This window comes from Bacillus sp. JZ39 (assembly GCF_053903145.1).
In genome coordinates this window covers 1,650,633-2,112,005 of record NZ_CP096389.1, presented here as the reverse complement: position 1 = coordinate 2,112,005, position 461,373 = coordinate 1,650,633, and the positions used below count along the sequence as shown (strand labels likewise).

Genomic DNA, 461,373 nt, shown 5'->3' with positions numbered 1-461,373 from the left:
TCGCGAGCTGAATGATCACGCTGAGCTGATTTATGTCAGCATGTACAATCCGTTTACGTTTACATTATCAGAACTAAATGAAATAAATGGTGTCGTCACGGATTGGAACCATATTGCTGAAAAAGAGCTGAAAAAAGATAAACATGCAAAAATCGTTCATATCGAAGATTTGTTCAATCAAAAAAGTGACAGCAGCCGAATTTCTGAGGAAGATGATTTTCATCCTAATGGTACGGGTTATTCTCTTATCGCAAAGCGCGTCTATCAAGCCATTAAAAAAGAAGGATTACCGAAAGAGTAGGGTGACAGCATGAATAAGTGGAAGCGACTGTTTATTATATTGCTTGCAATCAATTTTATCCTCGCCGCCGGGTTTGTGGCACTTGTTTTGCTCCCGGGGGAACAGGCTCAGGTGAAGGATTCATCTGAGAGCGAGTATGGATTTCAAGTGACAAGCACAAAAGAATCATTAGCTGCGTTTGTTAACTCATATTTAAACGACAAAGCATCAAACAAGCTTGATTATAAAGTAGAGATTGATGATGATGTTCATGTCGCAGGGAAAATCAAGGCATTTTCCACGTCTATTGATGCGTTTATCGCTTTTGAGCCGACTGTGAAAAAAAACGGTGATGTAGAGCTGAATGTCACGAAATTTTCGTTAGGGAAATTGAGTATACCAATTAGCTTTGTGTTAAATTATATGGACAGCTTTTATGAATTGCCGTCATTTGTCCATGTTCACCCCGGAGATAAAAGCATTGAAGTGCGTTTGTCAGAAATGCCTTTAACGAATGGAATGTATGTCAAAGCGGATAAGATAAATTTAGAAAAAGATGAAATTGAGTTTTCCTATTACCATCCTAAACAATAGAGGTGACTGAAAATGAAAAGGATTTACCAGTATTTCAGTTTATTATCCTTTACATTTTCCCTGTACTTCGGCTGGCTTGCTTATCATCATCTGGCTGCTGAAGACATGGATCAAATGTATTTGAATGTTTCCTATTGTGCCTTGTTCCTAAGTGTGATGGTGTTTACATTCGGTATGCGAGACCGAAAAAAAACCGATAAGTCATGAAAAAAGAGACATGAAACAACGTCTCTTTTTTCGTGCGGTCCGAAGAAAATTTGAGAACACAAGGAGAAAAGATGAAAGCATACGATTTTACACAGGGGAACGTGCTGAAACAGCTTGTACTGTTTTCAATGCCTATTATGCTCGGAAACGCATTGCAGGTTTCCTTTCAATTTATAGACAGCTTGTGGATCGGCAATTTACTGGGGGCAAAGGCCCTTGGGGCAGCCGCGGTATCAAGCACGATTGTTTTGACCGTGCTGTCTTTTATTTTGGGCCTTAACAATGCGACGTTAACAATTTTATCTCAGCAAAAAGGAAAAGATGATGTAAAAGGAATGGCGTCGTATATTAACGCTTTTGTTGTTTTATTAACAGGCCTAAGCATCGGATTCGGCGCGGCCGGTTTTTTTCTCTCAGAGCTTTTGCTGCGTCTTCTAAAAACGCCGGAGTCAATGATACCGCTTGCTGAGACGTATTTACAGATTCAATTTATCGGCATTTTATTTTTGTTTGGTTATAACTTTATCAGTACTGTGCTTCGTGCGCTGGGTGACAGCAAGACACCTCTCCGGTTTATTGCGTTTGCTGTTGTACTGAATACAGTGCTTGCGCCGCTCTTTATTTCTGTGTTCCGCATGGGAATAGCGGGAGCGGCTTATTCAACGATTTTGTCACAGGGCATTGCGTTTTTGTATGGGTTGTTTTATGTCGTCAAACACAAGCTTGTGCCATTCTCAATTCCGAGAATGCCCAAGTGGGAAGAGTCCGCGCTGATTTTGAAACTCGGGATTCCGGCAGGTCTGCAGATGATGGTGATTACAGGCGGTATGATGGCGATTATGAGTGTTGTTAACTCATACGGGGATCACGTGGTATCAGGCTTTGGCGCGGTGCAGCGGCTTGATAGTATCATCACGCTTCCAGCAATGGCTGCCGGTACGGCCGTCAATAGTATGGCAGGGCAAAATATTGGAATCGGAAACGAAAAAAGAGTGGGAACAATTGCAAGGCTAGGTGTGATAGCTGTTATTTCCTGCATGCTGGTGATTGCGGTTATGATTTGGGTATTTGGTAAATATCTCATAAGGTTATTTATCAGTGAGCCCGATGCGGTCGCATTTGGTGAACAATATTTGAAGTGGATCGCGTTTTTCTACCCTTTTATTGGGATTAATTTTGTGCTGAACGGAATCGTCAGGGCCGCGGGAGCGATGCTGCAGGTTCTGGTATTAAATTTGATCTCGTTTTGGGTGTTGAGATATCCTTTCACAGCTCTATTTTCAGCTTGGCTTGGACAAAAAGGAATCGGGCTTGGAATCGGAATGAGTTTTTTATTTAGCAGCTGCGCGGCATTTTTGTATTATAGATATGGCCGCTGGAAAGCAATGAAGCTGTTTACTGAAAAATAAGTGAAGCACTGCGAAAAGCACATACCTATATATCGGTATGTGCTTTTTTTCACCGTTTTTTATCAAGTTTGCTGAAGAGCTCGATTAACGTGGCAAGTTCAGCATCAGTGTAGCAGTCAAAGCGTTTAAAGAAATATTCCGTTTTTTTCTCGTTAAAGTGCTGAAGGACTTTTTCGCCCGCTTCAGTGATATGAATGCGGATGATGCGTCTGTCTTCCTTCGATCTGATTCTCGTAATCCATTCCTTTTCTACCAGCGCATCGGTCACAGCCGTAATGTGGCTTGCCGATACCTCTAAAATAGGCGCAAATTCAGTGACTTTTTTAGGCCCTTGTTCACTGAGGATCCGAAGAATGGTGAATTCATTCCGCGACAGCTCTTTATCTAAAATTTCATTGATTTCATTGCGTATTTGTTTAAAGACTTTACGGAGTAAAGTTTCCATATCGTACATCATCTGTGTTCTTACTTTCAAATTTGTGAACCTCCATTACATAAGCATATTGCTTAAAACCTATAGATTTTATTGAAAAGCAGAATCATTTTCATTCTATTTTTACATGCTATAATATAATAATACCACGTATTAACAAAGGAGGCACCAGTATGTCTGAAAAAAAAGAAATCGCCACATTTGCAGGAGGCTGTTTTTGGTGTATGGTTAAACCTTTTGACGAACAGCCGGGAATTGAAAAAGTGGTGTCCGGGTATACAGGCGGCCATACTGAAAACCCTACGTATGAAGAGGTGTGCAGTGAAACGACGGGACATCGTGAAGCTGTTCAAATCACGTTTAATCCTGATGTATTCCCTTATGAAAAACTGCTTGAATTATTTTGGCAGCAAATCGATCCGACAGATGCCGGGGGGCAGTTTGCTGATCGCGGCAGTTCCTATCGCGCAGCCATTTTTTATCATAATGAAAAACAAAAGGAGCTTGCGGAAGCTTCCAAGCAACGTCTGGCGGAAAGCGGCATCTTTAAAGATCCGATTGTAACGGACATTTTAAAAGCTGAACCTTTCTATGAAGCGGAAGGCTACCATCAGCATTTTTATAAAAAGAATCCAGCACATTATCAGCGCTACCGGACAGGTTCCGGACGAGCGGGATTTATCAGCGAGCATTGGGGGGCTAAATAAATGGCGTACAATAAAGAAGAAAAATTGAAGTCATTAAATCGCATGCAATATGAAGTAACGCAAAATAACGGCACGGAGCCGCCATTTCAAAATGAATATTGGGATCATAAGGAAGAAGGGTTGTATGTAGACATTGTGTCAGGCAAGCCATTGTTTACATCCAAGGATAAATTTGATTCCCACTGCGGCTGGCCAAGCTTTACAAAGCCGATTGAAGAAGAAGAAGTGGAAGAAAAACTGGACACGAGCCACGGCATGATTCGCACAGAAGTAAGAAGCCGAACTGCTGATTCTCATCTTGGCCACGTATTTAATGACGGACCGGGGCCAAACGGACTTCGTTACTGCATAAATTCAGCAGCGCTGCGGTTTGTTCCGAAGCATAAGCTGAAAGAAGAAGGATACGAAAGCTATCTGCATCTCTTTAATAAATAAAGTGTTAAAAACAGGCCTGCCTAATGGATAGACAGGCTTGTTTTTATGCCTTTTTCTCTTGATGCAATTCTTCAATAATCTGAGCAATTCTTTCTTTCGTAATGAGCGGGGCTTGATCTGATTGATACCCAGGCAAATTGACTTTGCGAAAGTCAGGATGTTTTTCCGGCTCTGGAAGGATTGCATAAAGGTTGCCCCATTCATACAGTGATTCAATTTCATGTGGAGATGTTAATTCTTCGTGAAGCTTTTCACCTGGACGCTTGCCCACTTCTACTGCAACCGGCCGCGGGAGCCCGTGCTGCGATGCATATTCTTCAAACCCATGAATCAGTTCTTCAAGTTTCAGTGATTCCATTTTGAAAATAAAGGTTTCTCCGCCTTTTGTAATAGCAGCCGATTGTAATGTCAATGTAGCTGCATCGTCTATTGACATGAAAAATCTGGTCATGTTTTTGTCTGTGATGGTCAGAGGTTCACCCTCCATCATCTGTTCAAATAATATGGGGATGACCGAACCTCTGGAACCGAGAACATTTCCAAAGCGGACCGAACAAAACAAGGTTCCTTTGTTTTGGACGTGGCGGTTTGCTTGATGAAACAGCTTTTCAGATAACAGCTTGGTGGCACCCATTGTGTTCACAGGAGATACAGCTTTATCTGTACTGATATTAATGACATGCTGCACTCGGTGTGAAAGAGCAGCTTCCACCACATTTTGTCCGCCGATGAGATTGGTCTGGATCGCTTCAAATGGATGGTCCTCACATGTCGGAACCTGTTTCAGCGCAGCCGCGTGAAAGACGATATCGACGCCTTTCATCACCTGATTCACCCTTCTGTGATCGCGTACATCTCCGAGTACAAATAATAGCCGCTTATCCTCCGCATACTTTTGGCTCATGACATACTGTTTACTGTCGTCTTTGCTGAATACAATCACCTGTTTAGGTGTAAGCAGCAAAAGGCGTTTGACAATTTGACTCCCGATTGAACCCGTTCCGCCAGTGACTAAAACTGTTTTGTTATGGAAAAATGGTTTTAGTTCTGCTGTTTGCTGTTTAGGCATGGCTTATCCTCCAACTCTCGTTTCTCTACCATGCATCATATGTTCAACTTTGTAATCGAATTAATGAAAGCAACCAATAAAACAAAATTTAGGGGAATGATCATGTCACAAAGTGTTCTTTTTTAATGGAAAATGGAAAAACGGACGTAACTAGGGAACAACAAAACTAAATAAACAATGTACTAAATATTCAACATATTTTTATTTCGCTCCGCAAAAGGAAATCTGGCAAAGCCCATCTCACGTACCTCTTTGGGGAAAAGTTGTTTATGAGTCAGAAACCCTATAAAAAAAGGTTCATTTTCCTCACGGTAATCACTTGTATATATTTTACAATAATAGTGATAGTGATAAAAGAGGAGGGTACTAAATGAAGGTTTCAAAAACAATGCTGCTAAGCACTGCCGCGGGTTTATTGCTTAGCCTGACAGCAAACTCGGTGTCGGCTCATTATGTGAATGAGGAACATCATTTCAAAGTGACTGCACACACGGAGACAGATCCGGTCGCATCTGGCGATGACGCAGCAGATGATCCGGCCATTTGGGTTCATGAAAAACACCCGGAAAAAAGCAAGTTGATTACAACAAATAAGAAGTCAGGGCTCGTTGTGTATGATTTAGACGGAAAACAGCTTCATTCTTATGAGTTTGGCAAGCTCAATAATGTCGATCTGCGCTATGATTTTCCATTGAACGGCGAAAAAATTGATATTGCTGCTGCATCCAACCGGTCCGAAGGAAAAAATACAATTGAAGTATATGCAATAGACGGGGATAAAGGAAAATTGAAAAGCATTACAGATCCGAAACATCCAATTTCCACCAATATTTCTGAGGTTTATGGATTCGGCCTGTATCACAGCCAGAAAACAGGAGCATTTTACGCATTAGTGACAGGCAAACAAGGGGAATTTGAGCAGTATGAAATTGTTGATGGTGGAAAGGGTTATGTAACAGGGAAAAAGGTGCGTGAATTTAAGTTGAATTCTCAGACCGAAGGCCTTGTTGCGGATGATGAGTATGGGAACCTGTACATAGCAGAGGAAGATGAGGCCATCTGGAAATTTAACGCTGAGCCCGGCGGAGGGTCAAAGGGGCAGGTTGTTGACCGTGCGACAGGAGATCATTTGACAGCTGATATTGAAGGACTGACAATCTATTATGCACCAAATGGCAAAGGATATCTCATGGCTTCAAGTCAAGGAAATAACAGCTATGCAATGTATGAACGGCAGGGGAAAAATCGCTATGTAGCCAACTTTGAGATTACAGATGGCGAGAAAATAGACGGTACTAGTGACACGGATGGTATTGATGTTCTCGGTTTCGGACTTGGCCCAAAATATCCGTACGGGATTTTTGTGGCGCAGGATGGCGAAAATATCGATAACGGACAAACCGTCAATCAAAATTTCAAAATTGTATCGTGGGAACAAATTGCACAGCATCTCGGCGGAATGCCTGATCTTCATAAACAGGTAAATCCGAGGAAGCTGAAAGACCGTTCTGACGGCTAGAATAGAAAGCAGCTTGTGCAGCTGCTTTTTTCTATGAATAAAAAAATCGTTCATAGCAATGAACGATTTTTCAAGAAAGCGCCAGATGAATCGCTTTTAGTTTTGCAGGAAGCTCATCAAACGTAAATGCGGGTACGGTCTCTTTATAATTGGCTGCTGCAGCTTTTTGCCGTTCTTCAGGATGGTTGATATAGAAAGCGGCTTTTTCCTTAAAGTCGTTCATGCCGTGATAAGAAATAAAGGATGAAAAAGGATGCGCCGCGGGTAAATCTGTTAATTGAAATGCTTCGCATGCAGCAATATCAAACGTTCGGTTATTAAAACTGGCATTTTTGATGCGCATAGTATTTTGGTTGAAAGCAAAATGATAGGGACGATGCGCATTAATTACGATGTCTGCCCCATTATAATAATGAACGGCCTGTTCGGGTGGAACCCATGTGCTGACGACATCAATATGCGGCTGTTTGAGCACTTTTTTAGGCAGATATTTTCTCCATTCCTTGCCGATTACCCGAACCGTGAATGGCAGATGGACCGCTTCTTTCATAAGCTGAACCCGATTAGGGTAAGGGTAGCCGATGATTAACAGATTTGAATGATAGGAATGTTCGGTGCCCATTTTTTTAAACAGCCGATGATTAACTGGTATCGGAACATAATAGACGTGCTGGTAGCCGAGCCCTTGATAATAGAGAACGGCATTTTGTTCAATCGTTAATATGGCGTCAGCGAGCTTGATTACCTGTAGGCTGATATCCATATAAAATGGGTCTTCGGTCAGCCAAACATATACGGGGATACCCTTACCCTTTAACCAGGTCAGCCAGTCGTGAGGAACGCGGTCTCCAACCATCAAGAGTGCGAAGTCCGGCTGAAACGTTTCGATCTTCACCAAAGATTCTGCTTCAAGTGTATCTGCAGACATATACTCTGTATGAGTGTTCCGAAAACATTCTTCAGCCCAGCGATCAAAATAACAATATATTCCTCCGTATCCCGACTGGATATACAACACTTTCATCGGATGTTATGAAAAGAACGTAACGCTTTCTACTTTGTCTACATCAATTAATGTTGTAGCTTGGCCTGCTGGAGTGACGGAGCTTTCCTGTGTTACAAATACGATCCCGTGAACCTGATCGAAAGCAACGAAGACAACCGGCCCGATCATGTCTCCTGAATCGGTTACAATGCTGATTGTCGTGCCTGGTGTAACTCTGGCAAAAATCCATCTTGCCGGAAGGGAAGGGTCTAAAAGAGATTCTGCCGTAACCATCTCACTTTCATCTACTCTTTGATCGATGGCAGCTTCAAGCAAGTCTTTAAGGTTACTATCCATGTTTTCTCCTCCTTCTGTTGCAGTTGGAAATAAAGGGCTTAAAACGGCTTTAATTAAATCCTTTTTTAACTGTGCATTTTCAGAGCTCATTACACACACCTCCTATTCGATAGTGAACTCACGTTAATCATATTCTTCCGGCTGTTATTTGGTATGAGTCGAACGCCGTACCTGATCTAATTTTCATCTATTTAAGGAAAATGCTGATTTTTTAATGGAGTGGACATAGCCTATAGCATAAATCGGAGTCGCACATATTGTGAAACAGAGATAAGGATAAGGGAGAGGGATGATTTGGATTTAGAAAAACAAGTGGATCGAGAAGAAAACCCAAGATGAACTGAATTTTATTTTGCTTTTGCTGATTCTGCTGATACGTCAATCGTCTTCTGAAGGAAATCCATCTGACCTCAGACGCCAGCTTGTTTTTGCAAAAGAGCTGGGCGTACCGGTTTCAAAAGTCAATTTGATCAACGGAGATACACTTCAAAATGTCATCGTAAAAGAAGTTCTGACTGATTTGGTTATTTTCCAAAACCCGTTAAATAACATGAGATCTCATGTTTCACTCTCAAGTGTTGTAAGCTGGGGTGCTTTTTAAAAGATGACAGAGGCTCTGCTTGCTGCGGAGCCGTTTTTATGTTTGACGGCGGGAGGCGGTATAGATGGGAGAGAAAGTGTCTATTATTTTAACAAGTTACAACAAACCCCATTATTTGCAAAAAGCGATCGAAAGCGTGATACAGCAAACGCATGATCTTTGGGAGCTTTTTATCATGGATGATCATTCGAATGCAGAAACAACTGCGGTGATTCACAAGTATCTCCACGACCGGCGCATTCAATATCATAACAGTTTCGTGCATCCTGCAGATCGATTAAAAACAGCTCGTTATGCCACATTAATTAACAGTGCGCTCCCATTTGCAGGCGGCGATTACATTTCCTATCTTACTGACGACACTGTTTATCATCCTGAGCGGCTGAGCCGTATGATGCAAGAGTTTTCACATAAGCCTGAAGCGCAGGCGGTCTATTCAAAACAAAAAGTTGTACATGTAAACGAAAGGGGAGAGGAAATCTCACATTTCTACAGAAATGCCAATGCAGTGCTTGATCAGGCCGCTTTTCAAGTTGATCATTGCTCCGTTATGCATCGCCGTTCGTTACTTAATCTCATCCATCATAAATTTGGAGGCTACTGGGATGATGATATGAAGCATTGGAATCATGGCGACGCAATTTTTTGGGCGAGACTCAACAACTTTACCCGATTTCTGCCGATAAATGAAGTATTAGACACAACCTATAAAACCCCAGATTCATTTCAAAATGCATATCGGTTTCTGCCCGCCGATTTGATTGACGGCTCTTTTGTAAAAGGTTCAGATCAAAATGTGTGTTTTTTTGATCAGGGTGTAAGGCATCCTGTTGGAGAAAAGTGGGGTTTTTTGTATCTAAATCGGACTGTCGCTGTTCCAGACCCATATTTATTCCAATATAGGATTGGAAAAATTTTAAACATTCCGAATTATATTTTAGTAAAGGAAGCTGACCATCCTGCAATATTTTATATCGAAGCCGGAAAAAAAAGGCGAATTGTGGACCAGTATGCGTTTCAATTTTATCAATTTCAAAGAAAAGACATAGTGACAATTGGAAAAGAAGAGATGGAGACGCTTCCGGAAGGGCCGCCGATTACGTGGAAACGATCTGAATTGATCAAAAATCCGCCTGGCCGACGTCTGTTTTTCATCGAACGCGAGCCGTTTTTGTTTCTAAACGGCGTCTTTCACCCGATTAGTGAACAAGTAACAAGGAAGTTTTTTTTACATCAGAAGCCAATCTCCGCTTCTTTCCGAAATATTCAGCAATTTCCAATTGGAAAGCCGTTTTATCCGGTGTACGATGAGATTATAAAGAAATTGAATATTGCAACAGAGTAAAGGTATAGGTCATAAAAAGGAGACGTTCATGACAGGACATTATTCAAAAACGGAACATCAATATATATTGTTAACGTCTGAATCGGCATCGTTTGATCATTACAGCGTATACAGAGATCCGCAACTTCCGCAAATTTTTTCTCATAACTTTGTTCAGCTCCATGATACGTTTCCATTGGAGCGGTTACTTAACTTTTTACCCTCCGTACCAAAGCTGCTTGATGCGAATTATCTCCATTTAAAAGCATCGCCGCAGCATGTTTTTCCGCTCGGTTTGAAGCAGTCGCTTGTAAAAAGCGGTTTTGTCGTCGAGGATGAGCTACTATATGACATGAAGCTTAGTGACTGGAAGGGGCAGATGGGACATCCTTTAACCGCATGGGGGACGACAAAAAGTCTTTGCGACGGATCTTCTATTATGAAAATTTACGATTCCATTTATATTGGAGAAGCAATCGCTGAACAAAAATTAAAAAGAAAATATCCTTTCTATGAAGCAGGTATAATCATTCTTGTTGTTTGTTACAGCGACCAGGCACAGAAAGTTCCCATTGGGTGCGGCGAGCTGTTTATCGATCATCAAGAGAAAACGGCTAAAATCGAAGAAGTGGCAATTTTAGATCAGTTTCAAAGGAAGGGCTACGGCAGTATCTTAGTGAAAGAAATGCTGTCCATCGCCAAATCACTAGGAATGGAAGCAGCCTACTTAGTGGCTGCAAGCACTGACGGTGCAACTCAGTTTTACGAAAAGCTGACGTTTAAAAAATATGAGCGGGTGCATACTGTATTTCATTATTTCCTTACATGAAATAGGCGTTTGCACAAACCATTTGGGACTTGGCCCGCATAAAATGCCGTATATCGTGATAAGAAAGGATGAAAACAGCATGTATGGATACTCTGGGTACGGTTACGGATTTGGCTGCGGGACAAATACATTTGTGTTAATTGTTGTCTTGTTCATTTTATTAATTATTGTTGGAGCCGCTTTTATTTGCTAGATGCTGAAATTCCAAAAGAGCCTTCCCTATTAGGAAGGCTCTTTTTATGTGAAAAAGTTTTTGCGGGGAACGTCATGCCGCCATTTGGACACTCATACAATATGGTAAAAGGGGTTTTGAGGTGGGAGCATGAGCAGTTATTTGATTAAGCCAGAGCTTAGCTCGGCCTATCCGGTTGTCAGTTATGCGAAGGGTTCATATGTTTATGATCAGACCGGAAAAAAATATCTCGACGGCTCGTCAGGTGCGGTGACATGTAATATCGGCCACGGAGTTCGTGATGTGACTGAGAAGCTGAAAGAACAGCTTGATCAGGTGTCTTTTGCTTACCGCTCACAGTTTACGAGTGAGCCCGCCGAGCAATTAGCCGCTCTCTTGGCACAGGAGCTGCCCGGAGATGTGAATTGGTCTTTTTTTGTCAACAGCGGATCAGAAGCGATAGAAACAGCTATGAAAATTGCCATTCAGTTTTGGCAGGAAAAAAAGCAAACACAAAAATCCATCTTTTTGTCTCGATGGAGCAGTTACCACGGAATAACTTTGGGAGCGCTTTCATTGTCTGGTTTTTATGAAAGGAGATACCGGTTCACCCATCTCATTGAGCGGTATCCAGCTATCTCAGCTCCACATATTTATCGGCTGAATTATGAGACGGAAGAAGACTTTGTTCAGACTGCAGCTGATGAACTGGACACTATGATCAAAAGAATCGGAAGCCAATTCATCGCCGGCTTTGTGGCTGAGCCTATTATTGGTGCTGCAGGCGCAGCGATTACTCCGCCTCCGGGATATTATGAGAGATTAAGTGAGGTATGCCGCACACACGATGTGCTTTTTATTGCAGATGAAGTGATGACGGGGCTTGGGAGAACAGGAAGGATGCTCGCGACAGAGCATTGGGACACCGTACCTGATATTGCTGTACTGGGGAAGGGACTCGGTGCGGGGTATGCACCTATTGCCGCTGCCGTCGTATCTGATTCTATTATTGAAACGATAAAACAAGGGTCAGGTGTGATTATGAGCGGTCACACATATAGTGCACATCCCTATTCAGCCAAAGCTGCTCTTGAAGTTTTGCGATATGTGTTAAAGCACGGCTTGATCAAACAATCAGAAAAAAAGGGCGCTGTGCTGAAGAAAAAGCTTGATGAGGCGGCATCTCAAAGCGGCATTATAGGTGATGTGCGCGGAAAAGGACTGCTATTAGGCATTGAATTTGTGACAGACCAAAAAACGAAGAAAGTGTTTCCGCCAGAGCAGGCGGTAACCCAGCTTATTGTCAGCGAGGCGAAAAAACGCGGGCTGATTGTTTATCCTTCCAAAGCTGGAATAGACAGCGGAGAAGGAGATGCTGTCATTATTGCTCCTCCTTTTACCATTTCAGACGGTGAAATGGAAGAGCTTATCTCTATTTTTTCAGAAACAGTTGCAGCGGTCGAAAAAAACTTAAAAAAGGATTGACATTAAATGGCGCCATTTCAAAAAGCAATCAGCATTGACACAGCAATTGCAGATGTTCGGGATGGATCGGTTCTGATGTTTGGCGGTTTTGGGGGAGTCGGGTCGCCTCCTTCACTGATTGAAGCGATATTGGACAGCGGTGTAACGGATTTAACTGTGATTTGCAATGACGCCGGTTTCCCGGATATCGGGATCGGCCCGCTTATTGTTAATCAACGGGTCAAAACCCTGATCGCCTCGCATATCGGTTCCAATCCTGTAGCCGGAAAACAGATGACAGAGGGGACGTTAGAGGTTCAATTTTCACCTCAGGGAACGCTTGCGGAACGGATTCGCGCTGGCGGAGCGGGACTTGGCGGTATTTTAACCGATGTGGGCATTGATAATCCAATGGTTTGCGAAAAAAAGGACATCGTAACAGTGGCGGGAAAACGATACTTGATTGAAGAGGCGCTGACGGCTGATTTTGCTTTTATCAATGCTTACATTGCAGATGAATTCGGCAATCTAACGTATGACAAAACCGCGCGCAATATGAATCCGCTTATGGCAATGGCCGCCAGGAGAACCTTTGCCGAAGCTGAGCGTATCGTTCCGATGGGGGAGATTTCTGAAGAAATGATTGTCACACCGGGGGTTTTTGTTGAGGGGGTTGTACGAAGCGAGGGAGTGAAGTGGAAATGGGCTTGGGAGTAGCAGAAAGAGAACAGATTGCAAAACGCGCTGCTACTGAAATTAAGCAGGGCATGATTGTGAATCTCGGTATCGGTATCCCATCCTTGGTACCGAACTTTTTGAAGCCTGACATGCAGGTCATGTTTCAAGCGGAAAACGGTGTCCTTGGCATTGGAGAAAGTCCCGAAAAGGGAGAAGAGGATGCGCATTTATGCAACGCCGCGGGATATCCTGTCCGCGCTGTAAAAGGGGCGTCTTATTTTGATACAACCATGTCTTTTGCAATGATCAGAAAAGGCAAAATTGACATTACGATTTTAGGCGCCCTGCAGGTGAGCCAATCAGGAGATTTGGCAAATTGGCTTGTTCCGGGAAAAAAGGTGCCTGGTATGGGCGGGGCGATGGAGCTTGCCCAAAAAGCGAAAAAAGTGGTTGTCGTCATGAGTCATACAGATCAAAAGGGAAGGCCTAAATTAACAGAAAGATGTACGCTGCCATTAACTGCTGCAGGCTGTGTAGATTTGATTATTACCGAAAAAGCGGTTCTTGAGGTCGATAGCCATCACTTCATTTTAAAAGAGCTGATGAATGGCTCGACAATAGATGAGGTGACGAGGCTGACAGAAGCTGAAATCAAAATAGATATGCCTTTTTCTTAAGAGGGGGAATGAGGATGCAAGACATTGAAAGAAAAGTAATCGAGTGGCTTGATCAGCATTCGGCCAAAGCCATTCGTCTTCTCAAAAGGCTGATTGGGGAAAAAAGCACATTGGGGTCAGAGTTTAACGCCCAAGCTGTTGTGCTTGAAAAGCTGCGGCAATTTCATATGGACATTGATGTATGGGAGCCAAGCATAAAGCAATTAAAACAGCATCCCTACTTTAAATCTAACCGATCCGATTTTCATGAGAGCCCGAATATCGTGGCTAAAAAAACGGGAGCCGGCGGAGGCAGGTCCCTGATTTTGAACGGCCATATCGATGTTGTGCCTGAAGGAAGCGTAAAGGATTGGAAGTATGAACCGTATCAAGCTGTCGAAGAAAACGGTAAAATATACGGCCGCGGCTCAACGGATATGAAGGGAGGCAATACAGCCCTTCTTTTTGCTTTAGAAGCCCTGCACGCCTGCGATGTCAAACTGAAGGGAGATGTATTGTTTCAGAGTGTTGTAGATGAAGAGTGCGGCGGCGCCGGTACACTGTCCGCCATCATGAGAGGCTATCGTGCTGACGGGGCGCTGATTCCTGAACCGACGAATATGAAACTATTTATTAAGCAGCAGGGTTCAATGTGGTTTCGGATCACTGTGAAGGGATTATCCGCACATGGGGGCACACGCTACGAAGGGGTAAGCGCGATTGAAAAAAGCATGCACGTTATCACAGCGATACAAGAGCTGGAGAAAGTCCGCAATGCGAGAATTTCAGATCCGCTGTATGACAATATCCCAATACCGGTACCGGTGAATATCGGCACCATCTCGGGCGGTGCCTGGCCATCTTCAGTTGCAGACCGTGTCGTCATAGAAGGGAGATGCGGAATTGCTCCCCATGAGAAACCAGAAGCTGTAAAACTTGAATTGGAAAACTGGCTGAAGGATTTAGAATACCATGACGAATGGTTTAAACGCCATCCCGTACAAGTCGAATGGTTTGGCGCTCAATGGCTGCCGAATGATTTACCTGATGATCACCCTTTAATTTCTGTGCTGCAATCAGCCTATCAAAAAATGAAACAGACAGAGCCGATTATTGAGGCTTCCCCGTGGGGAACGGATGGAGGGCTTTTGTACCATGCAGGAGATACACCAGTGATCGTTTTCGGGCCGGGGGAAACAAAAACGGCTCATCAGGCCAATGAATACATTGAGGTTGAAGCCATGATAGAATCTGCTAAAATTATTGCACTTTTTGTCATGGATTGGTGCGGGCTTCATACAGATGGGGAGGATGCGGATGCTCAAGTCAATAAAGAGTAGCGGTGTCACAGCAGTTTTGGACCATGACGGTTTTAATAAACGAATCAGAGTGGTCCGTTATGACGGAGCCATTGAGAAGGCCCTACCGGATATCGTGGCAGCGGCAAAAGAAGAGAATGCAGAAAAAATCATCGTCTATGCGAAGCAGCATGATGAGCCAATGCTTGTCAAACAATTATTTGCGCCTGAGGGCTATCTAAAGGGCTATTATCTCGGCCATTCGGCTTGTGTCATGGTACGTTATCTGTCAGAAAGCCGAAGACAAACAGATTCTTATACAGAGGAACAGGAGATCATCGAAGCCATATATCGCACAGCGCCCCGTCTTCGCAACGACAGTACACCCGTTTTTACGATGAGAAAAGCAGAAACAAACGACATGTACCAGCTATCGATGCTGTATAAAAAAGTATTCCGCACGTACCCAACCCCAGTATTTGACCCCGCTTATATTGAAAAGACGATGAATGCAAATACGGTGTATTATATCATGCTTGATCATGACCGCCTGATCAGCGCAGCAAGCGCAGAAATCAATCCAGAGCTTGGGCATGCAGAAATAACCGATTGCGCTGTGCTGCCGGAATATCGCGGCCATTCGTTAACAAGCTTTTTAATCGAGGCGTTAGAAAAAGAAATGGCTGGAAAGGATATCTTTCATGTGTTTTCTCTCGCCCGTGCTTCGTCTTTTGGGATGAATGCTGTGTTGTACCATTCAGGTTATCAGTATGGCGGAAGGCTGATTAATAATTGCTTTATAGCCGAAGGCCTTGAAAACATGAATATTTGGTGCAAGCAACTGTAAGTCAAAATATGCGCGAGGAGGAGTTCGTTTGAAAAACAAATGGTATAAACCGAAACGGCATTGGAAGGAGATCGAGTTATGGAAGGACGTTCCGGAAGAGAAATGGAACGATTGGCTTTGGCAGCTGACACACACTGTAAGAACGTTAGATGATTTAAAGAAAGTCATCAATCTGACCGAGGATGAAGAGGAAGGCGTCAGAATTTCTACCAAAACGATCCCCTTAAATATTACACCTTACTATGCTTCTTTAATGGACCCCGACAATCCGAGATGCCCGGTACGCATGCAGTCTGTGCCGCTTTCTGAAGAAATGCATAAAACAAAATACGATCTGGAAGACCCGCTTCATGAGGATGAAGATTCACCGGTACCCGGTCTGACACACCGCTATCCCGACCGTGTGCTGTTTCTTGTCACGAATCAATGTTCCATGTACTGCCGCTACTGCACAAGAAGGCGCTTTTCCGGTCAAATCGGAATGGGAGTCCCCAAAAAACAGCTTGATGCTGCAATTGCTTATATCCGGGAAACACCTGAAATCCGCGATTGTTTAATTTCAGGCGGTGATGGGCTGCTCATCAACGACCAAATTTTAGAATATATTTTAAAAGAGCTGCGCAGCATTCCGCATCTGGAAGTCATCAGAATCGGAACAAGAGCGCCCGTCGTCTTTCCGCAGCGCATTACCGATCATCTGTGCGAGATATTGAAAAAATATCATCCGGTCTGGCTGAACACCCATTTTAACACAAGCATCGAAATGACAGAAGAATCCGTTGAGGCATGTGAAAAGCTGGTGAACGCGGGAGTGCCGGTCGGAAATCAGGCTGTCGTATTAGCAGGTATTAATGATTCGGTTCCAATTATGAAAAAGCTCATGCATGACTTGGTAAAAATCAGAGTCCGTCCTTATTATATTTACCAATGTGATCTGTCAGAAGGAATTGGGCATTTCAGAGCTCCTGTTTCCAAAGGTTTGGAGATCATTGAAGGGCTGAGAGGTCATACCTCAGGCTATGCGGTTCCTACCTTTGTCGTTGACGCACCAGGCGGCGGCGGTAAAATCGCCCTGCAGCCAAACTATGTACTGTCACAAAGTCCTGACAAAGTGATCTTAAGAAATTTTGAAGGTGTGATTACGTCATATCCGGAACCAGAAAATTATATCCCCAATCAGGCAGACGCCTATTTTGAGTCCGTTTTCCCTGAAACCGCTGACAAAAAGGAGCCGATCGGGCTGAGTGCCATTTTTGCTGACAAAGAAGTTTCGTTTACACCTGAAAATGTAGACAGAATCAAAAGGAGAGAGGCATACATCGCAAATCCGGAGCATGAAACATTAAAAGATCGGCGTGAGAAAAGAGATCAGCTCAAAGAAAAGAAATTTTTGGCGCAGCAGAAAAAACAGAAAGAGACTGAATGCGGAGGGGATTCTTCATGAAAACATGCGAATGGTGCGGCGAGCTTGAAGCGGTGCCCGGCAGGAACACGGTGTACTGGGAGCTCCCTGATGGAACGAGGGCTATAGAACTGACAGACACCCCTGCCATGGTATGTTCTTCCTGCGGTATGACCTATCAAGAGGAAAACACGGTTAAGGAGATTGAGGATCAGCTGCTTTTAATTCAAACAAAAAAACTGCCTGAAAGCCTGACATATCAGCAGCTCATGGAGACAGAAAGAATTTTGAAACGCAACTATTTTGACTTCTCCTGAGTCATGTTTCAGTATTCTTTTGTTGTAATTTTACACTTGAACTGTATAATAGAACAACAAAAGACAGACACCAGGAGGGGAAACCCATGAAATCCTTTTATCACTATTTATTGAAATACAGACACCCTAAGCCGAAGGACAGCATCAGTGAATTTGCCAATCAGGCGTATGAGGATCACAGCTTTCCAAAAACATCAACCGATTATCATGAAATCAGTTCATATTTGGAGCTGAATGCTGATTACCTTCACACGATGGCGACGTTTGATGAAGCTTGGGATCAATACGAGTCTGAAGTGCACGGCAGATAATAGCTGTTTCATCCGCAGATCACTGCGGATTTTTTTATGTCCCCCATACCATAATTGGATATTTCCTTTGGTTTTCATGCCCATGCGAATTGGCTTCACCCGGCATACGATAGCGTATGAGAAATGTTGCGGCGAGGGGGAGACACCATGAAGCAAAATAAACCGAAATTCCAAGTAGGGGATATCGTAGTCGTCATTATGTATGGAACAGTCGGCACCATCACAAAAGTACACCAAATTGATAAACACTATCTTTATGAAGTCAATCATAACGAAGTTTTATACTTTGAATCATCTATTCAGCTTTATAAAGATTATGAGGGTGTCATTGTCGACATGGAGAAGCTTGATATTGAGTATGAATTCCTTATTGGGGACGTTGTTTATGTAAAAGATTATGGAAAAGAACTCTTTCGCATTATCGGCCATAGAACAGAAATTTGGAGATATTTAGAAGATGGCTGGGAAGATATCATTTATGAGCTGACCCGTTTAAAGGATGGAGAGTGGCTTGAAACGGAGGAAGAGGATCTCACGCTGGTGCTTAGAAAATATGAAATGGACCAGTTTGTGCATCAGCTGTTGTTTGTCCATTATGTCGGAGAAACTGGCCATGAGATCGGCGAAGATATCGCATCGTCTGCTCTTCTTCAGTTTGAAGGCGATGATGAAGATCAAGATACCCTTCACATCCTTGCTGTGTCAATTGTTGATGAGCTTCTGGATATTTATAATGACTACAAAATTCTGTACGAAATGTTTCATGATGAAGAATATAAAGACATGATGATGTTTGTTTTGGAAAGTTTAAAAGAGCATTTCAGTTAGTTTGTGAACATACGGATCAAGACATATAAAAAATATGGCAGACAGCCCCAAATCATCACACGCGTCATTCCTTTGAGCGTTTTTTCCATTATGATATCAAATCTTTCTCCGTCCAGTGCTTCCATCATTTTAGCAATCATAGCGTCAGCCTCCCATGGCTCGTTTTTTATTCAATATATGACTGAAAGAATTGTTTAGAACACCGGGTATAATTCAGCCTGTTTTTTCATAAAACATAAAAAAGGAGGCGGTACGGAGATGAAAGAAATAGATCTTGTGATTGATACGGAAGAAATCGCTGAATTTTTTTACAGAGAGCTTGCAAGACGGGGCTACATACCGAGTGAGGATGAGCTGTTTGAAATCGCTGATATCACCTTTGATTATTTGATAGAAAAATGTATGATAGATGAAGAGCTGGATGAAGATGAGTGAGGCTTAAAACCGGAGTTGTCAGCTCCGGTTTTATTATTCATGTTCTATGACTTCTGTGAAAATTGAGGTGGTTAAATTGTACAAGCCCGTTAGTTTGTTTCTTTTCTTTCTCATTCTAGCTGCGGCCATTCATACAAATGCTGTTCAATCTGCAGATGAAGCAATAAGCAAGGCAGCTGTTTTGATCCGTCAGCCATGGCTTAATGAAGTCATGACGGGGATCACGCATCTTGGTGCTTCTTCTTTTCTGCTCCCTCTAATTGTCATCATTGGAGCAGGCATGTTTTTCTACAGAAAAACATGGGACGGCCTGTTGATGCTCTTAGTATTCGGCACAGATCGGCTGTTAAACAAAGTCTTAAAAGAATGGATCGAAAGAGTGAGGCCTGATTTTGCACCGCTGGTTCATGAATCATCCTTCAGTTTTCCGAGCGGCCACTCCATGAATGCTGCTTGTGTCTATCCTGTTATTGCTTACTTTTTAGTGAAACACCTCCCGTTTTTGTCCAAGCATAAAAAAATGGTATATATCATAGCCGGTGTAATTGCTGTTTTAGTCGGCATAAGCAGAGTGTATCTGGGGGTTCATTTTGTGACAGATGTGTTAGGCGGCTTTAGCCTTGGCTTGCTTCTGTTTTTCCTAGTAAAAGGTTTTGACGAAAAGATTAAGCGGTTTCGACAAAAATAGAGAGAGGAAAACACAGCAAAAACGCCAATATGTTAAAGAAATAAAAGGGAGGGGATCTTGATGATGTTATCCGTGTTTAAAAAGAAGTCTTGTTCCTATGACGTGACAATATTTCAGACACCCCGGTTTGGCGAAAAAAAGGGCTACAGAGCCGTCTATCGAACTGAACTGAACGGGAGCGATCATCAAGACGTGCTGAAAAGAGCATTCTCTTTGTTTAATGTATTCGACACTGTTCCGAGTGATTATGATGCAAGATTCATGGCCACAGGGGACGTGATCCTGATTGATGAAGGCAGAAAAGGGAAAACATATTATCAACTGCTTCCCGCCGGCTGGAGGAAAATCAATCGTCTGATTGTACAAACGACTTAATGAAAAGAAAACTGCGGAAACCCGCAGTTTTCTGCAGTTTTAAGGCTTGCGTTTGGCAGCGGAATATTCTTTCCCGTGTGCTTCTTCAGCTGCAATGATATCTTTTTCAGGTATATGATTGTTCTTTTTTTGGCCGGTGATCCGGTTGCGATGTTTTTTACCCATGTCCCACCCCTCCTTCCTGCGGTTAGGTTTTCAAATAAACACCCCGATTATCCGTTTTTCTGAGGAAGTGCCTAACAGATCCTCGAACATTTCTTTTTTCGACATATTCCTTTATAATCAATGCTGAAGTTTGTTTCATCATGACATTCGTTGTAAAATGGACGGGCTGGATGATAATTTAGATTTACAGGAGGATATGAGATGAGTGTACATATAGGTGCTGAAAAAGGACAAATTGCGGATACAGTGCTTTTGCCGGGAGATCCTCTCAGAGCAAAATTTATTGCAGAAACGTATCTTGAAAATGTAGAATGCTACAATGAAGTCAGAGGCATGTATGGATTTACGGGTACATATAAAGGTAAAAAAATCTCAGTACAAGGCACGGGAATGGGTGTTCCGTCTATTTCAATTTATGTGAATGAATTAATTCAAAGCTACGATGTGCAAAATCTAATAAGAGTCGGTTCCTGCGGCGCTATTCGTAAAGATGTCAAAGTGCGAGACGTCATTTTGGCGATGACCTCCTCAACTGATTCACAAATGAACAGAGTCGCTTTTGGAAGCATTGATTTTGCGCCTTGCGCAGATTTTGAGCTTTTAAAAAATGCCTATGATGCCGCAAAGGATAAAGGTGTGCCGGTGACTGTAGGAAGCGTATTTACAGCTGACCAGTTCTACAACGACGATTCGCAAATTGAAAAACTTGCAAAATACGGTGTGCTTGGCGTTGAAATGGAAACAACTGCATTGTATACATTAGCAGCGAAGCACGGAAGAAAAGCCCTGTCAATTCTCACCGTGAGTGATCACGTATTAACAGGAGAAGAAACGACAGCGGAAGAGCGTCAAACGACATTTCATGATATGATAGAAGTGGCTTTACATTCCGTATCACAATAAAATATATCAAGAGGCGTGCTGGGTGCCGGCAGCCTCTTCTTTATGAATGCGGAAACGATTGATAAAAGGAAGGTAATGTAATATGAAAAAGTCCGGTAAATGGTTCTCACTGGCTGCCGCTCTGAGTGTAACGGCAATAGTCGGAGCCGGCTGCAGCATGTCGAACGGTGATGCTCAAAAGGATACGAAAACCACAGCAGAAACAAAGCAAACAGAACAAAAAACAGCTGACAGCAAAAAATCAAACACTCAAAACAGTGAGTTTTCATTGGAAAGCCAGTATTTCAATGATATTAAAAAAGTCGATGGTCTGGAAACCATTCAAAATCCAGAAAATATACTCGCGCTTGTCAATAAACAATATGCACTGCCCGGAAACTATGAACCTAGCGATCTTGTCATACCTGATGTAGAGTTTTCTTTTGAAGAAAAGATTCAAAAACGTTACATCAGAAAAGAAGCGGCCGACGCATTAAAAACAATGTTCGATGCTGCCAAAAAGGAAGGCTATGAACTGGCAGCTGTCTCAGGGTACCGTTCGTATGACAGACAGAAAGTCATTTTTGACAATGAAGTAAGCCTAAAAGGGGAAAAGAAGGCAAAGGAAGCGGTCGCTTACCCGGGTGAAAGCGAGCATCAAACAGGCCTTGCGATGGACATTTCGAGCCGGAGCAATGGCTTTGAGCTAAATGAAGCGTTCGGAAGCACGGCAGACGGGAAATGGGTGCAGGACAATGCTTATAAATATGGCTTTATCATTCGCTATCCGAAAAATAAAGAAGATATCACGAAATATGAATATGAGCCATGGCATCTGCGCTATGTAGGCAAAAAAGCCGCAAAGGTCATCCAAGATAATGATTTAACGCTTGAAGAGTACTTTGAAAAAGTGAAGAAAATTTAAAATGAAAAGCCCGCTTACACTAGATAAGCGGGCTTCATTGTGTCTGGTGAATCTAGCATTTGTTCTATGCTTACCAGAAGAATAAACCAGCAAGAGCGACCCCTGTAATTAAACCGAGGGAAATCCCGTAAGCTGCTCCGTATCCCCAATAACCGCCCCAATATCCGTAACCGAAACCTCTTGGCCCTCCGCCGGTCGGAGCTATAAAAACTCTGTCTCTTGTTACACGGGTAATTCTGCCGACGTGAACTCTCCCGCCTCTCTCTGTAATTCTGACGACTTTACCTTGATGGTTTTTGCAAAGATGATAATATCTCTCCAATATTGTTCCCCTCCTATCCTGACTTTCTATCAGCATATGATAGATAGGAAAAAAAGGTTGGACGAAAACAGGGGGCGATACGCCGTTTTACTTGTACGCGATAAAAATACAATGACCCATGTACTCACTATATAACTGCATGAGCTGATAATGTGTTTGAAGCGTATCGTAATAGATGGGATCAATCGTTTGCGATAAATCCATTTCTGTGGTTGGTTCAAATTCCATGTCTTCCGGAAGAAGTGTCATCGCTTCTGTTTTTTGAAAGCCATAGGATCTTAGGAGTTTATGCCATTCGCTTTCTTCATGTAAGCAAGTAAATCCGTAAAAATCCATCATTTGCTTCTTTTCTGCAGGTGGCATCGGTTTTTTTAAAGCAGCTTCGATACCAATCAGCATCCCGCCGGGTTTTAAAACTCTTGAAATTTCTTGAAGAGAGGATGTCAGGCGTGAAAAACTGAGGACCGATTCTGACAGGACACAGGAAAAGGACTCAGAAGAAAACGGGAGATGTTCCAGCTCCGCCTGATATGCAGGGATGGCAAGCCCTTCATTCGCAAATCTTTTTTTCGCTTTCTCAAGCATAATAGGATCTTTATCAACGACTGTTACAGGATACAGCAAATGTCCTAAATAAGCCGCCGTTTGTCCTGTTCCGCATCCGGCATCAAGAATCGGCTGATTCGGAGAGGGTGCAGCCTTTTGCAAGACCGCTTTTGAAAAAGCCAGCCCGCCTGGGTGCGCCCCTGCGACACCGAATAAGGACAGCATTTCTAAATATCGGCTCAATATCGAATCCTCCTTTTTCCTTATCATATGTCGTATAAAGACATAGGTTTATGAAAAGCAAAAGAAGGGCGTTTCTCTTTCATTTCTGCTCCGAGTTGACGAATAAGAATTCGTCCATGATAATAATGTAAGAAGAAAAAGGTGGTGTTTAATTGAAACGGCAATTAAAACTGTTTTTTATTGTGCTGATCACTGCAGTTGTCGCTTCGGCGCTTACTTTATTTATTACGGGCAATTCCAGTATCCTGGGCCAAAAATCAGCAAGCACAGGAGACAGTAAGTTCGACAAATTAAATAAAGCGTATGAGCAAATCAAAAGTGATTATTACCAAAAAACAGATGATGACAAATTAGTAGACGGAGCAATTAAAGGAATGATTCAATCACTGGATGATCCGTACTCTACATATATGGATCAAGAGCAAGCGAAATCATTCGACGAGACGATTTCAGCATCTTTTGAAGGAATCGGAGCCCAAGTAGAGGAGAAAGACGGAGAAATCCTTATTGTATCCCCAATTAAAGGTTCACCTGCTGAAAAAGCCGGTATCAAACCGAGAGACCAAATCATTAAGGTGAATGGAAAAAGCGTAAAAGGCATGAATGTAAATGAAGCCGTCGCTTTAATCCGAGGCAAAAAGGGCACAAAGGTGAAGCTTGAACTGAACAGAGCGGGAGTGGGGAATATCGATCTTTCCATTAAGCGCGATACTATTCCTGTAGAGACTGTCTATTCAGAGATGAAAGACAACAACATCGGAGAAATTCAAATCACTTCTTTCTCTGAAACAACAGCTAAAGAGCTGACAGATGCGATTGACGGTTTAGAGAAAAAAGGCGCCAAAGGCTATATTTTAGACTTGAGAGGCAACCCGGGCGGCTTAATGGAACAGGCGATTACGATGAGCAACCTGTTCATTGATAAAGGGAAAAACATCATGCAGGTTGAATACAAAAACGGTTCAAAAGAAGTCATGAAGGCCGAAAAAGAACGGAAAGTGACCAAGCCGACCGTCGTTTTAGTAAATGACGGTACAGCAAGCGCAGCCGAAATTATGGCCGCTGCCCTTCATGAATCGTCAAACGTACCGTTAATCGGCGAGACGACATTCGGAAAAGGTACAGTGCAAACGGCAAAAGAATATGATGATGGCTCTACTGTCAAACTGACAGTTGCCAAATGGCTGACTGCTGACGGCGAATGGATTCACAAAAAAGGCATCAAGCCTCAAGTGAAAGCTGAGCTGCCTGATTACGCGAAGCTGCCGTATTTGGACGCAGATAAAACGTACAAATCAGGTGATACAGGCACAAACGTCAAAGTGGCTCAGAAAATGCTCAAAGCACTTGGTTACAAGGTAAACGTTAACAGTACGTATGACCAGGACTTTGTATCTGTCGTCAAACAGTTCCAGAAAAAAGAGAAGCTGAAAGAGACAGGCATACTGACTGGCGATACAACAACGAAATTAATGATAGAACTTCAGAAGAAGCTGTCTGATAATGATACGCAAATGGAAAAGGCAATTGAAACACTGAAAAAAGAAATGTAAAAAAACCATACGCGGCTGCCGCGTATGGTTTTTTTATGCACCCTTTTGATTTGGATTAGCGTCTTGTTTTTTGCCAAATAAACCTTCAATGACAGGATTGGATCCCGCGTTTTTAACGAACAGCGGATTCAGGATCACCACAGCGATCATGTTGGCGGCCAATCCCCAGAATCCTTCATAAATGCCATGTGCGGATTGAGTGGTATACACAATAAACGTAACCGCAAGGCCGACTAATAATCCGATAACTGTCGCTTCTTTCGTTTGACGCTTCCAGAATAGACTGACAGCAATCGCCGGGAAGATTTGCACCATGCCGGATACACCTAATAGCTGGAGTGTCACTAAGGCAGTCGGGAACAGCATTCCAAACAGCAGCGCGAGACCGATGACAACAAACACCATTGAACGTGTGACGAGGGTCAGCTTGCTTTGCGACACATTCGGATGAATCAAATCCCGGTATAGGTTGTTGGCGAATAAATTCGATGCGCCGATTGCCATAATGGAACAAGGTATTAATGAAGCAAGAGCGATAGTGGCATATGCAAAGCCTTGTGCCACGCCGCCGTAAGATGTTTGAATCAAATGCAGCAGCGCGAGTCTTGGATTTGTATCTTCCGGCAGGATAAGAAAGGCGATAAAGCCAAGAAAAATGACCAAAATTAACACGATATTATAAAGCGGCAAAAACATGCTGTTTTTTCTTACTGCATCAGCGCTTTTCGCCGTGAAAACTCCTGTAGCGGCATGTGCCCACATAAAAAGTGCCAGAGCGGAAACAATAGATGCTGTGATAAACCAAGGAATGCCTTTTGGTCCTTCTGACGGTATCGTCAGCATTTGCGGCGCTTCCTTCACTAACGTGTCAATCATTGGCGTCCAGCCGTTAAAATGAATGAGAGGGAGGGACACCACCATAAACAGCATAATGACCCATACTAAAATGTCCTTAATGATGGCTGTATATGTGGGCCCTTTAATCCCGCTGAAGAATGTGTAAAGAGCAACCAGAATAAATGAAATGATCACAACGAATTTTACGTTAATATAGCCAGTGCCGGCAACCTGAAGCGTGTCTTGAATGCCGCTAAGCTGAAGGCATATGTACGGAATAAGCATGAGTACCCCAACGATGGCAACGAGGCTTGCCAAAAGCTTACTGTTAAAACGTTCCCGGGCATAATCCGCGAGTGTTGTTAATTTATGAATTTTGGCAACTTTCCAAAGTTTTGGCAAGAAGAAGTAGGCGATAAAGTAGGCCAACACAGAATAAGGAATGGCGAAAAATGCAACACTTCCGCCTGTAAAAGCAGTACTGGTCAACCCTAAGAAAGTATAGGCCGTATAAAGGTCAGCGCCTACTAAAAACCAGACGAGAAGACCGCCGAAGCGTCTGCCGCCGACAGACCATTCTTCCACAGAAGTGCGCGAGGATTTGTCTCTTCCGGCGAGAAAGCCGATACAGACAACGGTTAAAACAATAATAGAAGTAATGAGAAGTGCAGTCAGATTCCCTTGCATTATTCAAGTCCTCCATCTTTTTTTTGCATCTGATAAATGCCAAACGAGCATAACGGCGTAACAATAATCCACAGCAGCAGCCAAAAGTGGAAAAACGGCAGGCCGAACATAATCGGTTCTATTCGATTCACAAGCGGCAAAAGCGCGAGCTGAACGAATGGCAAAAGAATGAGAATAACAATAAGTGCTTTTTTAACCATTTACTTTCCTCCTGAAACATGATAATGCTCACTATAATAGCAGTTGTTAGAAAAGATCACAAGATAATTATTAGAAAAAAATGATTTTTACAATTATTTAAACAAAACACATGGTTTGCATCCTTTTCAATAAAGGTTTAAAATAATAAATATCTTGAAATCAAGATAAATAGGAGTGAGAAAATGAAAACAGAAGGATTGCACCATGTCACAGCATTCGCCAGAGATCCGCAAGAAAACTTGCGATTTTATACAGAAGTGCTTGGGCTCAGACTTGTTAAAAAAACAGTAAACTTTGATGATCCCGGGACTTATCATTTTTACTTTGGGAATCAAAACGGAGATCCCGGTACAATAATGACCTTTTTTCCCTTCCAAGGAAGCGGACAGGGAACGGTAGGAAAAGGCCAAGCGGGCCGGGTGTACTTTTCAGTTCCCTCAGGCTCCCTGTCTTTTTGGAAGGAGCGTCTTGAGAAAAGCGGGCTGAGCCTAGAGGAAAAAACGTTGTTTGGTGAAAAAGGTCTTATTTTTGATGATACAGAAGACCTTCCGCTGGCGATCATGGAGGATGCGAAAAGCGGCAAAAGCGAGTGGACGCCTGACGGGATCACAACAAATGAAGCAATTACGGGAATGAAAGGTGTGCTGCTATATTCCTACGACCCGCAGGCGACCATACAATTGTTAACGGAAAGCTTTGGATACACCAAAGTGGCTGAAGAAGACCAGATTGTCAGACTGGCAACCTCAGCGGCCGCCGGCGGTGTCATTGATGTCCATTTACACCCTGAAAAAAGAGGAGTCGGAGGATATGGTACGGTACACCATGTAGCGTTTCGGACTAAGAAAAAGGAACAGGCGAAATGGCTGCCGATTATTGCTGAAAACCATCTGCCTTCGTCAGAAATTCTCGACAGGGAATACTTTACATCAGTTTATTTCAGGGAGAAAGGCGGTATCTTATTTGAAATTGCCACAGATGAACCAGGCTTTATGACAGATGAAACGTTTGCTGAGCTAGGGACTTCCTTAAAACTGCCTGAATGGCTGGAGAAACATAGACAACAAATTACAGACATTTTACCTGAACTTTAAAAGGGGGAATTTATAATGAAGCATATTTATGAAAAAGGAACATCTGACAACGTACTTTTGCTGTTGCATGGCACGGGCGGTAATGAACACGATCTGCTTTCATTGGGGCGGTTTATAGACCCTGATGCCCATTTGCTTGGTGTCAGAGGATCGGTGCTTGAAAATGGAATGCCGCGATTTTTCAAACGTCTGAGTGAAGGAGTTTTTGATGAAAAGGATCTTGTGGTGCGGACAAGAGAATTGAAAGATTTTATCGACGAGGCTGCAGAAACGCATCAGTTTAATCGCGGCCGAGTGATTGCAGTCGGTTATTCAAACGGCGCAAACATTGCGGCAAGCCTGCTTTTTCATTATAAAGATGTGTTAAAAGGGGCTATTCTGCATCATCCAATGGTTCCGATTCGGGGTATCGAGCTGCCTGATATGGCGGGGCTCCCTGTTTTTATCGGTGCCGGGAAATACGATCCTCTTTGCACGAAGGAAGAATCAGAAGAGCTTTACCGCTATTTACGTGACAGCGGGGCATCAGCCTCCGTTTACTGGCAGGACGGGGGCCATCAGCTGACTCAGCATGAAGCTGAACAGGCTCGTGAATGGTACAAAGAGGCGATTGTATAAAAAAACCTTAGTCCGGATTTCGGACTAAGGTTTTTCATATCCTTACAGCCAAGTTGATACTTTTGAAAGTGGCAGGCGGTTGCTTTGATGGGCAGGCTTCACTGCTTTGCCGATTGAAATAAGCATAACCGGAACATAGCGCTCACTGATATCAAATTGCTTTTGGAACTGCTCTTTGTTAAATCCGCCAATTGCGCAAGTGTCATAACCTTTTGCTTTTGCGGCAATCATAAGCTGCATAGCAGCTAAAGAAGCATTTAAGAAAGCGGAATCACGTGCGAATTGCTCGCTTTGGTAAGCACCGTTGATTTGGCCGAGCAATGTTTGTTTGATTTCATCCGTAATATAGCCTTGGCTTGCTAATTCAGCATAAACTTCTTCACCGTTTTCATTTGCCTTTAAATCGCCTAAAATGGCAACAACAGCAGAAGACTCAACGATTTGTTTTTGATTATACGCTACAGGAAGAAGCTCCGCTTTTGATTCATCGCTGTGGAATACTGTAAAATGCCAATGCTGAAGGTTCCAAGCGGAAGGCGCTTTAGCGGCAAGGTCTAATAGCTCAGTCAGCTCCTCCTTAGAGATCGGGGCATTTGTATCATATTCCTTTACAGATGCACGTGCTTTTAAAACATCCAGAGTATTCGTCATAGTGTTTCCTCCTTCGGATAAACGTGGTATGATAATAGAAAAGTTAGAAGCTTACTAAATGTAACTTGAAAGATTATTGTAATGGATCATTGAATACATGTCAATCAATAGATGAAGGGATGAAGACTTGTGGGAAATACGATGTGCCCTAAAATGGAATCCGCATTCTCATTGCTGGGAAAACGATGGAACGGTCTGATCATCCATGTGCTAATGGATGGGCCGAAACGGTTTAAAGAGATAACGGAAACAATACCGATGATCAGCCAAAAAATGTTGGCAGAGCGCTTGAAGGAGCTTGAACAAAACGAGATTGTCGAACGGCAGGTTCTCCCTGAAACGCCGGTCAAAGTCATCTACACGCTGACTGAAAAAGGAACAGCGCTTCAAGCTGTATTTCAAGAGATGCAGGCATGGGCCGATCAATTTTGCGAGCCTGGTGACACAGTGTGTGAAGAAGAGAAATAAGGAAAGCGGCGTCTGAAAAAGCGCACTTGTTTCCATGGTGAGTCATGTAAGTACGGTTCACACCCGTTTACATGACTTTTTATATTTGTCAGACTGATATTTCCGGATTGACAAAAGTGTCATGTGCATATGAAGGGGATATATAAAATAGGAAATGATCAATAAGCTATAACATCCAACCTATTGTAAATGGGGATTATGATGTATCTTATTATGCAAATCAGCAAAATTTTATATTTTCGGCCAAAACCCAGTCAGCTTCCAATTGGCATTTAAACCGGATATAAAAGGAGATCCAGGTTTTTCGTATTGCTGGATGCTTCTATACTGATGACTTCCGCATTTATGAAAAAAGAGAGAGCTTCTTTGGAGCTCTCTCTTCTTTTTTTTGTGGGGAGACGAAATCTTATAGTTTTCCATTCAAAAATTGCGCCTCACCGAGACCAAAACTCCAGTCTGCGTCACCATTCTCAGTAATAGATACCATTAGGTCTTCAGGGGAAATTCCGCATTTTTCTTCTAGCCTTTCAGCAAGCAGAGCATACAATTTTTCCTTTTGGCTTTCGGTTCTTGCTTTGCTTGTCATGCTAATGATGACCATATCCTTGGTTCTCTGAAACCCTAATCCCGTATCTTGGATTATAAGCTCGTTTGCGGGATGCTGATGGACAATTTGATAACGGTCTCTTTCCGGAACACCAAACGCTTCAACCATCGCTTGGTGAGCAGTATCTAATAACAATTGCAGCGATTTTTCGTCACGGCCTTCAATTACATCAAAACGCAATAATGGCATGTGTACTCCTCCTCTTGTGAAGTTGTTATCCGTCTGTTCTCATATTGTCTCGTTTGCTTTCAGACAATGGAGAGATATAATGATTGGCAGTCAACTTTAAAAAACATAACATATAACCAAAAGTTAATCAACATATAACTAATGAATCATTAGGTTAGGCGGTAGATAATCGAGACAAGCTCATAAAAACGATTGACAGTGATTGATTAGGAGATTAGTATGAACATATTAGTTGATCAAAAGATAACAATCATATAACCAAGACGTTGTTATTTATAAATGAAAGCGTTTTCTATTCATCTAGGCATGAAAAGCGCCGAAACAATGTCGCGAGAATCATATAAAACACTTTTGGAGGGGTTTCCATGCCGATTTTAATTGTAGCTGTCGGAGTGCTGATCATGTTATTTCTCATTATTAAAGTAAAATTAAATACCTTTGTCTCACTGATTGTCGTTTCATTTTTAGTAGCCATCGGACTTGGAATGGATATCAATAAAATTGTTCTTTCAATTGAGACTGGAATTGGCGGGCAGCTGGGGCATTTAGCTTTAGTGTTTGGACTTGGCGCGATGCTTGGGAGGCTTGTCTCTGATGCTGGGGGCGGCTACCGGATTGCCATTACGCTGATTGACAAATTCGGGAGGAAACGAATACAGGCGGCGGTTGTAGTTGCCTCTTTTATCATCGGTATTGCGCTGTTTTTTGAAGTGGGTCTTGTTCTGTTGATACCGATTGTTTACGCGATTGCTAAAGAATTAAAAATGCCTTTTCTGTATCTGGGAATCCCGATGGCCGCCGCCTTAAATGTTACTCACGGATTTTTGCCCCCGCATCCTGCTCCAACTGCTATCTCAGTTGCATACGGTGCCCATATTGGCCAGGTGCTGCTTTTTGGAATCATCATCGCTGTTCCGACAACTGTGATTGCCGGGCCTTTATTTAATAAATTTGCGATGAAACGGTTTCCTGGTGCGTATCAAAAGCATGGAAACTTATCGGGGTTAGGACCGAGGAAAGAATTTCAGCTGGATGAAACACCGGGCTTTGCGATCAGTGCTGTCACGTCTTTATTCCCGGTTATCTTTATGGCAATGGCAACAGTTTTTTCTTTATTATTGAATGAACATTCAAAAGGAAAAGACATTATAGAATTTATCGGCACTCCGGGAACGGCAATGCTCATTTCGCTGTTGCTTGCACTCTATACGATGGGATATGCCCGTAAAATATCTATGCAGGAAATCAGCAGATCTATTTCAGAATCAATTTCGCAAATTGCGATGATGCTGCTCATCATAGGAGGGGGAGGAGCGTTTAAACAGGTGCTGATTGACGGCGGGGTCGGCGATTATGTCGCTGATTTTTTCCGCCAAACAAACATGTCGCCGCTATTCGTTACATGGACCATCGCCGCGGTTCTGCGTCTGTGTCTAGGCTCTGCTACCGTGGCTGCGCTTACCACAGCGGGAATGGCAGCTCCGCTTATGGAGGCTGGCAGTGTAACCCCCGCGTTAATGGTGCTTGCAACAGGAGCCGGCAGTGTCATTGCGTGTCATGTAAATGATGCAGGATTTTGGATGGTAAAGGAATTTTTCGGCTTGAGCATGAAAGAAACATTTCAAACCTGGACGCTGCTTACAACAGTTCTTTCGGTTACAGGACTCGGCTGTGTGTTTTTGGCAGAGCTTGTGATGTAACAATCATAGACAGTCCGTAGCCCAATCGTTTTTCTTCCTTGCTGAATACTTTACGTATAGGCAGAAATAAAGGAGGAAAAAATCATGTACCCTCATCATTCGTATTTACGCGGAATCCCAGGTCCAGCCGGATATCCGGCGCGTAGTCCTTTTTTGTTTGGCGCTCCTCTAGTCGGCGGTTTATTAGGCGGTTTTCTCGGGAGTGCGCTGTTTAACTATTCTCGTCCCTATGCCTATCCTCCTGGCCCTTATGGATACGGAGGCGGACCGTACGGTTTTGGTGCCGGCGTGCCATACGGGGGATATCCCGGCTTCTATTAATAAAAACGGCCTGCATCGATTGCAGGCCGTTTTTTATCGGATGATTTCTACCTCGGACATATTGTAGTCTTGCTGCTTTTGAAACATGACTTCCAGAAGGCCATCCTTATAGACGGCTTTTGTTCCTTTGCGTTTGACTAAACAAGGAAGGTTTACTTTTTTCGGATGATCTGCTCTTGGGAGGTTTTCCAACCATAATTCGTGAGATGTGTGTTTGATTCTCACTTGTTCCAGCCATTCTTCGCTGATTGGCACCTTTACAAACACATGGTCTGCTGTTTCGAATATATCAATATCAGGTTTGACATCAGGTTTTGCATCAGGTTTGGCGGGATGTTCTTTTTGGGGGAGAGGATCGCGGAAAGGAAATTGAGCCGCATAATCACTGCCGAACACACTTTCCATCACACGATTGACATACGTTTCAACTTCTTTCGGATCAGCTTTTTTTAATGCTTCTTTAGAAAATTGATTGTGGAAAGGAAAGTACTTGTTCCACTCAAACATTGTCTTCACATCCTTTCTTCACGGACAAAATAGTATATGCCCGCCAGATCTTTCACGTGATATAATATAAGATGCTCTAAAGAAAGGCAGGGATATAAATGCAATATTCAGAAACAAAAAAAGGCGTTATTTACACAGCCGTTTCCTTTATCATGTGGGGCCTGTTTCCGCTCTATTGGAAGCTTCTCGAACAGCTGCCGGCTCTTGATATTTTGGCTCATCGTATTATATGGTCTTTTGTTTTTATGTGTATCGTACTTTTTTTCTTGCGGCAATGGAAAATAGGATGGCAGGAACTGTGCTCTTTGAAAAAGAACGGAGGGATCCTCTCTTTATTTCTTGCTTCTATCCTGATTTCGATCAACTGGTTTGTATACATATGGGCTGTCAACCATGGCTTTTTGCTTGAGGCTAGTCTTGGCTATTACATTAATCCGCTTGTATCAGTGCTCCTTGGGATTTTATTTTTAAAGGAAAAACTGAATCGCCTGCAATTAGTGGCCGTTTCGATTGCGGCAGCCGGTGTCATCATCTCGGCGTTCCAATACGGCTCCATTCCTTATGTTGCGCTTCTGCTCGCATTCAGCTTTGGGCTGTACGGGTTAAGCAAAAAAAGAACAAGCCTGCCGAGCGCCATCGGTTTAACGCTGGAAACATTCATGATTATGCCCATTGCATTGGGGTATTTGCTGTTCAGCGGACATGTTCAGCCAGCGGGTGCAGAAAGCGGAGGGACGTGGCTGCTTCTCTTTTTGGCCGGTGTGTTTACGGCTTTGCCGCTCTTATTGTTTGCGGAAGGAGCGAAACGGCTGCCGCTGTATCAAGTCGGTATCTTACAATATATTGCGCCGACCATTACCCTGCTGATCGGGCTGTTTGTTTACCATGAGCCATTTTCAAGCTCGAAGGCTTTTACATTCAGCTGTATATGGGCTGCGCTGCTCTTGTTTACGTTTTCACAAGTGAAGTGGAAACGGGCGTCAAAAAGCCATTGAGGCCTTTGGCTTTTCAGCTGATGCATATATTATGTATAATCATTTCATGTATGTAAGACATAAAGGAGCAAGACGATGGACAATGATAAAGAGATAGTGAAAGCCTATGCTTCACTTTGGAATAACCGATCTCTCGCACATGATGACGCAGAAGCGGTAGCAGAGGCGATTGATCTTGAGCTCTTGGATAAACGAACACATCCAAGACTCCGAAAACCGATGCTGGAAAAATATTTTGCCGCGATTCAGCGCATTGTGAATTCACAGCTCGAACCGGCTGTGAAATATCAGCTGGTCAAATTACATACAGAACGTGCAGAGTATTTAAAAGAAGAAAGAGGGGAGCAATCATGAAAGCGATCATAAAAGAAGATGTGCAAGCATCTTTAGAACGATATGCGGACCGCCCTGTATATATCCATTTAGAAACCACCACAGGTTCTTATTCAGCGCACTTAAATGAAAAGAACATGACGGTTGTTGCGTATATTCGCAATGCAAAAGTTACTTATCATCAGGCAAAAATCAAAGGCAACGGGCCTTACCGCGTTGGCTTGAAAACAGAAGAAGGCTGGATTTATGCTGAAGGCTTGACTGAATACACGGTAGATGAAGAAAACCGTTTATTAATGGCGGGACACCTGCCGGGCGGTAAACTGGCTATTTCTCTGCAAATCAGCGAAAAACCGTTCACAGTTTAAAGAAAAGGGTGAATAATAATGAAAGAACATGTACTAGTAATCCTGCCTCACCCTGATGATGAATCATATGGAGTGGCAGGCCTCATTGCCTTAAACAGAAAAAAAGACATTCCCGTTACGTATGCCTGCGCCACTTTAGGTGAAATGGGCAGAAATATGGGCGATCCATTTTTCGCGAATCGGGAAACGTTGCCGCTGCTAAGAAAACAAGAGCTCATCAATGCTTGCAAAGAAATGGATATCAATGACCTTCGTATGCTTGGACTCCGTGACAAAACGCTCGAATTTGAAGACGATGAGTATTTAGCTGATATCATGGAAGAGATCATAGATGATGTAAAACCAAGTTTAATTGTCACATTTTATCCCGGACACGGTGTGCACCCTGACCATGATGCATGCGGGGAAGCGGTTATCCGTGCATTATATCGCAAAAAGAAAGAAGACCGTCCGCGTACAATCTGCATGGCCATTACCCGCAACAGAGAAGAGGTTCTCGGCGAAGCTGATGTCGTGCTTGATATCAAAGAAGTAGCTGATATTAAAATGAATGCGTTAAGAGCTCACCGCACACAAACAGAAGGCATGCTCAGAGAGCTTGAAGAGAAATTGAAAAATAATGAACCTGTTATGGCAACATGGTTTGAAGAAGAAATATATTGGACGTATCAATGGAATGATTAATCAAAAAGGTATAAGGCCTTAAGCCTTATACCTTTTTTAATTTTAAGTCCGATGCAATTGCTGAAGCGAGAGTGGATCTCAAGGAAATACCTTCGAAAGACAAACCTAGCTGAACCGCTGTTTGCGCGATTTCCGGACGGATTCCAGACAAAGTTGAAGAAACACCGATTAAACGAAGCGCCTCAATCAGACTGAACAGCTGATGGGCAACCATCGTATCAATCACAGCTACTCCTGACAAATCAATATACAGTTGTGTCACCTTTTTTTTCGCACATTGATGCAGTGTGTTTTCCATAATCAGCTTGGCGCGGACTGTATCAATATCTCCGATTAAAGGCAGCAGTCCGACGCTGTGAAACAGCACGATGACCGGAGCGCTCAATTCAGTAATCATATCTTTTTGGGCCTGAAGCTGAAGGCTTGTGTTTTTGTACATTTCTTCTATAAAAATATGAATCACAAGATCAAACGCTTTTATAAGGGCGTGATACAGGTCTTCGGCTTCTTCGCTTTTCACAGTATTCTGATTGAAATGGACAAATTCTTTCACATAAGAAACATATAAATCTCTCACTCTGACAAACTCCCGAATAATATAGTGGATAGGAGTTTTTAAATGCTCTTGATCCTGTGTGACTTCAAAGGCCCATTCTTTCAGTATAGGCAAGTATATGTCCTCATCATCTATAAAAATACGGTTTATTTTATAGTTAAAGGCAAGATTCTGGCTCTTTAAATTGTGAATGACAACAGGGTCTGTTGAGGCATAAATGGAATTGGGATCAGTCTCCTCGATTGTTTCATACCATGTTGAACTGATGGTTTCCGCATGCTGGGAAAGATACTCGAATAATTTTTTGTTTTTTGCCATGATTGATCACCTCTTTTAAATGTGTTGTTTTTGCGAATAACGTTTTTGCAGTTTTGCCAGCCTGAAAAACAGCCCAACTGCTCCGGCGGCGAGTCCCGCTATTAATCCAATCCAATAGCCGAATGCACCGAGGCTTGTAAACGTACCGACCATATAACCGACCGGAAGGCCAATGACCCAGTAAGAGACAAAAGCGGCCGCAAGCGTATAGTTCACATCTTTGTACCCTCTGAGTGCTCCCTGGATCGGTGCGGCAACAGCATCGGAAAGCTGAAAAAATAGCGCATAAATTAAAAAGTGCTGTGTCAGCCGGAGCACATCGGGGTCAGAAGTGTACATGCCCGCAATTTGCTCTCTGAATAAAAGGATACAGGCGGCAGTGAACAAAGAAAAGCCGATCGCCATCATGATGCCGATTAAGCTATATGAGCGTGCATCCTTAAAACGGGCTGCACCCGCTTCAAATCCGACAACAATTGTTAGAGCCATGGACACGCTAAGCGGCAGCATATATAAAAGAGACGCAAAATTCATGGCTGCCTGGTGGGACGCGATGGTCACTGTATGAAAATGGCTCATTAGAAGCGTGACAGCTGCGAAAATGCTCGTTTCAAAAAACACGGCGAACCCAATAGGCAGCCCGATTTTGAGCAAATTTTTGCATGCTTTCCAAGAGAACTTATACATGGTAAGAAAAATCCCGTATTCAGAAAACGGTGCGTTTTTATGAATAATGAAAAAACTGATGATGCAGATACACCAGTAAGTTAACGCGGATGCCAGTCCCGCGCCTACACCTCCAAGTGCCGGCATTCCGAACTTCCCAAAGATAAATACATAATTCAATACAAAATTGATTGGAAGAGAACTGAGTGTAATCATCATGGTGACTCTCGTTTTTCCTAATGAGTCGATGAATGATCTCAACACGGTGTAAACAAATAAAGGGAAAATTCCCAGTGATAAAAAGCCTAAAAAGTGTTTAGCAATCTGATGCACGTGAATATCAAGGTTCAATCGGCCAAGAATAAGGTCAACTGCAGCATATCCAATCACTAAAACGGCGATGCTAAGAAGCGCGGCTACGTATACAGCTTGTAAAACAGTAAAGGGAATCTTCTGTTTTTTCTCTGCACCTAATAACTGAGCGACAATCGGGGTGACCGCCATTAATATACCTGCAAGCCCTGTGTAAACAGGGGTCCAAAGGCTTGAGCCAATGGCGACACCAGCTAAATCAGCGGGGCTGACTTTCCCTGACATCACAGTATCTAGAAAAGTGATCAGAGAAAGCCCCGCTTGGGTAATGAATATCGGTATTAAAATGTGCAAGAGCTGTTTGATTTTTTCCCGGGCGTTTTGAGTTTCTTTCATACATTGATCTCCGTTTCTTTTTCATAACGAGAGAAATTATAACATTTTATGTATAAAAAGCAATGAACGCCGGGCCTATTCTTTTTTTGTCGGTTTCGTTTTTCTAAACATTTGGGCATAAATAAAAGAAAGCGAAATCACGCCTAAAAAGGTGCAAATATACTGAATGATTCTTTCGATTTCCATTCTTTACATCCCTCCTTTACCAATAGAATGTGCATCAATAAGATAAGCATTCGTGAAAAGTTGGAAATTTGAACAGGAGATGAAGGCTATGCGCTATGAGCAGATATCAGAAAATGCGTTCAAGGGGAAAATACAGGTGTACTTAGAGCAAATATTAGGTGATGCATCTCTAATCTTGAAAACGCTTCACGAAAAAGACCAGTGTCTCCTTTGTGAATTAGATGATTTGGGGCACGTTTTTCAGGACATGCAGGGGATTGCATCCTCCTTTTATTTGCAATCATACATTGAGGAATTTACGCCGGCATTTATTGAGCTGGCCAAGGCGATTAAAGCCTTATCGGAACATAAGCATGGAGCTTTAATTGTGATTGAAAGAGCAGACCCGGTTGAACGTTTTATTCAAAAAGGCACCTCCCTACACGCCGAGATCAGCTCTTCATTAATTGAAAGCATCTTTTTTCCCGGAAACCCTCTTCATGACGGCGCTTTATTAGTGAGGGAAAACAAACTCGTGTCAGCAGCCAATGTGCTCCCGCTGACGACGAAGGAAGTGGATATCCATTTGGGAACCCGGCACAGGGCGGCTCTCGGTATGTCGGGCTATACGGATGCACTGGTGCTCGTGGTTTCAGAGGAAACAGGGAAGATGTCGTTTGCCAAAGACGGTGTATTATATCCGTTAATTTCACCAAGAACGTAAAAATAATAAAAAGGGCCTGATTAAGAATCCTATCATGAGACAAAATGACTGAATTCGCATCTTTATTAAAGCATTCGCTTCAAGCTGAATGCTTTTTGTCTTGAAGACAGGGAATATAAACTGGTAGAAAAGTTATATATGATGAATATTAATTAAGTGAAATACTTTACCTGTTTATGTATTTATAGTACCGTATAAAATATTACATAAATTTTCAAAGGAAGGGTGCTGCCGCATGGCTAATGTATTAATGATCGGTTTTCCCGGTGAAGGGCATATTAATCCCTCTATCGGTGTGATGAAGGAGCTGAAATCTCGGGGAGAAAACATTACGTACTACGCAGTGAAGGAATATAAAGAAAAAATCACAGCTCTTGATATAGAGTTTCGTGAGTATCATGATTTCAGGGGAGATTACTTCGGGAAAAACGCAACCGGCGATGAAGAAAGAGATTTCACAGAAATGCTCTGCGCTTTTTTGAAAGCCTGTAAGGATATCGCGACTCATATTTATGAGGAAGTCAAACATGAATCGTATGATTATGTCATATATGATCACCATCTTCTCGCGGGTAAAGTCATTGCCAACATGCTGAAGCTGCCAAGATTTTCATTGTGTACAACCTTTGCGATGAATGAGGAATTTGCTAAGGAAATGATGGGAGCGTACATGAAAGGATCACTTGAAGATTCGCCTCATTATGAATCATACCAGCAGCTTGCAGAAACTTTAAATGCTGATTTTCAAGCAGAGATCAAGAAGCCATTTGATGTTTTTTTAGCTGATGGTGACTTGACAATCGTCTTTACATCAAGGGGATTTCAGCCACTGGCTGAGCAATTTGGCGAGCGATATGTATTTGTCGGTCCTTCCATTACAGAAAGAGCCGGAAACAATGATTTCCCATTTGATCAGATTGACAATGAAAACGTGCTGTTTATTTCAATGGGAACCATTTTTAACAATCAAAAGCAGTTTTTTAATCAATGCCTTGAAGTGTGTAAGGACTTTGACGGTAAAGTTGTGCTTTCCATCGGCAAGCATATTAAAACAAGTGAGTTAAACGACATTCCAGAGAATTTCATTGTACGCCCGTATGTCCCTCAGCTTGAGATCTTGAAAAGAGCCAGCTTATTTGTGACCCACGGCGGAATGAACAGCACAAGTGAAGGTTTGTATTTTGAAACCCCGCTCGTTGTCATTCCGATGGGAGGCGACCAATTTGTTGTCGCAGATCAGGTAGAAAAAGTCGGCGCAGGAAAAGTAATTAAAAAGGAAGAATTGTCTGAAAGCCTACTGAAAGAGACGATACAAGAAGTAATGAATAATCGTTCGTATGCTGAAAAGGCAAAAGAAATTGGACAATCACTGAAAGCGGCAGGCGGCTCTAAAAAAGCGGCCGACAGCATTCTTGAAGCTGTAAAACAAAAAACTCAATCAGCAAATGCATAGTGTAAAAGCCTGTTCTTATCGAAAGAACAGGCTTTTTGCCATTTCATAAGAATGCAGAGGAAGGGATTTGACACGCCGATAGAGAATTGATTAGAAAAATAGACAAGAAAGGAGGAGAAACTGCTTCGTTCATCAATAGAAAACCATCATTTTTACCCTCGCTTAAATAGTTCCTTAGACTTTCGAAAAACATATCGTGCTTATGTAAAATGTTAGATGTTTATTTGAAGGTTTAAAGGTCGAACGATGCTGAAAATGCTGCGCCAAATGATTGAAAAGGGTTTAACTTGCTGAAAAATTGACGATAAAACAGTTGTGTGCCATTTTTGGAAACAAAATACTAGCTGTTTTTACAAAAAAACAGTTTAGGAGGTTGAATGAATGAAAAAGAAGATTGTAGCCGGCTTGGCTGTTTCTGCAGTTGTTGGGTCGTCGATGGCCGCAGCACCCGCGGAAGCAAAAACGATAAAAGTAAAAAGCGGTGACTCTCTTTGGAAACTTTCCCGCCAGTATGATACGACAATATCAGCTCTGAAATCCGAAAACAAATTGAAATCAACGGTGCTTTATGTCGGACAAAGTCTTAAGGTTCCTGAAAGCAGCAAAAAAAGCACGACATCCCCATCTAATTCAAGCAAAACGTCAACATACACAGTTGCATATGGTGATTCCCTATGGATGATTGCTAAAAATCATAAAATGAGTGTTTCTGAGCTTAAAAGCTTAAACAGCCTGAGCAGTGACCTGATTCGTCCGGGGCAAAAGCTTAAGATCAAAGGGACAAGCAGTTCAAGCGGATCAAATGGATCAAAGAAAAACAGCGGTTCCAATTCTTCAGGTTCTTCAAAAAGTACATATACGGTCAAGCTTGGTGACTCACTGTGGAAAATCGCAAACAGCTTAAATATGACTGTAGCCGAATTAAAAACCTTAAATGGCTTAACATCAGATACACTTTATCCTAAACAGGTGCTCAAAATAAAAGGAAGCAGTTCACCTAAGAACGGAAACAGCGGTTCCAAAAAGCCGTCAAACTCCAATCCCTCAAAAACAACGACGTACAAGGTAAAAGCAGGCGATTCGCTGTGGAAAATTGCAAATCGGCTCGGAGTCACTGTCCAAAGCATCCGTGATAAAAACAATTTATCATCGGATGTGCTGCAAATCGGGCAGGTTCTGACTATTTCGGGAGCATCAAAATCTAATCCTTCAAATCCGACAAAGCCAACAAAGCCAAAAGATAACTCAGGGTCAAACATTCAAATAGGCTCGAAGATTGACAGAATGATCACGGAAGCGAAAAAATATGTCGGAGTGCCTTACCGATGGGGCGGAAACACGCCTGCCGGTTTTGATTGCAGCGGCTTCATTTATTACCTCATTAATAATGTATCATCTATATCAAGATTGAGTACGGCAGGATATTGGAATGTCATGCAGAAAGTCAGCCAGCCGTCAGTAGGAGACTTTGTCTTCTTTACCACATATAAATCCGGCCCGTCTCATATGGGGATTTATCTAGGCGGCGGTGATTTTATTCATGCAAGCTCATCGGGCGTCGACATTTCCAATCTCAGCAATTCGTATTGGAAACAGCGGTACTTGGGCGCAAGAAGTTATTTTTAAAAATGAGTATGACAAAAAGCCTTTTATAGGCTTTTTTGTTTATACCAGACAATGATTGACCACACTGTTAGAAAAAACAAGGGGGAGACAGTATGCACCGTCTCTTGCTGTTGATGATGCTGACGGCACTGGGAGTTGCCGGATGCGGACAAAAAAAACCTCCAGACCCTCCTAACCGGGTGCCGGAAAAAAAAGTGGTTGAAACGTCAGCGTTTGGTCATCATGTCCAGCTGGTCAATCGTGAAGGGAAAGCAGTCGGTTTTATAGAGATCAAAGAATCAGATGATGAAGGCCTCGATATTCATATTTCCGCAAACAGCCTGCGTCCAGGTGCTTCTCTCGGTTTTCATATTTATGAGAAAGGTTCTTGTGTCAGGCCGGATTTTGAATCAGCGGGCGGTCCCTTTAATCCACTGAACAAAGAACACGGCTTCAATAATCCGATGGGGCATCATGCCGGAGATCTGCCGAACCTTGAAGTCGGTGCTGATGGAAAGGTAGATGTCATAATGAATGCGCCTGACACTTCACTGAAAAAAGGAAGTAAACTAAATATTCTCGACGAGGACGGAAGTGCATTTATTATTCATGAACAAGCGGACGATTATCTGACAAACCCAAGCGGCAATTCCGGTGCGCGTATTGTCTGCGGAGCCCTTTTGGGAAATAACGAGAAGCAGTAATATCATCCAAGCCCTTTTGTATTGAGCATACAGGGGCTTTTTTAGTATACTCGTTAATGGAATATGAATAGGAAAGGGAATCTGTCTATGACAACTCAACTAGAGCACTTAACATTGCCGGAAGATATACAACAAAAGCTTTTATCATATAAAGAGCAGCCTATTTCCCCGGAGTTTCAATCGCTTATAGGAACATCAGGCTATGAGGCGGAGGATGAAGCCATTTTATTTGACGCCATTATTGCATTAGCCATGGGGAAAAATGTCCTGCTGAAAGGGCCTACAGGTTCAGGAAAAACAAAGTTGGCAGAAACATTGTCCAGCTATTTTCATAAACCGATGCACAGCGTCAACTGTTCAGTCGACTTGGACGCTGAGGCATTGGTCGGTTATAAAACGATTGAAAATCAATCTGGCCAGGCGACAATCGAGTTTGTTTCAGGACCTGTTACAAAGGCAATGAAGGAAGGCCATTTTCTTTATATAGATGAAATCAATATGGCGAAGCCGGAAACACTGCCTATTTTAAACGGTGTATTAGATTACAGAAAAATGATGACAAATCCGTTTACAGGCGAGGTCATACGGGCTAAAAGCGGTTTCGGAGTCATTGCAGCCATCAATGAAGGCTATGTCGGAACTGTTCCTCTGAATGAAGCGTTGAAAAACCGTTTTGTCATCATTGATGTGCCTTATATTAAAGGCGAGCTGCTGAAACAAGTGCTCATGTCTCAGTCAGCCCTGAAAGACGAGAAATTGATTGACAGATTTATCACGCTTTCCTCTGACTTGATCGTTCAGGCCAATAACGGACAGGTGTCTGAAGAAGCGGCGTCCATCAGAGCTTTAATCGATACATGTGATTTAGCTGCTTATATTCCGCCGCGTCGTGCCATTGAGCGGGGAATTGTAGAAAAGCTTGATGATGATCGGGAAAAAGCGGCCGTCCGAAATATTGCAGAAACTCTGTTTGAATGAGGGGGCTGCGATGAAATTTATCAAATTTAATGACAGCACGATTGATTCATTTTTATTTATGATGCTGACTGATTTGGCCAAAACACTCACCAAGAGTGAAGCGGTAGAAGTGGAGTATGGCGTTCAGTCCTATTACAATCCATTTGAAAAGAAAATCTATATGAGCCACTTTTGGAAAGACAGGGCAGCTGAGGACATGGAAGCAGGTCTGAAAAGCGACGTCTACCTGCGTTCAGTCGGAACAAGATATAGCTCGCTGCATGAGTTTGCGAACTTTTTGAATGATACCCATCGTCATCTCACCTTTAAAAGTTTTGCCAAGCAGCTCTTTATGCTGCTTGAAGACATTAGGATCGAAGAATGCATCAAACGTGAGCGTCCGGGTACGAAACATGTATTTGCGAAGCGAAAAGACATGTACAGAAAACATTTCTCAACCCAGCTGACCTTAAATTTGGAACGAAGCATTTTTACCGATGCGCTCTTTTGCGCGATCTATGTCAAGCTCACAGCGGAATCGCCGCTCGAGACCCTTCCATCCATGCGTGAAGATATCGATCTGATGCGCCCGTTTATTGAGCAGCAGCTCTTGCGTGTGTATGAAGCAGATTCGACACGGCAGGTTCTGAAAATTGTTGAGGACCTCATGGACGGACTTGAAGAGGTACTCGATAAAGACATGTTGAACACCTACTTCTTTTTGCCTGAGCTTGATTACGCAAAAGCTGCAGAACAGCCGTTATTTGAAGAAGAGAAAAAAGCGCCGAAGCTGAGTGATGACATCACGCTTCCAAAACAATCAGACGGTGATGAGGATATCCATGAAGAAGAAATGCCGACATGGCACCGGGAAACAGAAGCACCGTCTAAAAGCTTCCTTCAATTTGATATTGAACACGGCGCAAAATCAGATTTAGGAAAAGATGCTTCAAGGGAAGGCGACGATGGAGATCAGGCCCTTGGCTCTGTTCAAGGATCAGCCAGACAAACGAAACGGAAAGACTATTCCAAGCTGGAAGCGCTGGAGTCCCAAAAAGACCAGCCGAACGGAGCGGGTATGGCTGACGGCAAAGAAAATAAATATGCATTTCCAATTTATAAAGAACCGCAGCCGGCAACCAGTGAAGAAGAGCTTTCTTATAAACAGCAGGCAAAAACGATTGAATCGTATCAAAAGCGTTTGAAACAAATGATTCAAAAAACGCTGGAGCATAAAAAAACATTGCCGAGAACAGACCTTCATGCCGGGAGACTGAACAATAAGCTTCTTCGTTACTTCACTGAGCGAAATCCGCGCCTGTTCTACAAAAAGCAAGAACCATCTTCAGAAATCGACGCAGTTTTTACATTGCTGGTCGATTGTTCCGCCAGCATGTTCGACAAAATGGAAGAAACAAAACGAGGAATCGTGCTGTTTCACGAAGCGTTGAAATCGGTAGCGGTTCCGCATCAGATTGTCGGTTTTTGGGAGGACACAAATGATGCAACCGAAACAAGCCAGCCAAACTATTTCAATACGGTTATTCCCTTCCAATCATCATTAAGACAAGATTCTGGACCGGCCATTATGCAGCTTGAGCCAGAAGAAGATAACCGTGACGGGTACGCAATTAGGCAGATGACGAAAAAAATGCTGCATCGCAGCGAGGCGCAAAAGTTCTTAATTGTTTTCTCAGATGGAGAGCCGGCCGCATTTGGCTACGAACAAAATGGGATCGTTGATACAAGTGAGGCGGTTATCGAAGCCCGAAAAAGAGGAATAGAAGTGATAAATGTTTTTCTCTCCAACTCAGAAATAGAAGAATCGCAAATGAAGACGATCCAGGATATGTACGGAAAATTCAGTATATTTGTCCCGGATGTTGATCAGCTACCGGATGTTTTGTATCCGCTGCTGAAAAAACTGCTTCATAAAAGCATAGGATAGCCCTTAATCCTATGCTTTTTGGCGTTTGTTTTTTCGAATGATTAAATTTTTTGTTTTTTATAAAGGTTTTTTACTATTTTGTGAACAATCAAGGTAGAATCAAATTGCAAACAGTGGTAAAATATCGTTGGAAGCGTTTTTATTACATAATTTTGGACACAGCGTTCGAAAGTTATTTCAAGATAGTGAATCAATCACTTGATTATTTAAGTTGGGGGTAATATTCAAATGTTTCAAAATAGTATGAAACAACGAATGAATTGGGAAGATTTTTACGGTCCGAACCTCGGCTATGCGCTGGAGCTTTACGATCAGTATACCCAGGATCCGAACAGCATTGACCCGGATTTGAAGGAAATGTTCGACGAGCTCGGTGCTCCGCCAAGCGATATAAAAGAGGCCTCGGGAACAAAAGAAAAGGGACGTGTTACAGCCGATCTGATTCAAAAGATCGCATCCGCAGTCAGACTTGCAGAAGATATCCGAACCTATGGCCATTTGAACGCTTCCGTCAATCCGCTCAGAAAGGATGAGAAAAAGAGCGAACTTTTTCCATTATCCGATTACGGGCTAACAGAAGAGGAAATAAAAGCAATACCTGCGTCTGTCATCTGCAAAGACGCTCCTAAAAACATTACGAACGGTTTAGAAGCCATTCAGTATTTACGAAATACGTATAAAAGAACCATCTCTTTTGAATTTGACCATGTGCATGACTTCAAAGAGCGCGAGTGGCTGACAAGAAAGATTGAATCTGGCGAGCTGTTCCAGAAGAACTCAGCTGAAAAGCTGTCAGCTGTGCTGGAAAGATTGACAGAAGTAGAGGGCTTTGAGCAGTTTTTGCACCGCACATTCGTCGGGCAGAAGCGCTTTTCCATTGAGGGTCTGGACGCTCTTGTTCCAGTGCTTGATGACATTATTGCACAATCTGTCAAATCAGGCACGACAAGTGTCAACATCGGGATGGCGCACAGGGGACGCCTGAATGTCTTGGCACATGTGCTCGGCAAACCGTATGAAATCATCTTCTCTGAATTCCAGCATGCGCCGAACAAAGATCTTGTACCGTCTGAGGGATCCATTGGAATCAGCTACGGATGGACAGGGGATGTCAAATACCATTTGGGGGCGAATCGGGAGCTTCAAGACGCTGAAACAAAATCAGCGCGCATTACGTTAGCGAACAACCCGAGCCACTTGGAATTTATCAATCCGATTGTTGAAGGCAGCACAAGAGCGGCACAGGAAACGCGAACACAAAGCGGATACCCGGTACAAGATGAAACAAAATCGCTGGCCATTTTAATCCATGGAGATGCTGCATTCCCCGGGGAAGGAATTGTAGCTGAAACATTGAATTTAAGCTCTTTAAAAGGGTATCAAGTAGGCGGTGCGATTCATATTATCGCCAATAACATGATCGGATTCACAACAGAAAGCGCTGAATCCAGATCGACAAAATATGCCAGCGACCTGGCCAAGGGTTATGAAATTCCGATTGTTCACGTGAATGCGGACGATCCTGAAGCTTGTCTCTCAGCTGTTAAGTTTGCGGTCGAATACCGAAAAACATTCAACAAGGATTTTCTGATTGATTTGATCGGGTACAGACGCTATGGACACAACGAAATGGATGAACCGTCAACCACTCAGCCAATGCTGTATGATGCTGTCAGAAAGCATCCGACCGTCAAACAAATTTTCGCTGAAAAGCTGGTAAAAGAAGGCGTGCTTACCGAGGAAGTCGTTCAAAACATCGAAAAATCGGTAACGAAGCGCATTGAGGATGCATATCAGAAAGTTCCGTCTAAAAAGGAACACACTGCCTGTGAAATTGAACTTCCAGAGCCTGTATCAAACGGTTTCCCAGATGTGGACACTTCGATTGATTTTGATGTGCTCCGCAAGCTGAATGGCGAATTGATCAACTGGCCGGAGTCATTTAATGTTTTCGGCAAGCTAAAGCGCATTTTAGAAAGACGCGCTAAGGCGTTCGATGATGACAGAAAAGTGGAATGGTCTTTGGCAGAATCACTCGCGTTTGCTTCAATTTTGAAAGACGGAACACCGATTCGTTTAACAGGACAGGATTCCGAGCGCGGAACGTTCGCCCAAAGAAACCTTGTGCTTCATGACAGTGAGACGGGCGAAGAATTTGTGCCGCTTCATCACTTATCTGACTGCAGCACATCATTTGCTGTTCATAACAGCCCGCTGTCTGAAGGATCGGTTCTCGGTTTTGAATACGGCTATAACGTGCATTCACCGGAAACGCTTGTTTTGTGGGAAGCGCAGTACGGAGATTTTGCCAACGCTGCTCAAGTGTATTTTGACCAATTTATTTCTGCCGGACGCGCGAAATGGGGCCAAAAATCCGGATTAGTCATGCTGCTTCCGCACGGTTACGAGGGACAGGGGCCTGAGCACTCAAGCGGAAGAATCGAGCGATTCCTGCAGCTTGCAGCAGAAAACAACTGGACGGTTGCCAACCTGACAAGCGCGGCACAGTATTTCCATATTTTAAGAAGACAGGCTAAAATGCTGCTTCGTGAAGAAATCAGACCGCTCGTCATTATGACGCCGAAGAGCCTTCTTCGCAACCCAAATACGGTGTCGGAAGTGCAGGAGCTCAGCGAAAGCCGCTTCCAGCCTGTTTATGAACAGTCGGGACTTTCTCATGACTATGAAAAAGTAACCAGACTTGTATTATCCAGCGGTAAAGTGTCTATAGACATCAGTGATCATTTTAATAAGTTAGAAGACGGTAAAGAGTGGCTTCACATTGCGAGAATTGAACAGTTGTATCCATTCCCGGCAAAAGGAGTCAAAGAGTTATTTGCAAAACTTCCGAACCTGAAAGAAATCGTTTGGGTGCAGGAAGAGCCGCAGAACATGGGGGCTTGGGGTTATATCAGCCCGTATTTGACAGAGATTGCACCAGAGGGAGTAAGCGTTCAATATATTGGACGAAGAAGACGATCCAGCCCTGCAGAGGGAGATCCGACAGTTCATAAAAAAGAACAGGAACGTATTGTATCTGATAGCTTGACTCGCAAAAACTAAGGGGGAAATGAAAAAATGGCGGAAATTAAGGTACCTGAATTAGCAGAATCAATCTCAGAAGGAACAATAGCCCAATGGTTAAAGCAGCCTGGTGACTATGTAGAACAGGGTGAATATCTGCTTGAACTAGAAACGGATAAAGTGAATGTTGAATTGACAGCAGAAGAATCGGGTGTACTTCAAGAGGTATTGAAAGATTCGGGTGATACCGTCCAGGTCGGAGAAATTATCGGTACGATTTCAGAAGGCGCGGGTGAAAGTTCTGCCCCTGCTCCTACAGAGAAAACAGAAAGCAAGGAAAGCGTAAAAGAAGAGAAACAGGCTGAACCAGCTGCACAAGAGGTGAGCGAGGAAGCACAATCTGAAGCAAAATCAAGAACGATCGCTTCTCCGTCGGCCCGTAAGCTTGCGAGAGAAAAAGGAATTGACCTGTCTCAAGTTCCAACTGGAGATCCGCTTGGAAGAGTGCGCAAGCAGGATGTCGAAGCGTACGAAAAACCGGCATCAAAACCGGCTCCTCAGCAAAAGCAGCAGCCTCAGGCTCAAAAAGCACAGCAAAGCTTTGACAAACCTGTTGAAGTGCAAAAAATGTCACGCCGCAGACAAACGATTGCAAAACGCCTTGTAGAGGTACAGCAAACATCAGCGATGCTGACTACATTTAATGAAGTGGACATGACGGCTGTCATGAATCTCAGAAAACGCCGCAAAGATCAATTTTTTGAGCAAAATGAAGTGAAGCTCGGCTTTATGTCTTTCTTCACGAAAGCGGTCGTGGCTGCATTGAAAAAATATCCGCTGTTGAATGCAGAAATTCAAGGCGATGAGTTGATCGTTAAAAAATTCTACGATATCGGAATCGCTGTTGCTGCTGATGAAGGTCTTGTCGTTCCGGTTGTGCGGGATGCGGATCGCCTGACATTTGCAGGAATCGAAAAAGAGATCGGCGAGCTTGCGAAAAAAGCAAGAAACAATAAATTAACCCTTAGCGAGCTTCAGGGAGGCTCCTTCACGATTACAAACGGAGGGACTTTCGGTTCATTGATGTCAACTCCAATTTTAAACAGCCCGCAAGTCGGTATACTGGGCATGCATAAGATTCAGCTGCGCCCTGTAGCCATTGATGAAGAGCGTTTCGAAAACCGTCCGATGATGTATATCGCTTTATCTTATGATCACCGAATTGTAGACGGTAAAGAAGCGGTTGGTTTCCTCGTGACAATCAAAAATTTACTGGAAGATCCTGAACAGCTTTTATTAGAAGGATAATAAAAAAGGGTACATCACGATAAAGTGATGTACCCTTTTTGATGCATATTTAAAGTGATAGATTGCTGCTTTTGGATCCAGCTTGCTTCTTTTTCACTTTTTTTGACCAATATGTTGCAAGCATAGAACCTGAAAGGTTATGCCACACACTGAATATTGCGCTGGGTACGGCAGATAACGGTGAGAAATGAGCCGTGGCAAGTGCGGCCCCGAGTCCGGAGTTTTGCATGCCGACTTCGATTGCGATCGCTTTTTGAGACGGGTAATCCATTTTTAAAAGCTTTGCACAAAGAAACCCCAGTAAATAACCGATACCGTTATGCAGGATAACAACTGAAAAAATGAGCAACCCCGATTGAAGCAGATTTTCCCGATTGCCGCTGACGACAGCTGAGACAATCGCAACGATGCCAATGACAGAAACAAGCGGAAGGGCATGTACGGCTTTTGCCACTTGTTTTCTGAAAAACATTTTGACAATCAGACCTGCAATGATCGGAAATAAAACCGCCTGTAAGATTGAGATAAACAAAGACCCCGGCGAGACAGGAAGCCATTCTTTGGCAAACAGCATAATCAACAACGGTGTTACAACAGGTGCCAATAAGGTAGAAATTGTCGTAACCGCAACAGAAAGGGCAGTATTTCCTTTTGCTAAGAATGTCATAACATTAGATGCAGTTCCCCCGGGACAGCAGCCGACAAGAATAACACCAACTGCGATTTCAGCTGGAAGATGAAGCCCAAATGCGAGGCCGAAAGCAACGAGCGGCATGATCGTATACTGAGCTATTACTCCAATAATAACTTGCCAAGACTTTCTGACCAGCTCTTTGAAATCATCGGCTTGCAGTGTAAGGCCCATCCCAAACATGATAATGCCAAGAAAAATCGTAATATAAGAACTGATCCACGTAAATAAAGATGGGAAAGAAAATCCCAGCACTGCAAAAACAATGACCCATATGCCAAAGGTTTGTCCTGCAAAATGACTTATTTTTCTAATGATGTCCATAAAAACACTCCTAACACACTTATCAAGAACTTCAGCAGAAATTCTTACAAATTTCATAACATTCTCTTATTATAAATAATTTTCTGAATAATTCAATATTAGTTTTTGGCAGATGTCTATATATATATGATGTAAACTAATTAAAATGTTCTTGACTATATAGGAAGATATTCTTACAATGAACCTTTATAATGGTTAGATCAAATAGGAGTGATACGGTGAAGGAAGCAAATCAATGGTCTTCGAAGCTCGGCTTTATTTTAGCCGCGGCAGGATCAGCTATCGGGCTTGGTGCGATATGGAAATTCCCATATGTTGCCGGAACCAGCGGAGGAGGCGCATTTTTACTTATTTTTATTTTATTTACGGTTTTAATCGGACTGCCTTTATTGTTAGGTGAATTCATCATAGGCAGAAGAACACAGAAAGATGCCGTTCAGTCCTATAAAACACTTGCTCCAGGAACGAAGTGGCATTGGATCGGTTATTTAGGCATGGTGACGTGCTTTATTCTTCTATCTTTCTACAGTGTCGTAGGCGGATGGATTTTAATTTATATTATAAAAGGCTTCACTGGCGGTTTATCGCAAACATCTGGTTTTGATACGATATTTGCAAGTACCATTTCAAATCCTTATTTGGCTGTAGGAGGCCAGCTGCTCTTTATGGTGGTAACAATTTTAGTTGTTGCAAAAGGGGTAAGCAGCGGAATTGAAAAAGCAAGCCAAGTATTAATGCCGGCGCTTTTTCTATTATTCATCATTTTAATGGTGCGTTCGGTTACACTTGATGGCGCGATGGAAGGAATCAAATTTTTCCTCATGCCTGATTTAACTGCAATTGATGCCAATACCATTTTATATGCAATGGGACAATCCTTTTTCTTATTAAGTGTCGGTGTATCTGTCATGGTAACGTATAGCGCTTATTTAGAGAAACAGGAAAATCTGGTACAGTCCGCTGTATCTGTAACTGTTATGAACATGCTTGTTGCTGTAATGGCCGGAATTGCGATTTTTCCAGCTGTATTTTCATTCGGCCTCAAGCCAGACCAAGGCCCGGTTCTGTTATTTAACGTTCTGCCGACTGTGTTTAATCAAATGCCGTTCGGAATTATCTTTTTATTAGCATTTTTACTTCTATTTTTATTTGCTGCATTGACATCTGCTTTTTCAATGCTGGAAATTTTGGTCGCAGTACTGTCGAAAGGCGATATCAATAAGAGAAAACGATTCGCTTGGTTAGGCGGTATTGCTATTTTTATTGTCGGTGTGCCGTCTGCATTATCATACGGTGTCTTAAGTGACGTCACTATATTTCATCTGTCTATTTTTGATGCGGCTGACTATCTTGTGAGCAATATTTTAATGCCGTTAGGTGCGTTACTGATTTCGATTTTTGTTCCGCTAAAAATACCGAAACAGGATTTGTTTGACGAGCTGAAAAGCGGTTCCAATCTCAAACGAAAGTGGTTTGCGGTTTGGCTGCTGCTCATTCGATATTTATCTCCTGTTGCCATCATCATCGTGTTTTTGCATGTGATAGGCATTTTTTAATACACGAAGCCCCCGAGGAAAGGGGGCTTTTTTTAATAGAGCTTCCAAACGACTTCTTTTGCCTGCTCAAAACGTTTTTCAGCCTCGCGCCAATCCACGACATTCCACCAGTGATCGACATAGCTGGCCCGGTCATTTTTGTATTGCAAATAGTAGGCATGCTCCCATACGTCAAGCGGTAAAAGGGGGATCACATCCCATTGGCTAAAGAGCTGGTGTTTTTCTGCACTTAAAATCTCCAGCCGTCCTGATCGAGGTGCCCAGACCAGAATGGCCCAGCCGACGCCTTCCACTTTTTTAGCGGCCTGGGTAAAATGTTCTTTAAAAGCGGAATAGCTTCCAAATGAAAGGTCTATCATTTGGAACAATGCCCCTGTAGGACGCCGTTTTCCGTTTGGATGCATAGAAAACCAAAAAATACTGTGCAAATAATGGCCTGCTCCATGGAACGCAAGCTCTCTTTCCCAATGAGTGATTAAGTCATAATTCTTTGTTGCTCTCGCTTTTTTAAGCTCTGATTCTGCTTTGTTCAGGCCATCGACATAGCTTTGATGATGTTTTGTATGATGAAGGACCATAATATCGCGTGAAATATAAGGTTCTAAGGCGGAGTATTTGTAAGGGAGCTTTGGCAGCACGTGTTTCCCTATAGGGACATATGCGCGTCTTTCACTTGTATCATCTGATTCTGTAATATCCCGGTAAAGGGCAGCGGCCTGTTTATACCAATCTTCTTCTGTTGTTTGGTCATCTTCCAGAGCCTCAATCATCTTGTCGATTTGATCTTCAAACTGGTCAAGCTGTCCTCGCTTTTGAATCTGATCTTTCAGGGCTTCACACCAATTGAACATCTCCGTTTGATAAGATTCACGTTTCATTTGCTGTCTCCTTTTCAATAGAATCTAAATATTTCCCGACAGCCAGCAAAGAGAATACATATGGATAACTGTGATAGCGAATATAAAATTGCTTCGGCAATCCGATCCCTGCTGGATACGCGAGGCTATCGGCGCTATGCGAACTGCTGTCGGTAAGGTATTGCATGCCTTTCACAACAGACGGATGTTCGGAATTTTCATATGTGAGCAAAGCGTCTAAAGCCCAGGCCGTTTGTACAATGGTTCCTCTATGAAGCGGTACATATGTTTTGATTTCGGCGCTTTTGCAGGATTCTCCCCAGCTTCCGTCATCATTTTGTGTAGATTTGAGCCAACGCAGAGCCTTTTGTATACCGGGATGCTTTCGGTCAACCCCGCATGCATGCATACCAGTAAGAGCAGCCCAAGTGCCGTAAATGTAGCAAACACCCCATCTGCCGTACCATGACCCATTTTGTTCCTGATGTTCGAAAAGCCAGTTCACAGCGCGTTGAATATGTTGATATTTTTTTGTGAAGCCAACTTTCTCGCCTAAAAAGTGCAGTACACGTCCGGTGAGGTCGGCGGTTGAAGGGTCAACTGCAGCGTCCTTTGCGGATTCAAGCGGCAGAAGGCGGATCAGTGGGTGGTTCACGTTTTTTTCGAAAGCAGAAAATCCGCCGTCATTGTTTTGCATCGATAAAAGCCAAGATACCCCTCGCTCCCATGCTGCAGGAGAATGATTGCGGGGAATCGCTTTTAAAACGGCTGCAGTGTCGTCACAGTCAGGGTTATTTGTATTAATGTTTGAAAACCCCCAGCCGCCAGGAACTGAATTTGGATTTTTGACAGACCAATCTGCTATTTTGGTATGCTGGCGTTCTAGCAAAAAGTCGGCTGCTTTTGTAACAGAGCCATCCGTTTCGGTCACACCATTTTTTTGAAGGGCATAGCTGATTAGAGCTGTATCCCAAACAGTTGATGTAGAGTTTTCCAGATAAGGAATCCCGTTGCATTTAGTCACCAGTGATTTAATGCCGGTAATCGCCCTCCTGATAACAGGGGAATAGCGTGACACACCAAGTGACAGAAGGCTGTAAACCATAAATATGGTTGCGCTCGCATAGCTGTATAATGTTCCATCTTTTTCAATCCGGTCCAGCATATACGTTTTAGCTGTCTGTAGGCCCAGCTGCTGAAAAGCAAATGGTGCATGAAAAACGCGTTTCCAATGTGACAAAATAGACGTGAGATCTCTTTCTTCGAAAGCATCAGACCGAAGCCAAGTGAAAGGATTTTTTGTCATGTGCGGATCGAGATGGTGAAGAGATGAAATATTGCGGTTAATAAGGACAAATCGCTGATTGAGTGTTACAGCCATAGGAGCAAAATGAATACGGGCATATGAGCTGAACTGATAGAAATGAATCGGCAATGTTGGGGGGAGCGCCATGAGTGATAATGGTAAATACAAAGCAGGCCAAGGATAAAGCCCGTTCGCGGCAAGCATCCATTTTGTCATAAAATGAACATGTCTCAAACCACCATGTGAGATGATAAATTGTTCAGCTTTCTTCATGTGCGGCTCAGATCTGTGAAAACATCCTGAAGCCAGCATCCCGACATATCCTTGGACGGTAGCCGTTAGATTTCCGCGCGTTTCATCGGGATACTTGATAAATGTGCCGTCTGGCTGCTGTTTTGCATGAATGCCGGCTGCAAGGGATGATATCAGTTCTTTTTCATTTTCGCCTTCATCTAGTGAGGTAAGGAGCAAAATAAAAAAGGAATTTGTCAAGATTGGTCCTTCAAAGCAAAATGTCCATGAACCATCAGCATTTTGCCTGTCTCTTAACTCGGTAATGGTTCTCTTTTGAAAACGCCTCACTTTCTCCTGAAGTGTGCCCATCACGCTCAACTCCTTCAGAAGCATATATATTCAGCGTCTTTTACTGCCATTACAGAAAGAAAAAAACTGCTGGCAGGCAGCAGTTTTTTAAACATACATGTTAGTCTTCAAGGTTTATCCATACACTTTTGACTTCTGTGTAATTATCCAAGGCATATGATCCCATTTCTCGTCCGAGTCCTGACTGTTTATAACCGCCAAATGGAGACGCCGCGTCAAACACATTATAGCAGTTCACCCAAACGGTTCCGGCTTGAAGTCGGTCCGCGATATAGTGAGCCTGCTTGACGTTCTCTGTCCATAGTCCGGCCGCAAGCCCATATTCTGAATGGTTTGCCCGTTCAATAACTTCATCGACAGTTTCGTACGGAATTGCAGTCAGCACGGGTCCGAAAATTTCTTCTTTTGCGATGGTCATTTCGTCTTCAACATTCGCAAACACAGTCGGTGCGACAAAATATCCTGCTTCAAAAGGACAGCTTCCGCCGGTCACTGCTTTTGCTCCTTCATCTTTTCCTTTTTGAATATAGGAAAGAACGCGCTCATGCTGTTCCTTGCTTACGAGAGGCCCGATTTGAGTATCTTTATGAAGTCCCGCTCCTTGGCGTAGTGACTCAGCATAGGACGCCATTTCATCAACCACTTCATCATATTGGTCTTTATGAATGAAGACACGTGAGCCCGCACAGCAGACTTGGCCCTGGTTAAACATCACACCGTTTAAAGCGCCCGGGATAGCTTTTTTCAAATTCGCATCCGGCAGAAGAATATTAGGTGATTTTCCGCCCAGCTCCAATGTAACACGCTTAATGCTTTTCGCTGCGGTGGACATGATTTTCTTTCCGATTTCAGTGGAACCGGTAAAGGCAATTTTATCAACCGCTTCGTGGTTCGTCAGCGCTTCTCCCGCATCTTCACCGAATCCCGGGATGATGTTGATTACACCGGCAGGGAAACCGGCTTGGTCAATTAATTCTGCCAAATAAAGAGCTGAAAGCGGTGTTTGTTCAGCCGGTTTGAGGACGATTGTACAGCCTGTTGCAAGTGCCGCGCCCATTTTCCACATCGCCATCAGGAGCGGGAAATTCCATGGAATGATCTGGCCGACGACACCGACAGGCTCATGACGCGTATAATTAAAATAAGCGCCGGAAACCGGAATCGTCTGTCCTGTTATTTTTGTACACCAGCCGGCGTAATAGCGCATATGCTCAATAGCCAGCGGAATATCTCCATTAGTCGTTTCATTGATCGGTTTCCCATTATCAAGTGTTTCAAGCTGAGCAAGCTCAGTTTTATGCTCTTCCATTAAGTCCGCCAGCTTATACATCAGTCTGCTTCTCGAAGCTGGAGACATTGTTCTCCATTCACCTTGGTCAAAGGCTTTCCGGGCAGCTTTAACCGCTTTGTCCACATCCGCAGCCTGGGCTTCATACAGCGTCATCAAGGTTTCGCCGGTCGCCGGGTTTGGAGTGTCAAAGGTTGCCCCTGAGGCACTCGGAACAAACTTACCGTCAATATAAAGCTTCTTTGTTCCCTGTAAAAATGTCTCCAGCCTTTTCGTCACTTGCATCGTTAAAGAACTCATCCGTAACAAACCTCCAGTCATTTTTTATGGTCTGTTCTGAGATTCTTGGTGATAGCACATTGATTCCTGGATTGAATAGCAGAAATAAGCTGTGATAGTTGCTTCAAACGTAAGCGTATACAAACATTCTATAATAGAAATCAAGGCAAAATCAATGAATAACCGATATTGCAATTTACAAAAGAAAAAAGCTACAATAAGCTTATAGATAAGAAAAGGAGATTTCATCATGATTCATAAAAATTGGCTTGAAAAAGAAACAATTAAAAAAGTAAAGTGTGTGCAGACAAACGCAAAAAAATATATCGTAAACCGCGTTTTAACGCCGGGAAAAGAATATGAAGTAAAAAATGAAACAGAGGAGTTTCTCTTTGTGGTCGACAATACGAATAAAGTCGGCGGCTATTATAAAGAATACTTCGAAGAGATGTAATGCTTCCTTGAATTATCAGGAAGATTTTGTTAAAAGTGGTCGATCCACAAAACCGCAGCTCAGCTGCGGTTTTTTTGTGGTTAAAACAGGAAATATAAAACAAGAATAAAAAATCATTAAAAACCACTTTTTTATAAAAACATTGCTGAATATTGAAACTTTTTTCTCTATATGTGCGTATTACTTGATGACAACAGCTTAAAAGCCAAAAAACAAATCAAAAATTTGAAAAATGTAATCTGTTCGTAATGGTTTAAATGTCTTCTATGTCGTATTCTTATATAGGGATAAAGGACTTATTTTTATGTAGTGAAAGATAAAACAAATAGATAAATGCAGAAAGAGGGGTTCTTCATTGGGTATTTTTTCTGTTAGCAGATCAACGGACGCAAAGAAGCTTGAGGCTTTGCTCGTTGAAGGGGAAAGAATAGAATCGATTTATAAGCTCCGAGTGGACCAAATTTGCTTTACAAATAAGCGGATCATTTTCTTTGACAATAAAATGTTTTCTAAAAAGAAGGTTCGTGTATTTCTTCCATATAAAACAATTGAAAGCTTTGCCATCCAAGAAGCGGGAATGTTTGATCCGGACACTGGGCTTTTATTGATGACAAGAAGCAAAACGTTCGAATTAGAATTTGCGAAAGACACCGATTTAAGCGAGGTTCAGGCGGTGCTGACAAAGCATTTGTGCAGCTGAATATTTGATGAGCCAGCCGTTCAAAAAATGGTTAGGCTTTTTTTATATATAAAAACAAGAACAGGGCATGTGCGCCCTGTTCTTATTACACCACACTGTTTTTCGCTGAGTTCGAATCAACAAGATCTGCATCTAATACATTTGAAATCGGTACGACAAGAGGAGTAAAGTCGCCATTTTCTTCTCCAAACCCTTGATTTATTTTAGCTGATAAAAAGTAATCGACCTGCTGATACGGACCGAGTGTTAAAGAGGAACCACGGTCCATCGTATTGATTTTAAATCCGCCGACATTCACGACGGAGGGAGAAAAGAACATCTCATCACTTCCTTTTGATTGAGGAGTTAACCGCTTCACTTTCAAAAGAGGCCGGAGAATCAATTTGGTCTCTGTCATCCACATGGCTTCTCGTGCCCATAAATCCGCTCGCATCTCCAAAATTCTGTCCGTAGCCTTGATTTTTTTTATCTGAATTTTGCCATTCTGCCAATAAATTTTGTCCTACGTTAACCGCTGAAGCATTTTCAAAGGAATTAATTTTCAGCATGAAAATATTAATATTGATATACGGAGTTGGTTGAACCACAGGCAAACCTCCTTTCTATAGTTGTATGCTGGCGGTTATAAAGTATGTTAAGACAGGGGGCTTCAAATGGATTTCGAAAAGATGAAGCAGTGGATGGAATTCGCACAGCAGATGTACGGCGGTGACTTTTGGAAACAGGTATTTGATGAAGACCAAAAAACCCCTTTTATGACAAATGGCCAATCTCCGTTTCCGTTTGCGCAGCAAGATCAGCGAGGGAAAGGAGATGCTTCATTTCCGAGCATGGATATTGTAGATACCGTTACGGAAGTACAATTGTTAATTTATCTTCCAGGCTACCGTAAACAAGACGTTCACATATTATCGTACGGAGATTATTTAGTGGTGAAGGGGCAGCGCTTTTCCTATTTTAATGAACAGGACTTTCGCCAAAAAGAAGGGAGATACGGAAGTTTTGAAAAGAAAATTCCGCTTTCCGATCATCTTCATGGAAAGATGAATGCCATTTTTAAAGACGGAATCCTATACATCACTATTCAAAAAGACGAAGGTCAAGTGAAAACCATTGTTATTGATGATTGATTTTCATACCGAGTGCATCTGCCCCATCACAGTCATCAATTGATTCAATCGGAATGACCATGACAATAACATCTGCATTTTGTTCCCCAAAACCGTTATTTCTTTTGATAGCAGAGCGCCTGTTCCTTAACTCCGCAGAACCAAAGGTAAGGGATGAGCCGGTGCCTATCGAGTTAGTCTTGAAATGAGAAATATTGATGTTAGTCGGAAGCATGAAAACCTCTCCTTTCTATGGGATATACCTCATTATATATGTAGACGAAAGAGGAGTATGCAAAGGGTCGTGATGTCATGAAAAAAATGTTCCGGTCGCTGATCAGGCATTGCTTGAAACCAGAACTTGACAAACTGCGTGAATGTGAAGAAAGACTCTCAGTGATTGAGAAACAAAAACAAAGCAGCAAACAGGAGTCTGAAGAAACCTATATACATATTGAAACGCTGAATGTCGAAAAAATTGACTATCATCTTGAATTCGGCGAGCTGACCATTGATGAACTGAGCGGCAGATTAAATATAGGCGCAACCTATTATATACCGCCAGAAGAGAAGGACAAAAAGTGCCAACGAAAACCCGAAGCACCATCGACGCCAGCGGTCACGATCCGTTCAAAAAGGCAGTAGCTCATCTTTCCATCGATGTTCCCATGTTTGACAGAAGGCAAAACGGGAAACAGGATAGAAAGGAGAGGATATACATGGCACTGACAAAAGAACAAACACAGCATCTCTATCATAAATTGCTCGATATGCAAAAAGAATTGTCTGGCGAGAAAAAGGAAACAGAATCAATGACGGAAGAAGTGGGGGAGCTTTCCAATGGGGTTGACAACCATATGGCAGACCACGGGACGCTCGTCACAGATCGGATGACAGACCAAACAGTGAGAGAGATTGACCGGGAGCTGTTAGAGGAGGTCAACCGTGCATTACAAAAGATGAAAGACGGAACTTACGGCGTGTGTGAAAAAACCGGCCAAGAGATTCCTTACGAAAGACTTGAAGCTGTTCCTTATGCAAGAATGACAGTTGAGGCCCAAGCTGATGTGGAGGATGATCTGGAGACAGATGCTCCTTCTTATGAAAGAGAGTTTCATGAACAGGTAAAAGACTTATCCAACAAAGAAACAATTGATCAAAAAAGCTCGCAGACGTATGAAATCTTGGATCGTGAACAAGATTCGAAGTAAAAATGCCAAGCAAGTACACCGATATTAGATGTACTTGCTTTTTTTTGAAAAAAAATCTCATATTCAAAATAAAGTGATTGACTTTGCGTAAAAAAGAAAGTAACATACTATTTGTAAGTAAATATAAAAAGTTTACCAGGAGGAATACAAATGTCTACAGTTTTATTTGTAAAATCAAGCGACCGTACAGCTGAAGAAGGCGTTTCAACTAAACTTTACGAAGCTTTCTTAGCTGCTTATAAAGAAAACAACCCTAATGATGAAGTGGTTGAATTAGATCTTCATAAGGAAAACCTTCCTTACCTTGGCAGAGATATGATTAACGGAACATTTAAAGCAGGTCAAGGAATGGAAATGACAGAAGATGAGAAAAAACAAGCAGCAATTGCTGACAAATATCTGAACCAGTTTGTAAAAGCTGACAAAGTTGTTTTCGCATTCCCGCTTTGGAACTTCACAGTGCCAGCAGTGCTTCATACTTATGTTGATTATCTGTCTCGCGCAGGCGTTACATTCAAATACACACAAGAAGGACCAGTCGGTTTAATGGGCGGCAAAAAAGTTGCGCTTCTTAACGCTCGCGGCGGTGTCTACTCAGAAGGACCAATGGCTGCACTTGAAATGTCATTAAACTTCATGAAAACAGTTCTTGGTTTCTGGGGTGTTCAAGACTTGCACACAGTTGTCATCGAAGGACATAACGCAGCACCTGATCAAGCGCAAGAAATCGTTGAAAAAGGTTTACAAGAAGCAAAAGATCTTGCTGCAAAATTCTAATAAAGCCAAGACTCCTATCGTTACAAATAGGAGTCTTTTTGTATATACACATTAATATAGAAGAAAATAATCATTCGCTTTTAGCGAAAAAGGCTGTTTTTTTTATTGTAATATATTTTTTGTTTGTCGAATTGTCAGGTATTTTGGAGAAAAAGCAGTTTTATTCACTGGAAAAAGTTTTTCTAAACAATTGTTCAGACCTCTTGATTAAAACCGTCTGATGGTGTACTATATTAAAGAAGCTACTTTGTGCGTATTGTTAATTAAGTTTTAACCTTTAAGCTGTAATAGGGAGTTTTATATCGAAGCCGGAATGTCATGCCTCCATTGCAGAGGACGACAGGAACGTTTCTGCAAACACCCACTTTGAGGAGTGGTGGTTTAAAACTTTCTTACTTGCATACGGCAAGACGTAGCGAAAGCCATTTCCTTTTCGGAAATGGCTTTTTATTTTATCTAAAAAGGTTTGGTATAGTGAATATTCCATTTTTGTGTGAATGAAATGAAGGCCGCTTTTTTATGATATGATGGGAGAAATTCAAGGAAAAGCGAGGTTTACACGTTATGTTACATAGAGCCCAATCCCTTCTGGCTCATTATTTTGGTTATGAGAAGTTTCGGAGCGGCCAAGATGAAGCGATCCGCTTGGTGACGGAAGCGAGGCAAAATACGGCCTGCATTATGCCGACGGGAGGCGGCAAATCGATTTGCTATCAAATTCCAGCATTAATGTTTGAAGGGACGACGATCGTCATATCACCGTTGATTTCCTTGATGAAGGATCAAGTTGATGCGTTAGAAGAAGCGGGGATTAACGCCGCCTACATTAACAGCACACAATCCAATCAGGAAATATATGAGAGGCTGAACGGACTCAAAGAAGGGGCTTATAAGCTTTTTTACATTACACCAGAGCGACTAACGTCCACAGAGTTTATCCGGATTTTGCAGGGCATAGATGTTCCTTTGGTCGCAATAGACGAGGCGCACTGTATTTCTCAATGGGGCCATGATTTCAGGCCAAGCTACAGGAATATTGAAATCTTGTTCCGTGAATTACACGACAAGCCTGTCATCATGGCGTTAACAGCAACAGCCACACCCGAGGTTCATGATGATATTTGCAAACAGCTGCATATTCAAAAAGAAAACACGGTATATACCGGATTTTCCCGAGAGAATTTAACCTTTAAAGTAGTAAAAGGAGAAAATAAAGATCGGTTTATAGACGAATATGTGCAAAACAACAGGCATGAAGCAGGAATTGTCTATACAGCGACCAGAAAAGAAGCTGATCGGATATATGAGAGATTGAAACGAAATCAGGTCAGGGCAGGCCGGTATCATGGAGGTTTGGCTGATGATGAGAGAAAAGAGCAGCAGGAAAGGTTTCTTAATGATGAGCTTCAAGTGATGGTGGCAACCTCTGCTTTTGGAATGGGTATTGATAAATCAAATATTAGATTTGTTCTGCATGCACAAATTCCGAAAGATATGGAAAGCTATTATCAAGAGGCAGGACGAGCTGGACGGGACGGCCTTGCCAGTGAATGTGTTCTCCTGTTTTCACCGCAGGATATTATGGTGCAGCGCTTCTTAATTGAGCAATCAGAACATGAAGAGAAACAAAAGCAGGATTTAAAAAAGCTGAGACAAATGGTCGACTACTGTCATACGGAAGATTGTCTGCAGCGTTTTATCCTTATGTATTTCGGAGAAAAGGAGCCTGATGCGTGCGGACAGTGCGGAAACTGTACCGATACAAGAGCGGCCCATGACGTGACGCGGGAGGCGCAAATGGTCTTATCTTGTATCATTCGCATGAAAGAACGGTTTGGCAAGACGATGGTTGCCCAGGTGCTTGCCGGCTCCAAAAATAAAAAAGTTCTTGAAAACGGCTTTTCAGACCTCTCAACATACGGGATATTAAAACACCAATCCGTTGGCGAAATCAGCGATTTTATCGAATTTCTTATTTCTGACGACTTCATCAGGATGTCAGACGGAACGTTTCCGACTCTTTTTGTCAGCAGTAAAGGAAGGAATGTGCTGAAAGGAGAATTATCAGTAGCGAGAAAAGAAGCGTTAAAAGCGGCAGCGATTACTGAAAATGACGAGCTATTTGAACGATTGCGCATGGTTCGGAAAGAAATTGCGGCTGAGCAGGGTGTTCCGCCATTTGTTGTTTTCTCTGACCAAACGTTAAAAGAAATGTCAGGAAAACAGCCCGTAAATGATGATGAACTTTTGTCTATAAAAGGAGTCGGAGAACAAAAAAGAGCAAAATACGGCCGGCTTTTTTTACAAGAAATACAAGCTTATGCAAGGATGACAGACTAAAAAAACAGAAAAACAATCTTTTTTTCTATAAAAAACACATTTTATTTTCTCTGTTTCGCCTCAAAATAAAAAGACCTGCGAAGCCTATTATATCAAGGGTTCAGCAAGTCTTTCCATCAGAGAGAAATCCTTCATGTAAAGGAACTGTAATCTAAATCATATCTTTTTGTTATTGATTTGACATTTACGTGTGTTACGATATCACCTGTTAGCCGCCAATAAAAAGCTAACAAGGGAGGATTTACTTATGAAGAAGACGATTATGTCCTTTGTGGCAGTTGCTGCACTTTCAACAACTGCATTCGGAGCTCACGCTTCTGCAAAAGAAATTACGGTGCAAAAGGGTGATACGCTCTGGGGAATCTCTCAGAAAAATGGAGTGAACCTAAAGGACTTAAAAGAATGGAACAAGTTAACTTCTGATAAAATCATTGCAGGAGAAAAACTGACCATTTCTTCAGAAGAAACAACCACTACTGGGCAATATACAATTAAAGCGGGAGATACGCTTTCTAAGATTGCTCAAAAATTCGGAACGTCAGTCAACAACCTGAAAGTTTGGAATAACTTAAGCTCTGACATGATCTATGCTGGATCAACTCTTTCAGTAAAAGGTCAGGCAACAGCAGCAAACACAGCTACTGAGAATGCGCAAACAAACGCACCTCAAGCTGCGCCAAAACAAGAGGCTGTGCAAAAGGAGCAACCTAAACAAGAAGCTGTACAACAGCAACCTAAACAAGAAACAAAAGCTGAGGCAGAAACTTCTGTTAACACAGAAGAGAAGGCTGTTCAATCAAATACAAATAATCAAGAAGCTTCAAAAGAACTAACAGTTACTGCTACTGCTTACACTGCTAACGACGGCGGCATTTCCGGCGTTACAGCTACAGGCATTGACTTAAATAAGAACCCGAACGCGAAAGTTATTGCGGTTGATCCTAATGTGATTCCGCTAGGTTCTAAAGTCTATGTTGAAGGCTACGGGGAAGCAACAGCAGGAGACACTGGCGGCGCTATTAAAGGAAATAAAATCGACGTATTTGTACCAAGTAAAAGTGATGCATCTAATTGGGGCGTCAAAACTGTAAATGTTAAAATCTTAAACTAATAATATAGATTGTGGTAAAAGACATGAGCTTTTGGCTTGTGTCTTTTTTTCGTTCTGCTTAGAGCTGTTTATATCATATGCTGATAAAAGAAAGTGGTCCCGTTTTTCTCTTTATGTGCGATTCAGGGGCTCTCGGGTTAAAAGATTGATTCCACATTACAGAGACATTCGGCATCATGACATTTATAGCTGGTTGTTACTATCTTTGATCAGCGAAACGAGCTGGTATTGTATCTTTTTTGGCAGATAATAAGCAGTTGGATGTAGCAGATGCCATTTACGGAATCGGATTGATTTCAGACGGTTTTTTATTGTGTTATTAGGCTCTTGCAGTTGGGCATGGCAGCTTCGGGAGCGAAGTGGCACAACTTTGTCATACTGAAAATACAATATAATCAATATCAGAAATTCTGCTGATGCAATGGCCGACCATTTTAACAGGGATATCATTCAATCCAGTCTTTTATTGGGCTGTTAACCAAGCAATCGTTCAGCGGGCATAGGAGCGAGGATATGGATCAGTTTAATTCTTCTGGTTGCGGCGAGGTTCTCAAACGGGAATTTCAGGTTAAAAAAAGGATCCTGGCAGATGCCAAGATCCTTTTTTATTTAAACCAGCCTTTTTCCTTTGACCGGGTAATGGCTTCAATTCGATTTTTCACTTCAAGCTTTTCTAGAATCATTGAGATATAATTCCGCACCGTCCCGCTTTTGATACTGAGTTCCTGAGCGATTTCTTTTGTGTTTTTACCGTCAGCCACAAGTTCAAGCACTTCTTTTTCTCTATCTGTAAGAGGGTTAGCTTCGCTGTATAAGTCCTCCATCAGCTCAGGTGCATAGATTCGTTTTCCGTTCATGACGCTACGGATGGCGTTGGCCAGCTCTTCACTCGGACTGTCTTTTAACAAATAGCCTTTAACACCAGCTTTAATAGCTCTCTGAAAGTAACCGGGTCTGGCGAAGGTGGTTAAGATGATAATTTTGCAGCCTGTATCTTTTAGCTCCTCAGCAGCTTCAAGCCCTGTTTTTCCGGGCATTTCAATGTCCATAATACATACATCAGGCTGGCGTTTTTTGACAAAATCAACAGCATCTTGGCCGGTTGTACCTTTGCCTACGACTTCCATATCGTCTTCTAGGTTTAGAAGTGATCCTAAAGCGCCCAGCAGCATTTGCTGATCTTCTGCAATAAATATACTAATCATATAAGCCATCCTTTATGTTTATTTTGAATTATTAGGAATTGCCATGGTAAGCTTGGTTCCGTTTTCGGTATCGATGTGAAGGCTTCCGTTTGCAAATTCAAGCCGTTCTCTCATCCCGAGTAAGCCATGTCCTTTTGAAAAGGAATTTTCTTCTCCTTTGAATGTTCCATCGTCAGACACTGTAATCACAACTTCCTTCCAGAGCTGCTGAATGTCAACTCGGCAAGTTTTAGCCTGGCTGTGTTTGACGACATTTGTGACAGCTTCCTTTAAGCACATGCTCAAAATGTTTTCATTCAGCAATGAGATATTTTCGGGCCATTTCTCTTCTTCATAGATAAACATAATGTCAGCTGCTTCGAGAATTTGTTTGATGTTGATCAATTCATCCTTGAGCCGTATGCCCTTCATAGAGGAAACGATTTTTCTTACTTCATTTAAAGAAGTTCGCGCTGTTTGCTGAACACTTTTCAGTTCACGAGCTGCTTGTTCGGGATCTTTGTATATCAATTTTCTTGCTAAGTCGCTTTTTAAACCGATAAGAGAAAGCTTTTGCCCAAGCGTATCATGGAGATCGCGGGCAATTCGCTGACGTTCTTCTAATTTTACCAGTTCTGCAATCCGTTCATTTGCATCCTCGAGCTTTTCTTCAAGCCGTTCGCGCTCCTTGCGGCTTCTTATACTAAAGGGCAATAAAATTGCGCTGATGAGGGTTATGACGACAAAAGGAATTTGTGTCAGAAAGAATTCCTTCTTTAATACGAGACTGAAATTGGCTGCGACGGCTGCGCTTATTAAATGGACATAATATAAAATATGAAAAGGGACGCGTTCCTTAATGTTTCCAATAAAATACGCGATAAAAAAAGCAAAATAAATATAACTGAACAGGGTAATGGAGGCGGTTGAAATGCCAATTAATAAAAATCCCCACAAATAAATGGTCCAGCCTTTTGAGACAAAAGCAAATCGATATACCGAAAAAAATAAAAGCGTCAAAATGATGCCGACAATAATAACAAATGTAGATGATGATTTCCATATAAAGTAGAAGGGGAGGATGAAAAATATCGTCCATATATAGGGCGTAATCCCGTTTAGTTTTTGAAATGTAAAATGATTTTTAATCATGACCTTACCTCATTTTCAGCTTTTCATCTTACTTGTAACTTTATCATTGTGAAAGCCAGAATGCACCCTCCAACAATAAAAAGGAAGCCTTCTAGTATATTAGAAGACCTCCTTTATCATCAGGCATTCTTCCGCAGCTTCTGTTTTTCTGGTGAATCAGGCGGAAGGCTTACAGGTATATGTTTTATAGCCCGAAATGACACAAACTGTTTGTTATCTTCATCCCATAGACGGAACGCAAGTGATTGCAGGCTTGTTTTTAAGGTGATTGTCGGTACGTTTTTTAATGGTTCGTGATGTTCATGAGCAACTTCAAGCTTATAGTTAGGCACCTTTGGACTCAAATGATGAACGTGGTGGTAACCAATATTGCCTGTTAGCCATTGAAGCAGTTTCGGGAGTTTATAAAATGAACTGCCTTCAACAGCAGCCTGAACGTAGCTCCAGTTTTCATCCGCTTCAAAATAAGAATCTTCAAAGGTATGCTGCACATAAAACAGCCAAACACCGATTGAACCTGAAATCAGAAATATCGGGCCTTGCACCAGTAAAAACGATTGCCAGCCAAAGATCAGACAGCAAGCAGCAGCCAACGTGACAATTGCCAGATTCGTAAGGTATGTGTTTACACGTTCCTTGCGTCTTGCGCCTTTTTTGTTAAAACGGTTCGTGATCAGAAAAACATAAATCGGTCCGAGAATAAACATGATAAACGGGTTTCTATAAAGTCTGTATGCAAGCTTTGTTCGTCTGGATGCAGCTTTATATTCGTTTACTGTTAACATCCAGATGTCTCCTGTTCCGCGTTTATCCAGATTGCTGCTAGTCGCATGATGAATCGAATGGCTGTGCTGCCATTGAAGATACGGGAATAAAGTCAGGACACCTGTCAGAAAACCGAGAATGTGGTTATAGCGTTTTTGTTTGAAAAAAGATTGATGGCAGCAGTCATGGAAGATGATAAAAATTCTTGTCAGAAAACCTGCGGCAATCACCGTTAATGCTAACGTAAGAAGATAGGAGACATCGAGGCTGAGATAAGCAAGAAACCATAGGCCGAAGAATGGGATAAACGTGTTTAAAAGCTGAATCAGGCTGTTTTTTGTTTCAGGCTGAGCAAATGCAGCGACTTGCTTTGTCAGCTGTTTTTGTTTATGTGCAATGGTTTGTTCAGTCATAGTAAGTATCCTCTCATTGTGTGTCTCGGTTCAGTATACGCTAATGAGAGAAGTCTTTTGTAGTAGCACACATCATGCCTCCTATATGACATTTGTCATGTCTCGTGCGGCATGCATAATCGATTGCGCTAAAAAAGCTTGTAAAAAAATTTACAAGCTGATTAATGTTTATCAATCCATATTCGTAATGTACCCGAAATAGCTTCAATCCTGCATGTTCCTCCTATAGGGAACGTGGCAATTGGCGAGGTATGTCCGGCATTTATATTTGCGATGATCGGGATGCCGGATAATTCTTTTTTTGTTTCGATCATGGCTTTTACAAGATCCATTGATACGTTTGATGCTTTCTGAAATCTGCCGATCAAAATCGCCTTTACATGTGAAAAAGCGGGGAGGTGGATGAGTGATTGCAGATCGCGGTCAAACATGTGGATGTCTGACATATAATCATCTTCAATCAATAAAATAGTATGTTCTGTTTCAGGAAAATACTCCGTACCCTGCAGCAAATTAAGCGTGCATAAGTTTCCTCCAATTAAAGTGCCTTCCGCATAACCTTCTTGGATTACAACAGGGCCGTTATTAGGATAAAAACGCCTGTTTTCTTGATCCAAAAACCAGCGATCATCGCTCCACTCACTTGAAGGAAGAATTTCAAACGGATCGTCTGAAGCGCAGCAAGAAAGAAAATACTCTTGTGTATAATCAAGCCCTTTTTTCATTGCAAATGTTGAGAAGTGGGGACCTGAATACGTAACAAGACCCGTTTTTTGATAAATAGCGTTGCAAAGAGCGGTTATATCGGAATAGCCGCACAGAATTTTTGGATGTCGTTTGATTTTCTCGTAATCAAGATAACGCAGCAGCTGATTTGAATTAAACCCTCCGAGTGTCGTTAAAATCGCTTTGACGCCTGGATCAAAAAAGGCAGCGTGCAGATCATGGACTCTTGACTCGATAGAGGATGAATCAAATTCGTTACATTCATTTGCGTGTTCAGCGATGGTTACCCGATAACCTAAGCGCTCTAACGCCGTTTTTGCTTGGATTTTTGCTTCATTTGATAATATAGACATGCTGGTCGCGGGAGACACGATCCGGATTTCGTCTCCCTTTTTCAGTTTTGAGGCGTACATAGAACCCTCCATCAATGGTTTTATACCATTACAGCATATCTTGGCTCTTTCTTCCAGACTTTTTTACAAATCAACCCACTTAATGCTGCCGGATTGGGTATCATGATCGATACATACTTTGAATTGATGTTTTTCATAAAAGTGAATCAGCCGGTCTACATGATTCCAATCCCGTTTGGCGATGTCTCCGGTGACTTTCGGTATATTGTGGTCTCTTGCAATATCTTTTAAATATTTCATGCAAATGGAGCCAAACCCGTGATTCGGAGGGCCTTTTATATCCCCTATATGAATGGCATCGTCCTTGTAAGACGCTACAAGTGAAAAACAGCCTTTTCCTCGGTATGCCGTTTTACAATCAGTTAGCATAATTTTGCATGTTTGGCCATCATCAATCGAGGAAACAATCATCCACTCATCATGTTTCGATTGATCAATACCAAGCACTTTGGCATCTTTAGATAAATTCTTCATATTCTCCTGCATGCGATAAATTTGAAATTCTAAATCATTTAGTTCTTCTTCAAGCTCTTGACGATTTTTTTCTTTAATAGTAAACAAGATCAAACTCCTTTCAAAAATCAGCTTAGAAACACAGTTACCAATTGTATTAGAAGAGAGGCGTATTGTAAACAACAATTCCATTATTACTAGAAATTAGCGGAAAGTCAGGTTTGATCGTTTTTAAGAGAGGAAAAAGAAAACTAACCTGTGAAAAAGGAGGAATCGGAATGGCGATTGATTCATTGATTAACAAATTACAGTATGTCCAATTGGAACCGCCGGATAAAATTCTCTCTCTGTATCTCAATACAGACATGAGAGATCCAGAGCAGCAGGGGGGAGAATGGAAAATTGCCCTAAAGTCAGGATTCAGCCGATTAAAAGAGTATTTGGCAGCTAGTGATCCAGAGGAGGAAAAGTGTCTGGATGGAATCAGGGCTAAAATGAATCAATACTTGAATGCAATGGGAAAAGACATGCCCCGCAGTCTCGTGTTTTTTGTTTCCGACAGCGGCATATGGGAACCTATTAAGCTTCAAGTCCCTGTAGATACAAGATTTTACTGGGAAGAAACAGCTGTCCTGGATCAGCTGAAGGGTTTGCGCCAGGCATACCCAAGTACGGCGTTTATTTTAACTCAGCAAAATGAAGTGAAAATTATTGAAACTGTTTTAGGAAAAATTGAGGCGGTGGAGCGTTATGAGTATGATATGATCAATGAGTCTTGGAAGAATAGCCATTCCGCTGTAGACAAAGCGCCACCATTTGAAGAGAACCGGATGAGGGAACATGTAACAGAGAACCAATCGAGACTGTATAAACGGCTGGCTGCCAGCCTTGATCAAAAAGCTGCCGCGAGAAGATGGGAACGAATGGTTATTGCCGGGGATAAAGAAACGGCAGATATCTTGGATCAGCATATGAATAAACCCATTCATTCGAAAATTCAAAAGAACCTGCTGAATGAAAATGAACATAAGGTCATTGAACATTTGATAAAAGAGGCGTAAACCTAACAGGCCGGGGCTAATAGCCTCCGGCCTTTGAAGTGTGTCTAATTTCTGACGAAGCAATCGAAACCGTTGACATCTTCTTTGAATTTGCATACGATTTGGATAGCCAGTACAAATTAGGAGAGGTCACCAAATGAACCAAACAGAAAATAAACCGAAAAATTACACGGGGATTGTCCTTACGCTGACAGTTCTGATTAACGGTTTAATCGCAGTGCTGTTTTTTATGCCTAAATTAGATCAGTTCAGCCATGCGAATATTCACATTTTGCCAATGCTGAATGCGATATTCAACAGCTTTACGTTTATCTTCTTATTGGCCGCGCTGATTATGATTAAACAGAAAAATATCAAAGCTCACAAACGCTTTATTTTGGCCGCATTCACAACAACATTACTATTTTTGATTTGCTATGTGACGTACCACTCGATTGCGGAAAACACGCTCTATGGCGGAGAAGGTATTATGCGCCCGATTTATTTCTTTATTTTAATTACACATATCTGCCTTTCTGCAATTATTGTGCCGCTTGCGCTGTTTACGCTGATCAGAGGCTTCAGCATGCAGGTAGAGCGCCACAAAAAAATTGCGAGATGGACAATGCCTCTATGGCTGTATGTAAGCCTTACAGGCGTTATTGTATATTTGATGATTTCACCGTATTATTAAAAGCCATACTCAGTATGGCTTTTTTTACGTGTAAACATGGCAAAAGCCCAAATTCATTTTTGGGCTTTTGTCAGTAAATTGATAGACTCTTATTCATGAGCCTTGGATTCCATGGTTTCAAGTGTTGCAACCTGCAAAGATTCTTCAACAGTTTTTGTTTTTTCTTTTACTTTTTCTGCATACGTATAATCACCGTAGCAATACGGATAGCGGAAATTTTTCGCATTTCCCCCGCAAGTATACAGATCAGGATTTTTTTTGACTTGCTGCTCGGAGTATTGTTTTGCCAATTCCTCAGTATGCGTTCCTCCATGTTCAGCTACAAAATCAATGTAACCTGCCCCCATGTTGTAGCTTTGAATAATGGTATCCAAATCCACGCCTTTTTCCTTACCGGTCTTGTACATGAGGGTAAATTGCTTGATGCCTTGTTTAACACTGAGTTGAGGGTCTGTTATCTCATTGCGTTTTAACCCCAGAGATTCAGAGGACTGCATGGGATCATTGCCTTTTCCTTTTGACTCCTGATACATCATGCCTAATATGAGTGATGTATAATTAGAGAGTCCTTGGCTTTCAAGCTCTTCTTCCACCAAGGGTTTGTAATCGGTTAAACGTTCCAAAACAATCGTTTTCGTATCGATCGGAAGTTTTTTGACTAAATCCCGGTTGAAAAAAAGCAGTACCAATAAAAAAGAGGCGATGACAAAGACAAAAATCATCATAAAACCCGCAGCAGCGAAACAGCCTTTTCTCTTTTTCTTCACTGTGTTTCACCCTCAATGTTTGGAGCAGTATGACCTTTTTTATTATGACATAAGACGGTATATCAGACCAAGTAAAAACCTGATTTGAAACATAAATTTAAACTATGAGATTGAAATGGAATACAAGCAGGCTGGTTTGCACTCAAGCGCATTTGTTATAAGATAAAACTATGAATAAAGAAAGGTGATACCATATGACTGAATTTAGAGAAACGGAACAATCGGCTGCTGATCTGGACGAGGAGACGCTGTTTCTAGTCGCGCAAACATTCAAAGCGCTTTCTGATCCTACCCGAATCAGAATTCTCCATTTATTGTCCCAGGGTGAGCATGCAGTAAACGGAATTGCAGAAAAGCTGAATTTACTGCAATCCACCGTGTCCCACCAGCTTAGATTTTTAAAAAATCTCCGGCTTGTCAAATCGCGCAGAGAAGGAACATCGATTTATTACTCTCCCGAGGATGAACATGTTTTAGATGTTCTTCAGCAAATGATCCATCATACACAGCATGATTGAAAAAGACATCCTTGCTTAACTCGCTGCTAGCGGGCAAGGATGTCTTTTTCTTTATTGTGTCCGTGCTGTTCGAGTTCGTTTCTGCTGAGCTTGATGACAAAAGAAGAAAAACCGATATAATAAACGGCTATCAGAAAACAGACGCCAATTGTCAGAGGGTCCGTTCCGATTGACTGACTGTATGATCCAAGGCGGTTTAGATCAGGTGAGGTAAGATAAAGCTCCGTCACTCGATACAGAAATCTTGATAGAAATAAAGTTAAGAGAATCACCTCTACCCAAATATGAGTCCGAAAATAGATCTTTCCTCTGCGTTTTTCAAAGGAGATGTTTTTCTTAGCGAAAAAGACAAGGAGCCATCCGCCAAGAATGCCCAAAATGAGATATCCATATAAAAAAGGGTGAATGGCGCTGAAGATTGAAAGGCCAAAAGCAAACAGCGAGAAAAGAATGATACGGGTGAACAGCCAGCGGGGCTTCAGCGGCTGGTATCCGATGGACCTTTTAATTTTTTTATACAGAAAAAAGATGATGATCATGGCAGGATAAACGCTCTGAAGTGTAAGATGCATGATGTGAAATCCCCTCCGTTGAGAAGTGTATGCTTATCCGGTCAGAAATAGTAGCTGAAATAAATACTGAACACAAAAAAGAAGGGGAAACCCCTGTTTTCATAGCATATGCAAGGTGTATTCCGCCGCATGATAGATATGCCCAAGCTTTATCAAAATGTTATGATTGTTTTTGTTGGAAAATACAAGAAGAAAAGGTGCGCAGAATGAAACTGGAACGTTTGTTAGCGATGGTTGTGTTATTGATCAGCAAAAAACAAGTGCAGGCTGCAGAGCTTGCTGAGCTGTTTGAAGTATCTGTCAGAACAATTTACCGTGATATTGAGACGATCAATAGGGCTGGTATTCCGATTGTGACCTCACAGGGTTCCGGGGGCGGAATTGGCATCATGGAAACGTATCGGCTTGAAAGAGAGTGGCTGAAGGAGGAGGAATTGTTTGCAATTGCTTCCGCTTTGCAGAGCGTTTCATCTATGTATGAACCCGTTTCTCACAGCACAGCCTATCAAAAAATCAAACACCTTATACCTGAGCAATCTGCTCAAGCATTTAAGCACCAAACAGAAAAATGGTTTATTGACATGACGGCATGGGGCCATACCGAGGATCAAAAGGCGCTTCGTGAGAAAATCAGCGCCGCCATCGATCGGTTGTCAACGATATCTTTTACATATACAAGCGCAAGCGGGGAAACACTTCTTCGTGAAACTGAACCTTATACATTGGTTTGCAAGGCGGGGCACTGGTATTTATATGCCTACTGCCTGGTAAGAAATGATTTTCGTTTTTTTAAACTAAACCGGATGAAAGATCTGGCTATCTTACATCAGACCTTTATCAGAAAAGACATTCAGCTGGACACTTTGCCATGGGATAAGAATTGGTACCAGAAGGGCCGTTTAACTGAATTGGTTATTCTTGTTCAGCCGGCAGCACGTCAGCGTATAGGTGAATGGTTCGGATATGATGTCCTTCACTGTGAGGAAGATGAAATCTGCCGGGCAGTGATTTCACTTCCAGAAGATCAATGGCTGATCGGTTTTTTGCTCCAGTTCGGAAAGGATATTGAGGTTCTGCAGCCTCTTCATATACGGGATAAAGTAAAAGAAACCATTCATCACATGCAAAAAATATATGAAACCTGACACACTGCTGTCAGGTTTCTTTGTCTATAATCTTAAAAAAAGGAGGAGATCGTATGGGCTTTTCACATATAACACACTTAGACCGGAAACGATTTGCCGGACTGTCACAACGGACAAGCAACGCACTGGAAATGACGGAAGAAAGGAGGATTCCGGCACTGTGGGATCAATTCTGGAAGCAGGATATGAGCGCTCTTTTATCACAGGCTGAAAAAGACAAGAGCATTATTGCCTTATATTCGAATTATGAACAAGAGACGAATGGGTTTTATACGTTTTCAGTCGGAACGTTTCAGGAATACGACGACATTCTTCCGGGACCATATGAAAACATTGATTTGCCGGCTTCCGCTTACGCCGTTTTCACTTCCAGAATCGGTCCTATTGAAGAGATTGTGCTTGAAACGTGGAAGGAAATTTGGACTTGGGATAAGCGGCATCTGCGCACGTTTACAGGTGATTTTGAGATGTATGATCAAAGTGCCGCAGTGCCACAGCGAGCACAAGTTAACATTTATGTAGCGATAAAAAAATAATAAACTCTTGAAAAACTAATGGTGTTAGTTAATAATAAAACTAACGCCATTAGTTTTTGTTAGGAGGGTAAAAAGATGAGAATTACTCAGTACCAAACGGTTTGGCAGCTGACTTTTTTTCCAGCATTGTTTCCGGTTAATTGCTATTTAGTAGAGGAAGAAAACGAAGTCACCCTTATTGATGCCGCACTGCCAGGCAGCTATAAAGGGATTATTCAAGCTGTGAATCAGCTTGGAAAACCGCTTCAGCATATTTTACTGACTCATGCACATGGGGACCATGTCGGATCACTGGATACATTGGCACAAACATTTCCGCATGCAAAGGTCATGATCTCGGAACGGGATTCATTCTTGCTCCAAGGTGACACATCCTTGCGGCAAGATGAGCCGCAGACGCCTATAAAAGGAGGTATTCCGAAACACATACAAACAAAGCCTCACCAACTGCTGACGGGCGGTGAAACAATTGGTTCCCTGCTTGCCATTCCAACACCGGGCCATACACCGGGCAGCATGTCATTTCTTGATACAAGAAACGGCACTTTAATAGCAGGAGATGCGCTCCAGTTACGCGGAGGAATCGCTGTATCAGGTCAGATAAAATGGGCGTTTCCTTTTCCCGCCTTCGCTACATGGAATAAGGAGGAGGCCATCAAAAGCGCACAATTGCTCGCCGATAAGGCGCCTACCTGTCTCGCTGTCGGACATGGAAAATTCCTGCGATCACCTTCAGAGCGGATGAGACAGGCGATCCAAAAAGCAAAGAAAGGATGATGAGCATGTCACCGAGAATAGGTTTGACCCAAAAAATGATTGTAGACGCTGCAGCGGAGATTGCCGATCAGGAAGGGGTAAATGGTGTCTCACTTGCCGCACTTTCTAAAAAAATGAATGTGCGCCCCCCGTCATTGTATAATCATATCAACGGGCTGCAAGCGATCAGAGCAGAACTTGCTGTCAGAGGACTGACAAAGCTTTTTGATCAAATGGCGGACTCCGTAACCGAACGAAAGGGAGATTCCGCTATGCTTTCTTTAGCTCATGCATATGTTGATTTTGCAATTGAAAATCCCGGATATTATGAAGCGGCTCTGCTTAAGGTTCAGGACAAACGGACGGAAATCGTCTCTGACCAAATTGTCTGTCTTGTGACGAAGCTGCTCATTGAAAACGGCTATGCAAGTGAAAAGACTGCCATTCATGCGACAAGGGGGCTTAGAAGCCTGCTGCATGGCTTTACTGCTTTAATCGCAAAAGAAGCATTTGAACGTGAAGAGGACATTTTAGAAAGCCTGTCATTTTCAATTCGGACATTTTTGTCGGGATTATTAATAAACAATAAAAATATTATGTAAACAAATAAATGGATGTCTTATATTTCTGAATATTGTATAATATCAAGGGAGTATACATAGGGGAGAGGCATTATGCAATGGATGACATTCACAAGATTGAACGGTTAGCGGCAGCTTCATGGCCGGCTTATTTTCAAAAAAGCATAGGGCAATGGCTTCTCAGAGCGAATTTTGGCGTAACCAAAAGGGCAAATAGCGTATGGACTTCTGCGGATATGCCTGAAGGGAATTTTCAGCTAGAGGCCGAACTTTTTTATCAAAGTTTAGGCTTACCTGTTTGTTTTCATATTAGCAACGCATCACCGAAAGGGCTTGATGACGCTTTGGCAGACAGCCGTTATGAAAAGGTAGACGAGTGCTTCCAGATGACAGCGTTGTGCCGGTCAATTATGAGCCGAACAAATGACAACAGCCGATTTACATACAAGTGGGAACAAGAGCCATCATCTGTTTGGATAGATGAATTTATTCAATTAGAAGGGTTTTCACCCGAGCGTCACAAAGGTTACAAACACATTTTCGAACGCATGCCGCCGTGTAAAACTTTTTTCAAGATGTATGACAAAGAAAGCCTGACAGCGCTTGGCACGGTTTCTGTCATTGATGGTTATGGCGGACTTAGTAATATCGTTGTAGCTGAGGAGCACAGAGGAAAAGGGGCAGGAACCCAAGTGATCAGGGTGTTGACTGAATGGGCAAAAAACAACGGAGCGGAACGCATGTTTTTACAAGTGATGAAAGACAATCTGGCGGCAGTTTCTTTATATGAAAAGATCGTATTTTCGCCTATATCGGAACACCATTACCGGATTAAAAGATGACCAAAGGAAGGGGTTTGCTGATGGACTCGCTTCAAGAGATGATTTGCGAAAAACGGACATACACACGCCTTTATCATTCACATAAGCACGCATACAGCCAATTTCTTTTTCCGCTTGAAGGGAGTATTGATCTTGAGACTGAAGAGCGCCAGGTGAAATTAAAGCCAGATCATTTTTTATATATTCCGCCGGAGTGTGAGCATCGTTTCCGTTCTATCGGAAGAAATGAATGTCTTGTACTGGATGTTCCGCTTCATGCAATGAAAATTGATGAGTATCGTGCAGGATCGGGAATTGAAGCTGCACTCGATCCTTTCTGGTCTTCGATCAGGTACTTGCTGACAGAGGAAGCAAAGGCCGGAACAGCCAACTCGCTTCATATGCTAGTACAATACATAAAAGAAAAGCTTCAATCCCATAGCTATGCCTCAATTGCATACATTCACAGCCACTTATTTGAACGGCTGACGATTAAGAAGCTGGCAGAAATCGAGCATTATCACCCAGCTTACTATTCAAGCTGGTTCAAAAAACAGACAGGGAAGTCCCCGCAGAACTATATTGCCGACCTTCGCCTTGAGGAAGCAAAACGAATGCTGATGGAGAGAAATGTAACCCTTACCGTCGTGAGCGAGGCGCTGGGCTTTCAAAACCTTTCTTCTTTTACAAGATGGTTCACGAAAAGCACAGGAATGCCGCCCCGCCTGTATCGAAACACCTTATATTCAGATAAAAAATAATGGCTATTTGGTTAAACAAATCTTGAATATCTCCTTTACAATAGGAGAAAAAGGAGTTATTGATATGGCAGTCATTGAAGACTTTGAGAAATTGGATATCAGAACGGGAACAATTGTAAAAGCGGAAGAATTTCCTGAAGCAAGAGTACCGGCAATCAAGCTTGTGATAGATTTTGGGACTGAAATCGGCATAAAACAATCGAGCGCACAAATCACGAAGCGTTACAAGCCAGAAGATCTCATCAACAAGCAAGTCATAGCAGTCGTGAACTTTCCGCCCCGCCGGATCGCCGGATTTAAATCGGAAGTCTTGGTCCTCGGTGGCATACCCGGCCAGGGCGACGTCGTCCTTTTGCAGCCGGATCAGCCTGTCCCAAACGGCACAAAAATCGGATAACGCAAAAAAAGACGTTTGCCTAAGGCAAACGTCTTTTGCGTATTGAGGCGATGCACCACACGCCACATTCGTGTGTGCCGTAAAGGCATGTACATCGGCTTACACAATTCAGCTCATCGCTATATGAATATAGCATGGAGGGCGAAGGAATGCAAGGATTACTTTTAGTAACGGTGAAATGAATTTATAATGGAAAGGGTTTTCATTTTATTTGTAAGAAAAAACTCAGTGAGATTTAGGTGTGATCTTAATGCAGTTTGTATCGACTTACAGATGATAAAAGAACAATACTTTTAATAAGCCTCATGAAACATTTTCAATTTGTAAATACTTAAAGGATATATATGGTGTATTTGCTATAGAAGTCTAATATGATATCCATTTACTCATTTCAATAGCAACTTTCATGAATAACGAGAAGGAACAGCTGTCAAAATTTTTTTGATTATAATATAAGTTAATTACGATAGTATATTAAGGGTATTTTGGTAGATATTGAAAATTGATAATAACATACAAGGAATAACGAACCTAGAAAAGAGATTTAATTATTTGGATAAACATATATTGAACTGGTCGGCGTATCCACTATTTGATGACGGTTAGAGCGATACCATACCCTTTTTCTGATGTGTAAGCAGAGGTTATTTTCATTACTTTCCAGCTTCCTTCAGCGGCTTTTGTTCCTATTCCATTATGTGCCGTAAGATAATCTCCTTGATTGACAGTTTCGTCAATACGAACATAATGTTGGCCTACCAACCCTACTACGTGCCATTCGTCTCTTGCTGCCCGTGAATGATAATTTGCCTCCAGCGCTGTATCGTAGTCTGGATTTTGTTTGGGAACACGTATGAGTTCACCGCTTTCCTCATCAGTCACCGTTTCATAAATAAATCCGCCGAACTCATTTGTCAAATAACGCCCCTGCCAGACGAAACTGGAGGCTCCTGAAATGAAAGCTGAAGTTTCTGAAATAACGCCAAGCATATAATCTCCAACATTCGCGGGCACAATTTTTTCACCTCTTAAAGTCACGATTGTACCAGTATGGATTAACTGTCCAGTTGTACTCTCAAAATACTCTCCATATCCACCTAAAGAAGAACTGATTGCACCGGCAAACGTCCCGTTTCCCCGAACAGAGTCAAGAAGCCACTTTATTGATTGGTGACCTCCTGCCACGGTGTATGGTTCCTCAAGTATAATATTTTCAGAAGACAGTATTGTTCTTGACGCATGGTTTCCTCTAATATGTGCGTTATTTGAAGAAGCGATTAATGCGCGAGAGCCTTCAGTACTGGAGCCTCCAGAAGAGCTAATGACCGCATTTCTTTCTCCACGGGCCGTAATGTCGCCGGTACCTGCTATAACTGCGCTTGTTTGGTTAACGGCAAAGCCAGAGGTCGTTGCAAGCTGTATGCCTCCTTTCAAATTGATTGGAACTTGTTGGTATGTTTGACCTTTGATTGAGGCTGCCACACTATAACCTTCTGATTGTACACCGAGAATTGTGGCCTGATTATTGGGGGACTGAATTCCAACTGTCCCATTGTCAGTAATCATCGTTCCATTTAGAATATTGACATTGTAGAGGCCTCCACCGATTGAAATTCCTTTTGGAGCAGATTTATAAATATCAAAATTTGAAATTTTTATATAATCAGTTTTATTTGATCCGCCTGATAAATTAATATCAACACCGGCTTTTTTAAACCCGCGAATTTTAATACCATTAATGGTTATATTTTGGCTGCGATATTGCAAGGCTACGACAGGGTTTTCTTTATAATCATAGTCTGGATCACCAATCGCTGTGAATCCGCTTACATTAACGTTTTTATATGCCGAAATAACCAGCGCTCTTGGGGTCACAGCATCGTAAAGCGAGTTGAAAACTGGTTCAACTGCTGAACAATCAATGAGTGTGACATCGTATGCTGTTGTGCTTTCAGGATCTGTAAATTGATGGTGACCAATATGACGAAGATCAAATGCACGAACATCGCGATAAGAAATATGGCCTATGATATGGACGTTTTGAGAGGCCGGCCACAGTTCATGGGCTTTTACTTCAACTCCCCGGATGTTGCCGCTTGTAAAGTTATTCAAAAGCCACACATGCCTAGAGCCGTCGTCAATTTCTATTCCGTTGGAGTTTGAAACACCTTCAGCAAATTCTGTTCCCCGCGGATTTCCTGAGTGGCAGTTTGAAATAAAGATGTATTCGCTATAATGGGTGGTAATGCCGTCGTCTCCTGAACCATATGTCACACAGTTATCGATCCAAATATATCTTGATCCGTCTTTTGTCCAATCGGTATCAGGTAAATGGTCATACGTTGGCGATGTAATATCAATACCATGAAGACCTGCGTTAATCGCTTCCACATCTTTGATCCACCCATATTCAACCTTAGCAAAAGTTAAACAACTGGAGAACTGTCCCCCTGGATTCCTCACACCGCATTGTCTACTTGGATTCCAGTCTAATGACATTCCTTGGACAAAAATATTGCGATTTCCATTTTGATAATCATCATTTGTAATCACCCATTCATGCGCTGGAGTGTCTTCATGCAATTTAATCACTGTGATTCCTTTACCTTGTCCAACAATTGTTGTCCAAGATGGAAGTTTAATCCCTTGAACGAGGTATTCTCCCGCTGGAACATGTACTTTGACTCGGCCATTCCCGATTGCTTTTCGAAAAGCTTCAGTATTGTCTCTTCCATCTGGAACAGCGCCGAAGTCAGCCACATTTACTTCCCGGGTGATTTTAGATAAAAGCCTATAGTATTCCTTGTCGAGACGTTCTTTTAAAAGAGAGGTGACCTCTCCTTCGGCCGTCACCCTTGCGTCAGTAACTTCGATATTTTGGTCTGTAACCGAGTGCTTAATAAAGTTTTGCATTCTTGTCTTAATATGTTCTAATTCGGATGAAAATTCGGGGTGAGACTGAGAATTGGCGTTTAGAGAAGGATCAGGGCAGTTTTTAAAATGAACCATTCTAAAGACACCTCTTTCTTTTAATATAAGCGCTGTTTTGTCTTTGAGATAAGGAGTTAGTATTTCTTTTGGCGCTTATCTTTCCAATTCTGTATTTGTTACAAAATTCCTTTAGGATTATTCTGGTTTTCAAGAAATGTAAGTCAATGAAAAAAAGAGAGGACAAGTAAAGGATAAAAAGCAACATTAAGAATCGTTATACAGTGAAAGAAAGTTCCCCCGATGGTTAATTAAAACGTTTTCTATGGTTGGGTATTTATTAATGATTATGGAAGAAAAGGGAGGTCCGCATTCAAAACGTGTATAAAAATAATAAAGAACCGAATGTTGAGACATCCCATATTTGAATTAATCTTTTAAACAAAGGAGTATAAATTCTTCACTTCTTTTTATATCAACCAGTTTTAACAAGATGTGAGCATGATCTAAGGTAAGCGATTGACCTCATAAGCAACACGTATTCCAGATTCAATCGCGCCTTGCATCCACGCATGAGTGAGTGAGGCGTGTTCTCCGGCGAAATGAACTCTGCCCTCAGGGACAGGAATATAGGGATACAGCTCTAATTCTTGTCCTGGTTCGAAAGCTGTAAAACCTCCCGCAGAATACGGGTACTGGCTCCAGCTAAAAGAAGTGCCAGACACAAATTCAGACCACACAATATCACCATAGATTTCAGATAAATTCAGTAAAGTATACTGGATTCGCTCTCCTTCTGAAAGACTGTCCCATATCAGTGCCTCATCAGCCCAAGTATAACTTGCCAGAATGACGGCATGTCCATTTGCTCCAATATTTCTGCTTGGATAATACGAAAAACGAATCGGTAGATCAGTAATAGATTTGCCGCCGCGCTGCCCGGCTTTTTCCCAAAATCGGCTTTTAAACTCTATGCCGATTTTTGTTGCACTGATATAGTTTAGCTCACGGATGGCCCTCCGTTTATAGTAAGAGAATGAATGGTATGGTTCGACTTTTACAAATCGCAATGTTGAAAAAGGAATGGTTACAATAGCGAGATCTGCTGTGAACGATGCAAATTCTGCCGTTTGTTGATGCTGACAATGGATCGTAACACTATTTTCCCCCTGAGAAATTTTCATCATTTTTTGATGGTATAGAATGTTTGTTTTTAATTGAGGAAGAAACGCGTGAGGCAGCAGATCCATGCCGCCAGTTATCTCATAGAAGTGAGCGGGCGATGAAAAAAAGATAGATTCCCGCAATACTTCAACAAGGGACATCCCCATATACGCTTCCATATCCAAAAGTACACCAATCATATCGATCGCGCCATATGAAAAATACGTGTTTAAAAAAGAGCTTAACGAATGATTTTTGTATTGTTCTTCGACAATCCGCCAATTTCTCGCTGGATTTTGATTGATAAAATTTAGAATAGGCTGCAGTAAAGAAAGCATCAGCTCTTCAGACGTTTTCCCTTGTTCATTTGGTGCAACTGGGTATCTCAATATTCCAGGAGCTCGTTCAAAAACTTGGAGACGTGTTTTGATTCCATTTGCATAAATGATGTCCATCGGGGTTCTGTTGAGAAATACATTTGTTGGCAATTTGAATTTTTTTATATATTCTAAGGTTAACGAATGGTTATTCGGTATGCGCATCGGGCCAGCGTTAAAATACAAATCATCACTAAAGGGAGCTCTCAAAGTGCAGACACGGCCGCCCGCTCTGCCGCTCGCTTCGAGAATCGTTACTCTGTGACCGGCATTTTTCAGCAATGATGCTGATACAAGCCCGGACAATCCAGCTCCTACAACAAGAATATGCTTTGGATGCTGGGATGCGCTAAGGCCATTTCTAATGATCTTTACCATGTCATCATTCATTAGAGAATTCAATTTTTAGAGGCACCTCTTTTTAGAATTTATTGCATTATATTCACTGAAAAGAGCACCTATCACGATCTGTTCACATCTTTTGGAATTTGAAAGGTTATTGTTAAAAGGAAATAAAGGGGTGATGTATGTGACTAACTTTGTTCATAAGACGGTAAATGGTTTGAAAAGTCTTTTAGATGAAAAAGGAGCCATTCAATTGTTTTGTTCTGAAGGGGATATCATGGAGTTCCTTGTTACATTTTCACAGGACAAAGCAACCCTTAACGACATTCAAAGCTTTGAAGCTAAACATCAGATTACCCTTCCAGAGGATTATCAGAAGTTCATGACACTGCATAACGGTGCGAAAATTTTTGAGATTCTTTCTGATGGGGAGAATATAGGTGGAGGACTTCAGCTATTTAGCCTTGAAGAGATTGAAGAGGAGTTAAAATATGAGGATTTGTTTGAAGATATCAATGGTATTCCAATTGGCTACTTATTGGAAGAATGCCATTTAATGATTGATAAAGATAAAGTGAACCAAGGTGATCCCAACTATCTCTATATATTTGAAAGTGGTTTAGAATATAATCCATTAAATGTAAACTTTGAAATATTTTTAGACCGGTATATATTGGCCAATGGAGAACCTTTTTGGGATTGGCGCTACTATACCGCAGAAAATTATTATAGAACAAGATAGTGTGTGATGTATAAGACAGTCATTTGGGCTGTCTTTTTCTGTTATTCAAATAGATTACTGTGGTAAAATTTACATAGAGTAGTCTAGGAAGGAGAATGATATGAAGGTATTTGAGGCTGATTCATTACTCTTTGAGGCCGATAAAAGAACCAAAGAGTATAAGGAACTAAGGTCGCAAATGGTGAAGCTAAGAAAAGCTTTTCAAAACGTAGCTAACCTAGATGACAGTGAGTTTTCAGGCAAGGGTGCTGACAACATTAAAGCATTTTATCATGATCATGTCGGTGTTACCGATCAATGGATTGATTTAATTGACATGAAGATTGCTTTCTTAAGCAGCATGTCTGCAAAACTTGAAGATGCTAAGATGTCTGATGCTTACATAGAAGAATCCTTTTTAGAACACGAGTTGGCTAACTCCTATACAAAATCAAAATCCATTATGTCTGAACAGAAAAAAGCAATGAAAGACATATTAAACGACATCAATGATATTCTTCCCCTTGAAATATTCTCAACAGAAGACTTCAAAGACAAACTTTCTTCTGCAGATGACAAACGTGAAAAAACAATCGATAAGCTAAACAAGCTTGATGAGGATTTAAAAACAGAATACGCTGAAACAGAGCCTAACGAACAGTTCATCCAGCAAGATTTTAAAAAGCTGCAGGAATCAACAGGCAAAGGGAAGAACGCCACTCCGATTCACTATAACGCCAAAGCGTATAGAGAAAGTGACATACATAAGAAAAAAGGCGACATAGAGAAGCATTCTGAAGCTTACTTAAGCGTGAAGAAAGAAGAAGCAAAGGAACGTGAAATCAAGGAATTAAAGAAAAAACTTAATGACGGTGTCTCTGACCCTGATGAATATTTAGAGATTGCTAAGAAAGTAGGGTACGAGAATCTGGAGCCAGCTCAAGTACAGCTTGCAATGCAAATTGAACAAGCGAAGCAACTAGAAGGAGCAGGAGAAATCACTTGGGATATCGTAAAAGGTGTAGGAGTAGGCTTATATGATGTAGGAAAAGACACTGTAACCGGCATATGGGACTTCATCACCGATCCAGGAGAAACACTCTTAGCGCTGGGCAATGCAGTTATTCATCCAGTGAAAACATATGATGCCATTTCAGTAGCCATAGAAGAGTCATATCAAAAGGATATGGTGAATGGAGATGCCTATTCTAGATCAAGATGGGTTACCTATGCTATTGGTTCAGTGGCTGTAGCTGTTGTTGGTACAAAAGGTGCAGGAGCCATTAACAAAGCAGATGCAACGGGGAAGGTCATAAACAAAGCAAGTCAGGCAGGGAAGAAAATAAAAGACGTCAAGATTCCAGATTTGCTGCCTTATAATCCTAAGTACGACTTTGCTATGGCAGGGGGCGTGCCATACAATGTGGTTGATAGCCAAAGCCTTAAGAATGAACTTTTGACTAATGCGAAGAAAATACCGGATGGAACAAGAAAACCGTTTACTGGCCAAAAGATAAGCCCCCCTTGGCTAAATAAAGAAAAGTATGAAGCATATGAAATAGAGGGGAAGGTAAAGGCGAAGGGGAAAGTTAAAGATGTAAGCCGTAGAGTGTATACTATGAAAGATATTGATATTAATCAAAAAACAGAATTCGGTGTTACAAATCTTCAGCTTATGAAAAACGGGAATGCCCCTTATGCAAAAGACGGTACACAGATTAATTTACATCACTTGATTCAAGAAGAACCTGGCCCAATGCTTGAAATCCCGAATAGCTTACATACAAAATATAGTGATGTCATTCATCAGCTAAAGTCTGATGGTGAAAGTTTTAGAAATGATAAGGTTTTAAAAGCACAATACGAGAGTTTTAGAAAGAGATATTGGAAGTGGAGAGCGAAACAATTTGAAAATGAGAATTGAGGTGTTTATATGATTTATTCGAAGGTTGAGAACTTTATTAATGAAAATAAACAAAATGCTATATTTACAGAAGGCGCAAGTCATGAAAACATTGGTCGCATTGAAGAAAACCTCCAATGCGATCTCCCCAACAGTTATAAATGGTTTTTAGAAAAATACGGTGCTGGTGGTTTATTCGGTGTTTTAGTTTTAGGCTACAACTTTGATCATGCATCAGTTGTAAATAGGACTAATGAATATAAAGAACACTATGGCCTTACTGATGGACTTGTGGTTATTGAAGATGTTGATTACTTTGCTTACTGTCTAGATACAAATAAAATGAAAGACGGAGAATGCCCTGTAGTTGAATGGGATAGGGTAGTTGGTTATCAAGATACTGTTGCAGAAAGCTTTATTGAATTTTTTTATAATAAGATTCAGGAAGCGAAAGATGATTGGGAAGAGGATGAAGACTGGGACGATTAAGTAAAAATATTGCAATTGCTCAATAAATACACTTGAGTTGCACATCCTCAATCTAAATAAAATAATGGTTTTATCCATAAAGCAATTGTATTCAAATAACATTTCTATATGGTTATAATTAGGATAAGGATTATGCTTTTTAAGGTATAAAAAATGCATAAAATAAAAAGACTAGGGTGCTATCAACACCCCGTCTCTGTACTAAAGCTACCCACTAAAGGGCTTGCTCGATGTGATTTCTTGGTAGACCTATCCCTTCAGGTTCTTAGGCTCAAGGGAGGTCTATTTTTTATTTATATATGTCAACAGGGCAATTACAAATGACCCGAATGCAAGCATTAGCATTAATGCCTGGATGTTGACATAGCCTCACCCTCTTTCATAGGGGATGAGCAAGACTCCCTTGAGTGAGCAAACTTAATGTACAGGAAATATTATACTATACTAAATCCCCTTGACGTTGTAAATTCAAACAATATATTGACAACAGCATTTAATAGAATTTCTATTAACATCAATTACATTTGAAATGACAGACACATATGGTAGTTTGCGACTCGCAAAATTCAAGGCGTAATCCTAATTCAGCTATTGAGTAGGATTGTTAAAAAGTGTTGATTTGTTGTTTTCAAAATGAAAAGTGAGGATTGTATATGAAGATTGTTAGCCAAGAAATTCAAGATTTGTCCATTAAATCCTTGGAATCAACTTTTAGTAAACTTTCAAATGCTTATAAAAGTACGACAGAAAAAGGTTCAAACACAACTCTTGTCAAAAAGAGACTAAACGCAGTAAAAATTGGCTTAGAAAGCCTAAAAGGTATCTGGAATGGTGAAAATTTTTGCTATGAGCAAGAAATCATATTGACTTCTAAAGAAGTTCTACAAGATATCATTCCATTTATTGAAAAACAAATAGCAAAAGCAAAAGAAGGCAGTTCTCAAAAAACATTAAATGAGCGTCGCTTAACTGCACTAAAACTGGCAATCGAATCTTTAGAGAACCGTCTTATTTGAGAAAATTAATTGTTCCAGAATCGGGTGCGTTACATAAACAAGATTGAAGGAAACCCTATCTACTATGGTTTCTTTTTATTTTTGCGTATTTATCAATATTAAAATTTGACAGAACCTTATTAAATCATTTAAGGGATTGTCGATATTTAACATGTGTAAAAATGGAAAAGGCAATACAATTATAAAAAGCTCTGAGAGGATCGTGATTATCGGTGGTAAATGTAAACTCAAGCGATCTTATTTATAATCAAAAATTCTTAGCATTTTGCAGCTTGGCTACAGAAGGATACGGGGGAAATAACTCAGCTCCCAGTAGATCCATTGGTTTTAGTGAATTCTGTGAAAAACTTGAGAAAAATGAAGTAGTTAAACCCGAGAACAAAAAAAGCTCACCTGACCTAAATAAGTCTTTAGATTATTGGAAATCAAGATTTAATCCAGGAGGCAATCTTTCTGCGCTAGATTCGCAGGTATTAGATATTATCAAAAAAGCTTATAACTTTAATAAAGATAATATGCTGTTGCGAAATGAAGCAGTTAATGCGTATAAAAATTCAAATTAATTATGAGACAGAGCCCAGCTTAATAAAATGCTGGGCGTTTTACATATTGGGGTTATTTGCTTGCGAATACTCTCGATGTTCTTTCTCCAATTTTAGTATTATCAATAAAGGAGTGAGTCGATATGTTTAGGGATCGGGGAACAATCAATGGATATCAATGATGCTTCCAGAGCATTTAATACAGCTTAAACAAGATTTGATTGATGGATCAAAAATTGAGATGATCAACAAATTGAAGAGATGGGCGTTTTCGTTTCTGAAGCACCTGAATTTTGAAATTCAAACTTTTCAACTATGGATTTGTTTGAAAATGCCGTTGGCAGAGTTCATTCCATTAATTTTGAACAACATAAGCTTTACGTTAAAGATCAACATAACAACACAGTATATATCAACATGAATAACATCATAGGAGTTACATATAATGATTGATTGCTCACAATTTCTACGTAAGAATATACTTTGTGTTTTTATACTTCTGGATCGGTTGTTGCAATGGGGCTTAATCCTTGAACATAGTATCTTGCTGTTGTAGGAAATATGGAGAGACAGGGAAGTGTAGTGTCAGCTGCGTCTCCTGCGTTTAAAAAAGAAAAACAGGATCGAGACTTTTTGAGATGCCTGAAGATCAAGAGTGCACATTTACAGTTCCCGAAAAACCATTGTCCACTGCAATATCATAAGCTGATTTCTTTTCTTTGGCCAGATTAAAGTAAGCTAATTCGTTTCCTTGCAGGCCTTCAATAACAAATACATTATCATGGTCAAGGTTGAGATCTAAAAGCATATTTTTGCGTTCACTGAGTGGCTTATTAGCGATTGAATACCCATCAAATTACATCAAAGACACAGTAAACTATCTTATGGACTGATTTTTTGGACATGAAACGTTGCACTGCAGCTTCAAAGTCAAGAGCACCACCTGGGTCAGCTACAATGATTTCACGATCTCTACTGTATATCACCTTTATACGCAATAGTTCAATGGGAATTCATTACAGATATTACTCCATCTGAATTAGAAACAAGAATTGTGATCCTGCGAAAAAAGGTTCAGGATATGGTGGAACAAGGCCACTTATAATGCATTTCTAGGTATTTGTAATTAAATTACAAATACTTTTAATATTTGCTCATGAATTCGTGGTATTATACTGAAGGGGACGATCAAAAGCTTTGGCGTTAGTAATTAAAAATGTTTTAAATGTATACGAGTGCTACCTCAAAGTTGGAAAAAATATTATAGGAGGTAACATATGTTTAAGTTTAAAAAGAATTTCTTAGTTGGATTATCGGCAGCTTTAATGAGTATTAGCTTGTTTTCGGCAACCGCCTCTGCAGCTAGCACAGACTACTGGCAAAATTGGACTGATGGGGGCGGTATAGTAAACGCTGTCAATGGGTCTGGCGGGAACTACAGTGTTAATTGGTCTAATACCGGAAATTTTGTTGTTGGTAAAGGTTGGACTACAGGTTCGCCATTTAGGACGATAAACTATAATGCCGGAGTTTGGGCACCGAATGGCAATGGATATTTAACTTTATATGGTTGGACGAGATCACCTCTCATAGAATATTATGTAGTGGATTCATGGGGTACTTATAGACCTACTGGAACGTATAAAGGTACTGTAAAAAGTGATGGGGGTACATATGACATATATACAACTACACGTTATAACGCACCTTCCATTGATGGCGATCGCACTACTTTTACGCAGTACTGGAGTGTTCGTCAGACGAAGAGACCAACTGGAAGCAACGCTACAATCACTTTCAGTAATCATGTGAACGCATGGAAGAGCCATGGAATGAATCTGGGCAGTAATTGGGCTTACCAAGTCATGGCGACAGAAGGATATCAAAGTAGTGGAAGTTCTAACGTAACAGTGTGGTAACAGATCATCTTTAATTAGGGGTAGCTAACGGGCTGCTGATCGTTCCTTGAGAAGTTTTATAATCAATGATTATTAAAATCGTTAGTAATGGTTAAAGGTTGTTTTCTACTAGGTGAACGGCCTTGCAATTGCTGGAGGTAGGGTATTCTCCATCTGGTTTTATAACTTTTCCTATAGGTTAATAGAATGGTATTTAAATGAGAATGCTACAATTTTTTGTAGTCAGCGCTTGCTCACAACAGACACCTTTACATAACTCTTCTTTATCAAACATAAGCCTTATTCAAAATAAAAATATCTAGTAGTTAACCAAATCTTCATAACTTTACACTAGTTAAAGGTGGGACTGTTAAGAACAAAAAGTCTAATTTATGAATGGGGACTCTACGAACAAAGCAAGCAAGTAAGTTCAAAAAGAACCCAACTTTAGGATTTCCTTAGAGGATTGAATCAGCTCAAACCAAGTTTTTTAATGCGACTAGCTATGGAAATTAAGAAAAGAACCTGGGCAATTTCACCAGGTTCTTTTTATATTGCACAAAAACAGACACGGTGATATAATCACACTACGTGCGCTTTCTAGTTAAAAGGTTATAGATATCCATCTTATAATCTTATTATATCCTGCTAGGAAGCTCTTGTCAATATTTTTTTTGAAGGGGAGATGTAGAATGAGTTCTTTGGTTCTCGGTTTACATGAAATTGAAAAAACACAGCTTTCGCTCGTTGGAGGAAAAGGGTTACATTTAGGGGAATTATCAAAAATTCAAGGTATACAAGTACCAGAAGGATTTTGTGTCACAACAGTAGGATATCAAAAAGTCATCGAACAAAACGAAACGTTACAAGTGTTGTTGGATCAATTGGCGATGCTAAAAGTTGAGGACCGAGATCAAGTTGGTAACATCAGCAGAAAGATTCGGCAAATCATTATGGAAGTAGACATCCCTTCTGATGTTGTGAAAGCTGTGGCTCAATATCTCTCCCAGTTTGGCGAGGAACATGCCTATGCCGTGCGTTCTAGTGCGACTGCTGAAGATTTACCTCATGCTTCTTTTGCCGGTCAACAAGACACCTATTTAAATATTATCGGCGTCGATGCAATCTTGCAGCATATCAGTAAATGCTGGGCGTCCCTATTTACGGATCGCGCGGTTATTTACCGTATGCAAAATGGATTTGACCACAGCCAAGTCTATTTATCCGTTATCGTTCAAAGGATGGTTTTCCCTCAGGCTTCGGGGATTTTATTTACCGCTGATCCGATTACCTCAAGCCGAAAGGTGTTATCCATCGATGCCGGTTTTGGACTTGGTGAAGCACTGGTTTCCGGCTTGGTATCTGCCGATTGTTATAAAGTACAGGATGGGCAAATCATCGATAAGAGAATAGCAACTAAAAAATTGGCTATCTACGGACGAAAAGAAGGCGGAACAGAAACACAGCAGATCGATTCTGATCAGCAAAAGGCTCAAACACTGACTGATGAACAAATTTTACAGCTGGCACGCATTGGAAGAGAGATCGAAGCTCATTTCGGCCAGCCGCAAGATATCGAATGGTGTTTGGCCCGCGATACTTTTTATATTGTACAGAGTCGTCCAATCACTACTTTATTCCCCATCCCTGAAGCGAGTGACCAAGAAAATCACGTCTATATTTCTGTTGGTCATCAACAAATGATGACGGATCCCATAAAACCACTGGGATTGTCTTTTTTTCTGTTGACGACTGCTGCACCCATGCGTAAAGCCGGTGGAAGGCTATTTGTTGATGTCACACATCATCTGGCATCCCCTGACAGCAGAGAAGTTTTCTTAAAAGGCATGGGGCAGCACGATCAGCTCTTAAAAGACGCACTTATGACCATAATAAAGCGACGAGATTTCATAAAGTCGATACCAAATGATAAAACAGCACCAAATCCCAGCAGAGGCAAAGCAGATATGCCGGCTCAAGTTGAAAACGATCCGACAATCGTGTCTGATTTGATTGAGAGCAGTCAAACATCGATAGAAGAGTTAAAACAAAACATCCAAACGAAATCAGGATCAGATTTATTTCGTTTTATTCTGGAAGATATCCAGGAATTAAAGAAGATTTTATTTAACCCAGAAAGTTCGGTTGTGATTCGAACTGCTATGAATGCTTCATTATGGATTAACGAAAAAATGAACGAGTGGTTAGGTGAAAAAAACGCAGCAGATACGCTTTCTCAATCTGTACCCCATAATATTACTTCCGAAATGGGTCTTGCGCTATTAGACGTCGCAGATGTGATTCGTCCTTATCCAGAGGTAATTGATTACTTACAACATGTAAAAGATGATAACTTTTTGGATGAACTGGCTAAGTTTGATGGCGGAAGCAAAACCCGAGACGCGATCTATGATTATCTCAGCAAATACGGAATGCGATGTACCGGAGAAATTGATATTACAAGAACTCGATGGAGTGAAAAACCAACTACACTTATCCCAATGATTCTTAATAATATCAATAACAGTGAGCCAAATGCCAGCCATCGGAAATTTGAGCAAGGGCGACAGGAAGCTTTGAAGAAAGAGCAAGAGTTATTAGATCGATTAAAGCAATTACCGGATGGTGAACAAAAAGCCAAAGAAACAAAACGAATGATAGATATCATCCGAAATTTCAGCGGGTTTAGGGAATATCCAAAATACGGCATGATTAATCGATACTTCGTTTATAAGCAGGCTTTACTGGAAGAAGCCGAACGACTCGTAGAAGCGGGCGTTATTCAAGAAAAAGAAGATATATACTATCTCACTTTTGAAGAACTTCACGAAGTCGTACACACACATAAACTGGATTATCAAATCATCAGTACACGACAAGACGAGTACAAATTATATGAAAAACTATCTCCACCACGTGTTATCACGTCTGATGGTGAAATCGTTACAGGTGAGTATAAACGAGAAAATCTCCCAGCCGGAGCTATTGTAGGTCTACCTGTTTCCTCCGGAGTGATAGAGGGGCGAGCGCGTGTCATTTTAAACATGGAAGATGCTGATTTAGAAGATGGAGATATATTAGTTACCTCCTTTACCGATCCAAGCTGGACACCGTTGTTTGTATCCATAAAAGGCCTAGTCACCGAAGTTGGGGGGCTGATGACCCATGGAGCTGTTATAGCCCGTGAATATGGCTTACCTGCAGTTGTTGGCGTTGAAAATGCTGCCAAGCTGATAAAAGATGGGCAACGAATTCGCGTTCATGGTACAGAAGGCTACATTGAAATCTTATAATGTCTGATGTGTGTAGAGAGCCATCAGATATTCCCCACCAGCCCTAACTAGAAGTTGGGAGGCTGCAATTGTACCGAATGATAAAGTTCCCGTTGAACTAACGAAGATCGATAGCACATTAAGAAAAGCTGGAACCTCTTGGAGGAGGTCTGGCTTTTCTATATAAAATTGGCGTAGTGTGCAAAAGCCGCATTTTGCGGGCGGCGCTTCTTTAAAGTGAATTGTTTATTACCAGCATTTAAACTTGTATTTGTGCTTAAAACAAGAGAAAAAGGAGCTAAAAAGCTCCTTTATAAATTTAAACAACTTTTGTATAAATAGCCGTGTAAAACCCGATTGAGTAATCAAAATAATGACGTGTAAGCGTATAAGTATAACCGTTGTATTCTATTGTTGGCTGGAAGTCCATTGGCAGAGGACTAATGCGGTATATAGTGTCATAATCATATTCATCACTTTTTACTGCAACCTCAGACGAAGTGCCAGCAGCCAATGAGGGAACCGCGGATATGAGCATGCCAAAGGATAAAGCAGAACTCAATAAGATTTTCCTAATCTTCAATTACATCAACTCCATTTACAATTTATACATATATTATGTTGTAATTGGAAGTTATTTTGAAAGTGAATAATAGATCATAAAAAGTAAAAATCTCGATTTTAGCGGAATAAGAGTAAGGGTATGGTTCGAAGGCAACCACATACGAACATTTGAGAAAGAACAAAAAGAAGTAGATCCGTTTGGTGAATGTCCCTGTTGTTTATCTTAAAGATCAAAAAGAGTTTAAAATGGCAGGTATTATATTAATGACAGCCACAATATTGCTATTTACGAAAACTAAGAGATGAAGAAAAAATTGGTTCAGGTAGTTTTATCATTATAGATAGAGGTGGCCCAAAAGCAGCCTAGAAATAAGCTTAAACAAAAAATCCTCCCAAAAAGGGAGGATTACTATTACATATTAACTAAAGTGTAAGTCAATGAAACAATGAATAAAAAATACGAAATATAAGATATTGCTTTTGAAGAACTTGTTTTATGTTTTTGGAATGTATAGATAAGTGCAAAACCCAAGAAGAAAACTGTTACAAACCAAGAAGTGTATTGTGGAAAGAGGGCGACCACCAATACCATGATTGTTGAAAAAATAAATGAAGAGTAATGAGTTACTTTATGATCATCATTCAATGAAATCACCTCTACGAATTTTTACCCGATTTAGTCTGTGTATTAACAGCTTGTAAAAGATTCAATATGAGAAAATGAAGAAGTTTCTGGATAGATTTACACTACAGTTTTTTGATATGTAGTTATGGAGTGAGATTGTTAAACATGACGGGAGGGAGAAAGGTTGCCGAAAATTGGAGTAAGCTTGATAGTGCTCATTATTTTTCTTGCAGGCTGCAATAAAAATGAACAAAACGGTGACGAAACAAAGATGCAGAGCCTAGTAGGCTATGTCGTGCTTAAAGACAATGAAAGGGCAATTCTCATTACCGATACAATAGCTCCAGTAAAAGAAGATTACGATCTTTCTGAAGGGCAACTTATGAACAAGTTTAAAAATAACATAGTAATTGTAGGATTAAGTGAGATTGATAACACAGATGATCTCAAAAGAGGTGAAAAAATAAAAGTGTGGTTCCATACACTAAAAGAATCAAATCCACCAAGTGCAACGATACAAATATATGAATTATTATAAAAAAAATTGTTGAATTCTCATATAGATAACCTCTGAGACAACAAATGTTGTTCTATTGCATTGAAACTGCCAGTGACCAATATCAAGTTCAGTTATGTTAATTCAAGTGGTTTGATATGTTAGTGTCTTCGAGACGAAATATTGGAAGTGAGTCCGGATATCCATGAGTGTTACAAATTGGTCACAGAATAAGAGACTCAAGGGAGTTGTCTGCATTGTATGTTCACTTCTATATAACGGCTTGCACTAAGGAGTATATTCTTGGAAGGAAAGAAAACGGATTTTAGGGTGCTTAATCTTAATTCTTGTCAGGTCAAACTTTACTTGTTCCATAAAATGAAAACTTGCCGTTAATTATAATAACGTTTAATTTTGTGGTGTTTAAATATATGATTCTAGAGGTCTTATGAAAGAACCGTTCATCAAAAAATGAACGGTAGGAGTTAAAAAAGTAATGTCTTTTCCTTTGTGGCAAAAGGCTAAACATTTATTTGAGATCGTTAAGGACGACTTTTGCAGCCTCAGCGATAAGAGCATTATCATAATTAGCATCTTTCGTAAAGCGGTTTGACAGAATTGCCACAACAATAGGAGCTCTGTTTGGCGGCCAAACGATAGCAATGTCGTTTCGTGTCCCGTAACTTCCGGCTCCGGATTTATCGCCGACTTCCCATCCTATTGGAGCGCCTGCCCGAATCAGTTCGTCACCAGTAGCATTGCCTCGCATCCAATCGGTTAAGATCGTGCGTTTGTCAGTCGTGAGAGTGTTATCTAAAGTGAAGGCTTTAAGATCGGTTGCCAGTGCTTTTGCGGTGCTGGTGTCACGAATATCACCAGGAATCGCAGAGTTTAGATCCGTCTCGAATCGTTTAGCTTTCGTTACATGATCCCCAATCTGTTTCAGTGACTTTTCAAAACCTTTAGGGCCGCCAAGCTGTTGCAACAAGATGTTCCCAGCGGTATTATCGCTGTAACGGATAGCCGCTTCCGAGATTTCTTTTAGGCTCATGCCTGTATCTAGGTGTTTCTCTGTGATTGGAGAATATGTAACAAGATCGTCCTTGCTGTAGTGGATGACTTCATTAAGTTTTTCAATTGAGTTTTTCTTCAGGACAGCAGCTGCGGCTAGAACTTTATAGGTTGATGCGTAAGCAAATCGTTCATTCGGCCGATAGGCGATTGTCTTGTTTGAACCTGTATCAATTGCATAAACACCAAGCCTGGCATCAAATTTTTTCTCAAGTTGAACAAATTTTTTATTCGTTATACAGCTTGCCATGTTTGTGTCTTCTATGGATTTTGCTTCGGCATGTGTTGAGCTGTAAAAAGGTGTGAAACCAGTAATGCTTAAACATAAAAGCCCAACACATATTCCGAATTTTATTGACGCTTTATTTTTCAACTTCATCAGGCCTCCTCATTCAAATGATTTTGTATTACCTTTGAAATGTTTCCCATGACAGTTAGTGTAACAAACCCCTTTGCGCTAGTAAACATAGAATCAATTTATCTTATATTTTTATAAGTTGGGAGAACAAGGGCATAAGAATAGAATCACAAAAAAGCTGACAATGGCTGTCAGCAAAGTCTTCTATTAGAAAGCTTTATCAATTGTGATTGGAGTGTTATTGGATGCAAACGAGAAAAGTTTATCTCTACGTATTTCACACAATGTCAGACTGGGAATATGGATATTTAATTGCGGAACTAAACTCAGGGAGATACTTTAAACAAGATGCAGCATCTTTAAAAGTAGTTACAGTAGGGGTTAATAAAGAAATGATAACTACGTTGGGAGGATTAAGCATAAAACCAGATATTTCTCTTGACGAATGTACTCTTGGGAGTCAAGATCTTATCATTTTACCCGGAGGAAACACTTGGGGAGAAGATATTCATCAGCCGATCTTGAAAAAAGTTGGCGACGCTTTAAAGCTCGGCACGACTATTGCTGCAATTTGTGGGGCAACCTTGGGCCTCGCGAATGAAGGATACTTAGATTCGAGAAAGCACACAAGCAATGACCTAGAGTATATGAAAATGGTCTGCCCTAATTACAAAGGAGAAACACTATATGAAAAGGAACCAGCAGTATCTGATAAAAATTTGGTTACTGCATCAGGAATTGCTCCTCTGGAATTTGCGGTAGAAGTATTGAAAAAATTAGATGTATTTGCACCAGATACATTGCGTTCATGGTATAAGCTAAATAAGACTCAAAAGCCTGAATATTTCTTTGAGCTAATGAATACAATAAATCGATAGAAAACACTTTAGCAGTTTTTTGTAGTGCTCCTGAACTTATAGGAGCATTTTTTATATGTGTCTAGGAGCTAAATAAAGAAATGCAGAAACTTTTAAAAAGAATATAGATTGGTAAGCCTTATTTCGAATAGAGTTTGATTTGGGTTAAAACTGTTCTTATTAAGGCTCATTTCATGGTGCTAAAGATTCATTTGGAGAAGACTGTCTTGATCAGAAAAGACCCTTCCAATATATTGAAGTAAAAGATATCGGGAGGAACTCTTTTGAAAAAGATGTTGATGTTAGCTTTTACATTTCTTTTGGTTTTGACTATCCATGTAGGGGAAGCTTCGGCCGTTATCGTGAAAGATGAGGAGAAAGTGAGTTTTACAATGACAGAGAATGAAAAATGGTTTATGAAGTCTGATAACCTAAATTCAAACCATTGGACATCTCACTTTGGGTACAGATTCACCATTTTCGATACTGAAGGATGTACAATTAACGCAAGAATCATGCGAATGACTTTGTCAGGATATGAAATAACCGTTAGTGAAAAAAACTTCTCGGGGGATCATTTTGATTTGAGTGCAACTGATCGAGTTGAGACGATGCCTTATAAGACTCATTATTTGATTTTGACAAAAGATCCAGATTGCGGAGATGTTAAAGTAAAAGGTCTATACGGTTTTCAGTTTGATCAGCCAGAATGGTAATAAAAAAGAATCTGGATTCTCACCAGCCTAAACGCCAGCCAAGCTAATGTCTCACATGCAGACATTAGCTTTTTCCATTGTTTTATAGGCTGTCGTCAGGATTCTAGAAGACTTTCTCGTAATAGTCGTCACCTGTCACATGAAGCCCAAATGACAGGGGAAATGTATATCATTCACACTTTCCGTCGTGAAAATGTAAATGTATTCATAAAAATCCCGCAGCATATCAGCAGTGCGCCGAGGATAATGTTGATAGTGATCTGTTCGTGCAATTGCAGCCATCCAAAGAATAGGGCCAATACGGGAACAAACATTAATGCCATGGATGCTTTTGACGCTTGGATTTGATTGAGCACCCAAAACCATACGACAAAGGTAAAGCCGGTGGAAAGCAAGCCATTAAACAGCAATGACCACACCGCCTGATATGTCCACTCGGCTGAAGGGACCGGCTCAAATATAAAGGAAAACACCAATAACATGACGGCTCCCATCATAAGGTGCCAGGCATTCATGTGAATAATATCGATATGCTTGAATTGTAGCTTGCTGAACACATTCGCGATTCCCCAGCTAAGCGCTGCCGCAAGTACGCACAGCTCCCCAAATAAAGCGCTTTGATCGATATTGAGCATTTCCTTTCCAAATATAAATAACAGTCCGAAGAGGCCGCAGACCAGTCCCATCGTTTTATACACATTCATTTTCTCGTTTAATGAAAAATGGCTGATCACCGTAACAAATATAGGCATTGTATATACCAAAACAGAGGTTTTCCCTGAATCGACAAACTGCATTCCATACGTCAAAATCCCCATATAGCCCAGCCCCATCAACAGGCTCATGATGATATAGCTTTTGAGATGTTCTTTTTGAATTGAAAGCTTTTTTCTTTGGATGAAGAGAATGAGAAATAAAGGAACCGCTCCGATGAACAGGCGCAAACCCGAAAATAAAAGCGGGGGGATGTCATGAATTCCTACTTTCATCGCAACCCAAGTATAACCCCAAATAAGTGTGACAGATATGATTCCCAGCATAACTTTTACCATAATGAAGCCGCCTTTCTTGTTTAAATACCGTGCTGGTTTCTATCATATGTTACATTTATGTATAACTGAAATACATTTTTATTATTGGGGGTATAACCAAATGGTTATGAACATGAACCATCTTCACATATTTGTAAAAGTCGGGGAGAAATTAAATATTACAGAAGCGGCAAAAGAATTGTTCATCTCTCAGCCGGCGGTAAGTAAAGCGATAAAAAACCTGGAGAGCTCACTGCAGCTCAAATTATTGATCAGGGATAAACATCATGGTTTAATGCTGACTGACATCGGAAAAGAAATATTGCTGCTGGCGAGGCAAATGAAGGGAATTGAAAGCAAAATATATCAAGTAGCCAACCGGGAAAACAAGCTGTTAAACGGGAAGGTGAAAATTGGTTCATTTCCTGCAGTTTCAACAAATATCATGCCACAGGCGATTGCGGCATTCAGATCAAACTACCCGCTGATCCGCATAGAATTGATCGAAGGAACCTCTGACCAAATAAAAGGATGGGTTGAAGATCGGACGGTTGATATCGGGATCGCAGCATCTCCATTTGAACCGTTTGAAAATCAGCTATTGTGTAACGACTATATGGTGGCCGTCATCCCGCCGCAGCGTGACGAATTAAAACTTGAAAAGCATGTCGACCTTGAAACATATCAAGATGACCTCATTTTTTGTAAAGGCGGTCATGAAATCGCGATGTCAAACGCATTTTCGCAATACAACATCGAATTAAAGGAAAACTTAACTGTGCAAAATGCCGAAACCTTGATTAATATGGTCAAAAATAACTTGGGTATCGGCATCATTTCAAACTTTACACTTTCATCCGTCCCGCATCAATTGATTAAAAAGGACATCTTTCCTAGGGTTACACGCGATATTGGCGTCATCGTACATTCATTTGAAGAGATAACGCCGGCGGCGCATGAGTTTGTCAAAGTGTTGAAAGCAGTTGTAATCTGAATCAGTTATCGTGTTGCGATGAAATTTGAAGAAGATGAATACTCACCGGCAGAGTTACATAAAAGAAAAAAGCAACCATTTGAACGTTGCTTTTCACTCTATTTGGGACCTTGTATGCGTATGCTAAGAAAAAGATTCATCCATCTCTGCCTTTGTGGGACTCTGCTCCTTAACTTGTTTTAATGATGCTACTATAAGAAAGCTAACAATCACTAGCAAGAGCCATGAACTTACCTTTCCAAGGTGTACGAGACTCCATGTATCGATTTGGTTTGGATATTTCCAAGCTCCAAAAAACGTAGCGATATTTTCCGCTATCCATATAAAAAATCCGATGAGTACAAAAGAAAGTGCGAGCGGCATACGGTAACGAGCTCCATTCACCTCGTATGTAACCCATGTTTGCCAAAAGACAATGATGACAAGCCCTGATAACCACCATCGAATGTCTATAGAAAAATGGTGGGTGAAAAAATTCAAATAAATCGCTGCGGCAAGCGGAACAACTGCAAAAAAAGACGGCCACTTAACCAGTTCAACCTTAAGCCTTCTCCATGCCTGGCACAAATAACTGGCTACACTTGCGTACATAAAGCCGCTATACAAAGGTACTCCAAATATTTTGGAGTATCCTTCTTCTGGATAAGACCAGGAGCCCATATGGACTTTAAAAAGTTCCAGAGCAAGCCCAATAAGGTGGAATAATGTGATCACTTTTAATTCATCCCGTGTTTCAAGACCGGAACGCACCATCCACAATTGCATGAGAACGCAGATAATGACCAGCCAGTCATATCGCGGCAAGAAGGGCAGTGGGATGATTTGCGTAATAGCCAAAGAGGCAAAAATAACGGCAGGAAACAAACATGAAAGGGCTTGTTCCCAGCCAAAATGAACGATTTGTTTTATTGCTCTCATGATATATGCCTCCTCCATAGTTGTGTTCTTCGTGTATGGAAGGGACGCTTAGTATAGCAGCTAGATGGATATAAGTTTATGTCCATAAGCTCACCGCCAATCACTTTATTTTTCTGTTGATCTTACATATTTTTTTGCGAATCCTGTGTGGCTTCATCACTTCGGTATTCCAATATATCCCCGGGCTGACATTCTAAAGCCTTGCAAATCGCTTCTAAAGTTGATAATCGAATAGCCTTTGCTTTTCCGTTTTTCAATATCGAAAGATTAGCCATGGTGATGCCAACTCTCTCTGAAAGCTCTGTTACGCTCATTTTCCTCTTAGCAAGCATCACATCAATGTTGATAATAATCGCCATGTCATCACCTCAGACCGTTAAGTCATTTTCTGATTTTATATCTATCGCTTCTTTTAACAGTTTTTGAAGAACAGCAGCAAAGACCGCAATCACCATTGAAGCAAAAATAATAACCAATCCGATCACAATGATACCGGGGGCGTCGTCTATCTCGGCCATCAGATAAAAGACAGGCATGCCTGCTGCGTAAAAGATACTGATAGTGACTGCGCAATATTTTATATTCTTCAAAGCTCTTACAGACAAACCCGAGAAAGCTTTGTTTTTGTCAATATAGCTTAAAAGTTTGAACGCTTGATAAAGAGCAAAGTAAAAAGGTATCGCCGTTACATACAAATAGATGAAAACGAGATATTTTATATAAGCGATATTTGGAAATAATTCTGCTGAATAGTTGGCTATCTTAGGCACTAAAAAAATGCATAAAGCAAGAATTGGAATTCCAATAAGAACCAAAGCTATCTTTAAAAAAATTGTCGACATTCGATTCATAACAAGCACCTCATTTATTTGTTGTCTAATTGAATGTAACAAAAAATTTATCGTTTCTCAATAAAAAAATATTGAAATGGATTGATTTGTTGTTGTTGTTATAGGAGACCCTTTTCATTTTTGCCAAGACAAAAAAGCATCCCTCATCACTGGAGATGCTGAACTACTTCAAACTTGCCGACTGAATGAACCGTGTGCCTCAGTGAACTTAGGGATCGGTGTGAACATAAAGCTAAGCTCTTTTATGAAGGCTTTTATCAACGTCTAAAGATTCAAACAAACGATGGGAAGAAATACATCAAAGGATAAGCGGCTGTTCATACTAATGATCGGGAGGTAAACCGACTTATGATACAAATTTTGATCACTGGTCTTTTTTTATTGGCTCAGCCGAGTGAGCCGCAGGACAGTTTAACGGTCACACAGCAAGGACGGACGATTGCCACTGTTAACCGTGAAGACTTTACAATGCCTCTTCCCGGCACTCCAATGGTTGACTATGAAAAATACAGTAAATTCATCAAACAGCTTGATCAGAAAGTGTACCGTGAGCCGATAAATGCTGTCCTTAACGATCATGGAAGCATCGTCCCGGGCAGGGTTGGCTACAAACTGTATCAACAGGCGTTTATGGAAAAGTTTTATGCGTATTTTTATGGGCAAGGTCCCTCCAAGATAGAAGTGCCGGAAATGAACATTTATCCGAAAGTTGACAGCGAGCTGCTAGCTCACATCAGTACGCAGCAGCTTGGTCAGTACGTGACGTATTTTAACTCAAGCAATAAAAGCCGTTCACACAATATTTCTCTTTCTGCAAAAGCAATCGACAATCACGTTGTTTTCCCTAATGAGACGTTTTCGTTTAACCAAGTTGTGGGAATGAGAACTCGGAACAAAGGATATAAAAGTGCACCCATTATTGTAAAAGGGGAGTTGTCTGAAGGTGTAGGAGGAGGAATTTGTCAGGTGTCCTCAACTCTATTTAATGCAGTTGATCGTGCAGGACTGCAGATCGTTCAGCGCTATTCTCATACTAGAAGTGTACCATATGTACCGCCCGGACGGGATGCGACGGTAAGCTGGGGAGGTCCTGACTTTCGCTTTCAAAACCAATATAACCAACCAATCTTAATTCGGGCAAAAAGGTATGGGGGAAGTATGATTATTACGCTATACTCTTCTGATGTGATAAACAGCAAATTGAGAAAAATCCCCAAAGCTCCCTCTCGGATACCGAAAGAAATAAATGCAGAGCAGTAAAGACAAAACCTCAGGTAAGGTTTTGGTTAAGAGAGCTTGTAGATTGCTCAAAATCAATTCTTTAAGGAGCGGCCAGTGAAAGGAAGGAGGGATAAATGAAGTGAAAAGGGTATTATTTTCTGTAATTGTTTTTACAGCAGTTGGATTTACGTTTTGCCAATCAAAAGCGCATGCCCTGACTTTTACGGTGTTGCCTATTACACAAAAAACAGACCAGTGGTCAGTAAAAGTAAGTGAAGCAAAAAATGTAAAGGAATTTGCGAGACCTCAAAAAGGAGAATATCAAGTATATTCCTTGGAAGTCAAAAATATAGGGGAAAAAGCAGCTACAGTGGATGTGCAATTGTATAGAAATGATCCTGATTCAATCACAAGATTTTCACTTTTTGGATGCCTCGATGAAAATTGTGACAAACCAAAAGAAGATTCTAAAATGTTAGCTGAAAGTTTAAATGATGGCTCACCGCTGAAGTTCAATCATTTTATGCTGGCAGATAAGGCCTCTGAATTAGAGGTTGTGATTATTTGGACACAGAAGGGGCAAGAAGGACGCAATTTAAAACAGACCTTTAAATTCACTGAAGATGGCGTTAATTAGACAGTAAAGATAGAATGGCTTTGATGATTCGATCTCTTACTTTGCCTGAGGAAAAAACGAAAATAATTGTTGGAAAACCAATCGTAGCTGAGTCAAATGTCAAAGTGACTGTGATTTATGACTATAGAGAAGAACCAGAGGAGGCTTTTTGGATACACTTATCCGATGGGAGTGAAATGTTTGTCGATGATCACAAAGTCTTTATGGAATACGAATAGAGACTTTGTGACTGACTGCGCATTTCAGCGTAACATTTTACTGATAATGACAGTGACACCTAAACAAGTGCAGCCCGTTTCGTTATTAAAAATCTTTAATTTCGAAATTTTCAGAGTTCAATTTCAGTCAATTCAGTTATCATCGAAAGAAGAGGAACAAAAGTCACCAGCTATTTGGACAACTTCTAGCGTTTTTTTGATGGGAGATTTGTGACTCACGAGATCATGAGTATAAATAAATTTGAAAAATCACTTAATACACTAGCTTGATTTTTAATAATAAAAAGCCATTTTAAGGTTCTTGACTCAATGAAACAAAAAATGCATTTAAGAGCTGTTATACGTTTTAATCTTGTCTTTAGAGAGCGCTTTAATTTAAGTCAAAAGTTTAGACAGTCATCTGTTTGATCATTAGCCCTTTTTTATTTTCTTTTCGGTAACATTTTGATCATATTTTCCTACTAAAGAGTTAGGGAAGTGGGGAAAAGGATGAGAAAAAAGAACAATATTAAGAAATGGCTATTGATCATTGCTGGATTCTTGATCATCTGCATTATCACATTATTTGTAATGGTGTCAGGAAACAAAGTGAAATATGAGGGCAGCGGGAAAAGCGGACTGTGGATGTCTAACCTTGAAAAATCAGACAAAACTTCAATTGGACCCAATTATTTTCTAAATCTGTATTGGCAGGGGAGTAAGAAGGACGAAAAGAGGACTGTTGTTGAAAGAATTACTCTGTATGTTGATGGCGAAAAGTATCAAGATGATAACGTAGATGAGTACGACTTATTAGAGTACACAGGTGATGAAATGCCGGGTGGGGGACGCATGGAGGACCATATTGCCACCTTTGATTATATGCCTGAAGATGAAGTGATAGGACATGATGTATTAGTGAAAGTGGAGTGGAAGACAGGCCAGAAAAAACAGACAGAAGAAATCAAATTACATAAGAAGCCATGGTATAAAAAATAGCTTATTTGATGTATTTGTGATCACATTGGTGGTCACTTTTTTATTTGCGGATTCCTAGGCACAGCAATCTAAGATTCTGCATAGGCTGAAATAAAATCTTGTTCATTTCTAAAACGAGGTGCATGCTGTTGGAACAACAACCAATCAATCATGATGACAGAAACGTGCCGCAGCCTATTCGAAGTGATGGAGCTGGAGCTATTGATGCAGGCCCGCGAAATATAATGCGGGATATTCAAAATCCGAATATACTTGTTCCGCCTGTTACAGATGAGGGTATGATTCCTAACTTGAGATTTTCATTCTCAGACGCTCCCATGAAATTAGATCACGGCGGCTGGTCAAGAGAAATCACCGTAAGACAGCTTCCGATTTCGACTGCGATTGCAGGTGTAAACATGAGCTTAACTGCGGGAGGCGTCCGTGAGCTTCATTGGCATAAGCAAGCGGAGTGGGCTTATATGCTTTTGGGACGGGCACGTATCACCGCTGTTGACCAAGACGGACGAAATTTCATTGCTGATGTTGGTCCCGGCGACCTTTGGTACTTCCCAGCAGGAATTCCGCATTCCATACAAGGATTGGAACACTGCGAGTTTCTGCTCGTATTCGATGATGGAAACTTTTCTGAGTTTTCAACGTTAACCATTTCAGATTGGCTTGCACACACACCAAAAGACGTTCTGTCTGCAAATTTCGGTGTCCCGGAGAATGCTTTCAACTCTCTTCCGTCTGAGCAAGTCTATATTTACCAAGGGAATGTGCCGGGATCAGTCGCGAGTGAAGACATTCAGTCACCATATGGAAAAGTCCCCATGACCTTTAAACACGAACTGTTAAATCAATCCCCAATTCAAATGCCAGGGGGGAGTGTACGAATTGTGGATTCTTCTAACTTCCCAATTTCAAAAACGATAGCCGCTGCACTTGTTCAGATTGAGCCTGGCGCGATGAGAGAGCTTCATTGGCATCCCAATAGCGATGAGTGGCAATATTATCTAACAGGACAGGGACGAATGACGGTATTTATCGGAAATGGGACTGCCCGCACATTTGATTATAGAGCAGGCGACGTTGGATACGTGCCTTCTAATGCTGGACACTATATACAAAACACTGGTACAGAAACATTATGGTTTTTAGAAATGTTCAAAAGTGACCGCTATGCAGATGTGTCACTCAATCAGTGGATGGCATTGACGCCTAAAGAATTAGTGCAAAGCAACTTGAATGCTGGATCAGTCATGCTTGATTCTCTGCGTAAGAAGAAAGTGCCTGTTGTGAAATATCCCGGTACGTAAAGACGTAACAGATCACACAGCTGCCCCTCATATCTTTTTAAAGTAGATAGAGCTGAATTTTGGCCTGTGTTTTATCAAATCCCTATATATACGTTATGTAGGGTTTTTCTGCTTGAATCGTATTGTAATGAGCTTTAAAATGTTAATGTGGAAATGATAACCACCCGCTAATGGAAATTCAATGGCCGATTTCTACCAGTTTGATTGGCTTTAAAGGAGGACAAGAATGAAAGCACTCATATTTTTATCCAGTTTGACTGCCATTGGGAGCTCTATAATGGGGCGATGGTTAGGGATGCTGGATGATTCTTATGCTGTTGGCGATGCTTGGTTTATAGGTGTTTTAGCTGGATTGATTTCACTTCTAATATTGATTGATAGTCAAACGATGACAAAGAATTACATAGTAAGTTTAAGTACGATACTAGGCATTCTTGGAGTGGGATTTATATATTTTCCAGCTACATTCATCAACATATTATTAAGTATTACACTGGATAAACAAAAGAAAGAAGACCTTCATGTAAGATGAAAGAAATTTCATTTAATTCTTAGGAGGGAAAGTGTATGGATTTACCTCTATGGGCTTATATCATATTTGCAATCACAGGTGCGGCAGGATTCATAAGTTTAATGTGGTTCAGTTTTTTTGCTGACAAAATAGAAAAGTGAAGCGATTTTATAAAAATGTAAACTATTTTATATGAAAGGGATAACATTGCTTATTTAAGTTTACATAATAAAATTATTTCAAACTGATGCTAAAAATAACTAATTGATCTATGTACTAAATATTCATAATTACTAGAGGGATTGGCACCTAAGGAACAAAGCTATTTGACAAGTTCTTGCTAGAGAATTTCAATCACTACATATGATTTTCTGCATCAAGAAGCTCAGCTGAATTATTTTTGGGTGAATTTACTAATGATGAAACCTGGTATGCTTCCATGTCATCAGCATCATAAGGCAGCAGCAAACTTTGCAGATAATCAGGGCTTGTATTTTTGGGGTTAAGCCACTCCTTTTCATGATCATGGGCCAATATAACCGGCATTCGGTCGTGTATATCTTTCATGAACTCATTAGGCTCAGTTGTTATGATGGTGCAGGTATAAAGAGGATCTCCTTGATGTGTGCTCCACTTTTCATATAAGCCAGCAAACGCAAAAAGAGCAGATGATTTCAATTTGATCCGCATTGGGATTTTGGTTTTGGAATCAAGCCGTTTCCATTCATAAAAACTGTCTGCTGGTATGATGCAGCGTTTGCTGACAAGCGGTCTTCGAAAGGCCGGTTTCTCGGTAATTGTTTCGGCTCGAGCATTGATCATTTTATAACCGATCTTTTCATTTTTTGCCCAAGGTGGAATAAGTCCCCATCTAAGCTTGCCTAAGCGATTATTTGATCCATCATTGATGATTGCAAGGATGTTTTGTGATGGTGCGACATTATAGCTTGGCTGGTATTCACCTTTAGGAAAAAATTGATCGATGTCAAACTGGTCAATAATATCATCAAATGCAGAGTACAAAGTAAACCTGCCGCACATATCCATCATCCTTTTTAGGGGTTTTTGAATAGTTTGTGGGACGAACGTTCATTTAATACAGGTCCAGAACAATGATTTCTTTTCACTTGCGATAAACTGGTATAATAAGAAAGCCAGTTAAGAAGTTATTGTGGAAAAGAACATATGCTTTTTAGTTTGACCGACGCTGGATCTTGATGGAATTACAAGGATCGCTTAAAAATAGCCTATAGTATAAAAAGAGGCACAGCGTTTTTAACGCATGGCCTCTTTTATTCAGTAGCCAAATACCAGAGTTGTACTTTGTGATCCGGCATATTTCGTGACAAATTCTTTTGTATATTCCGGCGTTTGGACACGATAGCTATAGTTTGACCCGGGATTCCAAGAAGTCAGCGGAGAGGTTTGCTTGTTGAGTGATGGATAGCTGCCTATGTCTTTGAAATAACCAGTGCCCTTGTCGTCAAGGATGCCGCCTTTTTCACTGCCTTTCCCAAAGTAATTATATTCGGAATATATTTTTGCTTTTGTAGCAATTGTAATCGCCTGGTTAAAATTATTGCTGTAATTGTTTTTAACATGAAAGTAACCGTATCTCATCAGACCTGGGCCTCTAACATACAAGTTCTCAAAATAATTATTGGCGATTGTCATGTGGGGGTAGCCGTCATATTGATGCTGAGAATCATCCGGGTATCCTAAAATCAAACCGTATTTATGATTCGCAAATTTTGAGTTGCTGATCGTGATATAATCTGCGGATTTTCCGATATACACGAGTTTGTCCAAATCGCTTCCGCTTGCATTATAGCTATGACCTGAGAATGTGACGTGATCAATCCAATAGTTCATACCGGAATCTAAATAAAGCTGGATATCATTATTTCCGTTAATCTGCGGACTGTGTTCAAACGTTAAATTTTGAAAAATAACATTTCCAGAAGCTGATGAAGTTGTTAAATAAATATTTTTCAGCGTTTTTTTCGCGTAAGAGCCCACGAGTGTTTTATTTGAGCCAATGGTAACTGTTGTTTTCGCAGATGCGGAAAGATCATTTTGAAGCACTAAAATTTTCGGAGTGGATCCTCCTAGATGGGTTTTTAAATCATTTACGCTTTGGATGTAAACAATCTGCCCGTTTTTTCCACCCGTTGTGCCCGTTTTAGCGATGCCTTTTTCATTTTTGGCATTACCGGCAAAACCTAAAAGGCCATTTGTTGAGGTATTCGGAAAATCGACTGCACCTAATGCTTTTCCAGGCAAGAGAACCAAAAACAAGCTAAAGACGGTGAACCATAAAAAAAGTCGTTTCATCACAATATGCTTCCTTTCAATTTTAATTTCCTTGCGGGGATTATTATTACAGTTAATGGAAAGGGATGATAGGTTCTATCTTCCTAATTAATGTTGGGTTACTTAAAAAATAGAGATTGCGCCAAAAGAAGACATACTAACAATTGAAATAGAAGAAAGGATTGATACACCGTTGACTGCAGCAGCTTATCGAAACACCTTGCTATCACTTTTATGTTTAACAGCTGGAATCGTGGATGTAATCGGGTATTTAAGCCTGGGACATGTGTTCACAGCTAATATGACTGGAAACATTGTATTATTGGGGTTAGCTATCGGCAAATCCATTCAGGTCACTGTTTTTAATTCCTTGACTGCGCTAATCGGATTTATATGCGGCGTGATCATTGCTACATTGATGGTCGGAAAGGCGGAAAATACCCTTTGGCCTTCTGCTGTGACAAAAGCCCTCGCACTTGAAGCATTCATTTTGTTTGTCTTTGCTTGTCTTTCTTTTTACCGGGCATTTGTTCCTGTGCACATTCTAATTATACTCATGAGCATTTCTATGGGGATTCAAACTACAGCAGCAAAAAAACTGGGGATTGCAGGTATTTCTTCAACTGTGTTGACCGGCACTTTGGCTTCTCTTTTAGAGGATATATCCGGCCGTTTGTTTTTTAAGAAGCAAAAGAAGACTTTCTTAAGAGATACTGTGTTAAGAGCACTGGCTATTATTTTGTATTGTGTAGGGGCTATTATTGTTGCTCTGGCTGAGCCTGATTTTTATCGCTTCATTATTTGGGTTCCGATTGTGCTGATCTTTGGCATCATGATGACAGCTAAGTTGAAACTGAGCGGGGAAAAATAGCTTTTCCTGTATAGCTGTTATCAGGCCAACAGCCTGTTTCATTTCGTTATTGAAGTGCGAATTTTGAGAGGGAAAAATAAGACATTCGGCTGAAGTGCACATTCGTTCATTTGTATTGGCTTTTTCATAAGTACCTACATTTGATATATGAATGATAGTGAATTTGCCTTAAAATCATCTATGAATCTATTTCCTCTTTCAAACCAGATGGATTGAGTCTTATAATGATAATGATTCTCATTTGAAGTCTGGTTTGAGGAGGACCAAATATGAAAAAGATTATGAGTGCATTTGTTGGTATGGTTTTGTTGACGATCTTCTGTTTTTCCCCGCAAGCTTCGGCAGCATATGACGACCTGCATGAAGGTTATGCAACGTATACAGGGTCAGGTTATTCAGGAGGAGCTTTCCTGCTGGATCCCATTCCTTCCGATATGGAGATTACTGCAATAAATCCGGCGGATCTCAATTACGGAGGAGTAAAAGCAGCACTTGCCGGCTCTTATTTGGAAGTTGAAGGGCCAAAAGGGAAAACAACCGTATATGTTACTGATCTTTATCCCGAAGGCGCTCGGGGAGCTCTTGATCTGTCACCTAATGCCTTCCGTAAAATCGGCAATATGAAAGACGGAAAAATCAATATTAAATGGCGTGTTGTCAAAGCCCCAATCACCGGCAATTTCACGTACCGGATCAAAGAAGGCAGCAGCAGGTGGTGGGCAGCAATCCAAGTCAGAAATCACAAGTATCCTGTTATGAAAATGGAATATGAAAAGGATGGTAAGTGGATCAACATGGAGAAAATGGACTATAACCATTTTGTGAGTACGAATTTAGGGACAGGCTCTCTCAAAGTCAGAATGACTGACATCCGCGGAAAAGTTGTGAAAGACACCATTCCAAAGCTGCCTGAAAGCGGAACGTCCAAAGCCTATACAGTACCGGGCCATGTTCAGTTTCCTGAATAAAAAATACGAAACAGCGGATCTTTTCCCGCTGTTTTTTCATTGTTCTGCATCTGCATGTAAAAATGTTTTAATCATGTTCAACTGCTCCTGCTTTGGATAACTGGTATACAGCCTGCTTGAAATCCGAATAGGATCTCCGAAAAAATATCTTTCGTAGTGAGTTTGTCTAGTTCCGAATGAACTCATTGTTAAATCCCATGCCAAACGGAAAATTTTCACACGTTTTTCAGCATTTGTATTGGTTGCTTGAAGATATTGGTCAAGATCTTCCCGTATCTCTGAGTCAAATGCATTTTCGGTAGGCAGTGTCACCATTCCGCTAGCTCCAATTAATTGTATGATTTCAGTAAATCGAGGATATAGCTTAGGAATGATCGTACTGATGACTTGAAGAGGAATTAAACAGGGGCGCATATAGCCGAATTCATCTAACTGAGCATCATTTTCCGATTTGTCAATGAGGGCTTTGATTGTTTCCAATCCCACAATGATTTCTGAGAGCTTTTCTTGGATGTGCTGATATTCGGAAACATTAATGGTGTCGACAAGAAGCTGTGCAACACCTAATAGAAATTCAATTTTTATCATTTGCCTAATGACAACCTGGTGAAAGGTAAAGGCATGAAAAGAGCTTTTTGTCATAAAATCTTTAGCTGCTTCCACATTATCGTAAAAAAACACACGATTCCACGGCACTAACACATGATCAAAAACCACAATTGAATCCATTTCTTCATACCTTGAGCTTAAGGGATGATTAAAGGAAGAGTCGCTTAATACAAATGATTCTCTTGTGATGAATTTTACGCCTTTTGTATTAGAAGGGATTGAAAAAGCATAAGCTTCATCTGTTTCAAAGAAAAATTTAGGCGCTGAAAAAACCAAGATTTCATCGGTCAATCCGCCTTGTGTTGCAAGCAGTCGTGCGCCATGAATCATTAAACCTTTTTCGGTTCTATCAATGACTTTAGCAGATATCGGTTTTTCACTTAGCCCAAAATAGGACTGTGACCGGTTCACTTGCGGAGTAATGAATGTATGGGTAAAAGAAAGGTCATGCTTAGCAGCTTGTTCATACATATCTAGTATATGTTCAGGAAAGCAATTCTCTTTATCTTTTAGAAGCTCCGCTGACGAAGCAAAGCTCATCATAACCGTATTCATGTAATCCGGACTTCTCCCCATCATTCCGTGAGTATGTCTAGCCCAATGTTCAATCATGGTCCTTCTTTTTTTCAAATCATTTTTGGTTTTAGGCTGGAGATAGGAAAGGCCGATTCGATTATGATCTCCAGGAAGGCAATAAGTCATTTCATGTATTAACTCATCCTTTGTTTGCAATTCATAAAGTGAGCTTTTTGTTTTGATTATTCCTTTAAATGCAGGATGCTCAGAAATGTTACCCTTTATTTTTTCGCCATCATACCATATTTCGTTTTCTAGTTTATTCAATCGGTCAATGAATTCTTTACCATTGATGATCCCCATTTAAGTTTCGCTCCTTCATATTATGCTGCGTATTGTATTATATTTTCGAGAAAACAGCCGGTTCAGCCAATTTGAGGTGGGAAAAGCCTTTTTTGTATGCCTAATAGAAAATGAGAATAAGAGTGACTTATACGACAAAAGACAGTCAATTTTTCGTGAAGCCTTTCTGAAGATTTAGAGCCGTAAAGAATTTGCTTATTCATATGAAAATAGCACTATAAAACTTGATAACACGTGTCGATATTATGGACATGAGCGTAAGCGAATTGGATTCAAACGCGCTTGAACATATTTTATTTCAGCCATTACATTGTGCGGAAAGGGAAAACGACACATGAAAGTGAAAACAAAATTGCTGGGGATTATATCAATATTAGTTGTTTCAATTATTGGAATTGGAGGCTCCTCAGTATTTATGATTTCTTCTACTGTGAAAAAGAATGAAGAACTTAAAGACAAAATGGAATTCCAAAAAGAGATAAAACACATCCAATATGAATTGACCGGGTTATCAAATGATGAAAGAGGCTTCTTGATTACCGGAGACAAAGAATACGACGAGGGTATGAAGGAAAAAGCAGACGATGTCTTAAAGAGCCTTGACCGGGTTAATGACTTGATTGATGAAGAGAAGTATCAATCCAATATTGAAGACATTAAGACAAGTTTTACTCAGTATAGAGCTTTGAATCAGCAGGTAGTAACAGCCTACTCTTCAAATCCTAAAAAAGCAGAAACCATCCATTTTGGAGAAGAAAGAACATTAAGAAAAGAAGTCGTAGATCCGGCTGTCAATAAGCTGTCTGATCGCCTGGATCAAGAGGTAGAGGATCTAAAGGATGAAATACGGGGCAATGGGAAAATGAGTCAATCGCTCATTATCATTGTCACAGGGATATCAGTAATGTTAGGCATTGTTCTAAGCATAATGCTGTTAAAGTCCATTATGGTGCCACTAAGAAGCATAAATAAGCAGCTAGAGGAAATTGCTCATGGCGAGGCTGATTTAACCAAAAAAGTCATAGTGAAAAATAAAGATGAATTTGGCCAGCTTGCCAAATCTTTTAATTCTTTTACTCATTCATTATCTCAAATTGTGAAGCAAATCAGCAGTTCATCTGAACAAGTCGCCGCTTCCTCCGAAGAATTATCGGCAAGCGCAGAAGAATCAAAATCAACATCTGAACATATTTCCCGAGCCATGCAGATGGCTGCCGAAAGCAATGTGAAACAAAGCTCAATGACAGAAAAGAGTGCGGAATCCATTACTGAATTATTAGACAGTATATCATCTGTTGCTTCAAATACAGGGAACATAGCGGATCTCTCTTCTTCGATGAGAGACAAGGCTGAAATAGGCTCTAAGTCCGTCAACAAGATGTTAGATCAGATGAAATTCATTGATAAATCTGTAGATTCAGCCGGCAATGGATTACAGGCATTGGTAGCGAGCACAGCAGAAATCAGTGATATTTCCTCGCTTATCACGACGATTTCAGAGCAGACCAATTTGCTGGCCCTAAACGCAGCGATCGAGGCGGCCAGAGCCGGAGAGCAAGGAAAAGGATTTGCCGTGGTGGCTGAAGAAGTTCGGAAATTAGCGGATGAAACAAATAAATCAGCAAACCACATCCAATCGGTGGTAGCGACCATCCAAAACGAATCGATAGAAACGGTAAATAATATTAAAGTTGTTCAAGAAAATGTGAGCTCAGGTATTGTTCTTTCTCAAGAGACAACAGGAAATTTCAATGAAATACTGAACCTGGTGGAACAGGTCACTTCTCAAATACAAGAAGTTGCAGCAGCAACTCAACAGCTTACTTCAGGCGTTGAAGTGATTCAGCACACAGTTCATACATTGGCTGCTGGTACAAAAGAAACGTCAGCAAATACAGAAGCGGTTGCAAAATCATCAGAGGAACAGCTACATTCAATGGAGGAAATCTCCTATGCCGCAGAATCTCTATCTCAGTTGGCAGAAGAGCTTCAAACCGTCATTAATCGTTTTAAATATTAAACAGGCTACTTACGTGCAACCCCCATCTTATTCGGTGGGGGTTGGCTACTTTTACTGTGGTTGTTTCTACAAACGGAGCTAACTGACTTCTTTTAAGTTAGCTCCGTTTGTATGGCTAGTCCAAATTTTGATCGATCGTTCCTTCAAAATAGTCATCGCTCACCTGTTCATGAGTTTCAGCCAATCCTTTTTCCAATTGCGTGCTTCCTTTATAATCTGAGGGCTCAAAGTATTTCCCGGCTACATCTGTTGTGTCATTTTTGTTTTCTTTGTTATGAGTTTGTGTTTCAGTGTTTACACTTTCTGTCTCAGTATTGCTGCTTATAGATTGCTGAAAATCATATTCCTTGTCTAATGAAGAAAATCTTTTATAATCATCAGGTCTGTCTGCACCGTTTTTTTGAGTCACTTTACTTCCTCCAGATTATTGATATTTTAGTGGGGGTAAGAACTTATTTCGTTCTTTTAGGATCAGAACCATGTTTTTTAGGATCATCTGCTTTAAAAGCTGTTTCAGTCTCATGGTCATTTCTCATTTGTTCAATACTTGAATTTTGAATTCCCTTTTTACTCATTGGTTTCACTCCTTTACGAAAAGTGTTGAATATCAACTCTTCTTATTTTGTCTGTTGATCAGGTATTCATTCACTTTTTTCATTCGCGCTTTCGCCAATCAGGAGATGCGTTTTCATGCCAGCGTATTATCTAATAAAAGAACGTCATTTTTGAAACCTTTTATTAGCGCATTGCGTATAGCACGTTGGGGAAGACATCTCGATAAAAGAAATACAAAGGTTGTGAATTTATACTAACAGCACTGTGAATAAATCAAACAAGGGGGGGTGAAAAAATGAAAAAAATCGCATCATATTATTTAATGACATTAGGGCTATCCAGCCTTACATTTGGTTTGTTTTTAGGGTTTTATTCTTTCGTTATGTATGGCGATATGATAATTGCATTGTTTACGGCAGCAATTGCTTTATTATACGGTTTTGTGGTGTATGGCCTTTTTGCTGTTCCGCTCCAAATGAAGTTGCAGAAAAAAGCGAGAACATTCAATGTCATGTACCTCTTGATTTACAGTGTGGTTGCTTTTATCGCAGCTTTCCTGTTTTTTGTTATCAATGAACCTGCGTCAATAGCATGGACATTGCAATCGTACTTTTATTATATGTTAAGTATTGCGGCTGCAGTAATTTACTGGTTATGGGATTCTCTGATCCTTTATAAACGTACAGCTTCCGGTGTATAGGCTGATTTTTACCAATCGGAGAAATATGGAGGTTCAATAAAAATTCAGGATCTAAAAGCTTTAGGTTTCATATTTTTTTAAAAAAATCCTCCGCGGATAAAGGCGCAGTATGGGGGCATAATGAGAGCACACATTCGAACCGAATAGGTTTTCTAAGTGTTTTACGATACATACGTTCATCAAGATCATCACGTCATCGGAATATAAAAACTATTGTTGTGGAACGGGCATCTTGAGTTGTTTGAGGAAAGAACATAGATGGTGGTTTATCGTTTTATCAGCGCTTATGGAACAAAGTTTTGGTGGCGGTCAATCCATACAGCTAAACAGAGGAGAGCGTGACAATGAATCTCGCTCTCCTCAGATTTGTTTTATTCACCCTGATGTTTTTCAACTAATGTGAATGTCCAATCTTTTAACATATGTTTCTGGACATATTTTTTTCCGTTTATTTCGATGTAGGGCAGGTCTGCCATGTCTCCAGCTAACTGTTTTGCTTCAGTCGTTGTTATTCCTAAAAAAAGTCCGATGTAAAAGTAAATATCCCGTTCTTTTATTAGCAAGATATCATTTTGTTCATTACCTTTGGTTTGGTTCCTCTGCTTTAAGCCTTCACCGATAAAATATCCAGCCAAAGCAATACCAATTCCTAAAAAAACGTCCATGTGTATGCCTCCATTATGTCGATGTTATGTTATACGGGCTTGGCATACTAGGGGTTTCATTATTTTTTCAAACCTTTTCAATCTGCACGCGTCCTGAAAAAAAGGTGGCGCCGCCGCCCATATCGGACAATCGGTCTGGGGTTAGCGCGTTTACAAGCTGTTTTTTTCCTTGTTCATCCGCCCATAATCCTTGGCTGACAACGACACCTGGCAGCACTTGTTCTCCAACTGCAGCGGTCAGCTGGCATTCTCCCCGGCTGTTCCAAATTCGTACAGGTGCCCCATCAACGATTCCGTGTTCTTCAGCATCTTTTGTGTTGATAAAGAGCTTTGGCGTCTTTTCAAGCTTGATGTGTTTTTCATTATTGGAAAATGTTGAGTTTAAGAAATTATGGTTTGGCCCCGGAACATACATAAACGGATGTTCATTATCGGTTACAAGAGGTGTATATGTCGGTAAAGCAGGGAAGCCGTCTTGTTTCATTTGTTCTGAATATAATTCTATTTTTCCGCTTGGCGTTGGAAGTTCGCCCGGAAACAGTCGCTTTTCGCGTTTCGCTTTCATAAATGAATGCTTAGCAAGTGCATCGTAATCAATCTCTGCCAAATGTGGATTATCTGGATGGTCAAGCGCCTGGCGGATTAATTCTTCATCTGAATCTTTAAGCTCCTGGTCTGTGAATCCCATGGCTTCAGCCAGTAATCGGAAAACCTCAGTGTTAGACTTGCTTTCCCCATATCTCTCAATCACCGGCTGCTGAAGCTGAATGTAATGGTGCCAGTAGGAGGTGTAAAAATCAGTATTTTCAAAAGCGGATGTTGCAGGCAGTACAATGTCCGCATATGCAGCCGTTTCCGTTAAAAACAAATCATGAACCACAGTAAACAAGTCTTCCCGCAGCAAGCCCTGTCTGACTTTGTTTGCTTCGGGCGCGACGACGGCAGGGTTCGTTCCGTAAATAAATAGAGAGCGAATCGGCGGGTCTGTTTCCAAAAGCACCCTGCCAAGCTGATTCATATTAAACGACCTCGGGGTGCGCCCTTTCAATAAGTCGGGCCGCTGCAAGGCATTTGTGTTATATTCTAAAATTCCGCTGTTATGCTTAATTGCGCCGCCCCCTGTGTGCAGCCATTGGCCGGTGATCGCCGGAAGACAGGCAATCGTCCTTACAATCATCCCGCCGTTATCGTGATGCTGGGGTCCGTTTCCGATTCTGATAAAAGAAGGGGAGGTTTCCCCGTACATTTTTGCCAGTCGGTAAATATCTTCGGTACTGACACCGGTGATCGTCGATACCTTTTCAGGATCATATTGTTTCACGTGTTCACAGAGCTCTTCATAGCCAACCGTGTACTCGGACAGAAATGCTTCATCATGAAGGTTTTCTTTAAATAAAATGTGCATGATGCCAAGAGCAAGTGCACTGTCGGTTCCCGGTTTTATTGGGATAAACCAATCTGCAAGACGTCCTGTTTGATTTTTATGCACATCGATCACGACAATTTTGGCACCTTGTTTTCGCGCTTTTTGGGCGATCGTAATTTGGTGCATGTTTGTGCTGACCGCATTTATTCCCCAAAAAATAAATAGTTTTGTATGAATGGTTTCCTCAGGGTCGATTCCCGCGCTTATGCCCATTGTATATTTATAGCCTTCAGATCCCGCTTTGCTGCAAATCGTCCGTTCAAGCTGGCTTGACCCCATGCGGTAAAAAAAGCGGCGGTCCATTCCTTCAGCTGTCAATTTCCCCATATTTCCGTAAAAGCTGTAAGGAAGTATGCTTTCAGCTCCCTCTGCATCAATCAGCTGTTTCCAGCGGGAGGTGATCGTATCGATTGCCTCTTCCCAAGAAATCGGTTCAAATATCGCTTGGCCTTTCGCACCTGTTCGTTTGAGCGGTGTAGTCAGCCGCTTTTCATCATAGATGCGCTCCGTCATATTCCGGACTTTGTTGCATATGTTTCCGGCTGTGACAGGATGATCAGGGTCTCCTTGCATTTTTACGATTTTCCCGTCTTTTTTATGTATTAACAATCCGCACTGATCCGGGCAGTCCAGCGAGCAAACGGATTTGAAAATGCCGTTTTGTTGTGTGGCAAAAGATTTCATGGCCCAGTTCCTCTCTCTAGTTAGATATTTTGTAAGAATTATAACATTTCGGATGATAACGTCAATTCTGAAAAAAGAGATTGACATCAATCTGAGACTTCTTTATGATAAACGTATTCTTCATTCTGAAAATTACATACTCAACATTTTCTATCCAGAGAGGTGGAGGGACTGGCCCTATGAAACCTCGGCAACATTATTGTGCCAATTCCAGCAAGCGTCAGCTTGAAAGATAGGAAAGCAAGGTTTATACCGGCGTCTGCCTGTAACAGAGCGCGCCTATATATGAATCTCTTTCCATCTGCGGAAAGAGATTTTTTTTATGAAAAAATACGATGAAAAGGATGTTTTGCACCATGACGGTTTTGGTTACAGCACCGTACAACGAAGAAGGACGAAAAGAGCTAGAAAACTTGTTTGACTCAGTTGCTTATCAATCTTGGAAGGAACAAGGCCGGGCATATCGGGAGGATGAACTCATTCAGCTGCTAAAAGCAACAAATGCGACAGGCTTGATTACTGAACTTGATCAGGTAACAGACAGCGTATTTGCTTCTGTTCCCGAACTTTCATTTGTCGGTGTTTGCAGGGGAATGCCCTCCAATGTGGATGTGGCAGCTGCCTCAAAAAGAGGCATACCTGTTTTTTATACACCAGGGCGGAATGCACAAGCCGTTGCTGAAATGTTTATTGGAAATGTGATTTCCTTTCTGCGCCATACCAGCGCCTCGAATCAATGGCTGAAGGATGGAAAGTGGAACAGTGATTACCTGCAGGCTTATGTCAAATTTAAAGGAAATGAATTAACAGGAAAAACGGTTGGCATGATTGGGTTCGGGGCGGTTGGCCAAAGGATTGCAAAACTGCTGACTGCGTTTGACTGTAAAATAAATTATTACGATCCATTCATTCAAGACGATCATCCGCTGTATGAAAAAGTATCTCTTAAAACGGTGTTTTCAGACAGTGATATCGTTTCTGTCCATCTGCCTCGTACTGAGGAAACACTTGGATTTATTGATCGGAAGTATTTTGATCTGATGAAACAGAGTGCGATTTTCGTCAATACTTCAAGAGCAGTTGTTGTAAACCGTGAAGATCTTTTATCTGTATTAAAAGAACACAAAATCAGAGGTGCGATATTAGACGTTTTTTATCATGAACCTCCAGAGGAATCAGATTATGAATTGATTTCATTGCCTAATGTTCTGGCAACACCGCATCTCGCTGGAGCAACATTTGAAGTGGAGGATCATCACGTGACGATACTGAATAAAGCCCTCAAAAAGTGGAAGGGTGAAAAAACTCTTAATATTCCGACAATGTATAACAAGGACGAACTGAAAACAGGGGTATAAGAAAGGAGGCTAACAGAATGAAAAAACAAAAAGGCTATCTCGTTTTTGATATTGGCACAGGCAATGCGAGGGTAGCGGTCGTGAGTGTAACTGGCAGTGTTCTAACAGTTGAACGGGAGGACATCGTGTATTCCACAGAGACGCTTTACCCGGACAGCCGTTATTTTTCTCCTCAGGTGCTGTGGAAGCAGGTGATGAATTTGGCAAAACGTGTGCTATCCCGTTCGTGTGATATTGACATCATTGGTTTGACATCGACGAGTCAAAGACAGGGGATTGTTCTGATCGATCAAAACGGCGATTCTTTTCTTGGGCTGCCGAACATCGATAACCGCGGTCGAGAGTGGGAGGCGAGCATTCCCGATCGGGAAGAGATATACAGCCGCACAGGCCGCCTGCCAACCGCACTTTTTTCCGCGCTCAAGCTTTATGGATTAAAACAGCGCCAGCCCTCTTTATGGGAAAAGACTGCAAGCTTTACTAGCATCAGTGATTGGGTGACGTACCAACTGAGCGGAATATTAACATATGAACCATCACAGGCAACAGAAACCCTGCTGTTTGATGTGAAGCAAAACACTTGGTCAGAAGAGATGTGCGACATATTCGGCTTTTCTCCATCTATCCTTCCGCCTCTTGTAAGAGCGGGAACAGCAATTGGAACGATAGCAAATGAATATGCATCCGAATTAGGCCTTTCAATAAATGCTAAGGTTATAGCAGGGGGCGGGGATACACAGCTAGCTGTCAAAAGCACCGGAGCTGGACTTGAGGACATTGTCATTGTATCAGGGACAACAACGCCAATAACCAAAATTACTGCGGATCATGGCGACACAAAACATAAAGCCTGGCTGAACTGTCATACGGATCAAGGGCATTGGCTTGTGGAAACGAATCCGGGAATTACCGGCTTGAATTATCAAAAATTAAAACAGATTTTTTATCCGAATGAAACGTACGAAGTAATGGAGGAGGAGATTTCTGCACTTGCAAAAGAAGACCATGCATGTGTAGCGGCTCTCGGCTCTTATTTATCGGCTGAAAAGAATGCGTTAACGAGAGGCGGTTTTCTTTTTGATGCCCCGCTGTCAGCACATTTAAAGAGGGCACATTTTGTACGTGCAGCGCTAGAAGAGATCGCATTTTCAATTAAATGGAACTTTGACATTTTAACAGAGGTTACTCCGTTTGAACGTGACTATGTTTGGGTGTGCGGAGGGGGATTCCAAAGCAAAGCGCTCACTCAATATATCGCGGATCTTCTTCAAAAAAAGGTCTATGTCCAAGAGGGATATCATCAGGCATCTGTTGTTGGAGCTGCAGTCATTTGCAATGAAACCTTTCAATTAACGGAGGAGATGTCAGCAAATGTCCGGGTGATCGAACCGAAGGACTGTCAGACAGAATTGGCTTTATATGAGAAATGGAAGCAAACACAGCGCTTTTTTTCAGGTTCAGAAAGCAAAGTATTGATTTAAGGCGGCATTTTTGCTGTTTTGAGGAATCATTTAATTTTCAACTTTAATAAGGTAATACGGTAATGAATATAAGCATCTAAGGAGGAGACAGATATGTTGGATAAAATAGGAATACCGAAGCGGCTTGCCTGGGGATTTTTAGGGGTTGTTTTGTTTATGATGGGAGATGGCCTTGAACAAGGCTGGCTCAGTCCTTTTTTGATCGAAAACGGGCTCACCGTTCAGCAGTCCGCTTCCATTTTTAGTATATACGGAATTGCGCTTGCCATAGCTTCCTGGTTTTCGGGTGTATGTCTCGAAGCATTTGGCGCAAAACGAACGATGTTTATGGGGCTGTTGTTTTATGTGATCGGTACAGCTGCTTTTATCGTATTTGGATTTGAACAGCTGAACCTGCCAGTGATGTATGTGACTTACTTCGTAAAAGGGTTAGGTTACCCGCTTTTTGCTTACTCTTTCTTGACATGGGTCATTTACAGAACACCGCAAAGCAAACTGAGCACTGCTGTCGGCTGGTTTTGGATTGCATATTGCCTCGGCATGTTTGTGTTCGGCGCTTGGTACTCAAGCTACGCGATCAAAGCGTTCGGTTATTTGAATACGCTTTGGAGCTCTATTTTCTGGGTATGTCTCGGTGCATTTTTTGCATTGTTTATCAATAAAGACCGTTTTGAAAAGAAGAAAAGAAAAAGATCAGAAACAGCCGAGGAGCTTTTAAAAGGGGTTACGATTCTATTTACAAATCCGCGCGTGCTTACAGGCGGAATCATCAGAATCATCAACAGCATTGGTACATATGGTTTTCCAGTCTTTTTGCCGATGCACATGGCCCAGCATGGAATTTCAACCAATGTGTGGCTGCAAATTTGGGGAACGATTTTCCTGGGGAACATTGTGTTTAACCTTATCTTTGGTATTGTCGGCGATAAATTCGGCTGGAAAAATACTGTTATTTGGTTCGGCGGAGTCGGCTGCGGCATTTTCACCCTCTTATTATACTACGCACCTGTTTTCTCCGGCGGAAGCTTAGCGGTTGTCAGCGTGATCGGCTTTATTTGGGGCGGTTTGCTGGCAGGCTATGTGCCTATTGGTGCAATTGTGCCGACGGTGGCAGGAAATGATAAAGGGGCAGCCATGTCTGTATTGAATTTGGCTGCAGGTTTATCAGCGTTTGTCGGCCCCGCACTCGCTTGGCTGTTCATCGGTCTCGTCGGCGCGCAAGGTGTCGTCTGGATCTTTGCGGCCCTTTACCTTGCAAGTGCGGTCTTGACGAAATGTATTCATATACCTGAAGAAAAAGCAGTTAAGGAGGAAACATCTCCTCAATATGCATCTTAATTAGAAAGCGCCCTGTTTGAGGGGCGCTTTTTTATCTTTTTAAAGGAAAAGGGATGTGCGCACAGACCAAGAGAATGCCGTCATTCTCTTGGTTTTACAATAGAATACACATTTGTATCATATGGAGTACCATTTTGATACATGTACTGTCTTAAAACACCTTCTTTTTGAAACCCCATTTTTAGGAGCAGACGATTTGATGCATCATTAGCAGTAAATACAACTGCGCCAATACGCGACAGTCCAAGGGCAGAAAATCCGTAAGATACGACCTTTGAAATGACTTCTGATGCAAAACCGTTTCGCCAATGCTCCGGGATGATTTCATAACCGATTTCCGCGCGCCTATGCTTTTGGGCCAGAGCGTGAAAGCCTATTGTTCCGATCAGTTCTTTAGTGTCCCGTCTTTCAATTCCCCACCGTATACCGCGTTTTTCTTGATAGAGGGCAGCAAACGTTTGAATCATTGAAATGGCCTGTTCTATAGATTCCATGTTTTCAAGCCCATAATAGCGTGTCACCTCATCGTTTGAGAAACAAGCAAAAATGGCTTCCGCGTCCTGATCTGTGATTTGCCTAAGTATAAGCCGATCCGTTTCTAATATAGGAAACATTCAACCACTCCCCACGTTTGTGTTTTTGTTTATCATATCCCTTTTATTTCCTCTTTTCTATAGCGAAATCAACCAATGCAGCAAAGGAACGAATTTGTGTTTCTAGTTGCTCTTTGTTTTTGCTGAATTGTTTCAAACGATGGCCGTTCGCGCCTGATGGATGGGGAAAGCCGTTAAGGCAAATCAAATTCTGGAGGCTGTGTTGTCTGATCAATGTTTCACATACTGTTTCGGCCGCTTTTCCTAACGGAATGAGAAGAGCTGGTCCCGTCACATGGTTAAGCTCCGCAGGGAAGTGCCCAAAAGCATAGGTGCTTAGGATAGGAGAATGAGTGATAGCCGGTTTGTATCCGGTATAGTTTTTTTGCTGGATAAAGACAGGATATTTAATAACGGAAGTTGTATGGAGCATATACCGTAATTCTCCAAAAAGCTTTGCGGCGCTTTGAATGCCGAAAGCTTGCGGCAGCCCGCATAAATCCAGCATGGTGATAAGGTTATGTCTCATCGACCCGGAGAAACCCGCTGCTATTTTTGTATCTACCGCCATTTGCTCAAGAGTGCGGCCTTGCCGCAGACTTTCGACTGCTGTTTCGTACGCTGTTTTCATCTGGGAAAAACCCGGCGTGATCCCGGCAATCACAATCGTAGCAGTCCGATTGATATATTCATTATGAGGTGAATAGTAGATGTCAAGTTCATTTTCTTTATGGAGATGAAATGGAGAAATAAGTAAATCCGACTTTGTAAGTGAAGAGGGAAGAGAATGTAGTTTTTCTGCGAACTCCTTTAAGCAACTGTGGTTTACAATCATGCGAAAGCCTCCTCAAAAAATGATATCCCATTGTCCATTCTGATCGAAACAACGGGATATCATTCATCATGACCTGCTATTTAAATGACCAGCCTGCCACACCTCTTTAACAGCTTTAGGAACTTCTTTTACTTCAGCTGCGGTCTGCTGAAACGCGGATTTTTTCATTTGGACATCCTGCTGAATCTTCTTTTGTTTTTGCGTCAGCAGCTCTGTTTCTGTTTTTAATCCTTCGATTTGTTTTTGCATAGCCTGCGTAACAGAGGAAAGCTCCTTTAGTGCAGGGTCCATTTTTTTCTTGTTTTGAATCACGGTAACTCCTAAGAAGATAATAGAAACTGCTAATACTGCAAGACTGATATAAACAATAATCATATGTTCACTCCTTTTCTTATGTCATTACCCTGTATCCGTTTTTTTAATCAGAAGAAATGATATTTACACAGTTCGTTTGATTTGCGTATTGGATGTATTGTACTTATAATGTGATATCGTACATATGTAAACAAAGAAAGGGTGCTTCAATTGCAAAATTTACAACATAAAACTGCACTAATCACAGGCGGAGGCAGAGGAATTGGCCGCGCTACTGCTTTGGCGCTTGCCAAAGAAGGCGTGAATATCGGGTTAATTGGCCGGACTTCCGCTAATGTAGAAAAAGTGGCTGAAGAAGTCAAAGCGCTTGGTGTAAAAGCTGCATTTGCTGCTGCAGATGTAAAAGATGCCGATCAGGTTAACCAAGCTGTAGCTCAAGTGAAGGAACAGCTCGGTGATATCGATATTCTCATTAATAATGCCGGCATCAGCAAATTTGGCGGTTTCTTAGATCTGTCAGCCGATGAGTGGGAAAATATTATTCAAGTCAACCTAATGGGTGTGTACCATGTCACGCGCGCGGTGCTTCCGGAAATGATCGAACGCAAAGCCGGAGACATCATTAATATTTCGTCTACAGCGGGTCAAAGAGGAGCTGCTGTAACAAGTGCTTACAGCGCTTCTAAATTTGCCGTTCTCGGGTTAACAGAGTCTCTTATGCAAGAAGTGAGAAAACATAATATCAGAGTCAGCGCGTTAACGCCGAGCACTGTCGCTAGTGATATGTCTATCGAATTGAACTTAACAGACGGTAATCCTGAAAAAGTTATGCAGCCTGAGGATCTTGCTGAGTACATGGTGGCACAATTGAAATTAGATCCTCGTATTTTCATCAAAACAGCGGGATTATGGTCAACAAATCCTTAAAAATGAAAACCTGTCTTTCGACAGGTTTTTTTATTTGTTTATTTGAGTGAAATCCGTACCGGTAAAATGAGATATGTAAACCCTGGCAATCGTTTAAATTGAAGATAGCAGTAAATGCAGGCTATAATAGAACTAAGAAAACTATGTACCAAATGTTCAGTTGAAATTTATTTTTTCCGCTACACCTATAATCAGTAAACATGAAATGACTGGACTATCAGTCTTTAATATAAAGAAGGAAAACAATAAAAGAAAATTGAATATTTAGTACATAGTGTTGTCAGTGACAGAAGAAGGAGTGCATATGATGAAAGAAGAAAAAAGGAGTTCAACAGGCTTTTTAGTGAAACAGCGCGCATTTTTGAAGCTTTATATGATAACGATGACAGAGCAAGAGAGACTCTATGGGTTAAAGCTGCTTGAAGTACTTCGGTCTGAATTTAAAGAGATTGGTTTTAAACCAAATCATACAGAAGTATACCGGTCTTTGCATGAGCTTCTTGATGACGGGATACTAAAACAAATTAAAGTAAAAAAAGAAGGGGCTAAGCTCCAGGAAGTCGTCCTCTATCAATTTAAAGATTACGAAGCCGCCAAGCTATATAAAAAACAGCTGAAGGTAGAGCTGGATCGCTGTAAAAAACTGATTGAAAAAGCCCTCTCAGATAATTTTTAATAGAAACAAACACCCGGCGCAGCAGTGTGAACCGGGTGTTTTCTGCTTTTCATTATACATATTTGTCGAAAAGAAACAATACAAATCAATGATGACCTTCAAACTTGACATCATTTCCTCACGTGGTAACATTTTAAACGTGTGAAAATGCGAACAAAAAAGCGAACAAAGGAGATGTTACCGATCTTTGATCAAAAGAAAGTAGCCTTTATAGGAGCAGGATCTATGGCGGAAGGAATGATATCAGGTATCGTTCGTGCCAACAAAATCCCGAAACAAAACATCTGCGTTACAAACCGCAGCAATACAGAGCGATTAACTGAACTTGAACTTCAATATGGCATTAAAGGCGCCTTGCCGAACCAACTATGTATTGAAGACATGGATGTGCTCATTTTGGCAATGAAGCCAAAAGACGCCGAAAACGCTCTGTCATCACTAAAATCACGTATTCAACCCCATCAATTAATATTGTCGGTCCTTGCCGGCATAACTACCTCTTTTATTGAACAATCATTGCTTAATGAACAGCCGGTTGTCAGAGTGATGCCTAACACTTCCAGTATGATTGGCGCTTCTGCAACAGCTATTGCCCTTGGCAAATATGTGTCGGAAGACCTGAAGAAGCTGGCCGAAGCATTGCTCGGATGCATGGGCGAAGTCTATACAATCCAAGAAAATCAAATGGATATATTCACCGGAATTGCAGGCAGCGGACCCGCGTATTTTTATTATTTAATGGAATTCATTGAAAAGACAGGCGAGGAAGCGGGCCTCGATAAACAGTTATCTCGAAGCATCGGCGCACAGACACTTTTAGGTGCCGCAAAAATGCTCATGGAAACAGGAGAACATCCTGAGATCTTAAGAGATAATATCACGTCACCGAACGGAACGACAGCAGCGGGGCTGCAAGCCTTGAAAAAGAGCGGCGGCGGAGAAGCGATTTCTCAAGCAATAAAGCATGCTGCTAAGCGTTCAAAGGAAATCAGCGAAGATATCGAAAAAACTGCAGCGCCGCTATCAGGAGTGATAAAGTGACGCCTGATACAAGCATGAAAAGAGTCGTTGTGAAGATTGGAAGCAGTTCATTAACAAGCCTTCATGGAGAAATCAGCATTCGAAAATTAGAAGCGTTGGTCGACCAGGTCGTCAAACTCAAAGACGCCGGTTATGAAGTGATTTTGGTTTCCTCAGGCGCAGTGGCGGCGGGATATCGGAAGCTCGGATTTATCCAAAGGCCCGAGAAGCTTCCAGAAAAACAAGCATCAGCTTCAATCGGCCAGGGATTGCTGATGGAGGCTTATTCAAAGCTGTTTTTGGCACACGGCTATGTCGCATCCCAAATTTTAATTACGAGAAGCGATTTTTCTGATGAATATCGATACAACAATGTCAGGAATACAATGAATGTACTGCTCGAGCGCGGCATCATCCCGATCATAAACGAAAATGACACAGTTACCGTCAATCGGCTCAAGTTTGGCGACAATGATACGCTCGCAGCAAAAGTCGCAGGATTGATTGATGCAGATATGCTTGTGATTTTATCAGATATAGACGGATTATATGACGGCAATCCGCGCACAAATCCAGAAGCGAAAAGGATACAGCGGGTGAGTGAAATAACACCTGACATCGAAGCATGCGCAGGTGACACTGGAAGCATGGTTGGCACCGGCGGCATGCGCTCTAAGCTTGATGCGTTTAAAATCGTAATGGCGTCTGGCATTAAAGGTTTCCTAGGTCAGGCAGATGCTGGCGATATTTTATACCACGCCGTTCATGAACAGGCGGAAGGCACCTATTTTGAAGCAGAAGGAACGCTTCCGTTGAATCAAAAGGAGCAATGGATCGCTTTTAATTCCGGTCCGGAAGGTGAAATGATTTTATCAGATGATTGTTCACGAAAAATAACAAACGGCCAATCGAGTTTATACCTGGACGGTGTACAGAAGATTAAAGGGAAATTCAAAAGCGGTTCAGTTGTTCGGCTGATGGATTCAAAAGGGACGGAAATCGGCCTTGGAATCGTCAATTACTCTTCTGTACAGCTTCAAGAACCGGAAAAGAAAAAGGAACTGACAAACAGAGCTCTAATTGATCAAGAAGCATTTGTTTGCCATGTGGATTTTTCTTTACCTGTAAATTAATTTGCAGAAAAAAACCCGAAGCTTCTATATAGAAGCTCGGGTTCATTTTTTTATTGATACTGCTCCAGCTTAGAGAAAAATTGAATGACAAACTCATAAAAATCATTCGCGGAAGGCGCAAGCTCTCTATTTTTCGGTTTAATGATTCCGACAGTCCGTTTTACTTGAGGGAACTCAATTGGAATTTTCACAGTAAAACGAGGTGTTGTTTCAGCAAAAGTACTTTCAGGCAGAAGGGTAACGCCCATTCCTGCGGACACTAACCCTTTGATAGCATCCAAATCCTCACCCTCCGTGGAAACGAGAGGAGCAAAGCCTGCTTGTTTGCAAGTATCGATTGCCATCTCTCTAAGTACAAATCCTTCCGGGAACAATACAAATTGGTCGTTGCGCAAATCGATTAAATGAACCGTTTTTTGTTTAGCAAGCGGATGATTTAATGGAACAAGCGCGTAAATTTTTTCAGTAAATAATATTTTTCCCGTTATGTCAGAGAAATTCGTCGGCACCGGTCCTAATAAGGCCAGATCAATATCGCGGTTTCTGACAGCTTCAATCAGAAACTTATAGGAGCCTTGGCGCAGCAAAAATTCGACGTGCGGATATTCTTCTTTAAACGCTGAAATGACAGTCGGCAAAAGCTGGCTGGCGAGGCTTGTAGGAAAGCCGATCTTTACCGTTCCGCGATGCGGGTCAAGATACTCATCAATTTGCTCTTTCGCATAATCAATGGCTTTCATCGCCGTTTTCACATGAATCAAAAATTCTTTTCCGATTGGCGTGAGTTTGATATTTCTCCCTTCACGCTCAAATAAGGTCACATTTAATTCTTCTTCAAGATTGGCAATTTGTCTGCTGATTGCTGATTGGGCCACATGCAAATGATCAGCGGCTTCTGAAACGTGTTCTCTTTCAGCCACCTCCATGAAATAACGCAGTTGGCGCAGCTCCATGTTTGTCTCACATCCATCTATCTCATTTTGAGATTCTTTTGATCTAAATTATATATTGTTTATATCGTTTTGAAAACCTACAATGATTATAGAGTTGTTAGATTTTATGACCGGTATTATCGGAAATTGATCGGGGGAGAGAAATTATGACGTACAATCAAATGCCAAAAGCTCAAGGTCTCTACCGTCCTGAATTTGAACATGATGCATGCGGAATCGGCCTATATGCACACTTAAAGGGCAAGCAGACTCACGCCATTGTCAAACAAGGACTTAAGATGCTTTGCCAGCTAGACCATAGAGGAGGGCAAGGCAGTGATCCGGATACAGGAGACGGAGCCGGCTTACTGGTTCAAATCCCTGATGCTTTCTTTAGAAAAGAGTGCAAAGACATCAATCTGCCAGAAAAAGAACGTTACGGGGTAGGAATGGTCTTTTTCTCACAGAAAGAAGATGAAAGAAAAAAAATTGAAAAGCAAATCAATGCACTGATTGAACAAGAAGGCCAAGTCGTTCTTGGATGGAGAACTGTACCTGTAAATGTCGGAAAAATCGGAACAGTGGCGCAAAAAAGCTGTCCGTTTGTCCGTCAGGTATTTATCGGCGCAAATTCTGATCTAAAGGACAATTTATCTTTTGAACGAAAATTGTATGTCATTCGTAAACAGGCTGAAAATTGGGGAGTAACGGAAGGTCTTGATTTTTATTTTGCCAGTCTTTCAAGCCAGACCATTGTTTACAAAGGCCTTTTAACACCTGAACAGGTTGATGCATTTTATTCTGATCTGCAAGACGAAGCATTCGTTTCTGCTTTTGCGCTTGTTCATTCACGCTTCAGTACCAATACATTCCCTACATGGGAAAGAGCGCATCCTAACCGCTATTTGGTTCACAACGGTGAAATTAACACCCTTCGCGGAAATATCAACTGGATGAGAGCACGTGAGCAGCAATTTGTTTCTGAAAGCTTCGGTGAGGACTTAAACAAGATTTTGCCGATTCTCAATGCTGATGGCAGTGACTCTTCCATTTTGGATAACGCATTTGAGTTTTTTGTGATGGCTGGACGCAAACCGGCACATACGGCAATGATGCTCATTCCAGAGCCTTGGACGGAAAATACGCATATGTCCAAGGAAAAAAGGGCGTTTTACGAGTACCATAGCTCCCTGATGGAGCCTTGGGACGGACCGACAGCCATTTCATTTACTGACGGTAAACAAATCGGGGCAATCCTTGACCGGAATGGTCTCCGTCCGGCCCGTTATTATGTCACAAAAGATGATTATATTATTTTCTCATCTGAAGTAGGCGTTATTGAAGTTGAACAGGAGAACGTTTTATATAAAAACCGCCTTGAGCCTGGGAAAATGCTTTTAATCGACCTGGAAGAAGGCCGTATTATCTCCGATGAGGAAGTCAAAACACAAATTGCAACTGAGTATCCGTACCAAAAATGGCTTGAAGAAGAGCTTGTACAAGTAAATCCTGATCCGGAGTCAAGAGAAGAAGAACAATTTAGTGATCTTCTTACTCGCCAGAAGGCATTCGGATACACATATGAGGATATCCAAAAGTATCTAATTCCTGTTATTAAAGAAGGCAAAGATCCCCTTGGTTCAATGGGGAATGACGCTCCGCTTGCTGTACTTTCTGACCGAGCGCAATCACTGTTTAACTACTTTAAACAGCTGTTTGCACAAGTAACGAACCCGCCAATCGACGCGATTCGTGAGCAGCTTGTCACTTCAACGATGACTTGGCTCGGTGCGGAAGGCGATCTTCTTCATCCAAGTGAACGAAATGTTCGCCGGATTAAACTGTATACACCTGTTTTATCCAATGAACAGTTTTACGCATTGAAAACGATTGTTCATCCTGATTTAAAAAGCCAAAAAATTGATGTGCTGTTTTCAGAGGATCTTGAACGCGGTTTAAAGGACATGTTCACACAAGCAGAGAAAGCCATCAGCCAAGGCGTAAGTTTGTTAATTTTATCAGACAAAAAGATGAACGAACGACTGACACCAATTCCGCCGCTTCTGGCAGTAAGCGCGCTGCACCAGCACTTAATCCGCAAAGGGCTGCGTACGAAGGTCAGCATTATTGTGGAATCGGGAGAAGCACGTGAAGTGCATCACTTTGCAGCGTTAATCGGTTATGGCGCAGATGCGATTAACCCTTATCTCGCTTATGCGACCTACAAGCAGGAAATTGATGAAGGCCGTTTGGATATCAGCTATGAAGAAGCGGTCAGCAAATATGGAAAAAGCATTACTGAGGGCGTCGTAAAAGTGATGTCCAAGATGGGAATTTCAACTGTGCAAAGCTACAGAGGCGCCCAAATCTTTGAAGCGGTAGGAATCAGCCGCGATGTGATCGACCGCTATTTCACAGGTACTGCATCACAGCTAGGCGGCATCGATTTACAAACAATTGCAGAAGAGGCACAGCGCCGCCACCGGGAAGCGTATCAGGATGATTACAGCAAAACGCTTGAACCGGGAAGTGACTTCCAATGGAGAAATGGCGGAGAGCATCATGCGTTTAATCCGAAAACGATTCATACTTTGCAATGGGCGTGCCGCAGAAATGATTACAGTCTGTTTAAACAGTATACAAAAGCGGCTGATGAAGAACGCATCGGATTTTTGCGGAACTTGTTCGCATTTGACGGAAACCGCAAGCCTTTGAAGTTGGAGGAGGTTGAATCCGCTGAATCGATTGTCAAACGTTTTAAAACGGGTGCGATGTCATTCGGTTCCTTGAGTAAGGAAGCGCACGAAGCTTTAGCAATCGCAATGAACCGTCTTGGAGGAAAAAGCAACAGCGGTGAAGGCGGAGAAGATCCCAAACGCTTTGTTCCAGATGAGAACGGCGATGATAGAAGAAGTGCGATCAAACAAATTGCATCCGGACGGTTTGGTGTCAAAAGCCATTACCTTGTCAATGCTGATGAGCTGCAGATTAAAATGGCTCAAGGTGCTAAGCCGGGTGAAGGCGGGCAGCTTCCTGGCAACAAGGTATATCCATGGGTTGCCGATGTCCGCGGGTCAACGCCAGGTGTCGGATTAATCTCACCTCCGCCACACCATGACATTTATTCGATTGAGGATTTAGCCCAGCTGATCCACGATTTGAAAAATGCCAACCGTGACGCAAGAATCAGCGTAAAGCTGGTGTCAAAAGCAGGTGTAGGAACAATCGCTGCAGGTGTTGCCAAAGCGACTGCAGATGTCATTGTGATCAGCGGCTATGACGGAGGTACAGGCGCTTCTCCGAAAACCAGTATTAAACATACAGGGCTTCCGTGGGAGCTTGGCCTTGCAGAAGCACATCAAACACTAATGCTGAACGGACTTCGTGACCGTGTTGTATTAGAAACAGACGGAAAGCTCATGACGGGCCGCGACGTTGTGATGGCTGCCTTGCTCGGCGCCGAAGAATTTGGTTTCGCAACGGCTCCGTTAGTTGTACTCGGCTGTGTCATGATGCGTGCCTGCCATTTGGATACATGCCCTGTCGGTGTAGCGACACAAAATCCAGAGCTTCGCAAAAAGTTCATGGGAGATCCTGACCATATTGTGAACTATATGCTGTTCATTGCCGAAGAAGTTCGTGAGTATATGGCTGCGTTAGGCTTCAAGACATTTGATGAAATGATCGGCCGCACTGATGTACTTCATGTAAGTGAACGGGCGAAGGGGCACTGGAAAGCAAGCCAGCTTGATTTGTCTACACTTCTTTATCAGCCTGAAGGGGTGCGGACGTTCCGATCGCCGCAAAATCATAAAATTGATCAATCGCTTGATATCACAACAATTCTCCCGGCTGTACAAGAAGCCATCGAATCTGGAAAAGAAGCTGATATTTCGATTGAAATCAATAATACAAATCGTGTAGCCGGAACGATAACCGGCAGTGAAATCTCAAAGCGTTACGGAGAAGAAGGTCTTCCTGAAGATACAATCAAGCTGCACTTTACCGGATCAGCCGGCCAAAGCTTTGGAGCTTTCGTTCCTAAAGGGATGACGCTTTATTTGGACGGAGACTCAAATGATTACGTCGGAAAAGGGCTTTCTGGCGGAAAAATCATCGTCAAGTCACCAGAAGGATTCAACTCTGCTTCGGATGACAATGTCATTATCGGCAACGTGGCTTTTTACGGTGCGACAAGCGGAGAAGCATATATTAACGGACGTGCTGGTGAACGCTTTGCCGTTCGAAACAGCGGTGTGAACGTAGTTGTAGAAGGTATTGGCGACCACGGCTGTGAATACATGACTGGCGGCAGCGTTGTCGTTCTCGGTGATGTAGGCAAAAACTTTGCGGCAGGTATGTCCGGCGGAATCGCTTATGTACTGGCCGAAGATGTCAAAGCGTTTAAACGCAAATGCAACCTTGAGATGATTTTATTTGAATCATTAGAGGATGAGAAAGAAATCCAGCAAATCAAAGCAATGCTTGAAAGACATACTGCGTATACAAACAGCCAAAAAGCAGAAGATCTGCTAGATCAATGGGAAGACAGTGTGAAAAAATTCGTCAAAGTCATTCCGAAAAACTATAAACAAATGCTCGCAAGCATCGAAGAGCAAAAAGCTGCAGGTTTATCAGATGAAGAAGCCATCATGTTCGCTTTTGAGGCCAACACGAAGCCAAAGCAGAATACAGCAGCATCGGGACAAAAACAAGCGGTAGTACAGTAAGGAAGGGGAGAGGAACATGGGGAAACCAACTGGATTTATGGAGATCAAACGAGAAAAACCTGCGGAGCGGGACCCTCTCACTCGCTTAAAGGATTGGAAAGAATATTCTGCTCCTTTTTCAGAAGAAGCATCGAAACGGCAGGGGGCGCGGTGCATGGATTGCGGTACACCGTTTTGCCAGATCGGTGCGGACATTAACGGATTTACATCCGGCTGTCCGATTTACAACTTAATTCCTGAATGGAATGATCTTGTCTACCGGGGCAGATGGAAGGAAGCATTGGAACGCCTGTTGAAAACAAACAACTTTCCTGAATTCACAGGGCGGGTATGTCCCGCTCCTTGTGAAGGATCATGCACTTTAGCGATTTCAGACCCGGCCGTATCAATTAAAAACATCGAGCGGACCATTATCGATAAAGGATTTGAGAACGGCTGGATTCAACCTAGAATTCCAAAAAAACGAACAGGCAAAAAAGTTGCTATCGTCGGGTCGGGCCCAGCCGGACTGGCGAGTGCTGACCAGCTGAATCAAGCGGGACATTCCGTCACTGTTTTTGAACGAGCAGACAGAGCGGGCGGCCTTTTAACATACGGCATTCCAAACATGAAGCTTGAGAAGGGCATTGTAGAACGCCGAATTAAATTGCTGACGCAAGAGGGAATTGATTTTGTCACGAACACAGAAATCGGTGTTGACATTACAGCTGATGAGCTAAAGGAGCGATTTGATGCTGTGATCTTATGCACAGGCGCTCAAAAACAGCGGGACCTCTTAATTGAAGGACGCGACTCAAAAGGAGTCCATTACGCAATGGACTACCTGACACTTGCAACAAAAAGCTATTTAGATTCTAATTTTAAAGACAAGCAATTCATTGATGCCAAAGGGAAGGATGTCATCGTAATCGGAGGCGGAGATACAGGAGCTGACTGTGTGGCTACTGCTCTGCGTCAAAAAGCCAAAAGCGTGCACCAATTCGGCAAACACCCGAAACTTCCGCCAGCCCGCACGAATGACAATATGTGGCCTGAACAGCCACACGTCTTTACGCTTGAATATGCATACGAGGAAGCAGAAGCAAAATTCGGAAGAGATCCGAGAGAATACTCCATTCAAACGACAAAAATGGTCGCGGATAAAAACGGAAAGCTGAAAGAGCTTCATACCATCCAAATGGAAAAAGTGAAAAATGAGCATGGAAAATACGAGTTCCGCGAGCTGCCTGGAACGGAAAAAGTATGGCCTGCTCAGCTTGTCTTTATCGCTATCGGCTTTGAAGGCACAGAACAGCCGCTGTTGAAACAGTTCGGTGTTGATTCAGTAAATAACAAAATCAGTGCAGCATATGGGGATTATCAAACAAATATCGATGGTGTATTCGCCGCAGGGGATGCAAGAAGAGGCCAAAGCTTAATCGTATGGGCGATTAATGAAGGCCGTGAAGTGGCGCGGGAAGTGGATCGATATTTGATGGGGAGTTCAGTTCTTCCGTAAATAAAGGGGATTATCATATAAGAGAAACCGGTCTGGCTGCCAGCCGGTTTCTTTTTTTATTCCATTACGATCCCGATGTTTCCAAACTGTCTGCCTTCCTGCATTCTTTTATATGCTTCACATGCTTTTTCTAAAGGATATATCCGGTCAATTACAGGCCGCAGCTTATGTTTGTCAATGAAAGCGAGCATAGCTTGAAATTCCTCACCGCTTCCCATCGAGGTTCCCAAAACATTGACCTGAGGAAAGAATAAAGAACGCACCGGAAAACTGAGATTATCCCCTGAGCTTGCCCCAAAGCTGACAATACGGCCATTTGGTTTTACATGGCGGAAGTATTCCGAAAAGAGGGCAGGTCCTATGCTGTCAAGAACAACATCCGCCTTTTTTCCCTGCAACTGCTCATCCCAATTGCTGTAGCTGTCAAATGCGTAATCAGCACCTAATTTCAGCGCCTTTTTTCTTTTCTCCTCACTGCGGGAGGTCACGCTTACTGTTGCCCCAATCGCCTTAGCCATAAATAAAGCGTAGGTTGCAACACCGCTGCCGATGCCGGGTATCAATAGATGCTCGCCTTTTTTTAATTGCCCCTTTGTAAACAAAGCCCGATATGCGGTTAAAGCGGATAAAGGTAGAACGCCCGCTTCTTCCAAGATAAATAAGCAGGTTTTTTGATTGCATTTTGTGAAGGAATGATCACATATTCAGCAAGTGTTCCGTCCGAAGGACCTCCCAGAATCTCAGGTACAGGTGGTACATTCTCTGTCAAATCCCAGTTCAATGTCGGGAAAATGACTACTTCTGTCTGAACAGTAACATTTTTCACGCCTTCACCAATCTCTTCGATGATACCCGCGCCGTCAGAACCCAGTATCATGTGAGGATCTTGTTCAGATTTGTTTTTCATAAGAAACAAGTCACGATGATTCAGGCCTGCAGATTTCAATTTAACCTTTACCTCTCCGTATCCAGGCTTTGTTGATGGAACGTCCTGAACTGATAACCCCAGAAGACCGGCTTTTCCGTTGTGAATTACAGCTTTCATGCTGTCTGCCTCCTCATTGAATTGTATTTTCATATCTTTACATATTTTACATAGCGGTTTTCTTCGAGTAAAATGAACAAATATGATAGCCAATATCACTTTTCATCATAGCAAGCAGGTGAGAGCGCGTGGAAAGCGGAGATTTAAAGATTTTTCAGGCTGTTGCCCGCGAAGGAAGCATAACGAAAGCAGCCCAAATGCTGAATTATGTTCAGTCGAATGTGACAGCCAGAGTGCATAACCTTGAGGAAGATTTGAATATCAGGCTTTTTCATCGAACGAATCGGGGGATGAAGCTGACTGCTGCAGGAGAAAATCTTTTGCAATATGCAGATCAAGTATTATCGCTGTTAGACCAAGCTGAAAAATCGACCCGAATGAGCAGGCAACCAAAAGGGCCTTTGCGGATCGGATCACTGGAAACGACGGCGGTAACGCATCTGCCTGAGCATGCAGCATCCTTCCTCAGGCGTTTTCCTGAAGTGGATTTATCAGTGAACACAGCTGATACGCATCATTTGATTCAACAGGTTCTTGATCATAAAGTTGATGGCGCTTTTGTATATGGGCCGGTTGAGCACGCTGCAGTTAGACAACTCCATGTCTCCCATGATGAATTAGTTTTGATTTCATCACGAGAAGGGACGTCAGAAGACATGCTTCAGCAGCCGATGCTCTTTTTTGGGGCTGGCTGTTCTCATCGTGACAGGGTCAAAAGATTACTAGAGGAAGCAGGCATACACAATCAAAAAATCATAGAGTTTGGCACATTGGAGGCTATTATAAAAGGTGTTTCCGCCGGGATGGGTACGGCGCTGCTCCCAAAGTCCGCTGTTAACTGCTCCGAGCATCGTACAAATGTATGGATTCATCAATTGCCACCAGCATATCAAGACTTAGAGATCGTCTTTATATACAGGAAAGACTTTTTTATTACGAGTGCGTTTCAGACATTTCTTGATGAGATAAACGAAATGAAAAGATGAAGATAGACGTGCATTAGCAGAATAAAGACGTTTGTCAGTTTTTATTTTAAAGATGTGTATAAAAAAACTGTACTCGTTTGAAGCGAGTACAGTTTTTTTATTTATTTACGTTTTAAATTAATGCCGATCGCCGCGCCGTTTCTGCTTGAATCAGCTACGCCTTTAAAGGTGCCGTTTTCATGGTCGATCGATATGCTTTGCACGTTTCCGATATCCACCGGACTTGTGCCGAATTTGTGGCCCATACCGTTCAGCTTGCTGAGGACATCTTTAGGAACTCCGTCTTCGTAACGGTAAGAGCTCATACTGTTTGTGTAAATTCTCGGCTCTTCAACAGCTGCTTTTAATTCCATACCATATTCAATGTGGTAGAGAATGGTTTGCAAAACGGATGAAATAATTGTGGCCCCGCCAGGAGATCCAACAGTGAGGACAGGCTTGTCATCCTTAAATAAAATCGTCGGGGTCATGCTGCTTAAAGGCCGTTTGTTTGGCTGTACTTCGTTAGCTCCGCCTGGTATCGCATCAAAATCCGTTAATTCATTGTTTAAAATAACACCGTAATCAGGGACCATAATACCCGTTCCGAATAGCTGTTCGATTGTTGTTGTGTAAGAAACAACATTTCCCCATCGATCAGCAACTGTAAAGTGGGTTGTTTGGCCTTCTACTTTGTCTTTCGGCTGTTCAACTTGTTTATAGTTTGCTGATCCTTCTTGGTATTTCCAAGGGTCACCGGCTTTCGGTTTTTTATTCACTTGATCTAGGTTGATTAATTGCTGGCGTTCTTTGATATAATCGGGGTGAAGCAGGCCTTTGAGAGGAACATTTACAAATTCGGGATCACCTGCGTAAGACGCACGGTCGGCATATGACAAATGCATCGTTTCAGCAAGCAGCTGATATTTTTCCCATGAGCGGACATCGTATTGTGAAAGGTTAAAATCATCAAGGATTTTTAGCATTTGCAATAAGAAAATACCGCCGGAGCTTGGAGGAGGAGTAGTAGCGATTTGATAGCCTTGATAGTCTCCCCAAATCGGTTCATCAATTGTAATGTCGTAATTTTCTAAATCTTTTTCTGTCATTGATCCGCCGAAATCCTGGACAGTGTCAGAAAGCGTCTTGGCGAATTTTCCTTTATAAAAAGCGTCAGTGCCTTTGGAGCGAATAAGCTTAAATGTTTTAGCCAAATCCTTTTGAATAAGGGTATCTCCTTCTTTAAGCGGTTCGCCATTTGGTAAAAATACATCTTTTGCGGCAGTCCGTGAAAGCTTTTCCTGATAATCAGAAATGGCCTCTGCCAACACCGAATCAATCGGAAAGCCTTTTTCAGCGAGTTTAATAGAAGGGGTAATTAATTGCTTCATAGAACGGGTTCCCCATTTATCCAAGGCTTCTTCCAGCCCTTTCAGAGTGCCTGGAACACCAACGGCAGTACCTTTTGTTACACGTTCAGAGAAAGGAATTGCTTTGCCGTTTTCGTCCAGAAACATATCAGGAGTTGCGCCTGCTGGAGCACGCTCACGGCTGTCGATTATCGTTGTATCCTTCGTTTTTCCGTCATACACCATCATAAAACCGCCGCCGCCAATACCTGACATCATCGGCTCTGTTACATTGAGTGCAAATTGAATGGCAACCGCTGCGTCAATAGCATTTCCTCCTTTTTTCAGCACATCAGCACCGATTTCAGAAGCAAGAGGATGTGCGGTCGCAACCATGCCGTCTTTTCCTACATCTACTTGTTTGTACTCATCGTAGCTTTTGGGCGGTTTTTTAGCTTCCGCGTGAAAAGGGACACTTCCAGCGACTAACAGAACACTAAGCAGAGCTGTTAAACAGACGTTCCACGTTCTTTTCATGTTCTCCCTCCTATATGAAGCTGTATTGTTACAATCTTAGCGTAAAAAAATTACAGCGTTTTCACAAGTGACAAATGGTATATTATATAGTGCATAAAGCCGTTTTTCTGTGCAAAATTGATTATATTGATATGAGCCATGTGCTATATTAGAATCAGCATACGGATTAAGAAGGGACTGCTATATGTATTTAACGATTGAAGAAACAGCAGAATATACAAATCTTTCAGAGGATTATATTAAAAGTTTGGTGCTCGAAGGGAAAATCAGAGCCGTTCATGACGGGGAGCAATTTTTGATTTATAAGGAGCAGTTCAAAACGCATCTCGAACAGCTGGAGAATTACAAAGCACTTGTGCAGGAAATATTAAATGAACCAATCCCGGAAGATATTGATGTAAAGGATGAGGATTAGGACACAATTTGAAATTGTGTCTTTTTTTGTATGTTTTTTGCGGAAGCTCCAGAAAATTGGGAGCGTCAGATTTCGTTTTAAGAGGATTTTTGAGGATTAGTAGGGGGATAAGTATCCAAGAGGTTAAAAGCTTTATAAGAGGCTTTAAAGCTCATTTTATAGGGTGAAGGTTTTAAGAAGCTTTTTTAACAGCTTATGTAACACTATGTATATTATGTTACATAAACGCCGCCGCACTTTGACATTCAACGTTTTTCAGCTATAATAGTAACATAGACCTCAAAACGTTACATAACGGTTTTTAAGGAGTTTTTTGATGCATATTGTACAGCCGATTCGCAGTCTAGAGAAAATCCAAGAAGTCAAACAGTATTTGCTTAACAAAAACAAGCGGGATTATTTTCTGTTTATTTTCGGCATCAACAGCGCGCTCCGCATTTCTGATATTCTGCCGCTGCAAGTGAAGGACGTTCAAAATAAAGATCATTTATGGGCGACTGAAAGCAAAACGAAAAAGAAAAGAAAGATTCTTATTTTAGAATCGCTGAAACAGGAAATATACGAGTATACGAAAGACATGAAGGAAAACGAATATCTTTTTAAATCAGTGCGGACCAGGAAGCCGATTTCCCGCATTCAGGCCTACAGAATTTTAAGAGAGGCCGCTGCGGCGTGCGGACTTGAGGAGATAGGGACGCATACACTCCGGAAAACGTTTGGCTATCATTTTTATCAGCGAACGAAAGACATCGCCGAGCTGCAGAGAATACTGAATCATTCATCACCATCAATTACAATGCGGTATATTGGTATTGATGAAGATACAACAAGAGCCGCGTATAAGGTTTTTGGAGGGCTTTAATACAAATCGCTTGAAAATATTGATCATCAGAGCTACTATATAAATACCAAAAGCTCTAGTAGCACAGCGGATAGTGCAGCAGTTTCCTAAACTGCAGGTCGGGAGTTCGAATCTCTCCTAGAGCGTCATATTCACAAAAAGACAACAGGCACTTTTCGCCTGTTGTCTTTCTTTATGCAGACCAAATAAAAAACGCCCGCTTATACCGGGCGTTATTCTTATATAACTGCGTCAAATTGATTGACTTTCCATTTTTTATTTTCTTTCACAAATGTCACTTTCCGTTTTGCAGAAGGGGATCCGTCTAATGTAGGGACGGTAAATTCGTATGTGATTGTGCTGCCTTTTTTAGAGATCAGTTTAGCAGTTGATTTTTTCCAATTCAAAAGATTGTCTCCGTCACCGATTGGAACAGCAAGTTTTCCTTTTGAAACAGTGAAATGATAATCTTTAAAGCCTTTTTCGATTGCTGTTTTTGTAAAAATAGGAGTTAAATAATTCACCGCTTTTGCTTTAGTGCCTAGATCACTGCACATGTATACATATTGAAGATTTTGATACTCGAATGTGCCTGATGGGCAAACTGCTTTTTTCACCTTCGGATTGTGGCCGCTCATGGTGTTCCAAAAATGTTCTCTAGCGGATAATGCCAACTGTAATGCTTGTTTTTGTGATAAATCGCCTGATGTATTTTTCGCAAATGCATTTGTGCTTAATGACAGAATAAGTGCAATGGTTGTTAGAAATAGAAGACATTTTTTCATTATCGCTCTCTCCTTCAAAATCTCTTTCTCTTATGTTACAAATGTTACAATAATTACGGATAGATTACAATACTTTTGCATAAATTATTTTTTTATTCTTTTACTCACAAAAAATACGCCATTACTTGCTAGTTTATTCTTCATAAGCTAAAAAGATGTGTAAAATTAGAAGAATCGAGAAGGGTTTCATATGTGCAGTGATGAATAATAACATGTTACATATCCTGTTTTTGTCAAAAAATGAGGGCATGTTTAAAAACGATTTCAAATAAAGGAGTCCTTCAATATGGAAACATCACAAGAACCTCTTGTAACTCAAAAGAAAAGCAAACCATCAGTTTGGCGGTCGATGTCACTCTTTTTGGTGCCGCTTCTGCTGAGCAATGTGCTGCAATCAGTCGGCCAGCTAGTCGGGATGATGGCTGTAGGCAGATGGCTCGGTGTTGATGCAGTGGCAGCTGTATCATCCTTTTTCCCGTTATTTTTTCTTTTAATCTCATTTACGATTGGGATCGGTTCAGGAAGTTCGATTCTGATCGGACAAGCATATGGAGCGAAAAATGAGGAACGGCTAAAGGCTGTTGTCGGGACGACGCTCACGTTTACATTTTTATTAGGCGTTGTGTTAGCCGTCATCGGCAGTATTTTCACCCTGGATATCCTTCGTTTAATGGGCACGCCTGAAAATGTCATTCATGTCAGCGCTAACTATGCACGTATTTTATTTTATGCTATGCCGTTTATGTTTTTATATTTTGCATATACTACCTTTTTGCGCGGAACAGGGGATTCTAAGACACCGTTTTATACGCTGATTGTGAGCACGGTCATCAACATCGCGCTTTTGCCTGTTTTAATCCTTGGCATGTTTGGTTTTCCGAAACTGGGCATATACGGCTCGGCATATGCAACTGTCATTTCCACGATTGCGACTTTTCTCGTGTTAATGGTGTATTTACGAAAGCGAAAACACCCGCTGCAATTTGATAAAACAGTGCGTCGTTATTTGAAAATGGATAAGGAACTGCTGGTTCTCCTGCTGCGTCTTGGGATCCCAGCAAGCATCAATATGATTCTTGTCTCATTATCAGAGATAGCGGTTATTTCATTCGTCAATCATTACGGCTCTAATGCAACAGCTGCATACGGAGTGGTCAACCAGGTGGCCAGCTATGTACAGATGCCGGCCGTCAGCCTTGGTATTGCGGTTTCTATTTTCGCTGCGCAATCGATTGGGGCAAACGAGTTTGACCGCTTAAAGCAGGTCATTCGCGTGGGGATTTGGCTGAATTATATCATTGGCGGCGTACTGATCATTCTGATCTATGTTTTTTCACATCAGATTTTATCGTTATTTTTAACCGAGCAAGAGACGCTTTACATTGCACACCGTCTTTTGATGATTACATTGTGGAGCTATTTGCTGTTTGGAAATGCCCAAATTATTTCTGCAACGATGCGGGCAAGCGGAACAGTTTTATGGCCGACCGTCATCAGTATTTTTGCAATCTGGGGAGTAGAGGTGCCTGTCGCTTTCGTCCTTTCTCACTATACAAAGCTTGAAATACTCGGCGTCTGGGTTGGTTATCCAGCTGCGTTTGCCGTCAGCTTGCTGTTGATTTATGGGTATTATCAATTCGTCTGGAAAAAGAAACAAATCACACGTCTCATCCAATAGTCTCCGAATCACACCGTTCATGAGTTTGGACGGTGTTTTTTTATTTGATAGGGGAAAATATAAAATGGAGGAAATATGGCACAGTACATTGAATTCTTATACTAGCAATGAATCAAGGAGAGGTTGAGTAAACATGGCAAACTTTATTGAGAAAATCACGTATTTGGGAACGCCGGCCATCAAAGCGGGCAACGAACATCTAGAAATGATTGTTGTCCCTGAGTGGGGGAGCAACGTCATTTCTCTCGTGGACAAAAAAACAAAAGTCCAGCTTTTGCGTGAACCGGAAACAGCAGAAAGTTTTCACGACACACCAACATTGTATGGCATTCCAATCCTGTTCCCGCCTAACCGCATAGGTGACGGTACATTCAGTTTCCGGGGCAGAACGTATCATTTTGATATCAACGAGAAGGATAAACACAACCATCTTCATGGGTTTCTTTACCATGAAAATTGGAACGTAGTGACCGCGAAGAAAACTGATGAAGAAGTGATTGTTGAAACAGAAATTGATCTTTCTGAACTCCCCCTTGTGTATAAGCAATTTCCTCACCATGCCGTCGTTCGGATGACATACACGATCAAGGGGAATACCCTATTTAAACATGCGACGGTCATGAACAAAGGAAAGGAACCGTTTCCTTGGGGAATTGGTTATCATACTACATTTGTGTTTCCGGCAGAAAGCTCGTTATTCTCCCTGACAGCAGATCAGCAATGGGAGTTGGATGAACGCCTGCTGCCGACCGGGAAACTGATGGATGTACCGAATAAAGAAGCTTTGCATGAAGGAATGGATTTGCGCCACAAGCAGCTGGATGATGTCTTTTTATCTTCTTATCAGAAGAGGGGCGGAGAAAACCAGGCAGTCATTTATCATCAACATGCACATATCAGCATTATTTATAAGGCAGATGAACAGTTTAACCATTGGGTTGTATACAATGCGGACGGAAAACAAGGGTATTTATGCCCTGAACCTTACACATGGGTGACAAACGCTGTGAATCTTGATTTACCTTCGTCACTCACTGGTTTACAAGTGCTGGAGCCGGGAGAAGAAACGACAGCTAAAAGCAGTATCACCATTGAACTGAATCATCAATAGCCAATGATGAAGCGCAGAGAGGCGGGGAAATGAATGAAAAAAAGCATAAAGCTTTATGTTGCTGTTTTACTGCTTTTCGTTGTTGCTTCGGTGCCTTATATGCATCAGGCTGCGCTTGCCGCTGAAAAACAAGATGCACTTTCCGAGCAGATCGATAAGATTTTAGCTGATCATTCTGCCCTCGAAGGCGCAATGGCCGGCATCACCGTTCGCTCTGCGGAAACAGGTGCTGTTCTATATGAACATTCAGGAGACACCCGAATGAGGCCTGCCTCTTCTCTAAAGCTTTTGACAGCGGCCGCGGCACTTTCTGTCCTTGGCGAGAACTATTCTTTTACAACCGAGGTCCGGACGGATGGAACACTGAAAGGGAAAAAGCTGAATGGTAACCTTTATTTGAAAGGGAAAGGCGATCCGACACTTTTACCATCTGATTTTGACAAAATGGCTGAGAAATTGAAACATTCCGGCGTAAAAGTAATTAAAGGCAATCTGATCGGTGATGATACGTGGCATGATGACATGCGATTATCACCTGATATGCCTTGGAGCGATGAATACACATATTATGGCGCGCCAATCTCCGCTCTAACAGCGTCTCCAAACGAAGACTATGATGCAGGCACTGTGATTGTTGAGGTAACCCCAAATCAAAAAGAAGGGGAAGAGCCTGCCGTGTCTGTCTCTCCGAAAACCGATTATATAACGATAAAGAACGATGCTAAAACGACTGCTGCCGGTTCAGAGAAAGACCTCACAATCGAAAGAGAGCATGGAACAAACACGATTACAATTGAAGGGAGCGTACCGGTTGACGCAAACAAGACAAAGGAATGGATTTCTGTCTGGGAGCCTGCCGGATATGCCTTAGATTTATTTAAGCAGTCACTAAAAAAACAAGGTATTACTGTGAAAGGGGACATCAAGACGGGTGAAGCACCTAGTTCTTCAGATGTGCTGCTCTCTCATCGCTCAATGCCTTTATCGAAACTTTTTGTGCCGTTCATGAAATTAAGTAATAACGGACATGCCGAAGTGCTAGTAAAAGAGATGGGGAAAGTGAAAAAAGGAGAAGGGAGCTGGGAAAAGGGGCTCGAAGTGTTAAACAGTACGCTTCCGGAATTTGGTGTTGATTCTAAATCACTCGTCTTAAGGGACGGATCAGGAATCTCACATATTGATGCTGTATCCTCAGATCAACTTTCACAGCTGTTATATGACATTCAGGATCAGAGTTGGTTCTCGGCTTATCTAAATTCTTTACCTGTTGCGGGCAATCCTGACAGAATGGTGGGCGGAACGCTGAGAAACCGCATGAAAGACACTCCTGCACAAGGAAAAGTAAGAGCAAAAACCGGATCGCTCAGTACGGTAAGCTCTCTATCGGGGTACGCAGAAACAAAGAGCGGAAAAAAACTTGTTTTCTCTATTCTTCTAAATGGATTGATTGATGAAGAGGATGGAAAAGATATTGAGGATCAAATCGCTGTCATTTTGGCAAATCAATAATAGCGGCAGACCTGTTTTCCAAGAGAAAACAGGTTTTTTTATGTCTGTAATAACGCTTTGTCGAACCTTCCAACAATTAGAAGAATGATGCACAAAAGAAAATTAGTTCGATTAAAAAGTAGTGTATAAGACCTTATGTAAAACAATACTTTTATCACTTTATATCCGGAAATTTGATAAAAAAAGAAACGAAAAATAAAGAAATAATACTATATTCAAAAAAATGTTATAAAAATTTAATGTTTTTTATTGTACTTTAAAAAATATCCGTTAATATAGTGCATATATGGATTATATAGTCATATAATTTCTTTTATTGACATTTTTCTGTTTTTTTCTACTTTTTCTTATCCTCTTATTATGAGAACTGGAGGGAATCCGTTGAGCGAACATACTTATTCTTTAACCCATGCCCAAAGGAGAGTGTGGTTTACCGAACTGCTGGAGCCAGATACCAGCATTTGCAATCTCACAGCCTGTGTGAAATTCAAAGGCAATATTGAGCTTGATACTCTAGAGGGAGCGCTGAATCATTCCATCTCCCGCAACGACGCCATTAGATTTCAGCTGTTAGAAGGAGAAGAGCTTGAGCCGCGATTGCACCTTACTGAATATAAATATTATCCACTTAGAATAATTGATTTTTCAAATGTTGAAATGATAGAAATAGAGCAATGGATTCAGGATCAAGCGAGCATTCCATTTAAACTGTTCAACTCGCCTCTTTATCAATTTTACCTCCTTAGAATTGACTCTCATGAAGTTTGGCTATTTGCGAAATTCCATCATATCATAATGGATGGAATCTCTTTAAATGTGATGGGAAATCAAATTATAGATCTTTATCAAAAAATGAAAAAGAAAGATCCTTTACCTGATCAGCCGGAACCTTCTTACTTGAGTTACATCGAAAAAGAGAGTCAATATCTACAATCTCCGCGGTTTGCAAAGGACCGTTTATTTTGGACGCAAACCTTTGAGCACCCGTTGGAATACCACTCGTTAGCCGACCAGACGTCCTTACAAAAACAGAGCACTTCTGCATCCAGAGACACCATCATTCTTTCACCTGATCTAGAGCAAACGATTCGAATCTTCTGCGAAGAACACAAGATCAATATCATTTCCTTATTTATGGCTTCATTTTACATATGCATCAGCCGAATCACTTCTAAAAAAGATCTTGCCATTGGCACCTACTATGGCAACAGAGGGTCAAAGGCTGAAAAAGAAATGCTCGGCATGTTCGTTAGTTCTCTTCCAATCAGAATAACGGTTGATCCTGACACAGATTTTCTTTCCTTTGTCCGCACAATAGGCAGGGAACAGCTTTCTGTTATGCGTCATCAACGGTTTCCTTATAATTTGCTTGTAAATGAATTAAGAAATGAACAGAAGGATTTACACAACCTTATCGGTATATCTATGCAGTATCAGCCACTTCAGTGGCATAATGCAGATGATTTTGACTATGAAACAGCGCTTTATTTCAGCGGATACACCGCGAACGAGCTTTCAGTTCAAATACAAGAACGGATAGACAATGGAACCATTCAATTAAATTTCGACTATCAAAATACCTTGTTTTCTCTTGAGGATATTAAACGAATACAATCTCATCTGCTTACCATACTGGAAAACGCCCTTCAACATCCGCACAGCTTTATAAGAGAATTAGATATGACGAATACAAGAGAAAAGCAAAAATTGTTGTATGAGTTTAACAAGACGGAAGCTGTTTCGCCTAAAGCTTTCACCCTGCATGGGCTGTTTGAGCGACAGGCAGCTTTCACACCGGAGCGGCTGGCCATTGTCTTTTCAGGCGGTTCGCTGACATACGCTGAGCTTGATATGTACGCCAGCCGGCTGGCTGCGCACCTTGCGGCACGCGGCGTCACAAACGAAAGTATCGTCGGTGTCCTGTCTGAACGCTCACCTGACATGCTGATCGCTGTCCTTGCTGTATTGAAGGCCGGAGGGGCGTATTTGCCGCTTGATCCTGCGTATCCAAAGGAGCGGCTGAGCTACATGCTGAAAGACAGCGGGGCATCGCTCTTGCTGACACAGCCGGGATGCTCCGCACCGAACTTTTCTGGCGAAACGCTTGAAGTGGACATGACATCTCTTGAGCGTGAAGAAGTAAAACGTTATGTGTCTGCTTCTGTTAGCGACGGATCTCTCGCCTATGTCATCTATACATCGGGCTCTACCGGGCAGCCGAAAGGAGTGGCCGTTGAGCACCGCCAGGCTGTTTCCTTTCTGACCGGCATGCAGCACCAGTTTCCGCTTTCAGAAGATGACATTGTCATGGTGAAAACCTCTTTTTCCTTTGATGCGTCTGTGTGGCAGCTGTTTTGGTGGGCTCTTTCCGGTGCTTCGGCGTATCTGCTTCCGCCCGGCTGGGAAAAAGACTCCGCATTGATCGTAAAAGCCATTCATCAGGAAAAAGTGACAACGGTTCATTTTATTCCGGCTATGCTGAACAGCTTTCTCGATCAAGCGGAAATGTTAGCGCTTGGTGACGGGACAAACCTAAAGCGTGTATTCGCCGGAGGTGAACCGCTTGCGCCGCGTACGGCAGCCCGTTTTGCTTCTGTATTGCCGCAGGTATCATTAATCCATGGCTACGGGCCAACAGAAGCAACGGTAGACGCGGCATTTTACGTGTTAGATCCAGAACGGGAAAGGGATCGTTTGCGGATTCCGATTGGGAAGCCCGTACCTGGTGCGCGTTTGTATGTTTTAGATCCGCATTTAGCCGTACAGCCTTCCGGTGTCGCCGGCGAACTATACATTGCCGGAGCGGGTGTTGCCAGAGGTTATTTGAATCGGCCGGCATTAACGGAGGAGCGTTTTCTTGAGGACCCGTTTTACCCGGGTGAACGCATGTACAAAACAGGGGATGTGGCGCGCTGGCTCCCTGACGGGAATGTTGAATTCCTTGGGCGCACGGATGATCAGGTGAAAATTCGCGGCTACCGGATTGAGCCGGGAGAAATTGAAGCGGCACTAAGAAGTATAGAAGGTGTAAGAGAGGCGGCCGTTACCGTACGGACAGACAGCGGCGAGCCGGAATTATGCGCTTATGTAGAAGGGCTCCAAAGAAACGAAGTCCGAGCGCAGCTTGAGAGACTGTTGCCGGGCTACATGGTCCCAGCCTATATGATAGAGATGGAACAGTGGTCGGTTACGCCAAGCGGAAAGCTCGACCGAAACGCCCTGCCAGCTCCTAGCGGAGCGGCAGATGCGGAGACCTACACGGCGCCGAGAAACGTGACTGAGATGAAGCTTTCTCAGCTGTGGGAGGACGTGCTGAAAAATGGCCCTGTCGGGATTCACGACAACTTTTTTGACCGCGGGGGGCATTCCTTAAAAGCAACGGCGCTTGTCTCACGGATCGCCAAAGAATTCGATGTACAGGTGCCGCTAAAAGATGTGTTTGCCCATCCGACAGTAGAAGGACTGGCTACCGTTATCCGTGAAGGAACGGACAGTCCATATGAAGCGATTAAGCCCACTGAAAAACAGGAAACCTATCCGGTTTCCTCTGCCCAAAAGCGGATTTATGTCCTTCAGCAGCTGGAAGACGGAGGGACAGGCTACAATATGCCGGCTGTGTTAGAGCTCGAAGGGAAGCTCAACCCTGAAAGGATGGACAGAGCTTTCAAAGAGCTGATCAAGCGCCACGAGTCGCTTCGAACCGCCTTCGAACAGGACGAAGGAGGCGATCCGGTGCAGCGCATCCATGACGAGGTGCCGTTTACGTTACAGACTACAGTTCTCGGCGAACGAACCGAACAGGAGGCCGCAGCCGCATTTATCAAACCGTTTGATCTCAGCCAAGCACCGCTGTTCCGTGCCCAAATCGTAAAAGTATCAGATGAGCGGCACCTGTTGCTGGTTGATATGCATCACATCATTTCAGACGGTGTTTCCGTCAACATTCTGATTCGGGAATTCGGCGAGCTGTACAATAATCGGAAGCTTCCGGCGCTGCGCATTCAATATAAAGATTATGCCGTATGGCAAGAAGGATTCAAAACAGGAGACGCGTACAAAACGCAAGAGGCGTACTGGCTGAAGCAGCTCGAGGGCGAGCTGCCTGTGCTGGATATTCCGGCTGATCATGCCCGCCCGCCTGTACGAAGCTTCGCGGGTGACAAGGTCTCATTTACGCTGGATCAAGAGGTTGCATCAGGCCTTCACAAGCTGGCACGAGAAAACGGAAGCACACTGTACATGGTGCTCCTTGCGGCTTACACCGCGTTCTTGTCACGCTTAAGCGGACAGGAAGATATCATCGTCGGCTCGCCAATTGCCGGCCGGCCGCACAAGGATCTTGAGCCGATACTCGGCATGTTTGTGAACACGCTGGCGCTTCGGACGCGCCCGGAGGGCGGGAAGCCATTCGTACAGTATTTGCAGGAAGTGCGTGAGACAGCATTGGAAGCCTTTGAGCACCAAGATTACCCGTTCGAAGAGCTTGTCGATAAGCTTGGATTGACACGAGATATGAGCCGGAACCCAGTGTTTGATGCGATGTTTATCCTTCAAAATGTGGAAAAACAGGACATAGATCTGAGAGAAATAAAAGTCCGGCCTGCCAATTTCGCACATCACATTTCTTTATTTGATATCACATTAATAGCTACGGAAATAAATGGATCTATTTGCTGCGAAATGGAATTTAGTACAGAAGTATTCCTGAAAGCTACGATTGAACGCTGGGCCGATCATTTTACCGAATTTCTGCATGCGGCACTTTCAACCCCTGAAACAAGCCTTGCACAAATAAACATACTTAGTGATAAAGAAAAACAAAAAATAGCCTTTGAATTTAACAAAACTCAAGTTGAATTTGCTCAAAAAGATATTCCTTTTCATCGCATATTTGAAGCGAAAGCTGAAGAAAATCCAGAACATATAGCTGTTATTGATAACGAAACAGAGATTAGCTATCGGCTTCTAAATGAAAGAGCCAATCGTCTGGCACGAACATTGCAAAACAGAAAAGGACCGAAGCCAACTGTGGCTGTTTTAGCCAAGCGGTCCATCGATGCAATTGTTGGCGTGCTGGCAGTGATGAAAGCTGGCGGAGTGTATATCCCAATCGATTCACATTATCCAAAAGCTCGTATTGAATACATTCTTCGTGATAGCGGGGCAGATATTCTTCTTTTACAGAGAGAGTTGAAGCATTTGATTTCGAACTCGCCTGAATCTGAAATGTCTCACATCTTCCTTGACGATGAGGGCTCTTTTGAAGAAAGTAACTGCAACCTTAACTTATCTCCTGCTCCTGAAGAGCCGGTATATATCATTTATACGTCAGGAACGACGGGTGCGCCTAAAGGTGTTATTGTCACCTATCAGAACTTTACTCATGCTGCTCTTGCTTGGCGTCAAATTTATGAACTGGATCGGAAGCCTGTCAGACTGCTTCAAATCGCGAGCTTTTCATTCGATGTCTTCTCAGGAGATTTGGCGAGAACATTGACCAACGGCGGGACTCTAATCGTTTGCCCAGATGAAACACGGCTGGAACCTGCTGAAATATATAAAATCATGAACTCTCGGAGAATCACGGTGATGGAGTCGACACCGGCTCTCATTATCCCGGTGATGGAGTATGTATACCGTAATCAGTTCAAGCTTCCTGACTTAGACATACTGATTCTTGGTTCCGACATGGTGAAAGCTCAAGATTTCAAAACATTGACAGATCGCTTTGGTCAAAGCATGCGCATCATTAATAGCTATGGTGTCACAGAGGCAACCATTGATTCGAGCTTCTATGAAACAAGTATGAGTGGAGAGTGTACGGGCGATAACGTACCAATCGGCAGCCCGCTGCCGAATGTACACATGTACGTACTCAGCCAGACTGATCAAATTCAGCCGATCGGTGTTGCCGGTGAGCTGTGCATCGGCGGGGCAGGTGTTGCGAAAGGCTATCATCATAAACCTGACTTAACGCAAATGAAATTTACAGAAAATCCATTTGTCTCTGGAGAAAGGCTGTACAGAACCGGTGATCGAGCATGCTGGCTTCCAAACGGAACGATCCGGCTTCTTGGCCGAATGGATTATCAAGTGAAGATAAATGGATACAGAATTGAAACAGAAGAAATTGAAAGTGTTCTGCTTCAAACGGGGCTTGTCAGAGAAGCTGCTGTTGCCGTTCAGCATGATAAGAATGGACAGGCTGGTTTGGCAGCATATATTGTGCCTTCAGACGTCAATACGAATGCTCTCCGTGCTGCTTTAACAAAGGAGCTGCCAGCGTATATGATTCCTGCACATCTGATTCCTTTAGAAAACATGCCGCTAACCCTAAACGGAAAGCTGGACAGAAATGCCTTGCCGGCTCCAAATAATGTGTTATCGCGTCCATATACCGCACCAGTTAACGACATGCAAAAAACGATGGCGTATATATGGGAAGATGTACTGAGCATGTCACGAGTCGGCATTCACGATTCCTTTTTTGAGCTTGGCGGAGACTCAATTAAAGCATTACAAGTAGCAGCACGTCTGGCAGCTGAAGGCTGGAGCATGACAATACGCGACTTATTCCGTTATTCAACGATTCAGGAACTATGCGGACATATCACACCATTGGCATCTCAAGCGGACCAGGGACCTGCGGAAGGTGAAGCTGAACTCACCCCGATTCAGCGAAGATTTTTCGGACAGGTACATGCTTTTCACTATCATTACAACCAGTCCGTCATGCTTTTCAGTGAAAAAGGATTCAATGCTAACGCGCTTCATCTAGCGCTGCGTAAAATAACCGAGCATCATGATGCCATTCGCATGATTTTCCAACGTGACCAAAACGGCCATGTCATTCAATTTAATCGCGGAATCAATCACAAGGATCATGAACTGTTTGGCCTTTATATTTCAGATTGGACAAAAGCATCGCTGGAAAGGGCTCATCTTGATGAAAAACTTGCCGCTGAGGAAACCGTCATTCAAAGCAAAATGAATGTAGAAAAAGGGCCTTTGCTGCAAGCAGGTTTGTTTAAAACGGCAGAAGGGGATCATTTGCTGATTGCACTTCATCATCTTGTGATAGATGGCGTTTCTTGGAGAATTCTGCTTGAAGATTTAGCTGCTGCATATCAACAGGCTTTAGAAAAGAAAGAAATCCAATTACCGCCAAAAACGGATTCTTATTTATCCTACGCCGATGGTCTTACCCAAATAGCTGAAAGTAAACAATTGCTTTCAGAGAAAACGTATTGGCAAACGATTTTAGACGCTCACACTGCTTTTCTTCCTAAGGACATAGAAAATGTGCCGGACAGACTCCAAATGAACAGCGACGCAGCAGCGTTTGTACTATCCGGGGACTGGACTGAAAAATTGCTGTTTGAAACCCAGCAAGCCTATGGTACTGATGCCAACGAACTTTTGCTTACGGCTTTAGGAATGGCGCTTTATGAATGGACTGGGCATGACCAAGTCGTGATCAGCACCGAGGGACACGGCAGAGAAGGGCATGTGCCAAACATTGATATTTCAAGGACCGTTGGATGGTTTACCTCCATTTATCCTATTTTGCTAGACATGGGTATTCCCGAGCCTTTCGAGGATCAGCTCGCATACCGAATTAAGACGACAAAAGATATGCTGAGAAGAGTACCGAACAAAGGAACTGGATATGGATTGTTAACACACATAGGAGAACTGCGGCATAAAGAGCCTGAGGTCAGCTTTAATTATCTCGGTCAATTTAGCGAAGAGAAGGAAGCTGATACGTTTCAATTATCATATTACCAGCCCCGTCACGAAATAGCGGGTGAGAGAGAACGAGAGTATGAGCTGGACATCAATGCTCTCATTACGGACGGACGGCTTCAAGTAAAAGCGGTATACACCCAGGTGTTCAGCAAGCACTCAATTGAGTGCTTTATGGATCGTTTTCACAGGCATCTTATCGAGACGATTGAGCATTGTTCGCAGAAAAAAGCACGCGAAAAAACACTGAGCGATTTCAGCAATAAGGAATTAACGTTGTCTGCATTATCTAGCATCGAAGATCTCGTGAAAGATCTTTAACTTTTGAAAAGGTGTGTGGAATTGATGGCACAATCGGCACAAATTCAAGATATTTATCCGTTATCGCACATGCAGGAAGGAATGCTGTTTCATTCACTAATGGATTTCAGCTCGAAAGCATATATCGAACAGACCTCGTTTACGATCACAGGGAATCTATGCGTCGACTCGTTTCAAAAGAGCTTAAACCTTCTTGTTTCTAGATATGATATTTTCAGAACGATTTTCATTAAAGAAGTACCAGATCTTACAGGTCCGCAGCAGGTAGTCTTATCAAACCGGGAATTGACAGTATATAGAGAAGATATTTCTCGCCTGGCTGATCAAGAACAGCAGACGCTGATTGATGCTTTTATGACTAAGGATCGGGAAAAAGGATTTGATTTGCAAAAAGATCCTTTAATGCGTCTTGCCCTTTTTGATAGAGGAGACAGCCAATATACATGTGTCTGGACACATCACCATATCATCATGGATGGGTGGTGTCTCGGCATTATTCTTAAAGAGTTTTTCAGCATGTATGATTCGCTCAAAAATAACTCACCTGTACAGCTTGGCAGCACGGTGCCGTACAGCCGTTATATTGAATGGCTCGGAGAACAAGATCAAGAAGAGACTGCTGCCTACTGGAGCGAATATTTGAAGGAGTACGGCAATACTGCTTCTATTCCCCGAATAAGGCGCCGCACGGCAGAGGGGGATTATAAAGCCGCCCAGGTCAGCTTTTCATTAGCGCCGGATATGGTTGAGAAACTGACAGAGGCTGCCCAAAACTGGGGAGTGACATTAAACACGCTGTTTATGAGTATTTGGGGCGTGCTGCTCCATCGATATAATGCTGCAGATGATTCCGTTTTTGGCTCCGTCATTTCGGGACGCCCGTCAGCGATTGACGGGATTGAATCAATGGTCGGCTTGTTTATCAATACTGTTCCAGTGCGAATCCGATCTGCGGAAGGCATAACGTTTTCTTCGCTGGTCAAAGCCGTACAGGAGGATATTTTATCATCTGAACAGCATGGGTATTATCCGCTTTATGAGATTCAAAACCATAGTCCATTGAAGCAAGGGTTGATCGATCATATTTTTGTTTTTGAAAATTACCCTGTACAGCTTCATCAGGCATTAAGCGTGGAGAGTGAAAATGACGAAGGCGCTCTGAAGCTGAGTGACATTTCAATGTCGGAACAAACCAATTACGACTTTAATATCGTTATCGTTCCGGGAGAATCATTTTATATCAAATTCAGCTACAACGCAGACGTTTACGAGCGGGAGGAGATGCTGAGGATTCAGGGGCATCTAAAGCAAGCACTGGATTGCATTTTGACAAATCCCGATGTTGCCGTCAGTGACATCAATATCGTGCCGCCGGAGGAGCAACAGGTTATCCAATCGTTTAACGAAACTGAGCGTCCTTATGTGAACAAAACGATACCCCAATTGTTCGAGGAACAAGCCCGCAAAACACCTGAAGCGGCAGCATTAAAAATGGGAGACGATTGCTGGACCTATCGCCAATTAAATATAAGAGCCAATCAGATTGCGCACGCCCTGATAGAAAAAGGCGTTGGATCTGGAGATATCGTTGCTGTAATGATGGGCCGGTCAATGGAAATGCCTGCAGCTCTGCTTGGGATTTGGAAAGCAGGCGGCGCTTATATGCCGCTTGATCCACATTTTCCAGCAGAACGTCTTTCTTTCCTGCTGAAGGACAGTCAAGCGGCTCAATTGCTGATAGAAGAAGACCTTATTTCTTTGATCCCTCCGTCCTATGAAGGAAATACGATAACGATAGAACATACAGAAAGTTACCAAACAGAAGCTCCAAATATGCCGCCAGGTGATCTAGCCTACTTGATCTATACGTCGGGAACGACGGGGCGCCCTAAAGGGGTTTTAGTTGATCATCACGGTATTGCCAATACATTGCAATGGAGACGGGAAGAGTATGGCATGACCGAACAGGATATATCCCTCCATTTGTTTTCGTACGTGTTTGACGGCTGTGTAACGAGCTTATTTACCCCGCTTTTATCCGGTGCGTGCGTACTGCTGACAACAGATGACGAAGCGAAGGATGTGCTGGCCCTTAAGCGAAAAATAGCCCGTTATAAGGTCAGCCACATGATCATTGTTCCTTCCCTGTACAGGGTGTTATTGGAAGTGATGACTGCTGACGATGCAAAAAGTCTTCGTATTGTGACATTTGCGGGTGAAGCGGTCACGCCTGATCTGCTTGAGTTGAGTCAAATAATTTGTCCTTCTGCTGAACTGGCAAATGAATACGGGCCCACAGAAAACAGTGTGGCAACAACAATATTGCGGCATCTGAATGAAAAAGAGAGGATCACGATCGGACACCCGATCAGAAACACAAAAGTATTTGTTTTGCACGGAAATCAAATGCAGCCGATCGGCGCGGCGGGTGAACTGTGTATTTCCGGCGCGGGTCTTGCGAGAGGATACTACAAACAGCCAGAGCTGACAGAGAAAGCATTCTCTGATCATCCATTCCTTGAAGGGGAACGTTTATACCGAACAGGTGATGCAGGCCGCTTTTTGCCTGATGGAACGATTGAATATATTGGACGTTTTGATGATCAAGTAAAAATTAGGGGTTACCGTATTGAACTGAGAGAGATTGAAACAGTTCTTCGACAAGCACCCGGGGTAAAAGAAGCCGCGGTACTGGCCCGTGATGTTTCTGCTGAGGAAAAGGAGCTTGTTGCTTATATCGTTCCAGAAAAGGGAAACAGCCTCCCAGATTTGTATCAGCATCTTGCCGGGACATTGCCGTCCTATATGATCCCAGCAAGTATTATCAACATCGGCCGGATGCCATTAACATCCAGCGGCAAGCTTGACAGGTTTGCGCTTCCTGAACCAGAAAACAATACGAGTGTCACATATATGGCGCCCCGAACCTTAATCGAAGCTGATCTCGCACATATTTGGGAAGATGTGCTGAATAAACAGCAAATCGGCATTCGTGATGATTTCTTTCAGTTAGGCGGACAGTCCTTAAAAGCGGCCGCACTGGTATCAAGAATACATAAAAAGCTTAATGTCGAGCTGCCGCTCAGTGAGGTGTTTTCATATCCGACGGTTGAAAGCATGGCGGTCAAATTGATGAGCTTAAAAGAACACGCTTTTACACAGATTGAACCTGCGGATCAAAGAGATGTCTATCCGCTGTCTTTCTCGCAAAAACGATTATATGCTCTTCATCAGCTGGCAGATGACAGCACAGGCTACAACATGCCAGCTGTACTTGAATTACGCGGAAATCTGAATCGCCAGCGGTTGAGAAGCGTTCTCACAGAACTTGTGAATCGGCATGAAGCATTACGGACTGTTTTTGTGCTTGACAGAGACGAGCCTGTGCAGATCATTTATCCAGAGATAGCTTTTGATCTAAAAGAGCTTGAAATGGAATCAGAACAAATGCTTGAGTCTGCAATCGAGACCTTTATCAAACCGTTTGATCTATCATCCGGTCCGCTTTTTAGAGCATGTGTCATTACAATGGGCAATAATCGCGGCTTTTTGCTGCTCGATATGCACCATATTATTGCCGACGGTGTCTCGATGAGCACTCTTGTCCAAGAATTTACTGACTTATATTGCGGAAAAGAGTTGCCAGCTTTAAACCTGCATTATAAGGATTTTGCTGTTTGGCAGCAAGAGAAGCACCCGAAAGAGCTATACAAAAAACAGGAGGCCTACTGGCTTGGTCAGCTTGGCGGGAGTCTTCCTACACTAGAATTACCGCTTGATAAAACAAGGCCGCGTCTCCCTGATTTCAGCGGTGGAACAATTGAAGTCAACATTGATAAAGACACGGCTGATGAACTGCACCGTTTAATGGCTGAAACGGGAACAACATTGTATATGATTCTTCTGGCTGTCTATTCTATTTTGTTATCTAAGCTAAGCGGGCAAGAGGATATTGTTGTCGGTTCGCCTGCTGCCGGAAGACCGCACGCTGATCTGGAGCGCGTCATCGGGATGTTCGTCAATACATTGGCGATGCGCAGCAAGCCCGAGGGCCACAAAACGTTCAGCTCCTATTTGCAGGACATTCGCCACCTGGCTCTGACCGCTTACGAGCATCAGGATTATCCTTTTGAGGAGCTGGCAGATAAGCTCGATACAAATCGAGAGGTAAATCGCAACCCGCTGTTCGATGCGATGCTTGTGCTTCAAAGCAGTGAAGATTTCCGGTTCGAAGTGCCTGGTCTGTCGATTTCGTCTGTCACTCCTAAACATGATATATCTAAATTCGATTTAACATTACACGCTGAGGAGCATCCGAGTGGAATACGCTGCCGTTTTGAATACAGCACTGCTCTTTTTGAAGAAGAAACCATTACGCAGTGGGCATCCTATTTTATTGAATTGGTGAAAGGGGTAACGGCGGATACCGAGATGAGAATTTCGGACATGCAATTGCTTCCTGCTGCAGAGCGTAGGTTGCTCCTTGAAAAAATGGGACAGTATGCGGCTTATCCGAGAAATGAAAACATAGTAAGCTTATTTGAAAAGCAAGCCGCTAAATATCCGGAGCATATCGCAGTGGTGTGCGGCCATTCTCAGCTTACGTATCGAGACCTGAATGAAAAAGCCGAGCGGGCAGCTGCTATGCTGATCAAACAAGGGGTGAGAACTGGCGATATCGTCGGTCTGATGCTCGATCGGTCACCTGATGTGATCATTGGCGTTTTATCGATTTTAAAAGCTGGCGGGGCCTATTTGCCGATTGATCCTGAATATCCCAAGGAGCGTATTAGCTTTATGCTTAATGACAGCGGAGCAAAACTGCTGCTGACAGAGCGCGGTCAAAACAAACCTGCAGACTACACCGGGCATATTTTGTATATCGATGAATGTGAAAACGACTCATTTCCGGCTGATGTAAACATTCAAGAAATAGTAACAGATCAGCCCGCATACGTGATATACACATCTGGAACGACTGGCCAGCCAAAGGGAGTCATTGTCGAGCACCGCAATGTGATCAGTCTCTTGAAGCATCAAAACCTGCCTTTTGAATTTAACCATGAAGACATCTGGACGTTATTTCATTCTTATTGCTTTGATTTCTCTGTATGGGAGATGTTCGGTGCGTTATTGAACGGAGGTACATTAGTCGTGGTCTCTAAAGAAACAGCCCGTGACCCCCATGCATTCCGTTTATTATTAAAAAAAGAGCGCGTCACTGTACTCAATCAGACCCCGACTGCTTTTTACGGCTTGATGCTTGAAGATCAAAATCATACAGATCATTTAAACATCCGCTACGTGATTTTTGGCGGCGAAGCCTTACAGCCCGGCATGCTTCAAAGCTGGAATAAAAAATATCCTCATACTGATTTGATTAATATGTACGGTATTACAGAAACAACGGTCCATGTAACATTCAAAAAATTGTCCGCAGCAGACATTGTAAAAAATAAAAGCAATATCGGACGGCCGCTTTCAACTCTGCAGGCTTATGTGATGGATGCTCATATGAATCTGCAGCCGATCGGAGTTCCAGGGGAGCTGTATATAGGCGGCGAAGGTGTGGCACGGGGATATCTCAACAGAGATGAGCTGACCGCTGACCGTTTTGTATCCAATCCTTATCTTCCGGGAGCCAGATTATACCGAACAGGAGATCTTGCTAAGCGCCTGTCAAATGGCGAGCTGGAATACTTAGGCCGCATTGATGAGCAGGTGAAAGTCAGAGGGCACCGTATTGAGTTAGGCGAAATCCAAGCGGCACTTCTTCAGTTTCCAATGATTAAAGAGGCGGCTGTCATTACCAGAGCAGACGAGCAAGGGCAAACAGCTATATATGCATATATGGTGATAAAAGATCAACAGGCTGCGAATATATCAGACATCCGAACTTACCTAAAAAACGCCTTGCCTGACTTTATGCTGCCTGCCCGTATGATACAAATTGACAGCATCCCGGTGACTGTTAATGGAAAGCTCGATCAGAAAGCCCTGCCAGAGCCTGAAAAACACGCTTATACAGCTGATGATATCAGTCCTAGAAATGAGATTGAAACGGTGATGGCTGAAATTTGGGAGGAGCTTCTTAATGTAGATGAGCTGGGTGTAAGCGCCAATTTCTTTGAGCTTGGCGGAGACTCTATTAAAGCGCTGCAGGTTTGTGCCAGACTGAAACAGCGCGGATTTGAAACGACAGTACGTGAGATGTTTGAACATCAGACTCTTGGTGAACTGTCCGCCCGGGTTCGAAAAGACGTACGCGCCATTGACCAAGGCCCGGTCGAAGGCGAGATTACTTGGACACCTATCCAGCAGTGGTTTTTCTCGCAATCTCTGGAAAGCCATCATTTTAACCAGTCCGTTATGATCTACCGGGCTGAACGATTTGATGAGGCTGCGCTTAGAAAAGTACTAAAAAGCCTTGTGACTCATCATGATGCACTGAGAATCGTATGCCGGCATGAAGATGGCAGGCAGGTGCAGATAAACAGAGGAATAGATCTTTCAGATGAGGAGCTATATGCACTTGAACTGTTTGATGTAAAGGATAGCCTAACAGAAGCACGGTACACGATTGAGGAAGCAGCCAGCCGGATGCAAGAACATATTCGTTTGGAAACCGGCCCCTTACTTCACGCTGGATTGTTTAGAACCGAGAATGGTGACCATTTATTTCTGACGATTCATCACTTAGTTGTTGATGCGGTTTCCTGGCGCATTTTGTTCGAGGATTTTTCAGCTGCTTACAAACAGGCAGTCTCAGGAGAATCTATTAAACTGCCGCAAAAAACAGATTCATATTTAACGTATTCACAAAGAATAGTTGACTACTCTAAAAGCCGCCAGGTGCAGCGCGAAGCAGCGTACTGGGATGAGTGCGAGAGCCGTCACATCCAGCCTATTCCAAAAGACAATGACGCAGCATCTAACACATTCAAAGATACAGAAGTGATTGATTTTGAGCTATCTCGCCATCACACAGAATTACTACTAACGGCTGCACATAAAGCTTACAGCACGGAGATGAATGATATCCTTCTGACAGCTTTAGGTCTTGCTTTGCAGAAATGGACGGGAAATAACCAATTTAAAATCAGCATGGAGGGCCACGGAAGGGAATCATATCTTGAGGACATCGATATTAGCAGAACTGTTGGCTGGTTCACCTCTATTTATCCTGTGTGGCTTGATATGAGAGATTCCGATCATAAGGACAAAGAAGAGCGGCTGGGCCACCTTATTAAACAGACAAAAGATATGCTGCACCGTATACCGCATAAAGGCGCGGGCTACGGCGTGCTGAAATATATCAGCAAAAGATGGGGCTCTCAGAAAAACAGCCCAGAAATCAGCTTTAATTATTTAGGCCAGTTTGATCAGGATATTCAATCAAATGCCTTTGAGGTGTCTGACATCAAGCCAGGAAATGAGATCAGCCCGAACTGGGAGCGTCCTTATGCACTGGATATCAGCGGCGCCGTTTCTTCGGGGTGCCTGAACATGCACATCATCTATAACAGGGTTCAATTTGAGGAAAAAACAATCCAAACATTTTCCAGGCATTTTAAACAGACTCTGGAAAACATCATTGAGCATTGTACCGGCAAAGAAAACCGAGAGTGGAGCGCATCTGATTTCACTGATGAAGACTTAACGCTTGATGAATTGAGTGAGATTATGGGAGCCGTCAACAAACTATAGGAGAGGAGATTCACTGATGCCGCAGCAACCCGAAATACAGGATATATACCCTTTGTCATTTATGCAGGAGGGGATGCTTTTTCACTCACTGTATGATGAACAGTCGAGAGCTTATTTTGAACAGGCTTCTTTTACGATCAATGGACAGCTTGACTTGGAGCGTTTCCAGAAAAGTATGGATGCTGTTTTTGACAGGTACGATATCTTTCGAACAGCATTCATCTATAAAAATGTAGCCAAACCTCGTCAAGTCGTGCTCAAGCAACGTCATTGCCATGTTCATGTTGAAGATATTTCTCACCTCAATGAAAAAGATAAAGAACATTGTACAGAGGCATTCAAAGAGCAGGATAAATCCAGGGGCTTCGATCTCCAAACGGATGTATTGATGAGAATATCTATTTTAAAATGGGCGCCTGATCATTATGTCTGTATCTGGAGCCACCATCATATTTTAATGGATGGCTGGTGTTTAGGCATCGTCATTAAAGACTTTCTCCATATTTATCAAGCGCTTGGAAAAGGGCAATTTCCTGAGTTGCCTCCCATACAGCCGTACGGGACGTATATTAAATGGCTGATGCAGCAAGACCGGGAAGAAGCAGCTGAGTATTGGAAAAAGAGGCTTCAGCATTTCGAAAAAGCTTCACCTCTGCCTAAAAGAACAGATCAAATGTCGGATGGGACATTACAGCAGATCACGTTTACCATTCCTGAAAAAGAAACCTCCGAATTACAGAAAATCGCTGTAGCATGCGGTGCGACACTTAACACTGTTTTCCAAGCTTTATGGGGAATCATGCTCCAAAAGTTCAATCGTCGCGACGATGCTGTGTTCGGATCAGTTATATCAGGCAGACCTTCTGAGCTAAAAGATGTGGAAAACATGGTCGGACTTTTTATCAATACCATTCCTATTCGAGTCCAAAGTGATTTTCTGTCTTTTTCTGACCTAGTCAGCGGAATGCAAAAGGACATGACTGAAGCAGAAGCGTATAGTTACTTCCCTTTATATGACATTCAGGCGCAGAGCGCTCTTAAACAAGAGCTGATTGATCATATTATCGTCTTTGAAAATACACCTACTCAACAAGAGATTGAAGAGCTGAATCAAGCTGGATCATTTGATTTCTCCGTGAAAGATTTTGAGATGGAAGAGGTAACTAATTATAGATGCAGTGTCAAAGTGATCCCAGGGCGTACTTTGTACGTTCGGATTCATTTTCATACAGGCGCTTATCAACCAAATATGATGTCTGAGATAAAAGATTATTTACAGCACATGATCTCTGACGTCATCTCTGATCCATCTCTTCCTGTGTCAAAGATGACATTGCTAGATGAGGACAAAACACGGAAAATCGTTTCTCAAAATAACAGGACAGTATCTGTTTCACCTGAAGCCCCAACCCTGCATGGGCTGTTTGAGCGACAGGCCGCAGTCACACCGGAGCGGCCAGCTATCCGATTTTCCGGCGGTTCGCTGACATACACTGAGCTTGACATGTACGCCAACCGGCTGGCTGCGCACCTTGCGGCACGCGGCGTCACAAACGAAAGTATCGTCGGTATCCTGTCTGAACGCTCACCTGACATGCTGATCGCTGTCCTTGCTGTATTGAAGGCCGGAGGGGCGTATTTGCCGCTTGATCCTGCGTATCCAAAGGAGCGGCTGAGCTACATGCTGAAAGACAGCGGGGCATCGCTCTTGCTGACACAGCCGGGATGCTCCGCACCGAGCTTTTCTGGAGAGACGCTTGAAGTTGACATGACATCTCTTGAGCGTGAAGAAGTAAAACGTTATGTGTCTGCTTCTGTTAGCGACGGATCTCTCGCCTATGTCATCTATACATCGGGCTCTACCGGGCAGCCGAAAGGAGTGGCCGTTGAGCACCGCCAGGCTGTTTCCTTTCTGACCGGCATGCAGCACCAGTTTCCGCTTTCAGAAGATGACATTGTCATGGTGAAAACCTCTTTTTCCTTTGATGCGTCTGTGTGGCAGCTGTTTTGGTGGGCTCTTTCCGGTGCTTCGGCGTATCTGCTTCCGCCCGGCTGGGAAAAAGACTCCGCATTGATCGTAAAAGCCATTCATCAGGAAAAAGTGACAACGGTTCATTTTATTCCGGCTATGCTGAACAGCTTTCTCGATCAAGCGGAAATGTTAGCGCTTGGTGACGGGACAAACCTAAAGCGTGTATTCGCCGGAGGTGAACCGCTTGCGCCGCGTACGGCAGCCCGTTTTGCTTCTGTATTGCCGCAGGTATCATTAATCCATGGCTACGGGCCAACAGAAGCAACGGTAGACGCGGCATTTTACGTGTTAGATCCAGAACGGGAAAGGGATCGTTTGCGGATTCCGATTGGGAAGCCCGTACCTGGTGCGCGTTTGTATGTTTTAGATCCGCATTTAGCCGTACAGCCTTCCGGTGTCGCCGGCGAACTATACATTGCCGGAGCGGGTGTTGCCAGAGGTTATTTGAATCGGCCGGCATTAACGGAGGAGCGTTTTCTTGAGGACCCGTTTTACCCGGGTGAACGCATGTACAAAACAGGGGATGTGGCGCGCTGGCTCCCTGACGGGAATGTTGAATTCCTTGGGCGCACGGATGATCAGGTGAAAATTCGCGGCTACCGGATTGAGCCGGGAGAAATTGAAGCGGCACTAAGAAGTATAGAAGGTGTAAGAGAGGCGGCCGTTACCGTACGGACAGACAGCGGCGAGCCGGAATTATGCGCTTATGTAGAAGGGCTCCAAAGAAACGAAGTCCGAGCGCAGCTTGAGAGACTGTTGCCGGGCTACATGGTCCCAGCCTATATGATAGAGATGGAACAGTGGTCGGTTACGCCAAGCGGAAAGCTCGACCGAAACGCCCTGCCAGCTCCTAGCGGAGCGGCAGATGCGGAGACCTACACGGCGCCGAGAAACGTGACTGAGATGAAGCTTTCTCAGCTGTGGGAGGACGTGCTGAAAAATGGCCCTGTCGGGATTCACGACAACTTTTTTGACCGCGGGGGGCATTCCTTAAAAGCAACGGCGCTTGTCTCACGGATCGCCAAAGAATTCGATGTACAGGTGCCGCTAAAAGATGTGTTTGGCCATCCGACGGTAGAAGGACTGGCTACCGTTATCCGTGAAGGAACGGACAGTCCATATGAAGCGATTAAGCCCGCTGAAAAACAGGAAACCTATCCGGTTTCCTCTGCCCAAAAACGGATTTATGTCCTTCAGCAGCTGGAGGACGGAGGGACAGGCTACAATATGCCGGCTGTGTTAGAGCTCGAAGGGAAGCTCAACCCTGAAAGGATGGACAGAGCTTTCAAAGAGCTGATCAAGCGCCACGAGTCGCTTCGGACCTCCTTCGAACAGGACGCAGGAGGCGATCCGGTGCAGCGCATCCATGACGAGGCGCCGTTTACGTTACAGACTACAGTTCTCGGCGCACGAACCGAACAGGAGGCCGCAGCCGCATTTATCAAACCGTTTGATCTCAGCCAAGCGCCGCTGTTCCGTGCCCAAATCGTAAAGGTATCAGATGAGCGGCACCTGTTGCTGGTTGATATGCATCACATCATTTCAGACGGTGTTTCCGTCAACATTCTGATTCGGGAATTCGGCGAGCTGTACAATAATCGGAAGCTTCCGGCGCTGCGCATTCAATATAAAGATTATGCCGTATGGCAAGAAGGATTCAAAACAGGAGACGCGTACACAACGCAAGAGGCGTACTGGCTGAAGCAGCTCGAGGGCGAGCTGCCTGTGCTGGATCTTCCGGCTGATCATGCCCGCCCGCCGGTGCGAAGCTTCGCGGGTGACAAGGTCTCATTTACGCTGGATCAAGAGGTTGCATCAGGCCTTCACAAGCTGGCACGAGAAAACGGAAGCACACTGTACATGGTGCTCCTTGCAGCTTACACCGCGTTCTTGTCACGCTTAAGCGGACAGGAGGATATCATCGTCGGCTCGCCAATTGCCGGCCGTCCGCACAAGGATCTTGAGCCGATACTCGGCATGTTTGTGAACACGCTGGCGCTTCGGACACGCCCGGAGGGCGGGAAGCCATTCGTACAGTATTTGCAGGAAGTGCGTGAGACAGCATTGGAAGCCTTTGAGCACCAGGATTACCCGTTCGAAGAGCTTGTTGATAAGCTTGAATTGACACGGGATATGAGCAGAAATCCGCTGTTTGACGTAATGTTTGTTCTTCAAAACATGGATCAGGAATCGTTGGAACTGGATGAACTTTGTCTCAAACCTGCAGCAAACAATGGGCATCAAACGTCCAAATTTGATTTAACCCTATATGCCCAGGAACAGCCCCACGGTTTGCTGACGTTCCAAATGGAGTTTAGTACTGACTTATATAAGAAAAAAACGATAGAAAAGTGGCTTCAATACTTCATCAATATGTTACTCTCCATCATCAAAGACAACAAAGCCGCTCTCGGAACAATAAATATCCTGAATGAGGATGAGACCCATTACCTTATCCACGAGCTCAATCGTACAAAAATAGATTATCCAAGAAATGAAACCATCAGCAGACTCTTTGAAATGCAGGCAGAACAAACGCCTAATGCTGTAGCAATTGTCAGCGACACCCAAGTATTCACTTACGAGGACCTGAACAGCTGGGCAAATCAAATTGCCTCAGTTCTACAGATTAAGGGTGTAGGGCCTGATAGTGTTGTAGCCTTGTTGACAGGCAGAACACCAGAACTCATTGCAGGAATGCTGGGCATTCTGAAAGCCGGGGGAGCCTATCTGCCTATTGCTTCTGATCTGCCTGTTGAACGAATAGCTTATATGCTGTCAGACAGCGGGACGGCATTACTCCTTCAATCTGAAAAAACAAAAAAACAACTATTAGACATTGAATGTGAACAAATCATAATCGAAGATATTCAAAAGCAAGGAAAAACGAAGAACGTTGATTCTTCAGCAGGGCCACATTCACTTGCATATATCATTTATACCTCTGGATCAACCGGTAAACCAAAGGGTGTCATGATTGAGCAGCGAAGTGTAATTCGTCTTGTAAAAAACAGCAATTATATTACATTTACACCTGAAGACCGCCTTCTTATGACATCATCAATCGGTTTCGACGTTGGGTCATTTGAAATTTTCGGACCGCTGCTAAATGGTGCCGCTTTGCATCTGTCTGATCAACAAACATTTCTCGATTCCCATCAGCTTAAGAGGTACATAGAACATCAAGGAATCACAACGATTTGGCTGACATCTTCTCTATTCAATCATTTGACAGAGCAAAATGAACAAACATTTTCACAGCTGAAACATTTGATTATTGGCGGAGAAGCTTTGTCGCCGAGCCACGTCAATCGAATCAGAAATGTCTGCCCTGAAGTATCGATATGGAATGGATATGGCCCTACCGAAAATACAACTTTTTCGACATGCCTTCACATTCAAAAAACATATGAACTTTCCATTCCGATCGGGCGGCCGGTTGGTAATTCCACCGCTTATATCTTAAATCAATGGGGAGTGCTGCAGCCGGTCGGAGCTGTCGGTGAACTTTGTGTCGGCGGAGATGGCGTCGCCAGAGGATATTTGGGCCGGCCTGATCTAACGAAAGAGAAATTTGTCCCACATCCATTTGCACCTGGCGATCGACTGTATCGCACAGGTGATCTGGCGCGCTGGCTTCCTGATGGCACAATTGAATACGTTGGGCGTATTGATGATCAAGTAAAAGTCAGAGGCTATCGGGTGGAGCTGGGTGAAATCGAATCAGCACTTCGTCAAATAGACGGGGTCAAAGAAGCCGCAGTGTTAGCACGTACAGCCCAGACCGGGAGCAAAGAGCTGTTTGGCTATATCAGCGTAAAAGCAGGCACGAATGCTGAACAAGTACGTTCACTTCTCGCGCGTTCGCTGCCAAACTATATGATCCCGGCGTACATTATTGAAATGGAGACTCTTCCGCTCACATCAAACGGCAAATTGAACCGAAAAGCACTTCCTGAACCAAATTTCACATCTAAACAAACGTACGCTCCGCCTCAAAATGACCTTGAAGACCAACTTGTGTTGATCTGGCAGGAGGTTCTCGGCATCCAGAGGATCGGAATAGAGGATTCGTTTTTTGAATTGGGCGGAGATTCAATCAAAGCCCTTCAAGTTTCTGCACGCCTTGGACGCTTTGGGCTAAGCTTGCAGGTAAGTGATTTATTCCGTCATCCAAAGATAAAGGACTTATCACCATTTATCCGTAAGTCAGAGAGAATCATAGAGCAAGGACCCGTTCAGGGTGACGTTCCTTGGACGCCTGTTCAGCAATGGTTTTTTTCACAGGATATTGAAGAAAGACACCATTTCAATCAGTCTGTCATGCTATTCCATTCTGGACGTTTGTCTGAAAACGCCCTTAGACCAGCCTTGAAAAAACTGGCGGAGCATCATGATGCGCTTCGGATGGTTTATCGCAACGATGGCAGGCGATGGATTCAAATCAACCAAGGCATTCATGAGTCACAGCTATACAGCTTAAGAACCTCTGATCTTTCACAGTCAGAAAGCGGCTGGGAGACGCAAATCAAACAAGAAGTTGCAGATCTTCAGCAAAGCATCAATTTGCAGGAAGGACCGTTGTTGCACGCCGCTTTGTTTAAAACACTGACCGGAGATTACTTGTTCCTTGTGATCCATCACCTTGTCGTTGATGGTGTCTCATGGCGGATTTTGCTGGAGGATTTGTCAGCCGGATATCAACAAGCTGCTTCAGGCCAGACGATCCAGCTTCCGCCTAAAACGGATTCCTACCAGGAATACGCAAGACGCATACAGGAATATGCCCAAAGCAGTAAGCTGATTCGCGAAGAGGCGTATTGGCGAAGTGTAGAAGAACAGCAAGCCGCAGAACTGCCATATGAAATACCGCATCATGTGAACATCGACTCCAGCAAAAGGGACTCATTAAGCTTTTCACTGACTGAAGCAGACACCGCCGTCTTGCTGCAAAACGTCAATTACGCCTATGGCACAGATACACAAGATATTCTGTTAACCGCAGCATCCTTGGCGATTTGTGAATGGACAGGCGGAAGCAAGCTCCGTATCGCTATGGAAGGACACGGGAGAGAACACATTCTGCCAGAGTTAGATATCAGCAGGACGGTCGGCTGGTTTACATCCATGTACCCGGCCCTCATAAGCTTTGAAAATCATAGAGATGAGCTCGGAACCGCAGTAAAAACCGTTAAAGATACACTGGGCCGGATACCAAACAAAGGGGTAGGTTACGGTATGCTGAAATACCTTACACATCCTGAAAATAAAAGCATTACGTTTTCAAAAACACCTGAAATCAGCTTTAACTATTTGGGCCAGTTCAACGACATCGAAAGACAGGACACCTTCCGCCCATCAAGCCTTGGTAGCGGAAAGGATATCACTCATACATGGAAGCGTGAGCAAATCATCGAGATGAGCGCAATGGCAGCAGACAAAAAGCTCCATTTCAATCTTAGTTATCCGCCAGCCTGCTTTCACAAAAACACAATGGAGCAGCTTATTAACAGGATTGAACACTTTTTGCTGGACATTATGAAACACTGCGCCGGTCAACAGAAAGCAGAAAAGACACTGAGCGATTTCAGCAGTCAATCATTAACGGCAGAGGACTTGGACAGCATATCCAGCTTGGTGGAAGAATTGTAGAAAATCGTGACAGGAGACATGAACATGACAAAAGCGAATTCAATTCAGGATATTTATCCGCTGTCTTACATGCAGGAAGGGATGCTTTTCCATTCCCTCCTGCAAAAAGATTCACAGGCATATGTTGAGCAAGCTTCTTTTACAATAGAAGGAAAAGTCAACCCGCAGTTTTTTCAAAACAGCATCAACGCTCTTGTAGAAAGACATGATATTTTCAGAACGATTTTTATCAGCCAAAATGTTTCCTCCCCCCAGCAGGTTGTTCTGAGAGAACGAAATGTCATCGTACTGGAAGAAAACATTACTCATTTAAACGAGGCGGAGCAATCACAGTTTATCGAGCAATGGAAAGAAAAGGACCGGGACCGGGGGTTTCATTTGCAAAAGGATGTGCTCATGCGCATCGCTCTTATTCAAACAGGAGAGAGCCAGTACTCCTGCATTTGGACCTTTCATCATATCATGATGGACGGTTGGTGCCTCAGCATTGTGCTAAAGGAGTTTCTGCATATTTACGCATCTTATGTAAATGCATCCCCTATAACATTGGAGCCGGTCCAGCCATACGGAAAGTATATCAAATGGCTGATGGAGCAAGACAAAGAGCAGGCGGTTTCTTATTGGGACCATTATCTTTCCGGCCACGAACAGCAAACCGTGCTCCCGAAGCAGAAGAAAAAAACAAAGGGAAGAAGCAGGCAGGAACACGTTACATTTTCATTCTCTAAGGAAGAAAGCAGCAGACTTTCAGAGCTTGCTGCAAGAGAAGAAGTGACACTCAGTACGATTTTTCATACCATTTGGGGCATTCTGCTGCAAAAATATAATAATAACGATGACGCCGTATTCGGTTCTGTTATTTCAGGAAGACCCGCAGAAATCGAAGGCATTGAACATATGGTAGGTCTTTTCATTAATACGATGCCGGTTCGGGTGCAGGGGGCAAAAACGCCATTTCTTCAACTTATAAAAGATATGCAAAAAGACCGTCTTGCCGCTGAAGCGTACAGCTACCACCCTTTATATGAGATTCAATCCCGCTCAGCTATTAAGCAAGGGCTGATTGATCATATTCTCGTATTTGAAAACTATCCGGTGCAGCAAGAGATTCAAATGCTGAACAAACAGGAACATGCTACTGATCTTTTTCAGATTCATAATTTCACTGTCGCAGATGAAACCAACTACAGCTTTTATCTTATGGTGGCGCCAGGGGAAGAAATTCATATCAAAATGAACTATGATGCGGAGCAGCACGATCGGTCTTTTGTGCTCTCTGTCAAAGAGCATCTTCTGAATGCTGTATCACAAATCTTAAATAATCCGAATCTTCCACCTGAAGAAATCGATATCACGACAGATACTGAAAAGCGGCAGCTGATTGGAGAAATCACAGATCGAACACCAGTTTACGAAACCATCCATGCCATGTTTGAAAAGCAAGCGGAAAAGACACCAGATGCTCATGCTGTAATTGATCAAGCCTGCTCATTAACATACAGAGAACTGAATAAAGCGGCTAACAGATTGGCACGGCATTTACGAATGAAAGGCGTTGTGAGACAGGAACCCGTTGCGATTATGATGGATCGCTCTGCGGCGTTTATCACCGGCGTTCTTGGAATCTTAAAGGCAGGCGGCGCCATTGTTCCCGTTGATCCGCATTACCCGGCTGACAGAATCCGTTATATTCTGCATGATTGCGGCTGTTCGCATGTTGTTTCACAAGCGCATCTTTCCTCATCGTTAGAAGACAATTACATTATCACTCATCCAGAAGAAATCGAAAGCAAAGTAGACGGCAGTAACATAAAGTCAGTCAACAATGCTGACGATCTGCTGTATATGATTTATACATCAGGCACAACAGGTAAACCAAAGGGTGTTCAATTTGAGCATCGAAACATGGCTAACTTGCTGAAGTTCGAATATACTCACTCCGGCATTGACTTTGAAGCAGATGTTCTGCAATTTGCGACACCTTCCTTCGACGTCTGCTATCAAGAAATATTTTCTGCGCTTCTGAAAGGCGGCACACTGCACATCGTGCCAGAAGCCATAAAAAGAGATGTGCCTCAGCTGTTTGCATTTATAAACAAGCATCAGACGAATATTGTGTTTCTCCCAACTGCTTTTATCAAAATGATTTTCAGCGAGCGAGAACTTGCAAACTCGTTTCCTGATGGCGTCAAACACCTGATCGCAGCCGGGGAACAATTAATGATTTCAGACCTTTTCCAAGATGTGTTGCGTGAACGCGGCATACACCTGCACAATCATTACGGACCTTCAGAAACTCATGTGGTATCTACGTATACCATTCATCCTGGAGACCCTATTCCTGAGCTTCCGCCAATCGGTAAACCGATAGGCTGTACTGATCTATATATTTTGAATCATCAAAAACAGCTTCAGCCATGCGGCGTACCAGGCGAACTCTATATTTCCGGCGCAAGTGTTGCCAGAGGATATGTCAATCACGATAAACTGACAAGCGACAAATTTTCATCCGACCCATTCAGGCCTGGTGTGATTATGTACCGGACAGGTGATTTTGCCAGACGGCTTGAAGACGGCAACATCGAATATATCGGACGAGCAGACAATCAAGTGAAAATCAGAGGTTATCGAATTGAGCCGCAAGAAATCGAAGTCACGCTAATGAATCATCCGGACATTAGTGAGGCTGCCATTCTCATCTGGCAAGATCAAAACGGTGAACATGAATTATGCGCTTACTATTGCAGTGTACAAAAGCTGAATGCAATAGATTTACGCAGTTATATGGCTAGTGAGCTCCCAGAATACATGATTCCGGCGAAATGGATATGGGTTGACAGCATACCTCTTACCCCAAACGGAAAAGTAGATCGCGCAGCACTTCCGGAGCCAGATGCTTCAATCAGCGGAAACCCATATACTGCCCCTCGAAATCTGTTAGAGGCAAAGCTTTCGCAACTATTTGAAGATGTGCTAAAGAATGGGCATATAGGCATCCAAGACAACTTTTTTGACAATGGCGGCCACTCGTTAAAAGCAACAGTGCTTATGTCACGGATCGCAAAGGAATTCCATGTGCAAGTTTCACTTAAGGACATCTTTGCTCATCCGACTGTTGAAGGATTAGCTTTAATCATTCGAGAGGCAGAACAAAATCCGTATGCAGCAATTGAACCAGCAGAAAAAAGGGATACATATCCTGTATCTTCGGCCCAAAAACGAATCTATGTGCTTCAACAGCTTGATGAGGGTGTCGCCTATAACATGCCTGCGGTCTTAGAACTGGAAGGTGCACTAGATGTCGCCAAACTGTCTGCTGTATGTAAAGAACTGATCAGCCGGCATGAGCCGCTTCGAACTTCCTTTGTATCCGGAGCTGATGACGAGCCGGTTCAGCGTATCCACACCGAAGTGCCGTTTACGTTAAGTAAAGAGACCACTATCGAGGGATTTGTCCGTCCCTTTGATCTCAGCCAGGCGCCATTATTTAGAGCAGGCCTTATAGAAGTGTCAAACGAGAAGCATGTATTGCTGGTGGATATGCACCATATCATTTCAGATGGCGTATCCGTTCAGCTCCTAATCCGAGAATTTACCGATCTTTATGCAAACCGGCAGCTTAAGCCATTGCGGATCCAATATAAAGATTACGCCGTATGGCAGCAGAAATTTAAAAAGGGAGACTCGTACCAAAAGCAGGAGACTTACTGGCAGCAGCAGTTTAGCGGGGATCTTCCTATACTGGAGCTTCCAACAGATAAACGACGTCCGGCAGAACGGCAATTCATAGGCGGAAAAGTAACCTTTCAATTGGACAAAGAGATCACGGCCCGCATAAAGCGGCTCGCCCATAAAAACAGAAGCACGCTTTATATGACGCTTCTCGCTTTGTATTCAGCCTTTTTGTCTCGGTTAAGCGGTCAGGATGATATCGTGATTGGTTCACCTATCGCCGGACGGCCCCATGCCGACCTTGAAGCTGTTCTTGGGATGTTCGTCAATACACTGGCTCTCCGCACACGCCCGGCGGGTAATAAGACGTTTGAGGAATTTCTGAAAGAAGTCAGACAGACGGCACTAGAAGCGTATGAGCATCAGGATTACCCGTTTGAAGAGCTTGTGGACAAACTCGGTGTGCAGCGGGAAATGAGCCGGAATCCTTTGTTTGACACAACGCTAGTCCTTCAGAATATGGAACAGCAAAAGCTAAAAATGAATGATGTACAGCTTCAGTGGAACGACTTGGTGCACCCAATATCAAAATTTGATATTTCCCTATACGTTACAGAACATGATTCCGAGCTTTTCTGTCAGTTTGAATACAGTACAGCTTTGTTTGAGAAAGAAACCATCCAAAGGTGGGCCAGCCTTTTCACCACGCTTGTGGAACATACAGCTGCCAGTCCTGAAACAGAATTGGACAATATTCCAATCTTAACAAAAGAAGAAGAGCGAGATTTCATTGAATCATGCCATCTGTTTGAGGAGACGGGCTATTCAATGAATCAAACGCTCCACTATGCACTCGAACAGCAGGCAGCAAAAACGCCTGATCAGACGGCTGTTGTTTTTGAAGATGGAGCGATGACCTACAAAGAATTGAATGAACAGGCTAACCGTATCGCCTGGGAGCTGATCGGACGAGGAGTAAAATCTGAAACAACAGTTGCCATTATGGGAAGGCGTTCGCCTGAAATGCTGATTGGCATTTTTTGCATTCTTAAAGCTGGCGGCGCTTATCTGCCCATTGACCCGGATTATCCGGAAGAACGAATCAGCTTTCTGCTGGAGGACAGCGGTACAAACATTCTCCTGCTTCAGTCTGACGGCCTGCATGTTCCGGCATTTGCAGGGGAGATTGTCTATCTCAATCAGACAAATAGCGGGCTGAAACATCGTTTGTCCAATCCGAATGTGGACGTTCTCCCGCAATCTTTAGCCTATGTCATCTATACATCCGGCTCTACCGGGAGGCCTAAGGGTGTTGAAGTTGAACATCGATCAGCGGTGAATTTTTTGAATTCCCTTCAGTCCCGTTATCAACTGAACCAATCAGATGTGATTATGCATAAAACATCTTATTCATTTGACGCTTCAATATGGGAACTGTTTTGGTGGTCTTATGCCGGTGCTTCTGTTTATCTGCTTCCTCAGGGAGGCGAAAAAGAACCTGAAGTGATCGCGCAGGCTATAGAGGAACAAAAGATCACAGCTATGCATTTTGTGCCTTCAATGCTTCATGTATTTTTAGAACATATAAAATATCGCTCTGTACCGATTAAGACAAACAGACTCAAGCGAGTGTTTTCTGGAGGAGAACAGCTGGGGACCCATCTTGTCTCCCGATTTTACGAGTTGCTTCCAAATGTTTCAATAACCAATTCCTATGGGCCAACGGAAGCAACCGTAGAAGCTGCATTCTTTGATTGTCCGCCGCAAGAAAAACTTGAACGGATTCCAATTGGAAAACCTGTTCATCATGTCAGATTGTATATCCTGAATCAGAATCAGCGGATGCTGCCAGCTGGATGTATCGGCGAACTGTACATTGCCGGAGCAGGTGTTGCCAGAGGTTATTTGAATCGGCCGGCATTAACGGAGGAGCATTTTCTAGAAGACCCGTTTTACCCGGGTGAACGCATGTACAAAACAGGAGATGTGGCGCGATGGCTCCCTGACGGGAATGTTGAATTCCTGGGACGGTTGGATGATCAGGTGAAAATTCGCGGCTACCGGGTTGAACCGGGAGAAATTGAAGCGGCACTAAGAAGTATAGAAGGTGTAAGAGAGGCGGCCGTTACCGTACGGACAGACAGCGGCGATCCGGAATTATGCGCTTATGTAGAAGGGCTCCAAAGAAACGAAGTGCGGGCACAGCTTGAGAGACTGTTGCCGGGCTACATGGTCCCAGCCTATATGATAGAGATGGAACAGTGGCCGGTTACGCCAAGCGGAAAACTCGACCGAAACGCCCTGCCAGCTCCTGGCGGAGCGGCAGATGCGGAGACCTACACAGCGCCGAGAAACGTGACTGAGATGAAGCTTTCTCAGCTGTGGGAGGACGTGCTGAAAAATGGCCCTGTCGGGATTCACGACAACTTTTTTGACCGCGGGGGACATTCCTTAAAAGCAACGGCGCTTGTCTCACGGATTGCCAAAGAATTCGATGTACAGGTGCCGCTAAAAGATGTATTTGCCCATCCGACAGTCGAAGGGCTGGCTACCGTTATCCGTGAAGGAACGGACAGTCCATATGAAGCGATTAAGCCCGCTGAAAAACAGGAAACCTATCCGGTTTCCTCTGCCCAAAAGCGGATTTATGTCCTTCAGCAGCTGGAGGACGGAGGGACAGGCTACAATATGCCGGCTGTGTTAGAGCTCGAAGGGAAGCTCAACCCTGAAAGGATGGACAGAGCTTTCAAAGAGCTGATCAAGCGCCACGAGTCGCTTCGTACCGCCTTCGAACAGGACGCAGGAGGCGATCCGGTGCAGCACATCCATGACGAGGTGCCGTTTACGTTACAGACTACAGTTCTCGGCGAACGAACCGAACAGGAGGCCGCAGCCGCCTTTATCAAACCGTTTGATCTCAGCCAAGCGCCGCTGTTCCGTGCCCAAATCGTAAAGGTATCAGATGAGCGGCACCTGTTGCTGGTTGATATTCATCACATCATTTCAGACGGTGTTTCCGTCAACATTCTGATTCGGGAATTCGGCGAGCTGTACAATAATCGGAAGCTTCCGGCGCTGCGCATTCAATATAAAGATTATGCCGTATGGCAAGAAGGATTCAAAACAGGAGATGCGTACAAAACGCAGGAGGCGTACTGGCTGAAGCAGCTCGAGGGCGAGCTGCCTGTGCTGGATCTTCCGGCTGATCATGCCCGCCCGCCTGTACGAAGCTTCGCGGGTGACAAGGTCTCATTTACGCTGGATCAAGAGGTTGCATCAGGCCTTCACAAGCTGGCACGAGAAAACGGAAGCACACTGTACATGGTGCTCCTTGCGGCTTACACCGCGTTCTTGTCACGCTTAAGCGGACAGGAAGATATCATCGTCGGCTCGCCAATTGCCGGCCGGCCGCACAAGGATCTTGAGCCAATACTCGGCATGTTTGTGAACACGCTGGCGCTTCGGACGCGCCCGGAGGGCGGGAAGCCATTCGTACAGTATTTGCAGGAAGTGCGTGAGACAGCATTGGAAGCCTTTAAGCACCAGGATTACCCGTTCGAAGAGCTTGTCGATAAGCTTGGATTGACACGGGATATGAGCCGGAACCCAGTGTTTGATGCGATGTTAGTTGTTCAAAATAATGATTACGAGCCATTGTATCTTCATGATTTGCAAATGAAGCCGGCACAAGTTTCTCATCTCGTTTCTAAATTCGATTTGACACTACAGGCATCTGAGGGCGACGGAAACATTCATTTCCTTTTTGAATATTCAACCGCATTGTTCGAGAAAACCACCATTGAACGCTGGGCATCGCATTTAACAAATGTACTTAGCATCATCGGCAAAAACCCGGAGGTGACACTCAACCATATCGACATCCTGACCCAAGAAGAGCGGCACCAGCTGCTTAATGAGTTTAACACCGGGCAAGCGAATCAATACGGAGTTCAAACAATCAGTCAATTGTTTGAGCAGCAAGCTGCACGAACACCAAAAGCTTCTGCACTTGTCAGCGGAGACAAAACACTCACTTATCAGGAGCTTGACGAGTGGTCCAATGGAATCGCACGTGCATTGCGCAGCCGAGGTGTTAAGCCGGACACACCAGTAGGCATCATGATGCATCGTTCGTTCAGTATGATAGCATCCATACTTGGTGTGTGGAAAGCCGGAGGCTGTTACGTTCCCATCGATCCTGAATACCCGACAGAACGGAAACGCTATATCCTTAGCGACAGCGGAACGAAACTGCTGATGACAATAAATGAAGCGGATCGGGAAGCACTTGCTGACTTTGAAGGAGAGATCTTAGCGATAGAAAGTGTAGAGGCAGACGACAAATCGCCGCTGCCGCAAATGTCGTCTGCCCATCATTTGGCTTATATCATTTATACCTCTGGAACGACTGGCCATCCAAAAGGGGTAATGGTCGAGCATAAAGGTATTGCCAACACTCTTCAGTGGCGGCGAAACGCTTATGCATTCAACGAGACAGATACCATTCTGCAGCTCTTTTCTTTCTCATTTGACGGCTTTTTAACTAGTATGTTTACACCGCTTTTGTCAGGTGCAAAAGCCGTTTTGCTTCATGAAGAGGAAGCGAAGGATATTCTGGCCATTAAGCATCAGCTGTCTCGTCAACGGATTACACATATGATTATTGTGCCTGTTTTATATCGAGCGCTTTTGGACGTAGTGCAGCCGGAAGATGTAAAGACACTTAGAGTCGTCACACTGGCAGGAGAAGCGGCTGACCGCGAATTGATCCATCGCAGCTTGGCCATTTGTCCGCATACCGAACTCGCCAACGAATATGGACCGACAGAAAACAGCGTGGCGACTACCGTCATGAGACATATGGAAAAGCAGGCATACGTAAGCATCGGCCAGCCGATTGACGGGACTCAAGTGCTGATTTTAAATAGCAATCATCAGCTTCAGCCAATCGGTGTTGCTGGAGAGCTTTGTATAGCAGGAACAGGGCTTGCAAGAGGGTACGTCAATCTTCCAGAACTGACAGAGAGAGCATTCACGCAGAATCCATTTAAACCCGAAACACGAATGTACCGAACAGGAGACGCCGCCAGATGGATGGCCGACGGTACACTCGAATATCTCGGAAGAATCGATGATCAAGTCAAAATCAGAGGATACCGTGTAGAAACGAAAGAAATTGAATCGGTCATCCGGTGTATAAATGGTGTAAAAGACGCCGCAGTAGTTGCTCATGTAACAGCGTCAGGACAAACCGAATTAAGTGCTTATGTGGTGACAAAACCAGAGTTGAGCACAAATGCTGTACGCTCAGAATTACAAAACAAGCTGCCGGTGTTTATGCACCCTGCGTTTATTGAAAAACTGGACTCACTTCCATTGTCACCAAACGGCAAGCTGGATCGCGGAGCACTTCCAAAACCTGTATACAACCACGAAGGTGAACGTCCATTCCTCCCGCCAGCCAGCAAAATGGAGCAAATACTGGCAGATATATGGAAAGAAGTACTGGGGGCAGAAAAGATCGGAACAGCTGATTCGTTCTTTGAACTTGGCGGAGATTCAATCAAAGCGTTACAGGTATCTGCGCGGCTTCACCGGATAGGCAAGCAAATGGCAGTGAAAGATTTGTTTAGCCATCCGACCATTCAAGAATTGGCAGCTTATATCCGTGATTCAGATACAAGTTCCAGCCAAGCTGCGGTTGAGGGAGACGTACAATGGTCGCCTGTTCAAAAATGGTTTCTTTCTCAAGATATAAAAGAAAAACACCATTTTAATCAGTCCGTAATGCTGCATCGAAGCACCTCTGTACAAGAAGACGCACTGCGCAAAACGTTAAAAGCAATAACGTGTCATCATGATGCGCTGCGAATGGTGTTTACACAGAATGAACAAGGAAAGTGGGATCAATATAATCGGCCGCTCAGTCATTCGGACGACGCGTTGTACGGCCTTCAGATGATTGATTTATCAGCTCCGGACGGCACTGATGGAAATAGAGCGTATGAGCCTATTATCAAACGTCATGTACTTGATATTCAGCAGAAAATGGATTTGAAGAATGGTCCGCTGCTGCAAGCCGGTCTTTTCCACACAATTGACGGTGATTTCTTATTTTTATCGGCTCATCACCTCGTCGTTGACGGCATCTCATGGCGGGTTCTGCTTGAAGATTTGGCTTTAGGGTATCGCCAAGCTGCAGGCGGGGAAGAGATTCAGCTGCCTCCTAAAACAAGCTCATTTAAAGCGTATACGAAAAAGCTCTCTGACTACGCTGAAAGCCAGCAGCTAATGAAACAGCTCAAGTATTGGCGCGAAGCCGAAGAGTATCAAACAGAGGCATTGCCTTTTGATCAAATCGATGGAACTAGAGCACACGAGGGACAACGGTCCACAATTTCGTTTACCTTAAACGATAAAGAGACAGCAGCACTCTTAAAAGACGCCAACAGCGCATATAACACTGATACGCAGGACATGCTGCTCGCTTCTGTCATTCTTGCGCTGCGCCATTGGACCAATCAATCCGCCTTCAAACTATCATTAGAGGGCCACGGGCGAGAGGATGTATTAAAAGGAATAGATGTGAGCCGGACGATTGGATGGTTTACCGCCATTTATCCGTTATTGGTTAAATTGAACGCAGACTTGCCAGATTCGGAAGAAAGCATGGTTCATGTGCTAAAAACAACAAAAGATACACTGAGACGTGTACCTGACAAAGGATTCGGCTACGGTGTCATCAAATATTTGACTCCGCCTGGCAAAAAAGACATCAATTTCACAGGTGCACCAGAAATCAGCTTTAATTATCTTGGTCAATTTGAAAGCGGCCGCACAGCTGAAGTACCTGAGGAGGACGCCTTCTCATTCTCTCCGCTGGGTGCCGGAGGTGATATCAGCACAACATGGAACCGTGAACAGTCGCTGGATATCAGCGCAATCGCTGCAGAAGGAAAATTGACTGTCAATATGACTTATGACAATGCCCGCTTTCAGCGCAAAACCATCGAACAGCTTAGCGAAACATGCCGTCAATTTTTATTACAGCTGATCGAACACTGCCAGAACAAAAGCGAAACAGAAAAGACGATCAGTGATTTTGATGATCAAGAACTGACCGAGGACGCCCTGCAAGAGATCGCTGATATGCTCAGTTTTCACTAATGAATCCGTGAAGAAAGGTGCAGACACTATGAATACCATTAAAAAAATCAAGAACATTTATCCTCTGAGTCATATGCAGGAGGGAATGCTGTTTCATTCCTTCCTCCGTAAAGAGGAGGGGGCATACGTTGAGCAGTCGCTCTTCACCATTAAAGGAAGCCTCAGCTATGAATGGTTTCAGCGCAGCATTCAAGCCATTATCGACCGCCATGATATTTTCAGAACCGTGTTTTTGCCGCACGTCCCGCATTTGTCGGGACCTCGGCAAGTCGTGATGACAGAACGTGAATTCCATTTGTACAGCGAAGACATTTCCCATCTGCCAACAAACGATCAGAATGAGTATATTGAACGCTTTAAAGAGAAGGACAAGCAAAAAGGCTTTGATCTGCAAAAAGACATGCTGATGCGGATTTCTCTATTCAAAACAGCTAAAGATGAACATGTCTGTATCTGGAGTCACCATCATATTTTAATGGACGGATGGTGCCTAGATATTGTTATGCAGGAATTTATGCAAATTTATCAATCGATTCATGCAGGAAGGCCGCTTTCATTAGACCCTGTCCGTCCGTACAGCACCTATATTTCCTGGCTGACAAACCGAGACAAAGAAAAAGCAGCAGCCTACTGGGATACCTATTTAAAAAACTACAGCACTCCATCACCTCTGCCTCGTGTGTCTGATAAAGAAACAAAAGAAGGTTATCACCGTGAAGATTTGATATTTTCATTAAATAAACCACTGACAGACAAGCTGAAAGAGACTGCCAAACAACACGGCGTCACGCTCGCTACCCTAATTCAGGCGGTCTGGGGTGTGATGCTGCAGCAATATAACCGCACAGACGACGTTGTGTTTGGCGCAGTTGTATCAGGAAGACCGTCAGAAATCCCGGGCGTGGAGCAAATGATAGGGTTGTTTATCAATACCATACCGATTCGAATTAAAACACATCAAGACGAAACGTTTCAAGAACTGCTCATACGATGCCAGAAAGAAATGCTGGAAGCTGAGCCGTTTACCTGCCAGCCTTTATTTGATATTCAGGCAAACACCGCATTAAAACAGGAACTGATTGATCACATTATCGTCTTTGAAAACTATCCGTTACAGCAGAAAATCGCCGATTCCGCTGATCAAACCGATTCACCGCTGCAAATCGATCAAGTTCAAGTATCCGAGCAATCAGGATATAACTTTAATCTTGTCGTTGCTCCCGGCGAAGAGCTTGTCGTCAAGTTCAGCTATAATGCATTCGTTTACGATGCTGCCTGGATCAGCTGTATCAAGAGGCAATTTACGCAAGCGCTTAGCACAGCGGCACAGCACCCTCATATGCCAATTGCTGATTTTTCTTTTCTTGATGCAACAGAAAAAGAGCAGATTGTCACACAGTTCAACAATACAAAAACGGAGTATCCAAAGAATCATACAATTATCGATTTATTTCGCGAACAAGCAGAAAAGACGCCAGACCATACCGCACTTGTGTATGGCAATATGTCTATTTCATATAAAGAGCTTGATAAACGCTCTAATGCGCTCGCCAGAGAGTTAATTCAAAAGGGATTTCGGAAAAACGAGACAGCCGGAATATTGACTGCACATTCTCCCGAATTCATGATCAGTGTGCTTGCCGTATTAAAAGCAGGGGGAGCATACCTCCCGCTTGATGAGGAGCTTCCGCCTGAACGAGTCAGCTTTATGCTTGAGGAAACGCAAGCAAAAATGCTGATTGTTCAAAAGGGGCTGGAGCAAAATGCTGCGTTCTCAGGAACATGTATGATTGCAGATGCGCAGGCATTGATGGGAGAGAACCATTTTCCTATCAACACCATCTCCAGTCCAGACGATCTTGCATATATCATGTATACCTCAGGATCAACAGGCCGGCCGAAAGGGGTCATGATCACGAATCGCAATGTCGTGTCCCTTGTCAGAAACAGCAATTACACGTCTGCGTCCGGTGATGACCGGTTTATTCTGACTGGATCTATCAGCTTTGACGCCGTCACCTTTGAAATGTTCGGGTCACTTTTACATGGCGCAAGCCTTCATATCATTGATAAATCGACAATGCTGACACCTGATCGGTTTGGAGCGTATTTGTTTGAAAATGACATCACAGTGCTATTTTTAACGACAGCTCTTTTTAATCAGCTGGCACAGGTACGAGCTGACATGTTTCGCGGACTCCATACGTTATATGTCGGAGGAGAAGCACTTTCGCCTGCTCTGATGAATGCTGTCAGGCACGCCTGCCCAGATCTCGCGCTTCATAATATTTACGGGCCTACGGAAAACACGACTTTTTCAACCTTTTTTGAAATAAAGAGAGACTATGCGGGGCCGATTCCGATTGGAAAACCAATCAGCAATAGCACCGCTTACATCTTAGATACAAAAGGACGTCTTTTGCCAATAGGCGTTCCCGGCGAGCTTTGTGTTGGCGGTGATGGGGTCGCTAAAGGCTATTTGAACAGAGATGACCTGACAAATACTGTTTTTTCTCCTCATCCTTTCTTGCCTGGAGAAAGAATTTACCGTACCGGTGATTTGGCACGCTGGCTGCCTGATGGAAACTTAGAATACATCAGCAGAATTGACAGGCAGATGAAAATTCGCGGAAAACGAATTGAGCCCGCCGAAATAGAAGCGCGCCTGTTAGAAATGGAAGGCGTTCAAGAAGCAGCAGTGACATTGAGAGAAAAAGATGGAGAGGCGCAGCTGTACACTCATTACGTCGGTGATCATAAAAAAACAGATACGGATTTTCGCGCCGATTTGGCGCGTGTGCTTCCAGACTATATGATCCCGCAGCACTGGGTGCGTGTGGAGCGGATGCCGCTTACCGGAAACGGAAAAATAGACCGCAGCGCGCTGCCTATTCCAGAAAATAAGCCTGCCAAACGACAGAACATCATATTGCCAAGAAACTTGGTTGAAGAAGAATTGGCGAACATTTGGAAGCAAGTCCTCGGTGTTAACACAATCAGTATTGATGATGACTTCTTTGCTATTGGCGGACATTCACTAAAAGCACTGCAAGTCATACATACACTAAAACATCAGCAGAACATTGACATACCGATTGATTTCTTGTTCGAACATCCGACAATCGCTCAGCTTGCCGAAAAACTTTATTCTAAACAGCTGAGAGCGGCAGATGAACAGCATGTGATCAAACTGAACCAGCACGGCGCGCAAAATCTTTTCTGCTTCCCGCCGATATCGGGATTTGGCATTTATTTTAAAGACCTTGCTTTATTACTGAATGAGAAGGCAGCCGTATACGGGTTTCACTTTATTGAACAAGACACCCGCATTGAACAATATGTTAATTGCATGACGGACATACAGCCTGAGGGCCCATACGTTTTATTAGGCTACTCTGCAGGCGGAAACCTGGCTTTTGAAGTGGCACAGGCTATGGAGCGCAAAGGATTAGAAGTCAGCGACTTCATTATCGTGGACGCTTATCTAAAAGAACAGCCTTTGCCTATTGATACCGAGAATGACGAATCTGCAGCATATCTGCCTGAAGCAGTCAGAGAAAAAGTGATGAAGAAAAAAAGAAACTATCAAGAATATTGGGCACAATTGCTGAATGAAGGGCACATCAAAGCAAGCATTCATTTCATCGAAGCTGGAATTCAAATCGAAACCAGCGAGAATACAGGCTTAACGAAATGGGAAGGCGCCTGCGGAAACTACAGCGAGTACACGGGTTTTGGCGCTCATAAAGACATGCTGGAAGGAACATATGCTGAAAAGAATGCTGACATCATCCTCGACATTTTAGAAAAGATCACTTCAAATAAAGCAATCCCGCACAAACAATAGAGCGGATTCGCGGACAGAGGCATTCTCTGTCCGCTTCTTTTTTGTATCAAAGAATGGATCGATGACACTAGGGAATGATAACATCATCCTTTTTCTTGGAGGCTTGTCATGGATCATTTATCTTTTCTTACGTTTATCATGCTGATTCTAGCCAGTTACAGGCTGACACATTTGATTGTGTTCGACAAAATCACAGAATTTATCCGAAAACCTTTTATGAAAAAGAAAAGGATTGTTGATCAAAACGGGCATGTAGATGAAAAAAGCGTGCCGGCTTCTAACTTTGGATACATGCTCAATTGCTACTGGTGTGCCGGTGTTTGGTGTGCCATCTTGATCGGACTTGGCTATCTTTTTTTGCCTCGTATTGCAATACCGCTGATCTTTATTTTAGCTATTGCCGGAGCACAAGCGATCCTTGAAACGGCTGTCGGTGTCGGCGTAAAACTTATTGACGTGTTAAAAAGTCTGCAAACCATGATTAATGATAAAAAGTCCTAAAAGCGGTTCACAACATGCTTTAGGACTTTTTTCGTTTATTTAGTGAGATAGACATTCTGTTAATCACCCTTTTATAGCCCGGGAATACCGTAATAGCGAATAGTGAAAGTGATGTAATGGGGGAGAAGAAACAGAATGAAGGTTTGCCAAAAGTCGATTGTCCGTTTCCTTGTCAGCTTGATCATCGGAACGTTTGTCATTTCCGTTCCGTTTATGGCCAATGCGCAGTCTGACAGGGAGCTGAGAGCCGTATGGATTGCTTCCGTATTAAATATTGATTGGCCGTCCAAAAAAGGGTTATCTGTGAAAGAGCAAAAACAGGAGTATAGCAAACTGCTGGACGATGTGCAAAAAATGGGAATGAATGCCGTTATTGTTCAGATTAAACCGACGGCTGATGCCTTTTATCCGTCAGCTTACGGGCCTTGGTCTGAATACTTAACCGGTATCCAAGGGAAGGACCCGGGCTATGATCCTCTTGCATTTATGATTGAAGAAACCCATAAACGAAATTTGGAATTTCACGCGTGGTTTAACCCTTACCGTATTACAATGAATCATACAGATCTTAATAAATTGTCTGAGAGTCACCCGGCAAGAAAACATCCAGATTGGGTTGCCGCCTACGGAAACCAGCTGTATTATCATCCAGGCATTCCAGAAGCGAGAGATTTTATCGTCAAAGGCATTGAAGAAGTCGTAAAACATTATGATATCGATGCTGTTCATATGGATGATTATTTTTACCCTTATAAAATAGCAGGACAGGAATTTCCTGATCAAGCACAGTATGAACAATACGGAAAAGGCGCTTTTGCTAATATCGATGACTGGCGGCGGGACAATGTGAACCAGCTTGTCAAACAAATCAACCAAACAATTAAAGCTGAAAAACCGTATGTCAAATTCGGCATCAGTCCCTTTGGAGTATGGAGAAACGCCGCAGATGACCCGACCGGATCGAATACAAAAGCAGGCGTCAGAAATTATGACGATCTATATGCAGACACAAGACATTGGATCCAAGAAGGCGACATCGATTATATTGCTCCGCAAATTTATTGGAGTATCGGCTTTAACGCAGCGGCTTACGACGTGCTGGCTGATTGGTGGAGCAATGAAGTCAAAAATAGGCCTGTTCACTTATATATTGGCCAGGCAGCATATAAAATCAATAACAATTTTGATCCGCCTTGGTCCGACCCTGAGGAATATGTGCGGCAAATCACTTTGAACCGCCAGCTTGAACTGGTGAAAGGAAGCATGCATTTCAGCCTCAAGGACCTCAACAAAAATCCGCTTGGCATCAAAGACAGGCTTATCACCGATCTTTACAGCAAGCCGGCACTGGTTCCGCAAATGCCTTGGCTTGACAATACCGCCCCAAAAAAACCGAAGCTTACGAAAGTCACCGAAGACAAAAACGGCAATCTTCTGCAGATTAAAGATCACCCATCAAATCAAAAAACGAAAGAAACAGCCTATTATGCGATATACAGAGCCGAAGGGAAAAAGCAGAGAACATTGCTGGCAACGCAAAGAAAAACACATGAGCAGCAAACCTTCTTAGATAACACGGCAGATCCTAACAAGAAATATACGTATTATGTCACTTCAGCAGACCGGCTTCATAACGAAAGCAAGGCTTCCAAACGAACAACAAAATAAGAAATGAGAAGGACGGCTTACTAAGTCGTCTTTTTTAGTGATTTTGGAGACAGGAAATGATGGTAAACCGCTGTATTTTTTTAAAAAACAAAGGTGAGATTCACATGAATATGGAGGCGGTGTTTGGACATTTTCCATTATTGGAATCTGAGAAACTAGTGCTAAGTAAATCGAAGAGAAACACGTACAGGACGTGTTTTACGTTTTCATTTCTAGTCTGGTTAGGTGCCACATTATTTTTTGTGCTGTTCGAAGATGCTGTGTTGACTGATCCGGCTGAAGAAGCCTTTTTGACGAACTTTCTTCTCTTGGAAGCGGGCACCGCTCTTGTTTTATGCCTTGTGTTCTTTCTCTATCATAAACTCGATCAATCACAGTTCGCGGTGATCAAGCTAGGTATATGGGGATCAGCGGTCGGTTTATTGATTGATACGATTTCCCTTTGGAATCTCCCTCATCTTCCCGGCTTTATCAAAGGGCCAAGTTATTGCGTTTGCGATATAGATGGTATGCGCCTACTGCATGTATTTGCTCATTCCGCTGAAATTATCACATAAAAAATGATTCAGTTTTAATTTTCAGACTTTTCTTGTCAGGGAATGATTATAGAACTCGCCTAATAGGATGTTACAAAGATGTGAAGGAGGAAACGATGTGAATTTTGAGCTGACAAAAGAACAACAAATGGTGCGTGAAATGGTAAAAGATTTTGCGAAAAAAGAAATTGCTCCTCACGCTGAACATGTAGATCAAACAGGCGAGTTCCCGATGCAAACATTTGAAAAAATGGGTGAACTCGGCCTGATGGGTATTCCATTTCCAGAAGAATACGGCGGATCTGGCGGTGATACGATTTCATATGCCTTAGCGGTTGAAGAAGTCGGCAAAGCCTGCGGCAGTACTGGATTAAGCTATGCTGCAGCGGTCTCGCTAGGCGCAAGCCCTCTTTACTACTTCGGAACAGAAGAGCAAAAACAGACGCATTTGACGCCGCTGGCTTCAGGCACAGCACTCGGATCATTCGGCCTGACGGAGCCAAATGCCGGCTCAGATGCAGGAGGCACTCAAACAAAAGCAATTTCAAATGGTGACGAGTATGTAATCAACGGCGAAAAGTGCTGGATCACTAATGCAAGCTACGCACGCACAGTTATTGTAACCGCCGTAACAGGCAAAAACAAAGACGGAAAAAACATCATCTCCGCATTAATCGTGCCAACTGACACACCAGGACTTACGATTACGAGCCCGTACGATAAAATGGGCGTCCGCGGTTCGAATACAGCGGAAATTTTGCTTGAGGATGTAAGAGTGCCTGCGGGCAACTTACTTGGCGATCCAACAAAAGGGTTTAAACAGTTTCTATATACGCTGGACGGAGGGCGAATCTCCATCGCTGCTCTTGCAGTCGGCATTGCCCAAGCGGCCCTTGATGCATCATTGGCATATGCGAAAGAACGAAAGCAGTTTGGACAGCCGATTTCTTCCTTTCAAGCGATTCAATTTAAGCTTGCTGACATGGCGATGGAAATTGATCTGGCACGGCAAATGGTGTTAAAAGCCGCCTGGCTGAAAGACCATAACCACCCGTTCACAAAAGAAGCGGCGTACGCCAAGCTATTCGCATCTGAAATGGCGACAAGAGCTTGCAATCAAGCCATTCAAATCCATGGAGGTTCAGGCTATATGAAAGAGTATGGGGTAGAACGGATGCTGCGGGACGCAAAATTAATGGAAATCGGTGAAGGCACATCTGAAATTCAGCGTCTCGTGATCGCCAGACAGCTTTTAAAATAAAAATGTAAACGCTTTCCTATCATTAAGAAAGGAGGAACAATGAATGGCTGAACTCATCCATTCCACAATCGGCAGGCTGCTGGAACAAACAGCTGATGCGTATCCCGATCGAGATGCTGTTGTGTATCCAGACCGAAATATCCGCTATACGTACGCTCAATTTGACAGTCTGTGCCGTCAAACCGCTAAAGGTCTCATGCGGATGGGGATTGGAAAAGGAGACCACGTCGCCATATGGGCTTCTAATATCCCTGAATGGCTTGCCGTCCAGTTCGCAACTGCGAAGATCGGAGCCGTGCTCGTGACCGTCAATACCAATTATCAAGCACACGAGCTTGATTACTTGTTAAAGCAATCGGATGCCGCCACGCTTATTATCATGGATTCATACAGGGGCACTTCTTATCCAGACATCGTGAGCAATTTAATTCCAGAACTGCAAGAAGCAAAGCCCGGCCAACTGAAATCTGAACGCTATCCCTTTTTAAAAACGCTAATCTATATTGGCAATAAACGGTTGCCTGGCATGTATCATTGGGACGATACAGAGATATTGGCGAAAACAGTGACAGATGCTGAGCTTGAAGAGAGAATGAACAGCCTGGATAAAGACAATGTGATTAATATGCAATACACATCAGGAACGACAGGGTTTCCAAAAGGCGTGATGCTGACCCATTTCAATGTCATCAATAACGCTGCTAATATCGCTGAATGTATGGCTTTAACCTCTCAAGACCGCATGTGTATCCCGGTTCCGTTTTTTCACTGCTTTGGATGCGTCCTTGGGGTTTTGGCATGTGTATCCGTCGGGGCAGCCATGATACCCGTGCAAGAATTTGATCCCGTTACCGTCCTTAAAACGGTAGAAAAAGAGAAATGCACAGCGCTCCATGGTGTGCCTACCATGTTTATCGCCGAGCTGTATCATCCGGATTTTGATGCATATGATCTATCGACGCTCCGAACAGGAATCATGGCCGGCTCTCCCTGTCCAAGTGAAGTGATGAAAGCTGTGATTGAAAGAATGGGCATGAAAGACATTACGATCGCCTATGGACAAACCGAAGCCTCGCCAGTCATTACGCAAACGAGAGCAAATGATTCCTTCATAAGAAGAGTCGAAACAACCGGCCGCGCCCTGCCACATACTGAGGTGAAAATTGTAGAACCTGGGACATGTCAAGAAGTTCAAAGAGGCATGCAGGGAGAACTGTGCACCCGTGGCTATCACGTCATGAAAGGCTATTATAAAGACAAAGATGCGACCAGAAAAGCAATCAATCATGACGGATGGCTGTTTACCGGAGATCTTGCTGTCATGGATGAAGACGGATACTGCCGCATCACCGGAAGATTAAAAGATATGCTCATCAGAGGCGGCGAGAACATTTATCCGCGGGAAATTGAAGAATTTTTATACCGGCATCCCGCTGTTTTAGATGTACAGGTCGTTGGTGTGCCTGACGCCAAATTCGGGGAGGAAGCTGCAGCCTGGATTAAACTGAAAGACGGTAAAAGCGTTTCACCTGATGAGCTTAAAGCCTATTGCAAAGGGAAAATCGCCCGCCACAAAATTCCGCGTTATGTTATTTTTACGGATGACTATCCGATGACGGCCTCAGGCAAAATTCAAAAATATAAACTGCGAGAAAAAACGATTGAAATGTTCAACCTATCATCAAGTCAATGAGGTGAAATCATGTTTACAAAAGTACTGATCGCCAACCGCGGAGAAATTGCAATGAGAATTATCCGAACATGCAGCCGTCTCGGCATTAAAACGGTTGCGGTTTATTCAGAAGCAGACAAGGACGCGCTCCATACAAAAGCCGCTACAGAGGCTTATTTGATCGGAGAATCGAGAGTCAGTGAAAGTTATTTAAATATAGAGAGAATCATAAAGACGGCGAAAAAAGCAAATGCCGACGCGATCCACCCGGGATATGGATTGTTATCAGAAAACAGCAGATTCGCTGAACGCTGCAAGCAAGAAAACATCGTGTTTATCGGACCTTCCCCTGATATCATCGCAAAGATGGGCAGCAAAATTGAAGCGCGAAAAGCAATGGAGGCTGCAGGTGTCCCTGTGGTGCCGGGCGTTTCTGAATCCCTCGGAGATATAGAGGCAGCCTGCCGCACCGCAGGTCAAATCGGCTATCCTGTCATGCTGAAAGCTTCAGCGGGCGGAGGGGGCATCGGAATGCAGCGTGTTGAAAATGAAGAAGCATTAAAAAAAGCGTACGAGGGAAACAAAAAGCGCGCAGCAGATTTTTTCGGTGACGGGTCGATGTATATAGAAAAAGTTATTGAACATGCGCGCCACATCGAGGTTCAGCTTTTGGCCGATCAACACGGCCATACAGTACATCTGTTTGAACGTGATTGCTCTGTTCAGAGGCGCCACCAAAAAGTCATTGAAGAAGCACCGTCTCCATTTGTAGACGATGAACTAAGAATGAAGATCGGGCAAACAGCGGTAAAAGCAGCGAAGGCAATCGGCTATACGAACGCAGGCACCATCGAATTCATAGTTGACCAGAAGCAAAATTTTTATTTCCTCGAAATGAATACGAGACTGCAAGTTGAACACCCCGTGACTGAAGAAATAACAGGCCTGGACTTAGTTGAGCAGCAGCTGCGGATTGCTGCGGGCCATACACTCACATTCTCCCAAAAAGACATCCAACGGAACGGGCATGCGATAGAGGTTCGAATATACGCGGAAGATCCCAAGACCTTCTTCCCGTCACCAGGTACGATCACTGCGTTTTCACTTCCTGACCAAAAAGGAGTCAGACACGAATGTGCGGTAGCAAAAGACAGCACCGTTACCCCTTTTTATGACCCGATGATCGCTAAGATGATTGTCAAAGGCCAAACCAGAACAGAAGCAATTGAAAAACTAGAGACAGCGCTTCGCGACTATCGTGTAGAGGGAATCAAAACAAATCTTCCGCTTCTCATACAGGCTGCGGCAACAAAGGCATTTAAAGAAGGGGATGTCACGACTGACTTTTTGAAACAACACCTATAAAGGAGGCAGTTGTCATGACGGTTAGCATACAAATGGCAGGAAACCTGTGGAAAGTCCACGTCAAAGCCGGCGACCAAATCGAAAAGGGCCAGGAGGTAGCCATTTTGGAATCGATGAAAATGGAAATCCCGATCGTTGCAGATAGAAGCGGAATCGTAAAAGAAGTCAAAAAAAATGAAGGAGACTTTGTAAATGAAGGAGACGTACTGCTCGAACTGAGCGATTCCACTCAATAATTTGGAGGAAGACCATGACATATCCTAAAAAAGTGACAATCAAAGAAGTCGGCCCGCGTGACGGCTTACAAAACGAGCCCGTATGGATCTCAACAGAGGATAAAATAACCTGGATCAACCAGCTTTCCAGGACAGGGCTTTCGTATATTGAAATCACATCCTTCGTTCACCCGAAATGGATTCCGGCGCTTCGAGATGCTATCGATGTAGCAAAAGGCATCGACCGAGAAAAAGGGGTAACGTACGCGGCACTTGTCCCGAATCAAAGAGGACTGGAGAATGCACTTGAAGGAGGCATTAACGAGGCTTGCGTTTTTATGTCCGCCAGCGAGACGCACAACAGAAAAAACATCAATAAATCCACTTCTGAATCCCTTCATATACTCAAACAAGTAAACAACGACGCACAAAAAGCAAACCTCACAACAAGAGCCTACCTCTCGACTGTTTTCGGCTGTCCGTACGAAAAAGATGTCCCCATTGAACAAGTCATTCGCCTTTCAGAAGCTCTATTTGAATTTGGGATTTCTGAACTTTCGCTTGGAGATACGATTGGAGCGGCTAATCCCGCCCAAGTGGAAACTGTACTTGAAGCTCTTTTGGCACGATTCCCGGCTAATCAAATTGCCTTGCATTTTCATGATACGAGAGGAACCGCTCTGGCCAACATGGTCACAGCACTCCAAATGGGCATCACGGTGTTCGACGGCTCGGCAGGCGGGCTTGGGGGATGCCCATATGCGCCAGGTTCATCAGGAAACGCCGCAACTGAGGATATCGTGTACATGCTTGAACAGATGGATATCAAAACAAATGTAAAGCTAGAAAAACTGCTATCTGCGGCCAAATGGATTGAAGAAAAAATGGGCAAACCGCTGCCGAGCAGAAATTTACAGGTGTTTAAATCATCTTGATAAAAGGGAGGACGCATACAATGGGAGATTCTATTCTTTTTACTGTTAAAAATGAACATATTGCGTTGATCACCTTAAACAGGCCTCAGGCAGCAAATGCTCTTTCAGCGGAAATGCTTAGAAACCTGCAAATGATTATCCAGGAAATTGAATTCAACTCAAACATCCGTTGCGTCATCCTCACAGGCACCGGTGAAAAAGCGTTTTGTGCAGGGGCAGACCTGAAGGAACGGATAAAACTGAAAGAAGATCAGGTTCTGGAAAGTGTATCTCTCATTCAAAGAACGGCGGCTTTACTTGATGCCTTGCCTCAGCCGGTCATAGCTGCGATAAATGGAAGCGCATTAGGCGGCGGACTAGAATTGGCATTGGCATGCGACCTTCGAATCGCAACTGAATCAGCTGTGCTGGGACTTCCGGAAACAGGGTTAGCTATTATCCCGGGCGCTGGAGGGACCCAAAGGCTGCCCCGGCTGATTGGCAGAGGAAAAGCAAAAGAATTCATTTATACAGGCAGACGCGTGACCGCACACGAAGCAAAAGAAATCGGCCTTGTAGAGCATGTCACCGCTCCTTGTGACCTTATGCCAAAAGCAGAGGAACTGGCCGCAGCCATTTCTGCCAACGGGCCGATCGCTGTCCGTCAGGCTAAATTTGCAATCAATAAAGGATTGGAGACAGATCTCGCTACAGGCCTTGCGATTGAACAAAAAGCGTATGAACAAACCATCCCGACAAAAGACAGGAGAGAAGGGCTTCAGGCCTTTCAAGAAAAAAGACGGGCCGTATACAAGGGAATATAAAAGGGAGGCAATGCTGATGGATTATGAAAAGGAACGAACAGAACGGGCTGAACGGATTCGAAAAGGCGGAGCGGAAAAGTATCATCAAAGCAATCGGGAAAAAGGCAAGCTCTTTGTCAGAGAGCGGCTTTCCCTTCTCTTTGACGATGACATTGAGCTAGAAGACGCTTTTTTTGCGGAATGTATGTCAGACGGGCTTCCCGCTGACGGAGTTGTAACCGCTATCGGCAAAATCGGCGGCCAAACCGTTTGCGTCATGGCGAATGATTCAACAGTGAAAGCGGGGTCATGGGGAGCAAAAACAGTTGAAAAAATCATCAGAATTCAAGAAACCGCCGAAAAATTAAACTGTCCGGTCATTTATTTAGTCGATTCGGCAGGCGCCCGAATTACCGACCAAATCAATGTCTTTCCAGGGAGACGCGGTGCAGGAAGAATTTTTTACAATCAAGTCAAATTATCGGGACGCATTCCGCAAATCTGTCTGCTTTTCGGACCATCTGCAGCAGGTGGCGCTTATATTCCGGCCTTCTGTGATATCGTCGTTATGGTAGACGGTAACGCCTCCATGTATTTAGGCTCGCCAAGGATGGCGGAAATGGTTATTGGCGAAAAAGTGTCTCTTGAAGAAATGGGTGGCGCCCGTATGCATTGCTCAACCTCCGGCTGCGGAGATATTCTTGCAGAAACTGAAGAAGAAGCCATACAGCTGGCGCGGGCTTATTTGTCTTACTTTCCGGCAAATTTTCAAGAAAAAGCGCCCATTCATAAGAAACGCCCGCCAAAACACTTCGACACTCCGCTTGCCGACGTCATTCCGCAAAATCAAAACGCACCTTTTGATATGCATGAGCTGATTGAGCGGGTCATAGATGAAGACTCATTTTTTGAGATCAAAGCCTTATTTGCACCGGAATTATTGACGGGCCTCGCACGAATCCACGGACAGCCTGTCGGCATTGTTGCAAACCAGCCGAAGGTAAAAGGAGGCGTCTTATTCCACGATTCAGCAGACAAAGCGGCTAAGTTTATTACCTTATGTGACGCTTTTCATATCCCATTGCTGTTCTTAGCCGATATCCCCGGTTTTATGATTGGCACAAAAGTAGAACAGGCTGGGATTATCAGACACGGAGCGAAAATGATTTCTGCGATGTCGGAGGCAACTGTTCCAAAACTCTCTGTCATTGTCCGAAAAGCTTACGGGGCTGGGTTGTATGCAATGGCAGGGCCGGCATTTGAACCGGATTGCTGTCTAGCGCTCCCGACCGCCCAAATCGCCGTCATGGGCCCTGAGGCAGCTGTAAACGCTGTCTACGCTAAAAAAATCGCCGAGCTGCCAGAAGAAGAGAGAGCCGCATTTATCAGCAGCAAACGGGAGGAATACAAAGAGGACATCAATATCTACCGTCTGGCTTCAGAAATGATCATTGATGCTGTTATCCCAGCCAATTCGCTGCGTGATGAGCTGGCCAAACGGCTCAAGGCATACATGACAAAGGAAATGACATTTACCAATCGAAAGCATCCGGTTTATCCAGTATAAAAGCAAGAACTTAGGAGCGTAAAAAGCGCTCCTTTATATATTTACAATAACAACATTATGTCAACTAATTACATTTGCATAAAACACTTTGTTTTTTAGAATAGTAAATAAAGGCTGCCGCACCTCTAGCGGCAATTGTCAGTTTATCATAAAAAGGGGCCCACATTATGTATCATTTATATTCACATAACGACTTGGACGGAGTAGGGTGCGGAATCGTAGCAAAATTAGCGTTCGGAAAAGACGTAGAGGTCCGGTATAACTCTGTCAACGGCTTAAACGCACAGGTGCAGTACTTTTTAGAAAAAGCGAAGGAGAGCAACAGACAGGACGCGTTATTCATCACCGATCTCGCCGTCACTGAAGAAAACGAAGAGAGATTGAATGAGTATGTTCATGCAGGGGGCAAAGTGAAGCTCATTGACCATCATAAAACAGCCCTTCATTTGAATGAGCATGAATGGGGATTTGTCCAGGTGGAATACGATGATGGAAGGCTCACATCCGCGACATCGCTTTTATATGGCTATCTCGTTGAAAATGGCTTCATGAAACCGACAAACGCCTTAGATCAATTCACAGAGCTCGTCCGCCAATACGATACATGGGAGTGGGAGCGGTACGATCAAAAACAGGCGAAGCGGCTTAATGATCTTTTCTTTTTGCTGTCAATCGATGAATTTGAAGCAAAAATGATCCAGCGCCTTTCCGCGCATGACGAATTTTTCTTCGATGATTTTGAAGAAAAACTGCTTGATTTAGAAGACGAAAAAATCGAGCGCTACCTCCGCAGAAAGAAAAGGGAAATGGTACAAACCTTTGTTCACGAACACTGTGTAGGCATCGTTCACGCTGAATCGTACCATTCAGAGCTGGGGAACAGGCTAGGGAAAGATAATCGGCACCTCGATTACATTGCGATTTTGAGCATGGGGTCAAAACGAGTCAGTCTCCGCACCATTCATGATTACATCGATGTGTCAGAAATCGCTGGCCGATATGGCGGCGGAGGGCATGCAAAAGCGTCCGGCTGTTCAATAACCGATGAAGTATACGAGTTGTTTGTAGCTGAAGCTTTCCGTATTGATCCTGTACGGCCGGATGCCTTCCGTAACATCTATAATCTAAAGGGATCTGCGAATGGATCATTATATGAAAATCGCGCACAAATGAGATTTTTTCTTTTCCCTTTAGACAACGAATGGAATATTCAAATTAACGGAGAAACCCAAGACGAAACATTCGCAGCGTTTGAAGAGGCAGAATGGTTTATTAAGAGAAATTATGCCGCATCGCTCGTGCGGGATGAAGTGTTTGTCGCATTTTTAGCGGAGAATCTGAAGCTGGCAAATCAACATCGGAAGTAAAAAAATATGCATAGGGGAGCGTCAGTCACCCCTATGCATATCTGCTAGCTATCGTTTAAATATGGCTGTACGTTTCTTAATCACAAAATAAAGGGCTATCACGACAACAGCCAATATCATAATCGGTGTTGTATAAGTGCCTGCTATATTCTCAACATCATCCCACTGGCTTCCTAGCTGTATGCCTAAATAAACAAACAGAATAGACCATGGAATGATAGCAAGCACAGTCAGTACCACAAATTTGAGAAAAGGCATTCTGGCAATACCTGCCGGAATGGATATGGCATGTCTGACAACCGGTATAAAACGAGCCGAGAAGACAACTCCGGCGCCGTATTTCTGAAACCAGTTTTCCGACATGTCAATATGATGCTTTTTAATCAATAAATACTTCCCGTATTTGTCCAGAAATGGCCTGCCGCCATAGCGGCCGATCCAGTAAATAAAGATCTGGGCAATGGTGCCCCCAATAACACCCGCAATAATTGCGCCAATAAATCCAATCGTGCCTTCCGATACCATATAGCCGCCATAAGCTAATACAATCTCACTCGGAATGATTTCAATCATTAACCCAATCGCAATACCCGCATATCCCATGTTCGTCAGCCATGTTAAAATTTCGCTTATCAAACTGCCCACATTCTTCACAACCTGTCCTAATCTTTTTCACTATTATATGACTGATTGACGAGCAAGATGGTTACAATTTTTTTACCGCAGCATTTCTTTCGTTTCCCGTTTGATCACATCTTCTAAATAGGCCAAAAGCTGAGATCTCATTTCGGGACGCATTAAGCCGATTTCGGTGCTCGCTTTAAAACAGCCCAGCTTATCGCCAATGTCATATCGATTTCCTTCCAGCAGCCGGGCATGGATCGGCTTCTTACGGCAAACCTCACGAAGCGCATCTGTCAGCTGAATTTCGTTGCCCGCGCCTCTGCCAATTGTCTTCAAAACGGAGAAGATCGAAGAATTCAGCACATAACGTCCCATTACTGCGATTTCCGAAGGTGCTTCTTCAGGAGAAGGCTTTTCCACTCATATACATGCCCTTGAGACCCTGATGTATTTATAATACCATATTTGCTGACATCCTCAGGGAGAACTGACTGTACACCGACAACCTCTGTGCCATAAACGTCATATACATCCATTAATTGCCGAAGAGCCGGTGTTTCAGACACCATAATATCATCACCTAAGAGAACAGCAAAAGGCTCATCTCCGATAAAATGCTCCGCACACAGCACCGCATGGCCTAATCCGAGCGGTTCTTTCTGGCGGATGTAATGAATGTTGGCCAAATCGGCAATCTGCTGCATTTCCTTAAGTGTCTCCGTCTTGCCTTTTTCCCGGAGATTGAATTCCAATTCGACCGACCGATCAAAATGATCTTCAATCGAGCGTTTGTTTCTCCCTGTAATAATCAGTATATCTTCAATTCCTGACTCTGCGGCCTCTTCTACAATATATTGGATTGCTGGTTTGTCGACGATTGGGAGCATTTCTTTAGGCTGCGCCTTTGTCGCCGGCAGAAATCTCGTTCCTAAACCCGCTGCGGGAATAACCGCTTTTCTCACTTTTTTTCTCATTCATCCTCACTCCTGATCCTGTATGTTTTTCAGCGAATCTCCAAATACCCAGATTCGGTTTCCGATAAAATTCATCATCATTCCGCCGATAGTGGCGGCGAGCTTACTCACCAAAAGCGAGCAGCCGCAATTTTGAAACAAATAAAGTAGCAAAAAGGTGATCCCCGACGCGGCAATATTAATCATGAGAAAACGCACGATCTCTTTCCCGTCAGCCTTACGTTTCACACAAAACGTCCAATTCCGGTTCCACACATAGCTGTTGACGATACCTGCAGTATAGGAGCAGATCTGCGCCGGCAGATAAGAGACATGACAAGCGGTAAGAAGAAAGAAGACACCAAAATCTATCAGCGTATTGCCGACGCCTACGGTGCAAAAACGGCCTAAGGTCTTTATTTTTTCTTTCAGCGTAACGGACCTCCCTTCATAAAAGATGCGAGTGGCAGTCATATTTGTTGATATGGATTACTATAGCGGACAGTGTTGAATAAACAATTAATAAAATATGAACAAAACATGAAAAAAGCGAAGCGGGTATACCGCTCAATAGTTTTTATACTCTTTAAAAAGCAGCGGCATGAACGGCTGATTTTTCGAAAACGCTCATTACATAAAGATGAAAAAATATGACATATTTCGCAGGGGAAGAGGGCGAAATGATAACGAAAGGTCTTGCAAAGAAGAGAACAATACTTCATTAGATTGAGTGGTTTTAAGCCTTGATTCCCTATCAGCAGAGATGATGTCTATTATGTCAATAATCGAGGGAACAGTCTAAGCGAAGAAGAGTCGGTAACAGCCGTATATGTAGCCCCATCTAAACAATGAATAAATGTATCCAGTTCCTTTGTAGAATCGAACACGAATTCCTCCAAAAGTATTCTATACACTATTTTTTTAATAAGGTAGGATGTTAGATAAAGGGATTTTTTTGAATAAATATACATACCTGCTCAAGCGTTATAGGGGACTTGAACAATTCGCCATTTTATTTTCTGGACAATGACCGCTAGGAATGGGGGAACTTTTCTAGATTGATCTTGAAGAAACAAGTGGTGCAGTCTTCATGACCTGTTGTTAACAAATTTCAAAAGAACCCTTCATTTTAAGGAAAAAGGAGGCTGTTAAGTGATGAGGAAAAAGTGTAGCGTATGTTTATTTGTTTTTGCTTTACTATTGAGCTGTTTATCTGGAAAGTCTGCGTATGCTGCCACCAGTAGTACAATTGCAAAACATGTAGGGAATTCAAACCCGCTTATCGACCATCATTTGGGCGCAGATCCGATTGCGCTGACCTATAACGGGAGAGTCTATATTTATATGTCAAGTGATGACTATGAATATAATAGCAACGGAACGATTAAAGATAATTCATTTGCCAATTTGAATAAAGTATTCGTCATTTCTTCAGCGGATATGGTGAACTGGACAGACCACGGAGCCATTCCAGTAGCAGGTGCCAATGGAGCTAATGGTGGCCGTGGGATAGCAAAATGGGCAGGGGCGTCATGGGCACCGTCAATCGCAGTAAAAAAAATCAATGGCAAGGATAAATTCTTCCTTTATTTCGCAAACAGCGGCGGAGGTATCGGGATTCTCACCGCAGACAGCCCGATTGGTCCATGGACCGATCCAATCGGAAAACCGCTCGTAACGCCAAGTACGCCAGGAATGTCTGGTGTTGTATGGCTTTTTGATCCGGCAGTATTTGTAGATGATGACGGCACCGGTTACCTGTATGCCGGGGGAGGCGTTCCTGGCGATTCAAATCCAACGCAGGGGCAATGGGCCAATCCGAAAACGGCTAGAGTCATAAAATTGGGGCCTGATATGACGAGTGTTGTTGGAAGTGCATCTACAATTGATGCGCCTTTCATGTTTGAAGATTCGGGATTGCACAAGTATAACGGAACATATTATTACTCCTATTGCATTAATTTCGGCGGCACGCACCCGGCCGATAAACCCCCGGGTGAGATCGGCTACATGACCAGTTCAAATCCCATGGGTCCCTTTACATATAGAGGGCATTTCCTGAAAAATCCGGGTGCATTTTTCGGAGGTGGCGGAAACAACCATCATGCTGTTTTCAATTTTAAAAACGAGTGGTATGTGGTGTACCACGCGCAAACTGTCAGTTCCGCTCTGTTCGGGGCCGGCAAAGGATACCGTTCTCCCCATATTAATAAGCTGGTGCATAACCCAGATGGATCCATCCAAGAGGTAGCAGCAAATTATGCAGGTGTAACACAGCTTTCCAATTTGAATCCTTATAACCGGGTAGAAGCTGAAACGTTTGCTTGGAATGGACGCATTTTGACAGAGAAGTCCACAGCACCCGGCGGGCCAGTAAATAATCAGCATGTAACAAGCATTCAAAATGGAGACTGGATTGCTGTAGGAAATGCAGACTTCGGAGCGGGCGGTGCCAGGTCATTTAAAGCAAATGTAGCATCCACTTTAGGCGGGAAAATAGAAGTGCGTCTTGATAGTGCAGACGGTAAGCTTGTTGGAACTCTGAATGTGCCTTCAACAGGCGGAGCGCAAACGTGGAGAGAAATAGAAACTGCAGTAAGCGGGGCAACAGGTGTGCACAAAGTATTCTTTGTATTTACCGGAACAGGTACAGGAAACTTGTTTCATTTTGATTACTGGCAGTTTACGCAAAGATAGGACTCGTAATGGGACCGCTTAAAAACGAGGCGGGTGAAGTACGAGCCATCACCGGAACAGCCCGCCATTATGGATATGCCATACAGATTTTTTAATACCGTAAAAGACACATGACGAAGGAGAGGAATAAATGATTCCACGCATAAAAAAAACAATTTGTGTACTATTAGTATGTTTCACTATGCTGTCAGTCATGTTAGGGCCAGGCGCTACTGAAGTTTTGGCAGCCAGTGATGTAACAGTTAATGTATCTGCAGAGAAACAAGTGATTCGCGGTTTTGGAGGGATGAACCATCCGGCTTGGGCTGGGGATCTTACAGCAGCTCAAAGAGAAACTGCTTTTGGCAATGGACAGAACCAGTTAGGATTTTCAATCTTAAGAATTCATGTAGATGAAAATCGAAATAATTGGTATAAAGAGGTGGAGACTGCCAAGAGTGCGGTCAAACATGGGGCAATCGTTTTTGCATCTCCCTGGAATCCTCCAAGTGATATGGTTGAGACCTTCAATCGGAATGGTGACACATCAGCTAAGCGGCTGAAATACGATAAGTACGCCGCATACGCGCAGCATCTTAACGATTTTGTTACCTTCATGAAAAATAATGGTGTGAATCTTTATGCGATTTCGGTCCAAAACGAGCCTGATTACGCTCACGAGTGGACGTGGTGGACGCCGCAAGAAATACTTCGCTTTATGAGAGAAAACGCCGGCTCGATCAATGCCCGCGTCATTGCACCTGAGTCTTTTCAATACTTAAAGAATTTGTCGGACCCGATCTTGAACGATCCGCAGGCTCTTGCCAATATGGATATTCTCGGAACTCACCTGTACGGCACTCAGGTCAGCCAATTCCCTTATCCTCTTTTCAAACAAAAAGGAGCGGGGAAGGACCTTTGGATGACGGAAGTATACTATCCAAACAGTGATAACAACTCGGCGGATCGATGGCCTGAGGCATTGGATGTTTCACAGCATATTCACAATGCGATGGTAGAGGGGGACTTTCAAGCTTATGTATGGTGGTACATCCGAAGATCATATGGACCTATGAAAGAAGATGGTACGATCAGCAAACGCGGCTACAATATGGCTCATTTCTCAAAGTTTGTGCGTCCCGGCTATGTAAGGATTGATGCAACGAAAAACCCTAATGCGAACGTTTACGTGTCAGCCTATAAAGGTGACAACAAGGTCGTTATTGTTGCCATCAATAAAAGCAACACAGGAGTCAACCAAAACTTTGTTTTGCAGAATGGATCTGCTTCAAACGTATCTAGATGGATCACGAGCAGCAGCAGCAATCTACAACCTGGAACGAATCTCACTGTATCAGGCAATCATTTTTGGGCCCATCTTCCAGCTCAAAGCGTAACAACATTTGTTGTAAATCGTTAAGAGCACAAAGACACACAAAAATAATAGAGTGTCTGAATTGGCGATTTTTCCGATTGGGAAATCGCTTTTTTATTTTGTTGCTGAATTACAGGAAGAAGAAAGGATGTACATAAAAACAGCAAAGCTTTAATCTTCATCTTTTCTAGTTTACATAATATATATTCTAGGAAGCAAACAAAATAAATAAATTTCTGTCTCAATATCAAAGTATACTTAAGTTAGTGAGACAGAAATTAAAATTTTTCTGCTGAATGACAAATCAAAAAAATGGCGTTGTCAATCCATAATAAACTGCTTCTAAATCCTCCAGCGTCATATCGCCATATGCGCATTTGATAACAGAATCAGCAAACACATCATAGTCATAATCTGTAGAAAATCCTTGCTGCAGCTGTTTTTCGTAAACTTCGATCTGATCTTTTTGATGCTGGATGTCTTTTTCCTTACCTGGATAGTCCGGACCATTTATCGCATTATTCATTTCTTTGAACAGCATCATATACCGCTTCAGTATTTCATCCACAGCCTAAACCTCCTTGTTTTACTGGATAAGATAATGAAAACGGACATCATTGCTGATGCCCGCCAAAAGTTAAACTATTTGGGTTCTGTTCCCCAAATCAGTTTTCCATGATTATATAATGTGATTTTTTTCGTTGTTTTAAACGTATTTGATTTGAAAAAGGAATAATCGCCGCTTTGTGCATAATTGCTCCAGTCATCATTGTGAAGACGGATCTGAATATTCCCTGTGCTTGCTCCCGGTGCCAGCGTTCCGTTTTTAAACCCAAGTTCCAGATAGGTATCTGCACCTTGCTTTGGTTTATGCAACGTCACAAACTTGTGTGTCACATTGCCGCATCCAATCTGCGCGTAGTCACAGTCAAAGTTTTGGCCTTTGTTTTTCGCTTTATACCAGTAACGGGCAGTGACATCTTTTAAATCAACCGTGGTATTGCCGTTATTTTTTATTTGAAGCTGCGGACGGATTTGGTTGCTGTTCATACTCCCATCCCCTGCTCTGTATTGTACAGAAATACCGTTTTCCTGTGTGGGTTTATCTTTTGCTGGCGTTTCAGGAATGTCCTTCGTCGAATCTTTGGTGCCGAGAATGTTTTCTCTAACGAATGTTCCTGAAGCAGATAAATCTGACAACTGCCACCCGCCTGTTTTAGATGCCCCCGGCTTTAAAGCTGAGGATGATTCCTGCTTATCAGAAAGATTCCAGTTCACCCAGCTAATGGTCTTGCTATCGAGATATTTCAGCCATTCCCGCGATTGATCAAGGAATACACCACCATTTCCGGAAGCATCACTTGTCCCCCATTCTGTCACAAAAATAGGCGCTCCTTTGCTGAGTGCATAGTTTGCTTTATCCCGTAAAAACTGGCCGTGTGTGCCGGCATAAAAATGAAGTGCGTACATAACGTTTGCATCTTTTAGCTGGTCATCGGCTGCATCATTCACATCCTGGCTCCATGTACCGGTTCCGACAATGATGATGTTGTCTGGATCATTTTTGCGGATAACGGAAATCACTTCTTCCGCATAGGGTTTAATATCACGCTTCCAGTTCACATCACCGTTTGGTTCGTTTGCAATTTCATAAATGACGTTTGGCGTGTTTCCGTAAAGACTTGACATTTCCTTGAAGAATTCTTTTGCCTTCTCTTTATTTTGGTTTGGGTTACCGTCATTTAAGATATGCCAGTCAATGATGACATATATCCCAAGCTCTTTTGCCGCTTCAACCGCTTCTTTTACTTTATTTTTCACGGACGGGTTGTCAATATAACCGCCATCTGCCGTATACATCGCTGCACGGAAAACGGTGATACCCCAATCGTCCCTCAGCCATTTTAAGCTGTCTTTATTGACATATTCTCCATACCATTGCAATCCGTGTGAACTGATCCCCTTCAGCTGTACCGCTTTACCGTCTCGGTTAACGAGCTGTGTACCTTTTATGCTAAGCTGGCCATTCTGGGCTACTGGCGTTTTTGTCCCTGCTGCTGATGCCGGCGAAGCCAGCATGCCGCCCATTGTCAATAACGTAATCAATAAACACGTAATAAAAATCGAGATTGACCGTTTCATATCTGATCTTTTCCTCCTTCGCATCATTTTGGCTCTCCACTTCTTATGAGCACGAACTCATTGTAAAAATCTTTCTCATGATTGTCTATCAACCTAATTTCTTGTTTTTGGGAGGTTTAAAAGCCTGTCAATTTACTCTATCTCCATTGAATAAGACACACATGACACATATAGAACAAAGAAAACTGGACTGAATTGGGACTTTACACGTCATTTTTCATTCGAGTCGAAAAATTAAATTTATTTCCAATAATGAAAAAGCTGCATTCAACTATTGAATGCAGCTTTGTTTTATATTTATATTATGCTTCTTGTTTCTCATCTTCCCATGTTTCAGCGTTTTTCAGCCCTGGGATGTTTTTCGCTTTAAACACAGGATCAAGTCCTTGCTTACGCTGTTTCGCGTAATCTTTATACACTTTGTAAGCAACGTTTGACAGCAACGTAATCACAATTAAGTTGATCAGCGCCATGATACCCATAAAGAGGTCCGCCATATCCCAAACGATTTGGAAGCCTGATAAAGATCCATACACAACCATAGCAATTACAGCGATACGGTAAATGTTCAGCCATGTTTTGCTTGTTTTAATAAATTCAATGTTTGTCTCGCCATAATAATAGTTGCCGACAACTGAACTGAATGCAAACAAGAACATTGCGACTGCGATGAAAGTCGGCGCCCAGCCTCCAATATGATGGTTAAGAGCAGCCTGTGTTACTTGGATGCCGTCGCCTTTTGGTGTTACACTGTACAGCAAAATAATAAATGCTGTGGACGTACATATGATAAATGTATCGAAAAATACACCTAATGTTTGAATAAAGCCTTGCTTTGCCGGATGGGATACATGAGCCGTCGCAGCCGCGTTTGGTGCGCTCCCCATTCCTGCTTCGTTTGAAAACAGTCCGCGCTGCGCACCGATAACGATGATGCCGCCTATTCCGCCGCCGACGACTTGTTCAAAACCTAAAGCATTTTTAACAATTGTAGCGATAACGCCAGGGAAAGCCGTAATATTCGTGATGACAACAAATAAAGCGATAAGAATATAAATGCCTGCCATAACCGGCACAATTAGCTGTGAAACAGCGACAACACGTTTTAAACCGCCGAAAATGATAAACGCAGTTAAAACCGCCAGAACTATGGCTACAACTATTTTATTCACATGGAATGCGCCATCCAATGCTCCAGCAATTGTATTTGTTTGAACAGCGTTAAAAATCAAGCCGAATGAGACGGTAATTAAGATTGCAAAAACGATGCCAAGCCATCTGGCACCAAGACCCTTTTGAATATAGTAGGCCGGCCCTCCGCGGAAATCCTCCCCGTCTCTCACCTTATAAAGCTGCGCTAACGTACTCTCAACAAAGCTTGAAGCCATACCTACTGCAGCCACTACCCACATCCAAAATACAGCGCCTGGTCCGCCTGTCGCAATTGCTAAGGCTACACCAGTCAAATTCCCTGTGCCGACTCGGGATGCGGCCGAAATAAAGAATGCCTGCATAGATGAAACACCTTTATTTCCTTCCGGCTTCTCCCCTACTATTCTGAACATTTCAATAAAATAACGGAATTGGATAAAACCAAAACGTATGGTAAAAAATAATCCAAGCCCTATTAAAATATAAAATAGGTATTTCCAGATGAAATCACTTGGAATATTAATCAAACTATTGAAAAAAGACTCCATATTTACCTCCCGTTTTCATCAATTCAATACGAATTCGATTTTGATGTTAGATTTTTTAACATAACGAGTTTTATTATATCACAATATGACGAATTAGGAAGTTTTTTCGAGAAGAATATTGTCATATCCAGATGTTACTCTGTCGACCCCTTCTCTATTATTTTCCTACGAATAAAAACATTCCTTGCAAGCTGGCTTTAAAAAAAGAGTACCCTATTAACAATGTAATCATTTCTTCCCATTCTCTTGCCTTTCTCTTTGATTTACACATAAATAAAGTAATAAATCCTAAACAACAAACATATCATTTAAAATATGTTTTTATTCACACCATAAACCGGGTATACATACGCTAATAAAAGAAGTTTTCTCTTTCAAAAATAAGCAAAAAGATATATACTTAACAAAGTTAAGTTTATTTTTAAATTTAATAAATCAGGTTTACTTTTAGGATGGATTGGGGTATTATTATAAAAATATTCAGTAATATTAAAGGAGGGGGAGATCATTTGAAAAAAGTAACGATATTGAAAGCATCCATCTTATTCTTGGCGATTGCCAGTTTTCATTTGCTCTCAATTCCCCACGCCTTTGATATCGGCCATCATTATAAAGCCGTAGCCGACCAGCAGGAAATGCATGAAATGAAAGCCGGCCAAAATGCTGATGATGAGAAAAAATCCATTACAGGGGCATTTACGCTGACCGCTTTATGGGCAATGGCTGTTCTGCTGCTGACCGCTGAAAGCAAAAGTACGGGATACTCCCGCAGACGTCAGCGGAAAAAAAGCTTTATACTGGCCAAATTTTATCAATCGTCTTATTTCGGCAAACTTCATGTTCAACATCACCCGATTATGTAACGAAAATATGAGGAGGCTGTTTAACATGTTGTTTATCTTAAGAATGGTGATTTTAGGCTTATTCTCTTTCACAGCGCTAAATTTATTTGTATGGCAGGGAATTGAAGTCATTCATGCGGTAACAGATCTATTCACCAACCATGAAAGCTGATAAAAAACAAACGAAACCCGCTCATATAGTATGAGCGGGTTTTTTATTATTGTTCTGTATGAAGGCGCCAAACAGCTGTAACCTTACCTGATTCCTCTTCATCAAAAAAGAAAGAGCCATTGCTGTATCTGTCGTTTGTCCGCAACTCTTTTGCCTGCAGTTCTTTTCTGTCGCCTTTTTCTGTTTCTGCCATTAGTCGCTGTTCAAGACCGCAAGCGAACAGTGCTACAACTCGGTGAGGATTCTTTTTCAGTTCCCTTAGCATTACGACACCGCGTTTTGCGCGGGATGTCTTCTCGAACTCAGAAAGACTCATGCGTTTTACCGCTCCCCGCTGTGTGAACAAGACAATTGAATCAGATTGTTGAAGGATCTCACCGGAGACAACAAAGTCATCCTCTTTTAAGTTAATCCCTTTGACACCTGCCGCACGCGCGCCAACTACATTCACTTCGTCTTCTCCAAACCATAGACCGTACCCTAAGTGAGTGGCCATAAAGATCTGGCTTTCCCCATTTGTTACATGTACATCAATCAGTTCATCTTCACCCTTCAGATTTAAGGCCACAAGCGCCTTAGAATAACGCTGTGCTTTATAATGGGTGAGCTCTGTCTTTTTCACCATCCCGTTTTTCGTAAAGAATAGAAGATATGCCGACGGATCAAATTCTTTTATCGGTATGGCCTTTACAATCGTTTCATCACGGTCAATAGTGATCAGATTTGAAAAATGCTGGCCCATGTCCTTCCATCTGATATCAGGCAGCTGGTGAACAGGACAATAGATGTAGCTTCCTTTGTTCGTAAAGAGCAGCAGCACGTCTGTCGTATTCATTTCAAACTGATGCAGCATCCTGTCCGTATCTTTCATTCCGAAGTCCTGTCCGTTGGAAGCGGCAAATGAGCGCTGGCTCGTCCGTTTTAGGTAACCATCCTTCGTAACGGTTACATATACATCCTCAGATGCAACCATGACTTCTAGATTGATTTTAATTTCTTCAATTTTTTCTTCAATCACGGAGCGTCTCGTATCTGCATATTTCTTTTTCAGTGCTTTTAAGCTGTTTGTAATCACTTTTAGCAGTTTTTTATCATTGCTCAGAATAGATTCGAGCTCTTCAATTTTTTTACCGAGCTCTTCTGCCTCTTCCTTAAGCGCTGTGATATCGGTATTGGTTAAACGATATAGCTGCAATGATACGATGGCTTCAGCCTGAGGCTCTGTAAATTCATATTTGGCGATCAAATTGTTTTTAGCGTCACGTTTATCGCTAGAAGAACGGATTGTTGCAATCACTTCATCCAAAATAGACAAAGCTTTCATGAGCCCTTCTACGATATGATGTCTGTCTTTTGCTTTTTGAAGCTCGTAAACGGACCGGTTTGTGACAACTTCCTTTTGGTGTCCGATATATGCATCCAAAATAGACGGCAGGCTCATCAGCATCGGACGGCGGTTATGGATAGCCACCATATTGAAGTTATATGTGATCTGCAAATCAGTATTTTTATATAAGAAATTCAAAATGCCTTTGGCATCAGCTTCTTTTTTCAGTTCAATGACAACTCTCAGCCCTGTTCGATCCGTTTCATCACGAACCTCTGAGATGCCTTCAACCTTTTTATCAATACGGAACTCGTCCATTTTTTTTACAAGGTTTGCTTTATTTACTTCAAATGGAATTTCAGTAATGACAATTTGTTCTCGTCCGCCTCTGATTGTTTCAATTTCAGCCTTTCCGCGGATAATGATTTTTCCTTTTCCGGTTTCGTAAGCTTTTCTTATCCCGTCAACGCCCTGAATAATACCGCCTGTCGGAAAATCAGGCCCTTTAATGACTTCCATGAGTTCATCAACAGAGCAAGATGGCATTTGAATACGCTTAATGACAGCATCAATGACTTCTCCCAGATGATGAGGGGGAATGTCGGTCGCGTATCCTGCTGAAATACCGGTAGATCCGTTGACCAATAGGTTAGGAAACATCGCCGGGAGTACGACAGGCTCCTTGCTTGTATCATCGAAGTTCGGCACAAATTCAACCGTGTTTTTGTCAATATCCCGAAGAAGTTCAGATGCTATCGGAGATAATCGTGCCTCTGTATAACGCATGGCTGCCGGGGGATCTCCGTCGATGCTTCCATTGTTTCCATGCATTTCGATTAACACATTACGAACTTTCCAATCCTGGCTCATCCGCACCATTGCTTCATAAACCGAGCTGTCACCGTGCGGATGATAGTTACCGATGACGTTACCGACCGTTTTGGCCGCTTTTCTGAAGTTTTTATCAAACGTATTTCCATCTGTATGCATTGCATACAGAATTCTGCGCTGTACCGGCTTTAATCCGTCTCTCGCATCGGGCAGCGCCCTGTCTTGAATAATATATTTACTGTAGCGTCCAAAACGGTCGCCGATCACCTCTTCTAATGGTAAATCATGAAATAATTCTGGCTGTGACAATCATTAAACCTCCTCAGCGACCGATAAGTTTTCATTTTCTAAAATATTGCTTTCTTCATCTAAGCCGAAAGCGACGTTTTTCTCAATCCACTTTCTGCGCGGCTCTACTTTGTCTCCCATTAACGTCGTCACACGTCTCTCTACACGTGCCGCATCGTCAATTTTGACCCTAACAAGTGTGCGGGACTCCGGATTCATCGTCGTTTCCCACAGCTGGTCTGCGTTCATCTCTCCAAGACCCTTATATCGTTGAATGGTATAGCCTTTGCCGACTTTTTTCAGGACATCACCCATCTCTTCATCAGACCATGCATATTCAATGATTTCCTTTTTCCCGCTTCCTTTACTGACCTTATATAAAGGTGGCAGCGCAATGAACACCTTGCCATGCTCAATGAGCGGTTTCATATAGCGATAGAAAAAGGTAAGAAGCAGCACTTGAATATGGGCGCCGTCAGTATCGGCATCGGTCATTATGATGATTTTGTCGTAGTTGATGTCATCGATTGAGAAATCTGCTCCGACTCCCCCGCCGATCGCATGAATGATCGTATTGATCTCTTCATTTTTAAAGATATCAGCAAGCTTAGCTTTTTCTGTATTAATAACTTTACCGCGTAAAGGCAGAACCGCTTGGAATCTGCGGTCTCTTCCCTGTTTGGCTGACCCGCCTGCTGAATCTCCCTCAACGAGATACAATTCATTTTTTGCCGGGTTTCTTGAACCCGCAGGCGTCAGCTTTCCGCTTAAAGTCGCTTCTGATTTTTTTCGTTTTTTGCCGCTTCTTGCTTCTTCACGGGCTTTGCGTGCCGCTTCGCGCGCCTGACTCGCCTTGATTGCTTTTTTGACAAGAAGCGTTGCGGTGTCCCGATTTTCCTCTAAAAAGTAAGCAAGCTGCTCTGAAACAATCGCATCAACCGCTGATCTTGCTTCACTGGTACCGAGCTTTCCTTTTGTTTGTCCCTCAAATTGAAGAAGCTCCTCAGGAATGCGGACAGAAATAATGGCTGAAAGCCCTTCCCTTATATCGGTGCCTTCAAGGTTCTTATCCTTTTCTTTCAGCAAAGCCACTTTTCGTGCATATTCATTAAAAGCACGCGTCATCGCAGTTTTTGCACCTGACTCATGCGTCCCGCCGTCTTTTGTTCTGACATTGTTGACAAACGACAAAATATTTTCAGAATAACCATCGTTAAACTGGAACGCAAAGTCCACTTCTATAGAATGATGCTCACCCTCAAACGAGACCACTTCAGACAAGACGTCTTTTTCTTCATTTAAATAAGCAACAAACGCTTCTATGCCGTTTTCATAATAAAAGACCTCATGCTGGTCATTGCGTTCATCAATCAGCTCAATTTTCAATCCTTTTAACAAAAACGCAGACTCTCTTAAGCGCTCAGAGAGCGTTTCAAAATTATAAGTGGTTGTGCTGAACATCGTTGGATCTGGCTTAAAGTGTGTAAGAGTTCCCGTCTTTTTTGTTTTGCCGATCTTTTCGAGAGATGTAACCGGTTTTCCTCCATTTTCAAATCGCTGCTGATAGACAAAACCGTCCCGCTCAATGGTAACCGTCAGCCATTCAGATAAAGCATTCACGACTGATGCACCAACTCCGTGGAGCCCGCCGCTTGTCTTATAGCCGCCTTGGCCGAATTTTCCTCCGGCATGAAGCACCGTTAAAATCACTTCAGGGGTTGGTTTGCCGAGCTTATGCATTCCGGTCGGCATGCCGCGGCCTCTATCCTGTACAGAAATACTATTGTCTTTATGTATTTTGACGATTATGTGATCTCCATGGCCGGCAAGCACCTCGTCGACAGAGTTATCTACAATTTCATAAACCAAGTGGTGCAAACCTCGCGCGTCAGTAGAGCCAATATACATACCCGGCCTTTTCCTGACAGCCTCAAGGCCTTCGAGCACCTGTATGGCATCTTCGTTGTAATCAAATTGCTGTTTTCTAGCCAAACGTACAAACCCCTTTCAAAAACTAACATTGTCTTTCTCTTTTTCAGTGTTACACATCATTTGTATATAAGATATTTTTTATAAACCTCGCCTCGAGCCAGTACTGCCTTGGACTCCTCATTATAACCAATATGTTTGCAATCGCAACATAGAGCTAACGAATCAGTTCTTCTCAAAACATCGGCTAGTGCTGTATTTACACTATGAGAACGTATGTTTGTTTATTATATATAAAGCAGCAGACCTTCGCAAATCGAACGGCCAAACCCAGCTGGACAAGGTATTCAAAAAAAGCTGTTCAAGCTTTATTGTATCTGTTTCACCGTAATACGCAAACAATATCTTAAAATTAAAAAGCAAAAATCCTTGAATTTACAAGGATTTTTGCAGTTCTGCACCTATTTTGTTACAGCGTGTGCCACTTTTATGCACAGATCCATGATAACCGTTCTGCCTTTTTCTTTTAGCATCTGGTATGCTTCCTCATTAACTAGCCCTTGCTGTGCCCAAAATACTGGCGCATCTGTCTCTAAAAACTCTTCCGCCACTCCAGGAAGCTGTTCTGAGCGCCGGAATACATTTACGATGTCAATCGGACCGTCAATCTCTTTTAAAGATGAAACGGCTTTGACACCTAGCGCCTCATCAATTGTCGGGTTCACAGGGATAATTTCATAACCCGCGTCCTGCATTGCTTTTGAAACCATATGTGACGTTCTATCCGGACGGTCTGAAAGCCCTACTACGGCTATACGTTTGCTTCTTTGAAGAATCTCTTTAATTTCCGCTTTAGAAGGGTTTTGCATCGTATGTCACTCCTTTTCCACTTATTTTACACGATCAAAACAGGAGAAATCAAAATATGATGCATGTTTGATTGGATTTGTAAGCAAACTTTACAAAAAAACTTATCATCAGATCATGACATCTCATGTTAAAATAAAAAGAAGGGAATTTGAAAAAGGAGAAATGTAGATGTTAATTGCTTTATTGATTATTTTGGCCTACTTGATAGGCAGCATTCCATCTGGCTTAATTGTGGGCAAGCTTGCCAAGGGAATTGATATTCGGGAGCACGGAAGCGGCAACTTAGGCGCTACCAATGCATTCCGTACATTGGGTGTAAAAGCTGGTTCGGTTGTCATAGCCGGAGATATTTTGAAAGGGACACTGGCAACTGCATTGCCTTTTCTCATGCATGTTGATATTCACCCGCTTCTTGCAGGAGTCTTTGCTGTTTTAGGCCACGTGTTTCCCATCTTCGCCAAATTTAAAGGCGGTAAAGCCGTGGCGACATCAGGAGGCGTTTTGCTGTTTTACGCACCCCTGTTATTTATCACGATGGTTGCGGTATTCTTCATCTTTTTATACTTGACTAAATTTGTTTCTCTCTCATCGATGTTAACAGGGATCTATACTGTTATATATAGTTTCTTTGTCCATGATACGTATTTATTGATTGTCGTTACCCTGCTCACTATTTTTGTCATATACAGACACCGAGCGAACATTAAACGAATTATCAATAAAACAGAACCTAAAGTAAAATGGTTATAAGCTTAAAAAACTTCTCTTTTGACACAGAATAGCCTAATACGTTTATAATAGAGAAAATTCAAATGAAGAACAAAGGGGTGTTCTGTTATGAATATGACAATTAACGAAGACGCATTGAACTGGTATAAAGAAGAACTCGATTTGGAAAGCGGAGACCAGGTTCGCTTTTTCGTGCGCTATGGAGGCTGCAGCAACGTTCAAAAGGGTTTTTCTCTCGGTGTAGCGAAAGATGCCCCACAAGAGGCTGGAGTCACTGCAGAAGCTGACGGCATTACCTTCTTTATTGAAGAAAGTGATTTATGGTACTTTGATAACCACGACCTTCTCGTCAGCTATTCAGAAGACGCTGATGAACCGGTTTTTGAATACCAATAAAAAAGAACGCACATCATGTGCGTTCTTTTTTTACAAATGAAATCGTATAAGATGATCGGTTAGGTTTTCTTGTTCCAAAATATATTTTTGTGTTTCACCCAGCAGATCAAAGTGAGGAAATTCACTTTTCTTATGGATCCATTCTTTTTTTAACCCGTACGCCGCTCCCCACTGAACCAGCTTATCAATGTCTGCACAGCCGGCTTTTGTCACAGTCCTTGCTTCTGGAAATCGGTCATCCAGCCAGTAATGTGTTAAAAATGCGATTTCTCCTCTTTTCACTGCTTGTTTCCACCGGTTAAGTTCCTCCCGTTTCACACCAAACGCCATATCCCGTTCACTTCCCTATTTTTTGGCCTTTTCATATGCTGTGTGCCAATCAGGAAAAGCTTTGCGGAATTGAATTGGCTTAAAGCTTTCTTTATCCACACAAATATGAGATGAGGTGGCTTTGATGGAAAGCTCACCGGCCGGATTATAAATGTGATAACCATAGACGGTTTTAAAGCCGTTATATTCCTCTATCCATGTATGTACAACCGCGGTTTCTCCGTAATGAAGCGGCTTTTTATAGGAAATGTTGATATCAACGACTGGGGACAGAACGCCTCTTTTTTCCATATCACTATATAAAAAGCCTAAGTCCTTAATTAAGGCCGTTCTGCCGACCTCCATCCACACAAGATAATTTGCGTGATAGACAATTCCCATTTGATCTGTTTCTGCATAACGCACTTCTATTTCTTTTTTTGATACATGCAAGATTACTCTGCTCCCTTAACGTCAATTTAGCCCCATTTTACCATAATCAAATCAGAAAGAAAAAAACCAGGTTTCCCTGGTTTTTTAAGAACGGTATCCGTTCTGTCTCGCTGCAGATTCGTCCTGTATTTCATTACGAAACGCTTCAATGCTCTGTTCGCGTCTTGCATTTTTTTCTTTGATACGCTGTTTATCTTCTCCTGAAGCAAACTCCATTGATGCTTCTGCTTCTTCTATATTTTCAATTGTATTTTGAACCATATCCTGCAATTTTTCCACATTGTCAGAGCGATCATCAGGATTAGGCTGCTGATATTGATTTTGGTTCTTTGTCATTCGGATGTACCTCCTAGAAATAAACTCGATTTTTCGCTACTCGCCTTTTGTCTGCATGATGATCGGCCGCTGACCTGAAGTATCATGCATTTTTTCCCCTTTATTGGCTTTATATTTTACAGGCTTTGTACCCAAGTGGCTTGGAGCATATTGAGGCTGACCGTTTTTCTTGTTGTTTCCCATGTTTATCCCTCCTCAACAGATAGGTTTCTCAAAAGGAGGGGTAAACATGAATACAAATTAAAGGTTATTTTTGCTTAAATCGCTGTTCAAGCTTTTCCTCAAGCTGATTTAAAAACTCTGTATTGGTCATCAGCTCTTTTTTGTTTTCCATGACGAGCTCATGAAAAGAACGTTTTCTCATCTTCTTCACGCTTTTCACCTCCGCATATTCTTTTATTTTTTCCAATTCTGAAAACTTGTAAGCATATCTGAGCATAAAAAAAACTGAATCTAATCAAGATCCAGTTTTTGTTCCATTTCTTTTTTTGTCATGGTGCCAACGTGTATGTCTTGGATAACACCTTTTTCATCTAAGATATATGTCGTTGGATATGACATCACGTTATAGTCAGCATTGATCCCTTTTTTATCAATCAGAATTGGGAACGTTAAATCATACGTATCAGCAAACGCTCGGACCTGTTTCTCACTTTTCTCAGCTGAAGTGAAATTTACCGCAACAACCGCAAGTTTGTCGGCGTATTCTTTTTGCAACTTTTCCATCGCAGGCATTTCCTGACGGCACGGCTTACACCAAGTTGCCCAAAAATTGAGCAGCACTTTTTTGCCTTTTGCATCCTGTAAAGAGCTTTTCTCTCCTGACAGCGTTTTCAAAGAAAAATCAGGTGCTTGTTTCCCCACTTGAATTCCGACTTCTTTTTTGCTGTATGTTTGATATAAATTCCATCCCGTATAACCGGCAAGCATGATAAGCAGGATCCCTGCGAGCCATTTTTTCAGCATATGCCACCTCCGCAGCACATTGTGTCATAAAAAGAAGAGAAAGCGAAATGCCTTCTCTTCCTATTGATTCATCAGGACTGCTTCATTTTTTCACGAAGCACCATTTGAAGGATGCCGCCATGGCGGTAGTAATCAATTTCAACTTCACTATCAAAGCGGACGACTGCTTCAAAAGTTGTTACATTGCCGTCTTCATTGATTGCTCTTACAGTCACAAGGTCACGAGGACGAACCGTTTCATCAACATCTACCTCAATGACTTCTTTACCCGTTAAGCCGAGTGTATCCGCATTTTCACCTTGTTTAAACTGAAGCGGCAGCACACCCATGAATACAAGGTTGCTTCTGTGAATTCTTTCGAAGCTCTCTGCAATGACCGTTCTGATGCCGAGAAGGTTTGTTCCTTTTGCAGCCCAGTCACGTGAAGATCCCATACCATAGTCTTTTCCTGCTAATACAACAAGACCAGTTTTATCTTCTTTGTATTTCATGCACGCATCATAGATGGATGTTACTTCACCAGTCGGCCAGTACGTTGTAAATCCGCCTTCTGTACCCGGTGCAATTTGGTTTTTGATGCGAATGTTTGCAAATGTTCCTCTCATCATGACTTCATGGTTTCCGCGGCGGGACCCGTAGGAGTTAAAGTCACGAGGAGAAACACCTTTTTCTTGCAAGTACTTTCCGGCAGGCGTATCTTTTCCGATTGCCCCCGCAGGAGAAATATGGTCAGTTGTGACTGAATCGCCGAATTTACCGACAACACGCAAACCTTTTAATGGTTCAACCTTGCCTGGCTCAACAGACATTTCTTCGAAGAATGGCGGATTTTGAATGTAAGTTGACTCGCTATCCCATTTATATAAAGCTTCATCTGTTGTTTCAATTTCGTTCCAGCGCTTGTTGTCATCAAATACTGTTTCATACTCTTTGCGGAATAGCTCTGGCGTAACAGTTTGCTTAACAAGTGCATTGATTTCGTCCATTGACGGCCAAATATCATTAAAGTATACGTTTTGACCATCCTTGCCCACACCAATTGGATCGGTTTTCAAGTTAATGTTTACCGTTCCAGCCAGCGCATATGCCACAACAAGCGGCGGTGAAGCAAGATAGTTGCCTTTAACAAGCGGGTGAATACGTCCTTCAAAGTTACGGTTTCCGGAAAGGACAGACGTAATCAGAAGATCATTTTTCGCAACCGCTTCTTCAATTTCCGGTGAAAGCGGACCTGAGTTCCCGATACATGTTGTACAGCCGTACCCAACGAGGTTAAAGCCAAGCTCTTTCATGTATGGAAGAAGGCCTGAATTCACAAGATATCCTGTAACAACTTTAGAACCCGGTGCAAGTGACGTTTTCACGTAATTAGGCACCTTAAGCCCTAACTCAACCGCTTTTTTCGCTACCAGTCCGGCGCCGATCAGAACGTATGGGTTTGATGTATTTGTACAGCTTGTAATCGCAGCAATGGCGATCGCACCCGTTTTCATAACTGTTTCTTCACCGTTAAGGAGTTTAAACTTAATTTCTTTATTTTCTTCCTCAGCATTTAAACCGAATCCTTGGTTACCTGCAGGGCTGACTAAGTGCTTTTTAAACGTTTCCTGCATAGCAGATAGCGGGATCAAATCCTGAGGACGCTTTGGACCCGATAAGTTTGCTTCAATTTGAGACAGGTCAATTTCAACCACATCAGTAAATTGAGGGTCTTCCGCATCTGGAGTGTAGAACAAGCCATTGCTTCTGCAGTATGCTTCAACAACATCAATATGTTCAGGATCACGGCCAGTCAGGCGCAGGTAGTTAAGCGCTTCTTCATCTACTGGGAAGAATCCGCATGTAGCACCGTATTCCGGAGCCATATTCGCAATTGTTGCGCGATCTGCAAGCGGCAGTTCAGCAATTCCCGGTCCAAAGAATTCAACAAATTTACCGACAACGCCTTTTTCACGCAGCACTTGTGTTACTTTTAACGCCAAGTCAGTAGCTGTTGTTCCGTTTGGAAGCTTGCCGACAAGTTTCGCACCGATTACCTCTGGAACTGGGAAGTAAGAAGGCTGTCCAAGCATTCCCGCTTCAGCTTCAATTCCACCGACACCCCAGCCGAGAACACCGATACCGTTAATCATTGTTGTGTGTGAGTCTGTTCCGACAAGCGTATCAGGATACGTTACAAGCTCGCCGTCTTCTTCAATGGCATGGACAACACTTGCCAAGAACTCAAGGTTAACCTGGTGCACAATACCTGTTGCAGGCGGCACTGCCTGATAATTGTTAAACGCTTTCTTTGCCCAGCTTAAAAATTTGTAGCGCTCTGCATTTCTTTCGAATTCCAAGTCCATATTTACTGCTAATGCATCTTCTGTACCCGCTTTATCTACCTGAACAGAGTGGTCGATAACGAGATCAACAGGAATTTCAGGGTTGATTTTATCAGGATCTCCGCCGACAGCTGCCATTGCTTTACGCAGTGAAGCCAGATCTACTACTGCCGGAACCCCTGTGAAGTCTTGTAAAATAACACGAGACGGTTTGAACGGAACGTCGATATCCTTTAATTCGGCAGTTCCCCATTTTGCCAAATTTTCCACGTGTTCTTTTTTGATAACGAAGCCGTCAACTTGACGCAATACTGATTCTAAAAGAACTTTGATGGAATAAGGAAGCTTCGAAACCTTTCCTATACCTGAATCTTCTAACGCTTTTAAAGAGTAGTAATGATATGTTTTCCCATTTGTAGTAAACGTTTTTCTCGCTTGGAAAACGTCTTTTGCTGCAGTTTTTTGCTCGTTTGCCATTCTCCAAAATCCCCCTTCAGATCAGATCATTCTCAGATGAACATTACATTCCATCACAATTTTCTCACAATTTCATATTAAAACAAAATCATACATAAGTAAATATCAATGTTTTTATTAAATACAATAAGTTCGACTTATGAGAAAAATGTACCGGTAATTTTTACTGTTTACGCTCTCTCATATAACACAATAAAAGGAGCCATATTATGATTGAGGTGATAATGATGGTCAAAAGAAAAGCGAATCACGTCATTAACGGAATGAATGACGCAAAAAGCCAAGGCAAAGGCGCCGGCTATATTGAAAACGACCAGCTTGTACTGACTGAAGCAGAACGCCAAAATAACAAAAAAAGAAAAACCAATCAATAACACCGAACTCTTTTAAGGAGGTTCTCATTTTATGACCAATAAGAATACAAGTAAAGATATGCATAAAAACGCCCCTAAAGGACACAATCCCGGCCAACCTGAGCCTCTAAGCGGAAGCAAAAAAGTAAAGAACCGAAACCATACAAGACAAAAGCACAACTCAAGCCATGATATGTAAGAAAAGCAGACCTTAGTGTCTGTTTTTTTATGCGTTCACCCATTATAATCCACCGCATATAATGTAAAGCAAGGTTGATATGTGGAGGAATGCTTCCATGGACCATTCAAAACGCAACGATGCAAATGATTTCGATAGTATGGATGAATGGCTTCGGCAATTTTTTGAAGACCCCTTCGCCTGGTACGACGAAACATTGCCTATTGATTTATATGAAACTAGTCAGCAGTATATTATAGAAGCGGATCTGACTTTTTTACAGCCTACACAAGTAACAGTTACCCTTTCTGGATGCGAGTTCATCTTAACTGTCAAATCGTCAGGACAGACTTTTGAAAAACAAATGATGCTTCCTTTTTATTTTAATGACAAAACCATTCAAGCCGAATGCGAAAATCAAATACTCACAGTCGCCGTCAATAAAGAAACAGAAGATGGCTCTTCTTTTTCTCTTCAATTTCCTCTCAGCTAAACATAAAAAGTCACTTTCATCCCCTATTATGAAAGTGACTTTTTTTTCCGTCCATTTATCGTCAAATACCCTCTAGTGACTCTCCCATGGCCAAATAGCAGATTCACTATACAATAGAATATGATCTACTATCTCTTTTGACTAGACGTCTATCACTTTTTTCTATTCTTTTTTTACTGTGTTCTTCTAATCTCTCTTCGTATACAATATGGTTAGAATAAGGGGGAATGATTGATGCTGGAAGGATGGTTTTTATGGTTTATTCTGTTTTGGGTGATCATGATGGTAGTCTTATTATCAATCGGCGGTTTTTTCATGTTTCGAAAGTTTTTAAAGCGTTTACCAAAAGAGGACGGCAGATCAGAGCTTGATTGGCAGGATTACTATATTGAAAACAGCAGACATTTATGGAACGATGAAAACAAACAGTTTCTAGATGAATTGACTGCGCCGGTGCCAGAACTGTTCAGAGATGCAGCAAAAGCTAAAATCGCAGGCAAAATCGGTGAGCTTGCATTAAAAGAAAAGGTAGCAAAGATTGATCAGCAACTTATGATCAAAGGCTATATTCTCGCAACTCCTAAAAGAGACCATACCTTCTTAAAAAGGCATCTGCGGGACAAAAAAATCGATTTGGAACCTTATCAGACCCTTCTCAAATAAAAAACCTTTCCTGACAAGAGGAAAGGTTTTTTAATTCATTTGAATATTAGCTGACTGCAGCTCGTTATGAAGTTTTCGATATGATAAATACATGGCGATTCTCCAAGGCACAATCATACCGAAAGCCAGAATCCAAAACATTCCGCTCAGTGCACCATAATCGATTGATGTGCTCAAGATGGATTTCATCACGATTCTGATCACCAAAAGACCGACTAATATAAAAACAAATGCTTTAGAGCGTTTCATGTAAATTTCATTATTTTTAATTTCGAACTTAGAAGTTTTGATTAGAAAAATAGAGAAAATCACACCTAAAGTGAATGCTTCCAAAAACTCTGCACCAGTTACCCAAAATACCGGAAATAAAAACATTAACGCTCCCGTACTCATAAAAATCGGCGGAAGAATGATTTTTTTTGGTGAAACAGGCTTGTCAGAGGACTTTATTCTGACCACCATCACAGCTACAGCCATTAACACAGCAATAATCGATGAAACTATAATCATCATACTTATCATTCCTTTGTTTCTCGGAGTGTTGATACTATATACTATACTCCAAAACAATAAAAAAAACCATTTTGAAAAGAAATGACTTTAATGTCCCATAACGCGGCTTACAGCTTCCAGCACTTTTGTTTCCTCAAACGGCTTAACAATAAAATCCTTTGCCCCCAGCTCAATTGCTTCCGTTACAATTCTTTGCTGGCGCATGGCGGTGCACATGATGACCTTCGCTTTAGGATCAAAGGTTAAGATATCACGAAGCGCTTTTATGCCGTTTTTCACCGGCATTGTAATATCCATTGTCACAAGGTCCGGTCGCAGTTTTTTATACAGGTCCGCTGCTTGTTCACCGTCCGCCGCTTCGCCTGCGATTATGTAATTTGCATCTTCCAAGATCTCTCTGATTTTCACTCTCATGAACTTGGCGTCGTCTACAACTAAAACTCTTGTCATATTCCCCTCCAACAATCGATTTCCACAGATAATAGTCTTATTGTACCAAAAACAAAAGGATTAGTAGTAGTACGAAAGTAATTTACCGTCAAAAACCAGTAAAGCCTCCAAAAAGATCTGACAGCAAAATAATGATCAGGCTCATCCAATTAAAGAATAACAGCACACCAATCACAATCATCAAAACGCCGCCAGCTTTCATAATGAAAAGCTGGTTCTTCCTTATCCACTTCAGCTTTGTGATAAAAAAAGACAATAAAAGAAACGGTACCGCAAAACCGAGTACATATAACATCATGTATGGCACCGCTGAACCCGGATTGGTGCCTGCAAGTGTAATAACAGCACCTAATATCGGACCGGTACATGGTGTCCATCCAGCTGCAAATGCCATTCCGATTAAGACCGACCCTAAAAACCCGCTTGGTTTATGCTTAAAATGGATTCTCCGCTCTTTCATCATAGCCTCAGGCCGAAACACACCGAGTGTAATGAAACCGAACAAAATAATAAGCAACGCGCCAATTTGCCGAATCGCATCGTGATAATCCCTAAACAGGCTGCCAATAAAAGATGTTCCATAGCCTAAAGCAATAAAAATGACTGAAAAGCCAAGCAAAAAACACAAAGTATGAAACAGGCTTCTTTTCTGCAGCAGCAGCTTTTCTGTTTTTACATCGTCCATGCTGACCCCTGTAATATATGACAAAAAAGCTGGGTAAAGCGGCAGGCAGCAAGGCGAAATAAAGGATAAAAACCCCGCACCGAATGTCAAAAAATAATTCACGTCTCCCATGTCATCATCCCTTCATGATTTGACATTCCTTCAAGTTATGACAAAATCATTTCATTTTTTTAACACTTTCACTTGAAGGATTTCTATTTTCAGAAAAAACTTATATAATTTAATTTGACATTGAGACATTATACTCCTTCTCATTTGAAAATTAGTATAAATATGGATATAATATAAACATTCACTTTGAAGATCTAATGTATGAAAGGATACATCCCTGTGATTAGAGAGCATCTATTAAAAGAAATTGAAAAAAAAAGAGCAGAGTTGCTGCAAATTGTCATGGCGAACGGAATGACATCTCATATTACGATAGAGCTCAGTCAGGAGCTTGACCATCTTCTCATACAATATCAAAAGCAGCGCCTTCGAGCAGTAGCGGGTGATGAATGATTGCAAAATAAAAAACCCGTATAAGGGTTTTTTATTTTATAACCATGTTTCTCTATATCATAATCTTTACGTATTATTTCGTTTGATTATTCATGGCTTTCATCATTTGATTGATTTTCTTCTGAGAAGGTTTCATTCCCATTTGCATCATCATCATGCGTAACATTTGTTCATTAATAGGCGGATTCTTTTTCAGGTAGCTCATCATATATTTACGAGCAATAAAAAACCCGAGTGCAACACCTATGAGCAATGCAACAACGCCCACTAGGATGCCAACCCATAAAGTCATTTTATTTCCTCCTTCATGTTGTCTAGTTTAAAGTGTACTAAACCAAAAGCTATTATACAACATTTACATCTCTTTTTCTTCGGTTTTAGACAAAATTTCTTTCTTTCACCGGATTTAGCCATCCGTAACGCTTCGAATTGAAATCCATTGCTAAAAAGCAAGGGCTTACTTTTCTTAACACTTCAAAGAATATCGTTTCTGCCTCGTAATCTCCCGAAGCCACAATTTCTATCATGTGCTCCTTCATCATAAACGTCGCGTGGCCTTTTGCTTTCGGCAAAGCTATTCTATAAATATAATCCAGCTGCCTGTAATCCGTCTTGTTTAAATTCATTTTTAACCGCTGATGCATATGTAAAATCGGGATTGGTTGTGTAATATATTGAATCTGTTTCTCTGTCATTTCATACTGCTGCTTTTCAAGGCTTGTCCAATGATAGTCTTGAAACAGCTCAAACATAACCGATTCCCGGCCGAAATAGTGATTGGCAAATTCCTCTTTGATCAGGTACGTATAGTAGTGACGTTCCATCTTTTCATCCCCTTTTCCAGCAGCATTTCATTTGCTCTCTATTATACAAAAGAAGAAAAGAAAGAATTGTCTATTACTGTTAAACAGCCAATACTATTTTTGTCGGATAAACAAGAAAAAGAGGATGATTTGACTCATCCTCTTTCAAAAGCTTACTTATTGATTAATGCCTTAACTCGATTCACTACGTTCGGAACTGAGAAGCCGTATTCGTTAATGATGGTTTCACCTGGAGCAGATGCACCGAATCGGTCTATGCCGAGAACGTCACCTTCAAGCCCCGTGTATTTGCCCCATCCAAATGATGAGCCCATTTCAATTGCAAGACGTTTTTTCACATCTGCAGGAAGGACTTCGTTTTTGTATTCATCAGATTGTTTCTCAAAACGATCCATTGAAGGCATGCTGACAACAGAAACATCGATATTTTCTTTTGCCAATTCAGCCTGCGCTTCAATTGCAAGACCTACCTCTGATCCGGAGGCGATGAGAAGAGCGTCAGGTGTTTCGTTTTTAGATTTAGAAACGACATATGCACCTTTTTCTACTCCTGCCAATGCTTCTTCAGATGTTTGATCGATGGTAGGAAGGTTTTGACGTGTAAGCACTAGCGCTGTTGGGTGGTCAGTGCTTTGCACTGCAAGCTTCCATGCTGCTGCTGTCTCATTGCCGTCTGCTGGACGGATCAAAGAAAGGTTAGGCATCGCACGGAGTGAAGCAAGCTGTTCAACAGGCTCGTGCGTCGGACCGTCTTCACCAACCGCAATACTGTCATGTGTGAAGACATATGTCACAGGAAGGCCCATTAACGCTGCAAGGCGAATCGCAGGACGCAGGTAATCAGAGAAGACAAAGAAAGTTCCGCCGAATACACGAAGACCGCCATGAAGCGCCATACCGTTTAAGGCTGCACCCATCGCAAATTCACGTACACCAAACCAGAAGTTTTTGCCTGAGTAATCAACCGCTGTAAAATCACCGGCATTTTTAATAGTCGTTTTGTTCGATCCCGCTAGGTCAGCAGAACCTCCGACAAAGAAAGGAATTTTTTTCGCAAGTCCGTTGAGAACTTCACCGGAAGATGCACGGGATGCCAAACTGCTTCCTTTTTCATACACAGGAACCTCTTGATCCCAGTCCTTCGGAAGCTCTCCTTTGATTGCCAGTTCAAGCTGTTCAGCAAGTTCAGGATAAACTTCTTTATATTTAGCGAATTGAGCATTCCATTCTTGTTCTTTTTTCTCACCTGATTCTTTAACAGCTGCAGCGAAATGCTCATAAACTTCTGACGGAACGTAGAAGTCTTCTTCATATGTCCACGCGTAAGCTTCTTTTGTTAATTTGCTTTCTTCTTTACCAAGCGGCGCACCGTGAACACCGGATGTACCGGCACGGTTAGGTGAACCGAATCCGATTGTCGTTTTCACTTCAATTAATGTAGGTTTCTTTTCATTTTGGCGTGCTTTTTCGATAGCCGCTGTTAATTCTTCAATATTGTTTCCATCCTCAACATAAAGAACTTCCCAATTCATTGCTTCAAAACGCTGTTTCACGTTTTCAGAGAATGAACGGTCGAGGTCTCCATCAAGAGAGATGTCATTAGAATCGTATAGTACGATCAGACGGCCAAGCTGAAGATGGCCTGCGAGTGAAGCGGCTTCAGAAGAAATACCTTCCATTAAATCACCATCACCGCAAATACTGTATGTATAATGATCGACTACGTTAAATGAATCGCGGTTGTATGTTTCCGCTAAATGGCGTTCAGCAATTGCCATACCGACTGCCATGGCAATTCCTTGGCCAAGCGGACCTGTTGTAGCATCAACACCGGCAGTATGTCCGAATTCCGGGTGTCCAGGTGTTTTGCTGCCCCACTGGCGGAATCCCTTAAGATCTTCAATACTAAGATCAAACCCGCTTAAATGAAGCATGCTGTATAATAGTGCTGACCCGTGTCCAGCAGATAAAACAAAACGATCACGGTTAAACCAGCCAGGGTTTGCCGGACTTACGTTCATAAATTTTGTCCACAGCGTGTATGCCATTGGAGCGGCTCCCATCGGCATCCCTGGGTGACCAGAATTTGCTTTTTCAATAGCGTCTATTGACAGTGTGCGAATGGTAGCAACTGATTTCTTTTCAATTGTATCCATAAAAATCCCCTTCCTTATGTGTTGTACCCTTACATCATAAATGTCTGACGACTTTTTCTCAACTGTTTCAGCTTAAATTTGAGAGAAACTTGTTGAATTTTGTCACATAAGAGTTTTGATTATAGTATATGCAAAAGAGGAATACGATATTGCCGTATTCCTCTTATATTAGTGAAGTTTGTTATTTCTTTTTTCTCTTTTTAGCTTTTCTGGTGTTACATCATTGCCTTCTGGGTCAATGATTTTCACGCTTTTTAACGTGTTCTTCATAGAAGAACGAAAACCTTTCAAGTACTCTTGACGGAGCTTTTGCTGTTCGGCTTTTTCTTCTTCTGTAATAACGCCAGCTTTAGCTTTGGCAGCAAGTTCATTAATTCTGGCAATTTTCGCGTTTGAAATCATGTTAAACTCCTTTATTGCATTTTGTCTATATAGTACTAGATCAAAAAAAGTTTTACAACTGATTCACTCTGCTGTCTCTTCATTCTCTATGTATTCCTGAAAACGCCGGTGAACGGTTGCTTTAGAGACATCATAGCCAAACCCTCTTAGGGTAGCCGCGATTTCAGCAAACGTCAGTTTATTCGCTCTCAGGCGGACGATCTCTGAGATTGGCACCTCTATTTTTTCTTTTCCACTGTTCCCATGTTGGTTTTTTAAGTTTTTTTGCGGTTTAAAACCGTTTTTTACTGCACGTTTCATTCCCCGTCTGATTTTCATGTTGTGAATCTTTCGCTGATACTCTTCCACAATGCTGACGATTTCCAAGACCATTGAGTCAGCCTCCGATAACTCCAGTTCACCTCTATGAGCCGTTGTATAGACTTTCACACCTTCTCTATAAATACAATGGAGCAGTGCGATTTTTGCGTTTCCCCGTCCGAGCCTTGTCTCATCCTGAACCAAAATGACATCAATATCAGCGTTCTTAATCTCATCAAGCAGCTCAAATACACCATCCCGATCCATTTCATATCCGCTGGCTTTTTCTGAAATCACTTTGACCACTTCCATGCCGTTCTCCGCTGCAATGGCCGTAAGCTCCTCCTCCTGCCGTTTTAATGACGTTTCCTGCTGTTCTTTATTTGTGCTTACACGGGCATAAATGAGTGCTTTCATTTTATCTCTCTTTCCTCTCTATCTTACAGTTGCTAATTCATATGCATCCTGATGCTTCTTTTTCAATGGGATCACTAACTCATCACCCGGCTGGATATCAGAGGTTTGAAGTTGATTTTTATCAGCTACCCATTCAATAAAATCATTTTTGTTTATCTTTTTTGTATCGGCTACCTGATCAGCAATTGACCAGAGTGTGTCGCCTTGCTGGACTTCTATTTTAACATACTGATTAAGCTCTTGGTCGCTGCTTGTATATGACAGCATAAGGATAACCGCGCTCAAAATCACTGTGAACAGACCGACAAAAATAATAGATTCTTTACTCATGATCATAACCTCCAACAGGAATGTTTGTTCGCATTTTTATAATTTCAGTATATACGAACAAACGTTTCTGTCAATTGTTTTTTCGAACCTATGTTTGTACTGTAAGGAAAATCATGCTATAATCTTCTTAAAATCGACGTTTTGAGGTGCGAAAAATGACGAAGCTATCAAAAAGGCAACTTGATATCCTCCGTTTTATTAAAGCAGAGGTTAAATCAAAAGGATATCCGCCTTCCGTGAGAGAGATCGGAGAGGCTGTCGGGCTTGCGTCCAGCTCTACTGTCCACGGCCATTTGGCCCGCTTGGAAACAAAAGGGCTGATCAGACGGGATCCGACAAAACCAAGAGCAATAGAAATTCTTGATGAAGAAGTAGACATTCCGCAAAGCCAGGTCGTTAATGTACCAGTCATCGGTAAAGTCACGGCGGGATCTCCTATTACTGCAGTAGAAAATATTGAAGAATATTTTCCGCTCCCTGACCGCATGGTTCCTCCAGACGAGCATGTATTTATGCTGGAGATTATGGGAGACAGTATGATAGATGCTGGTATTCTCGATAAGGACTATGTCATCGTTAAACAGCAAAACACAGCGAACAATGGGGAAATTGTAGTTGCGATGACAGAAGATGATGAAGCAACTGTAAAACGATTCTATAAAGAGGATACACACATTCGCTTGCAGCCTGAGAACCCAACGATGGAACCTATCATTTTGCAGAATGTCAGCATTCTAGGGAAAGTGATTGGCGTGTTCAGAACCGTCCATTAATCTATTGATCTATCAGATGCATGAAATAACCCCCTTTTCCTTTACGGAGAGGGGGTTTGTTGTTCAAAAAAAGCAGGCTCGCCCTGACTTTTGGGTGCGAGCCTGAATAGGAGGAAAAAGAACATCATGTTTACACCATAATTATCCACCAAACAATTGTTGAAGTCAAGAAATTTTCTTTCCTTCAGGAAACTTTTGTTCAAAATATGTACGTTTAGAATATTAGACGCTATCTTCTTAAAAACGTTTCATTTTTTAGGTCGTGGAAGGATGCGGTTTTATATTTATTAAAGGGCGAGGCAATTGATATAACTGAAAATTTAGTACATAGTTTAGGTAGTTCAACACTCTGTTAAAACAGCTTGCTTTCTTCATATAAAATGTAATATGTATTTCAATTTCACCTGCACCCAATCACTTGTGCAGTTCAAAAGATATGGCATCGTTGAACTAATCGGGTAGAAACCTTCCCCAAACATAAAGTCTCCACCAACACCCTTCTTTAAATTTAACCTTATATGAAATATGGTGTGTGATATCAAAAGGCCGTTTCATCATAAAAGTGCATATGGTTTTTTTCTTGTTTGTAATATCGAAGCCTGTCTAGAAGGGTTCCGGTATGAAATTCAAATTTGTGGCCGTCAGGGTCGGTAAAATAAATTGATTTTCGATCGCGTTCATCTCGTTCTCTGCCAGGCAGAATATTGACATGAAGTCTTTTTAATTTAGCTGATACCTCCTCAAATTCATGATCTTCAATTGTAAAAGCAATATGGGTATAAGAAAGCTTAATGTCATTTCTCGGGATGTCTGGTTCTTCATTAAGCGCTAGCCAGATGCCGTTCATGTCAAAATATGCAGTTGTTCTTCCCTTTACCAAAAGCTTTGCATCAAACACTTTTTGATAAAAATCAATCGATGTATCCAAATGCGAAACTGAAAATAACAAGTGATTGATTCCTTTTATCTCCACAAATCATTCCCCCCTTGAAAGCTGATCATCCACATATACGTCTTTTTTCATAAGAAAGTTTCATACTGCTGAAAAAAAATACCAGTGTAAACAAAAACGGACTGTTTAAAATAGTAACATGACCATTATGAATGGTTTTGAATTGCATTATTTATCATTTGTTTACGCCCAAGAATTTTCTTCAAAAAATAACAATTTAGGTGGTCAAATGAAACATATCATTGCGCTTGCTTCAAAGATTGCTTTCACTCTCGCCCTTTTATATGTGATTTTGGACAGAGTCTATCACGCATCCTTTTTAAGTGTGATGTTTATTGCACTTTTCTTAGGTTTTGTTTCCTATCTTTCTGGTGACATGCTCGTCTTACCCAGAACAAACAATATTACAGCTTCATTGGCTGACTTTGGCCTTTCATTCGTTATTCTTTGGGTATTTGTTTTAACCCAAACAAGAAACGATTTCTCACCATTTGGAGCAGCTCTCCTTTCCGCTGCCTGTCTTACTGTTTTTGAATACTTTTTTCATCGGTATTTACTGAAAAATGTGCTTGATGAAAATTTCCGAAATGAACTGTCAGCGAGAGATAACACGTTGCAGTATCAAACGGAAGCCGCGGACGAGCTATTTCCCGAAACGAAAGAGAAGCATAAGGAATAGGAGGCTGTCTTATCGCCTCCTATTTTTCAGTAGCTATTTTTGAGAAAACGGAACATCACTTCTGTAAACTTATAAAACCTCTCATTTTGAGTAACAGCTCTGCTTTTTAAAGAAAAGATGCCGAACAAAGACTTTCTAAAGCCTGTGCTCATTTCTATCTGGATACTTAAACCTGTTTTTGATTTATTTGCAATGTTATTCGGACTAACGCCCGCATGCGGATGGTCCGTATTGAGCAATACAGCAGGAAAACCGGCATGCTGCAATTTCTCAACTAAATCTGCCGCTCTTACGCGATCTGTACCGCCGACTTCGATCTGCTGATCTTCTTCTGCGTACCCGTGTAATGAAATGACATATTCATGATTTCCCGTCATTTTAAGGGCCCGAGGTTCATCAAAGTGCGTGCTCGTAATGTGCAGGACTGAGTTTCCTGCCGATTTTAAGCCTTCAAATAAATACATCGAGTACTCTTTGCTGAGCTCTCTCGCTACTTCACTTGTCCCGCCTTCAATACCTCCTCCGTGAATAGCTAAAACAAGAACAGGGCTTCCGGTTTCTTTCGTAACAATGTCGTAATCAGAAGGATCTTCATTGTTTTTTAATTCCTCAAAATTCTGATATACATCTTCAGCATAAATTGAAGAAATCGGAGCAAATACCATAAAAATAAACAATAATTTTACAATTTTAATAGTTGATGGAAAACGTTTGGCTATGTTACAATCAACATGCTTCAAGGAATGGAGCAAACGGCGGAGCAGGGATACTTTGGCCGGTTTCATCTACTCCGCCTCTAAGTCCAAATCAACAGGATGTAGGTCTCTTTGAGGCTTTAGCACGAATTCTCTTGTCCTCCTTGTTAAATTTTTGTTAAATTCACAATATTATATACCATTAGCCCGGGCGCTGTTCTTCTCATTTTTGAATTTATTAAAAGTAAGCTGGCACCACCTCCCCCATTTCCATACAAAACAAAAATGCACCTGCCCTTTGGCCTGTGCATTTTTATTTTCTCTTCATTCTTCGTTTTTTTACTTGATTTAATTTCATGATGTTTTTTTCAATTTTTCTTATGTTTCGCCTTTGCGGGATTGTTTTCATTTCATAATAAACAGAAATAAACCCGCTTAATGTCACTGCTGCAATATAAAGGGCGCGCTGTTTGATCATCCGGTCAGCGTGTCCATGATCATTCGCTTCTTTTTCCAGCCTTTCGATCACAGCTTTATCAAACAGCTGATCGACATACACTTGTTTCATTCCCACTGCAAACCCCGCAGCCAGCCAAAGAATCAGAAATAAACTGATATAAAACACCATAAACCCTTCCTTTCCTGTCTTGATGCGGCGCAGAATTTTTTTAAAACAGTTCATCTATTACAACTGGCAGACGAAGCTTCTTCTTTGTGTTAGGTTCTTTCAATAGGCTGGTTAATATGTGTAATGCTGTAATGAACAGTTAGAAATTTTATTCCAAACAGCCACATATGATGAACAGCGGTTAATTTGTTGTCATGTGCAGCTTCTATCAGAAAGGTTTCAGATAAAGGAAGCGGACAAGTTCCCGCTATTGTTTGCAGATAAATCTCCTCATCCCCCGCTCTGCTTTTTCTCCGCCTGCTTGTTAAAACCAGCTTCTCCTGATGATGATATGGCTTTAAAATACCTGTCATGCTGCTGAATGGAAGCGGTAAAGAAATATTCATATACCCCTCTCCATTTGAACGATACACTGAATAAAGAGCGGTAAAAATGGTTTCGTTTTTTTCATTTGTTCTAATCCAGGCACGTACTCTTTCCCTTCCGTCTTTTTTCGAATGAACACCTTTTATCTTGCTGTACATCCTATACCAGTCAGGGTTCGTCGAAAGATGTATTTGGCCGATTCTTCTGCTGAACCATTCGTAAACAATTGCAAGCGGCCGAAACCACGTGCTCCATGTTACTTTTGCTTTAATATTGTATTCGATGGTTTGTTCATAAAACGAAAGAATGAGCGGCGCCAGTTTTTCTGGTGAAAAATCTTTTGAACGCAGGCTGCCCATATCATCCACAAGTCCGCTGTACCGAGCGTTATTTTCAGCTTGAATTCTAGCTAAAAATTCTTCTCCAATCTTTCTTTTTCCGTAGATACGGCTGAATGTCTTTACACTGTCTGCATCAAAAGACTTCGGATCCTCTATTCTCCACCCTATGAGAGCGGGCAAGATAACACCAAACGCGTTGACAAAACCGTGAATCCAAATCATCTGATTGATGGTCAATGTAACTTCTTGCCGAAATACACCAAATGAATAAATCATCGAGAAAGCAATCGTTATCATTAAAACAGCGGAAGAAACCCGAATAAGAAATGTCGCCGTCTTGGTGCGAAAAGCTGCCGTGAACACCAAAAATGCATGAAGATAAATCGCCGCCATATAAATGCTAACCGCAATGACATCAAGTGTTTTTGAATATGTGATGCCCAGTGCGATAAGAAGGGGCGAAAGCAAAATCACCCATGTTATCCAACTATACAACATCCGATGTTTTCTAATGGTTCTGCCGAGTAATCCGTTGAAGATCGGGATCAGAAAAGCAGAATAGTGAAAGTGGACAGCAGTAAGCAAAATGATGAGAGGGCCAAATTGCATGATCTGCAAATGGGCAGCATAAGCAAAAAACCAAAATCCTCCTCCCGCCAAATAAATAAGACCGAACAAAACTGATGTCTCTTCGATTCTATGTATCTTTGTTTCCCAAAGGCGGAGGATCGCATACAATGCAATAAAAACTGTGTACATCCACCAGATTAGCGCGAAACCTCCAACCTCCGTCACTAGAGCCAGCACCGCAAAGAATGCGGCTACCGGATAGCACTGGATTAGCCCATATTCCATAAACTGAGCAGCACGAACCGGCGATTGACGAAAAACAAAAGGGAAAATTTCCAGCACAAAAAAAAGAATTGATAACAAAACGAGTGCCTCTGCCACTGAAATATCCGGTGCTTCCGCTGCAAGAAATCCTATAAAACAAAGCGCACTGACTATGCCATTTCGTTTCATGATTCTCTCTCTTCCTCCTGAAACGTTCCTTTATAAAAGAAAAGAGTGCCAAGAATTGTATTTTGCACATGCACTTCAATGGTGAAACAATTCTTTTTTTCATCAAACGTTTCGCAAACTACGGATGTACCGGTCAGCCATTTCGGCAACGGGATTCTTTTTCCAAATATCAATAGCCATTGCTTTCCCGATGTGATTGTAAGAGAGCCGTCAAGAGATGCCTCGAACGTCAAAACAGACAACAGCAGATGAGGTTTGCCGAAGAAATCAAGTATTCTATTTTCTTTCTCGTCATATATCATTATCGCGTCAAAGAAACGTTTTTTGCCTTTAAAGAAAAATGTACGATTCCATTCTATCCCTGTATGTTGTGATTTCAAAAGACAAGTTCTATTTTGTATTGTAAATGGAATGTCTTTGCCTCTTTCTGAAAAGAAGCATCTGAAAAAAACACCCAGCTTTAACAGCATTCTAACCAGAAAAGAGCCTCCGCTTATTTCTGACATCGTTCCCGTCCCGCTGAATGTATGAGACCCGTCTAATTGGTACCGTTTCTGCAGCTTGGGATGCAGCAAATGATAGTTAATAATTGATTTTTCATAAATCGAACTCACAATGTCACTTCTTTCTCTTTCGTTTTGTGCGCCTGGCACTGGGGAGCTGCAGGCTAAGAGCGCCGCTTGCAGCGGAAAACACACTCAATAGAACCCACATGAATATTTCGGAACCTAGACAAGCAAACCCAGCAAAAATACAAGCCTGGACACCATGAATGATCCATTTTCTTTTTAAAGGAATCAGCCACAAAATAGCTAAGCCTATCTCCGCTGTTCCTGCCAATATGCTTGTCTCAACACCTGCAAAGCCTTGATAGAACCAAAACAGGCTGAAAAACAGACACATGAACACATAGATGATAGCGGATCGAATAAAGCGCTTCGGATGTTTATTTTGCTCTACCCAAAGCCTTAATGCATCAAAGCTCCAGGCAGTCGCCCAGCCAAGCAGCGGTCGAAATAATAAACGATCGATCCATCTTCCCGGCAGTCCGTAGGCTGTTTTGTATTGGTACTGTGTTAAAAACGTCATTTTCCCATTTTCTCTCTGTATATACTTCCAGTAGCCGCTTCCATGCCGAATCAGAGATAACGGATGATTAGAGCCAAAAGCCAGTGAAGAAGACCTTTCAGATGAACATTTGTTGAAAACACCGACGGTTTCTCCTGTACCTGACACCTTTAATCCAAAGCCTACCCTTGTTTCGTAAAGAAACTTCTGTTTTTCGCATGGTTGTCTATTCAAATACGTAATATTTGAAAACCGGAGATCCCATTCCTTATGCAGTGATGGGTTTTGTGTATATTCCCAGAGTGTATCCAGATCAGATTTCATTTCGATTTCTACATAAATCGGTTTCTGCCTCACAGCCCCTTCTCCCTTCTATTTCAAGCAATTCCTATATTAGCATATTGGTCGATTTGAAAAGTGTATATCTCTCCAAAAAAAGTATAAAAAAGAGAAGAGAGGTTTCCTTCTCTTCCTTGGGATTCATTACTGAGTTTTAACCGTGCCGTAATGAGTAATTGTGACGTTCACACTGTATGTGATGTCGGCTTTACTGAAGGTGTCATCCCAGTTATTTTTCACCCTTTTCCATAAGTGGGGATATGTAAGTCTTAAAGATTCATCAAAACCCGCAACATCTGCTTTATAATCACGCTGAATTTTTTTTAATACCTGACCAACTATTTTCTTTACTTCGTTTTCAATAGTCGTTTCGAGACGATCTATAAACTGGGTGTCCAACGCCTCTTTTGTGTTCCAGTTTTCAACCAAATCGCCTTCTGATTCAATATCGACATGGAATGAAATATTTTTCCCTTTTACGATTGGCTGAATTTTGCTTTTGATTTTATTGATATCGTACGCTATCGTTTGTTGGCTCTTTTTATCATGGCTTTTGACAACTCCGCCTTTCCCTTCTCCTCTAATCCATGTAATTCCCTCAGTTTCATATTCATTTAAAGTGCCTATCATTTTTTTCGATTTTCCGTTGATTACAGCTGCTCCGGAATACTTGACCGCTCCATTCGCCGCAACCACATTTTGCAGTAAAAAGCTGCTGCCAGAATGCAGTTTTCCAATTAGTTTCGCGAGTGTCATAGGGGGAAGAATTCTGGAAACTTTATGTTCATTTTCACCTAATCCAATCAGCCGAAATGCCGGAATTTCTCCGTTCTCTTTCAGCTGGAGAGCGTCTCTTGCTTCCCCTTTAGCAGATAAAACAAGACAGCTCAGCCTGATTTCATTATCACGAAAAAATTGATCCAGCATTTCGTCGATAGGAAATGTGTGCAGCACATCTTCACTCATGACAACAACTTTTAAATGCGGGCTAAACACTTCTCGGTCCCGTCTTAATGCAACCTCACTTCCGATCTGCTGTAATGAATCCCCTGTTTCACTTATATTAATATACGCTTTTTGCGCTCCTTGTCCGCTACCGCCTCCCCCGCTTGTGCCCGCGCCTGCCGCTTTTTCATTAACAAATTGATAGGTCAGCGTAATGTTGTCTTTTTTCGGATAGCTCCCGCCCTCTTCTTTTAACTCTTTTTCAGTGTTCGTTTCTTTTCCTTTATCAATTGCGATAGCGAATGTGAGACCCAGATCTTCTATTTCCCGACTGCTCCAGCATCCTGTTACGCAAATCATCAGCAGACATACCATGACCATAGCAGGCAATTGACGTTTTAGTTTACTTTTCACCTCTTTTCCTCCATTTCGAAATGACTAACAGCAAAATCGGCAAAGCGCCAAATATATACAAAGCGATATGACTGACCGTATCGCCCAATATAAAGACGTCATTTTCATTTTTCGGCATGCAAGAGAGGATATAAATAACAGGAAGCAGCACAAACATACATGAAAGGGGTTTCTTTTTAAAAACTTGTGAGACTCCCAGGGAAGCTGCATAAAAAGTGATAATAAACGTAGCAAAAAGCTGCATAATCCAAATCACAAGCAGGAATGATTCAAACCGTTCAAATATTAAACCAGGTATTTCAAAACTTCTCATCAGGTCAAGCCCCGGCCATGTTCTCGTCACAACTCCCTCAACTGATAGTGCACCGATTACCATAATTAGCGTAATCATATAAAAACTGGTCACAACGCCTGTCCCGATCACAACCGCTTTCACCGCATTTTTCGGCTTTTTCATAAATGCTACTAAAATGAGCATAATTTCTGAACATGTAAATGAAAGGTTCGTTGTCTTTACTCCTCTGAGAACCGGCATGATTCCATCACCTAATACAGGACGCAAATTGTTGATCTCAAATATGCCTAAACTCATGAGGGCTATCGTTAAAAAGATGATGACCGTAATCGGAAAAATCATTTCAAAAAGCCGTGCAATCGGATCTAGGCCTTGTGTAATTGAATAAAGCCCAATCCAAAGAACTGTCATAATGATGGCCCAAGACGGTGTCCCTTCGAGGAGAAAAAAATCCACGATTTCGGACATGACTCTGACTTCAAATGCACCGAGTGCCAGAAAATAAGTAATAAAAACAATACTTATCAGATGACCGAGCCATTTTCCTACAATATGTCGGGAGTATTCATAAAAGGTCTCCTTAGGATACTGCTGGCTTAATTTAACTATAATCATCCCGGCTATTACCGCTAGGACCCCGCCTAATAAAACTGAAATCCATCCATCAGGAGATTGTGTTTGTTCTGTTACTGTCCGAGGGAGCGTAAGAACTCCGGCAGCAAGCATATAATTAATGATGATAATCGTTGCCTGAGCGGTTGTGATTTTACTGGTTGGGCTGAACATGAGACTTTATCACCATCCTGTCGAGTTCATCACTTCACCCGTTTTGTATTATCTGTATTCATCATTTTAGGCCGGCGCTTCATAACTAAAAGAGGCATTCTGATAACAAAGTCTTTCCAATCTTTTAATTGATAGGGCACTGCCGGACTTGCGTATGGCACACCAAAGCTCTTTAGTTTTACGACATGGCTGCTTAGCAGCAGATAATACATAATGACTCCAAACAATCCAAACACCGCCGCACAAAACATCGCGCCAAACCGAAGCATCCGAAGTGCTATACCTGTGCTATAATGCGGGATGGCAAATGAAGAAATTGCTGTGAGCGCAACAACAATGACCATGATTGGACTGACAATCCCCGCCTGCACAGCTGCTTCCCCGATGATTAATCCGCCAACTATGCCAATTGCGGGTCCAATCGGTTTTGGCAGACGAAGCCCCGCCTCTCTTAAAATTTCGATCGCGACTTCCATAAATAAGGCTTCAATAAGGGATGGGAACGGAACACCTTGGCGCGTCCCGGAAATTGAAATCGCCAGCTTGGTCGGAATTAACCCCGGATGAAAAGAAATAAATGATATATATAAAGCGGGTGCGAATAACGTTATCATTGCTGCGATGAACCTCAGCAATCTGATGAGCGAGCTCGGGAACCACCGTTCATAATAATCTTCAGGCGATTGAAGCATCATGCTGAAAGTGACTGGAACAATCAAAGCAAACGGAGTGCCGTCAAGCAGAATGGCTACTCTTCCTTCCATTAATCCGCTTATGACGCGATCAGGACGTTCTGTACTCTGTACTTGCGGGAACGGGCTCAAATAATTATCCTCAATTAACTGTTCAACGTAGCCTGACTCCGGCAAATGATCGATCTCAATCCCTCTCACTCTTTTTCTTACTTCCTCGACTACTTTTGGATCTGCAATGTCATTCATATAAGCGATAATTAAATCCTTTTTTAATCGTGTTCCTACTTCAAATCTCTGCAATGTTAATTGATCATTTTTTCCTTGCTGTCTCAAAAGAGCTGTATTCGTACTCAACTCTTCTGTAAAGCCTGTGCGCGGCCCTCTGACAAGCGCTTCTGAAAGCGGCTCCTCGATACTTCGATTTTGTTTTTTTACAGTTCCCAGAAGAAAGGCCTGCGGTATTCCATCAATGAGAAGCGCTGTCGAACCCATGAAAACATTCAACACGATATCACTGATTTTCTCTGATTCTATGACATCACCGATTGATACGATTTGATTTTTTATCTGTTTCGAAATTAAAATACCTTTGCCGGATTGAGAAATTTCATCGCTTACCTGATTAGGTTGATTCATGACTAACACTGATAGTCCTTTATTAATCAAGTTCTGATCAGACAGTCCTTCAACAAAGATCAATGCCGCTTTCACATGTAATTGAGTGATTTCAAGCTCACGGAAATGAACGTCCCCGTTATGTCCTATTTTTCTTTTTACATGTTCTAAGTCGTATCCGATGTTACCGGTTAACACATCCTGATCCTGCTTTTCAGCTGTCGAATAATCTGATTTATGCTGCTTCTGTGTTTTGTACTGATTGTTCCGCCACCTCATCATTGCACCTTCTTATACATGAATCCAAGTAAACACTTTATAGATTACATATGGAACGAGAAATACTACTAACGCTTGAAACCACACATTCCAATCAGTAAGTGTTGATATCATGTTATCCATCTGTCATTTCCCCTCTCTCTAATAGGATTATTTTTCCCGTATACCTATTTTTTATGTTCGTCTTTTTTCTCAATAAAAAAAGCATGATGAACATTTCATCATGCTTTTAAAGAAATCAACCTGACCATTTTGCATAATTAACACAAAATGAGCCTTTTAGCAGTCTGGGAAAACTAAAATTCCAGCTTGAAGCTTTCTGCCTGATCTGAAACTTCCACAGGAATCCCCATTATCGTTTTCGGTTTGGAAACGTAAACATAGCGCATTTCTTCCTCTAATTGCTGAAACGCTTTTTCACTAACTAAAATTCTGGCCGGCTTCCCTGGACTGTTATCAATGGCTGCTTTGATTTTTCCAAGCATAAAAAACCTCCTGTTTTAGAAAATGGCTCATTTACTATTAAAACAAAAATCGCAAAATAAATTGGCTGAACAGGAATTCCAGTTCAAACATAACAGTTGCGGCTGAGCAAACAAGCATGAACGAAATGACAACATACACGTCTCTCTCTTTCTCGAACATGCAGAATTCTCCCATTCACAGATCAGACTGGCGACTGACACGCTGTTGAACAGCAGCTCTAGCATAAATAATGCACGCTATGGACATGATCTTATTAGTTATTATATGATTGAATTGAAAAAAACATCATATGTCAAGAGGTAAACGAAATGGCTCAAAACAACGAAAATACATTACCAGATATTACAAAAATCATTACCCTAGAGGCTCCCATTCAGAAAGTCTGGGAGACAGTCTCTACTTCAGAAGGCATTGCCAAGTGGTTTATGCCCAATGACTTTCAGCTCAAAGAAGGACAAGAATTTCACTTACAATCACCGTTTGGGCCGTCCCCTTGTAAAGTTTTGGCTGTTCAAGCTCCAACTGAACTTTCTTTTGAATGGGATACAGAAGGATGGGTCGTTACCTTTCAATTAGAAGACTTGGGGGAAAAGACAGGGTTTACCCTTATTCACAGCGGCTGGAAAGAGCCGAATGAAGTGATCGGCAAAGCAAACGAGAAAAGCTCCGTCGTTCGCGGCAAGATGGATGGCGGCTGGACTGGCATTGTAAATGAACGGCTTCGTAAGGCTATCGAAGAATAAAAAAGAGAGAGTATCTCTCTTTTTTGTTTTTTTCAAGGGGTATACTTCACAATTTGAGTCCATCAATCATAAAACGTAACAGTTTTAGATTTACCAGAGTAATCGGTAACAAAGAACTCGGCCTTGTTATTGCTCCCATCTACAAATTTTCCAATACTGCCAAAGGTGTGGCATTCTCCGGGTGAAAAATAGTTTGCCCCTACATAATCATCAGGATTGTCACCGGGATCATCCTCATATAGGTGCAGTGAAACAGAAAAAGGAGTGCTTCCTGAAAGGCACACTCTAAAATCTCCTCCGGTCGAGTATACCGTCGGACTTGAGTAAGTATATGTGTAAGTCCCCAACTTATCCCACTCTCCAGCCCCCGCAGTTCCGGCTTTTTCTGCTTGTGCCGTTAATGGAAAAACCGCAGCCAACCCTAAAACAGACAAAAATCCAACTACCTTAGTGAATCTCATCAGCTACACCACTCCTCTATTTCAATGATAGCCGCAGATACGTTTGTATCATTTTCGGCAGAGCTACATAATTGATCCAGCCTGCCTCCCTGCTTCTTAGGCAGGTGGCATTGGACATTATATTCAGCAGCAGCCGTTTTATGAATCTGCCTTTGTGCTGGTTTTAAAATGTTCAAAATAAATGCATTCCCATTTGTACTGCTATCTCTTATAATTTGTTTAAAAGGTTGTACTTCAATCAGGGGGAAAAGGATATGGAATTAAGCTTCACAAAAATACTCGTTATTTTGTTTGTGGGTTTTTTAGTATTTGGGCCTGATAAACTGCCGGCGCTTGGCCGTGCAGCAGGAAAAGCCTTATCAGAATTTAAACAAGCAACAAGCGGACTGACTCAGGATATCAGAAAAAATGACTCAGAAAACAAAGAAGACAAACAAATGTAGGATAAATCGTTTGGGCCGATGAAAAATCGGCTCTTTATTTTGATTTGTTTTTGTGTCATCTGTCTTTTTTTAATCATTTGGACAGCCCTTTTTTCCTTCTATGATTTTAACTGTCCAAGCCGCAAAATCTACTCGCCGTATAATAAAGCGTAGTAAAAATAAAGGAGGAGTATATATGGGTTATTACAAAAAATACAAAGAAGAGTATTATACGGTCAAAAAAACGTATTATAAGAAGTATTACGAATATGATAAAAAATACTATGACCACCATGATAAAAAATATGATGACTGTGATTACGACAAAAAATATAATGACTATGATAAAAAATATTATGATCACGATAAAAAAGACTATGATTATGTTGTAGAGTATAAAAAGCATAAAAAACACTACTAAACGCCATTAACATCTCCTCGTTTTTACTTTCCCCCGGCTATTGCCGGGTCTTTTTTGTTTATGCACTATATGTATATTTCTGAATCTTCCCTTTCTATGAAAACCTTGGTGACTGAGTCTAAAAAAGAATGATGAATATTTAGTACATAGTTTAGTTAGTTCATAAGTGAGCGCATTCAGTTTATTGCAGTTACAAAGAAACTTTTATAAACTCTTTGAGGATCATACATAAAAGGAGAGGTTTTTTGTATAGAAACATCGTATTTTATCTCATTTTACTTTGTCTATTTATATCAGTTGTCATGAAAAGCTTTGAGGTGATAAGCACAATAGCCAATGTTATCTGCTTTGTTTTCGTATTGCTGTATTTTAAAGATGAAATGAAAACATACTCACGTAAAGCGTTAGCAATCCTAAGTATTTGTTTTCTTTTCTTAGTCGGTATCTGTGCTTTTATCATTTTACAAGGACAGACATTGATGAAACGTCACCTCTTTTTTACAGGCTGGGAAACGATAGCGGGCATTCTATTAATAATCGTTTCTTTAAGCATTTGTACTTTTATTTTGAGGAAAATTTCAAATCGGTTAAAACGATTGTGATCTTATTATTTCCTTTGTTAAAGGTATACAGCTTTCAGATTGGAGAAGCGTTTCGTCCCTTACATCACTCAAAATGAAATATTTTGTTTATTTATATACATCAATCCAGTTCCAAAATAAGGTATAATAAATGACGAAATCACTATCAAAAGGGGGAATTTTGGTGAAAAAAGTATTGATTGCAGGTGCAGTAGGAACAGCAGTTCTTTTCGGAACCCTTTCATCAGGTATACCAGGTTTACCCGCGGCAGACGCTAAAGTCGCAAAAGCAGCATCCCAGCTGCCTAACGGAATCGGCGGCCGTGTCTACCTGAACAGTACGGGCGCCATTTTTACAGCTAAAATCACGATTCCTGAAACTGTAAAAAACAACGACTCGGTCTCTACTCCCTATATTTATTCTGGCTTTAGAGCAACAAGCGGAACTGAAGCCGATATCGGGCTTCAGTACAGCAAACAATACAACGTCTGGAAGCCCCTCATGAAGGTTGGGTCCAAAAATGAAGAAACGTACATCGAAGGAAAAGACAAATTCACATACAATAAAGGCTTCCGCCCTGGAAGCACAGTCCAAATGACAATCTATAAAAATTTAAGCGGCAATACGCGCATGACCCTTTGGGGAACGAACAATGACGGCTACACCGGACGGATTATCACAGAAATTCAAGGAACCAACATCGGCACGATTTCAAAATGGAAAACACTTGCTACCGCGGCTGTTTCGTATGAAAGCCAGCGTGATGCGATCAAAGCAACCTTTTCGACATCTTTTAACAACATCACAATCGACAATAAAGCCGTCACTCCTGTGGTAGATACACAGGATTTCGCAAAGGTTTCAGTTGCAGGAAATAACGTTACGATCTCTGTTCATAAATAAACGAAGCAGCAAAAAGCCGCCAGCATTGTCTGGCGGTTTTCTTTGGAGCATACTGGTCATAGTTCGTTTCTTCAGCTCTTTTGTTTAAACTTAACTTTAATAAGGGTGGAAACTGGTATGAAATATGAAAAAACAAGTCTTTTTGGAATGATTTTAGTTATTGTAGCACTTCTAATATCTATATATTTTATGTGTAATACAAATGCGTTGGTACCTGCTGGATATGATCTAGCTATTCATGGAATTGTAATATCTAGAACTGTAATGATTGCTTTTACTTTGTATTTAGTTTCAAAGTTAGGATATTTTCTTCTGAATAAAAAAGATTAACTGTAGAGTTAATCTTTTTTATGTATTATACGTGTTTGTCCTTTAATTTTTATTCATCTTCCAGATTGCTTAATGAAATTGGGATACCTGCTATCCATTCACTGCACAATAAAAAGGCAGCATTAAACCGCTACCTCAAATAAAAGCTTGTCCCCATGTTTATAGTTGATTAACTTGAAATCATCAATGGTAAAGTTATAAAAATCTTTCACTTCAGGATTGATCCATAGTTCAGGTGCTTCAAACTGTTCTCTTTCCATTTGAATTTTCAAATTGTCTATATGACGTGTGTACACATGGCAATCCCCAATGTTAAAGATATATTCACCAAGCTCATAACCAGTCACTTGAGCAATCATGCGCTGCAACACATTGTACTGGAATACATTGAATGGATTCCCCAACGCCATATCATTGCTCCGTGCTCTTACCTCGAGGTGGAGCTTACCTTGCTTCACATACCATTGAGTTTCGTATACACATGGCGTTAAGGACATTGCGTCTAAATCATCAGGATTCCACAGCATTGTAATATGTCTGCGTGAAGACGGGTTGTTCTTCAATTGATGAAGAAGATAGTCTACCTGATCCACTTTTTCTCCATTTAGACTTCTGTTTTTCTTCCCCAGCTGAAATCCATATGCATGTCCGATGGTGCCGTCTTCTTGTTTCCACTGATCCCAAATATGTACGCCCATCTTGTTTAAATCATTAACATCATTAGATTTCAGCTGCCAAATCCAGAGCAACTCTTTAATGGCTGTTTTCCAGGCAACCTTTTTTGTCGTTAAAATCGGAACCTCTGAGTTGTCGAATCTCATTTGCTTACTCATTACACTTAGAGTATGTGCCGGTGTTCCATCTGAGTCCCACTTGGTTCTTACATCAAACTCTTCGTCTGAGATTCCATTATTTATAATATCCTTTATAATTGAATTGTATTGTTTATCGAATTGCGTCATGACTATTCATATCCTTCTTTCATTTTCAGTTGCTAAGCATAATTTATTACGAATGCAATATTATCGCAAATACTAAGCACTCGCAGATAAAGTGAGGATCTTATTCCACTCACTGTGTGTTTAAAGAGGAGTTAATAACCCCCTCTTTTACACCTGTATTTCTCCATAACATAGTCTGTCACATAGCTCATAGTTACCGCCAGTTTGGTACATACACCGTTGATAACATTGTTGAGGATTATAAGAAATGGTTTGATATTGCGGCACATAAAAATTCAAATAGTCAGGTGTTTGTGTATACCAAATTGGAAATTGTCTAAACACATTAAATCCTCCAATAGCTTTTTCTGATTTAATGCATTGTATTTTACCTCAATATCAATTGTCATTTGTCCATGTGCAATTGGGCTTTCTTTAAAATAAATTCTCTCTAATTTCATTCATTTTTTTTATGATATTTGGCAGCGGTTCATTCCTTATATGATCTGTTTCTAACCGGTTTTGATGTTTGTTTTTGATGTCTAACTCTAAACCCTTCAAAAGCAGTGTTAAAAATCACATCATAGAGCTCTTGAATCTTAACCATAACGTTCAAATATTCTTCAATGAGAAAGTCCCTTTTTACGTATACTAATCTTCTCTATACACTTTACTATTATTTTACAGTGATTGAGTGCTCTCTCGCTCTTAAACAGCTATCCGTTTTGTTTTTCAGAAAGTGTTTTAAACAGCCTCTTTTTACTATTCTTATTTCATTTGACCATACCATATCATTTAAACTTCATAAATTAAATTCGAATAACATAAAGGAGGAATTTAATTGGGTTATTATAAAAAATATAAAGAAGAGTATTACACTTGGAAAAAAACATATTACAAAAAGTATTACGACAATGATAAGAAGCATTATGATTGCGACAAGTATTATGATCATGATAAAAAACATTATGATTATGATAAAAAACATTATGATTATGATAAAAAGTATTATGACCATGATAAAAAGTATTACGATGATCACGATTATCATTACGAAAAAAAGTATTATGATGACGATGATCATTATTATGATTTTGTCGAATCATATAAAAAACATCACTAAATCTCTTAAACGTCTATTTATTCCCCGGCGACATACCGGGGGCTTTTTTATGATATTTATCGACGATACTCAGATTTTTTTGTGAAGTCTTATGTCTCATTTCATCTTATATTTTGAACTTGTTCTCATGGCTGCTGTAAATTCAATTATTAATGAACACATGTCATTTAACTTGGCTTATTATTAGTGGCATTACTAGTTTGTAGTTGCCTTCCCCTACTTATAAAAATTTAGATAAAAGTATTTCTTTGTACCTTGGCTGAAACCTCCATTGATCAATCACACAGCATGAAGACAGCCAAGGATTTATTTTGTTTACTTAGTACCTGTTGAACCGAGTCCTCCTCTATCCTCGTTTCCCAAATGCTCGACTTCAACCAATTCAACCGCCGGCATTTTCTTCATGATTCTAAACTGGCAGATACGATCACTCTTCTTAATTTCAGTATCACGCAATGCATAAGCAGGAAAGAACCAGAAATCGTTGTCTCCCTTATATGACTCATCGATAACACCCATTGAATTTGTTTGAATAACGCCAAAGTTCTTATATGTACTTGAACGAGGGACGACATGTGCTTCGTAACCTTCAGGCAGCTCCATTGCAACACCTAATGGGACAAGCTTAAATTCATCTTTTTTGATTGTTACATCTTCAGCTGCCCGAAGATCAATCCAGTCTCCCTGCTCAATTTTGCTGATTCTTGTTTGTGTTTCATCTAGATACTTGATTTTAATTTGCATTGTCATGTACTAGCTCCTTTAATTTTTATTGAGTATCATACAGTAAGGCTTGTTCTTGTATCATTTTCATCAGTTATAAATTGAACGTCTTCAAAATCATTCTGTAAAGCATTGAAGTACAGTTTTTCAATGATTTTTTTGTTTTTACAGTAAATCGAAACGTAACTATTATCTGCTATCAAAAGGACAAGTTCGCAATCACTGTCAGCAAACTCTTCATATGTATTGACTTGATTAACCATTTTTCCATATGGAAATGCTTTCAGTTCAACGAAAATGGTATAGTACTGATTCGTTTTTAATTGTTGCTCAAAAACTGCCCCTTCAACAATTGCGTAGTCATGAAAAAGCTCCTCATCATCGAGCTCTCCTTCTACAACAAAATAAGATTCCCCACTCGTTTGCCACCTATAATTAGCTATTTCTACCGGCTGCAGTATTCTCCATAGAAAATTTCCATATTCATTCGGTATTTGAAAACTAACTCCCCTATTCATGTATACCCCTTACTTAAACGATTTTTGTGAATACGAGTTTAATTATATACTCTAATGTTAGGTTTATGGAACAAGGAATCGACTGCCTTTTCAACCGATTATCTTTTACAGAATTTTCTCAGCCCTTCTCATTTAAAAGGTTCTTCCAATGTTCATAACAACGGTAAGTATTTTCCTGATTAGATTTCTCGTTATCATCTACCCTTAGAAAAAAATGTCCCAAAACAAATAATCATTTTTGTAATCCTCGGTCGCCGTATCCATTAACACCCCACTTACAAGCCTCATGTATCCCGTACTTGCTATTCGAACATTGATAAGCACCTTCTCGTATCACATGGATTTGCTGTTGAATGATTTCAAATAAAGTTGAATAAAATAAGATCGAATCATCCAACAATTAACATTTATTCTTGCGGCAATAGGTGGTATTTACAATCCATAAGAAGGAAGGAAGCGTTGATGATAAAGCTTTGCCGAGAAGTTTGGATCGAAGTCAATCTTGATGCCGTTAAAAAGAATTTGCGAGCGATCCGCCGTCATATTCCACATAAGAGCAAAATTATGGCTGTCGTAAAAGCGAACGGTTATGGTCACGGGTCTATAGAAGTGGCACGCCATGCACTGGAACACGGGGCGAGTGAGCTCGCTGTTGCCAGTGTGGAGGAAGGAATCGTTTTACGAAAAGCTGGGATTACAGCGCCTATCCTTGTGCTTGGTTTTACATCCCTTAGTTGTGTAAAGAAGTCAGCAGCTTGGAATATAACATTATCAGCATTTCAGGTTGATTGGATGAAAGAAGCAAACGAGATATTGGAAAAAGAAGCGAGTGCTAACCGGCTGGCCATTCATATTAACGTGGATACCGGCATGGGACGATTAGGTGTACGCACAAAGGAAGAACTTTTAGAAGTAGTGAAAGCCTTAAAGGCAAGTAAATTCCTCAGATGGACAGGGATTTTCACACATTTTTCGACAGCTGATGAACCGGACACAACACTCACAAAGCTGCAGCACGAAAAATTCATCAGTTTTCTCAGCTTTTTAAAAAAACAGGGGATTGAGCTGCCCACCGTGCATATGTGCAACACGGCTGCAGCTATCGCATTTCCGGAATTTAGCGCTGATATGATCCGTTTAGGTATCGGCTTATATGGTTTATATCCTTCAGCCTATATTAAACAACTAAATCTCGTTAAGCTTGAACCTGCGTTAAGTTTAAAGGCGCGCATCGCTTATGTGAAAACCATGCGTACAGAACCCCGAACCGTTAGCTATGGTGCTACATACGTCGCAGAACCTAATGAAGTAATTGCTACACTCCCGATTGGCTATGCTGACGGCTATTCTCGTGCCCTTTCCAATCGCGGGTTTGTTCTTCATCGCGGAAAACGAGTGCCAGTGGCGGGAAGAGTAACAATGGATATGATCATGGTCAGTTTAGGAGAAAACGGTGAAGGTAAACAAGGAGAAGAAGTCGTGATTTACGGTAAGCAAAAAGGAGCCGAGATTTCCGTTGATGAAGTGGCTGAAATGCTCAATACGATTAACTATGAAGTCGTGTCTACATTAAGCCGCCGCATCCCTCGTTTTTATATAAGAGATGGCGAGATTTTTAAAGTATCAACTCCAGTATTATACGTGTAGAACATCTTAAAATGCTGAATCAAAATCCCTCTACCAGAGGGATTTTGTTTTTTCTGAAACTAAAAAAATCCCTCCTATAAGAAGAGAGATTTTCAACATATTTATACCTCAATAATTGATTGTTCAGGAGTATTATGATCGTGTCGAGAACGAAAATGCGCTTCTAATTCTTCAAGTGTACGCCCCTTTGTTTCCGGCATGAATTTGTATACAAAACCGATTGCCAATACACCTAAAGCCACAAATATAAAGAATGTAAAAGACAAACCTACAGAGCTAAGCAAGATCGGGAAAGCAAAACCGATCACAAAGTTTAATATCCAAAGGAAAAAAACACTTATCCCAGAACCAAGTCCTCTTAACCTTTGAGGGAATATTTCCGCTATGACAAGCCAAGTCACAGGTCCTACACACCCTTGCATAAAGGCAAGAAATAAAACGGTCAAAGAAAGCACTACATAAGGAAGTGCCATAGATCCATCAAGCACAATTGAGAAAATCGCAATCAATAGGAGCGCTGTAGTCGTCCCCGCCAAACCAATCAATAATATTGGACGCCGTCTCACTTTTCCGACCAGCCAAATCCCAAATATAACTGCAATAACTGATATCAGCCCATTTCCAATATTAGCGATTAAAGCCGCTTTTGTACCAAAACCAGATTCTTTAAGGATTTGTGTGCCATAATACATAATCGAGTTCACACCTGTAATTTGATTCACTATGGCAACACCGATTCCAATCCATAAAAGACGGCGCAGCCATGGTGTAGAAAAGTCCTTGAGTGATGCCTTTTCTAGTGCTGTATCTTTTTCTACCGCTTCTTGAATTTCTCTACATTCAGCTTCTGCACGTTTATCTTCTCGAATTTGTTTAAGAACTCGCAGCGCCTCACTGTTTTTGCCTTTGGAGATTAGCCATCGGGGGCTTTCTGGTACCTTAAGCATACTGGCAAATAACATGATAGCCGGTACAGCACAAATGACAAGCATGTATCTCCAAACATGTCCCGTATTTGCCATTGTTACACCGAGGATCGCATTAAAAACATATGCTAAAAATTGCCCGCCAACAATCATTAGTTCATTTTGGGTTACCATACGCCCTCTCTTTTCATGCGGTGCCATTTCTGCTAAAAAGGCCGGCACCATCGCCGAGGCTCCTCCAACAGCCAGCCCCAGTAAAAAACGAAAGACCGCCATGATGAAAACGTTAGGTGCTAACGCTGTTCCCAGTGATGCCAGGAAAAATAAAAAGGAAAGATTAAGGATCATTTTACGGCGGCCATATCGATCAGCCAATCTTCCGCATAACAACGCTCCAAACGCGGCACCTAATAAAAGAATACTCGTAACAAGCCCTTCTGTAACCGGTGTTAAATCAAGCTGATCTGGCCTTGCCATAAAAGGTAAAGCTCCATTTATAACTCCGGTGTCATATCCAAAGAGAAGCCCTCCAAAAGTTGCTGAAATCATTATTAATTTCAACCTTCGATTTCGATGTTCATTCATATCCATTTCCCCTGCCTTTATTAAGAATACTTAATAAGCTCTTTCAGTGTGGATATTGAGTCAAAACTAAAGTCATCTCTATCTTAGATTTTCGCCTCTGGATTTGTAACCGTTTACATTTTTAGTCAATAGAATAAACCTAAGCTATTAATTGTTATGTTGTAGTAATGTTTTTGTCACATCATTGTCATTTCTCATATTATCATAATTCCAAAAGCATTTTCAGTCAATATTATTTTCAGGATTATTTATTTCCGCTATGTGATGGTGATGTTTTGATCATCTCGTTGTGAAGTTAACTATTGGCAATTTGAGTGTTATAAGTTCCCTTGAAGTTTTCCATTCACAAAAAATGTCCATATCGTTATAATGATGATGTTTAATCGCGAAAAGAGAAAATGATAAAGAGGGAATCAATATGAAGAAGATTTTGATCAGTATGATCGCAATCGTTTTAAGTATTACTTTGGCAGCTTGCGGATCACATCACGCAGCCAAAAACCATTCAGATTCTAATGGGACGGAGCAAGTCTCTCAAGATACTCAATCTAATGAATATAATCAGACAGAACAAAAGGCCGGCACGCCTCATTCAAAAAAGCAGAAGAAATTGGTTAATGTTACATTAGATAGAGCAATAGATGGAGATACGATTAAGGTTATTTACAACGGAAAGAAAGACACAGTTCGCTACTTGCTCGTTGATACACCTGAGACGAAGAAACCAAATTCTTGTGTTCAACCATACGGTGAGGATGCGTCGAAACGAAATAAAGAATTGGTCAACAGCGGTAAGCTACAGCTGGAATTTGATAAAGGCGATCGCAGAGATAAGTATGGAAGACTGTTAGCATACGTTTATGTTGACGGCAAATCTGTTCAAGAGACATTATTGAAAGAGGGATTGGCCAGAGTAGCATATGTATATGAGCCTAACACAAAATACATAGACCAATTCAGACTAGATGAGCAAGAAGCAAAATCAGATAAACTGTCAATTTGGAGTAAGAGCGGTTATGTGACAAACAGAGGATTTAATGGCTGTGTGAAATAGAAAAACACTGTTCGTTAAAAAAAGCAGCAAACCTAGCAGAATGCAGTTTCCAAAGAATGAGAAAGAGATGATGGCGTGTCTAGTTTCCATTCTGCTTATCAAGCTAAAATCATGCAACTATACTTGTAAAATTTCCGCTGTATAGTAACAATAAAAAACACCCCTTCACGTCAATGTGAGGGGGTTATTTGTGTGTAAACATCTTTCCTATTTCATCATAAATCAAGAGATCCCTCTACCGTCGTTAGCGCGGTTTCATACATCTTACCCATTGGCATTCCTAAGCTTTCCCACTTCTTGAAGTGTTCGCTGACAGAATACGGTTCCGCTCGTTCGTTTTGTCTGCTGGACACTCCAATACTGTTTAAAGGTTGCCATACCTTATTCTCACCATCTTTTCAAAAGAAGGCAGCCATGTCATCAAAGGCCTTTAATGATGATTGATCATTAATTGTTCTTCGGTTGATCTCCAGACAATAACATCATTAGTTTTTTCGAAAGCTCTTCAAAGCTGTATTGAGATCCTTTGTGTGAGTGTAAATGTTCTTATATAAATCAAATAGTGTTTTATATTTTTGTACATTTTGTGCCTTTGGATAAAATGCAGCAGCCTCACGAATGAACTGCTCTGCACATTCTTCAAGGGATTCAAACCAACCGCTTCCAAAGGCAGCCAGCATTGCAGCCCCCATAGCTGGCCCTTGTTCATTTTCTAACTTAATTACCCTCGCATTGAAAATATCAGCTTGCATTTGCAGCCACGTATCATTTTTAGCTCCCCCACCAATAGAAACAACAGTATGAACTGATTTTCCCGCTTCGCGGAATAGCTCAATTGATTCATGTAAAGAGAATGTGATACCTTCCATTATTGCCCTCAAAAAATGCTTTCTATTATGGGCTCCATCCATTCCGATCAAGCTTCCCCGAATAGAAGAATCAGCATGCGGCGTTCTTTCACCAACCAAATAAGGAGTGTATAGCAGTCCATTGGCTCCTATCGGAATAGCTTCCACCCCCTGCAATAATTGCTCAAACGATTCGTTTGGTGCAAACGTTCTTTTAAACCAGTCCAAGCTGTATCCTGCAGCGAGCGTGACGCCCATCGTATAAAAAGAATCCTTTTTTCCATGATTAAAAAAGTGGACTTTCCCTTTAAAGTCTCTTTCTTTTTCTTCTTCGTAGGAAAGTATGACCCCTGACGTCCCAATACTGCATAATGTTTTTCCGGAAGAAAGGATACCTGCTCCAATAGCGCCGCAAGCATTATCTGCTCCCCCAGCGTACACTTTTGTTTTTTCTAATAGCCCGGTCTTGGCGGCAACGTGCGGAAGCAGCGACCCTACACAATCATGAGATTCAACAAGCGGAGGACAAATATCTGCAGAAATACCAATTTGATTGCAAATATCATTGCTCCACTCCTTGCGAGTAATATGTAAAAGTAAAGTTCCTGCTGCATCGGAGTATTCGGTGTGAATGGCACCGGTCATACGGAATCGCACATAGTCTTTCGGAAGCAAAAACACAGCAGTTTTTTTAAAAAGTTCAGGTTCATGTTCCTTTACCCATAACATTTTAGGTAATGTAAACCCTTCTAAAACACGGTTTTTTGTGATGTCAAGCAGATGATCGCCAAATTTCTCGGTCATCCTTATACATTGAGGCGTTGTTCTGGTATCATTCCAAAGAATTGCATTACGTAACACCTGACGATCTTGGTCAAGCAGTACTAATCCATGCATTTGTCCCGAATAGCTTATCCCGTCAATATCCTTGGCTTGAACATTAGATATAGAAACCAATTCAGCCAATGCTTCAATTGTTTGCTGAACCCAGTCTTCAGGATTTTGCTCACTATATCCCGCCTTCTCTTGGATGAGCGGATACCTTTTGGACGTTTCTGCACAAACCTTGCCGTTTTGGTTAACTAAAATGGTTTTAACAGCACTCGTTCCAAGATCTATTCCAATGACATACTTCATTTTTTCACTCCTTGCCCTTTTAAAAAACCATTCACTCTAAATAAATCCTAATTATAGAAGTTACCCGTCATAACAACAAGCAATAGGAAAGGAATCATGACGGGTAATTCAGTGACTTGGTATTGATAGCAGGATCTGGAGCTTATCCTGTTATACTTCTAAAATGTATTGGTTCAATATCGCTTTTAATTTCTCCTGTCTTCCAGATTCGTTTTTAATTGCTTTATGATTTAGCGCATATTGCTCAAGTGTGTGGAAATTAGCTCTTCCTTCTATAATTTCAAGACCAATCCCTTCAGTAAAGCTGCGGTAACGATGTTGAATCACATCTTCAAACACACGATCTTCGATTAATTTGTGGGCAACTTTCAATCCTCTTGCAAATGCATCCATCCCTGCAATATGGGCATATATTAGATCATCAGGCTCAAAAGAAGATCTTCTGACCTTCGCGTCAAAGTTTAATCCGCCGCTTCCTAGGCCGCCATTTTGCAGGATTTCGTACATTGCTAATGTCGTAGAATATAAATCCGTCGGAAATTCATCCGTGTCCCAGCCTAAAAGAGGATGACCCTGGTTTGCGTCAACAGAGCCAAGCAGACCATGTACTCTTGCCATGCGTAATTCATGTTCGAATGTATGCCCGGCTAATGTGGCATGATTGGCTTCAAGATTTAATTTAAAATGATTATCTAAGCCATATTGCTTCAAAAAGGCAATGGTTGTTGCTGCATCTGTATCGTATTGATGGGTGGTCGGCTCTTTTGGTTTTGGCTCAATCAAAAACTGCCCTGTGTACCCGATTTCCTTCGCATAATCCACTGCCATATGCATAAATCTAGCCAAATTATCAAGCTCAAATTTTAAATCGGTATTTAATAATGTTTCATATCCTTCACGGCCGCCCCAAAATACATAGTTCTCGGCGCCAAGCTCTTTTGCTGTTTCTAACCCTTTTTTCACTTGTGCTGCAGCATACGCAAACACATCTGCATTGCAAGAAGTCGCGGCACCATGGACGAAACGGGGATTCGTAAACATGTTTGCGGTATTCCATAATAGCTTAACGCCGCTATTTCTCATGTAATCTTTAATCATGCCCACGATCATATCTAAATTTTGGTTTGTCTCTTTTAGCGTACTGCCTTCTGGTGCAATATCCCGGTCATGAAAAGCAAAGAATGGTGCATCTAGTTTTTCAAACATCTCAAATGCTGCTTCTACTCTCATCTTCGCTAGATCCATGCCTTTATAGTGATCCCATGGTCTTTGCATCGTAGCTGCTCCAAAAACGTCTGTACCATCAGCAGTAAATGTATGCCAATAGGCAATAGAAAATCGCAAATGCTCTTTCATCGTTTTTCCGCCGATTACTTCTTGAGGATTATAATATTTAAATGCTAAAGGATTAGTCGAATCTTTCCCTTCGTAAACCACTTTGTTTGCGCTTCCAAAATAGTTGATTGAACTGGAATGAGATTGAGCCATGTGATTTCCCCCTTAAAAATAAATTCATTCAAATACAGATGCATTTTATTTCATATAGTAAGTACATCACCTATTAGTTTGTTGTTTAAACAAACTAACTTATTTTCATCTTATATAACCTCGTCAGTATTTTCAATATTTTTTTTAGTTTTTTATGAACACATTAGATATAATAAAGGGAAGATTCGCTATGTACTATGTTGATACTTAATTTAAAGATTAAACAAATGGAGTGGATGAAGTGGATATCGCTGATCAAACCTTTGTCAAAAAAGTAAATCAAAAGTTATTATTAAAAGAAATCCTTAAAAATTCACCTATTTCAAGAGCAAAATTATCTGAAATGACTGGATTAAATAAATCAACTGTCTCATCACAGGTAAACACGTTAATGAAAGAAAGTATGGTATTTGAAATAGGTCAAGGACAATCAAGTGGCGGAAGAAGACCTGTCATGCTTGTTTTTAATAAAAAGGCAGGATACTCCGTTGGAATAGATGTTGGTGTGGATTATATTAATGGCATTTTAACAGACCTTGAAGGAACAATCGTTCTTGATCAATACCGCCATTTGGAATCCAATTCTCCAGAAATAACGAAAGACATTTTGATTGATATGATTCATCACTTTATTACGCAAATGCCCCAATCTCCGTACGGGCTTATTGGTATAGGTATTTGCGTGCCTGGACTCATTGATAAAGATCAAAAAATTGTTTTCACTCCGAACTCCAACTGGAGAGATATTGACTTAAAATCTTCGATACAAGAGAAGTACAATGTGCCTGTTTTTATTGAAAATGAGGCAAATGCTGGCGCATATGGAGAAAAAGTATTTGGAGCTGCAAAAAATCACGATAACATTATTTACGTAAGTATCAGCACAGGAATAGGGATCGGTGTTATTATCAACAATCATTTATATAGAGGAGTAAGCGGCTTCTCTGGAGAAATGGGACATATGACAATAGACTTTAATGGTCCTAAATGCAGTTGCGGAAACCGAGGATGCTGGGAATTGTATGCTTCAGAGAAGGCTTTATTAAAATCTCTTCAGACCAAAGAGAAAAAACTGTCCTATCAAGATATCATAAACCTCGCCCATCTGAATGATATCGGAACCTTAAATGCATTACAAAATTTTGGATTCTATTTAGGAATAGGCCTTACCAATATTCTAAATACTTTCAACCCACAAGCCGTAATTTTAAGAAATAGCATAATTGAATCGCATCCTATGGTTTTAAATTCAATGAGAAGTGAAGTATCATCAAGGGTTTATTCCCAATTAGGCAATAGCTATGAATTATTGCCATCTTCCTTAGGACAGAATGCACCGGCATTAGGAATGTCCTCCATTGTGATTGATCATTTTCTGGACATGATTACAATGTAATTTTTTATGGAATGGACAGCTCATCTTTAAAGATGAGTTTTTTTATTCTAGGAGTATTTCTGAAGCAATAGTGACATAGGCACCTTCTCATATGAAAAAGGAGTTCTAAAATAGAAATCTCCTTTTTCATGTGCAAATTATTTTTCTTTATAACGAAAATATCTAAAGTCGGCCGGGATATGATTACCACTGGTATCTTGGCATTGCATCCCTACAAAGGCCCCTGTGAAGAATCCTCCCCCACGGATATAATCATCTGATAATTTTTTCGATTCCAGTGCAATGTCAATTTTGTGCCAATCTTCTTTGTTAAAAGAATAGAAATAATAATATTTGTCCTTTTCAATATTTACTCTTAAATATACATACTTTACTTCACGAGGAATAACAATTTTATTATTTAATGGCTGTGAAAAAGAAAAGTTGTCACATATTGTTAATTCAAGAATGCGCCCAAGTTCTTCATCATGCGTGACTTGAAGAGCCGTCCAGTTCTCTGTATTGTAGTAATTCACCAATCCAGCGGCTTGTTGAAAATTTTCCGGATAAAACTCAACAGCAGTTTCGGCTTCAAAATGGAGACTTTGCCAGCGTCTGGCTACAAATGCCTGAGTAAATGTCGAGGTCAATGATTCATGACCGAATAATCGTAAATGATTTGGCGCTTGAGTCAATGAACCTAATTCATTCGTGAATGGAATCCTTAAAGTTTGAAAATTTATATTTAATGTTGAATCCTCAAATTCATCAACTTCCGGGTACGTTGCTTCAAATATTGTTTCGGGTATAGAAGGTGCATCTACCTCCAAGCTTCCTTCTTTTCCACCTACTACATAGGGCCATTCATCTTTCCAGTAAAGTTTTTGAATAGCTGTTTCTCTGCCCAAAGGACAGTATCCTCTCTGCTGAAAAATTGAATCATCGTCAGGATGAATAGGACGTCCCGTTAAATGAGCTAAATACCACTCATCTGTATGTGTTTGAACAATGGATGCATGACCACATTTTTGCAATGGATTTCCTGGGTCATGCCATGACGTTAAAATTGGATTATCGGGATGAACTTCATATGGCCCCTCAATATTTGCAGAACGGGCAATTGTAGCAGCATGTTCGTACCGTGTTCCTCCTTCTGCAGTTAATAAATAATAATAGTTCCCGATATGATAAAGATGCGGAGCTTCTGTCAGTTTTCTATCAGTTCCTTCAAATATAACTTTTGGTTTACCGATTAATTTTTGCTCTTTATCAGAATATTCCTGTATAACAATTCCTCCAAATGAGTGCCGATCAATACGGTGATCCCATAACATATTTAATAAATACTTTTTTCCATCCGTATCATGGAACAAAGAAGCATCAAACCCCGAGCTATTTAATTTAATCGGCTCCCCCCAATCACCATTAATCGTTTCACAAGTAACTAAATAATTGTGACAATCTTTCCATGCGCCATCTACTACCTTAACATCCGTATAGATCAGCCAAAACTTCCCATCACTATAGCTTAAACATGGTGCCCAAACCCCACCTGAATTTGGATTTCCTTTCATGTCTAATTGTGAAACTCTCTGTAATGGATGTGCAACTAAGTGCCAATTTACTAAATCTTTTGAGTGGTGTATCTGGACTCCCGGAAACCACTCAAATGTAGATACAGCGATATAATAATCCTCTCCTGCCCTACAAATACTTGGATCGGGATTGAATCCTTTGAGTACTGGATTGGTAATCTTCATTTGGGACTCCTCCTCAGTTTATTTTCTTTTTTAAGCCTTGAAATCATCAATATGATCCAAATAAACTTTGTCTCTATTCTCTAATTCCCGAACCATGTTTTTATATTTTTTCTCATCTAAGTTATAGAAATTAATATCAATTAAAGCTAGAACAAGCAAGAACACGGGAATAATGGTTGTTGTAATTAAAATCCCCATTAATGCCGTCGGGGTTTGTGCCTGATTTGCTACATATCCAAACTTATCAAGAACCAGACCCGGAACAACTCCTCCTAAGGCCATACCAAACTTAAAGAAAAATCCGATTATAGCGTAAATGAGCCCACCCATTCTTTTCCCAGTCCTGTACTCTCCATATTCAATTGTTTCAGGAATAAGCGCCCACATATATCCCCCGGCAGTGAGACTTCCAGCAGCAGCGATTAATCGACAGACAAATATGAGGTAAACATTACTTGGCGGAACAAACAGTAAAGCTAAGAGGCCGATAATATTCAGTAATAATGCATAGTTTAGTAATTTCTTTTTCCCAAAAAATTGATGAAGCCTTGGAATAAACGGTAAAATGACCAATGCGGGCAAACTTCCTATCAAACCGTACCACTTCACCAAATCCTCTCTTTCTAAGTTATACGTTACGTAGTAAATGCCAACCGAATTACTGATGGAATTCACTCCAAAAATAATAATAAAGAAAATACTTAATACAACAAGTGGACGATTAACACGAAACTGCTCAAATATATCCGTAAATTTAATTTTCTCTTCGGATTTTTGAAGAGTGACCCGCTCTTTTGTGCTTTTAAAACAAAAGATTAAAAGGCACCCGCCTATCATTCCCAAAATACCCATGGTTAGTTGCCAGCCAAGAGACTCGTTGCCGGAAGTATCGCTTAAATAAGCAGCCAGTAAGGGAACAAAAAATGCAACGACAAGTCCCCCAAGATTCGCAAATAACATGCGAACAGAAGTTATACTAACAACTTCTTGATTATTTCTAGTCATTGCAGAAGTTAACGCGCCATATGGAACGTTTATCGTTGTGTATGTAAGCGACAAGCCAACATAGGTTATATAGGCATATATTAATTTCCCCATATCCGAAAAGTCTGGTGTTGTAAAACAGAGTATTGCCAGTATGACAAATGGAAAAGCTCCGAATAAAAGATACGGTCTAAAGCGTCCAAATCTGCTGTTCGTTCTGTCAACTATTGTTCCGATAAAAGGATCAGCGAGAGCGTCGATTATTCTAACCACTAAAAACATAGTACCGGCTGCTGCTGCCGATAAACCAAAAACATCTGTATAGAAGAACAAAAGATACGTAGACACTGTTGCATAAATTAAATTACAAGCAAAATCTCCAGACGCATATCCAACTTTTTCAACCATGCTAATCTTCTTTACATTTTCACTGAGCATGATTTCTCCCCTTTTCGATCCTTTAATATGGAACAGTGTGAAACGGTATAACAATTTCTCGAATTTACGGTCAGTAAACTTTTATAAAAGCGCTTTCAAAACAGTGCAAAAAAATATGGTGATCAGCAAGCAAAAAATTCATCTTTTTTCGTCATACCTTATATACCTGGAAAAGGATAAAAGCCTCATTCTTTCGTTTCTTATATTGTTTAGCTCCATTAAATCGACCCTCTTATCCCCCTTCCATCCATATTAGTAAGATCTTATCTTGTGGATAATGAAAGTTCATTTCATTAGTTTGTTGATCGAACAAACTAACTTGACTTAATATTATAAAATCCTTTCGACTTTTTCAACATCTTTTTCAGAAAGTTTAAACAGAATGAATTAAATATTGATTTTTGACTGTTTTGTTATATTCAGTGTCTCAGTCCAAAACAGATTCTTGTGTAAACACATGACAAAGATAATCTATGCGAAATAAAGAATTGGTTAGTGGTAAGTTGCATTTAAGAGTTTGATAAAGGTGATCACAGGATGTATGGAGACTGTTAGCCTAGATTTTTGCTGATGGGCAAGCCCGGTCATGAATTGAAAGAACAGGAATGGCCAGAATAGTTTATGTTATAAGTCCAACCCTACATACATATATCAATACAGGAAAGATAAATAAGAAGCAAAAATAGAGAAACTTTCAACCGGAGTAGAAATGGCTATTTGACTGTCTGAGGATTAATGGCTGTGTTAAACACTATGATTTATCCTTCAAACTTATTTTAATCTTAAAAATTTTAATTGAGACTGAAACAAAAGAGAATACAGAAATTAATTCCGTATTAATTTATTCAATATGTTAATTTTACTTTGGTCTTTATGATTCTTCTTCCTTCTTCTATAACCATCTAATAAAGACTTTTTATAAATCTTGAGGTAATCATCAATCGTTAGCAAATGATATTTCGCTCCGCCATCTTCAAAAATCTCTAGGTTATTATAGTCTACATCTGCAAATGGTTTTAAATCCTCAATGTAAGCAATGCCTATTTTTGTATTAGTTTTCTTAAATTCATGCTCATGTAAATCAACCATTTTGTACCCTTGCAGTTCCATAAGTTTATTTAGTTTTTCCCGGTTTTCCTCTAAAAAAATTAAAGGAATAAGGATATCAATATCTTCTGGGGAAAAGTCCAACCCAGTTACCCTTTCAAGACCTAAAGAGCCATATAATAATGGAATTATGCCTAACTCTTTATTAAACGTTTTAGCTATATTGATAAATTCATTATACAATTTCATTTTACATCCCCATTATTTGGTGATTAATTATTAAGATTCAACTGGCTCTTGAATTTTCATAAGTCCTTCAATACTTTCATGCGGTATATATCTCAAAGGGTTATTTTTTCAAACATCCTGAAAGTCATCTGTACAATATCTAAAAAGCCTTGAAAACTGAATTAAAGAAAAACATCAAAATGATAATGGCTAGCACAACAACAATTTCAAAAGTATGTGAACTGCCATCTTCTTTTTCTCGTTCTTTCTTCTCCCTCATTTGTTCCCTATATTTTTCTTTGTATTTCATCCTTTTTCCTATCCACCTTACTCGACCCCTTTCAACATAAAGTAAAGCCAAGCAATTCTGAAGTTTTTTTATTCCTTCTTTTGACAAGCTCGAAAATACCAATGTATAAGCGTAATGCCTAATGGATTTTAAACTCCAAATAACAAAGTCCCTGCTATAAACCAGAAAAAAGGAATTGGAAACATAATGGCATTTAAGACAATCCCATATACAGCACACCGTTTATTTGTCTTTATTGAAACGAACGCTAAAATGATTCCTATAGGAGAAAGTAATAATGGAAAAAACACCGGCATTCCTTGCCATGGAATTGACATAAATCCTGTAAAAAAATTAATAATTAAGATGGCTGAGATAATTGGAATAGTGATTGAAAAAACAGCTGCAGCTTTTTTAACATTCATATTGAAAGCAAGTCTCCGTTCTCCTTAAAATTGTAGTTTTATTTAGTCTTGAGAAAGTTTGTCAAAATCTCTTTCTTTCATTTCAGGCAGAGTGATATCAATCCCTAACATTTTTATTAATTCTTGTACATAGCTTTTTATTGCAAGCATATTAAATGGGAAATCGAAATCAAATTCCTCTTTAACGCTTAGAATATCCATTGCATACGAACAGTTATGCTTCATACCCAAAAGATCATCATTAAAGCTTAATACATCTTTATACGATTGATCAGATAACTCAAAGTGAGTAACTAAATAAACACTAATAAGGTTTCCACCTTGAGAATCAAAATCTACTAATCTTTCATCATGAATGCTTCTTCAACATTGTCTAGATCCTCCTTAAAACTACTGTTCTACTTAGAAATTAAACATCTTGGTCGCATTTCTCATTCTTCCGCCATTGAATAGTATTTCGGCGAGTTATTGCAACAGGTATTAATAGTAGAGTACCGACAATGAGCAACATAAAAAAGATCACAAACAGCGCACCTGTTCCCGGAACAATTTCTTCATAGGTAATAAAGCGCTCCTTCCCCTGCAGGACGAAGAACCGAGAATTTTCAAGAAAGGCTAGATGAAAAGCGATAGACGTCCATAAGCTTCCTGTTACAATACGCAGGAGTTGAAGGATGAATCCAAAACCCAACAATAAAACAATGTAATCTAATGTGATAGCAGATGATTCAATTCCAACTATATATTGCAAGCCACTTACAGTTATTGGTGCAAGCACAAACAGGATCGGCTGTAGGAGTAAGGCCATAAAACAGTTCCAACGCTTATTTAGAGCATAGTACACCGTCCCCCGAAAAGTTAATTCCTCTGGAAAAGCTTCATAAAAGAAAGCGATAATCATATTTAAGAGCAATGCTGTCACTAAATGGACAGAGAAGTGAAATTGTGTAACTTTGATCCAGCCTAATAAATGGGCGATAGCGAAACCAGACCCGGATAGTACAATCACATATATTGCTCCTATTATGGCTTTCGGAATGGCTTGCCGCCACCCAAACAGTCCTATAGAATAAAAGGGTCTACTAGACATCCGTTTAAGAAGAATGTAGAGCAACGGGACAGTTATTAATGTGACTAAACCTGCTTGGATGCCTTGCTTCAAAAGCTTGGAAGCTCCTGCTTGGCTAGCCATTGAACCGACTAAAGTAGCAAAAAACAAAGCAAATACGAATGTTCCCCAACTGAGCAAGACAGTTCCTAACCATTTATGATGATTGTCTTGTTTTCCGCTTTTGGTGAGATGAATTTGCATTTGGATACCCCTCTCACATCATTCATATTAAGCACTATAAGCCCTACTATCACTATACGTTCTATAGCTGTTATGGTTTCAAATTCCTGCATTACCCCTCTTACAATTCCACTCTTCCTCTAAAATAGCGTAATAATATTCATCCCACCATTCATTGCCTTTCGGAATACATTTTTTAAAAAATCCTTCTCTTCTCATTCCGATCTTCTCCATAACTCGGTATGAAGGAATATTCTCAGGTTGACACGTAGCTATAATCCTATGTAAGTTCATTTCTTTAAATCCATATTCCAAGATAGCTTGGGCTGCCTCAGAAGCATACCCTTTATTTTGATAATTGGGATTAAACACCCACCCAATTTCGTATGTATGTTCACCAAAATACTTATAAAAAACAATATGGCCTATAAGAAAGTCTTCATCTATTAGTATGACAGGGAATTTTTCAGCGTTATCACCTTTGTTTTTATTTACAAATGCCTTTGCATCTTCTTCAGTATAAACCCCTTCAGGTATATACTTCATTACATTACTATCAGATGTATACTCATATACTGCTTGCCAATCTTTGAATTCAAATTCACGTATCAATAACCTTTTTGTTGTTATGTGCATTAAAGCAACTCCCCTCTAATATACTTAATCTTTATTTCAATATGAAGACAACAATAACCTCTTTAAAACTATTCTTATTCAACAATATTGCCTCTTGCTAGAACAACTCAAGGATTACTGACTGTGAACAAGCAATGGAATATGATTCTCCAAAATAATCCCCCTATCCTTCTCTGAGGGGTAATATGGGGAATTTATGACAAAACTAAAGACGAAGTAAGATCATTTACTGTGGATGCAACTCGTAAGCCAGATTGCAAAGATAAAATATGTAAGAATTAAACAAACATCCTCTTACAATAAGTAAGAGGATGTTTGTTACCAACAAGATTGTTTAATTTAATTGGTATTCCTTATTAAGCTTTTTAAGAAGTGAAATTTCAACTTCGTATTGGCTTCCATAAATTCTGCTTATTTTTTGCACTTCTTCCTTTGAGCCGAAGAAAATAACTTTAAAATCATCATTTACGTATTGAACTACAAAAAAATCATCAAAATCATAAAATGTATTTTTATTTATCGAAATAAAACCACTTGATTGAGCTGTTGTTTTTACACTAATCCGTCTGCCATCACTCACAACATCAAATCCATGCTGATTAGTTTGACGTGCCAGAGTGCCGTTGGTTTGGATTGCACAAATGAATTCACCGATTCTGCCAATTAAATGCCTCAATTCTGTAGGCTTACAGTTCAATACATTCATTTCATATCTCAGGATTTGGTTATATTCATTATAAAGGTTTACAAGTTGTTCTTTACTAATGATTTCGGCTTGATCATTTATTTGGTTATTAGTAACAGAAGCTTCTCGGAGTGATTTAACACCGTTTACCCATTCGCCTACGATAACTTCCTTATCTTCCCCTTTTGATTTTCTGAAAATAAGTCCTGTATAAAGAGAGTTTTCACCTAAGTATTTGTAAGAACTTCTATTCATATATTCAAAGAGGTGCTTATTAAAAGAAATCCCCTTATTATACCGGTTATAACAATAATCTGATAAAATAATGCTATCCGGATTAGTTCCGTATTTTTCTTGAAGGGTTTTCTTTACTTCTTGAGGTGAAACCAACTCATTGATCTTATTTTTCAAAGCATCCTTAATTTGCTCGTAAATTGTCATTATACTTCCCTCAAATTGCAGATTCTTTGGTTGTTGAAATTAGTCATAATTTTTTCTTTTGCCGAAGTGTTATTCTGAAACCAGTTTATAGTACTCTTGGAGATTCGGATTTACTTCCCAATATTTCGTTCCATTTGAAGACACTAGCATATCAAACCATATCTCGAAATTAGAATCTAAGTTAATCTCATCTTCAATATCATCAATTGAGTCTAGATATAGCATATAACCTAATCCATTTTTTGATTTGTTTGTGTCTATGACATATCTTCCATCAAAATGATATCCAATTAAAACGTATCCCTCTGGGAAATCTTGAACCTCATTATATTCAATGATTCCCTCTAAGCTAAGTATTTCAATCCCATCAAACATTTCCATCCCATTGTGCTGTAACAAAAACTCTTTATAGTCATTAGGGAAAGTAACACCTAGCTTCTGTTCTATATCGCTAATTTCTTGAGGACTAGCAGGATCTTTGAAATGAAAAGTAGCATCTTCCATGACATATCCTCCATGATGAAACATAGGGAATGTACCATATTTAGAAACTGCTTTCTTAATACCATCTAGAGTCATGTGAACTAACTTTCCTTCTTCCATAAATGCTCCTCCTTAAATCACCTCATTAAATTTTTCCCACACAGAACATTAATAAATAAATTTAAAAGGGGCATAAACTGTTTATAAAGAAACAATTTTATTCATAATTAAAGCAGCATTAGTGGTGAACAAAATGTAAGTGTGATTTGCTGTTTTAATCACTACCCTATCCGTAGAGCCATAAGGAAACCCCATCCTAACTGCACTTTTTTCCTCTCCCCCATAGTTTGGATCAAGAAATACATCATTGATTTCTTTGATTGGGATTTCAATTTTGGATAGCTGCCAATTGATAATTAAGTTTTCATTTGATTTTTCAACGTTGATTCCAAGCATAAAAACATTCCCCTTTTGACTATGAATTCAGTGCAACAAACACGCTTTAAAATTCAATAAATCCAAAAAAGTAATACTTCGGGAAATATGACTATAAGCAAAAGAGCCCTTTCAGGCCCTTATTTTTCTTTTACCCTTGGTATGAATTTGTTACAAACTCTTTTGCTTTATTAGCAACAGCTTCCCAAGTGGCGGCAGCATGATCAAGATCCGCAGAAAGCTTATTGATATCCTCATTCTCAAACCCTTGGGCGAGTGAATAAAATTGATTTGCTATAGAATGCCAGATGCCTTCGATTTGTCCTATAAACTCCTTAGACTTTTCTGCTTGGGCTATTACATTAACCAGGTCTATATTGATACTGTGAAGCATCCCCAAAACTTTTACTTCTAAAGAAAGTTGTGCATCCATATTGTTTAACATATTCAGAAAATGATCAATTTGTTGTTTAACTGATTGTATATCAGAACACTCTAATATTTCAGATACAATAAAACCAAATAGAGGCCCTAGATCAAAGCTGAATTTTACTTTCTCATTAATATCATGACCTTCAACAAATATACCCAATAATTTTTTTAATTCTAAAAACATATTTATTGAATCATGTATCTCACTCTCATCATTATACTGTGAATCTAAATATGCGACTTCTTTTTCTAAAGAATTATTCAATTGTCTAACACCTATACAGTCGTTACTACCTTGAAGGAGGGAATTTAATTGGTTTTGAACCTCTTTCATAGACTGTTGTTGTTGATTGAGTTCTCCAGCAAGCATTGAACAGGAAGACTGAAATTGCTTCGCAGCCTCTTGTCTTCCTTGTTCATTGCTATCGATAGACATTATTTGTAATAATTTTATATCCCTATTTATCGTTCTAGTTGCAAAAGCTCCAATATTATTAATATCGTTAACCATATTAAGAACACTGCTGAATAAATTCTCCATCCACCAGTTACACAACTGTTTATATTCATTAAGAACATTATATATTTTTTGAAAATCTTGAGGAATTCCAACGTCATTCGGTATAGCCAAATAAGTTTTCATCTCTTCATTGCTCACAGGTAAACCCGATCCTGTAAGAATATCCGCTTGAGTATTTGCCCAGAATCTAGTAGATATTAAAAGCCCCTCTTTTTCTAAAAGGCCTTGAGGCCCATATGGAGATGTTGAATCTAAAACTTTTTCATATTTCATTTTTAATCCACCTTTCATATTTCCAACGCTATATTTAATATAACAAAAAAATTCAATTATTCATTATTTTTTTATTTTTTCAAATCCTAGATATAAATGAAGAAACGTTTAAAAATTGACTGAGTTAAGAAAGAGATATCTGAATGGAGTGCCTAGTTCTCCTCCCTGCTTTACCAACATAAAATGGACAAGGATCAAGACAACTAAGCAAATGAACGTTGATTGAAAGCTCTTTGCGGCTTTCTTTTTTATTTCTTGAATTGTTTGTCATTGAGTAAAAATATTAGCGTTTCTTCAATTTCTTTTTCTAAGTCATTATTATTTAAATCGAATAATGTTCCATAACCTGTACCCTTATATCCACCGTAGTAATACCACAAATCCATTGTGAAACAGTCTAATTCTTCATCACAGACTATTGCAGGTTGATAGTAATTAATTGCTATTTGTGAACGGTACTCTTTTTCAAAACATCTCTCAGCTGTAAAATCATTTAGCACATCTCCATCTATGTCTCTACAAATTTTGATGCTAAGGTTTGGTTTACCCTGTGCTTCAAAAACATCTATATACTTATTCTGCAGCTTTTTCGATACTACTTCCCCCTGGCTCTCCAACTCAAATATCATTTGTTTTAATTCTAGATTAAAATCCTTTTCTGGAATCTGTATATAATCTTCATCGCTTGGGCTTTGATTTTTCTGTTTCTTGAGTAATTGACTTAAAGCTTTCCACACATTGTTGTCCTCCTATGATAGCTTCTTTAGACGTGCCTCTATTGAAATGGTCATTTGGTGATCAGCTTCACGAAATGCCTCAGCAAATGTTTCAATTCCGGTATCCTAGAAACATGGCGTTCGATAATCATGCCCACGGATGCCCCAGCTGTGTGGACCAGTTGCAAGCATAAACATTCTGCGATTCATCACCGACCTTGTCAAAGGGATGTTAAATAAAAAAAGAACCTTAATTTTTCCATTGGCTTATTGGCTTACTTTTGAAAATTTATAAATTATTATTATATTGAACAGTGTTGGTATGATGTATACAAGACCAGTTCCAAGTAGACCTATTACTGAACTAGCAATTAATAATATGTTGAAGACTGGTTTATTATTTGTCTGGATTGAAGCAAGCATGGTTATAATTCCCGCCAAAGCACCTAAAAACCATAAATTCCCCAAAGTGTAAGAGTCATCTATAACCGCAAACAGTTGAGCCAGTACAGAAAAAACCGCTCCTAATCCCCCGGAAAAGATAGTCAATTTTTTCATAGAAATCTCCTTTTTGAAAATTGATTTAGATTTCAACGTAATTATGGATTTATTTGGTGATGGTGTCAATGATAAACATCTACTTCACTTATCTTATTATTGCTGGTAGAAGTATTGAACAATGGAATTATCATAGAGTTTGTCGAATTATTTATGCGTATTACTTTCCTTAAGCATAGAATTATTTTCCTAATTGAAAATTTAGTACATAGACTTATTAGTGACATAGATAAAAGTGACCCTGCTTTTTAGCAGTGCCGCTCCATGATTTATTACCTATTAACATAAAAATCCCTTGACACCAATAGTGCCAAGGGATTGAGAGATTAATACTGAGACATATACTGTTCGCGTTCCCAAGGGTGAACTTGCGTGCGGAACATATCCCATTCGATTTCTTTTGCTTCGATGAAGTGTTCGAATAGGTGCTCGCCCAGCGCTTTGACCATGACTTCGTTTGATTTGAATTCTTCTAGTGCTTCCGCAAGTGTTGCTGGAAGGTCAACGATTCCGTTTTCCATGCGCTCTTCTTTGCTCATCACATAGATGTTGCGGTCGATTGGAGCCGGCGCTTCCAGTTTGTTTTTGATTCCGTCTAATCCTGCAGCAAGCAATACGCTAAGTGCAAGGTATGGGTTTGCAGCTGGGTCTACGCTGCGTACTTCAACACGTGTGCTAATTCCGCGAGAAGCCGGGATACGGATAAGCGGGCTTCTGTTTTGCGCGCTCCATGCTACATAACAAGGTGCTTCATAGCCAGGAACAAGACGTTTGTAAGAGTTTACTGTCGGGTTTGTTACTGCTGTAAAGCTTGTTGCGTGCTTCACGATACCTGCGATGAAGTGTTTTGCTGTTTCACTTAACTGAAGATCTGCGCTTTCATCAAAGAATGCGTTAACACCATTTTTGAAGAGTGATAGATTGCAGTGCATACCTGAACCGTTCACACCGAACAATGGTTTTGGCATAAATGTCGCATGTAGGCCGTGTTTGCGGGCAATTGTTTTGACAACTAGTTTAAATGTTTGGATGTCATCACAAGAGCGGACTGCTCCAGCATATTTAAAGTCGATTTCGTGCTGACCAGGTGCTACTTCGTGGTGAGACGCTTCGATTTCAAAGCCCATCTCTTCAAGCTCAAGTACGATATCGCGGCGGCAGTTTTCTCCTAAATCAGTTGGAGCTAAGTCGAAATATCCGCCTTTGTCGTTTAGTTCAAGCGTCGGCTCGCCTTTTTCGTCCAATTTGAATAAGAAGAATTCAGGCTCAGGTCCAAGGTTAAAATCACTGAAGCCGAGGTCTTCCATTTCTTTCAGAATCCGTTTTAAGTTGTTTCGCGGGTCACCTTCGAAAGGTGTGCCATCCGGATTGTAAATATCACAGATGAAACGTGCTACTTTACCTTTTTCAGCTGTCCATGGGAAGATAACAAATGTATTTAGATCTGGATACAGGTACATGTCTGACTCTTCGATACGAACGAATCCCTCAATAGAAGAACCGTCAAACATGACTTTATTATCAAGCGCTTTTCCAAGCTGGCTTACAGGAATCTCAACATTCTTGATTGTTCCAAGAATGTCAGTAAATTGAAGGCGGATATACTTCACGTTTTCTTCTTTTACTAATTTTTCGATATCTTCTCTAGTGTACTTTGCCATTTGGTAAAATTCCTCCTCTTAAAAGGTAAATGTATATAGCAAAACAGTTGCTAACGGATTAATGAAAGAAGCGGGACATGTCGCCTTGACGGAATGTATTCCCTCTTTGAAAACGGCCGGCTTGCATGAGCTCGTTTTTCAGGAGCTGTCTCAGTTCGTCATCGGACAGATCATGTTTCATTGGTTTTTTCGTCTTCTCGCTTTGTTTTTGCTCTGGCTCGGCTTCGGCTTTCGCCAGAATCTGTTTAATTCCTGCCATGTTTACACCTTGTTCTATCAGGTGCTTGATTTCTAACAGTTTATCTACATCATGAAATGAAAATAATCGTCTATTCCCTTCACTTCTGGCTGGAAATATTAGTCCATTTTCCTCATAATATCGAATTTGTCTTGCTGATAACTCAGTTAACTGCATGACAATTCCTATTGGAAATAAAGGCATTGAGCGGCGAATATTATCACTCATCTCAATTTCCTCCTTTTCTTAACTTAGTTTCATTATAGGTGATGTTATATTTTGTGTCAATACGATGTAAGGATTCTTAACATCAAATCCAGAGAAATTTTTAAAAAATTTAAATTAATTGCTTTTCCATCAATGAATCCACTGCACTGCATATGGCATTCTTCACATGCGAATAGGTTAATCCTCCCTGAACATACGCTACATACGGCGGGCGGATAGGGCCATCAGCTGATAATTCGATGCTTGCTCCTTGAATAAACGTGCCTGCTGCCATAATGACATCATCTTCGTATCCCGGCATGTAGGCTGGATAAGGCGTCACATGAGCATTGATTGGCGATGCATATTGAATAGCCTGGCAAAAAGCAATCATCTTTTCTCTGTCTGAAAACTCAACGGATTGTATTAAATCCGTTCTTTTCGCATCCCATTTCGGGTTTGAAGTGAAGCCAAGTTTTTCAAGGAATCTCGCTGTAAACACCGCTCCCTTTAAGCTTTGAGACACAACGTGAGGCGCCAAAAAGAAGCCTTGGTACATTTCTTGAAGCGAGTAAAGAGATGCCCCCGCTTCTCTGCCGATGCCAGGTGACGTCATACGGTATGAGCATGCTTCAATCCATTTCGCTTTTCCGACGAGGTAGCCGCCTGTTTTCGCAATGCCGCCGCCGGGATTTTTAATGAGAGATCCCGCCATCAGATCGGCTCCGACATGGCAAGGCTCAAGCTCTTCCACAAATTCTCCGTAACAGTTGTCCACAAAGACGATCAGGTTTTCATTGATTTCTTTTACAAAACGGATCATTTCTTTTATTTCACTAATTAAGAAAGAAGGGCGATTCGCATATCCTTTTGAGCGCTGAATGCCGATTACTTTGGTTTTCGGATTGATCGCAGCGGCGACTGCATCATAGTCTATCTTTCCATCTTTCGTCAGATCAACCGCATTATAGCCGATTTGAAAATCCTTTAGCGATCCAGCGTTTTCTCCACCCCTGACGCCCACAATTTCCTCTAGCGTATCATACGGCTTGCCCGTGATATAAAGGAGCTCGTCCCCCGGTCTGAGGACACCGAACAAAGCAATTGAGATGGCATGTGTGCCTGAAATGATTTGCGGCCTTACAAGCCCCGCTTCTCCGCCAAACACATCCGCATATATGCTTTCAAGCGTGTCTCTTCCGATATCATCATAGCCGTATCCAGTAGACGGCGTGAAATGAGTGTCGCTTACTTTGTGTTTTCTATAGCTTTGAAGCACTCTCCACTCATTTCGCTCGCTGATTTCTTCTATTTGTTTATGAATGCCGGCAATGTCCGCTTCCACTTCCATTGCCGTTTTCTTCAATAATTCTCCGTGTGTTAATGTGTCAAACATGTCTTTATATTTCCTTCCTACATATACTTCTTTAATTCACCGATGATACTTTGCTCTTCTTGGACATAGCCGGATATGTCATACTGTTCATTTTCTTCATTAAAATAGAAGCGATCTACCATCGTTTCCGATTTGATTCTGGAAAGGAGCTTCCCTTCACTTGCCGGCACATGTGCTTCAAAAGACGTTAACAGTTCTTGGCGCAAATAGCGCTGAATCGCTTCTTTAAAGATTTCAGCGTCGTCCTCAAATTTCGCACTGACCATAATGTGATCCCTTCCGGCGGACGGTATAAAATCAGGCAGTTTTTGATCACGTTTATTGTAAGCCGTCAGCATCGGGATATCATCTGCTTCAAGCTCCTCAAGCAGCCGAAGCACTGTTTTTTCATGTCCCGCATAATCCTCATTTGAAGAATCAATTAAATGCAGAATCAAATCCGCTTCTTTTACTTCCTCAAGCGTTGAGCGGAATGCAGCAATCAATGTCGTCGGAAGATCCTGAATAAATCCTACTGTATCTGATAGAAGAACACTGTAGCCGCTTGGCAGGACCATTTTTCTGGTCATCGGATCGAGCGTGGCAAACAGGAGGTCTTCTTCATAGCTGTCAGCACTCGTCAGGCGGTTGAACCATGTTGATTTCCCTGCGTTTGTATAGCCGACAAGCGCAATTTGAAGCACACCGTTTTTCTTTCTTCTTTCACGGTATCGGCTTCTATGGCGAATGACAGTGGAAAGCTGTGTGTTGATTTCATGAATGCGATTTCTGATATGGCGGCGGTCAGTTTCCAGTTTCGTTTCCCCGGGACCTCTTGCCCCAATTCCACCGCCTTGCCGGGAAAGGTTGATCCCTTGTCCCGTCAGACGCGGCAGTGCATATTGCAGCTGAGCCAGCTCAATTTGAAGTTTGCCTTCTCTCGTTCTCGCCCGCTTTGCAAAAATATCTAATATCAATTGCGTGCGGTCAATCATCTTCACTTCAATTGCTGTTGCCAATGACTTCAGCTGACTTGGCGACAGTTCATCATTAAAGATGAGGAGATCAGCTTCAAGCTCTTCCACCAGTGCCTTCAGCTCTTCTACCTTCCCTTTTCCTATATATGTAGCGGCGTCAGCCCTGTTCCGTTTTTGTGTGACGCTGGTCAGTACTTTTCCGTCTGCTGTTTTCGTCAGAGATGCTAGCTCTTCCATAGAATTTTCAAAATGCTCATCCGTGATATGCGGCAGCTGACATCCGACTAAAATGGCTTTCTCCTGAATCGTTTCTTGTTCGTTCAAATGGATGTTCCTTTCTTTTGCATATTGGGCAGTAGTATTATCATACCAAACCCTGCATGTGTATACCACAAATCGATTGCTTTGAAAAGCGGAAATATGAGCAAAAAACAGACCTCTCAAAAACTGAGAGGTCTATGCAGATCCAGATGCTTCTTCTTTAATGGAAAGATCTTGGCTTTTGATGGTCATCAAGTCGCTTTTTAAGTATTGGTCTCCCATTAAAAGCCTCATGGCTTGTGCTCTGATCGATTTTTCGATCACATTTCTGACAAAACGTCCATTGCTGAATTTAATGGGACTTGTCGTGCTTTTCACTGTCATTAAGTAATCTTTCAATTTCCATTCAGCTTCTTGACTGAGCTGGTATTCCCTTTCATCGATCATTCGTTTCGCAATCTCCATGAGCTGGGTCACAGAGTAATCCGGAAAATCAATGGAGATGGGAAATCTTGATTGGAGACCGGGATTTAACGAGAGAAAATGATCCATTTCCCGTGAATATCCGGCGAGTATCAAAATAAACTCATGCTGTTTGTCTTCCATATGCTTGACAAGTGTGTCGATCGCTTCTTTCCCAAAGTCCTTTTCGCCGCCTCTTGCCAACGAGTAGGCTTCGTCTATAAACAAAATGCCACCTAATGACTTTTTGATTAAGTCTCTCGTCTTTTGGGCGGTGTGTCCGATATACTCCCCGACCAGGTCAGCCCGCTCCGCTTCTATTAAGTGGCCTTTTGACAGGACATTCATTTCAAAGAACAGCTTGCCGATGAGCCGTGCAACCGTCGTTTTTCCCGTTCCCGGATTTCCTTTAAACATCATGTGCAGCGCTTGCTTTCCAACCTTCAAGCCTTGCTCCGCGCGTTTTTGGTTCACAAAAATCCAGGCGTATATTTCCTTGATGTTGCGTTTCATTTCCTCCATCCCAACTAATGCGCTCATCTCTTTTTCGATTTCCTTCAAAATGCCGTGCTTTGCTTCGTTTTTTTGCAATGCAGCCTGATATTGCGCCTCTGCCTCAGCATTCGTCAGCACCTGCTTTTGCCCGTTCAGAATAATGTTGATCTGTCCGTTGTTTTTATAAGTCACAGCGCGCTCCAACATCTTCACCTCTCTGTTCTCTCTATATGATATTCAAGCGGATGCCGATTGTGACAAACGCCTATCATGTGTCGAAACAATTGCTTTTTTCGGGAACAATAAGGAATCCTGCGCTTTCCCGAGAAATACTTTATTTCTTATTGTATTCACGGACATGGGGTGGACAAACCATGAGATTTTGTTTTTAATCATTTTGTCAAAGTATTATAGTGAGCTTCTTTCTCATTATTTTCTCCATTCGCCAATCCTTTTTTCATGCAACGGGCTGTTTTTTGTACGAAGCGTATTACCCGCCCTAAGATACCTGAAGTGTTTTTCTTTTTTTCGATTTATAAAGTGGTGTCTTTAATGAAAGGAGCTTTTCTCATCAATTTACGTTTCAAATGCTTGATTTAATATGAACGCAAAGCTTAAAAACAACAGGAATCAGTGCAGGTTAACCGAACTCAAAGTACATACAAACATATGGCATATGCACATATTTCATTTTGGGCCGTATCTGTTGTCGCTTCATGTTGAATTGTGCGCTTTCCCGAGAAATAATTCCCGGTGTGAAAGGGTTATTTCCTCATTTTTCAGTTGAATGATAATCGTACAAGCAGAAGCCGTGTTTTTTCATATCCTGTAATGAGGTGATGAAAAATGGTTAAAATTTTTATTGATCCTGGCCATGGCGGGTCTGATCCAGGCGCAACAGGTAATGGCCTTCAGGAAAAAACGTTAACTCTGCAAATCGCTTTAGCCTTACGTACGATATTAACTAATGAATATGAAGGCGTTTCTTTGCTGCTGAGCCGGACAAGCGACCAATTTGTCAGCTTAAACGACCGGACAAATGCCGCAAATAACTGGGGAGCAGATTTCTTTTTGTCCATTCACGTTAATTCCGGGGGAGGCACAGGTTTTGAAAGCTATATTTATCCAGGTGTAGGAGCCCCGACGACGACTTATCAATCGAGTATTCACTCTGAAGTGATACAAGCTGTCGACTTTGCCGATCGCGGCAAAAAAACAGCGAACTTCCACGTCCTAAGGGAGTCGGCAATGCCTGCCCTCTTGACCGAGAACGGCTTCATTGATACCGTTGCCGATGCAAATAAGCTGAAAACGAGCAGTTTTATTCAAAGCTTAGCGAGAGGACATGCAAACGGGCTGGAGCAAGCCTTTAACCTTAAAAAGACTTCCAGCTCAGGGTTATATAAGGTTCAAATCGGCGCATTTAAAGTCAAAGCGAATGCCGACTCGCTAGCAAGTAAAGCCGAAGCCAAAGGTTTTGACTCGATTGTCCTATTAAAGGACGGATTATACAAAGTGCAGATTGGCGCATTTTCATCCAAAGACAATGCAGACACCCTCGCTGCCAGAGCGAAAAATGCCGGCTTTGACGCTATTGTGATCCTAGAATCATAGCCGAGACGGGGACGAGCGTCTCATAAAAAAACCCGGCTCCTCATCACGAGAAACCGGGTTTTTTTATTCAAGGATATCGACAACAAACTGTGACCATGTTTCCAGACGGTTGTAGATGTCATCCTGTTTTAATTCAGAAACTTTCATCCATTTACCCGCAATTTGTTCTTTCTCCTTCACTTCCACTTGTGCGCCAGGCTTTAATTGAAGCGCAGAAAGAATACCGATATGCACTTTGCCAACACTGTTTTCATCATCATTGATCAATCCCAGTGTGACAATCGCCTGTTTATCTTCTTCATTTATTTGCAGTTCTTCCTCAAGCTCACGGTCTGTGTTCAGCTTTAAGACTTCAGCAAATGAAGCTGCCCCTTCGATGGCGTTCATATGACCGCCAAAGCCGAGAGAAAGCTTGTTGTGCAGTCGTGATTCACCGCCGCCAGCCAGCCGCTCGTAAAGAAAAACTTCATCTTCACGCTTAATGACGACATAAGGTATCGGCTGCTTGAAACGCGGATCTTCTTCTGCGTCCCCTCTTCTCATTTCACGATAGGCCGCTTCAATCTGAGCCATGATTTCGGCTACTCTGCTATCTTCATTGTACACGCCCTGGAAGGTTAAGCTTTCTTTCTTAAACACATCATCGCGCGGGGCAACTAAAATCATTTCGTCCATTTTTCCCATGGGTACTGCGTCCTCCTCATTTGAACCTTCAAGCCGAAAAGAGCAGATATTATATCTGCTCTTTTTCATCTTCAAAATAAAAGTCATCATCTTTGAGCGGCTCAACTGTCGCTTTTTTATAGCCATTTCCCTTCATAGAGAAGAAGTCATGTGATTTTGTTTTTGTGTTTAATCCGTTTAAAACGATCGGATTAATATCTTCCTCTTCGAAGTATGGATCAAATCCAAGATTCATCAGCGCTTTATTCGCATTATAGCGGATGAATTTCTTTACATCGTGTGAGAGTCCGACTTGATCGTACAAGTCCTCTGTATATTCAAGCTCATTTTCATATAACTGATTCAGAAGGTCAATCGCAAATTCACGAAGCTCTGCTTTTTTCTCTTCTGTCTGTTTATTATAAATTTCCTGAGCAAGGAGACCGACATACACGCCGTGAATCGCTTCGTCACGAAGGATCAGGTTAATGATCTCACCGCTTTGCATCAGTTTTCCTTGTCCGTAGAAATATAACGGATAATAGAAACCGCTGTAGAAGAGGAAGCTTTCCAGATAGACGGAAGCAACCATCGCTTTGAACAGTGAAATTTCATCATCTTTTTGAATGGCTTTGTAAAGCCCGACAATCATTTGCGCTTTTTTCTGCAAATATTTATTTTGTTTAACCCATTCAAATACTTCATTGATCGTTTCAGTCGGTGCAAGGGTCATGAAAATATTAGAGTACGACTTCGCATGGACAGCGTTCTCCATCATCGCCATAAAGTTCAGCACCGCTTTCCGCTGGTGGCCATCTACGTGTTCAGCCACGATCGGCATCCCCGTATTCCCCTGCTCTGTATCAAGAAGCGTAAGTCCGGCCAGTACCTTCATATAAGTATCCTGCTCATTTTTCCCGAGGTACTTCCATGTGAGAAGATCTCCGTTTAAAGCAATCTCTTCCGGAAGCCAGAACTGTTTCACGTTTTGGTTATAGAACATTTGGGTAAAATCGTCTTCATGCTTTGACCAGTTTGCTGCGTCATAAATTTTTGTCACTATAAACTCTCCTTTAATCAAACAACACAAGAAAGGCAGCTGTCTTGCCCAGTATCTTTCGTTCTTGCATAGTAAATGGTTTTAATTCCTCTATGATGTGCATACAGATCGATTCGGTTTAAATCACGGGTCGTCATTGTGTCTTTTAAGAACAATGTAAAGCTGATTCCCTGATCAATGTGCTGCTGGATAGTGGCGATCATATCCACAACCTTGAACATGTCCATATCGTAGGCTTCTTTATAGAAGAACCAGTTATTAGATGCAAGCCCAGGCATTGGGTAGTACGTTTTTGAGTTGCCGTATGTTCGTTCTTCAATCCGTTCCATAATCGGCATAACGGACGCCGTGCTTGATTGAACGTATGAGATAGAGCCTGTCGGCGCAATGCATAATCTGTAGCTGTGATACATGCCGTGTTCAGCCACAAATGCTTTTAGCTTTTTCCAGTCCTCTGTCGTCGGGATATGCATACCTTGAAACAGATTAGCTATTTTTTCATATTTCGGTGAGAAATCAGTAGAAACGTATTTGTCAAAGTATTCACCTGTCGCATAGGTTGAGCCTTCATATTGATCAAACGTTTCACCCTTCTCTTTTGCGATTTCCGCAGAACGCTGGATGGAGTAGAAGTTCACCATCATAAAGAACGTGTTTGCAAAGTCACGCGCTTCCGGACTTTCATACGCAATGCCGTTTTGCGCAAGGTAGCCGTGAAGGTTCATAGCACCGAGGCCGATTGATTTCATCGCTTTGTTTGCCCGTCTTACAGCAGGCGCATTACGGATGTCAGTTGTTTCAGACACGTGTGTTAAAGAGTCTGTCGCAAGTTTGACTGTCTTTTCGATTGATTTATGCTCCATGACATTGAGAATGTTAAGCGAACCCAGGTTGCAGGAAATATCCAGACCGATTTCATCTTCTTCATCATAGTCTGTGTATGAAGAAACTTGAGATGCCTGCAGCACTTCAGAGCAAAGGTTAGAAAATTTGACCTTGGAAATATGGTTATTCGCATGCACTTTATTGACGTTATCTTGGAACATGATGTATGGATAACCTGATTCAGAACGAAGCATCGCCAATTTTTCAAGCAGTTTCCGCGGGTTGATTTTTTCCTTTTTCACCCGAGGGTTGTCGACAAACTTGTCGTACATTTCGTTCATGTCCATCTCATCCATGTGCTGGCCGTACTCTTTATAAATCGTGTGCGGGTAGAATACATAAGCCGCTTTGTCCTCGCGTGCAAGCTCAACGAACTTATCCGGAATGACAACACCGATCGAAAGCGTTTTGACACGCACATCTTCATCCGCAGAAATCTTTTTCGTATCAAGAAAATCATTGATATCGCGGTGGAAAATGTTTAAATACGCCGCGCCGGACCCTTGTCTTTGTCCCATTTGGTCAGCGTAACGGAACGCGTTATCAAGAAGCTTCATGACGCCTACAACGCCTTTTGTCGCATTCTCAACATCTTTAATGGCTTCACCTTTCGCGCGAAGCTTGGACAGGTTAAGAGAAACCCCGCCGCCAAGCTTAGAAAGCTGCATGGAGATATCGATTGCTCTTGAAATGTCATTTAAAGAATCATTAACTTCGAGCAAGAAGCAGCTCACAAGTTCACCGCGGCGTTTTCTGCCGGCATTCAAAAATGTCGGTGTGCTCGGCTGATATTCTTGATTGATCATCAGGTTTACATATTCTTTTGCTTTCTCAGTGTCGCCGTTAGCGAAGAACAGCGCAACAATTGAGATCCGGTCCTCATAACGCTCGAGGATTTTTTTCTTGTCATTCGTTTTCAAAGCATAGTCATTATAGAATTTAAACGCACTCATGAAGGAAGGAAAACGAAACTTCTTAGCGTAAGCTGTCTTAAACACTTCTTTAATGTCTTCAAAAGAATAAAGGCTTAAGAATTCCTCTTCGTAGTATTGATTTTCAACCAAATAATCCAGCTTCTCTTTTAAATCGTGAAAGAAGACTGTGTTTTGATTGATATAATCTACAAAATAGCTATGTACAGCCTCTTTATCCTTATCAAACTGGAATTTCCCATCTTTTTGGATCATGATTTCGTTATTTAACTGGATCCATTTTGGCACTTGATTTTGTGACAACTCTTTCTACCTCCTGAGTAAACAATTCAACGTCTTTAGATGTGCCGCTGAGTTCAAATTTGTGCAAGATCGGCACCTGATATTGTCTTGAAATGGTATCGGCGCTTTTTGCAAAGTTATCGCCCCATACTTTGTTGCCGCTCGCAGCGACTCCTAATAAGAGATGGGCGTATTTTTCGAGAAATGATTGTGTTGATGCCGGTACCTGGCCGAAGTTTGTCGTGTAGGTGACCAAAACAAACGGAGTGTCCACGTGGTCCATTTCGTCCACCTTGCGTATCTGCTGAAAGCCTGTTTTATTCACAAACCGCTGAACATTCCCTGTTTTCGAATCAAATATGATTTGTACCACGTTTTATCACGACCTATCAAAAAATATGAATCTCTCATCACTAACACTATATATAGTATACTACCCTCTAGCAAAAACACAATATATAGATTCGTTTTTATGAAAAATTCATATTTTGATCAAATCAGGCAAATGGGCAGACTCATTAGGGCCCAAAAAAGAGAGCAGAACGAGAATCATCTCTCGTCCTACTCGGGGTGTCGTTTTTAGCCGATGTATATCATAACATGAAAAAAAACTGCTTAGTAGTCTAGATTTTTTTTTCTTAAGCTATCACAGCATTTTTCGCTCTCTACTGTTTCTTCTATTTCAACATCCGCGCCGATCTCTTCTAAAACCGCCTTCAAAGCAGTGATAATTGACGCTTCTCTGATTAATTCTTTTCCGTTCACAATGATACTTGTTCCGTATTCATAGCAAGAATCATCTTCGCAAATTTCTTCCCAATGATTCACGATCACTTTATGCTTCATGTTTTCACCCTCTGTTTGATCTGTGTCTGTATTTAGTTTAGCGGCTGGCATCCGCTTTGTAAATTCGAATGCTTGTGAATTTTATTCAAGCTCATCATCCGCGTATTCTTTCTTCAGCTTTACCTCATTGCGGGACTCATTATACTCATAAATTTTGATATAGCCGTCCTCCATAACGCCAAAATGGTTATGTTCAAGTGGAAACGAGGTGGGCTGAGGCGTTTCATAGTCTGAATTGCCGCTGTCTGTTTCAATAATGGTATCTTGATTCCCGCACGCCCCGAACAGTAAAAAGACAGCTATCCATACAAGTGCAATCCTGATTCGTCTCAGTTCTGCTTCACTTTCAAACAAGGTCGATCACTCCCAAATTCATTTTATACATAATATACCATTTTTACTTCCGTATGTTGTTCTCATAAAAAAAGACCATGCCTTGGCATGGTCAGCTTACAAAAAAAAGCTTGGAGCAAAAGTGGATGAATGTTAAAAATGGCCGCCGGGAACCCCCGGCAGCCTTTCCTCATGTCTTGACATGGCATTTTTTGATCTATTCGAGTTCAAGCTGGACGTTTTTTTGCGGCGCAAACGTTGAGATCGCATGTTTATATATAAGCTGCTGCTTACCTTCCGATTCCAACAATACGGTAAAGTTATCAAAGCCTTTCACCTGGCCCCGCAACTGAAAGCCGTTCAGCAAAAAAACAGTGACATACGTATTTTCTTTCCGGATTTGATTCAAAAACTGATCCTGAATATTAATCGGTTTCATGTTTCGTCCTCCTTGATTCTCTATATCATACAGTTTCGATTAAAGTTCGAGTTTTCCTGCTATATGTGTGAAAATTTCCTTTTTTTTCAGCTCCATATCAACAGGCGGTGTCATATCGAACCATGTGACCTGCATTTTGTTGCGAAACCACGTCAACTGGCGTTTCGCATACCGCCTCGAGTTCTGCTTTAGCTGTTCGACAGCATCGGAAAGTGTCACAAAACCGTCAAAATATGCATACAGCTCTTTATAGCCTATCGCCTGTATTGATTGACAGTCTCTCACGTTCTTGTCGTATAAGCGTTTCACTTCCGGAAGAAGGCCTGACTGCATCATCATATCGACCCGCTGATTAATTCTTTCGTAGAGCGTGTCTCTATCCATTGTCAGGCCAATTAACACTGCATTGTACAGAAGTTCTCGTTTTTGTTCCTTCAAATGCTGGGACATCGTTTTTCCGGACGTATGTAAAATTTCCAGTGCGCGAATGACTCTTCTTGTATTATTCGGATGAATCGCAGCTGCTGCCTCGGGATCTGCTGCAGCAAGTTTGGCATGAAGAAAGTCAGCGCCTTCCCGCTCAGCAGCCATTTGCATGCTCTCTCGAAACACGGGATCATTTGCCTCTTCCGTAAATGTATAATCGTAAAGCACAGATTGTATATAAAGCCCTGTACCGCCGACAATCATCGGAAGCTTTCCTCTATTTGCAATCTCGCTGATTTTATTTCTTACTAAGCTTTGATAATCGGCAGTAGAGAAAGAGTCTTGGGGATCTAAAATGTCAATCAGATGATGGGGCACTCCCTCCATCTCCTGTTCGGTAATTTTAGCTGTTCCAATATCCATCCCTTTATAAATCTGCATCGAATCTCCGCTGATAATTTCCGCGTTTAAGGATTTGGCTAGCTGAATACTTAAATTGGTTTTCCCCACTGCCGTCGGTCCGACTAAAATGACAACGGGCTGCTTCGTATTATTCAATATGTATCACTCTCTTTTATAAATCTCCCCCCATTATAGCATTCAACATGGACAACCACCTATCCATTTTGCCCTTTTTTTGCATCGGTAAACATCCTTCTACCAGCCGAGCGGCTCATTGCCGACAATTTCCCTTGTCTTTCCTTTCAGGGTATGACGATGCGTTTTTCTTCTGTCATCTCCGGGATCGTACACAACCCCTCCGTACTGGATCTCAATCGGCTCGTTATAGGCCAGATACGTCGTTTCTTCGATTTCATGATAATGTGTGCCATCTGCTAAGGGAATCGCCGGTCCTGAGATTCCGTAATACCGATGAAAATGGCCGTTTTCAAATGAAGTGATCCCTGTATAGTAATGTGTATGCTGATCGGTATTTGATCCGTTTGCCGGCTGAGTAAACCCTTCGATGAGATGATAATGGCCCTGTTCTCTCGTTGTTTTGACATGATAAGCATGTGCGTGGGGCGGTGCTTTTGACCAGTCAGACTGATACAGGCCCAATGTGTTCACATCCTCCTTTTCCTCGATTCGCCCAATCAAATCCGGGCAGGGTGAATACACTGCATCATCTACACTTTATTACAGGAGGAAAGAAAACATGAACGAGTTAGAGCATTTCAGCCCTGAAGATACAAGAATATTTGGAAGGCCGTTCGGATTCGGGAGACCATTTGGGTTTGGAAGACCGTTCGGGTTCGGTTACGGGTTTGGAAGACCCGGATTTGGTTATGGGTTTGGCCGGCCATTCGGATTTTTTGGAGGACCGTTTATCGGCGGCCTTGCAGGCGGGCTTATAGGAAGCGCTTTATTTAATCCTTATTTGTATGGCGGATACCCCTATTATCCGTATGCCCCGTTCCCTTTTTATTATTAAACGCACAAGACCCCTTAAAAAGGGGTCTTTTTAAGTGTGTGAAAATGAATCTCTTGACTCATACATAGGCATACACTAATATTTTTCTAGCTGAAGTTTTTTCTAATCTAAAAATATAGTGAGGAGAATTCATGATGTTGATAGGATATATATTCCTCACGATTGCCATATGTTCGGAATCGATAGGAGCAGCCATGCTGAAAGTATCTGATGGCTTCAAAAAGTGGAAGCCAAGTGCTTTGGTCGTTATTGGCTATTCCCTCGCCTTTTATATGCTGTCCCTGACTTTAAACCATATTCCCCTGAGCCTCTCCTATGCGACTTGGAGCGGGGCGGGCACGGTGCTGACGACAGTGATCGGAGTAAAATGGTTCAAGGAAGATCTGAATGCCAAAGGGCTTATCGGGATTCTTTTATTACTATCAGGGGTCGTGTTACTTAATTGGCAGTAAAGGAGTGATGAAGATGAGAGGATTGCTTTATTTGGCTCTCGCCATTGTATCTGAAGTGTTTGGGAGCACGATGCTGAAGCTTTCAGAAGGATTTACACAAGCCTGGCCCATTGCCGGAGTCATAGTCGGATTTCTTTCTGCTTTTACGTTTCTAAGCTTTTCTTTAAAAACAATTGACTTATCAAGCGCGTATGCAACATGGTCGGGCGTTGGTACCGCACTTACAGCAATTGTCGGGTTTTTGCTTTTTGGCGAAACCATCAGTTTAAAAGGTGTATTCGGTCTCACGCTTGTCATTGCAGGCGTGGTCGTGCTAAATCAATCGAAAGCCCACGCTGAAGATAAAAAACAGACGGCCTGTGAGTGACCGTCTGTTTTCTTTATTCTCCACCCAGTTTCACAGAGGCTTCAAGCTGCAGCTCGACATTTCCTTGAATTGCACGCGAAATCATGCATGACGACTCCGCTTTTTTACAAAGCTTGTGCGCCAATGCGACGTCGTCTTGTGAAGCATCATGTTTAAGCACGACAGAGGGACGGTGAATGATCTTTTTGTATGTAAAGACTCCTTTTGTGACGTCGACAATGCCTTCTGACTCCATCTGTAAGTCTTCTTTTTCCAGCCCGCTTCTCTCCATCATCGCTGCAAGTGTAATAATGTAACAGGTCGCTGCCGCCCCGAGAAGCATTTCATCTGGGTTGGTCCCTTCTCCCGGGCCATCCATTTCTTTAGGAATGGAAATCGATGTGATCAGGTTTCCGCTTTCGATCGTACCGACATCATTGCGGTTACCCGGCCAATTCGCTTTTAAATAAAAATGATGATCTGCCATTGTTTTGCCTCCTTTTTTATCCTATTTCAGTCTACTGATCTTCTCTTATTTTGTCTTCTGATCTGCTTGTTACGAATACTCTTTTTCCAGGACACCTTTGATCGCACTGACATAAGCATAAAATTCACTGTTCTTTGTGTATTTTCTATTTTTATAATAAAAATCATCAAAAAATGCTTCTCTCTGCTCACGGCTGATTTCCAGCTGGATACTTAGCCCCGTTTCCCCTTGGTTATTAATGTTTTCGGCATTCAATCCAGCAAGACCGCTTTTAGACGACGCTAACTCAGCGGAAAACCCTCTCCGCTCAAGGGCTCTCACAATCATTTTCGCCCGTTTTCGGTCTGTTCCCCCTACAAGCGTATTCTTGTTCTCTCCTTTATATCCGTGAAAAGCCACCACATATTGATGCTCCTTGATTTTCTTTTTTGCCAATGGCTCATCAAAGTTGGTGCTTGTAATGTGCAGCGTTTGGTTATCGTGGGACTTCAACCCTTCAAACAGGTATGTAGAGTATTCATTATTGAAATAACGAACAAGCTCACTTACTCCGCCTTCAATTCTTCCGCCATGCGGAGACATAATTAAGACTTTGCTTCCTTTTTTCTCATTATATGAAATATCGTAATCGGCTGGGCTCTCATTCTCTGCCAAGCTGCTGAAATTTGAATATGTATCTGGCTGATTTGATGGTTCTGGTTCCAATGAGTAATGAACATATCTCAAGAACAAGACAATGGCTAAGACTAATATGACATTTAGTAAAAATCTTCTCATGTTTAACTCCTTTCATAAGAATGGCGCGGTTCATTATATGAGGTTTAGCCAATAGGTTTTATCTTACCATTGTATACACAATATCATCAGTGAAAAAGTTCCCGGTTTCAAAAAATCAATTGATTGTCACGGTTATTAGCGGTTCATTTCAAATAAGAGTGAAAAAAGGTTGAGAGGAAAGACAAAAAAGGTAGGAACAACCTCACTTGGCAAATAAATGTATATAGGTTTAAGGAGGGTTTTAGTAACAGGCTGCCCGGTTGCTGAGACGGACAGCTGTTACCGGCCTGCAGAATAGAGATTTTGCTTATTTGTTCTCACAAAATCACAGGAGAGGATAGAGTCCAATAAAAATGTTCTGATCTGTTGTTTCGAAAAACAAAATGCTTTGATTTTCGTTTTGCTTTTCTGTCTCACAATAATCGTTCTTTTACTAATCGTTCCGTCTTTCTTCATATATATAATGCTGATTGGCATTTGGCTTTCCAAAGATCGGTGCAAGTAGAAATTCATACGGTTGCTCTCCCCTTCCCAGTTTGATATGATCACATTATAATACGAACAAACGTTCTTTTTCAATCCCCAATGATTTCCTCAACTTCTGAATCTATCGTATCTAATGCGAAAGATTCAGAAAAACAAACTCTTGTCTGTCTCTTATAGAGGACAAACAAACTTACCAAACCTATCATCTGTTCATAGAGTATACAGAGAACCTTATAATAGGAGGAAAATACATGTTTGGGTACTCTATGGTACAAATGGTGAGAGCAAATGCTCACAAGCTAGATTGGCCGTTACGGGAAACCGTATTGCAGCTTTACAAGCCCTTCAAATGGACTCCTTGCTTCTTGCATAAATTTTTCGAAACCAAATTGCAAAACAGAAAAAAAATGTCAGTCATTATCGAATTTGAGGAAGGCTGTCACGAGACCGGCTTTCAAATGGCTGGAGAGGTGCTGCAAAAAGAAAAACGCAGCAAGCTAAAAAGCCGCTTCAACAAAATCAATTGCTGCAGCGCGGAGGTTACTCCTTCAGCATTACATTCCCTTCTCTCTGAATGCAGCAATATCCGTAAAGTGTATTTAAACCGCGAAGTCAAAGCGCTTTTAGACACGGCAACCGAAGCAAGCCATGCGAAGGAAGTCGTCAGAAACGGGCAAACCCTGACAGGAAAAGGTGTTACTGTCGCTGTTGTCGATACAGGAATCTACCCGCATCCTGATCTAGAAGGCAGAATTATCGGATTCGCGGACATGGTCAATCAAAAAACAGAGCCGTACGATGATAATGGTCATGGCACACACTGTGCAGGTGATGTCGCAAGCAGCGGTGCATCCTCTTCCGGTCAATACCGCGGACCTGCACCGGAAGCCAATCTCATCGGCGTAAAGGTATTAAACAAGCAGGGTTCAGGAACGTTAGCAGATATTATAGAGGGTGTTGAGTGGTGTATTCAATATAATGAGGACAACCCCGATGAACCGATTGATATTATTAGCATGTCGCTCGGGGGCGATGCCCTTAGATATGATCATGAACAGGAAGATCCGTTAGTCAGAGCGGTTGAGGAAGCGTGGAGCGCAGGGATTGTCGTCTGTGTCGCTGCCGGAAACTCAGGCCCTGATTCGCAGACCATTGCAAGCCCGGGCGTGAGCGAAAAGGTGATTACAGTAGGTGCGCTTGACGATAACAATACTGCAAGCAGCGATGATGATACTGTCGCTTCCTTCTCAAGCCGCGGCCCGACAGTATACGGGAAAGAAAAGCCCGATATTTTAGCGCCGGGTGTTAATATTATTTCCCTTCGCTCTCCGAATTCTTATATTGATAAGCTCCAAAAGTCAAGCCGTGTAGGGTCTCAGTACTTTACAATGTCAGGAACCTCGATGGCAACACCGATTTGCGCAGGAATCGCAGCTTTAATTCTTCAGCAAAACCCGGATCTTACCCCCGATGAAGTAAAAGAGCTTTTGAAAAACGGCACGGACAAATGGAAAGATGAAGATCCGAATATCTACGGAGCGGGCGCTGTCAACGCAGAAAATTCCGTTCCCGGCCAATAAACATCATCAAAAGCCGGCAATTCTCTTTCAGCAGAACTGCCGGTTTTTTGTTTGAATATTCATAATCATAAGGTAAAATAATGGAAAATAGATGAAGGAAGTGAAGAAAGTGCCATATTATATCTGCAACACATGCGGTGTGCAACATGCACAGACTGTAGATCCGCCCAACTCGTGTCTGATTTGCGAGGATGAAAGACAGTATATTCATCCCGATGGACAAACTTGGACAACCCTTGAAGACATGCGTGAGAAAGGAAACCTTCAAAACATCCTCCAAAAGGAAGAAGAGCATCTTTACAGCATCAAAACTGAACCAGAGTTTGCGATTGGACAAACAGCCCATCTTATCCAGCATAATGGCTTCAATGTGCTGTGGGATTGCATGACATATCTTGACCAAAAGACAATTGACCAAATCAACGAATTAGGCGGTATTCAAGCCATCGCCTTGTCTCATCCGCATTATTACTCTACTCAGGTTGAGTGGGCTGAAGCGTTTCAGGCGCCGATCTATATCCATGAGGATGATAAAGAATGGGTGACAAGGCCAAGCAATCACATTCACTTCTGGTCAGGGGAAACGCTCAACGTAAAGCCGGGACTGGACCTTTACCGACTGGGCGGACATTTTAAAGGCGGTGCTGTTTTGCATTGGAGCAAGGGCAATGAAGGGAAAGGGTGTCTATTGACCGGAGATATCATTACGGTTGCGGCGGACCGAAACTGGGTCAGCTTTATGTACAGCTACCCAAATCTCATTCCCCTTCCCGCCTCCAAAGTTGAAGAATTAGCAGCCAAAGTAAAACCGCTTCAATTCAACCGGCTTTACAATGCTTTTTCTAAAGTTGTCAAAGAAAATGCCAGTGAAGCGGTCCAGCTTTCTGCCGTACGCTATATCAAGGCTCTCAACAGCGAATTGTTTCATACATAAAGAGTGAGGCGGCTCTTTTCCGTGTAAAAGATGCAGCAATTGGGAATAGTATCGTGTAAATCAAAAGGAGGAATATTGATGGCACACACGAATACACAGCTTTCTCAATGGCTGGAATCAAAAGTCGGCCAGACGCTTGATATTAGAAAAGGTGAATTGACCCATGATGAAGAGATATCAGACTTGGATCAGATTGTTCTCCACCTTCAAAAAGTGGCTATACGCAGTACGAATCATCCTGATGATTATGTTGCGAAAGAAGAGCTTGTTTTAGAAGGCGAAGGAACAACATTCACTGAGGACGGAAATGTACCGCTTCCGCAAAATGCCTATGAGATTCCTTTATTAGGTGACATTCATATTCACCAAGAAAACGAAGGATTGAAGGTCGTAACAGATCGTGCAGTATATACAATTGATATCCAGCACAGCTGACAGTCACTTTCATCAAAATAATACAGCGTAGCGCCTTTGAGCTTTCGTTCAAAGGCGCTGCTTTATATCGAGCCGTTTTTCACTTTTTTCGTTCTTCACCCTATTGAATGACTCCTAAAATAGATATATAGTTTTAGAGACAGGATTACATTTCAAATCATTCTGTTTTTTGTAAACTAATTCAGCAATTTGATTCATCTATTTACCCTATTAGGCGAGGAGAATGCAAATGGAAAAATTGATGTTTCATCCGCATGGTAAAGAGTTTCATCACAATCCTTTTTCAGTTTTAGGGCGATTTAGAGAGGAAGAGCCCATTCACCGATTTGAATTAAAACGGTTCGGAGCCACATATCCGGCCTGGTTAATTACCCGATACGATGATTGTATGGCCTTTTTAAAAGACAATCGAATTACAAGAGACGTAAAAAATGTGATGAACCAAGAACAAATCAAAATGCTCAACGTTAGTGAAGATATCGATTTTGTATCCGATCATATGCTGGCAAAAGACACACCTGACCATACCCGCCTGAGATCACTTGTTCATCAAGCATTTACTCCCCGAACCATTGAAAATCTGCGCGGCAGCATTGAACAAATTGCTGAACAGCTTTTAGATGAAATGGAAAAAGAAAATAAAGCGGATATTATGAAATCCTTCGCTTCCCCTTTGCCTTTTATTGTTATATCTGAATTGATGGGAATCCCAAAAGAAGATCGGTCACAGTTTCAAATCTGGACCAATGCGATGGTTGATACCTCTGAAGGTAATAGAGAGCTGACAAATCAGGCTCTTCGTGAATTTAAAGATTATATCGCCAAGCTGATCCATGACAGAAGGATAAAGCCAAAAGACGATTTAATCAGCAAACTTGTGCATGCTGAGGAAAACGGCTGCAAGTTAAGCGAAAAAGAGCTCTATTCGATGCTGTTCTTGCTCGTTGTAGCCGGCCTTGAAACAACTGTTAACTTACTCGGCTCAGGCACCCTCGCATTGCTGCAGCACATGAAGGAATGTGAGAAGCTCAAGCAGCAGCCTGAAATGATCGCTACAGCGGTTGAAGAATTGCTGCGATACACCTCACCTGTCGTTATGATGGCAAATCGGTGGGCCATTGAAGACTTTACATATAAGGGGCATTCGATCAAAAGAGGAGACATGATTTTTATAGGCATTGGATCGGCCAATCGCGACCCGAATTTTTTTGAGAACCCCGAAATATTAAATATAAATCGGTCGCCTAACAGACATATTTCTTTCGGTTTTGGCATTCATTTCTGCTTAGGAGCGCCTCTTGCCAGGCTGGAAGGCCACATTGCATTTAACGCCCTTCTGAAGAGATTTCCTGATATTGAACTTGCGGTTGCACCTGATGACATTCAATGGAGAAAAAATGTCTTTTTAAGAGGATTAGAAAGTCTCCCTGTTTCACTTTCAAAATAACATTCAAAACGCCCCCTTTTAAAAGAGGGGGCGTTTGTGTTTTCTCAGCGCTTCACCAATTCATCTGTTTCTTTTTCTTCCCTCGCTTCATGTTTCTTTCGGAAAGCCTTAAGGAAATTCGCATTCACTACTCCCCTGTTTGAATAAAGCTTTTCACAAAATTCTAACATGGCTGTTGACGCTTTCGGTTCGGTTAATATCATGAAGTGGTTGCTAGAATCGACATCCACCAGGTGGAAATGGGGAATTTGCCGCTCCCATTCCTCCCAATAGGCAGCTTGATCAAACGGTTCTTTTTCATTTGATAAAGTGAAATAAGTGTCTAAATCACCAAAGAAGGACCTGCTTTTGTTGCGGAAATAATAACATTTTACCGTCTCAGGATCAGGGAGAGGCTTAACAGTGTACGACTCCAAATCATAGGCGCGCTGTGTTTTCATCATTTGCTGAGCCTGCGCACGTATTTGCTTATTTGGTTTGTTTAGCCCTCGTTCTTTTGCCAAGTCAATCAACTCAGACAGGAATTCTTCATCCTCTAAGCTTATGTCCACCTCTTCACGGCTGATGAGAACATCCGTAAGCTTTTCCCGTTTCGCAATCGATGCCAGCATCGTATTAATTGTTTGCAGCATTGACGTTTTCATAGATGCCTCATTCTCTTTTGTCTCAGAACGATATGGGGAGTCAATCATCATCATGCTTTTGACAGCAAGGCCTTGGCTTTGCAGCTGGCGAGTGACTTCATATGCAATCATCCCGCCTAAGGAATATCCGCCTACATCATAAGGACCTTCAGGCTGTATGGATCGAATGATCTCTATATAATAGGAAGCCATTTGTTCAATTCCGTGCAAAGGAGCAGAATCAGTCATGAATCCTCTGGCTTGAATGCCGTAAAAAGGGCGCTGGCTCTTTTGTGCAAATTGCTGATAGATTTCAACTCCTCCTACTCCGCCATGGAACCAAAAGACAGGGCGCCCCCGCTTGCCGTCATTTAACGGTATCAATTCCGGAAACGTGCGAGCTTGATCATTTTGTAAGGATGTATCCTCCTGTTTCTTTGCGATCAAGTCCATCATGTCCTGAACAGTATGGCATGCTTGAAGCTCCGTCAAGGCAATGAGAGGGTCCACCTTTGATTGCAATTGCTGTAATAACTGTATGCAAGAAATTGAATCAAATCCATACTCCTGCAATGGCTTATGAGGCTGCAGTTCATCCGGAGCCATCCCTAGTACATTTGCTAATATGTGATGATCGCTGCTGTTGTTGATACGCTCATCCTGTGAAACAGAAGGCGTATTCTCTACTGCTTGAAAGCCGTTCCAGCAGCTTCTCTTTTCAAATGGATAGGTTGGCAACGGTATTCTGCGGGCACCTTTTCCTTGATAAAGCTTTTCCCATGGGATTTGCACCCCTTTTGTCCAGCAAAACGCGATCTTTTCAAGGTTGTTTTCAGACAACAAAGTCTCGATCACCATTTCTCTTAATGGACCATCCAGCAAGGCTTCGATATCTGACGAGCCATTTTCTGCATTTCCGCTAAAGACAGGTACAGAACTCTTCGGCTTATCGCCTTTTTCTGCTAAGCAGGCTTGCAAGCCGATTACCAGTTCTTCTTTACTGCGGACGACGAGCGCCAGGCGATCTTCCATTTCCTCTCGGCCGGTTTGGAGTGTATAAGTATAATCTTGTAATGACAGTGCTTGTTGTTTATTCACATAGTCAAGCTGCTGTTGAACAATTGCTTTTAGCCTGTCTTGATTCTTTGCAGAAAGAACCACAATGTGGGCACCATTCTCACTCATACTAACAGGTGGTTTTGGTAAAGGAATATATTCTTCTAAAATGACGTGCGCATTTACGCCTCCAAAGCTATAGCTGTTGATACTCGCTCTGCGCGGAACTTTTTTGCCTGCAGCGTCACTTAAATCCCCCCATTGCTGATTCTTGGCAGTCACTCGGAAACGGGTGCCCTTTAATGACACCTGGTCATTCAAAGACGAAAATCCGGATATGCCTGGTATTGTTTGATGCTTCATCGCCATGCTGACCTTCATAAGAGCAGCCATGCCGGAGACGAGTTCACCGTGTCCGATGCTCGGCTTTAAGCTGCTGATATAACATGGCGCTTCCTCCCGTACTTCCTGTGGAAGTTCCAATTCGAGCTGACTGCAGCCAGACTTTAACGCCTCTATTTCTATCGCGTCTGCCAATGGAGAGGCGATCCCATGTGCTTCTATATAGGTCACCGTTTTGGGATCAATTTGCGCTCCTTGATAAGCCTTCAGCATTGCATCCTTCATGCCGGCCGGATTTGGCGCGTGAAGTGACATTCCCCTGCCGCCATGCGATACACCTGAACCTTTAATAACCGAATAAATATGGTCAGAATCTTCAATGGCTTTTTGCAATGGTTTAATGATGAGAACTCCTGCTCCTTCACTTCTGACAAAGCCATTTGCATCTGCTTGAAAGGATTTGGCCTGTCCTTTCTCACTCAAATAGCCCATTGAGTCAAAGCCAATAAAGCCTTTTGGTGAAAGCAGCAAATTCACAGCCCCGACAATGGCTTGCTCACATTCGCCATTTCGAATGGATTGTATAGCTCTGTGCAAAGCCACTAGAGCTGAGGAACAGGCAGCTTCATAATATTCACTTGGCCCTTTTACATCAAGTGCATAGGATATACGGTTTGGAATTAGGGAAGGAACCACAGCTGTATCCGTATTGCCGGCTGCGACAAATACCCCTGTCGAGCGGCTGGATACAACCTGCCCTGTTAAGCCTGCATCTTCCATCGCCTTCCATGCATGTATCAAGAGCAGAAACTCCTGTGGGTCCATATTCGCCGCTTCTTTAGGCGATATGCCAAAAAACAGGGGATCAAACTCACCTATTCCTTCTATAAAACCGCCCCATTGAAGGCTTGATTGCCCTTCCTTATCGGCTGCGGCATATTTGCGCCAGTCCCAGCGTTCTTTCGGCACTTCAGAGACACAGTTCTTTCCCTGGATAAGGTTATCCCAAAATTCCGTTACGCTGTTTGCTTTCGGAAACTGTCCCGACATGCCGATAATGGCTATGCCGTCTGCCGCGTGTTCGATTGTTTTATCCGTGTTCGTCTCGTATGCCGGAATCTGTTTCATTTGGTTTTCAATTTGAGCTGGGCGTTCTTCCTGCTGATGAGCTTCACCAAACAGCTGAGCAAATGATGCTTCATGTTTGTCCGCAAAAAAGTCGATTAGCTTTTGAATAGTCGGATATTCAAAAAACAGAGTCGGATTTAATTCGATCTTTGTCTCTGCTTCCATCTCCCTTGTCAGTGCAACCAATTGAGAAGAATCGATTCCAAAATCCATGATATGCGCTTTTGCAATTGACAATTTTGACGGATCGGCCATGTTTACTGCCAGTTTATCTGTTACATAGCTTCTGATACGAGCTTTCAGATTGCTGGCTTTGATGGCCTTATTTTGATTTCCTCTTTGATTCGAAATACGAAGCTGTTTAAGCGAGTAGCCCGAGTAGTGCAGCACTGTTTCTGACGACTCATTGACCACATCTACATCAAACAGCAGCATGTCACCTGTATTCTTAACCAATGTAATCAAAAGCCAGCAATCCCCTTTTATCGTTTGCTTTGTAAACTGGATATCATTGATTCCAAACGGCAGGAAGCCGCCTGTCATGTCAAACTGCTCTAAGAAACTGAGGATAGCCAAGTACGCGCTGTTTGTCATCAATGGGCTTACAATGTAATGGTGCCCGTTTGCCAGCCCGCTTTGGGGCAGGCGAATTTTTGCCAGTATAGACTTGTGATCTCTGTAGAGATGAGTAATTGTCTTAAATAACTCTCCCCATTCAGGACCGTTTCCGGTTTTATACATCTGATCGATGTGATGAAGCTTAGTTAATGAATGCTTAACGTTCTCGATATTGACTTTTTTTGGCTCAAAAGAACCGATTCCGCATTGTCCGATTGCGGCAGGCTTCCACAAACCAGAGGACGGCTCGCGATACATGATTTGCAGTTCTATGACTTGATCTTTTTGCAGCGGCTTTGCCTGAAGTTCAATGGTCTCGCCTTGTTTGATGACAATTGGACTGGTATAACTTAATTTGCTGATACGGCCGCTGTTTTCCTCAGGGAACAGGTTAAAAAATGCTTCAATGGCCAGACTGCCATATGTGGCACCGACAAGCACCCGTTCATTGTTGAAGACGTGTCCTTGAACGTAAGGCTCATCATAAGTGAATTGATCTTGAATGACCGGCTGATTGATATTGTCTTCAACATCTGACGATTTCTCATTGATAGACGATACATCGAAATGAAATGATGTATTATGGTCAAATGCATAGTGAGGCAGATGAACCCAGCCTGTTCGGTTCCCTATATCAGCTTCTTTAAAAGCAATCGATGCCCCTTGTGCCCATTGCTCTGCTGCGTTTATTTCTCTATCCCTAGATGCTGATTCCGCACATGGCTGTAAATCGAATGATGTATAGATGCCTTGCTGGAGTGAGCTTTCTCTTGATGTTCGGAACACCTTTAGTTTTTCGAACAGCTCTTGAGTCGATGTCACTGTAAATGCAGCCCTATGCTCTAAATTATGGTTTCTCCTGTGTAAAGCCTGTACAACGGGTTCAATATCCAGAGAAGCTTCCTTCTCTAAAAACAATTGCATATTTTCTAGATAGCTAAGCAGGCTCCATTTTGTTTTGGCTGAAAAAACGGCAGTGAATTCCTGCTGGCGGGGAGCGATATGTTCTTTCTCAGGGGCCGTCTCCATATATTCTTCTATAATAAGATTGGCATAGGCTCCCCCCGCTCCGAAGGAATTGATCATGCTTCTGCGTGGCAATTGTTTTCCAGTTTCAGGATCATTCAAGCGATGCCATGGCTCTGTTTCTTCCTGAAGATAGAAAGCCGTGTGTTCCAGCTTAATATTTGGATTGACAGGCATCGCATTAATTGTCGGCACCAGCGTCCCTTTCTTCATCTGCAGCAGCACTTTTGTCAGCTGAGAAATACCGGAAGCCGCCTCTAAATGCCCCAGATTGGATTTGACAGAGCCTATCGCACAAAACTGTTTCTTGTTTGTATATTGTTGAAACGCGTTTGTTAAGGCAATTACTTCAATAGGATCGCCCAGCGCCGAACCATTTGCCGCCGATTCAATATAGCCGATAGTCTCTGGATCAATGCCCGACTGCTGAATCGACTTGACAATTAACTTTGCTTGCTGTTTCGGATCCGGAGCTGTATACATCTGTCTTCCGCCGCTATGGTTGGCAAAACTGCTTTTGATCACAGCGTAAATATGATCCTGATCTTCCATTGCCTTCGAAAGCGGTTTTAACAGGACAGCTCCGATGCCTTCCCCGGGAATAAGCCCGTTTCCTGTGCCAAAACTTTTGCTTTGATTGCCGCTTCCCAGCAGATTGGCACGCTCCAAAGAATCATATTTAGAGAGATCGAGTGTTAAATTGACACCCCCAGCAATCGCCATTGAGCAGTTTTTCAATTTCAGGCTTTCACACGCAAGATGTATGGCGTTTAATGAACTAGAGCATGCTGAGCTGACAGCGATACTCGGTCCGGTCAGGTTAAAAAAGTGGGAAACGCGATTTGCAATGTGCCAGTCTCCCCCATTTGAGCTGAGGACTGCCTGCTCTAAAGATGGGATATTCCAAAAATACTGGTTATACATATTCCCTATAAAAACACCTACTCCGTCATCATCCCGCAATTTATCCAGCCGGGTTAGCGTATAGCCGCCGTCCTCAAACGTTTCCCAGACGGTTTCTAAACATAAACGGAGTTCCGGTGTCATTTCCATCACCCGGTTTTGCTCCACCTCAAAAAGCTGATGGTCAAATGCCTCTATATCTTGTAAAAATCCGCCATAGCGTTTCTTATTTGCCGGCTTTTTTGGATCTTTTGATAATGTTTTCAATAAAGATGTGCGCCATCTGGATTCCGGTGCCTCTGTAATACAATTGTCTCCGGCGATTAAATGCCCCCAAAGCTCTTCTAAACTGTTAGACATCGGATAGCGCCCGCTTACCCCGATTATTGCGATATCTTCTGTACTAGAATCATTAAAATGTGTTCCTTGCAAATTACTTGTCTTTTCTATTTTTGGTGGTTCAGTATTTGCTAGCTGAGTTTCCGTGACTTCCTGCTCTGTAACAAAGCGGCGTGTATGAAAAGTAAATGGCTTATTAGGATCTGTACGCTCTGTTTGAAGTGGAGCTTCATTTTTTGCAGGCTTCGTTTTTTCCTTTAACAATGCTGTCCGGAGCTTATTTTCATGCCCCTTTACTAAATATTCGACGAGTTCTTTTGTGTTGTTATGTTCAAATAAAATGGTTTTTGGAAGCTCTCCCGTCACTTTTTCTAATTCACGAATGAAATTCACCTGCAAAATCGAATCAATTCCATACTTCTCAAATGTCGTATCTTCGTGAATACGTTCTGGTGATAGTTTGATTGATTTTGCCAGCGTATGCTTCACAAATTGTGCCGTTTGTTCGATGAGAGAATCGCTTTCCTGTGAATGATCGATTTCAGCATTCATTTGTAGATGGCTTGGATCTTCTTCTGCCCCCGTTCTCTTCTTTTGACGGACGACTCCGTTACTTTCAGCGGCAATGATCTGCTGGCCGAGCTGATGCGATTGTTCAGCCATAAAGGAAACATAGCGAAATCCTTCACTCTCAAGCACCGTTTTCCAAGTATCCGGATACAGGCCCGGGCAGCCCGGAATGCGGAGATCAGGATCCTCATACAGCCACCAGCCCTCTAAAAGGCCGAACGTCAAATGCGAATATATATTATGATCACTTATTTCATTTAAAAGGAGCAGCCCGTTTTTTTTCAAAACTGCTTTTGCATTTCGCAATGTCTGCCGGATATTTTTTGTGGCATGAAGCACATTTGCCGCGATGACCGCGTCGTAGCCTCCCGCATCAATATGCTGTTCAGACGCCGGCTCCTCGACATTAAATCGTTTATATGTCAAATATGGATTGTCAGGACCATACTTATTTTCTGCATGCATTAAAAAAGCTTTAGACAGATCTGTATAACAATATTCTTTTATATGTGTCTGCCATGCTTTCAATTTTTGAAAAACAGCCGCGCTTGTCCCGCCGGTCCCGGCTCCGATTTCTAATATTCGAATCTTCGCCTCAGGCTCTTGCTTCAGACGTTCTTGCAGATAGGCTGTTAACGTATCTGCAAGAACATCATTAAAATAGTCTGCGATTTGATTGTTTTTATAGACCCCTTCTACTAAATCCATAGATGAATTCGGAAACAGGATATCGGTGGCTGACGCCTTGCCGGTCAGAATCTCCGGCAAGGCTTTAAGTGCTGTCTCCACCAATGTCACCATGGCTTTCATATTATTGTCTTGAAGCAGGTCAAATTTTTGTTCATTCCATTCTTTCCACAGCTCGCTCATGGTGCCTATTGAGCGTGTTGGAACATATCCGTTCTCCGTTCGCTTGAGAAATTGATGCCGTTCTAAAATCGATTGGCTTTCTTCAAACCATCTGCCATAGAAATTCTCCAATACCGGCTGGGATTTACTTTCTGTGAAAAACCCTATGGACTGTAATTGTGCGAAAAGCATTTTACAGAGAATGTCTTCTGTGTTCAGCATTGGCGCTTCCCCTCCTATAACAGTTGTTGAATCTTTGTGCTGTCACCCGGGTGATAGCTTCGCAGCTTTTGAATGGCGGAGCCGTGAGTTTCCGGGTACACTTCAATCGTTTCTTCTGTCTGTTCCGCTTCATCATTCGTTTCGTTTGCCATTTTCATCATCACTAGCTGCTTCAGCGGTCCCCCGAGCAGCAATTCCAAAGCTTCCATTGCTTCAGGGGCTTCAATTGAGCCTATGCCTGCCTGAGCCATTCTCTTCTGGTAATCCGGTGATGAAACAACACCAATGCTTCCCCAATAACTCCAATTCATCACGGCCACTGTACAAGGCCATACTTGAAAAAGCCGTTGTGCAAAAGCATCCTTAAAACTGCAGCCCGCAGCGTAGTTGCTTTGTCCGGAAGCTCTTGCAAACGATTGTACGGAAGAGAAAAACAAAACAAAATCCAGTGGTTCATGCCGGAAAACTTGGGCCATTCGCACGCTTACATCAACCTTTGCAGCAAGAACGTTTCTGAAACATTCCTCACTCATATTCATCAGGCTTCGGTCTTGTAAGACAATCGCAGAATGGATGATGCCGTTGATTTCTCGATGCGTTTGTTTCATTGTTTCATACGCTCGTTCTAATTCCTCTCGGTTAGCCGCATCAGCTTGAATGTAATACGGGGCTGGCCCTAGACGCGCAAGTCTGTCCAGCTTGCTTTGAATGGCTGCATCCTTTTTCCTTCTGCCAATCCAAACGATCTGCGCCCGATATGTTCTGATCATATATTCACTCCACGCCTCACCAATACCGCCAGCTCCGCCTATGACAACATAAACACCTCCGTGCTTATACTTCGTGTGCACCGGTTGATTGTTGTGTACTGGAATTAGACGAAGCTTATGCCAAATCTTGTTTCGATAGGCCCACGTATTCCCTTCTTGATCGGCAGGCAAGGAAAGGAGTTGAGATAACGGCAGGTCTTCGTATTTTTTAACATCGATCAGCTTTGTCTGCCAATTTGGATATTCTTTTGACATTGAACCGATCAGGCCGTGCACCCCGGCATCGACCGGGTCGACAATATCATGCTGATCAACATATTGTGTATTCACCGTCACGACCGTCCAGCTTATCTCCTTCTGTCCATAGCCTAAAGAAAGCATTGCCTTAATGAGCCTATACATTTGAATGACGCCTTGATCTTGGGCTTCAATCATTTCATCGCCGACTTCGCACTCTGTCACACGAGAAGGAGACATCCACACGATGTGGTCAAACGATCCGAGTGCTTCAAGCTGGCCTGTAATTCTATGAATTGATGCGTTCGGCTCAATGTACAGCTCCTTGGCAAACGGAAACTCCCTTTGAACAGCTTTTCTGCTGTTGTCATCCCCTCCGAGGATGACAACACGCTCATCAGCAGGCGAAATGCTCCTCTTCTCCAGCTGCACTCGATCCCATATCGGCGCCATAAGAAGCGCTCCGTTAAGAGTTGCTTTGGAGTTTCCTAGTGATGTCGGCCCGTCTGGCGGTTGTATGCCTTCTTCCAGCAGCCTTGAGGTAATCCCCTTGATTCTTACACACACTCGGCCTTGTTCATCACACAAATCAATATCCAGTCTCTGTATTTTGTCCTCATTAGGACGAGATGTCACAGACACCCACATTTTATTTGTACACGGGCTGAATATTTCTAGCTCTTGCAGTGCAAAAGGCAGAGAAAGCTGCTCGTCACCGGAATTCAGCTTTAGCCCGATCGACGCTTGTAAAGCAGAGTCGGCCATACTTGGATGAAGAACGAATTCATTCAGTGTGTGAGTTACACCAGCAGGCAGAGAAAGCTCTGCCAAGGCTTGATTGCGGCCGATGTAAAGCCGATCTATCCCTTGAAAACCAGGTCCGTAGTCAATGCCGATCGCCTTAAACAATTCATAACACTGGTCGTGTGAGAGTGTGCTTAAACTGCATTGGTCTTGAAGCGCGCTGATATCCTGGACTGGAATGTCTCCTGCCCCGCGGATTGAAGCACTGCCTTGACAATGTATCTTTCGATCATTGTGTGCAGCCTCTGTATAGACGTTAAAAGCAATCTCGCCGTCCTGCTGGGGATTTAGACTGATATCCACTTGCACAGGCTGGCCGTCCGCCACAATCGGCTGCACCCACACAACATTTTTGATGTGAATAACAGATTGTTGATCTTCGGTTCTTCTCACTGCTCTTGTAACGGCAGCATGAACCATCTCAAGATATGCCACGCCCGGCATAACCGGTTTCCCCTTCACCTTATGATCGGCGAAAAAGAACTCAGCACCTGTAAAGGCCGAGCTGAAACGCTGCTCTGACAAATCAGATGTGTTGACATGTATCAATGGATGCAAAGCTGCTGATTCGACTGTTTTTAAAGCTGTTTGATGGGCGGCTGCCTCCTCTTTCGTATCCGTTATCCAGTAGCGTTCTTTCGCAAATGGATAGGTAGGGAGGCTGATGCGTTTCGGCTGTTTGCCGTCATACAGTTTACTCCAGCCTATTTCCATGCCTTTTACCCATAAATCAAGCAGTCTTTCATATATGTGAGGCTCCCAGCTATTGTTGAGCGTTTTCTGTACTTCGTCATCTGATCTCAATGTTTGTGCGATACCTTTTTCTGCTCTGCCTCTGTACATGTACTTCGCATTGGTGCCCCCTTCTATAAAGAGGTTCAGTTTTTCCAGCAAGTCTCCAGTCGAGACAGCGATGATCCCTAATCTCTCCTCCATTGCATCACGCCCCTCTTGGAGTGTATAAGCAATATCAGTGAGGTCACGAGCAGTGATAGATCGCTTGCTGATAAAGTCTGCTAATTGCCGGGCTTGGTCTTTCAGACGATCTTCATCCTTTGCCGACAAAATAAAGATGCCCGGGTGCTGTGCTGTCACAGCTAGTGCTGTTGCAGGATGGGTTGTTTCTTTCGGAATATATTCCTCAATGACCACGTGGGCATTGACGCCGCCTATCCCGAACGAACTGATACCTGCGCGGCGCGGCAGCTCTCGGCCGGCTTCATCCCGAAGCGCCTGCCACTCTCTCGATTCCTGCACAATATAAAACGGGCTGTCGTCCAGTCTGATATACGGATTAACAGTTTCACTGTACAGACTTTTGACAAGCGTTTTATGCTTGAGCTGCAATAACACTTTAATGACACCCGCCACACCGGCCGCAAGCGATAAGTGGCCGATGTTTGTTTTCGCTGATCCAAGTCCGCAATGGCTGCCATGAACAGCCGGGTCCCCCGTTTTTTCATACAGCTCTTTAAATGCCGCTTTTAAGCCGTTGATTTCTACTGGATCGCCCAGCTCGGTTCCAGTCCCATGCGCTTCAATATAAGTTACGGTTCTTGGATCAATTCCCGCTTTTTCATATGCTGTTTTTACGACATCCGCCTGAGCTTTCGGATTAGGAGTCGTTAGAGAATTTGCGCGGCCACCGTGGTTTACCGCACTTCCTTTAATGACACCGTAAATATGATCACCGTCTCGTTCAGCCGCTGTCAGCTTTTTCAGAAAGAGAATGCCGGCACCTTCACTGACTGCGAATCCATCGGCTTTGTCAGAAAATGTTTTGCATCTTCCTTCTTTGCTCAACGCCCCGGCCTTATCATAGGCGATATGGCCTTGCGGAGTTACGACCGTGTTGACCCCTCCCGCAATCGCCATTTCACAGTTTCCATTTTCAATGGCGCAAACCGCATGATGAATGGCGACCAAAGAGCTTGAGCACGCAGTGTCGATCGGTTCACTCGGTCCATGAATGTTCAGGAAATAACTGACTCTATTCGGTCCTGCAGAAGGACTCATATTCGCAGCCGCTGAGCCTTCGATGTCTACATTTGACAGAAGTGAACTGTACCCTGTGTTTCCTGTCCCGATGAAGATGCCCGTTTTGGTTCCTGCCAGGCTTCTCGCTGAGTGTCCCGCTTCTTCTACCGCCTTCCACGCATAGGTCATTAACAGGCGCTGCTGAGGCTCCATCTGCTCAGCCTCCAGCGGAGATATGCCGAAGAACAATGGATCAAAGTCAGCTACTTCATCAATAAAACCGCCCCATTTGACGTTTGTTTTATTCGCTTCTTTCAGAGGGTCTCCGTAATACTCCTGCCAATCCCAGCGGTCTTTTGGAACCTCTGTAATACAATCCGTGCCCGATAACAGGTTCTTCCAATATTCCTCAATGTCTTTTGCCTTTGGGAAAACGCCGCTCATCCCAACAATCGCAATAGGCTCAGGCTTGTGATCAGCTTCCTTTTGCATTGGTGTTGCCGAAGGTTTTACAAAGCGGTTTTCAGTCGAAAACATCATATTTTTTATATTCTGTTCGACAGGCTGCATCAGCACCTCAGCTTTGGCAGGCGTTTGAGCTGTAAAAGCATTTGGATATTCTTCTGACAGATACCCTGCAAATGCATAAACAGTTGCGTGCTCAAAGAAGATCGTAGGCGTAAGATCCAGCTTGTACTTCTCATTCAGTGTATTTGCGAATTCAGTTAACGTAATCGAATCAAATCCATATTGATTAAACTCCATGTCCTGGTCAATCTCTTCAGGTTTGATTTTGAGCAATTGAGAGATTGTTTGCTTTAAAACTTCTTGAATGTGGTCAAACATATTCCCTTGATCCATTCTCGCTTCAGATGTCACCGGGACTTGCACTGTTTTCATTGGTACATCATCAGAAGACGGCTTTTGAGTCAGCTTTTCCCTCATCATGTCTTTGAATCCTTCCATGACGATGACTTGATCTTTGCCAAATGCCAAACCTTTATACAGCGCTTGAATGCCGGTCTCGGTCCGCATTGGAGTCACACCTGTGTTTTTCAACGTCATGTTTTCAATTTCTTTATTCGCGCGCATGCCGCCTTCTTTCCAGAGCGGCCAATTGATTGACAACGTTTGTCCGTGCCTGTACATGGCGGTTACAAGCGCATTTCGATAAGCAGCATAACTGTCCATAAATGCATTAGCCATTGCATAATCGGCCTGTCCCGCGCTGCCGGCAACACTTGATATTGAAGAAAAGAGGATAAAGAAATCTAACGCAAGATGCTCGGTTGCCTCATCCACATTCACAAGCCCTTTCACCTTAGGAGCGAGAACTTGTGTCAGCTCTTCATTGGTTTTGCTCATAAGATAGTTATCTTTAATCAGCCCAGCGCTGTGAATGACACCATTCAAGTCTTCGTAATCAGACGTAATGCTTGTGATAAGCTCGGAGGCTGCTTCCGTTTGTGTCACGTCAACCTGCCTGTATTCTGCGCGAGCCCCTAATTGCTGAAGTTCGTTAAGCTCCGCCTGCTGATCCGCATTCAACGCGGATCTGCCTGTCAGAATGAGCACAGGCTGTTCGGCTTGGCGAGCAATCTCTTTTGCAAAAATAAACCCAAGTCCTCCTGCGCCGCCCGTGATGAGGTAAACACCTTTATCTCTCCACGGCATGCTTATTTCCCGATCATCTATTTGCATTTCATCCAGATCATTGATGTACCGTTTGCCTTTTTCATATTTGATGTGCTGATCTTCTGTGTGCCTTTTATTCTCTTTCAGTTTTTCTATCACACTTTCAATATTTTCATGTGAATCGATTTCAATCGTCTGGCCGATTAGTTTTTTATTCTCCAAGCCGGCAGTTTTAAGGAGCGCCGATAGCCCTGAGAATGAGTACTGCTTTCTTTGTGCAGAGGTAAGCAGCTGGATCAGAACATTGCCCTGAGGTCTGCTTTTGAGAAGACCCTGGACCGTCTCAAGCGCTTGTTCGGCATAATCCTGGAACCTCTCTGCAAGTCCTTCGCGGAATGACTCCAAAACGATGCATTCCGCTCCTGTCATTCTTGATTCAATGCGATCTTTTGAGAGGCCATTCATGTCGCAAAGCATGACAATGTGCCGTTCGTAATGAGGCTCAGGACTTTCTTTTTTAAAATCCTTAGGCACCCATTTTTCTTCAAACATCAGGGTTTCCAGCGTTTGATCAGATTCCGCCGATCCAGAGCCGCCTTCCGCTGCTCTGAAAGATAATCCTTTCATCCGTACGCAAACATTGCCGCTCTCATCTAAAACATCAATATCGCGCTTTTGCACCTTATCAGTTGCCTTGCTGCCTTGGCTGTATCTTGCGTAGACCCACATTTCTGACGAACATGCTCCGAAGACTTCAAGCTCCTGGACCGCAAAAGGCAGTGTCAGCTGGTTATCCCCGGCGCCTGTCAAAATGCTTGACGCCTGCAAAGCAGAATCCATCAGCCCAGGGTGCATTTTGTATTGGCTGAGCGTATCTGCAGCTGACGGATGCAATGACAATTTTGCCAAAACAAATTGTTCAGCTGTATAGATTTTTTTCACTCCGCGATAAGCAGGACCATATTCAAATCCAATCATTCGATAGGTGTCGTATACTTCGTTTACGCTGAAATGACTTTCCTGACACTGCTCCCGCAGAGATTGCAAATCAACCGCCGGCAGATTTTCAGCAGGATTCAATACCGCGCTGCCTTGACTGTAGACGATTGACTGTTCGCCAGTAACGTCTGAATGACCATAGATTTCATAAGAGATCTCACCATTTTCTCCCGGTAAAAGCCTAATGTGTACTTGCTGTGGCTGATCCTCTACAACAATAGGCCGCACCCACACCGCATTCTTTAGCTTCATGGTGCACGGTACACCTTCTACCTCTGCGGCCTGCTCAACAGCTGCCCGCGCCAATTCAAGATGAGCCACTCCCGGCAAAATCCGTTGGCCTTTCACAACATGATCAGCAAGGAAAAACTCTTCTCCCGTATAAATAGAGCTAAACCTTTGTTCCGAGAGATTCGATGTGTTTTGATGCATTAATGGATGCAGCACGGCTCCGCCAAGGCGGGAGGCTGCTTGATTTGCATCAATGCTGCCGATTTTTTCAATATGATCAGAGATCCAATAACGGTCTTTTGCGAAAGGATACGTCGGCAAGCTGATGCGCTTTGGCAGATTCTCGCCATACAATTTCGTCCAGTCTACATCAAGCCCCTTTACCCATAATTCAAGCAATTTTGCATACTTTCCCCGTTCCATCCATTTCTCGACGGCTTCTTGAATCTCTTCGTCCTCTGTCAGCATTTGGAGTGTGCCTTTATCAATCCTGCCTTTAAATACATCCTCGACACCGCTTTTGCCTGCTGCAAAGTGTTTTAACTTTTGCTGTACATCCTCCATGGAACCGGAAATAATCCCGAGACGTTCTTCCATCGCATCCCGTCCGGCTTGCAGTGTATAAGCGATTCGGGCGAGATTTACGTCACTATATGTTTGCTTATCAAGCGCATCTGCCAGCTGCTGTGCATGTTCTTTTAGCCGCGCTTCATTTTTAGCCGATAAAACGAAGATACCCGGATGTTCCGGCGTGATGGATGGTATATTCTCATCGGATGCTTCCGGAATATATTCCTCGATAATCACGTGGGCGTTTACCCCGCCGATTCCAAATGAACTGATACCTGCCCGTCGAGGAAGCTCTTCTCCCCGTTCATTTTTCAGCGCTTTCCATTCTTCCGTTTCCCGTACGATATAGAACGGACTGTTTTTCAGCTGAATGTATGGATTCACGTTTTCGCAATGCAGACTTTTCACTAAGGTTTTATGCTTAAGCTGCAATAATATTTTAATAACTCCTGCTGCACCGGCTGCCAGCGATAAGTGGCCGATGTTTGTCTTTACAGACCCTAATCCGCAGTAAGGATTGGCTGATGTGTCTCCTTCATTTACACCCAATGCTTTAAAAGCTGATTTCAAACCGTTAATTTCAACCGGGTCTCCAAGCTCCGTCCCGGTTCCGTGGGCTTCAATGTAGGTCACGGTTTTCGGATCGATTCCCGCTTTTTGATATGCCGACTGAATAACATCTGCCTGCGCCTTCGGATTGGGAGTCGTTAAAGAGGCTGCACGGCCGCCGTGATTGATTGCACTGCCTTTTATGACTCCGTAAATGTGGTCTCCCGCTTCTTCAGCCGCTTTTAATTTTTTCAGGAACAGTATGCCGGCACCTTCCCCATGTGCAAAACCATCGGCTTGATTTGAAAACGTCTTGCATTTTCCTTCTTTGCTCAGTGCTCCCGCCTTATCAAAGCTGATATACACCTCAGGAAGGATAATCGTATTTACACCGCCGGCTAATGCCATGTCACAAGTGCCTTCCTCAATTGAAGAGATGGCATGGTGGATCGCCACTAGTGAACTTGAGCACGCTGTATCAATCGGTTCGCTCGGCCCGTGCAGATTAAGGAAATAACTGACCCGGTTCGGACCGACCGATGGGCTCGTATTGGCTGCCGCTGATCCTTCTATTGCCGAATTCGCTTTAGATAGAAGAGAGCTGTATCCTGTATTTCCCGTTCCGATGAAGACGCCGGTCTTTGTGCCTGACAACCTTTTCGCCGAATATCCTGCATCTTCGATCGCTTTCCAGGCGTAAGTCAGCAGTAAGCGCTGCTGAGGTTCCATTTGTTCAGCTTCACGCGGGGAAATGCCAAAGAATAATGGATCAAAATCTGCAATACCGTCAATAAAACCGCCCCATTTCACGTTCGTTTTATTGACTTCCTTCGCCGGATCACCTTCATATTCACGCCAATCCCAGCGATCTTTCGGGATTTCTGTCATGCAGTCTTTGCCCTCTTTTAAGATGTTCCAGTACGCCTCAACGTCTTTCGCCATAGGGAAAATCCCGCTTATGCCCACAATGGCAATTGGCTCAGGCCCTGCATCACTCTGTATGGCGTTTGGCAGCATGACTTGCTGCTTTCTGCGTCTTTTAGCTTTGGCACGCACGGCTTGTTCCTGTTTCGCAGCAGGCTGAAGCTGAGCCGATGCTGCGCGCACAACAAATGTCTTCGCAAATACCGATTGATATTCTTCTGACAAATGCTTGCCAAACGCATGAATCGTCGGGTAGTCAAAAAATACGGTTGGCGTCAGCTCTAACTGATAGGCGCGATTGATATGGTTGGTGAATTCAGTCATGGAGATAGAATCAAAACCATACACCGTCATCTCAGCATGATCATCAATCGTTTCAAGCTTGACCTTTAACAGCTTAGCGATCTCTCGCTTTAACATCGCCTTTACTTTATCCAGCAAACTGTCTGTATCAATGCTATTTATTTGTTCAGTCATGTGTTCTGCTTCCTTCTTTTCCATAGGTGCTGAGGCGTTTTTGGCCAGCATGTTTTGTTTTATTTTCTGCACATCGCCTTCGATCACCATTACTTGGTTTGCCTCTGAATGAAGTGCTTGATATAATGCCTGAATTCCTTTTTCCGCCCTCATAGGAACAATGCCGGCAAGTTGCACAAGCCTTTTCTCAGTTTCTTGATCGACCTGCATGCCTCCATCTCTCCATAAAGGCCAGTTTACAGAAAGCGTCTTCCCATGCCGCTGGCTGAGGCCGGCAAGCCTATTTCGATAGCCTGCATACATATCCATAAATACATTGGCTGCCGCATAGTCAGACTGGCCAATGCTCCCTAAACTTCCTGAAAGAGATGAAAAGAGAATAAAGAAGTCTAAAGGCAAATCCTTACTCGCTTCGTCTAGATAAACAAGCCCTTTTACTTTTGGCGCCAGTACATCGTGCAGATCTTTTGCCTGTTTATTAACCATGTAGCTGTCCTTGATGATTCCGGCACTATGAAGAATACCGTTCAGACGGCCATATCTTTTTTGAATGTCGTCAATGAGCTGATAGACTTCAATTTTATTGGTAACATCTGTTTGCCGGTAGGTGATGTCAGCCCCCTTGCTATGAAGCTCTTCCAGCTTTGTGCTTTTGCTTTCGCTAAGAGGTGAGCGGCCCGTCAGAATGACTGTCGCATTTTTCGTTTGTTCCGCAATTTCCTTTGCAAAAATATGACCTAGTCCGCCGGCACCTCCTGTAATGAGATAAACGCCGTTTTCTTTCCACGGTTTGCTGCCGTCTCCTTTTGCCTGTTTGATTTCACGCCAATCAGCAATATACCGTGTCCCGTTTTGATATTTGACATATGAATCGCCGCTTATTTGATTTTCTAACAGTTTGCCAGCGATGCTTTCTCCACTTTCTTCACGGCTGACTTCAATCATTTGGCCGGTTAGTTTGGCATTTTCCTGACAAGCTGTTTTCAGCAGTCCTGTCAACCCTGAAAACAATTGCTGTTCTCCCTCTGCAGAGGTTACGATCTGAACGAGAATGCCGTCTTTCGGTTTCGTACGAATGATCTCTTGTACCTTTTTAAACACTTGTTCTGTATAAGAATGGAAACGCCCATCTACTGAAGAAGGCCTTGCTTCCAGGCTGTATACATGGACATCCTCGATGGCTGCTTCAATCTGTTCTCTCGTCTCATGATCATATTCACATAGGAACACGAGATGCTCTGCATATTTTTTTGCTGCCGCGCCTTCAGCTGCCTTTTGTTCTTGCCAAACGGGCTGAAGCAATAAAGTTTCAGCGTTCATTTTTGATGGTTCGGTTTGTATATCTGCCTCCATCACCCTCGTCGAAAATCCTTTCAGCCGCACGCAGATCATGCCATGCTCATCGCATAGGTGAATATCGACTTTCTGTATCAAATCTCCCGGTTTGTTTTTCGAGTTGAATTGAACATAAACCCACATGTCAGAAACGCACTGACCAAAGACCTCAAGTTCCTCCAGGGCAAATGGCAGTGCTGCCTTAAAGTCTTCAGTGTCTGAAAGTTCCGCTCTGACGACATTTTGCAAATATTCAGCCGCCTGTAACGCCCCATCCATTACACTTGGATGAAGAACATAATCGCCCAACGTATGTGCAACAGATTCCGGCAGTGATAATTTGGCAAGCAGCTGGCCGTCGCCTTTATATACGGCCTCTACACTCTTGTAACCTGGACCGTAATCGGCGCCGATCATCCCTTCATAAAACGAGGCAGCATCCATTCTGCTTTGATCACATTGTTTCTTGATCTTAGAAAGATCCAGTGCTTTTTCTCGCTTTAACTGAATCAATTCCGCTATACCTTGGTTATATACAACTGGTTCTGCATCAGCGGATTCCGGCTCGCCATACATCCGATAAGCAATGTGTCCGCCATCTTCATCGTAAAGTCCGATATTTACCTGAACCGGCTCACTTCCTGCTACAACCGGGCGAACCCACACGACATTTTTCAGCCTGATTCCAGTTTCATGATCTTCCAATCCGCCAATTCCTTGTTCTATAGCGGCTCTTGCCATTTCAAGCGTGACCGCCGCCGGCAAAATCGCCATGCCTTTAATGATATGCTCGGCAATAAAATACTCTTGTCCTGTGAAAATAGAGCTGAAACGCTGCTCTGACAGAACCGATGTATTATGGTGCACCAAAGGATGCAAACGCAAAGGTTCAATTGTTGTCATATCGCTGGCGCTGCTTTCAGGCCAGTATCGTTCTTTGGCAAAAGGGTATGTCGGCAAGCTGATGCGGCGTGGCTTTGTATTTGGATAGAGCCTGCGCCATTCAACGTGAAAGCCATTTGCCCACGTCTCGGCAAGCTTTCTCAATTCTTCTTTTGATATCCGTGCTGAAGCCATATCATCTGCTTCAGCATTTCCAAGCAGCTGTTCAGCGGATGTCATTCTCGTTTTTTCTCCTCGAATACAGCCTTCTGTGAGCGGCTTTCCAGTCACAAAAGCTTCCAGCTGATGTTTCCATTCTTCCAGATCGTTCACTATAAAAACGATCCTGTTATCCATTGCTTCACGGCCGACTTGGAAGGTATATGCAATATCTCTTAAAGAGAAATGCCTTTGCTCGTCTTGTCTGATATAGGACAGCATTTCCTTCGCGTATACTTGGAGCCGTTCACTATTTTTAGCTGATATAGGAATGATGTAAGGCTGATTGCCTTCGTTTTCGGTACCTGCATCAGAAATGTTTTCATATTGCTCAAATATTGCATGGGCGTTAGTTCCGCCAAGGCCGAATGAGCTCAGAGCCGCCCGATGGACACCTGCGTGTTTCTCTAACGATTTTCGTTCACGGACAACATAAAAAGGAGAGCTTTCAAACTTTATATCCGGATTCGGCTCCGTACAATTGATGGTCGGTGCAAGTTCATTATGGTATAAACTCATCGCAACTTTAATGCATCCGGCTAACCCCGCAGCTGTATCCAAATGGCCGATATTCGTTTTTACTGAACCAATTCCGCAAAATTGTGTTTTGTCGGTGTATTGCTTGTACACTTTATTTAGCGCAGACATCTCAATAGGATCGCCTAATTTCGTTCCCGTACCGTGTGCTTCAATATAACTGACCGTTTCAGGATGGATCTTGGTTGTATCCAATACATGCTGTATCACTTCTGTTTGGCCTTTTACACTAGGCGCATAGAAGCCTGCCTTCTCTGCCCCATCATTATTGATGCCTATTCCGCGCATAATGGCATAAATATGGTCTCCGTCTTTTACGGCATCCACAGCTTTTTTCAGCAGGATGACTGCTACGCCTTCACCTCCGGCCATTCCGTCCGCCGAAGCATCGAACGCCTTTACATGCCCGTCGCTTGAAAAATTCAACCCGTTTTGGTGCACGTAGCCGATCGCTGATTGTGCGTGCAATGTTGCGCCTCCGACAAGCGCATATTGTGATTCGCCCGATGTCAGGCTTTTGTATGCTTGATATAAACCGACTAGTGATGAAGAACAGTTAGAATGAACAAAATAGCTTGGCCCTTTTAATCCGAGCTTATGTGAGATCATTGTGGGAATGGTTCCGCTTTGGGCTAAAACCCATGAGACATAGCCATCCGGTGATTCATGTCCTTCTGTTGTCTCCTTCGGCAATAACGTTCTATATGAATTGCTGCTTGCAGACATATATACACTTGTTGCCGGAATCTCCTTAGCCACATATCCTGCATCTTCAATCGCTTTCCAGGAGTGCAGCAATAAGAGGCGGAGCTGAGGGTCCATATACTCAGCATCTTTTGGCGAAATTTGAAAGAAACCGGGATCGAATAAGTCTTTCCCTTCGATCACAGATTGCACCGGCACATAGTCAGGATGCTGTATCAATTCTTCGGGAACTCCATTTGCGCGAAGCTCTTCTTCAGAAAAGAATCGTATGCTTTCTTTGCCTTCTTTGATGTGGTTCCAGAAGTCATGATGATTTTTCGCACCCGGGAACTGGCAAGATATCCCCACAATCGCAACACTGTCGTCAAAATAAGGAGGAATCTTCTGTTCTAGGTGTTTTCTATCTTTTTTGATATCATAATGATCTTCATTTTGTGTCCCGGCTAGATCTGAGTTTTTCATCTCCAAAATGTATTCACTGATTGCACGGATCGTGGAATACTCAAACAGCTCAGTAACATGAAACTCACAATCGAATTCTTTTTTGATTCGTTCAGCCACAGCTACAGCCAGAAGCGAATCGCCGCCCGCATCGAAAAATCCGTCTTCCGGCCCAATTCCGCTGACCTTGAGCGTTTCCTCCCAAATGCGCAGCACCTGATCCTCTATTTCCGTTAATTGCAAGTGATTTGGTTTCCTTCTGTTGAACACGATCTCGCGTTTTTCTAATTCTTTACGGTTCACTTTTCCGCTGGGCGATAATGGAAGCTCATCTAAGCGGATAAAGTGTGAAGGTATCATATATTCGGGCAGACTCGATTTTAGATGAAGGCGCAGATCTTTTGGATTGGCAGAGGCATGTCCGCTTTCCTCTGTATAATAAGCAGCGAGCTGTTGATGGCCCTCCAGCTGCTTCACCACTACCGCCTGATCTAAAATGCCCGGAAATTCACTCAGCTTTGTTTCTATTGCGCCCAGCTCTACGCGAAAACCACGTATTTTGACTTGGCTGTCAATCCGTCCCAAGTATTCTATGTTGCCGTCAGGAAGCCACCTTGCTGAATCACCCGATTGATATAGCTTCGTCCCTGGTTCAAAGGGATTATCAATAAATTTTTCAGCCGTAAGCCCCGGCTTTTTAAAGTAGCCTCTTGCTAAGCCGGCTCCAGCGATGCAAAGCTCACCAGGCTTTCCGATCGGGACAGGCTTCAAATGCTGGTCCACAATGTAAATTTTCGTGTTGGAGACAGGCTTTCCAATCGGTGTATGGTGACTCGCGATATCTCCTTTTCCGCATCCGAAATACGCAGCGTAAATGGAGGCTTCCGTCGGTCCGTATATATTTTCAACACGGCAGTTTGTAAAGAGTGATACCGCCTTTTTCACTAATTCTTTAGGGAAGGCTTCACCTGCAACCATCATATACTTCAGCGGACCATCCTCTGTGAATCGCTTGTTGTCTTTCGCTATTTCTAAAAAAACATGCAGCATGGCCGGCACAAAATTAATGTGAGTCACTTTATATGTTTCAATATAATCCATGCAAAGCTGCGGTGATTTCTCCCCATTAGGCGGAAGAATCACAAGACGGCCGTCTCCAATAAACCATCCGAATAATTCTGAGATCGATACATCAAACACATAGTTCGTCTTCAATAGATATGCATCCTCAGCCGTTACAGGATAGTGAGATTCAAGAAAATTCAGGGTATTCATAATGCTCCGATGCTCTACCATAACCCCTTTAGGCTCTCCAGTGCTTCCCGATGTATAAATAATATAAGCGAGGTGTTCCGGTTTTACTTCCCGCTTTAAACCGCTGCTTTGCTGGTCTGTATAACCGTTTCGGCAAGCTAACTCGATATTGATCGCTTTTACATGGCTGCCAGTTAATCCGCTGATCCTATCATGAACGTTAGGTTGGGTGAGGACAATGGATGCCTGACTGTCTTTGAGCATGTACTCTAATCGTTCTTGCGGAAAATTTGGATCTAACGGCACATACGCTCCGCCAGCTTTCAGTATTCCTAAAATTCCGATGATCATATCAAACGAACGCTCTGCACAAATGCCAACGGGCTGTTCAGGTCCAACACCCTGATGTTGAAGGTAGACTGCCACAGATGTGCTTTTTTCATCTACTTCTTTATATGTAAGTGATCTGTCTTCAAACATCACAGCAACCGCATCAGGGGTTTGTTTCGCTTTTTCCTCAAACACCTCATGTATACACTTTTCATTTGCGATGTTTGTCCCTGTCGCATTCCATTGTTCCACCAAATTAGTTTGTTCTTGATTTAATCGCAAAGAGTAGGCTTCAAGCGGCAAAGACGGGTCATCCATCATGTGCTGCGCGAGCTTCATATAGTTCTCCATCATGCTTTCAATGGAGGACAGTTCATACAAATCAGGGTTGTACAGAAGATGAAGCACTGTTTCATTTTCTTGCTCATATATTTCGAGCGCCAGCTCAAATTCACCCTCTTGCCGAATGTCTTCAATATATTCGATGCCAAGCGTTTGATACGGTTCGAGCACTTTTTGCAAGCCTGTTGCCTGAAAAAAGTTTTGGTACAGAAAAGCTGTTTGAAAAACCGGAGAATCCGCGGCAGAGCGGTCTACATTCAGCTCTCTTACCAATGCAGGGAACGGAAACGCCGCATGATCCAGACCGTCAGCCATTGTCAGCTGCAGTTCCCGAATAAATGCTGTTAATGGCTGAGCTCCGATATTCTTGCTCCGAACAGCCATCATATTGATAAAATAACCGATTAGGGTTTCAAATCTGTCTTCATGCCGACCCAATGTCGGAACGCCGACAATGATATCCTTTTGTTTTGTATAATGATGCAGCAGTACTTTGTAAATGGAGAGAAACACAACCGATTCATTCACATGATTGGTGCGGGCAAACGATTTAATTTGATTTCTCAGGTGATGGGGGAGCAAGCTTTTATAAGCTTGCCCCTTGAATTTTCGTGCTGAAGACCGCGGACGGTCAGCAGGCAAATCAAGAACTGGCAGACTCCCAGACAACTGTTCTTTCCAGTAAGCGAGATGCTCTTCCCCTTCTCTGCCAGTCAGCATCCGTTTTTCCCAATCGACAAAATCGTAATAATCAGCTGTTAATGGCTGCTGCAAGGGTTCAATCCCATTCAGCAATTGTTGATACGCTTCGAATAGCGCCGATATCAATGTCAGCATCGACACACCATCAAATATGATATGGTGAATTGTTATAAGAACAATGCATTCTTCTAACCGATGAAAAAGGTGTGTGCGCCATAACGGACCAGCTTCCAACTGGAAAGGTTCTTTTGCTTTTTCTTTTAGAAAAGGCAAAATATCTGCTGATTTCATTGCTGATATATCCTCTTCCACAAAATAAAGATCCTTTGATAACTGAACCGATTGAAATGGAATGCCATTTTCTTCTTGAATCACACTGGCTAAGACCGGATATTGTCTCTGTACAAACAGAAGGGCTTTCTTGAACGTCTCTGCATGTATTGGTTTGCTGAAGCGAAAGCATAAAGGAATGTTATATGCACTCATCCCAGGAGACATTTTTTGAAGCATCCACAGCCCTTTTTGCCCTTCTGAAAGCGGGCTTTTCAACTGCCGCTTCATGCCTTTAAGATGTTCTTCCACCTCAGAAATGGTTAATTCTCCTGATCTGAAGGCATCGAGAATTTCTTTATGATTCATACGATTTACTCCCTTCTATGATGTTTTGCACACTCTTAAAATCCAATTTCCCTAGCGCCACCTCTTGCATCAATCCGATGATTTGCTCGTCTGTATACGTGCCCTTTATGTGATGTGCTGCTGCGCTATGATTTTGTTTTTCCGCTTTTAAGGCCAAATGGTCAGATAGAGCTTGGACTGTCTGACATTCAAGGATGTCCCGGCCGGCCATCTTCAGCTGCGTGGTTTTTTCGATATGCCGCATCAATTTTCGGCCAAGAATTGAATCCATCCCATAATCCAGGAAGTTTCTTTTGAAATTGATTCGATCCTCAGATATGCCCAATTCTCGTGCTAAAAATTGAACAATGATCTTTTGAATATGGGTTTTGCCATTCGGCTCGTCAATCTCTGTTTTCATATCTTGTGAATGCTGTTTAACGGCCTCTGATTGCTGAGTGCCTGACGAAATCCAATACCGTTCCCTTGCAAATGGATAACCAGGTAAAGAAACCATCCGAACGTGATCGCCATCATGAAGGAGTTCCCAAGGAATCTGATATCCTTTCACCCAGCATTCCGCGATGTTTTCCAAATTTCTTTCTTTTGCGAGAGCTTGCAGAACTGCTTCATCTTGTTCTTCTAAAATCCCTTCTGTATATCCTGTATAAAGGGATCTCTGTTGGCCTGATACCCCACCATTCTTCATTGCTTCCACATATTCCTTCAATTTTCGCACCAATTGCTTCTGATTGTTTGCAACGATCGCGAGCCTTGCTTCCATGGCTTTTCTCCCAACCTGAAGCGTATATGCCATATCAGGTAAAGAAAGGTTATGATTCTGCTCCAGATACGCAATCATGCGGCAGGCAGCATCCTGAAGCCGATCGTCATTTTGGGCTGAAAGCATGATTACCTGCGGTGACCCTTGATGCCGCTGTGTGGACGGCTGATCTTCCGGAATGTATTCTTCAATGACTGCATGTGCATTGGTGCCGCTGATTCCAGTCGTGCTGATCGTTCCCATCCTCGGCTTCTGATTTTTCCTGATCCACGAACGGTTTTCTTTGCAAAGCACAAATGGGCTTTCTTTAAACGGAATATACGGGTTTTCCGATTCACAGTGATGAGTGGCCGGAATGATCTGGTTTTTCATAGCCATCAGCATACTGATTAAAGCAACCGTTCCTGACGCTGCAAATGTATGTCCGATTAAAGGTTTAATTGAGCTGATCATACAGAATTGCTTCTGCTTCGTATATTTGCTGAACACGCTCGTTAACGCTTGGACCTCAAGCGGATCACCAAGATTCGAGCCGGTACTGTGCGCCATCACATATTGAATATCGAGCGGATTGATTTCATTTTTTTCATAAATGTTTTCGATCAATTCTGCCTGGCTAAAAGGATTTGGCGCAGTAATGCCGTTGGTTTTGCCATCGTAATTCACGCCGCTGGCTTTGATGCAGCCATAAATATGATCTTTATCTTCAATTGCCTTTGATAATGGTTTCAAGAGAACAGCAGCCACCGCTTCACCTGGCACAAGACCATTGGCATCCTGGTCAAACACTTTGCATTGTCCGTTCGGAGACAGCATTTCGGCCCTTGTCAGCGCCTCAAAAGACATGTGAGAAATATTCAAGCTGACGCCGCCGGCTAAAGCCATTTCACAATCCCCCTGACGCAGAGCTGAACATGCCTGGTGAATCGCTACCAGTCCAGATGAACATGCTGCTGTCAAAGCCATATTAGGCCCTTTTAAATCCAATGCGTATGCGATTCTCGCAGACAATGTGGCGTTTTGTGTTCCGTTAATGTAATCCGAATCTCCGGTTAGGTGCGCATATTCCCCTTCTTCCACACCTACATAAACACCGCAGGATTTTCCTTTTATCCGATCTCCCATATAGCCGGCGTCTTCAAACGTGTGCCATGCTTCCTCTAGAAAAATGCGCTGGCGCGGATCCATGCTTTCGGCTTCTTTAGGCGATATTTGAAAAAACAGCGGATCAAACCGGTCTATGTCCTTCAAAAATGCACCCCACCTTGGCACTGCTTTTTCTGGATCTCTGTTAGCTCTCCCCCAGTCCCGGCGTTCGCCCGGAATGTCAGAGATACACGATTTACCGTTTTTCAGATTATCCCACAGCTCATGGACCGAATCAGCTTGAGGGAACCTGCCGCTCATGCCGATAATGGCAATAGGCTCATCGTGAACCTGCCGAATGCTTTTTTTACTGGTTTCTGGTTCTAAAGCTACAGGAATTGCTGCATAAGCTTCAGGGGGCTTTTGCGCTTCTGATGCATCATCCCGGTAAAATGCTTCAATCAGCTCTTTATGATCGGTTAAGAAAAAGCCGATCAATTCTTGTAAAGTCGAATAGCCGAAAAATAAAGCCGGTGTCACTTCGATGTTGAAATGCTTTGATAACACATTCGAAAATTTAGCCAAATAGATTGAATCAAATCCGAAGTCGGCCCAATTTTTGTTCAAATTCAGCTTGTCCTTTGAAATCTTAAGCAATGTGTGAATATGCTCTTTCAAGTCGTGTTCTAAACGCTTTTCAACGCTTAACTTTTTTACCTCATCCTTGTTTTCTTGCGCTAGAGGGGCTTGAGTGGCCGGTTCTGGAATAGCTGGTTCAGTCATTCCTAAAAATCGGCTGACACGGCTGGGCTGACCGGCTATGACGAGATGCTGAGCATCCTGCTGAGCTAGGATGTGCTCAAACATACGGATGCCTTCCTCGGCTTCTAGGAAGCGTTGGCCGCTTGATTTCAGGTACATATCCGTTGTTTCTTCATCACCGATCTTCATTCCGCCATCCTTCCATACAGGCCAGTTGATGACAAACGTTTTACCGTTATGCAGCTCATTTCTGTATTGTGCGTAAGCCATCTGAAACCTGTTGCCAATCGCATAATCACAACATCCAAAATCCCCTAAAACCGCAGAAGAAGAAGAAAAATAACACATAAAATCAAGGACTTCATTTTTAAGCCATTCATCAAGCGCTATCGTGCCGTTGATTTTCGGTTCAATGATGCGCTGGAAGCTTTCGATCTTTTTGTCAAAAATAGCAGAGTCGCTTTCGATTCCGGCTGCATGAATGACACCGTTGATGGCACCGAATCGGTCTTTCCCTCTCTTTACGCAGTCTCCCATTGCGATAGGATCAGACACATCGGCTTCTGCATACATCGCTTCGCCGCCTAGATCCTTTAATTCTTTTATTTGCTTTTGCTTCTCATCATTAAAAGGCGACCGCCCTGTCAAAATCAGGTTTGCGGCATAGTTTTTGGCCAAATGCTTGGCAAATAAATAACCAAGCCCTCCTACACCGCCTGTAATCAGGTAAGTACCGCCAGACTTCAATTTGCTGTCGTCCGGTTGTATCGTTGTCTGTTCAATGTGATTTACATATCGTTTCGCATTCTGATACAAAACCGTTTGTTCAGCTGAAGCCTGTAATTCTGCCCATATATTACGTGTCCAATCATCCATCGATCCTTGTTCCGCCGGCTGAAAGATTCCAGTCACTTTTGTGTGCGGAAGGACAAGCCCGAGTGAACGTTCGAAGCCAATCCATGATTCCAGATAGCTTCTGTCAAGACCATCTTCAAAACATCCTGCCAGCAGCAGCCGTGAAGGATGAAGCTTTGCTGCGGACATACCTTGTAATAGGTAAACAATACAGGAATGGTCCTTTATACAGCGCTTGTCTTCCATAGGCCACATATAGAGGATTGCATCTGGCTCTCCAAGTTCTTCTTTAATGCTCTGGAAGGCCTTTTCTAAAGTAACGGGTTCTTGCCGCACAATCTGGTAGCTATATTCAGACTGTTTGCTGTACACTTCGCCCTGTGATATAAAAATGACCTTAGTGTCTTGATCAACGTTTTTCAGGGCTGAAGCAAATGCGTTTTGCTTTTCTCTTTCAGTCAGAAAACAGATGAGCGTTTTGATACGTTTCGATGTGAGAGTAGCCGGCTCTTCTTTCCACACTTCTTGAAAAGTCATAACCTTGAAAGGTTCTTCTGTTTGCTGATCATGATCCTGTTCTATAGACGCCGGAGCCTTTGCCGCGCCTGGTGCCCAGTAACGTTCTTTTGCAAATGGATATGCCGGAAGACTGATCCGGACAGGCGTTTGGGTGCCGTACAGCATGCCCCAGTCGAAAGACAAGCCTTTCACCCAAAGATCCAGCAGTTTCGTGTATTTCCCTTTGCTCATCCATGCTTCTATGATTTTTTCCGTATCCTCATCCGCTGATAAGACTGCTAACGCTTTTTTGTTATCATCGATGCGATCCAGATACAGGCTGTCTGCTTTGTTTTCGATAAAATCGTTCAGCTTTCTCTCAAGATCCTCTAGTGATTCCGCTATAAAGGCCAGCCGTTCCTCCATTGCTTCACGGCCTGTTTGCAAGGTATAGGCAATCCTGAGCAGGTCTGTTTCGCGGTACCTTTTTTGTTTGATGGCTGTAAGCAGCTGTTTCGCTTTTTCTTGCAAGCGTTCCATGTTTTTGGCCGACAGCACAATCAGCGCTGGAGGATGGTCTTTCGGCGTTTGCGTCCCCGCTCTTGGAATATATTCTTCCAGGATGATATGGGCATTGGACCCTCCGGCGCCAAAACTGCTCAAGCCAGCGCGCCTAGGCACCTCTTGCCCGCCAATCACCGGGCGTTTCCATTCACCAAGTTGCTGCTGAACGACAAATGGCGTATGGCTGAACTCGATGTTCGGATTCAACCGCTGAGCATGCAATGATGGTGCAATTTGGCTATATTTAAACTGAAAAAGTATTTTTGTCAGCCCTGCAATTCCGGCTGCACTTTCACAATGACCGATATTTGATTTGCTGGAGCCGATCGCACAAAACTGTTTCTCCTGCGTATCTTTCTCAAATGCTTTTGTTAACCCCGCTATCTCAATCGGATCTCCTAATGCAGTGCCTGTTCCATGCGCCTCTAAATAACTGATGGTTCGGGCAGGAATGTCGGCGCGCTCCATTGCTTCTTTAATTACCTGTGCCTGTGCATGAGGATTTGGAACCGTGTATCCATTTGTTTTTCCTCCGCTATTAATGGCACTTGCCTTTATCACACCGTAAATATGGTCACCGTCCGCTATTGCTTGCTGCAGCGGCTTTAACACAATGGCGCCTACGCCTTCACCGTCGACAAATCCATCTGCATCATCGCCGAATGATTTACATGTATCACTAGCAGAGAGCATATTCATGACAGATAAATTCTGATAGTGAACCGGGTCGACAACTAAATTGACACCGCCGGCAATGGCACAATCACTCGATCCGCTATAGATGCTTTCCAGCGCTAAATGAATCGCTGTCAGGGAGGATGAGCAGGCTGTATCGACTGCAAGACTCGGGCCTTGGAAATTCAGTAAATAGGATATTCTGTTGGCGATAGACCAATAGCCGTAGCCGGTCGGATAATTTTTGTTCATGACTCCGGCAAAGACGCCGATTTTTCTGCTTGAACAGAGCGAGTCAGGCGTGTATCCCGCGTCTTCAATACTTGCATAAGCGGTTTGCAGAAATAATCGCTCCTGAGGGTCCATTCTTTCTGCCTCAAGCGGAGAAATCTGAAAGAATAATGGGTCAAACTTGTCCATATCCTTGATAAATCCGCCCCATTTCGTATAAATTGATCCTTCTTTTCCTTTTTCTTTATCGTAATAAGCTTTCCAATCCCAGCGATCTTTCGGAATTTCCTCAATACAATTTCTTCCTTCTATTAGGTTGTTCCAAAAGTCTTCTGCTGTTTCCGCCTGAGGATAGCGTCCAGAAATGCCGATAATGGCAACGTCACGGCTTGCAAGAGTGTTTGTCGGTGTTTCTTTCTCCCCGCTGAAGCCAAGCTTGCGATAGCGCCGTGTTCTTTTAGCGGCCTGATCAGGTTTCTGTGAGGATTGGGTTCTGCTTTCGGCCGGTGTCTGTTGTTGAACTTGACGGTCAAGACCTGTTAATTTCATCAGCGCTTCTGTTTTTGTTTTGATGAAATGATCCACTAATGCGTCAATGGTCTGGTACTCGAAAAATAAAGTGCTGCTTACATGGTCAAATTCTTTGCGCAATGTATTCGTCAGCTGGACAACAACGATAGAATCAATCCCGTACTTTTCAAGCGGTTCAGATGACTCAATTTTGCTTGCAGGAATTTTCAACGTTTCCCCGATTAGTTTTTTCATATATTCTGTGCTTTTTTCTCTTAGGAGAGCATGTTTTGATTGTCCAGCTTCCTCTGAATCTATGGTATGAATGTAGGCTGGCTCCTGATTAGACGCTTGTGAAACAACCTTCTCCGGCAAGATCACATTTTTCATCATACGGCGAACCAGCCCGTTGCTTGAGGCTGCGACGATTTGGTGACTCAGATCATGTGCCGCCTCGGCCGGGAAAAAGACAGATTCAAAGCCTTCGCTTTCAAGTGCCGCTTTCCAGCTGTCAGGATGTAAGCCTGGACAGCCGGGAATCCGCACTGCAGGATCTTCATACAGCCACCAGCCTTCCAAAAGACCAAAGGTGATGTGAGGGAACAGGCTGTTTCCCGCCATTTCATTCAGCAGCAGCATTCCGTTGTTTTTCATTACCGCTTTTGTACGCCGCAGTGTTTGACGGATATTTTTTGTTGCGTGAAGGACATTAGCGGCAATAACGACATCATAGCCTCCCGCTTCAAATTCCTGCTGGTCAATCGGTTTTTCCACATCAAAAAGCTGATATGTCAGGTACGGATTTTCCGCCCCATATTCCTTTTCTGCATGCAGCAAAAATGCTTTAGACAGATCTGTATAGCAATATTCATTGATGTGCTTTTGATATGGTTTCAGTTTTTCAAAGATTCCGGCACTCGTGCCGCCTGTGCCTGCGCCTATTTCCATAATGCGAATCGATGCCTCAGGGTCGTGCTTCAGACGTTCATCCAGATAAGCTAATAATGTATCGGCAAGCACTTTATTAAAATAGTCTGCCACTTGGTTATGCTTATAAATGCCTTCCACCAGTTCCATCGAGGAATGCGGGAACATGATATCTGTTGCAGGGACTTTCCCTGTCAAAATATCCGGTAATGCTTTCAGCATGGCCTCTGCTAAGACAACCATCGCCTTTGTCTCGCTGTCTTTAAGCCACTTTTCTTTTTTCGCATTCCATTCTTGCCAAAGCAGCTCGATATCCTCTGCTTGGTCCTTCCTCACCAATGAATCTCCAACTTTCTTAAGATAGCCATGCTGCAAGAGAAATTCGCTGCTTTGCCGAATCCATTTTCCATAAAATTCACGAGTCTTATATTGTTGAAGACGTTCAACCGATAATGTATAACCATCAAACAGCCCGGCTGTTTGCAGCTGTCCTAACAACAGCCTGTAAAGAAGATCATCAAGCTCTTCATGTGTCACTCTTTGAAATCGTCCCGTAGTCGGCAGACGCTCCATCAGGCTCTCTGCATCTGCTGAAGGTTGCTCTGGATAAAGAGTGATGAATTCATTCTGATTCACGCCTTCGACTGCTACAGGCTTTGTCGTATGAATGAAAGCTGTTTGGCTGACTGGCCCAGAAAGCAGTGCTTCCAGCGCCTTCATAGCCTCCGCAGGCTCAATTAAACCTAAGCCGATTTGATTCATGAGTTGTACATAATGTTCATCCTCAGCCGCTTCACTATTCCCCCAATATCCCCAGTTCATGACTTTTACAGGGCATGCCCAGCTCTGAGAAAGCTGGTGAGCAAAAGCATCTGCAAATGTACAGCCAGAGGCATAATGGCTTTGCTTCACATTTTTGATATGGGCTACAAGCGAAGAGAAGAATAAAACAAAATCTACATTCTCCTGGCGGAACACTTGGGCCAACCGAATACTGACATCGATCTTCGCCGCCAGTCCAGCGGTGAATTCTTCCGGCTTCATTTTTTCCAGGCTTTGCTCAAATAAAACCATCGCAGAGTGAACAATCCCGTGAATATGAGGATGGCGCATTTTCACTTGATCATAAGCCTGCTGCAATGAATGCTTATCAGCTGCATCGGCTGCAATGTAGAAAGGCTCAGGGCCAAGCGCCGAAAGTCGGTCTATTTTTGACTGGATGGCAGCATTAAGTTGACTTCGCCCAATCCAAACGATTTGCGCCTGGTAGCGGCGGATCATGTACTCACTCCACGCCTCTCCGATATACCCGGCTCCTCCGATGACCACATAGACTCCGCCTTTCCGATATAGCGTGTCGCCTGACAGTGAGTGCCGATATGGGATCAATTGCTGCTGATGCCATTGCTGATTACGATAGGCCCAAGCATGGCCAAGGCGGTCAGCTGGGAGCGCAAACATGTGATTTACCGGCCATGTGCAGCCTTTTTCAAGATCGAGAAGACGGATTTTCCAGTGTGGATATTCCTTTGCCATTGTGCCGGCAAGCCCATGAATGCTTGCATGAGCGGGTTGTACTGCCTCATGTTGCGTAACCGGCTGTGCTTGGACGGTCACAAGAGACCATTCAAGTTGTTTCTCGCCATAGCCTAATTGCAGGCATGCTTTCACAAGCTTAAATAAGTGAAGAACAGCTTCTCCTTGTCCATCACTACCTATACTTCCCCGGTGTGACGGGGCAATCCACAATACATGGTCAATGCTTCCGTACGCTCGCAGTTTGACCGCTATTCCCTCAATGTCATCTGCAGGCCGGATATCGATAAAGGAAACTTGCGGATAATGATGCTTTATGAATGCCCGATCAGCTTCAGCAGCACCGCATAAAACAGCTCGTGTACCAGCAAACGAAGCATTATCCTCCGCTTCTAGAGAGACTGGTTCCCAGACGGGGATCATCATCGTATGCCCGGTCAGCTGAGAATCAGTTACTAGATGAGACCTTGAATGCCGCTCTCCATCAAGTGCCCGCATCAAGGCACCCTTCATTCGCACACAAACGTGTCCGTTCTCATCACATAAATCAATATCATACTTTCTGACTTTGTCCTCCGCTTTACTGTCTGAACTATATCGAATATAAGACCATATATTCTCTGGACATGGGCTGAAAATATCAACCTCCTGCAACGCAAATGGAAGAGACAGCGTCTGAGCTTGTCCAGTGGCATTGACTGAGCTAACGATAAAACCGACCGTGGCATGGAACGCGGAATCCATCAAACTCGGGTGGAGCGTAAAATGCTGCTTGTCGTTTTTTAGAAAAGCGGGTAACGAGATTTTTGCAAGCAATTGATCTTTGCCGACATAGACTTTTTCAATCCCTTGATAGCCCTCTCCATAGTCAAGCCCAATCTTTCGAAACGCTGCATAGCATTGTTCTGACGTCACTGTGTCCAAACTGCATTCTGTCTGTATTGATGAAAGGTTTAAAATGGAAGTGTCCGCTTCATCTGAAATGACAGCGCGGCCTTGGCAGTGTATCGTCAGGGCTTCTTCTTTATGTTCAGAGCTGCTATAAATGTCAAAGGAAATGTCCCCGTTATCCTCAGGAAAAAGGCCAATATGTATTTCTTTTGGTTCACTTTCTATCGTGATAGGACGCACCCACACAATGTCTTTAAGCGACACCACTCTTTGTTCGCTGTCCAGATCGCCTGCAGCTTTTTCCGCTGCTTCCCTTGCCATTTCTAAATAGGCAACGCCCGGCAAAATCTTCTGTCCCTGTACAACATGATCTGAAAGGAAAAATTCCGTGCCTGTAAATACAGAGCTAAAGCGCTGCTCAGTAAAGTCTGATGTATTGCGGTGCACCAGCGGATGTAAGATATGATTCACAGTGCTGGTTTTCATTTCAGGAACCGGGATCCAGTAGCGCTCCCTTGCAAACGGATAGGTCGGAACACTGATCTTAAGCGGCTTGCGATCGCCGTATAGATCGTCCCAGGTGACCCGCTTTCCTTGAACCCATGCTTTCGCCATTTCCATCATTTCGCTGTCTTTTATCAAATGGTTATTCAGCGCATTTACCGATGTCGGCCCAGCCGCCTCCTGATTCTCCTTGGCTTGTCCGGTCCAGCAGCCCTCGATCTCTTCTTCTCCATTGGCAAACGCCCGAAGTTTAGCCGTTAAATCTTTTATGTCTTTTACGATGAAGGCCGCACGCTCCTCCATTTCAACCCGCCCTGCCTGCATGGTATAAGCTAACGCTAAAAGATTGACGTCCTCGCTAAGAAAATCAAGAAGTTTAAGAGCGTAAGCCTGCAGACGATCTTTGTTTCTCGCAGACAAAGGTATCACTATTTCTTCATTTTTCGTTAAAATCGTCTCTGAATGGCTCTCTGCCGGAATATATTCTTCCAAAATAAGATGCGCATTTGAGCCTGAAGCGCCAAACGAACTTAAACCGGCACGGCGGGGATATGTGACGTCCACCCCGTTTTCTGTAAAAGATGGCTGCTCCCATTCCTTTGTTTCATGCTGGACAAAAAATGGGGTTTGATCGAGCTTCAAATAAGGATTCAGCTCTTCTGAATGTAATGAGGGCACCAAGGTTTTATGATGCAACTGCAGGACAGTCTTCGTTAAGCCGCTAATGCCGGCTGCAGCTTCAGCATGGCCAATATTCGATTTCACTGAACCGATTGAACAGAATTGCTTGTCCTGCGTATTGCGGCTGAAAGCTTTTACTAACCCCTGTATTTCAATCGGATCTCCCAATGAGGTGCCAGTGCCATGGGCTTCAACATAGCTGATGGTGCGCGGATCAATTCCTGTTTTTTCTAGACACGCTTCGATTACATCAGCTTGAGCTACTGGGCTCGGTACTGTAATTCCGCTTACTTTCCCTACATGATTTATCGCACTGCCTTTGATGACAGCATAGATTCGGTCACCGTCCTGTTCAGCTTTTCGCAGCGGTTTTAGCAATACTGTGCCGACACCTTCTCCAGATACGTAGCCATCCCCGCCTTTGCCGAAAGTATGGCAATAGCCGTCACTTGAGTGCATCCCTACACTGCCATAGCTGATATATTTAGCCGGATGCAGTGACAAATTGACGCCTCCGGCAAGCGCGGCCTCGCATTCTCCATTCCTGATGCTCTCTATTGCCAGATGAACCGCAGTTAATGAGGAAGAGCAGACCGTGTCCACCGCCATGCTTGGGCCGTGGAAATTACAATAGTAAGAGACCCTGTTGGCGATTTGCGCATAATTCAGCGATAAAGGAAATGGATTGTGTTCTGATAGAGCTTCAGCTCCTATAAGGGAATAGTCCTTATGCATAACGCCGGCAAACACACCGACATGCTGTCTTTTATTTTCTCCCTGCGGTGAAGCAATTGTCTCTGGTGTATAACCCGCATCTTCAATAGCTTCCCAGCACGTCTCTAAAAATAACCGTTCCTGAGGGTCCATCATTTCCGCTTCACGCGGAGAGATTCTGAAAAATTGAGGATCAAAACAATCAGCATCCTCGATAAACCCGCCCCATTTTGACAATGGCTTGCCCGAAGGTGAATCCAGTCCATTGTTTTCTTTCCATTCCCAGCGTGAGTTTGGAATCTCTGTGATGCAGTCGGTACCCGCTTTAAGCTGTTCCCAAAATTCCTGTATATTTTTCGCCTTAGGATAGCGTCCCGCCATTCCGATAATGGCTATGTCCTCCCCGATCTCTGGTGAAGAGGTAACACCATCAATTGGTGAAGGAGATTGGCGGACAGCATCGTCCGCCTCTCCAATTGAATAGTGATCAGCAAGATGAGCAGCTAGTTCTGCAATTGTTGTAAATTCAAACAGCAGTGTCGGAGCAAGATCCGCTCCAACCTTATCTCCAATTTCCTGAACCACGGTAAGCAATGACGGAGAATCCAGACCAAGCTCATAGTACCCAGCGTGGATATCCATTTGTTCTGCCGGCCTTTCAAGCTGCTTAGCAAGCAGCTGACGCAAATACATTTCAAATGCGGGATAGTCCCGACTGATGTTCTGAGAGACAGCAGCTCTTTCTTCTTGAATTTCTTTTGCAGAATGAAATGCTGACATATTCCGTACAGACTTGCCTGCAAATTGTTTCAGCTCGGCCACTTTTTGTCCTGCTGAATTAAAATATTCAATCGTCATATAAGTGAGTTCTTTCTTTTGGCGCACAGATGAGGAGAGGATCCGTGCTGTACATCCTTTTTGCAATCGTTCTGAAGCAGAAAACGATTCATAATACAATGGCAGGTACATCGTTTGATCTGAGATCAGGCAGCTTGAACCTATGCCACTGCCGTCAATAAGCGTCGGATGAAACAGAAAAGCTTCAGAATGACGCAACGCTTCCTGTCCGACTGCTAAATCAATTACAGCCCCCTCTTTGGCCTCATAAATCCGCCCTTTTGCCTTCATCATGCCGGTATGCACTAACTCCTGAGAACGGCATTGTTCATAGATTTCATCTAAATTCAGAATCCTATCAGCTGTACTTTTCCACTGATTAAGGTCTATTGATTCGGCAAAAGAAGTTTGCTCTTTACGATGCATGTCAGCAGTCACATATTGTCTCTTGTCAGATAGTGATTCTCCATGCTGTTTTTGTCCGTCGATGATGATGGACCATGTCCCTTCCTTTCTTTCAGACACATGAATGGTCAGGGCAATGTCATATGACTCATCTGCAATCAAAGGATAAAAAATGGTCAGGTTTTTTAATTCAAGCTCTTGGTATGCATAACCATGTTCCTGGAATACTTGGTAGATTAAATCTATATAAGCAAGGCCGGGTAATAACGCTTGTCCATATACCTTGTGGTTGGACATGATTGGATTATTTAATGAAATGTGCAGTTGTTCAGTTATCATTTTCCCACTCCTCTCTTATTTGAAAGTTTTCCAAAACATATCTTTTGAAGCCCCTGTGTCTGAATGCACTTTTTTCTGCACGTTTTGAGCTGATGGTTTGATTAAAACGGGCTGCCTATTTAATTCCGGTAAAGGCAGAGGTTTTCTTCTAATTGGACGCTCAGCCGAGTCTTTCCAGCCTTCTATAATGAGATGGGCGTTCGTTCCGCCATCTGCAAAACAATTAATTGCCGCAGCCGGCGTTGTCTCCTTCCACTCGGCTTGCGATCTGCTGAAATACAAATCTGTTTTTTCTATATCAAAATACGGCATATTTTCATTACCTGACAGGAACGGAACCAATTGTCTATGCTTCAGCATTAAAGCTACTTTAATCAGGCTCGCAATCCCCTCTGCACATAATGGATGGCCGATGTTAGGTTTCACCGATCCCAGCCCTAACGGAGCCTTTGATTCAGAACGGTAAATGGACTGGATTGCCTTTAATTCAAGTAAATCTGTTACTGCCGACCCCGATCCGTTCGCTTCGAGATAGCTGATCTCTTCAGTCTTTTTGCCGCTTTTTTCAAGCGCTGACAGCATGACGTCCTTTTGTGCCTCGAGATTCGGAGATGATGGGCCAGCCGTTCTTCCGTCATTATTAATCGCAGCGGCTTTAATGACTGCATATATGGAATCTCCGTCTTCAACCGCTTGGCTGACGGTTTTGACGAGAACCATGCCCACGCCTTCTCCTAAAATGACACCGTCTGCCCGCTTATCAAAAATATGGAATGACGGTTTGTCACATAAAAGTCCGCGCTCATAAAACATTCGATGCGCATCAGCATCAAGCAAACTGACGCCGCCTACAACCGCTGCCTCAATATCTCCGCTTCGCAGAGCCTGAATGGCCATATTCAGCCCCACCAGCGCAGAGGAACAAGCGGTATCCAGGACAATACTCGGTCCCTTCAAGTCAAAAAATTGTGAAATGTTAGCTGCTAAATAGTTTTGTCCGCCAGCGACTATCGGATTTCTTGCTTTTGAAAGACTGACCGGATCAGGCTTGTGCTGGCTGCGGCCTCCTATATAAACACCAGCCCTCATGCCTTTCACTTCTTTCTCTGTATAACCGGCGTGATACCACAGCTTCAAGCTTTCCTCCAATACAGCCAAAGCTTGAGGGTCCATCGCTCTGACATCGTTTTCGGACATCATGAAGAAATCATGATCAAATTGGTTCATTTCATCAATGAGGCCCGCGTAATTTGAGCTGGAGTTCCCGAATCGTTCAGGCGGAACAGGCACAATCGCAGACCGTCCATCACGTATTAGTTCCCAGTATTCCTCTAAGGTTTCTGCTCCTGGGAACCTGCAACTAAGACCGATGATAGCGATGTCCTCAGCAAGAAGTGCCGTTTTTTCATGGCTTATCTGTTGCGGCCGCTGTTCTGGCACCAGCTTCTGTTTCATTGCTGATTGCGGCTTGAGAGGTGTCTGTTTCTCAGGAACAGATGGCTGTAAAACAGCTGATATGTCATATTTCGAAATGAGCCAGTGTGCAAAGGATTCTATTGTCGGGTATTCAAACAAAATTGACGGATCAATATCTCCATTTAATTGTTGGTTCATCTGCTGTACCAGCTGGGCCAATATAATCGAGTCGATTCCGTATTCTTGGAAAGGTTCATCCGTTTCAAAGTCTTCTGCAGCTATTTTCAGTTCATCTGAAAAAAGAGTTACGAGCCAGTCGACTGTTTCAGGGAACAGGTTGCGAGTGCCGGTTTGCTCTTTCGTCTCAGGATGCGAGAGAGCTTCGACAGGCAGTGACGGCTTCATTAGCTTATCCGGCTTCCAAACGTTTGTATCTGGTACTGCCGGCAGCACGACAGCATACTGTCTGTCTGATAGAATCTGGTCAAGCAGCTGTAATCCCTCGTCGTTTGTCAAACTGATCAATCCAGTTTGTTCTAAAGCTTTGCTTCGAACCTCGCCTAAACCGGTCTCCTTCCAGTTAGGCCACTGAATGCTTACAATGGGACATTTATCTTGATGAGCCTCCGCAAAATAATCCATAAAAGCATTTGCCATCGCGTAATCAGCTTGTCCTGCTGCTAGTGCAGGGATGGCCGCTGATACTGATGAAAACAAGGTGAAAAACGCCAATGGTTCATCCTGAAGCAGGTCAAACAACGTTTGCAGACCTTCAACTTTCGGTTCAAGCACCTGTCCGATCTCTTCTAGTGATTTTCTGATAAAAGCCGGGTTTTGTTTGTTCACCATCCCGGCACAATGGATGACTCCGCCAATCGCCCCCATTGTTTCGTGTATTGTCTTCAGGCTCTGTTCGACAGCAACCCTGTCTGTGAGATCCAGAGACAGCACCTGAACTTGCGCACCCATGTCTTCTAGCTCTTGAACGGCTTTTATTTTCTCGGCAAACGAGGCCATTTTTACCGAATTCCACTGGTCACGCGGCGGAAGCTCTTCACGGCCGATAAGGACCAGCCGCTTAACGCCGTATGTTTTCACAAAATGCCGCGCACACAGCAAGCCGAGACCTCTTGTCCCGCCTGTAATAAGCAGGACTTTGTCTGTTGAAAACGATACTTGCTTATGACTAAGAGCGGCTTCTGCTGGCTGCTCTGCCAAATATGCGCGATATCGCTGACCGTTTCGATAACAGACTTCTGCTTCTGTGCTCTTGGCATAAAACTCCGCTGCAATCAGTCCGGCCAGCTCCTCATGAGAGGCTTCGCATTCCATATCTGCATGTCTTGAAGTAAGGTGGCTGTACTCGCTTTGAAGCATGCGGTATAAACCGGCCCGCGAAGCACCAGACAAATGAACAGCGTCATTTGCATAGGCCTCCAGCCCCTTTGTTACACCCAAGATCGTCAAATGATGCTTGCTTGTACGTCCTTGCTCGATCAGCTTTTGGAGCCAGTTTATCCAGCCCAAAGACTGCTCGTGGCTCGTTCCGCATCCGATCAGATCGATTGCTCCAGCAACGTGTTCATAGTAAGCAGCAGATACCCGCTCCAGCTCTTGACTGTCAAATATACGGTATTTCGAGAAATACGTCGAAAGCTCTTCCGCTAATGCCATTGTCTCCTCATTTGCCAAAATGGCGACGGTTTGATTCGTCATTTCTGCCGGTTCAATCGGACAAGGCTGCCACTGTTTACGCAGAAAGCAGCGCTTTGGCATCAGTTCGGATTGAGGCAGAGCTGTAGCAATGGTTTCGGGTTCACCTTCTTGAGTTGGCAGCCAGTAATACTCTTCCGCGAACGGATAAGCAGGCAGGCTGATTCGGCGAGGCGTGTATTCCCCATAAAGCTTGTTCCAATCTATCTGCAGCCCTTTCACCCATAGCTCTGCTACTTTCTCCAGCCTTTTTTTCTCTATCCATGTTTGCAGCAATGCTTTGGCATCATGATCCGTTTCAAACAGCTTGATTTCGCTCTTCTTCGTTTTCACGTGAGCAGCAAATATGCTGCCGTTCGGCATTTCAGCCAAATAATCATCTAAAGCTTTGATCAGCATTTCTCTCGAATCCGCCAAAAACGCCATGCGATAATCCATTGCTTCCCGGCCCGTCTGAAGTGTGTATGCCATATCCTCCAGATCGATATCTTCATTGGAAGTTACGAAATCTTTCATTGCTTCCGCATAGGCCTTCAATTGCTTCTCTTTTTTCGCTGAGAGTACAAATAATGCTGAGCGGTGCTGCTTTGTTAATCGATCGTTCCTCTTGTCAGGCTGATATTCCTCTATCACAATATGGGCATTCGTTCCGCTATATCCGAAGGAGCTCACACATGCTCTCCGCGGTTTTCCATCACCCGTTTCCCAAGGCTTAAGCTCCGTATTAACGTATAAAGGAGAATGCTCAAATTCAAAATGCTCATTCGGTGTCGTGAAGTTCAATGTCGGCACAAGTGTTTTATGATTCATGCACAATAACACTTTTTGAACCCCGGCTACTCCTGCCGCCGCGGATGTATGGCCAATATTGCTTTTGACGGAACCGATTGCGCAAAACTGCTTTTTGTCTGTTTTTTCTTGAAATACGGTGGCCAGAGCTTCTAATTCAATTGGATCGCCTTGTTTTGTTCCTGTGCCGTGCATCTCGACATAACTGATACTCTCAGGATGTATACCGTATGTTTCATATATGTCTCTTTCCAGATCCATTTGGCTTTTCGCACTCGGTGCCGTGATTCCGTTTGTTTTCCCGTCCTGATTAATACCCGAGCCAATGATAATGCCATAAATATGGTCACGGTCCGCTTCCGCATCTTTCAGCCTTTTCAGAACCAGCGCACCCGCACCCTCGCCGGGCACAAAACCATTCGCGCTATTGTCAAATGCTTTACATTGTCCATCAGGTGAAAGCATGCCGGCCTCACACATACTCATGTAAGATTCCGGCGTCAGGTATAAGCTGACCCCGCCGACCAGCGCCATATCAATTTCTTTGTTTATAAGTGCCTGGCGCGCTAAATGTGTGCCGACCAATGAAGATGAACATGCGGTATCAATAGGAATCGCTGGCCCTTTTAAATTAAGAAAATACGGAATACGCGCCGCAGCGATCGCAAAGCTGTTCCCGGTGGCATTTGCTCTTGCCTGCCGATTCAGCATAACTCCATATTCATTGCTCATAATCCCAAGATAAACGCCGCATTTTTTCTCATTTAATGTTCGGGCATTATATCCGGCATCCTCAAAGGCTTTATAGCCTTCCTGCAAAAAGATTCGATGCTGCGGGTCCATCAGTTCCGCTTCTGACGGCGGAATATTAAAAAACAACGGATCAAAATGTTCAATATCATCCAGCATCCCCATTGATTTGCAGTAGACTTTCCCTTTTTTGTTGAGGACAGGATCATAGTATTTGTCTACATCCCACCGTGATGTTGGAATGTCCCGAATGGCATTTCTCGCATGAACCAGGTTATCCCAGTACTCTCTTACATTACGAGCGCCCGGGTATCTTCCCGACATCCCGACAATCGCTATCGCATCCTCCGGGCGGTCTTGATGAACAGGAACCGTTTTCTTCACATGTTCTTTCTTTTTTGGATGTTGAACAGGCTGAAGGGGCCGTTCTGCCGGCTTTGGATTAGATGATGCTGCTGGCTTTTGCTGGGCTGCTTCGAAAGAGTCAGTATGCTCTATCTTTCTATCAAGATGAGTTCCAAGCTCGGACTTTAGCATTTCGGCAAAATCACCTATCGTTGGATAATCATATACTCTGGTTACCGTAAAAGACGTTCCGTATTGCTTGTTCACCGCTTTTATCCATTCGAGTCCGGTAATCGAGTCCATTCCGATATCTATGAACGCTTCGTCAATATCCACCTCGTATGGCTCCATGTATAACACGTCTGCTATGCTTTCCCTCAAGTTTTCATGCAGCGTTTCAATTGCTACAGTATATTGTCTTGATGCAGATATTTCTGCCGCTGCATATTGAATCGTTTCTTCAGCTTCCTCTTGCACTGGCTGATGATGTTCTAACGGCTGCAGAGATATATTAGCCGGTTTAGCAGCAGGTACCGCTGTTTTTTGTCTGATCGGCGTGTACGTCTCCGTTTGTTTTTTCTCCCCAGCTTGTGTGCTTAACTCGTGTGCTAAGTAAACAGCGAAATCACGTGTTGTCGGATAATCATATACCTTTGTGACATTTAGTGATGTGCCATACTGTTTATTTATTGCTTTTATCCATTCGAGCCCGGTAATCGAGTCCATACCGATATCTATGAATGCTTCGTCTGGATCAATCTCGTTTTGGTCCATGTACAGCACTTCCGCTAAGCCCGCTGTCAGTTCATCGCACAAGGCTTCCGCCGTGATCGTCTCTGTTTCTGTATCTGATGGAACACGCTCTAAACGATCCTGATTGGTCATTAAAGGCTGTAACGTAATATTGGCAGGCTTGCCGCTGGCTTCTCTGGCTACAGACGGCTTTGGAAGGACGGGCTGTACCGGAGCGAATGGCTCCTCCGTTCTTTTTTCCTCAGCCATTGCATGTACGTCTATCCAATAGCGATCTCTTGCGAAAGGATAGACAGGTAAACTGATGCGCCGCGGTTTTTGATCCTGATATAGCGTGCTCCAGTCGATGCGCAAACCTCTTACCCATAGGTCTAAAACCTTCGCATATTTGCCTTTTTGCAGCCATGCCTCAATTGTTTTTGACATATCCTCATCAGCAGCAAAAGCAGCAATGGCTTCTTTGTTGCTCTTTACTTGTCCGCGATAGACATATTCACGATTTTCTGTTCCGGAGATACATTCATACAGCTTTTCTTCAAGCTCCTGCATCGTTTCCGCAACGAACGCCAGCCGTTCGTTCATCGCTTCCCGGCCGACTTGCAGCGTATAGGCAATTCGGTGTAAATCTGCTTCAACATATGTTTGTTCACGAATGGCATGCAGCAATCGCTTCGCGCGTTTCTGAAGTCTTTCCTCATTTTTTGCTGAGAGCACAATGACAGCCGGCTGTTTCCTCGCTGGTAAACGTTCCTCCACAGGTTCCGGAGCATACTCTTCTATTAAAATATGGGCGTTCACACCCCCGGCACCAAATGAAGAGACTCCTGCGATTCTCGGTAATTCGATGTCTTTGCCATTGACACTGATGATCGGCCTCCTCCACTCTTCTAGCTCTTGCTGTACTTTAAACGGCGAGTTAAGGAAATCAATATTCGGGTTCAGCACGTTTGAATGCAGGGAAGGCGCAAGCTGCCTGTATTTCATTTGGAGCAATACCTTCGTTACTCCTGCAATACCTGCCGCACTCTCACAGTGCCCGATATTTGATTTGGCTGACCCTATTGCACAAAATTGTTTGTCATCGGTTTCTTGCGTAAACACTTTGGACAGCCCTGTGATTTCAATAGGATCACCGAGAGAGGTTCCCGTGCCGTGGGCTTCGATGTAACTGACTGTCCGCGGATCAACCTTCGCTTCCACAAACGCCTTTTTGATGACATCTGCTTGGGCATTCGGATTGGGCACTGAGTACCCGTTTGTTTTTCCCCCGTGGTTGATGGCTGTCCCCTTAATGATTCCATAAATGTGATCACCATCTTCAACTGCTTTAGACAATGGCTTCAAAAGCACTGCTCCAACGCCTTCCCCCGGCACATAGCCGTCTCCGCCCTGTCCGAAGCTTTCACATCGGCCTTTGCTGGACATAAATTTGTTCTGCCCGAGCATCAAATATTTATTTGGATGGATTGACACATTCACGCCGCCCGCGAATGCCGCCTCACACTCTCCGCGCTGCAGGCTTTGGCAGGCCAAGTGGATAGCCGTTAAAGAAGAAGAACACATGGTGTCTAATGCAATACTCGGTCCGTGAAAATCAAAATAATAAGATACCCGGTTCGCGATGGATGATGGATTTCCCGTTAAAGCCAGAGACCTTCCCCGCACCTGCTCTTGTGCCCCGTACAGCTGATATTCTTCGTACATGACACCGACGTAAACACCGACGCTTCCGCCAAGCTCAGCATCACGCTTACGGCCGAGGTGCTCTCTTGTATAGCCTGCGTCTTCCATCGTTTCATACACGCACTGCAAAAATAAACGCTCTTGCGGGTCCATTAATTTTGCCTCACGCGGCGAAATATGGAAAAACTGCGGGTCAAACTTGTCTACATCCTTCATGAAGCCGCCCCACTTGCTGTAGGTTTTTCCAGGCTTGTCTTTATCTTCGTCATAATAAAGACTGTGATCCCAGCGGTCTGCAGGAATTTCCGTAATACAGTCTCGCCCGTCCCTCAGGTTTTCCCATAATTCATCAATGTTGTCTGCCTGCGGATAGCGACCTGAGATACCGATGATCGCAATTTCTTCCGTTTCCTTCTCTCTTACCTGCTTCTGCTCTTTATCTTGCAAAGGAAGAAATCCAGACTTTCTTGGGATAACTGGGATTTCTTGTTTTTCAGGTTCTGATTTTCTTTCAACAGAAGGTTTTCCCGTTTCAAATCCCAAGATGTCCAGCAGTTTTTCTCTGCGGGAATCAATAAAATACCGGGTTAATGACCGAATATCCTGGTATTCAAAGAACAGCGTCTTGGACAAAGATCCGAATACTTTTTCTAATTGACCCGTTACATGCATGATCATGATAGAATCGATCCCGTAATCCTCGAGAGGAGCTTCAGCATCAATCTGGCCAGCTGGCAGCTTAATCACCGAAGAAAGCACCTGTTTAAAATAGTTCTCCGCTTTTTCTCTTAGTATCTCTTCATCAATTTCCCCGATGATGTCTGCTTTTTCTGCCTCCTGATTGAGACTGCTTTTTTTGATATTGTGAGATTGGCCTTTGCCATGTCCCGTTTCATGTAAAAATGCACGAATCCGATCAGTAACACCGGAAGCAACTAACACTTGCGGGTTCCCTGACGTCCAGCCATGATATAGCGCCTGAATCCCACGATCTGTTTCCATGGCCACCATGCCTGTTTCTCTTTTCAGCATCCTTGCAGTTTCCGCATCAATTTGCATGCCCCCGTCTTTCCACAGCGGCCAGCACACTGAAAGAGTTTTTCCGTAACGCTTGTGCAGCTCTGCTTGGCCATTGCGATATTCGCTGAATGCATTCATAAATGCATTGGCCATTGCGTAATCAGCCTGTCCCGCGCTTCCTACTACTCCGGCACCTGAGGAAAAAAGGATAAAGAAATCGAGCGGAATATCTTTCGTTGCTTCGTCAAGGTGAATCAGTCCTGCTACCTTTGGAGCAAGAACGGTTTGAACCTCTTCTTTCTTTTTCTTTATAATGAAATTATCTTTTATTAAACCGGCGCTGTGAATGATGCCATCTAAGTCTCCATAAACGTTTTGGGTTTCTTTTAATAAGGCATCAACCGTTTGTTTGTCAGCCAGATCAGCTTGTCTGTAAATCGCTTGGATGCCAAGTTTCTGTAAGGCTTTAAGCTTCTTCTTCTTCCTTTCATCAAGCGGAGAGCGTCCTGTCAGGATCACAACCGCATCATTCGTTTGGTTTGCAATTTCAGTTGCAAAGATGAATCCAAGACCGCCCGCACCGCCTGTGATCAGATACACGCCTTTATCCTTCCATGGCATGTCAGCACTTAGGTGCTCACCAGACACTTCTTTCCACTTGCTTACAAATCGCTTCCCTTGCCAGTGGCGGATATGCGTGTCACGCGGATAGCGTCTGTTTTCCTCCAATATTTCGAATAGGTCACCAGCTGACATCCCGGTTTCTATTTCGATCAACTGTCCTGTCAGTTTTGGATTTTCCAGTTCAGCCGTTTTGAGCAATCCAGTTAAGCCGCTTAATAGCTGAGGCTCGTCCAACGCAGGCACCGCCACTTGAATGAATGTATGTCCTCCTGTTTTTGAGTGCATTAGCTGTTTGATTTCTTCAAATAACTGTATGGCATAACCTTCAAACCGTTCATCAATTGTCTCTGTATCATGCTGCAGAACTGTACAGTCAAGATGATTTTGGAGGCTTTCCATTTGTTCTCCAACATCACAGACAACGATTTTATGTGTGTCGTACTCTATGAGCTCTTGCCTCTCTGCAGCACGTTCTTCCCAAATATGTTCGAACAATAGCGTGTCAGTCGCTTCAGAAGGACCTTCTTGATCTGTTTCTAACACTCTTGCAGAATAGCCCGTCAATCGCACGCAAACCTGCCCCTCTTCATTGCATAAATCGATATCAAGCTTCTGCATACGATCCCCAGCTGTACTGCCCTCGCTATATGTGATCCGCGCCCACATAGATGCCTCGCAGCCTTTGAAGATTTGGACATCCTGTATGGCAAAAGGCAGCATTGCCTTTCTGTCTTCTAAACTCGTAGCTCCTCCCAGCCTCAAACCGATAGATGCTTGAAATGCCGAATCTATCATGCTCGGATGCAGAATATAATGGTCTTCTGTATCAGAGATTACAGGAGGCATCGTCAATTTCACTAGAACTCCGTTTTCGCCGGCATATAGGCTGTCGATCGCTCTGTGGCTGTCACCATAATGAATACCCATTTCTGTATAAGCCTCGTAGCAATCAAAAGGTGACAGCGTCCGGCCATTATAGCCTGCCTTCAGTTCTTCAATGTTGATGACCGGATTTTCACCAGCCTCACAAAGCACTGCACTCCCTTGTCCATATACAATCGGCGACTCCTCTGCGCTTTCAGGGTCCCGACAGATTTCAAATGTAATCTCACCATTCTCCTCAGGATATAGACGTACATCTATATCTTTCTGCTGTTCCGTGACGGCGAACGGCCGGACCCAGACGATATTCCGGAGTCGGAATCCTGTCGGGAACTGATCCGCAGCTGCCCTTTCCACAGCTGCCCGAACCATCTCCAATAAAGCTGCGCCAGGTAAAACGTGTTCGCCCTTTATGACATGATCCTTCAAGAAAAATTCACGTCCTGTAAACGCTGAACGGAAGCGGACACCCGATATGTCGGACACATTTTGATGCAGGAGAGGATGCAGGATGTGTCGCTCCTCCTTTAAACGATCAGTCTTTTTCTCCGCTTTCGGCACCCAATAACGCACCCTCTCAAATGGGTAAGTCGGCAGGCTGATCCGCTTTGGTTTGTTTCCGTCGTAAAGCAGCTTCCAGTCAACCACAGATCCGTTCGCCCACTGCTCCGCAATTTGATCGAGTTTTCTTTGCTCCAGCAATTTATGTACCGATTCGGCGGGACGCGATGGTTCGCTTCCTCTTGACACGCGGCCCTTCCAGCAATGCTGAATGGTTTTTCGTCCTTCTATAAAAGCCTTCAATTGGTCGCTCAATTCTTGAATTCCGGATGCTAAGAAAGAAACCCGTTCTTCCATCGGTTCACGGCCTACCTGCAATGTATACGCCAAATCTTTAATCTGAATCCCATCATGAAGAAAATCCAAGAGACGTTTTGCATATACACGGAGACGTTCTTGATTACGGGCAGAAAGCGGAATAACTGCGGATATGTCAGAATCTGAGGACAAAGAAACGTCCTGCTCCGCTGCTTGAGGAATATATTCCTCAAGGATAATATGTGCGTTTGAACCAGTTGCTCCGAAGGAACTGATACCAGCCCGCCGCGGATAAGGGACCTCTTCCCCATTCTCCTTGATAACAGGCTGCTTCCACGTTTCTGTTTTATGCTGTACATAAAATGGAGACTTTTCAAAATCAACGTAAGGATTCAGTTCTTCCGAATGCAAAGAAGGCACAAGTTTTTGATGGTGAAGCTGAAGGACAACCTTGCTTAAACCGCTGATCCCCGCGGCGGATTCGGCGTGCCCAATGTTTGACTTTACAGAACCGATTGAACAGAACTGCCGATCCTGCGTGTATTGGCGGAACGCTTTGACTAATCCCTGTATTTCGATCGGGTCTCCTAAGGACGTGCCGGTACCATGGGCTTCCACATAACTGATCGTGCGCGGATCGATTCCCGTTTTCTCCAAGCATGTCTCAATCAGATCAGCTTGAGAAACAGGGCTCGGCACTGAAATCCCGCTTACAGTACCCACATGATTCACAGCACTTCCTTTAATAACTGCATAAATGCGATCTCCGTCTTCCTCTGCCTGGCGCAAAGGCTTTAATAAAACCGCGCCTATACCCTCGGCAGGCACATAACCGTCTCCATCCTTTCCAAACGTACGGCAGTGTCCGTCAGTGGAAAACATATCCCAGACCCCGTATGTCATATATTTATTCGGGTGCAAAGACAGGTTCACTCCGCCTGCTAACGCAACATCGCACTCACCGTGACGTATGCTTTCCAACGCCAAGTGCACTGCGGTCAAAGAGGATGAACATACCGTATCGACAGCCATACTCGGACCGTGGAAATTACAAAAGTAAGAAACACGGTTGGCGATTTGCGCATAGTTGAGCGAAAGAGGAAACACATTTTCTGCTGATGCTTCTTCAGCTCCGACTAATGTATAATCCTTGTGCATGACACCAGCAAAAACTCCTACATGCTGCCTTTTATTTCGTCCTTTAGGCTTGGCCAACGTCTTTGGCGTATAGCCCGCATCTTCAATCGTTTCCCAGCATGTTTCTAAAAACAGCCGCTCTTGAGGGTCCATTGTCTCCGCTTCTCTTGGCGTGATTCTGAAAAATTGAGGATCGAAGCAGTCGGGATCATCAATAAATCCTCCCCATTTGGAAATGTCCTTACCCGAAGGAGATGTGATTCCTTCAAGTCGCTGCCAATCCCAGCGCGACTCAGGAATCTCGCTAACGCAGTCCTTCCCCTCTTTCAGATTGTTCCAAAATTCATGAATATTGGCTGCCTTCGGATACCTGCCCGCCAAGCCGATAATCGCAATATCGCCTGCTGCCTCAATAGGTGCAGGACGAGAAGCTTCAACAGTCTTATGGTCGTTTATGCTGTCGGAAACCCGTGCTCTTTCATTCTGGCCAAGAGAACCAGCGGCACAAAAATGCTCAGCATATTCCTCGGCAAGAAATGCTGACAGCTCCGCTATGGTGGTATGCTCAAACAGAAGAGTCGGCGAAAGACTCTCACCGATCTTATCACTGATCGTTTCTACCACCTCAAGCAAGCCCGATGAATTCAGTCCCATTTGGTAATAACCGACATGTTTTTCAACTTGTTCTACCGGCTTATTGATTTTCTCTGCGATTAATTGACTTACGAACTGTTCAGCCCCACTAAAGGAATTAACGGGAGAAGATACCATGTCAGCAGGTTTATCACGCTCAGCAGTGTCCGCTCTTGTCATCTGTGTCTTCGGTGCATCTTGATGTTTTCCGCTAATCAGCTCCGCTTCTCGCACCAATTTGCTTGTGAAGTTTTTCAATTCAGCCACTTTTTCTCCCGACGCATTAAAAAATTCAAGTGTTACATAAATTAGCTCTTTTTCCCGCCGGACGGAGGAGCGCTTAATTCTTGTCATGCAATCCGTTTGCAAAAGTGCAGAAGCTGAAAAGGATTCATAGAACAGAGGCAAATACAGCCTCTGTTCTCCTTTAAGCAAAGATGTGAGCAAATGATTGGCACCCACCCCGCTCCCGTCTATGAGAGTCGGGTGAAACATAAAGCCTTCTGCGTGAAGCATGGCTTCCGAACCGAGAGAAAGCTCAAGAAGGACGCCGTCTTCCTCTTCATAGATGCAGCCACTTGCTTTCATATATTCGCTGTGCACCAATTCCTGACGTCTGCATTGTTCATATACATCATCAAGCTGAACAACGTTCTGTGCAGATGCTTTGATTTGACTGAGATCCAGTGTTTCTTCAAATATGGCTGGGGAGTCTGCGTGCATGTCAGCCTTCATATAGAGCTTTTCTTCTGAAGCTTCTTTCCCATCACGTTTTTCTTTTCCCTTGGCTGTGATTTGCCACTGTCCTTCTTTTTTCTCCGCGCATTGGATATTCAAAACAATTACGGCATCCTGTTCCGCCGTCAATGGCTGATAGATGGATAAATTCCGCAGCTGAAGCTCTGAGCAGGAGAAACCGTGTTCTCTGAATATCTGGTAGATTATATCGATATAAGCCAATCCCGGCAGGACATTTTGTCCGTAAACCACATGGTGATAAATAAACGGATTTTTTAACGATAATGTGAGTTGTTTCGTTATCTTTTTCACGTTAGACCTCCACCTCATAAGTATCCCATATGTTTGCCGCAGTCATTTTTGAAGTCTCCGCTTCCAGCTTTGGCTCGCCTGGCGAAAGCATTCGTTTCTTTAATTTAGGAGGCGATATTGGACTGCGCTTGATGGCGTGTTTTTCATCTTTTTCCCACGCCTCTACGATGACATGGGCATTCGTCCCCCCATCGGCAAAGCAGTTAATAGCCGCAGTAGGCTGCGAATCTGTCCATTTTTCCAGGGCTCGGCTGAACGTGATGTTCGCTTTCTGTTGATCGAAATGCGCCATCTCTTTTTCACCTGATAAAAATGGGACAAAGCGGCGCTCTTTCAGCATCAGCACAACCTTAATGAAGCTGGCGATCCCTTCAGAACATAGCGGATGCCCGATGTTCGGCTTGATTGAGCCAAGAGAAAGAGGCGATGAGTGCCCAGAACGGTACACTGATTGGATCGCTTTTAGCTCAAGGAGATCGGTTACGATTGAACCTGACCCGTTTGCCTCAAGGTAGCTGATGTCCTCTGGTTTTTTTCCGCTTTTGAAAAGCGCATCTTTCATGACTTCCTTTTGCGCCTCAAGATTAGGTGTTGCAGGCCCCGCCGTTCTTCCGTCGTTATTGACCGAGGCCGCTTTCACGACAGCATATATGGTATCTCCGTCTTCCAGTGCCTGTTTTACGGTTTTTAGCATAACCATTCCGACGCCTTCACCTAACACAACTCCGTCAGCACGCTCATCAAACACATGGAAGGATGAATGCTTGCTTAAAATGCCGCGCCGGTCAAACAGCCTGTGAGAGGCATCTGAGCTCAGCAAGCTGACACCGCCGACTATGGCGGATTGAATATCTCCGCCACGCAGCGCCTGAATGGCCATATTCATGCCGACCAGAGCTGACGAGCATGCGGTATCAACTACAACACTCGGTCCGCGGACATCAAAAAATTGTGAAAGATTAGCCGCTAAATAATTTTGGCCGACTGTCACGATCGGATTCTTTGCATGATCAATGCTGTCTTCATCAGGTTTGTGCTGGCTTCTGCCTCCGATATAAACACCGATGGGCTTGCCCTTTATTTCCTCAGGTGTATAACCGGCGTGATACAAGAGTTTCAGACACTCTTCCAACACGAGCAGTGCTTGCGGATCCATCGCCCTTACGTCTTCTTCGTGAAGCAAAAAGAAATCAGGATCAAAATAGCTGACGCCATCAATCACGCCGGCATAATATGGCGTCTTACAGCCCCAACGCTCTGCCGGAATCGGGCCGATTGACGAACGCCCCTCGGATAGTAACGACCAATATGATTCCAATGTATCTGCTCCAGGGAATCGGCAAGAGAGTCCGACAACGGCAATACCTTCTGCATGAGAGTCCGGTGACAAAATCGCTGGCGCCTGAATCTGAGGTGTAAGAGTTCGATCCTCCGCAGGAACAGATACCTCCGCCTCTATTTTGTTCTCCAAAGGTGCTGATGCATCCGATATCCTGCCTCCGAATAAAGCGGACAGCCTTTCGGAATAAGAACCGATCAGCCAATCTGCGAACCTTTGAATTGTCGGGTATTCATATAGAATCGATGGATCGAGCGCTGCCTCTAATTTGCGGTTTATACGCTGGAGCACCTGTGCCAAAATGATCGAATCCACGCCATAATCCTGAAACAACCCGTCAATCTCGAAGTCTTCACGATCTATTCTCAGCTCTTCGGTAAACAGATCAACAAGCCAGGACTGTGTTTCAGATAATAATCCATCACATTTGGAAACTTCATCGGCCTCTTCAATGTCTCTGGCTGGCGGGCTCTGTAAAGCAGCTTCCTGCAAACCGCCCTCATGCGGTTTCCTCCTCTTCATCAGCAGTTCCGGCTCCCAGTTTGTTTGATTCGTCATTGCAGGGAGAACAACCGGTCCGAACATTTTCGATACAATTTGATCTAGAAAACGTAAGCCTTCTGAATTCGTAATGCTCAACAAGCCGCTTTCCCGATACACTTGATTTGTCACTTCACCCATACCGGTTTCTTTCCAGTTCGGCCACTGAACACTGATGATCGGCACATGTTTCTGATGTGCTTCTGCAAAATAATCCATATAGCTATTGGCCATCGCATAGTCAGCTTGTCCCGCCGAAAGCTCCGGAATAATGGCTGAAACAGAAGAAAATAAGACAAAAAACTGTAAAGGCTCGTTACACACATGGCGAAATAACGTTGTAAGACCTGACACCTTAGGTTCCAGCACCCGCTGAATATCATCTGAAGTTTTTCGGATAAATGCCAGCGTATCCATATCCGTCAAACCTGCACAATGAATAACACCGCCAATCGGTCCTAATGTTCGCTTGATATGTTGCAGCGTTTGCTCAACCTGGGCATCATCAGATAACGTCAGCGACAGCATCTCCACCTGTACACCCTTCGCTTCCAGCTCCCGCACTGCCTGGATTTTCTCTGCCAATGATGTGTTTGATGTCTTAAAACGCACCCACTCCTCTCGCGGAGGAAGCTGTTCTCGTCCGGTCAGCACCAGTTTTTTCACTCCATAGCACTCTGCAAAATGACGGGCGCATAATAGCCCGATGCCTCGTGTGCCGCCTGTAATGAGAAGCACATGATCTTCCGGGAAGACCGCGTTCTGTTCCGTGGCCTTACCTGTTTCCGGATGAGCTTTTAGAAAAGCTTGATACCGTAAACCATCTCTGTAGCAAACCTCGGCATCATGAGAATCGGAATAAAACTCATCAGCGATCAACTTCGCGAGACGGCGATGATCAGTAACCTCCTCAGCATCCATATGCCTTGATATAAGATGGCTGTACTCGCATTGGAGCATTCGATACAACCCAGCCCGTGAGGCGCCAGCCATCCGGACAGATGTGTTTTGAAACGATTCGAGCCCCTTCGTCACACAAAGCAGCCTGAGCCCCTCTTTATGCCCGAATTCAACCAGTCTTTGCACCCATTCAATCCAATCCAGCCGGCCCTCATCATCCTTACCGCATCCGATGACATCCACTAGGCCGTCAAACTCTTTCCAATCAATGTCTGACTGATCATTTTCTATCCGGCTCACATCTATTAAGAGATGATTCGGAAAATACGAAGACACTTCTGCTGCTAAATCTGCTGTCTCTTGATTGCTCAGGATGGCAACAGTTCTTGTCCCCGGCACTGCTGAGCCAATTGGACTCAAACTCCATTGTTTCGTCAAAAAACATGCATCCCGATCTTCAATCGCATTAACCAGTTCTTTTTTGTCTCTTTCTGAATGTTCCTTTGCCGGCACCCAATAGTGATCCTTCGCAAACGGATATGAAGGGAGGCTGATCAGGCGTGGTTTGGTCTCTCTGTATAATGTGTTCCACTGGATTGAGACCCCTTTGACCCATAAATCAGCAAGTTTGGCGTATTTTCTTTTTCTGATCCAAGCATCAAGTGCCAACGCCATATCTTCATCTGCTGTAAATATAGTCTGGGTCTCTTTATTTCGATGAGACTGTCCCCGGAAAAATTCGTCTGTTTCTTCCTTACCGTCAACAAACGCCTGCAGTTTCTCTTCAAGTTCCTGCATCGTCCCCGCAACACACGCCAGACGCTCATCCATTTCTTCGCGCCCGACTTGCAGGGTGTAAGCGATGCGGTGCAAATCCTGATCTGTATATTTTTTATTGCGAATCGCCTCAAGTAATTGCGAAGCACGATCCATCAGCCTGCTTTTATTTTTAGCCGACAGCACAATCACGTTTGGCTGTTCTGTAGCCGTGTGTTCTGAATTGGCTTTTGGCATATATTCTTCAACCACAATATGCGCGTTTACTCCGCCAATCCCAAACGAACTGATTCCCGCACGGCGCGGAAGCTCGTTTCCGTCACGATCTGTGACAGACTTCCATTCCTGTTTTTCCTGAACGATGTAAAACGGACTGTCAGTCAGCTGAAGATAAGGGTTAAGCGTCTTGCAATGCAGGCTTTTCACTAACGTTTTATGCTTCATTTGCAAAAGCACTTTGATCAAACCGGAAATACCTGCTGCTAGCTCTAAATGACCGATATTGCTTTTAACTGAGCCAATGCCGCAACGGCGATCCGGAACATCCGGCTGGCTCTCGCCTCTCATATTGGATAGTTCCTTAAACGCGGCTTTCAGCCCATTTATTTCAATCGGATCGCCCAATTCCGTCCCTGTTCCATGTGCTTCGATATATGTGACAGTGCTTGGATCTATGCCTGCTTGGCGATATGCACGCACCAACAAATCAGCTTGTGCTTTCGGATTAGGCGATGTCAGGGTATTGGCTCTTCCGCCGTGATTTTCCGCCGTCCCCCGAATAACACCGTAAATATGATTTCCGTCGCGCTCGGCATCTTCCAGATTTTTCAACATGACCATTCCGACCCCTTCGCCTCTGACATAGCCATTCGCATCGGCGGAGAAGGTTTTACACCTGCCGTCTTTGCTGAGCATACCCGCCTTGCTGTAGCTAATATGCGCCTCCTCGGTTAAGATCGTATTCACGCCTCCAGCGATCGCCATCTCACAATCACCGTTTTGCATCGCAGTCACAGCACGGTGAATGGCTACAAGAGAACTGGAACAAGCCGTCTCTACTGGTTCGCTCGGACCATGAATATTTAAAAAATAACTCATTCTATTCGGGCCTACCGAAGGAATCATATGACCTGTAGCAGCATGGCCTTCAATTGGAAGATTCGCTCTATGGAATAGATCTTTATAACCGGTGTTTCCCGTACCGATAAAGATACCAGTCCCTGTACCCGAAAGGCTTTGCGGCGAGCAACCCGCATCTTCCAGTGCCTTCCACACGTATGTCATTAACAAGCGCTGCTGAGGGTCTACATAATCAGCTTCTCGCGGCGAAATACCAAAAAACAACGGATCAAACTCTGCGACACCATCAATAAACCCGCCCCATTTGATGTCGGTTTTATTGACGTCAGTGTCTGGGTTTCCATAATGCTCCCGCCAATCCCATCGATCTTTTGGAACTTCTGTGATGCTGTCTTTTCCTTCTTCTAGGTTTTTCCAAAATTCGTCTATATCCATAGCGCCAGGGAATCGGCCGCTGATGCCGACAATTGCAACCGGCTCAAAATCGGCAGCCTGCTTTTTGTTTCTTTCTGCTTTTGCAATAATAGGCTGTGTAAAGCGGCGCTTTCTACGTGATGTGATTTTCGGCGCTTCAGATGATTTTGTCTGTAACTCTTCCTGCCCCTCTGGTTTTTCTCGCTCCTGAACCAGGGTGTCCTCATGTTCAGCAGTCAAATACTCAGCCAGGCTTTGGATGCTTCCATATTCAAAGAAAATGGTCGGCGTTAGCTCCAACTGAAATTCTTCGTTGATCTTGTTTGTAAAGACCGTAAATGTAACGGAATCAAATCCGTATTCACTCAGCTCTGTATTGACATCAATATCTTCACTATTTACTTTTAAAATTGCACTGACCATGTTGCTTAATGATGCCTCTAGGCTGCTTAAACTGTGCACTAAGTTTGTTCTTTCATCTATGCCTTTAGCAGTAGTATCTTGATTCCATTCGCCCTGATACGCAGCAACTACATATTCAGCCAGGCTTTGGACGCTACCATATTCAAAGAAAATGGTCGGTGTTAGCTCCAACTGAAATTTTTCGTTGATCTTGTTTGTAAAGACAGTGAATGTAACTGAGTCGAATCCGTACTCACTCAGCTCTGTGTTGACATCGATATCGTCAGTGTTTACTTTCAAAATTGCGCCAACCATTTGGATTAAGGCTGCTTCCAATTTTCTAGTTTGTCCTTGATCCTGATCCGCCTTTCTCTGATCGTTCCGCTTGGCTTTCGATCCTGTGGAAAGCAGTTTTTGCTTCATTTTCTGAAGCTGTCCTTCCATCACAAAAACTTGCGGCTTATCAGATGCTATCCCCTGATAAAATGCTTTCAAGCCACTATCTGTCGGCATCGGGACCATTCCCGTCGTTTTCAGCATTCTCTTTTCATCTTCAGCGCCGACTTGCATACCGCCTTCTTCCCATAACGGCCAATTGAAGGAAATGGTGGAGCCGAATCTCTTTTTTGATGCCGCAAGAGAACGGCGGTATTCAGCAAATGCATCCATAAACGAATTGGCTGCCGCATAATCGGCTTGTCCAGCGTTTCCTAAACATCCCGAAACAGATGAGAAGAAAATGAAAAAGTCCAATGGGAAATCCTTGCTGCATTCGTCTACATGTAACAACCCGCTCACTTTTGGCTGCAATACTTCTTGAAACTCTTCATTCGTTTTATGAATGATGAAGTGATCTTTAATGCTGCCTGCACCGTGAATAATTCCATTGAGAGTGCCATATCTTTCTTTGATTTCCTCAAAAAGATGACGAACCGCATGCTGATCACTTACATCAGCCTCCCGATAGACAACCTCCGCTCCGATGCTTCGAAGAGCCTCCAGCTCGTTTTCCTTATCCTCACTTAAAACAGATCGTCCCGTCAGCACAATAGTAGACCGGCCAGTTCGATTGGCAATGTCCTTTGCAAACAGAAGGCCTAAGCTTCCTGCTCCGCCTGTGATTAGATAAACACCCTCGTCTCTCCACGGCATGTGAAGCGTATCAGCTGAAGGAAGCATCATTTCCCTCCAGCCTTTCACAAAACGGTGTCCAGCCTCATATCGAATCTGTTTGTCAAATGGTCTCCGGCTGTCGTCTTTCAGCTTGAGGTGAAGGTCTATCATCTCTTCAGGTTTCTCAATTTCGATGACCTGAGCAGTCAGTTTGCTGAACTCTATTTCTGCTGTTTTAAACAGACCAGAAACGCCGGCAAACAATTGCTTCTCTTTTTCCAGCGGAACAATCGCTTGAATGATGATACGGCCTGCAGAAAGCTCACGGACCTTGCTTTGCATGAGTTCAAAAATGTTCTGCGTGTAACATTGATAACGTTCAGCAATATGTCCTTCAGCTTCATTCAGAGTAATCACACGGACATCTTTCATGTGGGAGGCAATGCTGTCTGTGACACTTCGTTCAGTTTCGAAGAGAACAATGATATGCTCCGTGTACGAAGGGTCTTCGTCCTCTCGTTCTTCATTCGGTTTTTCCCACACCGGTTCAAGCATTAAGCGTTCGTGCCGTGATGAAGGCTTTGAAGGATGAACCTCTCCTTCTAATACTCTTGTTGAGAATCCTTTGATCCTGACACATACGCTTCCACTCTCGTCAATGACATCGATATCCGCTTTCTGGACACCCCCTCCGGAGCGGTCGCTGTCACTTAAGCGAGCATAAGCCCACATAGAAGACGAACAGCCTTTGATCACCTCAAGCTCTTCAAGCGCAAATGGCAAAATCAGCTTTTGATCCGCTAATTCCTGCATGATGCATATCGTTGCTGTCTGCAAGGCGGAGTCCATGATACTTGGGTGCAGCACAAACTGTTCATTCGTTCCAGAAACGATTTCCGGAAGCTGCAGCTGCGCCAAAACCTCTCTGTTTCCTATATTCACATTCTTAATTCCTTGAAAGGCCGGACCATGGAACATTCCTCTGCTTCTGCCTTCTTCGTAAAATTGATCAGGCGACATCTTTCCTATGCCGCAGCGGCGTGAAATTTCAGTGAGATCTGCGACTGACGTTTCGGCGGAAGATGCCAGCTCCGCACTGCCTTGACTATGAATAACAGGGTCATCCCCGTCTTCCTGTGTACTGTAAATGTCAAAGGTGATTTTTCCATCTTCTTCAGGAAAGAGACTGATATCCACTTGAGCTGAATGTCTGTCAACCACAACAGGCTGAACCCAGACTGTATGATTCAATCTGATTCTGACATCTTGGCCAATTTCACTTCCTGCCGCCTGGTTTATAGCCGCGTACGCCATTTCAAGGTACGCAACACCAGGAAGCACAGGCTTTCCTCTTACCACATGGTCTCTCAGGAAAAATTCGTCACCAGTGAAAACCGAACTGAATTTCTGTTCAGAAAAATCAGATGTATTCTGATGAAGCAATGGATGAATAGAGCCAATCCCTGTCTGATTTCCGGATATCTGCGCCACCGGTTTGCGGTCATCCTGCGACGGCCAGTATCGTTCCTTTGCAAATGGATAAGTCGGCAGACTCATTCTGTTTGGGCGCTCACCCTTGTAAAGCTGCATCCAATCTATATGTGCTCCCTTGCTCCACATTTCTGCAAGCTTGTTTACCTTTCCTTTGGCCATCCACTTACGTATGAGTTCAGCGCTGTCCTCATCCTCCGTCAGCCATGAAACCTCTCTGGCATTGTGCTTACTTCCTTGAAAACAGCCTTCAATCGCTGTTTTTCCATTGATAAAATCTGTGAGCCTCTGTTTTAACTCATTTATATGATCGGCAATAAAGACAACGCGATGCTCCATCGCTTCGCGCCCCACCTGAAGGGTATACGCAAAATCAGGCAGCTGGCTGTTCTCAAGCCCTCTTCTTTCCAAATAGGCCAGAATGTCTTCGGCATACTCTTGCAGCCTCTCTTTATTTTTCGCCGAGATCGGGACGATGCAAGTCCCGTCTATCTTTCTCTTATCAGAATCCCTTTTGAATTGTTCAAAAATAGCATGGGTATTTGTCCCGCCAAGCCCGAACGAGCTAAGTGCAGCCCTGTGCGTTTTGATCTCACGGCTTAACGTTTTCTTTTGATCGACGACGTAAAAAGGAGAGCTGGCTAAGTCTGTATTTGGATTCGGCTCCTTATAATTGATACTCGGTGCAAGCTCTTGATGATAAAGACTCATCACGACTTTAATGCAGCCCGCAAGACCGGCGGCTGTATCTAAATGTCCGATATTGGTTTTCACCGACCCAATGCCGCAAAATTGCGTTTTATTTGTATATTGCCTGTAAACGTTTGTTAAAGCCGCCAGCTCGATCGGGTCCCCCAGCTTCGTTCCGGTTCCGTGTGCTTCTACATAGCAGATGGATTCAGGCTGTATCTTCGTTTGATTCATGACCTGTTGAACCACGTCAGCCTGGCCTTTAACGCTTGGAGCATAAAAGCCGACTTTGTCAGCGCCGTCGTTATTAACACCAATGCCTCTCAGCAAGGCATAGATATGATCCCCGTCCTTTACTGCATCAGTTGCTTTTTTCAGCAATACAACAGCAACGCCCTCGCCGCCTATCATTCCGTCAGCTGAAGCGTCAAAAGCTTTAATATGTCCATCACTCGAAAAGTTCAGCCCCGGCTGATGCACATATCCGATATTTGACTCGGTATGCAGCGTTGCACCGCCAACTAAAGCATAATCAGATTCACCCGACAGCAGGCTTTTATAGGCAGAATGCAATCCAATCAGAGATGATGAGCAGTTGGCATGAACGAAATAGCTTGGCCCTCTCAGCCCGAGCTTATGAGAAATCATTGTCGGAATCGTCCCGCTCTGTGCAAGCACCCACGAAACATAGCCGTCCGGCGTCTCCAAGCTCTCTGTTGTATCTGACGGTAACAGCGCGCGATAAGAATTATTGCTTGCCGACATAAAAACACTGGTTTGCGGAATCTGTCCCGCAGCATAACCGGCATCTTCTATTGCTTTCCATGAATGAGTCAGCAGCATCCGAAGCTGAGGGTCCATAAATTCAGCGTCTTTAGGAGAGATTTGAAAGAAGCTTGGATCAAATCTGTCTTTCCCCTCAATTGAAGCTTTAGCCGGGACATAGTCGGCATTCTCCGCTATCTCCTTTGAAATGCCAAATCGCTGAAGCTCTTCTTTATTGAAAAACGCAATGCTTTCCTTGCCGTCTCTGAGGTTCTCCCAAAATTCATCATGATTTTTTGCCCCTGGAAATTCACACGATATGCCAATAATCGCCACACTATCGTCATAATAGTCCGGGAGATCACTCATCTCGGTAGACTGATCTTCTATATGAGCTGGCGGTTCTATCAGCACATGGTCACTTGCATCGCCCATTCGCTGTTCAGTGATGTACTGGCTGATATTTTTAATGGTTGAATACTCAAACAGGTCTGTGACAGAAAACTCACAGGATAGTTCATGTTTGATACGATCAGCCACAGTGACCGCGAGAAGCGAATCCCCGCCCACATCGAAAAATCCGTCATCCCATTCAATATCACTCGTTTTCAGCACTTCCTGCCAAATGGTAAAAACAGTATCCTGAATGTTCTTAGGAGAGGTCTGCCTTTGCTTTAACTGCTCCCCTGACAAATCGATATTCTTAAGGCTGTTTCTATCTATCTTTCCGTTCGGAGTTAACGGCATATGATCAAGCTGAATAAAATAAGAAGGCACCATATAGGCAGGCAAAGCGTTTTTCACAAAATGACGCAGCTCTCTCGCTGTGAGAGAAGCATTTGCATGTTTAGCTGTATAATAGGCAGCTAGGTTATCCATATCTGCGACCACAACGCATTCCAGAATGCCGGGATGCTCACTAAGCCTGCTTTCAATATCACCAAGTTCAATACGAAATCCGCGGATTTTTACTTGATTATCGATGCGGCCTATATATTCAATTCGCCCTCCCGGAAGCCAGCGGGCCATGTCTCCCGTTCTATAAAGCTTAGACTCAGGCTCAAAAGGGTTGTCAATGAATCTCGAATCCGTTAATTCTTCCTTTTTGTAGTAGCCCTTCGCCACACCGTCTCCTGCAATGCACAGCTCACCCGGGACACCTGCCGGCACTGGCGCGAGCTGAGAATCCGTAATATAGATTTGTGTATTGGCGATTGGCCTTCCTATCGTGGCATGAGAGCATTCATCGTTAATGCGCTGAACCGCTGACCAGATAGTTGTTTCGGTTGGCCCGAACATATTCCAGGCTTCACTGCCCGTATCTAAGAAATATCGTTTTAATGTCTCAGGCAATGCTTCGCCACCGCATAAAATTTTCACGCTCTCTTCATTTTCCCAGCCTGAATAAAAGAGCATCTTCCACGTAGCGGGGGTTGCCTGCATCACTGTCGGTTTGATCGTGCGGATGTCCCGTTTCAGTTTTTCAACGTCTTTTGTATGCTCCGTTTGACAAATATAGCAGTGTGCGCCCTTTATTAAAGGCAAAAATAATTCCAGAGCTGCGATATCAAAACAGTAGGTTGTGACAGCAAGCATTTTATCCTCTGCCGTAAGACCTGGTGTTTCCCCCATCGAAACGAGAAAGTTTGTCAAAGCTTTATGCGGTATCATGACACCTTTTGGCTTTCCTGTGCTGCCGGATGTATAAATGACATATGCCAAGTTCTCTGGCGTGACAGTGCGTGTAAGCACTTTTCGATCAGAGGCTGTTTGAGCAATTTCATCCCAATCTTGATCTAAAAGAGCTGTTGTGACACCGTTCCAACTCAACGTATTTACTAATTCCGATGTCGTCAGTGTAATGAAAACTTCACTGTCCTCAAGCATGTATTCTAAGCGTTCAGCCGGATAGGACGGGTCTAGCGGCACATACGCTCCCCCAGCCTTGAGGATCGCTAATAAGCCCACTAGCATGTCCAGCGATCGATCCACATAGATCCCCGCCAGACGGTCAGGACCCACTCCATGCGCCTGCAAATAAATGGCCAGTTGTGTGCTTCTTTCATCAAGCTCCCGATACGTCAATGTTTGACCTTCATAGCTGACAGCCGCTCTATCAGGCGTCTTTTTCGCCTGCTGCTCAAACAACTCATGAAAAGTTATATATGGATACGTTTTTCCTGTGGCGTTCCATGTTTTGAGAATCATCTGCTTCTCTGCCTCAGGTAATAAAGAATACTCTTTTAAAGGCTGAGAAGGATTCAACATCGCCTGCTCTGTTACATAAACAAAATGGTCGAACATGGCGGATATAGAAGCTGCATCAAACAGCCCAGTATTATACTTGATGTTCAGCTCCATTTTTTCTTCTGTTTCCCACAGTTCAAATACTAATTCGTATTCGCCCTCTTGGTGAATATACTCAACGAAATCGACAGAAAAGAAGTCAGCATAGCGGCTCAGCAAGCTTTGATAGCTTCCGGATTGAAGAAAATTCTGATAGAAAAAAGCGGTTTGAAATACCGGTGAACCTGCTTGACTGCGAGGAATATTCAGATCCCTCACCATTTTTGGAAAAGGATATGCTGCATGATCAAGCCCATCCAATATCGTTAATTGCAATTTTGATATAAAGCTAGAAAAAGTGTCTGCCGGGTTCAGCTCACTCCGAATCGGGAGCATATTGAGAAAATGTCCAATGGCATCATCAAATCTTTCTTCCGGCCTCACCATGGCCGGCATGCCGACGATCTGTTCCTTTTGGCCGGTGTAACGGCCAAGCAGCATTATATAGCAGCTTAAGAATACCGTCGTAACATTTACAGAATGCTCTTTCGCAAACGTTCTGACCTGATTCATGAAGCCACTGGACAGCCGCCTGGTGTATGTATCCTCTCTAAACTCAGAATCGACTGAACTTGCGCTGACATTAGGCAGCTGAAGATTCGGCAAAGTTCCCGATAGCTGTTTCTGCCAATATGTACGGTGCTTCACACCGTCTTTGCCGGCAAGCATGTTTTTCTCCCATGCCGCAAAATCATGATAAATGGCAGGAAAAACAGCTATTTCCGGCTGCTGTCCTTTTAAAAGAAGCTGATAGGTATCAAACAGACTGCGTATAAATGTGACAGACGAAACTCCGTCAAAAATCAAATGGTGAATGACAACTAATAAAAAATGCTCTTGTTCAGATCTGGAAAAGCTCATGACACGCACTAACGGGCTGTTTTCCTTTACATACGGTTCCTTTACTTTCTTTCTAAGAAAAGCAGGAATATCAGACTCTTTCATACTTGAGATATTTTCTGTCTTGATTTCAATTGAAAGTGCTGGCTCATTTTTAAGAAATGGCACTCCGTCTTTCTCTTGGATGACGTGCTTTAAGATTGGGTGCTGATTCAATACATGGCCGAAAGCCTGCTGTAATGTTTCAAGGTGAAGCCCTGACGAAAATTTAAAACAGAGAGGTACGTGATATGCACTTTTTTCGGGTGACATTTTTTGCAATGTCCATAATCCTTTTTGAACCTCAGAGAGAGGCTGAAAAGTTGCCTGACTCCTTTCCGGTTCGGTTTTATATGTGTCCGTGCCCTTTTTGTCAGCAGACAAGCTGCTGAGGTCTTCATGTTCTGATAGATAGCTGGCTAAGCGTTCAATTGTAGGATATTGATGTATCTCTCTGGCTGTTAGTTTGATATGGTAGTTTTTCTCGATCGATCGAATGAGCTTCATCATCTTGATAGAATTCACACCAAGACTTTGGATATTTGCATTTGGCTCCACCCAATCGCGGGAAACATGCAGCTCCTCAGTCAAACAGGTGAGCAGATGCTTCTGTATTTCTTCCCTTACTCTTTTCACATGGTCTGCTTGCTGTATCTCCTCATCCTGGACTGCATCGTTCATCCGATTGGGTTTATGTAGCAAGTGGTCGAACTCTCCATTTTCAAATGAAGTTTTTAGCTGGGTGCGCTGGATCTTTCCGATAGCCGTTTTTGGAATCTCTTCTTTTTGTACAGGCAGCAAATATTCCGGGGTGACTCCGATCACCTGTGAGACATGGGATTGTATGTTTCTAAGAAGCTGAGACATTTGCTCATCATTTAATTTTGCGGAAGTAACAAAGAAGATAGCCAGCTGATCTGTTGAATTCTGGCCCAGACGGACAGCGCAAGCAGCAGTATAAGAAGTTTCAATTTCAGATAATTCTTCAACTGCAGACTCAATTGCATGACTGTAATAATTAATGCCGTTAATGATAATTGCATCTTTCGTACGGCCTGTTATGGTTAAGCGCCCGTTTCGCAAAAAGCCAAGATCTCCGGTTTCAAACCAGCCGTCTTCTGTAAACACACTCTCATTCAAATCAGGCCGCTGGTAATAACCGCTAGTAACAGAAAGACCCGAGACTTGAAAACGGCCGATCTCACCCTCTTCAACCAATTCATTATGGTCATTCACAATTCTCATAGAGAAGCCGGGGATTGGAGAGCCTATTTCAACAAAATGATCATCATCACTTGTTCCAGCCCGGGTAAATTCATGAGAAAAAATAACACCCGATGAAGTTTCGGACATTCCCCATGCAGGTCGGATGGCGTCAGCAGGCAGTCCATGTGGTTCTAAAAGCTCAAGTATTCTGCGCCCTACCTTGGCTACCATTGCTTCACCGCCATTGAGCATGTATCGCATTGAAGACAGATTCCATTTCCTATCTTTTATTTCTTCTGCAAAATCAGTAACCAGACCAAACGCAAAATTCGGCGCCCACGTAACAGAAGCTCGGTAATGATCAATCCAATCCAGCCATTTTAACGGCTCCATTAAGATTGTTTCACTTGAGACGTTAATTTCCTGACAGCCAAGATAAACATCCCGCAAATGAAGCATTCCGATCCCTCCGACATGGTCAAACGGCATCCAGTTAAACGTAATATCCTCTCTGGTGAAGCCTTGCATTTGAATAATCCCTTTCACCATGCTCATAATGTTACGATGATTAAGCATAACTGCTTTGGGCGTTCCCGTACTGCCTGAAGTCAGCAATAAAAGCGCTAAGTCTTCAGGACTAGATTGATGCCAATCTGTGTCCGCTTCAGCGCTGAGCAGATCCTCTACAGCAATTGCCCTGAACCCTTCAAGCTCTTGTTCTTTTGCCCAATCGAGCATTTCCTGGTGTATCCCTCGGTCCGTAATCACCGCTGGCTTGCCAAGAAGCGTCCATGCGTCTTTCAGCTTTTGAGTGCCGCTGCTCGATTCAGCATACGTTGGCGGAACGGCTAACGGAGCCGGAACAACCCCTGTTAACACAGACCCCCAGAACGCAGGGAGAAGCTGTGAATTGTCACCAAGCTGCAAAATCACGCTTTGTTTTGCTTTCAGGCCTGATTGGCGAAGCCCCTTCGCAATACGCAGTCCATCATCCCATAATCGTCTGTATGATTGGTAAACTTCAGTTCCATCCGGCTGCAAATAAATGATTCCCTTTGTATCCCCAAGCTCCGCCGCCGTTCTGTATAAAACTTCAGGTATTGTTGCCGGCTGCTTTTCAGATATATGTAAAGGCTCACCATGACTGACAGAAGGATTAGCTAATATGCGGATATTATCATTATTTCTCATCACGCTGCCTCCATTTCACCTGCAAAATTTATATATATTTCAGTTAATTACCATATAAACCTTTGATTCTACTTTTGACTTCTTCATGATGAAATGTTTTCTCATGCATCATCAATTCCTGTTCAATGACGCGCGGCAGCTGATCGCGAAGCGGGGCAACCAAATGATCTTTCAGTGTAACCAGTGAGTTTCTCGGCTTTTCCGCCAATTCTTGCGCCAGCTCCACTGCATAATTTAACACTTCTGTACGGGGCAGCACCTTAAAGGGAACCCCTCTTTTTTCAAGATCAGCTCCGCGGTAGCTGCCCGCATTCAATAATATTTCCTGGGCCAGGCTGAAACCCAGTTTTTTAGGAACGATAAAGGTAGCGCCCATTCCAGGAGTAAATCCGTATTTCATAAAATTAGCCGTATACACGCTTTCCCTGCTCAGAATGACTATGTCAGCAAAGAGCCCCATGACAAAGCCGCCTCCAATTCCATGGCCCTGCATTGCCGCAATAACTGGAATCTCACAATCCAGCGCCAGAGAATAAAGATTGTCATCAGTGAACTTGGTCAATCCCTGTTGAATTCGAAGCAGTCCTTCTTGCGTTCCTCCTGAAGCAAAATAATTATCATATCCTGTCAAAATAACCGCTTTGTATTTGGGGTTCTGCCGTATGTATTCAAACGCTTGAATTAAACCATCTGTAAGTTCTTGTGAAAACGCGTTTTTATGAGTGCGATCTTGCATCTTTACCTGAATAATGGCGGATTCAATTTCGATAAGCTCTACAACAGAATGCGTCATGATGTCCTCCTAATGGTTCTGATTGAAACGGTTACTGATCCTCCCATGGGAATTGTCCTGTTTCAACATACCTGATGATTCCCATTTGGTTTTGAGGATCAGAAAACATGTTTTGATTTGCAGTTAAAGCGGTGGCTTTCGCACGACTGACTTGATGATCAAGTGAGCTCATAAACTGTTTATAATGTGCGATTCCTTTTTTATTCAGCCTCCGCAAACGCAATAAATGCTTTCTCAGCAGCACGTCACTTTCAGCATCATAAGCATCTATTAATCCCCATTCACTGGCTTCCTGAACGGAAATCGGCTTTGTCATAAGCGTCATATAATGCGCTTTCTGCCGGCCGATACGGTGGATCAGAAACGGTAAAACACAAGCAGGGTACAGGCCGAATAGCAGCTCAGAGAGACTGAATGACGCCGTCTGATCAGCAATGGCAATATCTGTGGCAGATACAAATCCAATACCGCCGGCATTCACTTTTCCCCTGACATGCGAAATCGTGACATAAGGGCCGGTCTGCAATTTCAGCCACAAATCATAGAGAGGCTCTTGAGAGCTTGCCTGTTTTCTGCCCCTTTTCATTTCCTGATAGATTTCTTGAAAATCAGCTCCAAAACAAAACACCTCGGGAAGCCCCTCTAAAACGACAACCGTCACCGTTGATGTTTCACATTGATTTAACACTTGCAAGCATTCTTCTATCAGCGTGTCATTAATTGTATTATTCGCTTCAGGACGGTGAAAGGTAATATAGCAAACCGACGCTTGAAAGCGGACCTTTATCGTTTGATAGGTCACGAGATCCACCTGTACTTCCGATGAAACTCAGAAATTTCTTCTAAAAACAAGCGCGGCTTCTCTTGAGTGGACTGCATGATGCCCGGCATCATCTCAAAGTCCAGCTTTACATTGCGCGTCCCAAACCGCACCATCCCGCTCCCCTTAAACAATAGCTCATACTCTTCCATGGAGAGCTGATACCGGCGATCCAAATGCTTCTCAATACCAAATGTTCGCTGACGCTCCTGGCCTTGCGGAGTTGTAATTCCGCTGTAGAATTCAGAACAGCAGCCGGATCCGTAGGAAAAACAGCCAATTCGTTTAGGCGAATCAAACCTCCCTTGGTCTATCGTGCTGGCCAATGCCAGAAACAAGGCTGCCCCCATAATATTTCCAACTCGTTGACAGTAGTTTAACCCTGGTTTTACCCGAGTTAAAAAATCCGTCTCAATCCCGGATGTTTTCACCTTCGCCACCTTACGCATCATTGTCCGGTGCGCGCCTTTCACCATCCCGCCAAAGGGCGTATGGTAAGCAAGATATTGAAACGTGTCCTGATAATTGGCACCCGGTACACGCTTTTGATATTCCAGAAAGGTCTGTTCGCAGCAATCCAAATATGACATTAAAGACAGATCAGAATCTCCCGCTTCACTGTCGGGAATGGGGCGGCACGTGTCCATCACTTCATAGCCGTAATAACCATTTGCTCCGGGATCTATCTGAAACACCTCGGGATTTTCGCCAACTAAAACGGCCACCGCTCCCGCTCCGGCGCTCGGTTCCGCATAAGACCAATCTTCGCTTAAAGCGTCTCCGCCCTCAGCGATTAAAAAACGTGAAATATCACTGGCGATAACCAGTGCTTTGGCACCCGGAGAAGTCTGGGATAATATAAAATTCACCGCCATCTGAAATCCCGCTGTCCCTGAATAACACGCCTGTTTAACCTCAAACAAACGGCAGTTGCGGTTGAGACCTAAATATTCATGGATATATGTACTTAACGATTTCCCAAAGTCGATCCCGGATTCAGAGCAAGTGATCAGCAATTCAATCCGGTCCTTCTCTGCTTCAGATAAAGCATCAATAATCGGCTTAGCTGCATTGACTCCGAAGGTCACGGGATCTTCATAAGGCAGTGCTACCGCTTTTTCTTTCATTAATAAGTTTTCAAATCTCGCAGTATCTAAGTGTCTGTATTTGGCCAGCTCCATGACATCAAGGTATGCCGTTCCGCCAAAGACATTCATCGCTTCTATTCCGGCTGAAACCATTTATGATTCGCCTCCACATTTCTCAATGTTTTGTATACAAACCGCGGTGTTCATTCCGCCAAACCCCATGCTTAAGCTCAGCGCATTTTTGATGCGGTATGAAATCGATTTCTCATTTACCCAATGAAAGGAATCATCGATTGGATGATCCAAATTCCTGCTCGGATGCAGGGCAGATTTTTTCATTTGCAGCAAAACAGAAATAATCTCTACGATGCCCGCCGCACTAAGCCCGTGTCCGGTTATCGATTTTGTTGCATTGATATAAGCATGGGAAAGCCGGCATGCACGGAGCGCCTTTAATTCTATTTCATCTCCAATAAAAGAGCCTGTTCCATGAGGATTAATATAATCAATATCTTCTGGTAAAAGCCTGGCACGCTCCAGTGCCTTCTGGATGACATGTATCTCTCCTTCTAATGAAGGATCAGGATTCCGGTTTCCGTCCAGTTTGATTGACCAGCCAGACAATGCTGCATAAGGTTTTAGACCTCTTCGTAAAGCCGTCTCCTTTCGTTCTATTACCAATGCACCGCACGATTCTCCATAGATAAACCCGTCTCTGTTTTGATCGAAAGGACGGCACGCATTTTCAGGTTCATCAGCATATTTGTCCGTCCCCATAGCGCCTAAAGCCCTTAGCGCCTCGCATTCCATATAAGAAAGATCCATTAAAGCACCAAGTGCTATGCAAGTATCAACTTCGCCTGACAGGACTTGCTGAATCGCATGAATGACTGCTAACTGGCCGCTGGCCGAAGCTCCTCCCACCGTATATGCTAATCCCGTGATGCCAAACTGATCTGTACATATCCCGCAAAGATCGCTGTCCATGAAAGACAGACCATACGCCGGAGAAATAAAACCGGAGCGGTCTTGATACCTTTCATAAACTTCAAAGTTTTCTCTCTGTTGAAAATTTGATCCGCCAACAACCAGTCCGATACGTGAGGAATCTGCATCGTCCAATTCAGCCTCCTCCCAAGCCTCTGTGAGAGTTACCAATGCAGCGCGGCTGGAGAATGATGCTTTTCGCAACATTTTTTTAGAGAGTCGGTCAGGATAAGACAATGACGCAATTTCGGCTCCGATAAACCGGCTGTCTTTTTGTCTGCCTGAACGCTTCATGACATCAAAGGCATGTCTGCCGGACAGCAGCGAGGAAGCAAAGTCCTCTTTCCCTTGACCGATAGAGGCCGTAACGCCTACACCGGTCACCACCACCTCAGGCAGATTGCACTTTGTCATAAAGCACCTCAGCTAATTCACCGATGTTTTTCACCCCGGATAGCTCAATGCGAGGGATTTTTAACGATAAATCCTCTAGCACCATCGTGATAATTTCAGCTCTGTCTACAGAGTCAGCTCCTAGCTCAACTAACTGATCTTCAGGCTCAAATCTGTGTCCGTCTAATTCAGGAAGCACCTCGCAAATATTGGTGATTAGTACTTCAAAGATTCTCTGTTTATCCATAATACGCTCTCTCCTTCGAGGGATTATTTTAATGATTTTTATAGGTGTATTTTCATAATATTCAAACTTTCATTTTTATGTTGTCTGTTTCATGCGACGGCTGATACATCGATTGCATCCGTTCATGAAGCAATACCGCCGTTTCTGTCATTAATTTTTTCCCGATTTCATCCACATGGCGGTTTCGCCAATTTTCTAATTGCGATCCTTTAACCCATTGATTAAAGGCTCCCAGCGCGGGACCGCAGTGAATTTGATAATCAACCTTCGAATGTTCGCTTCCGCTGATTGCCATTTTTGAGCTGTATCTGAAGTACCATCGGAAAATCAAAGCCATTTTATGCTTCGGGTTTTGTTCAGCCTTCTCAATGTCTGCCGCGGGATAATGCAATGCAATATCTTTATATATGTCTTCTATACTGCGTTTAAAGTATTTCTCCTCAAGCTGGGCCAGCATCTTTGCATCCAGCTCACGTATAGACCCATACCGCTGATACAGTTCATATAACTTGTTTGCCCGTGCGGGAAAGAACACGCCTTTCTTTAGCACCTGCACTTTACTGCCCGATTCAAACATATCACCTGCAGGCGCATAGGCTGTATCTTGTACATTCATCTGCTGAAGCAAATCCTTTACTTTATCACTTGTTGCCGCCTCAACCGTACATTGATTGATTGAGCCTGTTAGAATAAAATCAGCTCCTAGCATAAAAGCCGCCATCGCTGCCTCAGGTGTTCCAATTCCTCCAGCTGCACCAACTCTTATTTTTTTCCGGTATTGATATTTTTTCATCATTTCATCTCTTAAAGATGTCATCGCCGGCATCAGGCTGTATGCTACACCGCCATCTGTATGACCGCCTGAATCAGCTTCTACACAAATATCGTCAGCCATCGGAATGCACCGCAACAACTCAGCTTCGTTCATAGTGATTTTATTTTCTCCTAAAAGCTTTTGCAGCATATTCTCAGGCGCAGGACTCAGAAATGATTCTGCAACTTCCGGCCGTGATATTTTTGCTATGAGACGATTTGAGCATATAACGTCACCATTTTGATTTCGTTTCACTCCTTTCGCGCGGTACCTTACTAATGCAGGAGTGACACTTAAAAATGCTGAAGCCTCCACAATGCTCACTTGATTCCTCAATAAAAGATCGATCATTTTTTCTTCTGATTCAGTATGTTTCATATTGTGGACCAGATTGATGCCATAGGCTTGTCCTTTCCCTAATTCACCTTGTATAGCATGGATCGCATCTTCAACCTCTTTCAGGCTCAGACCTCCTGTGCCAAAGAACCCCATCATTCCCGCTCTTGACAGCTTTACTACCATTTCTTTCGAAGCAATGCCGCGGTACATTCCTCCTGCAAGATAAGCATATGTAAGATGATAATCTTGTTTAAATTCAGCGCTTCCTAAAGATTCTGCCGTAATCCCAGCTTGAACATTGCGTTGCTCCTTTAGATGCGCACTGATCGCGGGGTTTTTTTTCGGTATATATGTCAATGGTTCAGCTTCATTTTTAATCCGATGAATGAGACCGGTTAAAACAGTTCCAGGCCCAATCTCTTCAAACTCCATTTCTCCTCTTCCCATCAGGAAACGAATGCTGTCCGTCCATTTCACTGTGTTGTCCATCTGTTCAGATAATGTATCTTTTAACCGTTCCTGATGGTATGGTTCTGCATAGACATTGGAGATAACCGGGATCGCCAAAGGTGCAAATTGGAATGAGTCAATATATTGCTTAAATACCTGTTTGGCTTCATTCATATATCTGGAATGAAAAGCTCCGCTCACATTTAATGGATGAAACAGCTTTACATCCTTGGTGTTTTCAAAAATAGCCCGAGCTTTTTCAATCTCTTTTTTTGGGCCAGAAATCACAATTTGCCGGGGCGTATTTTCATTTGCCACATCAATGTCATGAAGACGGTGCTCTTCTAAAACGGCTGTAACTTGTTCCTTACTCAGGCCGATCACAGCAGCCATTCCGCCCTCTGTAATTCGTCCCATCAATTCTCCTCTTTTTTTGACGAGCCTTAATCCGGTTTCAAAATCAAATGCACCGGCTGCCATCAGCGCATTGTATTCTCCTAAGCTATGTCCTGCCGCAAAATCAGGTTTTCTGCCGGTCTCCTCCACTCTCTTCAAGTAACTGAGTGCATTAACAACGTACAAAGCCGGCTGCGTGTATTCAGTATGATTTACATCCAGATATGATTTTTCGGTACATAGCTTCTCTATTGAATAGCCCAATATTTGATCTGCTTGATCAGTCAAATGCTGATATTGTTCAAATAGGCCTTGTCCCATCCCCTTTTGCTGGGAGCCTTGCCCTGGAAAGACATATGTAATCATCTTGTAAACTTCCTTTCTGGTGTACGGAAATACTCAACCGTATTCAGATTTTTCAGCTCCTGATGAAATGGTGTTATGATTGAGCAGCAACGGTCAGCTGAATCACCCGGAATCAGCTGTTTCACAAAAGCAGCTAAGGTCCCGGATGGCCCTAAATCGATAAACTTGCATGTATGCTGGCTTTCCAAATATCGAATCGCTTCACGAAACATCATTGGCTTTCTGACCGCATTCCAAAAGAAATTCTCGTCCATTACGTGAAGGCAGCTTCCCGTTAAGCTCGATACAATCGGTATTGACGGTTTTTTAAAAGATTTTGATCTTAAAAATTCTGCATAGGCACTCTCTGCCGGATCAATAAGCGAAGAATGAAAGGCATAGGCCACAGGAAGCAGCTGGCAAAGAATCTGCTTCTCCTTTAAATCCTCCATAATCTTCCTCATATGATCTTCTTCACCAGAAATGACGAAGTGCGAATCATAATTGATAGAAATGAGTTCACTATTTCCAAACAGTAGCGGATAATCATTCAGCAATTGCGGTTTGTCCAGAATGGCCACCATTTTTCCTTTATCGCAGGAATTTTGGATGATAATAGCCTGTTCAAGTATGCAATCCAGTATATCCTCTGCGTCTGACACACCAGAAACTGCCGCTGCTGCGAATTCTCCCAGACTTGATCCCAATACGTAATCAGGAGAGATTCCCCTGTCTTCCAAAACCTTATATAAGGAAAACTCAATCATAAAAATGGCGGGGTGGGAAAAAAGAATACTGTCAAACGGATCTGACATACGTTTACCTGGATGGTAGATTTCTTCAACAATGGATGTGCCAATTCGCCGTGCTGCAATGTCATCCATTTCAAGCATAGATTGGCGAAACACGGTATTTTCCTTAAATAGTTCTTTCCCCATGTGATAGTATTGGGAACCTTGCCCGGAAAACATAAAAACAAGCGGTTCATTCATGTGTATAACCTTCTTTTTTTATATTTATGACGGCTATTGGATTTCTTATTTCCATGTATGTTGTAAAGCACATAGCAGCGATTGAAATGAAATTAATAAATGGAAAAGACATATGTGAAAAAGTAAAGGAGATTCAACTTGGAAGGATTGCTATTGGTGCTCTGGATGCGGTTCATTTATGATGTGATCGTAGATGTATGTTGATATCTCAAAATTGATGTAACATGATAACAGGATCAGCAAAGAACATCGACTCTATGATTGGTGGGTGAGGTTAAAAAATGGACCATCTAGATGTGGGAGCGATGGTTTGACAGACCGGCTGATATAGTTCAAATGTCTAACTTAATTTATCAGCCTCTTTATGTAACAGTATATAAAGTTATTCAATTAGAAACAGTGTCAATCGAACGATTGAATCTTTAAAACTTTATACCTTAAATGAAAGGAAATCTGTGTTTAGACCTGATTGATGAGGTACACGGCCATAGGGGCAAATGCTTTAGCGGGGCATTGCTTCCGCATCTTTCTTTATGCGATGAATTAACCCAGTTAAAACATTTCCAGGCCCTACCTCCTCAAACTCCATATGGCCTTTTTTCATTAAGTATCTTATGCTGTCAGTCCATTTCACTGAGTGATTAATTTGATCAGCCAGCGTCTGTTTCATGAATTCGTATGTATACGGTTTGGCATACACATTAGAAATAACCGGGATAGACGGAGGCGAAAAATAAAAGGCATGAAGGAATTCCTCGAATTCTTCTTTTGCTTTATTCATGTATCTGGAATGAAACGCGCCGCTTACGTTTAAGGGGAGTACCATTGTAACTTCAGTCATCGTTTCAAAAAGAGATGCGGCTTTTTCAATCTCATCTTTTTTTCCTGAAATTACAATTTGATATGGGGCATTCACATTAGCGATATCAACATCATGTAAATGATATTCTTTCAGAGCCTTTGCAACCTGCTCTTCATTTAGTCCCATAACAGCTGCCATACCGCCGTTGCTTATCAGACTCATCAGTTCGCCTCTTTTTCTGACAAGCTGTAAACCTGTCTTAAAATCAAAGGCTTCAGCTGCAAATAACGCATTGTATTCACCCAAGCTGTGCCCGGCGACAAAGTCAGGTTTAACTTCTTCATCCTTGATTTTTTTCAGATAGCTTAGTGCGTTTACCACGTATAACGCCGGCTGAGTAAATTGCGTTTTGTTTAAATTGGAATAAGGATTTTCCAGGCAAAGACGTTTGATTGAATATCCTAAGATCTCATCTGCCTGATCCGTCAGTTCTTTAAATTCATCGAATAGGCCGCTGCCCATTCCCTGTTTCTGTGAACCCTGACCTGGAAAAACATATGTGATCATTCTCTCAAAGCCACCCTTCCGATTAGTAGATGTGTTTCACTTCTGTATGACTTTATAATAGTGATGACCGGATAAATAGTAGCATGTTCATGTTGATGGTAACCTCTGTAAATATTATCCGTCAAGTTAATTTTTCCTACAGTTTGCTCGATTGTTTTTCTGCTTTTTTCCATTGAGGAATAAAGGATCAGGAGATATAACAGATCATAAGAAAAAAGACCCAGATTACGTATAGGGCGCCATATCATGATAATGCGCTTCATTTTCTTTCAAATGAGTTTTCAAAATAAATAACACCCATCTATGTAATCATTTTCGAAAATAAAAATCATTTAGATATTCGAAGAAAAATAGGATAATAGATTCAGAAGGATTATTTAAAATCAAAAATACCTTTTTGGTTTTTACGAGTGCGAAATTTCACAAAATATTCTTTCTTATCAATTTGAAAGTAAATATTATGCTGATAAAGATCCTTTATCGAATGGCCGGGCAATTTGCCAAATGAGTGACCAGGATACACCCGTACATGGGGTGAAACCTCCGACTTTATTCTTTGAATACTATCAAACATCTCTTCCGCAGAGCTGCCATCATCCTCACATATGCCGCACCCTTCTGTAAACACCGTATCTCCGGTAAAAATACTCTCAGAAAACAAATAACACATTCCGCCGGCTGTATGCCCCGGTGTGAGAAGGCATTGTGCTCTTGTGTTTCCTATGCTGATTGTCTGATGATCATCTAGGCTAATTAAATTTCTGCATCGGAATTGATAATAATCAATTTCTTTTTTTGACATATAAACTTGAGCGTTAAACATCTTCGTCAGCGGGTCTACCAGATTTACATGATCATAATGAGAGTGTGTCAATGCGACTGCCTTTAATTCCGCTTCGAGTCCAGAAAGTGTAGTGGTTATCTTACTCAATTCCCATGAGGGATCAACAACAATTGCAGATCTGCTTACAATATCTTCAATGATATAGCAATAATTCGTCCAGCCCTGATACCTTGTTTTAATTGGATGCACCTTGTAAGTAAGATTCATTTATACCATCCCTATCATGTAAAGTTCTTAAACGATGGACCAGTGTTCACCCCTCAGTCCGTCTTTCATTCCACTTTACCAAACAGCATGCTTGTTTTCCATTTTTTTCAGAGATCCTTGTTCTTTGAAAATAAAAAAGCGACTCTTTTGGACGCATGCCCAACAAGAATCGCTTTTCGCACTAGTGCCTTAAGGATGTCGTTTTTGTGTCTCACGTGTATCTTCCACGCAAATTGACTCTACATGCTGCATAATGACCCGCTTGATTCGGTCTTTATTCACGCGCACGGGGTCAAGCATGGCATGTAAAGCCAAGCCGTCAACAAGCGCGTAAAGTCTCTCAGCTTCAATGTCTTTATCAGCATTCTGCTTCAGTAAATCGGATTCATCTAAATAGGCAATCAGATTCCGCATGCCGCTGAAAATCCCGTCATGATTCGCATCAAACATATCCTTTTTATGTCTGGCGTAAGCAGTAAAAGCAAACCAAACCTCCATCTCTCTAATCGTTTCTTCATTCGTTGGGACCATTTCAAGCAAAATTTGCAACACTTTTTCCTTAGGGAGCAAATCCCTCACTGCAATGTCCTTAATTCGGTCCGTCACCTTTTCTTGGACAAGTTTCATTGCAAAAGCAAGCAATTCATCCTGTGTAGAGAAATAATGGCGCAGCGCACCTAATGACAATCCTGCTTCCTTTGCAATGTTCCTGGCTGATGCTCCCTCCATCCCTCGTTCTAAAATGACGCGCCACGTTGCTTCTGCAATTTGTTTTCTTCTTTTCTCATGGTCAATTTGTTTTGGCATAGCTTTATTGTAACAAGAAAAAAATGAGAGAGCAATTTTTATAATACAGTTGTGTTACAAAAACAAAGATGGTAACATATTATTTAAATAATACAACTGTATTGAAAAGAGGGGAATGGATTGAACGGTATCGCATGGATGATTGTTTTCTGTGAAATTGCGTTTTGGGTTGTCATTGTTTTGGGGCTTGCTGTACGCTACGTATTCAAACGACATACATTAGGACTGCTTTTCCTTGCCTTAACTCCAGTTATCGATTTGATCTTGTTAGCGGCAACTGGTGTGGACCTTTACCGCGGAGCCTCAGCGACCGCAGCCCATGGGATTGCAGCTGTTTACATCGGTATATCGATCGCTTATGGGAAACAAATGATTCAATGGGCAGATGAAAAATTTCAATATTATGTGACAAAAAAAGGCGCAAAACCGCTGAAACGTTTTGGAATGGATCATGCCAAGCACGGTGCGAAAGGCTGGCTAAGACATGTGCTGGCCTACTTAATTGGTGCGGGACTATTGGCAGGGATGATCTATTTTATCAATGACTCTTCCCGAACCGAGGCGTTGAGCGGCATTCTTAAACTGTGGACTGTCATTATAGGCATTGACTTTCTCATTACAGCCAGCTATTTTATTTGGCCAAAAAAAGAGAAAGCTTCGGCGAATCTCAGGAGTTAACATGAAGAAAAAGGCCTTTCCCTAGTGGAAAGGGCCTTTTTTGGTTTTGTTAAAATATGCTATACTATTTTCGTTAGAAAATAGACTTATAGATATTTTGAGCTGATTCAAGGGTGCTGTTTGTATGAGTAAGCAGGTGAAGGGAGTGTCATACTTGAACCAAAAAGAACAGAACGAGCACTCTAAAGATTTTAACCTGAGATCAAAATTAATCGGAATTGTATCTATCACTTTTATCGCGGCCATTGCGCTTGCAGTCATCTTCGGCGGCTTTTTCTTCGGGATGAAAGGCTTATTCTCCATACTTGGCATCACATACGCTTCCAATCAAACATTAGCTTTATTTATTTTAGCCTGCTTTGCTGTAGGTTTAATCATAGACCCACTCACAAAGATTCTCTCTATCATTTTGGCAAAATCACTTTCATTGAAAAAGACTGCACTTTTTGCTTTTATACTGTATTTTATCAGCAATCTTATAACGATCTGTTTTGCAGATTACTTTATGCAGTCTATTTATATTCCAGATGTCTTGCTTGTTGTGATATCAGCTTTCATGGCTTTCATTGAACTTGCTTTTGATAACCAGCCTAATAGAGAAGCAGCTTAAAGCCGATGGCAGATATGGAAAATTCATAACACCCTATATTTGGACATCACCAGTTATATAAACGAAAAAATCTCCCTGTTCACACGAACAGGGAGCAAAACACAATGTTGTAATTTAAATTCTGCATTCTAAAATGATTCTCACATTTGGATCATCAAGTTCATCCAAAAAGATAATGATCTTCGGACCACATGCCATATGTTTCCACCCCCTCACCCAAAATATACATTAATCCCAATTGCCTGTAAATGGAAATTTTGTTATACGGAGGAACCATGAAGTATAATGCGTTAACACTGCTCACACGTTTACAACCGTTTCTTATAATCTGACACTCGAAGGAGTACAAAAAAAGCATTGATCCATTCAGAGAATGGATCAATGCTTACCACCCCCGCTACATCACGCGTTTGAACATCTTTTCCATCTCATAAGTGGAATGGTGTATGATGATCGGGCGGCCGTGCGGGCATGTAAATGGGTCTGATGTGCTTCGGAGGTCGTCGAGAAGCGCTTTGATTTCATCGTTTCTGAGGTGGCGATTTGCTTTGATGGAGCCTTTGCAGCTCATCATAATCGCCGCTTCCTCGCGGAGTTTTTTAATATCTATATTTTTGGAGTCGAGCACCTGCTGAATGATTTCTTCTATAAGCTCTGCTTCTTCTCCCTTTGGAAACCAGGCCGGGTGGCAGCGGACGATGTAACTGTTGGAGCCGAATGACTCTAAAAAGACACCGACGCTTTCGAGCTCTTGTTTGTGCTGTTCAATAATCAAAGCCTCATTTGTGGAGTAGTGGAACGTCAGCGGTACAATCATATCCTGCACCTCAGGCTCAACCTCCCCCACCTTTTCACGAAAGTACTCATATTTAATACGTTCTTGGGCGGCGTGCTGGTCGATAATATACAGGCCGTTTTCGTTTTGTGCCAATATATAAGTCCCGTGCATCTGGCCGATCGGGTACATAATCGGAACCCGCTCAGACGCTGGCTGCTGCTGTCCCTCATGGCATTCCTGCTCAAATGTATCTGGCTCTTTCGCTGAAACATCGGACACCTCAAGGATTTGTTTCTGATCAACGATAGGAGGAGCATCAAATTGGAGAGGTGGCAATTCTTCCTCCGCATCAACCGGCTCTTTCACGACTGAGCTGAGCTTCATTGGTGAATAAGATGGCGCAGTCGATTTTTCCGGAACTTTTTTTTCCGGAGGCTTTTCATCAAAGGTTATGAACTGCTGCTCATTTTTGATAACAGGTGCCGATTTTTTCGGGAGCTGGGCACTCGGAATCAGCTGCTGCTGTTTAAATACATCTTTAATTCCGTCACGAATTAAGTCATGAAGCTCTGTTTCCTTGCTGAGCCGGACCTCAAGCTTCGATGGATGCACGTTGACATCGACTAAAATCGGGTCCATCGTAATTTCTATAAAAGTAATCGGATGGCGTCCGATCGGCAGAAGCGTATGATAGCCTTCATGAACCGCTTTGACGAGCGGGAAATTTTTAATGTAACGGCCATTGACCACAGACGACATATAGTTTCTCGACGCCCGTGTAATCTCTGGGAGGGCGATATATCCCTTTACTTCAAAATCCAAGGAGCTCGCATGCAGCGGAAGCATTTTTTTGGCGACAGCCGTGCCGTAAATCGCTGCCAGTACATGGCGCACATCTCCGTTTCCGTTCGTTTGAAGCAGGTTTTTCCCATGATGGCGCAGGCGGATCGATACCTCTGGATGCGCCAGAGCAATACGGTTAACCACATCCGTAATGTTTCCAAGCTCTGTATGAACGGTTTTCATATATTTCAAACGGGCCGGTGTGTTAAAAAACAGGTTGGAAACGACAATTTCAGTTCCCTTCCTGCTTGAGGAACGCGATTCGGAAATGATGTTTCCTCCTTGGAGGACGAGCTTCGTCCCAGCTCCTTCACCAGTGCTTGTTGTAATCTCCAGATGAGAGACTGACGCGATACTCGGCAGGGCTTCTCCCCTGAAACCGAGCGTTCTCACCCTGAATAAATCATTTTCATCTTTTATTTTACTCGTTGCGTGGCGGCGGAAAGCTCGCTTGCAATCTTCATTCTCCATTCCTTCGCCGTTATCCAAGACCCGAATGGATGCAAGGCCTGCTTCCTCAATATCGATTTCAATGACTGTGCTGTCAGCGTCGATCGCATTTTCCACCAATTCTTTGACGACTGAGGCGGGCCGTTCCACAACCTCGCCCGCCGCTATTTTATTTGAAAGCTCATCTGACAGTTGGATGACTTTTGCCACATTCATCACCCCGTTTTAATGTAATTTCTTTTGCAGCTTGTACATTTCATTCATCGCTTCAAGCGGTGTCATATCCAGTATATTAAGTGATTTGAAAGCATCGATCACTTGCTTTTCTTTTTTTGAAAGCTTTGGTGTTTCAGCCGGCTTTTCCGCTTCGTCAAAAAAGGACAGCTGTGCCGGCTCTTCTTTCACCTGAGGTTTCTGCACCGGCACTTCCGGTTTGTTTCCTGAATGCTCAAGCTCTTTTAAAATATCTTGAGCGCGCGCAATCAGATCTCCCGGCAGTTCGGCAAGCTGAGCTACATGGATACCATAGCTTTTATCAGCGGCACCTTCTTTAATTTGATGAAGAAAGACAACCGTTCCGTTATATTCTTCAGCGCGAACATGAACGTTTTTCAGCTGGGGCAGCTTGTCCTCAAGAACGGTCAGCTCGTGATAGTGTGTGCTGAACAGCGTCTTGGCGCCGATATGATCGTGAACATATTCAATAATCGCCTGTGCCAGCGCCATGCCGTCATAAGTGGACGTTCCCCGCCCGATTTCATCAAACAGAATGAGGCTGTTTTTCGTCGCATTGACAATCGCATTTTTCGCTTCAAGCATTTCTACCATAAATGTACTTTGTCCGGAAATCAAATCATCTGCAGCGCCGATTCGCGTAAAAATTTGATCGAAAATCGGGAGCACCGCTTTTTTCGCGGGTACAAAGCAGCCGATTTGCGCCATAATGGAAATGAGCGCGATTTGTCTCATATACGTGCTTTTCCCTGACATGTTTGGACCTGTAATGAGAAGCATTTGTCTGTTATCGCCCATCATACAGTTGTTCGGGACATATTCCTGGCTGTCCATGACTTTTTCAACAACCGGGTGTCTGCCTTCAATCACTTCGACTTCATCTTTAGAGAACTCTGGTTTCGTGTAGTGGCGATTTTCACTGATTGTCGCAAAGCATTGCAGTGCGTCCAGCTCGCTCATCTGTTTTGCAAGCTGCTGCAGCCGCGGAATATACTGCTTCACTTTCTCGCGCAGCTCGGTAAACAGCTCGTACTCCAGCTCACAGATGTTATTTTCCGCCTCTAAAATGAGCGCTTCTTTTTCTTTTAATTCAGGTGTAATGTAGCGCTCTGCATTGGTTAACGTCTGCTTCCGCTCATAACGCCCTTCCTCAAGCAAATGCAAGTTTGCTTTAGTCACTTCAATGTAATAACCGAAAACTTTATTAAAGCCGACCTTTAAAGAGCGAATGCCTGTGTATTCCCGCTCCTGCTGTTCCAAGCGGGCAATCCAGTCTTTTCCGTTTCTGCTTGCATCACGATATTCATCAAGCTTTTGATTATAACCATCTTTAATCAGGTTCCCTTCTTTTACCGATAAAGGAGGGTTTTCGTACAGCGCTTCTTCCAGCAGTTCAAGTACATCCCCGCAAGGGTCAATGCGCTTTGCACGTTCCTTGGCCTTGTCATGAGCCAGTGAAGCAACCAGCTGTTTGATGCCAGGAACTTGCTTTAACGATTCCTTCAGCTGAATCAAATCCCGGGCATTGACATTTCCGAATGCAACGCGGCCGGCAAGGCGTTCTAAGTCATATACTTCTTTTAAACGTTCACGCAGATCTTCCCGTTCAAAGAAATGGGACATCAATGTTTCCACCATTTCTTGGCGCTCTTCGATTTGATTGACTCTGATAAGCGGCCGGTCAATCCACTGTTTAAGCAGCCGGCCTCCCATTGCCGTTTTTGTTTCATCCAGCAGCCACAAAAGGGAGCCTTTTTTATTTTTTGAACGGATTGTTTCGGTCAGCTCCAGATTACGCTTTGAGTACAAGTCAATTTTCATCGCTTCCTCAAGCTCATACACCTGCAAGGGCTGAAGATGATCAAGGCTGCGCTTTTGGGTTCTTTTCAAATACGTATATAAGCGCAGAAATGTTTTTGTTATATCTTCATTATTTAAGTGCTCAATGATCGTTACGTGTTCGTCTGTTTCTCCGTCTTCAATTGAAATCGTTGCACCGCACCGCTCTCTCAGCTGTGCCACTGTATCGGCATCCAAGCTTCCTGAAACCACGATTTCCCGTGCGCCGACTGAATAAATTTCTGATATGACGTCTTCAAGCCGTTCAATCAAAACAGCCAAATTTTCTCCCGTTGTTAAATCAGACAGCGCAAGTCCGTATCCGTTCGAGCAGGCTGAAACAGATGCGATAAAATTATTTTCCGACTCATGGATGCCTTTGCCGTCCATTACAGTTCCGGGCGTAATCAACTGAACCACTTCTCTTTTCACAACGCCCTTTGCGGCTTTCGGATCTTCCGTCTGTTCACAGATCGCCACTTTGTATCCTTTTTTAATAAGCTGTTCGATATACGCGGAAGCAGAATGATACGGCACACCGCACATCGGTATTTTTTCAGCCGCACCGCCATCTCTGCTCGTTAACGTAATTTCCAGCTCTTGTGACGCTTTTTTGGCGTCCTCAAAAAACATTTCATAAAAATCACCCAGGCGAAAAAATAAAAAGGCATCCTGGTGCTCTGCCTTTATTTTTAAATATTGCTGTATCATAGGCGTATAACCGGCCATTGTTTAATCCCTCACTATGTATCAACGTTTCTATTTTCCAACCTTCATTATAACATAAACAAAAAGTGATAAAAGAATGATATATCAATATAAAAAAGAGACTTGGGGGTACTGTCTCCCCTAGTCCCTTTTTTATTCTTCAGGATCTCCCACTAAAAACTCCGGGTTGATGTCTTCAAGCTCTTCATCAAGCTCATCTTCCCAATCTTCCTCGTCATCCTCTTCCCAGTCAGGATTGACCTCAACAACTACCTTTGTTTCCCCTACCACTTCCGCCAAAAATTCTCTTTCTGCCTGCACAACGATTTTATTTCCATTCGGCGAAATGGTCACTTCAAGGCAGTTTGGCTGCTGAAGCACTTTGGCAATCACTTCATGCTCATCATCTAAGTAATTATTGTCTCTGTATCTGAGTTTAATGACATCTACGTATTTTACCCGTTCTGTGACAACCTCTGTCTTTGTGTTGTCCGCGTAAGAGTACCATACGTTTATATCATAATACCCTTCAATCTCTACCGTTTTTCCAATTTTTTCAGCGTCATACTTGTGGTTAATAATCCAACCACCCAAAATGCTGCTCGGTTTTTTCTCAGGCGAGATGGTGTTGGTGCATTGGGTGAATTTTCGGCCTTTCGCTACTACTGCCTTCGTAATAATTTCCCTGTATTCAGACATTCCGGCATGCCTCCTTGTTCTTCTTCGTGTTATCTTATGCTGGGCATTTGTCTAGTGTGCATTTTTATAAATAAAATATAAAAATACAAAGTTTCTGTTCCATTGTATGCAGGGGTGCCTAGAAACTTTACTTATAAGTGCGATAAAGTTTATACGCGGCTGAGCACAGAAAAACCAATTGAACATTTGGTACATAGATTATTTAGTTTATTTTTAACCGCACAAATGATAAAAAAACACGGGCCTGTAAAGGCACCGTGTTTAGAGAGAACAACTGTTATTTGAATGCTTCACCTTTGAACCGGTTTCCCCTTTCAGCAGGTCGCCTCCGGTTGATGTGATGATTTCATTTGTGACTTGGTTGGAAATGGTGTGTGCAACGAGCTGCAATAGGTCATTTACTTCCATCTGCGAGTCTCTGAATTCCTGGATAACAGGAATCTCTTCAAGCTCTTCTTGCAGCGCGTCAATTTTTGCTTCTACTTGTTTGAGCGCTTCATGCTTTTCATAATGCTTCAGATTGACAGCCTGCTTTTGCAGGGCTTTAATCTGATTAACGATTGTGGACACTTTGTCATTCTCATTGATTTGCGCTTCAGCCCGTTTGAAAAAATCAACCTCTTCTGTTTCAGAAATCATTTTTGCAAGGTTTCGTGCCTGCTGCACAATGTCTTTTTTTGAGTAGAGCGTCATCTTATTTCACCTCGATTGCTTCTCCTACCATTTCTCCGTCAAGCGACCATGTTTTCGCTTGCTGGATTTTCACGCGGACGATTTTGCCGATGGCTTCCTTCGGCCCTTTAAAATTGACAAGCTTGCTTTTTTCCGTATAGCCGGCAAGAATATCAGGGTTATTTTTGCTTTCACCCTCAACTAATACTTCGACAACCTTGCCTTCGTATTCCTTCATTTTTTTAGCAGAAATTTCATTCACCAGCGCGTTCAGACGCTGCAGGCGTTCTTTTTTCACACGCATCGGTACATTATCTTTCATCTTAGCAGCCGGAGTGCCCTCACGCGGAGAGTAAATGAACGTATAGGCGCTGTCAAACTCCACTTCACGGTATAGAGAAAGCGTTTCTTCAAACTGTTCGTCCGTTTCATTTGGAAATCCGACGATAATGTCCGTTGTCAATGAAGCGTTTGGCATTGCTTCTTTAATTTTTCGCACCAGCTCCATGTAACGCTCTCTGTCATATTTGCGGGCCATCAGCTTCAGAACTTCTGAGCTTCCTGATTGAACCGGAAGATGAATGTGATCAAGCAGATTTCCGCCTTTTGCCAGCACTTCAATGAGGCGGTCGTCAAAGTCGCGCGGATGACTCGTTGTAAAACGGATTCTCGGGATATCGATTTTTCTCAGTTCATCCATCAAATCACCAAGTCCGTACGTCATATCTTCAAAGTCTTTTCCATACGCGTTTACGTTTTGGCCTAACAGAGTAATTTCCTTATAGCCTTCACTTGCAAGCCTTCTCACTTCCTGAATGATATCCTCAGGGCGGCGGCTTCTTTCTTTCCCGCGTGTGTAAGGCACAATGCAATACGTACAGAATTTGTCACAGCCGTACATGATATTGACCCAGCCCTTAATTTTTCCATTTCGGACTTTCGGAAGGTTTTCAATAACGTCCCCTTCCTTAGACCAAACTTCTACAACCATTTCTTTTGAAAGGTATGCTTCTGACAAAAGCTCCGGCAGGCGATGAATGTTATGCGTTCCGAAAATCATATCGACAAACGGATGTTTTTTCAAAATACGGTTCACGACTGATTCCTCTTGGGACATACAGCCGCACACGCCTAAAATTAGATCGGGATTGTTTTTTTTCAGTGCTTTTAAGTGCCCGAGCTCACCAAACACCTTGTTTTCAGCATTTTCACGGATTGCACATGTATTTAACAAAATGACATTGGCATCGTCAACAGAGTTTGTCGCTTCGTAACCGAGCGCCATAAAGATCCCTGCCATAACCTCTGTATCGTGTTCATTCATTTGGCAGCCGTACGTACGGATATAGAACTTTCTTCCGTCTCCCAATCCTTTAAATTGTTCAGAAATTTTAAAGTCATTATGATAAGTAACGGCTTCCTTGCCTCGTTTTTTCGCGTCTTTTAAAGAAGGCGGAATGTAAACAGCTTCAAAGTACTTGCTGTAATCCTTCTCGGATTTTTTGTCCGATGGATTAACTTGTCCGCTCTCTAATTTTTGTTTTTCATTCATGTCATATTTTCTCCTTTCAAACCAAACTTCCACCCTTCAGTATAAAGGTTATTGAAGCTCTGCACAACTGGCAACCTATCATTGTACACTCATTGAGAATAATAATCAATAAGGAATCAAAAGAGGAAGAGTAAACTCTTCCTCTTGTTACAATAGCTGGAGCTCCTTTGCCGTCTTTTCGATGACATCAAGCGCCTGATCCAGTTCATCTTTGGTGTGCTCTGCTGTTATAATCGTGCGAATTCTGGCTTTTCCCTTTGCTACAGTCGGGAAAACGATACTTTGGGCAAAAACACCGTGGGAAAGGAGCTGATCTGAAAATTGCTTTGCCACACCTTCATCACCTATTAAAATAGGAAGAATCGGCGTTTCACTCTTCGTGAGAGTCAGGCCCATTTTCACAAGCATTGCTTTAAAATAGACAGTATTCTCCCACAAGCGCTCCATATGCTCCGGCTCTTCAAGCAAGACATCAATCGCTTCCATACAAGCTGCAGTGACAGCCGGCGGATGAGATGTGCTGAATAAAAATGGACGGCCTTTATGGCGCAAATAATCGATCAGCACCTTTGAACCTGCAGCGTAGCCGCCGAGCACTCCGATTGCCTTGCTTAATGTTCCGACCTGAATATGAACTCTGCCGTCAAGGCCGAAGTGATTCACCGTTCCCCTGCCGTTTTCGCCAAGTACTCCGGATGCATGGGCGTCATCCACCATCACAAATGCGTCATATTTCTCAGCGAGCTCTACAATATCAGGCAGAGGAGCTATGTTGCCATCCATGGAAAATACGCCGTCTGTCACAATCAGACGCATCCGATAATTCATTGACTTTCTCAGCACCCGCTCTAAATCACTCATATTGACGTGCTGATACACCTTTTTATCCGCCTTTGTCAGTCGAATTCCGTCAATAATAGAGGCATGGTTCAATTCATCTGAGATGACAATATCCTCTTTTGATAGAATACTTGAAAGTACGCCTTGGTTTGTTGTGAAGCCTGATTGGAATACAAGTGCCGCCTCCGTTTTTTTAAAGGCTGCCAGCTTTTTCTCAAGCTCTTGATGCATTGTAAATGTACCGGCAATCGTTCTCACTGATCCGGTGCCGGCTCCATACTGCTGAACGGCCTCCTGTGCGGCGTTGATGAGTCTAGGATTTGAAGTGAATCCGAGGTAATTATTAGAAGATAGCTGAATGACTTTTTGGTGATTCACTGTGACAGATGGACCCTGCATAGATTCAAGCTGTTTTATGTCTTGCCATGTATGGTTTTCTTTCATACTATCAAGCTCTGCTTTTAAAAACTCAAATTCCTTCGTCATGTTTATCCCCCTTTATGGAATTAAAATTACTTTTCCGCACTGCCCGCTTCTCATCAGTTCGAAACCTTTTTCAAACTCCTCTAACGGAAACTGATGGGTAATAACAGGTTCAAGATCGATCACGTTTGAACTGATCAACTGAGACACCTGGCGCCATGTTGAAAACATTTTTCTTCCTGTGATTCCTTGGATGGTAAGCCCTTTAAATACCACTTTATTCGTCAAATCAATTGTCACCGGATGTTCCGGCAAGCTGAGAATATGAAATCTTCCGCCATTCGCAGCCATCGCAAGACCTTGGGCAATCGCTGAGGGATGACCCGACATCTCACAAACAAGATCTGCTCCTTCCCCACTCGTTAAAGCGCTTACAATTTTGAGCGGGTCTTTTTTTTCAATAGAAACAGTACAAGTCGCTCCCATTTGTTTTGCAAGCCTCAGCCTGTATTCATTCTTATCAATCGCTATCACCTGAGAAGCTCCTGCTGCTTTTGCAACCGCAACAGCCATAAGACCAATCGGTCCGCATCCAATGACTGCAGTCGTTCCTCCTGCAGGCTGGCTCTCGAGTACGGTATGAACTGCATTTCCTAAAGGCTCTTGAATGGAAGCAATCGACGGGTCCATATCAGCGGGATTTCTCCAAATGTTATCAGCTGGAACTTTTACATACTCCGCAAAACAGCCTGCCGTGTCCACTCCGATTATAGCAGTATTGGTACACACATGAGATTTTCCTGTTAGGCAAGGGACACATTCACCACAGACAATGTGTGTTTCCGCAGACACATACTCTCCCACTTTTACACTGCTGACATTCTCTCCCACGTCCTCTACGATGCCGCTGAACTCATGGCCGAAAACATAGGGTGTTTTGATTCTCTGACGTGCCCATTGATCCCAATTATAAATGTGGACATCCGTGCCGCATATGGAAGCGGCTTTCACTTTTATGAGGACTTCATGTTTATCAATCTCAGGAATGGGAACTTCAGTCAGCACAGCACCGAACGCCCCGTCCTTTTTCATTAGAGCTTTCATCTTTCCACTCTGCATGTACAATCCTCCTTGAAAAATTCTTGTTATATTCGGATTGTACCATGATATGGAATAAGCGTAAACAGCACTGTCTTTTCCATAAGGACAAAAGTATCTGTCTTGAAAAATGGGCGGAATTTTTTTTTGAAACGTTTTAGCTCATTTTTGATTTTGTATATTCGCTCATTTATGTGCTAATAATACTATCGGGAGAAAATATCACAATAAATGAAAAACAACCTGTTTGCATTACGCAAACAGGTTGAGAATGCTTTATTTGTTTTTAGCGAGGCTCCACGATTAATTTAATCGCTGTTCTTTCTTCCCCATCGATTTGAATATCTGTAAAAGCCGGAATACAAATCAAATCAACGCCGCTTGGCGCCACAAATCCTCTGGCAATCGCCACAGCTTTTACAGCCTGGTTTAATGCACCCGCTCCGATCGCTTGAATCTCGGCGGCTCCTCGCTCTCTCAACACGCCTGCAAGCGCACCTGCCACTGAATTTGGACTCGATTTTGCTGAAACTTTTAAGATTTCCATTTCTGCTCCCCCTTAGTTTTACAATGGATAAGTGAGTGTTCATTAGAACAATCATTATTAGATGTTGCTATCCAAAAAGCCATCCCCACAATGCTTTTCAAAAATAGCGGGCTACCTTCCATTTTTACTATATTCACTAAGGAGTTGCTATATTCCTGCTTTTCTTTTTAATATTTTTATAAAATAACCATATGTTCAACTATTCAAAGAACATGTGATCATCGTTGATTAAAATACGCTCAATTTTCACGGCTTTTTTCGTTTGATCGTCAATGTCAATGACAACTCCGCTGAGCGTTGTTTTTCCTTCAGCGACAGTAAACCGGACTGGAAGGTTCGTTTTGAATCGCTTAATAATCGTCTCTCTGTCCATCCCCAGTATACCGTCATATGGGCCAGTCATTCCCACATCAGTAATATATGCCGTTCCCTTCGGCAAAATGCGGTTATCCGCTGTTTGCACGTGTGTATGAGTTCCTACTACAGCCGACGCCCTCCCATCCGTGTACCAGCCAAGTGCGAGCTTTTCACTTGTCGCTTCGGCATGAAAGTCGATAAAAATGTACGGTGTTCTTTTCGCAGCTTCTGCGATCAATTCATCCGCTTTTAAAAACGGGTCATCAAGCGGCGGCAAAAACGTACGTCCCTGCAAATTAATGACTGCTAGTTCTTTGCCGTTTGCTTTCACATATGTGATCCCTTTCCCCGGTGTTCCTTCAGGAAAGTTTGCCGGGCGAACCAAGTTCGGAACGTCATCTATAAAATCAAATATTTCTTTTTTGTCCCATGTGTGGTTCCCCATTGTGATTGCATCTGCGCCGGACTGGATTAAGCTGTGATAAATTTTTTCCGTCAGGCCTTTTCCATGTGCGGCGTTTTCACCATTAATAATGGTAAAGTGAGGCTTATATTTTGTTTTTAGCTTTGGTACATATTCTTTGACCATGTCACGGCCCGGTGAACCGACAACATCTCCGATAAATAAAATTCTCATTTTGTAAATCCTTTCTTCTTGAAAATTCCTTGCCGTCAAAAAAATAAAGTGATGCTTAGCGCATCACTTTATTTTGCATACTCTACGGCTCGAGTCTCTCTGATTACTGTCACCTTAATATGACCTGGATAATCGAGCTCGTCCTCAATTCGCTTGCGGATATCTCGCGCCAGTCGATGAGCCTCAAGATCATTAATTGAATCCGGCTTCACCATAATACGCACTTCGCGTCCAGCCTGAATGGCAAATGATTTTTCAACACCTTCGTAGGACTCAGAAATTTCTTCGAGTTTTTCAAGTCTTCGAATATAATTCTCGAGCGTCTCACTTCTTGCGCCAGGTCTTGCAGCGGAAAGCGCATCTGCTGCAGCTACCAGCACAGCGATAATGGAAGTCGGCTCCTCATCCCCGTGGTGTGATGCAATACTGTTAATCACGACTGGGTGCTCTTTATATTTGGTCGCAAGCTCTACCCCGATTTCAACGTGGCTTCCTTCTACTTCATGGTCAATTGCTTTCCCGATGTCGTGAAGAAGACCCGCACGTTTAGCAAGCTTTGCGTCTTCACCAAGCTCCGATGCCATTAGACCGGCCAAGAATGCGACTTCCATGGAATGCTTAAGCACATTTTGACCGTAGCTTGTACGGAACTTTAAGCGGCCGAGGATCTTGATGAGATCTGGGTGGAGGCCGTGAACGCCAACCTCAAATGTCGTTTGCTCACCCATCTCACGAATATAGTCATCGACCTCGCGGCGAGATTTTTCAACCATTTCTTCAATCCGTGCCGGATGAATACGGCCATCCTGAACGAGTTTATCAAGAGCAATTCTGGCTGTCTCACGTCTGATCGGATCAAATCCGGAAAGAATGACAGCTTCAGGCGTATCATCAATAATCAGGTCAATTCCTGTCAGAGTTTCAAGCGTACGAATGTTACGCCCTTCCCGTCCGATGATACGTCCTTTCATCTCATCATTTGGAAGATTGACAACTGATACCGTTGTTTCGGCAACGTGGTCCGCTGCGCAGCGCTGTAAGGCGAGTGAAAGAATGTTTTTCGCTTTCTTATCCGCCTCTTCTTTCGCACGGTTTTCAGTTTCTTTTGTCATGATGGCGATGTCATGTGAAAGCTCGTTTTCAACCCGCTCAAGAATGATTTGTTTCGCTTCGTCACGAGTTAGACTCGAAATTCGTTCCAACTCAGACTGCTGCATACGAATCATCTCATCCACTTTGCTTTCCATCTCTTCAATATGTTGTTGTCGTTCATTCAGAGAATGATCTTTCTTCTCCAACATCGCTTCCCGTTTATCAATTCCCTCATGTTTGCGATCAAGGTTTTCCTCCTTTTGGAGTAAACGGTTTTCTTGTTTTTGAAGCTCATTTCGTCTTTCACGAACTTCCTGTTCAGCATCTATTCGAAGTTTGTGGATTTCATCCTTTGCTTCAAGCAGAGCTTCTTTTTTCAGTGCTTCAGCATCACGCTTCGCATCTTCAAGAATTTGCTCGGCTGCACCGCGTGCGCCCGCAATTTTCGCTTCGGCAATGGTTTTACGAACAAAGTAGCCAACAACTAAACCGAGTAGAATCAGCAAAATGGAGATGAGAACCATCATAATTGGGGTCATACTTTCACCTCCTCTTGCTATGAACTTGGTTGTTGCTTAAAAAGTGTCGGCATGTACATTGTCTAGTTTTCTCAACATACAGAACCTTCACAGGGAATGAGTGTGTTCATCGCCCTTGTCAAGTTTAAATGGTTTAACAATCATGTTAAAAAAACAAATGTTACAACTTCATTGTAAATGTGTCGGAAATACTTGTCAAGCTTGCCATCTTAACGTTTGCAGGCCAGTCTTCTTTTCACGTGCCGAATGCAATTCATCCAAAAGAAGATCGCCAATCATTCTTGATTTAGAAGCTGGTATATTTTATTGTTCACTTGGCCCAATTTAGCATTATTTTGAATGTTTGAGAACAAAATAACAATGGTTTGCCCAGATTTGCTAAAGCTGTTCAAGATATTGAAGCCCGGCATAACACCATGGTTTGAATAGCTTCCGGGAGCAACATAAAATCCCATGCCGTATGTGGAGCTGCTCCCTGGCGTAAACATCTTTTCATAGCTTTTTTGCGAATACAGTTTTCCGTCTATCAGCGCTTGGTCAAATTTGTACATATCTATAGCGCTCATATAAATATCACCCGCTCCATACAGCTGGGATAAATCAGGTATATACGGTGTAACTGTTTTGCTGCCCTCCATCTTATACCCGACGGCAGGATAAGGTTCTTTTTCATATGTTTTGTAAAAGCCTGCATGCGTCATTCCCGCAGGTTTAAAAATATGATTCTTTATGTACTGTTCATAGGGCTCACCGCTTACTTCAGCAATAATATAAGCGAGAACAGAATAGTTGGAATCCTTGTAGTCCCATACGCCCGGCTGACGTTTGATTCCCTGAAGTTCTATGTCTTTTATTAAATCGTCCGGAGTAATGGCGCCGTTTCCTTCAATATGTCCGTTTATCCCCGATGTATGTGTAAGCAGATTCTTCAAAGTAATCGTTTGTCCGTTGGGAAAATGAGGTAAATACGTGCTTACCGGATCACTTGTCTGAAGTTTCCCCTTTTCCTCAAGCTGCAAAATAGCAGTTGCAATCAGCGCTTTTTGTGATGAACCGACATAAAAAGATGTCAATGGATTATTTTGAATATAGTGTTTACGGTCAGCATAGCCAAAACCTTTATTTGTTACAATTTCTCCATTTCTGACAATCATGGCTGTTCCGCTGAAACCGATCTCTTCTAAATAATTGCTGATTTTTTGATTTCGATCCACTGTTTTGATTTGTTCCTCTGATTTTTTGGCAGTTTTCTTTTTGACCTCTTTTTTCTGATCGGTATTTGAAACCGCTGCAGTTTCTTGAGATGGCTCGTTTTCTTCACTATTTCGATGAAGAGCATTCCAAATCGTAATGCAAACCATCACTGCTAAAAGACCAAGCAACAGTTTTCCTCTTTTATTTAGTTTTCTCCGTCTGCGTTTCGCAGTTCTTCTGCGGGTTGGGCTTGTCATTCATTTTTTCCTCCCAAAATAAATTCCATTTTGCACACGTTTTGTTAGACGAATAAAGCCCTAAAAAAGTTGTCAAAAAAAGCAATATTTTTATCATTTTTTTGCAAAATACAAAAAAGCTGAGTTTTTCACTCAGCCTTTTGTATCATTTGAAACTTATTTTATTTTTATTCTTCAAATTCGAGTTCTTCTTGTGTCTCTTCAGCTTGCTGCTGCACTACTCCGTTATTATCCAAGCCGTAATGTTCGCGAATTTGCTCCTGGATCATCAGCATGATATCTTTATTTTCTTTCAGGAATTGTTTTGCATTTTCACGGCCTTGGCCAAGACGCTCTTCTTCATAAGAGTACCATGAACCGCTTTTTTGCACGATATCAAGTTCAGTTCCTAGATCAATGATTTCGCCTTCTTTTGAAATGCCTTCTCCGTACATAATGTCAACCTCGGCTGTACGGAACGGCGGAGCCACCTTGTTTTTCACGACTTTGATTTTCGTTTTGTTCCCCATTACGTCGTTGCCTTGTTTCAGCTGTTCAGCACGGCGCACTTCAAGACGCACGGAAGAGTAGAATTTCAACGCACGGCCGCCAGGAGTTGTTTCCGGGTTCCCGAACATAACACCGACTTTTTCACGAATTTGGTTAATGAAAATCGCGATTGTCTTCGATTTGTTAATGGCCCCTGAAAGCTTACGAAGCGCTTGAGACATTAAGCGTGCTTGTAAACCGACATGAGAATCTCCCATGTCGCCTTCAATTTCCGCTTTCGGAACGAGAGCGGCTACAGAGTCGACAACGACAATGTCAACTGCCCCGCTTCGAACCAATGCTTCCGCAATTTCAAGCGCCTGCTCGCCTGTGTCAGGCTGAGACAGTAAAAGCTCTTCAATGTTAACACCGAGCTTTTGCGCGTATACCGGATCTAACGCATGCTCCGCATCGATAAACGCGGCTTGTCCGCCCTGCTGCTGAACTTCAGCAATCGCATGAAGCGCCACAGTTGTTTTACCTGAGCTTTCAGGACCGTATACTTCAATAATCCGTCCGCGAGGATATCCGCCAATTCCCAGTGCTGTATCAAGAGCTAGGGAGCCGCTTGGGACAGTAGAAATTCTTGTATCTGTCTTTTCTCCCAGTTTCATAATGGAACCTTTGCCGAACTGTTTTTCTATTTGTTTAAGAGCCATATCTAAGGCTGCCTGACGATCACTCATTCTATTTTTTCCTCCTTTATGTTACCACTACATATACTATACCCTGTTTGAAGGGATTTGCCAAGAAAAAAGCGAACGCATATTCGGATTTTTTCTTGGCGTGATTCCTATCAAAATATCATAATGTATCAGAGAAATCATGTTTTCTTAGGAGGATAATGTGCTGAAAATATTATTTTTGCTCTAAAAGCTTTAAGATTAAATGGCAGCCGTATTTAGCGCCTCGTTTTCTGATCCCCGTTCTGGAGCCCGCAAAGTGAAACTCGTGAACCTCTTCTTTACCATTTGCGGAAATGCCGATAAACACATGCCCAGGCTCATGCCCTTCTTGAGCATCAGGTCCTGCTACACCAGTAAAGCTAATGCCGATATCGCTGCCAGTGAGTTTTTGAACACCCTTAGCCAGTTCGGATGCGCACTCCTTGCTGACCGCCCCAAAACGATCTAATGTTTCCTTCTTGACACCAAGCACATTCTGCTTCACGTCGTTTGTATAGCAAACAACGCCCCCGGCAAATAATTTTGAGGCACCGCTATGATCCGTCAGCCATTCAGAAAACAGCCCTCCGGTAAAGCTTTCTGCCGCAGAAATTGTAATGCCTTTTTCCTTGCACGCTATAGATAGCTCTTTTACAAGAGAAGTATCATCGTAACCATAGAAAAATTCACCGACACGCTCTAAGATAACGGCCTCTGTTTCTTTTAACAGACGCTCTGTTTCCTTTTCATCGGCGTGTTTGGCTGTCAGACGCAGCGTCACCTCTCCATCAGCCGCCAAAGGCGCAATTGTCGGATTGGTTTGTGCATCGATAATATCTTCCAAATCGGCTTCAAGCTGAGATTCACCGATACCGAAAAAGCGAAGAACAGTTGACACAATTTTTTCATTTGAACCCATCTTTTTCAGCAGAAGAGGCTTTGCCTCGTTTTCAAACATTGGACGCAATTCGCTCGGCGGTCCAGGAAGAAGCATATAATAGCGTGATTCATGCTCTGTGAGCATACCCGGGGCCATTCCAAAGTGATTCGCCAGCACGTCAGAGCCTTCGATCACAAGCGCCTGTTTTCGGTTATTAGGTGACATCGTGCGTTTTGTTCGTTTGAAATAGTCCTCAATGGATTGGAATGCCTCATCATTTAACACAAGCGGACGTCCCAGCGTATTTGCAATCGTTTCTTTCGTCAGATCATCTTTTGTGGGTCCAAGCCCTCCTGAAAAAATAATGAAGTCAGAGCGTTCTTCAGCAATGCGGATGACCTGCTTCAGCCGCTCCGGGTTATCTCCGACCGCTGTATGATAAAATACGTTGACCCCGATTTCAGCGAGCTGTTTGCTGATAAATTGAGCATTTGTATTGGCGATTTGGCCAAGCAGCAGCTCTGAACCGACTGCAATTATTTCTGCTTTTTTTGGAAATTCCATGACGAAGTCCTTCTTTCTTAGTTAGATGTTTTTAACGCTTCCCAGTTTTTAGAGAAATATTCCCAACCTGAGACGACAGTAAAGAAGACGGCTACCCACAGCGCCAAGTCTGCAAACGGGAATGACACAAGTTCAAATGGAAGATTATGAAGAAGCAATGCGGATACCGCAATAATCTGTGCCCAGGTTTTGATTTTACCAAGCATGTTAGCAGCTACGATTTCTCCTGTTCCGGCTAAGACAAGCCTTAAACCTGTCACGGCAAACTCCCTGCTGATAATCACAATGACCATCCAAGCTGGAGCGAGATCAAATTGAACAAGGATAATTAACGCTGCGGATACGAGCAATTTGTCCGCAAGCGGATCAAGAAATTTCCCGAAGTTTGTTACGAGATTTAATTTTCGGGCATAATACCCGTCCACCCAGTCTGTTGTAGATGCAATAATAAATAGAATGGCCCCCGCCAAATGTGCGACCGGGATCGATTCGTCTCCAACTTCGAGCCTGCCCCAGTCAAACGGCGCCAGCATGATAATCATGAAGATTGGGATTAATGCGATTCTAGCTAGTGTGATTTTATTTGGTAAGTTAAACATAAAGCCCCTCCAATTTCATACTCGGACGTGAAGAAAAGTCATCTGGTAATTAAGATGACTTTTCTTCCTTTTTATTTACAATCTTTATGGTTTGTGCCATCACTTTTTTCGGATCAAGTTCATATGAAAGAACCTTACCGTTGATTTTTATTTTCAGATTAGGTGCATATCCGGTGCGGATATCAACTTGTTTCTGATCAGTTATGTCTTTTTTATAGGTTTCGTCTTTTTTCAGCGTTCCTTCTTTTAAAGAGCTGCTGTTTTCATCGCGCACTCGAATCCAGGAGCTGTCTGATGCCTTCAGTTCCAGCTCGATTTTATCAGCGCCGGACACTTCATAAGTCGTTAACGATCCTTCAGTGCCAGCAGCTTTAATCTCCAGCTTATCACTGTCATTTTCTTTTTTCTTATCTTCGTTTTCTTTCGTTTCTTTTTTAGTGTCTGTCTCTTTTTCAGAGCTGTTATTTTGATTCTCTTTCAGCGTTGAATCTTTAGGGATTTCGTACTTGCTCTCACTTTGCGTAATTGCTTTTTCTGATGCCGCATTGTGATCATCACTGTTTTTGTGATTGGCAAATTGAATGATCGCGTACACAATGGCAATCACGACAATCACGCCGAGAATAACAAGTATCGTTGGCAGCAGCTCCAGCGCCTTAGATGCTGGCTTTGGCATTTCCTTTTGAAGATTCATGCCGGAGATCTTTTCAGACACATCATCATGATACGTATTAGGGATATCTTTTTTATGCTCCTCAAACAGCTGATCCGCATCAAGCCCAACGGCTTCTGCATATTGCTTGATGAATGCCCGAACATAAAACTTCCCCGGAATAATGTCATAGTTTCCTTCCTCCAAGGCGGTTAAATACCTTTTTTGAATCTTTGTTGCCGCTTGGAGATCATCCAATGACATTGCTTTTTCCTCTCTGGCTTCTTTGAGCCGGATTCCTAGTTCAGTCACAACAAACACCTTCCAATTTTAAAAATCAAAGCTTGAAAACCCGGATTGATCAAACATTTGGGGTTCCTCGGCATGTTCATATGTAATAACCTCATCAGGGTCATTTCTCAGTTCAATAATATAATCAAAGTCATCTAGTGTATACTCTGTATTTTGAACGAATATGTCCGGATGCTCCACCACTTTTGTTGCAGGCAGCCGCATGATTTCTCGGACCAGCTGGAGATGGCGTTCCGATCCTCTTCGTGTTGACACAATTCCGTCAACGATAAAGACATTTTCAGTGCTGTATTCATCGGCAATCAGCTGGCTTCTTATCGTCTGCTTCAGCAAGGTTGATGACACAAACAGCCACCTTTTGCTGGCACACACACTAGAGGCTACAATCGATTCCGTTTTCCCGACACGCGGCATACCTCTGATTCCGATTAATTTATGGCCTTCTTTTTTGAACAATTCGGCCATAAAATCGACTAATAAGCCAAGCTCGTCCCGTTCAAAGCGGAACGTTTTCTTGTCATCGGCATCCCGTTGAATATAACGGCCGTGGCGTACGGCAAGTCGGTCGCGAAGCCTCGGTTCTCTAAGCTTCGTTACTTTAATTGTTTCCATCGTTTTTAAGATTGATTCTAATCGTTTAATTTGATCTATATGGCGGCACCTGAGAAGCATTCCCCTTCTGGAAAGATCGACGCCGTTTATCGTTACGATGTTGATAGAAAGCATCCCAAGAAGAGATGAAATATCCCCGAGCAGTCCGGGGCGGTTCACTTGAATTTCATATTCAAAATACCATTCGAGCTTTGCCAAATGATATACCCCCTTCATTGTGGCAAAATTTTACCTTCCTTTATCATAAAGCATTTTTCTCTAATTAGAAAGAAGAATGTTGCTGTGATGAGGAAAACATAAAAAAGAGAGGAAAAATCCCCTCTCTTCCTAGTGAGTGCTGTTATTTTCAACAAGCTTAACCATCATATTGGCAATGGCGTGCTGTTCATCTTTTGATGCTACACTCCAAAGATCTGCCAGCACTTTTTCCTGCTCGTTCTTAGATTCCACTTCATTAGCCAAGTAGCTGCCGATTTCTGTCGCAAGATCTGTAATCGTATCCTGGCTCATACCTTTATCTTGCGCATAGTTCAGACGGTCGCCAAGGAAGTTTTTCCAGCTATCCCAGTTTTCTAATACTGACATGCTTGTTTCCTCCATTTCATGTGAAGTTACAAGATTATTGTGTCCTTCACAAAAGAAACTATACACCGAATATTTTCGTGTCAACAGTGCCAGCCGCCATTCACCGACAGAATTTGGCCGGTGATATATGACGCTTTTTCAGACAGGAGAAAAGCTGTTGCATCAGCAATTTCTTGCGGCCGGGCCAGCCGGCCGATCGGAATCTCATCAGCGATCTCTTCTTTTTCAGCCGGGGTAAATTGATTCATCATATTTGTATCAACTGCACCTGGCGCTACTGCGTTTACCCTGATTCCGCTTGGTGCCAGCTCCTTAGCCAATCCTTTTACAAATGAATGCTGAGCTCCTTTTGCCATGCTGTACAGTACTTCACAGGATGCTCCAGTCTCTCCCCAAATCGAGCTGACAGCCACAATCGCTCCCGATTTATTCCGAATCATGCCTGGCAGAAGGTTTCTCGTCAGCATATACGGACTTGCCACATGAAGCTGAACCATTTCCTGAACCGTTGCGTTATCTACATCCGTAATCAGCCCAAAATGGCTTCGTCCGCTGTTTAAAACAATCGCATCAATCGGCTGAACAATTGAACTTGTCAGCTTATCTGCTCCATCTTGCGCAGACAGATCAGCTTGTAATATCTCCGCATTTACGCCAAACATCTGACTTAGTTTTTCAGCAAGCTCCGCTGCCGCGTATTGATTTGTATTGTAATGCAGCAGCAGATTGTATCCCTTAGCCGCAAGGGTTTCGCTGATGCTTTTGCCAATGCCGCCGCTTGCTCCGGTGATTAGTGCTGTTTTGTTCATCCTCTTTCCTTCTTTCCGCAGAAAAACACCCCTCACACTGGAGGGATGTTTTATTTATGATTTAGGAACAACCTTGCAGACAGTCAGCCTGTCTGCAGCGATTTCCTCTTGTATTACGTTCTGGACATCCTCAAGGGTAATCTGCTCGAGTACCGTTACAACGTCAAACAGGCTCATATCCAAGAACGCATAACGGGTAAATTGATTGGCGATGTATTCAGGGGAATTCAGCGCTTTTAAGAATGTACCAATCTTTTTCTTTCTGGCAAGTTCAATCTTTTCAGCAGTAATCAGTTCACCGGCGCGCAAAAGCATGCTTGAAATGTCTTCAGCCAATTGATCAGGCTCAGGCGTATCTCCGCCGATCGCCGCAAAACCAAACCCATATTCAGCAGTAAAATCAAAGCTAAACGTTTCGTCAATATATCCTTTTTCATAAAGTGATTCATACTGGGCAGAGCTTTTGCCAAAAAGAGCTTCAAGCAATAAGTTCATTGAAAGTTCATGCTTTAAGAGCTCTTTGCCTAATTTAAACGGATTTTTGGATTTCAGCCCAACAAGGCATTTCGGTCCCTGCACGTTCATTTTGATCTCTTTTTCTTTTCGGAAAACCGCTTCTTGCTCTTTCACTTCTTCCCGTTTGATCTCCGGCTGATCAGTATACGGCTTTTTCCCCTGGTTTTCTCTTACCTGAGAAATAATCGCTTCAGGATCTACAGGTCCGACAATGAAAAGGAGCATGTTACTCGGGTGATAAAACGTTTCATAGCATTCATAAAGAAGGTCTTTTGTAATATGTGAAATGCTTTCCACTGTTCCCGCTATGTCAATTCTGACAGGATGCTCTTTGTACATGTTTTCAATGACCCCGAAGTAAAGCCTCCAATCAGGGTTATCGTCGTACATATTAATCTCCTGCCCGATAATCCCTTTTTCCTTTTCAACCGTTTTTTCAGTAAAATATGGGTCCTGTACGAAATCGATAAGCGTCTCTAAATTGCGGTCAACATTTGATGTGCTTGAGAAAAGGTAAGCCGTTCTTGTAAATGACGTAAACGCATTGGCAGAAGCCCCCTGTTTGCTGAAATCTTGAAAAACGTCTCCGTCCGCTTTCTCAAACAGCTTGTGCTCAAGAAAGTGAGCAATCCCGTCCGGCACGTGAACCATCTCGTTTTTACCTAAAGGGACAAACCGGTTATCTATCGAGCCGTACTTTGTTGTAAAGACCGCATATGTCTTGTTGAAGCCTTTTTTCGGCAAAACGTAAACATCAAGGCCGTTGGACATTTTTTCATGATACAGCGTCTCCTGAAGCTGTTCATATTCGATTGGTTTGATCAAGATGCACCCTCCGTCCCTTTTAAGAAATAAGTCGTATCAAGCTGAATCTTTTCGCCGGCTTTAATGATATCCTCTTTTGTGACATTCTCAATATTGGCAAGAAAGTCTTCGATAGGAATCTTGACTTGAGCAGCAGCCTGCTGATATAAAAATTCAGATAAACCGTATGCTGTATCAATCGTTTCCAGCACTTGATTTCGAATGACGGCCTTTGTCTGTGCTATATCCTGCTCACTGAAATCGCCATTTTTCATTGCCTGGAATTGCTCAGCAATAATCGAAACCGCCTGTTCATAATTTTTCACTTCAATGCCTGACATCACCATTAACAAGCCTTTAAAACTTTCTATACGCGAAGCCGCGTAGTAAGCAAGACTGGCTTTTTCCCGAACATTAATGAAAAGTTTAGAATGAGAGAATCCGCCGAACAATCCGTTAAACACTTGTAAAGCAGGATAATCCTGATCTGTATAAGTGATGCTGGTGCGGTAGCCGATATTCAGTTTTCCTTGCTTGACATCCTCTTCATCAATTACTTCTTTTGGCTGAACTTTTTCATCAGGGTGATTGTTTTCAATCGTGCCAAGAGTGCGCTCTTCTGTTTTGAAATACTTATCAATTGCCGAATGTACCTGGTTACTGTCCACATCGCCAACTACATATAAATCAAGCTGGTCTTTTTGGATAGCGCTTTGGTATGTTTCGTATAATTGCTCTGCCGTAATGTCATCGACATCGTCGATTTCACCATTGACATGAAGCGCGTAAGGCTCATTTTTGCACATTTCCTGTATCAGCCTTAAATTCGAATAGCGCATTTTATCATCATAGACGGCTTGGATTCTTTGCTTAAGCGTCCGTTTTTCTTGAGCCACATATTGTGACTGAAAAGCGTCTCCCTCCAAAGCAGGTGAAAAGACGATTTCTGCAAGAAGCTGGAGCCCTTTCTCAAGTAGCGGCGTTTGGTCTTTTAAATATTTTTCATTTGGGATTTCAAGCCTGAACGTAATGACGTGCCGCTCTCCTTTTTTCGTAAGATCAGCCGATACTGACGTGCCGTACAGCTCATCCAGGTATGAACGCAATTCTGCGGTTTTCGGATGGCTTTTCGTTCCGCGAAGAAGCACATGCGGAAGCAGCGCTCTTTTGGTGACTTGATCCTTTGTCAGCGGCGCAAGCATCTTAAAAATAAGCGAGACGGTTTTGAATTTTTCTGTTTCTACAATGTGTGCGGTTAAACCGCCGTGCTTTGATTTGAGTTCATTAACATATGACATATGGAACCTCCTTCGTTCATTTCTTAATTAGTATGTATTATGACCAATTTTCAGCATTCGCAGAAACACTCTTTCATGTAATTATAGCAACTGTAGGATTTATAAGGAAACAATAACCTCCGCATGCTGTATAGGTACAGTTGTAAACTGTGCAAGAAAGCGCAAAAAAAGACGGCTGGCTAGACCGTCCCTAAGTTTTTTTCTTCTTCTTCACTTTTTTTAGCATCTACAGTAAAGAGCACTAAAAATAAAGAAACGATGCTGCAAAACGCCGAGAGTATGAAAATAATCCAGTTTGCATTAGACATTAATGCAGCAAAAACAGGTGGACCGAGAGCTACTCCTATAAAGCGCATGCTATTGTAGAAGGAGGAAATGGTTCCGCATTGTTCACTTTCAATCCCTTCGGTTATCAATGCATCTAAAGCAGGAAGAGCCATTCCAATCCCAATCCCGCCAAAGCTTAAAAAGACAAATAAAAAATAAAAACTGTGGTTCCACCACAAGGCAATAAACGAAAGGGTTAACAGAATCATTCCTGTAACAACGCAAAATTTCATTCGGCCTTTATCTTTACCGATCTTTTTGCCAGCTATAAAAGAACTGGTTGACAAAAACAAAAGTGGGATTGCCAGTAATCCGCCTTTAGCTACTCCGTCAATAGCATACTTGTTCTCCAGCGTATCTGATAAATAAAATAATACGCCAAATAACAAAAACATAATGACACACCCGATAATGAAGACCGTATAAAGCCAGCGACCATCCTGTTTAAAAATTTTCTTCACACTCTTAATAAACTCAGAAACAGCAGGCGCATCTTCATCTTCTTCAGGCTTGGCCACCAAAAACAATACGAGCAAAAAGCTGATCAAACAGAAAAACGGAATAAACCAAAACGGTACAAACCAATACCAAGAAGCCAGTAAGGCTCCAAGTATGGGACTCAGTACCTTCCCTGACGTGTTGGCGGTTTCAATATCGCCAAGACCGGCGCTGACCTTTTCATCGTCTCCTTTAAACAGGTCGCCGATAAACGGCATGACGATCGGAGCGGCACCTGCAGAACCAATGCCTTGAAGAACCCGCCCCGCCAAGATCATCGCATAAGGATTTTTCATATAGGTCGAGGCAAAAGCAGCTACCGCTCCCCCCAATCCTGCAATGAGGAGGCAAGGAAGCAATATTTTTTTTCTCCCGAAACGATCCGACAAATATCCGGCAATCGGAATGCAAATAATTGCTACTACTGAATATACAGTAATGATTAAAGACACTTGAAATGAAGTCACAGACAGCTTTTTCTCCATCATCGGAAGAACAGGAATCAGCATGGAGTTCCCGAGTGTCATCACAAGCGGGACGGAAGACAATGCAATAATATTTTTCATTCCATTTTTCTCTCTCAACATTTTCACCCATTCACTTTCTTGTCATCCCTTATATATTGCGTTAACCGGAATGAAAGTATGTACAAAGAAACATGAATCAGTGCAAATAAAAAAACAGACACATACAGGCGTCCGTTTTTAGAATCGTTTACGCAAAACATGAAATCTGAATTTATCCGCTCTAAAATAATTTAAAGAATAAAGCACCGGTTTATCGTGCTGATCGTAATGGGTTTGTTTTAACAGCAAAAGAGCTGTTTCCGGATCGCATTCAAGTACTGGAGAAATGGTATCGTGATAGCCGATCGGTTCTATATCAGTTACTGCATAGCTGATTACGGAGCCTGAATTTTTCTCAAGCAGGTCAAACATAGATTCTTGCTGATGAGAAAAAGAATTCGGCAAAATATTCATCGGAATTTTGTCTATACAATACACAATCGGCTGTCCGTCAGCTGTCCTGACTCGTTCAAGGTAAAAAAGTTCTTGCCCTTCTGCCAAATGAAATCTCTTCGTATCATCTTCAGACGGCATAAGCACTTGTGATGATAGAAAAATCGTGCCAGGGGTCATATTCGCCTGTTCTATCATCTTGGTTACACTGTTCAGCTGTTCAATGCCCGAAAGAAATAACGGCTTAGAATGGACAAAAGTGCCTACACCATGCCTTCTGATAATCACATGCTCTTCTTCCAGTATCCGCAAGGCTTCTCTTAGCGTCGCTCTGCTGACACCAAGCTTTTTGGAAAGCTCAAATTCAGAAGGCAGCTTTTCCTTCTCAGTGTAGATCCCATTTTTTATATCCTCTTTAATTCGTTCAATTACTTTCAAATACAAGTGCCGATTATCAGCTTTTGTAGACATGTTTCCCCTCCGTAAACCACTTTCGATAAAAATTATTGAACAATTGGGACAACTATATCATGTTTTGTCGAAAAAATAAATAGAAAGGTGATTAGTTTACATAATGTTATTATTGACAACTATAGAAAGCGGAACTCCCTTCATTAAGAAGAGAGCTCATCATATTTCTCTTTTGATAATAATACTTCCCTAGGTTTGCTGCCTTCATACGGTCCGACAACACCGCGTTCCTCCATTGCGTCAATCAGGCGCGCCGCTCTCGTATAGCCGATTCTGAATCTTCTTTGCAGCATTGAAACAGATGCCGTCTGCATGCCGACGATTAATTCAACAGCTTCATCATAAAGTTCATCAGTAACCTCGGAATGAGTTTCCGTTGTCTCCTCAGGAATCATTTCTTCTTGATATTGCGCTTTCTGCTGCGTAATCACATGGTCGACGACCTTCTCCACTTCGTCATCCGACAAAAATGCTCCCTGCACACGGACAGGTTTATTAGCCCCTACAGGTAAAAACAGCATATCGCCGCGGCCAAGAAGCTTCTCAGCGCCACCCATGTCAAGAATGGTCCTTGAATCCGTCTGTGAAGATACGCTGAACGCGATTCGTGACGGAATGTTCGCTTTGATCACCCCTGTGATAACATCCACCGATGGCCGCTGTGTCGCAATAATAAGATGGATGCCAGCAGCCCGCGCCATTTGGGACAATCTCGTAATCGAATCTTCCACATCAGATGAAGCGACCATCATGAGATCGGCAAGCTCGTCCACAATGACAACAATATAGGGCAGCTCTGGCTGTTTCGCTCCTTCTTCATTGTTGGCGCGTTTTATATAATCATTGTATCCTTCAATATTTCGTGTACCCGTATGAGAAAATAATTCGTACCGTCGCTCCATTTCATTGACAACCTTTTTCAAAGCCTGCGACGCTTTTTTCGGATCGGTTACAACCGGAGCAAGCAAATGCGGAATCCCGTTGTAGACATTTAGCTCTACCATTTTAGGATCGATCATCATCATTTTCACTTCATGCGGTTTCGCGCGCATTAAAATACTTGTAATAATGCCGTTGACACAGACACTTTTCCCGCTACCGGTTGCGCCTGCGACCAAAAGGTGGGGCATCTTGTTTAACTCAGCCAATACAGCTTCACCTGAAATATTGCGGCCGAGTCCAATTAACAGCTTCGCATCCGGTCTGTCATTCAATTTAGACTCCAGCACTTCCTTCAGCGAAACCATTGCCACTTCTGCGTTTGGAACTTCAATTCCGATTGCTGATTTGCCTGGTATAGGCGCTTCGATCCTGATATCCTTCGCAGCAAGCGCAAGCGCTAAATCATCGCTTAAATTGACAATTTTGCTAACCTTCACTCCGACATCAGGATATACTTCATATTTTGTTACGGCCGGTCCGAGATGAACCTGTGTGACTTTCGCCTTTACGCCAAAGCTTTGGAATGTGCGTTCAAGCTTTCTGGCATTTTCATAAATATTCTTTTTATCAGCCTGCTGGCCGGTATGCTTCGGATCTGCCAGCAAATCCAGTGACGGCATCTCGTAATCCTTATTTTCGAGCTCTGTAAAGGTCATAGGAGGAGCAGAAACAGTTTCCTGATCACCTGTCTCCGGTTGGATGTCCTGAAGCGGCTTCGACACAGGTTCGGCGCGCTTTTCTATAACTGGAGACTCTTCCTCTTCATTACGATCAGAAAAGCTTGAGATAATCGGCTCTGAATGAATAAGAGGCGATACTGTTTCATAATCCCCCTCTTCATTAGGAGGCTCCGGTTCCATTTGCTGTTTTTTGCGGGCCGGTTTTTGTTTTTTGCTCGGCGCTTTCGTTTTTTTCGATGACTGCATATTTGATTTGAAGGATTTCATATCATCAATAAATGCTAACCATTGTTCTTTTATAAAACGTCCAATCGGGCTCATCCACTTTTTTAGCGTTTCTTGTAGCGAGCGTCCTGTTACTAAAATCATTCCGATCAAAATCATGACAATCGCCATGATCTGAGAACCAGTCGACGCAAACAAAAAGTGTGAAGCCGCAAACAGCAGCGCACCGATCATCCCTCCGCCTAAATCAGGTGAAGCAGAGCTGCCATTCATGTCCATTAAAAACAATTCCCACGTATTGCGCACCACGCTTGCAGACTCAATAGACCCTTTGTGCGTCAAATTTTTAAATAGCTGCACGTGAGAAAGCAGCAATATGCTTGCGATGATACAGTACAACCCGGCCTTTCGTCTCGTTAAAAGGCTTGGGGTTTTTTTCTTCCAAAACAGTGAGACTCCTAACACCAATAAACCTAACAAGCATAAAATAAACCACTCTCCAGCAAAAAAGCGGAACAAATAGATAAACGTTTGCCCGACTACCCCCAGCTGCAAGATTGCGATAATTGAAATGGCTATACACAGCAATCCGTTGAGCTCGTATTTTATATTTAGCTGTTTCGCCTGTTTTTTTCTTGATTTTCGTTTTTTCTTTGCCACACTCATCACCTTACTGCGTTAAAAAATGTAAGTTCATACATAATGAAGAAAGCAGCCGTTTACAGGCTGCGTTTTTTCTGTAGGATTCCCCTATTATAGCATATTTTGCCCTTAAAAAAGGGTTGGATTCTTATACGTTTAATTTCAGCTTTTGTCCGGGTGAAATGTCCGGATGCAGAAAATGCATTGGATTGGTGCTCATGATTTGAATGACTTCCGCTTCATTCCCTTTCATTTCGACTAGAAGCGGTACACCTTTATATTCAATTTGCTCATGTGCGCTTGTCTCTTGGTTCTGTTCTGCAAACACAATTTCCTGCGGCATCACGGTATAAAGAATCATTGAATCATCCGTCCTTCTTCTTTCCTTGCTTCGTCGATGAGCTCATTCAGTTTATTGATTGCCTGTCCGACACCGCCTGCGTGATCGATCAATCCGTATTTAACTGCATCCTTACCGACTACATTTGTTCCGATATCGCGTGTTAAGTTTCCTTTTGAAAACATTAGCTCTTTAAATTTCTCTTCGGTTATATTGGAATGGCTTGTCACAAATTTAACAACTCTTTCTTGCATCTTATCCAGGTATTCAAACGTTTGCGGCACCCCGATGACCAGCCCGGTGAGCCTAACTGGATGAATCGTCATCGTTGCTGTTTCGGCGATATAGCTGTAATCACAGGATACAGCAATCGGAACGCCGATGGAATGCCCCCCGCCAAGCACGATAGAAACGGTCGGTTTCGATAAAGATGCAAGCATTTCCGCTATTGCAAGACCAGCTTCAACATCTCCTCCGACAGTATTTAATATGATCAGCAAGCCTTCAATTTTGGGATTTTGTTCAATTGCCACAATCTGCGGGATGACATGTTCATATTTTGTTGTTTTGTTTTGCGGAGGAAGCTGAACATGGCCTTCAATTTGTCCGATAATGGTCAGACAATGAATATTTGTATCTTGGGGCAGCTGCGGAAGCGTCGTTTCACCAAGCTGCTGTATTTTATTCATAATGCTGTCCTTCGCATCATTTTTTTCAGGACGCTCTTCTTCTGTGTTTTCCATACGATGATCCATCTCGCTTTCATCCTTTCCGAGTTTCTCTTTGTATTATGAACAAAGATACTTCATTCAATCCCGGCTTGAAGGACAAAAAATAAAGACCGGAGCAGCTCCGGTCTTTAGTCAGTCATTATACTTCCATAATAATTGGGATGATCATCGGTTTACGTTTCGTTTTTTCATAAAGGAATTGGTTCAAAGCATCCCGCATTGCCTGCTTCAGCGTTGACCATTCGACATTTGATGTTTCAGTCGCTTCTGTCACGATGGACCGGACGAGCTCAGTAGCCTGTACGATTAGACCTTCAGACTCTCTTACATAAACAAAGCCGCGAGTGATAATTTCTGGTCCTGATACAAGATGTTTCTTTTGTTTATCAAGTGTAATGACAACGATTAAAATTCCGTCCTGTGAAAGCAAGCGGCGGTCTCTCAATACGATATTGCCGATATCACCGACACCTAAACCATCAATTAAAATATTGCCGTAAGGAACTTTATCCCCAATTTTTACGTTTTGGCCGCGGAATTCAACGACGTCTCCTTTTTCAATTAAGAAGATGTCACTGCGCTTCATGCCGGTTTCTTCAGCGATTTTTGAATGAGCTTTTTGCATTCTGTATTCGCCGTTTACAGGAATCAAATATTTTGGTTTAAGCAGGTTGATCATCAGCTTTAACTCTTCTTGTGAGCCGTGGCCTGATACATGAACACGCTTTTGGGCAAAGATGACTTGTGCACCGGCTCTCGCAAGAAGATCTACTGTTTTAGAGTAAATGAGTTCCTGCCCGGGAATCGGAGTTGACGCAATGACCACCGTATCCCCTTCTTCAATGTTCAGCTGTTTGTGAGCTTTGTTTGCCATTCTTGTCAAAGCAGCTAATGGTTCACCTTGGCTTCCGGCTGTAATAATGGCCACTTCGCGCTTCGGATATTTTTTGACATCCTGTACAGAAATAAACAATTCATCATCTGCTTCAATGTATCCTAACTTTCTCGCCAGCTGCAGGACAGATTGAAGATTTTTTCCGGCTACGGCAATCTTTCTGCCATTTTGAGCCGCTGCATGAATGACTTGCTGAATCCGGTTAATATTGGATGCGAAAACAGCAATAATCACCCGGTTCTGTGAATTATACAGCGCATCCGAAATTTCTCCGCTGACAGCCGCTTCCGAAGGGGTGTAACCCGGCCGTTCCGCATTTGCACTGTCAGAAAGCAGAGCGAGCACGCCGCTATTGCCGATCTTGGCGATCTCGCCAATGTCGCACGTCTGATTAAGTGCAGGTGTTTGGTCAAATTTGAAGTCTCCCGTGCATACAATAGATCCAAGTGATGTTTTAAAGCTCACACCTACAGAATCAGGAATGCTGTGAATCGTTCTAAAGAACGATACTTTTGTTGATTCAAATGTAATGACAGATTTTGAGTGAATTTCTCTTAAATCAGTTTTTCGGTTATGTCCGTATTGTTTTAATTTCTCTCTTAACAGTGCAAGCGTCAGTTTTGTTCCGTACACTGGAACGGACAGCTTGTTTAATAAGTAAAAAACGCCGCCGATATTTTCATCGTGCCCGTGCGTTAAAAAGATTGCCTTGACGCGGTCAGCCCGTTCAATCAAATATGATATGTCAGGAATCACTACATCAATACCGAGCATTTCGTTTTCTGGATGCATAAGGCCGGCATCAACGACAAATATGTCTGAGTCAATTTCAATGACATAAAGGTTCTTCCCAATCTCTCCGACACCGCCAAGGGCGATAATTCTAACGTTTTCTGTATTTTTCTTTTTCAAAATCTATATCCTCCTAGTCTCATACCCGTCCATCATCACTTGTTCCTATTATAACTGAAAGTAAATTTAGAAAACAAGATAAAGCAGAAGGTTTAGGGAAAACCAATATGTAAAAGAAACGGTCAAACTCAGCTGGATGTGAGAATGACCGCGTTTGTTTCACTGTATGAAATTTTCTTACAGTTCGCTGATCGTGCTGCTTAAGCTCAGACGTTCATCCTCAGTTAACGGGACTAGAGGCAGACGCACAGAACCGACATCAAGACCTCTCAGCTGAAGCGCTGTTTTGACTGGAGCAGGATTAGGCGCTTTAAACAGTTCCTTCATAATCGGCAGCAGTTTCTGATGGATCAGTGCCGCATTAGCTGTTTGCCCATTCGTATAATTTTTGATCATTTGCTGCATATCAGAGCCTGCAATATGGCTTGCCACTGATACAACTCCTCTTCCTCCAACTGAAAGAATAGGAAGCGTCAGAGCGTCATCCCCTGAATAGACATAGAAGTCTTCCGGTGTTTCAGCAATAATTTTTGTAATCGCTTCTAGGTCTCCACTCGCTTCTTTAATCGCAACCACATTCGGAATGTCCGCCGCCAAACGGATCGTCGTTTCAGGAGCAAGAGAAGCAACCGTACGGCCAGGAACATTATAGAGCATAACCGGAAGAGATGTCTCTGCCGCAATTGCTTTAAAATGCTGGTACATTCCTTCTTGAGAAGGTTTATTGTAATACGGGGTAACAAGCATAACAGCGTCCACGCCCGCTTCCTCAGCTTTTTTTGTCAGCTTAATGGAATCTTTCGTGTTGTTGCTTCCAGTACCAGCGATAACGGGCACCCGTCCGTTTACTTCTTTTACCGTATATTCAAAAAGCGCAATTTTTTCTTCAGTTGAAAGGGTCGGAGATTCTCCAGTTGTTCCCGCTACTACTAAAGAATCCGTTCCGTTTTTCAACAAGTAATCAATCAGTGTAGACAGTTTTTGAAAGTCTACGTTCCCTTTATTGTCAAAGGGTGTAATCATCGCTGTAGACACATTTCCGAAATTCATTTTATTCACCTCATCATGATTCAATCACATTTACTTCGAAAGTTCAAACACTTCATGCAAAGCGTTTACAGCAGGAACCATATCCGCTTCATGGACGAGCACCCATATCGTCGTATGGCTGTCAGCCGACTGAAGGATCGGAATTTCTTTTTCTGAAAGAGCCGATACAATTTTGGACGTAACACCGGGAACACCCATAATGCCCGCGCCGACCGCCGATACCTTCGCGCAATTTCTCGTCACCATTGGATCATAGCCCATATCCATTAAAATACGCTGAGCTGTTTCTGTTTTATTTCCGGCTACTGTATAGACGATTTCACTAGGTGTAATGTTAAAGAAATCGACACTGATTCCAGCGTTTGCCATAGCCTTGAACACTTCAGTCTGAACATTATACTGGCCGATTTTCGCAGGCACTTTGAACTGCGTGACATCTTTGACATGTGCGATTCCCGTAATCAGCCTTTCAAAAACATCACTGCCGACCTTGGAAGAGTGATGTGATGTCACCAATGTACCTTTATCATTCGAATAAGTCGAACGGACGCGGATCGGAACCTTGGCCTGCATTGCGATTTCCACCGCACGCGGATGAATGACCTTGGCCCCCTGATACGCCAGGTTGCAGATTTCCGTATACGTCACAACAGGAAGCGGTTTTGCATTTTCCACCACTCTTGGGTCAGCAGTCATCACACCTTCTACATCGGTGAAAATATCGATGTATTCCGCATCAACAGCTGCTCCGAGTGCGGCTGCAGACGTATCGCTGCCCCCTCTGCCGATTGTAGTTGTATCACCCTTTTCAGTTGCGCCCTGGAAGCCTGCGACGACTACCGCATCATGATTGGCGAGCACACTGAATAAACGCTCCGGTTTCATTTCAATGATTTTCGCATTGGTATGCTGATCATTCGTTAAAAAGCCCGCCTGAGCCCCTGTCAGCGCAGCTGCTTTCACACCGTTATCAAGCAGCATGCTTGTAAAGACGACAGAGGAAATAGTCTCTCCGCAAGATAAAAGCAAATCCTGTTCCCTAGGAGAAATCGCTGACTGATCGCCGTAAAGCAGCCCGAGCAAAGAATCTGTTGCATACGGGTCCCCTTTTCGGCCCATCGCTGAAACGACAACGACAACCTTATATCCTTCACTGATTGCTTCTTTAATATGCCCTAAAGCCAGTTTGCGGCCTTTATCATCTTTTACTGATGTTCCGCCGAACTTTTGAACAATTATCTTCACTGTTTTCACTCCAAATTATTCGGACGTAACAGAAGAGAGCAGGCTGATAGCGCCTTACTCTCTTCTATTCGTCTTTAAAAAATTCTCTCTTTTATACGAGGTTTAGTTTTTTCAGGCTTTCTGCAATTTGAACAGAGTTCCATGCTGCGCCTTTTAATAGGTTATCAGAAACAACCCATAAATGAAAACCGTTTGCTCTGTCCAAGTCTTTGCGGATGCGGCCCACAAACACATCGTTTTTGCCGACAGCATCAGCAGGCATCGGATAAAGCTGCTGGCTTGGATCATCCTGAAGTGTCACGCCCGGAGCTTCTTTCAATAGATTTTTAATATCTTCAACGGTAGCGTCATCACGGTCTATTTCGATATAGACGGACTCTGAGTGCCCAGTTTGGATTGGCAGTCTCACACATGTAGCCGCTACTTGAAGGTCAGGCATGTGCATGATTTTTTTCGTTTCATTTATCATTTTCATTTCCTCAAACGTATAGCCGTTATCTTGGAATTTATCGATTTGCGGAATCGCGTTGAAGGCGATTTGATAGTGTTTTTTGTCACCTTTTACAGGCATGATCTCAGGCTCTATTTCTTCTTTATTTAAAATCGCCTGTGTTTGGCTGTAAAGCTCTTTTACAGCTTCATTACCCGCTCCTGATACTGCCTGGTAAGTTGATACGATGACCTTGTTTAAGCCATATGCTTTGCGGATCGGTTCAAGTGCCGCAACCATTTGGATAGTAGAGCAGTTTGGATTGGCAATAATGCCGTTGTGTTCATGCAAGTCTGCCTCATTCACTTCTGGCACAACAAGCGGTGTATTTTCATCCATGCGGAACGCGCTCGTATTATCTATAACAATAGCGCCGCGTTTTACAGCTTCTGGTGCCAATGCTTGTGATACGCTTCCGCCGGCGCTGAACAAAGCAATATTTACCCCTTCAAAGCTCTCAGGAGAAGCTTCCTGAACAGTCAGCTCTTGGCCTTTAAACGTGACTTTTGTCCCCGCAGAGCGTTTTGAAGATAGCAATGTAAGTGTGTCCATTTCAAAGTTTCTGTCTTCAAGTGTTTTAAGCATTTGTTGTCCCACAGCCCCTGTCGCTCCGACAACAGCTACGTGTAAACCTCTTCCCATCTGTAAAACTCCTTCCGCCAATCAGCTTCATTGAATTGATTTGACTATGATTTTACGTTTTATTTTACCATAGAATATGCGGGTGATGACCGAATTTTTTAGTTTGGGAAAGATTTTCTGTAAATTTAGTCATTTCCCTGATAATTCTCAACTAGAATCGGCTGAAGCTGCTGGTGCATGAGTGCCTTTTCAATCGTTTGCGGAAGCAGATCCATTTTGGCTACCATTGAATTCGGTTTTTTTAATGGATCGTCTTGCCCGAATGGAATAAAAAAGATATTTTTTGTTGACATGAGCCTCATTAAATTTGTTCCGTTTAAACCGAGAGCATCATTTGTCGAGATACCCAGAACAACAGGCCGATTGTTCCGGATTGTCGCTTTTGCCGCCATCAGCACCGGACTGTCCGTCATGGCATTTGCAAGCTTGCTCATTGAATTGCCTGTTAAAGGCGCAATGACCATGCAGTCAAGGGGCAGCTTCGGCCCAAGAGGTTCTGCCTTTACAATCGAATCAATGGCCTCATATCCAGTCAGGTCTTCAATTTTTTTAACCCATTCTGCGCCCTCTCCAAATCGGGTATTTGTAGATTTTACATTAAATGTGACAACCGGACGGACTTCAGCTCCTTCGTTGACCAACGCCTCAATTTGCGGGAAAACCGCTTCATATGTGCAATGCGACCCGGTCAGCCCAAACCCGATTCTTTTTCCTTTTAATGAAGACATCCTTATTTCCCCTCCTCAGCTTGTATTTCAGCCAAAAGCTTGCTCAAGACGTTTGCAAGGATTTGCCCAGCTGTTTTAGGAGCGACAATCCCTGGAAGCCCGGGAGCAAGAAGTGCTTTAATCCCTTGTTTCTCGGCATATTTAAAATCCGTTCCCCCGGGACGTGAGGCCAGATCCAATATTAAGGTTTTTGGTGTCATGCTAGAAAGTACCGTTTGATTTAAAATCATACTCGGTATGGTATTAATGCAAATATCTATATCTTTTACATGCTCTTTCAGCTCATCGGTATGAAAAGGAACGAGCCCCATTTCAGTGATACGTGCCAGATGCGCTGAACTTCTTGCCCCCACTTTTACATTCGCCCCGAGCGCGGCAAATGTACGGGCAATCGTCATCCCGGTGCGCCCCAGACCGAGAACGGCCACCTGTGATCCGTGTATCGTATAATCCGTGTGCTGAATAGCCAGCATGATCGTTCCTTCTACTGTCGGAATAGAGTTGTATATCGCAATGTCATCCCGCTCAAACAGTTTAACAAGTTTTCTTTTTGCCTGAGCTGCAATGTTTTCTAAATAGGCGTTAGAAATTCCTGAGAAAATGACACAATGTGCAGGCGTTCTGTCGAGATGGTCCTGTTTTAACACAACTTCTTCATTAGAAAATACAGTCGATACGACACCTTCTCCTGTTGTCGCGGATACTGGAAGAATGATGCTGTCTATTTGCTGAAAAGGAATTTCATCAATATTGCATTTTACTGCCCCGGTAAAACCGTGATCCAATTGGTCAAAACCGACAAGATAGATGTCAGCCTGCTGTTCAGTGAGCTTTCTTATAATTTCGAGCTGTCTTGCGTCACCGCCGATAACTGCAATTTTCAATCCGGTTAACATTCTAAACGTTCACCTTCTTTGTATATACTGGATCTCTAGTTGTTAAGCTCCCCTTCATCTTATGATCAAAAGAAAATACTGGTGAATATAAAAGATGCGCTTTTTCCATATAAAAAAACATCGGCTCCGGCAGCCGATGTTTCAGATGTTTTCTTTAGAGCCCGCTTCACAGTCAATTGGGCTATTTACTCTTGTCGAGGAGGCATTTCCTCAGGTACATCTAATATAATCATATCTGAACCGATCTTTTGAATATGGTGCCATGGGACACGAATGTCATGACCTTGCTTTCTCAAACCAAACCACTTAACTGTGGGAATGAGGAGTGCTGTAATCTGTCCATCCTGTTCATTGATTTCCAAATCGGTCTGGCCGAGCACTCCGAGCCGTTCAGCTCTTTTGATGTCTACAATTTCCTTTCCTGATAATTCACTGAGCCGCATGTCTGTCACCCCCTTGTACTATGTATGATGAAAGGGATTAAAAAATGCCTGCTCCATTATGGAGCAGGCTTTCCTTTTTAAGACGGCATATTGCCGGAAGGGCTGATAAGTGCTAATGCATAGTCTTCGGTAAACAATTGTCTGGCAAGGCCGTTAACACGCTCTAAGTTCACGGCGTTTAATTCATTGATGATTTCATCTAATGTTTTATGTTTGCCGAGCAGCAGTTCATTTTTTCCGTTTCGGCTCATTTTGCTGTTTGTGCTTTCTAAGCTCAGCATTAAGCTTCCCTTCATTTGCTCTTTGCTGTTTTCCAGTTCTTTTGAGGTAATGCCGTCACGTTTTAATGTGGCAAGGGTTTCTTGAATTGTTTCCGACAGCTGCTGAAGCTGATTTGCACCCGTTCCACCGTAAATAGTGAGCATTCCGCTGTCCTCATATGAGCTGTGATAGCTGTAAACAGAATAAGCAAGTCCTTTATCTTCACGCACATCTTGGAACAGCCGGCTGCTCATGCTGCCTCCGAGCACATTGTTGAGGACGATTAAATCATAAATACGTTCATGGCCAACCTCTAAGCCTTTAAATCCAAGGCACAAATGAGCCTGCTCTGTTTCTTTTTTTCTCGTCAGTTTTTCCGTGTGGAACTCAGGCTTCTCAAGGCCTGTCGCTTTGCCTTTCGCCTCGTATGACCCGAACCATTTTTCTACATCTTTGATAAAACTGTCAGATATATTGCCCGCTATCGAAATCACCACTCGGTCCGGCGTATAATAATCATGCATGTATTGTCTGAGAGAGTCACCGTTAAAGGAAGCAAGCGTTTCTTCCGTGCCTAGAATTGGGTAGCCTAAAGAATGATTGCCGTAAGTGGCTTTGCTCAATAAATCATGTACAATGTCGTCCGGCGCATCTTCATACATTTTAATTTCTTCATATACTACATTTTTCTCTTTTTTCAGCTCGTTTTCATCAAACGTTGAATGAAAGAACATATCTGCTAATACGTCCAGCGCGTAATTCGCATGCTCGTCAAGCACCTTTGCATAGTAGCAGGTATATTCCTTTGAAGTAAACGCATTGACCTGGCCGCCAATACGATCAAAAGATTCTGCTATCTCGCGTGCAGATTTTGTGCTCGTCCCTTTAAAGAACATGTGCTCTAAAAAGTGAGAAATTCCGTTTATCTCCGGCGTTTCATGTCTCGAACCTGTGCCGATCCATACGCCGATCGCAACAGAACGGACTGTCGGGTTATTTTCCAGCACAATTCTTACACCATTTTGACACGTATATCGTTTAATCAAATTTGTTCCTCCTATTCAAAGACAAGCTGCCTTCATCTGTTACTTCAATAGTCTTGTTTCATCCATTAGTTCAGTGACTGTTCCAAGCGCATATCCTTTGTCTTTTATCTGTGTAATCAGCGCTTCAAGACTTTCCGCCGTAGGGTCAGTCGGATGCATTAAAATCATGGCACCATTATGTATCTTGCTTAACACTCTCGTCTGAAGTACAGACGGAGCCGGCTTTTGCCAATCGATTGTATCAACTGTCCACATGACTGTTCCCATCTGTTTCTCTGCTGCAATGTCGATAACCGCTTTTCTGAAACTTCCGCTTGGCGGAGCGAACCACTTTGGCTTAACGCCGATCGTTTGTTCTATTTGTTCATTAGTCTTGTCGAGCTGCTCGGAAATTCTTCCTGTAGTCAGTTTGCTCATATCCGGATGATTGTATGAATGATTTCCGATTTCATGTCCGTCTTTTGCAATCTTCTTAGCGAGCTTTTCATTGTTTCTCACCCAATTGCCTTCTAAAAAGAACGTAGCTTTAACCTGGTGCTTTTGCAGAATAGGGAGCATTTTTTCCAAATACTCATTTCCCCATGCCACATTGATTAAAAAAGCCACCATCGGTTTGTCAGGATTTCCTTTATAAATAGGCTCAGGCTGAAGTGACTCAAGATGAACACTTGGTTTTACTTGACTGTACACCAAATCTTTTTCCCGAAACTCACCATGCTTTTTCATTTTTTTATATGATTGTTCAATATTGACCTTTAATCCATTGTAGCCTGGAATGCTTTTCCACACTTTATCAATTCTTGCATTCTGGGGCTTAACTTCGTACTCCGGCGCTTTTTGAAGCAATTCTTCATATAACGGGTCTTTTGACGCCGTGACAGTCACCGTATCTTTTTTCATTGCCCCTATATAATCAAGTGCATGCGGATTTTCCATCATCTCAAATGAGACAAAAAAAAGAAATAAAAAAACGGCAAACGGTACAAATTTTTTGTACATGTTCTGTCCCCCCTCACCTCACATTATGAAGGAGAAGGACAAGGTAGAACCCGCCTGCTTTTGAAAAGCTTCAAAATAAAGAAGCCGGGTCTCCCAGGCTCCTTTTATGTTTTCATTTAAGATTGTTGTTCTTCTTTTTCTTTCTCTTCACGGAGCACCGCTTTGCGGGATAAATTCACTCGTCCTTGTTTATCAATTTCAGTGACTTTGACAAGAATCTCGTCTCCGATTTTTACAACATCTTCAACTTTCCCTACGCGTTCAAGCGCAAGCTCTGAAATGTGCACCAAACCGTCTTTTCCGCTGAAAATTTCAACGAAAGCACCGAATTTTTCAATCCGTTTCACTTTACCTAGGTAAAGTTGGCCGACTTCAACCTCTCTAACAAGGTCTTCGATGATTTTTTTCGCTTTTTGGTTGCCGCTTTCATCTGTAGAGGAAATAAAGATTGTGCCGTCCTGCTCAATATCAATTTTAACACCGGTTTCTTCGATGATCTTATTGATTTGTTTTCCGCTTGGTCCGATGACATCGCGGATTTTATCAGGATTAATGGTCATTGTTAAGATCTTAGGCGCATATCGAGAAAGCTCTTTTCTTGATTCGCTTAATGTTGCAAGCATGCTGTTGAGGATTTCCATTCTGCCCTTTTTCGCCTGCTGAAGCGCTTCTTCAAGAATCTCTCTGGAAAGGCCTTCAATTTTAATGTCCATTTGCAGGGCCGTTACGCCTTTTTCGGTTCCTGCTACTTTAAAGTCCATATCTCCGAGCGCGTCTTCCATGCCTTGGATGTCAGTCAAGACAGTGTAATGTTCGCCTGATTTGACAAGACCCATCGCAATACCAGCAACTGGCGCTTTAATCGGTACACCAGCATCCATCATTGCAAGTGTGCTTGCGCAAATGCTTGCTTGAGATGTAGAACCGTTTGATTCAAGCACTTCTGAAACAAGACGGACAGTATAAGGGAAGTCTTTTTCAGACGGAATAACTGGCTCAAGCGCACGCTCACCCAGTGCTCCGTGTCCGATTTCACGACGTCCCGGTCCGCGCATCGGTCCTGTTTCCCCAACGCTGAATTGCGGGAAGTTGTAATGATGCATAAACCGTTTCGACTCTTCGACACCTAAGCCGTCAAGGATTTGCACATCTCCCAGAGCACCTAGCGTACATACGCTGAGGGCCTGAGTTTGTCCCCTTGTAAATAGACCTGAACCGTGCGTTCTTGGCAAGAGGCCAACCTCTGAAGAGAGCGGGCGGATTTGATCGACACCGCGGCCGTCCGGTCTTACTTTCTCTTCAGTAATCAGGCGGCGAACTTCATTTTTCACCAGCTTGGATAAAATCTGCTTCACTTGCTTGATTGTGTCTTCATCATGTTCTTCATCCTCGAATTTTGCCACAACTGCGTTCTTCACTTCGTTAATAGCATCTTCACGGGCATGCTTTTCATGAACTTGGATGGCTTTCAGCAGATCCTCTTCTGCCAAAGCTTTTACTTTTTCATTAAGCTCTTCATCAATTTCAAAGAGCTTAATTTCAGATTTCTCTTTGCCGACTGCTGCAACAATTTCTTCTTGGAATGCAATCAGGCGTTTAATCTCTTCATGGCCGAACATAATGGCCTCAAGCATGATTTCCTCAGGAACTTCGTCCGCTCCCGCTTCTACCATGTTAATCGCATCTTTCGTGCCGGCAACGACAAGATTGATGTCGCTTTTTTCAAGCTGATCGACTGTCGGGTTAATGATAAATTGATCATCAATGCGTCCGACAGTAACCCCTGCAATCGGTCCTTCAAACGGAATATCCGATACAGAAAGTGCAAGAGATGAACCGAACATGGCAGCCATTTCTGAAGAGCAGTTTTGGTCAACACTCATGACAATGCTGATGACTTGAACTTCATTACGGAATCCATCGGCAAACAAAGGACGGATCGGACGGTCAATTAAACGGCTGGCAAGAACCGCTTTTTCACTTGGACGTCCTTCTCTTTTAATAAATCCGCCCGGAATTTTCCCTACCGCATATAATCTTTCTTCATAGTTTACAGTAAGAGGGAAGAAATCAAGCGGTTTAGGTTCTTTTGAAGCGGTTGCTGTACTAAGTACTGCTGTATCACCGTAGCGGATCATCACAGCACCATTTGCCTGTTTGGCAAGCTGGCCGGTTTCAACAGTAAGCGTTCTTCCGGCCCAATCTATGGTAAAGACATGTTTTTCTTGTCCCATACAATTACGAACTCCTCTCTTCGTTGTGTGAAATAATCAATTACTCCTATTATGAACGAAATGAATTGAACATATCAATGTCAAAGTAGTATGTAAAAGGATTTCAATGATTTGTTATAAGAAATTTCGCTTTAATACGATAAAAAAGCGGGAATCCTCCCGCTTTTTACGATTATCGACGTAAGCCTAGTTTGTTAATTAACTCACGGTAACGAGTTACGTCTTTATTACGCAGATACGTAAGAAGATTACGACGCTTACCTACCATTTTAAGAAGACCGCGACGTGAGTGGTGGTCTTTCTTGTGAGTACGTAAATGCTCGTTCAAGTTGTTAATTGAGTCAGTTAGGATAGCGATCTGAACTTCTGGAGATCCAGTATCAGATTCGTGTGTTTTGAACTCATTGATGAGTTGGTTTTTACGCTCTTGAGTAATTGCCATCCTGTTTCACCTCCAAATCATATTTAGCCCCAGTTACCTAGCAACCGTCGGTGACTTCGGATTGCCAAGCAATGGTTTTAAGACTACGAAAACTATCATACTAAAAATCGTGCCTATATGCAAATATTTTAGAATAAAATTTGCGTGCGTTGCAAGTTATTTCCGTAAATTGCTGAAATAACGGATGGCTTCCTGCTTATCTTTCTCAATTTGCTCTGTTAATTCTTTGATGCCATTGAATTTCCGCTCGCTCCGAATCCGTTTGTACCATTCGATTTTTATAGCGGCTCCATATACCTCTTGATCGAAATCAAACAGATTGACCTCGATGGAAGGCTGCTCAGGGCGCTTTTCATAAAACGTTGGCTTATAGCCAATATTGCAAACGCCATTGTAAACTTCGCCGTTCACTTCCGCTTTTACGGCATATACACCTGTGGGCGGGACGATATAGCTGTTATTTAAACCGACATTCGCTGTCGGAAACCCGATGGTCCGCCCTCTTTTATCACCATGAATGACAATTCCTTTAATAAAATAAGGTTGTCCAAGCAAGACATTCGCCAATTCAACATCTCCGTTTTGAAGCGCGGTACGGATATACGAAGAACTGATTTTTTTATCCTGCTCCGTTAATTTTTCTACCATTGTGCACCCAGCTTTTCCGTCTAAATCATCCGGCATGGTCTTCATTGTTCCCTTGCCGTATTTGCCGTACGTAAAGTCAAAGCCTGCCACTGCGTGCTGCACATTAAGGCCGATAATATACTGGTCTATAAACTGCTTAGGAGAAAGAGAAGCAAACACTTCATTAAATTTAACGACATACAGAACTTCTGTACCTAATTGTTCAATTTGATTTATTTTGTCTTCAAGAGGCGTAATCAGATCCTTAGGTTCCTTATCTCTGCCCAACACGTGAGAAGGATGGGGATGAAAGGTCATCACAGCCAATGTCAGACCTTTTTCTTCGGCTATTTGCTTCGCTGTGCAGATTACCTTTTGATGCCCGAGATGAACGCCGTCAAAATATCCTAACGCCATCACTGATTTTGCCTGCTCCTCTTTTATTAAATGATGAGGATGTGTAATATGTATCGTCTTCACAGAACGGTCACCTTTTTTCTATTGTTCGCTTTTTTGCATCAATACTTTTGCCGGCTTTAACAGCCCTTTTTTTGCAGGATGAGGGAAATAGATCGCCAAACAGGTTCCGGATTCAGTAAAGACGGCGATACGGTCTTCACTTGTCATTTCAGAAAACTGCTCGGGCGTCTCAAGCAAAGCCCCATTTTCTACTTTCTTAGCTAATGTATCACTTATGATCCATTTCGGCAAATGATTGAGCGCACGTTCAATAGGAACTGTATGCTCTTCCACGGTTCCGGATTGGGCCTGTGCTTCGAGCTCATCAAAAGTAAAGCATTCGTCGAGAGAAAAATCTCCGGATGCCGTACGGATTAAATGAGACATATGAGCCGGATATCCGAGCTTTTCTCCGATCATGACCGCCAGCGTCCTTACATAGGTCCCTTTGGAGCAAGTCACTGTAAACCGGAAGCTTGCGGTTTCTCCATGATGTTTAATCTCTGTCGTCAGGGCAATGTCTTCAATGGTTATCATACGTTTCGGACGTTCTACTTCAATCCCTGCTCTTGCGTATTCGTATAATTTTTTGCCGTTTACTTTTACAGCGGAATACATGGGCGGAATTTGTTCTTGTTTCCCCTTTAAACTGTTTAAAACCTTTTCTACATCCGCTTTATCAATGTCGTGATTGACAGGCTTTGTTTCCACCGTTTCTCCGGTTTGATCCTCTGTTGTGGTTGAAAAGCCAAGCGTTATTTCTGCATCATACGTTTTAGATTTTTCAGTTAAGTATTCGACTATTTTTGTCGCTCTTCCTACACAAATCGGAAGCACGCCTGACACTTCCGGATCGAGCGTTCCTGTATGTCCTACTTTTTTTGTTTTTAACAGCTTTCGGATCTTCATGACACAGTCGTGCGATGTCATGCCAACAGGTTTATGTAAAAGGAGAACTCCGTTAACCATTTGCCTTTCACTCCTTCTTTTGAGCTTTTTTCTTTTAAACGAAGAAAGAGGACAGACGATATACGCCTATCCTCTCATTTTTTATTCAGATGGTTTCTCTGAATGTAATTCGTGAATCAGTGTTTCGATCCGATTTCCGTAATCGATTGATTCATCGAACTCAAATTCAATTTCAGGCGTTTTTCGAAGTCTGATGCGGCTGCCGATTTCGGATCGGATAAATCCTTTCGCTTTTGCCAGCCCTTTCAGCGCTTCTTCCCGTTTTTTCTCGTCACCGAGAACCGAGATATACACCTTTGCAATTTGCAAATCACCTGATACACGTACATCCGTTACTGTCAGAAAACCAATTCTCGGGTCTTTCAGCTTGCGGCTGATAATATCACCGAGTTCTTTTTTCATCTGCTCGCCGACACGGTTTGCTCTCATACTCAATTCAATCACCTCTAAGTTAAAACCACTCTGTCCTAGTGATCGTCCGTTCAATTTCAGGAAAAGAATCGATAAACGCTAGGACGCGCTGCAGTTCTTTTTCTGTTTGAACGCGAGAGGAAGAAACAGCGGCGATTCCGAAGCTGGTTCTTTGCCAGGTGTCCTGATAGCCAATCTCCGAAATCGAAACATTGAACTTGTTTTGAACCCTGGTTAAAATCCGCTTCAGAACGGCACGCTTTTCTTTTAGCGATCCTGCATCATAAATGATGCATTCACACTCCGCAAATCCGATCACGTTCTTTCAATTTCTTGCATGACAAACGCTTCTAGGATGTCACCTTCACGAATGTCATTGTATTTCTTAATTGTAATACCACATTCATAGCCTTGTGAAACTTCTTTCACATCGTCTTTAAAGCGTTTCAGAACATCTACTTCGCCTTCAAAGATGACGACGCCGTCACGAATTAAACGGAGGCCGCTGTCGCGCGTAATGGTTCCTTCAGTAACATATCCGCCGGCAATTGTACCGATTTTAGATACTTTGAATGTTTGGCGTACTTCTACTTGACCAATTACTTTTTCTTCATATTCAGGATCAAGCATACCTTTCATGGCAGCTTCAATCTCGTCGATTACTTTGTAAATGATACGGTGAAGTCGAATATCTACATTTTCAGCTTCAGCCGTACTCTTAGCATTTCCGTCCGGTCTCACATTAAACCCGATAACAATTGCATTGGAAGCAGATGCCAAGATAATGTCTGATTCAGTAATCGCACCAACGCCTGTATGGATGATTTTCACTTTAACGCCTTCTACTTCAATTTTTTGAAGTGCAGCCGTTAAAGCTTCAGCAGATCCTTGAACGTCAGCTTTTACGATGAGGTTGATGTCTTTTACATCACCTTGCTTAATTTGCTCGAATAAGTCATCAAGACTGAGCTTCGCTTTATCGCTGCGCTGCTCTTCAAGCTGTTTCGAAGCACGGGCTTCACCGACAGAACGAGCTGTTTTTTCATCCTTAAAGACAAGGAATTGGTCTCCCGCTTGAGGGACATCATTCAAACCGGTAATTTCAACCGGAGTTGACGGGCCGGCAGTTTTCACACGGCGGCCAATGTCGTTGACCATTGCACGGACACGGCCAAATGTATTGCCGACTACGATCGGATCACCGACATGCAGTGTTCCAGTCTGTACGAGCAACGTCGCGACTGACCCTCTGCCTTTATCGAGTTCAGCTTCAATAACCGTTCCTTTTGCCTGACGGTTCGGATTCGCTTTCAGTTCCTCTACCTCACTGACAAGCAAAATCATTTCCACGAGCTCATCAATGCCTTTTCCAGTTAAAGCGGAAAGCGGCACAAAAATGGTTTCTCCGCCCCAAGCTTCAGGGACAAGTCCGTATTCCGTCAGTTCTTGCATCACACGGTCAGGGTTTGCGGATTCTTTATCTATTTTATTCACAGCAACGATGATTGGAACCTCTGCTGCTTTTGCATGGTTAATCGCTTCAACTGTTTGCGGCATGACACCGTCATCGGCAGCTACGACAAGAATCGTAATATCAGTTACTTCTGCACCGCGTGCACGCATTGTTGTAAATGCGGCGTGGCCCGGTGTATCCAAAAACGTGATTTTCTTGCCGTTCTCTTCAATTTGATAAGCGCCGATATGCTGAGTGATTCCGCCTGCTTCTCCTTCAACAACCTTTGTTTTACGGATGCTGTCAAGAAGCGTTGTTTTCCCATGGTCAACGTGGCCCATGATTGTCACGACAGGAGGACGAATTTCAAGATCCTCTTCATTATCAGGCTCTTCGTATTTTTCCAGCTCTGTTTCTTCAAGCACAATGACCTCTTCTGTTTCAACACCATATTCTGATGCAATGAGTTCGATTGTGTCTTTATCAAGCTCTTGGTTAATAGTTGCCATTACGCCAAGAAGCATCAGCTTTTTAATGATTTCTGAAGGCTCTTTGCCAAGCTCTTCAGCAAGTGCGCCAACTGTTAAAGTGCCAGAGAATGTAATTTTCTCAGGAAGCTCTTTTTTCGGCTTTACAGGCTTTTGCTGATGTTGGTTTTTATTATTGTTGTTGTTGCGTTTATTTTTTTTGTTGTTGTTATTCTTCTTGTTTTTGTTAAATTGATTATTCTGCACGTCATTCTTCTTTCCGTCTCGAATTTTATTTGGTTGATTTCCAGCTGATTGCTGATTAACCCCTTGTGGCTGTTTGTTTTTGTTCGTTTCTGCTGGCTTTTGAGATTTAGCAGCTGCGCCGCCTTTTTTATATTTGGCATCTAGCTTTTTAATGGCCTTTTCTTCAAGCATGGCCATGTGATTATTCACTTCTAAATCCATGTTCTTCAGTGCGGTCAAAATTTCCTTACTTGAAACATTTAACGCTTTTGCATATTCGTATACTCTCATTTTAGCCATTCGTTCACCCCCAAAAATATTAATCGAGCAAGCTGATCAGCTTATTCGCAAAACCTTGGTCAGTGACGGCGACAACGACACGGGCTTCTTTACCGATAGAGCGTCCAAGAACCGCGCGACTCTCGACTTTTTTATAAGGGACTTTATAATAATTGCACTTGTCAGTTACTTTTTTTGCTGTGTTAGATGATGCATCCTCTGTAAGCAGGACAAGCTTTGCACGCGCATTCCTGATTTCTTTTATTACCAAGTCTTCGCCTGACACGACCTTACGAGCTCGATTGGCCAGACCCAGCAAGGGAAACCATTCCATTCCAGACATTTTATTTTTTCACCTTTTCCGCCAGTTCCAGCAATTCATCGAAAATCTGGTCATCGATTTGTGATTGAAATTGATTTTGCAAAGTGTTTTTCTTTTTTGCTGCTAAGATGCACTCTTTATCCAGCGTTAAATAAGCACCCCGCCCATTCTTTTTTCCGGTCGGGTCTACTGAGATTTCGCCTTCTTTCGACCGTACAACTCGGATCAGTTCCTTTTTAGGCTTCATTTCACCAGTCACTACACATTTGCGTAATGGGATCTTTTTGTGTTTATTCACCTAAAGTCACCTCTTATTCATCCGATTCAGCAGTTTCAGGCTCCGTAAAGAGCGGCTCATCATCTTCTTCAAGTTCTCTCGGATAGATTCCAAGTTCTCTTGCGTCCGTTTCGCTCTTAATATCAATCTTCCAGCCTGTCAGTTTAGCAGCTAAGCGTGCGTTTTGTCCTCTTTTGCCAATTGCCAGAGACAGCTGGTAATCAGGAACAATAACAGTTGTCGCTTTTTCTTCTTCATTAACGATGACATCAAGCACTTTGGAAGGGCTGAGCGCATTCGCGACAAATTCTACAGGATCACTGGACCAGTTGACAATGTCAATTTTTTCACCTTTTAATTCATTGACGATTGCTTGCACACGCTGGCCTTTAGGCCCTACGCATGAACCGACAGGATCAACGTCAGGATCATCTGTGCGAACAGAAATTTTTGAACGGTCGCCGGCTTCTCTGGCAACAGATTTTAGCTCGACAGTTCCATCATAAATTTCAGGCACTTCAATTTCAAACAAACGCTTTAACAGGCCTGGATGTGTTCTTGACACATAAATCTGCGGGCCCTTCGTTGTTTTTTCTACTTTTGTGATATATACCTTAATGCGGTCATGGGGCTTGTAGCTTTCATTCGGCATTTGCTCATTAACCGGCAGCAAGGCTTCTATTTTGCCTAAAGACACGTAGATAAATTTATTGTCCAGACGCTGGACGATCCCTGTCATGATGTCTTCTTCACGGTCGATAAATTCAGAATAGATCACGCCGCGCTCAGCTTCGCGCACACGCTGTGTGACGACCTGCTTCGCTGTTTGAGCAGCTATGCGCCCGAAATCCTTAGGTGTAACTTCGATTTCGACGACATCGCCGACCATATATTCCGGATGGATGCCCTGTGCCTCTTCAATTGAGATCTCTAATCTCTGGTCGTATACTTCGTCAACGACATCTTTTCTTGCAAATACACGGATGGAGCCAGTTTCACGGTTTAGATCCACCCGTACATTTTGCGCTTGATTAAAATTCCGCTTATAAGCAGAAATTAACGCAGCTTCGATTGCTTCGATGATAATTTCTTTACTGATGCCTTTTTCTTTTTCAAGAATCGTGAGAGCATCTAATAATTCACTGCTCATTTAACGGTCTCCCCCCTTAAAACATTTGTATTCATTAGAATGTAACAGCTAATCTTGCATTAGCTATCTTTTCATACGGAATATTGATCCGTTTCTTTCTTGTTTTGATCGTGATCTCAACTGTCACTGTTTGTCCATCAAATTCAGCCAGTTCACCTTCAAACACTTTTACGCCGTCAATAGGCTCATACGTCTTAATGTATACGTTTTTTCCTAGTGATTTTTCGAAATCGGCTTTTTTCTTTAGCGGACGCTCAGCTCCTGGAGATGAGACTTCAAGAAAGTAATTTTGGCTGATTGGGTCTGCCTCATCAAGCTTTTCGCTTAAAGCTTCGCTTACTTTGGCACATTCCTCAATATCCACACCGTCATCGGAATCAATAAACACGCGAAGGAACCAGCTTTGGCCCTCTTTGACAAATTCAATGTCAACGAGTTCCAGCTGAAGGCTGTCTACGATTGGCTGAGCCATTTCTTGAACGGTGTCAGTCACTTTTTTGCTCATGTTCTTCCTCCTTGTGCTGTCGATCTCATATTCGTCTCGTCACTCTGCATAAAAACCCTGCTTCAAAAGAGCAGGGGCTAAAAAGTAAACGATGAACATGTCGAGACAAAATTCTCCTGTTCAATACAAAAGAGCGGGTTTCCCCACTCTTTGCCTCGGTAATCGTTAGCATTTCCAATAAAACTATACCATAACCATATTTTTATTGCAAATGGATATACGCTTACCTTCATACCTAAGCAAGTGACAGAAACTCTAATATTACGATGGCACTTTTTGCGCTTATGTATGCATAGAAGCAGAATTTCTGAGAAATTCTGCTTTCCATATTAGAACAGTGACAATTGGTTTTGATCAGGCAGTGATTCCAGACAGCCGTGGCGATCTAAGTACTCTAAAATCGTTTTTGATACTTTCCCTCTCTTTTGCAAATCTTCTTTTGAGAGGAATTCGCCTTCTTCGCGAGCTTTTACAATGTTCAAAGCAGCGTTCGTCCCTAACCCTGGAATAGAGTTAAACGGCGGAATAAGACTGTTGCCGTCAATAATAAACTCTGTAGCGCTGGAGCGATATAAATCGACTTTTTGGAATGAATAGCCTCTCTCACACATCTCAAGCGCTAATTCTAAAACAGTCAGAAGGTTCTTTTCCTTCGGTGAAGCATCGAGTCCTTTAGCGTTTATATCCTCCATTACCGCTCTGATTGCTGTAGAGCCCTTGATCATTGTATCAATATCAAAGTCATCTGCACGAACGGTAAAATAAGCCGCATAATACAAAAGAGCATGATGCACTTTAAAGTAAGCAATGCGGACTGCCATTAAGACATATGCCGCGGCGTGGGCTTTCGGGAACATGTATTTAATCTTTTTACAAGAATCAATATACCAGTCTGGGACATTGTTATTTTTCATTTCTTCTTCCCATTCAGGCGTTAATCCTTTTCCTTTACGCACGAATTCCATGATTTTAAAGGCAAGGGACGGTTCAAGGCCTTGATAGATTAAATAAACCATAATGTCATCACGGCAGCCGATAACCTCACTCAGCTCACAAATATTATTGTGGATGAGCTCCTGTGCATTGCCAAGCCATACATCAGTTCCGTGAGACAAGCCTGAAATCTGAACGAGCTCAGAAAAAGTGGTCGGCTTTGTATCTTCAAGCATCTGCCGGACAAATCGGGTTCCGAATTCAGGAATTCCAAGAGTGCCCGTTTTACAGCCAATCTGTTCTTCAGTCACACCGAGTGATTCGGTTCCCTGGAAGATCTTCATCACTTCAGGATCATCCGTCGGAATTGTTTTCGGATCTATTCCGCTTAAGTCTTGAAGCATCCGAATAACAGTCGGGTCATCGTGTCCGAGAATATCAAGTTTTAACAGGTTGTCATGGATGGAGTGGAAATCAAAATGAGTCGTTTTCCACTCTGAACCTGTGGCATCTGCCGGGAACTGGATCGGTGAAAAATCATAAATATCCATATAATCCGGAACTACGATAATACCGCCAGGGTGTTGTCCAGTTGTACGTTTTACACCTGTGCATCCCTGTACGAGCCGATCTATTTCGGCACCGCGCATATGAAGATTGTTGTCTCCGGCATAGCCTTTTACATAACCGTAGGCTGTTTTTTCTGCCACCGTGCCTATTGTTCCCGCACGATATACATTGTCTTCCCCGAACAATACTTTTGTGTAATTGTGTGCTTGCGGCTGATATTCCCCTGAGAAGTTCAAATCGATATCAGGTACTTTGTCCCCTTTAAATCCTAAGAACGTTTCAAATGGAATATCATGGCCGTCTTTTTTCAAAGGCGTTCCGCAATGAGGACATGTCTTGTCAGGCAGGTCAAAACCGGAACCGACAGAACCGTCATTAAAGAACTCAGAATGCTGGCACTCAGGACAAACATAGTGCGGCGGCAGCGGGTTTACCTCAGTAATCTCAGTAAGTGTCGCAACTAATGAAGATCCTACGGAACCACGGGAACCAACGAGATACCCGTCATCTAGTGAACGTTTTACAAGTTTGTGAGAGATCAAGTAAATAACAGCAAATCCGTGGCCAATAATACTCTTTAACTCTTTTTCAATCCGCGCTTCGACAATTTCAGGCAGCTCTTCCCCGTAAATGCTTCTTGCACGCTGATAGCTCATTTCTCTGATCTCTTCATCAGCGCCTTCGATTTTCGGCGTATATAAATCATCTTTAATCGGCTTGATGTCATCAACTAAAGAAGCAACCTTTTGGGTATTGGTGACTACGATCTCCTTCGCTTTTTCTTCACCTAAGAAAGAAAAAGCTTCAAGCATTTCGTCTGTCGTTCTGAAATGCACTTTCGGCAGTTCATGCCTATTCAGCGGATTTGCCCCGCCTTGTGAGGATATTAAAATCTTTCTGTAGATTTTATCCTCATCATTCAAGTAATGAACATTTCCCGTAGCAACAACCGGTTTATTAAGCTTTTCCCCCAGCTTCGTGATATTCGCAATAATTTCTTTCAGCGCTTTTTCATCACGGACCAGTTCAAGCTCCAGCAAGTGACGATACACTTCAGGCGGCTGAACCTCAAGGTAATCATAGAATGACGCGATATCTTCCACCTCTTCAGGCGATTTTTGCATCATTCCCTCAAAAACCTCTCCCCTGTCACAGGCAGAACCGATCAGCAGCCCTTCCCTGTATTTCTCAAGCTGAGATCTCGGAATACGCGGCACTCTGTAAAAATAATGAATATGAGAAAGTGACACAAGCTTAAATAAATTTTTAAGTCCCGTGCTGTTCACGGCAAGTAATGTTGCATGATACGGTCTTGATCTTTGATAAGCATTGGACTGACCCATATTTTCATTCAACTCATCATGGTACTGAATACCTTTTTCAGCCGCGTCTTTCAGCATTTTCAGAAGCAAATAAGCGGTTGCCTCAGTATCATAGATCGCACGGTGATGCTGTGTGAGTTCGATATCAAACTTTTTACAAAGTGTGTTCAACCGGTGGTTCTTAAATTCCGGATAGAGAAAACGTCCTAGTTCTAGCGTGTCAATGACTGGGTTTTTAGCTTTATCGACTTCAAGAAGCTTTTTATAGGCTACATTTAAGAATCCCATATCAAAGCTTGCATTATGAGCGACAAGGATATCATCGCCAATCCATTCTCTGAAATCTCTTATTACATCTACGACATCCGGAGCGTCTTGTAGCATATCATCAGTGATCCCTGTCAGCTCTATGATTGTGGCGGAAAGCGGACGATGCGGGTTCGCAAACGCCTCAAATTTATCAATAATTTCTCCGCCTTTTACTTTTACTGCAGCCAGCTCAATAATGGTATCGTATACAGCAGACAATCCTGTCGTCTCAACGTCAAAAACAACATATGTTTCTTCTTCGAGCAGACGATGTGCGGCATTATAAGCAATTGGCACGCCATCATCCACGAGATTCGCTTCCATCCCGTAAATCATTTTAATTCCATGCTTTTTGGCCGCAGAATACGCATCAGGGAAGGATTGAACGACAGCATGGTCAGTCAAAGCGATGGCCTCATGCCCCCATTTTTTCGCCTGTTCGACAAGCTTTCCGATACCCGTAACAGCATCCATTTGGCTCATTGGGGAATGAAGATGCAATTCCACTCTTTTTTCTCCTTCAGGTGCTGAATCTTCACGGGTTTTTGCTTTTATTTCGTTTACGTCATTTGCGATCATGACAAGGTCTCTGACAAATGTATCATTTTGAATGCTTCCGCGTGCTTTTACCCACATTCCTTTTTTCAGAGACTTCATCAGTGCCGCATCTTCTTTTTCACGTGCAAACATTTTGATCAAAATACTATTTGTATAGTCTGTAATTTTGAAGATACACAGCGTGCGCCCGCTCTTCAGCTCGCGCGTCTCCACATCAAACACATAACCTTGGACCGTAATTCTTCGTTCTTCGTCCATGATGCTGTCAAGTGTCCGGATTTCCTCGTTATCTTTAATTTGATAACCGATAACAAGAGGACCAGATGGTGCTTGGTCTTCATCACTTTCTTTATCTTTCTTCTCCATTTCAATCAAGGCCTGCATAGCCCGCTCTTGGTCTTCCGCAAGCTTTTGCTCCCGAAACTTTTGAACTTCCTGCTCGGATACAAATATTTCAGCATCAAGCTGAAGATCTGGAAAGCCAAATTGACGGTAGCCTGCTTGTATCATGGAACTGTATTTGTTCTTTAGCGCAGCCGCTTCTGTATCTGTTTTGGTTTTGATAATCAGTTTATTGCCCTTCAGCTTCGGTTTTTGCTGGTTTAAAAGACTGATGATCGGCGGCGAAATGCCCTGCAGTTCTTCAATGCAGCGTGACCAGTAGTCTTGAACGATACTTTCACTGACCTCGGCATCCTGAACTTCAATTGAAGATGTCACTTTTGCTATGTGGGCAAACGATTGCGTCAGCCTCATTGTTAATGTGTCATATATTTGAAAAGGCAGCAAAGATTTAAATTGAAAATGAAAATGCCAAGATTTAGAAGCTTTGTGAATTGTCAGCTTTTTAATCTCGCCATGTTCAAAGTATGTCATGAAGGTATCATCTGTCATATTAATCTGCTGCAGAAGAATTTGAAACTGCCTTCTGTTTACTGATAACTGTTCCATTAAGACAGTATCCCTCCCTAAAAACATCATAAGTGAAGGTACCTCAGGCAATGAGGTACCTTCTATTATTTCTATTTTAACATGTTTTTTGATAAATCGTTATGGTGATTACTGCTTGCTGATAAACGCAGATAATTCGTCTACTGAAATCTCAGTTGACTCACCAGTTTGACGAATTTTCACTTCGACGATTCCTTCGTCAGCCCGTTTTCCGACAGTGATGCGGATTGGAAGGCCGATTAGATCTGAATCAGCGAATTTTACACCGGCACGCTCAGCACGGTCGTCATAGAGCACTTCATAGCCTTCCGCTTTTAAATCGGCATACAGCTTTTCAGCAAGCTCTCTTTGCCCATCGTTTTTCATGTTCAATGCAAGAATATGAAGATCGTACGGGGCAACGCTTTTTGGCCATATTAATCCTTTTTCGTCGTGATGCTGTTCAGCAATAGCAGAAAGCGTTCTTGACACACCGATTCCGTAACAGCCCATCAGCATTGGCTGCGCGCGTCCGTTTTCATCTAAATATGTCGCATTCATCGCTTCTGAATAGCGTGTTCCGAGCTTAAAGACTTGTCCGACTTCGATTCCCTCAGCAAAACGGATCGTTCCCTTGCCGTCTGGTGAAGGATCACCTTCTTTAATAAAACGAAGATCAGCAAATTCTTTAATTTGCGCGTCACGATTCACATTGACATTTTTATAATGATGATCTCCTTCATTTGCCCCGGCAACAGCATTAACCATTGCTTTCACAGCTTGATCGGCATATACTTCCACATCCTGATGAATACCAACAGGGCCTACAAAGCCTGGCTCTGTTCCGAGCTGCTGAATGACCTCTTCATGTGTGGCAAGCTCTACAACTTCTGCATGAAGCAAGTTTTTCACTTTAATATCGTTAACTTCATGATCCCCTCTTACAAGCACTAAGACAAAACGGTCATCAGCTTTAAACAATACTGACTTAATGCACGCTTCAGCCGAAACCTGTAAGAACGCAGTCAGTTCTTCGATTGTTTTCACGTTAGGCGTATGAACCTTCTCTAGAGCTTTAGGCTCTTCATCTGAAGGAACTTCCTGGTGAAGAACTTCAGCCATCTCGATATTAGCCGCGTACTGTGATTCATCAGAATACGCAATCGTATCCTCTCCGATCGCAGAAAGTGCCATAAATTCGTGCGTATCCTTTCCTCCCATTGCGCCTGAATCAGCGATAACAGGTCTTACATTAATGCCGCAGCGGGCAAAAATATTAGAATAGGCCTCGTACATTTTTTGATACGTTTCATCTAGGCTCTCTGCAGATGCATGGAAAGAGTACGCATCCTTCATAATAAATTCGCGGCCTCTTAACAAACCGAAGCGAGGACGTTTTTCATCTCTGAACTTAGACTGAATTTGATAAAGAGTCAGAGGGAGACGCTTATAAGATTTAACCTCATCGCGAACAAGCGAAGTAATAACCTCTTCATGCGTTGCCCCTAAAGCAAATTCACGGCCATGACGGTCTTTTAGTCTCATCAGTTCGGGACCATACGTATACCATCTGCCTGATTCCTGCCATGTCTCTGCCTGCTGCAATGCGGGCATGAGCATTTCTACGGCATCAATTTTCTCCATTTCCTCTCGAACAATCTGCTGAATGTTTTGAATCACCTTATACGCAAGAGGCATATAGCTGTATACCCCGCTCGTATTCTGTCTGATAAATCCTGCTCTCAGAAGAAGCTGATGACTTTTTGCTTCGGCATCAGCTGGAACTTCACGGAGCGTAGGAATAAGCGTCAAGCTTTGTCTCATTTCTTCGCACCTCTGATTGATTTACTTTTCGTTTACAAAAACAGCCGCTGGATATCGTTCCATGTGACAACCAGCATAAGAAGCATTAAGAAAGCTACTCCGATAAACACAACAAATGCTTCTTTTTCCCTGTTAATCGGTTTGCCCCGAATCGCTTCAATAAATAGAAACAACAGTCTTCCTCCGTCAAGCGCCGGAATCGGAAGTAGGTTGACAATCCCAAGGTTAATGCTTAAAAACGCCGCAAACTGAAATAAGTTCACGATCCCTGTTTTCGCCACTTGGTCTGTCATGTCATATATGCCGACAGGACCTGACAGCATATCGAGTTTAAATTGGCCTGTTACTAATTTGCTCAGATTGGTTAAAATGGCTTTGGTGACATCAACTGTTGATGTCGCGCCGTAAGCAACCGCTGAGAGTACGCCTTTTTCAGTCGGCGCATAGGAACCGAAACGTCCGATTGTTTTTTTGTTCTCATCTTTAACAGCTTCCGGAGTCACCGAAATATGAAGCGTTTTGTTATCTCTTTTTACCGCAACGTCCATTTCTTTCTCCGGGTTTTCTTTTACAGCGGAGACAATGTCAGTCCAAGACCTCATTTTCTCTCCGTTAATGCTTTGGATATAATCCCCTTCTTTTAGCCCTGCTTCAGCCGCCCGTCCATTGTCTGTCAGCTGCCCGAGCATAGGTTCATTTGACGGTACGCCTTGAATCAGCCCAAGCATCACTAAAATGACGTAAGCTAAAATAAAGTTCATAATCGGCCCTGCAGCAATTGCTTTAATCCGCTGCCATACAGGTTTGGAACCAAATTGGCGATTATACGGCGCAATCTGCACTTCTTCTCCGTCTACAATAAAAAAGGATGTTTCGCTGACAGTAAAGCTGGAAAGTTCGTCCTCTTTCCCCTGTTCATAACCGGTGATCTTCATGTCATGCTCTAGATCCGCTGTTTCCACTTCAATGACTAATGCATCCGGATATTTTTCCTTTTGATTGATGATGACTTTCTCAACTTGATCTTCCTTATTAAACAGAAGCCCGACCGTGTATCCGGGTTTCACCTCAATCATTTCCGGATCTTCGCCGGCCATACGAACAAATCCGCCGACCGGAAGCAGCCTGATCGTATAAACTGTTTCATTTTTTTTGAAAGAAAAAATCTTTGGACCGAAGCCGATCGCAAATTCACGGCAGAGAATTCCCGCTCTTTGGGCTAGCAATAAATGGCCCAGTTCATGGAAGAAAACGAGCGTTCCGAAAATAATGATAAACGCTATAACTGTATTCACGAACATACCACCTTATGTGAGTATTGAATTGACGTATCCCCGGGTATCTTTGTCCACTTCTTGAATGTCCGCCAGGCTCGGTTTTTTCAGTAATTGATGGCGGGTTAGTGCCTTTTCGATACAGTCTTCAATAGCCAAAAACGGTATCTTGCCAGCTAAAAAGGCAGCGACAGCTACTTCGTTTGCCGCATTTAGCACTGTCGGCATTGTTCCTCCTATTTTACCTGATTCAAAAGCAAATTGTAAGCATCGGAACCTGTCAAAATCAGCTTTCTCAAAATGAAGGCTGCCGATTTCCCATAATTCAAGCCTTTTCGCATCTGGTAATGGCAATCGGTCAGGATAAGTGAGCGCATATTGAATGGGGACTCTCATATCCGGAGTTCCGAGCTGTGCGATCACACTTTTATCATGGAACTCAACCATTGAATGGATGATGCTCTCCTTATGTAAAACCACATCAATTTGTTCATAAGGTATATCGAAAAGCCAGTGTGCCTCGATCACCTCTAATCCCTTATTCATCATTGTAGCCGAATCAATTGTAATTTTTGCACCCATTGACCAGTTTGGATGTTTTAATGCATCTTCAACTGTTACTGATTCGAGCTCCTCCCGCGTCTTGTCCCGAAAACTTCCGCCGGATGCCGTAATGATGAGGCGTTCAATGTTTTTAGCCTGTTCGCCTTGAAGAGCTTGAAAAATGGCTGAATGCTCACTGTCAACAGGCAGCAGCGGAACATCATATTTCTTAGCATGTTCTTTTACTATATGCCCTGCAGTGACAAGAGTTTCCTTATTTGCAAGCGCAATTGTTTTTTTCTGTTCAATTGCCTTTAATGTCGGGATAAGACCGACGCTTCCAAGCAAAGCGTTGACAACAATGTCAACCTCCTCCATCACTGCTGCTTCTATCAGTCCTTCTTCTCCCAGCCCGATTTGGCATTCAAAAGAAAAAGACATTTGTTTTAATTTATGATATGTATCCAGATCACCGACAGAGACAAACTTCGGCTGAAAGACCTCAATCATTGGAACGGCCTTATCAATATTTCTGCCAAACGACATAGATACCAGCTGAAATTGGTCTTGATGTGCACGCAGTACATCAAGAGTCTGTTCGCCGATTGATCCTGTTGCTCCTAAAAGACAAATATTTTTCAAAGTTGCCACTACTCCTATTCTTATTGCTGCATGATCAGTCTCATATTCATATTAGACTTTTTTATGAAAAAAGGGCAAGCAGAAAGTACAAGAAAGGCATGACAAACAAGAAACTGTCAAAACGGTCTAATATACCGCCATGCCCGGGAAGAATATTCCCAGAATCCTTTACATCGTAATGTCTTTTCAAGGCGGATTCCACTAAATCTCCAAGTTGTCCGAAAACAGACAAAAACAGCGTGATCAACAGCAGATATATATACGGGATCGGAAGTTGTGCAACAAGCTGAAAAATCGTCGCCAATACAAGTGCGATGACAATTCCGCCTGCAAACCCTTCCACTGTTTTATTCGGACTGATTTCAGGCCACAGTTTCCGCTTCCCAAGCGATTTACCGACAAAATAGGCACCGGAATCGGTGGACCAAATGACAACACACGCATAAAAAATGTATGTTAATCCGTATTGGTCAAGATTTCTGATTTCGATAAAATAATGAAAACACATTCCGATGTAAATTGCTGCAAGCGTAATAAACCCGACTTCATCAAAAGTAAAGGTGTTCTTGACCAACACTGTGTAAGTCAGCAATAGCAGTACCGCAAATAAAGCGATTTCCATTTTGGAAATCCCGCCCGCTTCAAAAAACGAATACTGGCTTGGCAATAAGAACATCCACAATAATAAAAGACCGATCAAACCCGGCAGTGAAACCAGCTTCAGCTTTTTCATCCGTAAAAGTTCAAAAAGCGCCACACTGCCCATAGCATAAATTAATATGGTGAACGGCAATTTCCCGACAATAACCAAAAATAAAAATACAATTGCTGCCAGAACACCTGTCAAAATTCTTTGTTTCATGTCCACCATCCTCTAAATTCCGCCAAACCTCCGGCCTCTCTGCTGAAACTCTCCTAACGCCTGCAAGAAGTGATCTTCTTTAAAGTCAGGCCACAAGACGTCAGTAAAGACAAATTCACTGTAGGCAACCTGCCATAGCATAAAATTACTCAGCCTTATCTCGCCGCTCGTTCGAATTAAAAGTTCAGGATCCTGCAAAGATTCAGTCATCAAATAAGTAGAAAAAAGCGATTCATCAATGTCTTCAATATTCAAAGAGCCTTCCTTCACTTTTTCCGCGAGTGATTTTGCAGCACTGACAATTTCAGTACGGCCTCCATAGTTAAGAGCAAAATTAAGGATCATTCCGTCGTTTTGCGCCGTGTCCTGTACAGCTTTTTCAATCGCACGTAATGTGTGCGCGGGCAAAGCCGTTTCATCCCCAATGATCCGAACCTGTACATTTTCCTCAACAAGCTCTGGAAGATACGTATTCAAAAATTCTTCCGGTAGCTTCATTAAAAAATCGACTTCCATTTTCGGTCTTTTCCAGTTTTCTGTTGAAAATGCATACAATGTCAGTACTTTGACACCTAATTCGTTTGCGAGCTTCGTGGTCCTTTTTACCACCTTCATCCCTTCATGGTGGCCTGCAATTCTGGGAAGAGAGCGTTTTTTAGCCCAACGGCCATTTCCATCCATGATAATGGCGATGTGTTCGGGAATTTCTCCCTTAAGTATGTCTTCTTTTGTATAACGTTCTAAGTTGGAAGCCGCAGTTTGCTGATTCTTCCAATTTTTGAGTATGTTGAGCATGAGATTCCTCCGTCACCCAAAAAGGTTACATTCCCTGCTGATAATCAATGTAATCAACAGTATTAACAAAAAAACCCCCTGTAAACATGAGAGGGTCTTTTCACTATTATCTATTGTACATAGTTTTTCATTAAACTTCCATGATTTCTTTTTCTTTGTCTTTTGTGACACTGTCAATTTTTGACACATATTCATCTGTCAGTTTTTGAACGTCTTCAGTGGAAGCACGCAGTTCATCCTCAGTAATGTCTCCGTTTTTCTCAAGTTTTTTGAGATCATCGTTAGCATCACGGCGAACGTTACGAACAGCTACTTTTGCTTCTTCAGCGTATTTTTTTACAACTTTCACTAATTCTTTCCGTCTCTCTTCTGTTAGTGCCGGAATTGCAATTCGAATCATATTGCCGTCACTTGTTGGTGTAAGACCTAAATCAGCTTTTAAAATCGCTTTTTCGATATCGCCGATTGCTGTTTTGTCGTATGGTGTGATAACGAGCATACGAGCTTCAGGCACGTTAATAGAAGACAACTGATTTAAAGGTGTCTGCGCTCCGTAATATTCAACCGTTACTTTATCTAATAATGATGGATTTGCACGGCCTGCGCGTACAGTAGCCAATTCGCGCTGATAAGCAGCAATTGCTTTTTCCATTTTTTCTTTTGTTTGAGTTAATACTTCTTTTGACACGTTATTTCCCCCTCACGATCGTTCCGATTGATTCACCGATAACGGCACGTTTGATATTTCCTTCTTCCATAATAGAAAAGACGATAAGCGGAATGTCATTGTCCATGCATAAAGAGGAAGCTGTTGAATCCATGACTTCCAGGCCGTCTTTAAGAACGTCAAGATAAGAAAGTGATTCATACTTAACAGCTGATTCATCTTTTCTAGGATCAGCATTATACACACCGTCAACGTTATTTTTAGCCATTAAAATAACGTCTGCCTCAATTTCAGCAGCCCGCAGTGCAGCTGTCGTATCAGTTGAGAAATATGGGTTTCCTGTGCCCGCAGCGAAAATAACGACACGTTTTTTCTCTAAGTGGCGTATCGCTTTTCTTCTTATGTACGGTTCAGCAACTTGTCTCATTTCAATGGATGTTTGCACTCTGGACTGGATTCCGAGTGTTTCCAAGCTGTCTTGAAGAGCAAGCGAATTCATTACTGTCGCCAGCATTCCCATATAGTCAGCAGTCGCGCGGTCCATGCCCAGGTCACTTCCTGTTTTTCCGCGCCATAAGTTGCCGCCGCCTACTACAACAGCCACTTCGACTTCAAGCTCAGCGATTTCCTTCACTTGCTTTGCAATGGATTGAATGACAGTCGGGTTAATTCCATTTCCCTGTTCTCCTGCCAATGCTTCCCCGCTAAGCTTTAATACGATACGTTTGTATTTTGGTTTTTCCATGATAACCTCCAAGTGTAAACATTGCCGTTTTCTATTATGCAAGAGAAAAAAAGGTTTGTAAATATAGTTTTAAAAATAGGGAACACAAAATGTGTCCCCTATACTGCCTGAAAAGACGCGACTTAGCCGCGAAATCTTTTCACCATTATTTTTTCACTTGGTTCATTACTTCTTCAGCAAAGTTTTCTTGACGTTTTTCGATGCCTTCTCCAACTTCATAGCGGACAAAAGTTTGAACAGTAGCGTTTTTCGCTGCAATAACTTGTTTCACCTTTTCATCTGGGTTTTTAACGAACGCTTGGTCTAATAGACAAATTTCTTCGAAGAATTTGTTCAGACGGCCTTCAACCATTTTCGCTACGATGTTTTCAGGTTTGCCTTCTTGGAGGGCTTGCTGAGTTAAGATTTGACGCTCATGATTTGTTTCTTCTTCAGATACTTGATCACGAGAAATGTAACGAGGGTTAACTGCAGCAACGTGCATTGCGATATCTTTCGCAGTTTCTTCATCAGTTGTACCGTTGAGAACAGTTAATACACCGATGCGGCCGCCCATGTGAAGGTACGCACCGAATGCAGAGCTGTCGTCTTTTGTGAGAACTGTAAAGCGGCGAAGAGTGATTTTCTCACCGATTTTAGCAACTGCGCTTGTGATATACTCTTCAACAGTTGAGCCATTTTCCATTTTTTGGCCCATTGCTTCTTCAACATCAGCTGGCGTGTTTGCAAGAAGGTGGTCAGCTAAAGTGTTAAGAAGCTCTTTAAAACCTTCGTTTTTCGCAACGAAATCAGTTTCAGAGTTTACTTCTAGGATAACGCCTTTGTTGCCGTCAGTTTTAATAAGAGTAGAACCTTCTGCTGCGATACGGTCAGCTTTTTTCGCTGCTTTTGCAATCCCTTTTTCTCTTAAAAGGTCAATTGCTTTGTCCATATCTCCGTCAGTTTCAGTTAACGCTTTTTTACAATCCATCATGCCCGCGCCAGTTTTTTCACGCAGTTCTTTTACTTGCTGTGCAGTAATTGCCATTTGTATTCCTCCTTATATGTTTAAACAAGAGTATGTATATTACACATTTTTCTTGAAAAAAGGTGATAAAAGGCAGTCCCTCTTATCACCTTTTGAATAGGTTACGCAGTTGTTGTTTCTGTTTCTGGTGCAGTTTCTTCAGCAACTTCCGCTTCTTCTTCGCCTTGCTTCGCTTCTAAGATTGCATCTGCCATTTTAGAAGTTAGAAGTTTAACAGCGCGGATAGCGTCATCGTTCGCTGGGATAACAACATCGATTTCATCTGGATCACAGTTAGTATCTACGATACCGATGATAGGGATGTTTAATTTGCGAGCTTCCGCAACAGCGATGCGCTCTTTGCGAGGATCGATGATGAATAATGCATCAGGAAGATCCTTCATATCTTTAATTCCGCCTAGGAATTTTTCAAGACGCTCTAATTCTTTTTTCAATTGAACGACTTCTTTTTTAGGAAGTACATCAAACGTACCGTTTTCTTGCATTTTTTCAATGTCTTTAAGACGTTTAATACGTTTTTGGATTGTTTCGAAGTTTGTTAATGTACCGCCCAACCAGCGTTGGTTGACATAGTACATGCCAGAGCGTTGAGCTTCTTCTTTAACAGAATCTTGAGCTTGTTTTTTTGTTCCGACGAAAAGGATTTTTCCGCCTTCAGCAGCAAGATTTTTAGTGAAGTTGTAAGCTTCCTCTACTTTTTTGACTGTTTTTTGAAGGTCAATGATGTAGATTCCGTTACGCTCCGTGAAAATGTAACGCTTCATTTTTGGGTTCCAACGGCGTGTTTGGTGACCGAAGTGAACACCAGCTTCAAGCAATTGCTTCATAGAAATGACTGACATGTTATTTCCTCCTAATATAATGGTTTTTTTCCTCCGCTTAGGTCATTTTTGTGCAGAACTGCCGCCTGCAGCACCCTCTGCATAAATCGTTAAGCGTGTGTATTTAACACCAAGACATAATATAACACAGCTTTATCCGACAATCAAGAATCCTTTACACCTTTGGAGCGAAATTTTAAAAATAGCTCGATTTCTGTCTTTCCGCTCTTCATTATCTGGGCAATTTGACTTGCCGAATATCCCTGTTCATATAATTCTATGACCTGGTCTTCAAATGATTGGACCTCACTGTTTACGAGCTCTTCCCGACGGTCAACCTCTGTAATCAGACCTTCAATATGTTCAGGAAGATTCTCTGCCTCTTGGACTGGATCCCGCTCTTGATATGTTTCAGAGGTCTGAAGGCCTGGCTTTTGGGATTCTTCATCTAATTGACTTGCAGATGAAGCTTTATTTTCTATCAGTTTCTCATTTTCTTCTTTTAATTCAAGCAGAAATGCCGCCAAGGTGTTTTCCGTCTCTTCAAGTATCTGTTTTTGCTGTTTTTCTGTTTCTTTCACTGCAGCGAGCCTCGTATACAGGATAATGACAGCGTACAGAAGAACGCCGTGGAGCGTAAAGCTTAAAAGCCATAATAGTGTTGACATGTTTTTCACTCGCTAACCATGAAATTCATTATTGTATCACTTTTTCCAGCAGATTCTTTAATTTAAATAATGCCTTTGAATGGATCTGAGATATGCGGGACGTAGAAAGATTTAATACTTGTCCGATTTCTGTCAGTGTCAACTCCTCTTTGTAGAACAAACTGACAACCAGCTGTTCTTTTTCAGAGAGTTCGTGAATTTTTTCCGCAAGCTGTGCAACCAGTTCATCCTTCATAATCTTTTCTTCAGGCGGAACATTTTTGTCATCTCTGATCATGACTTGAATGTTTTCCCCGTCATCTTGATCATGGAGCTTTTCATCAATTGACAGCAGATTTGCAAAAAAACCTTCATTCATTGTTGACACGACATCCTGTACCGTCATTCCGAGTTCCTCTGCAATTTCCGCGGGCGATACATTCCGAAGATACCGCTGTTCAAGCTTTTCAATTGCTGCTTCAACCTTTTTTGTTTTTTCGCGCGAGGTTCTGGGCAGCCAATCTTCTTTACGAAGCCCGTCTATGATTGCGCCGCGAATTCTAAACGAGGCGTAGGTATCAAATTTTAAGTCCCGGCTGGGGTCAAATTTTTCAAGGGCATCATATAAACCAAGCATACCAAGGCTCATAAGATCGTCTTTATGCACTGATTTCGGCAGTCCGACAGAAATTCTGCCTACATGATATGTGACAAGCGGCATGTAACGGCGCATTAAGTCGTCACCGGCTTTAGGATCTTTCCACTCTTTCCAGCGCGTCCAAAGCACCTGATCTTCATAATTCAAGGATTGCATTGTTATCCCCCTAATACCTTAATTAAATCGTTTTTTCACCTTGTTTAACAGTTCGAATATGCAGCATGCAGGACTTCGGTTCAAATTCTATCGTCCGGCCGCTTGAGCCGCCCGTATCTTCACTAATAATAGGAATATTAAATAAAGACAGCTGTTCTTTTATCGCTAATACATTTCTCGGTCCGATCTTCATCAAATCATTTGTCGATTTAAATTTAAACATCTCTGATCCGCCGGCCAGCTTTGCTTTTAATGCAAATTTCCGGCATCCCGCTTCTATCAGCATATCAATCGTGGTCTGTACGGCGGTGTCAGCGTACTTAGCCCGGTTGAGCTCGGCAGTTTTCGATAACGTCGAATCCGGAAGCATGACATGAACAAGACCCGCCGTTTGCTTTTCTTTATCATAAAGCACCAGCCCCACACATGAGCCCAAACCAGAGGTCCGGATGGTATCCGGGAAGCGGGCGATCTTCACGTCAGCAATCCCAACCTTTATAACAACAGCCTCAGTTGTACTCATAATGATGCACCTAAGGCGACAAAGAGCTTTTCAAATGAATCATAGTCCGGCAGCATAAACATATGCGCTTTCAGCTCCTGCTGATGGCTTTGGTCAAAAATTGACGTGTCGACAACAATGGCGTGTTCTCCAACCTGACTGAGCTCCATCAGCCCTTCGCTGATCACTGCTCCGAACATGTCCAAAGAGACTTCAGGAACACTTGGATAGAGCTGGAGTTTCGTCAAATCCGCCAAAGCTGTTAAATATGACCCCGCTAAAATATTGCCCAGTTCATGCAAAGCGGATGAGCTCATGTGGTCTTCACCTAAGTCCTCTATGTCAAAATCGGGGTTTCCAATCAGCTCTCTGATAAACTGCTCCGCCTGAAAAAAAGGCATTATAAAGAACATTGAACCCGTTAAATCGCCTTCCATTCTTAAAAAGATGCTGGCAACCGGGACATCGGCGCCGCCGAAAAAATCAACAAGCTCATCAAAAGACAGCAGCTTTGCAAATGGGACTTCCATATCTATCTTTCTATTTAACAGCTGGGCCATTGCAGAGGCGGAGTGGCCGGCGCCTATATTGCCGACTTCCCGCAAAATGTCCATCTGCTCTTCTTTGATTCCATTAAAAATACTCATGTCATAACCCCTTTAAGATTAAGCTTGATCGGGCACAGCGGACTGAGATGATTCTTTATCCAAAACCGCGTTCGCATCAATAATATTTAAGAGTCTGTTCTCTTGTTTCACAATCTGTTCGATCGACACATCCGTATCTTTCTGAACGCCTTCTGGAGCAGATTCTATTTCACTTTCGTGTACGGTAATCACATCATTCGCTTCATCCACAATCCAGCCGACTTCAATATCACGATAAGCAATAATGATAATTCGTGTTTCATCTGTAATTTCATACTCTGGCAAATTCAGGCGTTTTCTTAAATCAATAACCGGAGTCACCACCCCGCGTAAATTGATTACCCCGCAAATATATGGTTCGACGCCAGGTACCCTCGTTGGCTTTTGCCATTTTTCAATTGATTTCACCTGAGTGACGGAAATGGCATATTCTTTGCCATTTACCATAAAGACTATCATTTTTTCGCCTGTTTTAATTTCTGCAGTCATGTGAGACACCTCCTCGAATGGTTAAATAATCAGTGCATTACAATCAATAATGAGCGCTACTTCTCCGTCTCCTAAAATAGTAGCTCCGGAAATTGCAAAGACGTTTGTTAAATAATCTCCGAGTGATTTCAGCACAACTTCCTGCTGGCCAATAAAGGAGTCCACCACAAATGCAGTAGGTTTGTCGCCTTTTTTCACGACAATGATATGGAGCTGTTCCGCATCTTTTCTTGTATCTTCTATTTTAAACTCTTCTTTTAAATAAACGACAGGGACAATATGCCCTCTAAAGTCAATCACTTCACGGTCATGCGTTTGCAAAATGTCTTTTCTGTCAATAACTGCTGTCTCAATGATTGAAGAAATCGGAATGGCAAATGTCTCTTCTTCCAACTTAATCAGCAGAACTGAAATAATAGACAAGGTAAGCGGCAGCTGGATGCTGAATAGAGAGCCTTGACCCTCGGCTGATTTCACACTGACTGAACCGCCAAGAGACTCCAGTTTGTTTTTTACAACGTCAAGTCCTACACCGCGGCCGGAAATATCAGAAATTTGGTCAGCAGTTGAGAACCCCGGAGCAAAAATCAATTCGTAAATTTGGTTGTCTTCTAAGGTTTCAGCTTCTTTTTCCGTTATGACCCCGCGCTCAAGCGCTTTTTCCAGAATTTTTTTTCGATTAAGGCCTGCGCCGTCATCCTCTACTTCGATAAAGACATGGTTGCCGCTGTGATAAGCTTTAAGCACAACTTTTCCTGATTCCGGTTTTCCCTTTTGCAAACGTGTTTCCGGCGCCTCGATACCATGGTCAATACTGTTTCTGATCAAGTGAACGAGTGGATCTCCGATTTCATCAATTACTGTACGATCCAGTTCAGTTTCCGCACCGATGATCGAGAGTTCAATTTTTTTATTCAGCTCTTTCTGAAGCTGGCGAATCATTCTCGGGAATCTGTTAAAAACAGTTTCAACCGGGACCATTCTCATATTCAGAATAATCGATTGCAAATCTCCGGAAATTCTCGTCATTCGTTCAACCGTTTCAGTCAGTTCATTATGCTCAAGCTCTTTCGCAATCTGCTCGAGACGCCCGCGGTCAATGACAAGCTCTTCAAATAAGTTCATTAAAGAATCAAGCCTGTCAATGTTGACACGAATTGTTTTAGATCCGCCGGCTGAATGCTTCGCCTGTTCATCGTTTTTAGCAGGCTGTTTTTGTTTCTCCTGCTTCGCAGGTACAGCTGCTGCTGGTGAATCTTCTTGCTTAGATTCTTCAGGCTTTTCAGCTGATGTTAAAGGAGCCCCTTGAATGACTTCAACATGCTCAATTTCCGACACGCCATTGATTAATTGTTCAATGTCTTCCGCTGATTGATGTGTTAAGAAACAAACTTGAAAGTCAGTTCCAAAATCTTCTGTTTCAAGCACTTCAGCACTTGGAATTGTTTTGGCTACTTCTCCGACTTCATTTAGTTTTTCAAACACCATATAGACACGAACTGCTTTTAACATACAGTTTTCGTTCAGAGAAATCTTGATTTCATATCGTTTGAAGCCTTGCTCCTCCGCTTCTTGTATAACTGTGCGTTCAAATTCATCATATTCCCAATCAGATGCTGAACTCTGTGCTTCTGCAGGTTCAGCGGAGGCAGCGGATTCAGCGTGCGCACCATTCACATCAAGCTTGGCACTCACTTCTGAGATATCTCTTTTACCATCCCCGCCATCAATAATAGACTGAACCATTGCTTCCAGGTGATCCAGAGCTTCAAACAAAATATCCAGCCAGTCTGAGGTGACTTCCATGTCTCCGTTTCGGATTGCATCCAGCACGTTTTCAAGCAGATGGGTAAGATGTGCTAAATCCGTGTAGCCCATCGTTGCGCTCATTCCTTTTAATGTATGGGCAGCCCTGAATATATCATGTACGAGCTGAAGATCAGTCGGGTCTTTCTCTAAAAGAAGAAGCTTTTCATTACATGTTTGTAAATGTTCTTTACTCTCATCAATAAAGACATCTAAATACTGATTCATATCCATTTGAATCACACCCTCTCTTTTTTCACACAGCTTGTGATGGATGCTGCGATATCTTCCACATGTTTAATCTCATGAATGAGACCCGCTTTAACAGCAGCTTTTGGCATCCCGTATACGACACAAGATTCTTCAGACTCCGCAATGGCTTTCACATTGCCGGCTGTTAGCATGTCCTTTAGTCCAGCAGTGCCGTCACTGCCCATTCCGGTCATGATAACCGCTACTTTTTCATAATCTGTCAGTTTCCCGACAGAACGGAATAAATAATCAGCAGATGGTTTATGACGGCTTGGTGTGTCATGGTTATCAAGCACAACCTGGAGTCCTTCGCTGTTTTTAATAACGGATATGTTTTTTCCGCCCGGTGCTATGTAAACACAGCCGTTAAGAGCTGCTTCACCATCTTTTGCTTCTTTTACCTGAATGTCAGATAAATGATTCAGCCGATCAGCCAAAGAAGCAGTAAACCCTTCAGGCATGTGCTGAACGACAACCACTGGTGCGTTCAAATCCTTAGGGAGCTTCGGTATCACCTTTTGTAACGCCCGTGGACCGCCTGTTGATGTGCCGATACACACAATTTGTCTGCCCGTGCCAGGTTTCGGTTTGCTTAATTCAGGCTTAACGACAGCACGCACAATAGGTTCGGGCCGAACTGTCTGGGAAACAGGACGTTTCCGCTTGCCGGAAAGTCCTGCCGCGACGACACGCTCAACTAATTGTTCTTTAATTTTGTATAGATCCAGAGATATTGAGCCTGATGGCTTTGTGATAAAGTCAAAGGCACCGATCTCCAAACAATTAATTGTGCATTCTTTACCTTTCTCGGTCTGGCTAGACACCATAATGACCGGCAAGTTATAAATCTCAATAATTTTGCGGAGCGTATCTGTCCCATTCATGACCGGCATTTCAACATCAAGAGTAATAACATCCGGTTTTAATAATTCAATCTTCTTAAGCGCTTCTTCTCCGTTTCTCGCAGTTCCGATTACTTCTATCTGCTTTTCCTCGGTCAGAAAATCACTTATCATTTTTCTCATAAAAGCTGAATCATCAACTACAAGCACACGAATCAAATTAAGCCCTCCTCATTAAAAAAGAAGATAATTTCTCAATAAATGTCTGTTTGTCTTCTTTGTGTCTCGTTTCTTCTCTTCCAAACAAGGCGTCCGCTAAAATACGGACTGACCGGCTGGCTTTTGCCTGAGGGCTTTTTATGAAAAAAGGAACCTGTTCGACAACCGCTTTGCTCACGATCACGTCGTCAGAAACGGAACCGGCAAACTGAACCTGAACATCCAAAAACATATGAATTGTACGGGAGAGGCGGGCAAAAGCGTCAAGCCCTTCCTTTTGGTCACGGCACCGATTGACAGCCACCTTCATTGAAAGCTTATTTTCTGTCAAAACCAAGTGCTTGACAGCGCTGTATGCGTCCATAATGGCCGTCGGCTCGGGAGTTGTTATAATCAAAATATCTTCTGCTGATAAAATAAAAGGCAGTTGATCTTTTGATAAGCCCGCTCCCATATCAAACAGCACATAATCGAACTGGCTTAATGCATGAGAAAGTTCATTGGCAAAAAACGTCCATTTTCTCTGATCGAGCTGAAACATCACATCAAGACCGGTTCCCCCTGATATATACCGCAAACCCTTTGGGCCAATGGATAATGACTGGAGCAAAGGCTTACGATCGGTTAAAACATCAATTATCGTGGCAGACGATGAATTTCCTATTAATATATCAATGTTCCCCATCCCGATATCAAGGTCGATGAGCAGCACCTTCTTACCTTTATCCTGCAGCGCAAGTGCCATATTTAAGGTAATATTGGATTTTCCGACACCGCCCTTGCCGCTGATGACAGCAAGTGTCTTCGCTTTTTGTGAATAAACCATTGGCAGAACGCGCTCACGTTTTTCCATTTTCGCCCGTAAAGTTGCTGCTTGGTCATATCTGTTCATCTGCACAGCATCCTCACAAAACCAAGTGGAGATACAGTCTGTATATCCTCAGGCACATTCTGTCCGTTTGTCATAAACCCGACACCTATTTTTGATTCTGCCAGTATATTAAATACAGAACCTAAGGAAGTCGTTTCATCTATTTTCGTAAAAATATACTGATTGACAGGGACGGATGAAAACCGTTTGACAATATGCTTCATATCTTCATATTTTGCAGTCGCGGATAAAACAAGAAATGACTGAATGCTGCTCTCAAAAGGAATCGTTTCTTTCAGTTCATCAATGTATTGCGGGTCCTTGAAGTTTCTTCCGGCTGTATCAACAAACACATGATCATACTCAGAAAATAACTCCTTCGCCTGCTGAAATTCTTCTTTTGTATAGCAAACTTCCAGAGGAGCCTGCAGCAGTTCAGCGTATGTTTTCAACTGTTCAACAGCTGCAATACGATACGTATCTGTTGTAATAAAAGCGATTTTTTTATGTTTTTCAAGCATAGATATGGCTGCGAGTTTAGCCAGTGTAGTTGTTTTACCAGCCCCTGTTGAACCAAAGAGAACGATATATTTTGAATGAATTGGCTCCTGCCACTTGTCTGCTGAGGGCAGCATATCGCATAGTATTTCCTGAAGTTTGCCGACAACATTTTCTTCAGTCAAGCCGCCTGCTTCAACAGAGAAGCGAAGCAATTTTTTCAGAGTGTTCGTTTTCGTAGACTCTTTGATCCCTGTTTCTTGCAAAAGCTTTTCTGCTTTTCGCAGCGGCTCAGGAAGTACAGATTGATATGCTGAAAAATCACCTAGCTCCTGTTGCGCCGGAATTTGAGGGGGATATGTTCTCTCCTCTATTTTCGGACTACTGACCGGAGTTTTTAATGTTTGTTTCGGTTCAGCTGCCTTCTGAGGCGTTTTTTTCTCAAGAAAGTCCTGATCCAATACGGCGATTACTTCAACAGCAGGCTTGTTGACGAGGCCAAACCATTTTCGCTTTTTAATTTTTTTTGAATTTAATATGACCGCTTCATTACCTAACTCTTTTCTGATGAGAAGTGCCGCTTCTTGCATTGAAGCAGCAGTAAATTTTTTTATTTTCATTAAATATCCACCACTCCAATGCTTTGTACCTCAACATTCGCCTCAAGTTCGTTATAAGAGAGTACCGGAAGATCAGGGAAGTACCGTTCCAGAAGCTGTTTCACATACATTCTGACAGGCGGCGAGCAAAGAAGAATCGCGGTTTCCTGACGTAATGAGAGCTGTTCAGCTTCTTTAGCGACAGAGCGCACTATACTTTCTGAAATATCTGGTTCAAGTGATAAATAGTTCCCGTGTTCCGTCTGCTGCACACCGTCTGCTATTGCTTTTTCTACACGGCCAGAACAAGTAACAACCTTCAATACTTCATTTTCTTTGGCAAACTGGGCTGTAATTTGTTTAGCAAGCGCTTGTCTTGTATACTCTGTCAAGAGATCAGAATCTGTTGTTAATTTCCCATAGTCAGCAAGTGTTTCAAAAATCGTTACTAAGTTTCGAATTGAAACTTTTTCTTTTAAAAGCTTAGCAAGCACTTTCTGAATATCACCGACAGACAATGGATTCGGCGTAACCTCTTCAACCAGGACTGGATACGATTCTTTCAAGTGATCGATCAGCTGTTTTGTCTCCTGCCTTCCGATCAATTCGTGGGCATGCTGCTTAATTTTCTCCGTAATATGCGTTGAAACGACTGATGCAGGATCAACTACTGTATAACCAAGCATGTCGGCTTCATCCTTTACCGCTTCGCTAATCCATTTAGCCGGCAGACCGAATGAAGGCTCCACTGTTTCAATCCCTTCAATGAGATCGTCCTCAGGAGTAGGCGACATCGCTAAATAATGATCAAGCAACAGCTCGCCTTTTGCTACTTCGTTTCCTTTAATTTTCAATCGGTATTCATTAGGCTGCAACGCTATATTATCTCTGATTCGCACGACAGGAATGACAAGCCCGAGTTCCAAAGCCAACTGACGGCGTATCATAACAATTCGGTCTAATAAATCACCGCCTTGATTGGCATCAGCAAGCGGTATCAGGCCATATCCAAACTCAAATTCTATCGGATCTATATGCAGAAGCTGAACAACACTTTCAGGGCTTTTAAGCTCGTCCACCTCAGCCTCTTCCTCAAGAATCTCATCCACTTCTTCTTTTTCCTTACCTGATTTAGATAGTGTATATGCGCCAAAAGCAAGCAATCCCGCAAGCGGCCCCGTCAGAAGGATGCCGATCGGAGTGAAAATACCTAAAAGCATGATCGTAGCTGCTGCGACGTATAAAAGCTTTGGATACGCAAACAGCTGGCCTGTAATGTCATGCCCTAAGTTTCCTTCAGAGGCAGCTCTTGTGACCACAATACCCGTAGCCGTAGAAATTAACAGTGCCGGGATTTGCGAAACAATTCCATCCCCTACAGTCAGCATCGTAAAGTGTGAAGCAGCCTCTTGAATGGACATGCCCTGCTGAAGCATTCCGATCACGATTCCGAAAATAATATTGATCATCACAATGATGATTCCGGCAATGGCGTCACCTTTTACAAATTTACTGGCACCGTCCATTGCTCCATAAAAGTCTGCTTCTCTTGCCACTTTTTCGCGGCGATGCTTCGCTTCCTGTTCGGTAATCATCCCTGCGTTTAAATCAGCATCAATACTCATCTGCTTCCCCGGCATTGCGTCCAGCGTAAACCTTGCTGCAACCTCGGAAACACGTTCAGCACCTTTTGTAATGACGATAAACTGAATAATAATAAGGATGATAAATACAACGAGTCCAACTAATACATTTCCGCCGACAACGAAATTTCCGAAAGTCTCGACGACTTTCCCTCCTTCACCGTGTGAAAGAATTGAACGGGTAGTTGAGACGTTCAAGCCCAAACGAAATAGGGTCAAAAGCAGCAACAGTGACGGAAAAATCGAAAACTGAAGCGCTTCCTGCATATTCATTGTGGTGAGAAGCACGATCAACGCAAGAGAAATATTAATAATGATCAAAATACTTAACAGCCATGGAGGAAATGGAATCACCAGCATCGCCACAATGAGGACAACACTTATTAAAACGGATAAATCTCTTGTTGACATGCTGTTTTTTCTCTCCTTTTAAATCGAAAAATTCAATATACTTTTTGTTTTGTTTTATATACGTAAGCCAGAATTTCTGCTAAAACTTTAAAAAATTCTTCCGGCACTGCCTGGTCAATTTCCACCTGATCATATAACGCACGGGCAAGCGGTCTGTTTTCTACCATCATGACATCATGCTCTTTAGCAATTTTCCTGATTTTTAACGCCAGGTGGTCGACACCTTTTGCAACAATATAAGGAGCGTCCATTTTTTCTTCATCATATTTCAAAGCAATCGCATAGTGAGTCGGGTTTGTGATAATGACATCTGCTTTTGGAACTTCCTGCATCATCCGCCTCATCGCCATTTCCCGCTGTCTTTGTTTAATTTTAGACTTAATAATCGGGTCACCTTCAGATTTTTTGTACTCGTCTTTTATATCTTGTTTTGACATTTTGATATTTTTCTCATAATCAAATCTCTGATATAAATAGTCAAGACCAGCAAGAATCAACAATGCACCTGCACCGCTTAGTCCCATCCACAAAGTGAGTTTTGAAACGAAAGATAGTGCCTCTTCGGGTGTCAGGAGAGGAAGCCGGAGAATTTCTCCATAATGCAGCCAAAGCACAGCAAAAGCCGCAAAACCGACGACTACGATTTTCAAAATTGATTTAATCAGCTCTACAATCGCCCTCATACTGTATATTCGTTTAAAGCCTTTGATCGGATCCAGTTTTTCAAGCTTAGGCTGTATCACTTCAGCAGAAAATAAGAACCCAACCTGCATATAGTTGCTTACGACTCCTGCAACAAGAGCAACAAGCAAAATCGGTGCAAGTATTATGCCCATATCCTTTAATAAGCTGACAAACAATGTATGCACATTTGATTCTGAGAGCTTCATTGTGAGCGATTCGGTATAAAATGTTTCTATGAATGACAGCAGCCTGTCTCTCATATACGGACCAATTGCAATAAGCGAAAGGAATATTACCAGTAAAGAAACGGCGGTATTGACATCCGAGCTTTTGGCTACCTGCCCTTTTTTTCGCGTATCCTTCCGTTTTTTCGGAGTTGCTTTTTCTGTCTTCTCTCCCGCAAAAAACTGCAGGTCAACTCTAAGCTTCATTAAGAAACACCGACCAATGCTAAAAGATTCCGCATCGTTTCAATCGTTAAACTGAAAACATTCCGGACAACGACGAAGATAACGGACATACATACAATGAGCATGATGAAACTGACAGCGATCTTTAAAGGCAGACCGACCACAAATACATTTAACTGCGGAACAGTTCGAGCCACGATGCCTAATGCTAAATCAACTAGAAACAAGCTGGCCACAACCGGCGCTGACATTTGAAAAGCGATAATAAACATTGCATTAAAGCTTTTCTCAATAAAATAGGCAAACTTTTCATCGCCGAAATTCGGAAATGCCTGATCAACTGAAATATACTGAAAGCTGTAGTAAATACCATCCAGCAACAAATGGTGGGCATTGACACTCAGCATAAACAAAAGTGCCATCGTATAGATAAACTGGCCAATCAACGGACTTTGTGCACCGGTTTGCGGATCAATAACGTTTGCTATTGAAAATCCCATTTGAAAATCAATAAACGAGCCGGCAATCTGCACTGCGGCAATCATCATATAAGCAATTAAACCCAGACATAGGCCGACCAAAGCTTCTTTAAACGCCAAAAGCATATAGTGCTCATCTATCTCCAAAGAGGGCGGTTTATCAATGGTGCTGAAACAAATGACCGCAAGAAAAAAAGCAAAACCTATGCGATGAACAGCTGGCACATTTCGATGTCCAAATAGCGGAATTGTTACAAAAAAAGCAGAGATTCTAATAAAAACCAATAAAAAAGCAGGAAATAAGTCAATAATTGAATTCATCTCTACATTACCCTGCAAAACGATTTAAATTAGAAAACAGCTCTGTTGTAAATGAAAGAATCGTCGACAGCATCCACGGACCAAAAAAAATGAGAGCCAGGAGAACCGCCACGATTTTCGGAATAAACGCCAAAGTCTGTTCCTGGATTTGAGTTGTCGCCTGAAATATGCTGACAATTAAACCGACCAGTAAAGCAATAGCCAATAATGGCCCGCTGATCATCAGCGTTACGTATACGGCTTTTTCCGCCATAGAAATTACAAATTCTGAACTCACGTTTAGCACCTACCCTAAAAGCTCTGAAGCAAAGATTTCACAATTAAATACCAGCCGTCTACCAAAACAAAAAGTAATATTTTAAAGGGCAGAGAAATCATAACTGGAGGCAGCATCATCATCCCCATTGACATCAAGACGCTCGCCACTACCATATCTATAATTAAAAAAGGGATAAAAATCATAAAACCTATTTGAAATGCTGTTTTAAGCTCCGATATGGCAAAAGCCGGAACCATTGTTGTTAACGGAATATCCTTTAATGATTCAGGTTTATCCATTTTCGCGTAATTCATAAACAGCGCCAGATCCTTCTGCCTTGTGTGTTTACTCATAAATTCTTTAATCGGTTCCTCAGCTTTCGTATACGCTTCATCCAAGCTGATTTTGTTGTCCATTAATGGGGTCAGCGCTTCTTTATTAATTTCTGAAAAAGTAGGAGCCATAATAAAGAATGTTAAAAACAGCGCAAGCCCGATAAGAACCTGGTTTGGGGGCATAGATTGCGTCGCAAGTGAAGTTCTGACAAATGACAGAACAATGACGATGCGAGTAAAACAAGTCATAAGAATCAATATTCCAGGCGCCACTGAAAATACAGTTAACAATAATAGTAATTTAACAGTCGAACTTACGTTTTCCGGATCGCTTGAACTGAAAATATTTATAAACTCATTCATGATGACGTGGGCCTTTCTTCTTTCCTTCAGAACGGTTTTGTTTTAACTCTTCAAGTTGCTCTTTTAATGCTTTTGAAAATGAAGGCAGTTTTTGCTGCGGCTGATGTTCAGAACTCTTAAGCGGCTTCACAAACTTTTGCCACTCTATTTTGCTTGACATTGCCTCTTCATGCTGACTGAGAATGACTTCAATCTCTTTTTCATCCTCAATTTCTTTCAGCAGCTGGATCGTCTCTCCTACACCGACGACGAGCACACTTTTCCCGACCTTGATCAATTGTATGGATCTGTTCTGGCCGACCGATGTACCGCCAATATTTTCAACATATTGAAAAGGCTTTAGGAGCCGATTTCTTTTGTTCATGAGCTTAACCAGCCCGTAAATCAGCGCGATAACAAACAGTAAAGCGAAAATCATCTTTACAAAATCAAAAGCTGAGACAGAAGGAGCAGCCGCTCCCTCCGTCTCATCAGCAGTTTTTGTTGTTTTTTCTTTCTTTTGCTCTGACTTATCTGCAGTTTTTTCATCTTTCTTTTGAAACCATTCGTTTACAGTTGAATTATCAGAGTCTGCCGCGGCAGCAGCAATCGGATGTACACTCAATAAAACGAAAAAACAAATAAAAACGATAAAATATTGACTCTTTTTCAACAGTCGTACACCCTTTAACTTAATGTTTTGTTGATTGCTTCAAGCACACGGTCAGCTTGGAAAGGTTTCACAATGAAATCCTTAGCGCCGGCCTGAATGGCATCAATAACCATTGATTGCTGTCCCATAGCAGAACACATGATGATTCTTGCCTGCGCATCAATTTGTTTAATTTCTTTTAATGCTGTAATACCATCCATTTCTGGCATCGTGATATCCATAGTAACAAGGTCAGGTGAATGCTCTTTATATTTCTCTACCGCTTGTGCTCCATTTTCAGCTTCCGCCACAACTTCAAAACCATTTTTAACTAAAATATCTTTAATCATCATTCGCATAAATGCTGCGTCATCTACAATTAAAATTCTATGTGCCATAATCTATCTCTCTCCTTGTGTTTCGTTATTTTAAATTATTAATGCGCTCTGCCTGGCTTAAAATGTCAGTGACTCTTACTCCGAAGTTTTCTTCAATGACAACGACCTCGCCTTTGGCAACGATACGCTGATTAACTAAAATATCTACAGGCTCACCGGCTAATTTATCAAGCTCGATAATACTTCCGGCAGAAAGCTCTAAAATCTCTTTTACGCTTCTCTTCGTTCTGCCAAGCTCAACAGTAATCGAAAGCGGGATATCCAAAAGCATATCCAGATTATGAATAGGGGCTTGTACAGCTTCGTTTGGATCAAACGCGGAAAATTCCACCGGTGAAACCTGAACTGGCGCTGCTTTTTTTGCTGTTCCCTGCCTTTTTGGCGGCTGCTGCTGTTGCTTCGGTTCAATACGCGGCTCTGGCGTCACAGGCTCTTTCGGCTGTTCGTATGTAACTTCAGGCTGCACCGTTTCTTCTTCCTCTGCACTTTCTGAGTTCATAAGGCTTGAAATTAAATCTTTCGCAAATGTCAATGGGTAAAGCTGCATAATGCTGGAGTCTATTAATTCTCCCACCTTTAAGTTGAAAGAAACTTTCACCAGCATTTCATCATCAGGAATACGGTCTGTACCCTTTTCTTCAGTAACATCCAACAATTCAACCCGAGGAGGTGAAATATCAATTTTTTTACTGAATACAGTAGACATTGATGTGGCAGCCGATCCCATCATTTGGTTCATTGCTTCTTGAACCGCACTTAAATGGATTTCACCCAGTGAAGGGTCCGCACCTTTTCCGTCTCCCCCGATCATTAAGTCAGCAATGATCGCCGCGTCACTTTGTTCCACGACTAACAGGTTGCTTCCGCTGAAGCCCTCCGTATAATTCACTTCAATCGCTACATACGGTTCAGGAAACGCATCGCTGATTTTACTTCTTGGAATGACCGTTACGCTTGGAGTCGTAATATCGACCTTTTGATTTAAAAGCGTTGAAAGTGCTGTCGCAGAACTGCCGAATGAAATATTACCGATTTCACCGATCGCATCACGCTCCATTTCCGATAAGTCATCTACTTCCGGAACCTCTGGCTCATCAAGCGTGCTGCCAGTACCGTTAAGAAGCGCGTCAATCTCATCTTGAGATAATCTATTATTCTCCATCTTGTTCACCTCTTATGTCGTGATCTAAAATTTGCACTGCCTGTTTTCGATTCACCCGGCCGGCTTGTCCTAAAAATTTCGGCTTATCTCCGACCAATACAGTAAGAGGATCCGTGACTGATTTGTCCAAAGTTATGCAGTCTCCGACTTCTAAACTTAAAAACTCTTCTATCGTCAGTTCAGATGTGCCGAGCTCGGCCACGACAGGTATTTGTGCTGTCATGATACGTTTTTCAAGCGACTTTGTTTCCTCAGGCTTTGGCTCATTTCGGTCTGATTGCATCCAATAGTGGACTGAAAGCTTCGGTATGAGCGGCTCGAGTACGATATGCGGGATACAGAGATTAATGACACCGCTGATTTCACCAATTTGAGTATTGAGCGAGATCACCACGACTGTTTCATTAGGAGATACCATCTGAACAAATTGCGGATTCACTTCAAACTCAGTCATTTCCGGTTCAATATCAGCAATTGACTGCCAAGCTTCTTTATAATTACCCAGTGCATTTTCAAATAAATTAGAAATGATTTTTGTTTCAATTTCTGTCAAACTGTCAACCTTGTTATGACTGATTCCAATCCCGCCCATGACCCGATCCATCATCGTATAAGCTATCGTGGGGTTGACCTCCATCATAATTCTGCCTTCCATCGGATGGACATCAAATAGATTCAGAATCGTCATGTTCGGGATCGATCTGATAAATTCCTCATACGGGACCTGGTCAACAGAACTGACAGATATGTGAATATAGGTTCTGAGCTGAGCAGAAAAATGAGTGGTAAGAAGTCTTGCAAAATTGTCATGAATTCTCGTTAAACTGCGGATCTGATCCTTAGAAAACCGCAGCGCACGTTTGAAATCATAAACCTTGACTTTCTTCTCTTTTTCTTCTTTTTTCAGCTCTTCAGCGTCCATTTCACCTGTTGATATTGCAGAAAGCAGTGCATCTATTTCATTTTGGGAGAGAACTTCTCCTGACATTTTCCTCACCTCCGTATTCTGTCAAATTATGCTTTATTGCAGATTAAAGGAGGTAATATACACTTTTTCTACTTTTCCTTCTTGGAGGTAGCTATTTATTTTATCTTTTAGTTCCTTCTTAAAGGTTTCTTTTCCCTTGTCTCCCTCAATCTGATCAGCATTCGTATCAGCCAGCAGTGATATAACAGCGTCTTTCACTTGGAAATCACGTTTCTCAAGTTCTTCTTTTGATTTATCAGAATCAGTTTCAAGTTTAATAGCAAGACGGATAATGTTATCAGACTTTAAATTTGTTGTGATCTCTTCTACATCAACAGAAGACGCAACGATTTCATCAATACTTTTTTTCGCTTCACTTTTTTCGGACTTTCCGCCTAAAACAAAATAAGCCGCCGCCCCGAGAGCACCAATTACGATAAGAATAATTAGTAATATGATCATTAACTTTTTCTTCATTCCGGTTCCTCTATTCCTTGATCCATTGCAAATATTTGTATTTTTCGGTAGAAAGCTGCGATCTTTTCCAGAACAGCTTCTTCATCTTCTTTTACTACAAACTTCTTACCATTTGACAGAGTAATTGTAGTATCCGGAAAACATTCAATCTGTTCAATAAATAGCGCATTCAGTGTAAAGGGCTGCCCGTTCAAACGGGTTACTTTAATCATAAAACAGCGGAGAAGCGATTACTCGCCTCCCCTCCCTCCTTAACGTTTAAGGTTAACCAGTTCTTGAAGGATTTCATCAGATGTTGTAATAATTTTTGAGTTTGATTGGAATCCGCGCTGGGCTACGATCATTTCAGTAAATTCGTCAGTTAAATCGACGTTAGACATTTCGAGAAACCCCACTTTAAGGGAACCTGTACCGCCATCACCAGGCTGGTTGGCTGCACTGGCCGTACCAGAGTTTAAAGATTCACGGTATAAGTTGCTCCCGATTTTATCCAATCCATCACTGTTTGCAAAAGTCACAATCCCGATTTGTCCGCCGTCTTGTGATTGACCTCCGGCATCAACGATCGATACCTTACCATCAGAACCGATAGTGAAGCTTTGTGCATCAGTAGGAATTTTAATTGTTCCGCCATTCATATTTAACACATGGTAGCCATCACCTGTAACCAATGTTCCAGTGTTATCTAAATAGAAGTTTCCAGCTCTTGTATAAGCTGTTCCGGCGCCTGTATCAATTCGGAAGTAACCGTCGCCGTCAATTGCTAAATCAAGTGTTCTTCCTGTACTTTGTGTCGCGCTTGTTGAATGAATTGTATCAATTGTGCCAGATGATGAACCTAAACCGATTTGCTTAGAGTTTGTTCCGCCGATTGTTGCACCAGCAGCAGAACCGCCGGCAATCGTTTGGCTTACCATATCTTTAAAGGTCACACGGCTCTTTTTGAATCCTACTGTATTTACGTTGGCAATGTTGTTACCGATTACGTCAAGCTTTGTTTGAAAGTTTTTCATACCGCTGATTCCAGAATAAAGTGAACGTAACATAATATATTCCCCCAGATGTTTTTATTTAGATGATTGTCCCACAGACATGACATTCGCAGGACTGATCTCGGTCCCATCATCAAGAACGAGATAATAATTTCCTTTAAAATGTTTAACAGAGCTTACTGTGCCTGTTTTATCTGTTGCACTTTTACCATCAGTCCAAGATACTTCTTTTCCCATCCAATCAACATACGTTGTAAACGGATCTTGGTTTTCAACGAATTGAGTCATTGTCGTATTCAGATTCATCATTTGCTCCAAGCTTGAAAAAGTCGCCATCTGGCTGATAAATTCTTTATCGTCAATCGGGTTAAGCGGATCTTGGTTTTGAACTTGAGTCATTAATATTTTTAAAAACTCGTCTTTCCCCAAGCTGCTGTTGTTCGTCGACACAGTGTTCGTTTTTTCAGGCAGTTTATATTCTGAACTTATAGAAGTCATTCTTCTTCCTCCATTTCAACCATCGACACTTCATCGAGCAGATCGCCAAAATCATTTGATTGCTTCTTCTGTCTTTGCTGTCTCTGCCCCTCTTGCTGCTGTTTCTGTTCATCAGCAAGCTGGCCGTATATCGGCTGATCCCCGCTTTGGACCGGAAGAGTAAAACGGTCAATTTGGACGGCCATATTCGGCAATGATTGCTTCAGCTGAGGAAGATGCTGTTCAAGCAATTCTTTTGCTGATTGGCTAGATGCTATGATTTTACTCTGAAACATTCCATTTTCATTTGTCAGCTTGATTGTGACAAATCCTAAATGTTCAGGGTTCAGCCGAATAGTGAAACTTCCCGTCGATCTGCCGAAAGGCGTATATTTCATCTGCTTCCACGCATTAATCACTTGATCAGCCACCGTTTTTGTTTCGGCATTTGGTATATCAGATGACATCTGCTGCAGATCAAGTGTTTGAACTCCTCCTATGCTCCGATGCCCCGAAAACAGCATTTGGAGTCCTGATTTACTATCTACAGGCTGAAAACTTCCAGAAACATCCGATGCATTTTTGCTGGATGAACTCTGCGAAAGCGGTGTGAGAACACGCTTCCCAAAGTCTTGTGATGATTCGGATGATTTCGATAACAAGAAGGCTTTCAGCTGGCTTTCAGCTAGACTCCATTCTTTGGTCCCTTTTTGAGGAAGCATAGACATTTGGTCCATTAAGCTTTGAAAACTTTTCAGCTCTGACGCTGTCATGGAGTAAAGTTTTGAACTTGACTCAGCTTTAGTGAATATTTGCTGTTTAAGATCCTGAATGAGTTGTTGAGATACACCCTTTTTTTCTAATGCAGATAGGAATTGATCTCCATTTTGGTAAATGGCATGAGCTTCATTGCCATTCCCGCGATCAGTCAGCTTATTCCCTTCTACGAGCTGGCTAATGAACATCTGGATATAGATAAGCTCTTTAGCAGCATCGGATACTTCATTTTCCTGATTTGATTGCTCTGTATCCGACTTCAGTGCTCCATTAATGTCAGAAACAGAATCATTGGCATTCCGAGCCGTTTTAGCTTCTGAAAAGATTTTCTCCGTTTCTGTGAGCAATTGATCCGTCCCGTCTGACATTTTTGATTCAACTGCTTGCAAAAGATTTTGCATTATTTGCAGAGCATTCGCATCCAATTGCTTCCCTGTCAGTTTGCTTAATGTTTGCAAAAGATCCGCATTTTGTTTGTCTTGGTCTTCAGGACTTGCATTTAGCCATTCACCGATCTTTTTAAGCGCATCTGCTAAAAGCTGATCTTCGGAATTAGGAGTTCCCTTTCCTTGTTCTGAGAGTTCCTTCAATCCTGCCTCAGAAATAAGCCAGTTTTGAAAAACTCCCCGGCTACTTTTCATGTTTTTAGCGGCAAAACCCGTTGTGGTTTGCAGCAAAGGTCCCGCTAATTCAAGCAGCTTCACCTTTCATTCCCCCTATTCTTGGCTGGCAGCAATTTTTTCTGTATAGGTTGCTGCTTGCTCAGGAGTCATTTTCGCCAATATGTCAGCAAGCTGCTTTTTGCTTAGGCCATTCAATATTTTCAGTGCTTCTTTCTCCTTTAATTGGGCAATAATTTTAGCAGCCTTTCCGCTGTCCATGCTTTTGTACACACTGATCACTTTGTCATTTTCAGATGAAGCTTTCGAGTCTGCTGATCCTTCAGTATGATCTTCTGATGACTTTTTTTGATCCTCAGCTGTCTTTTCAAGTGAACGGATCTTTTGATTGAGCCTATCGATTTCCGATTTACTTGTTTCTAAATCTTTATTCAATATACCGATTTCACTTTTTTGATCCTTAATGGTCTTTTCCAGAGCTGCTGTATTACTGCTATCCTTATTTGATGCTGTGTCTTTTTTATTTTCGGTTTCAGGGACCAATTCTTTAAGAACCGGCGTTTTTGCCGCAGCATCCTGTATCGGCTTTAAGACATTGATACCAGCAGCCCAAAGAACAATCCCCCCTGCGATTAGTAGAAACATCAGCGGGAGGATAATGATAAGCAAAACCGAACGGAACTTACCTGATTCTTTCTTTTTGCCGGACATTACATTCGCTCCTAATGGCCTTGAATCATAAACTGCTTAATCGAAATATCGTCCATTTCTTTCATTTCTGCAGCTTTATCTTCAAGAGCAAACATTTTAAACTGTTTTTCACGCATTTTTTCAAACTTTTTCACTTCAATGTTTTTCTCTGTCAAAATTTCTTGTTTTTGATTCATTTGATTTCTTTTCATAATGACAAGCTTTTGATAGTGATAGATCGTATTATCAAGATTTGAGACAAATTGTTGGTAGTGCCTCATTTCTTGTACACTCATGCCGCTTTTTAATTTCTTTTCCTTATTTTGTTCTAGCAATTCTTTTTTGCTCATATTTTCATATAATTTTTCAGCAACGTTTTCAAATTCAGAAACTGATTGCTGATACTCGGACAAGGATTGGTCTTTTTCATTTTCTTTTAGTTCCAGTAGCTTTTGGAATCTAAATTGATAAGCCACGTTTATTCCTCATTTCCTGTCAAACTAGTTAATACAGCAATGCTTTCTTCCAATAAAGCCGGTTCGTCTGTTCCCTGCTTTAAAAATTGAATAAGCTGCGGATAAAATTGTATCGCTTCATCAATTTCTCTGGATGATCCTCTTTTGTAAGCTCCGATATTAATGAGGTCTTCCGAATTTTGATATGTCGATAAAAGTTCACGGAATTTATTTGCCGCATCCAGATGCTGTTTTGTTGAAATGTTTGACATCACCCTGCTGATGCTTTTTAGTACGTTAACTGCAGGAAACTGGCCTTTATTGGCAAGCGCCCTGTCCAACACAATATGTCCGTCTAAAATTCCGCGTACAGTATCGGCAATCGGCTCATTCATGTCATCCCCGTCTACCAACACTGTATAAAATGCCGTAATGGTTCCATGCTCGTTTGCACCTGTTCGTTCTAGTAAACGAGGTAAAATAGCGAACACTGAAGGTGTATAGCCTTTTGTTGTCGGAGGCTCTCCGGCAGCCAATCCAATCTCTCGCTGCGCCATTGCCACCCTTGTAACAGAATCCATCATAAACATGACATTTTGGCCTTTATCTCGGAAATACTCGGCAATTGCAGTCGCTGTATATGCCGCTTTCAATCTCATTAATGCTGGCTGGTCTGAGGTGGCAACAACTACAATCGATCGTTTCAGCCCCTCTTTCCCAAGATCTTTTTCAATAAACTCCCGAACCTCTCGTCCGCGTTCTCCGACAAGTGCAATGACGTTTAAGTCAGCCTCTGTCTGCTTGGCGATCATCCCCATTAATGTGCTTTTTCCGACACCGCTTCCTGCAAAAATTCCAATCCGCTGGCCTTTCCCGACTGTCAGCAAGCTGTCAATTGATCTGACTCCAACACCCATCTTTTCACGGATAGGCGGTCGTTTCATCGGGTTGGGCGGTGATTGCTCCGTCGATACAGGCGAAAGCCCTTTCGGCAGAAGTTTTCCGTCAAGCGGTTCTCCAAAAGCATCGATGACTTGTCCGATCAGTCCGGTTCCAACTTTAACCCGAAGTGATTCCCCAGTAGCTTCTACAATGCTGCCAGGTGCAATGCTCGCAGCCTCTAAATAAGGCATAAGCAAAATATTTTCTTCCTGGAAGCCGACTACCTCAGCTTTAATGACTTTCCCAGATTGTCCTTTTGCATAAATCAGGCACACGTCGCCAATTGAGCTTGCTGGCCCTTTTGATTCAATCATCAGGCCGATTACCCGCTTGACTTTTCCGTACCGTTTATACGAGTCTGTCATTTCTATACAATCTATCAGACTCTGTGTCTTCATTCAGCTGCACCTGCTTCCAGCGCTGTCAGAAGTTTATCTTTCAATTGCATCAATTGTGTGTCAACACTCGCATCTACCCTGCCAAAAGGAGTTTCAATATAACAGGTTCCTTTTTGAGCTTTTTCATCAGCATATATGCCAAGCCGGCATTCTTTATAAAGAAGCTGCTGGATTTCATCTTTTTGCTGAAAGATTGTCTCATAGTAATATGGATCAACATAAATTGATATATCGTCATATTCCTTCACTTCGTTTATAACCTGTTGTACAAGCAGGAGGAAAGCCTCTTTATCATCAGACTTTTGCTGCCAAACTTTTTTTGCTAGGGCAACGGCAAGCTCAACGATTTCTTCATTAGCGTCTTCAAGCTTGTCCTCAACAGCTTTTCTGGACATTTCAGTTATACTGTTTGCTTGGCCGATCAGTTCGGCATACTGTTTCATTGCCTCAGCTTTGCCCAGCGCTACTCCTTGTTCAAAGCCCTCGGCTTTTGCTTCTTCAATAAGCTTCTGTTTTTCAGCCGCCCAATCGTTTTTCTCCTGTTCAATTTGACGGCGAATATTTTCTATATGACTGTTTGCCTGCTCAGAAATCCGGTCAGCTTCCTCTTTCACTCGGGCCATAAGCGCCTCCGGGTTCTCTTCAGCCTGCAAAAGGTGAGAATGATCAATACGCACCTCTTGTATAGAAAGTTTTCTTTTTTCCTTTTGTGGAGAAATAGATGATTCTTGTTTAATGATATTAGACAATAATATCATCCCCTCCGCCTCTTGCTATCACAATTTCACCGGCTTCTTCAAGCTTTCTGACGATGCTTACAATTCTCGATTGAGCTTCTTCTACATCTTTCAAGCGTACAGGGCCCATAAATTCCATTTCTTCTTTGAAGGTTTCAACCATACGCTGTGACATATTGTTGAATACAATTTCTTTGACTTCCTCGCTTGCAACCTTTAATGAAAGGAGCAAATCGTCGTTCTCAACATCGCGAATGACTCTCTGAATGGCACGGTTATCAAGTGTGACAATATCTTCGAAGACAAACATCCGCTTTTTAATCTCTTCAGCAAGATCGGGATCCTGAATTTCCAATGAATCCAAGATCGTCTTCTCTGTCCCTCTGTCTACCCCGTTTAACACTTCCACAACAGCTTCAATTCCGCCTGTTTGTGTATAATCCTGAGTAAATGCAGAAGATAATTTTTGTTCCAGAATCCGTTCTACCTCATTAATTATTTCTGGAGACGTTCTATCCATGACCGCGATTCTTCTCGCAACCTCAGCCTGTACTTCAGGATTCAGCTCGGATAAAATTTGCCCAGCCTGCACTGGATCTAAATAAGACAAGATTAACGCCATCGTCTGCGGATGCTCTTGCTGGATAAAATTCAAAATTTGTTCAGGCTCCGCTTTTCTGGCAAAATCAAATGGTTTAACCTGCAAAGAAGAAGTCAGCCTGTTTAGAATGTTCTCCGCCTTATCCTCTCCAAGCGCCTTTTCCAGAACTTGTCTTGCATAGCTTAAACCGCCTTGAGAAATATAATCTTGCGCAATGGCTATATTATGAAATTCTTCTATGATTTCATCCTTTTTTTGATGATCGACGCTTCGAACACCTGATATTTCCAGAGTAAGCCTTTCAATTTCTTCATCGGTTAAGTGCTTATAGACAGAAGCTGACACATCTAACCCCAAGGAAATCATGAGAATGGCTGCTTTTTGTTTTCCTGTAAGCTTATCTTGATCACGTCTCGCCATTTCTAATTCCTCCTAATCCTCGGCCAGCCAGCTTCTCAGCAGTTTTGCAAAATCTTCCGGCTTGTCTTTCGCCATCTTTTCAAGCTGTTTTCGTCTGACTGATTCCGCTGTTTCATTTTCCTCTTCGTTGATATCAGGCAAATTGATTGGTTCTTGAGGAACCTCATACTCATATTCCTCAAATTCATCCTCTTGCGCCCGTTTCTTTCTGATAAGCATAATGATCAGAACAATGATCGCTGCGATTAAAACACCGCCTACAATATATGCCCACAGCGGGATACCTGAGGATTCTTCCGTATTTGTATCCAAATTGACTTTTCCGTCGAATGGCTGAACGGAAACAACAATCTTATTATTGATATCAGCATCAGATAAATTCTGATTTTGCGTTTCATCTTTATCCAAAGATGTTCTGACTACAGTTGAAAGGATTTTTTGTATATCATCCTGTCTTTCAGTTGATAGCGACGCAGTGTTTTTGGCATCAGGCGGCTCTACCATTACTTGAATCCCTAAATCTCTGACCTTATAAGGACTTTCAGCGATTTCTTTATGAATTCGGTTAACCTCGTAATTGATTTTGTTGCTGTTTTTTTCGTAGTTCCCGCTTTCGGTATTTTCACCGTCAGCCTTATAATTTGTAACATCTTCCTCGCCGGTTCCGGCAGTTCCGCCGTTGGCTGCACCGTCGCCCTGATATGTTTCAGATACCTTTTCAGCGCTGACTGCAATACCTTCCATGTTTTCTTTATCCACAGGTTCGACAATGTCTTCTGTCCGATTTTCTTTTGTGAAATCAATGTCTGCTGTAACGGAGACAACGACTTTATCTTGGCCCATCATCGTACCCAGCAGTGACTGTACATGTTTTTGAATGTCTTTTTCAACTTGAGACTTAATTCCTTGCTGAGAAGAATAACTATCCGCGTAGGACCCTGCATCGCTGTCTGATTTGTCGTAGTATGTAGAATTTTGGTCCATGATGACGATGTTATCTTCTTTTAGGTTTGGCACGCTTTTAGATACCAGATGATATAATCCGTTGATTTGGCTTTGATCAAGTGTATAACCCGGTTGAATCTGCAGAACGATTGATGCAGATGCTGCAGATTGCTCCTCACCGACAAACACAGCGTCTTTCGGGAGATTAATCATTACTTTTGAATTTTTAATACCGTCCATTTCATTGATCAAGTTTGACAGTTCTGTCTGTGTAGCTTTCACTTTCACCATATCAAACTCATTGTCTGTCAAACCAAAGCCGGCATTCTGTCCAAAAAACGAATAATCAATTGATCCCGTTTTAGGAAGTCCTTCTGCAGCCATCTGCACTTTCAAAGAATCAACCTGATCCTCCGGAACACTAATCACTGTACCGCCATTCGAAAGTTCGTTTGGAACTTTTTTTGCATCCAATTCTTTTTTGATTTGTCCTGCTTCTTCGGCAGACAAATCTTTGTACAGCGGCGCCATTTTAGAATTTGAAGCAAAAACACTAATAATAATTCCAATAATAATAATTGCCGCTAAAGCACTAACCATTAAAATCTTTTGTAGTTTAGATCTATTTTTCCAAAACTCACTCGTTTTGTTTTTCATTTGCATTAGAGTACGATTCATGTTAACCCCCGGTCATTCCACTCTTTCTCTAAATCGTCAGACCCCCTACATTTGCATTCTCATAATCTCCTGATAAGCTTCCACAGCTTTATTGCGGAACTCTGTTGCTGCAGTTAGAGAGATGCTAGCTTTTTGAGCAGCGATCATGACCTCATCAAGATTTACATCTTTTCCTGCAGCCAAGGCATTAGTCATGTTGTCAGAAGCTACTTGGGACTCATTTAACGAACTAATAGAGTTTTTTAAAAGCTCCGAAAAGCTTGTTTGATTTGAAGAATCTGTTTTTTGGCTATTGTTTACTTGATTTGTTGCATTTTGAGTGTTTTGAGTATTTTGAACCTGAAAAGGAGAAATTGCATTAATCACATTCATTCACCTACTTTCCGATTTCTAATGCCTTCATCAGCATTCCCTTTGTAGCATTCATCGCCGTGACATTCGCCTCATATGATCTGGTGCTGCTGACAAGATCAACCATTTCCTTTAATGGATCAACATTAGGCTTTTGTACATATCCTTCAGCGTTTGCATCAGGGTCTGTCGGATCATAGACAAGATTAAAATCCGAATCATCCTCCGTAATTTTTGAAACCTTCACACCGTTTCCAGCACTACCGCTTCCGCTCATTTGAGAATTGAGAATGGAAGAGAACGATTCACCTTTTGACTGAAGGGAGACCATTTTCCTTCTGTAAGGCACCCACTCTCCATTCACCTGCTTAGCTCTTGTCGTATCCATATTTGCTAAGTTAGATGATACAACGTCCATTCTGACTCGCTGAGCTGTTAAAGCCGATGCTGAAACATTTAAGCTATGAAAAGCTGTCATCATTTTCCTCCTGTTAATACGGTCTTCAGCGAATTAAATTTACCGTTCATTCTTTCAACCAAAGCTTGATAGTTGATTTGATTTTGCGCCAATTCTGTCATCTCTTTGTCAACATCAACATTGTTTCCGTTTTGCTGATACGATGTATCTCCGCTCGCAACAATTGAATAATTCGAATCAGTATCAGAAAAATCAACATGACGATAGTCTGTTTTTATCGCTTCAAGACGCGAAGATTCTTGATCTAATAAATTTTGGAAAGAGACTTTTTTTGCCTTATAGTTCGGTGTATCTATATTGGCGATATTATTAGTTATGACTTTTTGCTTAATATCCGCTCTACTCAAGGCATTTTCAAGATTTTGTATCGTTCCAGAAAATAAGCTCAAATCCACTTACCCCCATTTCAGTTTTTTTCACCCTCAATATCCTTGTCGAGAATTGTAAAACTATATGCTTATTGTAAGAAATAACAGGCATAAAGTCTATGAAGTTCGTGTAAAAAAATGTCCTCACAATTATCTATTTTACAACTAGGTATAAAGTCCTAGATTGTTAGAACTACATTTCTCGCCTTGATATAAGCCTGAAAATAGCAGAATTTCTGTTTTTTCTCCTTTCTTTTCGGCATTTTTGAAACTTTTTGAAGAAAAATGCAAAATTTATTAAAATTATTACATAGAAAGACTTTCAACCCAGGAAATAAAGCTTATTGATTTCCTTTATTTGAAATAAAAAAAGAACCCTCAAAAAGGGTTCTTTTTGTGATTAATGAGATTTTAGATTTTCTAATTCAATTAAGAATTTGTTGTTTAGCACCTTGATATAAGTACCTTTCATTCCTAATGATCTAGACTCGATAACACCGGCGCTCTCCAGCTTTCTGAGTGCGTTCACAATAACAGAACGGGTAATGCCGACACGGTCAGCAATTTTACTTGCAACAAGAAGACCTTCGTTTCCGTCAAGCTCCTCAAAAATGTGCTCAATTGCTTCAAGCTCACTGTAAGAAAGCGAGCTGATAGCCATTTGTACGACAGCTTTGCTTCTTGCTTCCTCTTCAATTTCTTCTGCTTTTTCTCTTAGGATTTCCATTCCGACAACTGTTGCGCCGTATTCAGCTAGAATTAAGTCATCGTCATTGAATTGATCTTGTAAACGTGAAAGAATAAGTGTTCCTAATCTTTCCCCGCCTCCGATGATCGGCACAATTGTTGTTAAACCAGCTTGGAACAGATCTCTGTTCTCAACAGGGAAAGCAGTATATTCACTATTAATATCCAAGTTAGAAGATGTTTCAGGGACATTAAACAGATTTTTCGTATACTCTTCAGGGAATTGACGATCCTCAAGCATTTTTTTCATACGATCATTTTCAATTTGCTGGTTAATAGAATACCCAAGGAGTTTCCCTCTGCGGCTTACAACGAAAATATTGGAATCAATTACATCCCGCAGCGTCTCCGCCATTTCCTTGAAGTTTACCGGTTTCCCTGCCGCAGCTTGCAGCATGGAGTTAATAATTCTTGTTTTTTGTAATAAAGCCATGATAAATAATCCTCCTAAACATTCCTCATATTAAATTTTTCACAATATAAATTGACTTAAATCTTTGTTTTTGGCTATCGTTCCGAGCTTTTCTTCGACATACTGAGGTGTAATCGTTATTTTCTCCATCGTTACATCTGGAGCTTCAAACGACAAATCTTCTAATAGGCGTTCAAGTATTGTATGAAGGCGTCTCGCACCGATATTATCTGTGTCCTGGTTCACATGATAAGCAACTTCAGCAATCTTATGAATAGCTTCGTCAGAAAATTCTAGAGATATACCTTCTGTCTGCAATAATGCCTGATATTGTTTCAGCAGCGCATTATCCGGCTCAACCAAAATTCTCACGAAGTCGTCTACCGTGAGTTTGTTCAGTTCTACACGAATCGGGAAACGCCCCTGCAGCTCAGGAATCAAATCAGACGGTTTGGCCATATGAAACGCTCCTGCTGCAATAAATAATACATGGTCTGTTTTTACAGAACCATATTTTGTGACAACGGTTGAGCCCTCAACAATCGGCAGGATATCCCGCTGAACGCCTTCTCTTGAAACATCGGCAGAAGAAGATGCACCGCCGTTCTTTGCGATTTTATCAATCTCATCGATAAAGATAATCCCGCTCTCTTCTGCTCTCTGAACAGCTTCCTGGCTGACTTCATCCATATCGATGAGTTTGCTTGCTTCTTCATTCGTCAGGACTTTTCTGGCTTCTCTGACTGTCATTTTGCGCCGTTTCTTTTTCTTTGGCATTAATCCGCTCAGCGCATCCTGCATGTTCATACCCATCTGCTCCATACCCGAGCCCTGCAGCATGTCAAACATAGAAGGCTGCTGCTCTTCGACTTCTACTGTTACATAGTAGTCTTCGAGCTCTCCTAAAGCCAGCTGATGTGCCATTCGTTTTCTTTTTTCTTCGATGTTTGCTTCTTCCTGGCTCTCCGCCTCATCTTCACCATTCGGCTGGCTGCCTCCAAAAAACATTTCAAACGGATTTTTAACGCCAGATTGTTTTTTCTTCCCGGGAACTAACAGACGAACAATGCGTTTATTTGCATTTTCTTCTGCCTGTTCCTTTACTTCATTCATTTTCTCTTCTTTGATAAGCCGAACAGAAGTCTCCACAAGATCTCTGACCATTGATTCAACATCTCTGCCTACATAGCCGACTTCGGTAAATTTAGTAGCTTCAATTTTGATAAATGGCGCACCTGAAAGCTTAGCGATTCGTCTGGCAATTTCAGTTTTCCCGACGCCGGTAGGACCCATCATTAAAATGTTTTTCGGAACGACCTCGTCCTTCAGCTTTTCATCCAGAAGACTTCTTCTATAGCGGTTTCTTAATGCCACGGCGACAGCTTTTTTCGCATTTTGCTGACCGACAATATATTGGTCTAACCGATCTACAATCTGTCTAGGAGTTAACGGTTTTTTTTCCATGCGCCTCAAGTCCTTTCTATTCAAGCTCTTCCAGTATGATTTGATCGTTCGTGTAAACACAAATTTCGCCTGCTGTTTCTAACGCGGCTCTGGCAATCTCACTTGCAGACATGCTTTCCCCGGCATGCTTTTTCAGAGCTCTTCCCGCTGCCAAAGCGTAATTGCCTCCTGATCCAATCGCGAGAATGCCGTCATCTGGTTCGATCACCTCGCCTGTTCCCGATACGAGAAGCAAAGTATCCTGATTCATAACAATCAGCATGGCTTCGAGCTTTCTTAGCACTTTATCACTGCGCCATTCCTTCGCAAGCTCAACAGCCGCCCGTTTTAAGTTGCCGTTATATTCTTCAAGCTTAGCTTCAAACTTTTCGAATAAAGTGAAAGCGTCTGCAACAGATCCCGCAAAGCCAGCAAGAACTTTGCCGTTAAACAGTTTTCTCACTTTCCGTGCCGTGTGTTTCATGACAACAGCCTGACCAAATGTTACTTGGCCGTCTCCGGACATAGCGCTTCGTCCTTTATGCTGTACGGCAAATATTGTGGTCGCATGAAAAGATGACATAAAGGGCCTCCTTTAATTTTTCTTAAATGCTCTTGGATGGTGAGACATATATGTGTTTCTCAACATTTCCTTCGAAACGTGCGTGTATATCTGTGTAGAAGACAGATTGGAATGCCCGAGCAGTTCTTGAACGCTTCTCAAATCCGCTCCTTCATTTAACAGATGCGTGGCGAACGTATGTCGAAGCATATGCGGATGGATATGTAAAGTGCTTGACGCTTTTTGAACAAGCCCGCTTAAAATATGTCTGATGCCACGGGCTGTAAGCGGTCCGCCTCTTTGATTTACGAATAATAGATCATGAGGTTCTTTTGCCTTCATCAGCAAGCACTGTCTTCCGCTATTCATGTATACCTTCAACGCTTCGCGGGCATAAGACCCAAAGGGGATATAGCGCTGCTTCTTGCCTTTGCCGTGAACAAGCACAGTGTCCATAAATAAATCAACGTCGTTAATAGTTATGGAACAGCATTCACTGACCCTCATTCCGGTGGCATAGAGCAGCTCTAACAGCGCTTGATCCCTCATTCCGGCCGGCTGGCTTATATCTGAAACTTCAAACAGCTCCTCAAGCTCTTTTTGATATAGAAACTTCGGTATCCGTTTCTCCTGTTTTGGCAGATGAACAAGCTGAAACGGATTTTCTTCAATAAGCTTTTCCCGCATCAGAAACTTATAAAAGCTTCTTAATGCAGATATCTTTTTGCTTATTGTTCTTCTCGATAAACCTTTTTCATAGGCTTCTGTCAAAAAAATCCTAGTATCTTGATATGCAGCTTCTTCAAATCCATTTATACCTTGAACGCGCAGGAAAGTCTCGAATTCTTCAATTGAATCCACATAATTCACAATAGTATATTGTGAATAATTTTTTTCAATTTGTAAATATTCAACGAATAACTTTACGAAATTCTTAACATTCTCCATGCCTAATACCTCCCCAGGAAGGGCTTTTAAATGGTATCACAAATCGCGCTCAGGTTGCAATCAATACCTATATTGTTTTCGAAATTGTTTGAATTGTTTCAATCGCACGGTTCGCGTATTGTTCATTTCGTTCTTTTTTATTTTTAATTTTAACTGGCAATTCTTTCAAAAGCCCAAAGTTTGCATTCATCGGCTGGAAGTTCTTCTGGTTTGTTGTTGTAATATAATGTGCCATACTGCCAATTGCTGTTTCCTGAGGGAAGATCACAAGCTCTTCTCCCAATACAAGCTTCGCCGCATTAATGCCTGCTACAAGTCCTGAGGCAGCTGATTCCACATATCCTTCTACTCCCGTCATTTGGCCTGCAAAGAACAGATCACTGCGGTTTTTAAATTGATAAGTCGGCTTTAACAGGCTAGGAGAGTTAATAAATGTGTTTCTATGCATCACGCCATATCTGACGATTTCTACATTTTCAAGTCCTGGAATCAACTTGAGAACTTCCTTTTGGTCTCCCCATTTTAAATGAGTCTGGAATCCTACAATATTATAAAGTGTTCCCGCAGCATCATCCTGTCTGAGCTGAACGACGGCATAAGGGCGTTTTCCTGTAACAGGATGCTCTAGACCAACCGGTTTCATCGGACCGAAAAGCATTGTTTTCTTACCCCGTTTTGCCATGACTTCAATCGGCATGCAGCCTTCAAAGAAAATCTCTTTTTCAAATTCTTTTAACGGCACTGTTTCTGCTGATGTTAATGCTTCATGAAAACGGTCAAACTCTTCTTCTGTCATCGGGCAGTTCAAATATGCTGCTTCACCTTTATCATAACGGGATTTCAGATACACTTTATCCATATCAAGGCTGTCTTTTTCTACAATCGGCGCCGCTGCGTCATAAAAATATAAATAGTCCTCTCCAGTCAGCTCCTTCAGCTGGGCAGACAGCGATTCAGATGTTAACGGACCCGTTGCGATGATAGTAGGGCCTTCAGGAATTTCAGTCACTTCTTCATTAATAACGGTTACGTTTGGATGATTTTTCACCCGATTTGTCACACTTGCGGCAAATTCATGACGGTCTACTGCAAGAGCGCCCCCGGCAGGCACCGAACATTCGTCAGCCGCAGCGATAATAGCTGAATCAAGTGCACGCATTTCTTCCTTTAATACACCGACAGCGTTAGCAAGCGTATTAGAGCGAAGAGAGTTGCTGCAGACAAGCTCTGCAAATTTATCTGTATGGTGCGCAGGCGTTTGTTTAACTGGACGCATTTCATACAATTTGACTTGAATCCCCCGTTTGGCAAGCTGCCATGCTGCTTCACTTCCTGCAAGTCCGGCTCCGATTACATTCACTGTTCGTTGGTTCATCTTTCACATCTCCTAGTTTATTATTCAAGGCCTTCTTTTAACACACAAAGAAGGTGAGCAAGACCCTGCTCACCGCTACTTCTGTGGTTCTTCCTTATAATCGCATTCCACGCATTGGACTTGTATGCCTTTTTTGAGTTTTTTCTCGACGAGCATTTTTCCGCATTTCGGGCATTTTCGTTCAATTGGTTTGTCCCATGATACGAATTCACAGTCCGGATAACGGTCACAGCCGTAAAACACCCGTTTCTTTTTCGATTTTCGCTCAACAATGTTTCCTTCTCCGCAGCTCGGGCACTTCACACCAATTTGTTTCACAATCGGTTTCGTGTTCCGGCAGTCAGGGAAGTTGGAGCAAGCTAAGAATTTACCGTACCGTCCCATTTTATATACCATTGGAGAACTGCACAATTCACAATCCTCTCCAGCATACTCTGGTTCAATCTCAACTTCCTTCATTTCCGATTCGGCTTTTTTCACGCGTTTTTCAAAATCGGTGTAGAAATTATCGATAATCTTGACCCATTCGGTATTTCCTTCTTCAACATGATCAAGATCTCTCTCCATTTTAGCTGTAAACTCAACGTTAATGATCTCAGGGAAAAACTCCATGATCAAGTCAAGAACGATCTGACCTAATTCAGTCGGAACGAAACGTTTATTATCCAATGCCACGTAGCCGCGCCGCTGAATAGTATCAAGTGTCGGAGCATATGTGGATGGACGGCCGATACCGCGTTCTTCAAGGGTTTTAACAAGCCGGGCCTCAGTATATCGCGGAGGCGGCTGGGTAAAATGCTGCTCAGGTTCTATATCTTTTGATAATACCGTGTCGCCTTCTTGTAAGTCAGGCAGCATCCGGTCTTTTTCTTCCATTTGATCGTCTTTTCCTTCAACATACACCTTCATAAACCCGGAAAACTTGACTTTACTTCCATTTGCACGAAATGTCAAACCGTTGTTTGTCAGGTCGACACTCATTGTATCGAGAACAGCCGGTGCCATTTGGCTGGCAACAAAACGCTCCCAAATTAATTTATACAGTCTCATTTGGTCTCTGCCGAGGACTGCTTTTAATTCACTTGGTTTTCTAAGAACTGATGTCGGCCGAATTGCTTCGTGGGCATCCTGGGCATTTTCATTCTTTTTCGCAGGCTTCCGTTTTCCGCCTAGGAACTCTTTTCCATATGTCTGATCAATAAATGCAGCTGCTTCATCAACAGCCGTATTTGAAATACGGGTTGAATCCGTTCTCATATACGTGATCAGCCCAACCGTTCCTTCTCTTCCTAAATCAATTCCTTCATATAATTGCTGTGCAATCATCATCGTTTTTTTCGCTCTGAAATTGAGCTTGCGAGCCGCTTCCTGCTGCAGGGTAGAAGTGGTAAAAGGCAAAGCAGGATTACGTTTGCGTTCCTTTTTGGTTACTTTTTCAACTGTATATTGATTCCCTTTGAGCTGAGAAAGAATCTCTTTTACATCAGCTTCACTATTTAAAGGAAGTTTTTTGCCGTTTTTCCCGAAAAAGCTCGCTTCAAAGGTTTCTTGACCTTTTAAGAACGTACCGTCAATTGTCCAATATTCCTCAGGCTTAAAGTCGTTAATCTCTTTTTCACGGTCAATAATCAAACGGAGGGCAACGGATTGCACGCGTCCTGCGCTAAGCCCTTTTTTGACTTTTTTCCATAAGATTGGACTGATTTTATATCCCACAAGCCTGTCTAAAATACGTCTCGCTTGCTGTGCATCCACTAAATCCATATTAATCATGCGGGGATGCTTAAACGATTCCTTAATAGCGTCTTTTGTAATTTCGTTAAACACCACACGGCAGTCTGAGTTCAGATCTAAATCAAGACTGTGTGCCAAATGCCATGCAATCGCTTCCCCTTCTCTGTCGGGGTCGGCTGCGAGATACACTTTTTTGGCTTTTTTCGCAGCCGTTTTCAGCTCTTTTAATACCGGGCCTTTACCTCGAATGGTAATATATTTCGGTTCAAAATTCTGTTCTATGTCAACTCCCATTTGACTTTTTGGAAGATCCCGGACATGTCCCATTGATGCTTTTACTTTATATTTTTTACCTAAGTAACGTTCAATCGTTTTCGCCTTAGCGGGCGATTCCACGATGACTAGATAATCAGACATTTTCATCCCCCTCAAGAGGTGTTCTCTCTCTTTTCAAGATATTTCAATTTTATTTTTGCAGCTGTCTTTATTTGGCTTTCAACATTTCATTCTTTATCATGAACGTCATTAATTAAATAGAAAACAATATGCAACTTTAAATCCTCACTATTATTAAATATTACAATACCGTTTGTCAAACGATAATTCAAAAGGGTTCCGTATATTGAACGTTTCTCTCAGGAAGTTCCTCGAAAATATCCTCTGCTGACCATATGGCTTTAGCCCCCTGCTGGATCAGTTTTATAGGACCTCCGGCGTAAGGGTCAAACAATGAACCGGGTACGGCAAATACCTCTCTCCCTTGTTCCAATGCTTGATAGGCAGTAATCAGCGAACCGCTTTTTTCTTTGCCCTGAACGACAATAACGCCTTCACTTAGTCCGCTGATAATACGGTTTCTCATAGGGAAATGCCATTTTTGGGGTTTAGTTTCAGGTGGGTGCTCTGACAGCAGGATATGGTGTTTAGCCATGTGAGCTGCTAACTGAAGGTTTTCTCGGGGATAAATGTGCTGAAATCCGCCTGCAATGACGCCAATTGTCCGCCCCTTCGCCTTAATACTTGCAGCATGGGACATTCCGTCTATCCCAGACGCCAGTCCGCTGACAATCACCCAACCTTTACGACAGATCTCTTTTGTAAGATGATTGACAACTTGTTTCCCATAAGCTGTTGGATTTCTTGTCCCTACAATTCCAATTTTTCTCCCTTTCGAAAGAAGAGTCATATCACCTTTTGCAAACAGTACGGCGGGGGGATCATAAATGCTTTTAAGCCAGAAAGGATATTGCTTTGAAGAAATAGGGATGGTGTTAATGCCTTGCTCACGATAAGCAGCAAGTACACGCTGGAGCTTTGGATAAAGTTGTTCTATTTCGTTTTTTAATGCAGCTGCTTTTATTTGATCACGAGTAACCGTTTGTAACACAGGTGATGTCAGCGACATAGACGGATCGGCTTTCCACCATTTTAATAGAAGGGATGGGGATAATAATTGATTGATTCTGCAAATCGTTAGGCAGGCAGCGGCCTGATCCAATAGATTGACCTCCTTTTGTTAGAAAAAGCAGGAACAGCCTTGACGGCTGTCCCTTTTTTATTAATGCGTTTTACAAGTTTCGAACAAGTTCTTCTCTTTCAGCACCTTGATTAAGGTTTCACCCATGACAGAAGGTGTCTCTGCAACTTCGATTCCGCATGCATTAAGGGTTTTGATTTTTTCATCAGCTGTCCCTTTTCCGCCGGAAATAATGGCGCCTGCATGCCCCATGCGCTTCCCAGGAGGTGCTGTTTTACCGCCGATAAAACCGACTACCGGTTTTGTCATGTTGGCT

The 461,373-nt window shown here is 42.6% G+C and carries 379 protein-coding genes, 1 tRNA gene, 1 other RNA gene, 18 pseudogenes and 1 riboswitch (2 of these 400 running past the window's edge); of the genes and pseudogenes, 157 read left to right on the top strand and 242 right to left on the bottom strand.

Annotation, left to right across the window (positions count from 1 at the left end; genetic code table 11):
- The 4 genes from M1D65_RS10615 to M1D65_RS10600 all read left to right on the top strand — a co-directional run.
- On the top strand, nt 1-301 hold the end of the coding sequence (locus tag M1D65_RS10615; RefSeq protein WP_003245956.1) for an SGNH/GDSL hydrolase family protein. 467 nt of this gene lie to the left of the window's left edge; 301 of the gene's 768 nt are visible here — the last part of the coding sequence; its start codon lies beyond the left edge, outside the window; its stop codon occupies nt 299-301.
- Between the two features lie 9 nt (nt 302-310).
- Nucleotides 311-874, top strand: a complete 564-nt coding sequence (locus tag M1D65_RS10610; RefSeq protein WP_041849942.1) for a YpmS family protein — start codon at nt 311-313, stop codon at nt 872-874.
- A gap of 12 nt (nt 875-886) precedes the next feature.
- Entirely contained in the window at nt 887-1,081 is a 195-nt protein-coding gene (gene ypmT, locus M1D65_RS10605; protein WP_003230808.1) for a protein YpmT, read from the top strand.
- Nucleotides 1,082-1,152: 71 nt separating this feature from the next.
- Nucleotides 1,153-2,490: an MATE family efflux transporter gene (locus tag M1D65_RS10600; RefSeq protein ID WP_032726006.1), complete on the top strand. Its 1,338-nt coding sequence runs from the start codon at nt 1,153-1,155 to the stop codon at nt 2,488-2,490.
- Between the two features lie 49 nt (nt 2,491-2,539).
- Here the strand turns inward: M1D65_RS10600 and M1D65_RS10595 are convergent, their stop codons facing one another.
- Nucleotides 2,540-2,965, bottom strand: a complete 426-nt coding sequence (locus M1D65_RS10595; protein WP_004398634.1) for a MarR family transcriptional regulator — start codon at nt 2,963-2,965, stop codon at nt 2,540-2,542.
- Between the two features lie 131 nt (nt 2,966-3,096).
- Here M1D65_RS10595 and msrA point away from each other — a divergent pair, with 131 nt between their 5' ends.
- The gene (msrA, locus tag M1D65_RS10590) at nt 3,097-3,630 is read left to right on the top strand and encodes a peptide-methionine (S)-S-oxide reductase MsrA (RefSeq protein ID WP_042976318.1); all 534 of its coding nucleotides are present in this window, start codon (nt 3,097-3,099) and stop codon (nt 3,628-3,630) included.
- Nucleotides 3,631-4,065 (top strand): peptide-methionine (R)-S-oxide reductase MsrB, encoded by a 435-nt coding sequence (gene msrB / locus M1D65_RS10585; RefSeq protein WP_024572009.1) that lies wholly within the window; start codon nt 3,631-3,633, stop codon nt 4,063-4,065.
- Nucleotides 4,066-4,108: 43 nt separating this feature from the next.
- On the opposite strand, the gene M1D65_RS10580 is transcribed toward msrB, so the two are convergent.
- Nucleotides 4,109-5,134 carry an SDR family NAD(P)-dependent oxidoreductase gene (locus M1D65_RS10580; RefSeq protein ID WP_021481497.1) on the bottom strand — a complete coding sequence of 342 codons (1,026 nt, stop codon included), beginning with the start codon at nt 5,132-5,134 and terminating at the stop codon, nt 4,109-4,111.
- A gap of 370 nt (nt 5,135-5,504) precedes the next feature.
- Between M1D65_RS10580 and M1D65_RS10575 the strand changes: the two genes are divergently transcribed.
- On the top strand, nt 5,505-6,653 hold the full coding sequence (locus M1D65_RS10575; RefSeq protein WP_038828637.1) for a phytase: 1,149 nt from the start codon (nt 5,505-5,507) through the stop codon (nt 6,651-6,653).
- A 70-nt stretch (nt 6,654-6,723) separates the two neighbouring features.
- On the opposite strand, the gene cgeB is transcribed toward M1D65_RS10575, so the two are convergent.
- The gene (cgeB, locus tag M1D65_RS10570; protein WP_043940141.1) at nt 6,724-7,677 is read right to left on the bottom strand and encodes a spore maturation protein CgeB; all 954 of its coding nucleotides are present in this window, start codon (nt 7,675-7,677) and stop codon (nt 6,724-6,726) included.
- 6 nt (nt 7,678-7,683) lie between these two features.
- Nucleotides 7,684-8,085 carry a spore crust protein CgeA gene (gene cgeA, locus M1D65_RS10565; RefSeq protein WP_032726000.1) on the bottom strand — a complete coding sequence of 134 codons (402 nt, stop codon included), beginning with the start codon at nt 8,083-8,085 and terminating at the stop codon, nt 7,684-7,686.
- A 204-nt stretch (nt 8,086-8,289) separates the two neighbouring features.
- Between cgeA and cgeC the strand changes: the two are divergent.
- The 14 genes and pseudogenes from cgeC to M1D65_RS10495 all read left to right on the top strand — a co-directional run bounded on the left by cgeC (nt 8,290) and on the right by M1D65_RS10495 (nt 18,722).
- Nucleotides 8,290-8,596: pseudogene (gene cgeC / locus M1D65_RS10560) on the top strand (spore maturation protein CgeC).
- A 64-nt stretch (nt 8,597-8,660) separates the two neighbouring features.
- Nucleotides 8,661-9,941 (top strand): spore maturation glycosyltransferase CgeD, encoded by a 1,281-nt coding sequence (gene cgeD / locus M1D65_RS10555; protein WP_120028182.1) that lies wholly within the window; start codon nt 8,661-8,663, stop codon nt 9,939-9,941.
- Nucleotides 9,942-9,969: 28 nt separating this feature from the next.
- Nucleotides 9,970-10,749, top strand: a complete 780-nt coding sequence (cgeE, locus tag M1D65_RS10550; RefSeq protein ID WP_128441667.1) for a spore maturation N-acetyltransferase CgeE — start codon at nt 9,970-9,972, stop codon at nt 10,747-10,749.
- A gap of 43 nt (nt 10,750-10,792) precedes the next feature.
- The gene (locus tag M1D65_RS10545; protein ID WP_015251877.1) at nt 10,793-10,942 is read left to right on the top strand and encodes a YjcZ family sporulation protein; all 150 of its coding nucleotides are present in this window, start codon (nt 10,793-10,795) and stop codon (nt 10,940-10,942) included.
- Nucleotides 10,936-11,091 carry a hypothetical protein gene (locus M1D65_RS10540; RefSeq protein WP_015714119.1) on the top strand — a complete coding sequence of 52 codons (156 nt, stop codon included), beginning with the start codon at nt 10,936-10,938 and terminating at the stop codon, nt 11,089-11,091. Before M1D65_RS10545 ends, M1D65_RS10540 begins: the two co-directional genes overlap by 7 nt.
- Nucleotides 11,072-12,406, top strand: a complete 1,335-nt coding sequence (locus M1D65_RS10535) for an aspartate aminotransferase family protein (protein ID WP_070547466.1) — start codon at nt 11,072-11,074, stop codon at nt 12,404-12,406. Before M1D65_RS10540 ends, M1D65_RS10535 begins: the two co-directional genes overlap by 20 nt.
- Nucleotides 12,407-12,412: 6 nt before the next feature.
- Nucleotides 12,413-13,102 carry a CoA transferase subunit A gene (locus M1D65_RS10530; protein WP_032725995.1) on the top strand — a complete coding sequence of 230 codons (690 nt, stop codon included), beginning with the start codon at nt 12,413-12,415 and terminating at the stop codon, nt 13,100-13,102.
- Complete coding sequence (locus M1D65_RS10525; protein ID WP_004399417.1) at nt 13,087-13,740, top strand: 3-oxoacid CoA-transferase subunit B; 654 nt, start codon at nt 13,087-13,089, stop codon at nt 13,738-13,740. The genes M1D65_RS10530 and M1D65_RS10525 overlap by 16 nt, the downstream gene beginning before the upstream one ends.
- 8 nt (nt 13,741-13,748) lie before the next feature.
- The gene (locus M1D65_RS10520) at nt 13,749-15,059 is read left to right on the top strand and encodes a peptidase (protein ID WP_010886532.1); all 1,311 of its coding nucleotides are present in this window, start codon (nt 13,749-13,751) and stop codon (nt 15,057-15,059) included.
- Complete coding sequence (gene ablB, locus M1D65_RS10515; protein WP_021481488.1) at nt 15,037-15,864, top strand: putative beta-lysine N-acetyltransferase; 828 nt, start codon at nt 15,037-15,039, stop codon at nt 15,862-15,864. The genes M1D65_RS10520 and ablB overlap by 23 nt, the downstream gene beginning before the upstream one ends.
- A 28-nt stretch (nt 15,865-15,892) precedes the next feature.
- Nucleotides 15,893-17,308, top strand: coding sequence for a lysine 2,3-aminomutase (gene kamA / locus M1D65_RS10510; protein WP_004399420.1), 1,416 nt, complete (start codon nt 15,893-15,895; stop codon nt 17,306-17,308).
- Nucleotides 17,305-17,583 (top strand): YokU family protein, encoded by a 279-nt coding sequence (locus M1D65_RS10505; RefSeq protein ID WP_004399539.1) that lies wholly within the window; start codon nt 17,305-17,307, stop codon nt 17,581-17,583. The genes kamA and M1D65_RS10505 overlap by 4 nt, the downstream gene beginning before the upstream one ends.
- Nucleotides 17,584-17,669: 86 nt before the next feature.
- Nucleotides 17,670-17,894 carry a YozE family protein gene (locus tag M1D65_RS10500; RefSeq protein ID WP_003231160.1) on the top strand — a complete coding sequence of 75 codons (225 nt, stop codon included), beginning with the start codon at nt 17,670-17,672 and terminating at the stop codon, nt 17,892-17,894.
- Between the two features lie 147 nt (nt 17,895-18,041).
- Nucleotides 18,042-18,722 carry a hypothetical protein gene (locus M1D65_RS10495; protein ID WP_014480050.1) on the top strand — a complete coding sequence of 227 codons (681 nt, stop codon included), beginning with the start codon at nt 18,042-18,044 and terminating at the stop codon, nt 18,720-18,722.
- On the opposite strand, the gene M1D65_RS10490 is transcribed toward M1D65_RS10495, so the two are convergent.
- Nucleotides 18,719-18,862, bottom strand: a complete 144-nt coding sequence (locus M1D65_RS10490) for a hypothetical protein (RefSeq protein WP_003231164.1) — start codon at nt 18,860-18,862, stop codon at nt 18,719-18,721. The two genes, M1D65_RS10495 and M1D65_RS10490, sit on opposite strands and share 4 nt — an antisense overlap.
- A gap of 118 nt (nt 18,863-18,980) precedes the next feature.
- Here M1D65_RS10490 and M1D65_RS10485 point away from each other — a divergent pair, with 118 nt between their 5' ends.
- The 3 genes from M1D65_RS10485 to yodL all read left to right on the top strand — a co-directional run bounded on the left by M1D65_RS10485 (nt 18,981) and on the right by yodL (nt 20,220).
- Nucleotides 18,981-19,157: a YozD family protein gene (locus M1D65_RS10485; RefSeq protein WP_003231166.1), complete on the top strand. Its 177-nt coding sequence runs from the start codon at nt 18,981-18,983 to the stop codon at nt 19,155-19,157.
- 76 nt (nt 19,158-19,233) lie between these two features.
- On the top strand, nt 19,234-19,845 hold the full coding sequence (gene pgpB / locus M1D65_RS10480) for a phosphatidylglycerophosphatase PgpB (protein ID WP_004399336.1): 612 nt from the start codon (nt 19,234-19,236) through the stop codon (nt 19,843-19,845).
- Between the two features lie 60 nt (nt 19,846-19,905).
- Nucleotides 19,906-20,220, top strand: coding sequence for a shape determination protein YodL (gene yodL, locus M1D65_RS10475; RefSeq protein ID WP_004399431.1), 315 nt, complete (start codon nt 19,906-19,908; stop codon nt 20,218-20,220).
- A gap of 39 nt (nt 20,221-20,259) precedes the next feature.
- On the opposite strand, the gene M1D65_RS10470 is transcribed toward yodL, so the two are convergent.
- Entirely contained in the window at nt 20,260-20,385 is a 126-nt protein-coding gene (locus M1D65_RS10470; RefSeq protein ID WP_003231174.1) for a hypothetical protein, read from the bottom strand.
- A gap of 201 nt (nt 20,386-20,586) precedes the next feature.
- Here M1D65_RS10470 and deoD point away from each other — a divergent pair, with 201 nt between their 5' ends.
- Both deoD and ldcB read left to right on the top strand, forming a co-directional pair.
- Nucleotides 20,587-21,288: a purine-nucleoside phosphorylase gene (gene deoD / locus M1D65_RS10465; RefSeq protein WP_003241589.1), complete on the top strand. Its 702-nt coding sequence runs from the start codon at nt 20,587-20,589 to the stop codon at nt 21,286-21,288.
- Between the two features lie 82 nt (nt 21,289-21,370).
- On the top strand, nt 21,371-22,192 hold the full coding sequence (gene ldcB, locus M1D65_RS10460; RefSeq protein ID WP_014480046.1) for an LD-carboxypeptidase LdcB: 822 nt from the start codon (nt 21,371-21,373) through the stop codon (nt 22,190-22,192).
- 70 nt (nt 22,193-22,262) lie between these two features.
- On the opposite strand, the gene M1D65_RS10455 is transcribed toward ldcB, so the two are convergent.
- Both M1D65_RS10455 and M1D65_RS10450 read right to left on the bottom strand, forming a co-directional pair.
- Complete coding sequence (locus tag M1D65_RS10455) at nt 22,263-22,514, bottom strand: hypothetical protein (protein WP_014477099.1); 252 nt, start codon at nt 22,512-22,514, stop codon at nt 22,263-22,265.
- Between the two features lie 87 nt (nt 22,515-22,601).
- Nucleotides 22,602-23,303, bottom strand: coding sequence for a class I SAM-dependent methyltransferase (locus tag M1D65_RS10450; protein ID WP_014480045.1), 702 nt, complete (start codon nt 23,301-23,303; stop codon nt 22,602-22,604).
- 152 nt (nt 23,304-23,455) lie between these two features.
- On the opposite strand from M1D65_RS10450, the gene ctpA reads away from it, so the two are divergent.
- A complete protein-coding gene (ctpA, locus tag M1D65_RS10445; protein ID WP_103804325.1) occupies nt 23,456-24,856 on the top strand; it encodes a carboxy-terminal processing protease CtpA in 1,401 nt (466 codons plus the stop codon).
- Between the two features lie 33 nt (nt 24,857-24,889).
- Here the strand turns inward: ctpA and M1D65_RS10440 are convergent, their stop codons facing one another.
- Complete coding sequence (locus M1D65_RS10440; protein WP_103804322.1) at nt 24,890-26,380, bottom strand: sodium:solute symporter family protein; 1,491 nt, start codon at nt 26,378-26,380, stop codon at nt 24,890-24,892.
- Nucleotides 26,380-26,580: a DUF3311 domain-containing protein gene (locus M1D65_RS10435; RefSeq protein WP_003231189.1), complete on the bottom strand. Its 201-nt coding sequence runs from the start codon at nt 26,578-26,580 to the stop codon at nt 26,380-26,382. The genes M1D65_RS10440 and M1D65_RS10435 overlap by 1 nt, the downstream gene beginning before the upstream one ends.
- A gap of 183 nt (nt 26,581-26,763) precedes the next feature.
- On the opposite strand from M1D65_RS10435, the gene M1D65_RS10430 reads away from it, so the two are divergent.
- Both M1D65_RS10430 and M1D65_RS10425 read left to right on the top strand, forming a co-directional pair.
- The gene (locus M1D65_RS10430; protein WP_070547460.1) at nt 26,764-27,675 is read left to right on the top strand and encodes a ring-cleaving dioxygenase; all 912 of its coding nucleotides are present in this window, start codon (nt 26,764-26,766) and stop codon (nt 27,673-27,675) included.
- A gap of 15 nt (nt 27,676-27,690) precedes the next feature.
- On the top strand, nt 27,691-28,293 hold the full coding sequence (locus M1D65_RS10425; protein ID WP_003231194.1) for an alpha/beta hydrolase: 603 nt from the start codon (nt 27,691-27,693) through the stop codon (nt 28,291-28,293).
- A gap of 42 nt (nt 28,294-28,335) precedes the next feature.
- Here the strand turns inward: M1D65_RS10425 and M1D65_RS10420 are convergent, their stop codons facing one another.
- Entirely contained in the window at nt 28,336-28,944 is a 609-nt protein-coding gene (locus tag M1D65_RS10420) for a nitroreductase family protein (RefSeq protein ID WP_014477092.1), read from the bottom strand.
- Between the two features lie 129 nt (nt 28,945-29,073).
- Between M1D65_RS10420 and yodB the strand changes: the two genes are divergently transcribed.
- The gene (yodB, locus tag M1D65_RS10415) at nt 29,074-29,412 is read left to right on the top strand and encodes a transcriptional regulator YodB (protein ID WP_004399427.1); all 339 of its coding nucleotides are present in this window, start codon (nt 29,074-29,076) and stop codon (nt 29,410-29,412) included.
- 406 nt (nt 29,413-29,818) lie between these two features.
- On the opposite strand, the gene M1D65_RS10410 is transcribed toward yodB, so the two are convergent.
- Nucleotides 29,819-30,208 (bottom strand): tautomerase family protein, encoded by a 390-nt coding sequence (locus M1D65_RS10410; protein WP_021481482.1) that lies wholly within the window; start codon nt 30,206-30,208, stop codon nt 29,819-29,821.
- 365 nt (nt 30,209-30,573) lie between these two features.
- Here M1D65_RS10410 and M1D65_RS10405 point away from each other — a divergent pair, with 365 nt between their 5' ends.
- The gene (locus tag M1D65_RS10405; RefSeq protein ID WP_456270566.1) at nt 30,574-31,908 is read left to right on the top strand and encodes a gluconate:H+ symporter; all 1,335 of its coding nucleotides are present in this window, start codon (nt 30,574-30,576) and stop codon (nt 31,906-31,908) included.
- Nucleotides 31,909-31,992: 84 nt separating this feature from the next.
- Nucleotides 31,993-32,229 carry a hypothetical protein gene (locus M1D65_RS10400; RefSeq protein WP_004399366.1) on the top strand — a complete coding sequence of 79 codons (237 nt, stop codon included), beginning with the start codon at nt 31,993-31,995 and terminating at the stop codon, nt 32,227-32,229.
- A 33-nt stretch (nt 32,230-32,262) separates the two neighbouring features.
- On the opposite strand, the gene gerT is transcribed toward M1D65_RS10400, so the two are convergent.
- Entirely contained in the window at nt 32,263-32,736 is a 474-nt protein-coding gene (gerT, locus tag M1D65_RS10395) for a spore germination protein GerT (RefSeq protein ID WP_003231207.1), read from the bottom strand.
- Between the two features lie 98 nt (nt 32,737-32,834).
- Here gerT and rarD point away from each other — a divergent pair, with 98 nt between their 5' ends.
- The 4 genes from rarD (at nt 32,835) to bshB2 (ending at nt 35,116) form a co-directional block, all read left to right on the top strand.
- Complete coding sequence (rarD, locus tag M1D65_RS10390) at nt 32,835-33,731, top strand: EamA family transporter RarD (protein WP_456270565.1); 897 nt, start codon at nt 32,835-32,837, stop codon at nt 33,729-33,731.
- Between the two features lie 75 nt (nt 33,732-33,806).
- Nucleotides 33,807-34,085: a hypothetical protein gene (locus M1D65_RS10385; protein WP_003231211.1), complete on the top strand. Its 279-nt coding sequence runs from the start codon at nt 33,807-33,809 to the stop codon at nt 34,083-34,085.
- Complete coding sequence (locus tag M1D65_RS10380) at nt 34,082-34,432, top strand: YojF family protein (RefSeq protein ID WP_003231213.1); 351 nt, start codon at nt 34,082-34,084, stop codon at nt 34,430-34,432. Before M1D65_RS10385 ends, M1D65_RS10380 begins: the two co-directional genes overlap by 4 nt.
- Before the next feature lie 18 nt (nt 34,433-34,450).
- Entirely contained in the window at nt 34,451-35,116 is a 666-nt protein-coding gene (gene bshB2 / locus M1D65_RS10375) for a bacillithiol biosynthesis deacetylase BshB2 (protein WP_003231215.1), read from the top strand.
- A gap of 25 nt (nt 35,117-35,141) precedes the next feature.
- Here bshB2 and rsbRC read toward each other — a convergent pair whose 3' ends face one another.
- The gene (rsbRC, locus tag M1D65_RS10370) at nt 35,142-35,990 is read right to left on the bottom strand and encodes an RsbT co-antagonist RsbRC (protein WP_103803556.1); all 849 of its coding nucleotides are present in this window, start codon (nt 35,988-35,990) and stop codon (nt 35,142-35,144) included.
- A 15-nt stretch (nt 35,991-36,005) separates the two neighbouring features.
- Complete coding sequence (locus M1D65_RS10365; RefSeq protein ID WP_003231218.1) at nt 36,006-37,364, bottom strand: MATE family efflux transporter; 1,359 nt, start codon at nt 37,362-37,364, stop codon at nt 36,006-36,008.
- Nucleotides 37,365-37,629: 265 nt separating this feature from the next.
- Here M1D65_RS10365 and cdaS point away from each other — a divergent pair, with 265 nt between their 5' ends.
- From cdaS to odhB, 8 genes are all read left to right on the top strand, one after another.
- The gene (cdaS, locus tag M1D65_RS10360) at nt 37,630-38,253 is read left to right on the top strand and encodes a cyclic di-AMP synthase CdaS (RefSeq protein WP_010886531.1); all 624 of its coding nucleotides are present in this window, start codon (nt 37,630-37,632) and stop codon (nt 38,251-38,253) included.
- 235 nt (nt 38,254-38,488) lie between these two features.
- Nucleotides 38,489-39,706 carry a macrolide family glycosyltransferase gene (locus tag M1D65_RS10355; RefSeq protein ID WP_004399256.1) on the top strand — a complete coding sequence of 406 codons (1,218 nt, stop codon included), beginning with the start codon at nt 38,489-38,491 and terminating at the stop codon, nt 39,704-39,706.
- Between the two features lie 381 nt (nt 39,707-40,087).
- Entirely contained in the window at nt 40,088-41,332 is a 1,245-nt protein-coding gene (cwlS, locus tag M1D65_RS10350; protein ID WP_004399265.1) for a D-gamma-glutamyl-meso-diaminopimelic acid endopeptidase CwlS, read from the top strand.
- A 92-nt stretch (nt 41,333-41,424) separates the two neighbouring features.
- A complete protein-coding gene (locus tag M1D65_RS10345) occupies nt 41,425-42,015 on the top strand; it encodes a superoxide dismutase family protein (protein ID WP_004399243.1) in 591 nt (196 codons plus the stop codon).
- 63 nt (nt 42,016-42,078) lie between these two features.
- A complete protein-coding gene (locus M1D65_RS10340) occupies nt 42,079-42,993 on the top strand; it encodes an AAA family ATPase (RefSeq protein ID WP_456270564.1) in 915 nt (304 codons plus the stop codon).
- Nucleotides 42,994-43,003: 10 nt separating this feature from the next.
- Nucleotides 43,004-44,920: a nitric oxide reductase activation protein NorD gene (locus tag M1D65_RS10335; protein WP_021481470.1), complete on the top strand. Its 1,917-nt coding sequence runs from the start codon at nt 43,004-43,006 to the stop codon at nt 44,918-44,920.
- A gap of 228 nt (nt 44,921-45,148) precedes the next feature.
- Nucleotides 45,149-47,983, top strand: coding sequence for a 2-oxoglutarate dehydrogenase E1 component (gene sucA, locus M1D65_RS10330; protein ID WP_076458022.1), 2,835 nt, complete (start codon nt 45,149-45,151; stop codon nt 47,981-47,983).
- Nucleotides 47,984-47,998: 15 nt separating this feature from the next.
- Nucleotides 47,999-49,252: a 2-oxoglutarate dehydrogenase complex dihydrolipoyllysine-residue succinyltransferase gene (gene odhB / locus M1D65_RS10325; RefSeq protein WP_004399364.1), complete on the top strand. Its 1,254-nt coding sequence runs from the start codon at nt 47,999-48,001 to the stop codon at nt 49,250-49,252.
- A gap of 49 nt (nt 49,253-49,301) precedes the next feature.
- Here the strand turns inward: odhB and M1D65_RS10320 are convergent, their stop codons facing one another.
- Nucleotides 49,302-50,267: a bile acid:sodium symporter family transporter gene (locus M1D65_RS10320; RefSeq protein ID WP_456270563.1), complete on the bottom strand. Its 966-nt coding sequence runs from the start codon at nt 50,265-50,267 to the stop codon at nt 49,302-49,304.
- A gap of 218 nt (nt 50,268-50,485) precedes the next feature.
- Between M1D65_RS10320 and M1D65_RS10315 the strand changes: the two genes are divergently transcribed.
- A complete protein-coding gene (locus M1D65_RS10315; RefSeq protein ID WP_004399312.1) occupies nt 50,486-51,823 on the top strand; it encodes a sodium-dependent transporter in 1,338 nt (445 codons plus the stop codon).
- 32 nt (nt 51,824-51,855) lie between these two features.
- On the opposite strand, the gene M1D65_RS10310 is transcribed toward M1D65_RS10315, so the two are convergent.
- From M1D65_RS10310 to dhaS, 3 genes are all read right to left on the bottom strand, one after another.
- Nucleotides 51,856-52,701 carry a superoxide dismutase gene (locus M1D65_RS10310; protein ID WP_041849924.1) on the bottom strand — a complete coding sequence of 282 codons (846 nt, stop codon included), beginning with the start codon at nt 52,699-52,701 and terminating at the stop codon, nt 51,856-51,858.
- A complete protein-coding gene (gene sqhC, locus M1D65_RS10305; RefSeq protein WP_064671109.1) occupies nt 52,691-54,589 on the bottom strand; it encodes a sporulenol synthase in 1,899 nt (632 codons plus the stop codon). Before sqhC ends, M1D65_RS10310 begins: the two co-directional genes overlap by 11 nt.
- Before the next feature lie 100 nt (nt 54,590-54,689).
- Nucleotides 54,690-56,177 carry an aldehyde dehydrogenase DhaS gene (gene dhaS, locus M1D65_RS10300; RefSeq protein WP_015714095.1) on the bottom strand — a complete coding sequence of 496 codons (1,488 nt, stop codon included), beginning with the start codon at nt 56,175-56,177 and terminating at the stop codon, nt 54,690-54,692.
- A 229-nt stretch (nt 56,178-56,406) separates the two neighbouring features.
- Between dhaS and M1D65_RS10295 the strand changes: the two genes are divergently transcribed.
- On the top strand, nt 56,407-56,610 hold the full coding sequence (locus tag M1D65_RS10295; protein ID WP_003231245.1) for a DUF6501 family protein: 204 nt from the start codon (nt 56,407-56,409) through the stop codon (nt 56,608-56,610).
- Between the two features lie 355 nt (nt 56,611-56,965).
- A complete protein-coding gene (locus M1D65_RS10290) occupies nt 56,966-57,310 on the top strand; it encodes a PH domain-containing protein (RefSeq protein WP_003220141.1) in 345 nt (114 codons plus the stop codon).
- Between the two features lie 85 nt (nt 57,311-57,395).
- On the opposite strand, the gene M1D65_RS10285 is transcribed toward M1D65_RS10290, so the two are convergent.
- A complete protein-coding gene (locus tag M1D65_RS10285) occupies nt 57,396-57,629 on the bottom strand; it encodes a hypothetical protein (RefSeq protein WP_003231251.1) in 234 nt (77 codons plus the stop codon).
- A 4-nt stretch (nt 57,630-57,633) separates the two neighbouring features.
- Nucleotides 57,634-57,897 carry a hypothetical protein gene (locus M1D65_RS10280; protein ID WP_004399338.1) on the bottom strand — a complete coding sequence of 88 codons (264 nt, stop codon included), beginning with the start codon at nt 57,895-57,897 and terminating at the stop codon, nt 57,634-57,636.
- A 66-nt stretch (nt 57,898-57,963) separates the two neighbouring features.
- Here M1D65_RS10280 and yocM point away from each other — a divergent pair, with 66 nt between their 5' ends.
- Nucleotides 57,964-58,440, top strand: a complete 477-nt coding sequence (gene yocM, locus M1D65_RS10275; RefSeq protein ID WP_064671110.1) for a salt stress-responsive protein YocM — start codon at nt 57,964-57,966, stop codon at nt 58,438-58,440.
- Here yocM and M1D65_RS10270 read toward each other — a convergent pair.
- A complete protein-coding gene (locus M1D65_RS10270) occupies nt 58,427-58,654 on the bottom strand; it encodes a hypothetical protein (RefSeq protein WP_021481463.1) in 228 nt (75 codons plus the stop codon). The genes yocM and M1D65_RS10270 overlap by 14 nt on opposite strands.
- A 77-nt stretch (nt 58,655-58,731) precedes the next feature.
- Between M1D65_RS10270 and M1D65_RS10265 the strand changes: the two genes are divergently transcribed.
- From M1D65_RS10265 to M1D65_RS10240, 6 genes are all read left to right on the top strand, one after another.
- Nucleotides 58,732-59,064, top strand: coding sequence for a hypothetical protein (locus M1D65_RS10265; protein ID WP_014480020.1), 333 nt, complete (start codon nt 58,732-58,734; stop codon nt 59,062-59,064).
- A gap of 74 nt (nt 59,065-59,138) precedes the next feature.
- Entirely contained in the window at nt 59,139-59,630 is a 492-nt protein-coding gene (locus M1D65_RS10260) for a TraR/DksA family transcriptional regulator (protein ID WP_014477068.1), read from the top strand.
- A 150-nt stretch (nt 59,631-59,780) separates the two neighbouring features.
- Nucleotides 59,781-60,407: an FMN-dependent NADH-azoreductase AzoJ gene (gene azoJ, locus M1D65_RS10255; protein ID WP_003231260.1), complete on the top strand. Its 627-nt coding sequence runs from the start codon at nt 59,781-59,783 to the stop codon at nt 60,405-60,407.
- A gap of 236 nt (nt 60,408-60,643) precedes the next feature.
- A non-coding RNA gene (ssrS, locus tag M1D65_RS10250) (6S RNA) lies at nt 60,644-60,830 on the top strand.
- Nucleotides 60,831-60,971: 141 nt separating this feature from the next.
- On the top strand, nt 60,972-62,747 hold the full coding sequence (recQ, locus tag M1D65_RS10245) for a DNA helicase RecQ (protein WP_069837564.1): 1,776 nt from the start codon (nt 60,972-60,974) through the stop codon (nt 62,745-62,747).
- A gap of 247 nt (nt 62,748-62,994) precedes the next feature.
- Nucleotides 62,995-63,858 (top strand): LysM peptidoglycan-binding and 3D domain-containing protein, encoded by an 864-nt coding sequence (locus M1D65_RS10240; protein WP_021481459.1) that lies wholly within the window; start codon nt 62,995-62,997, stop codon nt 63,856-63,858.
- Between the two features lie 605 nt (nt 63,859-64,463).
- On the opposite strand, the gene desR is transcribed toward M1D65_RS10240, so the two are convergent.
- From desR to M1D65_RS10215, 5 genes are all read right to left on the bottom strand, one after another.
- Nucleotides 64,464-65,063, bottom strand: coding sequence for a two-component system response regulator DesR (desR, locus tag M1D65_RS10235; protein ID WP_004399356.1), 600 nt, complete (start codon nt 65,061-65,063; stop codon nt 64,464-64,466).
- An 18-nt stretch (nt 65,064-65,081) separates the two neighbouring features.
- The gene (gene desK / locus M1D65_RS10230; protein ID WP_015251908.1) at nt 65,082-66,194 is read right to left on the bottom strand and encodes a two-component sensor histidine kinase DesK; all 1,113 of its coding nucleotides are present in this window, start codon (nt 66,192-66,194) and stop codon (nt 65,082-65,084) included.
- Between the two features lie 119 nt (nt 66,195-66,313).
- Nucleotides 66,314-67,372, bottom strand: a complete 1,059-nt coding sequence (desE, locus tag M1D65_RS10225) for a fatty acid desaturase DesE (RefSeq protein WP_187001783.1) — start codon at nt 67,370-67,372, stop codon at nt 66,314-66,316.
- Nucleotides 67,373-67,533: 161 nt separating this feature from the next.
- The gene (locus tag M1D65_RS10220; protein ID WP_187001782.1) at nt 67,534-68,511 is read right to left on the bottom strand and encodes a S66 family peptidase; all 978 of its coding nucleotides are present in this window, start codon (nt 68,509-68,511) and stop codon (nt 67,534-67,536) included.
- A 63-nt stretch (nt 68,512-68,574) separates the two neighbouring features.
- On the bottom strand, nt 68,575-69,072 hold the full coding sequence (locus M1D65_RS10215; RefSeq protein ID WP_456270562.1) for a hypothetical protein: 498 nt from the start codon (nt 69,070-69,072) through the stop codon (nt 68,575-68,577).
- A gap of 170 nt (nt 69,073-69,242) precedes the next feature.
- Between M1D65_RS10215 and M1D65_RS10210 the strand changes: the two genes are divergently transcribed.
- Both M1D65_RS10210 and M1D65_RS10205 read left to right on the top strand, forming a co-directional pair.
- A complete protein-coding gene (locus M1D65_RS10210; protein WP_187001781.1) occupies nt 69,243-70,025 on the top strand; it encodes a VLRF1 family aeRF1-type release factor in 783 nt (260 codons plus the stop codon).
- 136 nt (nt 70,026-70,161) lie between these two features.
- Complete coding sequence (locus M1D65_RS10205; RefSeq protein WP_003231280.1) at nt 70,162-70,698, top strand: DUF420 domain-containing protein; 537 nt, start codon at nt 70,162-70,164, stop codon at nt 70,696-70,698.
- 89 nt (nt 70,699-70,787) lie between these two features.
- On the opposite strand, the gene M1D65_RS10200 is transcribed toward M1D65_RS10205, so the two are convergent.
- Complete coding sequence (locus M1D65_RS10200; protein WP_014480011.1) at nt 70,788-71,465, bottom strand: lysozyme family protein; 678 nt, start codon at nt 71,463-71,465, stop codon at nt 70,788-70,790.
- 194 nt (nt 71,466-71,659) lie between these two features.
- Between M1D65_RS10200 and czrA the strand changes: the two genes are divergently transcribed.
- On the top strand, nt 71,660-71,983 hold the full coding sequence (czrA, locus tag M1D65_RS10195; RefSeq protein ID WP_003231284.1) for a Zn(II)-responsive metalloregulatory transcriptional repressor CzrA: 324 nt from the start codon (nt 71,660-71,662) through the stop codon (nt 71,981-71,983).
- 26 nt (nt 71,984-72,009) lie between these two features.
- On the opposite strand, the gene csk22 is transcribed toward czrA, so the two are convergent.
- Complete coding sequence (csk22, locus tag M1D65_RS10190) at nt 72,010-72,555, bottom strand: mother cell-specific sporulation protein Csk22 (RefSeq protein ID WP_015714089.1); 546 nt, start codon at nt 72,553-72,555, stop codon at nt 72,010-72,012.
- Between the two features lie 206 nt (nt 72,556-72,761).
- On the opposite strand from csk22, the gene M1D65_RS10185 reads away from it, so the two are divergent.
- The 7 genes from M1D65_RS10185 to csaA all read left to right on the top strand — a co-directional run bounded on the left by M1D65_RS10185 (nt 72,762) and on the right by csaA (nt 77,552).
- Nucleotides 72,762-73,700, top strand: coding sequence for a helix-turn-helix transcriptional regulator (locus tag M1D65_RS10185; RefSeq protein WP_032726563.1), 939 nt, complete (start codon nt 72,762-72,764; stop codon nt 73,698-73,700).
- 53 nt (nt 73,701-73,753) lie between these two features.
- Nucleotides 73,754-74,236, top strand: coding sequence for a GyrI-like domain-containing protein (locus M1D65_RS10180; protein ID WP_014480008.1), 483 nt, complete (start codon nt 73,754-73,756; stop codon nt 74,234-74,236).
- 75 nt (nt 74,237-74,311) lie between these two features.
- Nucleotides 74,312-75,013 (top strand): MBL fold metallo-hydrolase, encoded by a 702-nt coding sequence (locus M1D65_RS10175; protein ID WP_015714087.1) that lies wholly within the window; start codon nt 74,312-74,314, stop codon nt 75,011-75,013.
- Nucleotides 75,014-75,018: 5 nt separating this feature from the next.
- A complete protein-coding gene (locus tag M1D65_RS10170; protein WP_017697555.1) occupies nt 75,019-75,594 on the top strand; it encodes a TetR/AcrR family transcriptional regulator in 576 nt (191 codons plus the stop codon).
- A gap of 77 nt (nt 75,595-75,671) precedes the next feature.
- Complete coding sequence (locus tag M1D65_RS10165; RefSeq protein WP_064671118.1) at nt 75,672-76,415, top strand: GNAT family N-acetyltransferase; 744 nt, start codon at nt 75,672-75,674, stop codon at nt 76,413-76,415.
- A gap of 14 nt (nt 76,416-76,429) precedes the next feature.
- The gene (locus M1D65_RS10160; RefSeq protein WP_080474439.1) at nt 76,430-77,155 is read left to right on the top strand and encodes a helix-turn-helix domain-containing protein; all 726 of its coding nucleotides are present in this window, start codon (nt 76,430-76,432) and stop codon (nt 77,153-77,155) included.
- A 64-nt stretch (nt 77,156-77,219) separates the two neighbouring features.
- Entirely contained in the window at nt 77,220-77,552 is a 333-nt protein-coding gene (gene csaA / locus M1D65_RS10155) for a chaperone CsaA (protein WP_047182724.1), read from the top strand.
- Nucleotides 77,553-78,140: 588 nt separating this feature from the next.
- Here the strand turns inward: csaA and M1D65_RS10150 are convergent.
- Together M1D65_RS10150 and M1D65_RS10145 are read right to left on the bottom strand one after the other, a co-directional pair.
- Entirely contained in the window at nt 78,141-80,561 is a 2,421-nt protein-coding gene (locus tag M1D65_RS10150) for a peptidase G2 autoproteolytic cleavage domain-containing protein (protein ID WP_456270561.1), read from the bottom strand.
- Between the two features lie 425 nt (nt 80,562-80,986).
- Nucleotides 80,987-82,423 carry a flavin monoamine oxidase family protein gene (locus M1D65_RS10145; RefSeq protein WP_124073037.1) on the bottom strand — a complete coding sequence of 479 codons (1,437 nt, stop codon included), beginning with the start codon at nt 82,421-82,423 and terminating at the stop codon, nt 80,987-80,989.
- A 127-nt stretch (nt 82,424-82,550) separates the two neighbouring features.
- On the opposite strand from M1D65_RS10145, the gene M1D65_RS10140 reads away from it, so the two are divergent.
- From M1D65_RS10140 to yobK, 3 genes are all read left to right on the top strand, one after another.
- Nucleotides 82,551-83,108 (top strand): SMI1/KNR4 family protein, encoded by a 558-nt coding sequence (locus M1D65_RS10140; protein WP_032726556.1) that lies wholly within the window; start codon nt 82,551-82,553, stop codon nt 83,106-83,108.
- Nucleotides 83,109-83,208: 100 nt separating this feature from the next.
- Nucleotides 83,209-85,011 carry an LXG family T7SS effector ribonuclease toxin YobL gene (gene yobL / locus M1D65_RS10135; RefSeq protein WP_064671121.1) on the top strand — a complete coding sequence of 601 codons (1,803 nt, stop codon included), beginning with the start codon at nt 83,209-83,211 and terminating at the stop codon, nt 85,009-85,011.
- A gap of 9 nt (nt 85,012-85,020) precedes the next feature.
- Nucleotides 85,021-85,479 carry a type VII secretion system immunity protein YobK gene (gene yobK / locus M1D65_RS10130; protein ID WP_015251924.1) on the top strand — a complete coding sequence of 153 codons (459 nt, stop codon included), beginning with the start codon at nt 85,021-85,023 and terminating at the stop codon, nt 85,477-85,479.
- Between the two features lie 282 nt (nt 85,480-85,761).
- On the opposite strand, the gene M1D65_RS10125 is transcribed toward yobK, so the two are convergent.
- Nucleotides 85,762-85,818, bottom strand: a complete 57-nt coding sequence (locus M1D65_RS10125; RefSeq protein WP_224912973.1) for a putative holin-like toxin — start codon at nt 85,816-85,818, stop codon at nt 85,762-85,764.
- A gap of 314 nt (nt 85,819-86,132) precedes the next feature.
- Here M1D65_RS10125 and M1D65_RS10120 point away from each other — a divergent pair, with 314 nt between their 5' ends.
- From M1D65_RS10120 to M1D65_RS10105, 4 genes and pseudogenes are all read left to right on the top strand, one after another.
- The gene (locus M1D65_RS10120) at nt 86,133-86,495 is read left to right on the top strand and encodes a hypothetical protein (RefSeq protein ID WP_064671122.1); all 363 of its coding nucleotides are present in this window, start codon (nt 86,133-86,135) and stop codon (nt 86,493-86,495) included.
- A 212-nt stretch (nt 86,496-86,707) separates the two neighbouring features.
- A complete protein-coding gene (locus M1D65_RS10115; RefSeq protein ID WP_064671123.1) occupies nt 86,708-87,058 on the top strand; it encodes a hypothetical protein in 351 nt (116 codons plus the stop codon).
- 122 nt (nt 87,059-87,180) lie between these two features.
- A pseudogene (locus M1D65_RS10110) lies at nt 87,181-87,490 on the top strand (YolD-like family protein).
- Nucleotides 87,483-87,738, top strand: a pseudogene (locus M1D65_RS10105) (UV damage repair protein UvrX); the annotation flags it as partial. The pseudogenes M1D65_RS10110 and M1D65_RS10105, both read left to right, overlap by 8 nt.
- Before the next feature lie 11 nt (nt 87,739-87,749).
- Here M1D65_RS10105 and M1D65_RS10100 read toward each other — a convergent pair.
- A pseudogene (locus tag M1D65_RS10100) lies at nt 87,750-88,008 on the bottom strand (ATP-dependent DNA ligase); the annotation flags it as partial.
- A gap of 306 nt (nt 88,009-88,314) precedes the next feature.
- Here M1D65_RS10100 and xynA point away from each other — a divergent pair.
- Both xynA and ppsA (M1D65_RS10090) read left to right on the top strand, forming a co-directional pair.
- The gene (gene xynA / locus M1D65_RS10095; RefSeq protein WP_015251938.1) at nt 88,315-88,956 is read left to right on the top strand and encodes an endo-1,4-beta-xylanase XynA; all 642 of its coding nucleotides are present in this window, start codon (nt 88,315-88,317) and stop codon (nt 88,954-88,956) included.
- A 671-nt stretch (nt 88,957-89,627) separates the two neighbouring features.
- Entirely contained in the window at nt 89,628-92,228 is a 2,601-nt protein-coding gene (ppsA, locus tag M1D65_RS10090; RefSeq protein WP_064671124.1) for a phosphoenolpyruvate synthase, read from the top strand.
- A gap of 298 nt (nt 92,229-92,526) precedes the next feature.
- Here the strand turns inward: ppsA (M1D65_RS10090) and M1D65_RS10085 are convergent, their stop codons facing one another.
- Together M1D65_RS10085 and M1D65_RS10080 are read right to left on the bottom strand one after the other, a co-directional pair.
- Nucleotides 92,527-92,790, bottom strand: a complete 264-nt coding sequence (locus M1D65_RS10085) for a hypothetical protein (protein ID WP_043857645.1) — start codon at nt 92,788-92,790, stop codon at nt 92,527-92,529.
- Nucleotides 92,791-93,183: 393 nt separating this feature from the next.
- Nucleotides 93,184-93,417 carry a hypothetical protein gene (locus M1D65_RS10080; protein WP_074794570.1) on the bottom strand — a complete coding sequence of 78 codons (234 nt, stop codon included), beginning with the start codon at nt 93,415-93,417 and terminating at the stop codon, nt 93,184-93,186.
- Nucleotides 93,418-93,580: 163 nt separating this feature from the next.
- Here M1D65_RS10080 and M1D65_RS10075 point away from each other — a divergent pair, with 163 nt between their 5' ends.
- Nucleotides 93,581-93,934 carry a DUF3221 domain-containing protein gene (locus tag M1D65_RS10075; protein WP_064671125.1) on the top strand — a complete coding sequence of 118 codons (354 nt, stop codon included), beginning with the start codon at nt 93,581-93,583 and terminating at the stop codon, nt 93,932-93,934.
- A 487-nt stretch (nt 93,935-94,421) separates the two neighbouring features.
- Here M1D65_RS10075 and bla read toward each other — a convergent pair whose 3' ends face one another.
- Nucleotides 94,422-95,342, bottom strand: a complete 921-nt coding sequence (gene bla, locus M1D65_RS10070; RefSeq protein WP_046160472.1) for a class A beta-lactamase — start codon at nt 95,340-95,342, stop codon at nt 94,422-94,424.
- Between the two features lie 224 nt (nt 95,343-95,566).
- On the opposite strand from bla, the gene M1D65_RS10065 reads away from it, so the two are divergent.
- Nucleotides 95,567-96,199 carry a type 1 glutamine amidotransferase family protein gene (locus M1D65_RS10065; protein WP_038829972.1) on the top strand — a complete coding sequence of 211 codons (633 nt, stop codon included), beginning with the start codon at nt 95,567-95,569 and terminating at the stop codon, nt 96,197-96,199.
- A gap of 263 nt (nt 96,200-96,462) precedes the next feature.
- Entirely contained in the window at nt 96,463-96,894 is a 432-nt protein-coding gene (locus M1D65_RS10060) for a hypothetical protein (RefSeq protein WP_038829973.1), read from the top strand.
- A 173-nt stretch (nt 96,895-97,067) separates the two neighbouring features.
- Here the strand turns inward: M1D65_RS10060 and M1D65_RS10055 are convergent, their stop codons facing one another.
- Nucleotides 97,068-97,946 (bottom strand): DMT family transporter, encoded by an 879-nt coding sequence (locus tag M1D65_RS10055; protein WP_021481420.1) that lies wholly within the window; start codon nt 97,944-97,946, stop codon nt 97,068-97,070.
- A 100-nt stretch (nt 97,947-98,046) separates the two neighbouring features.
- On the opposite strand from M1D65_RS10055, the gene M1D65_RS10050 reads away from it, so the two are divergent.
- Nucleotides 98,047-98,919 (top strand): LysR family transcriptional regulator, encoded by an 873-nt coding sequence (locus tag M1D65_RS10050; protein ID WP_021481419.1) that lies wholly within the window; start codon nt 98,047-98,049, stop codon nt 98,917-98,919.
- A gap of 123 nt (nt 98,920-99,042) precedes the next feature.
- Here M1D65_RS10050 and M1D65_RS10045 read toward each other — a convergent pair whose 3' ends face one another.
- From M1D65_RS10045 to M1D65_RS10035, 3 genes and pseudogenes are all read right to left on the bottom strand, one after another.
- Entirely contained in the window at nt 99,043-99,837 is a 795-nt protein-coding gene (locus M1D65_RS10045) for a DUF817 domain-containing protein (protein ID WP_124073039.1), read from the bottom strand.
- 105 nt (nt 99,838-99,942) lie between these two features.
- Nucleotides 99,943-100,196, bottom strand: a pseudogene (locus tag M1D65_RS10040) (helix-turn-helix domain-containing protein).
- A gap of 9 nt (nt 100,197-100,205) precedes the next feature.
- Nucleotides 100,206-100,688 carry a DUF2975 domain-containing protein gene (locus M1D65_RS10035; RefSeq protein WP_015251949.1) on the bottom strand — a complete coding sequence of 161 codons (483 nt, stop codon included), beginning with the start codon at nt 100,686-100,688 and terminating at the stop codon, nt 100,206-100,208.
- A 348-nt stretch (nt 100,689-101,036) separates the two neighbouring features.
- On the opposite strand from M1D65_RS10035, the gene M1D65_RS10030 reads away from it, so the two are divergent.
- From M1D65_RS10030 to M1D65_RS09995, 8 genes and pseudogenes are all read left to right on the top strand, one after another.
- Nucleotides 101,037-101,948, top strand: a complete 912-nt coding sequence (locus tag M1D65_RS10030) for a VanW family protein (protein ID WP_015714063.1) — start codon at nt 101,037-101,039, stop codon at nt 101,946-101,948.
- A gap of 100 nt (nt 101,949-102,048) precedes the next feature.
- Nucleotides 102,049-102,546, top strand: a complete 498-nt coding sequence (locus M1D65_RS10025) for a hypothetical protein (protein WP_021481414.1) — start codon at nt 102,049-102,051, stop codon at nt 102,544-102,546.
- Nucleotides 102,547-102,650: 104 nt separating this feature from the next.
- Nucleotides 102,651-102,885: pseudogene (locus tag M1D65_RS10020) on the top strand (hypothetical protein); the annotation flags it as partial.
- Nucleotides 102,880-103,034, top strand: a pseudogene (locus M1D65_RS10015) (YoaP domain-containing protein); the annotation flags it as partial. The pseudogenes M1D65_RS10020 and M1D65_RS10015, both read left to right, overlap by 6 nt.
- Nucleotides 103,035-103,073: 39 nt before the next feature.
- Nucleotides 103,074-103,169, top strand: a pseudogene (locus M1D65_RS10010) (hypothetical protein); the annotation flags it as partial.
- Between the two features lie 84 nt (nt 103,170-103,253).
- Nucleotides 103,254-103,742 (top strand): DUF4944 domain-containing protein, encoded by a 489-nt coding sequence (locus tag M1D65_RS10005; RefSeq protein WP_120028145.1) that lies wholly within the window; start codon nt 103,254-103,256, stop codon nt 103,740-103,742.
- 122 nt (nt 103,743-103,864) lie between these two features.
- A complete protein-coding gene (gene oxdD, locus M1D65_RS10000; RefSeq protein ID WP_120028144.1) occupies nt 103,865-105,043 on the top strand; it encodes an oxalate decarboxylase in 1,179 nt (392 codons plus the stop codon).
- 226 nt (nt 105,044-105,269) lie between these two features.
- A complete protein-coding gene (locus tag M1D65_RS09995) occupies nt 105,270-105,575 on the top strand; it encodes a hypothetical protein (protein ID WP_120028143.1) in 306 nt (101 codons plus the stop codon).
- Nucleotides 105,576-105,911: 336 nt separating this feature from the next.
- On the opposite strand, the gene M1D65_RS09990 is transcribed toward M1D65_RS09995, so the two are convergent.
- The gene (locus tag M1D65_RS09990; protein WP_015714057.1) at nt 105,912-106,595 is read right to left on the bottom strand and encodes an SOS response-associated peptidase; all 684 of its coding nucleotides are present in this window, start codon (nt 106,593-106,595) and stop codon (nt 105,912-105,914) included.
- Between the two features lie 255 nt (nt 106,596-106,850).
- Nucleotides 106,851-107,888, bottom strand: coding sequence for a polysaccharide lyase family 1 protein (locus tag M1D65_RS09985; RefSeq protein WP_015714056.1), 1,038 nt, complete (start codon nt 107,886-107,888; stop codon nt 106,851-106,853).
- A 172-nt stretch (nt 107,889-108,060) separates the two neighbouring features.
- On the opposite strand from M1D65_RS09985, the gene M1D65_RS09980 reads away from it, so the two are divergent.
- Together M1D65_RS09980 and exlX are read left to right on the top strand one after the other, a co-directional pair.
- The gene (locus tag M1D65_RS09980; protein WP_120028141.1) at nt 108,061-108,738 is read left to right on the top strand and encodes a YoaK family protein; all 678 of its coding nucleotides are present in this window, start codon (nt 108,061-108,063) and stop codon (nt 108,736-108,738) included.
- A 269-nt stretch (nt 108,739-109,007) separates the two neighbouring features.
- A complete protein-coding gene (exlX, locus tag M1D65_RS09975) occupies nt 109,008-109,706 on the top strand; it encodes an expansin ExlX (RefSeq protein ID WP_003231419.1) in 699 nt (232 codons plus the stop codon).
- A 36-nt stretch (nt 109,707-109,742) separates the two neighbouring features.
- Here exlX and hpaB read toward each other — a convergent pair whose 3' ends face one another.
- The gene (gene hpaB / locus M1D65_RS09970; protein WP_456270862.1) at nt 109,743-111,194 is read right to left on the bottom strand and encodes a 4-hydroxyphenylacetate 3-monooxygenase, oxygenase component; all 1,452 of its coding nucleotides are present in this window, start codon (nt 111,192-111,194) and stop codon (nt 109,743-109,745) included.
- 334 nt (nt 111,195-111,528) lie between these two features.
- On the opposite strand from hpaB, the gene M1D65_RS09965 reads away from it, so the two are divergent.
- Complete coding sequence (locus M1D65_RS09965) at nt 111,529-113,214, top strand: methyl-accepting chemotaxis protein (protein WP_064911703.1); 1,686 nt, start codon at nt 111,529-111,531, stop codon at nt 113,212-113,214.
- 115 nt (nt 113,215-113,329) lie between these two features.
- On the opposite strand, the gene M1D65_RS09960 is transcribed toward M1D65_RS09965, so the two are convergent.
- Entirely contained in the window at nt 113,330-113,623 is a 294-nt protein-coding gene (locus tag M1D65_RS09960) for a YozQ family protein (RefSeq protein ID WP_014477001.1), read from the bottom strand.
- A 43-nt stretch (nt 113,624-113,666) separates the two neighbouring features.
- Nucleotides 113,667-113,789, bottom strand: coding sequence for a hypothetical protein (locus tag M1D65_RS09955; protein ID WP_014477000.1), 123 nt, complete (start codon nt 113,787-113,789; stop codon nt 113,667-113,669).
- 68 nt (nt 113,790-113,857) lie between these two features.
- On the opposite strand from M1D65_RS09955, the pseudogene M1D65_RS09950 reads away from it, so the two are divergent.
- Nucleotides 113,858-113,975: pseudogene (locus tag M1D65_RS09950) on the top strand (hypothetical protein); the annotation flags it as partial.
- Nucleotides 113,976-114,064: 89 nt separating this feature from the next.
- The gene (locus tag M1D65_RS09945) at nt 114,065-114,469 is read left to right on the top strand and encodes a UPF0715 family protein (protein ID WP_015714052.1); all 405 of its coding nucleotides are present in this window, start codon (nt 114,065-114,067) and stop codon (nt 114,467-114,469) included.
- 371 nt (nt 114,470-114,840) lie between these two features.
- Here M1D65_RS09945 and M1D65_RS09940 read toward each other — a convergent pair whose 3' ends face one another.
- Nucleotides 114,841-115,134, bottom strand: a complete 294-nt coding sequence (locus M1D65_RS09940) for a hypothetical protein (RefSeq protein ID WP_085187581.1) — start codon at nt 115,132-115,134, stop codon at nt 114,841-114,843.
- A gap of 67 nt (nt 115,135-115,201) precedes the next feature.
- Nucleotides 115,202-117,244 (bottom strand): molybdopterin oxidoreductase family protein, encoded by a 2,043-nt coding sequence (locus M1D65_RS09935; RefSeq protein ID WP_085187584.1) that lies wholly within the window; start codon nt 117,242-117,244, stop codon nt 115,202-115,204.
- A 147-nt stretch (nt 117,245-117,391) separates the two neighbouring features.
- A riboswitch (SAM riboswitch) is annotated at nt 117,392-117,483 on the top strand.
- A 96-nt stretch (nt 117,484-117,579) separates the two neighbouring features.
- Between M1D65_RS09935 and M1D65_RS09930 the strand changes: the two genes are divergently transcribed.
- The 3 genes from M1D65_RS09930 (at nt 117,580) to M1D65_RS09920 (ending at nt 121,421) form a co-directional block, all read left to right on the top strand.
- On the top strand, nt 117,580-118,602 hold the full coding sequence (locus tag M1D65_RS09930; RefSeq protein ID WP_080332522.1) for a 2-hydroxyacid dehydrogenase: 1,023 nt from the start codon (nt 117,580-117,582) through the stop codon (nt 118,600-118,602).
- A gap of 17 nt (nt 118,603-118,619) precedes the next feature.
- Nucleotides 118,620-120,083 (top strand): FGGY-family carbohydrate kinase, encoded by a 1,464-nt coding sequence (locus M1D65_RS09925; protein WP_032725875.1) that lies wholly within the window; start codon nt 118,620-118,622, stop codon nt 120,081-120,083.
- A gap of 93 nt (nt 120,084-120,176) precedes the next feature.
- A complete protein-coding gene (locus M1D65_RS09920) occupies nt 120,177-121,421 on the top strand; it encodes an MFS transporter (protein ID WP_032725874.1) in 1,245 nt (414 codons plus the stop codon).
- A gap of 80 nt (nt 121,422-121,501) precedes the next feature.
- On the opposite strand, the gene M1D65_RS09915 is transcribed toward M1D65_RS09920, so the two are convergent.
- From M1D65_RS09915 to M1D65_RS09905, 3 genes are all read right to left on the bottom strand, one after another.
- Nucleotides 121,502-122,035 (bottom strand): GNAT family N-acetyltransferase, encoded by a 534-nt coding sequence (locus M1D65_RS09915; RefSeq protein ID WP_015251967.1) that lies wholly within the window; start codon nt 122,033-122,035, stop codon nt 121,502-121,504.
- A 43-nt stretch (nt 122,036-122,078) separates the two neighbouring features.
- On the bottom strand, nt 122,079-122,849 hold the full coding sequence (locus M1D65_RS09910) for a hypothetical protein (RefSeq protein WP_124073046.1): 771 nt from the start codon (nt 122,847-122,849) through the stop codon (nt 122,079-122,081).
- A 66-nt stretch (nt 122,850-122,915) separates the two neighbouring features.
- Nucleotides 122,916-123,224: a DUF948 domain-containing protein gene (locus tag M1D65_RS09905; RefSeq protein ID WP_021481395.1), complete on the bottom strand. Its 309-nt coding sequence runs from the start codon at nt 123,222-123,224 to the stop codon at nt 122,916-122,918.
- A gap of 150 nt (nt 123,225-123,374) precedes the next feature.
- Here M1D65_RS09905 and M1D65_RS09900 point away from each other — a divergent pair, with 150 nt between their 5' ends.
- From M1D65_RS09900 to proB, 4 genes are all read left to right on the top strand, one after another.
- The gene (locus tag M1D65_RS09900; RefSeq protein WP_015483302.1) at nt 123,375-124,091 is read left to right on the top strand and encodes a 3-ketoacyl-ACP reductase; all 717 of its coding nucleotides are present in this window, start codon (nt 123,375-123,377) and stop codon (nt 124,089-124,091) included.
- 307 nt (nt 124,092-124,398) lie between these two features.
- Entirely contained in the window at nt 124,399-124,767 is a 369-nt protein-coding gene (rtp, locus tag M1D65_RS09895) for a replication termination protein (RefSeq protein WP_003220337.1), read from the top strand.
- 147 nt (nt 124,768-124,914) lie between these two features.
- Nucleotides 124,915-125,808 (top strand): pyrroline-5-carboxylate reductase, encoded by an 894-nt coding sequence (gene proC / locus M1D65_RS09890; RefSeq protein ID WP_010886524.1) that lies wholly within the window; start codon nt 124,915-124,917, stop codon nt 125,806-125,808.
- Nucleotides 125,805-126,920: a glutamate 5-kinase gene (proB, locus tag M1D65_RS09885; protein ID WP_187002275.1), complete on the top strand. Its 1,116-nt coding sequence runs from the start codon at nt 125,805-125,807 to the stop codon at nt 126,918-126,920. Before proC ends, proB begins: the two co-directional genes overlap by 4 nt.
- 50 nt (nt 126,921-126,970) lie before the next feature.
- Here the strand turns inward: proB and gltC are convergent, their stop codons facing one another.
- A complete protein-coding gene (gene gltC / locus M1D65_RS09880) occupies nt 126,971-127,873 on the bottom strand; it encodes a glutamate biosynthesis transcriptional regulator GltC (protein ID WP_004399246.1) in 903 nt (300 codons plus the stop codon).
- A gap of 146 nt (nt 127,874-128,019) precedes the next feature.
- Here gltC and gltB point away from each other — a divergent pair, with 146 nt between their 5' ends.
- Together gltB and gltD are read left to right on the top strand one after the other, a co-directional pair.
- Nucleotides 128,020-132,582 (top strand): glutamate synthase large subunit, encoded by a 4,563-nt coding sequence (gene gltB / locus M1D65_RS09875; RefSeq protein ID WP_101502330.1) that lies wholly within the window; start codon nt 128,020-128,022, stop codon nt 132,580-132,582.
- 16 nt (nt 132,583-132,598) lie between these two features.
- Nucleotides 132,599-134,080, top strand: coding sequence for a glutamate synthase small subunit (gene gltD, locus M1D65_RS09870; protein WP_276352681.1), 1,482 nt, complete (start codon nt 132,599-132,601; stop codon nt 134,078-134,080).
- 56 nt (nt 134,081-134,136) lie between these two features.
- On the opposite strand, the pseudogene M1D65_RS09865 reads toward gltD, so the two are convergent.
- Nucleotides 134,137-135,125: pseudogene (locus M1D65_RS09865) on the bottom strand (zinc-binding dehydrogenase).
- 128 nt (nt 135,126-135,253) lie between these two features.
- Between M1D65_RS09865 and yofA the strand changes: the two are divergent.
- On the top strand, nt 135,254-136,111 hold the full coding sequence (yofA, locus tag M1D65_RS09860) for a LysR family transcriptional regulator YofA (protein ID WP_125121264.1): 858 nt from the start codon (nt 135,254-135,256) through the stop codon (nt 136,109-136,111).
- Nucleotides 136,112-136,212: 101 nt separating this feature from the next.
- Here yofA and ggt read toward each other — a convergent pair whose 3' ends face one another.
- Nucleotides 136,213-137,976 carry a gamma-glutamyltransferase gene (ggt, locus tag M1D65_RS09855; protein WP_014476980.1) on the bottom strand — a complete coding sequence of 588 codons (1,764 nt, stop codon included), beginning with the start codon at nt 137,974-137,976 and terminating at the stop codon, nt 136,213-136,215.
- A gap of 184 nt (nt 137,977-138,160) precedes the next feature.
- Here ggt and M1D65_RS09850 point away from each other — a divergent pair, with 184 nt between their 5' ends.
- The 3 genes from M1D65_RS09850 to M1D65_RS09840 all read left to right on the top strand — a co-directional run bounded on the left by M1D65_RS09850 (nt 138,161) and on the right by M1D65_RS09840 (nt 139,378).
- Nucleotides 138,161-138,391 carry an excisionase family DNA-binding protein gene (locus tag M1D65_RS09850; RefSeq protein WP_003231472.1) on the top strand — a complete coding sequence of 77 codons (231 nt, stop codon included), beginning with the start codon at nt 138,161-138,163 and terminating at the stop codon, nt 138,389-138,391.
- Nucleotides 138,392-138,707: 316 nt separating this feature from the next.
- Entirely contained in the window at nt 138,708-139,253 is a 546-nt protein-coding gene (locus tag M1D65_RS09845) for a site-specific integrase (RefSeq protein ID WP_003231473.1), read from the top strand.
- 52 nt (nt 139,254-139,305) lie between these two features.
- Nucleotides 139,306-139,378 (top strand) — tRNA-Arg (locus M1D65_RS09840).
- A 93-nt stretch (nt 139,379-139,471) separates the two neighbouring features.
- Here M1D65_RS09840 and iseA read toward each other — a convergent pair.
- Complete coding sequence (gene iseA / locus M1D65_RS09835; protein ID WP_004399558.1) at nt 139,472-140,017, bottom strand: DL-endopeptidase inhibitor IseA; 546 nt, start codon at nt 140,015-140,017, stop codon at nt 139,472-139,474.
- A 286-nt stretch (nt 140,018-140,303) separates the two neighbouring features.
- Between iseA and M1D65_RS09830 the strand changes: the two genes are divergently transcribed.
- From M1D65_RS09830 to nrnB, 20 genes and pseudogenes are all read left to right on the top strand, one after another.
- A complete protein-coding gene (locus M1D65_RS09830; RefSeq protein ID WP_124073053.1) occupies nt 140,304-141,695 on the top strand; it encodes an MATE family efflux transporter in 1,392 nt (463 codons plus the stop codon).
- A gap of 133 nt (nt 141,696-141,828) precedes the next feature.
- Nucleotides 141,829-142,806, top strand: coding sequence for an aldose 1-epimerase (galM, locus tag M1D65_RS09825; RefSeq protein WP_124073054.1), 978 nt, complete (start codon nt 141,829-141,831; stop codon nt 142,804-142,806).
- Between the two features lie 33 nt (nt 142,807-142,839).
- Nucleotides 142,840-144,315, top strand: coding sequence for a D-alanyl-D-alanine carboxypeptidase/D-alanyl-D-alanine endopeptidase (gene dacB / locus M1D65_RS09820; protein WP_085187614.1), 1,476 nt, complete (start codon nt 142,840-142,842; stop codon nt 144,313-144,315).
- A gap of 381 nt (nt 144,316-144,696) precedes the next feature.
- Nucleotides 144,697-152,382 carry a plipastatin non-ribosomal peptide synthetase PpsA gene (gene ppsA / locus M1D65_RS09815; RefSeq protein WP_456270861.1) on the top strand — a complete coding sequence of 2,562 codons (7,686 nt, stop codon included), beginning with the start codon at nt 144,697-144,699 and terminating at the stop codon, nt 152,380-152,382.
- A 24-nt stretch (nt 152,383-152,406) separates the two neighbouring features.
- Nucleotides 152,407-160,089 carry a plipastatin non-ribosomal peptide synthetase PpsB gene (gene ppsB, locus M1D65_RS09810; protein ID WP_456270860.1) on the top strand — a complete coding sequence of 2,561 codons (7,683 nt, stop codon included), beginning with the start codon at nt 152,407-152,409 and terminating at the stop codon, nt 160,087-160,089.
- A 16-nt stretch (nt 160,090-160,105) separates the two neighbouring features.
- On the top strand, nt 160,106-167,773 hold the full coding sequence (gene ppsC, locus M1D65_RS09805; RefSeq protein ID WP_456270859.1) for a plipastatin non-ribosomal peptide synthetase PpsC: 7,668 nt from the start codon (nt 160,106-160,108) through the stop codon (nt 167,771-167,773).
- 24 nt (nt 167,774-167,797) lie between these two features.
- Nucleotides 167,798-178,612 (top strand): plipastatin non-ribosomal peptide synthetase PpsD, encoded by a 10,815-nt coding sequence (gene ppsD / locus M1D65_RS09800; RefSeq protein ID WP_456270858.1) that lies wholly within the window; start codon nt 167,798-167,800, stop codon nt 178,610-178,612.
- A 7-nt stretch (nt 178,613-178,619) separates the two neighbouring features.
- Entirely contained in the window at nt 178,620-182,459 is a 3,840-nt protein-coding gene (ppsE, locus tag M1D65_RS09795; RefSeq protein ID WP_456270857.1) for a plipastatin non-ribosomal peptide synthetase PpsE, read from the top strand.
- 108 nt (nt 182,460-182,567) lie between these two features.
- On the top strand, nt 182,568-182,960 hold the full coding sequence (locus tag M1D65_RS09790; RefSeq protein ID WP_014479963.1) for a DUF1360 domain-containing protein: 393 nt from the start codon (nt 182,568-182,570) through the stop codon (nt 182,958-182,960).
- 135 nt (nt 182,961-183,095) lie between these two features.
- Complete coding sequence (locus M1D65_RS09785; protein ID WP_064671441.1) at nt 183,096-184,628, top strand: glycoside hydrolase family 10 protein; 1,533 nt, start codon at nt 183,096-183,098, stop codon at nt 184,626-184,628.
- 104 nt (nt 184,629-184,732) lie between these two features.
- Nucleotides 184,733-184,899: pseudogene (locus M1D65_RS09780) on the top strand (hypothetical protein).
- A pseudogene (locus tag M1D65_RS09775) lies at nt 184,889-185,132 on the top strand (DUF5367 family protein). The pseudogenes M1D65_RS09780 and M1D65_RS09775 overlap by 11 nt, the downstream one beginning before the upstream one ends.
- Before the next feature lie 150 nt (nt 185,133-185,282).
- Complete coding sequence (locus tag M1D65_RS09770) at nt 185,283-186,425, top strand: acyl-CoA dehydrogenase (protein WP_077671721.1); 1,143 nt, start codon at nt 185,283-185,285, stop codon at nt 186,423-186,425.
- Between the two features lie 43 nt (nt 186,426-186,468).
- Nucleotides 186,469-188,118, top strand: coding sequence for an AMP-binding protein (locus tag M1D65_RS09765; RefSeq protein ID WP_446014952.1), 1,650 nt, complete (start codon nt 186,469-186,471; stop codon nt 188,116-188,118).
- Nucleotides 188,119-188,127: 9 nt separating this feature from the next.
- Nucleotides 188,128-189,462, top strand: coding sequence for an acetyl-CoA carboxylase biotin carboxylase subunit (locus M1D65_RS09760; RefSeq protein WP_048654897.1), 1,335 nt, complete (start codon nt 188,128-188,130; stop codon nt 189,460-189,462).
- Nucleotides 189,463-189,476: 14 nt separating this feature from the next.
- Nucleotides 189,477-189,698 (top strand): acetyl-CoA carboxylase biotin carboxyl carrier protein subunit, encoded by a 222-nt coding sequence (locus M1D65_RS09755; protein WP_014476962.1) that lies wholly within the window; start codon nt 189,477-189,479, stop codon nt 189,696-189,698.
- A 14-nt stretch (nt 189,699-189,712) separates the two neighbouring features.
- Nucleotides 189,713-190,612: a hydroxymethylglutaryl-CoA lyase gene (gene ldeG / locus M1D65_RS09750; RefSeq protein ID WP_086343897.1), complete on the top strand. Its 900-nt coding sequence runs from the start codon at nt 189,713-189,715 to the stop codon at nt 190,610-190,612.
- A gap of 20 nt (nt 190,613-190,632) precedes the next feature.
- Nucleotides 190,633-191,415 carry an enoyl-CoA hydratase gene (locus M1D65_RS09745; RefSeq protein ID WP_070549077.1) on the top strand — a complete coding sequence of 261 codons (783 nt, stop codon included), beginning with the start codon at nt 190,633-190,635 and terminating at the stop codon, nt 191,413-191,415.
- 10 nt (nt 191,416-191,425) lie between these two features.
- Nucleotides 191,426-192,961, top strand: a complete 1,536-nt coding sequence (locus M1D65_RS09740) for an acyl-CoA carboxylase subunit beta (protein ID WP_456270856.1) — start codon at nt 191,426-191,428, stop codon at nt 192,959-192,961.
- A 167-nt stretch (nt 192,962-193,128) separates the two neighbouring features.
- Nucleotides 193,129-194,328 carry an oligoribonuclease NrnB gene (gene nrnB / locus M1D65_RS09735; protein WP_124073264.1) on the top strand — a complete coding sequence of 400 codons (1,200 nt, stop codon included), beginning with the start codon at nt 193,129-193,131 and terminating at the stop codon, nt 194,326-194,328.
- 48 nt (nt 194,329-194,376) lie between these two features.
- Here the strand turns inward: nrnB and M1D65_RS09730 are convergent, their stop codons facing one another.
- From M1D65_RS09730 to M1D65_RS09720, 3 genes and pseudogenes are all read right to left on the bottom strand, one after another.
- Complete coding sequence (locus tag M1D65_RS09730) at nt 194,377-194,973, bottom strand: DedA family protein (protein ID WP_003231529.1); 597 nt, start codon at nt 194,971-194,973, stop codon at nt 194,377-194,379.
- A 72-nt stretch (nt 194,974-195,045) separates the two neighbouring features.
- A pseudogene (gene galU / locus M1D65_RS09725) lies at nt 195,046-195,926 on the bottom strand (UTP--glucose-1-phosphate uridylyltransferase GalU).
- Between the two features lie 6 nt (nt 195,927-195,932).
- Nucleotides 195,933-196,379, bottom strand: a complete 447-nt coding sequence (locus tag M1D65_RS09720) for a GtrA family protein (RefSeq protein WP_014479951.1) — start codon at nt 196,377-196,379, stop codon at nt 195,933-195,935.
- A 681-nt stretch (nt 196,380-197,060) separates the two neighbouring features.
- Here M1D65_RS09720 and xynD point away from each other — a divergent pair.
- Both xynD and xynC read left to right on the top strand, forming a co-directional pair.
- Nucleotides 197,061-198,602 carry an alpha-L-arabinofuranosidase gene (gene xynD, locus M1D65_RS09715; RefSeq protein WP_456270855.1) on the top strand — a complete coding sequence of 514 codons (1,542 nt, stop codon included), beginning with the start codon at nt 197,061-197,063 and terminating at the stop codon, nt 198,600-198,602.
- Between the two features lie 130 nt (nt 198,603-198,732).
- A complete protein-coding gene (gene xynC, locus M1D65_RS09710; protein WP_038827855.1) occupies nt 198,733-200,001 on the top strand; it encodes a glucuronoarabinoxylan endo-1,4-beta-xylanase XynC in 1,269 nt (422 codons plus the stop codon).
- Between the two features lie 259 nt (nt 200,002-200,260).
- On the opposite strand, the gene M1D65_RS09705 is transcribed toward xynC, so the two are convergent.
- The 3 genes from M1D65_RS09705 to M1D65_RS09695 all read right to left on the bottom strand — a co-directional run bounded on the left by M1D65_RS09705 (nt 200,261) and on the right by M1D65_RS09695 (nt 203,798).
- Nucleotides 200,261-200,524, bottom strand: a complete 264-nt coding sequence (locus M1D65_RS09705; protein WP_077671716.1) for a YnfE family protein — start codon at nt 200,522-200,524, stop codon at nt 200,261-200,263.
- Between the two features lie 74 nt (nt 200,525-200,598).
- Entirely contained in the window at nt 200,599-202,098 is a 1,500-nt protein-coding gene (gene eglS, locus M1D65_RS09700; protein ID WP_411263253.1) for an endo-1,4-beta-glucanase EglS, read from the bottom strand.
- Nucleotides 202,099-202,400: 302 nt separating this feature from the next.
- Nucleotides 202,401-203,798 (bottom strand): alanine/glycine:cation symporter family protein, encoded by a 1,398-nt coding sequence (locus tag M1D65_RS09695; RefSeq protein ID WP_021479777.1) that lies wholly within the window; start codon nt 203,796-203,798, stop codon nt 202,401-202,403.
- Between the two features lie 509 nt (nt 203,799-204,307).
- Here M1D65_RS09695 and M1D65_RS09690 point away from each other — a divergent pair.
- Both M1D65_RS09690 and M1D65_RS09685 read left to right on the top strand, forming a co-directional pair.
- Nucleotides 204,308-204,661 carry a hypothetical protein gene (locus M1D65_RS09690; protein ID WP_014476950.1) on the top strand — a complete coding sequence of 118 codons (354 nt, stop codon included), beginning with the start codon at nt 204,308-204,310 and terminating at the stop codon, nt 204,659-204,661.
- Between the two features lie 25 nt (nt 204,662-204,686).
- Nucleotides 204,687-204,812 (top strand): hypothetical protein, encoded by a 126-nt coding sequence (locus M1D65_RS09685; protein ID WP_003231548.1) that lies wholly within the window; start codon nt 204,687-204,689, stop codon nt 204,810-204,812.
- A gap of 46 nt (nt 204,813-204,858) precedes the next feature.
- Here M1D65_RS09685 and parC read toward each other — a convergent pair whose 3' ends face one another.
- The 3 genes from parC to M1D65_RS09670 form a co-directional block, all read right to left on the bottom strand.
- Nucleotides 204,859-207,279 carry a DNA topoisomerase IV subunit A gene (gene parC / locus M1D65_RS09680; protein ID WP_014479945.1) on the bottom strand — a complete coding sequence of 807 codons (2,421 nt, stop codon included), beginning with the start codon at nt 207,277-207,279 and terminating at the stop codon, nt 204,859-204,861.
- Nucleotides 207,280-207,282: 3 nt separating this feature from the next.
- Nucleotides 207,283-209,250 carry a DNA topoisomerase IV subunit B gene (gene parE, locus M1D65_RS09675; RefSeq protein WP_014479944.1) on the bottom strand — a complete coding sequence of 656 codons (1,968 nt, stop codon included), beginning with the start codon at nt 209,248-209,250 and terminating at the stop codon, nt 207,283-207,285.
- Nucleotides 209,251-209,648: 398 nt separating this feature from the next.
- Complete coding sequence (locus M1D65_RS09670) at nt 209,649-210,056, bottom strand: CoA-binding protein (protein WP_003245606.1); 408 nt, start codon at nt 210,054-210,056, stop codon at nt 209,649-209,651.
- 169 nt (nt 210,057-210,225) lie between these two features.
- Here M1D65_RS09670 and plsY point away from each other — a divergent pair, with 169 nt between their 5' ends.
- Both plsY and M1D65_RS09660 read left to right on the top strand, forming a co-directional pair.
- Nucleotides 210,226-210,807, top strand: coding sequence for a glycerol-3-phosphate 1-O-acyltransferase PlsY (gene plsY, locus M1D65_RS09665; protein ID WP_003231560.1), 582 nt, complete (start codon nt 210,226-210,228; stop codon nt 210,805-210,807).
- An 87-nt stretch (nt 210,808-210,894) separates the two neighbouring features.
- Nucleotides 210,895-211,182: a HesB/YadR/YfhF family protein gene (locus M1D65_RS09660; RefSeq protein ID WP_003231562.1), complete on the top strand. Its 288-nt coding sequence runs from the start codon at nt 210,895-210,897 to the stop codon at nt 211,180-211,182.
- Nucleotides 211,183-211,212: 30 nt separating this feature from the next.
- Here the strand turns inward: M1D65_RS09660 and M1D65_RS09655 are convergent, their stop codons facing one another.
- From M1D65_RS09655 to acnA, 7 genes are all read right to left on the bottom strand, one after another.
- Nucleotides 211,213-211,512, bottom strand: coding sequence for a hypothetical protein (locus M1D65_RS09655; RefSeq protein ID WP_024571429.1), 300 nt, complete (start codon nt 211,510-211,512; stop codon nt 211,213-211,215).
- A 15-nt stretch (nt 211,513-211,527) separates the two neighbouring features.
- On the bottom strand, nt 211,528-211,944 hold the full coding sequence (locus M1D65_RS09650; protein WP_017696516.1) for a YbgC/FadM family acyl-CoA thioesterase: 417 nt from the start codon (nt 211,942-211,944) through the stop codon (nt 211,528-211,530).
- An 84-nt stretch (nt 211,945-212,028) separates the two neighbouring features.
- Nucleotides 212,029-212,280 carry a small acid-soluble spore protein Tlp gene (gene tlp / locus M1D65_RS09645; protein ID WP_003231568.1) on the bottom strand — a complete coding sequence of 84 codons (252 nt, stop codon included), beginning with the start codon at nt 212,278-212,280 and terminating at the stop codon, nt 212,029-212,031.
- Nucleotides 212,281-212,316: 36 nt separating this feature from the next.
- Nucleotides 212,317-212,463, bottom strand: coding sequence for an acid-soluble spore protein SspN (gene sspN / locus M1D65_RS09640; protein ID WP_003231569.1), 147 nt, complete (start codon nt 212,461-212,463; stop codon nt 212,317-212,319).
- A gap of 64 nt (nt 212,464-212,527) precedes the next feature.
- Nucleotides 212,528-212,653 carry an FbpB family small basic protein gene (locus tag M1D65_RS09635; protein ID WP_041851057.1) on the bottom strand — a complete coding sequence of 42 codons (126 nt, stop codon included), beginning with the start codon at nt 212,651-212,653 and terminating at the stop codon, nt 212,528-212,530.
- 80 nt (nt 212,654-212,733) lie between these two features.
- On the bottom strand, nt 212,734-213,246 hold the full coding sequence (locus M1D65_RS09630) for a redoxin domain-containing protein (protein ID WP_041850783.1): 513 nt from the start codon (nt 213,244-213,246) through the stop codon (nt 212,734-212,736).
- A 71-nt stretch (nt 213,247-213,317) separates the two neighbouring features.
- The gene (acnA, locus tag M1D65_RS09625) at nt 213,318-216,047 is read right to left on the bottom strand and encodes an aconitate hydratase AcnA (protein WP_021479772.1); all 2,730 of its coding nucleotides are present in this window, start codon (nt 216,045-216,047) and stop codon (nt 213,318-213,320) included.
- A gap of 227 nt (nt 216,048-216,274) precedes the next feature.
- Between acnA and sspO the strand changes: the two genes are divergently transcribed.
- The 4 genes from sspO (at nt 216,275) to yneK (ending at nt 217,734) form a co-directional block, all read left to right on the top strand.
- Complete coding sequence (gene sspO / locus M1D65_RS09620; RefSeq protein WP_003244839.1) at nt 216,275-216,421, top strand: acid-soluble spore protein SspO; 147 nt, start codon at nt 216,275-216,277, stop codon at nt 216,419-216,421.
- A 31-nt stretch (nt 216,422-216,452) separates the two neighbouring features.
- The gene (locus tag M1D65_RS09615; RefSeq protein WP_003221237.1) at nt 216,453-216,599 is read left to right on the top strand and encodes a small acid-soluble spore protein P; all 147 of its coding nucleotides are present in this window, start codon (nt 216,453-216,455) and stop codon (nt 216,597-216,599) included.
- A gap of 79 nt (nt 216,600-216,678) precedes the next feature.
- A complete protein-coding gene (cotM, locus tag M1D65_RS09610; RefSeq protein WP_072174018.1) occupies nt 216,679-217,071 on the top strand; it encodes an outer spore coat protein CotM in 393 nt (130 codons plus the stop codon).
- 234 nt (nt 217,072-217,305) lie between these two features.
- Complete coding sequence (gene yneK / locus M1D65_RS09605) at nt 217,306-217,734, top strand: DynA interaction protein YneK (protein ID WP_003231580.1); 429 nt, start codon at nt 217,306-217,308, stop codon at nt 217,732-217,734.
- Between the two features lie 30 nt (nt 217,735-217,764).
- Here yneK and M1D65_RS09600 read toward each other — a convergent pair whose 3' ends face one another.
- The 3 genes from M1D65_RS09600 to ccdA form a co-directional block, all read right to left on the bottom strand.
- Nucleotides 217,765-218,256 (bottom strand): CcdC family protein, encoded by a 492-nt coding sequence (locus M1D65_RS09600; RefSeq protein WP_072174017.1) that lies wholly within the window; start codon nt 218,254-218,256, stop codon nt 217,765-217,767.
- Between the two features lie 78 nt (nt 218,257-218,334).
- A complete protein-coding gene (locus tag M1D65_RS09595) occupies nt 218,335-218,697 on the bottom strand; it encodes a response regulator (RefSeq protein ID WP_014476939.1) in 363 nt (120 codons plus the stop codon).
- 88 nt (nt 218,698-218,785) lie between these two features.
- Nucleotides 218,786-219,493: a cytochrome c-type biogenesis protein CcdA gene (gene ccdA, locus M1D65_RS09590; protein WP_015383767.1), complete on the bottom strand. Its 708-nt coding sequence runs from the start codon at nt 219,491-219,493 to the stop codon at nt 218,786-218,788.
- A gap of 219 nt (nt 219,494-219,712) precedes the next feature.
- On the opposite strand from ccdA, the gene ynzD reads away from it, so the two are divergent.
- Nucleotides 219,713-219,886, top strand: coding sequence for an aspartyl-phosphate phosphatase YnzD (ynzD, locus tag M1D65_RS09585; RefSeq protein WP_010886518.1), 174 nt, complete (start codon nt 219,713-219,715; stop codon nt 219,884-219,886).
- A 73-nt stretch (nt 219,887-219,959) separates the two neighbouring features.
- Here ynzD and M1D65_RS09580 read toward each other — a convergent pair whose 3' ends face one another.
- From M1D65_RS09580 to yneA, 6 genes are all read right to left on the bottom strand, one after another.
- Nucleotides 219,960-220,178, bottom strand: a complete 219-nt coding sequence (locus tag M1D65_RS09580; protein WP_003221221.1) for a YneF family protein — start codon at nt 220,176-220,178, stop codon at nt 219,960-219,962.
- An 85-nt stretch (nt 220,179-220,263) separates the two neighbouring features.
- Entirely contained in the window at nt 220,264-220,710 is a 447-nt protein-coding gene (gene sirA, locus M1D65_RS09575; protein ID WP_003231591.1) for a sporulation inhibitor of replication protein SirA, read from the bottom strand.
- A gap of 152 nt (nt 220,711-220,862) precedes the next feature.
- Nucleotides 220,863-222,866 (bottom strand): transketolase, encoded by a 2,004-nt coding sequence (gene tkt / locus M1D65_RS09570; RefSeq protein WP_003231593.1) that lies wholly within the window; start codon nt 222,864-222,866, stop codon nt 220,863-220,865.
- Between the two features lie 168 nt (nt 222,867-223,034).
- The gene (locus M1D65_RS09565) at nt 223,035-223,268 is read right to left on the bottom strand and encodes a DUF896 domain-containing protein (RefSeq protein ID WP_024573193.1); all 234 of its coding nucleotides are present in this window, start codon (nt 223,266-223,268) and stop codon (nt 223,035-223,037) included.
- 63 nt (nt 223,269-223,331) lie between these two features.
- Entirely contained in the window at nt 223,332-223,985 is a 654-nt protein-coding gene (locus tag M1D65_RS09560; protein ID WP_003231596.1) for a YneB family resolvase-like protein, read from the bottom strand.
- Nucleotides 223,986-224,003: 18 nt separating this feature from the next.
- Nucleotides 224,004-224,321, bottom strand: a complete 318-nt coding sequence (yneA, locus tag M1D65_RS09555; protein WP_339248399.1) for a cell division suppressor protein YneA — start codon at nt 224,319-224,321, stop codon at nt 224,004-224,006.
- A 149-nt stretch (nt 224,322-224,470) separates the two neighbouring features.
- Here yneA and lexA point away from each other — a divergent pair, with 149 nt between their 5' ends.
- Complete coding sequence (lexA, locus tag M1D65_RS09550; RefSeq protein ID WP_003238209.1) at nt 224,471-225,088, top strand: transcriptional repressor LexA; 618 nt, start codon at nt 224,471-224,473, stop codon at nt 225,086-225,088.
- A gap of 538 nt (nt 225,089-225,626) precedes the next feature.
- Here the strand turns inward: lexA and fosB are convergent.
- Complete coding sequence (fosB, locus tag M1D65_RS09545; protein ID WP_456270854.1) at nt 225,627-226,061, bottom strand: metallothiol transferase FosB; 435 nt, start codon at nt 226,059-226,061, stop codon at nt 225,627-225,629.
- Between the two features lie 208 nt (nt 226,062-226,269).
- On the opposite strand from fosB, the gene M1D65_RS09540 reads away from it, so the two are divergent.
- Nucleotides 226,270-226,719 (top strand): YndM family protein, encoded by a 450-nt coding sequence (locus tag M1D65_RS09540; RefSeq protein WP_003245454.1) that lies wholly within the window; start codon nt 226,270-226,272, stop codon nt 226,717-226,719.
- A 26-nt stretch (nt 226,720-226,745) separates the two neighbouring features.
- Here M1D65_RS09540 and pghL read toward each other — a convergent pair whose 3' ends face one another.
- The 10 genes from pghL to M1D65_RS09490 form a co-directional block, all read right to left on the bottom strand.
- On the bottom strand, nt 226,746-227,504 hold the full coding sequence (pghL, locus tag M1D65_RS09535) for a gamma-polyglutamate hydrolase PghL (RefSeq protein WP_456270853.1): 759 nt from the start codon (nt 227,502-227,504) through the stop codon (nt 226,746-226,748).
- Nucleotides 227,505-227,727: 223 nt separating this feature from the next.
- A complete protein-coding gene (locus M1D65_RS09530; RefSeq protein ID WP_166668905.1) occupies nt 227,728-228,042 on the bottom strand; it encodes a hypothetical protein in 315 nt (104 codons plus the stop codon).
- 89 nt (nt 228,043-228,131) lie between these two features.
- Nucleotides 228,132-229,772 (bottom strand): YndJ family protein, encoded by a 1,641-nt coding sequence (locus tag M1D65_RS09525; RefSeq protein WP_456270852.1) that lies wholly within the window; start codon nt 229,770-229,772, stop codon nt 228,132-228,134.
- Nucleotides 229,769-230,386, bottom strand: coding sequence for a DUF4166 domain-containing protein (locus M1D65_RS09520; RefSeq protein WP_029726669.1), 618 nt, complete (start codon nt 230,384-230,386; stop codon nt 229,769-229,771). The genes M1D65_RS09525 and M1D65_RS09520 overlap by 4 nt, the downstream gene beginning before the upstream one ends.
- Before the next feature lie 4 nt (nt 230,387-230,390).
- The gene (locus M1D65_RS09515) at nt 230,391-231,197 is read right to left on the bottom strand and encodes a hypothetical protein (RefSeq protein WP_038827866.1); all 807 of its coding nucleotides are present in this window, start codon (nt 231,195-231,197) and stop codon (nt 230,391-230,393) included.
- 126 nt (nt 231,198-231,323) lie between these two features.
- Nucleotides 231,324-232,538, bottom strand: a complete 1,215-nt coding sequence (locus M1D65_RS09510) for a Ger(x)C family spore germination protein (protein ID WP_038827867.1) — start codon at nt 232,536-232,538, stop codon at nt 231,324-231,326.
- Complete coding sequence (locus M1D65_RS09505; RefSeq protein WP_064671429.1) at nt 232,528-233,619, bottom strand: spore germination protein; 1,092 nt, start codon at nt 233,617-233,619, stop codon at nt 232,528-232,530. Before M1D65_RS09505 ends, M1D65_RS09510 begins: the two co-directional genes overlap by 11 nt.
- A 29-nt stretch (nt 233,620-233,648) precedes the next feature.
- Nucleotides 233,649-235,211 (bottom strand): spore germination protein, encoded by a 1,563-nt coding sequence (locus M1D65_RS09500; RefSeq protein ID WP_074794553.1) that lies wholly within the window; start codon nt 235,209-235,211, stop codon nt 233,649-233,651.
- A gap of 293 nt (nt 235,212-235,504) precedes the next feature.
- Nucleotides 235,505-235,693, bottom strand: coding sequence for a hypothetical protein (locus M1D65_RS09495; RefSeq protein ID WP_021479214.1), 189 nt, complete (start codon nt 235,691-235,693; stop codon nt 235,505-235,507).
- Between the two features lie 37 nt (nt 235,694-235,730).
- Nucleotides 235,731-235,853 carry a hypothetical protein gene (locus M1D65_RS09490; protein ID WP_015713998.1) on the bottom strand — a complete coding sequence of 41 codons (123 nt, stop codon included), beginning with the start codon at nt 235,851-235,853 and terminating at the stop codon, nt 235,731-235,733.
- 149 nt (nt 235,854-236,002) lie between these two features.
- Here M1D65_RS09490 and M1D65_RS09485 point away from each other — a divergent pair, with 149 nt between their 5' ends.
- A complete protein-coding gene (locus M1D65_RS09485; RefSeq protein WP_064671428.1) occupies nt 236,003-236,437 on the top strand; it encodes an SRPBCC family protein in 435 nt (144 codons plus the stop codon).
- A gap of 62 nt (nt 236,438-236,499) precedes the next feature.
- Here the strand turns inward: M1D65_RS09485 and M1D65_RS09480 are convergent, their stop codons facing one another.
- Nucleotides 236,500-236,898, bottom strand: a complete 399-nt coding sequence (locus tag M1D65_RS09480) for a hypothetical protein (RefSeq protein WP_009967329.1) — start codon at nt 236,896-236,898, stop codon at nt 236,500-236,502.
- 16 nt (nt 236,899-236,914) lie between these two features.
- Nucleotides 236,915-237,074 (bottom strand): annotated as a pseudogene (locus tag M1D65_RS09475) (hypothetical protein).
- Between the two features lie 78 nt (nt 237,075-237,152).
- On the opposite strand from M1D65_RS09475, the gene tatAC reads away from it, so the two are divergent.
- The 5 genes from tatAC (at nt 237,153) to M1D65_RS09450 (ending at nt 239,556) form a co-directional block, all read left to right on the top strand.
- The gene (tatAC, locus tag M1D65_RS09470) at nt 237,153-237,341 is read left to right on the top strand and encodes a twin-arginine translocase TatAC (protein WP_003231634.1); all 189 of its coding nucleotides are present in this window, start codon (nt 237,153-237,155) and stop codon (nt 237,339-237,341) included.
- A gap of 175 nt (nt 237,342-237,516) precedes the next feature.
- A complete protein-coding gene (locus tag M1D65_RS09465) occupies nt 237,517-237,741 on the top strand; it encodes a hypothetical protein (protein ID WP_064671427.1) in 225 nt (74 codons plus the stop codon).
- A gap of 245 nt (nt 237,742-237,986) precedes the next feature.
- Nucleotides 237,987-238,343 (top strand): YoqO family protein, encoded by a 357-nt coding sequence (locus tag M1D65_RS09460; RefSeq protein ID WP_015713993.1) that lies wholly within the window; start codon nt 237,987-237,989, stop codon nt 238,341-238,343.
- Nucleotides 238,344-238,503: 160 nt separating this feature from the next.
- Nucleotides 238,504-239,226, top strand: a complete 723-nt coding sequence (locus tag M1D65_RS09455; protein WP_169037558.1) for a YrpD family protein — start codon at nt 238,504-238,506, stop codon at nt 239,224-239,226.
- 42 nt (nt 239,227-239,268) lie between these two features.
- Nucleotides 239,269-239,556, top strand: a complete 288-nt coding sequence (locus M1D65_RS09450; protein WP_456270851.1) for a hypothetical protein — start codon at nt 239,269-239,271, stop codon at nt 239,554-239,556.
- Nucleotides 239,557-239,678: 122 nt separating this feature from the next.
- Here the strand turns inward: M1D65_RS09450 and M1D65_RS09445 are convergent, their stop codons facing one another.
- The gene (locus M1D65_RS09445) at nt 239,679-240,518 is read right to left on the bottom strand and encodes a thymidylate synthase (RefSeq protein ID WP_038827882.1); all 840 of its coding nucleotides are present in this window, start codon (nt 240,516-240,518) and stop codon (nt 239,679-239,681) included.
- Between the two features lie 275 nt (nt 240,519-240,793).
- Nucleotides 240,794-240,958: a hypothetical protein gene (locus M1D65_RS09440; protein WP_003231643.1), complete on the bottom strand. Its 165-nt coding sequence runs from the start codon at nt 240,956-240,958 to the stop codon at nt 240,794-240,796.
- Between the two features lie 380 nt (nt 240,959-241,338).
- Between M1D65_RS09440 and M1D65_RS09435 the strand changes: the two genes are divergently transcribed.
- On the top strand, nt 241,339-241,620 hold the full coding sequence (locus M1D65_RS09435) for a hypothetical protein (protein WP_227057519.1): 282 nt from the start codon (nt 241,339-241,341) through the stop codon (nt 241,618-241,620).
- Between the two features lie 315 nt (nt 241,621-241,935).
- Here M1D65_RS09435 and dutA read toward each other — a convergent pair whose 3' ends face one another.
- Together dutA and M1D65_RS09425 are read right to left on the bottom strand one after the other, a co-directional pair.
- A complete protein-coding gene (dutA, locus tag M1D65_RS09430; protein WP_032725805.1) occupies nt 241,936-242,370 on the bottom strand; it encodes a dUTP diphosphatase DutA in 435 nt (144 codons plus the stop codon).
- A 29-nt stretch (nt 242,371-242,399) separates the two neighbouring features.
- Nucleotides 242,400-242,861 (bottom strand): DUF2691 family protein, encoded by a 462-nt coding sequence (locus M1D65_RS09425; RefSeq protein ID WP_029726906.1) that lies wholly within the window; start codon nt 242,859-242,861, stop codon nt 242,400-242,402.
- 462 nt (nt 242,862-243,323) lie between these two features.
- On the opposite strand from M1D65_RS09425, the gene alr reads away from it, so the two are divergent.
- A complete protein-coding gene (gene alr / locus M1D65_RS09420) occupies nt 243,324-244,508 on the top strand; it encodes an alanine racemase (RefSeq protein WP_021479223.1) in 1,185 nt (394 codons plus the stop codon).
- 101 nt (nt 244,509-244,609) lie between these two features.
- Here the strand turns inward: alr and M1D65_RS09415 are convergent, their stop codons facing one another.
- A complete protein-coding gene (locus tag M1D65_RS09415; RefSeq protein ID WP_031314948.1) occupies nt 244,610-246,025 on the bottom strand; it encodes a sugar porter family MFS transporter in 1,416 nt (471 codons plus the stop codon).
- Between the two features lie 412 nt (nt 246,026-246,437).
- On the opposite strand from M1D65_RS09415, the gene yncB reads away from it, so the two are divergent.
- Complete coding sequence (yncB, locus tag M1D65_RS09410; RefSeq protein WP_017697666.1) at nt 246,438-247,073, top strand: endonuclease YncB; 636 nt, start codon at nt 246,438-246,440, stop codon at nt 247,071-247,073.
- A gap of 215 nt (nt 247,074-247,288) precedes the next feature.
- On the opposite strand, the pseudogene M1D65_RS09405 reads toward yncB, so the two are convergent.
- From M1D65_RS09405 to xylA, 3 genes and pseudogenes are all read right to left on the bottom strand, one after another.
- Nucleotides 247,289-247,454, bottom strand: a pseudogene (locus M1D65_RS09405) (glycoside hydrolase family 11 protein); the annotation flags it as partial.
- Nucleotides 247,455-247,558: 104 nt separating this feature from the next.
- Nucleotides 247,559-249,058 (bottom strand): xylulokinase, encoded by a 1,500-nt coding sequence (gene xylB, locus M1D65_RS09400; protein WP_277709610.1) that lies wholly within the window; start codon nt 249,056-249,058, stop codon nt 247,559-247,561.
- Nucleotides 249,059-249,208: 150 nt separating this feature from the next.
- Entirely contained in the window at nt 249,209-250,546 is a 1,338-nt protein-coding gene (gene xylA / locus M1D65_RS09395) for a xylose isomerase (RefSeq protein ID WP_124073247.1), read from the bottom strand.
- A 241-nt stretch (nt 250,547-250,787) separates the two neighbouring features.
- On the opposite strand from xylA, the gene xylR reads away from it, so the two are divergent.
- Nucleotides 250,788-251,942, top strand: coding sequence for a transcriptional repressor XylR (gene xylR, locus M1D65_RS09390; RefSeq protein WP_003244935.1), 1,155 nt, complete (start codon nt 250,788-250,790; stop codon nt 251,940-251,942).
- Nucleotides 251,943-252,079: 137 nt separating this feature from the next.
- Here the strand turns inward: xylR and xynB are convergent, their stop codons facing one another.
- From xynB to M1D65_RS09330, 12 genes and pseudogenes are all read right to left on the bottom strand, one after another.
- Nucleotides 252,080-253,681 carry a xylan 1,4-beta-xylosidase gene (gene xynB / locus M1D65_RS09385; protein ID WP_049140110.1) on the bottom strand — a complete coding sequence of 534 codons (1,602 nt, stop codon included), beginning with the start codon at nt 253,679-253,681 and terminating at the stop codon, nt 252,080-252,082.
- A gap of 30 nt (nt 253,682-253,711) precedes the next feature.
- Nucleotides 253,712-255,103, bottom strand: a complete 1,392-nt coding sequence (locus tag M1D65_RS09380; RefSeq protein WP_120028115.1) for an MFS transporter — start codon at nt 255,101-255,103, stop codon at nt 253,712-253,714.
- Between the two features lie 825 nt (nt 255,104-255,928).
- Nucleotides 255,929-256,399 carry a hypothetical protein gene (locus tag M1D65_RS09375; RefSeq protein WP_456270850.1) on the bottom strand — a complete coding sequence of 157 codons (471 nt, stop codon included), beginning with the start codon at nt 256,397-256,399 and terminating at the stop codon, nt 255,929-255,931.
- Between the two features lie 139 nt (nt 256,400-256,538).
- Nucleotides 256,539-256,704, bottom strand: a pseudogene (locus M1D65_RS09370) (hypothetical protein).
- Nucleotides 256,705-256,816: 112 nt separating this feature from the next.
- On the bottom strand, nt 256,817-257,092 hold the full coding sequence (locus M1D65_RS09365) for a hypothetical protein (protein WP_064671419.1): 276 nt from the start codon (nt 257,090-257,092) through the stop codon (nt 256,817-256,819).
- Between the two features lie 42 nt (nt 257,093-257,134).
- Nucleotides 257,135-257,449 (bottom strand): hypothetical protein, encoded by a 315-nt coding sequence (locus M1D65_RS09360; RefSeq protein WP_064671418.1) that lies wholly within the window; start codon nt 257,447-257,449, stop codon nt 257,135-257,137.
- Nucleotides 257,450-257,501: 52 nt separating this feature from the next.
- Nucleotides 257,502-258,404, bottom strand: coding sequence for a CPBP family intramembrane glutamic endopeptidase (locus M1D65_RS09355; RefSeq protein WP_456270849.1), 903 nt, complete (start codon nt 258,402-258,404; stop codon nt 257,502-257,504).
- A gap of 78 nt (nt 258,405-258,482) precedes the next feature.
- A complete protein-coding gene (locus M1D65_RS09350; protein WP_049140100.1) occupies nt 258,483-259,019 on the bottom strand; it encodes a GNAT family N-acetyltransferase in 537 nt (178 codons plus the stop codon).
- 334 nt (nt 259,020-259,353) lie between these two features.
- Nucleotides 259,354-260,145 (bottom strand): DUF7225 domain-containing protein, encoded by a 792-nt coding sequence (locus tag M1D65_RS09345; RefSeq protein ID WP_003245212.1) that lies wholly within the window; start codon nt 260,143-260,145, stop codon nt 259,354-259,356.
- 69 nt (nt 260,146-260,214) lie between these two features.
- Nucleotides 260,215-260,649, bottom strand: a complete 435-nt coding sequence (locus M1D65_RS09340; RefSeq protein WP_426841979.1) for an SMI1/KNR4 family protein — start codon at nt 260,647-260,649, stop codon at nt 260,215-260,217.
- A 180-nt stretch (nt 260,650-260,829) separates the two neighbouring features.
- Nucleotides 260,830-261,084, bottom strand: a complete 255-nt coding sequence (locus tag M1D65_RS09335; protein WP_249852701.1) for a PH domain-containing protein — start codon at nt 261,082-261,084, stop codon at nt 260,830-260,832.
- Nucleotides 261,085-261,214: 130 nt separating this feature from the next.
- Nucleotides 261,215-261,478: pseudogene (locus tag M1D65_RS09330) on the bottom strand (hypothetical protein); the annotation flags it as partial.
- Between the two features lie 911 nt (nt 261,479-262,389).
- Here M1D65_RS09330 and M1D65_RS09325 point away from each other — a divergent pair.
- Nucleotides 262,390-262,495 (top strand): annotated as a pseudogene (locus M1D65_RS09325) (excalibur calcium-binding domain-containing protein); the annotation flags it as partial.
- A gap of 41 nt (nt 262,496-262,536) precedes the next feature.
- Here M1D65_RS09325 and M1D65_RS09320 read toward each other — a convergent pair.
- From M1D65_RS09320 to spoVK, 7 genes are all read right to left on the bottom strand, one after another.
- On the bottom strand, nt 262,537-263,025 hold the full coding sequence (locus M1D65_RS09320) for a hypothetical protein (protein ID WP_041850804.1): 489 nt from the start codon (nt 263,023-263,025) through the stop codon (nt 262,537-262,539).
- A gap of 246 nt (nt 263,026-263,271) precedes the next feature.
- Nucleotides 263,272-263,562, bottom strand: coding sequence for a hypothetical protein (locus tag M1D65_RS09315; RefSeq protein ID WP_041850805.1), 291 nt, complete (start codon nt 263,560-263,562; stop codon nt 263,272-263,274).
- A 326-nt stretch (nt 263,563-263,888) separates the two neighbouring features.
- Nucleotides 263,889-265,223: a type I glutamate--ammonia ligase gene (glnA, locus tag M1D65_RS09310; protein WP_015252037.1), complete on the bottom strand. Its 1,335-nt coding sequence runs from the start codon at nt 265,221-265,223 to the stop codon at nt 263,889-263,891.
- A gap of 58 nt (nt 265,224-265,281) precedes the next feature.
- Nucleotides 265,282-265,689 (bottom strand): transcriptional repressor GlnR, encoded by a 408-nt coding sequence (gene glnR / locus M1D65_RS09305; protein ID WP_014476884.1) that lies wholly within the window; start codon nt 265,687-265,689, stop codon nt 265,282-265,284.
- A 109-nt stretch (nt 265,690-265,798) separates the two neighbouring features.
- Nucleotides 265,799-267,064: a methionine gamma-lyase family protein gene (locus M1D65_RS09300; protein WP_021479243.1), complete on the bottom strand. Its 1,266-nt coding sequence runs from the start codon at nt 267,062-267,064 to the stop codon at nt 265,799-265,801.
- A gap of 17 nt (nt 267,065-267,081) precedes the next feature.
- On the bottom strand, nt 267,082-268,344 hold the full coding sequence (gene hflX, locus M1D65_RS09295) for a GTPase HflX (RefSeq protein WP_032725748.1): 1,263 nt from the start codon (nt 268,342-268,344) through the stop codon (nt 267,082-267,084).
- 132 nt (nt 268,345-268,476) lie between these two features.
- On the bottom strand, nt 268,477-269,445 hold the full coding sequence (spoVK, locus tag M1D65_RS09290) for a stage V sporulation protein K (RefSeq protein ID WP_064671410.1): 969 nt from the start codon (nt 269,443-269,445) through the stop codon (nt 268,477-268,479).
- A 639-nt stretch (nt 269,446-270,084) separates the two neighbouring features.
- Between spoVK and cwlC the strand changes: the two genes are divergently transcribed.
- Nucleotides 270,085-270,852, top strand: coding sequence for a sporulation-specific N-acetylmuramoyl-L-alanine amidase (cwlC, locus tag M1D65_RS09285; protein ID WP_064671409.1), 768 nt, complete (start codon nt 270,085-270,087; stop codon nt 270,850-270,852).
- 63 nt (nt 270,853-270,915) lie between these two features.
- On the opposite strand, the gene M1D65_RS09280 is transcribed toward cwlC, so the two are convergent.
- The 9 genes from M1D65_RS09280 to M1D65_RS09240 form a co-directional block, all read right to left on the bottom strand.
- Nucleotides 270,916-271,536, bottom strand: a complete 621-nt coding sequence (locus M1D65_RS09280; protein ID WP_032725746.1) for a hypothetical protein — start codon at nt 271,534-271,536, stop codon at nt 270,916-270,918.
- Between the two features lie 49 nt (nt 271,537-271,585).
- Nucleotides 271,586-272,575 carry a class 1b ribonucleoside-diphosphate reductase subunit beta gene (gene nrdF / locus M1D65_RS09275; RefSeq protein ID WP_003231754.1) on the bottom strand — a complete coding sequence of 330 codons (990 nt, stop codon included), beginning with the start codon at nt 272,573-272,575 and terminating at the stop codon, nt 271,586-271,588.
- A 17-nt stretch (nt 272,576-272,592) separates the two neighbouring features.
- Nucleotides 272,593-274,695 carry a class 1b ribonucleoside-diphosphate reductase subunit alpha gene (gene nrdE / locus M1D65_RS09270; RefSeq protein WP_031314955.1) on the bottom strand — a complete coding sequence of 701 codons (2,103 nt, stop codon included), beginning with the start codon at nt 274,693-274,695 and terminating at the stop codon, nt 272,593-272,595.
- Entirely contained in the window at nt 274,655-275,047 is a 393-nt protein-coding gene (nrdI, locus tag M1D65_RS09265; RefSeq protein WP_003231758.1) for a class Ib ribonucleoside-diphosphate reductase assembly flavoprotein NrdI, read from the bottom strand. Before nrdI ends, nrdE begins: the two co-directional genes overlap by 41 nt.
- Before the next feature lie 242 nt (nt 275,048-275,289).
- Nucleotides 275,290-275,520, bottom strand: a complete 231-nt coding sequence (locus tag M1D65_RS09260; protein WP_003245262.1) for a hypothetical protein — start codon at nt 275,518-275,520, stop codon at nt 275,290-275,292.
- A gap of 81 nt (nt 275,521-275,601) precedes the next feature.
- Entirely contained in the window at nt 275,602-275,874 is a 273-nt protein-coding gene (locus tag M1D65_RS09255) for a YmzC family protein (RefSeq protein WP_014479841.1), read from the bottom strand.
- 196 nt (nt 275,875-276,070) lie between these two features.
- Nucleotides 276,071-276,292 carry an RNA chaperone Hfq gene (hfq, locus tag M1D65_RS09250; protein WP_003221097.1) on the bottom strand — a complete coding sequence of 74 codons (222 nt, stop codon included), beginning with the start codon at nt 276,290-276,292 and terminating at the stop codon, nt 276,071-276,073.
- A 39-nt stretch (nt 276,293-276,331) separates the two neighbouring features.
- Complete coding sequence (miaA, locus tag M1D65_RS09245; protein ID WP_021479248.1) at nt 276,332-277,276, bottom strand: tRNA (adenosine(37)-N6)-dimethylallyltransferase MiaA; 945 nt, start codon at nt 277,274-277,276, stop codon at nt 276,332-276,334.
- A gap of 99 nt (nt 277,277-277,375) precedes the next feature.
- Entirely contained in the window at nt 277,376-277,789 is a 414-nt protein-coding gene (locus M1D65_RS09240; RefSeq protein ID WP_003231769.1) for a YmaF family protein, read from the bottom strand.
- Between the two features lie 88 nt (nt 277,790-277,877).
- Between M1D65_RS09240 and M1D65_RS09235 the strand changes: the two genes are divergently transcribed.
- The 3 genes from M1D65_RS09235 to ebrB all read left to right on the top strand — a co-directional run bounded on the left by M1D65_RS09235 (nt 277,878) and on the right by ebrB (nt 278,972).
- The gene (locus M1D65_RS09235) at nt 277,878-278,153 is read left to right on the top strand and encodes a hypothetical protein (RefSeq protein WP_003245252.1); all 276 of its coding nucleotides are present in this window, start codon (nt 277,878-277,880) and stop codon (nt 278,151-278,153) included.
- 134 nt (nt 278,154-278,287) lie between these two features.
- Nucleotides 278,288-278,605, top strand: coding sequence for a multidrug efflux SMR transporter subunit EbrA (gene ebrA, locus M1D65_RS09230; protein WP_015483253.1), 318 nt, complete (start codon nt 278,288-278,290; stop codon nt 278,603-278,605).
- A gap of 13 nt (nt 278,606-278,618) precedes the next feature.
- Nucleotides 278,619-278,972, top strand: coding sequence for a multidrug efflux SMR transporter subunit EbrB (ebrB, locus tag M1D65_RS09225; protein ID WP_003245163.1), 354 nt, complete (start codon nt 278,619-278,621; stop codon nt 278,970-278,972).
- A gap of 13 nt (nt 278,973-278,985) precedes the next feature.
- Here ebrB and M1D65_RS09220 read toward each other — a convergent pair whose 3' ends face one another.
- From M1D65_RS09220 to M1D65_RS09210, 3 genes are all read right to left on the bottom strand, one after another.
- Nucleotides 278,986-279,438 carry an OsmC family protein gene (locus M1D65_RS09220; RefSeq protein WP_003231775.1) on the bottom strand — a complete coding sequence of 151 codons (453 nt, stop codon included), beginning with the start codon at nt 279,436-279,438 and terminating at the stop codon, nt 278,986-278,988.
- Between the two features lie 69 nt (nt 279,439-279,507).
- The gene (locus M1D65_RS09215) at nt 279,508-280,215 is read right to left on the bottom strand and encodes a poly-gamma-glutamate hydrolase family protein (RefSeq protein ID WP_003245758.1); all 708 of its coding nucleotides are present in this window, start codon (nt 280,213-280,215) and stop codon (nt 279,508-279,510) included.
- Nucleotides 280,216-280,494: 279 nt separating this feature from the next.
- Nucleotides 280,495-280,728 (bottom strand): hypothetical protein, encoded by a 234-nt coding sequence (locus M1D65_RS09210; protein WP_014476869.1) that lies wholly within the window; start codon nt 280,726-280,728, stop codon nt 280,495-280,497.
- A gap of 224 nt (nt 280,729-280,952) precedes the next feature.
- Here M1D65_RS09210 and aprX point away from each other — a divergent pair, with 224 nt between their 5' ends.
- The 4 genes from aprX (at nt 280,953) to M1D65_RS09190 (ending at nt 285,097) form a co-directional block, all read left to right on the top strand.
- Entirely contained in the window at nt 280,953-282,281 is a 1,329-nt protein-coding gene (gene aprX / locus M1D65_RS09205) for a serine protease AprX (protein WP_064671408.1), read from the top strand.
- Between the two features lie 109 nt (nt 282,282-282,390).
- Nucleotides 282,391-283,215, top strand: a complete 825-nt coding sequence (locus M1D65_RS09200; RefSeq protein ID WP_446014969.1) for an MBL fold metallo-hydrolase — start codon at nt 282,391-282,393, stop codon at nt 283,213-283,215.
- Between the two features lie 78 nt (nt 283,216-283,293).
- Nucleotides 283,294-283,650 (top strand): hypothetical protein, encoded by a 357-nt coding sequence (locus M1D65_RS09195; protein ID WP_003231786.1) that lies wholly within the window; start codon nt 283,294-283,296, stop codon nt 283,648-283,650.
- A 229-nt stretch (nt 283,651-283,879) separates the two neighbouring features.
- On the top strand, nt 283,880-285,097 hold the full coding sequence (locus M1D65_RS09190) for a cytochrome P450 family protein (protein WP_021479252.1): 1,218 nt from the start codon (nt 283,880-283,882) through the stop codon (nt 285,095-285,097).
- A gap of 44 nt (nt 285,098-285,141) precedes the next feature.
- Here M1D65_RS09190 and M1D65_RS09185 read toward each other — a convergent pair whose 3' ends face one another.
- The 16 genes from M1D65_RS09185 to M1D65_RS09110 form a co-directional block, all read right to left on the bottom strand.
- Nucleotides 285,142-292,773, bottom strand: coding sequence for a beta-ketoacyl synthase N-terminal-like domain-containing protein (locus M1D65_RS09185; RefSeq protein ID WP_161986018.1), 7,632 nt, complete (start codon nt 292,771-292,773; stop codon nt 285,142-285,144).
- 14 nt (nt 292,774-292,787) lie between these two features.
- The gene (locus M1D65_RS09180; RefSeq protein ID WP_456270869.1) at nt 292,788-309,254 is read right to left on the bottom strand and encodes an amino acid adenylation domain-containing protein; all 16,467 of its coding nucleotides are present in this window, start codon (nt 309,252-309,254) and stop codon (nt 292,788-292,790) included.
- A 67-nt stretch (nt 309,255-309,321) separates the two neighbouring features.
- Nucleotides 309,322-322,110, bottom strand: a complete 12,789-nt coding sequence (gene pksM / locus M1D65_RS09175; protein WP_456270848.1) for a polyketide synthase PksM — start codon at nt 322,108-322,110, stop codon at nt 309,322-309,324.
- Between the two features lie 15 nt (nt 322,111-322,125).
- A complete protein-coding gene (gene pksL / locus M1D65_RS09170; RefSeq protein WP_456270847.1) occupies nt 322,126-335,742 on the bottom strand; it encodes a polyketide synthase PksL in 13,617 nt (4,538 codons plus the stop codon).
- Nucleotides 335,726-350,857, bottom strand: a complete 15,132-nt coding sequence (gene pksJ, locus M1D65_RS09165) for a polyketide synthase PksJ (protein WP_456270846.1) — start codon at nt 350,855-350,857, stop codon at nt 335,726-335,728. The genes pksL and pksJ overlap by 17 nt, the downstream gene beginning before the upstream one ends.
- A gap of 43 nt (nt 350,858-350,900) precedes the next feature.
- Entirely contained in the window at nt 350,901-351,650 is a 750-nt protein-coding gene (locus tag M1D65_RS09160) for a polyketide synthase (RefSeq protein WP_064671401.1), read from the bottom strand.
- Between the two features lie 31 nt (nt 351,651-351,681).
- Nucleotides 351,682-352,461, bottom strand: a complete 780-nt coding sequence (locus M1D65_RS09155) for an enoyl-CoA hydratase/isomerase (RefSeq protein WP_072173348.1) — start codon at nt 352,459-352,461, stop codon at nt 351,682-351,684.
- Nucleotides 352,449-353,711, bottom strand: a complete 1,263-nt coding sequence (pksG, locus tag M1D65_RS09150; protein WP_072173347.1) for a polyketide biosynthesis 3-hydroxy-3-methylglutaryl-ACP synthase PksG — start codon at nt 353,709-353,711, stop codon at nt 352,449-352,451. Before pksG ends, M1D65_RS09155 begins: the two co-directional genes overlap by 13 nt.
- Complete coding sequence (gene pksF / locus M1D65_RS09145; RefSeq protein ID WP_003245287.1) at nt 353,712-354,959, bottom strand: polyketide biosynthesis malonyl-ACP decarboxylase PksF; 1,248 nt, start codon at nt 354,957-354,959, stop codon at nt 353,712-353,714.
- On the bottom strand, nt 354,937-355,185 hold the full coding sequence (locus M1D65_RS09140; protein WP_003231809.1) for an acyl carrier protein: 249 nt from the start codon (nt 355,183-355,185) through the stop codon (nt 354,937-354,939). Before M1D65_RS09140 ends, pksF begins: the two co-directional genes overlap by 23 nt.
- Before the next feature lie 61 nt (nt 355,186-355,246).
- Nucleotides 355,247-357,550: an ACP S-malonyltransferase gene (gene fabD, locus M1D65_RS09135; protein WP_456270845.1), complete on the bottom strand. Its 2,304-nt coding sequence runs from the start codon at nt 357,548-357,550 to the stop codon at nt 355,247-355,249.
- A complete protein-coding gene (locus tag M1D65_RS09130) occupies nt 357,547-358,521 on the bottom strand; it encodes an acyltransferase domain-containing protein (protein WP_456270844.1) in 975 nt (324 codons plus the stop codon). Before M1D65_RS09130 ends, fabD (M1D65_RS09135) begins: the two co-directional genes overlap by 4 nt.
- Nucleotides 358,522-359,023: 502 nt before the next feature.
- Complete coding sequence (gene fabD / locus M1D65_RS09125) at nt 359,024-359,890, bottom strand: ACP S-malonyltransferase (RefSeq protein WP_021479264.1); 867 nt, start codon at nt 359,888-359,890, stop codon at nt 359,024-359,026.
- Complete coding sequence (locus M1D65_RS09120) at nt 359,887-360,153, bottom strand: hypothetical protein (RefSeq protein WP_283857359.1); 267 nt, start codon at nt 360,151-360,153, stop codon at nt 359,887-359,889. Before M1D65_RS09120 ends, fabD (M1D65_RS09125) begins: the two co-directional genes overlap by 4 nt.
- 110 nt (nt 360,154-360,263) lie before the next feature.
- Complete coding sequence (locus M1D65_RS09115; RefSeq protein ID WP_169037513.1) at nt 360,264-360,941, bottom strand: MBL fold metallo-hydrolase; 678 nt, start codon at nt 360,939-360,941, stop codon at nt 360,264-360,266.
- A gap of 189 nt (nt 360,942-361,130) precedes the next feature.
- Complete coding sequence (locus M1D65_RS09110; protein WP_015383700.1) at nt 361,131-361,748, bottom strand: TetR/AcrR family transcriptional regulator; 618 nt, start codon at nt 361,746-361,748, stop codon at nt 361,131-361,133.
- Nucleotides 361,749-361,868: 120 nt separating this feature from the next.
- Here M1D65_RS09110 and M1D65_RS09105 point away from each other — a divergent pair, with 120 nt between their 5' ends.
- Both M1D65_RS09105 and M1D65_RS09100 read left to right on the top strand, forming a co-directional pair.
- Nucleotides 361,869-362,426, top strand: coding sequence for a hypothetical protein (locus tag M1D65_RS09105; RefSeq protein WP_032725722.1), 558 nt, complete (start codon nt 361,869-361,871; stop codon nt 362,424-362,426).
- Nucleotides 362,427-362,580: 154 nt separating this feature from the next.
- Nucleotides 362,581-363,036, top strand: coding sequence for a regulatory YrvL family protein (locus tag M1D65_RS09100; protein WP_080286208.1), 456 nt, complete (start codon nt 362,581-362,583; stop codon nt 363,034-363,036).
- A 397-nt stretch (nt 363,037-363,433) separates the two neighbouring features.
- On the opposite strand, the gene mutL is transcribed toward M1D65_RS09100, so the two are convergent.
- The 95 genes from mutL to sucD all read right to left on the bottom strand — a co-directional run.
- Nucleotides 363,434-365,317: a DNA mismatch repair endonuclease MutL gene (mutL, locus tag M1D65_RS09095; protein ID WP_041850821.1), complete on the bottom strand. Its 1,884-nt coding sequence runs from the start codon at nt 365,315-365,317 to the stop codon at nt 363,434-363,436.
- A 15-nt stretch (nt 365,318-365,332) separates the two neighbouring features.
- A complete protein-coding gene (gene mutS, locus M1D65_RS09090; protein ID WP_456270843.1) occupies nt 365,333-367,909 on the bottom strand; it encodes a DNA mismatch repair protein MutS in 2,577 nt (858 codons plus the stop codon).
- 132 nt (nt 367,910-368,041) lie between these two features.
- On the bottom strand, nt 368,042-368,587 hold the full coding sequence (gene cotE / locus M1D65_RS09085) for an outer spore coat protein CotE (protein WP_003231833.1): 546 nt from the start codon (nt 368,585-368,587) through the stop codon (nt 368,042-368,044).
- A gap of 261 nt (nt 368,588-368,848) precedes the next feature.
- Entirely contained in the window at nt 368,849-369,280 is a 432-nt protein-coding gene (gene ricA / locus M1D65_RS09080; protein WP_003231834.1) for a regulatory iron-sulfur-containing complex subunit RicA, read from the bottom strand.
- Between the two features lies 1 nt (nt 369,281).
- Complete coding sequence (miaB, locus tag M1D65_RS09075) at nt 369,282-370,811, bottom strand: tRNA (N6-isopentenyl adenosine(37)-C2)-methylthiotransferase MiaB (protein WP_014664026.1); 1,530 nt, start codon at nt 370,809-370,811, stop codon at nt 369,282-369,284.
- Between the two features lie 147 nt (nt 370,812-370,958).
- Nucleotides 370,959-372,137, bottom strand: a complete 1,179-nt coding sequence (locus tag M1D65_RS09070; protein ID WP_064671395.1) for a glycine C-acetyltransferase — start codon at nt 372,135-372,137, stop codon at nt 370,959-370,961.
- A 12-nt stretch (nt 372,138-372,149) separates the two neighbouring features.
- Nucleotides 372,150-373,193, bottom strand: a complete 1,044-nt coding sequence (gene tdh, locus M1D65_RS09065; protein ID WP_064671394.1) for an L-threonine 3-dehydrogenase — start codon at nt 373,191-373,193, stop codon at nt 372,150-372,152.
- Between the two features lie 265 nt (nt 373,194-373,458).
- The gene (gene spoVS, locus M1D65_RS09060) at nt 373,459-373,719 is read right to left on the bottom strand and encodes a stage V sporulation protein SpoVS (RefSeq protein WP_003154135.1); all 261 of its coding nucleotides are present in this window, start codon (nt 373,717-373,719) and stop codon (nt 373,459-373,461) included.
- Between the two features lie 199 nt (nt 373,720-373,918).
- A complete protein-coding gene (ymdB, locus tag M1D65_RS09055; RefSeq protein ID WP_003245138.1) occupies nt 373,919-374,713 on the bottom strand; it encodes a 2',3'-cyclic-nucleotide 2'-phosphodiesterase in 795 nt (264 codons plus the stop codon).
- A gap of 68 nt (nt 374,714-374,781) precedes the next feature.
- A complete protein-coding gene (gene rny, locus M1D65_RS09050) occupies nt 374,782-376,344 on the bottom strand; it encodes a ribonuclease Y (protein ID WP_003221010.1) in 1,563 nt (520 codons plus the stop codon).
- A 275-nt stretch (nt 376,345-376,619) separates the two neighbouring features.
- On the bottom strand, nt 376,620-377,795 hold the full coding sequence (locus tag M1D65_RS09045) for a serine hydrolase domain-containing protein (protein WP_029726484.1): 1,176 nt from the start codon (nt 377,793-377,795) through the stop codon (nt 376,620-376,622).
- A gap of 167 nt (nt 377,796-377,962) precedes the next feature.
- The gene (gene recA / locus M1D65_RS09040; protein ID WP_003245789.1) at nt 377,963-379,009 is read right to left on the bottom strand and encodes a recombinase RecA; all 1,047 of its coding nucleotides are present in this window, start codon (nt 379,007-379,009) and stop codon (nt 377,963-377,965) included.
- 172 nt (nt 379,010-379,181) lie between these two features.
- Nucleotides 379,182-380,432: a competence/damage-inducible protein A gene (locus M1D65_RS09035; RefSeq protein ID WP_003231847.1), complete on the bottom strand. Its 1,251-nt coding sequence runs from the start codon at nt 380,430-380,432 to the stop codon at nt 379,182-379,184.
- Between the two features lie 17 nt (nt 380,433-380,449).
- Nucleotides 380,450-381,031, bottom strand: coding sequence for a CDP-diacylglycerol--glycerol-3-phosphate 3-phosphatidyltransferase (pgsA, locus tag M1D65_RS09030; protein WP_064671393.1), 582 nt, complete (start codon nt 381,029-381,031; stop codon nt 380,450-380,452).
- 49 nt (nt 381,032-381,080) lie between these two features.
- The gene (rodZ, locus tag M1D65_RS09025) at nt 381,081-381,995 is read right to left on the bottom strand and encodes a cell shape determination protein RodZ (protein ID WP_021479276.1); all 915 of its coding nucleotides are present in this window, start codon (nt 381,993-381,995) and stop codon (nt 381,081-381,083) included.
- 18 nt (nt 381,996-382,013) lie between these two features.
- Entirely contained in the window at nt 382,014-382,805 is a 792-nt protein-coding gene (locus M1D65_RS09020) for a DUF3388 domain-containing protein (protein ID WP_003220998.1), read from the bottom strand.
- A 129-nt stretch (nt 382,806-382,934) separates the two neighbouring features.
- Nucleotides 382,935-383,192 carry a DUF3243 domain-containing protein gene (locus M1D65_RS09015; RefSeq protein WP_003245199.1) on the bottom strand — a complete coding sequence of 86 codons (258 nt, stop codon included), beginning with the start codon at nt 383,190-383,192 and terminating at the stop codon, nt 382,935-382,937.
- An 80-nt stretch (nt 383,193-383,272) separates the two neighbouring features.
- Nucleotides 383,273-384,001, bottom strand: a complete 729-nt coding sequence (ymfI, locus tag M1D65_RS09010; RefSeq protein WP_015483236.1) for an elongation factor P 5-aminopentanone reductase — start codon at nt 383,999-384,001, stop codon at nt 383,273-383,275.
- 54 nt (nt 384,002-384,055) lie between these two features.
- A complete protein-coding gene (yfmH, locus tag M1D65_RS09005) occupies nt 384,056-385,342 on the bottom strand; it encodes an EF-P 5-aminopentanol modification-associated protein YfmH (RefSeq protein WP_070548981.1) in 1,287 nt (428 codons plus the stop codon).
- Nucleotides 385,339-386,619: an EF-P 5-aminopentanol modification-associated protein YfmF gene (gene yfmF, locus M1D65_RS09000; protein ID WP_456270842.1), complete on the bottom strand. Its 1,281-nt coding sequence runs from the start codon at nt 386,617-386,619 to the stop codon at nt 385,339-385,341. Before yfmF ends, yfmH begins: the two co-directional genes overlap by 4 nt.
- Nucleotides 386,620-386,798: 179 nt before the next feature.
- The gene (gene bcbE, locus M1D65_RS08995; RefSeq protein ID WP_031600514.1) at nt 386,799-388,010 is read right to left on the bottom strand and encodes a bacillibactin exporter BcbE; all 1,212 of its coding nucleotides are present in this window, start codon (nt 388,008-388,010) and stop codon (nt 386,799-386,801) included.
- A gap of 138 nt (nt 388,011-388,148) precedes the next feature.
- Nucleotides 388,149-388,874, bottom strand: coding sequence for a GntR family transcriptional regulator (locus tag M1D65_RS08990; protein WP_003245732.1), 726 nt, complete (start codon nt 388,872-388,874; stop codon nt 388,149-388,151).
- Between the two features lie 143 nt (nt 388,875-389,017).
- The gene (gene spoIIIE / locus M1D65_RS08985) at nt 389,018-391,381 is read right to left on the bottom strand and encodes a DNA translocase SpoIIIE (RefSeq protein WP_041850823.1); all 2,364 of its coding nucleotides are present in this window, start codon (nt 391,379-391,381) and stop codon (nt 389,018-389,020) included.
- A 130-nt stretch (nt 391,382-391,511) separates the two neighbouring features.
- Nucleotides 391,512-391,724, bottom strand: a complete 213-nt coding sequence (tepJ, locus tag M1D65_RS08980) for a TepA modulator TepJ (protein ID WP_003231871.1) — start codon at nt 391,722-391,724, stop codon at nt 391,512-391,514.
- The gene (tepA, locus tag M1D65_RS08975) at nt 391,721-392,458 is read right to left on the bottom strand and encodes a translocation-enhancing protein TepA (protein ID WP_003245712.1); all 738 of its coding nucleotides are present in this window, start codon (nt 392,456-392,458) and stop codon (nt 391,721-391,723) included. The genes tepJ and tepA overlap by 4 nt, the downstream gene beginning before the upstream one ends.
- A gap of 115 nt (nt 392,459-392,573) precedes the next feature.
- Nucleotides 392,574-394,241: a ribonuclease J2 gene (rnjB, locus tag M1D65_RS08970; RefSeq protein ID WP_003231875.1), complete on the bottom strand. Its 1,668-nt coding sequence runs from the start codon at nt 394,239-394,241 to the stop codon at nt 392,574-392,576.
- Between the two features lie 177 nt (nt 394,242-394,418).
- Nucleotides 394,419-395,291 carry a 4-hydroxy-tetrahydrodipicolinate synthase gene (gene dapA / locus M1D65_RS08965; protein ID WP_014476832.1) on the bottom strand — a complete coding sequence of 291 codons (873 nt, stop codon included), beginning with the start codon at nt 395,289-395,291 and terminating at the stop codon, nt 394,419-394,421.
- A 30-nt stretch (nt 395,292-395,321) separates the two neighbouring features.
- Nucleotides 395,322-396,536 carry an aspartate kinase gene (gene dapG, locus M1D65_RS08960; protein WP_015483233.1) on the bottom strand — a complete coding sequence of 405 codons (1,215 nt, stop codon included), beginning with the start codon at nt 396,534-396,536 and terminating at the stop codon, nt 395,322-395,324.
- Nucleotides 396,537-396,627: 91 nt separating this feature from the next.
- Nucleotides 396,628-397,668, bottom strand: coding sequence for an aspartate-semialdehyde dehydrogenase (gene asd, locus M1D65_RS08955; protein ID WP_003244674.1), 1,041 nt, complete (start codon nt 397,666-397,668; stop codon nt 396,628-396,630).
- Nucleotides 397,669-397,793: 125 nt separating this feature from the next.
- On the bottom strand, nt 397,794-398,396 hold the full coding sequence (gene dpaB / locus M1D65_RS08950; protein WP_283857357.1) for a dipicolinate synthase subunit B: 603 nt from the start codon (nt 398,394-398,396) through the stop codon (nt 397,794-397,796).
- Nucleotides 398,397-398,398: 2 nt separating this feature from the next.
- Entirely contained in the window at nt 398,399-399,292 is an 894-nt protein-coding gene (dpaA, locus tag M1D65_RS08945; RefSeq protein ID WP_003231888.1) for a dipicolinic acid synthetase subunit A, read from the bottom strand.
- 185 nt (nt 399,293-399,477) lie between these two features.
- Nucleotides 399,478-399,735, bottom strand: a complete 258-nt coding sequence (locus M1D65_RS08940; protein WP_003231890.1) for a YlmC/YmxH family sporulation protein — start codon at nt 399,733-399,735, stop codon at nt 399,478-399,480.
- 77 nt (nt 399,736-399,812) lie between these two features.
- A complete protein-coding gene (locus tag M1D65_RS08935) occupies nt 399,813-401,042 on the bottom strand; it encodes a M16 family metallopeptidase (protein WP_456270841.1) in 1,230 nt (409 codons plus the stop codon).
- Nucleotides 401,043-401,081: 39 nt separating this feature from the next.
- Nucleotides 401,082-402,041, bottom strand: a complete 960-nt coding sequence (locus M1D65_RS08930) for a polysaccharide deacetylase family protein (RefSeq protein ID WP_133953820.1) — start codon at nt 402,039-402,041, stop codon at nt 401,082-401,084.
- 116 nt (nt 402,042-402,157) lie between these two features.
- Nucleotides 402,158-404,275 (bottom strand): polyribonucleotide nucleotidyltransferase, encoded by a 2,118-nt coding sequence (gene pnp / locus M1D65_RS08925; RefSeq protein WP_003231897.1) that lies wholly within the window; start codon nt 404,273-404,275, stop codon nt 402,158-402,160.
- 172 nt (nt 404,276-404,447) lie between these two features.
- On the bottom strand, nt 404,448-404,717 hold the full coding sequence (rpsO, locus tag M1D65_RS08920; RefSeq protein WP_003220957.1) for a 30S ribosomal protein S15: 270 nt from the start codon (nt 404,715-404,717) through the stop codon (nt 404,448-404,450).
- Between the two features lie 156 nt (nt 404,718-404,873).
- Entirely contained in the window at nt 404,874-405,824 is a 951-nt protein-coding gene (gene ribF, locus M1D65_RS08915; protein WP_014479803.1) for a bifunctional riboflavin kinase/FAD synthetase, read from the bottom strand.
- A gap of 18 nt (nt 405,825-405,842) precedes the next feature.
- A complete protein-coding gene (gene truB / locus M1D65_RS08910; RefSeq protein ID WP_015252083.1) occupies nt 405,843-406,772 on the bottom strand; it encodes a tRNA pseudouridine(55) synthase TruB in 930 nt (309 codons plus the stop codon).
- An 81-nt stretch (nt 406,773-406,853) separates the two neighbouring features.
- A complete protein-coding gene (rbfA, locus tag M1D65_RS08905; RefSeq protein WP_009967251.1) occupies nt 406,854-407,207 on the bottom strand; it encodes a 30S ribosome-binding factor RbfA in 354 nt (117 codons plus the stop codon).
- 16 nt (nt 407,208-407,223) lie between these two features.
- Entirely contained in the window at nt 407,224-407,502 is a 279-nt protein-coding gene (locus M1D65_RS08900; protein ID WP_003220950.1) for a DUF503 domain-containing protein, read from the bottom strand.
- Nucleotides 407,499-409,649 (bottom strand): translation initiation factor IF-2, encoded by a 2,151-nt coding sequence (infB, locus tag M1D65_RS08895; RefSeq protein ID WP_014479801.1) that lies wholly within the window; start codon nt 409,647-409,649, stop codon nt 407,499-407,501. The genes M1D65_RS08900 and infB overlap by 4 nt, the downstream gene beginning before the upstream one ends.
- Nucleotides 409,650-409,668: 19 nt before the next feature.
- On the bottom strand, nt 409,669-409,971 hold the full coding sequence (locus M1D65_RS08890) for a YlxQ family RNA-binding protein (protein ID WP_003220946.1): 303 nt from the start codon (nt 409,969-409,971) through the stop codon (nt 409,669-409,671).
- 1 nt (nt 409,972) lies between these two features.
- Complete coding sequence (gene rulR, locus M1D65_RS08885) at nt 409,973-410,248, bottom strand: glucose-induced regulator RulR (protein WP_009967250.1); 276 nt, start codon at nt 410,246-410,248, stop codon at nt 409,973-409,975.
- A gap of 13 nt (nt 410,249-410,261) precedes the next feature.
- Complete coding sequence (gene nusA, locus M1D65_RS08880; RefSeq protein ID WP_003231912.1) at nt 410,262-411,377, bottom strand: transcription termination factor NusA; 1,116 nt, start codon at nt 411,375-411,377, stop codon at nt 410,262-410,264.
- A 34-nt stretch (nt 411,378-411,411) separates the two neighbouring features.
- Nucleotides 411,412-411,882: a ribosome maturation factor RimP gene (rimP, locus tag M1D65_RS08875; RefSeq protein WP_003231915.1), complete on the bottom strand. Its 471-nt coding sequence runs from the start codon at nt 411,880-411,882 to the stop codon at nt 411,412-411,414.
- A gap of 329 nt (nt 411,883-412,211) precedes the next feature.
- Nucleotides 412,212-416,525 (bottom strand): PolC-type DNA polymerase III, encoded by a 4,314-nt coding sequence (locus M1D65_RS08870; protein ID WP_456270840.1) that lies wholly within the window; start codon nt 416,523-416,525, stop codon nt 412,212-412,214.
- A gap of 108 nt (nt 416,526-416,633) precedes the next feature.
- Complete coding sequence (proS, locus tag M1D65_RS08865; RefSeq protein ID WP_003231918.1) at nt 416,634-418,328, bottom strand: proline--tRNA ligase; 1,695 nt, start codon at nt 418,326-418,328, stop codon at nt 416,634-416,636.
- A gap of 32 nt (nt 418,329-418,360) precedes the next feature.
- On the bottom strand, nt 418,361-419,629 hold the full coding sequence (gene rseP, locus M1D65_RS08860) for an RIP metalloprotease RseP (protein ID WP_010886508.1): 1,269 nt from the start codon (nt 419,627-419,629) through the stop codon (nt 418,361-418,363).
- 6 nt (nt 419,630-419,635) lie between these two features.
- Complete coding sequence (dxr, locus tag M1D65_RS08855; RefSeq protein ID WP_003245155.1) at nt 419,636-420,787, bottom strand: 1-deoxy-D-xylulose-5-phosphate reductoisomerase; 1,152 nt, start codon at nt 420,785-420,787, stop codon at nt 419,636-419,638.
- 61 nt (nt 420,788-420,848) lie between these two features.
- The gene (gene cdsA / locus M1D65_RS08850; RefSeq protein WP_080481272.1) at nt 420,849-421,658 is read right to left on the bottom strand and encodes a phosphatidate cytidylyltransferase; all 810 of its coding nucleotides are present in this window, start codon (nt 421,656-421,658) and stop codon (nt 420,849-420,851) included.
- A gap of 3 nt (nt 421,659-421,661) precedes the next feature.
- On the bottom strand, nt 421,662-422,444 hold the full coding sequence (locus tag M1D65_RS08845; protein WP_003231925.1) for an isoprenyl transferase: 783 nt from the start codon (nt 422,442-422,444) through the stop codon (nt 421,662-421,664).
- Between the two features lie 130 nt (nt 422,445-422,574).
- Nucleotides 422,575-423,132, bottom strand: a complete 558-nt coding sequence (frr, locus tag M1D65_RS08840) for a ribosome recycling factor (RefSeq protein ID WP_003231927.1) — start codon at nt 423,130-423,132, stop codon at nt 422,575-422,577.
- A gap of 1 nt (nt 423,133) precedes the next feature.
- Nucleotides 423,134-423,856 (bottom strand): UMP kinase, encoded by a 723-nt coding sequence (pyrH, locus tag M1D65_RS08835; protein ID WP_003220923.1) that lies wholly within the window; start codon nt 423,854-423,856, stop codon nt 423,134-423,136.
- A 145-nt stretch (nt 423,857-424,001) separates the two neighbouring features.
- Nucleotides 424,002-424,883, bottom strand: coding sequence for a translation elongation factor Ts (gene tsf, locus M1D65_RS08830; protein ID WP_003231929.1), 882 nt, complete (start codon nt 424,881-424,883; stop codon nt 424,002-424,004).
- Between the two features lie 101 nt (nt 424,884-424,984).
- Nucleotides 424,985-425,725 (bottom strand): 30S ribosomal protein S2, encoded by a 741-nt coding sequence (rpsB, locus tag M1D65_RS08825; RefSeq protein WP_003220918.1) that lies wholly within the window; start codon nt 425,723-425,725, stop codon nt 424,985-424,987.
- Between the two features lie 143 nt (nt 425,726-425,868).
- On the bottom strand, nt 425,869-426,372 hold the full coding sequence (swrB, locus tag M1D65_RS08820) for a swarming motility protein SwrB (protein ID WP_070548976.1): 504 nt from the start codon (nt 426,370-426,372) through the stop codon (nt 425,869-425,871).
- Nucleotides 426,373-426,400: 28 nt separating this feature from the next.
- Nucleotides 426,401-427,165, bottom strand: a complete 765-nt coding sequence (gene sigD, locus M1D65_RS08815) for an RNA polymerase sigma-28 factor SigD (RefSeq protein ID WP_032725704.1) — start codon at nt 427,163-427,165, stop codon at nt 426,401-426,403.
- Nucleotides 427,166-427,187: 22 nt separating this feature from the next.
- A complete protein-coding gene (gene cheD / locus M1D65_RS08810) occupies nt 427,188-427,688 on the bottom strand; it encodes a chemoreceptor glutamine deamidase CheD (protein ID WP_003244852.1) in 501 nt (166 codons plus the stop codon).
- Complete coding sequence (gene cheC / locus M1D65_RS08805; protein WP_003231935.1) at nt 427,685-428,314, bottom strand: CheY-P phosphatase CheC; 630 nt, start codon at nt 428,312-428,314, stop codon at nt 427,685-427,687. Before cheC ends, cheD begins: the two co-directional genes overlap by 4 nt.
- Nucleotides 428,315-428,332: 18 nt before the next feature.
- Nucleotides 428,333-428,803 (bottom strand): chemotaxis protein CheW, encoded by a 471-nt coding sequence (gene cheW, locus M1D65_RS08800; RefSeq protein WP_003231938.1) that lies wholly within the window; start codon nt 428,801-428,803, stop codon nt 428,333-428,335.
- 21 nt (nt 428,804-428,824) lie between these two features.
- Nucleotides 428,825-430,843 (bottom strand): chemotaxis protein CheA, encoded by a 2,019-nt coding sequence (gene cheA, locus M1D65_RS08795; RefSeq protein WP_014476817.1) that lies wholly within the window; start codon nt 430,841-430,843, stop codon nt 428,825-428,827.
- A gap of 5 nt (nt 430,844-430,848) precedes the next feature.
- Nucleotides 430,849-431,922 (bottom strand): protein-glutamate O-methylesterase CheB, encoded by a 1,074-nt coding sequence (gene cheB / locus M1D65_RS08790; protein WP_003245823.1) that lies wholly within the window; start codon nt 431,920-431,922, stop codon nt 430,849-430,851.
- Between the two features lies 1 nt (nt 431,923).
- Nucleotides 431,924-432,820 (bottom strand): flagellum location/number ATPase FlhG, encoded by an 897-nt coding sequence (gene flhG, locus M1D65_RS08785; protein WP_072174242.1) that lies wholly within the window; start codon nt 432,818-432,820, stop codon nt 431,924-431,926.
- Entirely contained in the window at nt 432,811-433,911 is a 1,101-nt protein-coding gene (gene flhF / locus M1D65_RS08780; RefSeq protein ID WP_003231945.1) for a flagellar biosynthesis protein FlhF, read from the bottom strand. The genes flhG and flhF overlap by 10 nt, the downstream gene beginning before the upstream one ends.
- Nucleotides 433,911-435,944 (bottom strand): flagellar biosynthesis protein FlhA, encoded by a 2,034-nt coding sequence (gene flhA / locus M1D65_RS08775; RefSeq protein ID WP_003231947.1) that lies wholly within the window; start codon nt 435,942-435,944, stop codon nt 433,911-433,913. Before flhA ends, flhF begins: the two co-directional genes overlap by 1 nt.
- A 32-nt stretch (nt 435,945-435,976) precedes the next feature.
- Nucleotides 435,977-437,059 (bottom strand): flagellar biosynthesis protein FlhB, encoded by a 1,083-nt coding sequence (flhB, locus tag M1D65_RS08770; protein WP_014479790.1) that lies wholly within the window; start codon nt 437,057-437,059, stop codon nt 435,977-435,979.
- Nucleotides 437,059-437,838: a flagellar biosynthetic protein FliR gene (gene fliR / locus M1D65_RS08765; protein ID WP_456270839.1), complete on the bottom strand. Its 780-nt coding sequence runs from the start codon at nt 437,836-437,838 to the stop codon at nt 437,059-437,061. Before fliR ends, flhB begins: the two co-directional genes overlap by 1 nt.
- A gap of 7 nt (nt 437,839-437,845) precedes the next feature.
- The gene (gene fliQ, locus M1D65_RS08760; protein WP_003220888.1) at nt 437,846-438,115 is read right to left on the bottom strand and encodes a flagellar biosynthesis protein FliQ; all 270 of its coding nucleotides are present in this window, start codon (nt 438,113-438,115) and stop codon (nt 437,846-437,848) included.
- A gap of 14 nt (nt 438,116-438,129) precedes the next feature.
- Nucleotides 438,130-438,795, bottom strand: a complete 666-nt coding sequence (fliP, locus tag M1D65_RS08755) for a flagellar type III secretion system pore protein FliP (protein ID WP_003245692.1) — start codon at nt 438,793-438,795, stop codon at nt 438,130-438,132.
- A complete protein-coding gene (fliZ, locus tag M1D65_RS08750; protein WP_326352768.1) occupies nt 438,788-439,447 on the bottom strand; it encodes a flagella biosynthesis regulatory protein FliZ in 660 nt (219 codons plus the stop codon). Before fliZ ends, fliP begins: the two co-directional genes overlap by 8 nt.
- Nucleotides 439,448-439,461: 14 nt before the next feature.
- On the bottom strand, nt 439,462-439,824 hold the full coding sequence (gene cheY / locus M1D65_RS08745) for a chemotaxis protein CheY (protein WP_014476812.1): 363 nt from the start codon (nt 439,822-439,824) through the stop codon (nt 439,462-439,464).
- Between the two features lie 25 nt (nt 439,825-439,849).
- Nucleotides 439,850-440,986, bottom strand: a complete 1,137-nt coding sequence (gene fliY / locus M1D65_RS08740) for a flagellar motor switch phosphatase FliY (RefSeq protein WP_014479788.1) — start codon at nt 440,984-440,986, stop codon at nt 439,850-439,852.
- Nucleotides 440,976-441,974 (bottom strand): flagellar motor switch protein FliM, encoded by a 999-nt coding sequence (gene fliM / locus M1D65_RS08735; protein WP_003220879.1) that lies wholly within the window; start codon nt 441,972-441,974, stop codon nt 440,976-440,978. Before fliM ends, fliY begins: the two co-directional genes overlap by 11 nt.
- Nucleotides 441,975-442,007: 33 nt before the next feature.
- On the bottom strand, nt 442,008-442,430 hold the full coding sequence (fliL, locus tag M1D65_RS08730) for a flagellar basal body-associated protein FliL (RefSeq protein WP_003231964.1): 423 nt from the start codon (nt 442,428-442,430) through the stop codon (nt 442,008-442,010).
- Nucleotides 442,427-442,642, bottom strand: a complete 216-nt coding sequence (swrD, locus tag M1D65_RS08725; RefSeq protein WP_003231966.1) for a swarming motility protein SwrD — start codon at nt 442,640-442,642, stop codon at nt 442,427-442,429. Before swrD ends, fliL begins: the two co-directional genes overlap by 4 nt.
- 39 nt (nt 442,643-442,681) lie before the next feature.
- Complete coding sequence (gene flgG / locus M1D65_RS08720) at nt 442,682-443,476, bottom strand: flagellar basal body rod protein FlgG (protein ID WP_014476809.1); 795 nt, start codon at nt 443,474-443,476, stop codon at nt 442,682-442,684.
- A gap of 21 nt (nt 443,477-443,497) precedes the next feature.
- Complete coding sequence (gene flgD, locus M1D65_RS08715) at nt 443,498-443,920, bottom strand: flagellar hook assembly protein FlgD (protein ID WP_003231970.1); 423 nt, start codon at nt 443,918-443,920, stop codon at nt 443,498-443,500.
- Nucleotides 443,917-445,380: a flagellar hook-length control protein FliK gene (locus M1D65_RS08710; protein WP_124073218.1), complete on the bottom strand. Its 1,464-nt coding sequence runs from the start codon at nt 445,378-445,380 to the stop codon at nt 443,917-443,919. The genes flgD and M1D65_RS08710 overlap by 4 nt, the downstream gene beginning before the upstream one ends.
- A 12-nt stretch (nt 445,381-445,392) precedes the next feature.
- Complete coding sequence (locus tag M1D65_RS08705) at nt 445,393-446,007, bottom strand: MotE family protein (protein WP_032725699.1); 615 nt, start codon at nt 446,005-446,007, stop codon at nt 445,393-445,395.
- A gap of 11 nt (nt 446,008-446,018) precedes the next feature.
- Entirely contained in the window at nt 446,019-446,462 is a 444-nt protein-coding gene (gene fliJ, locus M1D65_RS08700) for a flagellar export protein FliJ (protein ID WP_003231977.1), read from the bottom strand.
- Nucleotides 446,463-446,464: 2 nt separating this feature from the next.
- Entirely contained in the window at nt 446,465-447,781 is a 1,317-nt protein-coding gene (fliI, locus tag M1D65_RS08695) for a flagellar protein export ATPase FliI (RefSeq protein WP_014479783.1), read from the bottom strand.
- On the bottom strand, nt 447,778-448,530 hold the full coding sequence (fliH, locus tag M1D65_RS08690) for a flagellar assembly protein FliH (protein ID WP_003244804.1): 753 nt from the start codon (nt 448,528-448,530) through the stop codon (nt 447,778-447,780). The genes fliI and fliH overlap by 4 nt, the downstream gene beginning before the upstream one ends.
- The gene (fliG, locus tag M1D65_RS08685) at nt 448,523-449,539 is read right to left on the bottom strand and encodes a flagellar motor switch protein FliG (RefSeq protein ID WP_003231981.1); all 1,017 of its coding nucleotides are present in this window, start codon (nt 449,537-449,539) and stop codon (nt 448,523-448,525) included. The genes fliH and fliG overlap by 8 nt, the downstream gene beginning before the upstream one ends.
- Before the next feature lie 12 nt (nt 449,540-449,551).
- Nucleotides 449,552-451,162, bottom strand: a complete 1,611-nt coding sequence (fliF, locus tag M1D65_RS08680; protein WP_043940114.1) for a flagellar basal-body MS-ring/collar protein FliF — start codon at nt 451,160-451,162, stop codon at nt 449,552-449,554.
- Between the two features lie 45 nt (nt 451,163-451,207).
- Nucleotides 451,208-451,528: a flagellar hook-basal body complex protein FliE gene (fliE, locus tag M1D65_RS08675; protein WP_003238544.1), complete on the bottom strand. Its 321-nt coding sequence runs from the start codon at nt 451,526-451,528 to the stop codon at nt 451,208-451,210.
- Nucleotides 451,529-451,538: 10 nt separating this feature from the next.
- On the bottom strand, nt 451,539-451,991 hold the full coding sequence (flgC, locus tag M1D65_RS08670; RefSeq protein WP_021479294.1) for a flagellar basal body rod protein FlgC: 453 nt from the start codon (nt 451,989-451,991) through the stop codon (nt 451,539-451,541).
- Complete coding sequence (flgB, locus tag M1D65_RS08665; protein WP_003245656.1) at nt 451,991-452,380, bottom strand: flagellar basal body rod protein FlgB; 390 nt, start codon at nt 452,378-452,380, stop codon at nt 451,991-451,993. The genes flgC and flgB overlap by 1 nt, the downstream gene beginning before the upstream one ends.
- Nucleotides 452,381-452,759: 379 nt before the next feature.
- Nucleotides 452,760-453,539, bottom strand: coding sequence for a GTP-sensing pleiotropic transcriptional regulator CodY (codY, locus tag M1D65_RS08660; RefSeq protein ID WP_003220850.1), 780 nt, complete (start codon nt 453,537-453,539; stop codon nt 452,760-452,762).
- A gap of 39 nt (nt 453,540-453,578) precedes the next feature.
- Complete coding sequence (hslU, locus tag M1D65_RS08655; RefSeq protein ID WP_014476801.1) at nt 453,579-454,982, bottom strand: HslU--HslV peptidase ATPase subunit; 1,404 nt, start codon at nt 454,980-454,982, stop codon at nt 453,579-453,581.
- 16 nt (nt 454,983-454,998) lie between these two features.
- Nucleotides 454,999-455,544 (bottom strand): ATP-dependent protease subunit ClpQ, encoded by a 546-nt coding sequence (gene clpQ / locus M1D65_RS08650; RefSeq protein WP_003238555.1) that lies wholly within the window; start codon nt 455,542-455,544, stop codon nt 454,999-455,001.
- A gap of 12 nt (nt 455,545-455,556) precedes the next feature.
- Complete coding sequence (gene xerC, locus M1D65_RS08645; RefSeq protein WP_003231988.1) at nt 455,557-456,471, bottom strand: tyrosine recombinase XerC; 915 nt, start codon at nt 456,469-456,471, stop codon at nt 455,557-455,559.
- 67 nt (nt 456,472-456,538) lie between these two features.
- Complete coding sequence (gene trmFO / locus M1D65_RS08640) at nt 456,539-457,846, bottom strand: FADH(2)-oxidizing methylenetetrahydrofolate--tRNA-(uracil(54)-C(5))-methyltransferase TrmFO (RefSeq protein ID WP_015715883.1); 1,308 nt, start codon at nt 457,844-457,846, stop codon at nt 456,539-456,541.
- Between the two features lie 75 nt (nt 457,847-457,921).
- On the bottom strand, nt 457,922-459,997 hold the full coding sequence (gene topA, locus M1D65_RS08635; protein WP_003245599.1) for a type I DNA topoisomerase: 2,076 nt from the start codon (nt 459,995-459,997) through the stop codon (nt 457,922-457,924).
- Between the two features lie 187 nt (nt 459,998-460,184).
- The gene (gene dprA / locus M1D65_RS08630) at nt 460,185-461,078 is read right to left on the bottom strand and encodes a DNA-processing protein DprA (RefSeq protein WP_038828237.1); all 894 of its coding nucleotides are present in this window, start codon (nt 461,076-461,078) and stop codon (nt 460,185-460,187) included.
- A gap of 60 nt (nt 461,079-461,138) precedes the next feature.
- Nucleotides 461,139-461,373: the 3' portion of a succinate--CoA ligase subunit alpha gene (gene sucD, locus M1D65_RS08625; protein ID WP_024572248.1), read on the bottom strand. It continues 668 nt past the right edge of the window; 235 of the gene's 903 nt are visible here — the last part of the coding sequence; its start codon lies beyond the right edge, outside the window — the gene reads right to left on this strand; its stop codon occupies nt 461,139-461,141.

Coding starts and splice junctions, on each gene's coding strand:
- M1D65_RS10610 (WP_041849942.1), top strand. CDS start 311: ATGAATAAGTGGAAGCGACTGTTTATTATATTGCTTGCAATCAATTTT.
- ypmT (WP_003230808.1), top strand. CDS start 887: ATGAAAAGGATTTACCAGTATTTCAGTTTATTATCCTTTACATTTTCC.
- M1D65_RS10600 (WP_032726006.1), top strand. CDS start 1,153: ATGAAAGCATACGATTTTACACAGGGGAACGTGCTGAAACAGCTTGTA.
- msrA (WP_042976318.1), top strand. CDS start 3,097: ATGTCTGAAAAAAAAGAAATCGCCACATTTGCAGGAGGCTGTTTTTGG.
- msrB (WP_024572009.1), top strand. CDS start 3,631: ATGGCGTACAATAAAGAAGAAAAATTGAAGTCATTAAATCGCATGCAA.
- M1D65_RS10580 (WP_021481497.1), bottom strand. CDS start 5,134: ATGCCTAAACAGCAAACAGCAGAACTAAAACCATTTTTCCATAACAAA.
- M1D65_RS10575 (WP_038828637.1), top strand. CDS start 5,505: ATGAAGGTTTCAAAAACAATGCTGCTAAGCACTGCCGCGGGTTTATTG.
- cgeB (WP_043940141.1), bottom strand. CDS start 7,677: ATGAAAGTGTTGTATATCCAGTCGGGATACGGAGGAATATATTGTTAT.
- cgeA (WP_032726000.1), bottom strand. CDS start 8,085: ATGAGCTCTGAAAATGCACAGTTAAAAAAGGATTTAATTAAAGCCGTT.
- cgeD (WP_120028182.1), top strand. CDS start 8,661: ATGGGAGAGAAAGTGTCTATTATTTTAACAAGTTACAACAAACCCCAT.
- cgeE (WP_128441667.1), top strand. CDS start 9,970: ATGACAGGACATTATTCAAAAACGGAACATCAATATATATTGTTAACG.
- M1D65_RS10545 (WP_015251877.1), top strand. CDS start 10,793: ATGCCGTATATCGTGATAAGAAAGGATGAAAACAGCATGTATGGATAC.
- M1D65_RS10535 (WP_070547466.1), top strand. CDS start 11,072: ATGAGCAGTTATTTGATTAAGCCAGAGCTTAGCTCGGCCTATCCGGTT.
- M1D65_RS10530 (WP_032725995.1), top strand. CDS start 12,413: ATGGCGCCATTTCAAAAAGCAATCAGCATTGACACAGCAATTGCAGAT.
- M1D65_RS10525 (WP_004399417.1), top strand. CDS start 13,087: ATGGGCTTGGGAGTAGCAGAAAGAGAACAGATTGCAAAACGCGCTGCT.
- M1D65_RS10520 (WP_010886532.1), top strand. CDS start 13,749: ATGAGGATGCAAGACATTGAAAGAAAAGTAATCGAGTGGCTTGATCAG.
- ablB (WP_021481488.1), top strand. CDS start 15,037: ATGCTCAAGTCAATAAAGAGTAGCGGTGTCACAGCAGTTTTGGACCAT.
- M1D65_RS10505 (WP_004399539.1), top strand. CDS start 17,305: ATGAAAACATGCGAATGGTGCGGCGAGCTTGAAGCGGTGCCCGGCAGG.
- M1D65_RS10500 (WP_003231160.1), top strand. CDS start 17,670: ATGAAATCCTTTTATCACTATTTATTGAAATACAGACACCCTAAGCCG.
- M1D65_RS10495 (WP_014480050.1), top strand. CDS start 18,042: ATGAAGCAAAATAAACCGAAATTCCAAGTAGGGGATATCGTAGTCGTC.
- M1D65_RS10490 (WP_003231164.1), bottom strand. CDS start 18,862: ATGATTGCTAAAATGATGGAAGCACTGGACGGAGAAAGATTTGATATC.
- M1D65_RS10485 (WP_003231166.1), top strand. CDS start 18,981: ATGAAAGAAATAGATCTTGTGATTGATACGGAAGAAATCGCTGAATTT.
- yodL (WP_004399431.1), top strand. CDS start 19,906: ATGATGTTATCCGTGTTTAAAAAGAAGTCTTGTTCCTATGACGTGACA.
- M1D65_RS10470 (WP_003231174.1), bottom strand. CDS start 20,385: ATGGGTAAAAAACATCGCAACCGGATCACCGGCCAAAAAAAGAACAAT.
- deoD (WP_003241589.1), top strand. CDS start 20,587: ATGAGTGTACATATAGGTGCTGAAAAAGGACAAATTGCGGATACAGTG.
- ldcB (WP_014480046.1), top strand. CDS start 21,371: ATGAAAAAGTCCGGTAAATGGTTCTCACTGGCTGCCGCTCTGAGTGTA.
- M1D65_RS10440 (WP_103804322.1), bottom strand. CDS start 26,380: ATGCAAGGGAATCTGACTGCACTTCTCATTACTTCTATTATTGTTTTA.
- M1D65_RS10435 (WP_003231189.1), bottom strand. CDS start 26,580: ATGGTTAAAAAAGCACTTATTGTTATTCTCATTCTTTTGCCATTCGTT.
- M1D65_RS10430 (WP_070547460.1), top strand. CDS start 26,764: ATGAAAACAGAAGGATTGCACCATGTCACAGCATTCGCCAGAGATCCG.
- M1D65_RS10425 (WP_003231194.1), top strand. CDS start 27,691: ATGAAGCATATTTATGAAAAAGGAACATCTGACAACGTACTTTTGCTG.
- M1D65_RS10420 (WP_014477092.1), bottom strand. CDS start 28,944: ATGACGAATACTCTGGATGTTTTAAAAGCACGTGCATCTGTAAAGGAA.
- M1D65_RS10410 (WP_021481482.1), bottom strand. CDS start 30,208: ATGCCATTATTGCGTTTTGATGTAATTGAAGGCCGTGACGAAAAATCG.
- M1D65_RS10405 (WP_456270566.1), top strand. CDS start 30,574: ATGCCGATTTTAATTGTAGCTGTCGGAGTGCTGATCATGTTATTTCTC.
- M1D65_RS10400 (WP_004399366.1), top strand. CDS start 31,993: ATGTACCCTCATCATTCGTATTTACGCGGAATCCCAGGTCCAGCCGGA.
- gerT (WP_003231207.1), bottom strand. CDS start 32,736: ATGTTTGAGTGGAACAAGTACTTTCCTTTCCACAATCAATTTTCTAAA.
- rarD (WP_456270565.1), top strand. CDS start 32,835: ATGCAATATTCAGAAACAAAAAAAGGCGTTATTTACACAGCCGTTTCC.
- M1D65_RS10385 (WP_003231211.1), top strand. CDS start 33,807: ATGGACAATGATAAAGAGATAGTGAAAGCCTATGCTTCACTTTGGAAT.
- M1D65_RS10380 (WP_003231213.1), top strand. CDS start 34,082: ATGAAAGCGATCATAAAAGAAGATGTGCAAGCATCTTTAGAACGATAT.
- bshB2 (WP_003231215.1), top strand. CDS start 34,451: ATGAAAGAACATGTACTAGTAATCCTGCCTCACCCTGATGATGAATCA.
- rsbRC (WP_103803556.1), bottom strand. CDS start 35,990: ATGGCAAAAAACAAAAAATTATTCGAGTATCTTTCCCAGCATGCGGAA.
- M1D65_RS10365 (WP_003231218.1), bottom strand. CDS start 37,364: ATGAAAGAAACTCAAAACGCCCGGGAAAAAATCAAACAGCTCTTGCAC.
- cdaS (WP_010886531.1), top strand. CDS start 37,630: ATGAAGGCTATGCGCTATGAGCAGATATCAGAAAATGCGTTCAAGGGG.
- M1D65_RS10355 (WP_004399256.1), top strand. CDS start 38,489: ATGGCTAATGTATTAATGATCGGTTTTCCCGGTGAAGGGCATATTAAT.
- cwlS (WP_004399265.1), top strand. CDS start 40,088: ATGAAAAAGAAGATTGTAGCCGGCTTGGCTGTTTCTGCAGTTGTTGGG.
- M1D65_RS10345 (WP_004399243.1), top strand. CDS start 41,425: ATGCACCGTCTCTTGCTGTTGATGATGCTGACGGCACTGGGAGTTGCC.
- M1D65_RS10340 (WP_456270564.1), top strand. CDS start 42,079: ATGAATAGGAAAGGGAATCTGTCTATGACAACTCAACTAGAGCACTTA.
- M1D65_RS10335 (WP_021481470.1), top strand. CDS start 43,004: ATGAAATTTATCAAATTTAATGACAGCACGATTGATTCATTTTTATTT.
- sucA (WP_076458022.1), top strand. CDS start 45,149: ATGTTTCAAAATAGTATGAAACAACGAATGAATTGGGAAGATTTTTAC.
- odhB (WP_004399364.1), top strand. CDS start 47,999: ATGGCGGAAATTAAGGTACCTGAATTAGCAGAATCAATCTCAGAAGGA.
- M1D65_RS10320 (WP_456270563.1), bottom strand. CDS start 50,267: ATGGACATCATTAGAAAAATAAGTCATTTTGCAGGACAAACCTTTGGC.
- M1D65_RS10310 (WP_041849924.1), bottom strand. CDS start 52,701: ATGAAACGTGAATCTTATCAAACGGAGATGTTCAATTGGTGTGAAGCC.
- sqhC (WP_064671109.1), bottom strand. CDS start 54,589: ATGGGCACACTTCAGGAGAAAGTGAGGCGTTTTCAAAAGAGAACCATT.
- dhaS (WP_015714095.1), bottom strand. CDS start 56,177: ATGAGTTCTTTAACGATGCAAGTGACGAAAAGGCTGGAGACATTTTTA.
- M1D65_RS10295 (WP_003231245.1), top strand. CDS start 56,407: ATGATTCATAAAAATTGGCTTGAAAAAGAAACAATTAAAAAAGTAAAG.
- M1D65_RS10285 (WP_003231251.1), bottom strand. CDS start 57,629: ATGTTCTTTTCTCCCTCCGTCGTGAATGTCGGCGGATTTAAAATCAAT.
- yocM (WP_064671110.1), top strand. CDS start 57,964: ATGGATTTCGAAAAGATGAAGCAGTGGATGGAATTCGCACAGCAGATG.
- M1D65_RS10270 (WP_021481463.1), bottom strand. CDS start 58,654: ATGCTTCCGACTAACATCAATATTTCTCATTTCAAGACTAACTCGATA.
- M1D65_RS10265 (WP_014480020.1), top strand. CDS start 58,732: ATGAAAAAAATGTTCCGGTCGCTGATCAGGCATTGCTTGAAACCAGAA.
- M1D65_RS10260 (WP_014477068.1), top strand. CDS start 59,139: ATGGCACTGACAAAAGAACAAACACAGCATCTCTATCATAAATTGCTC.
- azoJ (WP_003231260.1), top strand. CDS start 59,781: ATGTCTACAGTTTTATTTGTAAAATCAAGCGACCGTACAGCTGAAGAA.
- recQ (WP_069837564.1), top strand. CDS start 60,972: ATGTTACATAGAGCCCAATCCCTTCTGGCTCATTATTTTGGTTATGAG.
- M1D65_RS10240 (WP_021481459.1), top strand. CDS start 62,995: ATGAAGAAGACGATTATGTCCTTTGTGGCAGTTGCTGCACTTTCAACA.
- desR (WP_004399356.1), bottom strand. CDS start 65,063: ATGATTAGTATATTTATTGCAGAAGATCAGCAAATGCTGCTGGGCGCT.
- desK (WP_015251908.1), bottom strand. CDS start 66,194: ATGATTAAAAATCATTTTACATTTCAAAAACTAAACGGGATTACGCCC.
- desE (WP_187001783.1), bottom strand. CDS start 67,372: ATGACTGAACAAACCATTGCACATAAACAAAAACAGCTGACAAAGCAA.
- M1D65_RS10220 (WP_187001782.1), bottom strand. CDS start 68,511: ATGTACGCCTCAAAACTGAAAAAGGGAGACGAAATCCGGATCGTGTCT.
- M1D65_RS10210 (WP_187001781.1), top strand. CDS start 69,243: ATGGCGATTGATTCATTGATTAACAAATTACAGTATGTCCAATTGGAA.
- M1D65_RS10205 (WP_003231280.1), top strand. CDS start 70,162: ATGAACCAAACAGAAAATAAACCGAAAAATTACACGGGGATTGTCCTT.
- czrA (WP_003231284.1), top strand. CDS start 71,660: ATGACTGAATTTAGAGAAACGGAACAATCGGCTGCTGATCTGGACGAG.
- csk22 (WP_015714089.1), bottom strand. CDS start 72,555: ATGCATCTTACACTTCAGAGCGTTTATCCTGCCATGATCATCATCTTT.
- M1D65_RS10185 (WP_032726563.1), top strand. CDS start 72,762: ATGAAACTGGAACGTTTGTTAGCGATGGTTGTGTTATTGATCAGCAAA.
- M1D65_RS10180 (WP_014480008.1), top strand. CDS start 73,754: ATGGGCTTTTCACATATAACACACTTAGACCGGAAACGATTTGCCGGA.
- M1D65_RS10175 (WP_015714087.1), top strand. CDS start 74,312: ATGAGAATTACTCAGTACCAAACGGTTTGGCAGCTGACTTTTTTTCCA.
- M1D65_RS10170 (WP_017697555.1), top strand. CDS start 75,019: ATGTCACCGAGAATAGGTTTGACCCAAAAAATGATTGTAGACGCTGCA.
- M1D65_RS10165 (WP_064671118.1), top strand. CDS start 75,672: ATGGATGACATTCACAAGATTGAACGGTTAGCGGCAGCTTCATGGCCG.
- csaA (WP_047182724.1), top strand. CDS start 77,220: ATGGCAGTCATTGAAGACTTTGAGAAATTGGATATCAGAACGGGAACA.
- M1D65_RS10150 (WP_456270561.1), bottom strand. CDS start 80,561: ATGGTTCATTTTAAAAACTGCCCTGATCCTTCTCTAAACGCCAATTCT.
- yobL (WP_064671121.1), top strand. CDS start 83,209: ATGAAGGTATTTGAGGCTGATTCATTACTCTTTGAGGCCGATAAAAGA.
- yobK (WP_015251924.1), top strand. CDS start 85,021: ATGATTTATTCGAAGGTTGAGAACTTTATTAATGAAAATAAACAAAAT.
- M1D65_RS10120 (WP_064671122.1), top strand. CDS start 86,133: ATGAAGATTGTTAGCCAAGAAATTCAAGATTTGTCCATTAAATCCTTG.
- xynA (WP_015251938.1), top strand. CDS start 88,315: ATGTTTAAGTTTAAAAAGAATTTCTTAGTTGGATTATCGGCAGCTTTA.
- ppsA (WP_064671124.1), top strand. CDS start 89,628: ATGAGTTCTTTGGTTCTCGGTTTACATGAAATTGAAAAAACACAGCTT.
- bla (WP_046160472.1), bottom strand. CDS start 95,342: ATGAAGTTGAAAAATAAAGCGTCAATAAAATTCGGAATATGTGTTGGG.
- M1D65_RS10065 (WP_038829972.1), top strand. CDS start 95,567: ATGCAAACGAGAAAAGTTTATCTCTACGTATTTCACACAATGTCAGAC.
- M1D65_RS10055 (WP_021481420.1), bottom strand. CDS start 97,946: ATGGTAAAAGTTATGCTGGGAATCATATCTGTCACACTTATTTGGGGT.
- M1D65_RS10050 (WP_021481419.1), top strand. CDS start 98,047: ATGGTTATGAACATGAACCATCTTCACATATTTGTAAAAGTCGGGGAG.
- M1D65_RS10045 (WP_124073039.1), bottom strand. CDS start 99,837: ATGAGAGCAATAAAACAAATCGTTCATTTTGGCTGGGAACAAGCCCTT.
- M1D65_RS10035 (WP_015251949.1), bottom strand. CDS start 100,688: ATGAATCGAATGTCGACAATTTTTTTAAAGATAGCTTTGGTTCTTATT.
- M1D65_RS10030 (WP_015714063.1), top strand. CDS start 101,037: ATGATACAAATTTTGATCACTGGTCTTTTTTTATTGGCTCAGCCGAGT.
- M1D65_RS10005 (WP_120028145.1), top strand. CDS start 103,254: ATGAGAAAAAAGAACAATATTAAGAAATGGCTATTGATCATTGCTGGA.
- oxdD (WP_120028144.1), top strand. CDS start 103,865: ATGCTGTTGGAACAACAACCAATCAATCATGATGACAGAAACGTGCCG.
- M1D65_RS09995 (WP_120028143.1), top strand. CDS start 105,270: ATGAAAGCACTCATATTTTTATCCAGTTTGACTGCCATTGGGAGCTCT.
- M1D65_RS09990 (WP_015714057.1), bottom strand. CDS start 106,595: ATGTGCGGCAGGTTTACTTTGTACTCTGCATTTGATGATATTATTGAC.
- M1D65_RS09985 (WP_015714056.1), bottom strand. CDS start 107,888: ATGAAACGACTTTTTTTATGGTTCACCGTCTTTAGCTTGTTTTTGGTT.
- exlX (WP_003231419.1), top strand. CDS start 109,008: ATGAAAAAGATTATGAGTGCATTTGTTGGTATGGTTTTGTTGACGATC.
- hpaB (WP_456270862.1), bottom strand. CDS start 111,194: ATGGGGATCATCAATGGTAAAGAATTCATTGACCGATTGAATAAACTA.
- M1D65_RS09965 (WP_064911703.1), top strand. CDS start 111,529: ATGAAAGTGAAAACAAAATTGCTGGGGATTATATCAATATTAGTTGTT.
- M1D65_RS09955 (WP_014477000.1), bottom strand. CDS start 113,789: ATGAGTAAAAAGGGAATTCAAAATTCAAGTATTGAACAAATGAGAAAT.
- M1D65_RS09945 (WP_015714052.1), top strand. CDS start 114,065: ATGAAAAAAATCGCATCATATTATTTAATGACATTAGGGCTATCCAGC.
- M1D65_RS09940 (WP_085187581.1), bottom strand. CDS start 115,134: ATGGACGTTTTTTTAGGAATTGGTATTGCTTTGGCTGGATATTTTATC.
- M1D65_RS09935 (WP_085187584.1), bottom strand. CDS start 117,244: ATGAAATCTTTTGCCACACAACAAAACGGCATTTTCAAATCCGTTTGC.
- M1D65_RS09930 (WP_080332522.1), top strand. CDS start 117,580: ATGAAAAGGATGTTTTGCACCATGACGGTTTTGGTTACAGCACCGTAC.
- M1D65_RS09925 (WP_032725875.1), top strand. CDS start 118,620: ATGAAAAAACAAAAAGGCTATCTCGTTTTTGATATTGGCACAGGCAAT.
- M1D65_RS09920 (WP_032725874.1), top strand. CDS start 120,177: ATGTTGGATAAAATAGGAATACCGAAGCGGCTTGCCTGGGGATTTTTA.
- M1D65_RS09915 (WP_015251967.1), bottom strand. CDS start 122,035: ATGTTTCCTATATTAGAAACGGATCGGCTTATACTTAGGCAAATCACA.
- M1D65_RS09910 (WP_124073046.1), bottom strand. CDS start 122,849: ATGATTGTAAACCACAGTTGCTTAAAGGAGTTCGCAGAAAAACTACAT.
- M1D65_RS09905 (WP_021481395.1), bottom strand. CDS start 123,224: ATGATTATTGTTTATATCAGTCTTGCAGTATTAGCAGTTTCTATTATC.
- rtp (WP_003220337.1), top strand. CDS start 124,399: ATGAAAGAAGAAAAAAGGAGTTCAACAGGCTTTTTAGTGAAACAGCGC.
- proC (WP_010886524.1), top strand. CDS start 124,915: ATGCGAACAAAAAAGCGAACAAAGGAGATGTTACCGATCTTTGATCAA.
- gltC (WP_004399246.1), bottom strand. CDS start 127,873: ATGGAGCTGCGCCAACTGCGTTATTTCATGGAGGTGGCTGAAAGAGAA.
- gltB (WP_101502330.1), top strand. CDS start 128,020: ATGACGTACAATCAAATGCCAAAAGCTCAAGGTCTCTACCGTCCTGAA.
- gltD (WP_276352681.1), top strand. CDS start 132,599: ATGGGGAAACCAACTGGATTTATGGAGATCAAACGAGAAAAACCTGCG.
- ggt (WP_014476980.1), bottom strand. CDS start 137,976: ATGAAAAGAACGTGGAACGTCTGTTTAACAGCTCTGCTTAGTGTTCTG.
- M1D65_RS09850 (WP_003231472.1), top strand. CDS start 138,161: ATGTATTTAACGATTGAAGAAACAGCAGAATATACAAATCTTTCAGAG.
- M1D65_RS09845 (WP_003231473.1), top strand. CDS start 138,708: ATGCATATTGTACAGCCGATTCGCAGTCTAGAGAAAATCCAAGAAGTC.
- iseA (WP_004399558.1), bottom strand. CDS start 140,017: ATGAAAAAATGTCTTCTATTTCTAACAACCATTGCACTTATTCTGTCA.
- M1D65_RS09830 (WP_124073053.1), top strand. CDS start 140,304: ATGGAAACATCACAAGAACCTCTTGTAACTCAAAAGAAAAGCAAACCA.
- galM (WP_124073054.1), top strand. CDS start 141,829: ATGGCAAACTTTATTGAGAAAATCACGTATTTGGGAACGCCGGCCATC.
- dacB (WP_085187614.1), top strand. CDS start 142,840: ATGAAAAAAAGCATAAAGCTTTATGTTGCTGTTTTACTGCTTTTCGTT.
- ppsB (WP_456270860.1), top strand. CDS start 152,407: ATGGCACAATCGGCACAAATTCAAGATATTTATCCGTTATCGCACATG.
- ppsC (WP_456270859.1), top strand. CDS start 160,106: ATGCCGCAGCAACCCGAAATACAGGATATATACCCTTTGTCATTTATG.
- ppsD (WP_456270858.1), top strand. CDS start 167,798: ATGACAAAAGCGAATTCAATTCAGGATATTTATCCGCTGTCTTACATG.
- M1D65_RS09790 (WP_014479963.1), top strand. CDS start 182,568: ATGGATCATTTATCTTTTCTTACGTTTATCATGCTGATTCTAGCCAGT.
- M1D65_RS09785 (WP_064671441.1), top strand. CDS start 183,096: ATGAAGGTTTGCCAAAAGTCGATTGTCCGTTTCCTTGTCAGCTTGATC.
- M1D65_RS09765 (WP_446014952.1), top strand. CDS start 186,469: ATGGCTGAACTCATCCATTCCACAATCGGCAGGCTGCTGGAACAAACA.
- M1D65_RS09760 (WP_048654897.1), top strand. CDS start 188,128: ATGTTTACAAAAGTACTGATCGCCAACCGCGGAGAAATTGCAATGAGA.
- M1D65_RS09755 (WP_014476962.1), top strand. CDS start 189,477: ATGACGGTTAGCATACAAATGGCAGGAAACCTGTGGAAAGTCCACGTC.
- ldeG (WP_086343897.1), top strand. CDS start 189,713: ATGACATATCCTAAAAAAGTGACAATCAAAGAAGTCGGCCCGCGTGAC.
- M1D65_RS09745 (WP_070549077.1), top strand. CDS start 190,633: ATGGGAGATTCTATTCTTTTTACTGTTAAAAATGAACATATTGCGTTG.
- M1D65_RS09740 (WP_456270856.1), top strand. CDS start 191,426: ATGCTGATGGATTATGAAAAGGAACGAACAGAACGGGCTGAACGGATT.
- nrnB (WP_124073264.1), top strand. CDS start 193,129: ATGTATCATTTATATTCACATAACGACTTGGACGGAGTAGGGTGCGGA.
- M1D65_RS09720 (WP_014479951.1), bottom strand. CDS start 196,379: ATGACTGCCACTCGCATCTTTTATGAAGGGAGGTCCGTTACGCTGAAA.
- xynD (WP_456270855.1), top strand. CDS start 197,061: ATGAGGAAAAAGTGTAGCGTATGTTTATTTGTTTTTGCTTTACTATTG.
- xynC (WP_038827855.1), top strand. CDS start 198,733: ATGATTCCACGCATAAAAAAAACAATTTGTGTACTATTAGTATGTTTC.
- eglS (WP_411263253.1), bottom strand. CDS start 202,098: ATGAAACGGTCAATCTCGATTTTTATTACGTGTTTATTGATTACGTTA.
- M1D65_RS09695 (WP_021479777.1), bottom strand. CDS start 203,798: ATGGAGTCTTTTTTCAATAGTTTGATTAATATTCCAAGTGATTTCATC.
- M1D65_RS09685 (WP_003231548.1), top strand. CDS start 204,687: ATGTTGTTTATCTTAAGAATGGTGATTTTAGGCTTATTCTCTTTCACA.
- M1D65_RS09670 (WP_003245606.1), bottom strand. CDS start 210,056: ATGCAAAACCCTTCTAAAGCGGAAATTAAAGAGATTCTTCAAAGAAGC.
- plsY (WP_003231560.1), top strand. CDS start 210,226: ATGTTAATTGCTTTATTGATTATTTTGGCCTACTTGATAGGCAGCATT.
- M1D65_RS09660 (WP_003231562.1), top strand. CDS start 210,895: ATGAATATGACAATTAACGAAGACGCATTGAACTGGTATAAAGAAGAA.
- M1D65_RS09655 (WP_024571429.1), bottom strand. CDS start 211,512: ATGGCGTTTGGTGTGAAACGGGAGGAACTTAACCGGTGGAAACAAGCA.
- tlp (WP_003231568.1), bottom strand. CDS start 212,280: ATGACAAAGAACCAAAATCAATATCAGCAGCCTAATCCTGATGATCGC.
- sspN (WP_003231569.1), bottom strand. CDS start 212,463: ATGGGAAACAACAAGAAAAACGGTCAGCCTCAATATGCTCCAAGCCAC.
- M1D65_RS09630 (WP_041850783.1), bottom strand. CDS start 213,246: ATGCTGAAAAAATGGCTCGCAGGGATCCTGCTTATCATGCTTGCCGGT.
- acnA (WP_021479772.1), bottom strand. CDS start 216,047: ATGGCAAACGAGCAAAAAACTGCAGCAAAAGACGTTTTCCAAGCGAGA.
- sspO (WP_003244839.1), top strand. CDS start 216,275: ATGGTCAAAAGAAAAGCGAATCACGTCATTAACGGAATGAATGACGCA.
- M1D65_RS09615 (WP_003221237.1), top strand. CDS start 216,453: ATGACCAATAAGAATACAAGTAAAGATATGCATAAAAACGCCCCTAAA.
- cotM (WP_072174018.1), top strand. CDS start 216,679: ATGTGGAGGAATGCTTCCATGGACCATTCAAAACGCAACGATGCAAAT.
- yneK (WP_003231580.1), top strand. CDS start 217,306: ATGCTGGAAGGATGGTTTTTATGGTTTATTCTGTTTTGGGTGATCATG.
- M1D65_RS09600 (WP_072174017.1), bottom strand. CDS start 218,256: ATGATAAGTATGATGATTATAGTTTCATCGATTATTGCTGTGTTAATG.
- M1D65_RS09595 (WP_014476939.1), bottom strand. CDS start 218,697: ATGACAAGAGTTTTAGTTGTAGACGACGCCAAGTTCATGAGAGTGAAA.
- ccdA (WP_015383767.1), bottom strand. CDS start 219,493: ATGGGAGACGTGAATTATTTTTTGACATTCGGTGCGGGGTTTTTATCC.
- M1D65_RS09580 (WP_003221221.1), bottom strand. CDS start 220,178: ATGACTTTATGGGTTGGCATCCTAGTGGGCGTTGTTGCATTGCTCATA.
- sirA (WP_003231591.1), bottom strand. CDS start 220,710: ATGGAACGTCACTACTATACGTACCTGATCAAAGAGGAATTTGCCAAT.
- tkt (WP_003231593.1), bottom strand. CDS start 222,866: ATGGATACAATTGAAAAGAAATCAGTTGCTACCATTCGCACACTGTCA.
- M1D65_RS09565 (WP_024573193.1), bottom strand. CDS start 223,268: ATGATTTCAAACGCGAAAATTGCCAGAATTAATGAACTTGCTGCCAAA.
- M1D65_RS09560 (WP_003231596.1), bottom strand. CDS start 223,985: ATGAAAGCACTCATTTATGCCCGTGTAAGCACAAATAAAGAACAGCAG.
- yneA (WP_339248399.1), bottom strand. CDS start 224,321: ATGATCATGAGTAAAGAATCTATTATTTTTGTCGGTCTGTTCACAGTG.
- lexA (WP_003238209.1), top strand. CDS start 224,471: ATGACGAAGCTATCAAAAAGGCAACTTGATATCCTCCGTTTTATTAAA.
- M1D65_RS09540 (WP_003245454.1), top strand. CDS start 226,270: ATGAAACATATCATTGCGCTTGCTTCAAAGATTGCTTTCACTCTCGCC.
- pghL (WP_456270853.1), bottom strand. CDS start 227,504: ATGAAACCGGCCAAAGTATCCCTGCTCCGCCGTTTGCTCCATTCCTTG.
- M1D65_RS09530 (WP_166668905.1), bottom strand. CDS start 228,042: ATGGTGTTTTATATCAGTTTATTTCTGATTCTTTGGCTGGCTGCGGGG.
- M1D65_RS09525 (WP_456270852.1), bottom strand. CDS start 229,772: ATGAAACGAAATGGCATAGTCAGTGCGCTTTGTTTTATAGGATTTCTT.
- M1D65_RS09505 (WP_064671429.1), bottom strand. CDS start 233,619: ATGTTCAGCCCAACCAGTAAAATCACAACCGCTCAGGCAACGATTATC.
- M1D65_RS09500 (WP_074794553.1), bottom strand. CDS start 235,211: ATGATGAGGTGGCGGAACAATCAGTACAAAACACAGAAGCAGCATAAA.
- M1D65_RS09495 (WP_021479214.1), bottom strand. CDS start 235,693: ATGCTTGGAAAAATCAAAGCAGCCATTGATAACAGTCCAGGGAAGCCG.
- M1D65_RS09490 (WP_015713998.1), bottom strand. CDS start 235,853: ATGTTCGAGAAAGAGAGAGACGTGTATGTTGTCATTTCGTTCATGCTT.
- M1D65_RS09485 (WP_064671428.1), top strand. CDS start 236,003: ATGGCTCAAAACAACGAAAATACATTACCAGATATTACAAAAATCATT.
- M1D65_RS09480 (WP_009967329.1), bottom strand. CDS start 236,898: ATGAGATTCACTAAGGTAGTTGGATTTTTGTCTGTTTTAGGGTTGGCT.
- tatAC (WP_003231634.1), top strand. CDS start 237,153: ATGGAATTAAGCTTCACAAAAATACTCGTTATTTTGTTTGTGGGTTTT.
- M1D65_RS09465 (WP_064671427.1), top strand. CDS start 237,517: ATGGGTTATTACAAAAAATACAAAGAAGAGTATTATACGGTCAAAAAA.
- M1D65_RS09445 (WP_038827882.1), bottom strand. CDS start 240,518: ATGACGCAATTCGATAAACAATACAATTCAATTATAAAGGATATTATA.
- M1D65_RS09440 (WP_003231643.1), bottom strand. CDS start 240,958: ATGAAATTAGAGAGAATTTATTTTAAAGAAAGCCCAATTGCACATGGA.
- dutA (WP_032725805.1), bottom strand. CDS start 242,370: ATGACAATGCAAATTAAAATCAAGTATCTAGATGAAACACAAACAAGA.
- M1D65_RS09425 (WP_029726906.1), bottom strand. CDS start 242,861: ATGAATAGGGGAGTTAGTTTTCAAATACCGAATGAATATGGAAATTTT.
- alr (WP_021479223.1), top strand. CDS start 243,324: ATGATAAAGCTTTGCCGAGAAGTTTGGATCGAAGTCAATCTTGATGCC.
- M1D65_RS09415 (WP_031314948.1), bottom strand. CDS start 246,025: ATGGATATGAATGAACATCGAAATCGAAGGTTGAAATTAATAATGATT.
- yncB (WP_017697666.1), top strand. CDS start 246,438: ATGAAGAAGATTTTGATCAGTATGATCGCAATCGTTTTAAGTATTACT.
- xylB (WP_277709610.1), bottom strand. CDS start 249,058: ATGAAGTATGTCATTGGAATAGATCTTGGAACGAGTGCTGTTAAAACC.
- xylA (WP_124073247.1), bottom strand. CDS start 250,546: ATGGCTCAATCTCATTCCAGTTCAATCAACTATTTTGGAAGCGCAAAC.
- xynB (WP_049140110.1), bottom strand. CDS start 253,681: ATGAAGATTACCAATCCAGTACTCAAAGGATTCAATCCCGATCCAAGT.
- M1D65_RS09380 (WP_120028115.1), bottom strand. CDS start 255,103: ATGCTCAGTGAAAATGTAAAGAAGATTAGCATGGTTGAAAAAGTTGGA.
- M1D65_RS09375 (WP_456270850.1), bottom strand. CDS start 256,399: ATGAAATTGTATAATGAATTTATCAATATAGCTAAAACGTTTAATAAA.
- M1D65_RS09365 (WP_064671419.1), bottom strand. CDS start 257,092: ATGAATGTTAAAAAAGCTGCAGCTGTTTTTTCAATCACTATTCCAATT.
- M1D65_RS09355 (WP_456270849.1), bottom strand. CDS start 258,404: ATGCAAATTCATCTCACCAAAAGCGGAAAACAAGACAATCATCATAAA.
- M1D65_RS09350 (WP_049140100.1), bottom strand. CDS start 259,019: ATGCACATAACAACAAAAAGGTTATTGATACGTGAATTTGAATTCAAA.
- M1D65_RS09345 (WP_003245212.1), bottom strand. CDS start 260,145: ATGACAATTTACGAGCAAATTAAGGATGCTTTGAAAAATAAGATCAAT.
- M1D65_RS09340 (WP_426841979.1), bottom strand. CDS start 260,649: ATGGAAGATGCTACTTTTCATTTCAAAGATCCTGCTAGTCCTCAAGAA.
- M1D65_RS09335 (WP_249852701.1), bottom strand. CDS start 261,084: ATGCTTGGAATCAACGTTGAAAAATCAAATGAAAACTTAATTATCAAT.
- M1D65_RS09315 (WP_041850805.1), bottom strand. CDS start 263,562: ATGAAAAAATTGACTATCTTTTCCGGGGGATTAGGAGCGGTTTTTTCT.
- glnA (WP_015252037.1), bottom strand. CDS start 265,223: ATGGCAAAGTACACTAGAGAAGATATCGAAAAATTAGTAAAAGAAGAA.
- glnR (WP_014476884.1), bottom strand. CDS start 265,689: ATGAGTGATAATATTCGCCGCTCAATGCCTTTATTTCCAATAGGAATT.
- M1D65_RS09300 (WP_021479243.1), bottom strand. CDS start 267,064: ATGTTTGACACATTAACACACGGAGAATTATTGAAGAAAACGGCAATG.
- spoVK (WP_064671410.1), bottom strand. CDS start 269,445: ATGTTGGAGCGCGCTGTGACTTATAAAAACAACGGACAGATCAACATT.
- cwlC (WP_064671409.1), top strand. CDS start 270,085: ATGGTTAAAATTTTTATTGATCCTGGCCATGGCGGGTCTGATCCAGGC.
- M1D65_RS09280 (WP_032725746.1), bottom strand. CDS start 271,536: ATGGGAAAAATGGACGAAATGATTTTAGTTGCCCCGCGCGATGATGTG.
- M1D65_RS09260 (WP_003245262.1), bottom strand. CDS start 275,520: ATGAAGCATAAAGTGATCGTGAATCATTGGGAAGAAATTTGCGAAGAT.
- hfq (WP_003221097.1), bottom strand. CDS start 276,292: ATGAAACCGATTAATATTCAGGATCAGTTTTTGAATCAAATCCGGAAA.
- M1D65_RS09235 (WP_003245252.1), top strand. CDS start 277,878: ATGAACGAGTTAGAGCATTTCAGCCCTGAAGATACAAGAATATTTGGA.
- ebrA (WP_015483253.1), top strand. CDS start 278,288: ATGTTGATAGGATATATATTCCTCACGATTGCCATATGTTCGGAATCG.
- ebrB (WP_003245163.1), top strand. CDS start 278,619: ATGAGAGGATTGCTTTATTTGGCTCTCGCCATTGTATCTGAAGTGTTT.
- M1D65_RS09220 (WP_003231775.1), bottom strand. CDS start 279,438: ATGGCAGATCATCATTTTTATTTAAAAGCGAATTGGCCGGGTAACCGC.
- M1D65_RS09215 (WP_003245758.1), bottom strand. CDS start 280,215: ATGAGAAGATTTTTACTAAATGTCATATTAGTCTTAGCCATTGTCTTG.
- M1D65_RS09210 (WP_014476869.1), bottom strand. CDS start 280,728: ATGAATTTCTACTTGCACCGATCTTTGGAAAGCCAAATGCCAATCAGC.
- aprX (WP_064671408.1), top strand. CDS start 280,953: ATGTTTGGGTACTCTATGGTACAAATGGTGAGAGCAAATGCTCACAAG.
- M1D65_RS09195 (WP_003231786.1), top strand. CDS start 283,294: ATGGCACACACGAATACACAGCTTTCTCAATGGCTGGAATCAAAAGTC.
- M1D65_RS09190 (WP_021479252.1), top strand. CDS start 283,880: ATGGAAAAATTGATGTTTCATCCGCATGGTAAAGAGTTTCATCACAAT.
- M1D65_RS09185 (WP_161986018.1), bottom strand. CDS start 292,773: ATGCTGAACACAGAAGACATTCTCTGTAAAATGCTTTTCGCACAATTA.
- M1D65_RS09180 (WP_456270869.1), bottom strand. CDS start 309,254: ATGAAGCGGCAGTTGAAAAGCCCGCTTTCAGAAGGGCAAAAAGGGCTG.
- pksM (WP_456270848.1), bottom strand. CDS start 322,110: ATGATAACTGAACAACTGCACATTTCATTAAATAATCCAATCATGTCC.
- pksL (WP_456270847.1), bottom strand. CDS start 335,742: ATGAGGTGGAGGTCTAACGTGAAAAAGATAACGAAACAACTCACATTA.
- pksJ (WP_456270846.1), bottom strand. CDS start 350,857: ATGAGAAATAATGATAATATCCGCATATTAGCTAATCCTTCTGTCAGT.
- M1D65_RS09160 (WP_064671401.1), bottom strand. CDS start 351,650: ATGACGCATTCTGTTGTAGAGCTTATCGAAATTGAATCCGCCATTATT.
- pksG (WP_072173347.1), bottom strand. CDS start 353,711: ATGGTTTCAGCCGGAATAGAAGCGATGAATGTCTTTGGCGGAACGGCA.
- pksF (WP_003245287.1), bottom strand. CDS start 354,959: ATGACAAAGTGCAATCTGCCTGAGGTGGTGGTGACCGGTGTAGGCGTT.
- M1D65_RS09140 (WP_003231809.1), bottom strand. CDS start 355,185: ATGGATAAACAGAGAATCTTTGAAGTACTAATCACCAATATTTGCGAG.
- fabD (WP_456270845.1), bottom strand. CDS start 357,550: ATGATTACATATGTCTTTCCAGGGCAAGGCTCCCAGCAAAAGGGGATG.
- M1D65_RS09130 (WP_456270844.1), bottom strand. CDS start 358,521: ATGAATGAACCGCTTGTTTTTATGTTTTCCGGGCAAGGTTCCCAATAC.
- fabD (WP_021479264.1), bottom strand. CDS start 359,890: ATGATCACATATGTTTTTCCAGGTCAGGGTTCACAGAAACAGGGAATG.
- M1D65_RS09120 (WP_283857359.1), bottom strand. CDS start 360,153: ATGAAGCGCATTATCATGATATGGCGCCCTATACGTAATCTGGGTCTT.
- M1D65_RS09115 (WP_169037513.1), bottom strand. CDS start 360,941: ATGAATCTTACTTACAAGGTGCATCCAATTAAAACAAGGTATCAGGGC.
- M1D65_RS09110 (WP_015383700.1), bottom strand. CDS start 361,748: ATGCCAAAACAAATTGACCATGAGAAAAGAAGAAAACAAATTGCAGAA.
- mutS (WP_456270843.1), bottom strand. CDS start 367,909: ATGGCCGGTTATACGCCTATGATACAGCAATATTTAAAAATAAAGGCA.
- cotE (WP_003231833.1), bottom strand. CDS start 368,587: ATGTCTGAATACAGGGAAATTATTACGAAGGCAGTAGTAGCGAAAGGC.
- ricA (WP_003231834.1), bottom strand. CDS start 369,280: ATGACGCTCTACTCAAAAAAAGACATTGTGCAGCAGGCACGAAACCTT.
- miaB (WP_014664026.1), bottom strand. CDS start 370,811: ATGAATGAAAAACAAAAATTAGAGAGCGGACAAGTTAATCCATCGGAC.
- M1D65_RS09070 (WP_064671395.1), bottom strand. CDS start 372,137: ATGACGAAGGAATTTGAGTTTTTAAAAGCAGAGCTTGATAGTATGAAA.
- tdh (WP_064671394.1), bottom strand. CDS start 373,193: ATGCAGAGTGGAAAGATGAAAGCTCTAATGAAAAAGGACGGGGCGTTC.
- spoVS (WP_003154135.1), bottom strand. CDS start 373,719: ATGGAAATCTTAAAAGTTTCAGCAAAATCGAGTCCAAATTCAGTGGCA.
- ymdB (WP_003245138.1), bottom strand. CDS start 374,713: ATGAGAATTTTATTTATCGGAGATGTTGTCGGTTCACCGGGCCGTGAC.
- rny (WP_003221010.1), bottom strand. CDS start 376,344: ATGACCCCAATTATGATGGTTCTCATCTCCATTTTGCTGATTCTACTC.
- M1D65_RS09045 (WP_029726484.1), bottom strand. CDS start 377,795: ATGACAAGCCCAACCCGCAGAAGAACTGCGAAACGCAGACGGAGAAAA.
- recA (WP_003245789.1), bottom strand. CDS start 379,009: ATGAGTGATCGTCAGGCAGCCTTAGATATGGCTCTTAAACAAATAGAA.
- M1D65_RS09035 (WP_003231847.1), bottom strand. CDS start 380,432: ATGGAATTTCCAAAAAAAGCAGAAATAATTGCAGTCGGTTCAGAGCTG.
- pgsA (WP_064671393.1), bottom strand. CDS start 381,031: ATGTTTAACTTACCAAATAAAATCACACTAGCTAGAATCGCATTAATC.
- M1D65_RS09015 (WP_003245199.1), bottom strand. CDS start 383,192: ATGTCAGTATTAGAAAACTGGGATAGCTGGAAAAACTTCCTTGGCGAC.
- ymfI (WP_015483236.1), bottom strand. CDS start 384,001: ATGAACAAAACAGCACTAATCACCGGAGCAAGCGGCGGCATTGGCAAA.
- yfmF (WP_456270842.1), bottom strand. CDS start 386,619: ATGTCATATGTTAATGAACTCAAATCAAAGCACGGCGGTTTAACCGCA.
- bcbE (WP_031600514.1), bottom strand. CDS start 388,010: ATGAAAAATATTATTGCATTGTCTTCCGTCCCGCTTGTGATGACACTC.
- M1D65_RS08990 (WP_003245732.1), bottom strand. CDS start 388,874: ATGTCTACAAAAGCTGATAATCGGCACTTGTATTTGAAAGTAATTGAA.
- tepJ (WP_003231871.1), bottom strand. CDS start 391,724: ATGATTCTTTATACCGTGATGCCGCAGGAAATTGTGTTTGCAGAACAG.
- tepA (WP_003245712.1), bottom strand. CDS start 392,458: ATGGATCATCGTATGGAAAACACAGAAGAAGAGCGTCCTGAAAAAAAT.
- dapA (WP_014476832.1), bottom strand. CDS start 395,291: ATGAATTTCGGAAATGTGTCTACAGCGATGATTACACCCTTTGACAAT.
- asd (WP_003244674.1), bottom strand. CDS start 397,668: ATGGGAAGAGGTTTACACGTAGCTGTTGTCGGAGCGACAGGGGCTGTG.
- dpaB (WP_283857357.1), bottom strand. CDS start 398,396: ATGTCTTCATTAAAAGGAAAAAGAATCGGGTTTGGGCTGACCGGGTCG.
- dpaA (WP_003231888.1), bottom strand. CDS start 399,292: ATGTTAACCGGATTGAAAATTGCAGTTATCGGCGGTGACGCAAGACAG.
- M1D65_RS08940 (WP_003231890.1), bottom strand. CDS start 399,735: ATGCGGCTCAGTGAATTATCAGGAAAGGAAATTGTAGACATCAAAAGA.
- M1D65_RS08930 (WP_133953820.1), bottom strand. CDS start 402,041: ATGTACAAAAAATTTGTACCGTTTGCCGTTTTTTTATTTCTTTTTTTT.
- pnp (WP_003231897.1), bottom strand. CDS start 404,275: ATGGGACAAGAAAAACATGTCTTTACCATAGATTGGGCCGGAAGAACG.
- rpsO (WP_003220957.1), bottom strand. CDS start 404,717: ATGGCAATTACTCAAGAGCGTAAAAACCAACTCATCAATGAGTTCAAA.
- truB (WP_015252083.1), bottom strand. CDS start 406,772: ATGGTTAACGGAGTTCTCCTTTTACATAAACCTGTTGGCATGACATCG.
- infB (WP_014479801.1), bottom strand. CDS start 409,649: ATGGCTAAAATGAGAGTATACGAATATGCAAAAGCGTTAAATGTTTCA.
- M1D65_RS08890 (WP_003220946.1), bottom strand. CDS start 409,971: ATGTCTGGAATGGAATGGTTTCCCTTGCTGGGTCTGGCCAATCGAGCT.
- nusA (WP_003231912.1), bottom strand. CDS start 411,377: ATGAGCAGTGAATTATTAGATGCTCTCACGATTCTTGAAAAAGAAAAA.
- rimP (WP_003231915.1), bottom strand. CDS start 411,882: ATGAGCAAAAAAGTGACTGACACCGTTCAAGAAATGGCTCAGCCAATC.
- M1D65_RS08870 (WP_456270840.1), bottom strand. CDS start 416,525: ATGGAACAGTTATCAGTAAACAGAAGGCAGTTTCAAATTCTTCTGCAG.
- proS (WP_003231918.1), bottom strand. CDS start 418,328: ATGAGACAAAGCTTGACGCTTATTCCTACGCTCCGTGAAGTTCCAGCT.
- rseP (WP_010886508.1), bottom strand. CDS start 419,629: ATGTTCGTGAATACAGTTATAGCGTTTATCATTATTTTCGGAACGCTC.
- cdsA (WP_080481272.1), bottom strand. CDS start 421,658: ATGGTGGACATGAAACAAAGAATTTTGACAGGTGTTCTGGCAGCAATT.
- M1D65_RS08845 (WP_003231925.1), bottom strand. CDS start 422,444: ATGCTCAACATACTCAAAAATTGGAAGAATCAGCAAACTGCGGCTTCC.
- pyrH (WP_003220923.1), bottom strand. CDS start 423,856: ATGGAAAAACCAAAATACAAACGTATCGTATTAAAGCTTAGCGGGGAA.
- tsf (WP_003231929.1), bottom strand. CDS start 424,883: ATGGCAATTACTGCACAGCAAGTAAAAGAACTGCGTGAAAAAACTGGC.
- rpsB (WP_003220918.1), bottom strand. CDS start 425,725: ATGTCAGTCATTTCTATGAAGCAATTGCTTGAAGCTGGTGTTCACTTC.
- swrB (WP_070548976.1), bottom strand. CDS start 426,372: ATGTCAACACTATTATGGCTTTTAAGCTTTACGCTCCACGGCGTTCTT.
- sigD (WP_032725704.1), bottom strand. CDS start 427,165: ATGCAATCCTTGAATTATGAAGATCAGGTGCTTTGGACGCGCTGGAAA.
- cheD (WP_003244852.1), bottom strand. CDS start 427,688: ATGAGTACAACTGAGGCTGTTGTTATAAAGGTTGGGATTGCTGACGTG.
- cheC (WP_003231935.1), bottom strand. CDS start 428,314: ATGAGTATTTTTAATGGAATCAAAGAAGAGCAGATGGACATTTTGCGG.
- cheW (WP_003231938.1), bottom strand. CDS start 428,803: ATGACTGCAGAAATTAAAACAGGCGAAAAAATGATAGTCTTTATGGTA.
- cheA (WP_014476817.1), bottom strand. CDS start 430,843: ATGGATATGAATCAGTATTTAGATGTCTTTATTGATGAGAGTAAAGAA.
- flhF (WP_003231945.1), bottom strand. CDS start 433,911: ATGAAAATAAAAAAATTTACTGCTGCTTCAATGCAAGAAGCGGCACTT.
- flhA (WP_003231947.1), bottom strand. CDS start 435,944: ATGTCAACAAGAGATTTATCCGTTTTAATAAGTGTTGTCCTCATTGTG.
- flhB (WP_014479790.1), bottom strand. CDS start 437,059: ATGAAGCTTAGAGTTGACCTGCAGTTTTTTGCGGGAGAGAAGACAGAA.
- fliR (WP_456270839.1), bottom strand. CDS start 437,838: ATGAATTCAATTATTGACTTATTTCCTGCTTTTTTATTGGTTTTTATT.
- fliP (WP_003245692.1), bottom strand. CDS start 438,795: ATGAATGAGTTTATAAATATTTTCAGTTCAAGCGATCCGGAAAACGTA.
- cheY (WP_014476812.1), bottom strand. CDS start 439,824: ATGGCACATAGAATTTTAATTGTAGATGACGCAGCATTTATGCGAATG.
- fliY (WP_014479788.1), bottom strand. CDS start 440,986: ATGGAGAATAATAGATTATCTCAAGATGAGATTGACGCGCTTCTTAAC.
- fliM (WP_003220879.1), bottom strand. CDS start 441,974: ATGTCAGGAGAAGTTCTCTCCCAAAATGAAATAGATGCACTGCTTTCT.
- fliL (WP_003231964.1), bottom strand. CDS start 442,430: ATGAAGAAAAAGTTAATGATCATATTACTAATTATTCTTATCGTAATT.
- swrD (WP_003231966.1), bottom strand. CDS start 442,642: ATGATTAAAGTAACCCGTTTGAACGGGCAGCCCTTTACACTGAATGCG.
- flgG (WP_014476809.1), bottom strand. CDS start 443,476: ATGTTACGTTCACTTTATTCTGGAATCAGCGGTATGAAAAACTTTCAA.
- flgD (WP_003231970.1), bottom strand. CDS start 443,920: ATGACTTCTATAAGTTCAGAATATAAACTGCCTGAAAAAACGAACACT.
- M1D65_RS08705 (WP_032725699.1), bottom strand. CDS start 446,007: ATGTCCGGCAAAAAGAAAGAATCAGGTAAGTTCCGTTCGGTTTTGCTT.
- fliI (WP_014479783.1), bottom strand. CDS start 447,781: ATGAAGACACAGAGTCTGATAGATTGTATAGAAATGACAGACTCGTAT.
- fliG (WP_003231981.1), bottom strand. CDS start 449,539: ATGGCGAGACGTGATCAAGATAAGCTTACAGGAAAACAAAAAGCAGCC.
- fliF (WP_043940114.1), bottom strand. CDS start 451,162: ATGAATCGTACTCTAATGCAAATGAAAAACAAAACGAGTGAGTTTTGG.
- flgC (WP_021479294.1), bottom strand. CDS start 451,991: ATGACAGCTTTTCATAGCTTAAATGTTTCAGCATCGGCTTTAACAGCT.
- codY (WP_003220850.1), bottom strand. CDS start 453,539: ATGGCTTTATTACAAAAAACAAGAATTATTAACTCCATGCTGCAAGCT.
- hslU (WP_014476801.1), bottom strand. CDS start 454,982: ATGGAAAAAAAACCGTTAACTCCTAGACAGATTGTAGATCGGTTAGAC.
- clpQ (WP_003238555.1), bottom strand. CDS start 455,544: ATGTCATCTTTTCATGCGACCACAATATTTGCCGTACAGCATAAAGGA.
- xerC (WP_003231988.1), bottom strand. CDS start 456,471: ATGGAGAATGTTAAGAATTTCGTAAAGTTATTCGTTGAATATTTACAA.
- trmFO (WP_015715883.1), bottom strand. CDS start 457,846: ATGAACCAACGAACAGTGAATGTAATCGGAGCCGGACTTGCAGGAAGT.
- topA (WP_003245599.1), bottom strand. CDS start 459,997: ATGTCTGATTATCTAGTCATCGTGGAATCGCCCGCTAAGGCGAAAACG.